The organism is Mariniradius sediminis (assembly GCF_021491425.1).
In the GTDB taxonomy this organism is placed as follows: Bacteria; Bacteroidota; Bacteroidia; order Cytophagales; family Cyclobacteriaceae; genus Mariniradius; species Mariniradius saccharolyticus.
This window is the reverse complement of record NZ_JAKEVZ010000002.1, coordinates 1-425634: the sequence shown is the minus strand read 5'-3', so window position 1 is coordinate 425634 and position 425634 is coordinate 1. Positions and strand designations below refer to the sequence as shown.

The 425634-nt window shown below is 46.7% G+C and carries 341 protein-coding genes, 1 tRNA gene and 1 pseudogene; 182 read left to right on the top strand and 161 right to left on the bottom strand.

The features are described 5' to 3' along the window. Nucleotides 1-688: 688 nt before the first annotated feature. The 37 genes from L0U89_RS04495 (at nucleotide 689) to L0U89_RS04315 (ending at nucleotide 41249) form a co-directional block, all read left to right on the top strand. Entirely contained in the window at nucleotides 689-1003 is a 315-nt protein-coding gene (locus L0U89_RS04495) for a hypothetical protein (RefSeq protein WP_234860431.1), read from the top strand. Nucleotides 1004-1165: 162 nt separating this feature from the next. Continuing rightward, a complete protein-coding gene (locus tag L0U89_RS04490; protein ID WP_234860430.1) occupies nucleotides 1166-2329 on the top strand; it encodes a hypothetical protein in 1164 nt (387 codons plus the stop codon). Between the two features lie 52 nt (nucleotides 2330-2381). Beyond that, nucleotides 2382-2663, top strand: coding sequence for a DUF4258 domain-containing protein (locus L0U89_RS04485; protein ID WP_255777811.1), 282 nt, complete (start codon nucleotides 2382-2384; stop codon nucleotides 2661-2663). A gap of 5 nt (nucleotides 2664-2668) precedes the next feature. Next, entirely contained in the window at nucleotides 2669-2896 is a 228-nt protein-coding gene (locus tag L0U89_RS04480; protein WP_234860429.1) for a type II toxin-antitoxin system MqsA family antitoxin, read from the top strand. A 233-nt stretch (nucleotides 2897-3129) separates the two neighbouring features. After that, complete coding sequence (locus L0U89_RS04475) at nucleotides 3130-3750, top strand: acetyltransferase (protein WP_234860428.1); 621 nt, start codon at nucleotides 3130-3132, stop codon at nucleotides 3748-3750. Further along, entirely contained in the window at nucleotides 3743-4558 is an 816-nt protein-coding gene (locus L0U89_RS04470; RefSeq protein WP_234860427.1) for an ABC transporter permease, read from the top strand. The genes L0U89_RS04475 and L0U89_RS04470 overlap by 8 nt, the downstream gene beginning before the upstream one ends. Nucleotides 4559-4644: 86 nt before the next feature. Next, entirely contained in the window at nucleotides 4645-5436 is a 792-nt protein-coding gene (locus L0U89_RS04465) for a class I SAM-dependent methyltransferase (RefSeq protein ID WP_234860426.1), read from the top strand. A gap of 6 nt (nucleotides 5437-5442) precedes the next feature. Then, nucleotides 5443-6270, top strand: coding sequence for a glycosyltransferase (locus tag L0U89_RS04460; protein ID WP_234860425.1), 828 nt, complete (start codon nucleotides 5443-5445; stop codon nucleotides 6268-6270). Nucleotides 6271-6308: 38 nt separating this feature from the next. Further along, nucleotides 6309-7025, top strand: coding sequence for a class I SAM-dependent methyltransferase (locus L0U89_RS04455; RefSeq protein ID WP_234860424.1), 717 nt, complete (start codon nucleotides 6309-6311; stop codon nucleotides 7023-7025). 11 nt (nucleotides 7026-7036) lie between these two features. Next, on the top strand, nucleotides 7037-8296 hold the full coding sequence (locus L0U89_RS04450; protein WP_234860423.1) for an ABC transporter ATP-binding protein: 1260 nt from the start codon (nucleotides 7037-7039) through the stop codon (nucleotides 8294-8296). Between the two features lie 17 nt (nucleotides 8297-8313). Next, nucleotides 8314-9009 (top strand): O-methyltransferase, encoded by a 696-nt coding sequence (locus tag L0U89_RS04445; protein ID WP_234860422.1) that lies wholly within the window; start codon nucleotides 8314-8316, stop codon nucleotides 9007-9009. Then, complete coding sequence (locus L0U89_RS04440; RefSeq protein ID WP_234860421.1) at nucleotides 9009-9947, top strand: glycosyltransferase family 2 protein; 939 nt, start codon at nucleotides 9009-9011, stop codon at nucleotides 9945-9947. Before L0U89_RS04445 ends, L0U89_RS04440 begins: the two co-directional genes overlap by 1 nt. Beyond that, nucleotides 9944-10705 carry a glycosyltransferase gene (locus L0U89_RS04435; protein WP_234860420.1) on the top strand — a complete coding sequence of 254 codons (762 nt, stop codon included), beginning with the start codon at nucleotides 9944-9946 and terminating at the stop codon, nucleotides 10703-10705. The genes L0U89_RS04440 and L0U89_RS04435 overlap by 4 nt, the downstream gene beginning before the upstream one ends. Nucleotide 10706: 1 nt before the next feature. Next, a complete protein-coding gene (locus L0U89_RS04430; protein ID WP_234860419.1) occupies nucleotides 10707-11624 on the top strand; it encodes a hypothetical protein in 918 nt (305 codons plus the stop codon). Beyond that, a complete protein-coding gene (locus L0U89_RS04425) occupies nucleotides 11621-12517 on the top strand; it encodes an FkbM family methyltransferase (protein ID WP_234860418.1) in 897 nt (298 codons plus the stop codon). The genes L0U89_RS04430 and L0U89_RS04425 overlap by 4 nt, the downstream gene beginning before the upstream one ends. Then, complete coding sequence (locus L0U89_RS04420) at nucleotides 12510-13676, top strand: glycosyltransferase (RefSeq protein ID WP_234860417.1); 1167 nt, start codon at nucleotides 12510-12512, stop codon at nucleotides 13674-13676. Before L0U89_RS04425 ends, L0U89_RS04420 begins: the two co-directional genes overlap by 8 nt. Then, nucleotides 13676-14614 carry a glycosyltransferase family 2 protein gene (locus L0U89_RS04415; RefSeq protein ID WP_369413240.1) on the top strand — a complete coding sequence of 313 codons (939 nt, stop codon included), beginning with the start codon at nucleotides 13676-13678 and terminating at the stop codon, nucleotides 14612-14614. Before L0U89_RS04420 ends, L0U89_RS04415 begins: the two co-directional genes overlap by 1 nt. Continuing rightward, complete coding sequence (locus tag L0U89_RS04410) at nucleotides 14615-15490, top strand: glycosyltransferase family 2 protein (RefSeq protein ID WP_234860415.1); 876 nt, start codon at nucleotides 14615-14617, stop codon at nucleotides 15488-15490. It abuts the gene before it with no gap. 24 nt (nucleotides 15491-15514) lie between these two features. Further along, the gene (locus tag L0U89_RS04405; RefSeq protein WP_234860414.1) at nucleotides 15515-16465 is read left to right on the top strand and encodes a glycosyltransferase family 2 protein; all 951 of its coding nucleotides are present in this window, start codon (nucleotides 15515-15517) and stop codon (nucleotides 16463-16465) included. A 154-nt stretch (nucleotides 16466-16619) separates the two neighbouring features. After that, complete coding sequence (locus L0U89_RS04400) at nucleotides 16620-16973, top strand: hypothetical protein (protein WP_234860413.1); 354 nt, start codon at nucleotides 16620-16622, stop codon at nucleotides 16971-16973. Next, on the top strand, nucleotides 16946-17245 hold the full coding sequence (locus L0U89_RS04395) for a GIY-YIG nuclease family protein (protein WP_234860412.1): 300 nt from the start codon (nucleotides 16946-16948) through the stop codon (nucleotides 17243-17245). The genes L0U89_RS04400 and L0U89_RS04395 overlap by 28 nt, the downstream gene beginning before the upstream one ends. A gap of 90 nt (nucleotides 17246-17335) precedes the next feature. Beyond that, complete coding sequence (locus L0U89_RS04390) at nucleotides 17336-18271, top strand: glycosyltransferase family 2 protein (RefSeq protein WP_234860411.1); 936 nt, start codon at nucleotides 17336-17338, stop codon at nucleotides 18269-18271. Nucleotides 18272-18273: 2 nt separating this feature from the next. Further along, nucleotides 18274-19335 (top strand): glycosyltransferase, encoded by a 1062-nt coding sequence (locus L0U89_RS04385; protein ID WP_234860410.1) that lies wholly within the window; start codon nucleotides 18274-18276, stop codon nucleotides 19333-19335. 1 nt (nucleotide 19336) lies between these two features. Then, a complete protein-coding gene (locus L0U89_RS04380; protein WP_234860409.1) occupies nucleotides 19337-20464 on the top strand; it encodes a glycosyltransferase in 1128 nt (375 codons plus the stop codon). Between the two features lie 4 nt (nucleotides 20465-20468). After that, complete coding sequence (locus L0U89_RS04375; RefSeq protein ID WP_234860408.1) at nucleotides 20469-21710, top strand: hypothetical protein; 1242 nt, start codon at nucleotides 20469-20471, stop codon at nucleotides 21708-21710. A gap of 256 nt (nucleotides 21711-21966) precedes the next feature. After that, nucleotides 21967-22356, top strand: a complete 390-nt coding sequence (locus L0U89_RS04370; RefSeq protein WP_234860407.1) for a four helix bundle protein — start codon at nucleotides 21967-21969, stop codon at nucleotides 22354-22356. Between the two features lie 194 nt (nucleotides 22357-22550). Beyond that, nucleotides 22551-23612: a glycosyltransferase family 4 protein gene (locus tag L0U89_RS04365; RefSeq protein WP_234860406.1), complete on the top strand. Its 1062-nt coding sequence runs from the start codon at nucleotides 22551-22553 to the stop codon at nucleotides 23610-23612. A 167-nt stretch (nucleotides 23613-23779) separates the two neighbouring features. Further along, nucleotides 23780-24976 (top strand): glycosyltransferase family protein, encoded by a 1197-nt coding sequence (locus L0U89_RS04360; RefSeq protein ID WP_234860405.1) that lies wholly within the window; start codon nucleotides 23780-23782, stop codon nucleotides 24974-24976. 468 nt (nucleotides 24977-25444) lie between these two features. Then, nucleotides 25445-28396 carry an FAD-binding and (Fe-S)-binding domain-containing protein gene (locus L0U89_RS04355; protein WP_234860404.1) on the top strand — a complete coding sequence of 984 codons (2952 nt, stop codon included), beginning with the start codon at nucleotides 25445-25447 and terminating at the stop codon, nucleotides 28394-28396. Between the two features lie 436 nt (nucleotides 28397-28832). After that, nucleotides 28833-31055 (top strand): sodium-translocating pyrophosphatase, encoded by a 2223-nt coding sequence (locus L0U89_RS04350; RefSeq protein WP_234860403.1) that lies wholly within the window; start codon nucleotides 28833-28835, stop codon nucleotides 31053-31055. A gap of 421 nt (nucleotides 31056-31476) precedes the next feature. Continuing rightward, complete coding sequence (locus L0U89_RS04345) at nucleotides 31477-34581, top strand: SusC/RagA family TonB-linked outer membrane protein (protein ID WP_234860402.1); 3105 nt, start codon at nucleotides 31477-31479, stop codon at nucleotides 34579-34581. 12 nt (nucleotides 34582-34593) lie between these two features. Continuing rightward, complete coding sequence (locus tag L0U89_RS04340; RefSeq protein WP_234860401.1) at nucleotides 34594-35997, top strand: SusD/RagB family nutrient-binding outer membrane lipoprotein; 1404 nt, start codon at nucleotides 34594-34596, stop codon at nucleotides 35995-35997. 284 nt (nucleotides 35998-36281) lie between these two features. Next, entirely contained in the window at nucleotides 36282-36854 is a 573-nt protein-coding gene (locus L0U89_RS04335) for a hypothetical protein (protein ID WP_234860400.1), read from the top strand. An 82-nt stretch (nucleotides 36855-36936) separates the two neighbouring features. Continuing rightward, complete coding sequence (locus L0U89_RS04330) at nucleotides 36937-39030, top strand: S9 family peptidase (protein WP_234860399.1); 2094 nt, start codon at nucleotides 36937-36939, stop codon at nucleotides 39028-39030. Nucleotides 39031-39347: 317 nt separating this feature from the next. Continuing rightward, the gene (locus L0U89_RS04325; RefSeq protein WP_008629526.1) at nucleotides 39348-39593 is read left to right on the top strand and encodes a hypothetical protein; all 246 of its coding nucleotides are present in this window, start codon (nucleotides 39348-39350) and stop codon (nucleotides 39591-39593) included. Nucleotides 39594-39629: 36 nt separating this feature from the next. Beyond that, nucleotides 39630-40427 (top strand): EcsC family protein, encoded by a 798-nt coding sequence (locus L0U89_RS04320; RefSeq protein WP_234860398.1) that lies wholly within the window; start codon nucleotides 39630-39632, stop codon nucleotides 40425-40427. A gap of 201 nt (nucleotides 40428-40628) precedes the next feature. Further along, a complete protein-coding gene (locus L0U89_RS04315) occupies nucleotides 40629-41249 on the top strand; it encodes an Lcl C-terminal domain-containing protein (RefSeq protein ID WP_234860397.1) in 621 nt (206 codons plus the stop codon). Between the two features lie 198 nt (nucleotides 41250-41447). Here the strand turns inward: L0U89_RS04315 and L0U89_RS04310 are convergent, their stop codons facing one another. Next, nucleotides 41448-42215: a 3-keto-disaccharide hydrolase gene (locus tag L0U89_RS04310; protein ID WP_234860396.1), complete on the bottom strand. Its 768-nt coding sequence runs from the start codon at nucleotides 42213-42215 to the stop codon at nucleotides 41448-41450. 151 nt (nucleotides 42216-42366) lie between these two features. Between L0U89_RS04310 and L0U89_RS04305 the strand changes: the two genes are divergently transcribed. Further along, nucleotides 42367-43278, top strand: a complete 912-nt coding sequence (locus L0U89_RS04305) for a DUF1684 domain-containing protein (RefSeq protein WP_234860395.1) — start codon at nucleotides 42367-42369, stop codon at nucleotides 43276-43278. Between the two features lie 66 nt (nucleotides 43279-43344). Here the strand turns inward: L0U89_RS04305 and L0U89_RS04300 are convergent, their stop codons facing one another. From L0U89_RS04300 to L0U89_RS04285, 4 genes are all read right to left on the bottom strand, one after another. Then, entirely contained in the window at nucleotides 43345-45798 is a 2454-nt protein-coding gene (locus L0U89_RS04300; RefSeq protein WP_234860394.1) for a zinc-dependent metalloprotease, read from the bottom strand. A gap of 66 nt (nucleotides 45799-45864) precedes the next feature. Next, nucleotides 45865-47961 carry a helix-hairpin-helix domain-containing protein gene (locus L0U89_RS04295; RefSeq protein ID WP_234860393.1) on the bottom strand — a complete coding sequence of 699 codons (2097 nt, stop codon included), beginning with the start codon at nucleotides 47959-47961 and terminating at the stop codon, nucleotides 45865-45867. Continuing rightward, entirely contained in the window at nucleotides 47958-48782 is an 825-nt protein-coding gene (locus tag L0U89_RS04290) for a PorV/PorQ family protein (RefSeq protein ID WP_234860392.1), read from the bottom strand. Before L0U89_RS04290 ends, L0U89_RS04295 begins: the two co-directional genes overlap by 4 nt. Before the next feature lie 85 nt (nucleotides 48783-48867). Then, on the bottom strand, nucleotides 48868-50325 hold the full coding sequence (locus L0U89_RS04285) for a POTRA domain-containing protein (protein ID WP_234860391.1): 1458 nt from the start codon (nucleotides 50323-50325) through the stop codon (nucleotides 48868-48870). A 60-nt stretch (nucleotides 50326-50385) separates the two neighbouring features. Between L0U89_RS04285 and yidD the strand changes: the two genes are divergently transcribed. Further along, nucleotides 50386-50607 carry a membrane protein insertion efficiency factor YidD gene (yidD, locus tag L0U89_RS04280; RefSeq protein WP_008629510.1) on the top strand — a complete coding sequence of 74 codons (222 nt, stop codon included), beginning with the start codon at nucleotides 50386-50388 and terminating at the stop codon, nucleotides 50605-50607. On the opposite strand, the gene L0U89_RS04275 is transcribed toward yidD, so the two are convergent. From L0U89_RS04275 to L0U89_RS04255, 5 genes are all read right to left on the bottom strand, one after another. Further along, nucleotides 50589-51713 carry a prolipoprotein diacylglyceryl transferase gene (locus L0U89_RS04275; RefSeq protein ID WP_234860390.1) on the bottom strand — a complete coding sequence of 375 codons (1125 nt, stop codon included), beginning with the start codon at nucleotides 51711-51713 and terminating at the stop codon, nucleotides 50589-50591. The genes yidD and L0U89_RS04275 overlap by 19 nt on opposite strands. 21 nt (nucleotides 51714-51734) lie before the next feature. Continuing rightward, a complete protein-coding gene (gene nadE, locus L0U89_RS04270) occupies nucleotides 51735-53582 on the bottom strand; it encodes an NAD(+) synthase (RefSeq protein WP_234860389.1) in 1848 nt (615 codons plus the stop codon). Nucleotides 53583-53628: 46 nt separating this feature from the next. After that, the gene (rnc, locus tag L0U89_RS04265; RefSeq protein ID WP_008629504.1) at nucleotides 53629-54288 is read right to left on the bottom strand and encodes a ribonuclease III; all 660 of its coding nucleotides are present in this window, start codon (nucleotides 54286-54288) and stop codon (nucleotides 53629-53631) included. An 83-nt stretch (nucleotides 54289-54371) separates the two neighbouring features. Next, nucleotides 54372-55625 carry a beta-ketoacyl-ACP synthase II gene (gene fabF / locus L0U89_RS04260; protein WP_234860387.1) on the bottom strand — a complete coding sequence of 418 codons (1254 nt, stop codon included), beginning with the start codon at nucleotides 55623-55625 and terminating at the stop codon, nucleotides 54372-54374. A 21-nt stretch (nucleotides 55626-55646) separates the two neighbouring features. Further along, on the bottom strand, nucleotides 55647-55883 hold the full coding sequence (locus L0U89_RS04255) for an acyl carrier protein (protein ID WP_008629501.1): 237 nt from the start codon (nucleotides 55881-55883) through the stop codon (nucleotides 55647-55649). A gap of 149 nt (nucleotides 55884-56032) precedes the next feature. On the opposite strand from L0U89_RS04255, the gene L0U89_RS04250 reads away from it, so the two are divergent. Beyond that, a complete protein-coding gene (locus L0U89_RS04250; protein ID WP_234860386.1) occupies nucleotides 56033-56461 on the top strand; it encodes an IPExxxVDY family protein in 429 nt (142 codons plus the stop codon). A gap of 12 nt (nucleotides 56462-56473) precedes the next feature. After that, nucleotides 56474-57904, top strand: coding sequence for a pyruvate kinase (gene pyk, locus L0U89_RS04245; RefSeq protein WP_234860385.1), 1431 nt, complete (start codon nucleotides 56474-56476; stop codon nucleotides 57902-57904). A 94-nt stretch (nucleotides 57905-57998) separates the two neighbouring features. On the opposite strand, the gene L0U89_RS04240 is transcribed toward pyk, so the two are convergent. Further along, entirely contained in the window at nucleotides 57999-58475 is a 477-nt protein-coding gene (locus L0U89_RS04240; protein ID WP_008629495.1) for a heme-binding domain-containing protein, read from the bottom strand. Beyond that, on the bottom strand, nucleotides 58472-58861 hold the full coding sequence (locus L0U89_RS04235) for a heme-binding domain-containing protein (protein ID WP_234860384.1): 390 nt from the start codon (nucleotides 58859-58861) through the stop codon (nucleotides 58472-58474). The genes L0U89_RS04240 and L0U89_RS04235 overlap by 4 nt, the downstream gene beginning before the upstream one ends. Nucleotides 58862-59298: 437 nt before the next feature. On the opposite strand from L0U89_RS04235, the gene L0U89_RS04230 reads away from it, so the two are divergent. Beyond that, entirely contained in the window at nucleotides 59299-60435 is a 1137-nt protein-coding gene (locus tag L0U89_RS04230) for a hypothetical protein (protein WP_234860383.1), read from the top strand. Between the two features lie 101 nt (nucleotides 60436-60536). Here the strand turns inward: L0U89_RS04230 and L0U89_RS04225 are convergent, their stop codons facing one another. The 6 genes from L0U89_RS04225 to L0U89_RS04200 form a co-directional block, all read right to left on the bottom strand. Continuing rightward, a complete protein-coding gene (locus tag L0U89_RS04225; protein ID WP_234860382.1) occupies nucleotides 60537-62663 on the bottom strand; it encodes a S9 family peptidase in 2127 nt (708 codons plus the stop codon). Between the two features lie 70 nt (nucleotides 62664-62733). Beyond that, nucleotides 62734-63270, bottom strand: coding sequence for a DinB family protein (locus L0U89_RS04220; RefSeq protein WP_234860381.1), 537 nt, complete (start codon nucleotides 63268-63270; stop codon nucleotides 62734-62736). A 32-nt stretch (nucleotides 63271-63302) separates the two neighbouring features. Then, on the bottom strand, nucleotides 63303-64646 hold the full coding sequence (locus tag L0U89_RS04215) for a DUF418 domain-containing protein (protein ID WP_234860380.1): 1344 nt from the start codon (nucleotides 64644-64646) through the stop codon (nucleotides 63303-63305). Nucleotides 64647-64902: 256 nt separating this feature from the next. After that, nucleotides 64903-65790, bottom strand: coding sequence for a carbohydrate kinase family protein (locus L0U89_RS04210; protein ID WP_234860379.1), 888 nt, complete (start codon nucleotides 65788-65790; stop codon nucleotides 64903-64905). Continuing rightward, a complete protein-coding gene (locus tag L0U89_RS04205) occupies nucleotides 65783-67126 on the bottom strand; it encodes a sugar porter family MFS transporter (protein WP_234860378.1) in 1344 nt (447 codons plus the stop codon). The genes L0U89_RS04210 and L0U89_RS04205 overlap by 8 nt, the downstream gene beginning before the upstream one ends. Before the next feature lie 45 nt (nucleotides 67127-67171). After that, nucleotides 67172-67654, bottom strand: coding sequence for a YciI family protein (locus L0U89_RS04200; RefSeq protein ID WP_234860377.1), 483 nt, complete (start codon nucleotides 67652-67654; stop codon nucleotides 67172-67174). A gap of 396 nt (nucleotides 67655-68050) precedes the next feature. Between L0U89_RS04200 and L0U89_RS04195 the strand changes: the two genes are divergently transcribed. Genes L0U89_RS04195 through L0U89_RS04180 form a run of 4 tightly spaced genes read left to right on the top strand, consistent with a single transcriptional unit; the run spans nucleotide 68051 to nucleotide 70999 of the window. Beyond that, the gene (locus tag L0U89_RS04195; protein WP_008629461.1) at nucleotides 68051-68425 is read left to right on the top strand and encodes a response regulator; all 375 of its coding nucleotides are present in this window, start codon (nucleotides 68051-68053) and stop codon (nucleotides 68423-68425) included. Nucleotides 68426-68470: 45 nt separating this feature from the next. Further along, nucleotides 68471-69268: an MlaE family ABC transporter permease gene (locus tag L0U89_RS04190; protein WP_008629459.1), complete on the top strand. Its 798-nt coding sequence runs from the start codon at nucleotides 68471-68473 to the stop codon at nucleotides 69266-69268. Next, on the top strand, nucleotides 69261-70022 hold the full coding sequence (locus L0U89_RS04185) for an ABC transporter ATP-binding protein (RefSeq protein ID WP_040480856.1): 762 nt from the start codon (nucleotides 69261-69263) through the stop codon (nucleotides 70020-70022). Before L0U89_RS04190 ends, L0U89_RS04185 begins: the two co-directional genes overlap by 8 nt. After that, nucleotides 70022-70999, top strand: coding sequence for an MlaD family protein (locus L0U89_RS04180; protein WP_008629454.1), 978 nt, complete (start codon nucleotides 70022-70024; stop codon nucleotides 70997-70999). The genes L0U89_RS04185 and L0U89_RS04180 overlap by 1 nt, the downstream gene beginning before the upstream one ends. Nucleotides 71000-71111: 112 nt before the next feature. Here the strand turns inward: L0U89_RS04180 and L0U89_RS04175 are convergent, their stop codons facing one another. Then, nucleotides 71112-72320, bottom strand: a complete 1209-nt coding sequence (locus L0U89_RS04175) for a cation:proton antiporter (RefSeq protein ID WP_234860376.1) — start codon at nucleotides 72318-72320, stop codon at nucleotides 71112-71114. Between the two features lie 281 nt (nucleotides 72321-72601). Between L0U89_RS04175 and L0U89_RS04170 the strand changes: the two genes are divergently transcribed. Then, nucleotides 72602-73204, top strand: a complete 603-nt coding sequence (locus tag L0U89_RS04170; protein ID WP_234860375.1) for a glycoside hydrolase family protein — start codon at nucleotides 72602-72604, stop codon at nucleotides 73202-73204. Nucleotides 73205-73437: 233 nt separating this feature from the next. On the opposite strand, the gene L0U89_RS04165 is transcribed toward L0U89_RS04170, so the two are convergent. The 4 genes from L0U89_RS04165 to L0U89_RS04150 all read right to left on the bottom strand — a co-directional run bounded on the left by L0U89_RS04165 (nucleotide 73438) and on the right by L0U89_RS04150 (nucleotide 77630). Then, nucleotides 73438-74049 (bottom strand): Uma2 family endonuclease, encoded by a 612-nt coding sequence (locus L0U89_RS04165; protein ID WP_234860374.1) that lies wholly within the window; start codon nucleotides 74047-74049, stop codon nucleotides 73438-73440. Nucleotides 74050-74061: 12 nt separating this feature from the next. Continuing rightward, nucleotides 74062-75318, bottom strand: a complete 1257-nt coding sequence (locus L0U89_RS04160; RefSeq protein ID WP_234860373.1) for a carcinine hydrolase/isopenicillin-N N-acyltransferase family protein — start codon at nucleotides 75316-75318, stop codon at nucleotides 74062-74064. Nucleotides 75319-75420: 102 nt separating this feature from the next. Next, nucleotides 75421-75873, bottom strand: a complete 453-nt coding sequence (locus L0U89_RS04155) for a VOC family protein (RefSeq protein ID WP_234860372.1) — start codon at nucleotides 75871-75873, stop codon at nucleotides 75421-75423. Between the two features lie 119 nt (nucleotides 75874-75992). Next, entirely contained in the window at nucleotides 75993-77630 is a 1638-nt protein-coding gene (locus tag L0U89_RS04150; RefSeq protein WP_008629443.1) for a S41 family peptidase, read from the bottom strand. Nucleotides 77631-77784: 154 nt separating this feature from the next. On the opposite strand from L0U89_RS04150, the gene L0U89_RS04145 reads away from it, so the two are divergent. The 7 genes from L0U89_RS04145 to L0U89_RS04115 all read left to right on the top strand — a co-directional run bounded on the left by L0U89_RS04145 (nucleotide 77785) and on the right by L0U89_RS04115 (nucleotide 85270). Beyond that, entirely contained in the window at nucleotides 77785-78546 is a 762-nt protein-coding gene (locus L0U89_RS04145) for a hemerythrin domain-containing protein (RefSeq protein WP_234860371.1), read from the top strand. Next, nucleotides 78546-78959 (top strand): Holliday junction resolvase RuvX, encoded by a 414-nt coding sequence (gene ruvX / locus L0U89_RS04140; protein WP_234860370.1) that lies wholly within the window; start codon nucleotides 78546-78548, stop codon nucleotides 78957-78959. Before L0U89_RS04145 ends, ruvX begins: the two co-directional genes overlap by 1 nt. Next, a complete protein-coding gene (gene def / locus L0U89_RS04135; protein WP_234860369.1) occupies nucleotides 78956-79510 on the top strand; it encodes a peptide deformylase in 555 nt (184 codons plus the stop codon). The genes ruvX and def overlap by 4 nt, the downstream gene beginning before the upstream one ends. A 47-nt stretch (nucleotides 79511-79557) precedes the next feature. Continuing rightward, complete coding sequence (locus L0U89_RS04130) at nucleotides 79558-80367, top strand: amidohydrolase (protein ID WP_234860368.1); 810 nt, start codon at nucleotides 79558-79560, stop codon at nucleotides 80365-80367. 254 nt (nucleotides 80368-80621) lie between these two features. Then, nucleotides 80622-82850 (top strand): NADP-dependent isocitrate dehydrogenase, encoded by a 2229-nt coding sequence (locus tag L0U89_RS04125; protein WP_234860367.1) that lies wholly within the window; start codon nucleotides 80622-80624, stop codon nucleotides 82848-82850. A 406-nt stretch (nucleotides 82851-83256) separates the two neighbouring features. After that, nucleotides 83257-83931: an ABC transporter ATP-binding protein gene (locus L0U89_RS04120; protein ID WP_234860366.1), complete on the top strand. Its 675-nt coding sequence runs from the start codon at nucleotides 83257-83259 to the stop codon at nucleotides 83929-83931. 1 nt (nucleotide 83932) lies between these two features. Then, on the top strand, nucleotides 83933-85270 hold the full coding sequence (locus L0U89_RS04115) for a TolC family protein (protein ID WP_234860365.1): 1338 nt from the start codon (nucleotides 83933-83935) through the stop codon (nucleotides 85268-85270). 30 nt (nucleotides 85271-85300) lie between these two features. Here the strand turns inward: L0U89_RS04115 and L0U89_RS04110 are convergent, their stop codons facing one another. Beyond that, entirely contained in the window at nucleotides 85301-85843 is a 543-nt protein-coding gene (locus tag L0U89_RS04110) for an SRPBCC family protein (protein ID WP_234860364.1), read from the bottom strand. A 36-nt stretch (nucleotides 85844-85879) separates the two neighbouring features. After that, nucleotides 85880-86704, bottom strand: coding sequence for an alpha/beta fold hydrolase (locus tag L0U89_RS04105; RefSeq protein WP_234860363.1), 825 nt, complete (start codon nucleotides 86702-86704; stop codon nucleotides 85880-85882). Nucleotides 86705-86919: 215 nt separating this feature from the next. On the opposite strand from L0U89_RS04105, the gene L0U89_RS04100 reads away from it, so the two are divergent. The 5 genes from L0U89_RS04100 to L0U89_RS04080 all read left to right on the top strand — a co-directional run bounded on the left by L0U89_RS04100 (nucleotide 86920) and on the right by L0U89_RS04080 (nucleotide 94148). Next, nucleotides 86920-87540, top strand: coding sequence for a TetR/AcrR family transcriptional regulator (locus L0U89_RS04100; RefSeq protein ID WP_234860362.1), 621 nt, complete (start codon nucleotides 86920-86922; stop codon nucleotides 87538-87540). After that, nucleotides 87524-88882 carry a TolC family protein gene (locus L0U89_RS04095; RefSeq protein ID WP_234860361.1) on the top strand — a complete coding sequence of 453 codons (1359 nt, stop codon included), beginning with the start codon at nucleotides 87524-87526 and terminating at the stop codon, nucleotides 88880-88882. Before L0U89_RS04100 ends, L0U89_RS04095 begins: the two co-directional genes overlap by 17 nt. A 35-nt stretch (nucleotides 88883-88917) precedes the next feature. Beyond that, entirely contained in the window at nucleotides 88918-90045 is a 1128-nt protein-coding gene (locus tag L0U89_RS04090; protein WP_234860360.1) for an efflux RND transporter periplasmic adaptor subunit, read from the top strand. 4 nt (nucleotides 90046-90049) lie between these two features. Next, nucleotides 90050-93460: an efflux RND transporter permease subunit gene (locus L0U89_RS04085; RefSeq protein WP_234860359.1), complete on the top strand. Its 3411-nt coding sequence runs from the start codon at nucleotides 90050-90052 to the stop codon at nucleotides 93458-93460. 193 nt (nucleotides 93461-93653) lie between these two features. Continuing rightward, nucleotides 93654-94148, top strand: a complete 495-nt coding sequence (locus L0U89_RS04080; protein WP_008629406.1) for a UpxY family transcription antiterminator — start codon at nucleotides 93654-93656, stop codon at nucleotides 94146-94148. Nucleotides 94149-94195: 47 nt separating this feature from the next. Here L0U89_RS04080 and L0U89_RS04075 read toward each other — a convergent pair whose 3' ends face one another. From L0U89_RS04075 to L0U89_RS04055, 5 genes are all read right to left on the bottom strand, one after another. Further along, entirely contained in the window at nucleotides 94196-94894 is a 699-nt protein-coding gene (locus L0U89_RS04075) for a hypothetical protein (RefSeq protein ID WP_234860358.1), read from the bottom strand. 77 nt (nucleotides 94895-94971) lie between these two features. After that, on the bottom strand, nucleotides 94972-95178 hold the full coding sequence (xseB, locus tag L0U89_RS04070) for an exodeoxyribonuclease VII small subunit (protein ID WP_234860357.1): 207 nt from the start codon (nucleotides 95176-95178) through the stop codon (nucleotides 94972-94974). Beyond that, nucleotides 95168-96484 (bottom strand): exodeoxyribonuclease VII large subunit, encoded by a 1317-nt coding sequence (xseA, locus tag L0U89_RS04065; RefSeq protein ID WP_234860356.1) that lies wholly within the window; start codon nucleotides 96482-96484, stop codon nucleotides 95168-95170. Before xseA ends, xseB begins: the two co-directional genes overlap by 11 nt. A 2-nt stretch (nucleotides 96485-96486) precedes the next feature. Then, complete coding sequence (locus tag L0U89_RS04060; protein ID WP_234860355.1) at nucleotides 96487-97122, bottom strand: chromophore lyase CpcT/CpeT; 636 nt, start codon at nucleotides 97120-97122, stop codon at nucleotides 96487-96489. A 93-nt stretch (nucleotides 97123-97215) separates the two neighbouring features. After that, the gene (locus tag L0U89_RS04055; protein WP_234860354.1) at nucleotides 97216-98679 is read right to left on the bottom strand and encodes a Gfo/Idh/MocA family protein; all 1464 of its coding nucleotides are present in this window, start codon (nucleotides 98677-98679) and stop codon (nucleotides 97216-97218) included. A 205-nt stretch (nucleotides 98680-98884) separates the two neighbouring features. Here L0U89_RS04055 and L0U89_RS04050 point away from each other — a divergent pair, with 205 nt between their 5' ends. From L0U89_RS04050 to L0U89_RS04025, 6 genes are all read left to right on the top strand, one after another. Beyond that, the gene (locus L0U89_RS04050; RefSeq protein ID WP_234860353.1) at nucleotides 98885-100504 is read left to right on the top strand and encodes a beta-N-acetylhexosaminidase; all 1620 of its coding nucleotides are present in this window, start codon (nucleotides 98885-98887) and stop codon (nucleotides 100502-100504) included. Nucleotides 100505-100851: 347 nt separating this feature from the next. Next, nucleotides 100852-101715: a hypothetical protein gene (locus tag L0U89_RS04045; RefSeq protein ID WP_234860352.1), complete on the top strand. Its 864-nt coding sequence runs from the start codon at nucleotides 100852-100854 to the stop codon at nucleotides 101713-101715. Between the two features lie 52 nt (nucleotides 101716-101767). Next, nucleotides 101768-102664 (top strand): helix-turn-helix domain-containing protein, encoded by an 897-nt coding sequence (locus L0U89_RS04040; protein WP_234860351.1) that lies wholly within the window; start codon nucleotides 101768-101770, stop codon nucleotides 102662-102664. 177 nt (nucleotides 102665-102841) lie between these two features. After that, a complete protein-coding gene (locus L0U89_RS04035) occupies nucleotides 102842-103669 on the top strand; it encodes an AraC family transcriptional regulator (protein WP_369413239.1) in 828 nt (275 codons plus the stop codon). A 298-nt stretch (nucleotides 103670-103967) separates the two neighbouring features. Continuing rightward, nucleotides 103968-105038, top strand: a complete 1071-nt coding sequence (locus L0U89_RS04030; protein ID WP_234860349.1) for a BspA family leucine-rich repeat surface protein — start codon at nucleotides 103968-103970, stop codon at nucleotides 105036-105038. A gap of 254 nt (nucleotides 105039-105292) precedes the next feature. Then, entirely contained in the window at nucleotides 105293-106396 is a 1104-nt protein-coding gene (locus L0U89_RS04025) for a serine hydrolase domain-containing protein (protein ID WP_234860348.1), read from the top strand. Nucleotides 106397-106525: 129 nt separating this feature from the next. On the opposite strand, the gene L0U89_RS04020 is transcribed toward L0U89_RS04025, so the two are convergent. Further along, entirely contained in the window at nucleotides 106526-108862 is a 2337-nt protein-coding gene (locus L0U89_RS04020) for a TonB-dependent receptor (RefSeq protein ID WP_234860347.1), read from the bottom strand. A gap of 711 nt (nucleotides 108863-109573) precedes the next feature. On the opposite strand from L0U89_RS04020, the gene L0U89_RS04015 reads away from it, so the two are divergent. Then, complete coding sequence (locus L0U89_RS04015; protein ID WP_234860346.1) at nucleotides 109574-110032, top strand: hypothetical protein; 459 nt, start codon at nucleotides 109574-109576, stop codon at nucleotides 110030-110032. Between the two features lie 261 nt (nucleotides 110033-110293). Here the strand turns inward: L0U89_RS04015 and L0U89_RS04010 are convergent, their stop codons facing one another. Further along, a complete protein-coding gene (locus tag L0U89_RS04010) occupies nucleotides 110294-111211 on the bottom strand; it encodes an AraC family transcriptional regulator (protein WP_234860438.1) in 918 nt (305 codons plus the stop codon). A gap of 147 nt (nucleotides 111212-111358) precedes the next feature. Between L0U89_RS04010 and L0U89_RS04005 the strand changes: the two genes are divergently transcribed. Together L0U89_RS04005 and L0U89_RS04000 are read left to right on the top strand one after the other, a co-directional pair. Next, nucleotides 111359-112885, top strand: coding sequence for an aldehyde dehydrogenase family protein (locus tag L0U89_RS04005; protein ID WP_234860345.1), 1527 nt, complete (start codon nucleotides 111359-111361; stop codon nucleotides 112883-112885). A gap of 148 nt (nucleotides 112886-113033) precedes the next feature. Beyond that, a complete protein-coding gene (locus tag L0U89_RS04000) occupies nucleotides 113034-113444 on the top strand; it encodes a DUF779 domain-containing protein (protein ID WP_234860344.1) in 411 nt (136 codons plus the stop codon). A 54-nt stretch (nucleotides 113445-113498) separates the two neighbouring features. Here L0U89_RS04000 and L0U89_RS03995 read toward each other — a convergent pair whose 3' ends face one another. Genes L0U89_RS03995 through L0U89_RS03985 form a run of 3 tightly spaced genes read right to left on the bottom strand, consistent with a single transcriptional unit; the run spans nucleotide 113499 to nucleotide 116926 of the window. Continuing rightward, on the bottom strand, nucleotides 113499-114248 hold the full coding sequence (locus L0U89_RS03995) for a succinate dehydrogenase/fumarate reductase iron-sulfur subunit (RefSeq protein WP_008629373.1): 750 nt from the start codon (nucleotides 114246-114248) through the stop codon (nucleotides 113499-113501). 26 nt (nucleotides 114249-114274) lie between these two features. Continuing rightward, nucleotides 114275-116209, bottom strand: a complete 1935-nt coding sequence (locus tag L0U89_RS03990; protein ID WP_008629371.1) for a fumarate reductase/succinate dehydrogenase flavoprotein subunit — start codon at nucleotides 116207-116209, stop codon at nucleotides 114275-114277. A gap of 36 nt (nucleotides 116210-116245) precedes the next feature. Further along, nucleotides 116246-116926: a succinate dehydrogenase cytochrome b subunit gene (locus L0U89_RS03985; RefSeq protein ID WP_234860343.1), complete on the bottom strand. Its 681-nt coding sequence runs from the start codon at nucleotides 116924-116926 to the stop codon at nucleotides 116246-116248. A gap of 261 nt (nucleotides 116927-117187) precedes the next feature. Here L0U89_RS03985 and L0U89_RS03980 point away from each other — a divergent pair, with 261 nt between their 5' ends. The 3 genes from L0U89_RS03980 (at nucleotide 117188) to L0U89_RS03970 (ending at nucleotide 121110) form a co-directional block, all read left to right on the top strand. Further along, nucleotides 117188-119974: a T9SS type B sorting domain-containing protein gene (locus L0U89_RS03980; RefSeq protein WP_234860342.1), complete on the top strand. Its 2787-nt coding sequence runs from the start codon at nucleotides 117188-117190 to the stop codon at nucleotides 119972-119974. Beyond that, a complete protein-coding gene (locus tag L0U89_RS03975) occupies nucleotides 119971-120396 on the top strand; it encodes a thiol-disulfide oxidoreductase DCC family protein (RefSeq protein WP_234860341.1) in 426 nt (141 codons plus the stop codon). The genes L0U89_RS03980 and L0U89_RS03975 overlap by 4 nt, the downstream gene beginning before the upstream one ends. A gap of 66 nt (nucleotides 120397-120462) precedes the next feature. Further along, nucleotides 120463-121110: a carbonic anhydrase gene (locus tag L0U89_RS03970; protein WP_008629361.1), complete on the top strand. Its 648-nt coding sequence runs from the start codon at nucleotides 120463-120465 to the stop codon at nucleotides 121108-121110. 202 nt (nucleotides 121111-121312) lie between these two features. Here L0U89_RS03970 and L0U89_RS03965 read toward each other — a convergent pair whose 3' ends face one another. From L0U89_RS03965 to L0U89_RS03900, 15 genes are all read right to left on the bottom strand, one after another. Further along, nucleotides 121313-122335, bottom strand: a complete 1023-nt coding sequence (locus L0U89_RS03965; protein WP_234860340.1) for a PorP/SprF family type IX secretion system membrane protein — start codon at nucleotides 122333-122335, stop codon at nucleotides 121313-121315. Continuing rightward, a complete protein-coding gene (locus tag L0U89_RS03960) occupies nucleotides 122332-127227 on the bottom strand; it encodes a PKD domain-containing protein (protein ID WP_234860437.1) in 4896 nt (1631 codons plus the stop codon). Before L0U89_RS03960 ends, L0U89_RS03965 begins: the two co-directional genes overlap by 4 nt. Nucleotides 127228-127495: 268 nt before the next feature. Further along, nucleotides 127496-129841, bottom strand: coding sequence for a TonB-dependent receptor (locus L0U89_RS03955; protein WP_234860339.1), 2346 nt, complete (start codon nucleotides 129839-129841; stop codon nucleotides 127496-127498). A gap of 33 nt (nucleotides 129842-129874) precedes the next feature. Next, nucleotides 129875-130492, bottom strand: a complete 618-nt coding sequence (locus tag L0U89_RS03950; protein WP_234860338.1) for an OmpW family outer membrane protein — start codon at nucleotides 130490-130492, stop codon at nucleotides 129875-129877. A 119-nt stretch (nucleotides 130493-130611) separates the two neighbouring features. Further along, nucleotides 130612-131844, bottom strand: a complete 1233-nt coding sequence (locus tag L0U89_RS03945; RefSeq protein WP_234860337.1) for a hypothetical protein — start codon at nucleotides 131842-131844, stop codon at nucleotides 130612-130614. Nucleotides 131845-132044: 200 nt separating this feature from the next. Continuing rightward, on the bottom strand, nucleotides 132045-132347 hold the full coding sequence (locus L0U89_RS20585) for a type II toxin-antitoxin system RelE/ParE family toxin (RefSeq protein ID WP_369413238.1): 303 nt from the start codon (nucleotides 132345-132347) through the stop codon (nucleotides 132045-132047). After that, on the bottom strand, nucleotides 132332-132568 hold the full coding sequence (locus L0U89_RS03940; protein WP_234860336.1) for a hypothetical protein: 237 nt from the start codon (nucleotides 132566-132568) through the stop codon (nucleotides 132332-132334). Before L0U89_RS03940 ends, L0U89_RS20585 begins: the two co-directional genes overlap by 16 nt. A 140-nt stretch (nucleotides 132569-132708) precedes the next feature. Further along, a complete protein-coding gene (locus L0U89_RS03935; RefSeq protein ID WP_234860335.1) occupies nucleotides 132709-134421 on the bottom strand; it encodes a peptidase associated/transthyretin-like domain-containing protein in 1713 nt (570 codons plus the stop codon). Further along, nucleotides 134408-135376 (bottom strand): FecR family protein, encoded by a 969-nt coding sequence (locus L0U89_RS03930; protein ID WP_234860334.1) that lies wholly within the window; start codon nucleotides 135374-135376, stop codon nucleotides 134408-134410. Before L0U89_RS03930 ends, L0U89_RS03935 begins: the two co-directional genes overlap by 14 nt. Next, on the bottom strand, nucleotides 135373-135954 hold the full coding sequence (locus L0U89_RS03925; protein ID WP_234860333.1) for an RNA polymerase sigma-70 factor: 582 nt from the start codon (nucleotides 135952-135954) through the stop codon (nucleotides 135373-135375). Before L0U89_RS03925 ends, L0U89_RS03930 begins: the two co-directional genes overlap by 4 nt. A 481-nt stretch (nucleotides 135955-136435) precedes the next feature. Next, nucleotides 136436-137254: a queuosine precursor transporter gene (locus L0U89_RS03920; protein WP_234860332.1), complete on the bottom strand. Its 819-nt coding sequence runs from the start codon at nucleotides 137252-137254 to the stop codon at nucleotides 136436-136438. A gap of 181 nt (nucleotides 137255-137435) precedes the next feature. Then, nucleotides 137436-138353 carry a ribonuclease Z gene (locus L0U89_RS03915; protein ID WP_234860331.1) on the bottom strand — a complete coding sequence of 306 codons (918 nt, stop codon included), beginning with the start codon at nucleotides 138351-138353 and terminating at the stop codon, nucleotides 137436-137438. Nucleotides 138354-138355: 2 nt separating this feature from the next. Continuing rightward, nucleotides 138356-138736 carry an STAS domain-containing protein gene (locus L0U89_RS03910; protein WP_008629334.1) on the bottom strand — a complete coding sequence of 127 codons (381 nt, stop codon included), beginning with the start codon at nucleotides 138734-138736 and terminating at the stop codon, nucleotides 138356-138358. 30 nt (nucleotides 138737-138766) lie between these two features. Continuing rightward, nucleotides 138767-139702, bottom strand: coding sequence for a phosphoribosylaminoimidazolesuccinocarboxamide synthase (locus tag L0U89_RS03905; RefSeq protein ID WP_234860330.1), 936 nt, complete (start codon nucleotides 139700-139702; stop codon nucleotides 138767-138769). 83 nt (nucleotides 139703-139785) lie between these two features. Next, nucleotides 139786-140904, bottom strand: coding sequence for a toxin-antitoxin system YwqK family antitoxin (locus L0U89_RS03900; RefSeq protein ID WP_234860329.1), 1119 nt, complete (start codon nucleotides 140902-140904; stop codon nucleotides 139786-139788). Between the two features lie 674 nt (nucleotides 140905-141578). Here L0U89_RS03900 and L0U89_RS03895 point away from each other — a divergent pair. The 7 genes from L0U89_RS03895 to L0U89_RS03865 all read left to right on the top strand — a co-directional run bounded on the left by L0U89_RS03895 (nucleotide 141579) and on the right by L0U89_RS03865 (nucleotide 152661). Then, nucleotides 141579-142142, top strand: coding sequence for a PepSY-associated TM helix domain-containing protein (locus tag L0U89_RS03895; protein WP_234860328.1), 564 nt, complete (start codon nucleotides 141579-141581; stop codon nucleotides 142140-142142). Between the two features lie 1118 nt (nucleotides 142143-143260). Further along, nucleotides 143261-146059 carry a type I restriction endonuclease subunit R gene (locus L0U89_RS03890; protein ID WP_234860327.1) on the top strand — a complete coding sequence of 933 codons (2799 nt, stop codon included), beginning with the start codon at nucleotides 143261-143263 and terminating at the stop codon, nucleotides 146057-146059. After that, nucleotides 146059-146874 carry a KilA-N domain-containing protein gene (locus L0U89_RS03885; RefSeq protein WP_234860326.1) on the top strand — a complete coding sequence of 272 codons (816 nt, stop codon included), beginning with the start codon at nucleotides 146059-146061 and terminating at the stop codon, nucleotides 146872-146874. The genes L0U89_RS03890 and L0U89_RS03885 overlap by 1 nt, the downstream gene beginning before the upstream one ends. Further along, entirely contained in the window at nucleotides 146874-148556 is a 1683-nt protein-coding gene (locus tag L0U89_RS03880) for a type I restriction-modification system subunit M (protein ID WP_234860325.1), read from the top strand. Before L0U89_RS03885 ends, L0U89_RS03880 begins: the two co-directional genes overlap by 1 nt. Further along, nucleotides 148556-149743 (top strand): restriction endonuclease subunit S, encoded by a 1188-nt coding sequence (locus tag L0U89_RS03875; RefSeq protein WP_234860324.1) that lies wholly within the window; start codon nucleotides 148556-148558, stop codon nucleotides 149741-149743. Before L0U89_RS03880 ends, L0U89_RS03875 begins: the two co-directional genes overlap by 1 nt. A gap of 4 nt (nucleotides 149744-149747) precedes the next feature. Beyond that, entirely contained in the window at nucleotides 149748-151619 is a 1872-nt protein-coding gene (locus L0U89_RS03870) for a Piwi domain-containing protein (RefSeq protein WP_234860323.1), read from the top strand. A gap of 1 nt (nucleotide 151620) precedes the next feature. After that, the gene (locus L0U89_RS03865) at nucleotides 151621-152661 is read left to right on the top strand and encodes an SIR2 family protein (RefSeq protein WP_234860322.1); all 1041 of its coding nucleotides are present in this window, start codon (nucleotides 151621-151623) and stop codon (nucleotides 152659-152661) included. Nucleotides 152662-152987: 326 nt separating this feature from the next. Here L0U89_RS03865 and L0U89_RS03860 read toward each other — a convergent pair whose 3' ends face one another. The 7 genes from L0U89_RS03860 to L0U89_RS03830 all read right to left on the bottom strand — a co-directional run bounded on the left by L0U89_RS03860 (nucleotide 152988) and on the right by L0U89_RS03830 (nucleotide 159820). After that, nucleotides 152988-153770: a LytR/AlgR family response regulator transcription factor gene (locus L0U89_RS03860; RefSeq protein WP_234860321.1), complete on the bottom strand. Its 783-nt coding sequence runs from the start codon at nucleotides 153768-153770 to the stop codon at nucleotides 152988-152990. Nucleotides 153771-153773: 3 nt separating this feature from the next. Next, the gene (locus L0U89_RS03855; RefSeq protein WP_234860320.1) at nucleotides 153774-154799 is read right to left on the bottom strand and encodes a sensor histidine kinase; all 1026 of its coding nucleotides are present in this window, start codon (nucleotides 154797-154799) and stop codon (nucleotides 153774-153776) included. A gap of 150 nt (nucleotides 154800-154949) precedes the next feature. After that, nucleotides 154950-155633: an ABC transporter ATP-binding protein gene (locus tag L0U89_RS03850; RefSeq protein ID WP_234860319.1), complete on the bottom strand. Its 684-nt coding sequence runs from the start codon at nucleotides 155631-155633 to the stop codon at nucleotides 154950-154952. Further along, nucleotides 155630-156877, bottom strand: a complete 1248-nt coding sequence (locus tag L0U89_RS03845) for an ABC transporter permease (protein ID WP_234860318.1) — start codon at nucleotides 156875-156877, stop codon at nucleotides 155630-155632. Before L0U89_RS03845 ends, L0U89_RS03850 begins: the two co-directional genes overlap by 4 nt. Further along, entirely contained in the window at nucleotides 156874-157983 is a 1110-nt protein-coding gene (locus tag L0U89_RS03840) for an efflux RND transporter periplasmic adaptor subunit (protein ID WP_234860317.1), read from the bottom strand. The genes L0U89_RS03845 and L0U89_RS03840 overlap by 4 nt, the downstream gene beginning before the upstream one ends. Further along, nucleotides 157980-159302: a TolC family protein gene (locus tag L0U89_RS03835; RefSeq protein ID WP_234860316.1), complete on the bottom strand. Its 1323-nt coding sequence runs from the start codon at nucleotides 159300-159302 to the stop codon at nucleotides 157980-157982. The genes L0U89_RS03840 and L0U89_RS03835 overlap by 4 nt, the downstream gene beginning before the upstream one ends. Before the next feature lie 263 nt (nucleotides 159303-159565). Continuing rightward, entirely contained in the window at nucleotides 159566-159820 is a 255-nt protein-coding gene (locus L0U89_RS03830; RefSeq protein WP_234860315.1) for a hypothetical protein, read from the bottom strand. A gap of 227 nt (nucleotides 159821-160047) precedes the next feature. On the opposite strand from L0U89_RS03830, the gene L0U89_RS03825 reads away from it, so the two are divergent. After that, nucleotides 160048-161700 carry a Na/Pi cotransporter family protein gene (locus tag L0U89_RS03825; RefSeq protein WP_234860314.1) on the top strand — a complete coding sequence of 551 codons (1653 nt, stop codon included), beginning with the start codon at nucleotides 160048-160050 and terminating at the stop codon, nucleotides 161698-161700. 98 nt (nucleotides 161701-161798) lie between these two features. Here L0U89_RS03825 and L0U89_RS03820 read toward each other — a convergent pair whose 3' ends face one another. Beyond that, nucleotides 161799-162626, bottom strand: coding sequence for a universal stress protein (locus tag L0U89_RS03820; RefSeq protein WP_234860313.1), 828 nt, complete (start codon nucleotides 162624-162626; stop codon nucleotides 161799-161801). Nucleotides 162627-162770: 144 nt separating this feature from the next. Between L0U89_RS03820 and L0U89_RS03815 the strand changes: the two genes are divergently transcribed. Further along, the gene (locus tag L0U89_RS03815; RefSeq protein WP_234860312.1) at nucleotides 162771-163535 is read left to right on the top strand and encodes an SDR family NAD(P)-dependent oxidoreductase; all 765 of its coding nucleotides are present in this window, start codon (nucleotides 162771-162773) and stop codon (nucleotides 163533-163535) included. Nucleotides 163536-163649: 114 nt separating this feature from the next. After that, nucleotides 163650-164303 (top strand): Crp/Fnr family transcriptional regulator, encoded by a 654-nt coding sequence (locus tag L0U89_RS03810; RefSeq protein ID WP_008629291.1) that lies wholly within the window; start codon nucleotides 163650-163652, stop codon nucleotides 164301-164303. A gap of 85 nt (nucleotides 164304-164388) precedes the next feature. Here L0U89_RS03810 and L0U89_RS03805 read toward each other — a convergent pair whose 3' ends face one another. The 6 genes from L0U89_RS03805 to L0U89_RS03780 all read right to left on the bottom strand — a co-directional run bounded on the left by L0U89_RS03805 (nucleotide 164389) and on the right by L0U89_RS03780 (nucleotide 171457). Then, a complete protein-coding gene (locus L0U89_RS03805; protein WP_234860311.1) occupies nucleotides 164389-165006 on the bottom strand; it encodes a carbonic anhydrase in 618 nt (205 codons plus the stop codon). Next, nucleotides 165006-166757 (bottom strand): SulP family inorganic anion transporter, encoded by a 1752-nt coding sequence (locus L0U89_RS03800; protein ID WP_008629288.1) that lies wholly within the window; start codon nucleotides 166755-166757, stop codon nucleotides 165006-165008. Before L0U89_RS03800 ends, L0U89_RS03805 begins: the two co-directional genes overlap by 1 nt. Before the next feature lie 231 nt (nucleotides 166758-166988). Further along, a complete protein-coding gene (locus tag L0U89_RS03795) occupies nucleotides 166989-169970 on the bottom strand; it encodes a TonB-dependent receptor (protein WP_234860309.1) in 2982 nt (993 codons plus the stop codon). A 287-nt stretch (nucleotides 169971-170257) separates the two neighbouring features. Next, a complete protein-coding gene (gene gldC, locus L0U89_RS03790) occupies nucleotides 170258-170602 on the bottom strand; it encodes a gliding motility protein GldC (protein WP_234860308.1) in 345 nt (114 codons plus the stop codon). Nucleotides 170603-170698: 96 nt separating this feature from the next. Next, on the bottom strand, nucleotides 170699-170905 hold the full coding sequence (locus L0U89_RS03785) for a helix-turn-helix domain-containing protein (protein WP_234860307.1): 207 nt from the start codon (nucleotides 170903-170905) through the stop codon (nucleotides 170699-170701). A gap of 3 nt (nucleotides 170906-170908) precedes the next feature. Continuing rightward, nucleotides 170909-171457, bottom strand: a complete 549-nt coding sequence (locus L0U89_RS03780; protein ID WP_234860306.1) for a DUF2975 domain-containing protein — start codon at nucleotides 171455-171457, stop codon at nucleotides 170909-170911. 207 nt (nucleotides 171458-171664) lie between these two features. On the opposite strand from L0U89_RS03780, the gene L0U89_RS03775 reads away from it, so the two are divergent. Next, entirely contained in the window at nucleotides 171665-172720 is a 1056-nt protein-coding gene (locus L0U89_RS03775; protein WP_234860305.1) for a PA0069 family radical SAM protein, read from the top strand. Between the two features lie 524 nt (nucleotides 172721-173244). Here L0U89_RS03775 and L0U89_RS03770 read toward each other — a convergent pair. The 3 genes from L0U89_RS03770 to L0U89_RS03760 are packed head-to-tail and all read right to left on the bottom strand — an operon-like array spanning nucleotide 173245 to nucleotide 175164. Further along, a complete protein-coding gene (locus tag L0U89_RS03770) occupies nucleotides 173245-173727 on the bottom strand; it encodes a hypothetical protein (protein WP_234860304.1) in 483 nt (160 codons plus the stop codon). A 43-nt stretch (nucleotides 173728-173770) separates the two neighbouring features. Beyond that, entirely contained in the window at nucleotides 173771-174532 is a 762-nt protein-coding gene (locus L0U89_RS03765) for a hypothetical protein (protein ID WP_234860303.1), read from the bottom strand. Continuing rightward, on the bottom strand, nucleotides 174466-175164 hold the full coding sequence (locus L0U89_RS03760; RefSeq protein ID WP_234860302.1) for a TVP38/TMEM64 family protein: 699 nt from the start codon (nucleotides 175162-175164) through the stop codon (nucleotides 174466-174468). Before L0U89_RS03760 ends, L0U89_RS03765 begins: the two co-directional genes overlap by 67 nt. A 71-nt stretch (nucleotides 175165-175235) precedes the next feature. Here L0U89_RS03760 and L0U89_RS03755 point away from each other — a divergent pair, with 71 nt between their 5' ends. Further along, a complete protein-coding gene (locus tag L0U89_RS03755; RefSeq protein WP_234860301.1) occupies nucleotides 175236-176381 on the top strand; it encodes a cystathionine gamma-synthase in 1146 nt (381 codons plus the stop codon). 118 nt (nucleotides 176382-176499) lie between these two features. Then, the gene (locus tag L0U89_RS03750; RefSeq protein WP_234860300.1) at nucleotides 176500-177222 is read left to right on the top strand and encodes an SDR family oxidoreductase; all 723 of its coding nucleotides are present in this window, start codon (nucleotides 176500-176502) and stop codon (nucleotides 177220-177222) included. Between the two features lie 140 nt (nucleotides 177223-177362). Here L0U89_RS03750 and L0U89_RS03745 read toward each other — a convergent pair whose 3' ends face one another. Then, nucleotides 177363-178334: an NAD-dependent epimerase/dehydratase family protein gene (locus L0U89_RS03745; protein ID WP_234860299.1), complete on the bottom strand. Its 972-nt coding sequence runs from the start codon at nucleotides 178332-178334 to the stop codon at nucleotides 177363-177365. Nucleotides 178335-178341: 7 nt separating this feature from the next. Next, nucleotides 178342-179112 (bottom strand): SDR family NAD(P)-dependent oxidoreductase, encoded by a 771-nt coding sequence (locus tag L0U89_RS03740; RefSeq protein WP_234860298.1) that lies wholly within the window; start codon nucleotides 179110-179112, stop codon nucleotides 178342-178344. Between the two features lie 166 nt (nucleotides 179113-179278). Here L0U89_RS03740 and L0U89_RS03735 point away from each other — a divergent pair, with 166 nt between their 5' ends. The 3 genes from L0U89_RS03735 to L0U89_RS03725 all read left to right on the top strand — a co-directional run bounded on the left by L0U89_RS03735 (nucleotide 179279) and on the right by L0U89_RS03725 (nucleotide 181112). Further along, nucleotides 179279-179884 (top strand): uracil-DNA glycosylase family protein, encoded by a 606-nt coding sequence (locus L0U89_RS03735; RefSeq protein WP_234860297.1) that lies wholly within the window; start codon nucleotides 179279-179281, stop codon nucleotides 179882-179884. Then, a complete protein-coding gene (locus L0U89_RS03730; protein ID WP_234860296.1) occupies nucleotides 179881-180405 on the top strand; it encodes a GNAT family N-acetyltransferase in 525 nt (174 codons plus the stop codon). Before L0U89_RS03735 ends, L0U89_RS03730 begins: the two co-directional genes overlap by 4 nt. Nucleotides 180406-180533: 128 nt before the next feature. Beyond that, complete coding sequence (locus L0U89_RS03725) at nucleotides 180534-181112, top strand: hypothetical protein (protein WP_234860295.1); 579 nt, start codon at nucleotides 180534-180536, stop codon at nucleotides 181110-181112. A gap of 373 nt (nucleotides 181113-181485) precedes the next feature. Here the strand turns inward: L0U89_RS03725 and L0U89_RS03720 are convergent, their stop codons facing one another. From L0U89_RS03720 to L0U89_RS03675, 10 genes are all read right to left on the bottom strand, one after another. Further along, nucleotides 181486-182640 (bottom strand): galactokinase, encoded by a 1155-nt coding sequence (locus L0U89_RS03720; protein ID WP_234860294.1) that lies wholly within the window; start codon nucleotides 182638-182640, stop codon nucleotides 181486-181488. Then, a complete protein-coding gene (locus tag L0U89_RS03715) occupies nucleotides 182637-183704 on the bottom strand; it encodes an aldose epimerase family protein (RefSeq protein ID WP_234860293.1) in 1068 nt (355 codons plus the stop codon). The genes L0U89_RS03720 and L0U89_RS03715 overlap by 4 nt, the downstream gene beginning before the upstream one ends. An 11-nt stretch (nucleotides 183705-183715) precedes the next feature. Further along, on the bottom strand, nucleotides 183716-184741 hold the full coding sequence (locus L0U89_RS03710; RefSeq protein ID WP_008629265.1) for a LacI family DNA-binding transcriptional regulator: 1026 nt from the start codon (nucleotides 184739-184741) through the stop codon (nucleotides 183716-183718). Between the two features lie 25 nt (nucleotides 184742-184766). Continuing rightward, complete coding sequence (locus L0U89_RS03705) at nucleotides 184767-185753, bottom strand: M28 family peptidase (RefSeq protein WP_234860292.1); 987 nt, start codon at nucleotides 185751-185753, stop codon at nucleotides 184767-184769. Next, the gene (cysS, locus tag L0U89_RS03700; RefSeq protein WP_234860291.1) at nucleotides 185743-187236 is read right to left on the bottom strand and encodes a cysteine--tRNA ligase; all 1494 of its coding nucleotides are present in this window, start codon (nucleotides 187234-187236) and stop codon (nucleotides 185743-185745) included. The genes L0U89_RS03705 and cysS overlap by 11 nt, the downstream gene beginning before the upstream one ends. Before the next feature lie 308 nt (nucleotides 187237-187544). Continuing rightward, a complete protein-coding gene (purH, locus tag L0U89_RS03695; protein ID WP_234860290.1) occupies nucleotides 187545-189071 on the bottom strand; it encodes a bifunctional phosphoribosylaminoimidazolecarboxamide formyltransferase/IMP cyclohydrolase in 1527 nt (508 codons plus the stop codon). 106 nt (nucleotides 189072-189177) lie between these two features. Further along, complete coding sequence (gene purN / locus L0U89_RS03690) at nucleotides 189178-189735, bottom strand: phosphoribosylglycinamide formyltransferase (RefSeq protein WP_234860289.1); 558 nt, start codon at nucleotides 189733-189735, stop codon at nucleotides 189178-189180. Nucleotides 189736-189822: 87 nt separating this feature from the next. After that, nucleotides 189823-191019, bottom strand: a complete 1197-nt coding sequence (locus tag L0U89_RS03685) for an ATP-binding protein (protein ID WP_234860288.1) — start codon at nucleotides 191017-191019, stop codon at nucleotides 189823-189825. A 250-nt stretch (nucleotides 191020-191269) separates the two neighbouring features. Further along, nucleotides 191270-192142: a geranylgeranylglycerol-phosphate geranylgeranyltransferase gene (locus L0U89_RS03680; RefSeq protein ID WP_234860287.1), complete on the bottom strand. Its 873-nt coding sequence runs from the start codon at nucleotides 192140-192142 to the stop codon at nucleotides 191270-191272. A gap of 74 nt (nucleotides 192143-192216) precedes the next feature. Beyond that, nucleotides 192217-193011 carry a glycoside hydrolase family 16 protein gene (locus tag L0U89_RS03675; protein WP_234860286.1) on the bottom strand — a complete coding sequence of 265 codons (795 nt, stop codon included), beginning with the start codon at nucleotides 193009-193011 and terminating at the stop codon, nucleotides 192217-192219. 199 nt (nucleotides 193012-193210) lie between these two features. On the opposite strand from L0U89_RS03675, the gene L0U89_RS03670 reads away from it, so the two are divergent. Next, nucleotides 193211-194374 (top strand): homogentisate 1,2-dioxygenase, encoded by a 1164-nt coding sequence (locus L0U89_RS03670; protein WP_234860285.1) that lies wholly within the window; start codon nucleotides 193211-193213, stop codon nucleotides 194372-194374. An 81-nt stretch (nucleotides 194375-194455) separates the two neighbouring features. Here L0U89_RS03670 and pafA read toward each other — a convergent pair whose 3' ends face one another. Continuing rightward, the gene (gene pafA, locus L0U89_RS03665; RefSeq protein WP_234860284.1) at nucleotides 194456-196099 is read right to left on the bottom strand and encodes an alkaline phosphatase PafA; all 1644 of its coding nucleotides are present in this window, start codon (nucleotides 196097-196099) and stop codon (nucleotides 194456-194458) included. A gap of 158 nt (nucleotides 196100-196257) precedes the next feature. On the opposite strand from pafA, the gene L0U89_RS03660 reads away from it, so the two are divergent. Further along, complete coding sequence (locus tag L0U89_RS03660) at nucleotides 196258-197658, top strand: aminopeptidase P N-terminal domain-containing protein (RefSeq protein WP_234860283.1); 1401 nt, start codon at nucleotides 196258-196260, stop codon at nucleotides 197656-197658. A gap of 88 nt (nucleotides 197659-197746) precedes the next feature. Here the strand turns inward: L0U89_RS03660 and L0U89_RS03655 are convergent, their stop codons facing one another. Next, nucleotides 197747-199315 (bottom strand): calcineurin-like phosphoesterase C-terminal domain-containing protein, encoded by a 1569-nt coding sequence (locus tag L0U89_RS03655; RefSeq protein WP_234860282.1) that lies wholly within the window; start codon nucleotides 199313-199315, stop codon nucleotides 197747-197749. Between the two features lie 296 nt (nucleotides 199316-199611). Here L0U89_RS03655 and L0U89_RS03650 point away from each other — a divergent pair, with 296 nt between their 5' ends. After that, nucleotides 199612-200805 carry an ATP-binding protein gene (locus L0U89_RS03650; RefSeq protein WP_234860281.1) on the top strand — a complete coding sequence of 398 codons (1194 nt, stop codon included), beginning with the start codon at nucleotides 199612-199614 and terminating at the stop codon, nucleotides 200803-200805. A 162-nt stretch (nucleotides 200806-200967) separates the two neighbouring features. Here L0U89_RS03650 and L0U89_RS03645 read toward each other — a convergent pair whose 3' ends face one another. Next, the gene (locus L0U89_RS03645; protein ID WP_234860280.1) at nucleotides 200968-204000 is read right to left on the bottom strand and encodes an SbcC/MukB-like Walker B domain-containing protein; all 3033 of its coding nucleotides are present in this window, start codon (nucleotides 203998-204000) and stop codon (nucleotides 200968-200970) included. A gap of 73 nt (nucleotides 204001-204073) precedes the next feature. Next, nucleotides 204074-205294 carry a metallophosphoesterase family protein gene (locus tag L0U89_RS03640; RefSeq protein ID WP_234860279.1) on the bottom strand — a complete coding sequence of 407 codons (1221 nt, stop codon included), beginning with the start codon at nucleotides 205292-205294 and terminating at the stop codon, nucleotides 204074-204076. Nucleotides 205295-205425: 131 nt separating this feature from the next. On the opposite strand from L0U89_RS03640, the gene L0U89_RS03635 reads away from it, so the two are divergent. Continuing rightward, on the top strand, nucleotides 205426-205962 hold the full coding sequence (locus tag L0U89_RS03635) for a septal ring lytic transglycosylase RlpA family protein (protein ID WP_234860278.1): 537 nt from the start codon (nucleotides 205426-205428) through the stop codon (nucleotides 205960-205962). Nucleotides 205963-206061: 99 nt separating this feature from the next. Here L0U89_RS03635 and L0U89_RS03630 read toward each other — a convergent pair whose 3' ends face one another. From L0U89_RS03630 to L0U89_RS03615, 4 genes are all read right to left on the bottom strand, one after another. After that, a complete protein-coding gene (locus tag L0U89_RS03630; RefSeq protein ID WP_234860277.1) occupies nucleotides 206062-206676 on the bottom strand; it encodes a Uma2 family endonuclease in 615 nt (204 codons plus the stop codon). 82 nt (nucleotides 206677-206758) lie between these two features. Continuing rightward, a complete protein-coding gene (locus tag L0U89_RS03625) occupies nucleotides 206759-207448 on the bottom strand; it encodes a hypothetical protein (protein ID WP_234860276.1) in 690 nt (229 codons plus the stop codon). Between the two features lie 51 nt (nucleotides 207449-207499). After that, a complete protein-coding gene (locus L0U89_RS03620) occupies nucleotides 207500-208111 on the bottom strand; it encodes a Uma2 family endonuclease (RefSeq protein ID WP_234860275.1) in 612 nt (203 codons plus the stop codon). A gap of 143 nt (nucleotides 208112-208254) precedes the next feature. Continuing rightward, nucleotides 208255-210261 carry an alpha-ketoacid dehydrogenase subunit alpha/beta gene (locus L0U89_RS03615; protein WP_234860274.1) on the bottom strand — a complete coding sequence of 669 codons (2007 nt, stop codon included), beginning with the start codon at nucleotides 210259-210261 and terminating at the stop codon, nucleotides 208255-208257. A 106-nt stretch (nucleotides 210262-210367) separates the two neighbouring features. On the opposite strand from L0U89_RS03615, the gene L0U89_RS03610 reads away from it, so the two are divergent. Then, complete coding sequence (locus L0U89_RS03610; RefSeq protein WP_234860273.1) at nucleotides 210368-210907, top strand: helix-turn-helix domain-containing protein; 540 nt, start codon at nucleotides 210368-210370, stop codon at nucleotides 210905-210907. A gap of 261 nt (nucleotides 210908-211168) precedes the next feature. On the opposite strand, the gene L0U89_RS03605 is transcribed toward L0U89_RS03610, so the two are convergent. After that, complete coding sequence (locus tag L0U89_RS03605; RefSeq protein WP_234860272.1) at nucleotides 211169-211453, bottom strand: hypothetical protein; 285 nt, start codon at nucleotides 211451-211453, stop codon at nucleotides 211169-211171. 360 nt (nucleotides 211454-211813) lie between these two features. Between L0U89_RS03605 and rimO the strand changes: the two genes are divergently transcribed. The 7 genes from rimO to L0U89_RS03570 all read left to right on the top strand — a co-directional run bounded on the left by rimO (nucleotide 211814) and on the right by L0U89_RS03570 (nucleotide 220122). Beyond that, nucleotides 211814-213127: a 30S ribosomal protein S12 methylthiotransferase RimO gene (gene rimO, locus L0U89_RS03600; RefSeq protein ID WP_234860271.1), complete on the top strand. Its 1314-nt coding sequence runs from the start codon at nucleotides 211814-211816 to the stop codon at nucleotides 213125-213127. A gap of 111 nt (nucleotides 213128-213238) precedes the next feature. Then, nucleotides 213239-214111, top strand: a complete 873-nt coding sequence (locus L0U89_RS03595; protein WP_234860269.1) for a glycerophosphodiester phosphodiesterase — start codon at nucleotides 213239-213241, stop codon at nucleotides 214109-214111. A gap of 128 nt (nucleotides 214112-214239) precedes the next feature. Continuing rightward, entirely contained in the window at nucleotides 214240-214995 is a 756-nt protein-coding gene (locus L0U89_RS03590; protein ID WP_234860267.1) for a DUF547 domain-containing protein, read from the top strand. Further along, entirely contained in the window at nucleotides 214988-216340 is a 1353-nt protein-coding gene (locus tag L0U89_RS03585) for an NAD(P)/FAD-dependent oxidoreductase (RefSeq protein WP_234860266.1), read from the top strand. The genes L0U89_RS03590 and L0U89_RS03585 overlap by 8 nt, the downstream gene beginning before the upstream one ends. Next, the gene (locus L0U89_RS03580) at nucleotides 216337-217881 is read left to right on the top strand and encodes a 4Fe-4S binding protein (RefSeq protein WP_234860265.1); all 1545 of its coding nucleotides are present in this window, start codon (nucleotides 216337-216339) and stop codon (nucleotides 217879-217881) included. The genes L0U89_RS03585 and L0U89_RS03580 overlap by 4 nt, the downstream gene beginning before the upstream one ends. Beyond that, on the top strand, nucleotides 217881-219353 hold the full coding sequence (locus tag L0U89_RS03575; protein WP_234860264.1) for a cellulose synthase family protein: 1473 nt from the start codon (nucleotides 217881-217883) through the stop codon (nucleotides 219351-219353). The genes L0U89_RS03580 and L0U89_RS03575 overlap by 1 nt, the downstream gene beginning before the upstream one ends. A gap of 70 nt (nucleotides 219354-219423) precedes the next feature. Beyond that, nucleotides 219424-220122 (top strand): glycosyltransferase family 2 protein, encoded by a 699-nt coding sequence (locus L0U89_RS03570; RefSeq protein ID WP_234860263.1) that lies wholly within the window; start codon nucleotides 219424-219426, stop codon nucleotides 220120-220122. Nucleotides 220123-220301: 179 nt separating this feature from the next. Here the strand turns inward: L0U89_RS03570 and L0U89_RS03565 are convergent, their stop codons facing one another. Beyond that, the gene (locus L0U89_RS03565) at nucleotides 220302-221501 is read right to left on the bottom strand and encodes a glycoside hydrolase family 2 TIM barrel-domain containing protein (RefSeq protein ID WP_234860262.1); all 1200 of its coding nucleotides are present in this window, start codon (nucleotides 221499-221501) and stop codon (nucleotides 220302-220304) included. Between the two features lie 249 nt (nucleotides 221502-221750). Between L0U89_RS03565 and L0U89_RS03560 the strand changes: the two genes are divergently transcribed. From L0U89_RS03560 to L0U89_RS03530, 7 genes are all read left to right on the top strand, one after another. After that, nucleotides 221751-225644 carry a glycosyltransferase gene (locus L0U89_RS03560; RefSeq protein WP_234860261.1) on the top strand — a complete coding sequence of 1298 codons (3894 nt, stop codon included), beginning with the start codon at nucleotides 221751-221753 and terminating at the stop codon, nucleotides 225642-225644. A 366-nt stretch (nucleotides 225645-226010) separates the two neighbouring features. After that, nucleotides 226011-231242 carry a polyketide synthase gene (locus tag L0U89_RS03555; RefSeq protein WP_234860260.1) on the top strand — a complete coding sequence of 1744 codons (5232 nt, stop codon included), beginning with the start codon at nucleotides 226011-226013 and terminating at the stop codon, nucleotides 231240-231242. Nucleotides 231243-231800: 558 nt separating this feature from the next. Then, entirely contained in the window at nucleotides 231801-235805 is a 4005-nt protein-coding gene (locus L0U89_RS03550) for a non-ribosomal peptide synthetase (protein ID WP_234860259.1), read from the top strand. A 360-nt stretch (nucleotides 235806-236165) separates the two neighbouring features. Continuing rightward, nucleotides 236166-236996, top strand: coding sequence for a polysaccharide biosynthesis/export family protein (locus L0U89_RS03545; protein WP_369413237.1), 831 nt, complete (start codon nucleotides 236166-236168; stop codon nucleotides 236994-236996). A gap of 637 nt (nucleotides 236997-237633) precedes the next feature. After that, the gene (locus L0U89_RS03540; protein WP_234860435.1) at nucleotides 237634-239403 is read left to right on the top strand and encodes a GumC family protein; all 1770 of its coding nucleotides are present in this window, start codon (nucleotides 237634-237636) and stop codon (nucleotides 239401-239403) included. Between the two features lie 543 nt (nucleotides 239404-239946). Beyond that, nucleotides 239947-240906, top strand: a complete 960-nt coding sequence (locus L0U89_RS03535; RefSeq protein WP_234860258.1) for an O-antigen ligase family protein — start codon at nucleotides 239947-239949, stop codon at nucleotides 240904-240906. Between the two features lie 23 nt (nucleotides 240907-240929). Further along, nucleotides 240930-242018: a hypothetical protein gene (locus tag L0U89_RS03530; RefSeq protein WP_234860257.1), complete on the top strand. Its 1089-nt coding sequence runs from the start codon at nucleotides 240930-240932 to the stop codon at nucleotides 242016-242018. A gap of 23 nt (nucleotides 242019-242041) precedes the next feature. Here the strand turns inward: L0U89_RS03530 and L0U89_RS03525 are convergent, their stop codons facing one another. The 9 genes from L0U89_RS03525 to L0U89_RS03485 all read right to left on the bottom strand — a co-directional run bounded on the left by L0U89_RS03525 (nucleotide 242042) and on the right by L0U89_RS03485 (nucleotide 274244). After that, nucleotides 242042-243850: an ABC transporter ATP-binding protein gene (locus L0U89_RS03525; protein ID WP_234860256.1), complete on the bottom strand. Its 1809-nt coding sequence runs from the start codon at nucleotides 243848-243850 to the stop codon at nucleotides 242042-242044. A 213-nt stretch (nucleotides 243851-244063) separates the two neighbouring features. After that, a complete protein-coding gene (locus L0U89_RS03520; RefSeq protein WP_234860255.1) occupies nucleotides 244064-245164 on the bottom strand; it encodes a glycosyltransferase family 4 protein in 1101 nt (366 codons plus the stop codon). Nucleotides 245165-245202: 38 nt separating this feature from the next. Next, nucleotides 245203-246897 carry a hypothetical protein gene (locus tag L0U89_RS03515; protein WP_234860254.1) on the bottom strand — a complete coding sequence of 565 codons (1695 nt, stop codon included), beginning with the start codon at nucleotides 246895-246897 and terminating at the stop codon, nucleotides 245203-245205. Between the two features lie 570 nt (nucleotides 246898-247467). Beyond that, nucleotides 247468-251172, bottom strand: a complete 3705-nt coding sequence (locus L0U89_RS20580; RefSeq protein ID WP_234860253.1) for a LamG-like jellyroll fold domain-containing protein — start codon at nucleotides 251170-251172, stop codon at nucleotides 247468-247470. A 2182-nt stretch (nucleotides 251173-253354) separates the two neighbouring features. Then, entirely contained in the window at nucleotides 253355-263032 is a 9678-nt protein-coding gene (locus L0U89_RS03505) for a putative Ig domain-containing protein (protein ID WP_234860252.1), read from the bottom strand. Nucleotides 263033-264610: 1578 nt separating this feature from the next. Next, nucleotides 264611-268075: a fibronectin type III domain-containing protein gene (locus L0U89_RS03500; protein ID WP_234860251.1), complete on the bottom strand. Its 3465-nt coding sequence runs from the start codon at nucleotides 268073-268075 to the stop codon at nucleotides 264611-264613. A gap of 2117 nt (nucleotides 268076-270192) precedes the next feature. Continuing rightward, entirely contained in the window at nucleotides 270193-271632 is a 1440-nt protein-coding gene (locus L0U89_RS03495) for a pectate lyase family protein (RefSeq protein WP_234860250.1), read from the bottom strand. 301 nt (nucleotides 271633-271933) lie between these two features. Then, nucleotides 271934-273049, bottom strand: coding sequence for a glycosyltransferase family 4 protein (locus L0U89_RS03490; RefSeq protein WP_234860249.1), 1116 nt, complete (start codon nucleotides 273047-273049; stop codon nucleotides 271934-271936). 205 nt (nucleotides 273050-273254) lie between these two features. Then, nucleotides 273255-274244 carry a glycosyltransferase family 4 protein gene (locus L0U89_RS03485; protein ID WP_234860248.1) on the bottom strand — a complete coding sequence of 330 codons (990 nt, stop codon included), beginning with the start codon at nucleotides 274242-274244 and terminating at the stop codon, nucleotides 273255-273257. 384 nt (nucleotides 274245-274628) lie between these two features. Between L0U89_RS03485 and L0U89_RS03480 the strand changes: the two genes are divergently transcribed. The 11 genes from L0U89_RS03480 (at nucleotide 274629) to L0U89_RS03430 (ending at nucleotide 288028) form a co-directional block, all read left to right on the top strand. Continuing rightward, nucleotides 274629-275663: a DUF354 domain-containing protein gene (locus L0U89_RS03480; RefSeq protein WP_234860247.1), complete on the top strand. Its 1035-nt coding sequence runs from the start codon at nucleotides 274629-274631 to the stop codon at nucleotides 275661-275663. Between the two features lie 306 nt (nucleotides 275664-275969). Continuing rightward, complete coding sequence (locus L0U89_RS03475) at nucleotides 275970-277097, top strand: glycosyltransferase (protein WP_234860246.1); 1128 nt, start codon at nucleotides 275970-275972, stop codon at nucleotides 277095-277097. A 178-nt stretch (nucleotides 277098-277275) separates the two neighbouring features. Continuing rightward, nucleotides 277276-278778: a GNAT family N-acetyltransferase gene (locus L0U89_RS03470; protein ID WP_234860245.1), complete on the top strand. Its 1503-nt coding sequence runs from the start codon at nucleotides 277276-277278 to the stop codon at nucleotides 278776-278778. 145 nt (nucleotides 278779-278923) lie between these two features. Further along, nucleotides 278924-279850 carry a polysaccharide deacetylase family protein gene (locus tag L0U89_RS03465; RefSeq protein WP_234860244.1) on the top strand — a complete coding sequence of 309 codons (927 nt, stop codon included), beginning with the start codon at nucleotides 278924-278926 and terminating at the stop codon, nucleotides 279848-279850. A gap of 289 nt (nucleotides 279851-280139) precedes the next feature. Then, nucleotides 280140-281780 (top strand): GNAT family N-acetyltransferase, encoded by a 1641-nt coding sequence (locus L0U89_RS03460; RefSeq protein ID WP_234860243.1) that lies wholly within the window; start codon nucleotides 280140-280142, stop codon nucleotides 281778-281780. 613 nt (nucleotides 281781-282393) lie between these two features. After that, nucleotides 282394-283329, top strand: a complete 936-nt coding sequence (locus L0U89_RS03455; RefSeq protein ID WP_234860242.1) for a UDP-glucuronic acid decarboxylase family protein — start codon at nucleotides 282394-282396, stop codon at nucleotides 283327-283329. Between the two features lie 1427 nt (nucleotides 283330-284756). Next, a complete protein-coding gene (locus L0U89_RS03450; protein WP_234860241.1) occupies nucleotides 284757-285500 on the top strand; it encodes a hypothetical protein in 744 nt (247 codons plus the stop codon). A 4-nt stretch (nucleotides 285501-285504) separates the two neighbouring features. After that, on the top strand, nucleotides 285505-285945 hold the full coding sequence (locus tag L0U89_RS03445; RefSeq protein ID WP_234860240.1) for a DUF5675 family protein: 441 nt from the start codon (nucleotides 285505-285507) through the stop codon (nucleotides 285943-285945). Beyond that, the gene (locus L0U89_RS03440; RefSeq protein ID WP_234860239.1) at nucleotides 285933-286160 is read left to right on the top strand and encodes a hypothetical protein; all 228 of its coding nucleotides are present in this window, start codon (nucleotides 285933-285935) and stop codon (nucleotides 286158-286160) included. Before L0U89_RS03445 ends, L0U89_RS03440 begins: the two co-directional genes overlap by 13 nt. A 331-nt stretch (nucleotides 286161-286491) precedes the next feature. Further along, a complete protein-coding gene (locus tag L0U89_RS03435; RefSeq protein WP_157198373.1) occupies nucleotides 286492-286686 on the top strand; it encodes a hypothetical protein in 195 nt (64 codons plus the stop codon). A gap of 559 nt (nucleotides 286687-287245) precedes the next feature. After that, entirely contained in the window at nucleotides 287246-288028 is a 783-nt protein-coding gene (locus L0U89_RS03430; RefSeq protein WP_234860238.1) for a DUF8692 domain-containing protein, read from the top strand. A gap of 432 nt (nucleotides 288029-288460) precedes the next feature. On the opposite strand, the gene L0U89_RS03425 is transcribed toward L0U89_RS03430, so the two are convergent. Together L0U89_RS03425 and L0U89_RS03420 are read right to left on the bottom strand one after the other, a co-directional pair. Continuing rightward, the gene (locus L0U89_RS03425) at nucleotides 288461-289501 is read right to left on the bottom strand and encodes an ATP-grasp domain-containing protein (protein ID WP_234860237.1); all 1041 of its coding nucleotides are present in this window, start codon (nucleotides 289499-289501) and stop codon (nucleotides 288461-288463) included. 938 nt (nucleotides 289502-290439) lie between these two features. Continuing rightward, nucleotides 290440-291831, bottom strand: a complete 1392-nt coding sequence (locus tag L0U89_RS03420) for an exopolysaccharide biosynthesis polyprenyl glycosylphosphotransferase (protein ID WP_234860236.1) — start codon at nucleotides 291829-291831, stop codon at nucleotides 290440-290442. Nucleotides 291832-292218: 387 nt separating this feature from the next. Between L0U89_RS03420 and L0U89_RS03415 the strand changes: the two genes are divergently transcribed. After that, nucleotides 292219-293577: an MptA/MptB family glycosyltransferase gene (locus L0U89_RS03415; protein ID WP_234860235.1), complete on the top strand. Its 1359-nt coding sequence runs from the start codon at nucleotides 292219-292221 to the stop codon at nucleotides 293575-293577. A gap of 96 nt (nucleotides 293578-293673) precedes the next feature. On the opposite strand, the gene L0U89_RS03410 is transcribed toward L0U89_RS03415, so the two are convergent. The 4 genes from L0U89_RS03410 to L0U89_RS03395 all read right to left on the bottom strand — a co-directional run bounded on the left by L0U89_RS03410 (nucleotide 293674) and on the right by L0U89_RS03395 (nucleotide 298556). Then, nucleotides 293674-294891 (bottom strand): ATP-grasp domain-containing protein, encoded by a 1218-nt coding sequence (locus L0U89_RS03410; protein WP_234860234.1) that lies wholly within the window; start codon nucleotides 294889-294891, stop codon nucleotides 293674-293676. Nucleotides 294892-294893: 2 nt separating this feature from the next. Further along, complete coding sequence (locus tag L0U89_RS03405) at nucleotides 294894-296318, bottom strand: leucyl aminopeptidase family protein (protein WP_234860233.1); 1425 nt, start codon at nucleotides 296316-296318, stop codon at nucleotides 294894-294896. Nucleotides 296319-296484: 166 nt separating this feature from the next. Next, the gene (locus L0U89_RS03400; protein ID WP_008623434.1) at nucleotides 296485-297663 is read right to left on the bottom strand and encodes an alpha/beta hydrolase; all 1179 of its coding nucleotides are present in this window, start codon (nucleotides 297661-297663) and stop codon (nucleotides 296485-296487) included. A 176-nt stretch (nucleotides 297664-297839) separates the two neighbouring features. Beyond that, nucleotides 297840-298556: a 16S rRNA (uracil(1498)-N(3))-methyltransferase gene (locus L0U89_RS03395; protein ID WP_234860232.1), complete on the bottom strand. Its 717-nt coding sequence runs from the start codon at nucleotides 298554-298556 to the stop codon at nucleotides 297840-297842. A gap of 174 nt (nucleotides 298557-298730) precedes the next feature. Between L0U89_RS03395 and L0U89_RS03390 the strand changes: the two genes are divergently transcribed. Next, the gene (locus L0U89_RS03390; protein ID WP_234860231.1) at nucleotides 298731-299027 is read left to right on the top strand and encodes a hypothetical protein; all 297 of its coding nucleotides are present in this window, start codon (nucleotides 298731-298733) and stop codon (nucleotides 299025-299027) included. On the opposite strand, the gene moaCB is transcribed toward L0U89_RS03390, so the two are convergent. The 5 genes from moaCB to L0U89_RS03365 all read right to left on the bottom strand — a co-directional run bounded on the left by moaCB (nucleotide 299024) and on the right by L0U89_RS03365 (nucleotide 305013). Beyond that, complete coding sequence (gene moaCB / locus L0U89_RS03385; RefSeq protein ID WP_234860230.1) at nucleotides 299024-299941, bottom strand: bifunctional molybdenum cofactor biosynthesis protein MoaC/MoaB; 918 nt, start codon at nucleotides 299939-299941, stop codon at nucleotides 299024-299026. The two genes, L0U89_RS03390 and moaCB, sit on opposite strands and share 4 nt — an antisense overlap. Nucleotides 299942-300194: 253 nt before the next feature. Continuing rightward, the gene (locus L0U89_RS03380) at nucleotides 300195-300641 is read right to left on the bottom strand and encodes a molybdenum cofactor biosynthesis protein MoaE (protein WP_234860229.1); all 447 of its coding nucleotides are present in this window, start codon (nucleotides 300639-300641) and stop codon (nucleotides 300195-300197) included. A 2-nt stretch (nucleotides 300642-300643) separates the two neighbouring features. Next, the gene (locus L0U89_RS03375) at nucleotides 300644-301735 is read right to left on the bottom strand and encodes a HesA/MoeB/ThiF family protein (protein ID WP_234860228.1); all 1092 of its coding nucleotides are present in this window, start codon (nucleotides 301733-301735) and stop codon (nucleotides 300644-300646) included. Between the two features lie 170 nt (nucleotides 301736-301905). Next, nucleotides 301906-303624 (bottom strand): lysine--tRNA ligase, encoded by a 1719-nt coding sequence (gene lysS / locus L0U89_RS03370; RefSeq protein WP_234860227.1) that lies wholly within the window; start codon nucleotides 303622-303624, stop codon nucleotides 301906-301908. A 198-nt stretch (nucleotides 303625-303822) separates the two neighbouring features. Then, a complete protein-coding gene (locus L0U89_RS03365; RefSeq protein ID WP_234860226.1) occupies nucleotides 303823-305013 on the bottom strand; it encodes a proline dehydrogenase family protein in 1191 nt (396 codons plus the stop codon). 149 nt (nucleotides 305014-305162) lie between these two features. On the opposite strand from L0U89_RS03365, the gene L0U89_RS03360 reads away from it, so the two are divergent. The 10 genes from L0U89_RS03360 to L0U89_RS03315 all read left to right on the top strand — a co-directional run bounded on the left by L0U89_RS03360 (nucleotide 305163) and on the right by L0U89_RS03315 (nucleotide 314356). Further along, nucleotides 305163-306239: a bifunctional 3-deoxy-7-phosphoheptulonate synthase/chorismate mutase type II gene (locus L0U89_RS03360; protein ID WP_234860225.1), complete on the top strand. Its 1077-nt coding sequence runs from the start codon at nucleotides 305163-305165 to the stop codon at nucleotides 306237-306239. 325 nt (nucleotides 306240-306564) lie between these two features. Continuing rightward, the gene (locus L0U89_RS03355; protein ID WP_234860224.1) at nucleotides 306565-307662 is read left to right on the top strand and encodes a chorismate mutase; all 1098 of its coding nucleotides are present in this window, start codon (nucleotides 306565-306567) and stop codon (nucleotides 307660-307662) included. Nucleotides 307663-307748: 86 nt separating this feature from the next. Then, nucleotides 307749-308801, top strand: coding sequence for a 3-dehydroquinate synthase (gene aroB, locus L0U89_RS03350; protein ID WP_234860223.1), 1053 nt, complete (start codon nucleotides 307749-307751; stop codon nucleotides 308799-308801). Beyond that, nucleotides 308801-310027 carry a 3-phosphoshikimate 1-carboxyvinyltransferase gene (locus L0U89_RS03345; RefSeq protein ID WP_234860222.1) on the top strand — a complete coding sequence of 409 codons (1227 nt, stop codon included), beginning with the start codon at nucleotides 308801-308803 and terminating at the stop codon, nucleotides 310025-310027. The genes aroB and L0U89_RS03345 overlap by 1 nt, the downstream gene beginning before the upstream one ends. A 178-nt stretch (nucleotides 310028-310205) precedes the next feature. Further along, complete coding sequence (locus L0U89_RS03340; RefSeq protein WP_008623417.1) at nucleotides 310206-310574, top strand: DMT family protein; 369 nt, start codon at nucleotides 310206-310208, stop codon at nucleotides 310572-310574. Between the two features lie 19 nt (nucleotides 310575-310593). Beyond that, nucleotides 310594-310830, top strand: a complete 237-nt coding sequence (locus L0U89_RS03335; RefSeq protein ID WP_234860221.1) for a hypothetical protein — start codon at nucleotides 310594-310596, stop codon at nucleotides 310828-310830. Then, the gene (locus L0U89_RS03330; RefSeq protein ID WP_234860220.1) at nucleotides 310815-311207 is read left to right on the top strand and encodes a type II toxin-antitoxin system VapC family toxin; all 393 of its coding nucleotides are present in this window, start codon (nucleotides 310815-310817) and stop codon (nucleotides 311205-311207) included. The genes L0U89_RS03335 and L0U89_RS03330 overlap by 16 nt, the downstream gene beginning before the upstream one ends. A 12-nt stretch (nucleotides 311208-311219) precedes the next feature. Next, entirely contained in the window at nucleotides 311220-312077 is an 858-nt protein-coding gene (locus L0U89_RS03325; protein WP_234860219.1) for a prephenate dehydratase, read from the top strand. Continuing rightward, nucleotides 312074-313216: a pyridoxal phosphate-dependent aminotransferase gene (locus tag L0U89_RS03320; RefSeq protein ID WP_234860218.1), complete on the top strand. Its 1143-nt coding sequence runs from the start codon at nucleotides 312074-312076 to the stop codon at nucleotides 313214-313216. The genes L0U89_RS03325 and L0U89_RS03320 overlap by 4 nt, the downstream gene beginning before the upstream one ends. A 291-nt stretch (nucleotides 313217-313507) precedes the next feature. Continuing rightward, a complete protein-coding gene (locus L0U89_RS03315) occupies nucleotides 313508-314356 on the top strand; it encodes a prephenate dehydrogenase (RefSeq protein WP_234860217.1) in 849 nt (282 codons plus the stop codon). Nucleotides 314357-314702: 346 nt separating this feature from the next. On the opposite strand, the gene L0U89_RS03310 is transcribed toward L0U89_RS03315, so the two are convergent. Both L0U89_RS03310 and L0U89_RS03305 read right to left on the bottom strand, forming a co-directional pair. Then, on the bottom strand, nucleotides 314703-315386 hold the full coding sequence (locus L0U89_RS03310) for a hypothetical protein (protein ID WP_234860216.1): 684 nt from the start codon (nucleotides 315384-315386) through the stop codon (nucleotides 314703-314705). Continuing rightward, entirely contained in the window at nucleotides 315353-315847 is a 495-nt protein-coding gene (locus L0U89_RS03305) for a hypothetical protein (RefSeq protein ID WP_234860215.1), read from the bottom strand. The genes L0U89_RS03310 and L0U89_RS03305 overlap by 34 nt, the downstream gene beginning before the upstream one ends. 420 nt (nucleotides 315848-316267) lie before the next feature. On the opposite strand from L0U89_RS03305, the gene L0U89_RS03300 reads away from it, so the two are divergent. Next, nucleotides 316268-316969: an SIMPL domain-containing protein gene (locus tag L0U89_RS03300; RefSeq protein WP_234860214.1), complete on the top strand. Its 702-nt coding sequence runs from the start codon at nucleotides 316268-316270 to the stop codon at nucleotides 316967-316969. A gap of 441 nt (nucleotides 316970-317410) precedes the next feature. Here L0U89_RS03300 and L0U89_RS03295 read toward each other — a convergent pair whose 3' ends face one another. From L0U89_RS03295 to L0U89_RS03260, 8 genes are all read right to left on the bottom strand, one after another. Then, entirely contained in the window at nucleotides 317411-318679 is a 1269-nt protein-coding gene (locus tag L0U89_RS03295) for an MFS transporter (RefSeq protein WP_234860213.1), read from the bottom strand. Continuing rightward, nucleotides 318676-319155, bottom strand: a complete 480-nt coding sequence (locus L0U89_RS03290; RefSeq protein ID WP_008623410.1) for a GNAT family N-acetyltransferase — start codon at nucleotides 319153-319155, stop codon at nucleotides 318676-318678. The genes L0U89_RS03295 and L0U89_RS03290 overlap by 4 nt, the downstream gene beginning before the upstream one ends. A 12-nt stretch (nucleotides 319156-319167) precedes the next feature. Further along, complete coding sequence (locus L0U89_RS03285) at nucleotides 319168-320814, bottom strand: glycoside hydrolase family 10-like protein (protein WP_234860212.1); 1647 nt, start codon at nucleotides 320812-320814, stop codon at nucleotides 319168-319170. Between the two features lie 12 nt (nucleotides 320815-320826). Beyond that, nucleotides 320827-321486 (bottom strand): N-acetylmuramoyl-L-alanine amidase, encoded by a 660-nt coding sequence (locus L0U89_RS03280; protein ID WP_234860211.1) that lies wholly within the window; start codon nucleotides 321484-321486, stop codon nucleotides 320827-320829. Nucleotides 321487-321623: 137 nt separating this feature from the next. Beyond that, nucleotides 321624-322070, bottom strand: coding sequence for an Hsp20/alpha crystallin family protein (locus tag L0U89_RS03275; RefSeq protein ID WP_040478400.1), 447 nt, complete (start codon nucleotides 322068-322070; stop codon nucleotides 321624-321626). 115 nt (nucleotides 322071-322185) lie between these two features. After that, nucleotides 322186-323154 carry a formimidoylglutamase gene (gene hutG / locus L0U89_RS03270; RefSeq protein WP_234860210.1) on the bottom strand — a complete coding sequence of 323 codons (969 nt, stop codon included), beginning with the start codon at nucleotides 323152-323154 and terminating at the stop codon, nucleotides 322186-322188. A 22-nt stretch (nucleotides 323155-323176) separates the two neighbouring features. Beyond that, nucleotides 323177-324640: a Gfo/Idh/MocA family protein gene (locus L0U89_RS03265; protein WP_234860209.1), complete on the bottom strand. Its 1464-nt coding sequence runs from the start codon at nucleotides 324638-324640 to the stop codon at nucleotides 323177-323179. 203 nt (nucleotides 324641-324843) lie between these two features. After that, the gene (locus L0U89_RS03260) at nucleotides 324844-325290 is read right to left on the bottom strand and encodes a hypothetical protein (RefSeq protein WP_234860208.1); all 447 of its coding nucleotides are present in this window, start codon (nucleotides 325288-325290) and stop codon (nucleotides 324844-324846) included. Between the two features lie 187 nt (nucleotides 325291-325477). Between L0U89_RS03260 and L0U89_RS03255 the strand changes: the two genes are divergently transcribed. Continuing rightward, the gene (locus L0U89_RS03255) at nucleotides 325478-325813 is read left to right on the top strand and encodes a zinc ribbon domain-containing protein YjdM (RefSeq protein ID WP_234860207.1); all 336 of its coding nucleotides are present in this window, start codon (nucleotides 325478-325480) and stop codon (nucleotides 325811-325813) included. A 297-nt stretch (nucleotides 325814-326110) separates the two neighbouring features. On the opposite strand, the pseudogene L0U89_RS03250 reads toward L0U89_RS03255, so the two are convergent. Both L0U89_RS03250 and L0U89_RS03245 read right to left on the bottom strand, forming a co-directional pair. Beyond that, a pseudogene (locus L0U89_RS03250) lies at nucleotides 326111-326290 on the bottom strand (gfo/Idh/MocA family oxidoreductase); the annotation flags it as partial. Between the two features lie 206 nt (nucleotides 326291-326496). Further along, nucleotides 326497-326943, bottom strand: coding sequence for a hypothetical protein (locus L0U89_RS03245; RefSeq protein WP_234860206.1), 447 nt, complete (start codon nucleotides 326941-326943; stop codon nucleotides 326497-326499). A 188-nt stretch (nucleotides 326944-327131) separates the two neighbouring features. Here L0U89_RS03245 and L0U89_RS03240 point away from each other — a divergent pair, with 188 nt between their 5' ends. Further along, nucleotides 327132-327467, top strand: coding sequence for a zinc ribbon domain-containing protein YjdM (locus L0U89_RS03240; protein WP_234860205.1), 336 nt, complete (start codon nucleotides 327132-327134; stop codon nucleotides 327465-327467). A 57-nt stretch (nucleotides 327468-327524) separates the two neighbouring features. Here the strand turns inward: L0U89_RS03240 and L0U89_RS03235 are convergent, their stop codons facing one another. The 10 genes from L0U89_RS03235 to pdxA all read right to left on the bottom strand — a co-directional run bounded on the left by L0U89_RS03235 (nucleotide 327525) and on the right by pdxA (nucleotide 338428). After that, on the bottom strand, nucleotides 327525-328136 hold the full coding sequence (locus L0U89_RS03235; RefSeq protein ID WP_234860204.1) for a hypothetical protein: 612 nt from the start codon (nucleotides 328134-328136) through the stop codon (nucleotides 327525-327527). 298 nt (nucleotides 328137-328434) lie between these two features. After that, the gene (locus tag L0U89_RS03230) at nucleotides 328435-329484 is read right to left on the bottom strand and encodes a hypothetical protein (protein WP_234860203.1); all 1050 of its coding nucleotides are present in this window, start codon (nucleotides 329482-329484) and stop codon (nucleotides 328435-328437) included. 146 nt (nucleotides 329485-329630) lie between these two features. Next, nucleotides 329631-332264 (bottom strand): valine--tRNA ligase, encoded by a 2634-nt coding sequence (locus L0U89_RS03225; protein WP_234860202.1) that lies wholly within the window; start codon nucleotides 332262-332264, stop codon nucleotides 329631-329633. Between the two features lie 150 nt (nucleotides 332265-332414). Next, the gene (gene accC, locus L0U89_RS03220) at nucleotides 332415-333764 is read right to left on the bottom strand and encodes an acetyl-CoA carboxylase biotin carboxylase subunit (RefSeq protein WP_234860201.1); all 1350 of its coding nucleotides are present in this window, start codon (nucleotides 333762-333764) and stop codon (nucleotides 332415-332417) included. A 26-nt stretch (nucleotides 333765-333790) separates the two neighbouring features. Further along, nucleotides 333791-334273 (bottom strand): acetyl-CoA carboxylase biotin carboxyl carrier protein, encoded by a 483-nt coding sequence (gene accB / locus L0U89_RS03215; RefSeq protein ID WP_234860200.1) that lies wholly within the window; start codon nucleotides 334271-334273, stop codon nucleotides 333791-333793. 102 nt (nucleotides 334274-334375) lie between these two features. Further along, complete coding sequence (gene efp / locus L0U89_RS03210; RefSeq protein ID WP_040478393.1) at nucleotides 334376-334939, bottom strand: elongation factor P; 564 nt, start codon at nucleotides 334937-334939, stop codon at nucleotides 334376-334378. A 30-nt stretch (nucleotides 334940-334969) separates the two neighbouring features. Next, nucleotides 334970-335968 (bottom strand): beta-ketoacyl-ACP synthase III, encoded by a 999-nt coding sequence (locus tag L0U89_RS03205; RefSeq protein ID WP_234860199.1) that lies wholly within the window; start codon nucleotides 335966-335968, stop codon nucleotides 334970-334972. Nucleotides 335969-336285: 317 nt separating this feature from the next. Beyond that, nucleotides 336286-336477 (bottom strand): 50S ribosomal protein L32, encoded by a 192-nt coding sequence (gene rpmF, locus L0U89_RS03200; protein ID WP_081610429.1) that lies wholly within the window; start codon nucleotides 336475-336477, stop codon nucleotides 336286-336288. Between the two features lie 18 nt (nucleotides 336478-336495). Then, entirely contained in the window at nucleotides 336496-337071 is a 576-nt protein-coding gene (locus L0U89_RS03195) for a YceD family protein (protein ID WP_234860198.1), read from the bottom strand. A gap of 328 nt (nucleotides 337072-337399) precedes the next feature. Further along, nucleotides 337400-338428 carry a 4-hydroxythreonine-4-phosphate dehydrogenase PdxA gene (pdxA, locus tag L0U89_RS03190; RefSeq protein ID WP_234860197.1) on the bottom strand — a complete coding sequence of 343 codons (1029 nt, stop codon included), beginning with the start codon at nucleotides 338426-338428 and terminating at the stop codon, nucleotides 337400-337402. Between the two features lie 183 nt (nucleotides 338429-338611). Here pdxA and rsmA point away from each other — a divergent pair, with 183 nt between their 5' ends. The 4 genes from rsmA (at nucleotide 338612) to L0U89_RS03170 (ending at nucleotide 343980) form a co-directional block, all read left to right on the top strand. Next, the gene (gene rsmA / locus L0U89_RS03185; RefSeq protein ID WP_234860434.1) at nucleotides 338612-339394 is read left to right on the top strand and encodes a 16S rRNA (adenine(1518)-N(6)/adenine(1519)-N(6))-dimethyltransferase RsmA; all 783 of its coding nucleotides are present in this window, start codon (nucleotides 338612-338614) and stop codon (nucleotides 339392-339394) included. Beyond that, nucleotides 339382-340749 carry a magnesium transporter gene (gene mgtE / locus L0U89_RS03180; RefSeq protein ID WP_008623384.1) on the top strand — a complete coding sequence of 456 codons (1368 nt, stop codon included), beginning with the start codon at nucleotides 339382-339384 and terminating at the stop codon, nucleotides 340747-340749. The genes rsmA and mgtE overlap by 13 nt, the downstream gene beginning before the upstream one ends. Before the next feature lie 324 nt (nucleotides 340750-341073). Continuing rightward, nucleotides 341074-341682 carry a hypothetical protein gene (locus L0U89_RS03175; protein WP_234860196.1) on the top strand — a complete coding sequence of 203 codons (609 nt, stop codon included), beginning with the start codon at nucleotides 341074-341076 and terminating at the stop codon, nucleotides 341680-341682. A 384-nt stretch (nucleotides 341683-342066) separates the two neighbouring features. Beyond that, nucleotides 342067-343980 carry a sialate O-acetylesterase gene (locus L0U89_RS03170; RefSeq protein WP_234860195.1) on the top strand — a complete coding sequence of 638 codons (1914 nt, stop codon included), beginning with the start codon at nucleotides 342067-342069 and terminating at the stop codon, nucleotides 343978-343980. A gap of 12 nt (nucleotides 343981-343992) precedes the next feature. Here the strand turns inward: L0U89_RS03170 and L0U89_RS03165 are convergent, their stop codons facing one another. Then, nucleotides 343993-345342, bottom strand: coding sequence for a hypothetical protein (locus tag L0U89_RS03165; RefSeq protein ID WP_234860194.1), 1350 nt, complete (start codon nucleotides 345340-345342; stop codon nucleotides 343993-343995). A gap of 107 nt (nucleotides 345343-345449) precedes the next feature. Further along, complete coding sequence (aceK, locus tag L0U89_RS03160; protein WP_234860193.1) at nucleotides 345450-347177, bottom strand: bifunctional isocitrate dehydrogenase kinase/phosphatase; 1728 nt, start codon at nucleotides 347175-347177, stop codon at nucleotides 345450-345452. 483 nt (nucleotides 347178-347660) lie between these two features. Here aceK and L0U89_RS03155 point away from each other — a divergent pair, with 483 nt between their 5' ends. From L0U89_RS03155 to L0U89_RS03140, 4 genes are all read left to right on the top strand, one after another. Further along, complete coding sequence (locus tag L0U89_RS03155) at nucleotides 347661-348365, top strand: bifunctional isocitrate dehydrogenase kinase/phosphatase (RefSeq protein WP_234860192.1); 705 nt, start codon at nucleotides 347661-347663, stop codon at nucleotides 348363-348365. Next, nucleotides 348340-348972 (top strand): NUDIX hydrolase, encoded by a 633-nt coding sequence (locus tag L0U89_RS03150; RefSeq protein ID WP_234860191.1) that lies wholly within the window; start codon nucleotides 348340-348342, stop codon nucleotides 348970-348972. Before L0U89_RS03155 ends, L0U89_RS03150 begins: the two co-directional genes overlap by 26 nt. Nucleotides 348973-349017: 45 nt before the next feature. Then, nucleotides 349018-350271, top strand: a complete 1254-nt coding sequence (locus L0U89_RS03145) for a DUF819 family protein (protein ID WP_234860190.1) — start codon at nucleotides 349018-349020, stop codon at nucleotides 350269-350271. Between the two features lie 146 nt (nucleotides 350272-350417). Beyond that, the gene (locus L0U89_RS03140) at nucleotides 350418-350756 is read left to right on the top strand and encodes an NAD(P)H-dependent oxidoreductase subunit E (RefSeq protein WP_369413236.1); all 339 of its coding nucleotides are present in this window, start codon (nucleotides 350418-350420) and stop codon (nucleotides 350754-350756) included. 63 nt (nucleotides 350757-350819) lie between these two features. On the opposite strand, the gene lepB is transcribed toward L0U89_RS03140, so the two are convergent. The 8 genes from lepB to pyrG form a co-directional block, all read right to left on the bottom strand. Further along, the gene (gene lepB / locus L0U89_RS03135) at nucleotides 350820-351896 is read right to left on the bottom strand and encodes a signal peptidase I (RefSeq protein ID WP_234860189.1); all 1077 of its coding nucleotides are present in this window, start codon (nucleotides 351894-351896) and stop codon (nucleotides 350820-350822) included. Nucleotides 351897-351909: 13 nt separating this feature from the next. Then, nucleotides 351910-352632, bottom strand: coding sequence for a 4-hydroxy-tetrahydrodipicolinate reductase (dapB, locus tag L0U89_RS03130; RefSeq protein WP_234860188.1), 723 nt, complete (start codon nucleotides 352630-352632; stop codon nucleotides 351910-351912). 3 nt (nucleotides 352633-352635) lie between these two features. Then, the gene (locus tag L0U89_RS03125) at nucleotides 352636-353199 is read right to left on the bottom strand and encodes a DUF5683 domain-containing protein (protein WP_234860187.1); all 564 of its coding nucleotides are present in this window, start codon (nucleotides 353197-353199) and stop codon (nucleotides 352636-352638) included. A 51-nt stretch (nucleotides 353200-353250) separates the two neighbouring features. After that, nucleotides 353251-354168 (bottom strand): ParB/RepB/Spo0J family partition protein, encoded by a 918-nt coding sequence (locus L0U89_RS03120; protein WP_234860432.1) that lies wholly within the window; start codon nucleotides 354166-354168, stop codon nucleotides 353251-353253. A gap of 11 nt (nucleotides 354169-354179) precedes the next feature. Further along, a complete protein-coding gene (locus L0U89_RS03115; protein ID WP_008623365.1) occupies nucleotides 354180-354959 on the bottom strand; it encodes a ParA family protein in 780 nt (259 codons plus the stop codon). An 8-nt stretch (nucleotides 354960-354967) separates the two neighbouring features. Then, complete coding sequence (locus L0U89_RS03110) at nucleotides 354968-355651, bottom strand: metal-dependent hydrolase (protein WP_234860186.1); 684 nt, start codon at nucleotides 355649-355651, stop codon at nucleotides 354968-354970. A 157-nt stretch (nucleotides 355652-355808) separates the two neighbouring features. Then, the gene (yidC, locus tag L0U89_RS03105; protein WP_234860185.1) at nucleotides 355809-357611 is read right to left on the bottom strand and encodes a membrane protein insertase YidC; all 1803 of its coding nucleotides are present in this window, start codon (nucleotides 357609-357611) and stop codon (nucleotides 355809-355811) included. A gap of 97 nt (nucleotides 357612-357708) precedes the next feature. Continuing rightward, nucleotides 357709-359328: a CTP synthase gene (gene pyrG / locus L0U89_RS03100; protein ID WP_234860184.1), complete on the bottom strand. Its 1620-nt coding sequence runs from the start codon at nucleotides 359326-359328 to the stop codon at nucleotides 357709-357711. A gap of 444 nt (nucleotides 359329-359772) precedes the next feature. On the opposite strand from pyrG, the gene L0U89_RS03095 reads away from it, so the two are divergent. From L0U89_RS03095 to L0U89_RS03045, 11 genes are all read left to right on the top strand, one after another. Next, entirely contained in the window at nucleotides 359773-360777 is a 1005-nt protein-coding gene (locus L0U89_RS03095; RefSeq protein ID WP_234860183.1) for a DUF6242 domain-containing protein, read from the top strand. A gap of 45 nt (nucleotides 360778-360822) precedes the next feature. Beyond that, the gene (locus L0U89_RS03090; RefSeq protein ID WP_008623359.1) at nucleotides 360823-361230 is read left to right on the top strand and encodes a DUF6855 family protein; all 408 of its coding nucleotides are present in this window, start codon (nucleotides 360823-360825) and stop codon (nucleotides 361228-361230) included. A gap of 112 nt (nucleotides 361231-361342) precedes the next feature. Beyond that, a complete protein-coding gene (locus tag L0U89_RS03085; protein WP_234860182.1) occupies nucleotides 361343-361879 on the top strand; it encodes an NADPH-dependent FMN reductase in 537 nt (178 codons plus the stop codon). 182 nt (nucleotides 361880-362061) lie between these two features. Further along, complete coding sequence (locus L0U89_RS03080; protein ID WP_234860181.1) at nucleotides 362062-362313, top strand: DUF6364 family protein; 252 nt, start codon at nucleotides 362062-362064, stop codon at nucleotides 362311-362313. Next, nucleotides 362310-362732: a type II toxin-antitoxin system VapC family toxin gene (locus L0U89_RS03075; protein ID WP_234860180.1), complete on the top strand. Its 423-nt coding sequence runs from the start codon at nucleotides 362310-362312 to the stop codon at nucleotides 362730-362732. The genes L0U89_RS03080 and L0U89_RS03075 overlap by 4 nt, the downstream gene beginning before the upstream one ends. A gap of 99 nt (nucleotides 362733-362831) precedes the next feature. Continuing rightward, nucleotides 362832-363224, top strand: a complete 393-nt coding sequence (locus L0U89_RS03070; protein ID WP_234860179.1) for a hypothetical protein — start codon at nucleotides 362832-362834, stop codon at nucleotides 363222-363224. 133 nt (nucleotides 363225-363357) lie between these two features. After that, nucleotides 363358-363831, top strand: coding sequence for a hypothetical protein (locus L0U89_RS03065; RefSeq protein WP_234860178.1), 474 nt, complete (start codon nucleotides 363358-363360; stop codon nucleotides 363829-363831). Then, the gene (locus tag L0U89_RS03060) at nucleotides 363828-365246 is read left to right on the top strand and encodes a CCA tRNA nucleotidyltransferase (protein ID WP_234860177.1); all 1419 of its coding nucleotides are present in this window, start codon (nucleotides 363828-363830) and stop codon (nucleotides 365244-365246) included. Before L0U89_RS03065 ends, L0U89_RS03060 begins: the two co-directional genes overlap by 4 nt. 4 nt (nucleotides 365247-365250) lie before the next feature. Then, nucleotides 365251-365955 carry a tetratricopeptide repeat protein gene (locus L0U89_RS03055; protein ID WP_234860176.1) on the top strand — a complete coding sequence of 235 codons (705 nt, stop codon included), beginning with the start codon at nucleotides 365251-365253 and terminating at the stop codon, nucleotides 365953-365955. 361 nt (nucleotides 365956-366316) lie between these two features. Next, nucleotides 366317-367381, top strand: a complete 1065-nt coding sequence (locus L0U89_RS03050) for a phytase (protein ID WP_234860175.1) — start codon at nucleotides 366317-366319, stop codon at nucleotides 367379-367381. Between the two features lie 21 nt (nucleotides 367382-367402). Beyond that, nucleotides 367403-370201 (top strand): TonB-dependent receptor, encoded by a 2799-nt coding sequence (locus L0U89_RS03045; protein ID WP_234860174.1) that lies wholly within the window; start codon nucleotides 367403-367405, stop codon nucleotides 370199-370201. Between the two features lie 84 nt (nucleotides 370202-370285). Here L0U89_RS03045 and L0U89_RS03040 read toward each other — a convergent pair whose 3' ends face one another. Continuing rightward, nucleotides 370286-370735, bottom strand: a complete 450-nt coding sequence (locus L0U89_RS03040; protein ID WP_234860173.1) for a GNAT family N-acetyltransferase — start codon at nucleotides 370733-370735, stop codon at nucleotides 370286-370288. Between the two features lie 86 nt (nucleotides 370736-370821). Next, complete coding sequence (locus L0U89_RS03035) at nucleotides 370822-371055, bottom strand: hypothetical protein (protein ID WP_234860172.1); 234 nt, start codon at nucleotides 371053-371055, stop codon at nucleotides 370822-370824. Between the two features lie 303 nt (nucleotides 371056-371358). Between L0U89_RS03035 and L0U89_RS03030 the strand changes: the two genes are divergently transcribed. From L0U89_RS03030 to L0U89_RS02985, 10 genes are all read left to right on the top strand, one after another. Continuing rightward, nucleotides 371359-376344: a translocation/assembly module TamB domain-containing protein gene (locus L0U89_RS03030; protein ID WP_234860171.1), complete on the top strand. Its 4986-nt coding sequence runs from the start codon at nucleotides 371359-371361 to the stop codon at nucleotides 376342-376344. Then, a complete protein-coding gene (tamL, locus tag L0U89_RS03025; protein ID WP_234860170.1) occupies nucleotides 376341-378635 on the top strand; it encodes a translocation and assembly module lipoprotein TamL in 2295 nt (764 codons plus the stop codon). Before L0U89_RS03030 ends, tamL begins: the two co-directional genes overlap by 4 nt. A gap of 316 nt (nucleotides 378636-378951) precedes the next feature. Next, nucleotides 378952-379431: a hypothetical protein gene (locus L0U89_RS03020; protein ID WP_234860169.1), complete on the top strand. Its 480-nt coding sequence runs from the start codon at nucleotides 378952-378954 to the stop codon at nucleotides 379429-379431. A 206-nt stretch (nucleotides 379432-379637) separates the two neighbouring features. Continuing rightward, on the top strand, nucleotides 379638-380774 hold the full coding sequence (locus L0U89_RS03015; RefSeq protein WP_234860168.1) for a DcaP family trimeric outer membrane transporter: 1137 nt from the start codon (nucleotides 379638-379640) through the stop codon (nucleotides 380772-380774). A gap of 14 nt (nucleotides 380775-380788) precedes the next feature. Beyond that, complete coding sequence (locus tag L0U89_RS03010) at nucleotides 380789-381598, top strand: carbonic anhydrase family protein (protein WP_234860167.1); 810 nt, start codon at nucleotides 380789-380791, stop codon at nucleotides 381596-381598. 56 nt (nucleotides 381599-381654) lie between these two features. Further along, a complete protein-coding gene (locus L0U89_RS03005) occupies nucleotides 381655-382818 on the top strand; it encodes a hypothetical protein (protein ID WP_234860166.1) in 1164 nt (387 codons plus the stop codon). A 121-nt stretch (nucleotides 382819-382939) separates the two neighbouring features. Next, on the top strand, nucleotides 382940-383479 hold the full coding sequence (locus L0U89_RS03000) for a TetR/AcrR family transcriptional regulator (RefSeq protein ID WP_234860165.1): 540 nt from the start codon (nucleotides 382940-382942) through the stop codon (nucleotides 383477-383479). A gap of 603 nt (nucleotides 383480-384082) precedes the next feature. After that, a complete protein-coding gene (locus L0U89_RS02995) occupies nucleotides 384083-384541 on the top strand; it encodes a hypothetical protein (RefSeq protein ID WP_234860164.1) in 459 nt (152 codons plus the stop codon). Between the two features lie 87 nt (nucleotides 384542-384628). Beyond that, nucleotides 384629-384931: a hypothetical protein gene (locus tag L0U89_RS02990; protein ID WP_040478475.1), complete on the top strand. Its 303-nt coding sequence runs from the start codon at nucleotides 384629-384631 to the stop codon at nucleotides 384929-384931. A gap of 189 nt (nucleotides 384932-385120) precedes the next feature. After that, nucleotides 385121-385312, top strand: coding sequence for a hypothetical protein (locus L0U89_RS02985; RefSeq protein WP_008623326.1), 192 nt, complete (start codon nucleotides 385121-385123; stop codon nucleotides 385310-385312). Nucleotides 385313-385341: 29 nt separating this feature from the next. On the opposite strand, the gene L0U89_RS20445 is transcribed toward L0U89_RS02985, so the two are convergent. From L0U89_RS20445 to L0U89_RS02975, 3 genes are read right to left on the bottom strand one after another with little or no spacing between them, the layout of a single operon-like run. After that, the gene (locus L0U89_RS20445; RefSeq protein WP_008623325.1) at nucleotides 385342-385464 is read right to left on the bottom strand and encodes a hypothetical protein; all 123 of its coding nucleotides are present in this window, start codon (nucleotides 385462-385464) and stop codon (nucleotides 385342-385344) included. Nucleotide 385465: 1 nt separating this feature from the next. Then, nucleotides 385466-387583: a ferrous iron transport protein B gene (gene feoB, locus L0U89_RS02980; protein WP_234860163.1), complete on the bottom strand. Its 2118-nt coding sequence runs from the start codon at nucleotides 387581-387583 to the stop codon at nucleotides 385466-385468. Nucleotides 387584-387586: 3 nt separating this feature from the next. Further along, nucleotides 387587-387802: a FeoA family protein gene (locus L0U89_RS02975; protein ID WP_040478376.1), complete on the bottom strand. Its 216-nt coding sequence runs from the start codon at nucleotides 387800-387802 to the stop codon at nucleotides 387587-387589. 289 nt (nucleotides 387803-388091) lie between these two features. On the opposite strand from L0U89_RS02975, the gene L0U89_RS02970 reads away from it, so the two are divergent. Continuing rightward, nucleotides 388092-389963, top strand: a complete 1872-nt coding sequence (locus tag L0U89_RS02970; RefSeq protein ID WP_234860162.1) for a hypothetical protein — start codon at nucleotides 388092-388094, stop codon at nucleotides 389961-389963. A gap of 7 nt (nucleotides 389964-389970) precedes the next feature. Beyond that, entirely contained in the window at nucleotides 389971-390213 is a 243-nt protein-coding gene (locus L0U89_RS02965) for a VF530 family protein (RefSeq protein ID WP_234860161.1), read from the top strand. 84 nt (nucleotides 390214-390297) lie between these two features. On the opposite strand, the gene L0U89_RS02960 is transcribed toward L0U89_RS02965, so the two are convergent. Further along, nucleotides 390298-391272, bottom strand: coding sequence for a 3-keto-disaccharide hydrolase (locus L0U89_RS02960; protein ID WP_234860160.1), 975 nt, complete (start codon nucleotides 391270-391272; stop codon nucleotides 390298-390300). A gap of 432 nt (nucleotides 391273-391704) precedes the next feature. On the opposite strand from L0U89_RS02960, the gene L0U89_RS02955 reads away from it, so the two are divergent. From L0U89_RS02955 to L0U89_RS02945, 3 genes are all read left to right on the top strand, one after another. After that, a complete protein-coding gene (locus tag L0U89_RS02955) occupies nucleotides 391705-391917 on the top strand; it encodes a hypothetical protein (RefSeq protein ID WP_008623316.1) in 213 nt (70 codons plus the stop codon). A gap of 235 nt (nucleotides 391918-392152) precedes the next feature. Continuing rightward, nucleotides 392153-395215: a PVC-type heme-binding CxxCH protein gene (locus L0U89_RS02950; RefSeq protein ID WP_234860159.1), complete on the top strand. Its 3063-nt coding sequence runs from the start codon at nucleotides 392153-392155 to the stop codon at nucleotides 395213-395215. A 27-nt stretch (nucleotides 395216-395242) separates the two neighbouring features. Next, on the top strand, nucleotides 395243-396439 hold the full coding sequence (locus L0U89_RS02945; RefSeq protein WP_234860158.1) for an FG-GAP repeat domain-containing protein: 1197 nt from the start codon (nucleotides 395243-395245) through the stop codon (nucleotides 396437-396439). Nucleotides 396440-396499: 60 nt separating this feature from the next. On the opposite strand, the gene L0U89_RS02940 is transcribed toward L0U89_RS02945, so the two are convergent. The 6 genes from L0U89_RS02940 to L0U89_RS02915 form a co-directional block, all read right to left on the bottom strand. Further along, complete coding sequence (locus L0U89_RS02940; protein WP_234860157.1) at nucleotides 396500-396679, bottom strand: hypothetical protein; 180 nt, start codon at nucleotides 396677-396679, stop codon at nucleotides 396500-396502. Between the two features lie 54 nt (nucleotides 396680-396733). After that, nucleotides 396734-396818: transfer RNA gene (locus L0U89_RS02935), tRNA-Ser, on the bottom strand. A 261-nt stretch (nucleotides 396819-397079) separates the two neighbouring features. Further along, the gene (locus tag L0U89_RS02930) at nucleotides 397080-398855 is read right to left on the bottom strand and encodes an acyl-CoA dehydrogenase family protein (RefSeq protein ID WP_234860156.1); all 1776 of its coding nucleotides are present in this window, start codon (nucleotides 398853-398855) and stop codon (nucleotides 397080-397082) included. A 399-nt stretch (nucleotides 398856-399254) separates the two neighbouring features. Further along, nucleotides 399255-399818: a sugar O-acetyltransferase gene (locus L0U89_RS02925; RefSeq protein WP_234860155.1), complete on the bottom strand. Its 564-nt coding sequence runs from the start codon at nucleotides 399816-399818 to the stop codon at nucleotides 399255-399257. Nucleotides 399819-399829: 11 nt separating this feature from the next. Further along, nucleotides 399830-400393: a DinB family protein gene (locus L0U89_RS02920; protein WP_234860154.1), complete on the bottom strand. Its 564-nt coding sequence runs from the start codon at nucleotides 400391-400393 to the stop codon at nucleotides 399830-399832. After that, on the bottom strand, nucleotides 400390-401646 hold the full coding sequence (locus tag L0U89_RS02915; protein ID WP_234860153.1) for a neutral/alkaline non-lysosomal ceramidase N-terminal domain-containing protein: 1257 nt from the start codon (nucleotides 401644-401646) through the stop codon (nucleotides 400390-400392). The genes L0U89_RS02920 and L0U89_RS02915 overlap by 4 nt, the downstream gene beginning before the upstream one ends. Nucleotides 401647-401791: 145 nt before the next feature. Here L0U89_RS02915 and L0U89_RS02910 point away from each other — a divergent pair, with 145 nt between their 5' ends. The 4 genes from L0U89_RS02910 to L0U89_RS02895 all read left to right on the top strand — a co-directional run bounded on the left by L0U89_RS02910 (nucleotide 401792) and on the right by L0U89_RS02895 (nucleotide 405143). Continuing rightward, on the top strand, nucleotides 401792-403543 hold the full coding sequence (locus L0U89_RS02910) for an ABC transporter ATP-binding protein (RefSeq protein ID WP_234860152.1): 1752 nt from the start codon (nucleotides 401792-401794) through the stop codon (nucleotides 403541-403543). A gap of 133 nt (nucleotides 403544-403676) precedes the next feature. Then, nucleotides 403677-403895 carry a hypothetical protein gene (locus L0U89_RS02905; RefSeq protein WP_234860151.1) on the top strand — a complete coding sequence of 73 codons (219 nt, stop codon included), beginning with the start codon at nucleotides 403677-403679 and terminating at the stop codon, nucleotides 403893-403895. Beyond that, nucleotides 403892-404218 (top strand): type II toxin-antitoxin system RelE/ParE family toxin, encoded by a 327-nt coding sequence (locus L0U89_RS02900; RefSeq protein ID WP_234860150.1) that lies wholly within the window; start codon nucleotides 403892-403894, stop codon nucleotides 404216-404218. The genes L0U89_RS02905 and L0U89_RS02900 overlap by 4 nt, the downstream gene beginning before the upstream one ends. A gap of 214 nt (nucleotides 404219-404432) precedes the next feature. Next, the gene (locus L0U89_RS02895; RefSeq protein WP_234860149.1) at nucleotides 404433-405143 is read left to right on the top strand and encodes a peptidase associated/transthyretin-like domain-containing protein; all 711 of its coding nucleotides are present in this window, start codon (nucleotides 404433-404435) and stop codon (nucleotides 405141-405143) included. 246 nt (nucleotides 405144-405389) lie between these two features. Here L0U89_RS02895 and L0U89_RS02890 read toward each other — a convergent pair whose 3' ends face one another. Together L0U89_RS02890 and L0U89_RS02885 are read right to left on the bottom strand one after the other, a co-directional pair. Next, nucleotides 405390-406325 carry an NAD-dependent epimerase/dehydratase family protein gene (locus L0U89_RS02890; protein WP_234860148.1) on the bottom strand — a complete coding sequence of 312 codons (936 nt, stop codon included), beginning with the start codon at nucleotides 406323-406325 and terminating at the stop codon, nucleotides 405390-405392. Nucleotides 406326-406353: 28 nt separating this feature from the next. Next, on the bottom strand, nucleotides 406354-407223 hold the full coding sequence (locus L0U89_RS02885) for a TraB/GumN family protein (protein WP_234860147.1): 870 nt from the start codon (nucleotides 407221-407223) through the stop codon (nucleotides 406354-406356). Between the two features lie 265 nt (nucleotides 407224-407488). Here L0U89_RS02885 and L0U89_RS02880 point away from each other — a divergent pair, with 265 nt between their 5' ends. Continuing rightward, the gene (locus tag L0U89_RS02880) at nucleotides 407489-409168 is read left to right on the top strand and encodes a bifunctional metallophosphatase/5'-nucleotidase (protein ID WP_234860146.1); all 1680 of its coding nucleotides are present in this window, start codon (nucleotides 407489-407491) and stop codon (nucleotides 409166-409168) included. Nucleotides 409169-409244: 76 nt separating this feature from the next. Here L0U89_RS02880 and L0U89_RS02875 read toward each other — a convergent pair whose 3' ends face one another. After that, nucleotides 409245-410477 carry a DEAD/DEAH box helicase gene (locus L0U89_RS02875; protein WP_234860145.1) on the bottom strand — a complete coding sequence of 411 codons (1233 nt, stop codon included), beginning with the start codon at nucleotides 410475-410477 and terminating at the stop codon, nucleotides 409245-409247. 259 nt (nucleotides 410478-410736) lie between these two features. Here L0U89_RS02875 and L0U89_RS02870 point away from each other — a divergent pair, with 259 nt between their 5' ends. Together L0U89_RS02870 and L0U89_RS02865 are read left to right on the top strand one after the other, a co-directional pair. Beyond that, nucleotides 410737-411291 (top strand): cupin domain-containing protein, encoded by a 555-nt coding sequence (locus L0U89_RS02870; protein ID WP_234860144.1) that lies wholly within the window; start codon nucleotides 410737-410739, stop codon nucleotides 411289-411291. 6 nt (nucleotides 411292-411297) lie between these two features. Then, the gene (locus tag L0U89_RS02865; protein WP_369413235.1) at nucleotides 411298-412146 is read left to right on the top strand and encodes a helix-turn-helix domain-containing protein; all 849 of its coding nucleotides are present in this window, start codon (nucleotides 411298-411300) and stop codon (nucleotides 412144-412146) included. A 51-nt stretch (nucleotides 412147-412197) separates the two neighbouring features. On the opposite strand, the gene L0U89_RS02860 is transcribed toward L0U89_RS02865, so the two are convergent. Further along, nucleotides 412198-412662, bottom strand: a complete 465-nt coding sequence (locus L0U89_RS02860) for a DUF1905 domain-containing protein (protein ID WP_234860142.1) — start codon at nucleotides 412660-412662, stop codon at nucleotides 412198-412200. A gap of 205 nt (nucleotides 412663-412867) precedes the next feature. On the opposite strand from L0U89_RS02860, the gene ygiD reads away from it, so the two are divergent. The 7 genes from ygiD to L0U89_RS02825 all read left to right on the top strand — a co-directional run bounded on the left by ygiD (nucleotide 412868) and on the right by L0U89_RS02825 (nucleotide 417791). After that, entirely contained in the window at nucleotides 412868-413701 is an 834-nt protein-coding gene (gene ygiD, locus L0U89_RS02855; protein ID WP_234860141.1) for a 4,5-DOPA-extradiol-dioxygenase, read from the top strand. 101 nt (nucleotides 413702-413802) lie between these two features. Continuing rightward, nucleotides 413803-414273 (top strand): YHS domain-containing (seleno)protein, encoded by a 471-nt coding sequence (locus L0U89_RS02850; RefSeq protein ID WP_234860140.1) that lies wholly within the window; start codon nucleotides 413803-413805, stop codon nucleotides 414271-414273. A gap of 17 nt (nucleotides 414274-414290) precedes the next feature. Beyond that, nucleotides 414291-415367, top strand: a complete 1077-nt coding sequence (locus L0U89_RS02845) for a hypothetical protein (protein ID WP_234860139.1) — start codon at nucleotides 414291-414293, stop codon at nucleotides 415365-415367. After that, nucleotides 415357-416037: a Crp/Fnr family transcriptional regulator gene (locus L0U89_RS02840; protein WP_234860138.1), complete on the top strand. Its 681-nt coding sequence runs from the start codon at nucleotides 415357-415359 to the stop codon at nucleotides 416035-416037. Before L0U89_RS02845 ends, L0U89_RS02840 begins: the two co-directional genes overlap by 11 nt. 74 nt (nucleotides 416038-416111) lie before the next feature. Beyond that, nucleotides 416112-416543: a DoxX family protein gene (locus L0U89_RS02835; protein ID WP_234860137.1), complete on the top strand. Its 432-nt coding sequence runs from the start codon at nucleotides 416112-416114 to the stop codon at nucleotides 416541-416543. Then, the gene (locus tag L0U89_RS02830) at nucleotides 416518-417021 is read left to right on the top strand and encodes a hypothetical protein (RefSeq protein ID WP_234860136.1); all 504 of its coding nucleotides are present in this window, start codon (nucleotides 416518-416520) and stop codon (nucleotides 417019-417021) included. Before L0U89_RS02835 ends, L0U89_RS02830 begins: the two co-directional genes overlap by 26 nt. 155 nt (nucleotides 417022-417176) lie before the next feature. Then, on the top strand, nucleotides 417177-417791 hold the full coding sequence (locus L0U89_RS02825) for a DUF1349 domain-containing protein (protein WP_234860135.1): 615 nt from the start codon (nucleotides 417177-417179) through the stop codon (nucleotides 417789-417791). 13 nt (nucleotides 417792-417804) lie between these two features. On the opposite strand, the gene L0U89_RS02820 is transcribed toward L0U89_RS02825, so the two are convergent. Further along, nucleotides 417805-418437, bottom strand: a complete 633-nt coding sequence (locus L0U89_RS02820) for a hypothetical protein (protein ID WP_234860134.1) — start codon at nucleotides 418435-418437, stop codon at nucleotides 417805-417807. A gap of 312 nt (nucleotides 418438-418749) precedes the next feature. Beyond that, on the bottom strand, nucleotides 418750-419856 hold the full coding sequence (locus tag L0U89_RS02815) for a serine hydrolase domain-containing protein (RefSeq protein ID WP_234860133.1): 1107 nt from the start codon (nucleotides 419854-419856) through the stop codon (nucleotides 418750-418752). A 187-nt stretch (nucleotides 419857-420043) separates the two neighbouring features. On the opposite strand from L0U89_RS02815, the gene L0U89_RS02810 reads away from it, so the two are divergent. Then, nucleotides 420044-422074 carry a S9 family peptidase gene (locus L0U89_RS02810; protein ID WP_234860132.1) on the top strand — a complete coding sequence of 677 codons (2031 nt, stop codon included), beginning with the start codon at nucleotides 420044-420046 and terminating at the stop codon, nucleotides 422072-422074. A 240-nt stretch (nucleotides 422075-422314) separates the two neighbouring features. Next, on the top strand, nucleotides 422315-423985 hold the full coding sequence (locus tag L0U89_RS02805) for a SulP family inorganic anion transporter (protein WP_234860131.1): 1671 nt from the start codon (nucleotides 422315-422317) through the stop codon (nucleotides 423983-423985). Nucleotides 423986-424072: 87 nt separating this feature from the next. On the opposite strand, the gene L0U89_RS02800 is transcribed toward L0U89_RS02805, so the two are convergent. Both L0U89_RS02800 and L0U89_RS02795 read right to left on the bottom strand, forming a co-directional pair. Then, nucleotides 424073-424936: an RnfABCDGE type electron transport complex subunit B gene (locus tag L0U89_RS02800; protein WP_234860130.1), complete on the bottom strand. Its 864-nt coding sequence runs from the start codon at nucleotides 424934-424936 to the stop codon at nucleotides 424073-424075. A gap of 327 nt (nucleotides 424937-425263) precedes the next feature. After that, on the bottom strand, nucleotides 425264-425634 hold a 371-nt coding region (locus L0U89_RS02795), incomplete at its 5' end, for an integrase core domain-containing protein (protein WP_234860129.1).

The following is a 425634-nucleotide window of genomic DNA, read 5'->3' as shown; positions in this document are numbered from 1 at the left end:
ATACCGATTGAAAAAAGAACTAAAATGGAAATATATACCCAGGAAAGGGCTGAAAGGCTCGATCCAAACCAGTTAAAAATTCAATTCAACTAACAAAAAACCGTCAACCTATTTTAGGCACACACAAAGAAGCGAGGAATGATGAATTCACAATGATGAATGTATAAAATGCACGCATGGATTTCGAATCTGCCCGTGGTACTGCCGACTGCCGCTGCACACTTTTTTTCTTGGCGTCTTGGCAGTCTTGGCGAGAAAAATATGAAGTACGTGAAGTGCGGGTCTTTTGTCTTGGATCTTTCATCTTGGAAAAGTAATATGGTTTCTAGGTTTTTGATTAAAAGTCGGGGAATGGTCGGGTGGAGGTCGGGACACTGTCGGGACATGGTCGGGAGACGGTCGGGCGGCTACCGCCAAAAAGTGGGTGTTTGGGCGGGGAAAATTGAATTATTTCTCACGGAATTGAATATTTCCAATGCTTTCAATTCTGCGTTTTTCGGTGGAAAGATGTATGTGTTGGCCCCTGGTTTCAATCGTTTTTTTTCAGATACCAAGACCTTCGGGTCTTTAGTCTGGCGTCTTGAACCTTATATCTTGAATAAGTGATATACTTTCTGGGTTTTTGTCGAAAAGATAGCGAATGGATAACGAATAGATAGGGTATCGATAGGATATAGATAGGGAAAGTATGAGTCAGGTGGTGGTGTATGGAAGACTGGAGATCATCGTAAATATTTTTGAATTGTTGGTTCCGATACGCAGGATAAAGTATGGAATGGTCTGTGGGGACAAAGACCATTGGAAAATAGGGCTAGGGTCACAAGTAAGGTCTAGCTATCCCCTAGTTTGGTACTACTTTGGTACTGCTTTGCACCTAGACTGGTATTACTTTGCAGCTAGACTAATACTGCTTTACGACAGGACTGATGCTGGGGTGAGAGCAATCTATGGGCCACGTAAAGACGCAGAGGGGAAGAATGATGAATTTAGAATGATTAATTGATAATTGGCGACCGGCCCTTGTTTCTTGGCTCTTGTCTCTCATATCTAAACCCTTGGCCGTGTTGGCGAGAAAACAATAGGCAAGGAAGATGCGAAGTAGTTTTAAGAAAGAAGAAAATCTGCTATTCCCCCCTCGCCTAGTTTGAGTAAGAGTGTAATGTTTATGAAGCTTCTTGAATCCAGGACCTTGCAGCTGGCTGTATTGACCTTGTTGTTTGCAGGGATCAATGGGTTTTGGTTTTGGAAAATGGGGATCATGACGGATTATGATACTTGGGGGTATTTGGAATATGCTGACGAGATTCGGGAGGAAGGGATTTTTTTCAAGCCGCACTGGTTTTGGTACATCGGCTATGTGCTCTTTGTGCTCCTGGCCCAAAGTATCGTGCCGGGATTGGAAGGCATCGTTTTGTTCCAATACGTGTTTGCCTATTTCGGCATGGTGGCCTTGTATTTCGCTGCGATCAACCTGTACGGCAAGCCCAAAACTGCTTTTGTTGCCTGCATCTGGGTGTTGGGATTTGTGATGATATCCTTTTGGAACCTGTTTGTCTACGCGGAGTCGCTGATGATCAGTCTGTATTGCATGGGTTTTTACTTTTTGTCGCTGGCGCACAGGGGCAAGGTGACTCTTGGAAAAGGCATACTAGGGGCCGCGGTCCTTGTTTGGGCGATTTTGTGCAAGCCAACCGGAGTTGCTTTGCTGGCGGGATTAGCTGCTATAGCGACGGTTTGGGCATGGAGGAAACTGCCGTCGGTGGGTTGGAAAATTGCTTTTTCCGCCGCTGTGATTGTTGGATTCCTCGGACTTTTGAATCAGATGCTAGCTACATTCGGCATTGTTGAAGCCTATCAAAATGGAGAGATTGTGTACAATGTGCACAAGCTTCCTGCGTATGCTTCCTACTTACAGCTCGCTGTGCCGGCGAACCTGGATTTGCCCGCCCAAGACCTGCAACCCATCTCCAAAATCCTTTACCTGTGGGCGTTTAATCCGATTTACTCCCTGAAATTATTTGGGGCCAAGTTGTTTTATTACTTGCTGTATGTCAGGCCCTATTATTCCTGGCCGCATAACATGCTGGCTTTGGCCCTGTTGCTGCCGATGTACTGGGCCTTTATAAGGGCCATGCTGGGAAGATCGCTTGGGATTTATCCCAAAGCATTTTCCCTGACGGTAGTAGGCTGTTCGGCATTGAGTGTGGCCTTGCTTGCCGACAATTGGAATTCCCGCTTCCTGATGCCTGTGTTGCCATTGGTGTTTTTGGTGGGAGGAAATCCTTTGAACGAATCAATAGCAAATGCAAGAAAGGCGACTACCAAATGAAGGTATTCACCGGAATTGAGGAGCAAATACCTGCGATTTAAGAGACAATTTCATGAAATGTAAAAACATCAAATATGCAGAACATGCAGTTGTCCAAATGTTTAAAAGGAATATTAGTACCTTTGAAATTGAACACACAATATCGGGTGGGCAGATAATTAAAAATTATTTGGACGACAAACCCTACCCCAGTGTTCTGATGATTGGTGTCTTGGACGACAAGATCATTCACGTAGTAGTCGCGCATAATTCAGACAAGGAAGAATGTATCGTCATTACAGCCTATCTTCCGGATCCTGAAATCTGGAATAAGGATTTTAAATCAAAAAAGTAATCATTATGGAATGCTCAATCTGTAAAAATGGCAATACAAAGCCCGGTAGGGTGACCGTCACTCTTGAAAGGGATCATACCATTGTTTTGTTAAAGGATGTCCCTGCGGAGGTCTGCCAAAACTGTGGGCATTATTATTTGGATGGGCCGACCACGAAATTAGTCTTGGAAAAGGCAAACGAAGCCCATGAAAAGGGCGCTGAGTTGGAGGTAGTTAAGTTGAACGTTGCCTGAATTGAGCGGTTTTTTCCGATAACATGTTTTTTTGAAACAGCTTTGAATACTTTTTGGCTAGTCGATATTCTCTTACCTAATTACAATCATTCATCCGCCACGTTTCCCCCTGGTGTTTTTGGTGGGGGCGGAGACGGTAAACAGTTGTCGTTTTCATTATGAAAAAGTTGAATAGTTTTCTGTTTTTAGAATCGAAGATTTCTACTGTATCAAGTTGAAATTTTGAAAGATATATGGTCATAGCAGGAGCGGGTGGACATTCTTTGGAGGTTTTGGAAGTGCTGATAGCCCGTCAAATGACGGAGGGTTTGGCCTTTTTTGACGATATCAGTGCCAACCTGATGATTGAGGGAAAATATCCCGTCATCAAATCGGAGGAGGCTTTGCGGGCGCATTTTTCCCAAGATGCGCGGTTTGTATTGGGGACGGGGAATCCCAAGCTGCGGAAAAGGTTTTTCGAGCGGTTTACTGCACTGGGGGGAAAGCATGTTTCCATCCAAGGCTTGGACAACCTATGCAGCGGGGCGGCGGAAATCTCGGGCGCGGATATCATGAACCGCTGTGTGATTGGACCCAAAGTAAGTATCGGCAAGGGAACACTTGTCAACACCGGGGCACTGGTGCACCATGAAGTGCAAATCGGGGAGTTCTGTGAAATCGCACCCCGTGCCGTGCTGCTTGGAAAAGTGAGCCTGGGCAATCAAGTGATGGTCGGTGCGAATGCCACGATCTTGCCTGGTATCAAGGTAGGGGATGGGGCGGTGATAGGGGCCGGTGCGGTAGTCACGAAGTATGTATCGAGTGGAGTGACAGTGGTGGGGGTGCCGGGTAAAATTATAAAAACAAATGAATAAGACGATTATCGAGCCAAGCAAAGGCTGGCAGTTTATAGATTTTAAGGAGCTTTTGCGATACAAGGACCTGCTGTATTTCCTAACGATTCGTGGTATCAAAGCCAAATATGCACAATCAGTACTAGGAGTCGGATGGGCGATTATCCAACCTTTATTCACAACGATTGTCTTTACCGTGGTATTTGGGGGATTGGCCAACGTGGACTCGGATGGCATGCCCTATATTCTCTTTTCCTATTTGGCCTTATGGCCATGGAATTACTTTTCAGGTACACTTTCCGAATCTGCAAACAGCCTTGTGGCCAATGCCAATATGATCACCAAGGTGTATTTCCCGAGGCTGATACTTCCGCTGTCTGCCATCTTTTCCAAGCTGCTGGATTTTATCATTTCCTTTGTCATCCTCCTCGTGTTGTTGATCTATTTTAGGGTCAGTCCAGGTTGGACCTTGGTGTTTCTTCCGCTGCTGTTGGTCCAGTTGATGTTTACTTCTTTGGGTATCGGGATGATCTTGTCTGCCATGGCAGTGCAGTACCGGGATGTGAAGTATGCGCTGACATTTATTGTCCAGCTAATCTTGTACCTAGCGCCTGTCGTGTACAGCACGACTGCAGTACCAAGCGAATGGCAGTTTGTCTACTCCCTGAACCCAATGGTCGGTGTGATTGAAGGAATCCGGGCGATGTTCCTTGACAGACCTATGCCTTGGGAGTGGATATGGCCAGGGGCGATTGTGGCGGTTGTTTTCTTCGTTTTTGGACTATTTTACTTTCGCCGAATGGAAAAAGTATTTGCCGACGTGGCGTAAGAATCGTCGTTGCCTGCCCCTCTCCCGCCTCCTGGAGTGTAGGCAATGACGAAAGGGTTCTAAAGACTTTATAAATCACTTCAAATTTGAAAAAAGCAGATCAGTTTCTAAGGGAAAAAGTACTTCCCATTTTTAAAAATCGACTAAGCGAAAAAGAGCTCAGAAGGATCAAGAACTTTGGGAAAAGGCTTTTGACTTTCCATAAAACTTCTGATTTGACTTTCTTGGCTCAGATATATGGCACTGACAAATGGGGAGAACACTGGTACACCCCTCATTACGAATTCCATTTCCAAAAACTCAGGAAAAAGAGGATCAACCTGCTTGAGATTGGCGTGGGTGGATATGATAAACCTTACAGTGGAGGGTCCTCACTTAGAATGTGGAAACGCTATTTTTCCAAGGCGAATATCTTTTCCTTTGACATCTATGATAAAAGCCCCCATCAAGAATCCAGGATAAAAATATTCCAAGGCAGTCAGGTTGATTCAGAATTCCTTGATGCGGTTTGTAATGAAATCGGAAATCTGGACATCATTATTGACGATGGTAGCCATCTCAATGAACATGTGCTGTTCACTTTCCATTATCTATTTCCCAAGCTTAAATCAGGGGGGATTTATGTTGTTGAGGATACTCAAACTTCCTATTGGGAGCATTATGGAGGTCAGGTGGAGGAGAGAAACAATCAGGGGACTATTATGGGGTACTTCAAATCTTTAGTCGATGGACTCAATCATGTAGAGTTTAAGAACAAGCGTTATGAACCCACCTATTATGATCTCAATATCATTTCCATCCATTTTTATCATAACCTTATTTTTATCTACAAAGGAGATAATCAGGAGACTTCCAATTTGAATAGAAAATCATCCTAGTTTCCAATGACCATCAAACATTTTGTTTTTTCCAGATTTAATGTACAGTATCTCGAAATGGTACCTTTCAATCTTGGATTGGATCCTGAAAAGTGGATGGAGGAAAGAATTCAGCTGTTTTTTGATTATTGTTATCCCAGTGTCAGGCATCAATCGCAAAAGAATTTTCAATGGGTGGTATTTTTTGACAGCAGAACACCAAAAGTATTACTTGACCAAATATCAGCGCATGATGCAGATGGGATTATCGAATTCAAGTTTACAGATCATTGGGATAAAATGGATTCCGAAATATTGAATATCCTGAAAGCGGTGGAAAATGATGTCGACCTCATCATTTCCAGTAGATTGGACTGTGACGATGCGCTTTCGGAAAAGTTTGTCCAAACCATACAGACAAAAGTTACTCAGGAGAAATGCCAGCCGCCTTATGCGCTTAATTGCTCCAATGGCATCATTCTCGATGTAAATTCAGGAATTTATTATCGAAAAATGATGCGGAGTAATCCCTTTATATCCATGGTTCAGGATAAGGATTCCTTGGATAGGTCCATATTTGGATTACAGCATCAGGTGGTTTCAGATCAAATCAATACCATCGAAATAGAAGACCCCAAAATGTGGCTACAGGTAGTCCATGGAGGAAATCTTGTCAATAAATCTTCAGGCCTTCCCTTGGCAAAGAATCTTAGCGGTGAGTTTCATGTTAATTCAAGGACCGACGAAGCTAAAGTCAATCCTTTTGCATTGGTTTCCGCTTACCTGAAATATGTGGGCGTAAGGACCAACAATCTGAAATTTAAGATAAAACAGGCCATAGGGAATAGTAAATGAACTGATCTATTTCTCAATCAAAAGCAGAAAAAAGCGACATGCTAAATAGAATTAGGTATTATCTCCGAAAAATGAGAGGTGATATCCGAGCAAATGAATACATCTATTATCCCAAGGATTTTTTTGTTGATGAAGAAAGGGTGTCTGAGGTTTTTTCAAAAATCTATTCCAAGAATATCTGGGGGTCGAAGGAAAGTGTGTCCGGGAAAGGGTCAGAAACAAAGCATACCAAAATCCTGCTCAAAAAGCTCAATCACCTGGTGAAACAGCTAAAGATTAAGAGTATGTTGGATTCCCCCTGCGGTGATTTCAACTGGATGCAGCAACTTGACAAAACAGGTATTGATTATACCGGTATGGACATAGTAGAGGATTTGATCAAATTCTTAGATGCTAAGTATAGGAATACGCCAGGGATTTCTTTTGAGGCAGGAAATATCATTGAAGATGACCTGCCCAAAGTTGATCTGATTTTTTGTAGGGACTGTCTGGTGCATTTCTCTTTTGAGGACATTCAAAAGGCACTGGCGAACTTTAAGAAGTCTGGATCGAAATACCTGCTTACCACCACCTACATCCACAGGGGCGTAAATTTCGACATTCGGACAGGGGGATGGAGGGCCATTAATCTTCAAAAGGCTCCCTTTAATCTCCCGAAGCCTATGAAAGTCATCTGGGAGGATAATTTGGATGATTTTGGTATGTACCATGACAAATGCATGGGTCTTTGGGATTTAACTGAAATTGAATTTTAATCCATTTATTGATGTCGAAAACCATCATCAAGGTAGAAAACTTGTCCAAGCGCTATCGAATCGGACTGAAGGAGGAAAAGGCGCAGACATTTGCAGAGCAGCTTGTCCGGACGCTGAAATATCCGATCCAAAACTTTCGGCAAATCCGCAACCTGGGCAAATTCGGAGAAGAAGAAGAAGGCGTACATTGGGCACTAAAAGATGTCAGCTTCGAGGTCAAGGAAGGTGAGGTGCTAGGAATAATCGGTAAAAACGGTGCTGGTAAATCTACCCTGCTTAAGATTCTTTCCCGTATCACGGAACCGACCTCCGGGAGGATTACTGTGGAAGGTCGCATTGCAGCACTTTTGGAAGTGGGGACAGGCTTCCATCCGGAACTTTCCGGTAGAGAAAATATCTATATGAATGGGACCATTCTCGGCATGACAAAAAAAGAAATTGACCGAAAACTGGATGAGATTATTGATTTTTCGGGTATTGAAAAATTTGTGGATACCCCAATCAAGTTTTATTCGTCAGGAATGAAAGTGCGATTGGGTTTTTCCGTAGCCGCACATTTAGATCCGGAGATTTTGGTGATTGATGAGGTATTGGCGGTGGGGGATTTTGAATTTCAAAAGAAGTGCCTTGGGAAAATGGAGGATGTGAGTCAGAAAGAAGGAAGAACTGTACTTTTTGTAAGCCATAATATGGAAGCCGTTAGAAACCTGTGCGGTCGTTCAGTACTATTAAAGGACGGAAACCTAGAGGCTATTGATGAAACTTCAGAAACACTCAAATCATATTTGGTCGGTGAGGTTAGTAACAATTATCTAAATGTCCAAGAGGCTGGTATAGTGGGGAAGGGAAACAAGAATATCCAACTGGAAGAAATCATTGTATCTTCTAATAAAGATCGACTACAAGAATTAGAAACAGGAGAACCCCTGTCGATTAAATTAAGATATAAGGTTAAAAACAATCTTAACTTATCGAAAGCCAGAGTTGATTTGAGAATAGACAATCAATATAACCAAAGGATTCTCTGGATGAGTTCTGAATCCAAGAGTGGATTTGAGTTTGGCAAAAATGAGATTGTTTTTGAATTTCCCAAAAACCCATTGCTGCCAGGGACTTATAATCTGACTGTATACATCCACGATGGTGTTGATGTTGCCGATTGGTTTTCAAATGTTTTGACTTTTTCGGTAGACAATTCTGGAGACCTTTTTAATACATTAAAGGTCCCTGAAGGTCAAACAAATATTTACCTCCCTTTTGAAGTACTATGATGAATTGGTTAACAAGCTTGAGAGATAAAATATTCGGGGTTGAGAAATTAGAATACCGAATTGTCAAAAGGACGATGGAATATTCAGACTTTAAGTTTAAAGAACTTAAAGCGATTGAGATTCTGAGGCCATATTTTCCGAGCAGTTTTGTGTTTGAGACAGGCTACACACTTTCATTTCAAGAAATCCAACATATCGCAAACGATATAGTGATTCACAGACCCGCAACTATTTTGGAGATTGGGTCAGGACTATCTACCATTATTTTGAGTAACCTGATATCCGAATTGGGATACAAGCCGGAGTTCATTAGTATTGACCAAGACGCGTCGTGGCAAAAACATCTTCAAGGCCAATGTAAAAATGTTGATTTTTACGATTTCGAGATTGGGTCAAATTCTGAGTTTGCTATGGAAGGGGGGAAATGGTTTACAATTCCCCCAAACTCTATACTCAGGAAAAAAAAATATGACTTAGTAATCGTTGATGGACCTAAGGGATATGAATCTAAATTTGCAAGATTCGGTATTGTCAACTTTCTTAAAGAGAGGGTAAATGAATCTAGTATAGTTTTTTTGGACGATACTGACAGGGAAGACGAAAAATTTATATTAAAACAACTGAAAGAATTGCCTCCTTTAAAATTTTCCCAATCCTTCAACAAATATTCGAGACTTTCAAATAAACAGGCTCTCGTAACCTCCCCGTCGTAATGGATCAACCTTTAGTATCCATTTTAATCCCTAACTACAATAAAGCGTCATTTCTAGCAGAAACCTTAGATTCTGTGATTGGACAGACTTATGCCCATTGGGAATGTATCGTAGTAGATGATCATAGTACGGATAATTCATGGGAGATTCTGGAGTCTTATTCTAGAAAAGAGCCGCGGATAAAAATATTTAAGAGGCCCGAAAAAAGAAAAAGAGGAGGGAATGCTGCAAGAAATTTTGCCTTCGAGATGTCAAACGGTGAATATATTAATTGGCTGGATTCTGATGATATTCCAGATCCAGAAATGTTATCACGGAAAATTCATCTCCTTGAAAGTGAAAAAATTGATTTTGTGATTGGAGGGGTAAAAAAATTCAACTCATCTGTTACAGAATCAGAGGAATTTAAAGAATTGGACTACGATCATTTGGACTCAGATTTAGCCCTTAACTATGTTAGGGGAGTTTTTTGGTTCCAAACAGCCCAACCTTGTTTTAGGAGAATATTTTTGGAAAGGTTTAACGAATTATTTGATGAAAACTTATTAAAAAGCCAAGAGGCAGAATTCTTCACTAGGATTTTGTTGTCTAAACCACAATTTAAATTTGAATCAAAGTCTACGATATATTGGAGAATTAGTGAAGGGTCAAAGACGGTAAATTATTGGGGACTATCCTATTCTCAAAAATATTTGGTAAGTTATCAAAGCTATAAAAAGATATATTCGAATTTTTTGGATTACCGTAGGGAGTTGGATAAGCCTGTAATTTCATTCTTTAAAAATGTATTTAACGACATGCTTTTGTTCTTACCTGCATTTTCAAATGAATTTTGGGACTTATTCATTTTCGGTACCCGATACAACCTTTTCAAAGGAAGATTTCAAGGAATAAAGATATTGGGCATTAGGTTTTTAAAAACATTAAAATTGATTTGATTCCCAAGCTTATCCATTATTGCTGGTTTGGTCCCGGTCAGCTTTCTGACTTGGAGAAATCCTGTATCGAGAGTTGGAAGAGGATATTGCCTGATTACACTATCAAGTGCTGGGATGAGCATTCATTTGATGTAAACAGGTATGAATTTGCAAGGGAAGCTTACAAGCTAGGGAAATATGCTTTCGCCTCTGATGTCTGCCGCTTACATGCCCTTTATGAGGAAGGTGGGGTTTATTTGGATACGGATATGATGGTCATCAAGACATTCGATGACTTGCTTTCCTTTGATGTATTTATCGGCGAACAAAAGGAACAAAGTCTGAATGCGGCTATTATTGGCGCAGCACCAAAACATCCCGTAATCAAGGGGTTACTTGAAGGATATGAGACCGTGAAATTTGATTACTTTGACCCTTTGGATATTCCCAAGTATTTAAATACTTCCTTGGATAGGGAGCTGATTAAGGTGTTTCCAAAAGAATATTTCTATCCGCTTGCTTATGCAGAGAGGGGGAATCTTTTCAAAGATTATATCAAACCCGAAACCTACACCGTCCATCTTTGGAATCATACCTGGAAACAGGAAAGGGATTACCTGCATGATAAGAATTTTACAATGGCCCTAAAGAGGTATTTCCAGAGGATATTTACTTCTCCAAAAACCGTATGGAAAGATACCTTTCCAGTGGATTTTCTGAAATATTTTTTTGCTGCCAAGTTGGGGTCTGTTTACCGGATGTATAAGAATCAATCCTGAAATGAAGCGGTTGGCAGAAGACTTATCTTCCTATTCTCAATATTTGTCAGGCGCCGATGGGAAATTGATTGTGCTTTCCACCTATTTTTCCTCCAAACAGGACCCGGTAAGGGGAGGCTTTCAGCAGACCGACAACTTTGCCTATATCCAACATTGGTACAACAGTGTGCAAAAGCATGACCTCCATGCAGTGGTATTTTACGATAGGCTATCAGAGGACTTTATTCAGGAATACCAAACCGAAAAAATCAGATTTATCCGATGTCAGTTGGGGAAGATGTCACTGAATGATGAAAGGTTTTTTATTTATCAGGAGTTTATACCCTGGCTTCCAGATGGCAGCTTTGTCCTGACTACGGATATCAATGATGTGGTAATCAATAGAAACCCATTGCAGCTGATACACGCAAAGCCAGAAAAGCTTTTTGTCGGAAGGGGTAATAGAAAGGTATGGAAAAATGGCATTTGGACTTTGACTGCGCTTAGGCAATTCCATGATAGGTTCAATAAGGCTATACCTGTAAGTTTTCTGGATTACCCTGTTTTTAATCCCGGGACGATTGCCGGAAGAAAAGACCTTGTTTTAGCCCTCTTTCACCAAATGACGCGGGTTTTTGAGGTTTTGGCGGATGCGAGGAATTATGACATGCCTGTTTTTAATTACGTGCTCAAAGAGAACTATTATCCCGCTTCAGGTTTTTGGGATAGAAGAGTCCCGTTTAGCTTGGCTTGGAACTATTGTTACTATGGATATAGACTTCGTCGAAAACTGGAGTTCAGCTATCGTAAAGAAAAATATGACCTTGTATCCCATCAGGATTCAGTGGTCGAAAATGAAAAAATATATGCGGGTTTCCCCTTTGTCAGCATGTTCAGCTGGTATGAAAATCCGTCAGAAGCTTATTTGATACATAAATGAAACCAATCAAGAAATATTTTCACCATCATCTGGCTAGACCATTCTATGAGATCATTAGGCCATTGCAGCCCATTTTGAATCTTAAAAAAAGGACATTCTTTGATAAGTTCAAGGTTAGGACCCAAAAAGGAACTGGTTTTTGGCTTTACAACAATGCCTTTGCTTTGGAGACGGAGATTTTTTGGAAGGGCTTTGACAAAATCAACTGGGAAATGAAAACTAGGGAAATATGGGAGGAATTAAGTAAGTCTTCTAGAACCATCTTGGATATTGGTGCCAATACAGGTGTTTTTTCGATTCTTGCCAAAGCATCGTATCCAAATGCAAGTGTTTTTGCCTTCGAGCCGCAGCCAAATATTTTTGAGGTATTAAAGAAAAACAACACCATCAATGGTTTCGACATCCATTGTATCCCTTTGGCACTTTCTGATCAGGAAGGGGAATTGCCTTTTTACAATACCGGATTTTCTACTTTTGAAGGGAATAACACCACCCATGGAAGCCTGAACAAAGAATGGAGGACTGAAAAGCAAGCTTCCATTATTGTCAATGTCGATCGTTTGGACAATTTTTTGATCAAGCAACAAGTAGGGAAAGTTGATTTGGTCAAGATCGATGTGGAGACCTTGGAATATGAAGTTCTTAAGGGTTATGGAAGCCTACTGGATAAGCACCGTCCTATTCTCATCTTGGAAATACAAAACCAAGATATCGGGAAAAAGGTGGCAAGTCTGTTTGATATTCATTCTTATTTCTTTTTTTGGGTCAATGAAGACAAAGGACTGCATTCTGTACAATCACTTGGGGAAAATACATCCCAAGAACATTTGAACTATTTGATTTGTCCTGAAGAAAAACAACAATTGGTTCAGAAGTTTCTGGCAGATGTCTAAGCGAATACTCATCATTCCTTCTTGGTACCCAACATTAAAACAACCATTGAATGGCTCGTTTTTTCAGGAACAGGCACGGTTTCTTCAGGGAAATGCCAATTTGGAAATACATTTGCTTTATGGTGAGAAAAAATCCACGCCTTTACTGCGTTGGATTTGGATGTTTGTACAGTCTTGGTTGAATAGTACCTGGCCAATTTCAAAGGAAAAAGTACAGCAGGACCCTCCTGCTTTTGGATTTTACTTCCCTGCCAACAGAAGAGTGCCCGATGCATTGCGAATCCAATTAGAGCAGCGCTTGTTTTGGAAAGCTTATCAAAGTCTGATTCGAACAGGTTGGAAACCCGATCTGATTCATGCCCAAAGTGGCATGGATGCAGGTATTTTTGCCAACCATATCAGCAATAGAGCGAATATTCCATTTGTACTCATTGAGCACCAAGTGGTGATTTTCCATCATTATTCGAAGAATAGGGCCAGCCTGGTGTTGAGTGCTTACAGAAATGCCCATAGATTGGGTGCTGTCAGCCAAGCCCAAAAGCGGCAAATGCTGATGCATGAACCGATGTGTAACCCATTTGTTGTTCCCAATTTGGTTGATGAGACCAAATTCAGGTTATCTGACCGTTCCTTACTTTCTTCTTTTCAGATTCTTACGATCATGTATCCCCATACCATCAAGGGTTTTCGAACTTTTTTTGAAGCGATGAAGAATTTGAAGGAGAAGGGTATGAATTTCGAGTTTAAAGTAGTTGGCAAAGGAGGGGAATTGTTTAGGCAAGAAATTCAAGAGATGGGTTTATCAGGTCATGGGCAATTGATCGAGGAACTTGAAAGAAATGAAATCGCTGAGGTTTTTGCAAAATCCCATGTTTACGTATGCAGTTCTGATTTTGAGACCTTTGGGATTGCTCCTAGGGAAGCAATGATTTGTGGGCTGCCGGTAGTCAGTACCGCAAATGGAGGGGTCGAGGACGGCATTACACCTGAAATAGGTTTGATCGTTCCGGTTAGGAATGCGGAGGCTATGGCTGACGCGATTTTGCAGATCAAAATGAATTATTCCAAGTATGATCCAAATGCAATCCGAAAACTTGCGGTTGCACAATGTGGTAAGGAGTCATTCCTTCGTTCTATGCTTTCGTTTTACAATATTTGATGGAAAAGCATCAGATGGCCAGTCCTAAATTAAGTGTATGCATGATCGCTTACAATGTAGGAGAATACATTGGGGACGCAATAGAGGGGGTACTAAACCAAAAGGCAGATTTTGAGATTGAATTGGTGATTTCCAACGATACCTCATCGGATAATACTGAGGAAGTTGTCTTGAAATATGTTAAAGAACATCCTCGTGGGAATTGGATCAAATATAAGCGACAAGAAAAAAATTTAGGTTCCACGCTGAATTACTTATGGGCTTTGGAGAACTGCAAAGGTGCCTATATAGCACTTTGTGATGGCGATGATTTTTGGACGGATTCTTCGAAATTGCAGAAGCAAGTGGATTTCCTGGAGCAGCACCCTGAGTTTATAGCTTCATTCCACAATAGGCATAAACGTGACAAAGCGGGCAAGACGATATCAAATTCCATTCAGGAAAAAGAAAAGCGAAATTGGGATTTCGATGGTTTGATTTCTACTATGCCTGAAATCCCATCAGCCTCGGTTGTGTTCCGCAAGCCTCCGAATTTCAAGCTTCCTCAAGAATTCGAGAAAGTGGTAGTAAATGGAGATACTTTTCTTTGGGCCTATGTGTTGCAGTTTGGTGACTTTTACTTTGACGCAAGTATAGGCCCCTCCGTATATCGAATCCACCCGCAGGGACTTTGGTCCTCAAAAAGCAGCTATCGGAAGTCAAAACTCTCTTTGAATACCTACCGATTATTGGATTCCGCATTTCCCGGAAAGGCGAGTATCAGATCGCAGATTTTCAACATCCGTTTCCACTTGTTTTATTATGCGATTAAGGAAAAGGAATGGGCAGCTGGGCTTGGCTATTATTTCTCCAACATTTTTGGATTGTTGGCCTATCCGAGGGGTTGGAAGGTTTTTTTGGCTTTTCATAAATCAATTCTTTTTAAAGGAAAGAGATAGGTGTTCATTTCCGTAATTATTCCCTATTACAAGGATTTTGACAGTTTACTGCTTGTTCTTTATTCATTGGACAGGCAGACATTATCCCCGCAAAATTGGGAAGTGATAGTTGTCAACAATGATCCGGATATTTCTTTGGTGTTGCCTGAAACTTTGTCTCAGACTTACAGCCTGTGCGTTTTGGAAGAGCACAAGGCTGGTTCCTATGCTGCCCGGAACAAGGGAATTGCAGCCGCGAAAGGAAATATTATTGCATTTACTGATTCCGATTGCCTGCCGGATGTCGATTGGTTGAAAAATGCACAGGAACTGTTTTCCAAGGATTTCAAAAAGGAGATCGGGATTTTGACGGGGCCGGTTCCCTTGTTTTTCAAGGATCCTTCCCATTTGACTGATGCGGAGATCTATGAGAAATATACCGGTTTCACTACAAAGGTTTATGCCGAAGAGGGGCATGCCATTACGGCCAATTGGTTTTCCTATAAATCCGTTTTGGAGGAGTTTGGCTGCTTCAATGATGCGCTGAAATCTAACGGGGATTCTGAATTGTCAGGAAAAATCAGCAAAAAGTATCCTATAGTGTACCGGGATAATGTTTTGGTAAGGCATCCTGCAAGGTATCGAACAGACGATTTGGTGAACAAGTATAGGCGCCTATTAGGTGGGGCTTACACCAGAAAATTCAAGCTTGACCTTAAGGGATTTAGGTGGTATGTGTTGGATTTCATTTGGAAAAGGTATCGGTTCGCCTTAAAGAAACTGTTGACCATTTCGAGTATGGAATCAATTCCAATTTTCCGTGTGTGCCATGCAGTCAACAAAGGGGTGTTAAAAGAATACTTCAATCTCGTTAAAGGTGGGGATACTAAACGGTGAGACAGGAAAAGTTCGAGAAATAGTATGATGCCTTTGGTTTCTATCATCATTCCAGTATACAATAAAGCTGCCTTTATCCGGGAAACCTTGGATTCGGCTTTGGCCCAGACCTATCCCAATACCGAAATCATTTTGGTCGATGATGGATCTTCCGATGGCTCTTTAAAGATATTGGAAAAGTACGCCGAGGATTTCCCCGAAAAGATCCGACTGATTGCCCAAAAAAACGCAGGAGTTTCTCCGGCAACCAATAAGGGTATCCAGATGGCAAAAGGAGAATATATCCAATTCTTGGATGCAGATGATTTGTTGTCTCCTGAAAAAATCGAGCTTCAGATGAGGCTTCTAGAAGACAAAAATAAACGAACCATGTGTTCTTGTGAGTGGGTGACTTTTTTGGATGATCCAGAAAGACATCAGCGTTGGAATTTGCGGATTTTCAAAGATTACAGTAATCCAGTTCATATGGTCATGGACTTGTATCACCATGGAGAAATGATGCAACCAGGTGTATTCCTTTGCTCAAAGGAATTAATCCTAAGAGCAGGTCTATGGGATGAAAGTCTCACGATAAATCAGGATGGGGAGTTTTTCTTAAGGGTCATGTTGCAGGCGAAGGAGGTTCTGTTTGAATCTTCGGCCAAGGTTTTTTACAGAAAGCCAGGGGTGACCAATGTCTCCCAGCAAAAATCCTACCGTGCTTCCCAATCACTCTTGGAGAGTTACCGATGTTATGAACGGGAACTTCTCAAAAAAGAAAATTCCGAGCGGGTAAGGGAAGCGCTTGCCAAGAATTACATGAGGTTTATCTATGTCACCTACCCCAAGTATCCGGATTTGATCAAGGAGGCAGAAAAAGAGATTAAGAAATTTGCTTTTACCAAGCCCGTCCACATCGGTGGTCCCAAATTCCAGCAAATCTCGAAATGGATAGGATTTAAGAATGCGGTGAGGGTGAAGCGGTGGTTAGGGTGATCCCGTCATTGCGAGGGGCGGTCCAAATGCTTTGAATAACCGAAAGACCGAGCTGCCCCGAAGCAATCTTCATGAATAACAATTTGGAGATTGCTTCGTCGCACGAAGGAATATATTGAAAATTAAGCCTTTTTGAAGTGCTCCTCGCAATGACGTGAACCCGTCATTGCGAGGGGCAAATAAAGAGTTTGATTCATATATTCTACTTGATTCCCCGAAGCAATCTCCCAAAGTAAGCAAGAAGACTGCTTCGTCCTCGCGCCTCGTCCTCGCAGTGACGACCAAAATAAGGAGACTGCTTCGCTTCGTGCCTCCGCTCGCAGTGACGGTCAGGCCGAGGCAATCCCCCAAAGTGAAAAAGGAGACTGCTTCGTCCTCGCGCCTCGTCCTCGCAGTGACGACCAAAATAAGGAGACTGCTTCGCTTCGTGCCTCCTCTCGCAGTGACGGTCAGGCCGAGGCAATCCAAAAGAAATTTCCAATGCAAAAAGGCGGCGCTGTTTATATAATGACCAATAAACACAATACAGTATTGTACACTGGTGTAACTGCTGATCTTTTGAGAAGAGTCTATCAACATAGAGAGAGGTTGGATGAACAGTGTTTTACCTTCAAATACAACATTTGCAAACTTGTCTATTTTGAATCGTTTCATTCCATCGAGGAAGCAATAGCGAGGGAAAAACAAATAAAGGGAGGAAGCAGAAAGAAAAAGGAAGATTTGATTAATTCGGTCAATCCAGAATGGAGAGATTTATGGGAGGATATTCAGGGTTGGTAAATTAAATGAACTCTCAGGGGATTACTTCGTCGCACGTAAGTGTTTAGTGAAAATTGAGCCTACGGAAGTGCTCCTCGCAATGACGTAAAAATGTTCTCCATCATCATCCCCCTATACAACAAGGCCCAATTCGTTCAGAGAGCGATAGATTCGGTCATGGGGCAAAGTTTTCGGGAATTTGAGTTGATTGTGGTCAATGATGGGTCCACGGATGGGGGAGAGCAAAGGGTTTTGGCATATGGTGATCAAGTCAAGTTGATTACTCAACCAAACCAAGGCGTATCCGAAGCGCGTAACCGTGGAATCAAAGAAGCCAAGTATCCATGGATTGCTTTTTTGGATGCGGATGACTTCTGGCTTCCCAATTATTTGGGAACGATTCGCCAAGGAATTGCACAGTTTCCGCAAACCGGAATCCTTGGCTGTAGCTATTCCCAAAGTATAGAGGACTTGGGTAAGGTGGATTCGCAGGGCTGGTTTCAGATGGATGATTATTTCAAAAGGGCCATTGTCAATACGCTGTTCTTTACCTCAGCTACTGTTATCAGAAAGTCCTTTTTTTTGGAGAATCCGGGATTTGACAAGGATTTGTCCAGGGGGGAGGATTTGGACGTTTGGTTTCGCGCGGTATTGTTTTTTGGTAAGCCGGTATACAACTTTTCCAAACTGGTATATTACAGTCAGGAGGATGCGGGTAAGGCCACCAATAGGGCATTTCCGATAGTACGATCCCTTTCTTATAAGATCCTTCGGCATGACTACTACCTCCCCGCAAGAGGCATTGATTGGGGGGATTTTGAGATTTTTAGAAAACGATATGTGTATTTTAATCTTTTTCCATATCTGAAAGATGCTCAGAACGATGCGGTGGCAAAGATTCTCCTTGAAGCATTGAAGGATTCAAATTTGCTACTCAGATTGGTTTATTTACCACCGTTTGGTCTTTTACGCAGGCTTATGAAGTATCCGCGGGGAAGAAAACTCCTAAGAAACTACATGAAATTTTGTCTGCGGTACATCTATTAAAAATGAAAATTATTCGATTGTGCACTGTGTTGGATTTTGGAGGATTGGAGCAAAGGTTGGTCAATATTTCCAAGGTGGAAGATGAACATGAGTGGGTGTTTTGTGCTTTGGGGAATGGGGGTGCGGCTGCAACGCAAATCGAGAAAAATGGAAAGCGCGTGGTCTTGTTGGAGACCGAATTTCGGATACCCAGCATCAAGGCAATACAAAGGCTGGTTGAATTTTTCAAGAATGAGCGTCCCGATGTGGTGCATACTTCCGGCGCTGAAGCAAATTTTCACGGCATTGTCGCTGCCAAAATAGCTGGTGTAAAAAGATTGGTATCAGAAGAAATCGGTATCCCCAACCAAAAGTTTTTACACAAGGTGCTGTTTAGCGTGCTTTACAGATTTCCTTCCTATGTTTTGGCCAATGCCTTGCCTGTTGGAAAGTATTTGACTGAATTCAATAGTGTGTCGTTGGCCAAACTGAGAATCATACCCAATCCCGTTGAGCTTTCCTCCTCAAGAACCATCAAGTTATCAGACGACCCGGAGTTTCATATTCTTACCGTTTCAAGGCTCACCGCCGTTAAAAACATCGATGGGATTTTACGTGTACTCGCCCGTCTGAAAAAGGCAGGCAAAGCCTTCAAGTTTACGTTGATCGGAGACGGGGACCATTTTCAGGGTTTGAAGGACTTAGTAGATGAATTAGCCCTCAAAGATTTGGTGGATTTCAAAGGATATAGGGGTGATCCATTTTCAGCTGTGGAGGCGGCAGATTTGTTTATCCTCAATTCCTTTACGGAGGGATTTTCCAATGCTTTGGCGGAAGCGATGGTGGCGGGGATTCCTTGCTTAGCCACAAATGTCGGAGCAGCTGGTGATATGATACAGGAAAATGAAACAGGCTGGTTGGTGCAGCCTGGGGATGATGAGGGTTTGTTCCACAAGCTGAGATTCATTTTTTCTTTGGACAGAGAAATATTAGCGAAAGTGGGTCAAAGCGGTAAAGAATCTATCAGGGGTAAATATTCCCTGCAAGAGCATCTACATCAATTGATGGAGATTTATAATGGTTGAAATGGGCAAAATAAGGGTGCTACAGTGTATCGAAACCATTTCCTCGGGAGGGGTAGAACAAACCCGCCTGACCTTGGCTAAAATCCTGCCGAAGGATAAATTTGAAATCAAAATGACTTGTTCCCATGCCTCGGGTCCGATAGCTGAAGCGCTTCAAGCAGAAGGGGTGGAGTTGATTCCCCTTGGTTCTATGAAGCATCCCTTCGATTGGAATATTCACAAACAAGTACAGGCAATCATCCGGGAATACAAGCCCCATATTATGCATGGGGGCGTATTTGAGGGCAATAGTTTGACGGCATTGTCGGGTACTTGGATGCGGGTGCCGGTGCGGATAATAGAAGAAACCTCGGATCCCCAAAATCGCTCTTCCAGGGCAAATTGGTTATTGCGGCAATTCAGCAAAATGGTGGACAAGGTTACAGCGATATCCCCCAATGTGGAACGCTACCTGCTTGACACTGCAAGGATCAAAAGGAGCAAAGTCCAAAGAATCAATAATGGTGTCCCTTTACCAGCTTTAGTTTCGGAAGTGCAAAAGAATGCAATGCGGCAGAGACTTGGAATTGGCGAAGATGCTGTTGTAGTGGGTTTTGTGGGGCGGTTTTTCAATGACCACAAGCGGATGACGGATTTGTTGGAGGCAATCAGTATAGTCAATGAGGAGAAGCTAAAGCTACTAATGGTAGGTGATGGCAGGGATAGACAGATGGTGGAGGAAAGAATAAAAGAATTAGGGATTTCTGAACGGGTAATATTGGCGGGGTATCAATCCGACACGGCCATGTATTTTGCAATCATGGATATTTTCAGTGTTCCGTCTGCAAGAGAAGGTTTTGGGCTTGTGGCAGCGGAGGCGATGATGCACCATTTGCCCGTGATAGCCAGCCAAGTCGGAGGTCTAAAGGATGTCGTGTTGGATGGCGTAACAGGTTACCTTGTACCTCCCCAAAATCCCAGCATATTGGCTGATTGTATCAAAAAGTTGCTCGCTGATCCGGAACTTAGCCAAAAGATGGGAGCGGCAGGATATCAGCGGGCTGTCAAGAATTTTTCTGCTGCACGGTATTGCCGAGATGTAGAATCGCTTTATTTGGGACTGTTGAAGGAAAAAAGAGTTCAGGTTTAGAGCCATGTTGGATGTCATCGTCATAGTACTGATTTTGGTTGCCTTGGTCAACAGCAATGCGACAATGGCGAAGGCATTCGGCCTGCCGCATAAATACGAGCTGCATTTGCACTATCTACTTTTTTACCACCTTTTCTTTTCCATATTTTTTACTTGGTATATTCTAAACTTTGGAGGAGATAGTCAAGGGTATTGGCGTTTTGGGATGCAGCAAGTGTTGATAAGGGGTGATGAGACCTGGTTTTCTTATTTTGGGGACGGGACCACTTTTATCCTTTGGCTTTGTTATATCCCGAGCCAACTCATGGGATTGTCCTACCTAACGGGAAACATTCTGTTTGGATTCTTGGGGTTTATGGGTATCAGGTATTTGTTTGTCTTGGTGGCGACTTTGTTTCCCACCAACCATTCAGTGTTAAACATCCCACTTTTTCCGACGGTGTTTTATTTTCTCAACCTTCACTTTTGGTCTGCAGGTGTTGGCAAAGACGCCATTTGTTTTTGGGGGATTGCTTGGTTTTTGTTTGCCATTCAAAATTACCGTCAGCGCTGGTGGCAGGCGGCAATCGCTATTTTCTTTGTCTATATGGCCCGTCCGCATATGGGTCAAGCTTTAATTTCTGGAGCTGGACTCGCTATTTTATTTGGCTCGGAAGTGAAATTCGGTTACAAAGTTGCTTTGGGCGGTTTGGCGGCTGTCGGAGCATTGTTTTTATTGCCCAGTACGCTCGATGCCTTGCGCCTTGAAGATCTTTCCATCGAATCCATGGAGTCATTAGCAGGTTCAAAGGTGGGCAATTTAAGTTCCACACACACGGGTTCCCGTATAGATTTGAGTTCGTATCCTTGGCCTTTGAAATTATTCACCTATATGTTTCGACCGCTGTTTGTCGATGCGCACAACGTAGTATCATTTCTTTCGTCCTTCGAGAATGCGCTGTACCTCTGGCTGAGTTTCTTTATTTACCGCAACTGGACGCCTGAAGCTATTCGGGACATGCCGCTGTTCATCAAGGCCGGGATGATCACTTTCATTCCTGTGACTCTGGCATTTATGAATTCCCTTTCTAACCTGGGTATTGTGATGCGTATGAAAAACATGACGATGATTTACTTTTTACTTTTCTGTTTCTTTTTGATTGCGTACAACAAACACCTTAGACAGCTGCGGGTGCTGGAGAAAATGAAGTATTATCAGAAGAGGGAGGAGATTATTAGGAAGAAAGAGATTGTGAGAGGGGAGTAGGGATTGGAGATTGGGAGAAATGGGAAAGGGGATAAGGGATTGGGGAAGAGAGGACATTTGGGAGAGGGGATTGGGGAGAAGGGGACTAGGGATTAGCGATAAGGGGAGAGGGGAAGAGAGATTGGGAGAAACGGGATAAGGCGAGAGGGGATTTGGGAGAAGGGACTAGGGAAAAGTAGCTTGGGGATTCGGAGGGACGGATTTTTTGATTTTCGTCCTATTCTTTACATTTATTTGGATTGTTGATCTGCGAAAAATGGAAAAGCATGATTCTTTTGAAGATCTAGTTTGCTGGCAGAAGGCCTATGAATTGAAAACAGACATCAAGAGAATAGTTTTGGATAAACTTCCAAAGCCTGAGCGGTTTGAACTCTATTCACAAATTCAGAGTGCATCGAGGTCAGCTACAGCGAATATTGCTGAAGGTTGGGGGAGATTTCATTATTTGGATAGTAGGAAGTTTTACTATAACAGCAGAGGATCGCTCGCTGAGATAATTGATCATTTGATAGAAGCAAGAGATTGTGGATATATTTCATTGGAAGAATTTGATTGCTTAAAATCCCAAACCCTTAGCGCAATCAGGGTATTGAATGGGTATATTAAGTATGTGAAGAAAAAGGCCGACAGCGGCGAAAAAGGATAATAGGAGATAGAGAATAGAGATTCGGGAAAGAGTCTCTGCCTCCTTTTCCCACGATTGCTAATCTCCAATCCCGCCCAAGTCACACGTTACCCGAATTTTCCTGGTCGGCCCTCCCTCATCCCTTATTTTCCCAATCGCTTGTTCACTTTTCCCTCGTCCCTTATCCCCCATTTTTCAAAATTTCCCAAGCCTAAATGTCCAAAATCCTTTTCCTCCCCAAATATCCCCGCATGGGGGCGTCGAGTAGGCTGAGGACGTATCAGTTTATGCCGAGTTGGGAAGGGGCGGGGTATAGTGTGAAGGTTTCGCCTTTTTTCAATGAGCAGTACCTGCAAGAGCGGTACAAAGGAGAGGGTTTGGATACTTGGAATCTGCTCAAATGTTATTTTCAGCGGTTATGGGTGTTGTTGGGGGCCTGGAGGTATACCCATGTTTGGATTGAGAAGGAACTGTTTCCCTTTGCCCCTGCTTGGGCCGAGTGGATTTTGGCCAAGGTCGGGAAGGGGTATTTTGTGGATTATGATGACGCCGTGTTCCATCGCTATGACCAAGCGAGACGGCCTTGGGTAAGGAGGATTTTTTCGGACAAGATAGACCGCGTTATGCGGTATGCCAAGGTGGTTTTTGTCGGGAATTCCTATTTGGAACAGCGTGCGCAGCATGCCGGGGCCAAGAAAATCGTCAGGCTGCCGACCGTGATCGATACGAAAAAGTATGGACCGAAGACTTGGTCCTCGGAGGGTACTGTTCGGATTGGTTGGATCGGTTCGCCGAGTACCTTGAAGTATCTGAATCTGATTCGGCCTGAATTGGAGCAGATTTGCAGGGAGTACGATGCGGAGGTGTTGTTGGTCAATGGGAAAATCACATGGAAATTTGATGGACCAATGCGGCTGATTCCTTGGACTGAGGAAGGGGAAGTGGTGGCAATTCAGGAGATGGATATCGGGCTGATGCCATTGCCAGACACCCCTTGGGAACAAGGGAAATGTGCCTACAAGCTGATCCAATACATGGCTTGTGGCCTTCCCGTTATCGCTTCTCCGGTAGGGATGAATTTGGATGTGGTGGAAGAGGCTGTTAATGGTTTTTTGGCCAAAGATGGAGAAGCCTGGCTTGCGGCATTGCGGACTTTGGTTCAGGATGCGGCATTACGGAAGCGGATGGGCGAAAACGGATTTGCCTTGGTGCAAAAGGAGTATACCTTGGAGGGGAATTTTCGAAGAATGAGGGAGGAAATTGAGAATTCACAATGATGAATGATGAATGGGTGTACCAAGTACGAAGTACGATGTACGAAGATGGTGATGGAAATTAATAATTGAGAATTAATAATTCATAATTAAAAAGGGAGCCATTCGGGGTTTTTTCTATCGTCTATGGACTTTCTTTACCAATAACCAATAACGCCTAACGCGTCAGCATGGGATTGACGAAAAAGAAACTACTTTTTGTGACCTGGGACTCGGATCAGAGCAATTATCTGGAGTCGCTATTTTTTCCGATTCTGAAGGGGCTCGGGGAAGCGGTGGGGCTGGAAGCGCATGTGCTGCAGTTTTCCTGGGCAAAACCCCAAGATGTACACCGCATCCAACAGCTAGCTGCCTCCATGGGTATTATCTATTCCCAGTTTCCGATTCATCGGAAGCCTGTGGCTGGTTTGGGGGCGCTTTGGACGGTTTATCAAGGAGTAAGGATTATCCGTAACTATGTTCGGGCGCAAGGGATTGATGTGTTGATGCCACGCTCGACGATGCCTGCCATGATGGTAAACCGGCTTTGGGATTGGCTGAAACGGGGAAAGGTAAAGGTGGTGTTCGACGCAGATGGCTTGCCCTTGGAAGAGCGGGTGGATTTTGCAGGCTTGAAAACCAAGAGTTATCAGTACAGAAAACTCAAGGCAGAGGAGACGAAAATGTTACAGCGTGCGGATTTGGTACTCAGTCGCTCACAGGCCGCTATTGATATCCATTTGGACAATATCGGGGAGCGGTACCGGGAGAAATTCCTCAAGGTGGCGAATGGTCGCGACGCGGATTTCTTCCAACTTGACCCGAAAAGTAGAAAGCAAGTGCGAGAATCTTTAGGCCTTGCTGAGGGCGAAATGCTTTGGGTATATACAGGAAGCTTGGGGATTCCCTATGAAGTGGACAGGATGTTGGCGCTTTTTGGGAGGTTTCATGCAAAGCATCCCAAATCCAAGTTTTTGATATTGACCCGGCAGGGGGATTTTTTGGAAGGTAAGATTCCCAATGGTTTATCGGAAGCCATCGTGGTTCGCAGCGGGAGTTTTCAGGAAATCCCCAAGTACCTGAGTGCGGGGGATGTGGGATTGAGTTTGCGGAAATTTGCACCGAGTTTGGCGGGATTGGCGCCGATCAAGTTGGGTGAATACCTCTTGATGGGATTGCCTGTGATTGCCTCGAGGGGTGTCGGTGACACCGAAGCGCAACTTGGTACACAGGAGTTTGCCTTTTTTCTGGATCCGGAGAATGAGTCAGCTAGTTTGGATTGGCTGGAGGGAATCAAGGATTTGGATCCTGTCAAGATCAGGGAATTCGGGAGGAAGGAGTTTAGTTTGGAACGGGCGGTGAGGGATTATTTGGAGATTTGGACTTAAAAGTTCATCATTAAATCGAATCACAGCATAAAGCTGAGAGATCAATCCTAGCGGAATTGAATCCATACAATGGTGTTTTCTCCGGGTGCTTCCGATAATTATCGGGACGGGGGAGGGAGGCGTGAAATGATTACACAAAAGGCCGAACCCCGACAGGGGTTCAATTCAACCCCTCCCGGGGTTTGAAGGACGGTTTACCCATAACGCTTCTAACCTCCGGATTGGCATCCGGGGCCAATAACCTTCGGTCTTCAATCCCTTCGGGATTTGGAATGGGGTCGAAGTGTTGGATGAGTACGAGATTCTTGATCGATCAAAAAAGTGAATATTATGAGTATTCGTAATGTTTGGCTCTTTTATTCAATTTGAAGTTTTATTGATCCGCCTCGGCGGATTTCTTGTTTTCTGGGGTTGTAATTCCCATGGGTTATCCAATCTTCCAATCCTCCAATTCGCTATTTTTGAGCCATGACTTTGACCAAACCTAACCTATTGCCTTTATTGGAAAAGCTCGCCGCTGAGTTGGAGGGGGAGCTGAGATTTGACCGCCTTACCAAGGCCATCTATGCCACGGATGCTTCGGTGTACCGGGAGATTCCTTTGGCTGTGGCTTTTCCCAAAACCGAGAAGGACATTATTGTCCTAATTGATTTTGCCAGAACAAATCAAACCTCACTGATTCCTCGGACGGCGGGCACTTCGCTGGCAGGCCAATGTGTAGGGAATGGCATTGTGGTGGACGTGTCGAAGCATTTTACCAAGATTCTTGAATTCAACAAGGAAGAACGCTGGGTACGCGTGCAGCCAGGCGTGGTGCGGGATGAACTCAACCGCTTTTTGAAGCCCCACGGCCTGTTTTTCAGCCCGATAACATCTACCGCCAACCGGGCCATGATCGGTGGCATGGTCGGCAACAATTCCTCTGGGACTACTTCGATTGTCTATGGAGTCACTCGCGATAAGGTGATTTCCTTGGACACGATCTTGAGCGATGGCAGGAAGGTGGTGTTTGGCGAAATCTCCAAGGAGGATTTTGACAAAAAGTGTGGACAAAACGACCGGGAAGGTGAAATCTATCGGCAGATACTTGCCGAGCTTGGCGATCCCGAAGTGCGGGAAGAAATCCATGCACAGTTTCCGAAGAAATCCATCCACCGCCGCAATACAGGCTATGCCGTGGACGAACTGCTGAAGGCGGAAATTTTTGAGGGAGCCGAGAAGTTCAACTTCTGCAAGCTGTTGGCAGGTTCGGAGGGAACTTTGGCTTTCACCACCGAGATCAAAATCGCGCTCGACCCGCTTCCCGATCCGGTGGAGATTGTGGTGGCCGCACATTTTGAAAGCATCCATCAAAGCATGAAGTCTGCGCAGGTTGCCATGAAGCACCCGGCGACTGCCGTCGAGCTGATGGACAAGATTATCCTCGACTGTACCAAAGAGAGCATCGAGTATTCGAAGAACCGATATTTCGTCGAAGGGGATCCTGCGGCATTGTTGATGATTGAATTTCGTGGAAAAACCTTGGAGGAAGCCATGGCCAAAGGGGAGGCCTTGATTGCTGACCTGAAAGCAGGCGGCTATGGGTATGCCTATCCAATCATTGGTCCGGACAAGACTGCTTCAGCTTGGGCTTTGCGGGCAGCAGGATTGGGACTTTTGGGCAATATCCCCGGAGATCCCAAGGCGGTGGCCTGTATTGAGGATACGGCTGTGGATATTGCGGATTTGGCGGATTATATCGATGAGTTGGACGAGACGCTGAAGGGATTTGGGCAGGAGCAGGTCGTACACTATGCCCATGCCGGTGCCGGGGAGATCCATATCCGTCCAATCTTGGACCTGAAAAAAGCTGCCGACGTGGAGGAGTTCTTCAAGATATCGGAAGCCTCCGCGAAGTTGGTGAAGAAATATAACGGCTCCCTGAGTGGTGAACATGGGGACGGAAGGGTCCGTGCGCCCTTTATTCCCATCATGGTGGGCGAGAAGAATTACCGACTTTTCCGCAGGATCAAATACACCTGGGATCCGGATAATATTTTCAACCCTGGGAAAATCGTAGATACTGCGCCCATGAACCAGTTTCTGCGCTATGAGCCCGGAATGAAAACGCCCGAGCCCGAGACGGTTCTGGATTTCTCAGGCGTGGGCGGCATCCTGCGCTTGGCCGAAAAATGCAACGGTTCGGGGGATTGTCGCAAGCTGCCGGGCTCGGGGGGCACGATGTGTCCATCCTACATGGCCACCCGCAACGAACGGGATACAGTACGTGGCCGTGCCAATACCCTGAGGGAGTTTTTGACCTTGGATAAAAAGGAAAATGCCTTTGACCATCCTGAGATCAAGGAGGCCTTGGATCTTTGCCTGAGTTGCAAAGGCTGTACCGCCGAATGTCCTTCCAATGTGGACATGGCCAGCATGAAGGCCGAGTTTTTGTTCCAATACCAGAAAACCCATGGGGTTCCATTGCGCTCCAAGGCATTCGCATATATCAACGAATTGAATGAGCTGGGTTCCAAGGTGCCTGCGATTGCCAATTTCTTTTTGGGCAATCCGCTGACAGGGGGCTTGATGAAGAAGGTTTTGAACGTGGCTCCCCAGCGTCAACTCCCGGAAATCAGCCCTGTCAGTTTGAGGAAATGGTACAGGCATCAGTATGCTGCCTTACCGGGTGCCCCAAAGGTCATCAAGTCGGTGTATTTCTTTGTGGATGAATTTACCAACCACAACGATACGCAGATCGGCATCAAGGCCATTTCCCTTTTGAAAAAATTGGGCTATGAAGTGAAGGTCGTGGATCACGAGGAAAGTGGTCGGTCTGCCCTTTCCAAGGGGCTTTTGATCAAAGCCAAGAAACATGCCGAAGCGAATGTGCGGATTTTTGAAAAACTGATCGATGGCGATACCCCGTTGATTGGTTTGGAACCTTCGGCAATTCTGAGTTTCAGGGACGAGTATCCACGGATCGTGGGTCCGGAATTGGTAGCTGCTGCGAAGAAATTGAAATTCCATGTGCAACTGATTGATGAGTTTTTGGGTAAGGAAGTCGCCGCGGGAAACATCAAGCCTGAATCTTTCAACACCGTTGCCAAGAAGATCAAGCTCCATGGACATTGCCACCAAAAGGCCCTTTCATCGCTCAGCTGGACGCAAAAGATCCTTTCCCTCCCTGCCAATTATACCGTGGAAACGATTCCAAGCGGTTGCTGTGGCATGGCAGGTAGCTTCGGCTACGAGGCGGAGCATTTTGAAGTCTCGCAGCAGGTGGGCGAATTGGTCTTGTTTCCGGCCGTGAGAAAAGCGGATGCCGATACCGTGATTGCAGCACCGGGGACTTCTTGCAGGCATCAGATAGCCGATGGGACGGGCCGGAAGGCATTGCATCCGGTGGAGATATTGTGGGAGGCGTTGGAAGGGAAGTAAGTACCAAGTACCAAGTACCAAGTACGATGTACGAAGTACGAAGTAAGGAAGTAAAGGAGTAGTGCAATGTACCAAGCAAGATGTACGAAGTACGAGGGAGAAAGTAAGGAAGTTAGTTAGGGAGTTAGGGAGTAGTACAATGTACCAAGTACGATGTACGAAGTAGGGGGATTGTCTACATCTGAGTTTCGGGTCGGTCTAAAAATGCCTTACGGGAAAATCCAACATTCCGGAAAGCAGCATCGGGATTGGAGGTCGAGGGCTTCCGGGGCGCCAATTTTCCGGGCCGTTGCAAACTTTGTACTTGGTTTTTGGTACTAAGTACCAATTCTCCCCCAATTTTTCAGGTTGATTTGATTTTTTCCGGCCTTGCAGGGTACATGAATGTTAATATCTTTGTCGGATTAAAAAAATCAGGGTAAACTCAAAATAGTTTATGGAACAATCATTTGTATATGTGGTCCCTTTGATGGGGATTATCGGTTTGATCGTGATGGCGGTCAAATCTGCCTGGGTAACCAAACAGGACGCCGGCGACAGCAACATGTCTGAACTGGCAGGTCATATTGCCAAAGGCGCCATGGCATTTTTAAGGGCAGAATGGAAGATTCTCGCCTATTTTGTGGTAATCGCCGCAATTTTGTTGGCCTGGTCGGGCACACTTGTGGAGCATTCCTCCCCTGTGATTGCAGTATCTTTTGTGATCGGTGCGGTTCTTTCCGCATTCGCAGGCTATTTGGGAATGAACATTGCCACCAAAGCCAACGTGCGTACCACCCAAGCCGCGAAAACATCCTTGAAAGATGCCTTGAACGTTTCCTTTACCGGGGGTTCGGTGATGGGTATTGGCGTTGCAGGTTTGGCTGTACTCGGGATGGGCTCGCTTTTCATCGTGTTTTATAATGTATTTGTAGTCTCCACTGGTGGTGATGTCAATGGTGCAGCCATGGCGACTGCCTTGGAAGTATTGGCGGGTTTCTCACTTGGTGCTGAGTCCATCGCTTTGTTTGCCCGTGTGGGTGGCGGTATCTATACCAAGGCTGCCGACGTAGGTGCTGACTTGGTGGGTAAAGTGGAAGCAGGTATTCCTGAAGACGACGTAAGAAACCCTGCGACAATCGCTGACAACGTGGGTGACAACGTAGGTGACGTGGCTGGTATGGGTGCTGACTTGTTCGGTTCTTATGTAGCGACGATTTTGGCTTCCATGGTTTTGGGCCGTGAGATCGTGTCCAACGATAATTTTGGTGGGATTGCTCCCGTATTGTTGCCTTTGGTGATTGCTGGAATGGGCTTGCTCTTCTCCATCATCTCTACATTCTTTGTGAAAATCAGCAAAGATACTGACAGTGTACAGGCTGCCCTCAACAAAGGAAACTGGATTTCCATCCTCTTGACAGTAGCTGCTTCTTACTTCTTAATAGACTACATGCTTCCTGAAGGCGAATTGGTGCTTTCAAGAGGTGGTTCTATTGCCTTTACCAAAATGGGTGTATTCGGTGCCGTGGTGATCGGTTTGATCGTGGGTGCTTTGATGAGTGCGGTGACTGAGTATTACACAGCCATGGGCAAACGTCCCGTAAATTCCATCATCAAGCAGTCTTCTACTGGCCATGCGACCAATATCATCGGTGGCTTGTCCATCGGTATGGAGTCCACCGTGATTCCAATTTTGGTCTTGGCGGCTGGTATTTATGGTTCTTTCTTGGCCGCGGGACTTTATGGTGTCGCTATTGCTGCGGCAGGTATGATGGCGACGACTGCGATGCAGTTGGCGATTGATGCTTTTGGACCTATTGCCGACAATGCCGGTGGTATCGCCGAAATGTCCGGATTGCCAAAAGAAGTCCGTGAAAGAACAGATATCCTCGATGCCGTGGGCAACACCACGGCTGCGACAGGAAAGGGCTTTGCGATTGCTTCTGCGGCTTTGACGGCTTTGGCTTTGTTTGCTGCTTATGTTGGCTTGGCGGGTATCAACTCGATCGATATCTACAAGGCGGATGTATTGGCTGGCTTGTTTGTCGGTGCGATGATTCCGTTTATCTTCTCTTCTTTGGCGATTGCGGCGGTAGGCCGTGCAGCCATGGACATGGTGAATGAAGTAAGAAGGCAGTTCCGCGAGATTCCGGGCATCATGGAGTACAAGGCCAAGCCTGAGTACGAGAAATGCGTGGAGATATCTACCAAAGCATCTATCCGCGAGATGGTCATGCCAGGTGCAATTGCTTTGTTGGCGCCAATGATCGTAGGCTTTGCCTTCGGTCCTGAGGTGTTGGGTGGTTTGTTGGCAGGTATTACCGTTTCGGGCGTGTTGATGGGTATTTTCCAGAACAATGCTGGTGGTGCTTGGGACAATGCGAAGAAATCCTTCGAAAAAGGTGTGGAGATCAATGGCAAGATGGAGTACAAAGGTTCTGATGCCCACAAGGCTTCCGTGACTGGCGATACCGTTGGTGATCCATTTAAGGATACTTCTGGTCCATCCATGAACATCCTGATCAAATTGACTTCGATTGTGGCTTTGATCATTGCACCACATATTTCAGATGGCGGGGCACATACCCATGCTTCCAAGGAGAATGTCGACATCAAGAAAGAAGTTACCTACGAAGACGGTAAGAAAGTTGAAAAAGTCACTGTGACTGTGAACAAATAATTGTTTGAAAAAACCAAAAAAAAAGCCACCTGAAGCGATTTGGGTGGCTTTTTTATTTTTGACATTGGGCCTTGCTTTTTGACCGATGTGTCCGATATCGAAAAAGAAGGTTTTATTTTATGATTTTCAATTTTTTAAAATTATCTCCTGAGAAATTAATTATTTTGAAAACTAATTTCAAAATATTCAATAAATCAGAATAAATGTATTGTTTTGGTATTTTTTACATAATAAAATTTCATTATGTTTTTATTTTTGTCTATATTCAATCGTAAACTCTAAATTTTACCATATGAAGAATACTCCTAACTAGATCAAATTATCACATGTGGATTTTCGAGCAGGACAAAAAAGCCAGTTCTGGTGGTCCGGTAAATCCGGGAATTAACTCGTGAATTTTCAATCCTTTAAAAAAATCGCTATGAAGAAAAGAATTACGTTTTTATTGATTTTCTGTTTGTTGACCATTTGGGCAATACCTACTTGGGCCCAGCGGTCGGTCGGTGGGAAAGTAACCGTGAAAGACGATGGTCAGCCGCTCCCGGGCGTAACTATTTTAGTACAAAACACCAATGTGGGAACGGTCTCGGACATTGATGGCAACTATACTATCAGTGTTCCGGAAGGCCGGAATGTCTTGGTTTTTTCCTTTATCGGTTTCAAGGAACAACAGGTCCAGATCGGCAACCAATCGACCGTCAATGTGGCCATGGAGTCTGACACAGAGCAGCTATCAGAGGTGGTGGTGACTGCCTTTGGCATAGAGCAAGACAAAAAGACGCTTGGATATGCTGTACAGCGTATCGACAACCAAGATATCGTAAGGACAAAGCAGCCCAATCTGGTGAATGCGCTGCAGGGACAAATCGCTGGTGTCCAAGTCACCAATTCGGGTGGTGCTCCTGGCCAAAGTGCCCGGATAATTATCAGGGGTGTCACCTCTCTCAATCCGGGTGCGGACAACCAACCGTTGTTTATTGTGGATGGGATCCAGATAGACAATTCGACCGCGGAATCCCCGGGAACGCCAAGGGGAATGTCCAACAGGGTTGCCGACCTCAATCCTGACGATATCGAATCCGTGTCTGTATTGAAAGGTGCCGCGGCTACCGCGCTGTATGGGGTTCGCGCTGCCAATGGTGCCGTGATCATCACCACGAAGAAGGGGAAAGCCGGCACAACGGCAGTCAATATATCCTCTTCAGTGGGCATAGAGGATTTGAATCGCTTGCCACGGCTGCAGAGTACCTATGGACAAGGATTCAGTGGCGTTTTTGATCCGACCAGTTTTTGGCCAGCTTGGGGAGCCCCGATATCAGAGGTTGCCAAAACCAATCCCGAACACAAATACCAGGACAACTGGAACCGCGCATTTGATACCGGCGTGCAGCTCAACAACAGCGTGAGTGTCTCGGGGGGTAATGAGAATGCGACGTTCTTTGGTTCATTCGGTAGATTTGACCACCAAGGAATCATGCCATTCAGTGAGTGGGCGAGGACTACTGCAAAAATCAATGGTCAAATCAAAGTATCTCCTAAGTTTGATTTCTCTAGTTCACTGAATTATATCAATTCGGGAGGCAATCGGGTCCCCCATGATCGTTTCATGGAGCGACTGGTGTATTGGGCGGAGACGCAGGATGTTAGGGATTATATCAATCCCAATGGAACCATGAAGACATATGGGTCCAACACGAATCCGATTTATGACGCCCGTTTCAGCACATTTGAGGACAATGTGAACAGAATTATTGGCAACGTCACATTCAATTACAGGCCCTTGGATTGGTTGAACTTTACCTACCGTCTGGGTACAGACAGCTATTCCGATAGTAGGACTGAGATCACGCCGGGTCCAATGGGAATAGATGGCGAAGTACCCTTGAGCGCTACTGGATTTATTCGTGAGATTCGGATCAATAGCAGCGACCTTACCTCCACCTTTATCGTCAGCATGCAGAAGCAATGGGATGAAAATTGGGGCACGACGCTTCGATTTGGGAATGATATTTTCCAGCGGAGATTTGATAGGTTGAGCTCACTTGGAAATGAGTTTGTTATTCCTGGATTCTATAACCTCAGCAACACGAGGCAGGTTTTCAGCGATCAAGGAAAGAGCATAAGGAGACTCGTAGGATTCTATGGTGATTTGACCGTGAATTATCGCGGAACCGTATTTCTCAATGTGACGGGGAGGAATGACATTTCTTCTACGCTGCCCAAGGAAAACAACTCCTTTTTCTATCCTTCCTTCAATCTAAGCTATTTGTTCTCGGAGACCTTTGACCTGCCTTCCTGGATTTCCTATGGAAAGGTAAGGGCTTCTTATGCGGAAGTTGGAAAAGATACTGATCCCCATTTGCTTGGGGCGACCTATGTGACGCCTTCGGTTTATCCGCTCAACAACCAGGTGGGATTCACACGATTCGGAACATTCGGGGATCCGAATCTCAAGCCGGAGCGTACGTCATCCTTCGAGTTTGGCGCGCAGGTTGGTCTATTCAACAATAAGTTGGATGTAGACATAGCCTATTACAAGAATAATACCCGGGATCAAATTATACCTGTTCCCGTGTCAAACGCAACTGGATTTTCGGCCTATGTCACAAACGCCGGAGAGATTCAAAACGAGGGGGTTGAATTGGTTTTGAGAACATCCCCCGTTACGAAATCAAAGTTTGCGTGGAACATCAACTTCAACCTTTCATATAACGATAACCGCGTTGTCGCGATCAGGGAGGGTATTGAAGAAATCATTGTTGGAAGTCAGTTTGGGTACGTAGGCAGTACGGTCACCATGAAACTTGTCGAAGGGAGACCCTATGGAGATATCTATGGTAGCTCCTACCAGCGGTATTATGCCGGCGGGAGGCCAGAAGGCACCACAATTTTGGATCGCAGCCTGCCTGTCGTCATTGGGGCGAATGGTTTTCCCGTGAGGGATGGTACCCAATTGGTTCTTGGGAATGCAATTCCAAAGTGGATCGGCGGTATACGGAATGATTTTAAATACGGTAATTGGGACCTTTCTTTCCTGATTGACTGGAGATTTGGTGTACAGCAATACAACCAGTTTGACAACTTTATGTCGGCATTTGGTCTTAACGAATACACCAATGATCGAAATGATACCCGTGTGTTTGACGGCGTCTTGTCCGATGGGAGTCGCAATTCCCAGGAGGTCTGGTTAGGTCAGGGAGTTGGTCCGGACGGGCGAAACTATGGCGCTGGATTCTACAGGAATACCTATCGAACGGTCAGTGAGAACTTTGTTCAGGATGCCAAATTTGTCAAGCTGCGGAACATCAGCTTGGGATACAATTTTGATCCAAATCTTTTGGATGGGACATTTATCAATTCACTCAGGCTCTCATTGGCTGCGAACAACATCATTCTGTACACCCCTTGGGATGGTTTCGATCCGGAATCCTTTAGCGCGGGCGCAGGTGGGAACGCCGTTGGTCTCACGGGACTTGGCTTCCCTGGTGTTCAAAGTTTCTTTTTTACAGTTAATCTTGGATTCTAAACACGCATGATCATGAAAAATTCTAAAAAACTAAATGTCTTAGTAGTGGCATTAATGATGATTTTCCTTGGTTCCTGCGAGACTTGGCTGGATGTCAACGAAAATCCGAATAATCCGACCGATGCTCCCATTACTGGGCTACTGACGAACACTATACTGGAGACGACCCTGAATGTACAGCGAGCCGGAAATATTACTTCACCCTACGTGCAGCACCTCGCCTCACCCAATCCAGCATCTTCCACCGATATCATGGAGCCCCTGGATTTCAGTGGTACATGGGGATCATTTTATTCCGTGATGTCAGATTTGACTGACTTGATGGACAAAGCAGAGCGACTTGACGCCAACCACTACCTTGCTGCAGGTCAGACACTTATGGCGCTCAATTTAGGTATGGTCGTGGATATGTGGGGGTCGGCACCGTATTCTGAAGGATTTAGGTTTACAACGGTCACTCCGAAGTACGACAGTGACCAAGAGCTATACACGGAAATTATTGCACTGTTGGACCAGGCGATCTCGAATTTCAACAAGACCTCAGCCGTGACAATACGTGCTGATGACTTTATATATGGGGGAAACATTCCAAAGTGGATAAGGTTCGCAAATTCGCTAAAAGCCCGATACCTGATTCATACGCCAGGGTATGATCGCGGTGTGCTGTTGGCTGCTGTCGCCGCAGGTTTTCAAAATAACGGGGATGACGCGAAGATGGATTTCTTTTCCCAACGATTCAATCCATGGGCACAGGTGGCGATCAATAACCAGAACCTACTTCTTGGTGGTTGGATATCCAGCCAGTTTATCGAGGCTTTGGATGGAACTTCCTACCCGATTTTTGACCCGAGGCTGCCTTTGATGGTTGGTACCACAGCCACAGGAGACTTTGTCGGCGTGCCCAATGGAGCGGGTCGGGGAAATGCTCCTGAGCGCGGCGCCAGATCCACCTTGATTCCAGAGCAATATTATACCCGTAGGCTGGGTCCTGTATTGATCATGACCTTTGCCGAGTTGAAGTTCATCGAGGCAGAAGCGAACCTTGGTGCCAATAAGGCAGGTGCATATCAAGCCTATTTGGATGGGATTAGGGCCCATATGCAAATGTTAGGCGTGACGCCTGGAGATGTCCAGAACTATTTGGACCATCCCTCGGTTGGCATGGGCGTTGATGCTTTTACAGTCAATGATATTTTCAAGGAAAAGTGGATCGCCACATTTCTTCACCCAGAGACTTGGAATGATGCCAGGAGGTTTGATTATGCCTACAAAGACATGACCATCCCCGACAACATAAATCCCGACCTTGGTGGCCAGTTTATCCGAAGACTACAATATCCTGATTCTGAAATCAGCAGAAATGGGAAAAATGTACCCTCCGTCGGCTTGTTGGATAGAATTTGGTGGGATAAATAGTGCTCACCTAATTGCCGGCCTGATGGAGGCGATTATTTTGGAATCTCGCCGAAGAAGTCTCGAGAAAAAAGTTACCTACGAAGACGGTAAGAAAGTAGAAAAAGTCACTGTGACTGTACATAAATAATAGGTTTAAAGAAACCTCTTAAAAGCCACCTGAAGTGATTTGGGTGGCTTTTTTTTTATGATTTCCATAAAATCATTTTTTCTCCAAGATTCTTGACTGGCTGGATGTATTTTCTACTTTTACAACTAATTCATACTCCAATTAAATTAATATTGTTATGGTTAGAAATCTGGTCAAACTTGTTCTGTGTCTTTGTGTTTTATTTGGATATCCTGTAACGGTATTCGCGCAGAATCTTGGCTCATCCAAGGGGGAATCAACCCTTGGTGTCGGAATTGGCTTGCCTTATGGTGGGCTTGGCATGAAGATGAGCGTCAATCCGGCCGACCAGTTTACGCTTTTTGCAGGTGGTGGCTACAATCTGGTAGGTTTCGGTACCAATTTTGGGGCGCAATATATTTTTCCCAGTAAAAAACGAACAGAATTTCTGGTAACTGGCATGTACGGCTACAATACGGTGGTAGTCTTCGAGGGATCAGACTACAGAAACTATTCATTCAATGGACCTTCAGCTGGATTGGGTTTTAGGGTAAATTCCGCCAGGAACGAAGGAGCTTTTTGGGATTTTGGATTGTTGGTGCCTTTCAGATCTCAAGCGTATAAAAATTATTCGCAGACACTAAAGAATAGTTCGGGAATTGAATATAATGACCCTTGGCCTGTCTTGTTTTTTTTCGGACGAAATTTCCCGCTTTCAGCTAGCTCACCCAAACAGAGATCTTTGCCTTAATGAGCATGGCAAACCGGGGCAATGGCTCCGGTTTTTTTTTGCCTTGGATTTCCATAAATTGTACTGAACAACCTAGAATGCCATGACCAGATTGCTGCTTGTTTGCTTCCTATCCCTCGTGATTTCCCGATCAGTCCATGCTCAGTCCTTTACCATGGAGCAGATTTCTTCCTATCCGTTTCCTACCGAGTTGATTGCCTCGCCGACAAATCAAGCTGTGGCCTGGGCAGCGAACGAAAAGGGGATAAGGAATATCTATCTGGCACAGGGACCTGATTTCTCAGCCAAAAGGCTCACTGCCTTTGGCAATGACGACGGTCAGGAGATCAGCAGCATGCAATTCAGCCCCGATGGAAAATGGCTTGTTTTCGTACGTGGAGGCGAACATGGCAGCAATTGGGATTACAACATCGGGATCAATCCTTCACAGGAATTGATGATGCCCAAGGTACAGATTTGGAAGATTTCCTTGCCGGCCGGAAAGCCGGAGCTCGTTGGGGAAGGCGATGAGCCTGTGATTTCACCGGATAATCAAACAATCACATTCATCAAGAATCGGCAAGTCTGGTCGGCGGCATTGGCAGGGGGGAGTCCGCAGCAGCTTTTTGAGGTAAAGGGAAGTGCACATTCGCTGCAATGGTCACCCGATGGGAAATCTTTGGCTTTTGTGGCGAACCGCACTACACATTCCCTCATTGGGGTATTCACCCAAGGTGGGAGTCAAATTAAATGGATCAGTCCTTCCTTTAGCCGGGATGTGAGTCCAAGGTGGTCACCTGAAGGCGATCGATTGGCATTTGTGAGGTTGCCGGGTGGAAAAGGGGAGGAACTTCCGCTGTTGGTACAAAGACACAGCCCTTGGGAAATCTGGGTGGCGGATGTGCCTTCCGGAGTCGGAAGAAAAAGATGGAAATCCCCGGAGACCCTGCGTGGTTCGGTGCCTACCACCCATGGGGGATTCAATCTCCACTGGGCCGCTGATAACAAGATCGTGTATTTGTCCTACGAGGATGGATGGCCCAATCTGTATGCCATGGATGCGGAGGTAGGCCCGTCGCGCCAACTGACCAAAGGGAATTTTATGGTGGAGCATATCCAATTGTCGCCCGATGGCAAATCTCTGGTTTTCTCAGCCAATACCGGAAATCTGGCCGAAGATATCGACCGCAGGCATATCGGGATGGTTTCGATATTGGATGGATCGATGAGTATGGTCACAGCGGGTGAGGGCATTGAAGCGATCCCTGTGGTGCTTTCCGATTTGGGTACCTTGGCCTATTTGTCGGCGGACCATCAGCGGCCCTTGATGCCTACACTGCTGGATTTGAAAACCAGGACTCCCAAATTGATTGGAAAGGAATTGTTGCCGGGTGATTTTCCAAGCGCATTCTTGGTAAAGCCAAAACAGGTGGTTTTCACCTCATCGGACGGCATGAAAATCCATGGACAGCTTTTCGAGAAGGAAGGAGGGCCTGCCAAAAAGCCTGCGGTACTTTTTGTCCATGGAGGGCCGCAGCGGCAGATGCTCTTGGGCTGGCATTATGGGGATTATTATTCCAATACCTATGCGATCAACCAATACCTTGCGGAGATGGGTTTTGTGGTTTTGGCTGTCAACTTTCGATTGGGAATTGGGTATGGATATGAGTTTCACAAAGCACCAAGGACTTATTGGCAAGGCGCCGAGGAGTACCTGGACGTAAAGGCGGCCGGGGAGTATTTGGCTGGCTTGGCGCAGGTGGATTCTGCCAGAATCGGAATTTATGGTGGGTCCTATGGTGGGTATTTGACAGCCCTGGCTTTGGGTAAGGATTCGGATTTGTTCAAAGTGGGCGTAGATATTCATGGAGTACACAACCTGAGCACGAGATTGGAAATGCCCGAAGGCTATGAGAAGGCGCCGGATTTTGAGAAAGCGGTGCGTACGGCTTGGTTTTCGTCCCCCTTGGCCTATCTGGATACATGGAAGTCCCCGGTATTATTTATCCATGGTGACGACGACCGCAATGTCCAAGTGTCACAGACGACCGATTTGGTGAGGAGATTTGAGGAAAAGAAGATGCCGTTCGAGTACTTGATGATTCCGGATGATAGCCACCATTGGATGAAGTTTACCAATCTGGTCTTGGTCAATCAGGCAACTGTGGATTTTTTGAAAAAGCATTTGAAGCCCTAGGATAGGTTATTCAAAGCACTATGTTTCAGTAGGTTGATTGATTTCAACCTAAAACAAAACCAGTGAAATGGGGTATGTTAATTTTTTGCCTAATTTTTCAAAAATATTCACTATAAGGCGTTGCAATTTAAAGTTAGTTCTATTAGATTTACTCTTAGTGCTTTTTTTTAATCCCGTTTGCTTTTATTCCTATGTTCCTTGTAAAGAAAAATTGTCATTATTGTGGCAAACTGATCCACGGAAGGGCGGACAAGAAGTTTTGCGACGACTACTGCCGCAACAGTTTTAACAACCAAAAGCGGAATTGTGATAGTCCAATGGTTAGGAATGTTATCAACTATCTCAAACTTAACCGCAATATCCTAGAGAGTATCGTGGCCGACGGCGTAGAGAAGGTGAAGGTTCCAAAGGATAAATTGGTCCGTTTGGGCTATTGCTTCACTTATCATACCCATACTTTTACGAATTGGAAGGGGAGTACCTATATTTATTGTTTTGAATATGGTTATGTGGAATTGGGAGATGGTTGGTTGTTGGTCGTAAGGGAAAGGGAGCGTTTTTGAATCTTTGTTGCGGTCTAGGTTAAAAATTCCCAAGCCTTGGATTACCTTAGCAGGGGATTTTTCGTTGTTAGTGGTATGGCAGAAACATTGACCGACAGTTTTGTACAGGATCCTTTTTACGAGGAAAAGGCAATGGCCGAGATGAGCGCATGGTTGGCCCAAAACAAGCAGAAACCGGCTTTTCTGAGTCGTTTGACCAAGATCACGCAATCCGGCATCAATGAATTGATACCCGAGAAAGTCCATCAGGTCGTGACTTATGCGATCGAAAAAATGGTCAAAGGAGTTTTGTTGGGAACCAAGTTTATAACGCCCGCTCCCTTGCAGGGCCTGAATCTGCAGCAAAGGGAGGCGAAGGTAGAGAAGATTATTCGGATTTATCAGAATACTGCCTCCGTAGAGGGTGCGGTTACTGGGGCAGGGGGAATCTTGCTGGGCTTGGCGGATTTTCCCGCTTTTCTTACCATCAAGATGAAAATGTTGTTTGAGATTGCGGCTGCCTACGGCTATGATGTGAGGAAATTTGAGGAGCGATTGTATATCCTCTATGTCTTTAAGATTACATTTTCGAGTCAGCATTCCAGGAACCGGACGATTGGCATTATCGAAAATTGGGATGAGTACGTGGCGGGTTTGCCGCCAGAAACATCCGATTTTGATTGGCGTGACTTTCAGTTGGAATACCGGGACTATTTGGATTTGGCAAAGTTGGTGCAGCTGATACCCATTATTGGAGCACCCGTAGGTGCGGTCGCCAATTACAAGCTTTCCGCGAAGCTCGGTCATATCGCCAAGCAGTGTTATCGGATGCGCCATTTCAAGTGGGATGTTTGATTGCCGGCTGCAATCAGAAGTAACTGTGGTAGGATTTTCTTCGCACGGACAACCGTCGAAATAATACAAAGGATTTGGCGAATTGGGTGGGTAAACTCCCTTTTTTCCCCTATTTCCGAAATATTTTCAATGAACTTGAAATAAATTATGTGAAAACAAATAACTTTGACGGTAATTGATCGCCCTAGAATTAGTTGAGTTATGAAGAATAGAAGAACCATCCATTTTTTGGCCTCCATGCTTATTGTTCAATTTGCAATGACAGCATGTGTTAAGGAAGAGCCAGCACAGCTTGAAATCGAAGTCGGTGAAGTGTATGAGGGTGGGATTGTCGCGCATGTGTTTCAGCCCGGCGAACCGTTTTACGTACTTGGCGAAACCCATGGAATAGTTGTAGCGCCGACCGATCAGGTGTTTGAAGCCCAATGGGGTTGTCAAGGGACTCGGGTTACGGGTACTTCGCCGGAACTTGGTCGAGGTAGGGATAATACGAAGCGGGTTGTTGAATGGCATGATGCATTGCCTAATTATTATACCAATCCAACCCAATGTCATCCCAACAATGATGGGACCGTCGCTGCAAAATTGGCAGTTGAATTCAGGGCGGCGACCGGGCAGCAAGATTGGTTTATGCCGAGTTTGAAAGAAATGAATTACCTATATGATAACCGAGACAAAATTGGTGGTTTCTCAGTAGAGGAATATTGGAGCTCTTGTGAAACAAATGCAAACGCAGCTTGCGTGATGTCTTTTATCACTGGAGAACAAACGTCAAGAAATAAGAGTGAATACCACAGGGTACGTCTGATTCGGTTTTTCTAACGGGAAGGTGCTTAATGGCATAAAAAAACCTGAGTTTTGAAGCTCAGGTTTTTTTGTGCCCTTAGGCGTGTAGCGTATTGATTTTAGCTGGGTGGACAGAATTAAAGTTAAATTTTTTGGAATTATTTGAAATGGATCCATGTCTCAAATTCATACTTTTTCCGAAAGGAAAAACTGGACCACCCTAGATATGTTGGCTTAAAAGTCAGTTCCTTTTCCGTCCAAATTGACTTCCTTGATCCAGATGTTGCGGTAGAGCACATTGTGTCCTTCTGCCTGTAGCTTGATGCCACCCGGTCTATCCGTGATGCCTTTGCCTTTGTCGTTTCCTCCGTCAATACCTGAGTTGGGCCCGCCCCAGACTTGCTGGATTTCTTTGTCTTCATGGATTTTTTGACCGTTGAAATAGATGGTGACACGAGCCTTTTCCGTTAGTTTTCCGTTCTCAAATCGAGCCGCTTTGAAATGGATGTCATAGGCATTCCATTTTCCGACGCCATTGTATGCTTTGACGGTAGGCAAGTGTTCATTGATGATGGCAGCCATCCCGTGAAGGCCATAGTCACCGTCGAGGATTTGGATCTCGTAGCGGTTTTGGAGGTATACGCCGGAGTTTCCGCCTTCATTTTGCACCAAAAACTCTACGTGTAGGCGAAAATCCCTGAACTCCTGAATTGTGACAATGTCCGCGGCCCCATAAAGCCCACCTGCTGCAGCTGGGTCGTTGCTGCTGACGGCTGTACCCTTGTCTACCGGGTCCGGTACGATTTCCCATTTGATGGGCATTTGGGCCTTGAAGCGCGGACCTTCCCAATACTTCCAATTCTTGTCCAATGATTTTCGGCTTCCGTCGAAGAGTTGGATGGCGCCTTTTTCCTTTTTTACACCTATACCAGTCTGGGCCTGCAGGCAAAATGGGCCGAGTAAAAAGAGGAGCAACAATAGGTAGCGGGATCGGGTCTGCATGGTTTTCGGGTTTTGTTTTTGGAATATAGCCAGCATCCGGGATTTATGAAAGTGGGATTGCATGTTTGGTGGGACCTCGATACAGAAATTGACAGCTGGTTGAAAATATTCTGCGAAAGGTTCTAAATTTCCCCGGTAAACCTATCCATCTATGGCATTTCGGTATTTGAACCTTGTTTTTGTATTGTTCTTTTTCCTTTTCGGTTGTGGAAAGTCCTCCGAATCGGGCCTTGAAATAGACGCGGCAACCCATCAAACAGAGGTGGAGGAATGGTACCAAAACCGTGTGACTTCCCTCAAAAAGGAAAATGGCTGGCTCAACCTGATTGGTTTGGAATGGCTGAAGGAGGGGACCAATTCCTTTGGAACCGATTCCTCAGCTACCGTCAGGTTGAACACAGATAAGATTCAGGGGATGTTGGGTGACTTCCTGCTTGAGGCTGGGGAAGTCTATTTCGTACCGTCCGTCGCGGGAGTCATGGCGGATTCTGTTGCGATCGAAGGGAAGACCTTGATTTTTGATGAGGAGCAAAAACTGAATGCAAACCTGCAATACCAAACCCTGCGCTGGACAATTATCAAACGGGCAGATGCCTATGGTGTGCGGATCCGTGATTTGGAGTCACCTGCGGTGATGGACTTCCATGGCATTGAAAGGTATCCTGTGAATTTGGAATGGAGGGTGAAGGCCAAATTTGTACCCTATGTGCCCCAAAAGGACATCATGATTACCAATGTCCTCGGACAGACGACCCCCAATCCCTCCCCAGGGTATTTGGAGTTTGAAAAGGAGGGGAAAACATTCAGAATTGATGCATTGGATGCGGAGGACGAGTTGTATCTCATCATCGCAGACCAAACATCGGGGGCGGAGACCTATGGTGCAGGTAGGTACCTGTATGTGAAAAAGCCTGTCGAAGGCGATGAGGTCATCATTGATTTCAACAAGGCCTACAATCCGCCTTGTGTTTTCACACCTTATGCGACCTGTCCCTTGCCTCCGAAGCAGAATATTCTTGAGCTAGCGATCGAAGCAGGAGAGAAGACCTACGGGGAGCATTGAGGGGATTCTACTCTTTGCTTTAATATGGTAAAGAAAAAGGCTGGCAAATCACCAGCCTTCTTTCTGCTAATATTCGAAGTCGCAACTCAAGTCCGTGCTTCCAATCGGCGCGCCGTCCGGGATTTTCAGCATTTCGGGAATTTTGAATTCTTCCTTGTCTTGTAGGAAAACATTGATCTTTTGTGCCAGGTATCTTTTGAAGCTATCTGAATTTTCTTTGGCAGTGCTGCTTTTTGTATCGGCGGTTTTTTCGTTTTGGTTCCAATATGCGATTTCTGAGAGTTTAGCCCTCGTGATGGCTTTTACCGGTGCGGTGGTATTCGAATCCTTTGCCAGGTTCATCAGGTGGTCCACCAATCTATTCCGGGTCATCAGGTTGATTTCGGACAGGTAATCCGCTTGGTAGCTTCGGTTGAAAACCTCATCCACTGTTTTGTTCAACACCTCGGAGAACGAGGGGAGATTCGCATCGAATAGCTTTTGCTGGTGAAGCCTGTTGGCGCGGCTCGACTCGAAAAGGAAGGAAAAGCTGTGGTCCACGATGTTTTCTCCGGGAGCCAGCGGATCAAAGTTGAGCCCATTTCTGGAGGGGAAGGTTTCCCGGTTTCTTTCATATCCCATGGGTCGGGGCGGAATCAAGGCCAATATCTGCTCAGGAACAGCCAAATTCTCTGGTCTTATGGCTGCAAGCATGGCGTTCAATGCGGCCATTTGCTTGACCGCGTCCAGTCGGGACTGCACGGGTTGGTTGTCTCTTTTGACCTTGTAGGTATAGTCTACGCCACCGATGAGTTTGCTTGTCGCTTCGATTTGGTACCGGTGCATGAGGTAAAGCGGCACCATTACTTCCTCCAACAATGCCTCGGGCTGACCATCGGGAAGGGCATTGAGTCCGAAGCTTTTGAGCTTCGTTTCCCGGATTTTCATCAATCGGAGGAGTTCCTCGCTTGCCGAGGCACCATTGTCCCACAGGTGGGAAGTCGGGTGACTGCCGCTTGCTGCCCTAGAGTCTGCGTCTGAAATGAAGGTATGCCCTGCGCTGTAGGTATCCTCGAGGATTTTGTCCAAAAATACTTTCTCGTCTTGTCCATTCGGGACCGTTGCATAGCCATACGTGATTGCCCATTTATCCCAATCGCCGATTTTGTTGTCGTAGGCGTTGGACAGGTCGATGTTGCCTGAACCATCCATGGAAATTACCGGATAGGGATAATCCATGACGGAGGCCCTATTGGTGGGCGAAGAGGCATAGGCATGCGCCAATCCAAGGGTATGTCCAATTTCGTGGGCAGATAATTGTCTCAGTCTCGCCAAAGCCATTTCCAGCATCTTTGGATTCTTCGGCTTACCATCTTCGAAAGGCTGCAAAAGTCCCTGTGCGATCAGAAAATCCTGTCTTACCCGCAGGCTTCCCAAAGTGACCTGACCTTTGATGATTTCTCCCGTGCGAGGGTCCCTGACAGAAGAACCGTAGGACCAGCCCCTTGTCGACCGGTGGACCCATTGGATTACGTTGTAGCGGACATCCATGGGGTCGGCGTCCTCGGGCATGAGTTCGACGCGGTAGGCATTCTTGAATCCTGCCGCCTCAAAGGCCTGTGCCCACCAGTTTCCACCTTCCAACAATGCAGATCGGACAGGTTCGGGTGTACCGCGATCGAGGTAATAGACAATTGGTTCTACCGGCTCGGAGATTTCAGCCTCTGGGTTTTTCTTTTCCAAGCGATGCCTAGAGATATACCTTTTCACCATGGGTTCTCCGATGGGCGTCGTGAAATCCATGTAGTCGATGTGGAAATAACCGGACCTTGGATCAAACTCCCTCGGCGTGTAGCCCGGTCCGGGCAATTCGATGAAAGAATGTCTTTGCCTCACGGTCACAGCCTCAGGGGAAGGGGTGACCGAGCGGATATAACCTCCCGTAGGCGTTCCGGTCAGCGTGACGATGGCTTCCACTTCTGTGTTTTTTGGGAAGTTTTTTGTCATCGGGTAGTGGATGGCACTTCGGGAAGGGTCTGGACGATAGGTGCCCTGCCGCGCTCCTCCCAGTCTTTCCCCCACCATATGGGCATCCTGGAGATAAAAAGTCGTACCGTCTACTATGTATTTCCCGCCAGCTTGTTCCAAAATATCAAAACCCCAAAGCACCGATTCTGCAAAAGCATCTTTCACGGATTTCACTTCGGCGGGATTGTCACTGTAGGCGCGGAAGTCGTAGTTTTTGTGGACAAGCAGGATCTTGTTCCCTGCTTTTCTGAACTCGACGATGCGGGTGCGTCCAAGTTGGCCGCGGTCGAGGCCGATGTCATTGGAGCCGATTCCTGCGGGCATGGAGTTTACGTAGAGGAATTCCGAGTCCAGACGGCTGATTTCCAGGTAGACCTTTCCTTTGTTTTCGTCGGTCAGGATGGTCACAAATCCCTCTTTTCTGAGCCAATTGGATTTGTCGATGGCTTGGGAAAAAGCAGCTTGTACCGAGATCGTGCAGCAGACCAGCAACAAGAGTAATTTTTGATTCATGGGTATGGTGGTTTGTTGGTGGAAATTATCAAAAAATGCCGATCGGCTCTGTACCAATAATGGAAATTATCGGTTGAAGAGGTATTGCAGCTGAATGGTGGTCTCGGTGATGGTGTTGCCTTGTATTTCCTGAAGGCCGCTGCCGATTGTCTCGCGGTCGGTGAAAACCGTGCTTCCCCAGCGAGCCCAGATCACGAACTTTGGGCTGATTTTGTATTGTGCCAAGAGGTAATACCGCATCCCTTGTCCTTGTAGCGCCGGGATCGAGAATGCCCACAGCACATTCCGCTCGTAGATGAACTGCCTGTTGTCATAATCCTGGGTGTCAAACAGGACAATCCTGCTTGAAAGCCTGCATCGGCCAAAGTCCGCATTCAGGTCTTGGGAGATGGCGAAACCTTGGGTTGTCTGTCCGTTAAACGCGAATGTGCTGCCCATGACGCGGGTTTTGATGCTCCAGATTTTGTCGATTCCATAGTCGAGGTTAAAGACGTAGTTGAACTTGGAGCCTTGGGCAAGTTGGTAGGTGGATTGAAAACCTGGAAGCAGGGAGATGTTTCGGGCCTTGGATTCTTCCCTGATCTGCAGGAAAAGGAGTATCTTCTTGGATGGGGTGTATTGGAGGCGTGCGAGCCATTCATGACCTTGTGAAGGGCTATAGACCCGGTATTTCAGCCATGGGAATTTGAAATAATCGTAGTATAGAGACCAGGAGAATTTGGAATTGGGCTTGAAATGAATGCCTGTGTAGACGCCGCTTTCATTGATCGGGCGGCTTCCCTCCGAGAATGAGTTCCCATAGAAGCTGTGAAAGTTGCGCTCGAAATTTCTCCAGAGAAACGAAAGCGATAAGCTTCGGTGTAGGCTGCTCATCATTCCGATAACCGCGGCTTTTCCTCCGCTTTGTGAAACGGCCGTTTCGCCGAAAATCAGGTGGTTTTGGAGATTAATGGAAAAGTAGGCGCTATGGACGTGGTTTTCTTTTCCCGCAAATTCAAATTGATTGTACAGTTGGGGCTTTTTTTGTATCGGCTGGCTAAATTGAGTCCAAAGCGTATTGACTCCAATTTGCAGACGCCTGCTTTTGTCCATCCAATGGATGTTGGCGCCAAGGTTCGTTTCCTTGGCTTGTCTGCGGTAGGCCAACTCGGTGGGTGTTCTTTGTAATCCTGAGGTGGGCAGCGAGCTGATGAATGGCTGGTTGTCTTCCTCTTCATCTGCCACCTGGATGTTGCCGTCCCTGGGGGCTTTGGAAGCAAAGACACTTGCAAGGACCGGCCCAAGTTGGTATGAAGCAGATACTCCGCGAAAAAAGCCATATTCCATGGCAGCCGTGTAGGGACGAAGCCCAATGCTGCTGCGGCGCGTGGTAGTGATCGTTTCAGCGCCTTTGCCCACAGAGAATCCTGCGCCATATACCAATCCCTGACCAAACTGCCATTGGAAATCCCCTATGCTGAGGGATTTGAGGTTGCCACGGTTGTAGATGCTAAAATGGTAGGAGAAAAAATTGAAGCCATACTGTTGCGTTTTGGGTTGCCATAGGAATTGTTCGCCGGGATCTTTGTCCAAGGTGAATCCAAAGCTGAAATCCTTTCCATGCTGCATACGAAAGCGCAGGTAGAGGTTGTTGGGGTCTCCGATATAGCGGCTGCTGAGATTGCCATTGCTGAGCGTATCTGGAGGTGTATAGCCCTTTCTTGTCTGCCAGACCCTGTTTTGCCGCACGATGAGATAAGCGTCTTTGGTTTGGCCGACTCTGGTCAAGAATGGAACAGTCCTGTTCCCATTGTCCTCCAGCTCGACAAAAGGCAGGATTTTGTAAATGGTTTCCAGGTCGAATTCCGGAATCGCCTGCAATTCATACAGGGAGATCATTGGGCCATTTTTTCTCTGGTGCTCGAAGAAATGGTGGATTTGGGAAGGTGTCAGGATGTAAAGCGAGCCTAGTTCCTCCGGGCTGGTTTTGTTGAGATTGATGGGGTTGAGGAAAACCTGCAAAAGGCTTTCGTAGAGGTCCTCGTAATCCGCATCCGTCCGCTGCATCGCAAAAAGCTCTTCCACGAAGTTCTCCAGGTTGATTTCCCCTTTGCGGTAGGTCTGCGCCGAGAGTGGTTGGAAAATGAGGCCACAGCAAATCAATAACAGGACCGCGGCTTTCATTTCCTGACAAAGAGATAGGAGAAGGAGAAATGGTGTGTGAATCCCAATCTGTGGTGCTGCGTCATGGCATAGTCGATGTGGAATCTTCGGGGACGAAAACCGATCCCATAAAATGCTCGCTCGGGATTGGTGTTGAAGCCGACCCTTAGCCAAAGTCTCTGGAGAATGCTGTATTCAACTCCGATTTTTAACTGGGGTGGAAGAAGGATATCCTTTTCGGCATCGAGATTAGCAGAGACTTTGTCGCTGGGCCGGTACGAGATACCCGCCTTGACGATCGTGGGCAGTTTCTCTGGGGAATCGCCGCCATATGATGCCATCGTTGGATTGTACACATGTGCCCCGAAAAACACCACCGGGCTGAGTTCAGCCAAGCCGCCAAATTCCAGTACAGCGGCGCCCGCCGTGCCATATCCGTTTACATGGGTTTGAAAGTAGTTGATTTTCAGTCCTATACTCGCGATTCCCAAGCGATGGGCGATTCCCAGACCTGCTTGGCTTTGGGAGAAGTCCTTGTCACCAAATTGGGATACACCGATGCCAAAGGCAAAGTGGTTCTTTTTGATGGCCACGAGTGCAGCGAGCGTGCTCAATTCGTTGAGCTGCATGCGGTGGTCATAGGAAAAGGCAGCCTGTGATTCCTTGATTTCTGCAAGCGCACCGATATTGTTGAAAATGGCCCAGGGATCTGCCAGGGTTGTGTGGGCGTTGCCCATTCCCATGGATCTGCCCCCTTTTGGGAATACTTCCAAGGGGCTTTGGGCTTGGATGCCCGTCCAAGTGCATACAAAAAGCCAGGCCATCCAAACTCCTGATTTCATTGTCGAGCGGGTTTTACAAGCAATTTAGTTTTTGCCTGTGCGAGATGAAATCAGGTTTCCGATATTAAGCGTTTAAATCGGCTTTTTAGAATGGCGCCCGGAAGTTGAAGAAGAAGGTTCCCTCGTTTTGGTTGTTGACAGAATACTCAAATCGGAAAACCATGTCGTAAAAAGTCACCAAGTCCAAACCCATTCCATAGCCAAAAAGATGGGTATTGGTCAGGCGTGCATTGGAGGGGATTTTGTTGCGGTCATTGACAAAGCCATGGTCGAAATTGGTGCTGAGAAAAAGTCGTAGCGGAAAATAGGAGAACTCTTCCAAGGGCATGATTTTGCCGATATTGAAACTTAGGTCTAGGATTTTATAGCGGAGGCTATTTTTTTGTACGATCGCCTGCTGACCTTCTATGACGTTCAATTCGTATCCCCTTACAAAGTAGGGATTGTATCCGATGCCTCTGACTAGGGTGTAGGGCTGCGCTTGCTGGATAAAGCTCGTGGCGGACAAGCCTGTGGCAAAGTGAAACCTATTGCTTAATTTGAAATACTTGGCAGCTGTCAGCGATATCTCCCAATCGTTGATAGCGTCGTTGGGCAGTAGCCCATATTTGAAAATGCTTGCGTTTAGGACTTCCCCTTCTGTGGCATATTGTACATTATCGCGGTCATCATGTCGGTAAGTATATCCAAGAATGGTGTAACCAATTTGGTTGCCGAGTCCTAGGAGGTAGTTTGGGTTTTGGGTAAAAACATCCTCGTTGATCTTCGTCCTGTTGTACCCAATCGTGGCGAAGTGGAAATTGTAGTAGCTTCCTCGGTAGGTGTACCTCAAAAAGGTAGAAAAATTTTGTCTCAAGACTTCTTCGGCCTCATTGGTGTAGAAGACCTGTTTGTTGTTTTCTGACTTTACCTGCAGGTTTTTTTGGGTAAAGTATGTCAATTGGAAGGCCAGACCGTGTCGCTGCTTTCTATCGATATAGGGTTTGCTGTATTGCAGTTCGAAGGATCTGATGAATCCAAATTGGGCCCCAATCCGCAGTTTTTCATTTCTGCCGCCCACATTGTTGTGAATGAGACGAGCTCCGAAATTTACACGGGACAGGTCCTTATCCTGGTTGGTCCACCATTCGGCAAAGTTCCTGTCGGCGAGGTTGAAGATGATGTTGGGAATTATATACCAGCGTTCGGTCACCGATACCAGGAGCTCAATTTGTTCGGGTTCGGTAAAGAGTGGCGTGATCTCGACGCTGTTAAACAGCTGAAGGTTATAGATTTTTTTCTGATCGGCTTCTATCAATTCGATGAGAAGGTCCCAATCGTATTGGATTCCCGTTTGGACGTTTATTTCACGGAGGATGATGCTCTTTCTGGTTTTCTCATTTCCGATGACAAAAATGTTGTTGACGGTGACCTTGTTGGGGACGGGGCTTTGCACACTGTCCGCCTCTGTATCATCGTCTTGGGCAAATAGTTTCCCCGTTTGGGGAAAAACCCAAGCCAGTATAAAAATCACTAGGATATGTCTTCGTAAAATCTGCTTCAAATCCCTCGTTTCTTGAACTTTTACCCTATTGTTTTGGCTTTACGAATAAAACCCATCCGCTTGAAATCGGTCCTACGCCAAATCGCCATCCTACCCGTATTGTTTTACCAATACCTCATTTCGCCGCTGTTTCCCTCAAGCTGCCGCTACACACCCACCTGCTCCCAATATACCAAAGAGGCCATCCTCAAACATGGGGTTTTCAAAGGTGGCTGGTTGGGGATCAAGCGAATCGCAAGTTGCCACCCCTGGGGTGGTCATGGTCACGATCCGGTACCCTGAGGCAGTTCTTTTTTGAAGCCCTTTTTCAAGGCCAAGATTATCAGTACCAATCCAGCCGCCACCAAGGGGATACTCAGCCATTGACCCATATTGAGTGACATTCCTTCCTCGAATTCCACTTGGTTTTCCTTCAGGTATTCCCATACGAAGCGCATTCCAAATACCGATACGAGGAACATCCCCAGCAACAATCCATCGGGAAGCCTTGATTTGTATTTGGACCAAAGGCCAAGCAGCACAAGGAAAATCACGAAATAGGAGATCGACTCGTAGATTTGCGTCGGATAGCGTGCCACGCCAAAAGTCCGAATAGTGGCCACATATTGCTCCCCTTCGTCCTTGAGATCAAAATTGAGTGGCGTTTCCGGACTTTCGGACAGGTATTTTTGGGAACTGTTGAACCTTGTCAGGACATACTTTACGTCCGTTTCGATGGCCCGCCTCAGGTCATCTTCTGCGTATCCGCCTTTTTCTATCCTGATTTCAAAATTCACCGGAACGATTCCATTCCCGGTCAATTCCTGTGCCCTGTCTTCGGGCTTGTAGGCATTTACCTCGGCCACGGGGATCTTGAGTGTTTGCAGGATTTCCTCTGTGTCACGTGCATAGACAAAGCCGCTGTCGGAGCCAGTTGGCATACCGCCGATTTCTGAGTTCATCAGGTTTCCAAGGCGAATGAGCGCTCCCGTCATCGCAGTCACGATAACGATTCTATCCACTACCCACAGGTAGGATTGTGTGGGGACCTTCCGCGCATACAGATAAAGGGCAAACAAGATGGCGATTGCCGCACCGTGGCTTGCCAATCCACCTTCCCAAACCTTGAGGATATCGATCGGGTTGCTGAGGTATTTTTCAGGTTCATAAAAAAGCACATGCCCCAGCCTTGCGCCGATGATGGTTGCCAACACCATGTAAACAGTCAGTTTGTCGACCAATTTTTCGTCTTGCCCCTCTTTTCTGAAAAAATAGAACATAAACTGCTGCGAAATGATAAAGCCCAAAGCAAACAGCAGGCTATACCAGCGCAGTCGTTCAAAACTGGGGATAACCGCCGGGTTGGGGCTCCAAACTATGTAGTCAAGTATCGTCGATAGTAGTGTCATGATAGCAAAGGGTGTCTTTTCTTAATAGTTTTCCAGTTCCTCCAACTCCTCCCGGTATCCCGCCGACAGGATCGGGAAGCGGTACCAGGTTTTTGGGTCCACGTTGAATTCATCTAAATGGAAGGAAGGCGCGAGGCGTTCCCGCTTCCATTGGTTGCGCGACCAAAGTTGGAAAAATTTCTTGATGTAGCCTTTAAGTACGGCTGGTTCCATGGAGAGTTCTTCTTTGAGTATGAGAAAAACATCCAATGGTGATCGCCTGTCCCTAATGGCCAAGCGCTCAATTTCCACGATCACGGCATAGGGCATCAGGTCCGATTCATCCGTCTGTTGGTTTTCCGCAGGACGCAATTCGGCCGTTGGTTGGAGGCTGTTCACCTTTTTCAATGCGGGGTAGTTGAGATTTTTCTCTGCCCATTGGAGCCATTGCAGGATAAAATGCTTGTCCACTGCGGCGATTGGGGAAATGCTGCCGCTCGTATCTCCGTCCATGGTGGCATAGCCTACGTCGCCTTCGCTGCGGTTGGACGTGCTGAGGAGTAGACAGTGTTTGATATTTGCCAGCATCCAAATGATCGGTGAACGTGCTCTTGCTTGGATATTCTGAAGTGTAATGTCATCTTCTTTCCAAGTGAGTTTTCGTCCGATGGCATTCTCGATTTTGGTCGTGTAGGACTGGACTTCGTCATCAATTTTCCAATGGAAAAACTGGGCTCCGATGCTTTCCGAAAGGGTTTTGGCACTTTGGTAGGTCGAAAATCCCGAGTTTTCGGTCGCTTGATAAGCCGTGAAGAATATTTGGCCGATGATTTCCCGGACCGGATCGGTGCTTTTTACCTGCAGGGGAATGCCAAGTTTTTTGACAAAAGCTTCCACACCCAGTTCTTCCACTCCGCGGCGGACCATTTCGGCAACCAAGACCGCAATCGTGGAGGAGTCTGCACCGCCACTGAGGGAAAGCACAAATCCTTTGCTTCGGCTTTTTCTCAGGTAGTCAAACAAGCCCAAACTGGCAGCCTTCACAAATTCCAAGTTGAGATTGGAATCCGACTTTAGTTCGGGGGCATTGAGGTTCTGCTGATTCAAGTCGAAAGTCAGCACTTGGAAATCCTCAAAGGATAGAATGGGGTTTTTGAGAATCAATTTTCCTTGATGGGCGAGGAGAATTTCCCCGTCAAAGATCATCCGGCCGGCTTCGTTGCCAAGCAAGTTGACATAGACGTAGGTGGCATTGAACAATTCGGAGCTCCGTTTGATCAGATCTTCGCGGAGGACTGATTTTCCCATCGCAAAATGGCTTGCACTTGGGTTGAAAATCAGATCAACCTGCCTGTCTCGTAGTCGGAATCCGGGCCTCACATCTCCTCTCCATGCATCTTCACAAATTTCGAAGCCATATTTTATCCCCTCTTTCTCAAAGATCATATCGCCCAGCGGAACCGCTGCGCCCATGAATTCCAAGGAGATTACTTTGCCTGCCTCCCAGGGCGTAAACCAACGGAATTCATAATGTACGCCATCGATCGCGAGGAACTGCTTGGCCACGAAGCCTTTGACTTGCTGATCTTCGACAACCGCGACACAATTAAATACTTTGTCTCCTATCCGGACGGGCAATCCGACGGCAACCGTGATGCCTGCGCAATGCGGTACTAGTTTTTCCAGTTGGGCGAGCGCCTTTTTGGGGTACCAATAGCTCAAAAACAAATCTTCACTTCCATAACCCGTGAGGGCCAACTCCGGAAAACAAAGCAATTGAACGCTGTTTTCCTTGGCATATTGGATGGAATCAATGATCCTGCCCAGATTGCCAGACCAGTCCAAAGGAGTCTGGTTTACTGTAGCACAGGCGATTTTGATGGATGACATAAAAAGAGGGATACAAACTGAAAACCCGAATTTCAAATATACTGTTCTAAACGGCTATGTTCAGAATTTCGCAGGCGTTTTTGGCAGCTTCCTGTTCAGCTTTCTTTTTGGTTGCGCCTTTGCCTGTGGCCACGGGTTCATTGTTGATGAGCAATTCAACGACAAATTCCTTGAACCGTTGGCTTCCATCGATGGAGACAGTCCTGAAATCAACCGAGCTGTTTTCTTTTTGGGACCATTCGATGACTTTGCTCTTGAAGTTCGTCGTGGTATTGATGATACTGTCCAAGTCAAAATGGATGATGATACGCCTAAGGATAAACTTCTTGCAGAACTCGTAACCACGATCCAAGTAAACGGCGCCCACCATCGCTTCGAGGGCATCGCCGTAGATTGACTTGTGTGTTCCCACGTTTTTCCCACGATATTCCTCTTCGATAATTTTGCTGAGGCCCAGTTTGATGGCAATGTGGTTCAATGCCTCCCGGTTTACCATTCTCGAGCGCGTTTCCGTCAAAAAGCCCTCGTCTCGAAATGGGTATTTGATGAACAGAAACTCTGCTACCACAGCCCCGAGCACGGCATCTCCAAGGTATTCGAGGCGTTCGTTCGAGATTTTCATTCCATTGACAGTCTCCTCGGCAGCCGCGGCATGCTTGATGGCCAGCTTGTAGAGGGACAAATTAAAAGGCTTGCTGCCTACCATGTGTTTGATGGAGGCGGCAAGCCTTTTTTCGTATGATGAGTAAAATAAGGATCTAAGCCGGAGTAAGCGCGAGAGTTTCAAGGCTACCCATTTATTTTCTTGAAAATGAGGGACGCATTGTGTCCACCAAATCCAAAGGTATTGCTCAGTGCAGCCCTGATTTCCCTTTTTTGGGCTTTGTTGAATGTCAGGTTGAGCCTGCTGTCAAACTCCTCATCGTCCGTAAAATGGTTGATGGTAGGAGGTACGAGGCTATTTTGGATCGCAAGGATGGAGGCTATTGCTTCGATTGCCCCGGCAGCCCCCAATAAGTGCCCTGTCATGGACTTCGTACTGCTGATGTTGATGTTGTAGGCATGTTCGCCAAAGACCTTTTGGATGGCTTTGACTTCGCTGATATCGCCCAATGGGGTTGAAGTTCCATGCACATTGACATAATCAATATCCTCGGGTTTCAATCCTGCGTCTTCCAATGCGGCGGTCATAACGTTGCTTGCCCCAAGACCCTCCGGATGTGGCGCCGTCAGGTGGTATGCGTCGGCGGACATGCCTCCACCGACTATTTCGGAGTATATTTTTGCTCCCCTTGCTTTGGCGTGCTCATATTCTTCTATGATCAAAATACCTGCACCCTCGCCAAGTACAAAGCCATCACGTTCTTTGTCAAATGGTCTTGATGCTGTTTGGGGAGAATCATTTCTTTGTGAAAGTGCTTTCAGGGCATTGAACCCACCGACACCTGCTTCGGTGATCGTGGCTTCCGTACCGCCGGAGACAATAATGTCTGCTTTGCCCAGACGGATGTAGTTGAAGGCGTCAATGATTGCGTTGGTCGCCGATGCACAGGCTGATACTGTGACGAAATTTGGTCCCCTGAATCCGTATTTGATGGATACATGACCGGCGCATATGTCGGCGATCATCTTGGGGATAAAAAATGGGTTAAACCTTGGTGTACCGTCGCCTTTTGCGAAATCGGTGACTTCATCCTGAAAGGACTTGAGTCCTCCGATTCCTGATCCAAGGATCACGCCGATACGGTTGAGGTTGCTTTTTTCGAGGTCGATGCCAGCGTCAAGGATTGCTTGATCTGCTGCAATGAGGCCCATTTGTGTAAACAGGTCCATTTTCCTGGCTTCTTTCCGGTCGATGAACTGTTCTACATCCAACCCTTTGACCTCGCAGGCAAATTGGGTCTTGAAAAGTGATGCGTCGAATCTAGTAATAGGCGCGGCGCCGCTGACACCATTTGAAAGCCCTTTCCAGTATTCTTCTACTGTGTTTCCAAGTGGTGTGAGGGCGCCTAGACCTGTTACTACAACTCTTTTTAAATTCATAAATGAATTTTAAAGGGAATATTATTTTACGTTTGCCTCCAGGTAGCTGATAGCTTGGCCTACTGTGCCGATTTGTTCAGCTTGATCGTCTGGAATGGAGATGTTGAATTCTTTTTCGAATTCCATAATGAGCTCAACTGTATCCAGTGAGTCAGCACCAAGGTCATTAGTGAAGCTTGCCTCAGGAGTAACTTCAGATTCTTCAACGCCTAGCTTATCAACGATAATGGCTTTTACTTTTTGTGCTATTTCAGACATTTTTTGAACAGTTAAATTTTAAACACTCCGCAAAGAAATGGATTTATAACCTTATTGCAAAAAATTGGTTGAGCTAAATTTAAGATATTGTCTGCCTCCAATGAAGTACGAATATTATTTTTACTTTTGTTTTTGCAAATTTTTCAACCATGAAGAAAACCAAGTTATTTGTAGAACACCACTACGAATTTGAACTTTTGGGCTTTGTGGCTCCGCTCAAGGATTACAAGATCGCATGGTTGATCAATCAGCTTTTGAAGACGAGGTTAGCGCGCACCGAGGACTACGTTTTGGATTTCAATGATGGTTCGACGCTGTACATTTCCCAATTCAAGGAAGCCAAGGAGCATGGTTTTCTACAGTTGCTGAGAAATAAATCCCATCACGATTCTGCCGCTTCCATGTACTTAATTCCTGAGTTGAAAATGATCGACTATTTTCTGCTGGTACAGGATTTGACCGGCGAATTGGATTTAAATGACTATATTGGCCGATTATCGGAAAGCCCCTTGATCCAAAATGTGGTCAAGCTTGATATCAATAAAATCAAATCAAAAGAAAACCTTCTAACCTATTAACATCAATATTCCATGAGTATTGCCCTTTACAATAAGACCAAAATCCTCGCGACGATAGGCCCCGCTTCCAATACCAAGGACATGCTGAGCAGCTTGGCCAATGCCGGTGCAAATGTATTCAGACTCAACTTCTCGCACGGCAAGCACGAGGACCATGCCAAAGTGGTCAAATTGATCCGCGACATCAACAAAGAAAACAACCTCAATATCGGAATCCTACAAGACTTGCAAGGTCCAAAAATCCGTGTCGGTGAAATGGAAAATGGTGGTGTGCAAATCTCTCCCGGGCAAAAAATCACCATCACCAACGAGCCTGTCGTGGGCAATGCGGAACTTGTAAGCACCGTGTATAAAAACCTTCCTTATGATGTCAAATCCGGGGATAGGATCTTGATCGACGATGGCAATATTGAGTTGGCGGTGAACAATACTGACGGCAAGAATGTACGCTGCGTCGTCATTCACGGAGGTGTCCTAAAATCAAGAAAAGGTATCAACCTTCCGAACACGAAGGTTTCGGCACCTTCCCTGACAGAAAAGGATTTGGAAGATCTGGAGTTTGGTTTAGCGCATGATGTCGATTGGATCGCGCTGTCGTTTGTCAGGACTGCGGATGATATTAAGGATTTGCGTGAGCGGATCACGGAGGCGGGCAAAAATTGCAAAATCGTAGCCAAGATCGAAAAGCCTGAGGCCCTTGCCAATATCGATGCCATCATTGCGGAAACGGACGCAATTATGGTAGCGAGGGGAGATTTGGGTGTGGAAGTGCCCGCAGAAACCGTCCCTCTCTGGCAAAAGCAGATCGTGACCAAATGCAAACTGGCATGTAAGCCGGTGATCATTGCGACGCAGATGTTGGAAAGTATGACCACGCATCCGAGGCCTACGCGTGCGGAGACCAACGACGTGGCAACTGCCGTTTTGGACGGTGCAGATGCGGTAATGCTTTCAGCCGAAACCGCTTCGGGCCAGTTTCCCGTCAACGCCGTGAAGGCCATGAGCAGCATCATCAATTACATCGAGAACAACCATGATGTGTTTCACCACCTGTACAAAATCGAGGAAAACGATCCGAACTTTTACAGCAAGAACTTGACGTTGATGGCGGCAAGGTTATCCAGAAACGTAAAGGCAAAAGCGCTTGTTGGTATAACCACATCTGGCCAGACAGCCTTGAGATTGGCTTCATTCAGGCCATTGGCAAACCTATTGGTGTTTACGCGAAACAGCTCGATGCTCACCCAGCTGAGCTTGGTGTGGGGTGTAAGGGCCTATTACTATGAATCGCATACATCTACAGATGCCACTTTCATGGATATACAGGATAGACTTAAGGATGAAGGTTATGTCAAAAAGGGTGACATCATCATCAATACAGCGAGTATGCCACTAAAGGAAAAAGGAAAAACCAACATGCTGAAAATACATGTTGTAGAGTAGGTTGATACTTGCATATTTCTCTAAAAAAATAGGCCCCAAGCGGGGCCTATTTTTTTTTATGGATCAGACTGACATCAGTCTGCCTGATTGGTTTTCATTCCTCTGTATCTTCTTCTTCGGCCACAATATCCATGGTAGTCTCAGCCCAGGTTACGATAAGTTGAATTTGCGCGTCGTCCAACTTAGCGGATGGGTGGATCAGTGTGTAAATACCCATGGGCATTTCGCCTTCCTTCACTTCTTCTACGATGTCGTCGAGTTTTGCGAGCTTATCCATCATCGAGTAAGAAGTCCAGGTGGAAAAATTGAGTTCGTCCCTGCCTTCCCGTACGTCTTTGGCTACGAGCCAGGAAGAAGGTGCCACATAAGAATACCATGGATAATGGGTCTCATTGCTGTGGCAGCTGTAGCATGAGTTCTTCAACAACGCTGCCACATCGTCCTCCACAATGCCGGATTGGATGATATCCCCCGGATTGGAAGTTTCTACGGCAGGCAATTCGTTGGGGATAAATTGGGAAATAACGATGAGGGCCGCGAGTCCGCCCGTGATATATTGCCAAGCTTTCATTCCTTTGATTTCTTTTTGCCGGCACTCCAGTCCATCAATGTCGCCAATTCTTCGGCCGAGAGCTTGCCTTCAGGCCTATTTTCCAAGAATTTGGCGGGTGGCATTTCGCCTTTGGCTAGGGTTTCGTTGATTTTGCCCATGGTGGCGAGCTGCTTTGACTTTTTAGTAGCTTCAAAGGCGTCCCAATCCAATTTGGCTTTGCCTTTTTCGTTTTTGGACTCGGCATTGTGGCAGCCGTAGCATTTCTTTTCGACTACTGCCTTTACATTAGCCGGCATTTCGGGCGCCACAGCCGGATGGATTGTTTCGGTCTCAGGCTTGGACGTGCCTTGTACAAACAAAAGGCCCATCAAGGCAATTGCAGGAATTAAAAATAGTTTTTTCATAATGGGGGTTTTATGGTTTCATCTGGAATTTCTTGAAAATTCTGAAGATACGCAAAGCCTATGGCAAAATCTTGCGTCTTTATTTGGTATTTTACTGATTCGGCAAAACTTGGTTATAGAAAATACCAACGCTTTGCAGATTGCAAAGCAAAAGGATGGTGAAAGATTTTTTAGAGTCAAGATTCTTGCCGTCTCAGCGCCATGCCATATGGTAAGGCTTTAGACAAAAGGGTCAATTTTGTAGCTTGCAGGTAAAATCCAATCGTATGTCCGCTCCTTCCGATTCAACGTGGCCGTCAGCAAACCGGGTTCTCTTTCGCTTTTTCTTCATCTACTTTGCATTGTATTTCAATCCGTTAAACTTTTTCACAGCAATTCCGGGATTTTACTGGTTTGCCGAATGGGTCAATTATCCCCTTGACCTTTTGGTGAATTTTATGAATTCGCGATTTTTCCGTATCAAGGACGTGCTGGTTCCGATGGGGGGAAGTGGCGATACGAGTTATGGCTGGGCTTTGTTTTATACCCAATTGCTCTTGGCGGTTGTGGGCACAGTTGTGTGGAGTATCTTGGACCGCAGATCTGAAGCCTACCCAAAGTTGTACTATTTTCTGGGATTAGGCCTACGATACACAGTAGCGGGGATTGCATTTACCTATGGTATTCTGAAGGTCTTTGCTATGCAGATGTACTTTCCGAATCTGAGCCAATTGGCGACGCCTTTGGGGGATTTTTTGCCGATGCGATTTTCTTGGCTCTTCATCGGCTACAGTACGCCCTATCAGGTGTTTTCCGGGATTGCCGAGGTCTTGGTTGCCTTGCTCTTGGTTTGGAGAAACACGGCCTTGTTGGGGTCATTGCTCTCGGTTGGCGTGTTTGCCAATGTGTTTATGCTCAACATGAGCTATGACATTCCGGTGAAGATTTATTCCTTTCATTTGCTCCTTGCCAGTATCTATTTGGTTTGGCAAGAACGGGAAAGGTTGATCGGATTTTTTTTGAAGAATGCTCCGACGCTTCCCTCGGCGGTCTACACGCCAATCAGCCGATCAAAATGGTTCAACATTTCACGCTGGGTACTTAAAATATTTTTCATTATCACATCCTTTGGGATGGTGACATACAATTATTATGAGTATCGCCTCCAATATCACGCTGATCTCACCAAGGTCTTGCCGCCCGTGGACCCAGGCATGTACCATGTGGAGCTGTTTGTGAAAAATGGGGATACCATTCCCGAAAGTCTTGCCGACACCCTTCGCTGGAGGGATGTTATTTTTGACTACAATGGGGCAGGAAGCTTTTCGGCCAATGATTCCAGTTTCAGGATGCGGTATGGCCGCGCTTATTTTGACTATCGGCCAGATAGTGCCGGTGAACTTTTGGAATGGAGAAAAGCGAATTGGGATTCGCTGCCGATGGTAGTTTTTGATCTGGAAATTCCTGAAAAGGGAAAAATGCGGCTGATTGGCCTCAAGGACTCGGACACGCTTTCAATCGTATTGAAAAAACTTCCCCGGCATTTCGCATTGACCGAGAGGCAGTTTCATTGGCTGAGCGAGTCAAATCGCTGAAAGCCTTTTCGAAAGTTCATCGAAAAAAGCCGATTAAAAAACCGATCCTTCAATTTGAAAGATCGGTTTAGATTTCTGATCGGATCTAAAACTATCGGATCCTATTCCTTGATACCAAGGATGTCAAATACGAAAGCATATTCTTTTGCCAATTCCTTGAGGCTCTCAAAGCGGCCGCTTGCACCACCATGGCCTGCGTCCATATTGGTGTAGAGAAACAGGCGGTTGTTGTCGGTCTTCATGGTCCTCAACTTTGCGACCCATTTGGCGGGTTCCCAATATTGGACCTGGGAATCATGCAATCCCGTGGTGGCTAGGATGTTTGGATAGGCTTTGGCTTCCACATTGTCATAGGGAGAGTAGGAAAGCATGTATTCATATTGTTCCTGAATATTCGGATTGCCCCATTCGAGCCATTCGAATGTAGTCAAGGGGATGGATTCGTCCATCATCGTAGTGATCACATCGACAAAGGCCACTTGGGCTATCACACCGCGGTACACTTCCGGGGCCATATTCGTCACGGCACCAATCAGCAATCCACCCGCACTTCCGCCAGAGGCGAAGAGTTTGTCTTTGGCTACGTAGCCGTTGTCTTGGAGCCATTTGGAGCAATCGATGAAGTCGAAAAAGGTATTTTTCTTGTTCATCATTTTCCCGTCCTCATACCAGGCTCCACCCATTTCCTGGCCACCTCTTACGTGGGCTATCGCATAGACAAATCCCCGGTCCAAAAGGCTCAGGCGTGAGCTGGAGAAATAAGGATCCATGGATGCGCCGTAAGAACCATAGGCGTAGATCCAACCAGGCGAGTTGCCGTCCTTTTTGAAAGCATCCTTCCTGTACACGATGGACATCGGGATTTTCTTCCCATCTCGCGCGGTGACCATGATTCTCTCCGTTTCGTAGTTGGCCTTGTTGAAGTTGCCCAGTACAGGTTGTTCTTTCATCAGGGTTTTTTCCCGGGTCTCCATGTCATAGTCAAAGGTTGAATTTGGAGTCGTCATGGAGGTGTAGGAATACCGAAGCGTTTTGGTTTCGAATTCGGGATTGTAGCCCAGACCTGCTGTGTATGCCGGTTCGCCAAACTCCAAGTTGTGTTCGGAATTGTCTGCCCGCTTGATGATGCGGATGTGGGATAGGCCTTCTTTTTTCTCCTCTATCGCCAAGAAATCCTTGAAGTAATCAACTCCTTCCAAGAACACCTCCTCACGATGGGGGATCATATCCTTCCAATTTGAACTTCCCGGATTGGAAATAGGGGCCTGCGCAAGACGGTAGTTGACCGCGTTCAAGTTGGTGTATATGTAGAATTGATCTCCGCCGGCATGGTCGACACTGTATTGGACATTGTCTTGGATCGGCGCGATGAGTATCGGCTTTCCAGGATTGTCTGCATCCAGAAATTGGGCATAGGATGCGTCCGTCCTTCCTGAACCGATGATGATGTATTTCTTTGATTTGGTTTTGCCAACCCCGCAAGACAGCGTCTGGTCTTTTTCCTCAAAGATTATCTCGTCCTTGGAGGCCTCGCTGCCGAGGAAATGTCTTTTCACCTGGAAGTTTCTCAGCGTAACTGGATCCGGAATGGAATAATAGAACGACTTGTTGTCGTTTGTCCAGACTGCGCTGCTTCGGATATTTTCTATTTTGTCAGGAAGCATTTGTCCCGTCCTCAGGTCTTTGATCATGACCGTGTAGAAGTTCCTCCCGACGGTATCCATGATGATCGCTGCGAGGTTGTGGTCGGGGCTGACGGAGGTGAAGAAATTCAAAAAAGACTTTCCCTTTCCAAGCTCGTTTCCATCCATGATGATTTCTTCGGGAGCATCCAAGGTACCTTTTTTTCGCGCGTAGATGGGGTATTCTCCCCCTTCGACATAGCGGGTGTAATAGTAATAGTCGTCCAATTTGTAGGGAACCGAGCTGTCGTCCTCCTTGATGCGCGCACGCATTTCTTGGAAAAGACTTTCCTGAAATCCCTTGGTATGCGCCATCATGGTGTCCATGTACTTGTTTTCAGCTTCGAGGTACGCGATGACTTCCGGATTTTCGCGGTCGTTGAGCCAATAGTAATTGTCGACGCGGACGTGCCCGTGTTTTGCCGTAATCTCAAAGGGTTTAACTGCGGCTACGGGTGCAGCAACGTCCGGGAGTGTAAATTCGGGTTTATTTGGGGAACATGCGATACTCATTCCTAGCAGGATTATTTGGATGGATTTTCTCATCGTTTGTGGAGAATAGGGGGCAAATGTAATGAATTTGGTCAATCGAACTGAAGGTTGCTTTTTTTGAATATCAGTCGACCATGGCGACCCAATCAGGTGCTTGGTTGGTTTGCCGCCTTAGGATCAGATTCAGTTGGCCGACATGGTGCTGCACATGTCGCAGGTTATAGAAGAGAATTTCCAATACTGAATAGGTTGCCACGGTCTGTGGGCACCCGACATGAAGCTCGAGCTCGGAGGCTTTGATCCAAGGCTGGGAGAATCGTTCTTCAGGAAAATTCAGGATTTGATCCCGACACTTTCCTTTGATTTGTGCGATATAAGCCAACATCTCCCCTTGATCAAAATGCCTCAAAGGCAATACATCATCAACAGCTTGCTCTGGCAATTTTTCTTGATTTTCGAGAAAATAGGGGAGTTGGGGTGAAAATTCACTCACGGGGATCGAAAGATAATAATCCAGGAAGATTACTGTATGGTAGCTGAGATAGAAGAACTTCATATCTTTTTCCCACATCTCCTTCGGACATGCGGCAATGGCATTACCTAGCATATCGACGGCAGCACCAAGGTTTTGCCACAGACAGGTTTTTAAATTTTCAAACATAGATTGATGATCGAAGGCGAATGAAGCGCAGGTCATTTCCGGACAAATGGCTGTATCCTGCCGTATGTCAGGCACCGCCATAGCCATTCCAGGGGACCGAATAGGTATTTCTTCAGCCAAATTGGACTTAACCAAAGCTGAAAAATCCATATGCCTGCGACGAGGAAGTAGAGTTGGTAATATTCCCGCTCAGCAAATTGGTTGAGCCCGTAACCAAAGAAAACGAGTGAGCAAAAGACCGTGTGCATGATGTAATTCGTGAATGCTGTCTGGCCAACCGCCCGTAAGCTGTCCATGAGTCGGGTGAAAAATCCATTTTTATAAAGCATCATGACCAAAGCCACATGTGCCATCATGATAAGGATGCGTTGGAAATCATAGATCAATGCCACCCAATTGATCGAATGGGTTTCGATATAAGCTAGGCCAGCTTCGACATTTGGAAAATGAATTGTGTTGTAAATGAACGAAAAGGTAACCAAGGGTAAGCCGACACCATACCCAATCCACATGGTTTTTCGGTATTGGGCATCGGTCCAAGCCAGGGTCAAGAATCCCCATTTGTACAGCGCCATTCCCAGCAGCATCAATGCCAGCATATCCCAAATCGAGAAAATGAGGTATTTGAACTGTCCGTCTATTGCCTTTGGGCGAATGTAGCTTGCCACCTCGGAATAGGAGCCTTTCATCAATGCAGTGTTGATTTTGACTTGGTCTTTGTCGGGAATGAATTCTTTTTGCACTTCTTTCCACGCCTCGAGAGCGGCGAGTTCTTTCTCAGCCAATTCGGCTCCCGTAGACTGTAGCGAAATCGCTTCTTTGTACTCCAGGTATTTGGAACGGATGTTTTGCATGAAGAGCGTGTTGGCGACAAAGCCGATGATCGCGACAATCGGAACTCCCATGGCGAGGTATTTGGGTTTCATTTTCCTAAAGAGGAACGCAATCATCCCAATCACGCCGTAGAAATAAAGAATATCGCCCAGCCAAAGCAGGAGGTGCGCGTGGGCAAGACCAAACAGCGTTAGCCATATCATTCTCTTGTAAAAAAGCCAGGTGGCTGATTTTCCCGCCTTTTCCTTGTTCATCGTAAAAAGCAAGATTCCAGCTCCAAAAACCATGGAAAACAATGCCCGCATCTTTCCCTCGAAGAATATGGTATTGACAGCATGCACCCAGAAATTGACGTTGCCTGTATCCTGCGACCAGGGATCCGTGAAGTAGTCTTCCATCGCAAAATAGGGGATGTTCAATAGCAGGATGCCTAAAAGCGCAACTCCGCGAATGATGTCGATGATGTCGATCCGGTTGACGAGAATGGCGGGCTTCGGCGAATTGTCCACCAGGTTGATTTCAGGACTTGTTTCGAGAGGCATAGTGTGGTTTGATGAGAAAAATAATCATAAACAATTCCTTGAAAATAGTTAAAAATCAGCGAATTGTAATTTTGGTGTTATTGGCGAAGCATGTTTGGGATGAACGAGGATTTTGTAGGAGCAGATAAAGGATAGGAATAGCAAGGACCTCACGGATTCTATTCCATTCCGGAAATTGATCTACTTCGAATTCAAAAAATGCAGCATTCGAACGATCGCAGCTTCGTCTTTCGGTTATCTAAGAAATACAGGGGGGTCATCCTTTCTGTCCGACGGCTTTCCAAATCTCGTCTACCTGGTAACGTGGCGTTCCACCTTTTTTGGTCGCAACAAATGCTCCGATTGCACAGGCAAAATCGAGTATTTCCTCAGGTTTTTTACCTTCCAAATAGCTCTTGACAAAACCACCCAAAAATGCATCACCTGCGCCTACGGTATCCTCTACGGTGACTTTGTAGCCGGGATGCTTGAAGACTTTCCCGTTTTCATAGATCATGGCGCCCTTCGATCCCAAAGTAACGCAGACCATTTGGATCGGGAAGTGGGTCGTGAGCATGTCGCAAACGGTATTGGTGTCGATTTTCAGATTGAAATAATCCGCGACGATTTCCAGTTCGTCTTCGTTGATTTTCAATATGTCGGTGTAGCCAAGCAGAAGTTCGATCTTTTCGAAATCGTAGAACGGCGCACGGAGGTTGATATCAAAAATATTGAGCGTTGGTTGGTGTAGGAGATGGTACAGTGTGTCCCAACTTTGGGCATTTCTCACGGCAAGACTACCAAAAATCAAGGCGTCGGCGGATTGGACTGCATGGATGTTCTGCTCGTTCATTTCGATGTAATCCCAGGCCACCGGTGAGACGATCGTGTATTTGATGTTTTCGGGGTCTTCGTTGTGGACGATGACATTTCCTGTAGGATGGATTTGGTCTATCTGAACCAAATCTGTCGGAAAGCCATAGCCGGATATGAAGGCAAGGAATTTTCTGCCTCTTTCATCGTCTCCTACCCGTGAAATCATGCCCACTTCAAGGCCCAGTTGGTGGAGGTGAAGTGCGACGTTCATTGGAGCGCCGCCAGGTATTTCCTTATCGGGAAAGCAGTCCCACAGCATTTCCCCAAAACAGATGACTTTCTTAGACATGAGTTTTTTGTAGTTCTTGTTGAATTTCTTCCAAAGACTTTCCTTTCGTTTCAGGCATTCTGAAGGCCACCCAGAGCAGTTGGAGCACCATCATAAACGCGAAAAAGGCGAATATACTTCCCGCACCAAATGTATTGGCAAAGAAGGGGAAAACATTTGCGATCAAGGCTGCCAAAATCCAGTGGGTAAATGAACCCAGGGATTGGCCGAATGCGCGCAACTCATTGGGGAATATTTCGGCAATAAATACCCAGATCACGGAACCCTGTCCGATCGCATGCGAGGCGATGAATACGAATACGAAATAGGGGAGTAGGTTGCTTGAAATCATTCCTCCAAAATAGGAATACGCCATCAGCGATAGTGAAATGATGTAGCCGACAGACCCTATATACATGAGTTTTTTCCTTCCCAGTTTATCGATCAAATATAGACCGGCCATAGTCGCGATGAGGTTGATGACGCCGATTCCGATTGTGGAGAAAAGTGCATCTTCTGTGGAAATCCCTGCCGATTCGAAGATTCTTGGCGCAAAGTAGATAATGGCGTTGATGCCGGACATTTGGTTGAAAAATGCCATCAGGAAGGCGAAGAAGGAAATTTTTCTGAATCTGGTATCGAATAGTGCGGCGACGGAGGTTTTACCTTTGATCGACTTGCTCTCTTCGATGGCCAATTTGATCGCTTCATCCACGCCCTCAGGATCGGTTCGTGTCAAGATTTCCCGGGCGGTCTGGTAATCCTGTTTCTTTGCAATCAGCCATCGTGGGCTTTTAGGTACTTTCAGGATCAAAATGGAATAGATCAAGGCGGGGATGGCCTCTACTCCCAGCATCCAGCGCCAAGCTTCATCAAGGTTGGCAGTACCGATAAGGTAGTTTGAAAAATAAGCCATGAGAATGCCAAACACGATATTGAACTGGTAAAGGGCCACCAGTTGCCCGCGACTTTTTGCAGGAGCAATCTCGGAAATATACATCGGCGCGACGACTGAAGATGCGCCCACGCCTAGGCCACCGATGAAGCGGTAGAACATGAATGAGTAGACATCATCCACCAGGGCAGAGCCCAAGGCGGATACGAAATAGAAAATACCGATCCAGATCAGGGTAACTTTTCTTCCGTATTTGTCCGCGGGTATGCCGCCAAGCAAGGCACCCAAGACGGTCCCGTAGAGCGCCATGGCAACAGCGAGCCCGTGGCTCCAATCATCCAGTTCCCATAGGTTTTGTATATCCCTCTCTGCGCCCGATATCACTGCGGTATCAAATCCGAACAAAAACCCGCCAAGTGCGGCAGTGATGGAAAGGAAGAGTGCGTAGTTTTTTTGCTGCATGTTGTTGCTGGGATAGAGGTTAGAATAGGAGTCAAAAAGTGATTGTCAATTGGCAGGTTTAGTAAGCTTAGCGTGAAGATCAGTGATCATCATGAGTGCCGCTGGCCCATACCATTCCCGAAGATCCATCTTCAAAACACCCGCCGCGACAGCCGGATCTTGAGCTGTTAAGCTTGCGGCTTCGTCCATTGTGGACACGTCAAAGACAAAAATCCCCCTCAAATCTTCATTACCAAAGAAAGGTCCGGCCATGATTAGTTTCCCAGATTCCGCCAATTTGGTAATATTCCCCATGTGGCCTTTTTGGATTTCAGCCCTTTGCTCCGGGGTATATTCAGCTACCCGTTCGCCGCGATAAAGAAATGCCATTACATACTTTTTCATGCCACGTTCGTCAGCGCCGAGCTTCTCGGCCAGGGCTGCATCGTAGCCCGATTCTTGGCCCAAGGCATTTAGGCTAAAAGTGCAAGCCAGCATTACAAGTGCAACAATCGACTTTATTAGTGAATGAGCGTAAGTGAGCTTCATGGTGTTTTTGTTTTGAGAATGGCATGGCCAATCTAGTCAAAAAATGGGAATCCCATCAATTGGGAAACCGAAATATTGGAACTCTAAATTTGGGCCAATCTTTTCTTTTTCTGTTGATTGAAGATAGCAACGCGGTTCTTTTTGGTTCTACTGTTGCTGCATGTGATTATTCAGATGTTGACATGTAAGTATCAGATAAATAATGGATTAAATGTGTTTTAGATATAGCTGAATTTGTAATCACTAAATTATTTTGATTAGCCTAAAAATGTATTCTCGATAATTAGCCATGCCAAGCAGGATGTTTTTATATTTGTGAGTCTTAAAGTTCATTCCCTACCCCCTTTCTGGCAATGATCTTTTGGGCAGTGTTTTGTGAACCAATCTTTTTTCCTTATGCCCCAAAAAGTTTCCACGCTGGTGTTTGTAGATGATGACAAAATCCAGCACATGATCAATCGAAAGAATCTCCAGCGGATTAGTCCAGAATTGCAGACCTTCTTTTTCGACAATCCATATGAGGCTTTGGATTGGCTGAAGGGAGGTAGTGCGGATCTTTTGATATTGGATGTGAATATGCCCGAGATGCAGGGCTGGGATTTTTTAGACCACCTCCAGAAAATCGGCAATCATATCGAAGTGAAGATGCTCACTTCCTCGATGGATCCGATGGATGTGGAGATGAGTAAAAATTATGCACAAGTGTCGGGGTTTCTGGTAAAGCCGCTTACTCCACAAATATTGACCGAAATATTGGGATTGGATTCTTAACAATGCCCCAAATTGTTACCTTAGTGATTTCAACTTTTGCCGTTTATGTTCTATAAGATAGATTCGAGGGATACAGTTCTGAGTAAAAAGCTTGATAAATTTTTTAGGGGGCTGGCTAATGCCTTCCAATTTGTAAAGCGGTTTTTTCAGGAAGTCTGGCGCCCGCCATATGAGTTCAGGGAAGTCCTACGTCAGTGCTACGAGATCGGTTATCGCTCTTTGCCTTTGATCTCCTTGACAGGATTCATCATCGGAATTGTATTTACAAACCAAAGCCGTCCGTCACTCGCCGAATTCGGCGCTACTTCTTGGCTCCCTGCTTTGATTTCCATCGCTGTGGTTAGGGCCTTGGGCCCCTTGGTGACAGCGCTGATTTCGGCAGGCAAGGTTGGATCCAGTATCGGCGCAGAGATCGGTTCGATGAAGGTAACGGAGCAGATCGATGCCATGGAAGTATCCGCGATCAATCCATTTAAGTATTTGGTCGTGACCCGCACCCTAGCAACCACCTTTATGATACCTGTACTGATGATGTACACGGATTTTGTGGCTTTGATGGGTTCATTCATCAATGTCAATCAGAATGAGCTCGTCAGCTTATCCACGTTCTTCATCCAAGTTTTCGAATCCATTTCGTTTCTTGACATATTTTCCTCAGTGATCAAATCGTTGATCTTTGGATTCACGATAGGCATTGTTGGATGCTACAAAGGCTACAACTCGTCGAAGGGTACCGAAGGCGTGGGGCAGGCGGCGAACGCGGCGGTCGTTATGTCGATGTTTTTGATTTTCATAGAAGAGCTATTGGTCATGCAGATCGTAAACGCCATCCGGTATGCGTAAGATAGAAAACGAAAAAGTTGTGGAGATCAGAGGACTGTACAAGTCCTTTGACGACAATCATGTGCTTAGGGGAGTGGATTTGGATTTGTACAAAGGTGAGAATCTTGTCGTCCTTGGAAAATCGGGTACCGGTAAATCTGTCCTGATCAAAATCCTCGTGGGCTTGCTCACACCTGATAAAGGCGAGGTGAAAATCTTCGGAAAAAACGCATTGGGATTGCCGATCAAGGAATTGAACCAATTGCGGTTGAGGATTGGATTCTCTTTCCAGGCCTCGGCCCTGTATGATAGTATGACCGTAAGAGAAAACCTTGAGTTTCCGCTTGTACGGAACGTCAAGAATATCAGCCGAAAGGAAGTCGATAGGCGGGTCGAGGAGTTGTTGGAGGCAGTAGCACTTCCCAAGACTGTCAACCAGATGCCTTCGGAGCTTTCAGGAGGTCAGAAGAAAAGAATTGGTATCGCCCGAACTTTGATCCTCTACCCCGAGATAATGCTCTATGATGAGCCGACTGCAGGTCTTGACCCGGTTACCTGTATTGAAATCAATAACCTCATCAATCAGGTACAAGAACAATTCAATACCTCTTCCATCGTGATTACCCATGACCTTGCCTGCGCGAAGCAAACAGGGGACCGCATGGCCGTTTTGATCAACGGCCAATTCACGGCAGTAGGGTCCTTTACGGACGTATTTGAGGGGGCGGAGGACCCCCAAGTAAAAGCATTTTATGACTATAATTTTATCAAGTAATGAGAAACGATAATAAAAAATCTGTCATTGTGGGCATTTTTGTCCTAATAGGGATCATCATTTTCGTGTTGGGTGTACTGACGCTGGGAGGCCAACAAAAGAAATTCGTGAAAAGCATCAAACTGAGCGCTGTATTCGACGATGTGGCGGGACTTCAGCAGGGCAACAACGTATGGTTTTCAGGTGTGAAGATCGGCACAGTCCGCAAGATCAATTTCTACGGTGAATCCCAAGTAGAGATTATTTTGGCTGTGGAGGCAAAGGTGCAGGAATACATCCGGAAAGATTCGAAAGCAACAATCGGTTCGGATGGACTGATCGGTAACAAAATCATCGTGATCTATGGCGGTACGACCCAATCTCCCGCTGTCGAAGATGGAGACAGACTCACCGCCGAGATGCCGCTTGATACCGACAAGATGATGGCTACGCTCCAGGAAAACAACAAAAATCTAGTCACAATTACCGAAAATCTTAAGATACTCACCACCAAAATCGCCGAAGGGAAAGGTATCGTTGGCGCGGTCATGACTGATAGCACCTTGGCTATTTCTTTCAAAAACACGCTGAACAACCTCGAGTCGGCTTCCCTTGAATCACGAAGGACCTTGTCAGAACTTTCCAATGTGAGTAAAAATCTCAACAAAGAAGGTACTCTTTTACATCAGTTGACAAATGACAAAGAGACTTTCCCGAAACTTCAAAGCACTGTATCAAAACTTGAAGAAACTTCAAATAACGCGGAGATGCTCACCAAAAACCTGAATGCTACTTCACAGAAGCTCAACAGCACGGACAATACTGCAGGGATGTTGTTGAATGATGAGGAGTTTGCAGGTAAACTTAGGAGCACCATGACCAATGTCGATAGTGCTACCTTAAACCTGAACAAGGGTTTGGAAGCTCTACCGTATACATGGCCTTTCCGAAAGGGATTTAAGCGTAAAGCCAAGGCAGAGGCGGCTCAGGGCAACTGAATTAGTCAATGAAAACCTCCCAAATCAGGAGGTTTTTTTATGGGCTGTGATTAACCTTTGAGCGATCCGCGATGAAATCCGGTTTTTGTGTCATTGTCCAAATGTTGTGCGGTTAATTTTCATGATCTCCCTTTCCAAAAATACCTGACAGCGGCCTAGCTGAAATACCGTGTAGAAATATGCTCAACAACACCGTCAGGGTGATTACGCTCACCAATCTATCCATACCATCGGGTCCCAAAGTGATGATTGCTATCAACAGATAAAGAATTGAAGCCACGCCTCTTGGGCCAAACCAACCGATAAAAAGAACGGTTTTTCGATCAAGGCCGGTTCCGATGAGACTTATCCATACAGGAAGCATTCGGATAAGTGTTAGACTCGTGATAGCGTAAATCCAAGATCTCCAGTCCCAAAGTGGGTACGAAGAAGGCACCAAAATCATTCCGAAGAGCAGGAATATAAACATGACCATCACTTGACTTCCCGCTTCGCCGAATTCTTTCATTCGTTCCCTCGCCTCCTCTCTTCTGGTTCCAAGCATCATCCCCGCAACAAATGCCGCGATGAAGCCATTTCCTCCAAAATATTCAGCGGCAAAGAAAGCCAAAACCGCGATTGCAAATGATTCCAGCATTTGGTAAATCACAGTCATCATACCCTTTTTGAGGGCAAATTCTATGAGTTTTCCCCCTAACCATCCGACAATTCCGCCGATGGCGGGACCTAGAATGAACTGTTTTAACAGGAATGTCAAAAGGTGGCCTTCCTTCACCTCCAGACCCTGTTTCAATGCCAACACACTGATGCAAATCAACAACGGCGGATAGGCGAACCCATCGTTGAGACCGCTTTCCACGTTGATCGTTTGCCGGATCTTTTTTGGCACTTTTTCACCTGTTACAACCGACTGGCCCAACGCGGCATCTGTTGGCGAAAGTATCAATGCCAATAGAATTAGCATGTAAAGATTCTCTTCCGGGAAAATCCACATAGCAGCTAAAGTCCCCAACACCATAGTCAAAGGGAGTCCAATTCCTAATAAACGTGATGGGAGAGATTTTTCATACCACAGGCTTTTTCGATCGATCGTTGAACCATCGACGAATAGAATCAATATTAGGGTGAATTCTACGACCGGCTTCACATAGCCAGCCTTCGGACTTTGGTCCAATAAATTGGGCATAAAGTAACTCACAAAGAGTCCCATGAGAACAAAAACCATAGGTGGTGTGATGATCGAGTTCTCCGCTTTCTTGGAAAAAACGCCATAGCCAAGAATCAACAAGGCCATGATAAGGATCATTGGATAGTCATGCATAGCTGCTGGGATTTGCGGAAAGTTAAGGTTTTTCGGATTTTCAGCTCATCGAATTTGTCAGGGGTTTATCTGTTTGGGCTGTTTTTTTCACCGCAGGCGCCTGAAAAGTATATTGTTAAAATCTGGTCATTGTCTAGCCAAGTGAGTATCTTGTATCAGATTTGTTTGAGTCGATTAGCGTTTGCGGTTTTGTTTTTAGTACGGATCAACGCCACGGTTTTTTTCTGGCGGGTCCGCAGTCCCCGAATTTACCAGCACCATTTAAACCAAAACTCACAACTATGAAAAAGGAAGGAATTATGTTGGCAACATTAGGAGTACTTCTTGTCTTCAGCCAATGCAAGCCAAACGAGACCAAAGAAGAAATTGTCGAAACTAAGCCCGCCTGGGAATTGCTTGGTTACCAATCCCTGCCCGATTATGGCAAGCATTTGGTAACAATCGGTGGTTGTCACGACTGCCATACCCCGAAAAAGATGGGGCCAAACGGGCCTGAGTTGGACATGGAATTGGCACTTTCCGGGCATCCGTCAGCCATGCCTTTTCCAGATGTAGATCGGGCGGCCATGGAGAAAAACGGCTACGCAGTTACCCAGACCTTGACGGCTTGGGTTGGACCGTGGGGGGTTTCTTACGCTTCCAATCTTACCTCAGATCCTACGGGTATTGGTGGATGGACTGAGGAGCAATTTTTCCGGGCACTTAGGGAGGGGAAATTCAAAGGAAGTCCCAATGGTAGACAGATTTTGCCTCCCATGCCGTGGCAAATGTTTCAGGCTATGCGTGACGATGAAATCGGTGCGATATTCGCTTACCTACAAACGACCAAACCCATCGACAACGTTGTACCGGAGGCATTGCCGCCAAGCTCGGTGGGGCAATAGAACGCAAATTGCATTGACAGCCGGAAATTCAATTTCGGCTGTTTTTTTTGAGACAGCTTGGGCAGATGGTTTTGGGCTTCGTTTTGACTGTACCCGGGTGAAAAATGAGAACTCGCTCAATCAAATGGCGATTTTTAATTCTTTTATCGAGCGGGCCAAATCAGACTATTTCAGCGTCAAAAGCTTCGTACTGACATTTTTTGTTGTTGACGTCTTGCAGTTTGGACGCAGGGTCATGTAATATCGGCAAAGAATTCCTCCAAGTCCAATTCAAAATTCTTGAGCACAGATGACTTTACTTTGTCACCAGAGGTCATCAAGCGTGAGGCTTGGTACTTGCCATCTTTGAGCGTGTAGACCAACAGGGTTTGACTCTCAGGATCAACCAGCCAGTATTCTTTGATGCCTGAGGATTCATAGACTTCAAATTTATGTTGGAGTTCGAGCTGCTTATTCCCAGGTGAAAGAACCTCGACGACCAAATCTGGCGCGCCGATGCATCCACGGTCATCCAGTTTTGCCGGATCGCAGACGACGCAGATGTCGGGTTGCACGACGGTGTAGATCTTGTCGTCTCGTTTTGACTTGAGCGGCAATCGGACATCAAACGGAGCGATATAGGCTTGGCATTTTTTACCCTTGAGAAACAGATTCATCTCCGTGTAGAGATTTCCCGCTAACCATTGGTGGATGCGTCTGGGGGCGGCCGCTGCTTTTTTGAAGACCTTACCCTTGATGAGTTCCACCATTTCTTCCATGTCCCAGCTCAGGTAATCAGCGTAGGTATAGTTGCCATAGGTGATATCAGGCTCTTTGACTATAGAATTTTTCAGATCCTTTTCCATACCGTAATTTAATCAATTGGTAGGTATTTCGGAAAGTATTTTTAGGTACAAATCCCGAATTACTTTCAAACATTGTTGGCTGAAACTCTCCAATTCTTTGATTGTCGGACTGCTTCCCATCAATGCAGCTTCGGCTTTTATAAAGTCATTTTGCAGCGATATAAATTCAGGCCAGATTTTCGCCTTGCGGTTTTGATAATCGCGACAAATCCATTGGTGGACTTTCTCCGCTTGCCACCACAGCGAATCGTCAGATTGCGAACTTGGCTGGGAAAAATCCTCGAGAACATGTGTCCCGAAAAAGAATGGAATGAACACGGAAAGGCAGGGCATCGAGGTCCCCGTCAGCCAAACCGTGTGGGGTTTTCCTTGTCGAATTTCCGCGACCATACTTCCAGTTGTGGAACTCGGATTTTTCAGACCGGTGGCATGCATGCAGAGGGATGCAGTGCTTGCTTTTTTGGGATTGAAAATCGGATCCGGCGACTCATGGGTCCTCAAAACTTCCATCGCTGCTCCAGCGTCAAAGCTTTTTGATTGCTTTTGTACCAATCCAAAGCTACAGGCCTGTCTGGAATTGGATTTCCCCACTTTGGTAAATAGAAAATCCGAGAAATATTCCTTGAAAGAAAAGGGCTCCGATTTCTTCAAAATGGAATGGGGGAACTGTCTTTTTTCTCCGGATAGATGGATTTGATCATATTCAGTCTCAATCGTCAGGCCATTGGAAATGCTGCCAAAACGTTTGACTTCACGAGAAGCCCAGGATTTTCCGGCAGTTTCCAGAATGAAAGCTTGGTTCTGATCCGCAATCAGAAAACTGTTGTGGTAGAAAAACCCTCGATTCCTGTATCCTCCGCAGGCATCCTGTCCATATTTTTTCAACAAATCGGGAATGAATGCCACGGCCTCCTTGGCATTTTGGCAGCGTTCCAAGGCCAGCCGAAGCATGTCCATGCCCGTCAATCCGTTGTTTTTCTTAGAAATAGGGATATTGGTAAATACGGCCTCATTACCAATCACCAAGCCGTGGACGTTGACTCCCATTTCGGCACCCCACATCTGAAATGGCTTTGATAGGATCACTTCATTTGTCGACTCTGACTGGGGAATGGATATGAAAGTGCAATCCAAATTGGATTCTCCCGATTGCTTAGCTGGAATTTGGATGATACCCTGTGCTTCGTCAGGTTCACGGTCTGAGTTCTTCGCAAAAATTGTCGAACCATTTTTTGTAAATCCAGGAAGGGCGACCAGCGTATCACACATGGCATCAAGGAATGAGGAATATGGGAAAATCGAAATGGGTGTTGATTATTGACTTGGCGAGCTGCCGGAAAACTTCCAAACTGGAAGCTTGAAGTTCAGGCGCTATTTGTATTCGTCGTTGATTTCGATCCAATAGCCGTCCGGATCTTTGAGGTAGATTTGCTTGATGCCGTCGGGACGGATATTGATCTTATTTTTATTGCCTGGCCAGTCTTCGTACTCAATTTTCAGTCGCTCCAGATTTTTTACAAAATCATCCATATTCGGCACGCTGAAGCAGATGTGGTTGATTTTGTTGATGGTTATTGGTTCCCAAGGTGCTTGGATGAGATGCATGGATGTGTTGTTGCCAATGTCCAGCCAAGTATGTAGCCCGTCCTTAAATGGTTCGTCGATTTCAGGGAAACCGAAGACGTTTTTGTAAAAATCACTGCTTCTTTTCAGTTCCTTGACGTAGACCGCGATATGGGTGATTTTTGTTTGTTGGGCCATGAGTACTGGGGATATCATCAGAACACAGGCCAAAATTAGGATTTTGGGTGCATATGTCTTCATTGGTTCTTGGGTTTGTGAATGAGGAATATACGCTGAATCGGGAATCTTTCCCAGATGAAACAACAAAAAAGCCCCTTGCCGAAGCAAAGGGCTTAAATAATCTGGTGATTTAAGGCTTCCTATTCATTGACTTTTGGGGCAAAGGCCAATTTCTCGGCTTCACCAAAAAGCGTCAATGCTTGCAGGTACACCTCGTTGATATCGTTGATGACGCGATAGAAGGCATTGTCGTCGTAGAGGTTGCGCCCCATATGGGCTTTGATGAGGATTTTGAGGTAATCTTTTGATTTTCTGTAATCCTTCTCGTCAAACTTCACCTTATTACGCTCTCCTACTTTGATCAAGCTTTGAAGCATCTCTTCAGAAACCTGGAACTTGGCATAGTAGTCTTCGAAGCTCATGTTTTCGAATTTCTTTTTGTTTTTTTCCAAGTAGTCCAAAATGAATTCCCGTGCAGAATCGGAGTTGAAGAGGCGGTTTACATAGCTACTTGCCATGGTGGTGTCGAGTGGCACGAAGAAATCCGGCATGATACCTCCGCCACCATAGACCGTCCTTCCTGACAATGTTTCGTATCGCAAACTGTCGTTGAACCTGATGCTGTCCGCGGTGAAAAATTCCCCGTGCTCAAATCTGTTGTTCCAGTCACTGTTGTAATCCTCGTCGTTGCCGTAGGGCTTCTGAATGGATCTGCCAGATGGCGTATAGTAACGCGCTATGGTCAGCCTCAATTCTGCACCGTCAGAAAGGTCGATGGGCATTTGAACAAGTCCTTTACCGAAAGATCTTCTGCCGACAATCAATCCGCGGTCATTGTCCTGAATCGCTCCCGCCACGATTTCGGAGGCGGATGCGGAGCCTTCGTTTATCAGGACGATAACGGAGCCATCCTCAAAAAGCCCCGGTCTGCTGGCTGTGGCAATTTGGTTGTAGCGGCTGAGTTTGCCTTTTTGGGAAACGATCACGGCGTTTTGGCCGAGGATTTCATCAGCAATCTGGATCGCAGCCCCCATGTACCCACCGGGATTGCTCTGCAAATCCAAGATCAGTCGAGTCATGCCTTGTTCTTTGAGGCTGGTCACGGATTTTCTGAATTCCTCATGCGTCGTTGCAGCAAACCTGGTTACCTTGATGTAGCCAGTGGTTTCATCGACCATGTAGGAAGCATTGATGCTGTACTGGGGGATTTTGTCACGGATGATCTCAAAGTTGAGCAGGTCTTTTTGGCTTTTTCTTCTGATATCGACGATTACCTTGCTGCCCCTTGGACCGCGAAGGAGGTCAAATACATCCCGATTGGTGATCCCGGTTCCGGCTACGGTTTTGCCGTCAACTTTGATGATCTGATCGCCTGATTGTATGCCGAGCTTTTCGGAGGGACCGCCTGTCAACGGCGCGACTACATAAATCGTGTCGCGGATGATGCCGAATTCCACCCCGATTCCGTCAAATTCCCCGTCCAATTGGGATTGGGCCAAGGAGGCGTCACGTGCTGGAATGTAGCTGGAGTGTGGGTCGAGCTTTTCGAGCATCTGTTGGATGCCAAATTCTACCAATTCATTGGTGTTGACGCTGTCGACGTAATCACGATTGATATAAGTGATGATCTCCTGCAATTTATAAATAGCGGCCTTGAGATCGTTTCTGTCGGTTTTTGGTTCGGCAAATGTAGCTCCGATCCAAATTCCTGCAGAGATAGCCAAAGCCAAAATCAAGGGCAACCTGACTTGTTGCTTGGTGTTTTTGATTTCGCTCACGGTTAGGATGGTTTTAGTTGGTGTATGATAGATAAGTGGGTATCAACATACCTTCTAACTGAAATTTCCGACCTTTCGTTTAGCCAAGGCCATTAATTTCGATTTTAAACTTCATGATGTCCTTGAAAAGCCAAAATAAGTTACTTTTGTAAGTATGTTGGATTCCAAAGATATTGAAAAAAGCCGCATACGGGAACTAGTTTCCGAGAATTATGTCTTCGCCGCGGTACTCCATTATTTCGGGATCAACTTTTTCCTGTATGAGCAGAATTCCCTCGAGGAAGTATGCCGAAAATTCAAAATCAACCCGCAGCAACTGATAGACGAACTGGAGCGATGGGCCTCAAGAAAGGAACCGAGCACCGAAGAGCTTTTCCTTAGGCCAATCGAAGTATTGGTGTCCTACCTGAAGCGAAAGCACTATTTTTTTGTTCGGCAGGAATTGCCTTTTCTATCAAATATGATCTCGGGAATACAGGTGGAAAATCCCGTTTTCGCAGCTATACTGGCGGACATGCGGATGATGTTCCCTCTCTTTGTTGAGGACTTTATCCACCATATCCATGAGGAGGAAACCACGCTTTTTCAGCGAATCAAACTCCTCCACGAAATTGAGGAAGATGAATACCGTCTGGTAGATGCGCTTCAGATTCTCGAGAAAAGCCCCATATCCGTGCTTTCCCACGCGCATGAAGCGCACGACGATGAGATGGAGGGAATCAGAAGATTGACCAAGGATTACGAACTTCCCGAGACCGCACCTATCAGTATGAAAGTTCTTTACCATGAGCTTCAAGTTTTTGAGCGGGAACTCTCCATACATGCCCAAATCGAGGATCAGCTGCTTTTTCCCAAGGCCATGGAACTCGAAAAAGAGGTGTTGCGAAGGGTGCGGAAAAAAATCCTGCATAACTGATGGGCAGGGTCTTGGCCATTGATTTGGGAACCAAAAGGACCGGTTTGGCGGTTACAGATTCGCTTAAGCTGATTGCCAATCCTTTGGACACCATCCCAACGCACCAATTGGAGGATTTCCTGATGAAATATGTCGCCAAAGAAGACGTCGAAGTCATAGTCATCGGCCTTCCCAAGAAATTGGACAACAGCGCAAACGAAATGACCCCGCGGGTTTTGGCATTGAAAAATCGCTTGGAAAAAGTCTTTCCAAAACTGAAGTTGGCCTTGGTCGATGAGCGATTCACCTCCAAAATCGCCTTGCAAACCATGATTGACATGGGCACCAAGAAAAAAGACAGGCGGGAAAAGGAAGGAAATTTGGATAAAATATCCGCAACCATCATCTTACAATCCTATTTGCAACAACAATGATCTATCCCATAGTAGCGTACGGTAACCCGATTTTGAAAAAGGAGGCTGAGGAAATTCCTGAAGGAGACAACATTTCTGATTTGATCAAGGATATGTTTGCCACGATGGAAAACGCCAACGGCGTGGGCTTGGCCGCGCCACAAATCAACAAAGGAATACGGTTGTTTGTGATAGATTCCAGCTTGATGCTTGACGAGAAAGACGAGGAAAAGGGTGTCAGACGTGCGTTTATCAATCCGATTATCCTTGACGAATACGGGGACAACTATTCTTTTGAAGAGGGCTGTTTGAGTATTCCGGAATTGCGGGCAGAAATCATCAGGCCCGAGAAACTCACCATCGAGTACTTCGATGAAAATTGGAATCTGCGTGAGGAAGAATTCTCGGGAATGACGGCGCGTGTAATCCAGCACGAATACGACCATCTGGAGGGGATTCTTTTTGTTGATTATCTAAAGGGATTAAAAAAGAAGCTGCTTCAAAGCAAACTCATCGATATCAGCAAAGGCAGAGTCCCGACGGACTATCGGATGATCTATCCGCTGAAGTGAAGCCCTTAAACCAGCAGATTTTCCTGTTGGTTTTTTATTTTTAAACCATGAAGCAAATCCCGGAAACCAACTTACGGCTAGCATTGGTCCAAACAGACCTTTTTTGGAAGGATATCATCGCCAATTTGGCCATGATAGAAGAGAAAATCCTCAACCTCCAGCAGGAAGTAGACCTTATCGCACTGCCCGAAATGTTTCCCACGGGATTTACGATGGATGCCTCGGAAGTCGCCGAACCGATGAATTTGACGGTTTGCAAATGGCTGCTGCAAATGGCGAGGCAGACAAAGGCCGTCGTCACAGGCAGCGCTGTGATTCAGGCTGGTGGGAAATTCTACAATCGGCTGCTATGGGCAAGACCGGATGGAAAGCTGGATTTTTACGACAAGAGGCATCTTTTCCGGATGGCCAACGAACATGACCATTATGATTTTGGAAAAGCCAAGAAGGTTTTCGAATGGAAGGGTTGGCGTATTTTGCCGCAAATCTGTTATGATCTACGGTTTCCGGTGTGGAGTAGAAACCAAGTCCAAGAAGATGGGTCATTGGCCTACGACTTGATGGTTTATGTGGCAAGCTGGCCAAAGCCAAGGATAAATGCTTGGGATGCACTTTTGAAAGCGCGGGCCATCGAGAATCTCAGCTATGCAGTCGGCGTCAATAGGGTTGGGCAGGACGGAAATAGCATTCCTTATTCTGGACATTCCGGTGCATATAATTTCAAGGGCGAGACTTTGGTTTTTTCGGAAGATAGGGAGGAAGTCCTTTACATTGAATTGGATGCAGCGTCGTTGGCTGAATTCAGACAGAAGTTCCCGGCTTGGATGGATGCCGATGACTTTTCACTGCGGTTTTGAAAACCAATTGGCAAAACAGTTTCCTGATTAATCCTGAATCTTTTTGACTTGGATAATCCAGTCTTCGGTCTTTTAGAGTGCATTTTCATGCCCTTTTTCCCCATGTGTAAAGCCGGTTTGAAACTGCGGATAATTGCTTAATTTAGCCCCGATTTACACCAAAACACAGCGCTCCGGGTTCAATTTGACTTTTTGTTTCAAATGAAGATTGGCCGCTTTTATTTCTCTTTATCCTTAAACTCGTTTGATTAAAAATGACTGATAAAACAGCGAAAATCCTCTATACCTTGACGGATGAGGCACCGGCTTTGGCTACTTATTCCTTGTTGCCGATTGTGAAGGCTTTCACGCATTCAGCTGGTATTGCGGTAGAAACACGCGACATTTCACTCTCTGGACGAATTATTGCGCTATTTCCCGAGTTTCTGAAACCCGAGCAGCGGATCAGCGATGATTTGGCTGAGCTCGGAGAGATCGCGAAGCAGCCGGATGCCAATATTGTGAAATTGCCCAATATCTCGGCTTCCATCCCTCAGTTGAAGGCAGCCATCAAAGAACTTCAAGCCCAAGGCTATGCCCTTCCCGATTATCCGGATGATCCCAAATCCGAGCAAGAGAAAGATATCAAAGCCAGGTACGACAAAGTGAAGGGAAGCGCAGTGAATCCTGTATTGCGTGAAGGGAATTCTGATCGAAGGGCGCCTTTGGCAGTCAAGCAATATGCGAAAAACAATCCCCACAGCATGGGGAAATGGTCTCCTGATTCCAAGACCCATGTTGCCAGTATGAGCCGCGGGGATTTTTATGGAAGTGAAAAATCCGTGACTATCCCCTCTGCCACAAAAGTGAGCATCGATTTGCACACCAGTGCCGGGACGAAAATCACCCTGAAGGAAAACCTTTCTTTGCAGGCCGAGGAGGTGATTGACGCGGCGGTATTGTCCGTGGCAAATCTGAAAGAGTTTCTGCAACAGCAGAAGGCCGATGCCAAAAAGCAAGGAGTACTCTTTTCGCTCCACATGAAAGCAACCATGATGAAGGTCTCCGATCCCATCATTTTTGGACATGCGGTAAAGGTGTTTTTTGCTCAGCTTTTCGAAAAAAACCAAGCTGTTTTTGAAAAAATCGGCGTTGATGTCAACAATGGATTTGGCGATTTAATCGCCAAAATACAGACGCTGCCTGAATCAGAAAGAAAGGCCATTGAATCGGATATTGAGGCAACATTGGCTGAAGGGCCGGATTTGGCAATGGTAAACTCGGACAAAGGCATCACCAACCTCCATGTGCCCAGTGATGTGATCATCGATGCATCCATGCCGGCCATGATCAGAAGTTCAGGTCAGATGTGGAATAAGGCAGGCAAACTCCAAGACACCAAAGCTGTGATTCCAGATCGCTGCTATGCAGGTGTGTATGAGGAGACCATCAATTTCTGCAAAAAACATGGTGCTTTTGACCCAGCTACGATGGGAAGTGTGCCGAACGTTGGATTGATGGCGCAGAAAGCGGAAGAATATGGCTCCCATGACAAGACCTTTGAGATCCCGGCAGACGGTACCGTCACTGTTACCGATTCAGCAAGTGAAGTGTTGATTACCCATGATGTGAAGAAAGGTGACATCTGGCGCATGTGCCAAACAAAGGATGCCCCGATTCAGGATTGGGTGAAATTGGCGGTGAATCGGGCACGTGCGACGGGCGTTCCTGCAGTATTTTGGTTGGATGAGAAGCGTGCCCACGATGCCGAACTGATCAAAAAAGTGAAAAAATACCTTGACGACCACGATACCAAAGGTTTGGATATCCGGATTCTTTCACCTGTAGATGCGACGCGACTTTCTTTGGAGCGTATCAAAGAAGGTAAGGACACCATTTCAGTGACTGGAAACGTCCTGCGGGATTATTTGACCGATTTGTTCCCAATTTTGGAATTGGGCACTTCGGCCAAGATGCTTTCGATCGTTCCTTTGATGAATGGAGGAGGTTTGTTTGAGACAGGCGCCGGTGGTTCGGCACCTAAACACGTCGAGCAGTTCCTAGAGGAAAACCACCTGCGCTGGGATTCATTGGGTGAGTTTTTGGCTTTGGCGGTTTCCTTGGAGCATTTGGCTGACATGTTTCATAACGATCGGGCAAAGGTACTTGCTGAGACCTTAGACCAAGGCACGGGCAAATTTCTTGAACAAGACAAATCTCCATCCCGCAATGCGAAGGAACTCGACAACCGAGGCAGCCATTTCTACTTGGCAATGTATTGGGCTGAGGCGTTGGCTGGCCAGGACAAGGATTTGGAATTGAAGACAAAGTTCACTCCGATCGCAAAGGCCCTTCAGGAAAATGAACAGAAAATTGTTTCTGAATTGAATGAAGCACAGGGCGTGAAAATGGATATCGGTGGGTACTACAAGCCGGACGAATCCAAAACTTCCGCCGCAATGCGTCCAAGTCCTACGTTCAATGCGATATTGGAAAGGATTTAATCTCCAAAGATTAGCTGGATTGAAAGCCACCTTGCGAATAGCGGGTGGCTTTTTTTTTGCCTTACCTTTCGGTTTTTGATTATGCCAGTACTAGGTAAACAGGGGAGATCGTCCGTCAGCGAACAATATTGTTCGATTATTTTGTCTCTCTAGCCTTAAAATCAGGTGTTTTTTGTCCGAATTGGGGCATTTTTTATGGCACGCTGTTGGGAAAGAAGTTGGGGGAATGTAAAATCAAGAAGCGAGAGACAAGATGCAAGAGACAAGATGCAAGAGGCAATAAGGCAGAGAATAGAATCAAAGCCAAGGTCTGTGGACTATCGACTCCAAAACTGTAATCTAACCATTGGCTTTAATAACTGAACAACTGGCCAAAAACTACTAATCAATAACTTCCCACGAAGACATGATAAAACTTACCCAAATAGACAAATTCATTGAATCGAGGTTCCAAAGGATTTTTATCCTAAAGGGCGTTGACCTTACTATCCAACAGGGCGAGTTCGTGACCTTGATGGGACCATCGGGTGTAGGCAAATCTACATTGATGAATATCATAGGACTGCTCGATCAGGACTATGAGGGAAACTATGAATTTGATGGCAAATCGGTGCCTGCAATGAAGGATAAGCAGCGGTCTTCGCTGCACAAAGCCGAGTTTGGCTACATTTTCCAAGCCTATCACCTCATCGATGAGCTTACTGTCTATGAGAATATCGAAACGCCGCTTTTGTACAGAAATGTCTCCGGTTCTGAGCGAAAAAGCATCATAGCGGACTTGTTGGATCGGTTCAAGATGGTGGCAAAAAAGGACCTCTTTCCAGAGCAGCTTTCAGGCGGACAGCAGCAACTTGTCGGTATCGCCCGAGCAATCGCAGGAAGGCCTCGTGTATTGCTTGCCGACGAGCCAACGGGTAACCTACACTCTGCCCAAGCAAAAGAAATCATGGAAGTATTCAGGGAACTCAACAAAGAAGGAACAACCATTATCCAAGCCACCCATGCGCGGGAAAACGCCGATTACGGCACACGCTTGATCGAGATGTTGGATGGTAAGATTGACAAAGATATTGCGATATAAAATGAAAAAGATACTCCTAGCCTGCCTGTTGTTGGCAGGATTTGCTTCCGAGCTTAGCGCTCAAGATACTTTACGGCTGACTTTCCGTGAAGCGGTCGATTTGGGCTTAAAGAACAACGTCGATTTCAATCGGCTGAATAACCAACAGGAAGTTCTGAAAATCGAGAAAACTGCGGCCGTGTTGGGACATTTGCCCAGGTTGACGGGAGGAAGTAACCTCATGCGGCAAAAAGGCCAACAATCCCAATTGGTCGGCGATGATTGGGTCATTACCAATCAGACCAACGACATGATTACGGCCAATTTGACCACGACCATGCCGATTTTCAATGGGACCCGCAGGATCAATACCAGCCAAGCGACGCGTTTGTATGCAGAAGCTGGAGAAAATGCGATCCAACGTGCGGGCCAGGATGTGATGTTCAATGTTGCCCGGCAGTATTTGCAGGTACTTTTGGATGAGGAACTCTATCGCATCGCACTTGAGAATCTCGAAAACCAAAAGAAACAATTGGAGCAAATCGACGGCTTTGTCCAAGCGGGCCTGAGGACGCAGGCTGATTTGTATAACCAACAATCGGAAGTTGCAAGGCTGGAGACCGTTGCGCTGAATGCCAAAATCCAGTGGGAGTCGGATTCTTGGGTTTTGGCGGAAACGATCCAATTGGAGCCGGAAGTTTTTCCGGTCGTAGAACCGGTCAGCCTCCAACAAATCACGAGCGAGTACACCGCCATGGGATTGGATGAATTGTATGCAGTAGGAGTCCAAAACCGGAAGGACCTCAAGCGCCAACAGCTGCTCGAATCAGCCACCAAAAACCAGCTCGCTGCCACCAAGGGTATTCTTTATCCCCAGTTGAATGCTTTCTTTGATTACAATACTTTTTTCACTTCACTTGACAGTAGGAGGATTTCCGAACAGCTTTGGCAAGTCTATCCGCAGCGCACGTTTGGATTGAGCCTCAATCTGCCCATTTTCACCAATTTCGACAACCGTGCTACCGTAGCGAGAAGCCGTATGCAATACCACAACCAACAGCTCGATCGAAATGCCCTCGAGCGTCGGGTATACCAAGAAATCAAATTGGCTTACGAAAACTATAAGGCGAGTATCAAGCGGGAGGAAGCAACCAAAGTGCAACTGGCTGCGGCCGTTGAAGCACAGACAGCCATTGCGGAGCGATTCCGGCTCGGCGTCAGCAACTTTGTAGACCTAGCCACTGCCAATCAGCAGCTTGTACGTGGGCAAGCCGACTATGCGCAGGCGCTTTATACATTGTTCTTTCAGGAGGTGATTTTGCGGTACCAATTGGGTGTACTCGAGGTGGAAAACCAATAAAAAAAGGGCCTAGAGCCCTTTTCTTTGTCTTCAACGACTTTCCATTATCCGCTTCAGCTTCACGAGGCCCGATTCAAAATCCTCGCCAACCGCTTCTTCCACATCAAGTGCAAGAAGCCTAAGGTTGCCCGGGTAGCCCATGTCGCCACTGAATCCCCAAGTGACCTTGGTCTCAGAGGGTCCAACAGACTCTGTGATGAGGTAGGCGCGATAGGTCGATTTAAACGGTTTTGTCAGGTTCCACTCATAGTCGATACGCTTTCCATTTTCGATTGCCACGATTTTGTGTTCCCGTTTGCCCACGTCGGGGCGTTTGCTTTTACAGGTAGAGACGAATCCGATTTCCCCGTCCTGACCGTAATAGGCGCGCTTCATCACAGGATCCATGTTGGACCAAGCGCTGAATTTATCTTGGTTCTTAAGGTATTTCACGTATTCAAAAACTTCTGACGCCGGGCGGTTGATGGTGATTTCACGTTGTACCTCGCAGTCTTTTGGTACAAAAACCGCCAAGGTCAGGACCGCCACCAACAGGAGTAGGACAGCGAATCCGATTCTTTTTAAGGCTTTCATGGCTTGCTATTTTGGGTTGAAGAAATTTACCAATTTTCAACCTTCACCGCCAATTTTTACCGGATTTTTTATAAGGAATTTTGCGGTTTTTTCAATTAGGTCATTATGCCCGCATTCCAATTCCACTTGTTGAAGATGTGGGATTTTTGAACTGAATCGTTGCAAATTTTTCGAAGTGATCATTTTGTCAAACTTTCCTGTGACAAGCATTGCCGGAGTTCCACGCTCTCGTATATCAACAATGATTTTTCCAATCTCAGGCTGCAGCGGCTTAAAGACGCTCCATGTAAAGTAGATTTGCGCCCGCATGGTTCGGGTTTGCATTTGTGACTTGACAAGTTTGATCAAGCTGCTCTGCAAAAGACCAAATGAATGTAGAAAATCCATCACCCTGAAAAACCGATCCGGATGGAACACCACCCGCTTGAATAGCCGGTTCATATAGCCAGGAAAGGTCGCCATATTGTACCAAAAGCCGGTTTTGATCCCGTCGGGCGCCATCAGCAGGAGTGATTTCACGCGCTCGGGAAAAAGCTCGTAAGTGACGAGGCAAAATTTTCCCCCCATGCTGTAGCCGATTAAGTGAAATGCGTCAAATTTCTCCTCCGCCATCAGTTGGACCCAGATTTCCTGCCATATTTCTTTCGTAAGTTTTTTGTCGGCGGTTTTCCAGCTGCTTTGGCCATGATAGAAAATATCGAAGACCAAATAGCTTTCATTTTCCTTTCTCAAGGGTAAATAAGGATCATACACCTTCATGCTCTGTCCAAAACCATGGAAAAGAAAAAATACCTCACTGCCCTTTCCATGTCGCTTATAAGCCAAATGGCCAAAGGATGTTTCAAGGAATCGTGTTGACATAATTCACAAGTTCAGTATTATTGGTAAATAAGGGAATTTTGTTTTTCCTAAATTTTTAAATCAGAATAATATTTTTTGTTCGATACCGAACATAATGATTATTTGTTCGATAATTTCTTGTTTCTGTTTTTTTCGAAATAAAATATTTAAAAAAACTTAAGAAACTTTGAACTTTCCGATAGTTTCCTGAGTTTTGTCCTCAAATTTCAACGGATTTGGATACAAAAGAAAAGATCATCGAGATTGCCAACGAGCAGTTCAAGCGCTATGGGCTTAGGTCTGTCACGATGGATGACATTGCACGGCAGGCCGGGATTTCCAAAAAGACGATTTACCAGGAATTTGCTGACAAAAACCAGCTGGTGTTGGAGGTTTTTGCCGCGGAGTTGAACAAGGATAAGTCGGCAATTGATTGTTTTCCATTGTTGGAGGAGGATTTGATCAAGCATTTGGTGGAGCTCTCCACTTACATGCGGGAGCGATTTGCGGATATCAATCCGATGGTGCTCAATGAATTGCAGCGTTATTATCCACAATGTTGGCAGCTTTTTGAGGATTTTAAGAAGGAGCACATTTACAAACAGATTGTAGATGTATTGGAGAAGGGGAAGGTTCAGGGTTATTTCCGTCAGGAAATCAACACCGAAATCATCGCCCTTACCCGCCTCGAGCAGATGATGAGCACTTTTGACCCCATCAAGTTTCCACCTTCAAAATTCAATCAAGTTGAACTGCAGGTGGAGCTATTCGAACATTTCTTATATGGAATTTTTACAGACAAAGGAAGAGAAGCATATCAAAATCAAAAAAAACAAACCAATGAAAACCACAATTAAAAGCCTTTTTGGAATAGGGATATTCCTTTCGGTGCTCTTGGTGGAATCCCCAGCCTTTTCCCAAGAAGTACTCAAGCTTACTTTGGAAGAGAGCTTGGAATACGCCTTGGAAAACAACGTGGACGCCAAGAATTCGAAACTTGAAATCTTGAGGGCAAAAGCCAGTATCACGGAACGGACGTCCGCAGGTCTTCCACAAATCAACGGAACATTCGACATCACACACAACGCCGCGATCCCGGTCGTGTTCCTTCCCAATGCGGGACCATTGCAAGATCCCAACGTGGATTCAGATGTATTGCCGGTCCGGTTTGGCGTGAACTACACCTCGGGATTGGTGTTTCAGCTGAACCAAATGATTTTGGACGGGTCCTACTTTATAGGCCTGAAAGCTGCCAAGACCTATAAGCTGCTCTCGGAGTTTGACAACCAAAAGACGCAGGTCGATGTGAAGGAAAGTGTCAAGAAGGCATATTTCTCCGTTTTGGTCAACGACGTGCGGCAGACCCTTGTACGTGCAAACCTCGGCAGGTTGGATACACTGCTGAAAGAAACACAGGCGCTTTATGAAGCTGGATTTGCGGAAAAAATCGACGTTTCGAGAATCAAGGTGCAGCGCAACAATCTCCAGACCGAGATCGAGAAAGTTCAAGCAGCCCGCGACATTAGCGTGGAACTCCTGAAACTTCAAATGGGACTTCCGCTGAATTACCAGGTAGAGTTGAGCGAAAAACTACAAGATCTGGTTTCATTGCAAGAACTCAATGAACTCCTCCAGTCCGATGGCGGCAGGAGAGTCGAAGTCGACCAATTGGAGACAAACCTGGAGCTGGTTGATTTGGATATCAAATACACCACCTCGCTCTACATTCCAAGTCTTGACCTTTTTGGTACCTACCAAAGAAACGCGGCGGCGCAGTCCACGGGATTGATGTTTCAAAGCGACAGATGGTTTACCGGTGCGTTTGTGGGGGTCAGGTTGCAGATTCCAGTCTTTGACGGCTTGTTGAAGAGTGCCCAAATCAGGCAGAAACGCCATCAGTTGGAGCAGCTTCAAAACCAGAGAATTTTCATCGAAGACAATATCCGGGTAGAGAGGTTCCAAGCAAAGACCACCTTGCAGAACAACATCCGCACATTCAAGGTACAGGAAGAGAACCGCGAGCTGGCTTTAGAAGTATTCCGCATGGCACAGATAAAATACCAGGAAGGCGTGGGCTCCAACCTAGAAGTTGTAGAAGCCGACTCTGCCCTGAAAGATGCCGAAAACAATTATTTCTCCGCACTTTATGATGCTCTGATCGCTAAAGTCGACCTCGAAAAAGCCTTGGGTATTCTCTAATAAAACCACAATTGAAAAAACAGAAAAAGAAACATATGAAAACGAATATTGGACTATTGATTTTTGGAACTATACTTTTGGCCGTATCCTGCGGGCCAAAAGACGAACTCAGCCAGAAGAAAACCAAATTGGCCGAAATGAAAAAGTCAGCGGCGGAGATGCGTGCTTCCATCGAGACCTTGGAAAAGGAGATCGCCCAATTGGATCCTGCTTTTGCACAAGAAAACAGGAAATCGGTATTGATATCTACGCTCGCTCCAACCAACGGGAAATTTGAACACTTTGTAGAAGTAACGGGATCCGTACTTTCAAAAAAGAATGTGAACATCTCAGGCGAGGTGTCTGGTCGAATTCAGGAAATAATCGCGACCGAAGGCATGCGTGTTACTAAAGGACAGGTGCTGGCGCGTATCGATGCTGAAGCCATCGTCAGGAATATCGAAGAGGTCGAAAAGCAGTTGGAGTTGGCAAAGATCGTGTTTGAGAAACAAGACAGACTTTGGAAGCAGCAGATTGGGACTGAGATCCAATACTTGGAAGCGAAAAACAGGAAAGAGACTTTGGAAAAAAGCCTTGCGAGTCTCAAGACCCAGGAAGCAAGGACCCAAGTGAGGGCACCATTCAACGGTACCGTTGAGACGGTTCAGGCCCGTTTGGGTGAACTGGTACAGCCAGGTACGCCGATGTTCCAATTTGTGGGCGACAGCGATCTTTTTGTCGAAGCCGACGTGTCCGAGCGGTATGTAGGTATCGTCAACAAAGGAGATGCAGTCGCGATTTCCTTCCCTTCAATTGGACAGGAATTGCAATCCAAAGTTTCTGCCGTTGGTGCGATTATCAACCCCAACAACAGAACCTTTAAGGTGGAAGTAGCGCTTCCTGCCCAAGCAGAAATCAAGCCCAACATGATCGCTGTGCTCAAGATCAAAGACTACGAAAGTGCATCAGCCGTCACGATCCCGAACTACCTGATTTTGCAGGACAACAAAGGGGATTATGTCTTCACTGTTGAAAACAATACCAGCAAAAAGCGCTATATCAAGCGCGGCAAAACCTTCAAGGAAACTGCCGAGATTTTGGAAGGACTGACCGGTACAGAGGTGTTGGTGGACAAAGGCTTCAGGGAAGTAGGGGACAATTACGCAGTGAACGTAGCGAAGTAATCCTATGGCACAGATAGAAGAACAAAAGAAGGAGATTGTAAGGGAATTTGGGATCAGTTCCTTTTCCGTAGATAACAAGACATCTGTTATCATCCTTTCGCTAATCATCACGGTATTGGGTATCCTGTCTTACAAGTCGATGCCCAAGGAGAGCTTTCCCGAGATTGTCATCCCAACTGTCTATGTGGGTACGACTTACCCCGGAAACTCACCCATAGACATGGAAAACCTGATTTCCAGGCCTATCGAAAAGGAGTTGAAGTCCCTCAACAACGTCAAGAACATTACCTCGACTTCGGTGCAGGACTTTTCATCGATTGTGGTAGAATTTAACCCAGGAATCGAAATAGCCAAGGCGATCCAGGATGTGAAGGACGCAGTGGATAAATCCAAGAGTTCTCTTCCAAACGACCTAGACCAAGATCCGGACGTTTTGGAGATCAATACCTCGGATTTCCCGATCATGAACGTCAACATCTCCGGTAACTATACCGAAGAAGAGTTGAAGAAATTTGGGGAATACCTCGAGGACGAAATCGAGAAGCTTTCTGAGATATCCAAGGCAGAGCTACGTGGTACGATCGAGAGGGAAATCCGGGTAGATGCGGACATCTACAAAATGGAAGCCTTGGGCGTTTCATTTGGTGATATCTCCGACGCGATTGCCCAAGAAAACCTGACCATTTCGGGTGGGAATTTGTTGACGGGTGAATTTCGAAGGGCGTTAAGGATTACTGGTGAATTGAAAGATCCTGCCGAACTCAACGATATCATCATCAAAACCGAAAACAATCGGATCGTCTATCTTTCCGATGTCGCTGAGGTTACCGATACATACAAAGAAAGGACCAGCTACGCGCGCAGCAACAAACTCCCTGTATTGACTGTCAACGTCATCAAGCGTAGTGGGGAAAACCTCCTCGACGCCTCAGATAAGATCAAAGATATCATTGACAAGGCAAAAGCGGAGCGTTTCCCGCAGGACCTTCAGATCAGCATCACCAATGACCAGTCCAAGGTCACCCGTACACAAGTCAGTGATTTGGAAAACTCGATCATCTTCGGTGTCATCCTAGTGGTGCTCGTCCTGATGTTTTTCCTTGGATTTAGGAATGCCCTCTTTGTCGGGATTGCGATTCCGCTTTCCATGTTCATATCCTTCCTGATACTGAGTGCTTTGGGCATTACGCTTAACCTCATGGTGCTTTTTGCGCTGATTCTTGCTTTGGGTATGCTGGTGGACAACGGTATCGTGGTGGTTGAGAATATCTACCGGTTGATGCAGGAAGGAAAATCTCCGATTCAGGCTGCCAAGGAAGGTGTTGGTGAGGTCGCTTGGCCAATCATAACCTCGACTCTTACGACACTTGCGGCATTTTTGCCCTTGGCGTTTTGGGATGATATCATCGGAGAGTTCATGAAATATCTCCCGATTACCTTGATCATCGTACTTTCGTCCTCATTGTTTGTGGCCTTGGTAGTCAACCCGGTGTTGACGGCGATGTACATGAAGGTCGAGGATCTCAATAAGGAGAAGCCAAAGCAGAAGAACTTGGTCATTGCGGGGATTCTTGGTGTGATGGGTATTATATCATTTATTGCCGGTTCCAATACGTTTGGTAACCTGTTCCTTGTCGCTTCGATCTTGACTGTGTTCAACGTGTTTGTACTCAGAGGAGCTATACGCTGGTTCCAAAACGTCTTTCTGGTTTGGCTGGAAAATGCATATGAAACGACATTGAACTTCTCCTTAAAAGGAAGAAAACCTTATTTGGTTTTCGGAGGGACAGTCCTGTTGCTTTTCTTTTCGATTGGTCTCTTAGGGGTTCGCGCACCCAAGGTGTTGTTTTTCCCAGACAACCAACCTGCATTGGTCAATGTCTTTATCGAAAATCCGATCGGAACCGATACTGAGGCGACCAATGAGTTTATGGTCAAAATGGAAGACGACCTTTTGGCTGTGCTTCAACCCTACGAATCGATCATCGAGTCGGTGATTACCCAGGTTGGAGAAGGTACAGGGGATCAAACTATGGGTCCAAGTATCGCCAACACGCCCAACAAGGCCAAAGTAACTATCAGTTTTCTAGAGTACCAATTCCGCCAAGGGCTCAATACCAATAAGGTCATGGAAGAAATCCGGGCCTTGGGAGAAAAGTATCCTGGGGTTTTGGTTACGGTTAACAAACAACAAAACGGTCCTCCTGTCGGAAAGGCGGTCAACATTGAAGTCAGCGGCGAAGATTACGTGAAGCTGATTGATTTTGTGGGTCAATTCAGGGACCATTTGGCTTCATCCAATATCGCGGGTATTGAAGAATTGAAAACAGACCTCGAATTGGGAAGCCCTGAAGTGGTATTGGATATCAATAGGGAGACAGCTCGGAGGTTTGGCCTTTCGACTTCGACCATTGCCAATGAACTCCGTACCGCGCTCTTTGGATTGGAAGTATCCAAATACAAGGAAGGGGAGGAAGATTATCCGATCCAACTTCGCCTCAAGGATGAATATCGCTATGACATTGCCACACTGCTGAACAAGAAGATCAACTTCAGGGATAAATTCGGCAATAAAAAGGAGGTTCCGATTTCGGCCGTGGCTGACTTGCAGTACGGTTCGACTTATGGATCGGTCAAAAGAAAAGACCTGAACAAAGTAATCACGGTGTTCTCCAACGTTAACGACGGTTACAATCCGACCGAGATCAACAATCAGCTCAAAGAGATCGTCGCCCAATACGAAATTCCTGACGGTATCAATGTGAAGTTCACGGGAGAGCAGGAGGAACAAGCCAAGTCGACGGCGTTTTTGACACGAGCGTTGCTGATTGCAGTTTCTATGATTTTCTTGATTATTGTTGCCCAGTTCAACTCTGTGACGACACCGTTTATCATCATGGCCTCTGTCGTGCTGAGTACCATTGGTGTGTTTCTGGGATTGGTAATTTTCAACATGGACTTTGTCGTCATCATGACTGGGATTGGAATTATTTCCCTCGCCGGAGTTGTCGTGAACAACGCCATCGTGTTGATCGACTATACCAATCTCGTGCGGCAGCGGAGAAGACAGGACCTCGATGTTCCGGAAGGCTCATTTCTTCCGTATGACGAGTTGCTCAAAAGTATTGTGGTTGCCGGTAAAACAAGGCTTCGTCCCGTATTGCTGACTGCCATCACGACCGTTTTGGGTCTCGTACCGCTGGCGATTGGTATGAATATCAACTTTAGCACCCTATTGAGTTCTTTTGATCCACAGTTTTATGTGGGAGGTGACAACGCGTCCTTCTGGGGGCCAATGGCTTGGACCGTAATATTTGGTCTAACCTTTGCGACCTTCCTCACGTTAGTGGTGGTACCTGTGATGTATTTGTTGGTCGACAAGGCCAATATGCGGATCAGGAGAATGTTTAAATAGCATGATTAAATAAAGGTTGGTGGTTTTTAAATGATTAAACCCCCGGGGTATTGTTCCGGGGGTTTTTTATTTCCCTAATACCAACACTTTTGAAATCAATGACTTACGGAGGACAATTGCCTCCCGTGGTCGATTCACTTCACGCCGTGCAAAAAATGCCTTATTTTAGCAGCCACCAATTATTTTTGAGCTAATGGAATTGCAGTGGTACGTTTTATATACGACTTCAAGGGCTGAGAAAAAAGTTGCCCAAAGGCTGCGGGAACGGGGCTTGGAGGTGTACTTGCCCATGGTCGAGGAACTCCGACAGTGGTCGGACCGGAAAAAGAAAGTCCAAAAAGCCCTTTTCAATGGCTATGTATTCGTCAAGACCACCAAGGCCAACCTGTGGGAATCCCTGCAGGTACCGGGTGCAGTGAAGTTTGTGAATTTTTCTGGGGAACATGCCACAGTCCGCGAGGAGGAAATCCGCACCATCCAAAGGGTTTTGGAAACGGGTATCCCCGTGGAGGCAGACAGTTCTGAGATCGAAGCCGGCGAACGCGTAGAGATTCTTGGCGGGCCCCTGCGCAATATGGAAGGCGAATGCGTCCAAAAAGGCAACAAGGACTACTTTGTGATCCGCATCCCCGGCATCCACCAAAATCTCCTGGTCAATATCGAAAGAAAATACCTGAAGGTGCTTTGAGGCTTTCAAGACCTGACAGGTTTTTGAAACCTGTCAGGTCTGACCAATCATTTGATCGAATTCCGCAGCAACCTCCTCAGCACCAAATGTGTCTGTACAAAATGGTCGTTGAACTGGTTGTAGCCCGCATTTCCGTCCAATTCGTCTGAGAAAGAGAACATGCCCTTAATTTCCAGTGAAAGGTCAGTTAAGGATCCAATACTGTAAGAGAAGCCTATCAAGCCTGGGATATAGAATGAAGTAGCAGTTCCCGACAGGACAGGCGCGCTTTCGTCAAATGAAAACCGATCTTCCCTCGACACATACACATAGCCAATCCCGCTGCCGATATAGGCATTGAACCTGCCGCGGTTCATATGGGTATCATAGGGAATCAAGTAAACAATGGGCATAAAATCCCCATAGAAAGCCTGTCCAGTAAATGTAAAAACGCCCCCTGAATCCTGCCAAGCATCCACGGCCCAAGTCCTTTCAGGACCGCCCGTTTCCAGCCATTGGGTCCCAAGGCTCAGCTGGAGGGCAATGCGGTTGTGGATTTTGTTGGAATAAGCAAGAGTCAGGGCAGGTTTCCATTTGAAGTCTCCTTCATTGAATACGCCCGTATTGTCACCATAAATAAAGGACGGGCCGATACCCAGCGAAATGGCATGTTTGCGTTCGTAGCGGTCGCGGTAGAGGCTTTGGGCATTGGCAATCGTTGTGACAAGGACCAAGGATAGGACCATTAAAAAAACCATTCTTTTCATGGCAAGCGAGTTTAGAGCGAGATAGGGTGTGGGAGGATGTACTCCCAATTTTTCGAAAATATACGGAATAATCGGACTTAATCCAGCTTCTCGGCCTCGTCAAGCGCTTTGGCGATTTCTTCCTCGGTCATCCGGAGTTTGGCTTTGCAGGATTTGACGAGTTGGCTGGCTTCCTTCACGAGATCGGAAAGCTCGTCCATTCCCTTATCTCCCGTTTCCAAAAGGGAAACAATCTCTTCGATACGAGCGATTGCCTGTTCGTAGCTGAGGGTTTTATTTTCCATGGTTTTCTATTTTTTGGATGGTACTGCTGATGGTTTGGTTTTGGGAAAATGTCTGCATTTCCTGGCCGATTTCCGGCGTGGACAGGTGCAGTGGCTTGCCGTCGATTTCGGTTCGGGTATAGCCTTTTGCAAAGAAGGTCTGCGGGTCAGAAAGTGTCAAGAGTTTTTCCAATGCCATCAGGCCTTTTTGCTCCATTTCCAGCCTTCGTTTCCAGGATTTGTGCAATGCCTGCTGCGCGTTTGTCACTTTTAGCTGGTTCAACTTGATGATTTGTAGGCTAATGTTTTTGGTTTGATGCATCAGAAACGCAAGCCTGTCCTTTTCCTTGTTGACGGAGAATTTGACTTGGTTTTTGAGTTGTGATTCAAGTTCACGCAAATTTCGCTGCCCTTCCAATAGTTGCCAGCCGACATTTCTTTGGAGGTTTTTGAGTTGGAGGGCAAGGCTATCCTCAAAATCCCTGAATCCCGAAAGTAGAAATTCCGCTACTGCCGTGGGTGTCTTCAGTTTGGTGTGCGCGACCATATCGGCGATGGTCTCGTCCCTTTCGTGGCCGATGCCGGTAAGGACGGGAATCGGAAACTTGGCCAAGGCCCTCGCCAAGGCCTCATCGTCAAAGCAATCCAAATCCATCTGTGCCCCTCCGCCCCGGATCAATACCAGGGCATCGAAGGATTTGTTTTCGTGGGCATTCAATACTTGGTCGATGGCGGCGATGATGCTTTTTGCAGCCTCGCTACCTTGCAAAGTAGCCTGAAACAGCCTGAAATGGATCCGGTATCCTTCCCGGTTGTGATCCAATTGGTTGACAAAATCCCCGTAACCCGCCGCCGTAATCGAACTGATGACGGCGATTCTCTGGGGCACGAGTGGCAAGGTTTTTTCCTTGTTCAGGTCCATCAGGCCTTCCTGCACCAGCCGATCGATGATTTCCTGACGGATGCGGGCGCGCTCGCCCAAAGTGAAATCAGGATCAATGTCCTTGATATTGAGGCTGAATCCATAGACTTCGTGGAAGGTCACCACGGCTTGGCAGAGGATTTTCATACCTTGGCGCAGAGGTTGGCCAGTCACTGCGCGAAACCTGCTGGCGATCATGCGGTAGCTGTAGGACCATATATTTGCCCGCATTTTGGCCATGACCTGGTTTCCCTGCTTTTCCACCAAATCCAAATAGGCATGCCCATTGGCGGCCTCCTTGAGTTCGCCGATTTCCGCCACGACCCAGTAGGAAGGCTCCAATTGCTCTTCCAATAGGTTCCTGACTGTCAGGCTGAGGTCGAGTAGGGAAATGCCTTGGTGCATGGTTACTTCGCTGCTTTTATTTTATCAAATCGATACCCGCCCTTCGTGGCACCCCAGACTTGTTGGCCGTTGGCATCCCAGCCTTGGTCCCAGCTTTCCATCCCGTCCTTTGTCAGGGTCACTTTGGAGGTCGTGAAACGTGCGCCACGCAAATTACTGGGGCAGGCTTTGTCTTGGGTACTCCCTTCGAAAATGCCTGTTTTGGTTTTTCGCAGAAAAATCCCGCACCCCTCTTTGGAGACGAGTTGGTCAGGGGTCAATGACCCAAGGGCGGTAGGGTCATTGGCCTTTCCGGCAAATTTTTCAGGTTCTTTTAGCTCGTATACCTGGCTGACCAGCGTAGTGTCATCCATTTGGTACAAATGATAGACGCGCTGACGGTAAGGTTTATCCTTGGTTGTGGCCATGGCCTGCTCCACATACAGCCAGTATCCGTCTTTGTTTTTTTGCCAAATTGGCCGCATTTCCAAGCTGATATGGAAAAAATCAGCATCTTCCTTGGATTGGGCCTCGCTGCTGAACGTGCCTGCCATCATGTCCCGTAGTTCCTTCAAATCCTTTTTGCCAAGTTGAAGATGTTGGCAAAGGGATGGGAGGGAGACGAGCCAGAAAATGCACAAAACCAGGTATCGTTGCATGGATTGTTTTTTCGGCAAATTAACCAAAAAATTAAAACCCCTTCCTTTCCAATAGAAAAGAAGGGGCTCAGGAATCAACGAAGCAGATGGGATTTACATCCCCAATTTCCAGCCTTCGCGGTATGTGCGTTGCACGAATTGATTCGCCGGCTCGAAGTTGGTCACTTTCATGTTGGCGCCATCCCAGAGGAGTTTGATACCTCTGCCGGGATAGTCAAATACGGTGGAGTTTGGACGCTGTACCCTGTAATCATAGCTCCTTATCGCCAAGTTGCCCATGAGTACCGACTCAGTCAGCGGACCCGCGACCGAGAACGGCGAACTCAATTTCTCAAATTCCTTGCTGCCGTAGCCGCCGATGCAAGCTTCTACCCAGTTGTTGTAATGGCCGCGGTCGCCGCCGGGTACCCTGTACTCGGTCTGCGGAACTGAGACTTCCTTGGTGCGGGAAGTTGGAAGCAGCTGTGGATTGACGCCATAGGTGCCGCACATCATTTTGCCTTTGGTGCCTTCGATGATGACTCCATTGCCGCCGTCGCCCATGACTTCATTTGGGCCGAGTTCGATAGGTCGCGTCGGCTGGATTCCGCCATCCATCCAATGGAAGGACAAATCCTCTTTTCCATCCCTTTTGAACCTGAGTGTGATATGGGACGAAGGTGGACAGCTATCCGGGAAATATCCGCGCTGAAATTCCCCGATATAGACCGATCCCACGCTGCATTCGGCGGATTCGGGATAGCCTAAGCCCAATACCCTAAATGGAGGCTCAATGATGTGACAGGCCATATCGCCCAATGCACCTGTTCCGTAATCCCACCAGCCACGCCAGTTGAAAGGAATCAGATTTGGCACGTAGTCTTTGTAGGGGGCAGTTCCCAGCCAAAGATCCCAATCCAAATCGGCAGGTGGGGTTGCACCTTGGCTTGGCCATGGAATGCCTTGTGGCCATACGGGCCTATTGGTCCAGCAATAGACGCGGGTCGCTTCTCCAATGAGTCCCGCATTGTACCATTCCACCATTTGGCGGACGCCGTCGCCTGAGGAGCCCTGGTTGCCCATTTGGGTAACGACTTTGTATTTGTCAGCTGCTTCGGTCAGCATCCTAGCCTCATAGATATCATGCGTCATGGGTTTTTGCACATACACGTGCTTGCCCATCTGCATGGCCATCATGGCTTGTACCGCATGCATATGGTCTGGTGTAGAAACCGTCACGGCATCGATGTTTTTATGTTCTTTGTCGAGCATGACCCTGAAGTCCTTGTAGTATTTTGCTTTCGGATGTGCTTCCACGCTGGGCTTCGCCCGGGTATCATCCACGTCACAAAGCGCGATGAAATCCGCCTTTCCGCTGCTGAAAACGCCCCTGACGTCACCTTGGCCCATGCCACCTACGCCGATGCCCGCCACCCGAAGTCTATCCGATGGCGCGACAAATCCAGGTCCACCCAAAACGTGCCTTGGGACGAGGTAAAAACCCGCCAAGGCTGTGGCAGATGCTTTGATAAAATTCCGCCTGGAATCAGCGGATTTGGAAATCTCTTCTTTTTTCATGCTTGACTTTCAATTAGAAACGGTTGAATATATGTCGGTTTGAGGCTTTTAAGATAGACAAAAAACCCATTTCTCCCAGTGAAATCTGTGGCCAAAACCCCAATTGGAGTGATAAAGGGAAAGGGAAACATTTCAATAATCGGTAAAAGCTTTTGTAAATTTTTTAATTAAGTTTGGTCACACTTACCCGATAACCTTCCCCAAAATGAAAAAATCCAACATCCTCCTCATCTGGTCTTTGGCATTTGCGAGTCTCTTTGCTTGCGCGCCCAAAACCGAACCTATGAGCACGTATCCAATCATTCCTGCGCCCGTTACCATCACAGATGCTTCCGGTCATTTCACCATCAACAAAGACGTCCAGATTGTATTGGTGGGCGAAAAGGATGCAGCCGCCAAGGCCGCCGAACCACTACGGCTGTTGCTTGCCCAGGCTGGACTGGAAATTCCTTTCGGTGAAGACCCGAATGCCCAGGATGTGATCATTTTTGAACTGAATCCCAGCTTGGATATTCCTGCTGAGGGCTATCAACTGGACATTGAAAAGAGGAAAGTACATATCAAAGGTACTGATGCCTCCGGATTGTATTTTGCTGTGCAAACCATCCGGCAGCTTCTGCCTGAAAGCATCGAAGGGAACACAGCCGTCGAAAAGCTCTATTTGCCTGCCGGGAGCATTCAGGATAATCCAGAATATGCTTATAGGGGCATGATGCTGGACGTGGCGCGGCATTTCTTCTCCGTCGAAGATGTCAAGCGCGTCATTGACCTGATTTCAAAGTATAAAATCAATTACCTCCACCTGCACCTTTCCGATGATCAAGGCTGGAGAATCGAGATCAAGTCTTGGCCACTGTTGACCCGAATCGGTAGCCGAAATGAAGTAGGAGGGGGAAAAGGTGGTTTTTATACCCAAGAACAGTACAAGGAAATTGTGGCCTATGCCGCGAGCAAGTTCATCACCATTGTGCCTGAAATCGATATGCCCGGCCATACGAATTCGGCGTTGAATTCTTACGGCATACTCAATCCAGGTATTACGGTGCCAGAAAAAACGGCAAAACCAGTCGATCGGGGAGATTTGGGGATTACCGAACCTGATGACAAAGCAACACCTTACCATACGGGCATTGAAGTAGGATTTAGCACGCTTGACACCGATAGCCCTACCACCTACCAATTTGTAGATGATGTCATCCGTGAATTGGCTGAGATTACACCCGGGCCTTATATCCATATCGGTGGCGACGAGTCGCATGTGACCGCTTTGGAAGATTACATTCCCTTTATCGAAAAAGCCCAAGCCATCGTGACCAAATATGGCAAAAAGACAATGGGCTGGGATGAGGTGGCCCATGCCAAGTTGCTGCCGACTTCAGTGGCGCAGTTTTGGGCAAAGGGTCAAAACGCCCGCATGGCCATCGAACAGGGTTCCCAAATCTTGGTTTCTCCCGCAGTGAAGACTTATCTGGACATGCAATATGATTCCACCACCCAAATTGGTCTGCATTGGGCGGCTTACATCGAGCTCGATGATGCCTACAATTGGGATCCTTTGGCCATGGATTCACTCGCATTCGAAAGGAAAAGCATTCTTGGCGTAGAGGCGCCTTTGTGGTCAGAGACAGTAACCAATCTGGAGGAGATCGAGTTTATGACCTTCCCGAGATTGCCCGCCATCGCGGAGATCGCTTGGACGCCAACTGCCAACAGGAGTTGGGAATCTTTCAGCAAGCGCATCGCCGCCCACGGCAAGCGGTGGGAACTCATGGGTGTCAACTACTACAAGTCCCCGAGGGTGAATTGGGACGGAGAAGCAAAGTAAGTGCAAAGTACAGATAATCAGTGGGTTGTACCAAGTACGAAGTACAAAGTACCAAGTATGAAAAAACCAAAATAGGTACGAAGTTAGAAGTACGAATTACGAGGAGTTTCCTAAGAATGGTGGCTTGTGCCAGATTCGAAGAAAAGCGAAGACTTGCCGAGTGCAATGTCTTGGCTTTTTTTTTCCATCCTCTGTCTTGCTTCTTGCTTCTTGAGTCTTGTATCTTGAATCTCATGTCTCATGTCTGCGGTTTTTCCACTGTTTGAATTTTGTAACCTTTGATTTGAATTTTGTTAGTAAAGACCTTTTCTGGTGTTCTATTTTTGCACCATCCAAATCCCATCAAAATGTTGATCATGAATCATGACCGATTTAATTGCCCCAAATCCGTCAAGAACTCAAACTGTAAGTGGCAGCTGCCCGAAAGAAAACTCTGCTCGATTTTCGTAATTGCAGTCCTGATTTTCGTAGGTGTGAGTTTCCAGTCTGTTGCGCAGTCCGGGACCGCTGAACGCCACAACCACTTTCGCGGCAATATCAGCGTGACCAACAACGGCCTTTCGCTGATTCCAGCCTTTTCGCTCGGACGGCCAGCTGCAATCTTCGAATTGTCACTTGGTGGTGAACGCCTGAGTTTTGATCCGGAACTCCGCTTCGCACTCGATGGACAGCCTTGGTCATTTATCTTTTGGTGGAGGTACAAGATTGTAAAAAAGGAAAAATTCAACCTGCACGTGGGTGCCCACCCAGCATTCGTGTTTGTCAATACGCTCGTCGATGACGGCAACGGCAATATGGTGGAAAGCATGGAGGCAAAGCGGTTTTTTGCTTGGGAGGTGTCTCCAAGCTATACATTCAGTCCAAAGATCAAGGTCAATTTCCTCTATCTGCAGGGGAGGAGCCTGGGAAATGTGCCTTATGCCCTCAACCAGTTTGTAGCCTTGGGGTCCTCGTTTACGGATGTTTCCATTTCTGAAAAATACTTCTTCAATGCCCGTCCGCAGCTTTTCTATCTGAAAATGAATGAGAAGGACGGATACTTTGCCAGCTCATCCTTTGTGGTGGGCAGACGGGATTTCCCAGTTTCACTTGGATCGATTGTCAGCAGAAAGATCGTATCTGAGATCGAAGTCGATGATTGGATTTGGAATATCAGCTTGATTTATTCTTTCAACAACCAATTCGTAAAGCGATCAAGTCCTGTATTGTAGCATGCTCGAATAGGTCTTTCAAATAAGATTTTCATCTTCATTCTTTCCTATCATGGATAAGCCCGAAACCCTCGAAGAGTTTTACCAACGGAAATTCAGTTGGCTGCCGGAAAACATCCGAAAGGATATCGGGCATTTCAATATGTTCCGTCTGGAGCAATTTTACAACGGGAAAGCGACCTCCATTCCCTACCGCAGGCGGGATTTCTTCAAAATCATGCTCGTCAAAGGCAGAAGCGAGGTTTTCTTTGCCGATCAGGTGATCGAGGTCAAGCGGCAAGCGCTGGCATTTTCAAACCCACTCATTCCCTACAAATGGGAACACCACGAGGAACTGCAAGGACAGTACTGCATTTTCAACCAACACTTTATGAGCCTGTTTGGCAACATCATGCAGTATGAGGTTTTCCAACCGACCGGCAACCACGTGTTTGAATTGGAAGATCAGCAAGTGCTGGATATTGAGGCAATTTTTCAGCGGATGGAAAAGGATTTCCAATCAGATTACAAGTATCGCTACGACAGCATCCGAAACCATATTTTCGAGCTGATCCATTATGCGCTCAAGCTGCAGCCCAACACGCTGAGCGATCGACAGCCCTTCAATGCGGCGCAGCGGATTTCCGCCATGTTTTTGGAATTGCTCGAGCGACAGTTTCCGATTGAGGACAACCACCCCCAAATTGAACTTCGCACAGCATCCGAGTTTGCCGAGCATCTCAACGTCCACGTCAATCATCTCAACCGGGCATTGAAGGAGACGACCGGCAAAACCACCTCGCAAGTGATTGCAGAGCGCTTGGTGCAGGAAGCTAAAGTCCTACTGAAACACAGCAAATGGAATATATCCGAAATCGCCTTCGCCCTCGGTTTTGTTGAGGTGACCCATTTCAATAATTTCTTCAAAAAGCATGTGGAATCCGCACCGACCAAGTTTCGGGAAGTTTAAAAACGTTCTGAAAACTGACAATTCTGAAATGGCACAAATGAGGAGAGATTTGAGAGACATTGCAAAGTATTATAATTCTCGTTCAATCCAATTGTGTGAACCAAAGGTTGCGCTAAATGAGGGTTTTATGTAATTTTAGCTGCGTTTTCACTATTCTTTTAGCTGTTTTTTTTTCTTATGGAATCGCCAAGAGTTTACCCGCCAATACCTGAATTGCGCGCGTATATCAAGAATTTCGTAATGTGGGATTTAGATTTCACCAATAAAGATCCCTTCAAGTTAATGGCTGTACCCATGGGGGTTCCCATAATGGTTTTTCCTTATTCAGGTTGTTTACACATAAATGCGGGGAAAATCCACGGAGGGGAGCAAATTCGACCAATTCTTTTTGGACAAATCACAAGGTCAGTTGAAATCCGACTATCTGGCGCAGGCGGCCTTTTGCTTGTCATATTTTCGCCCGCGGGTATTTTCCATTTCCTTGAGCATTCCCTGCGAGGAATAACGGATCGATATAACTATTATCTTGAGCAAATCAATTGGGTTGGGAAGGATATTCTTCCTGCATTGAGGTCAAATAATCCTTTATCAGATATCTCGGCAAAGGCTAGACTTGAGAATGTATTTTTAAGGCGATTGAATCAAAGTCATGATCGCGATGAGTCCACAATGCGAATAGTAGATTGGATCAATTTAAAAAAGGGAAAGGTCTCCGCAAATGAAGTTTCAAGTCAATTCAATTTATCTCTTAGAAGCCTTGAAAGACGTTTTTTGATGCATGTCGGAATAGGTCCCAAATACTATGCAAATATCGTTAGGTTCAGGCACATTCTGCGCTATAAGAAGGACCATCCAGATGCGAATCTGCTGGATTTAAGTGAGATAGGGGGCTTCGTGGACCAATCGCATTTTATTAAGAACTTCAAGAAAATAACAGGAGAGTCTCCGGAGGCTTTTTTTTCACATAACCTTGACGTAATAAACCACACACTAGAATTCACCTGATCATGAAGTGTTAAAGAATTCTTTTGATTTCTAGGACCCTGGTGGTCATACCTTATTCGACTTTTGACGCTATCCTGGAAAGAAATCCTATGCGCATGTTAATGGATGATCTTCTCCGACAAGCGCCATTCTTATTTTGGCCCATATAACCGCGTCGAAAACTGAATTGTCGATTTTTTACAATGATTTTGATGTAGATCGTATATAAATTTCTTGCTGATAGTCAATCAAATACAGGTGATTTTAGGTTTGTTTGATATCAATTGTTTTAGTTTTCACTTTTCAATATTTCAAAGCCATGAAGAATTTCAGATTATTTCCGATCTTATTTCTCACAATGGTTTTCTCATGTGAGGAAAAACCCAAACCATTGACAGGTTACAAGCTTGCACTGTCTTCATCTCCTGAAGAGGCGGGAAGAATAAACTATGCTCCTTGGCATAGCCTTTATCCGGCAGGACAGCCCGTTACCCTTACTCCTGAACCAAATGATGGGCGTTGGGTATTTCAAAGGTGGGAAGGTGATGTCAGCGGAAGTGATAATCCACTCACGCTAAAGATGGATTCGGACAAGAACGTTGTTGCGGTATTTGTTAAGCGAGAACACCCCTTGTTCTTCGAAATAGAGGGGCAGGGGACCATTTTGGAACGGGTCGTAGAAAATCCTTCCGGTCGGGAATATCCCCATGGGCAAACTGTAGAACTAACCGCGGTTCCAGATGAAGGCTGGGTTTTCGAAACCTGGGGCTATCAGGCGGAATCGATCGGAGTATTTCAAGCATGGATTGAAAATCCTTTAAGGATCAAAATTGAGGGTGAAACCGTGATTCGAGTAAAATTCAGACAAAAACCTTCTGGGGAACCAAAGTTTTTTCTTGATGACAACGGCATAACTTGTAAATGTGAAAACGTCTATGTCGGTCAGAAAGGAATGATCAATGGAGTAGAGTATTTAGCCGTAAACGATGACTTTTTAAGGCACTTGGTTAGGCAAGATATTGATTTGACCAGGTTGTGCACATCCTTGGTGACAGACATGAGCTATTTGTTTATGGGAGTAAGTATTGACCAGGAGATAGGGAACTGGGACGTCAGCAATGTGACAACTATGGAAGGGATGTTTGCCGGATTTCAGAACCCTTCGGGTTGGGATATTCCGTTTGAAGAAAATGCCATTTTATTCAACCAACCTATTGGCGCTTGGGATGTCCGGAACGTCACGAACATGGATTATTTTGTCAAGGATAACACAAAATTCAACCAAGACCTATCCAAATGGTGCGTGATAAAGATACGAATTCCGCCCAAAGAGACTTTTCCGCAAAATTGGACATTGCCAAAACCTGTCTGGGGTACTTGCCCGGATTAGAAACCCAGGATCAATCTCATTAAGTCAAAAATTACGGGATCGCCATTGAATCACTACCACAATTCCGCTTTACCTCAAGTCAAAAAGGTCATCTGAAAACAGGCGGCAGCGAATTCTTGGTTCAAGAAAAGACATTCTGAAATGAAGTAAAAAGACGTTAGGGAACGGCATTGTTATAATTCTTGCAGTTAAACAGGTTCCTTGAACGGTATTGAAAACCCTTTTATGCGCAGATAATTCGGAAAAAGAGCATTATGAAAAAGTACCTTAGGTTAATTATTCCTTTTGCCTTTTTGGGTATTCTCTGTGGATGCCTTGAGGATTCCGATTCTTCGTCAGCAGACCAATTCTCATCACTGGACGCGAGAATAAAGGAAATTATGGAAAAACATAAATTCCCTGGAGTGCAAGTGGCGATTATGAAAAATGAACGCCTTGTCTACCAGAATTCTTTTGGCTTTGCTGAAGTCGAATCATCAGTTCAGGTAACAAACAAAAGCCTTTTCCGCATTGCGAGTATTTCCAAACCGATCACTGCTATTGGAATATTAAAACTTGTCAAGGATAGTAAGTTGGACTTGGACAGCAAAGTTTTTGGTCAAGGCGCAATCTTAGGGACTAAATTTGGAGCAAAGCCTTATTCTGAAGCCGTAAAATCCATAACTGTACGACACCTGCTGGAACACAAGGCGGGTGGCTGGCCTAACGGCGCCAATGATCCGATGTTTCTGGCTATCCATTACCCACAGCATCAGCTTATTGGGTACGTCCTAGATACACGTCCTTTAAGTAACCCACCTGGATCAACGATCATATATTCAAATTTTGGTTATTGCATCCTCGGGAGGATAATTGAGGAGGTTAGCGGCGAAAATTACGAAACCTACATAAAAAAGAATGTCCTGGAACCTTATGGAATTACTTCTATGCATATTGGGAGGAATTTTGATTATGACAAACATGAAAATGAAGTAAAGTATTACAATCGTCATTCTGATTATTCCCCCTATCAAATCGATGTAAAACGGATGGATTCTGGTGGTGGATGGATTGGCTCTGCCACAGATTTACTAAGATTTATGGCCAGAATTGACAGGCTTCATCAAAAAGAAGATATGCTGGATGAATATTTTCTAAACCAAATGTATTTTGGATTTTCCAATTGGTTTCATTTTGGTGCGATGTCAGGGACATCAGGAGTATTGGAAAGAGTAAATGATAACTTTAGCTTTTCTGTTTTGGCTAATGGGAATAGCCTTGAATTTGGGACCTCTCTAGATGCATTTAGGCGGGTCATATACCAAGACCTACAAACAAGAACTGATTGGCCAGGCCATGACCTTTTTGACACTCAATAGTTTCAAGGTGAAGCAATTAGTCTTTCAGGTGATTCGACAGTGAGAGTGAGGAAGGAGTATATAGAACTCCGGTGTCTTGGGAATCCAAAAACAGACTAAATTGGTCAGAAGTTAGGATTAAATTATCCTCTAGAAATTCATCCTTGCAGAAAGCAGGACGATTCTAGTCTCCTGCTTGGAATAAAAATCCTGCGAAAAGGTATTGGTTCGGGCAAAACCTGCAAATCTTCGCGTATCGAAAATGTCCCGCACGCTCAGGGCGATGCTCCCTTTGTCCTTGAAGAGGCTTTTTTGAAGGGTCGCATCGATAAAATACTGTGCCAGGTCGCGTCCTTGGGCCTCAATCTCAGGAGAATCATAAGTGCCCGCAAGTTGGAAATTGATTCCCAAAGGAAGCTTAAAATCCTGCGTCAGCTTGAGGTTCCAGGCAAATCCCGAGTTGGTGAATTCTTGGCTGATATTCGATCCATCAACAATAATTCTGTAAATCGTCAGGCCTCCGTTGAGTGAATACCATTTGCTGACTTCACCCGTGCCGATCCATTCCAAGCCGTAGGATTGTGAGGAAAGCAGGTTGGCGGGCTGCGAATAGGAAATGCCGTCCTCCACGATGGTGATGAAATCCAACTGACCGTCAACGTGCCTGTAGAAAAGGTTTGTCGTCAGGGATGCTTTTTTGAAGTTGGCCATATGTCCCAATTCAAACGAATTGATCATTTCAGGCTGAAGGTTGGGATTTCCACGCCGTACATTCAGGCTGTCCGTGATATCAGGGAAGGGATTTAGCCTCCAAGCTGTCGGTCGGTCGATTCTTTTGCTGTAGGTGAATTTCAGCGAATGGACATCGCTGATGTTGTACATGCCCTGCACGCTCGGAAAGAGGTCGAAATACCGCTGCTTGTTTGTTTCTCCGGTGTTCTCAAGATAGGTGTCCACAAAAGTCATTTCCCCGCGTAAACCAAGTGCATATTCAAATTTTGATTTTGTTTTTGAGTATACCGCGTAGCCTGCAAGGACTTGGTCTTCATAGAGGAATCGGTTGCTGACACGCGGGTCCTCGACAAATCCACCCTCGGATTCGTCAAACCGCAGGTACTGGTAGTCGTTGTCGAATTTCCTGAAAATGGACTTCAACCCGGTTTCAAATTTCCCGTTTTCCAAAGGCTTGATATAATCCGCCTGCAGCACGGAGATATTCCTAACCTCGTCGATGTAGGCGAGTTCCTGTCCGGTGCGGTTTTCTGGTAGTGGTTCGAGCGTGTTGTTGAAAATATCAATTTCCTGAGTCTTGAACTGGTTTCGGTAAGAATGACTTGCCGTCGCCCGGAGCAAATGTCCTTTGTCCTTGAACGAATGCTCAAAGATCAAGGCATTGTCCAAGCCAGTATCCGTCTCGCTTTCCTGGTTTCTACGCACGTAGTCAAATGCCTCCGGGCTGGCTCCGCCGCGTTCCAATTCCGCAAAGAGTGTGTTTACCTGCCTGTCCAGGCTTGACTGGTACACACCTTCGTAGCTGAGGACATTGTTGCCAAAGTAATAGTCGGCCCCATAAGTCAGGTTGTGCCCCACGTTGCGGCGAGCAGTTTCGGTATTTTGCTGCAGCGTTTCCTCATCTTCAAACAATACGCGTGTTGACTGGCGCGCACCTACATCTTTCCAATCCCTGAAGTTGTATCCCGCAAAAGTGTTCAATTTGAGGCCCCGGTGGTTGATGCGGGCACCTAAGTTGGTTCTGTTGCGGGTACCGTAAGTTGCTTCTAGTCCTCCATGGGTTCCGAGGTCCTGCCCCTTTTTGAGGATGATATCGATCACGCCACCCTCAGCCTCGGCATCATAGCGTGCGTTGGGGTTGTTGATGATGCGAATTTCCTCGACGGCGCTCGCGGGAAGCTGGTCTAGGTTTTGGGTGAGGGAGGAGTTTCTACCATTGATGAGAATGTTGGTACCCGTGCTTCCGCGCAGTGCGATCGTACCATCTTCCGACACAGTAATTGAAGGCGTGTTGCGCAGGATGTCCAACAGCGTACCGCCGACGTTGGCAAGGTTGGCTTCTGGCGCGATGGTGATACCTTCCATGCTGCTACGAATCGGCAGTTTGGTCGTTTGAACCACCACTTCCTGAAGACTCTGGCCATCACCTTGCATGGCCAGTTCACCGAGGTCAGTCAGTCCGTTCACTGTGATTCCTTCTTTGAGGAGGTCACTGTATCCAATGAAAAATGCCTTGAAGGTATAGTTTCCCCGCGGCACTTCCAGGCTGAAATTCCCATCGATGTCCGTGTCGGAAAAAGTCAGTGGTTTGGTTTGATCGCCCGCTGCAAACAATGCCACCTGAACAAATGCCAAGGGTTCCTTTGATTCTGCATCAAACAACTTTCCCCGCACTTCAAAGTATTGCCCAAACGCTGTCGTAATTGGGAGAATGATCAATAAACTCAGAAAAAAATACACTTTGCTTGGAAACATGGTTGTGGAGTTGGTCCGTAATACTTTGATTTTCTTATACTTACTGAATGGTGTCTGTTTTGGGGACAAAACTTTTACTCAGGCGAAAGGTTATTGAGCGCCCAATAGATTAACCACGCTGATGCCCATAAGGTTTGGAGATTTGACTGGCGGCGCTAGCGTTAAATGTTTGGGAGATAGCTTTTACAGCAGGGATGAGAAAACACCTTCGGTCGTTTTACCAATGACAAAATTCCTCCCACTTAGACCTTGTTCAACCCCTTCAGGGTTGATCGTCATATTTTGATTTCTTCAATTCTCCGGTCCACGATAATTATCGGGAGAAACCCGGGGCTACTCAAGGTTCAACCCCCGTTGGCGGTTAAGCTTTCATTGTCATTCCCTTTCTGGAAATGCCAAATTTTAAACACTCGGAAAAACGGCTTGGGGTATATTTTTTTACCCAAGGTCTAAGGATTTGAAAGATAATTGAGCAGATCTTCGATTTCAAATTTACCCAGTCGGTCATGGAGGTTTTCAAACATCTGGGATTTTGATTGTTAAGTTGAATTGATCCATTGAGGTAGCATTTTTGGGACAGATCTTTTGTCAAAACTAATCTTGTAAATATTTTTTTGACTAAACATTGTTTTTTCACCAAATGATAACTACATTCAATGCTTTGTGTATTGGAATATCAGTTTTTATTGATCACCCTTAAATAAAAAAACAATGAAAAAAAGAAATCCAATTCCCGCTGAAAATTTGCAGGCTGCCATGCAGGCCTTAGAGCAAATTCAGGCCATTCTGTCCCGTTCTGCCTCCAAACCTGACAATCGACAATTCAATTCGACGCCTGAGACTGGTGAATCTTTGGATTCATATGCAAATCGCATCCTCGAAGAACTTCTCGACAATCTTGGGATTTCTCTTGCACTCGCTGATGTAGAGCAGCACGAAACGGATTCTGACCAGGAATCAACATTGTTGTCCATTTTTCATGCGTTGAAGGAACTCCAAACGAAGCTCGAAGATACAATCACCTGGCACAGGACGGAGGCTTATCTTTTTGCGCTGAGCTACCATAACTCGGTCAAGGAGGCCGCTAAAGCCAATGTGCCGGGTGCAAAGGAAATCAACGATGAACTAAATAAAATCCTTTGGGAGAATAATCCGGATGGGGATAGTTGATGTTGTTCAAAACCTGAGCTGGTGAGTGTTTAAAACCGAGCCTTTTGGCTCGGTTTTTTCGTGTTTGAGGAATTGCGTTTTCAATGGAAATTGACATTCACCCTGTCCTAAGATCCACCATAAACCTACACCTCTGGAGTGGCAAAACGATTGATTTTTCTCTTACTCAGGAAGGATTGATAAACTCTCGACCTGAATAAAGAAAGAAGGGCATGTAAGTTGACGAGCAGTTGGATAAAAAAACCATATGATTTCCTTCCGTTACCCCCCCTGTTGGAATACCCTCGGCGTTGTCCCAAATTCCTGCTTGAAGGCTCGGATAAAATAAGTCGGGTTGTTGAATCCGGCCATGTAGCAGACCTCTTGGATTTGGTGTTGTCCAATTTGGAGAAACTGCTTGGCAAGCTTCAGTCGTTCTTTTAGAATAAATTCCATCGGGGAAAGACCCAGCTCACTTTTGAATGTCCGGCTGAAGTGTGCCTTGCTCATGCAGGCCTTATCGGCAAGCTGTTCGAGGGTAAGGTCTTCGCGGATATTGGATTTGATAAAGTCGACGATAAAGGCAATCCGATTGGAGCTTGCCTGCGTTTTGTAGGTTTTTTCCAACATGTCCCGGGCCTGCGTTTGGGAAAGTCGGATAAGCAGCTCTTTCAATGCAAAAGAAGCGATCAGGTCCTTCTCCCGGGACCGCTCCTTCACCCCAATCCGGATGAACCGATTGATGATTTCAGACAAGTCTTGGGTATTGATGAGGTGGAAGTAAGCCAAGTCCAGGCCCCATTCGTTGGTAATCTCTTTGTTGGGGAGCTTTTCGTTGAGCAATTGAAAAGTGTTTTGGATCATTTCCTTCGAGATCGACAGCGCGATGCATTGGGTGGGATTGTTCCATTGGGCCTCGGGAAAGTCGATTTTCATCACTTCGTTGGGTGGGACGATGACTGACTCGCCGGGAAGGTAATCGAAGCCCGGTTTGTCAAAAAGGTGCATGACCTTTTTTCCCTTGAGCATGGTCGTCAAGACCAGATCGCCAAAGCTCAGGTTGACCTCCTTGGCCTGTTGGTGGGTTTCAAAAATATTGAGCTCGCAATTGTCGAGCGTGTAGGTCGTCCTGTTTTCTACGAGTGTCTTGAGGTCTCGGTCATTTCGCCAAGGGACTCCTGCGATAAAATTTGGCTGCATGGCATTCTGGGTCTTTACTGAAAGGTAGCGCTTGCAGATTGGAGAAAAAATGACATTTGTCATTATAGGTCGATCGAATAGCAAAATAAGTCGATAAAAGCTTTTTCACTTCAATGAAATTTGTCGAATAACCAAAATGACCAAATCATGGAAACACTCGAATTGCAACAGAAAAAGGCCGTAGAGAGGCCAAAAGTGAAAGAGAAGTATGACCATTTTATCGGAGGGAAATGGGTAGCGCCAGCTTCCGGCGAATATTTTGACAACATCTCGCCCATCGACGGGAAGATTTTTTCCAAAGCTGCCCGCGGCAACAAAGAAGATATCGAAAAGGCCTTGGACGCTGCCCATGCGGCATTTCCGGCATGGTCCAATGCGCCAGCTGCTGAAAGGAGCCGCGTCTTGCTCAAAATAGCCGACATCATGGAGGAAAATCTGGAGCTCCTTGCACGCATCGAAACGATCGACAATGGCAAGGCACTACGCGAGACCCGTGCTGCTGATCTTCCGCTTTGCATCGACCATTTCAGATATTTTGCAGGCGTGATCCGGGCGGACGAAAGTACCATGTCGGAGCACGACGAGCATACCGTCAGCATCAACCTCCAAGAACCACTCGGCGTGGTTGGACAGATCATTCCTTGGAATTTCCCGCTCCTGATGGCGTGCTGGAAGATTGCACCGGCATTGGCAGCAGGCTGCTGCACTGTCGTGAAGCCCGCCGAGCAAACACCCACCAGCATCATGGTCCTGATGGAACTGATTCAGGGAGTTGTCCCTCCCGGCGTATTGAACGTCGTCACTGGATTTGGCCCGGAGGCAGGAAAGCCTTTGGCGACCTCGAAGCGCGTGGCAAAGGTTGCCTTTACCGGCGAAACGACAACAGGACGTCTGATCATGCAATACGCCTCCGAAAACCTCATTCCAGTGACGATGGAACTTGGGGGTAAGTCACCCAATATCTTTATGAAATCCGTCGCCGATGCGGATGATGATTTCTTCGACAAAGCCGTAGAAGGTGCCGTCATGTTTGCCCTCAACCAAGGGGAAGTCTGCACTTGTCCTTCAAGAATCCTGGTACATGAGGACATCTATGAGGTCTTTATGGAGAGGGTCATCGCACGTACCAAAGCCATCAAGATGGGCAATCCATTGGCAGAAGATACGATGATGGGCGCGCAGGCATCCAACGACCAGTTTGAAAAAATCCTGTCCTACATGGAAATCGGCAAACAGGAAGGTGCCGAAGTCCTCTGCGGCGGGGATAGAGCTAATCTGAATTCAGGACTTGAAAATGGCTACTACATCCAGCCGACGATTTTCAAAGGGCACAACAAGATGCGGATTTTCCAAGAGGAGATATTCGGCCCAGTGACTTCGGTTACTACTTTCAAAACAGTCGAGGAAGCCATCGAAATCGCCAATGATACGCTCTACGGATTGGGTGCGGGGTTATGGTCCAGGGATGCACACGAGCTGTACCAGGTGCCAAGGGCCATCAAAGCCGGCCGGGTTTGGGTCAATTGCTACCATGCCTATCCTGCCCATGCACCATTTGGGGGCTACAAAAAGTCAGGTTTTGGCAGGGAGACACATTTGATGATGCTCAACCACTACCGTCAAACCAAAAATATGCTGATTTCCTACAGCAAGAAAAAACTGGGATTCTTCTAGTAAATCGATTGGATGGTTTGGGATATGGGCCTTGGATTCTCCTTGGAGGATTCTTGGCCCCGCATTCCAGCCAAATTTCAAGCTCGGGATTTTGCCTGTTTGGTACGTCCATCACCACGACTCATGATTGAAGTAAACCCATTTTGCCATGCCACCAGAAGAACTAGTGCCCAGGGTATTGATCACCAAGGCTGCCATGGGCGTCATCGATACACTGCGTCAGCGCATGCAGGGGGAACTGATGTTTCACCAAAGCGGAGGATGCTGTGACGGTTCGGCACCGATGTGCTTTGAAAAGGGCGAATTCAAGATCGGCATGAGCGATGTATGGATAGGGGAGGTGCATGGTTGCGATTTTTTCATGAACCAAGACCAATTCGAATACTGGCAACATACGCAGTTGACGCTTGATGTGATCGCGGGCCGTGGGACCAGCTTTTCACTGGAGATACCCTTGGGGCTCAGGTTTATGGTCCGATCGCGGATTTTTGATGAAATGGAATTGAAAAGACTTGCCCCCGTGATTCCGGGCGAGCAGTATTTGGAGTTATTTGGATAAAAAAAAAGACCGAGTCGCCCCGGTCTTTTTTTGGTTATAGATGCTTATTCATTTTTACAGATTTTCGCTGCTGACGACCGCGGTGAAATACTCGCGGTTCATCCGGGCGATATTGGTGATGCTGATGCCTTTCGGACATTCCGCCTCGCAGGCACCGGTATTGGTACAGGCACCAAATCCCTCTGCGTCCATCTGTGCCACCATCTTTTCCGCCCGGGTCTTGCGCTCTACCTGTCCTTGGGGCAGCAGGGCAAGTTGGGAGATTTTGGCAGAAGTGAAGAGCATCGCGGAGGCATTCTTGCAGGCCGCCACGCAAGCCCCGCAGCCGATGCATTGTGCTGCGTCCATGGCTTTGTCAGCCACGGTTTTGGGGATTGGGATTTCGTTGGCATCGGGTACACCGCCGGTATTGACGGAAATGTAGCCGCCCGCTTGGATGATTCTGTCAAAGGCAGACCTATCCACGACCAAGTCCTTCATGACCGGGAATGCTTTTGCCCTCCAAGGCTCGATGGTGATGGTTTCGCCGTCGTTGAAGGAGCGCATGTGCAGCTGACAAGTCGTCGTCTGCAGCGGTCCATGTGGCTTGCCGTTGATATAGAGCGAGCACATGCCACAGATGCCTTCCCGGCAATCATGGTCAAAGTGCACGGGGTCTTCCCCTTTTTCGGTCAGGCTCTCGTTGAGCACATCCAGCATTTCCAAGAAGGACATGTCCTTGGAAACCTCCGTTACTTTATATTCTTTGAAACCGCCTTTGTCGGCGTTGTTTCGCTGTCTCCAGATTTTTAAAGTCAAATTCATAGCTCCAATGCTTTAGATTCTTGGGATTACTTGTAGCTTCTTTGGGTCAGTTTCACGTTTTCGAAGACCAAAGGCTCTTTGTGAAGGACTTCTTCTTGACCCTCGCCCACGTATTGCCAAGCGGCCACATAGGCATAGTTGGCGTCGTCACGGAGCGCTTCGCCTTCAGGGGTTTGGTATTCTTCCCGGAAGTGGCCACCGCAGGATTCGTTCCTGTTGAGGGCGTCGTCCACCATCAATTCGCCCAATTCGATGAAGTCGGCTACGCGGTGGGCTTTTTCGAGGGATTGGTTGAGTTCCTCGTTTTCTCCCAATACCTTCACGTTGGACCAAAACTCGGCCTTCAACTCTTGGATCATTTTTTTGGCTTCCTTCAGTCCTTCTTCCGTCCTCGCCATCCCGCAGTAGTTCCACATGATTTTGCCCAGTCTCTTGTGGAAATGGTCGACAGTCTTTTCGCCCTTGATGCTGAGCAATTTTTGGACGCGGTCCTTCACTTCTTTCTCGGCTTTCTTAAACTCAGGATGATCTGTGCCGATTTTGGTGGACGGTGTTTGTGCCAAATAGTCCCCAACAGTGTAGGGAATTACAAAATATCCATCAGCCAAGCCTTGCATCAGCGCAGAAGCACCAAGCCTGTTCGCACCGTGGTCGGAGAAATTGGCCTCGCCCAAAGCGTACAATCCAGGGACAGTGGTCATCAAGTTGTAATCCACCCACAGACCGCCCATGGTGTAGTGCACCGCAGGATAAATCATCATTGGGACCTGATAAGGATCCTCGCCGGTAATCTGCTGGTACATGTCAAAGAGGTTTCCGTACTTGGCGGAAATTACATTTTTCCCATCCCGGATGATGGCATCGCGGAAGTCCAGGAATACAGCTTCTCCGGTTTCGTTCACGCCACGGCCTTCGTCGCAGACATATTTGGCATTTCGGGAAGCAACGTCCCGAGGCACCAGGTTACCGAAGGATGGATATTTTCTTTCCAGGAAGTAATCTCTGTCTTCTTCTTTGATATCAGAGGCCTTGATTTGCCCTTTTCTGAGTTTTTCGGCTGTTTCCTTTGTTGCGGGCACCCATACACGACCATCATTTCGCAGTGATTCTGACATCAGGGTCAACTTACTTTGGTGGTCACCGGAAACAGGGATACAGGTAGGGTGGATTTGGGTGAAACATGGATTGGCCATGAAAGCGCCTTTCTTGTGTGCACGCCAAGCCGCGGTCACATTGGACCCCATCGCGTTGGTAGAAAGGAAAAACACGTTTCCGTATCCGCCTGTACACAACAAGACTGCGTGTGCGGAATGGGATTCGATGGCGCCTGTGATGAGGTTTCTCGTGATGATGCCGCGGGCTTTGCCGTCCACGATCACCACGTCCATCATTTCGGTCCTTGGGTAGAGTTTTACTTTACCGTTGGCGACTTGCCTGGAGAGTGCAGAGTAGGCGCCAAGCAAAAGCTGCTGCCCGGTTTGTCCTCTCGCGTAGAACGTTCGGGATACCTGTGCCCCACCAAATGACCTGTTGGCCAGCAAGCCTCCGTATTCCCTGGCAAAAGGAACACCTTGTGCCACGCACTGGTCGATGATACTGACGGAAACCTCTGCCAAGCGGTGTACATTGGCCTCTCTTGCCCGATAGTCTCCGCCTTTGATGGTATCGTAAAACAAGCGGAAGATGGAATCGCCATCGTTTTGGTAGTTCTTAGCAGCGTTGATACCGCCTTGTGCAGCGATGGAGTGTGCACGTCTTGGGCTATCTTGGAAGCAAAAGGCTTTCACGTTGTAGCCAAGCTCTGCCAAGGAAGCCGCAGCCGAAGCGCCCGCCAAGCCTGTCCCCACGACGATGACGTCGTACTTGCGCTTGTTGGCGGGATTGACCAGCTTCACGCTGAATTTATGTTTGGTCCACTTCTCGGCCAAAGGGCCATCAGGTATTTTGGAATCTAGTATCATAGGTCAAATTTTTACCCAAATAAACTATTAGAAATTTTATGCTTGCAGGAACATCATGATCGGAATCAAGGCAAACAGTGCCGGAATGAGAATAGAGAATCCAATACCCACTTTTTGGATCAGTGGAGAATACTTGGCATGGTTCAATCCAAGCGTCTGGAAAGCACTGGCAAATCCGTGTGAAAGGTGGAAGGCCAAGAAGCCCATGGAAACCACATAGAAGAGTACATAGAGGGGATTGGAATAAGCCTCTGCAACGATCAAGTAAACGTTTTTGTAGGTAACTCCTTCGTACACGGCTGTGGGAATTTCTCCGAATTTGAATTCGTACCAAAAACCGCGTAAGTGTACCAGAAGGAATATCAGGATGAGTGTTCCCAAAATCCCCATATTCCTCGAAGCCCAAGCGCTGTTGGTGTTGGCCTTGCTTTCTGCATAACCAATTGGACGTGCGGCCTTGTTGTACCGGGAAAGCATAATCGAGTAGATCACGTGGATAAGGATAAAGGCGAAGTTACCGATCGAAACAACCCGGATAAGTGGATTCTTCGCCATTGTTTCGGCATAAATGTTGAAGGACTCGCCACCATCAGGTATCAGCAACTGAAGGTTACCCGCCAAGTGGACTACCAAAAACAAAATCAGGAAAAGACCCGTAAGGGCCATCAGCAGCTTTCTGCCCAGTGTGCTATTCAAGGTCTTGGATACCCAGCTCATATTTGTTTTATATTAGATCGATTGATGTTTGGATTTTTAATCTGTCGGCCAAATTTACGTGCCGCAAACATAGCGAACAAACTGACTTCAATCGATTGAACTTATTTTAAATTGTTCTAAATAGACTCGAATTCGAGCCCATTCTGAGCTAATTTTCATGTTGTCCTAACCTTGTGTTTATTTTTATTGTTTGAATGAAATAAATAATTTCACCGTGATTTGGATATCTTCGTATATCTACCTGACCAAACCATCGATTACATGAAATTGCAAGGTTCCGTTTTTCTGCTCTCCCTGGTAATGATGTTTTTTTATGCAAGCAATGCTTGGGCCACCCATATCCGGGCCGGTGAGATCACTGCAGAGCGGGTTTCCGTCCAAACGCTGACGTATAGGATCACCGTCGTGGGCTACACGGATACGCGATCCAGCGTCATATTCGGGCCCGGGGAAGTGAACTTCGGCGATGGCACTGAGGCAGTGACACTCAATACCCAGGCTGATTTTGTGTTGGTCGAATCATTGGGCAATCAAATCGAGAAAAACACATTTGTGATCACGCATACCTACCAAGGGCCGGGACGCTACACGATCCGTTTCCGGGAATTCAACCGGAACGACCGGACACTCAACATGGATAACTCCGTCGAGACACCTTTTTATGTGGAGACCCAGATCGTTATAGACCCTTTTATCGGTATCAACAATTCACCCGTCCTGACCATCCCTCCCGTAGACAACGGTGCTGTCAACAAGCGCTACATCCACAATCCGGGCGCCTATGACCCGGATGGTGACAGTTTGTCTTATGTAATGGACATTCCAAAGCAGGATTTCCAACGTCCAGTCAATAACTACAGAAGCCCGGGAACGTCCGAGTTCAGCTTCAGACAGGAAGACGGATCGACGCCCGCATTCCTGACCTTGGATGCACTAACAGGCGATTTGGTCTGGGATGCCCCTGGTTTGGCCGGACAATTCAACGTAGCGTTTCGAATACAAGAATGGCGAAAGATCGCTGGAGAATACCAATTGATCGGTTACGTAGTGAGGGATATGCAGATCATCATCGAAAATTCCAACAACAGGCGACCGGAATTGATTTTGCCTGACGATCTCTGTGTAGTGGCCGGGGAACGGATTTCCGATATTATCATTCAAGGTTCTGACCCGGATGGGGACCCGATCAAGATTGAGGTTTTTGGTGATCCGCTTGAAATCAATACTTCGCCGGCTACCTATGCTCCTGAATCTGTTTTCCAACCTAGTCCTGGTATAGTCAGATTCAATTGGCAGACTGTCTGTGCCCATGTGCGTGAGCGTGAGTATGACGTGCGTGTACGGATCACGGACCAGCCGCGTTCGGGTCCAGCGCTGGTGGACATCAAGACCTGGAAGATCAGGGTTGTGGGGCCGCCTCCGGTTTGGGACAACATCGAGCAGGGCCAGTCGCGGTCCGTGAACCTGGAGTGGCAACCCTATTCCTGCTCCAACGCCGCGGACGTGATGCAGGTCTGGAGGAGGATCAATTCCGATCCCTACGAGCCGGATTCCTGTGAGACGGGAATCCGCGCAGGTTACGAATTGGTGGGAGTCACCAACATGTCCACATTCAGTTTTCTGGACACGAACATGGGCGAAGGTCTGGCACCTGGAAACACCTACTGTTACCGGCTTGTTGCGGGATATCCAAGCCCTAGAAACGGAGTTAGCATTGTTTCGGAGGAAATCTGCGTGACCATCGACGTGGACGTTCCGATCATTACCAATGTCAGTATCGAGGCGACCGATGCCGCCAATGGCGAGATTTTCGTGAAATGGACGCCGCCCTACGATATCGATAGGACCCAGTTTCCGGGGCCGTTCACATATGAACTGGTAAGGAGGACCGGGTTTACCGGTAATCAAAACCGCACGTCTGTAGTCAGTACCGCGGACACCTTCTTCACGGACACTGGCCTGAACACTGAGAACCTGGTCTACAACTACAAGGTGATCCTCAAGGAAAACACCACGACGATAGACAGCTCGACCTCGGCCTCCTCGGTCAGGCTGGAACCCGTCATCATCAACGAGGCCATCGAGCTTAACTGGTCCTTTACAGTGCCCTGGAACAATTCCATCAGCCAGTACAAACATGAGGTCTACCGCAACAGGAACGACGCCAATGCCCAGGACGAGAACACTTTTGAACTGATTGCCGAGGTGGACGTAACCACTGCCGGTTTCACGTATTTGGATGACGGACGCCACAATGGAATTCCGCTCCGCAGGGATACCGAGTACTGCTACTATGTGATCACAAAAGGCGCATACAACGTCAGCCAACTGACCTATCCTTTGGAAAACAAATCCCAGGTCATCTGCGCGAGGCCGGATGACGACAGGCTGCCATGCCCGCCGGTGTTGACTTTCGAAGGGCCAGAATGCCAGGAATACCTCTCCGACAAGCCCTGCGGCAACACCACGTTTACCCACGAACTGGGCTGGGAGCCGAATTTCACGGGATCCTGTGACGATGAACTGAGCGCGTTCAGGCTGTATTTCAATGAGGATGGCGAAGAGGGGGAATTTACCTTGGTGCGTACATTCTCGCCTTTTGAAAGGGATGCGGTTATCAACAACCTGAGCAACTACCGTGGCTGCTACTACATCACGGCTGTCGACAGGTCCGGCAACGAAAGCGAACCGAGCAACACGGTCTGCGTGGACAACTGTCCGGCGTATTTCCTTCCGAATGCCTTTACCCCGGACGGGGACGGCATCAACGATACCTTCATGGCCTTCGACAATCCGTTTGCAAAATGCCCGAGGTTTGTTTTGGGCGTGGAGGTATTCATCGTCAACCGTTGGGGAGTCGAGGTGTTTTCGTTCAACAGCCTTAGTTCCAACGAGAACGATGTCTTCATCCGCTGGAACGGCAGGGACAAAAACGGCAACGAGCTTCCGGCGGGCACCTACTTCTACACCGCGACGGTCAGGTTTGACGTTTTTGACCCGGCTTTGAAAGAGCAGACGTTCAAAGGGACGGTCCAGATCGTGAAATGAGTCTTCCGAAGGATTACGGAATCATACTATTCGACGGCGTTTGCAACCTCTGCAACCACGCCGTCGATTTTGTGATCCAGAGGGATAAGAAAGACCGATTCAAATTTGCCTCTCTTCAGGAGCCTTTTTTAGAAGGATTTTTGAAAAGATACCACATTCCTAACGCCTATTTGGATTCCATCGTATTCGTGTACCGGGACAAGGTATATGTGAAAAGCCGGGCTGCCTTGGAGATTGCACGGCTGATGGGAGGATTTTGGAGTTTGCTTTACTTTTTTGTGATTGTTCCTGAAATTATTAGGGATCCGATTTACGATTGGATTGCCAAAAATCGCTATCGCTGGTATGGCAAGCGAAGTTCATGTCGCGTTCCCACCCCCCAAGAAGCCGCAAAGTTTCTGAAGCCGGCTGATTTTTTATAGCCATTGCAAAGGTTTTGTTTTGAATTTGGGCTTCGATTCAATAGTTTCCCATAAAAATATTTTAAGATGGATATCAAAAAGGTTTTTAAGAACAACGAATTGTGGATTGCGGAAAAGCTGGAAAAGGACAAGAACTATTTTTCTGATCTTTCCAAAGGCCAAAATCCGGATATTCTCTACATAGGTTGCTCTGATAGCCGCGTGACGGCAGAGGAATTGATGGGCGTGCAGCCCGGAGAGGTGTTTGTCCATCGCAACATCGCCAACATGGTGATTTCCATTGACCTCAATGTGATGTCGGTGTTGGAATATGCGGTCGGCACACTCAAAGTCAACCACGTTGTTGTCTGTGGCCATTATTTCTGCGGAGGTGTCAGGGCCGCCATGAATGCAGCTGACTTGGGATTGATCAACCCTTGGCTTCGCAATATCAGGGATGTGTACCGCCTCCACAAAAAGGAACTCAATAAGATCGAAGACGAAACGAAACGGTACAATAGGCTGGTGGAAATCAACGTGCAGGAGCAATGCGTCAATTTGATAAAGACCGCCGTAGTACAGCGCCACATCAAATCAAGGGGATTGAAGGTTCACGGTTGGGTATTTGATATCGAGACCGGGAAGTTGATCGATTTGAAAATTGACTTTTCCAAAATCCTCGAAGAGATCATGGAGATTTACGATTTGGGTAACTTTTCCCATGAAATGCTTTGAGTTAGCAGCTTGAAACAGTAAAGGCGGACAATCATCCGCCTTCTTTCTTTTATTCATCTTCCGCATTTATAAGGGAAAAACTGATCAATGAACAGGAAGTGCATCGGATTGGCTACCATGTAATAATGGGAAATCGGTGTTTTTGGCTGACATGTAGGAAAGGCTTCTTTTTTGATGCCGATCGCAATCACGGACGCTTTTTTCACATCATGAAGTTGAAGCACTTCAAGATTCGGCTTCTTTGGTTGCGGGATTTTGGATCTCCCATCAGGAATTGGTAGCGAAAGGATACTTCGTGGGCTCCTTGTGCTGCCGAACCGATTTCGGAGAGCATAAAATCATAGCTGTACCCGATGACCATCCCGATGGGAAGGTTGACGCCGAGTAGCAGGATGATGGAGTCCTGATTGGGCATATTGCGGGTACCCGGAATTCCCCTAAACCCTAGGCCGCCGATGACATTTCCGTAGAGCATTTGTGCGCCGATATCAAGTTGCTGGAACGGGTTTTGGTTTTTGTAATTGAAGAGCAAAGTGACTTGGTTGTCAAATTTCGACCCGAAATAGTTTTTGGTGCCGAGGGGAAAGGAAAATCCCCCGTGCACACTCCATTTTACAGGGAGAAATCCGACTTCATTGTCGGGGAAAAAGCTCAAATTGGGGCGATTGATATGATAGGCCGATGCGCCCAGCCAAAGGTGTTCGTTGTGTACCAATGCTCCGAAACCAAGATCAAGATATCCGTACGGCTCAAAATCAGGGATTTGATCTATGGTCGATTGGTTGATGGTACGACTGAACAAATCCACTTGGTCACCGAAAATCAAGTTGTCCAACCTGGCACTTCTCCTTGCGTATCCTGCCTGCCCGCCCAGCCGAAAGCTCCAATCTTCCGAAAGGCTCAAATTGTAGCTGTAGAAAAATGAGATGTCGGAGGTGTTCATCTGCATATTGGCCTCTTGGAAGCTGTTGACCAAAACACCAAAACCGCTTTTGAGATCATAGCTGTAGTGGTCAAAATAGGCCGAATAGGCATTGAAATCATAGGAAAGTCCCGGCCATTGCTTCCGGTAATTGACACCGAAGCGACTCAGTTCCGTAGAGCCTGCCAGAGCGGGATTCAGGTTGAGTGGGGATGCGTAGAATTGGGAAAAATGGAAATCCTGTCCTTTTGCCGTCCATGCAAAAAGCATCAAAAGGAGCGCTATGGTGCTTTGTATTTTCATTTGAGCAAAAGGAATACTTCGGTTTTGGTTTCCACGCGTCCGTCCACGGTTTTGTATTGTAGCTTGTAGACATAGTTTCCAGGCATCGCGGTCTCGCCGCGTATCTTCCCATCCCAACCACGGGAATTGATATCCGTGGTATGGAAAAGGCTTTCTCCCCATTTATTCAACACCCAAAACTCAAGGCTCTCCACATTGACAAATTTCGGGAAGAAATAATCGTTGACGCCATCACCATTGGGCGAGAATACGTTGGGGACCACCAAGAAATAGTCCACGACTTTGATTTTCTCTTTCCACTCCAGGATGCAGCCAAACTTGTCGATGGCTTGAAGCGTGATTTCGTATTCACCGCCAGCTTGGTAGGTATGCCTTGGATTGGTTTCAGAGCTACTGTTACCGTCTCCGAAGTCCCAGAAATAGGACACCACTTCGCCTATTGTCTTGTTGACAAACTCGATTTCGATTCCCACCAAAAATCCTCCATTTTGGTCAAAGGCAACGGATTCAATCTCCGCATCCAGCACGACATTGGTATTGGATACTTCGTAGGAAGTCTTGAATTCACAGCCGGCTTGGTCACGAACAGTCAAGAGGTAAAGGCCCGGATTGTCGGCTACCATTTGGGTACCGTTTTGGAAAACAAGACCGCCAGACCATTGGATGGAGTAGGGGGGCACGCCTCCCGTGACATTGAGTAGGAATTCTTCCTGGACTTTCCTTGGACTACAATCCACGAGCTGATTGCGGGTAGCAAGCACCTCGATGGGTGGTGGTCGCTTGATGACAAACTCACGGTTCGAAACACAGCCGTTGGCATCGATGATGTTTACATTGTATGTCCCCGTGGTCAGCCCTGTCAAATTCTGGGTGTTTGCGCCATTGCTCCAGGCGAAAGTGTACGGTGGTACGCCTCCAGAAACCTGCAATTGGATGCTGCCGCTCGTACCGTTATTACAATCCAAGGCATCGTTGACGACTGCGCTGATGCTGATGTTTTCTGGCTCGAGTATGGTGAATTCGCGCCTGATATCACAGGAACCGAACTTGCTCACAGTCACGCCATAGGTCCCGGGCCCTAGGTTGAAGAGCTCAGGAACCTGTCGCCCGTCATCCCATCTGATGAGCAAGCCTTCATTGCCGCCTTCAATTTCCAGCTTGATCTGTCCATCGTCTTGACCAAAGCAGCTGACATTGGTAACGGTTGGGTTGATTTTGAATACGGGTGCGTCAATGATGGTGACTGCTTGAGTGACCACGCAGCCGATTTGGTCGGTGACGGTGACGGCGTAATTTCCGGGACCAAGGTCTGTGAAATTGGTCTGGTTGGAGCCAAAATCCCACTGTACTTGATAAGGTCCGATTCCTCCGACGATATTGAGTTTGATGAATCCATCTTTGGCCTCATAGCAGCTGATATCGCCCTTTTCGATGCTGATGGCTAGGCGTTGCGTAGGTTCCGTGATGGTTATTGGCCCAGATTCGAAGCTGCATCCATTGGCGTCAGTGAGGGTCAATTCATAGACGCCTGCCTCCAGGTTTTGGAGCGATAGGCTGTTTGCGGGGAACGGGTTACCGTCTTTTTCCCAAGATATCTGGTAGGGTACTGTTTCGATTCCGCCTTCCGCTACGAAGGAAATGCTTCCCGAAAGATCACCTGTACACAGCACGTCCTGTTTTTCCACAAATGTCACTACCAGTGGAGTCGGTTCGGTGAGGGTATACCCTGCAGGCACTTGGCAACCGAAATCGTCCGAGATCACCACGGCATAGTCTCCGGGTGCCAGGTTTTCGATTTCCCGCTGGTCCGAGGTGAATCCATTGGGACCTGTCCAAGCATAGCTGAACGAGCCATTTCCGCCTCTGGGATTCAATCGGATGAAGCCATCGTCGGCGCCCTTGCAGGAAATACCAAATCCATTGAATTTACCTACGTCCGTATCCAGGGTAATCGATGGATTCACCACGATGGAGTAAATCGAGGGTACTCCCGAACAGGTCCCTTGGTTTCCGGTTTGGGCAAGCACTTCAAAATCGACTTGTATCGGATTTGGCGTTGGGTTGACCAAATCCATCTCGGGAATGGTGTTGCCCGTTCCTGAAGGAATCGCACCTTGGACGCCATTGGCTCGGGAGATCCAGGAAAATGTCGCACCTTCCACATTGCTGGTGATCGTCACTGCGTCACTGGAAGTCCCGGTACAGAGTGTTTGGTTGGGAAGGGAAAACGCAATCTCAGGTGCAGGCTGTAAGGCAACTGTGAGTGTAAATGGCTCGGCTGGGCAATTTCCCAAGCTGGGCACAATGTTGTACACCACTTGTTTCACCTGGTTGGAATTGTTGACCAGCGTCTGGGAAATGGTTGGCGCAGGGATATCATTTGAAGCGATTCCCGTCACATCCGGTACGGGGTTGGCGTTCCAAGTGAAGCTTGTTCCTTGAACCACGCCAGCAGGCCTGAAATCAAATGGAGTCCCGCTGCAAACTTCGATTTCAGCGTCAGGATAAATCGGCGCCGGATTCACTTGAATGATGTACCTGGCTATCACCTGTTCGCAGGCTCCCAAGTCTTCCGGAACGATGCTTGCGCTGAACACCACATCTACGGGTACGTTTCCGGTATTGACCAGAGTCTGGGCGGGAATCAGACTTTCCCCATTAAGTGTTACGCCTTGGACTTCATTGGCTTCTGCCGTCCATGTGACTCCCAACCCGGGAGGTGTAGAGCTGAGTTGGACGGGGAGTGAAGTTTCGCCTGAGCAAATGACTTGGTCTGGAATTGAGAAGGCTACTTCGGGTGCAGGTGTGACGGTAATAAATACTTCTTCGACTTGGCTACATCCTGTGGCCGTGTTGGTAACCGTTACTTCGAAGCGGGTGTCTTGGGTAGGGCTGACGATTGGATTTGCAGTGTTGGCGTTTTGAATTGGACTCGCTGGTTCCGAACGCCACTGATAGCTGTAAGTTCCCAGGGGCGAAACGGTCACGTTCAAAGTAATCGCTTCACCTCGGCATATCGATGTGTCTTCCGTAATCTGAAGTTCAGGAATCGGGAAAACCTCGAAATCACGACTTGCCACGGTCGTACCGCAGGAGGTCGTTACGGCAAGCGTTATCTTTTTTGGTCCAATAGTATTGAAGTCAATAAGTCCGGGGTCAAGATTGGTCGAGGTGGAAATGCTTCCGCCCTCAATGGTCCACAGGTAAGTTGCAGCTTCTTCACCGCATAGATTCAGTATTTGGGGAATTGGATTGAGCGATAGGCCGCCGCAAGCCGTCACGGGTATGGTAGGTAAAATTACCTGCGGTGGCGCAAACACGCTGACTGTATCGGAGGCCGTGAAAGTCCCGCAGGAAGTGACCATGCTTTGGGTGATCAGGTATTTCCCAGGATTGGTGAAGACAAATTCTGGACTGTAGGAATTGGAATTGCTGCCAGCGGCGAAACTCCAGCCCGAGGTGCTGCCGCAATTTCCACCCAAATAGCTGACCGTCCAGTCGAAATAGTCGCCCCCGTCCGCGCAGGTTCCTAGGAGATTTGAGGTGTTTGTAGCTTTCACTTGGATCGGGCCACAGCCTTCCGCGACATCCAACTCAAAGGCTGGTTCCGGGGTCGGAATGATGCAAATTGTTTCTGTCACCTCTTCGATACCGCAGCGATTACCTGATATCAACTTGATCGTGTAGACGCCGGGTACGGTGAATTTTGGCGTCAAAACCTGCGAACCGACCAGCCAGATATTGGGAACGTTGGGGTTTGGGCGACTCCCGAGGGTATTTCCGGGACTCAATTCCCAGCCAGTGGCGGGACTGACTTCCCAGACAAACCTGCCGATGTTGGTGCATTGTCCGTTGTTGCTGACCTCGTTTCCAAATAGGGTTTCGTTTCGGATGTCGAAGAATGTATTCTCGCAAAATACCGAATCGGCCAGGCCAATAATGGGTTCAGGCTTCTCCGTGATATAAATCGGTACGACTTGCGCAGAAGACTTTGAACAGGGATTTTCCGCCAAAATCGTTGCCGAAAATGAGTTGCCGAATCCGGGTGCTCCGAATTTGCCACAGGAAGTCTCCGTAAAAACATGGCTGACGAAAGCAGGCGGGGGATGGGTGAAAACCTGAGGCGGTGTGCCGTCCGAAAATGTAATCGTGTAAATCGTCCCCGGAGGATTGTTTTCTGTTCCCGTGATCGGGAAGGTCAAGGCTTCGCCGGAGCAAATGTTTGTATTGCCGGGGTTCCCAAAACCCACAGCGGGGTTGGATCCAATGAAGACGCCGATTTTTTTGGTGACGCTGCAGCCGTTTTCGCCCACCACCGTGTATTCGAGGTAATAGACGCCGATTTCATATGCATGTTGCACTTCATCCCAGTCTGTCGCTTCAAATGGTTCAGAGCCGTCTCCCCATTCAATTGTGTAGGATACGTTGGTCTCTTTCGTCGTGGAAGTGTTGTAAAATGTAAAGTTGGATTCCTCATTGTCGCAAACGATAAAGAACGGCAGACTGTCAAAGTCCGTATCGCTTCTGTCACTCACAACCGAGGTAGAGGGAACTTGCTTGACGGTAATCGGGCTGGTTTTGGAATCCGTAACGCCCAAGGAATCGGTCACCGTCAATGTCACATCAAATGTTTCTGTACCATTTCCAACCGCAGCGGTAAATGCATGTTCGGGCGAAGCGAGCGTGGATGTAGTCCCATCACCAAAATCCCAGAGGTAAGTCAGTTGGGTCCCCGTTGATTTGTCGGTAAACTGAATCGGCGCACTGCCACAATCTTCCGGTTGTTCGAAGGAGAAGTCTGCAGTGGGTGGGTCGATGGTTTCTGTTTTCGTTGATTTGGAGGCCTGATTGATGCGTAGAATCCCCACCATCGCTGCCCCAACGCTTCCCACTCCCAAAAACAGGAGGAGAATTGAAAAAAATCTGCGAAAACCAATCATCTACTTCAATGCCAAGAATTGGAAAAACATTTGCGAACGCCCATGAAGATAAATAAATGTGTCCAAATGCCCAGCGGGGTATTGAAAACTTTATGGCGATTCCAGCAATAGTCCAGAACGTATATTTTGTTCTATAAAAAAGACGGCTAAAGCCGCCTTTTTCATACGCGTGATGAGGTGGGAGTCACTTTTTTGGTCCCAAAGCTGGGACCCTTTTTTTCTAGAATTCAATCCTGTAGCTCAATATGGGGATCAAAGGCGTTTGGTAAGCGGTCTTGATGACTCCCTCCATCGGTTCGAAATAGCTGCCAAAAGTATTCTCCCGATTGGTCACGTTTTGGATGTCGAGGGCCAAAGTTTGGGTCGAATGAGGCCGGTTGCGCTTGAGGCTTACCCGTAGATCCGTTCTGAAATAGGCTGGGTTTTGGATTTCAAAGGCACGGCTTTCATCTTTCACCGTCTCCCCCGCAGCGATGGATGCTTCCAAATCTATGGGTGTATCCCAAAGTCCACCTCCATATACAGACCGGATGTTGACTCCAAAGACCCTGTTCTTTTTCCAGTGGTATTCCTTTCCTGCCGTGAAAACCAGGTTTGCACGTCCATTGAAGCGGGTATTTCTCCATTTGTTTTCCTCTGTTTTATAGAGGGAATTGTAAAGTGATGCCGAAAGCAGAAAGTACAGGTTGCGGTGGGTGAACTGCTCCAGCGTAAACTCCGCTCCGTAGTTTTTCCCAAAGCCGCGGTTAACCAGTGGGTCTGTCATGAAGGACCACTGCTGGTTGAGGATCGAATAGGTTTGGTCTTCGCCTGGCTTGATCGGGATTTGGAACAGGTGCTGGTAATAGGTTTCCACTTTCAGGCGCAGGTAAGGATTCAGGGAGCGGTCATAACCCAATACAAAATGGTGGGATTTACTCAAATCGAGGGCTTTGTTAGGGAAAATGGTTTGACCTTCCTCTTGTTGCTCGGAAAAGTATGTTCCCAAAGGCTGGATTTGACTGTGAAGTCCATAACCCAGGCTGAGTCTTTGTCTTTCGTCAAGTTCATAGGTCGCGCTTATCCTTGGCTCCATGGAATTGGAGCCATTGAGTAAAAACCGCATGTAATGTAAGCCCAGGTTCAGGTTTAATTTTTCGCTTGCACGGACCTGTAGCTGGGAAAAGGCCTGGACACTTTGGGTGCTTCCTTTTGAGTCGATATTGGCCACCATGTTTCCTGCCTGCTCGTCAAATGATTTTTCGCGCAGGTTGAAATACAGTTGGTTAAGGAAAACCCCGCTTCTCAGGTTGTATTTGGGGGAGATTTTGGTATTGAGTACGGAGCTAAAGGTGATTTTTGACTGACCAAAATTCTCAAAGTACCTTTCTTCGGATTGGTAGGACTCATTGAGGCGATCGTAGGTGCTACCTATGCCATTCCCAGAAGCCAAAACTGTCGTTTGGAGAAAATTCGACTTGTTGAGCATGTAGGTATGCTTGATACCAACCGCTCCCGTATTGGAGAAGAATGTGGAACTGTATCGATCTGCATCAGTCGACCAATTCAGGGAATCTTTGTCTGCATTGCTGTTTTGATCGCTCAGGCCCCCGAATCCGAAGATGGAGATCGTACTTTTCTTGCCTGTCGGCAAATAAAAGTTGAAGGAAAGATCTTGGAAATTGGTTACGAAATCTCCTAAAGGCACCCCCATTTTGGAGAGAATCGACAGTGTGGAGTAGCGGTAATTGATCAGATAAGAGCCCTTGTAGTTAGGGGAAAGGGGTCCTTCCGCAGCGATATCGGTGCCGAGGAATCCAGCTTGGAAGGTGAACTCCCGCTTTTCGTTGTTCCCTTTCCTCAAATTTAAATCGAATACACCCCCAAGCGCATTGCCATATTCTGCGGGAAAAGCACTGGTGATGAAATCCGAATTGCTCAATAGTTGCGCGCTCAAGATGGAAATACCGCCGCCGGAAGTGCCTGGGTTTACGAAGTGGTTGGGATTGGGGATATCGATTCCCTCCATTCGCCAAAGCAGGCCATTCGGACCATTTCCGCGAATCGAAATGTTGTTATTGCCGTCATCGGTGCTCACCACGCCTGTGAAGGAAGTCACCATGCGTCCGGGGTCGTTGACTGCCGCGGCAAATTTCCGGGTCTCTTCCACCGTAAAGGTGCGACCGCTCACCGCGATCATGTCGTTGACGGTTCGGTCTTTTTCAGAAGCGATCACGACGACTTCCTCCATCTGATTGAAGTCTTCCTGTATAGCGACCGTCAGAACTGTCTCTTTTCCAGAGTTGACCAGGATTTGAGGTAAGATCGCGTCCCGGTATCCAATAAAGCCCACCCGCAGCGTGTGGCTGCCAAGGGGTACATGAGGGATTTTGAATTCCCCATTTTGATCGGACACGGCACCCATGAGAGGTTCGGTGTTCAAGATCATGACAGTGGCGCCCGGCATCGGGGATTTTGTGACTTGGTCAATCACGGTTCCGCGGATCGTCTGGGTCAAAGTTTGGGCAGTTGCCTGGCAAACTCCCACGGAGAATGCCAGGACAAAAAGTAAGATAGTTGGTTTCATGTGTGGGTTAGTATGGATGGTTTTGACGCTTTGTTATTGCCAGTGGCTTCTTCCCCACCTGCCGCCGCCGACAAAAAAGCCAAGCGTGAAGCCGAAGTATTCATTGGTGGACTGACCGATTACTTCACCGGCGATGTTTTGAAGGTCGCTTTTTGGTACAAAGTTGTATTCGGCACCGATTCTGAACTTGCCCAATTCCACCCCGGCGCGTACCATCGGCGCCCAAGCAAAGCTTGCCCGTAGATTTCCGATGTCATCGGGGTCGATATCGGTACTTTCGATATTAACGCTGCTGAAGGTGTAGTACCCAAATCCGGCACCCACATAGGGGGCTGCCTTTCCTTTTTTATAGTTGAAATAATAGTTAGCTGTGCCCGAAAAGGATGTATTTGCTGATATTTCCCCTGTAAAGTCCTTGGGGATATCATAGTAAACAATATCCTTGGCCAAGCCTGCGACGCCAAATCGCAAACCGAGCGCAAGGTTTCTTTGCACCAATATCTGTGGCTCGAAATTGACCAAGGCACCGATACCTCCGCCTTTTGGTGCTGCGGCACCGAGGTCCATTTGGAATCTAAATCTGTCCGCCTGTTGGCTGTAGGCGGTAAATGCAAGAAGCGATAGGATGAATACTGTGATGAGCTTTTTCATTTTGTGGTCTGTATTGTAGCAGGCTGTCTGCTAGGTTATGATTTGCTTTGATGACAATTGCTGAAAGCTTTACCCCTATTCGGGAAGCAAGTTTTTTTTTGGAAATGGAAGGAGATTGTTTAGAAAATTCTGAATCCCGCCCTGAATCCCCACCACCATTGGCTGCTGATGTCTTCGGGATAGATGTTTTCGTTCCTGATCTGGGGATTGGCGTAGGTGAAGAGCTCGGGATGGCCCGCAAAGGAATCATCAAAAACCCGGAGATTGAGCGTGGGTCCGGCGAATACGGCAAGCTTCTTGGAAAGCTGCACATCGGCCCCGACATACAGGCGATTGACCAAGTTGAGCGCTTCGACGCGGCCTTTGCTGAGCTGTTCCGAGCTCGCTTCGATATTGAGGAAGACATTCCGGCCGAGTTTGGGTGATGTACCGACGCCGTAGCCAAATGCCCAAGTGGGTTGCTCATTGAGTTCGGGCCGGATTCCGGCGAAGAGGATGTTGTAAAACTCCCGCTTTCCCGTACGCAGCGCCAGGTTCATGGGCAAAACCTCATTGGCACTGATCTCGACCGTCTGGTATCCGGACCTTACAAAGCTGATAAGACCTACAGGCACTCCACTCATGCTGTCCGCGTAGTTGATGATCCCGAGTTGGAAACCGTCGACTTTGCGGGCATAATTGAAGCTCCCGACCTGTGAACCGCGGACGTCGTGGGCGGTGAAATTGGCCAAACCGGCAATCTGTGAGCCTTCGAGGTCTTTTCCGGAGAAGTTGGCCAGACCGGAGATTTGGACGCCTTTGACGGATTTGGGGGAAAAATTGGCGAGGCCAGCAAGTTGGACGCCATCCACGGTCCCGGTCGTAAAGTTGGTCAGGCCCGCCAATTGGACGCCCCGTACGGTATGCAGGTTGGAATTGAACAGTCCGGCCAGTTGGACGCCATCGACTTTTCCGCCGACTTGGTTGAACAGTCCCGCCAACTGGACCCCGGTCATATCGCCGCGGTTGATGTTGAAAAGACCCGCCATCTCAAAGGCCCGTGTGCCGGCAGAGTAGCCTCCGAGAAAATTGAAGGAGACGTCGTTGATGACATTGCCGGAATTGGTACCGTTGGTGCCCACAAAGGGGACAAAGGAAAACTGCATCGACACGGTCGTCGTGTCCGCACCTTTGAGGGTAAAAACCCGCACTAGCGGATTATTGGCTGCTTTTGCTTCGTTGAACTGATCTCCTTCTAATTCGGTCGATGCAGTGGAAGTGTTTTGGGACTCGGTCGAAGATTGGGCGCCGGCTTCCAAGGTTTGGAAGGCCAAGAGCGCTGCGGTAGCGAGTATTTTGCTGAAAGTATGCATGGTATTGGTTTCGTTTCAATACCAAGACAATTGAGGAAGGGGAGACCCCTATTTGGGGTTGAAAAAAATTGGGAATACCTCAAGCTATTCGTAAACCAGTTTTTCAGACCGTGCCTAAAGTGGGGGAGATGTTGTCTTTCTCAGGCCTATGGACGATAAAGACTTTTACAGATGTAAGCATTTCTCGGGTCCCTAAAATCCTATTCAAGTACCTCCTCAAATCTTTTTGGATCTTGGCGGCTATCCCAGATAGCAAGTATCACAATTGAATTTTGATTTTCCTCGTAAACAATAAGGTATTCCCTCACGACTTTCACCCTTATTCTTGGATCATTCGTTATTTTTCCGATTTGGGGGAATTGCTTAATGATCTGTACTGCCGCTCTGAATTGTTTATCAAGCTTCTTTGCGAAGGTGTTCGATTTGTTTTTTTTGACCCAGTATTCTAAAATCTTTTTTCGGTCGTCCTGCGCCCGCCAAGACCAAATTACTTGTTTAACCATTCATCAATTTCTTGGTTGGCCTTATCCTCGGTCAAAAATTGCCCGTTCTTGATTTGATTTCTAGCCTCAGCGATCACCGCTTTTTGGTCTAAATCGAGATTGTACATGTCTTCGGTACCAGCGCTTAATTCCAAAAGCCTGATCACTTCCTTCAAAAGATTCTCATCCTCGATCTTGTCAATTTTTTCTATCAAGCGGATTTTCAATTCCAGTGTAGACATGGTTTCATTGTTACTAATGCTGTACAATTTATCGAATTTTTTGAAATGTATTTTACATCCAGCATAGGATCATTTTTGTTGCTCTTATTCCCGTCTCTTTTGTGGAAATTTATACTTGATGATAAAATGGCAATCATTCCTCAAAAAAACCTCAACCCAGCCCGGGCGCCGACCCATAGTTGGCTGGCCAAGTTATACTCAGGGAACGTGTTTTCCCGAAGGATCGCGGGATTGGTGTAGGTGAATAGTGTCGGGTGGTCCCGAAAGGTATTGTCGTACACCCGCCAATTGATACTGGGGCCGAGGTAGAACCCAAAGCCTTTGACAAACTGGTGCTCAATGCCCACGTAGGCCTTGTTGATCAGGTTGAGGGCCATGACGTTGCCGTTATTGAGTTGGGAGGAGGAAAACTCGATGTTGAGGAAAGTCTTCCGGCCAATGCGCGGTGAGGTTCCGATGCCATAGCCAAAGGCCCAGACTGTCGTATCCGCATTTTCCGGTCTTACTCCTGCAAAGATCATGTTGTAAAATGACCGCGTGCCCGTCCTGAGGGAAAGGTTGAGTGGAAGGACCTCATCGGCCCCGATTTCGACTTGGTGGTAGCCCTTGCGCACGAAGCTGATCAAGCCAATCGGCGTCCCGTGGATGCTGTCCGCATAGTTGAGGAGCCCGAGTTGGACGCCGCGGACATTGTTGCCAATGTTGAGGATAGGACTGATTTGGACGCCATTGATGTTTTTACCCGCATAGTTTGCCAACAAAGAGGCTTGGCCTCCATTGATTCCCTTGCCCGCCACGTTGATGAGTCCGGCGAGTTGGGCCCCGCGGACCTGGCCGAGGTTGAAATTGATCAAACCTGCGGACTGTACCCCTTCGACGTTGGAGTAGGTCAGGTTGGCCAAGCCGGCGAATTGTGCCCCGCGGACGTTTCCGCTCACTTGGTTGAAAAGTCCCGCTGCTTGGACATATTGGACGTTGCCGCTGCTGAGGTTGAATAAGCCACCCAATTCGAGCCTGTTGGTCCCGCCCGAAAAGCCACCAAGCAGGTTGATCGAGTAGTCGTTGGACACGCTGCCGGAGATTTTTCGGTTGGTGCCGACAAAGGGAACAAGGGAAGCCTGGAATCCACGGTGCAAGGTATCGCGGACGTTTTCGAGGTTGGTGAAGCCCACCGAGTTTTTGGTCCAGGCCCAGAAGTTCTTCACAGGCTTGGCGATCGTTTCCCCGATTTCGGAAAAATCAACCTCCTTGGCCTGGAGCAGGATTTTGTTGAATGCATTGTTTTTGTCCTTGATCACCAGGGTTTCCGAGTAGTCTTGTTTGGTGACCACCAATTCTAGACTATCCAATGCAGGGTTTTTCACCGACAATTCGAAGAAACCATACTCGTTGGTCGTGGAGGATTTGAGCGTAATCGGATCGTAGACGGTGGCGTCGCGGATGGCTTTGCCGGTTTTTTTGTCAATGACATAGCCACTGACGAGCAAATCTTTGGAAGACGTCGATTTTGGCGTGAGGATGACGTAGACGCCCTTCTGTTTGATCTCGACTTTGCCTTCAAAAACAAGCTCTAGGACTTCGCGGAGGGGTTGGTTGGCAAAATTCCCGGTAGTGGTTCGTGTCACATCGATTGCCGAAGGGCTGTAGGAAAATACGCAGCCGCCTACCTCCGACAAGCGCTTGAGAAACAGGTCCAGTCTTTCTTGCTTCGCCGTGATGCTGATTTTTCTTTCGAGGACGGGGATGTCTTGGGAAAATGCGCTACCCTGGAGCAGCACCCAAAGGCAAAAGACCAGCCCCGCCCGCATACCGAAGTTCCCGATGCCCGCTTTCAATGGTTCAAAAACAGCCATTTCCTTTGATGATTATTCTTTCATCGATCGTTTGCACCTCGAATCCAAGGGTTTCGGAAATGATCCCGAGGATGGTTTCCAGACTTTCGTTTTCGAATACAACCGTCAGCTTGCAGCTTTCGATCGGTCCTTCCAGCACAATGGTCTTCCCATATACTTCCTGCAATTTCCCGACGATTTCGGACAGACTTTCTTCTTGGAAATCAAAGTTTTTGGTCTTGAAAGATGCGGCGTTTGGATCTGCTTCGACTTTAGCGAAAGTAGCATCCAGACGGTTGAAGGTTGCCTTTTCACCCGCCGATATCGTGATTCCTTCTGTTTCTTTGGTATACAGGCGTACCATGCCTTCGATCACGCTGACCTCGAAAATGGCTTTTGCAGGGTTGGCATTGACCTGGAATACGGTGCCGATATCATCAATCAGCAATCCGCTCGCTTCTACCGTCCAGTTTACCTTTTTGTCCTCGGGAATGCTGATCAGCGCTTCCCCTTCGAGGCGGATGGTTCCGGTTTTCCGGCGCTCATTGTAGGTGATGGAAACCTCGGATTGGCGGTTGAGTGCAATCTCTGTCCGGTCGGGCATCAGGTGGGTTTGCACCTCGTTTTCACTGACAAACTGGAATTCCTCCTTTTGAAGCCATGGTTTGAAGAACAAAAGCGAAAGCCCCAATACCAAGACCACACTTGCCGCAATGGACCACATGGGGAAAAAGAAGCGGGTTTTTCCTTTGCCATCGATATGGGAGCGCACGCTGGCCCAGGCTTTTTCGGTATCGAAGTCCACTTCTCCCGGTAGGGTCGCCTTTTCGAATATCAAGCGCGCATCGTCGAGGTATTTCTGGTTGTCCGGCGAAAGGGCACACCAATCTTCCAACTCACGGATTTGGGTCTCCGTGGCTTCACCGACAATGTACCTGCCGATCAGATCTTCGATATGTTCTGTCGCGCCGTTCATGGTTCGAGTAGATGACCCATCAGGATGATGATCATTGGCAAATAGTCCTTCAACTGTATCCGCATCAGCTTCAGTGCTTTGCCCATTTGGTTTTCAACCGTCTTGACGGAGAGGTTGAGTTGGTCTGCGATTTCTTGGTATTTGAGTTCCTCAAAGCGGCTCATCTTGAAAATCAGTCGACACTGTTCGGGGAGCGTTTGGAGGGCTTCCTGGATTTTGGTTTCCAATTCGGCACGTATCGTCAGGTGGTCAGAGGCCTGTGTCAGCGGTTCTCCCTCGGCCATGACCTGATTGGCGTGGATTTGCCGGACCTTTTGGCGTTTGAGCTCATTGAGGCAGGCGTTGCGCACGGACCGGTACAAATAGGCCTTCAGGGAGGTGTCCACCTCGATGCTTGCCCTTTTTTCCCAAAAGCTGATAAAGGTATTTTGCACCACTTCCTCCGCCACATCCGGGTCGGGGAGGTAGGAATGGGCAAAGCGGCAAAGTGGCTTATAATGGGTCTTGAACAGCATTTCGAACGCAGGTATGTCGCCTTGGCGGATGGAAGAAAAAACCGATTGATCCGTAGCCTGCATGAAAAAGGTTTGCTTTCCACGCAAGATAGGATTTTGGTTCCTTTTAATAAAGAAACCTGAAAGGCTGTTTACCCCTATGCGTGATTGTAGATAATTTAACCGTTGGCCTGAGAATTTATGATTGGTACCCCAAGCATTTCAAATGACAAAAAGGTTCACGCAGCGGACGCACCGATTTCGCCGCGGGCGCCGCGCGAGAATTATTCCTGTCGCAGGTGACGCAGCTTGCGGATACCGATGGCCATATGGGAAAGCTTCTCATGAATCAGGGAAACCCCTCGTTCCTACCATTGACATCGTGTTGGGCGTCACCCCGAGGTCCCGATCGCTATCGTGGAGAGGGGTCTCCTCAATCATGGAGATGCTTCACCTCCGCAAGCTACGGTTCTGCATGACGGGACGCAGCTGTCATTGCCTTTCTGTAAATGCCAAATTTTTAAAACTCGGGGTGACGGCCTAAAACGCCGGCAATTGTAGTGTCTCAAAGGAAAGAAGTATCCGAAGATGCTTCCTTGGTCATTTTTTCGGCGGCTTCCTTGCCGAGGTAGCGGTCGATGAGGTAATGCCCGAGGTACAGGAGCGGCGTCAACAAGATCGCCACGGAAAACTTGTACACATAATTGATGATACCGACCGAGGCGACTTGGGCGATAGACCAATTCCCAAAGACATAAAAAGCAATCCCCAATACCACAAAGGAATCGATCATTTGGGAAACCAAAGTCGAACCGGTCGCCCGCAGCCAAATCATCCGGGGTCCGGTGACTGCCCTCAGTTTTTGGAAGACAAATACGTCGATCAATTGGCCGAGAAGGAATGCCGTGAGCGAACCGATGATGATGCCCAAGCCCTGCCTGAAGATCGTGTTGAAGGCGTAATTGATGTTGAAAGCATTGCCATCCGGGTCGGGTGTATTGACTTCGAGCCAAAACGAAGCGGGGGGAAGTACCGTGACGACTGAGATGACAAGGAAAACATAGGCAATCAGGATTGCCGTGATAAAGCTGATTTTTCGTACGCCTTTTTTTCCGTAATACTCGTTGATGATATCCGTTGTGATGAATACCACTGGCCAGATTACAGCACCCGCCGTCAGGTTAAAATCCAGCACATAGTCCCCAAATATCTTCCAATTGACGGGTTGGAAGCCCAAGGTCTGTTCCCCGGAGAAGATCTTCACGCCGATGATCTCGGCTAGGATGGCATTGGTTAGGAATATCCCCGCAAGGATGATGAAAAGATTGGTCTTTTTGGATTGGAAGGCCTTTTCGGATTCGAGCTGCTGTTTGTTTGTTTCCACTCTGCGTCGGGGTTGTAGGGGGTCATGTGAATTTCTTTCGCAATAGCAATGTAAACCTTGAAATCGGCCTTTGGTTTTAAGATCGTTTTTTTATCCGGAAATGTGTGAGGGCATCCACTTTTGAAGCTATGAAGGTCATATCGAAAAGTGAAATCCTCAGACGAAATGGCCCGCCGATGTCTCAGTCAATCGTATAGGTAATGCCTTCCTCGCTGAGAAAAGTCGCGGGGAATACCTTTGCTGCTTCCTCCCAAATCGGTGTCAAATCCCGATACCTAGAGGAATAATGTCCCAACATCAGGCTTTTGACCCCGGCTGCTTTGGCGATCATACCCGCTTGCTTGGCGGTGGAGTGGAATGTAGAGCTTGCCCGTTCTGCTTCATCTTCGCCAAAGGTAGCCTCGTGGTACAGCATGTCGGCACCGGCAATGTATTCCACCAGGTTTGGATCGTATTTGGTATCCGAGCAGTAGGCATACCTTCTATTGGGTCTTGGCGTGTGGGTAAATTCAGATGCCGCATACACGATGTTGCCGGACTCGTCCAGGACATCCTGTCCCATCCGCAGCAAATTGATAGCTTCGACAGGTGGGCGATGTTGCTCGACTTTTTCCTTGACCATGTTGCGGAGGCCGTGTTTTTCCTCAATCAAAAAACCCGTGCAGGCGATACGGTGCTGTAGTGGGAAGGAAAACACCCGGAATCCCGGTTCTTCCAACACCAAATGGAATCCATCGTCCGACAGCGGCACGAAACGCAGCGGAAAACCCAGCTTGGTCTCGCTGTGCCGAAGCTGAACCGTGATGATTTCGTCCAAGCCTGGAGGTCCAAAGATTGTCAGGAGTTTTTCCCGCTTGACCAGGTGAAAGCTGGAAATCAGCCCCATCAGGCCATAATAGTGGTCCCCATGGAGATGGGAAATGAATATGAAATCGATCCTCGAGAACTTCAGCTTGAACTTCCGCAATTGTATCTGCGTGCCTTCACCACAGTCCAGGAGCAAATAAGAACTGCCCACGGTCAGCAACTGGGATGTCTGGTTGCGACCGTGGGCAGGTATGGCAGAGTTGCTGCCTAGGATGGTGACCTGGAATTCCAAGCTTAATCTTCGTCTTCTTCTTGATCTCCACCGTCGATTTCATGCATGAAGATGGCTTCAGCTGCCTCTTCCAACGAATCTACCAAATGGAATACCTTGTCCAGCATGGATATCTTGATCAGTTTCATCACGTGGTCCTGTGGGTTGGCGATGATGAAAATGCCCCCGTTGCGGCTAAATTCCCTGTTGCCTACGAGGAGTGCGGAAAGACCGCTGGAATCGGCATATTTCACCTGACTCATGTCGATGATGAGGTTGGGATAGCCTTCGGCCTGTACGGTCAGGAGTTCGGATTTGAGTTTCGGGGAAAGGGCAGAATCGAGTTTTTCCTCCATTGGAGTGAAAACCACATACTGTTCTTTTTTATCAATGGTATATTTCATAATCGGTTTAGGTTTTTCTTTTATGGGGATTTAAATGTGTTCCAATATGGCAGTTTTGATACTTCCCTGCAAATCCTTGTCTGAACATTTGACAAATGGCTCGCCGATGATCTTTTCGAAAAGTTCGATGTAGCGATCGGTGATTTCTTCCACGAATTCATCCGGCATTTCTGGGACCTTTTGGCCATCCTTTCCTTGGAAGCCGTTGGCAATCAGCCATTGGCGTACAAATTCCTTGGACAGCTGCCTTTGGGGCAGGCCTTCGATCTGAAATGCCTCATAGGTGTCGGCGTAGAAATAGCGGGAGGAATCAGGCGTATGGATTTCGTCGATGAGCAGGATTTCGTCGCCGTATTTGCCAAACTCATACTTGGTGTCGACGAGAATCAGCCCTTTATCCCCGGCCATTTGGCTGCCCTTTTCAAACAGCGCATGGGTGTACTTTTCAAGAACGGCATAGTCCTCAGGGCTCACGATTCCTTGGCGCAGGATTTCCTCCTTGGAAATGTCCTGGTCATGTCCTTCGGCGGCTTTGGTAGTGGGGGTGATGATGGGTTGGGGGAGTTTGTCATTTTCCTTCAGTCCCTCCGGAAGCTTTACGCCACAGATTTCACGTTTCCCTGCCTTGTATTCGCGTGCAGCATGTCCGGCCAAGTAGCCTCGGATGACCATCTCCACCTTGAAAGGCACACATTTTTTGCCGATCGTGACATAGGGATGGGGGGTAGCCGTGACCCAATTGGGCACGATATCCGCGGTGGCGAGCAGAAACTTCGCCGCAATCTGGTTGAGTACCTGGCCTTTGAAGGGGATTGGCCTTGGCAGCACCACGTCAAAGGCCGAGATCCTGTCCGTTGCCACTACAGCCAATTTGTCTTCGAAAATATATACATCCCGTACTTTGCCTTTATAAAACCCAAGCTGTCCGGGGAAGCTGAACTGGGTTTGCTTGATTCCTTTTTCCATGTTCGAAACGTGTCAGGCAAAAATAAAAAAATAGCTCGGAAAGGGAGGGTCGATGCCGTAATTTATCCCGACTCGAAGGGGTTTTATTTTGATTTGGTCTCGACAAGCTTTCCTTCCTCGAAAACCCTTTCCATCAAAAGCTGGCCGTCTTCCCCATAAATCTTCTGTAGGCCGTGCATCCTGCCGTTTCGGTAGGGTGTACGTTCCTTTTCCTTTCCGTTGGGAAAAAACAATACCGTATCGCCTTCTTCCAGGCCTGACCGGTATAGGCCAAGCTTTTCCTTGGCACCATCGGGGTAAAAAGTCTGGATTTTCGAGAGCTTACCTGCGGCGTCGAAACTGGCGATCTCGCGTACGGTTCCCGTCTCGTAGTAGCTTGTGATGTCGCCCGTCAGGATACCCCTTTGGTATTTACCGGTTTCTTCGATTTTGCCATTTTCGAAGTAGCTTTCAAACGCGCCTACGGGCACGCCTTTCTTGTAGGTTCCTCGCCGCGCGACTTGGCCGTTGGGATGGTAGAAGAGCGCTTCGCCTTCCTGAATGCCCTGTTCGTAGTAGAGTTTCGACTTTGCGGAACCGTCTTCATAATAGGTGAATTGCTCCCCTTGCAATTGGCCTTTTTGGTAGTTTGCCTCGGCGACGCGATTTCCGGCTTCATCATATTGGCTTCGCTTGCCGTCCATGACGCCCGATTGGAAATTGAGCCGCTCTTTGATGTTGCCGTTTTCGTGGTACAAGATCGTTTCCCCATTCGGCCTGTCTTGGGCAAACTGGGCCTTTTGCTTGATTTGGCCGGATTCGTAGTAGGTCATGACCTCGCCTTCGATCTTGTCATTGCGGTAGCTGAGGACCTGGGATACTGCGCCTTCGGGGTAAAAGCTCTTGGAAATGCCCTCCTTTTGGTTTTCGATATAGTTGATGAACCGCAAGGTATCCTGTGTCTCTGGATAGAAATCCACGAAAATCCCTTCCTTTTTGCCGTTGACGAGGGTGCCCGTTTGGGCGAGTTCGCCGGAGGGAAGAAAAAGCTTGTAGGCACCTTGGGGTACACCGTTGATTTTGGAATAGACTTCCCGGAGCATCTTTTTGTCCTCGTCGTAGTAGGTGCGTACCTCTTCTTGGGAAAACGCGGTGCCAAAGGCGACAAGGAACATAATCCAACCCAACAGTGCTTTGAGGGCGATATATCCAGAAAACTTCATTGGAGGTGAATTAAGTAATTGAGGATTAAGTGCTCGAAAGATATCAAATGAAGGGAGGAAATCAAAGATGGATTAGGATCGGGTGTTTCTCGCAAAGAACGCGTAATAGAGAAATCAAGAAGCGAGAGGCGAGAATCGAGAGGGTGGGCTTGGGTTCATGATGACGGTAGACATGCCTTTGTATTCTTGGCGTCTTCGCGTCTTTGCGCGCAATTATTTAAGAGAGTCGCATTTCTCGCAAAGAGCGCGGAGGAGCAAAGGAAAAAGCAGAGGTCAGTGTTCAGTGGCAGTCGGAGGTATTTTGGCATTCGTGGCTATTTTTTCTTCTGAATGAGGCTTGGGTTCATGGTGACGGTAGACATGCCGTTGGATTCTTGGCGTCTTCGCGTCTTTGCGAGCGATTAATTAAGAGAGTCGCATTTCTCGCAAAGAACGCGTAATAGAGAAATCAAGAAGCGAGAGACGAGAATCGAGAGAATCGGCTTGGGTTCATGATGGCGGTAGACATGCCGTTGTATTCTTTGCGTCTTCGCGTCCTGGCGTGCATTTTTTTGCTCTTTGCACCTTGGCTGTCTTTGCGAGCGGTTTTCCCGGGTGGGGTGGTGCGGACCGCTTGAGTAAAATCAGGGTTTTCGGCTCCGATTTTATTTAATTTCGCCCCAACGATATTGTACATGGACCCGATCTCCAAAAAAGCCCAACAGACGCGTATCTACCGCAGACTGCATAAGTGGTTCAGCATGGTGTTTATCGTTTTTTTGGTGCTGATCGCGGTGACGGCCATTTTGCTGGCTTGGAAGAAGCAGTGGAACCTCGTGCCGAAAACCCAACAATCCAAGACCGAGATGACGGGCAGTTGGATTCCCGTGGAGGAAATGATTGCGGTCGGTCAGGCCTATGTGCGGGACAGCCTCGGCAAAAGCACCGAACTCGACCGGGTGGACATCCGTCCCGACAAGGGTATAGCTAAGATCGTGTTCAAATGGCATTTTACCGAAGTGCAGGTGGATGGGTTTTCCGGGGAGATTTTGTCCATCAGTCAGCGCAATTCCGACCTGATCGAAAAGATCCACGATGGCAGTATCTTGGATTTCGTTGCGGGTTCGGATGGGGAGAAAGCCAAGTTGACCTATTCGACGCTGACATCCGGGGCATTGTTGCTGCTGGCATTTACCGGATTTTTTCTGTGGTATTGGCCGCGGGTGATGAAGAGGCTGAAGCAGAGAAGGGTGAGGTAGAGAGGAGAAGCGAGATGCGAGAGACAAGAAGCAAGAGACAAGAGGCAAGAAGCAAGAAAAAAAGAGGCGAGACAGGAGGTAGTAGAGACGAGAGACAAGGACCAAGCGATAAGGAGCCCCAAAGGGGCGGCATCACCTAGCGAAGGGTGCAGCCCTTCGCGAAAGGGGAGACTCATTGGTCTGTGTCACCTCAGGCCATGGGATCGAAACCATCCCGAAGTGGATGGAACTCTCAATAGCCCCGGGTAAGGTGCTTCGACAATTCTTTCCTTCACGAGATACCTGGTGCACCGCAACCCGGGGGAAAAAGAGCCAGCGTCTTTTAGGATTTTTGGGAGCCGCATGTTTGAGATTGGATTTGGGTTTTCACCAAAAACCGTGAAGGGTTGATTCGAATCGTAGATTTTGCTATGAAATCCTGCGCTGGGAAACACAGGATAACCTTGATCTTCGAACGTTTTTTCCTTCGACAAAACCTATCCTGTCCACTGACCTCTTTTTCCGATGTTACTTTTTTTCTTGTCAAAAAAAGTAACCAATCCCGATAATTATCGGGAGACAAGAAAGTCCGATCCTATCAGCGCACAAGGCCCTGGCCGGCCCGGCGGACTTTCATTCCCCCGCGCGATCTAAGGAAGTACTTTGTGCAGATTCAGGTATAGAAATAATACTGCCCGTTCTCGCCCAAGCATATGAAAGAATATCAGGAATCCACCCCGAAGCGGGTGGAACTCTAAATAGCCCCGGGTAAGGTGCTTCGACAATTCCTTTCTTCACGAGATACCTTGTGCACCGCAACCCGGGGGAAAGAGAAGGCAGCGCCGTTTTGGATTTTTGGGAGCGGAAGGTTCAAGAATGGATTTGGGTTTTCACCAAAAACCGGGAAGGGATGAGGGAGAGAGGCAAGAAGCATGAGGCAAGAAACAAGAATCAAGAGGAAAGATGCGAGAGAAAAGAGTGGACGGTGGCGACAGGGACCAGGGGAAATGGTTTTTAATGAGTTGAATTAAGACTTTTAATCTATTTCCCTAAAAATACCCCAAACACGGTATGTTGCCGTAAGTCCTAATCAACTATTTTAGCAAAACAGAAAAAAGGCAACTTTTTAAAGATCACGGGTGAAAAACGAAAAACTGACAAGGAAGGAAATCATTGACAACCGCCTAATACGAGCTGGTTGGAATGTCGCTGACCGAACTCAGGTGATTGAAGAATACGATATAATCATTGACGAAAATCTTGTCCGGGAAGCTCCTTCACCCTACGCGGGACATCAGTACAGCGACTATGTTTTGTTGGGCAGAGATGGTAAACCTCTGGCAGTGGTTGAAGCAAAGAAAGCAAGCGTTGACGCAAGTATTGGAAAGGAACAGGCCAAACAATACTGTTACTACATTCAATCAAACCATGGGGGCGATTTACCTTTTTGCTTTTATACCAACGGACATGAAATATTTTTCTGGGACTTGGAAAATTACCCACCTAGAAAGGTGCATGGTTTTCCAACAAGGGATGATTTAGAGAGATACAATTACGTTCGTAAAGCCAAAAAGCCGCTTTCCGGTGAATTGATCAACACCAAAATTGCCGGTCGAGATTATCAAATCCGAGCTATTCGTGCCGTAATGGAGGACTTGGAGCGGAAAAGAAGAAAATTCCTCTTGGTGATGGCGACCGGAACTGGAAAAACCAGAACCTGCATCGCCATGGTGGAAGCACTCATGAGAGCCGGATGGGCGGAAAAGGTTTTGTTTCTGGTAGACCGGATTGCGCTTCGGGACCAGGCACTTGATGCTTTCAAAGAGCATTTACCCAATGAACCACGCTGGCCGAAACCGGGTGAAAAGGAAATCGCAAAAGACAGGCGTATCTATGTCTCAACTTATCCCACCATGCTAAACATCGTCCGCAATGAAGAGATAGGTTGGTCTCCCCATTTCTTCGACCTTATTGTGATAGACGAAAGCCACAGAAGTATCTACAATACCTATCAGGAGGTTTTGGATTACTTTAATACAATCACGCTCGGACTGACAGCAACACCAACTGATGTTATCGACCACAATACTTTCAGTTTGTTCAATTGTGAGGATGGTGTCCCGACTTTTGCCTATTCCTATGAAGAAGCGGTAAACAACATCCCTCCGTACTTGTGCAATTTTCAGGTAATGAAAATCAAGACCAAGTTTCAGGAGGAAGGTATCAACAAACGAACTATCTCACTTGAAGACCAGAAACGATTGATTCTCGAAGGAAAGGAAATCGAGGAGATCAATTACGAAGGAACTGAGCTGGAAAAAACTGTCGTCAACAAAGGAACGAATGCCCTGATTGTCAAAGAATTCATGGAAGAATGCATCAAAGACCCAAACGGCGTACTTCCTGGAAAAACAATCTTCTTCTGTGCAAGTAAAGCCCATGCACGCAGACTGGAGCAAATATTCGACTCCCTCTACCCTGAATACAACGGTGAATTGGCCAAAGTGCTTGTCTCGGAAGACCCTAGGGTTTATGGGAAAGGCGGTTTGCTCGACCAATTCACAAACAAAGACATGCCAAGGGTCGCTATCAGCGTGGACATGCTTGACACGGGAATAGATGTGAGGGAACTCGTCAATCTGGTTTTTGCAAAGCCTGTGTATTCCTACACCAAATTCTGGCAGATGATCGGGCGAGGCACACGCTTGCTCGAACCTGCAAAAATGAAACCTTGGTGTGCCGAGAAAGATGTATTTCTGATCTTGGACTGCTGGGACAACTTCGAATACTTCAAACTCAAACCAAAAGGAAAAGAACTGAAGGCCCAAATACCTGTTCCCGTCAAACTTTTTGGATTGCGACTGGATAAAATCGAAAAAGCCCAAGAAATCGGACTAAGCGAAATTGTCGCATCCGAAATCCGGAAACTTCGCAAACAAATTGATGCTCTTCCCAAAAATTCCATCGTCGTGATGGAGGCCCAGTATGAACTTCAACGGCTGGAAGATGAAAACTTCTGGATTGCCCTGGCAGAGGATAAGATCGCCTTTCTCAGGGCTGTTGTAAAGCCATTGATGCGAACCATTTCGGGTGAAGACTTTAAAGCCATGCGCTTCGAAAAGGATGTGGTGGAGATTTCACTGGTCGGACTGACAGACGACAAGGTGAAATTCGAAACCTTAAAGGAAAGCCTGGTGGAGATAATCTCCGAGCTTCCATTGTCGGTGAACATTGTAGCCAGGGAAAGGGAAATCATTACGGACGCTCAGAGCAATAAGTTCTGGTCGACGATTTCAGAAGAAAAATACGATCAACTCATTCTCAGGCTAAGTCCCTTGATGAAGTTTATTGATTCCAGAGTTTCGCCCTTGGGTCCTGCAAAATTTGACTTTAGAGACATCACAAGCAAAAAAGAGTTTGTGGAATTTGGTCCGCAAAATGAAGCGGTAAGTATTGCCAAATATAGGGCAATGGTGGAGGAGAAAATCAAAGAGCTCACTTCGACCAACCCTATTTTGCAGAAAATACAAAAAGGGGAGCCGATCACCGAGGAAGAGGTGAATGAATTGGCAAATGAATTACACGAAGAGAATCCGCACATCACGATAGATTTGTTGAGACGGGTTTACAACCACCGCAAAGCCCAATTCATCCAATTTATCAAGCACATACTAGGAATAGAAGTCCTCGAAAGTTTTCCGGAAACCGTCGCAAAGTCTTTCGATTCTTTTATTCAAAACCACAGCTATCTTTCGGGGAGGCAATTGCGGTTTTTGGATTTGCTTAAAAGCTTTATCCTCGAAAAGGGAGATTTGCAAAAGCGCAACCTGATTGAATCGCCATTTACCATGATTCATCCGGAAGGGATAAGGGGTGTATTCAGCCCTGAGGAGATCAACGAAATATTGGTACTTACAGAAAAACTGCTCGCTGCCTAATGCCGAAAAGTTCGAAAATAAACATCAACGGTAATGAGATTACTGTGCTTGCCCAGCAATTGGATGATTATATATCCCTGACGGATATGGCCAGAAGTCAACTGCAGGATGTAGTCATCATTAAGTGGCTCAGTTTGAAGAGCACTATCGAATACCTTGGTGAATGGGAGGCTTTGTACAATCCTGATTTTAATTATACCGAATTCGGTACAATTAAAAACGCAGCCGGGAGCAACAACTTTGTGCTGTCAGTGAAGCAATGGCTGGAGAGCACCAATGCCATCGGAATCACGGCCAAAGCCGGCAGGTATGGTGGCACCTATGCCCATAAAGACATCGCTTTTCAATTTGGCATGTGGATCAGTCCCAAATTCCAGTTGCTGTTGGTAAAAGAATATCAGCGGCTTAAAGAACAGGAGAGCGATGGAAATCAGTTGGAGTGGAATTTCCAGCGTACCTTGGCAAAGGTGAACTACCAAATACACACAGATGCGGTAAAGGAAAAACTCATTCCTGAGATGCTAGACAAATCCCAAATCGGTATGGTGTATGCCTCAGAGGCCGATCTGCTCAATATGGCGCTCTTTGGCAAAACAGCCAAGCAATGGCGGGACGCAAATCCCGACAAAGAAGGCAATGTCCGAGACCATGCCACTATCGAGCAATTGGTAGTCCTGTCCAACCTTGAGAGTATCAATGCCATGCTGATCCATCAGGGACTGGAACAACCTGAAAGGTTGATCCAACTCAATGCCATGGCCATCACACAAATGACCTCCTTGTTACAATCCAAAAACATTCAGAAACTGAAATAATGCTCCAAAACAACGCGCAATTAAAATCCCTTATCGACAAGCTCTGGCAAAACTTTTGGGAGGGCGGGATTGCCAATCCACTGACCGCGATCGAGCAAATTACCTACCTCATTTTTATGAAGCGTTTGGACGATTTGGAGGCCAAGCGGGAACGTGATGCCGAATGGACAGGAGAAAAATATGTTTCCCGGTTTTCGGGCAAATTCACCATCCCTGGCAGCGACCAAAGTATTGACAAAAACGAATTGCGCTGGAGTGTATTCAAACACAAGCCCGCTGACGAAATGCTGCTGCATGTGCAGATGAAAGTGTTTCCGTTTTTGAAAGCCTACAATCAGCATCATGAACCTAGCGAAATAGAGAAAGCTTACAATCTCAATATTGCTGCAGAACCGATAGAGCCGTATGGTGATAACAAAGACGCCATTGAATCCCCCAAATCCACTGAACCCGGGAATGGCGACAATTTTACCCGGCACATGGCAAATGCGGTGTTTATCATGCCCAAAGCAAGTTTGTTGGTCTCGGCCATCAATATTGTAGAAGATATATTTAAGGAAATCGAAAAGGATGCCACTAAAGGCGGACATGCTTTTCAGGACATACAGGGTGACGTGTATGAAATGCTGCTGAGCGAAATAGCCACAGCAGGCAAAAACGGACAGTTCCGTACGCCGCGGCACATCATCAAACTGATGGCTGAATTGGTGGCCCCCCAATTGGGTCAAACTATGGCAGACCCAAGCAGTGGAACAGGCGGGTTTATTTTGGGCTATTACCAATATATTCTTACAGATCTGGTTCGCAAAACCAATCCCGAACTGCTCACCAAAGATGAGGATGGCTTCGAAAGGGCAACCATCAGCGCCATACTTACAGAGGAACTTAAAAAAATCTTGGCCAAGAGTATGTATGGCTATGACATCGATACCACCATGGTCCGATTGGGGATTATGAACCTGATGATGCATGGAATCGACAATCCGCAACTCGACTACAAAGACACCCTCAGCAAAAGCTACAATGAAGACAGCCGATATGATATCATCATGGCAAATCCGCCCTTTACGGGCAACATTGACAAAGGCGATATCAACGAAGGGCTGAAACTGCCCACCACCAAAACAGAACTGCTGTTTGTGGAACGTATTTTTAACATGCTTAAAATGGGCGGAACGGCTGCCGTGATTGTGCCAAGTGGCGTAATTCAAAACAGCGGAAAGGCATTTGAAGCGGTTCGGAAACTGATTATCGAAAAAGCAGAACTGAAAGCCGTGATTGCCGTGCCAAGCGGAGTATTCAAGCCCTATGCGGGCGTAAGTACCGCCATTTTGATTTTTACCAAAGGTGGTGAGACCGACCATGTGTGGTTTTACGACATGCAAGCAGACGGCTATACCTTAGACGATAAGCGAAATAAAATAGCCGATAGCGACCTGCCCGACATCGTGCAGCGCTACAAAACAAGAGACGCAAAGAAAGACAGCGACCGAAAGCAGAAATACTTTATTGTGCCGAAAAAGGAAATAGTAGCAAACAACTACGACCTGAACCTGAGCACCTACAAAGAAGAAGTGTATGAAGAAGTAAGCTATGATAAACCGAATGTGATCTTCGGGAAACTGGAAAGCATAGAAGCCGATATTCAAAAAGGATTGGCGGAATTAAAAGAGTTGTTGTGATGAAAATATTGAGTGATACAATTAAAAATATTGCACTTGAGATACGGACAGGGAAGACTCCTCCAACCTCAAATCATGAATATTTTGGGGAAGAAATAAACTGGTATACCCCCTCTGACTTAGATAAAGGGAAATTCCTTGGAAAATCTCGAAGAGGAATTACCGGAAAGGCTATTTCTGATAAAAAGGCGATTGTATTCAAGCCAAATACAGTTTTGATTGGTGCGATTGGAGATATCGGCAAATTAGGTGTAACATCAGATTTTTCGAGTTCAAATCAGCAAATCACTGGGATCTATCCTGACCCAAAAAAAGTAGATTCTCAATTTTTATATTATTGGTTAAAGGCACATAAACAATCACTTCTTGATAAATCGAAAAGTGCTATTGTTCCAATACTTAATAATAAAGACTTGGGGCAGGTTAAAATTTTATTTCCAGAGTACATTTCCGACCAACTCCTCATCGCCAACCTCCTAAGCAAAGCCGAAAACCTGATAGCCCAACGTAACGATAGCATCCGCCTGCTGGATGAATTTTTGAAAAGCACTTTTTTGGAGGTGTTTGGAGACCCCGAAAAAAATCCAAAAAATTTACCATTTACAACATTAGAAAAGCTTTGTTCGGTTATCGTTGATTGCCCTCATTCAACTCCTGTAAAATCGAAAGAAGCTACGAATTACCCTTGCATTAGAACCTCAGAGTTAACCAACGGATATATTTCATGGGATTCAATGCAATATTTAGATGAAGATGAATATAAAAAAAGAACACAACGATTAATCCCCGAAGCAGGCGACATAGTTTATGGAAGAGAAGGAACTTACGGAGAAGCAATTCGAATTCCTAAAACTCATAAATTCTCTTTAGGTCAAAGAACAATGTTATTTAGACCTGACTACAAAAAAACAAATAGCATATTTCTTTGGGCAATGGTTCGTTCGGAGTTTGTTTACAGACAAGCAAAAAAGAAAAACAGTGGTTCAACAGTTGGTCATGTTAACGTAAAGGATATAAAGCAATTCAGAATATATAATCCACCAATCGAACTCCAAACCCAATTTGCCCAAATCGTAGAAAAAACAGAAGTCCTCAAAACCCAATACCAACAAAGCTTGCAGGAGTTAGAGAATTTGTATGGGAGTTTGAGTCAGCGGGCGTTTAGGGGGGAGTTGATAAAATATTGAGCTTATGTCAGAGATTAAACAAAATATTGTCCTTAATTTTTTACCGCTTAATGAGCAGGATTTTTCATTTACGGTTTATCGCAGATTAGTTGAGCACCAAGAAAAAAAATGGTCAGATAACATAAGAAGATACAATTTGCCAAGAAACCAAGGGGAATCGGAAAACTTCACCAGTTATTGGGTGAGTTTTAGTCAGTTTGAGAATTCTGAATCGTTCACAATTGAGGCAAACACAAATAACTATTTAACTGAATGGTATATTCATTTATTATTACACCAGAGGATAAACGAGCAACAATCTATAAAACAATATAATCACAGAAGCGATTTTAATGAGCTACGCACATATTTTGAAATTGAACGTTTTCCCGAAGGTACTAGGTCAGTTTGGCTAGAACCCTATTTTCTCAAAAAGAAACACAAATTCGGTTTTCTTATAGGTTTTCGATTTTTTCTCAATAAGAATCAGCCATTTAACAAAAGAGTGCAGCAACTCTCTTTTAGTCTCGATAATGACGGTAGAAGTAATAAGAACTTCCATATTGACAGTTTTAAGTATTTCAAAGAGTTTATTGGCAGATTAAATAATTCCATCAATCCATTAGCCAACAGCATTTCAATATCACAGTCATTTGAACCTATAGAAAGTGATTTACTTGCAACTAAAATCTATGAGTTTGCATACGGTAAAACTTCAAATTCCCAATTCAACGGCATTATGTCCAATGGGCCATTTCAGCAAGTAAACAACAACTTGCAATATGTCTTCTTGTTTCGTGAAGCTGAAAAGTCTTTGATGTTAGAACTAATGAAGGCTTTAAATGGAGATAAATACAATACTTTCAAAGGACTTGAAAAATTTAATCTCCCAAGAATTACTCCTAAAGAAAATCTAACTGCCATCAGAATTGCCGACTTTTCAGATGAAGAAATTGAAAGGGCAGTTGCAGAAATACCAACACAAGGAAATAGAGTTGTAATTTCAGTTTTTCCGAGAAATGAAGAACGCTTTTACTACTCGCTAAAAAACAGATGCCTTAAAGACAACATCTTGCTACAGGTAATTCATAATGAAACCATATTGAATGAATATATTTTTAAATGGTCTGTATCAAGTATTGGTTTACAAATATTCTCAAAATTAGGCGGTACTCCTTGGTTGGTTAAATCAACCCAACAAAAAACGTTGATGATTGGGATTGGTCATTCACAAAGTCGTAATCCAAACACAAATCAAATTCAAAGATTCTATGCTTACTCAGTTTTAGTAGAGTCAACAGGAAAATTTGTATCAATAAAGCCATTGGCTAACCATTCTAACAAAAGTGAGTATCTAAATGAAATTGCAAACAATGTTGGAGCTTTAATTGAAGAAAATCAGTCATATTCAAAAATCGTCTTTCATCTTCCATATAAAATAAGACAGGAGGAAATTGACACAATTAAAGAGGTTATTCAGCAGAAGAATAGTTCCGTATCAGTTGCAATGATAAGAATTAATGACACCTCAAAATTTCTTGGATTCAACTTATTGCAGAATAGTCTTGCGCCATATGAAAGCACCTTTGCAGAATTAAGTTTTCACGAGTTTTTAGTATGGACAGAAGGTTTAAATTTTCACTCCCCTAACGCAAACAAAAGATACGCTCATCCATTGATAATTGAATTTTTACATCCAAGAGGAACTGAAGTAAATCATTCTGAACATTTGCAAGAAATTTTGAATCTTTCAGGAGCAAATTTTAGAGGTTTCAACGCTAAGGCTTTACCAGTTTCGCTGTTTTATCCAAAGCTCATTTCAGACTTCAATAAGAATTTCAATGACTTTAATTTAGAACAGGTAATCACAGATAATAACAAACCTTGGTTTTTATAATATGCTAGTAAGGGACAACGATATAATTTTTATTCTTGGAGCAGGTGCAAGTGCAGATGCAGGGATACCGATACTTTCCGTAATGGAAAAAGATGTTCGAGATTTTATAGTCAACAAGGATGATTGGAAAAGCTACTACCAACTCTATCATCTTATAAAAGCCAGTTATAATTACTCTTATGAGATTCAAGGCAAAGAGGCATATTTCAATTTAGAAGTGTTATTAAACATCATTCAAGAACTTCTAAAAAAAGAAGAACACCCACTTTATCCTTTTATCGGTTCTTGGATAGTGAAATTTGATGAAGTTGTTAAAGATGAATTTGACCTAATAAAGTCCTTTGATAAAAAGATCAGAGGAAAGTTGGCAGAATGGGTAAAAATAGACAACGCTAAAAGACAGCGAATTGGCTACTTTGAAAGGTTCTTATCTTTCAAAAACGAAATGAATTTTCCCTTACACATTTTTTCATTGAACTACGACTTATGTATTGAATTAGCTCTAGGAAATGCAAAAGTTGAAAGAGGTTTTGATACCGAAGAAGGTGGCTATTGGAATTTCAGACGATTTATACAGCCATTAGAAAATATTGATGTTTTTCTTTATAAACTGCACGGTTCTGTTGATTGGGAAAGAGAAGAAAAGACAAAAAGGTTAACATATTCAAATGGTGAATCAAGCAATCCTGATTGGATTTTTGGCACGCAATATAAAATGCAATATATAGACCCTTACTTGTTCCTTTTTTCAGAATTCAGGAGAAGAATATTTGAATCCAAAATGATTGTGAGTATCGGATATAGCTTTTATGATGAACACATTAATGGTGTTATTTCAGATGCTTTGAGAGATAATCCAGAAAGAAAACTGCTATCTGTTTCATTGAAATTACCAAAAGAAGATATTGAAGTGAGACCAAATATTGATAACCAAATCATGAAACAGATTATCCCAATTTCTGACAAGAAGGCAAGAGAGTTTTTAGAATCAGATTTGACGAAAGACTATTTGAACCAGTATTTTGAGAATGAGGAGTTATAAAGACAGCCAACGCGCAGGTGTAAGCACATTTGCAAGCCGCACAAAACCAAGCACATACCAAAGCTTGCAAAAGAGCTTCCAACTTACCCAAGCTGGACAGAATCTTAAAGTTTTTTCCAAAAAACACGAAGTTGAAACACCTCAGAAGGCCTGACGTTCGACACAAATTCCGCAAATAGGATAGTACTAGGGAACGATATGTAGGAGGCCAACACACAACAGCCAGAGCCGTTGCAAACCCTCCACTTGAATCAAGTAACTAGCCATTTTTACACAAGCACCCGATTTTTTGAAAATGCTTGCAGAAACACCCACCCAAACCTCACCTACTCACCCCCCAGCATCCAGCGTTTGAATTGGGGGCTGCGCTCGCGGCTTATTTCGACGGATTGGAGCAGGGGGTTTTTGAGGGATACCTCAAGGCCCTTGTAGGTGGGTCTGATCTGCTTGACCTCGTCGATGCGGATGATGGTCTGCCGGTTGGCACGGAAAAAAACCGCAGGGTCCAGCTTGCTGTCCAGTTCTTCCATGGTCTGAAAGTCCGTGATGTACCGCTTTCCCTCCCGGGAAATCAAAAAGATCAGTTCTTCCTTCACGAAGCCCGAAACATCTGCGATCGTGATGGGCACCAGGCTGTTGTGGACCGTGACCAGCAGCCTTTCGAGGTAGACTTTTCCGGACTTGACGCGCTCCAAGGCCCTGCGAAGCTCCGGTAGGACAAAGGACTCCCGCCGTTTGCGGAGCTTTTCCAAGGCATTTTGGAGTTCCTTTTTTTCGATGGGTTTCAAGAGAAAATCCACGCTGTTGACCTCGAAGGCCCGAATCGCATATTGGTCAAAAGCTGTCGTGAAGATCACCGGACACTTGGGTTCGTAGCGCTTGAACAGGTCAAAGCTGATGCCGTCCGCCAACTGGATATCGGAGAAAATGATGTCCACCTCCTGGTCCTTTTCGAACCAGTCGAGGGCTTTCTTCACGCTCGGCAATATGGCCAATAGCTCTGTCTGCGGCAGCAAGTCCATGATATGCTTGCGCAGTCCATCTGCCACCAAGGGCTCATCTTCGAGGATGAGGATGCGGATCGGTTCGTTGGGGGAAAAGCCGTTCATAGGTCAGGAGGATTGGGGGATCAAAGGAATGATGACAGCAAACTTGCCCGGGCTGGACTCGGTCTCTAAGGCTTGGGGACTGAGATAGCTGTAGAGTTTGGCGAGGTCGGCTAGGCCTCTCCCGTTGGATTCCAAGACCTGTACCTTGGGATGGATCGAATTGCTGACGCGGAGCGTTTGCCCTTCAGCCTTAATCTCAATCCGCAGCGGATCTTCGGGATCGATGGCGTTGTGCTTGATGCAGTTTTCCAACAGGATCTGCAACGTGACGGGAACGATTCCCCCGTTTTTGGCTTCCTCGGGGATATCGATGGAGATGTCGACTCCTTTGCCAAAGCGGGTTTCCAGCAAGAAAACAAAATGTCCGATAAACGCGAGCTCTTCCCGCAGCGGTACAAGCGATTTGTTTTCGTGCAGCAGCACATAGCGGTATACCTTGGACAGGTTGGTCACGTACTCCGAAGCCAGCGCAGGCTGATCGATGATGAGGCTGTGCAGTGAACTCAGGGAGTTGAACAGAAAATGCGGATTCAGTTGGTTTTTGAGGTTGTCAAACTGGACTTGGGTCTTTTCCCGCTCCAGTCGCTCGGCATGCAGCAGGCTTTTTTTCCATTCGTTGAAGAAATATTTTCCAAAGAAAATGCTGTTGATCAGAAAGGACAAGGTCGCAAAGGTGGCGTAGGTGGTCATGCTGAACATCACGGAAAGCGATCCTTCGAGGTATTTGCCGGCGACCATGAAGAGTACCCTGTTGATGATGAGCATGTAGACAGCCCCAATCAGGAGTTGGACAGCCATGCGCAGCGCCAAACCTTTGGAATAGGGGAGCACGCGGTTCAGGTACCTTTCCATTCCCTTAAAAAACTCCCAGCTCAGGACCAAAAACAGGAAGGAAAAGCCGATTGTCTCCGGGGGAAACTCGCCTTTCAGACCCAAGTCGTCCCACAGGAGGTAGCGCGCCAATCCACTGAAAAGGGTGACGAATGCGATGATGGCATATTCGATCCAAATGTTCTTCTTGATCTTCATCTTGCGCGTATGGGGCGAAGGTTACGTGTTTTTTTTGGTCCTGTCAACTGAGGGTACAGGGAATTCCAGTTATCGAGGCTTCGTTCAAATCCTCGGACATAGGCTTGGCGTTGCGCGTCCCTTTCATTGACAAGCCTCCAAAATCCGAGTTTAGGAAATGATTCGGCCATCTTTCATCTCAATGATGCGGTCTGTTTTTGCTGCGAAATCATCGTCGTGCGTGACGGTGATGATGGTTTGGCCCAAGTCCCGGGTAAGTTTCCGAAAGGTATTGAAAACAATGTTGGAATTGACCGAATCGAGATTTCCTGTTGGCTCATCACCCATGATCAGCAGGGGATCATTGATGAGTGCCCGCGCGATGGCCACCCGCTGCTGCTGTCCGCCCGAGAGCCTCGAAGATGCTTTGTTGGCTTGGTCGGCGATGCCGAGCAGGTCGAGTTTCTCCATAGCCTTTTGTCGGATCACTTCCTCGGAATGTTTCTTGAGCTTGAGCGCTGGGATCATCACGTTTTCGAGGGCGGTGAACTCCGGCAGCAGGAAGTGAAATTGGAAGACAAAGCCGATGTGTTCGTTGCGGAAGCGGGCGAGGTAATCCGGTGACTTTCCCGTGAGTTCCTCGGCATTGATCTGCAGCTTGCCTTCGAAGTCCATGTCCATGGTGCTGAGCAGGTAGAGGAGCGTGGATTTTCCGCTCCCTGATTTTCCGATCAGGCTGAGGAATTCACCCCGCGTCACCTCGATGTCGATTTCCTTCAGGACTTGGAATGTTTCGGGCTCATGGAAATACTTGGTAATTCCCTGGGTTTTCAAAAGGATGTTGTCTGCGCTCATATGCCTCTGATGATTTCGATGGGGTCAATTTTTCCGGCTTTTCGGGAAGGCATCCATCCAGCTACGGCGGTAGTCAGCACACCGAATACGATGCCGATGAAGTAGTATTTCGAGTCAAAGTTGATCGGGAGGGAGTCCAAAGCGAGCAGTTCCCCGCCATCAAAAGGGACTTGGGCCAAGAGCAGCGAGAAGACATATCCGACCACCAGGCCGAGGAGACTTCCCACCAATCCGATGATCAGCGACTGGGTCAGGAAAATGCCGGTGACGTCTTTGGCGGCAAATCCGGTGGCTTTGAGGATCGCGATGTCTTTCATCTTGCTGTAGATGGTCATGTTGAGGATGTTGTAAATCCCAAATCCAGCCACGATCAACAGCGTGATCGATACCGAGTAGGTCATGATATCCCGGATAATAGCTCCGGCCAGTAGGGTGGAATTGGCTGTCTCCCAGTCCTCGGCTTTATAGCCAAAGTTGGCCTGGATGCCCTCCGCCTTCAGGCGTGCTGCCCGGTAGTTGGTGATCTTCAGGTTGAGGTCGGTGATGTAGCTGGCATCTTTTCCCAGGAGTTTTTGGACGGTAGCGAGGTTGGCATAGCTGCGTACATTGTCGATTTCGCCGAGTCCAAGCTGGAAGATGCCGACGACTTTCATGGTGTAAATCACCCCTTGGGGCGTAGTGACCATGAGCAAATCCCCCACGTTGGCGGAGAGCTTTTTGGCCAAGCCCGATCCGATGATCAGGCCATTGGAAGTGGTTTTCAATGCCGCAAGTGATCCCGCCTTGATTTTGGTGTTGAGGGCAAAGAGTTTGTCCTCTTCCATGATATCGACTCCTGCGACAGAGCCGTTGAGTTTCACGGGGCCGAAGTTGTAAAACACCTGACTGGTCAACCGCGGCGCGACACCGATCACTTCGGGATCCTTTCGGAGCAGTTCGGCGATCTGCCGGGCGTTGCGGATTTTATCGGACTCGTTTTTGGGCTTTACGCTGTGCACCTGGTTGAGTCCCTCGGGTCGGATCCTATCGAGGAGCGTGGCACGGGGCTCGGTGATGTCCTTGTAGATGCGGATGTCGGCGGAAGCGATTTTGGTCAGGTCCTCGGTGAAGTTGTTGAGCCCGGTCATCAGGCTGATCATCATGATGTACATCCCGATGCCAAAGGTCACGCCGAGCATGGCGACGATGGTTTGCTTGGGCTTGGACAGCAGGTGGGTTTTGGCGATTTTGAAGATGACGTTCATCGTTTGATCAGGTTTGATTCTGCGCTGAGCCCTTCCAATACTTCTACTTCCGAAAGGGTGCGGATTCCGGTGAGTACCTTGATTTTCTGTTCTTTTCCTTCTTGGAAGACCAGGACGCTATCGCCTGGCAGCAGGAGATTTCCTGGGATGACGAGTGCCTCGGGTTTTTCCCGTATCACAATGTTCGCTTCCAAAGCCAGTCCGGTGAGGGAGGCGGGAAGGCTGTCCTTCAGTTCAGCATCCACCCGCAGCATCTGGTCGACGGGATCGATTCTTGAATAGATTTTGCTGACTGTTGCTTGGAAGGTCTTGTCGGGAAAGGCATCCATTTCCAAGAGTACGTCCTGGCCGAGTCTCACGCGGCTGATGTCTTTTTCGTCGATCTTTAGGCTGCCCAAATAGCCCCGGTCTGAGCCGATGACCGCGAGGATGTCTCCCTTTTTGATCAGTTCTCCGGGAGAAAACGGTGACTCATAGAATATCCCGTCCCGATCGCTTTTCACTTGGAAGAAGTCCAATTCATCCTGTACCGTGCGCAGGTCTTTGCGGCTGGCGTCGAGGTCCCGGATTACCTGGTCCTGCTTGCCTTTGAGTTGGACGATGCTGCGCTCGAGGCTTTGGCGGGAAGATTCGTAAGCTTTTTTGGCGTTTTCATATTGGGAAATGGAAGCCGCTTTTTGCTCGTACAATCTCGATTGTCTGAGCCAATTCAGGGAGTCGGCAACAAACTGCTCCCTCGCGATGGCTACACCCTTTCGGGCTTCCTCCAATACCGGTGAGGAATCGGAAGCATTTCGCTTGGCAATCTCATAGGCAGTTTGCGCCGCTTGAAGGCGGCTGTCAAGGGCGACACCGGAAAGCGTGAACAGCAGCTGACCTTTGCTGACGCGCTCCCCTTCGTTTACAAAGGATTCCAGCAGTACCCCCTCGACTTGGGAGCGGATCACTGCCTGGTCGAGCGCCTCAAGGTAGCCTGAGGCATAGACGGCTTCGGTGACGGATTTGGTCTGCGGCGTCTGCGTATTGGGCTCGGTGCAGGAGAGCATGACCGCCGCGGTAGCGGATGCAAGGATGGTCATGCGGATTGTTTGTGATAGGTATTTCATCGGTTTTCGGCGTAAGATTGGTTTCTGATGGCAAGCAATGCTTTGGAAGTAAAGAGGTCGGAAAGCGCGATCAGGTATTCTTGCTGTTGCTCGATCCATTCGCGCTCCACCTGAAGGAGTTCATCGACAGAGATCTGACCTTCTGCCCACTGAATACCCGCCAACCGGAAATTTTCGGCATAGAGGTTCAAGAGCGGTCCGAATCCTGTCACAAGTCCTTGGTTTTGGATCAGGTCCGTTTCGAGTCTGTCGCGTTCTTCGGCAAGTAATTCACGGGTGCGCTGTTGCTGTTCTTTGGATATCTGCCAGTCCAGATAGGCAGTTTTGGTTTTAAGTCTTTTGAAGTTCCCTTGGAAAATGTCCCAATTCAGGCTCAGGCCAATGACGCCGACTTCAAAAGTGCCGGCCTCGCGCAGGCCAAATTCGTTGCCCAAGGCCTGTTGGAAGAACTGTCCGCTGGCTGCAAGCCTCGGCAGGTGCTTGGCCCGGGAATTTTTCCAGGATTGTTCATTCATGTTGACGAGGAGATCGGCTTTTTTCCATTCGGGCAGCGCCGCCAGCTCATAGTCGGCAAATGCGGGCTTCAGCTCAGATGCCTTGATCTTTTCGTCAAAAAGCAGTATCCGTTCTCCTGCGCCAATCAGGCTGCGCAGGGTTTGCCTGGCATTTTCCTCCTGTTTTTTCTGTCTGGAAAGTGCGTTTTGGGCTGCAAGTGCCGTTGCTTGGATTCTTTGGAAAGGTAGCGGCTCCATTTCCCCGGTTTGGTAGGTAATTTCCGCAAGGCGGTAGATCGAGTCCGACAGGTGGTGGCGTGCTTCGGCGAGTTTTCGGCTTTCCTGATGGAGCAGGAGCTGGTAGTAGGCCCTGGCAATGTCCTCGGTCCAAGCCTGTTCTTGTTGGGAGATATCCTGCAGGTTGTAGCGGGACCGCAGGCGCTCCGTTTTGATCCTACTCCAGAGCTCAGGGTCAAAAAGCGGCAAGGAAGCTTCAATGCCGGTACTTGTTTGAAATTGGGTGCCAAAACGGATTTCCGTGAAGGTACCTGGCTCGCCACCCACCGCCTCGGAGGGCAGAAGCTGCACGGGGAGCTGGAGGTAGTTGTCCCAAGTGGCGAATAGGCGTACTTTTGGAAGCAGCTCAGCGCTGCTCATTCGGGGGGCATATTCTTGCTGCTGTCCCTGCATTTTCCAGATCTTTTGCTCGGGGGCATTGGCCTTGGCGAAGAGCAGCACCTCTTCGAGGCTGTGGAGGTGGATTTCTTGGGCCTGAAGTGGGAGGCAACTGAGGTAGACCACTCCGACCGCAAGAATAATTCGCATAAATGGTGTGTTGGGCATTGGTTGAATGAATGTTTGATGACACCAAATTGGAGCCTTGTACCTTTAAGGGAAAAAAAAGGAAAGTGAAGCCGATGAAAAGGGATTCAAAGCGTGGTAATTTGCTTTTGAGGCGTTTGGGTGGTTTCGGGGATTTCGCCGATTTTGGTACTTGCATCGGCTATACGAAGCACATTTCAATATCATTTTTTGCGAAAATTAGTTATTGAATGGAAGGTAGTAGGGTCTTTGCCCTGCCCCGCGTACTATCCATGTTTGCATCTATCACAAGCTAAAATCCATTCCAATGAAACGCTCCGGCACGGCTGACCTGAAACTTTGTCCTCGAACGCTTTCTTGGTATTTGCAACGAGGAATTTGAACCTTACAGAATACAGGGCTACCAATGCCGCATCTATGTGGTCTATGGAAAAGAGTGATATCTCTACCTGTGCAACCGCTGGGCGGAGTACCCCTTGAACCTCTTTCGTGGACTGGCTGATATTTTGGGATGATTCCATGCTGGTTTTCGAATTCATGTAGACATGAAGCTTGGCGTGCGCTTTTGCAGCATGCTCAACTTCTTCGACTTTATTGTGTCCTGACGAAGCAATGCGGAGAATGTTGGGTCAGCCCTTAACCCCTGCTTTCCCTTCCACCCAGCTCCGCAAAAAGGCGATTGATTGTCCATCTAGATCGCCTATTTTTCGCCCCTTGTGGTTATATTTGGTAAGGCTGTACTACTATCATGGATCAGGGGAGTTTTGATTTCTGGAAATTTCTGGCAGGTATCGGCTTGTTCCTCTGGGGCATGCATCAGCTGGAGAATGCCATCCGGGAAATGGCCGGAAAGGCCTTTAGGACTTGGATGCAGCGCTTTACCAACAATACGCTCAGCGCCATTTTGGTCGGTGCCGTCGTGACAGCGGTCCTGCAGAGTAGTTCTTTAGTGACGCTGATGGTCTTGGCATTTTTGGGGGCGGGGGTACTTAGTTTGCGAAATGCCATCGGTGTCGTATTGGGTGCCAATTTGGGCACAACCGTCACGGCTTGGATCGTGGCGACCTTGGGATTCAAGATGAGTGTGGAGGCCATTTCAACCCCGTTTTTGGGGATAGGAATTTTATTGTACCTGTTTTTTGAGTCCCGGGTCAAGTTACGGAACCTTGGCTTATTGCTGCTGGGGTTTGGGTTGATGTTTTTGGGCCTGGACTTTATGAAGACCTCCATCGAGCAGATAGCTTACCAACTGGATCTACAAAAAATCGCAACTTTTGGAAATTTGGCCTTCCTATTGGTGGGGATTGTGGTGACGGCTTTGATCCAATCGAGTTCGGCCATGGTGGTGATCATTCTGAGCGCAATGAGTGCGGGAATGATTGGGCTGCATCAGGGGGCCGTGCTGATCATCGGGGCCAATATCGGCACTACGGTCACGGTTGGTATAGGTTCCTTGGGAGGCACTGCCGACAAGAAAAGATTGGCGCTTGCCCATTTTGTTTTCAATGTCCTGACTGGGCTCTTGGTGTTTTTATTTGTGGATGAGTTGGTGGATTTTACCATGGGCACATTTTCGATCCAGGACCCACTGATTGAGTTGGTTTTTTTCAATACCCTATTCAATTTGCTGGGTATTTTGGTTTTCTTCCCATTTGTGCCGCAGTATGAAAATTGGCTCAAGAAGTGGTTTGTCAAGTCCGAACCAAAGGGCTTGACCCAATTTATCAAGAATGTAAGCCCCAAATTGCCTGATGTTGCGCTCAAGGCTTTGGAAAAGGAAATCCAACTGGTGTTTGACAGGACGCTCAACTTTATCATCAATGTATGGGACGGGGGGGATGCTTCGGAAGATGGGATGTCGATCTGGAGGAAAATCCTGTACAAACCCGTTGACTTGATGGATGAGTATAGCCAAATCAAGTCCCTAGAGGATGAAATTACCAAATACCAGATCGCCTTGCAGGAGGAGACCCTCAGTGAAGAGGATTCCACGAAGCTAACCTCATTGCTGCTGGCGCTACGGACGCTGGTCTATTCGGCAAAGGATATCAAGGACGTGATGCACAATGTCCGGGACATGGAGGACGAAGAGGACCGTGCGGTCATTGCGGTGCATCGGAAGTTGCGGGATTACACCATGGAATTTTTGGACGTTTTGGAGGATTATATGAAGCTGGAAAAGGTCCCGGATAAGGCCCCGGATTGGATAGGGGAAAATGCCAAGCAATATAAGGTTTGGATGGCGGACCTGTACCAGGAACTGAAAGTCCAACCGATCGAATTTCCGATTTCTACCCTCAACAATGTCATCAAGCAGGTGGTCTCGAGTTTGGATAACCTATGCAGCGCAGTCATACACTGGAAACACCTGAAAAAGGACGTGATTGATATCGGTAGATAAATTTCCCTTTCAGGCTAATCAAAATCGAGGACAGAAGAAAGCCTCCAGGTATGGTCCTGGAGGCTGTGTAAATTGGGTTTACATTGATTGAAAAAAGCCTAGTCGATTTTCACACTCAAGACTGGGAGGTCGGTTTTGAACAGTACCGTATCCGTCACGCCTACTTGGTAGTAAGCCGAGCCTTTGCGGTTGCCTGATGCAATGGCTATGAAGCCCATTTTTCTGGATTTTGCAAATTCCACGATGCCGTTTTCGGTTTCGGGATAGTTGAACACATGGTGGTGTATCACGAGGTCTTCATTGCCTTTGGCGTAGGCATGCATGGTAGATTCCGCAGTGATGCTATCCACAAAATTGGATGGCGTATTGACCATCAGGAAATGCACCGATGATTTGAAATTTTTCAGAATCTGCTTGATTTTGGCAAAAGCGGGTTTTGAGCTTTCGTTGAACAGGGAGGCGAATACGACTTTCCTCAGGTCGTTGCCACTCATGACCTGTTTGACGGCCAATACGGGGCAGTTTGCGTTTCTGAGGATAAACTGCAGGTTTGAGCCCAAGACCTTGCCTTCTTGGTAGTCTTTTCCGTAGGCACCGATGACGAGAAGGTCAGCTTTCGTGCTGTCGGCGGCATCGAGTATCACTTGCCTGGGAACGCCAATTTCGACCTCAGCTTCCACCGTCACGGCATGCATTCTGTGCCCTGCAAGGAATTCTTTCATTTTTTCCTTCGCCTCTGTTTCCAAATCGAGTATGTCTTGGTGGTGGGCTTTTTGTTCCTTGGATAGGAATTTCCAGTCCAGCAAGGTGCTTACAACATTGATGCAGGTGACTTTACTTTTGGTTTTTTCGGCAAGCTTGAGTGCCGTCAAAAAAGCATTTTCCGAAAACGAAGAGAAGTCAATGGGGACAATGATCCGTTTCATGGCTATCGGGGTTTTGATTTACGAAAGTGAATTTCTGTATTTCTTTTTCCTTTTAACATGATGAAAATCATCTACTTCTATGATTGTTTTCTTTCCAAAAAATTGGTGGTTGGGGTAAATTCGGTCATCAATAAATCTTGAGCCATGACACTGAAAGGGAAGTATGCGATCATCACCGGCGGGGCCGGGGGGATTGGAAAAGCAACCGCAAAAAGGTTTTTGGAAGAGCAGGCTGAGGGGATTCTGCTGGTGGATTTGAATGCCGAGGGGCTGCAGCAGGCGAAAAAGGACTTGGGCTCCGATAAAGTCCATGTTTATCCCGCTGATGTGAGCAAGACCGAGGAGGTGAAGGCTTATTGTGATAAGGCTAAGGAGCTTTTTGGCAGAATGGATATCGTCTTTCTGAATGCGGGATATGAAGGCGTGGTGAAGCCGTTGACCGAGTATCCCGAAGAGATTTACGACAAAGTATTGGCGATCAATACCAAGGGTGTATGGCTTGGTTTGAAGTATTCATTTCCTTATCTCCAGCAGTCGGGAGGCGGTTCGGTGATTATCACCTCTTCTGTCGCAGGACTTCAGGGCACCGCCCAAATGATTGCCTACACGACTAGTAAGCATGCAGTCATCGGAACGATGCGCGTGGCTGCCTTGGAAGGGGCACCGTTCAACATCCGGGTCAATAGCATCCATCCTTCCCCTGTGGATAACCGCATGATGCGTTCTTTGGAAGAAGGTTTTGCACCGGGTGCCGGCGCCGAAGTCAAAAAGGGATTTGAAAAGATGATCCCCTTGGGCAGGTATGCCGTCAATGAGGATATCGCCAACTTGGCCACCTTTCTGGCCTCGGATCAAAGCAGTTTCATCACTGGATCGACATATGTGATCGACGGTGGTTTTGGTACATAGATTAATAGGGTTACTGATTTGGAAAAAGGCAGGCTCAGCGGGCTTGCCTTTTTTTTTTGTGAGCATTGTCACTAAATTGACCTCCGGCTCAAGATATTTTTGGCAACTATGGCAATGGATATAGAAGAACTCAAACAAAAACTCCCCAACATCACAGACCCTGGACTTTTGCAGGCATTGTTGAACCACGGTAAAATCATGGATCTACAGCCCGGGAAAGTCATCACCGAACCTGGGCAATTTGTCAAAATGGTGCCGATCGTATTGGAAGGCTCCATCAAAATCCTTCGGATGGATGAAGACGGAAAAGAGCTTTTCCTGTATTTTCTAGAGCCCGGTGAGACTTGTGCCATGTCTTTGACCTGCTGTACGGCCTCCCGTCCTTCCGAAATAAAAGCGGTTACCGAGGAACGCACCCAACTCCTCGCCGTGCCGATCGAAAAGCATGAAGAGTGGTCCGACCAGTACAAGCAATGGAAGGATTTTGTTGCGATAACCTATCAGACCCGATTCCATGAAATGCTCGTGGCTTTGGATGCCGTAGCGTTCAAAAGAATGGACGAAAGGCTGATGCGCTTTATCGTCACAAAGATGAAGCAGCACAAAACCAACGAGCTCCATACCACCCATCAGGAGATTGCGAATGAACTCGGTACCTCAAGGGAAGTCATCTCAAGATTGCTCAAACAACTGGAGAAGAAGAAATGGATCGAGTTGGGTAGAAACGTCATTTATGTGCGTGACGATTTTGAGGAGTTGATTTCCTGAGGTCTTTCGATTTCAAGCATATCGAAAAAAAATGCCCGGGCATTTGGTGTCCGGGCTGGGGAATATGATCACGGTATTGATTTCACTAAGCTATACTTGGGGTAATGTTGTATTTTTTCTTCAGGTCGTGGACGAGTCCGGTGGAGAAGTCAAATACCCAAGCGTGTAGCCGGATTTTGTTTCCATTGGCCAGGGCATTTTTGTACACAGAAGTTTGCTTGATGTTGGCGATCTGTTCCAAAACATTGAGTTCTACGAGTTTGTTGAGCCGCTCATCGGTATCCGCGATCGCGTCGAGTTCGGACTGATGGTGGCGGATGACATCCTTGATATTGGCCAGCCAATTGTCGATAAGGCCATTGTTGTTGTTTTCGTAAGCCGCGCGGATGCCGCCACAGCCGTAGTGGCCATAGACGATGATATCCTTGACGTCGAGACTCTCCACGGCATACTGCATCACTGATAGGAAATTGAGGTCCGTGTGGGAGACCACATTGGCAATATTCCGGTGAATGAAAAGCTCGCCCAAATTCGTCCCGAGGACCATAGAAGGGGAGACGCGGCTGTCCGAGCAGCCCAGCAATAGCGCACTGGGTTGTTGTCCCGATGTCAGTTGGTCAAAGTAGGTTTTGTCTTTGGCGAGGACATCAGCCACCCAATGGCGGTTGTTTTCCAAATATTCGTTGATATCTGTGCGGCACATTACTTTGGATTGGTTTGGGTGGCATAGGTTGAATATTTTCCCAAGGCGTCTTCGTCGATGACATGGTCATAGGCTGATAGGGCCGAAATGTCGTCGATGAATATATGGTCAGGTCCGACGAATTCCAGCAAAGACCAACGGCTGAGTACGTCTCGGACTGGTCCCTTGATGCTGGTCATGCTGACGTCGATTCCCGTTTTTCGCCAGTAAGTGATCCATTCGTTGAGTTCATGGGCACCGGTACTGTCTATGTTGGTGACGCTCTCCATGTTGAAGACCAGCATTTTGGTCTTGCCGTTTTTCTCCTCCAACCAATGGTCGATGCGGTCTTTGATGAATTCCACGTTGGCAAAGTAAATGGGGCCGTCGATCCTGACCATGAGCAGGTCTTCGCGGATTTCCAGGTTTTTGAATCTGCTGACGTTCCGGAAGATATTGGTGCCCGGAACCCTGCCCAATTGGGCGATATGCGGCCTTGAGGCTTTGTAGATTACCACCAAAAGTGATAGTACCATACCGGAAATGATTCCCGTTTCGATTCCCAGTGTGAGGGTAATCAAGAAGGTGGCTATCAACATTCCGAAATCGGCTTTATCCTTGTGCCAAAGATGTACGGGTTCCTTGAAATCAATCAAACCCGACACGGCCACGAGCACCACCGCTGCCAAGATCGCACTTGGTAGATTGTAGAACAACCCGGTGAAGAAAAGTAAGGTCAACACGATCAAAAGTGCACTGATGATCGAAGCCAAGGTGGTACGTGCCCCTGCATTGTCGTTGACGGCAGTCCGAGAAAATCCTCCCGTGACAGGGTATCCTCCAAAGTGGGCAGCCCCAAAGTTGGCAACGCCCAAGCCGATGAGCTCCTGATTGGGATCAAGTCGGTAGTTTTTATGTTTGGCTTGGATGGTTTTTGCGACAGCAAAGCTTTCGGCAAATCCGACCAGTGAAATGGTCAATGCTATTGGTATCAATGTCTTCCAACTTTCCAAATCGAATGAGGGGGAGGTCAACGATGGGAGGCCTCCGGGTACGTCACCGACGATTTTTACCCCTTGTTCCGTGAGGTTAAAACCCGTTACAAGGGCGATTCCTACAATCACAGCAGCGAGCGGCGCTGGGAAGCTTTTATGGATTTTCTTGCCGTATTTGATGATGATGATCCCGATCACCCCAATACCAAACGTGATCCAATGGATGTCCCCGATGTTTTGAAAAATGGCCAGAATCATTTCCTGCACGTGTTCTGAGTTAGGCAGGTTGATGCGCAGCAGGTGCTTCACCTGGCTCAATCCGATGATGATCGCAGCCGCTGAGGTGAAGCCATTGATGACCGGGTGGGAGAGGAAGTTCACGACGAAACCCAATCTGAATAGGCCCATCCCAAATTGAATCAATCCTACCAGAAAGGCCAATGTGAGTGCGTAGAGCAGGTATTGCTCGGGCGATGCAGGATTTAGGCTGGCGATTCCTGCTGCGGTCAGCAAGGATACCATCGCCACCGGCCCGACGGCCAATTGTCTGGAGGTTCCGAAAATGGCATACAGCAACAAGGGCACAGTCACCGCATACAGGCCGTGGATGGGTTCGAGGCCTGCGAGCATGGCATAGGCCATGCCTTGGGGAATCAGCATAATGCCAACTGTCAGCCCGGCCGATATGTCACCTTGAAGATCTGACTTCTTGTAGTTGGGAAGCCATTCCGTGATGGGGAGATATGCTTTTAGCTTTTTTGTCAAAGCGGTATTCATTGGTTAAGATCAATTAAGTTACAAAAATCCCGGCACTTACCTTTAAGCAGCGGAATTGCTGACAAAATTCAGGAAAAATGCGCTCAGGCATTGTGACGAATGTTACCCAATATCCTTCCTACTTTTCAACCCAATAACCCAATAACTTTCCATCCTTTCAACCTTCCAACATACAAAACAAAAAAAGCCACCCCTAACGGAGCGGCTTTTTTGGCATAATTGGTGAAAAGGTTAATTCATGAATTGATCAAAAGTGATCGAAACAAAATACATGGTTCCGACGGTTGGGTTACCCCAAGCCTGACGGTAGCCGCTGTTAAAGAGGTTGTTGCCACCCACTTTGATGATGGATTTGATGGAGCGGACTTTGTAGGAAACCTGTGCATCGAAGATGTTGAATGCAGGCATCACGGAAAGTCCCGCGGTAGACACAGCTGGGCCTACGAAGGAAGACTGCCATACAAACTCATCCTGCCATCTCCAAGACACGCCGAAGCCGAAGTTTCTGGTCAACTGCCTATTGGCAAAGTTGAGGACGGTTCTGTATTCAGGCGTGTTGAAGGAAGGTTGGAATCCGTCGAGTTCGTCGATGTTGTCGAGTTTGTTGAATGAAACGTTACCGCCGATGGTATAGCCTTTTGGCAACTGGTAGTCCAGACCCAATGCCCAACCGTAGGATTTGATAATTTCAGGCCTGTTGACTGGCATGGAGAAAATGTTTCTAGGACCCACAAGTAGGTTGATTCCTGCTGCTGAAGCCGGATTCTGTGGATTCGGGGCACCATCTTGAATCAATACCTGACCGCCGATGAAGTTCTCGAACCTATTGTAGTAGTAGTAACCATCGATCAAGAGTTTGTTGTTGGCAATCAAGGACTTGTAGCCAATTTCATAAGACCTTACGATTTCAGGTTTGAATTCTGTTGGTTGGAAAGGTGTTTTCAAATTTTGGCTTTCTTCAGCTGCGGTCAAAGGCACAAGTTGGTTCATCGCGGCTTGTATGGCTGTCGGGTTATTTGGAATGACACCGGCTTGAATCAAAGGAAGTACCCTTTCATTAAAGACTTTCTGCTGGAATGCTGGGTCTGCACTTTTTCTTGTGACTTCAGCACCAAATGCCTGAACGGTGGCCAAGCTGTAAACGGGATTGCTTCCGAAGTTATACCTATCCCTGAACAAAGGCAATCCACCTATCAACCTTGCCTGTGGTGTTACCAAATCAATGAATTGGTCTTGGGTGGTTGGGATACGGAAGCCGGTCTGGTAAGATGCACGGAAGTTATGCTGTCCTGCGGTGTACACCGCCGATACCCTTGGAGACCACTGTCCAGCAAAGTTCTCGTTCTTGTCATAACGTACCGAGCCAGTCAATTTCAAATTATCATTCAACAAGCGTTTGGATGCCTGCGCGTACCCACCGTATTCTCTGATACTGAATTCATTGCCATCATCATCCAAGGCGAAAAGTGTACCTTCTGAATTCAAAGAGTAAATTCTATAGTTGGCACCGACGACCACATCTGCCCAAGTGAAATCCTTGAAAGTGTAGGAACCTTCGAAATGGTACAGGTTGGTTTTGTCCACAAACTTGGACCCGATTTGTCGTGGTGGAGTTTGGAATTGACCTGGAATGGGTCTTCCTGTAGTTGCTGCCAAAGCTTGTTGGAATTCAGGCGTACCCGGAACCAATCGGCCTGTGTCGGCTACGCCCCTTGCAATGCCGTGGGCCTGTGCGTCCTGTGCGCCTTGAAGTTTGGCTTGGACGAAGGCACCGACGTATTGACCATACCATTGCTCACTCGGTTTCCAAGTCTCGTTGATCGCATTGGCGGCGATACCGACAGCAAAGGCATCCCCGGAACGCTCTTGGGTAGTGTAGGCTCTCAGGAACCAATTTGCGCCTCTCAATTCGGCCTTGTATTGTCCCATCCTGAAGTTGGCAATAGAATAGCGGTCTGCACCTGTGTAGACTGTCGTTCCAAAGCCTTGGTTTGCCTGGAGAATGGCTTCAGTCTTATCGGTGATCCTCCAGTGCAGGGCAGCATTCAGTTTGAGTGATTTGGTACCATAGTCTGCCAAATCACGCTCGTTGTATCCTGTTCTTGAAACAAAGGTATTTTGAGGAAGCAGACCCAAGGCTGCAGCTGGAATCAAACCTGCATTTACCAAACCCCTTCCTACTGCTTGCATATCTTGGGAAGATTCGTCACCATAGACGTTTACACCGTTGAAGCCGGGATTATTGGTTCTGGTTCCTCCTTCGATTGTTGAGCCGTTTAGGAGAGATTGGTCTCTGAAGTCGTTTGCCTGCCAGTCATCTGCGCGGAGGTAGTTGACGTTGACTTTCAAGGCTACACGGTCGCTGAATGCGGTCGCATATCTGGCGGCAAAGTCATAGAAACCGGTGGTTGGATTTGGGATTCTTGATCCTTCGTCCATGATACCCGTCTTGATTTGCGCTGAGAAGCCTTGGTATTGGAATGGGTTCTTGCTGTTCATCAACAGGATACCGTTGATGGCGTTGGGACCGTAGAGGGCGGAAGCAGCACCGGGAAGTAGTTCCAAACTCTCGAGATCGAGTTCTGAAATACCGACGATGTTACCAACGGAGAAGTTCAAGCCGGGGGCTTGGTTGTCCATACCGTCAATCATTTGGACCGTCCGGACGTTGCCGTTTGCATTGAAGCCCCTTGTGTTGAATGATTTGAAAGTGAGCGATTGTGTGCTCATTTCCACACCCTTCAGGTTGATCAAGCCGTCATAGAAGCTGGCTTGTGGAGCCTCTCGGATGGAGATGATGTCCATTTTTTCCACGGTCACGGGTGATTGGAGGACTGATTCCTCCACGCGGGAAGCCGACACCACGATTTCCTGACCCAGGATGGATGTCTCAGTCAAGGACACTTTGAGCCCACTCACATTTTCTTCGGTGATTTCGACTTCCTTGCTGGAAAATCCCACCATCGAAAAGATCAATGTCATCGGAGGTGCTTGGTTGACGCGCAGGGTGAAGTTACCGTTGAGGTCGGTGATCGTACCTACTACTTTGCCTTTCACCACAATGTTGACACCAACAAGGGTTTCTTTTGTCCTCTCCTCGGTTACGGTTCCCGACACAGTTGTCGTTTGGGCGTACACCGCGGTGGTACTGAGGGAAACTACGACGAGCATGATCGTAATCACGCGCCATACATTTTCAGTAAATTTTTGCATAAGGTATATTGGGTTAATTGTTAGAAATAAGCTTTTTGCACAATTTCAATTGTTGAATTGGGGGAAATTTAGATTAAAATACTAATTATCAATATCATTGGCAAAAAAATATTTTTATCAAAAAATCCGCCTAAATGTGCCCAAAACCGAAACCGACTCATTGTCAAGGGAAAATCTGCGGTTGTCCGGGCCGGAAAAAATGAAAAATGCCAAGTCTTGGTAAAATCCTATGGAGGGTAACCTTGTTTGGCAAAAAACACGAAACCCCGCCGAAGCGGGGTTGGGGCTTATTTCTGTGCGTTTTTGGTCTCTTCGTTGAGGTGTTTGACCATGCGGTCGCAAAGGTCCTTCATTTCCTCGGACATGTACTCGTCGCCCGTACTGTTGAGGATGGTCTGCGCCATGCCGCCGATGATATCGATATAGAATCGCTTCATCTCCACCACGGACATGTCATCGGTCCAAAGGTCAATCCTCAGCGTGCTTTGGTTGAGATTGTCCCAAACGTTGAGACTGATACTTTTGGAGCTTTCCAAGCCGTCCTCTTCTTTGTCGGAAGCGTCCCATTGTATGTTTTTTGGAAGATTTTTATCATCCAATTCGATTACAAACTTGATTTCTGATTTTTTCATTTCGACTGATTTGGCTTCAAAGATATCTCAAAACCCATTGCAGGGCTTAAAGATTCCCATGATTTTGGAGATTTTTCCAAAGACCGACAAGCCCACTCAATCCTCCTTGTATTCCAAAATATCCGCCGGCTGGCAATCCAAAGCCTTGCAGATGGATTCCAAGGTGCTGAATCGGATTGCCTTGGCTTTGCCCGTCTTCAGGATCGAGAGATTGGAAAGTGTTATGTCCACCTTCTCGGACAGCTCGTTCAGCGACATTTTTCGCTTGGCCATCATGACGTCCAGATTTACGATGATCGACATGGCTCAGATGGTTAGTTCGTTTTCAGATTGGATTTCCAAGCCTCTTTTGAAGACTTTGGAGATGGCATAGATGATGATGCCCATCAAGATGTATTCGAACGCACCGCCGGTGAAGCTTCCCAAATCAGGAAGTTCAAATCCACGTTTTGCAAGCCATTTGATGTAGGCACCGTTGAAGATGATCACGACCGCAATCTGGATCGAGATTTGACTGATCTGGGAGATCAGTTCGGAAACCTGCTCACTGAACGGGTGCATCAGGTTGATTTTGAGAAATATCCTGATCATCAGGAAAAACATGTAAGCCTTCAGTGCATTTGTGTACACGATGATCGACAGTACGCCTGAGTAGTGCCATTTGTCCTGCGCCATCAGTGCAGAGAGGTCAAGGCCTTGGTAGAGGTTATGCGCCGCGATTGGCCTAAAGAGACTGTAGACAAAATTGAATAAGATGGCTCCTGTCTCAATACAAAGACCGATAAATACCGACCAAATCACGACCGTGATCAACATAAGTCCGGGTTGTGTTTCCCATTTTTTCTTCCATTCCATAGTGATATGTTTTTTGATTGCTCAAATATCAACAAGTATTTATTGAAAAACAATAAATATTTATCAAAAAAAGTTAAACATGATCAAATGAAGTCTGATGCTGGAAACAGATTGTGAAGACAATTGTCTGATTTGAAGGTTTTTGGGTTTTGGAATTTGATGCTGATGCAGTAGTATAGAAAAATCGGTTTTGACACGATTTCAGACATGGAAGAGGGATATTTTAAGGGAAGGGGTTCACAAATACAGACGGGCAACCGGTTTTTGGAAAACCGGGTCGTGGCGGAACATGTGGAGGGTCTGGATGAACCGCTGATCGTGTCGCCCAAAACCGAGGTACGCATCGAGCATCCCAAGACCGTCGTCAATCCGGTAAAAAGCCCCGATATCGGGCTGAGTTTTTCACTCAATCCCTACCAAGGCTGCGAGCATGGCTGCATCTACTGCTACGCGCGGAATAGCCACGAATACTATGGCTACACGGCTGGGCTGGATTTTGAGACCAAGCTGATGGCCAAGCCCACTGCACCACAATTGTTGGAAAAGCAGTTGCTGAGCCCGAGTTGGCGGCCCGCGCCGATTTCTCTATCGGGAAACACCGACTGCTATCAGCCTTTGGAAAAGGAGATGGGCATCACCCGGGGACTCCTTAAGGTCTTTTGGAAGTACCGTCATCCTGTGGGAATGATCACCAAAAACAGCCTGATCCTCCGGGATTTGGATATTTTGCAGGATTTGGCCAGGGAGAACTTGGTCCATGTCTACATCTCGGTCACGACTTTGGATGAAAACCTCCGCAGGAAAATGGAACCCCGCACTGCCAGTGCAGACAAACGCCTCAAAACCATAGAAGCCCTTTCGCAAGCAGGGATACCTGTCGCTGTGATGAATGCGCCCATTATTCCCGGGCTCAACCACCACGAAATCCCCGCTGTGCTAAAGGCTGCCGCCGACCATGGTGCCTTGACTGCCGGCATGACCGTGGTAAGGCTGAACGGCAGCATCCGTGAGATTTTTGAGGATTGGCTGCGAAAAAACTTTCCGGACCGTTTCCAAAAGGTGATGAACCAGATATCCGAGCTGCATGGTGGGGATGTCAAGGATTCCCAATTTGGCAGGAGGATGAAAGGGGAGGGAGTCTTGGCGGATATGATCCAGCAACTTTTCAGGCATGCGAGAAAGACTCATTTCGCCGAGCGCGGGATGCCTCCATTTGACCTGACGAAGTTTCGGAAAGGGGGGAATTATGGTTTGGGGATTTGATGATGCTCCATTTGCGGGGAATTTTCCCGGTAGCGTAAAGCGTGAATAATCGCGAAAGTTTCAAATATGATTGAAACTTTGTTCGATTTAAGGGAGAGTTTCAGCTATGATTGAAACTTTTATCCAAAATTGTGATTTCTTCAATTATGATTTTAATTCCGATCGCTTTTTAGAAAGTGAATAATTAGAGATCCGAAACCTTACATTCTAAAATAATTTGTCTTAAAATTAAATACCACAATGATCAAATTCCACTTGTGCCCCACGTCCCTTTAGGGACATAGTGTAGGTAGCATAAATCGGTGCTTGCTAGATTTTTGTGCCTTTAGGTACAAAATATATTCCGTACCTAAAGGCACGAAAACCCGATACAATCGATCCCTTCCTACCCATATTTTGTCCCTAAAGGGACTCCAAAGCCAAACTGGGCAAACCTTGATTTTCCATGTTACCAATCACCCATATTTCTAAATGAATACACCAAGTCCCGCCTCCTTTTCAAATTTTACAAAGTAGGAAAAAAGTCATCCTCCATTTGCGAGTAAATGGTATTCCTTGGTTTCCCTGTTGATCCAAAACCTCCAATAGCAATCACCACCATCGTCTACTTCATGAATCAGATTTTTCCAATCAAATGGTACCGATTCAAATTCACCAGAACACGACTCTCTAAGGTCTTCATGAAAACGACAGGAGCCGATAATCCAACACTGTTTATTCCCGGTTGTATCCACATAAGCGATGTATTGCCGAAAGTAGTTTGGGAGATTTTTGGGGGTAAGTATAATGGTGTAGTCATTTTGATTTTTCCTCACGGCCTTTTTCAGTGATTTTTCAAGTCCTTTTAAATCACGAAACCTTAACTCTATGTGCTTTTCAAAATCTGGATACAGTTGTTTGCTCTCATCAACAGAAGGCTGAATCTGGGTGACCCGCGATAAATGAATCTCAGGAGTGCAAGAAAACCCAATGACTATTAAAAAACACATATAGATCGTTTTATTCATATGTATCTCGGATAAAATCATTCAATACAGGTGATTTATCAAATCAGTACATCCACAAGTTGAAAGCGTCTTCCACCACATATCCATTTTCGGTCTTTTTTAAAATCGCGACATAGCCGATTCCGCCAATCGGTTTATGGCGGTGGGTTACATACACCAGGGACCAATTTTTAGAATAAACAACATTCGAAAACTCCATGAAACCTAAACCTTCAGGATAAATCTTGTAAAAGGTATTCCAAGCAGCATCGATTTTGTTGGCATCATTTGAATTGAATAAAATTTCGATTTTATCCTTCTTGATGACAGACAAGCCGGGTAATGTATTGTACCCCTCCACGTCAAGTGATTCACCTCCATGAATGGATTTACATAGTTTAATAATTAAGGATAGCATCTCTTCCGTCTTCAGGAGTGATGGTTTTTTCATATTCTTACCTATTTGGTCTAAACGGTTGAGCGAAAGACATAGCCCATTTACCGCAAGTTCCCGGCTCTTGTTGGTCAATCCGTTTAACATCACGATAGAGTTTGGCAACTCCTCAGTTTCGGAGAATTTTTCAAGTCGGTTTTGTATCACAATTTGGATGATATCGGAATTCGGTCTTGATTGAGAAAATCCAAATAATGGGAGTAGAAGTAAAAGCAAAAGTGCCTTTTTCATTGGCAGTAAATCAGGTTGAATAATTATAAAAATAGGAGATTTTGCTGAACCAAGGAAAAAATGCTCCGCCAAATTTATTTCTTCACGACGACCCTCCAAATCCCCCATACACTGACCAGCAAAAGCCCCAAAAAGATCCATCCCTTTCCGGAAATGCCTTCTTGTTCGATGGCGGCGTAGAGGTCTTTGGCCAAGGTGCCGGACCAAAACACCAGCAAAGTCCTTGGCAGCATCCCCAGGCTTCCAAAAACAAGCAGCTTTCTCCAACCCGTGCCCAAGAGCGCAAAAAACAAGTTGGAAACGGCAAATGGCAAAATTGGGCTTAGTCTGCCGAAAAACACCAATTCGCCCATTTTTTCCTGCTTTTCCAGGAGCTGGTGGGCCTTTGGATACTTTGACAACAGGATATCCAAGCTGTTGCCGCCGAGTTTCCCGCCCCAAGCATAGCCAAGCAGTGCGGCCAAGTTGTAGGCTGCAAAGAGCCATCCAAACGCTTCCCAACCAAATAAAAACCCCGAAACCGCTGCAAAAAAGGTTGTCGGCAACAGCGCTAAGCCCATCGCTAAAATACCCACAAGCAGGTAGGCCAATTGGAAGCCAAAGGAATGAAATTCAAGTTGGTGAAGTGCCGTGGGGTTTTTGGCTACTACGGACAAGCTCAGCAGGGTACCGACTGAGGGCATCACCGCTACCCAAGCCAAGGCAACTGCCAGCATGGGATGCATTCGGAAGCTCGCTTGGAGTTCCTTGAAAAAGCCTGCCTTTTTTTCCATCTTTGGGCACCTGAAGCGCAAAGGAAACCAAAACTTCGGAATTAAACCCAAAGATATTGACTGACAGATTTATGAAATTCGGAACCAAAGCTATCCACGCCGGTGTCGAGCCGGACCCAAGTACCGGGGCCATCATGACGCCTATTTTCCAGACTTCCACCTACGTGCAAGCCTCTCCGGGCGTCCACAAGGGCTATGAATACGCAAGAACCCAAAACCCAACAAGGGATGCGCTGCAGAAGAACCTCGCTGCCCTCGAAAACGGCAAGTTTGGACTTTGCTTTTCTTCGGGACTTGGTGCCATTGACGCGGTTATCAAGTTGTTGAAGCCCGGCGATGAAGTCATCAGCACCAACGACCTCTACGGCGGCACTTACCGGATTTTCACCAAGGTTTTTGAAAAATACGGGATCAAATTCCATTTCATTCCCATGGAAAATCCGGCTTCCATGGCCGATTACATCAATGCCAACACGAAGCTGATTTGGGCAGAGACTCCGACAAACCCGATGATGAACATCGTGGACATCGCCGAGATTGCCAAGATCGCGAAGCAGCATGGGGTGCTTTTTGCGGTAGACAATACCTTTGCCACGCCATTTCTCCAAAATCCACTAGACCTGGGCGCAGACATCGTCATGCATTCCGTGACCAAATACCTCGGCGGACATTCGGATACGGTGATGGGCGCGTTGATTGTCAACGATGAAGCGCTAGCACAGCAACTGGCCTTTATCCAAAATGCCTGTGGTGCAGTGCCCGGTCCGCAGGATTGCTTTTTGGTGCTGCGGGGTATCAAGACCTTGCACTTGAGAATGGAGCGTCATTGCCAAAACGGCGCCTCGATTGCCCATTTTCTCCGCAACCATCCCAAGGTGGAAAAGGTCTATTGGCCGGGATTTGAAGACCACCCCAATCATGCCGTCGCCAAGAAGCAGATGCGTGGATTTGGCGGTATGATTTCCTTTGTCATCAAGGGCTACAAACTCGATGACGCGCTCAAAGTGATGGAAAACCTGCACTACTTCTCGTTGGCCGAGTCCCTTGGTGGCGTAGAGTCACTTTGTGGCCATCCGGCAACCATGACCCATGCGAGCATTCCCAAGTCAGAACGTGAAAAAGTGGGCTTGGTGGATTCCCTGATCCGTCTCAGTGTCGGCATTGAGGATGTGGATGATTTGAAGGAGGACCTGCGAAAGGCATTGGCTCTCATTTAGCGTAGAATAATCGCGATGACCGCCGCCATGGGATTTAGGTTCCATGGCGGTATTTTTTTATCCCCGGTGAACCTAGCCTTGGATGGAGAGGTTTAGTATTTGGAACCAAAAAACACCCATGAATATGAGACAAAATTTGGAAAACAAAACTGCACTGATCACTGGCGGCAGCAAGGGAATAGGCTTTGGCATTGCTGCGGCCTTGGTAACGGAAGGCATGTATGTGGCCATCACAGGTCGCTCCAAAAGAAGTGTGCAGGAAGCCGCGGAGCAGCTGAATAAAATCGGGAAGGGGAAGGCCATCGGAATTGAGGCAGATGTGCGCTCTTACGACTCCCAGGTGGCGGCTGTGGCAGCAGTGATGGAAAAATGGGGAAAGCTGGATCTTTTGGTTGCAAATGCGGGCGTAGGATTCTTTGCCCCGATAGACCAGTTGACCTTGGCCCAATGGCAGGAAACCATCGATACTAACTTGACGGGTGTGTTTTTCAGTCTGAAGGCGGGACTCGATGCGCTGAAGGAGTCCAAGGGCTTTTTCATCACAATTTCTTCCTTGGCGGGGACTAACTTCTTTGCCAACGGCTCGGCATACAATGCGAGCAAGTTTGGCGTGACGGGATTTACCCAGGCCGCGATGCTCGACCTGCGGCAGCATGGTATCCGGGCTACGACCATCATGCCAGGTTCGGTCGCGACGTATTTCAACAACCATCAACCCTCCGAGAAAGATGCCTGGAAGATCCAAATCGAAGATATCGGCCAAATCGTGGTTGACCTGATGCAGATGCATCCCCGTACGCTACCCAGCAAAATTGAAGTCAGACCGAGCAATCCTGCTTGATCGGGTTTTTCAGGCCAGCTTTTCCAAGGTTAAATTCTTTGGAATGGCTGGTTTGATTGATTTTCCAAGTTTTCACTGGATAATTATTTTTTCCCCAAACAACTGAAATGGGTGCGGTCAATTCCAGAAAGTATATGGGTTCAGGATTTTGGTCGATAAGATCCGAAAAATTCAACAGCATCCGCGATGGCTTTTTCTATGGGTTGATAATGCATCTTCAATTCCCTGATCGATTTTTGGTTTGAATAAAAATTGAATATGGTGAAGGCCCGGATGCCTGTACTACTCAATATTGTTTTGAAATTCAGACGTGTTAGCAGATCCGCTACAAAACCAAAAAATGAAAGAAGGATCTTGGGTATTTCTACCAGCACCGGATTTGTCCTGGTTAGATCGCAAAGCTTCTTGTAGAAATCCCGAAATGACAGGTTTTCGCCAGCGAGCAGGTATTTCTCACCGTTTTTTCCAAATCGCAAACATCGGACGAGCCCTCTCGCTACATCTTCGACATGTACAAAGTTTTTCCCGCCCGGAGGGTGGAAGATTATATTCTTGTCAAGGCCGTTGAGAATAATCCGACCAGATGTCGGTTTGAAATCGTAGGCACCAATCATAAAGGTTGGATTGGCGATGACTACTTCGATACGGTCACAAAATTGCATTAGGTATTCTTCTGCCTTCAATTTACTCATCGCATAAGAGCTTTTGTCATACGGCTGACGCATAGGACGGTCTTCACTACCTGGTCCATTATCGTCAGCATAGCCAATTGTGTTTGCAGTGCTGACAAATACAAATCTTTTCACGTTGTTTTCAAGCGCGGCATGCAAAACATTCATCGTGGTTTCGACATTCCCTTTGTGGTAATCAGCAAAAGATAAATTGGGTGTGGTAACACCGGCTACATGAATGACGTATGCGCAGTCTGCCAATAGGTTGTGCGGAAAGTCCATCCCGTCTCCCTCGACGAGCTGTATTCCCGGGTGCACAATACCCTTGTAGTTCTCTATTTTCCGGACCAGGGCTTTGATCTGATAACTTTCCTTGACCAATTCACGGACAAGGTTTATTCCCAAAAAGCCTCCCGCGCCAGTTACAAAGACCTTTTCCATACAAATGTCAGCTGAGTTCTTTTTTGGCGATTTTGGTCATCAACGGCGTCTCAATCCAAATTGGTAACACCTTGATCAGAAACCATGTTACCGGATTCAAAATGATTTCCGCCTTTCTCCTGAGCAGGTTATCGATGCATTTCTTGGCTACATATTCAGGTGTAAGGATGAGAAATTTTCCAAAATATCCTTTTTCCGTCCTTTTCATGATGTCGCCATTGGTGCTTATCGGTCCGGGTGTCACTACGCTTACAAAAACATTGGTCCCCTTCAGTTCTTCGTTGAGTCCTCTGGAGAATGAATAAATGAACGATTTGGATGCGGGATAGACTGTTTTGAAGCCGATGGGTAGGTAAGAGGCCAGGCTTGCAATGTTCAAAATATAGCCCTTTGGTTGCTTCAGTAGATTTGGCAAGAGCTGATGGGTTAGGACCGAGGTAGTTATGATATTCAGCTTCAGGATTCTGTTGATGTATTCGGCTGGGGCATCGATCATCTTTTTTGTCCCCCCGGTTCCGACGTTATTGATCAACATATACACGTTGTAGCGTTCGTTTGCCCAAGCCGAAAGATCGACGACATTTTCATATACTGACAAATCCGTTTCGTAGGGAATACTGTCGACCTTGTATTTTTTCTTCAGTTTCTCACAAAGTGCCCCCAATTCCTTGTTTGGGCTGCCGACCAGGATGGTATTGATTTTTCGTTTTGAAAGCTCGATCGCAAAGGCTTTTCCTAAGCCTTTTCTCGCTCCCGTGACCAGCGCATATTGGGTCATAGTCGTTTGTTTGGGTGAAGCATCGATGACAGTAGTAAATTACAATCTTTTTGTTGTTAAAAGACGCATCTAAAATATTTGACAGTGAATTTTCGGGACAATAGAGGCAATACCTCATTTGGAAGCGTAGAATTGTGGCTAAATTCGAAGTATACTCTGCGTTGCAATGACAGTGACTTCTTTTCAACATCCCTTGATAAATGAGGTAAAAGCCTGTCGGATTTGTGCCGGATTTTTGCCACTCGGTCCAAAGCCTGTGTTCGTGGTGCATCCTGAAGCAAAAATCCTGGTGGTAGGCCAGGCACCGGGCACCAAGGTCCATGCGACGGGAATTCCTTGGAATGACCCTAGCGGCGACCAACTGCGGAGATGGCTTTGCGTGGATCGGGATACGTTTTACGATCCAAGTATTTTCGGAATCGTGCCGATGGGTTTCTGCTATCCCGGCAAGGGAAAGGGAGGCGACCTGCCGCCGCGACCGGAATGTGCGCCGACTTGGCACGCGAAGCTATTGGAGCTGATGCCCAATCTACAATTGACACTCCTGATTGGTCAGTATGCCCAAAAGTACTATTTGGGAAATGTGCGCAAGGGAAGCCTCACGGAGACGGTGAGGGCGTTTGAGAGCTATTTACCAAGGTTTATTCCCTTGGTCCATCCCTCGCCGAGGAACAAGCGTTGGCAGAAAAACAATCCTTGGTTTGAGAAAAAAGTGGTCCCGATCCTACAATTTGAGGTCGGGAAAATCCTTCAATCTGTTCATGAACCATGATGAATCCGAATTTCCGCATAACAACCCAACGGCTGCAAATCCGACCTGTAATCGAATCGGATGCGGAATTTGTCCTTGCGCTCCATTTGAGTCCAGGTTGGCTGGCGTACATTGGGGATAGGGGCGTCCGTGATTTGGAGACCGCGAAAAGGTATATCCAGGAGGGACCTTTGCGCAGCTATGCACAACATGGTTTTGGGCTTTGGGTCGTTGTTTTAGCAAAAACGGGGACTTCCATCGGGCTTTGTGGACTTTTGAAGCGGGATTACTTGGATGCGCCGGATTTGGGATTTGCCTTTTTGCCTGAGTTTCAAAAAATGGGCTATGGATTTGAGGCTGCTTCTGGGGTTTTGGACTATGCCGAGCGGGAATTGGGCCTCGAGAGGATTTTGGCTACGACCTTGCCCCACAATATTGCCTCGATTCAACTGCTCGAGAAGCTGGGATTCCGGTTTCGAAGCAATCTGAAGTTGGAAAAGGAAGCGAGCGAATTGAAGCTTTATGAAAGATCGGAGGGCTAAGGATTGAGCAATCCGGTGTCATTTTCGGCTTTCACGGCATAGAGTTTTGGGCTAGTGCCGAATTTCGCCGCAAGAAGTATTTAACTTTTCGCAAAAAACCCTTCAACAATTAAAAATATATTGAACAGATGATTGACTTTGCCAAAATATTCCTTTTGTCCGACGGTGACAGGAGGGGTGCATTTAGAGCTCAAAATTCGAATGAACTACTGACGAAGGAATTCCTTTTTGGTACTGAGGACGATGGTGTTAAAGTTGATTTTTGTTGGTTGCAGGGAAGTAAGTTTTACGATTTTATAGCCACAGGTTATTCAGGAGTTTACCTTGTTTCCGAAAGAGTATGTTCAATCCTTCAAGTTTCAAGGTATATAGGGTTTTCGCTCAGGCCAATAATCCTTGAAGACAAAAAGAAACAGGTGGTCGACGGCTATCGACTCCTGTCGGTGGTATGTGAAGTTGGTCCCATCATAAACGAAAAGAGCATCAAAAAGATTATGCCACCGAGAGTGCCTTGGGCAGATCCGTATGAAGCATACGTAGGTTTATATTTCGATCCAAGTACATGGGACGGAAGTCATTTCTTCCATCCCGCCGGAACATCTCTTATTTATGTAGTCGAAGAAGTTAAGCAATTGTTTGAAGAAAATCAGGTCTCAAATTGCCGTTTTGACAAAATCGTCGACCTAGAAAATTATGCAATCATATGATCAGTAACAACGATCTGCTCCACCACCGAAGGTTTTTTACTACGTCTAGAGGAGATAAATCGATTCCATTATAGTGAAGGTATTGCTTTACAAGTAGCCTTGTAAAGTCAAGTTATAACTTTACTAAATTCATCATGTACATGTGATTTAGCGAAGGCGCTAGGGGTAGTTTGAAACTGCCCTTTTCTATAAATTTCGATCCAGTACCGCTGTCGGGATGTAATTCGCATGATAATCAATATTCCGATGGGGAACTTGGTAGTAAATTCCAATTTCATCCCGACATATGTCGCGGATGGACTTATAAATGGGTGGAATCAGAAATTCCATCCAGCCATCAACGAAAGTTTACACTACACCGAGGAGGGGAGGGCTAAGGATTGAGCAATCCAGTGCCATTTTCGGCTTTCACCGCATAGAATTTTGGGCTAGTGCCAAATTTCCGAAAGTAGGTTTCTGCAATCCGTGTTTGAAGGGTTTCTGTTTGGCTTGTCTTGACCAGATTGATTGTACAGCCGCCAAATCCGCCTCCCATCATCCTGCTGCCGAGTACGTAGTCCAAGGGTTTGGTGAAATCCACCAAGAAATCGAGCTCGGCACAGCTGACATCATACTTCTTGCTCAATCCATCATGGGAGGCATACATCAATTTCCCGAATTTCTTCAAGTCATTTGCCTGCAGGGCTTCGCTTGCTTCCAAGACCCGGTTGTTTTCCTCGATGACATAATCGCCCCGCCTGTAAACTTCCTCGTCTAAGAAAGGCTTAACAGCTTCCAAATCTTTCAAGCGCAGATCCCTGAGTGATTTCACCGCAGGAATATTTTGCTGGGCAATCAACACCACTTCGGCACATTCATTCCTGCGTCGGTTATAGGCCGAATCAGCCAAGGAGTGCTTTACTTGGGTGTCGATGAGGAGGATTTGGTATTCACCCAAGTCCAGTGGAAAGTATTCGTAGGACAGGTTTTGGCAATCCAGGCGGATGACGTGGTTCTTTTTCCCCATCACGGATGCAAATTGGTCCATGATGCCGCACTGAACTCCCGCAAAGACATGTTCGGCTTTTTGGGCATAATGCACCAGCGAAATGGGTGGAATATTGAATCCAAAAAGCGCTGAGATCGCGAAACCAGAAGCGCATTCCAAAGCTGCGGAAGAAGAAAGTCCGGCGCCGACCGGGATATCTCCGCCAAAAACCATGTCGAAGCCCCGGACGGGATAGCCCGCCTGCTTGATTTGGGCGGTGATGCCCATGATATAGGTTGACCAGTGGCCTTTTTTCGGGCCAAAGCTTTTCAGGTCAAATGCAAATTCTTCTTTGAAATCCGATGAGTAGATACGGGCTTGATCGCTATCGTTGGCGGCGATGGCCACCATCATTTTCTTGTCAATAGCGGCTGGCATGACGAAACCGTTGTTGTAGTCGGTGTGTTCGCCGATGAGGTTGATTCGGCCGGGGGAATAGACAAGAAGGGGTTCTTTTTCAAAGATTTCCCTGAAAAGTTGCTGGATATGTACGGCGATCATTCTGCCCTGAATCTGAATTGTGTCCTTGAGTCAAAAATCTCTCCTGGCATCAAAACAACACTTGGGAAATCGGGCTGGTTGATGGAGTCAGGGTAATGCTGCGTTTCCAGGCAGATCGCCACCCTTTTCCCGGGACGAATGCCGTGCTTTCCTGTGAAGGAAGCATTCATGTAATTGGAAGTGTAGACCTGCAGTCCTGGTTCCGTGGTCGAAAGGATCAGTTCCCGACCGCTTCCCTCATGGTACAGGATCGCACAATCTTCCGACTGGTTGAGGACGAAGCAGTGATCGATTCCACCTGCAACCTCCAATTGCGGGTCGTGCAATCCGAGATTTTTCGACAATCGGGTAGGGGTACGAAAATCAAATGCGCTTCCGTCAACCGGGAAAAGTGCTCCAGTTGGGATGCTGTTTTCGTCCATGGGCAAAAACGAATCCGCATTTATCCAAAAAACATGGTCTTCGATCGACTGGTCAAACTTGCCGCTGAGGTTGAAGTAAGCGTGGTTGGTAGGGTTGATGATTGTTTTTTGGTCTGAGATGGCCTTGTACTTGATCTCGACCAAGCCCGTTGCATCCAAGGTGTAGGTGACCCAAATATCGATTGTTCCCGGATAGTTTTCTTCCCCGTCCGGGCTTTTGTAGTAGAAGGTAATGCCCACCGAATCATCTGTCTCAAAAGGTTCGACGGACCACATCTTCCTGTCCCAACCCCGTATGCCTCCGTGCAGGTGAGAAGTGCCCGCATTGAGTGGGAGGCGGTATATTTTCCCATCCAACTCAAATTTATTGCCGCCGATCCTTCCGGCGATTCTCCCGACCGTCGAACCCAGATAACAGTAGTTGTCCAGGTATTCCGGATCGGTGTAGCCTTTCATGGAATCAAATCCCAGCAACACGTCTTCCATTTTCCCATTTCTATCTGGAATAAAAAGATGGGTCCAAGTGGCGCCGTAATCCATGACGGACAGGGATACTTTTTTGTTAAGGCTGAGGGTAAACAGCGTTACTTCATCGCCTGAAGGGGTTTTTCCAAATTTTTTAGAAGAAAGGGAAAGCGACATGGTCTGGATTATCAGTGTTTTTTCTTGGACGATTCTCTTGCCACCAAAGTCGTTTGGAGGACAAATGATTGGGGTTCGTCAGAGACGATCTCGTCGAGTTGGTCGAGTAGGTGGTTGGCTGCGATTTTCCCCATTTCGTAACCCGGTTGGGAAATGGTCGTCAGGGAAGGATCGACCACGGCCGAGGTTGGATTGTTGGTAAATCCGGCAAGCGCTATTTCATCCGGGATTTTGACGCCTTTTTCCTTCAAAACCGTCATCAGGTCTATCGCCAAGGGATCAATCATGGCAAAAACCGCATCCGGGCGATCTTTCTCCGCTATCATTTGCAGACTGATCTTCCGGTTCCCCTCTGGGGTAAGGTCAGTTACGTAAATTCTGGCTTCTGATTCCGGGATTCCAAATTCTTTGAGCGCCTCCAGGTATCCTTCTTTCCGTTTTTTGGAAATGTACAAATCTTCAGGTCCCGAGAAGTAGGCGATTTTCCTGCAGCCCTGTTCCAACAAATGGTGTACCGCCAAATAGGCGCCATGGGCGTCATCGACAGTCACCTTGGACACGGGTATTTCCTCCGTCACCCTGTCAAACATGATGAAAGGGATTTCCCGGTCATACAGTTCTTGGAGGTGTTCATAGGACTTGGTCTCGCGACTGAGGGAAATCAACAGGCCATCTACCTGCGAGGAAACCAATGTTTTGACGTTGGCTTTTTCCTGTTCGTAGGATTCGTTGGACTGGCAAATCATCACGTTGTATCCCCGCCTGTAGGCGGTATCCGAAATACCGCTGATATTGCTGGAGAAAAAATGCGAGGTCAACTCCGGCACGATGACTCCCAGTACCTTGCTTCGGCTGATGCGCAGACTCTGGGCGAGGAGGTTGTACTGGTAATTCATGGCCTTGGCGGCTTCCACGATTTTCTTTTTGGTATCGGGATGCAGTTCGGGGGAGTCCTTGAGTGCTCTGGAAACGGTGGAAACGGAGACCCCCAATTTCCTCGCGATCTCTTTCATCGTTACCTGGTGGCCTTTTTTCATGGTAGTTGTGGTTAGTAAATGATGGTTACTCTTCCTGATAGACGGTGAAAAGCACTGTTTGTCCCACTGCTCTCAATGTCCTCCGGTCGATGATTTCCATGTTGTCCATATGGGTATGGTGGTAGCGCCCAAAACCAAAATCGGGCGAAAACTCGATGATGTCGATCATGGGGATTTTTGCATCCCGATTTACGAAAACATGGTCATCAATGATCTCTGGAGCCTCTCTCATCACAAAGAAGTCTGAATATCCCAATTCCGCGGCGTAATTCCACACCTTGTTGACAATGTTTTTTGCATTTTTCATCGAATAGCCCTCTTTGTAGAACCTGGCACCCTTGGCACCGACCAAGTCCACCAAGATTCCATAGTAAGCTTGATATCCTGGTTTGTGGGGGTTTTTGGACCAATGCTGTGACCCGAGGCACCACCATACTTGGCTTGAATTGCGTGTAGGGGCATTTTCCGGCTCACCGTCATCCTCTCCATCGAAGAAAATGAAGTCGATGCCGACATTGGGTTGGAGGGTGTCGCTGGCGAGTATCCGTGCGATTTCCAACAATACGCCAACGCCTGACCCGCCGTCGTTGGCACCATCTATGGGTTCATCGATGCGCTCCGTATCCTTATCTGCGATGCGGCGTGTATCCCAATGTGCCGCCAACAAGATGCGCTTGCTGGCTTCGGATTTGTAGGAAGCAATGATGTTGGTGAGGTTCAAAGTCAGGTTGTCGTAGGTTTTGGCCTGAAATTCCTGCTTCTGAACGGTCATTCCATAACCTTCCAGTTTTCCGATCATCCATTCCTTCGTTTTCTGATGGCTGGGGGTATTGGGAACACGCGGCCCAAAATCCACTTGCTGTTGGATAAATGCATAAGCCGAATCCGCATTGAATTGGGGTGCGGGCCGGTGGGAAATGGGTTCCTGGGCTTTTTCGGTAATCTTGTCGCTGCTACAGCTCCAAGCGAACACCAAAAAAAGCAGCCAAAGCGGCAACAATCTATTCTTCATACGCCCAGTCGATTTTGTCTTTCATGTCCTTGACGACGATGCCCATGTTTTTCAGCCCGGCACGGATTTCATCCACCTTGGCGTAGTTTCTGGAGGTTTTGGCGTCAGCGTAGATTTTCAGAAGCAAATCCAATATGGCGTCTTGGCTGTCGGATTTTTCCTCCTTCAATCCCAGGATTTTTTCTACGAACACGACATATGTTTGGATCATTTTTTCAAACATTTCTTTACCAAACTGTGCGGCATGCAGTTGTCCGGTGTAAAGCGAATTGATCTTTTTCAGAATGTTGAACAGGTGTCCGATGGCCTGCGCCGTATTGAAATCATCATCCATGGCCCTGTAGGCATAGGTGATGCTGTTTTCCAATTGCTTGATTTGCTCTGCATCAGGCTGCACAGATTCGTCCTCAATATATGCGAGGCTTTTGGCGATCCGAAGCCCGTTGATGATTTTCTTGTAGCCTTTTTGTGCGGCTTTGAGCGCGTCGTTGGAGAAGTCCAAGGTCGAGCGGTAATGCGCCGTCAGTATAAAATAGCGGATCGTCATCGGACTGTAGGCTTGCTCGAGCAGCTTATGGTTTCCGGTAAACAGCTCCTGCAGCGTGATGAAATTGCCCAACGATTTCCCCATCTTTTGGCCATTGATGGTGATCATGTTGTTGTGCATCCAATATTTGGCGGGATCCTGATGGTTGCAGGCGTTGCCTTGGGCGATTTCGCACTCGTGGTGCGGAAACATCAAGTCCATACCGCCACCGTGGATGTCAAACTGTTTGCCCAAGTATTTGGATGACATGGCCGTACATTCCAAGTGCCAGCCTGGGAATCCCACGCCCCAAGGCGATTCCCATTTCATCAGGTGCTCTGGGGCGGCATTTTTCCAAAGTGCAAAGTCCACCGGATTCCGCTTTTCTCCCTGGCCATCCAAGTCACGCGTACCGGATACCAATTCGTCCAAAATCCGACCGGAAAGCTTTCCATATTGCTCGCGCTCGTTGTACTTGAGCACGTCGAAGTAAACGGAACCATTGACCTCGTAGGCCAAGCCCTCGTCGAGAATGGCTTGGACCAAGGCGATTTGCTCGGGAATATGGCCGGTCGCTCTGGGCTCGATGTTTGGCTTGAGGGTATTGAGGAGCTCCATATCCCGGTGGTAGGTGTCGGTATACTGCTGGGCGACCTCCATGGGCTCGAGCTGTTCGAGTTTCGCTTTTTTGGCAATCTTGTCCTCGCCCTCGTCCGCGTCACCTTGGAGGTGGCCCACATCGGTGATATTGCGGACATAGCGGACCCGATAACCGAGATGGCTGAGGTACCTGTTGACCGTGTCGAATGTGACTGCGGGTCGGGCATGGCCCAAGTGGGCATCGCCATACACTGTCGGCCCACAGACGTACATACCTACAAAGGGAGGGTTGATGGGTTCAAAAGTCTCCTTTTCGCGGGAAAGGGTATTGTGGATTTTTAACTGGTGTTGCTTCATGGTTGAATTTGTACGAGGTACAAAATAGGAAGAATGGACTAAGGCGTGAATTCCGCTGCAAAATAGGGGATTGGCGTGAGGAAATGAAGGGGAGAGCCGATCTCGCTGAAATTCTAGTAAAGGAGATTAGAAAAAAAACTCATACTATTTAGTGTTGGTTGATTTGCGGGATTTTATTGAGACCGCGGATGTGAAAAAAATGAGGTTCCAAAATCCCGCAAAAAAAACCTCCGGGATTCTCTCCCGAAGGTCTTGTCTCTCGTTTCTTGTCTCTTATTTCTCGCCTCTCGCTTCTAGTCTCTCGCTGCTTAATGTTTAAAATGCCTGACGCCTGTCATCACCATGGACATGCCGTGGGCATCGCAGAAGTCGATGCTGTCTTGGTCCTTGATCGAGCCGCCCGGCTGCACCACAGCTGAAATACCCGCCTGATGGGCAATATCCACACAATCGGGGAAGGGGAAAAACGCATCGGAGGCCATCACGGCGCCCTTGAGGTCGAAGCCAAATGCCCTTGCCTTATCGATCGCTTGCCTCAATGCATCCACGCGGGAAGTTTGGCCCACACCGGAAGCAAAGAGTTGGTTGCTGTTGCTGAGAACGATGGTGTTGGACTTGGTATGTTTGCAGACTTTTGCAGCAAAAACAAGCGCTTCTTGTTCCGCGGCAGTTGGGGCGATTTTCGTCACCACTTTGAAATCTGCTTTCGTCTCGGTCTTCAGGTCCTTGTCCTGCTCGATGATGCCGTTGAGCAAAGTTTTGATTTGTTTGGTGCCGGGGGCTTGGATTTTTTGCAAAAGCAGGATTCGGTTTTTCTTGCCTTTCAGAAGTGCCAAAGCATCCGCATCAAAGGACGGCGCGATCAAGACTTCAAAAAACAGACTATTCATTTCCTCTGCCGCAGCCAAATCCACGTTTTGGTTGGTGACCAAAACACCTCCAAAAGCCGAAGTGGTATCGGCGGCAAAGGCTTTTTGGTAGGCTTCTTTGACGGACGACGCCACTGCGCAGCCACAGGCATTGGTATGTTTGAGAATTGCGAAAGCAGTTTCTCCATCAAACTCTGCAATCAAGGCAACGGCTGCGTCAATGTCCACGAGGTTGTTGTAGGAAAGTTCCTTGCCGTTCAACTGCTCAAACATTTCCTCCAAATTGCCAAAAAACCTTGCCGCTTGATGCGGGTTTTCGCCGTAGCGCAGGGTCTTTGATCTTGATTCGGAAACCTTCAGTGCAGGGATTTGCTCCGATTGGTTAAAGTAATTGAAGATATGGGTGTCGTAACTTGATGAAACCTGAAAGGCCTGCGCCGCGAAATATCTCCTGTCATCCAGCGTGGTGGCACCACCCTGCGCTTTCAATCTTTCCTCCAATTCGCCGTACTGGGCTTTGGAAGCGATGATGACCACGTCCTTGAAGTTTTTTGCCGCAGCACGGATGAGGGAAATTCCACCGATGTCGATTTTTTCGATGATATCTGCCTCTGCCGCACCAGAAGCCACTGTTTCCTCAAACGGATACAAGTCCACGATCACCAAATCAATGGCGGGGATGCCAAATTCAGCCGCTTGGGAAACGTCGCCGGCATTTTCTCTTCTATGCAAGATACCCCCGAAGATTTTTGGGTGAAGTGTCTTGACCCTGCCGCCAAAAATCGAAGGATAGCCAGTCAGTTCTTCGACAGGAATTACTTCCGCACCTTGTTGTTCGATGAATTGTTGGGTGCCTCCGGTGGAGTAGATTTTGACGCCGTGCTGCTTCAGCAGTGCAATGATAGGTTCGAGGTTGTCCTTGTAATAGACAGAAATAAGGGCGGACTGTATTTTTTTGCTTGCCATGGTGTGATTTGCCACAAATTCACTAAGACCCAAAGGTCTTGTGAAAATTGTCTAGGTATGGATGGGGGAAATTTTTTCAAGCCGCAAAGGTAGGAAAACCAATGGATTATAGCAGGCTTTCGATCACTTTTGGGAAGTATTTGTATTCGAGTTGGTGGACTTTTTGGGCTATGTCTTCGGGAGAATCCTCTGCAGAAATGGGAACTGCAGCTTGGAAGATGATTTTTCCTTCGTCATAGTGTTGATTGACCAAGTGGATCGTGATACCGGTCTGGCCATCTCCTGAATTTCGCACAGCCTCGTGTACACGCATGCCGTACATGCCTTTTCCGCCATAGTTAGGCAGCAGGGCAGGATGGATATTAACGATGCGGTCAGGGAATGCCGTGATGAGGTTGTCGGGCACCTTGAGTAGGAATCCCGCCAATACAACCCAATCCGCACCTGATTCGAGCAGCTTTTTTGTCACTTCGCCCCCGTCCAATTGGCCTTTTGAAAAGACAAATGCAGGGATTTTGAATTTCTTGGCGCGCTCGAGGACGTAGGCATCCGGCTTGTTGGATCCGATCAAAATGACTTCAGCTTTGGGAGAGCCGTGGAAATGCTTGATGATTTCTTCGGCGTTGCTGCCGCTGCCCGAGGCGAGGATGGCGATTTTTTTCAAAACGATGCGGAGTTGATTTTCCTCCAAAGGTAAAAAGATGGGCCAATCCCACCAAAGAGACTTGGTCTTTGGTGGAACGACCCTCGATCAATACAAAAAGCCAAAAAGCCAAAGCGGGATTTTGTTCCCAAATCCGATCTCTATTTCATCCGCAGCGATGAAGCTTTCTGGCAGGTCTTTGATTTGGTCAAAACTTTTTTTGGCTCCACCGATTTCGAAGATAAATTGGTTTTCGACAAGAAAGTCCCCCTTTTCACTTAGATGCACCGCTTTGGTCGCATTGGCAATCTGATTGGCAAAGAAGGTCTCCCTTACTGCACCTATGTTGGCATCCGGTTGCAATGCATAGGCGAAGTTTGGATTTTCGAAATAGATTTTGTCAGGCTTTTGTAGGCTGCCGAGGTTTTTGTCGGGCCTGTTGACGATCCTGATGATCTTTGCATCTTCCAAATGCCGCAGGTACATGTATACTGTGTTTCGGCTGAGTCCCAGTTTTTCCGCAATCGTGGAAATATTTGGCGTAAAGGGCACCGAGGCCGCTATTACGCCGAGGAGCCTTTTGACCTTGGCCACATTTCCAGCACTGTAATCTTGCGCAAATGCCAGGTCCGTTTCCAAAACCGTGTTCAGCGTTTGGATAATCCTGGCAGGCACGGCAGTCGCTTTCAGATTCTTGGCAAAAGGGAAATATCCCGAGCTCAAGTAAGATTTGAACGAAGGCAGTGGATGGAAGTCCTTGGTGATTTCCTGTGCGAGCGAAACGTGGTCTTTCAGGATTTCAGCCAATGTCAAAGGCTTGAAATCATGTCCCTCAAAGAAGTTCAAATACTCCCGAAAGGAAAGCCCTTCGAGGTTTTGGACAGCGAGTCTGCGGCTGAGGTCGGATTCTCCACGGTAAAGGTCCAAAGCCGAGGAACTGGTGAAGAACACTTGCAGCGCTGGAAATCCATCATTGATCAGCTTCAGTTCCCTTGACCAATTGGGGTATTTATGGACCTCGTCGATCATCAGGAGTTTGCCGTCGTTTTTGTTCCAAAGGCTAGCCAAATCAAACAGCGTGTTTGAATAGAAATAGGGATGGTCAGCCGTCACATACAAGACTTTTGTTTTTTCGGCATACCTGTATTTGGCAAATTGGATCAGTAGGGTGGTTTTGCCGACGCCCCTTAGCCCCTTCAGTCCCAATAGCCTTTCTTCTGATTCTAGATTGTCCAAGAGATACCTGTACCAAGTCTCAGTGGTTTGCCTGAATATATTTGCTTGAAAATCAAGTAGCTCTTCCATTTTTTCAGTTTGATATTTCGTTACAAAGGTATTGAAAATGTTTTCTATTGAAAACAAATAAATTTAAAAATGTTCTGTATTGAAAACAAAAATAGATAAAAATGTTTTGTATTGGAAACAATATGAAACCCTAAGTGTTAACGTTTGGAAGCAAAAAGAGTAAATTTTTTGGAGCTAAGCAGATATTTTTGGCCAAAAGGTTTTTCTGCCAGTCACAGCCTGATCCAGAGAAAAAAAGCAAATTCAATGGTTACAAAAACCCCATACTCATAATCCCAGTCAGCATCAGCAGCTTGGACAGCACGCTGAGTTGGGTGAAATGTGCCTTTCGGTCGGCGATATAAATTTTGTACATAAAGAGAAAAAATAGCAGGCTCAATCCGCCGAAATAGTAAAAGAGCAATTGGTTGTTGATCTTGAAGGTCACGATCAGGATCGCACAGACGAATCCAATCGCAATCACAAAAATCACTTTTTTGGTATTCCGAAAACCGATGACGATTGGCAGCGTCCTGCAACCATGCTTGCGGTCGCCTTGCCTGTCCTCAATGTCCTTGATGATTTCCCGGATCAAATTGAGAAAGAAGGCGAAAATGGCATAAGTCAACACCAGCAATTCTGACTTTTGGTAGTAGAACCCGATGATCCAAATCGTCACCCCGGTCAGCAAAGCTACTACCAAGTTGCCGATAAAAGGCTGCCGCTTGAGTGAGTTGCTGTAAAGCCAGAGTAGAAAGGCGGCGATAAAGTTGATCAGTGCAATCTTTGGACTGACAATGTATCCAATCCCAATTCCTGTGAAATTCAGTGCCGAATGGAGGAAAAGCACCATCCTTCGCTTCATCCCTTTGCCGATGATCACTTCCTCGGGCTTGTTGACATAATCGATTTTGACATCGTAGTAGTCATTGATCATGTAGCCGGCAGCGGCGAGGATTACGGTCGAGAGAATGATAGCATACAGGTTGGGGTCAAGGAGGACAGAATGGCCCGAACCCGTGGTTTCTACCAAAAAGTATGCGGTCATCAACTGGGCGAAGGCCACAATGACGAGGTTGACGGGTCTGCTCATTTTGAGAAAGCCCGTGAATGAAAAAGTCTTTGTTGGTTTTTTGGGAGCCATGTATCACTAAAACGAAATTTCGCCAAAAAGTTCGCGCCGTTTGTCCTTGGTCTATACAATTCTCAACCCGACGATCAACGCGGTTTTTTTGAAAAGACACGCACATAGTCCACTTCCATCCGTTGTGGCCAAATGTCCCCCGCGACGCCTTTCGTTCCTCCCCAGTTTCCGCCCACGGCAATATTGAGAATCAGGTGGAAAGGATGGTCGAATGGCCATTCTTCCGATTTTCCCGAATCCGTTTTGGCAAAGGTAAAATAATGCTTCCCGTCGATGTAGAAATCTATTTTGTCGGATTTCCAGTCAATCGCATACACGTGAAAAGCCTCAGAACAATCGGGCACGGACTTTTGCTTTCCCAAATGTGTGCCTCTGACGTGGTTAAAAGCAGCGGTGTGGACAGTTCCGTGGATTACACCTTGGTCGTAGCCTACATGTTCCATGATGTCGATTTCGCCACTTTTGGGCCATCCGCCATACTTGCTACTCTCCGGCATCATCCAGATGGCCGGCCAGGTCCCACGGCCTTTTGGGAGCTTGGCTTTGATTTCGAAATAACCATACTGCCAAAAACCCTTTCCCCGTGTCAGGAGTCTTGCGGAGCTGTAGGCCTTGTTGAAGCTGCTGTCCCGATGGGCTTCGATAATCAGGATGCCATTTTCCACCCTGGCGTTTCTCAAATCACCTCGGGTGTAATACTGGAGCTCGTTGTTGCCCCAGCCGTGGTCACCGACGTCGTATATCCACTTGGTTGAATCGGGCAAACCTGAGTAATCGAATTCGTCGGACCAGATCGGATCATTGTCGTTAGGTGATGAAAATGAAAAGACCAAAATCGCGAACGAGAATAGAACAAACGGGTAGATCATTGTTTTCTAGGTTTGGAGAATTGGGGATTCTCATGTGAAGAAAATGCAAAATTTGCTTTTTCCCAATTTTGGCACCAAACGTTTAAGGAAAAACGGATGAATGGTTCCGGAGGCGATCGAGGTTTTGGATCGTGAAGAAATCTCTCCCAACTCTGACCATTTTATGTAAATTTGACACAGCAACATAAACCCAAATACCATGGCATATTACTTTCGGCTTGGCCAGATTCCTCCAAAAAGACATACTCAATTTCGGCAACCTGACGGCAGTTTGTACAAGGAAGAGCTTGTAAGCTCCAAGGGATTTTCGGGAATTTATTCAAACCTGTACCATATCCACAATCCCAACAACGTCAAGTCCATTGGCCACCCCAGTCCCTACCATTGGGAACCGGCCAAAGAATATGGTTTGAAACAAACCCACCTCAAGACAACAGGTGTGGGTACGACCGGACAGCATTACCTGAGTGCCAGGAAAATGCTCATGATGAACGGAGACGTGATGATGGGCATTTGCGCCCCCGAACAGCGGAAGATGGATTACTTTTTCAAAAATGCGGATGGAGATGAGCTGATATACATCCACGATGGTGAGGGAGTGATGTATTCCCAATTTGGCAAACTGGAAGTGAGGAAGGGAGACTACATTGTAATACCCCGGACGACCATTTATCGCTTCGAATTCAATGAGGAAGGCCCCTTGAGACTTTTGATTATCGAATCCCATGGCCCGATCGAGACGGTGAAGCGCTATCGCAATGAACTTGGGCAGTTGCTGGAGCATTCCCCTTACTGCGAGCGGGATATCCGTCCACCCGGCGAATTGGTGACGGAAAGCGCCAAGGGAGAGTATTTGGTTCAAATCAAGAAAGGCGGCATGTTGCATCCGTATACCTATGCGCACAGTCCTTTGGACATTGTGGGTTGGGACGGGTTTTTGTATCCTTATGCACTTTCTATTCATGACTTTGAGCCCATCACAGGAAGAATCCATCAGCCGCCACCGGTCCATCAGACTTTTCAGGCTTGGGGCTTTGTGATTTGTTCCTTTGTGCCAAGGTTGTTTGATTACCATCCATTGGCCATTCCTGCACCCTACAACCACAGCAATATCGATTCAGACGAAGTATTGTATTATGCCGAAGGCGAGTTTATGAGCAGAAAGGGGATCGACCGCGGATCATTTACGGTTCACGTCGGTGGGCTGCCACATGGCCCGCATCCGGGTACGGTTGAGAAATCCATCGGAGCAAAGGAAACCCACGAGTATGCAGTGATGTTGGATACTTTTCGGCCTTTGCAGCTGACCACCCAGGCCTTGGAATTCGTAGATCCCAATTATCCCATGTCCTGGACTGAGTAGAAAAGCCCATTGATAAGGAAAAAGCCCCAGTCAGCGAGCCAAGACTCATGGACTGGGGCCTTACTTTTTATAGAGATTGATCTAATGTCCCAAAATCTCTCCGATTGGCTGTCCGGTTGCACCGTTGGGAAGCCTGATTTGCAGCAACATCGAAAGGGTAGGGGCGATGTCGGTGATGGTAGCATACCGGGAACTCTGTCCCGTTGGGATTTTCCAACCCATCAACACGATCGGAACATGGGTATCGTAAGTGTATCCCGTACCATGGGTAGTTCCTCGAGGAAATCCCGTAAGCCATGCTGGTTCAAGAATAAGAAGCAAATCCCCAGACGCCTTGTGGCTGAATCCCATTTGCAGCAATTCTGCTTTCCCCCTCGAATATTCTTGCCGCTTCATGTCCGTTGCGGTGTAGACTTCTTTGATGCCATCAAACCTTAACAGAAAATCCGCAAGGTCTCTTTGGATGGTTTCCACCGGGACTTTCCTCTCCTCTGCCAACTTATGGTTGATAAATACCTGCTCATTGGAAAAGTTCAGTATCCAATATCCCTCGCCATATTGCATGCTGCAGTATCCGTTCATCTGGGTCAGAATAAATCGGGTGTTGAATATACCCGCAGGGATGTTTTCACTCCTCATGAATTCGACTATATCCGCCACGGCATGATCAGCGGTCAGAAAGACAAGGTATTCCCCTTTCCCGTATTCCTTGTCCAAATAATTGAAAAACTGCTCAAGATCCCTGTCAAGCCGAAGGTAATTGTCTTCCAATTCGACCGAGGTAGGACCAAAACGATGTCCGATATAGTCCGGCGAAGAAAAACTGATCGCCAATAAATCCGTCACGCCCCTTTGCCCCAGTTTTTCCCCTTTGATTGCGGCATAGGCCATATCCAAGGTCAGCGTATTGCCGAATGGCGTGGTTCCGATCAAGCCGAATCCGCCATTGTTTTCCATCAACTTTGGCAAGTCATAGGGAAAAACCGTTTTTTCCATCCCAATAAATGGTCCTTCGAATGCATTGTCATCCGCAATGCTCTTAGTGTAGGTTTCGATGGGAAAAAGCGTAGTCCATGGCTTCGAAAGGTATTGTGCAGCCAATTTTCGATCATTAAATTTTTGCACCCAATCAGGTAATTCGGAATAGTAGTACGTCGAAGTCATGAAATTACCCGTTTGGGTATCAAACCAATAGGCATCTCCGGTGTGGCCTGCAGGAAGGGAGGCTCCCCGGTCTTTGATGGCGATACCGACCACCTTGGATTGTTTGTTGGTGGCTAGTCTCAGTTCATCGGAGATCGTTGTCGAGAGCATGTTTCTCGGGGAAATTTTTCCACTTTCCGCACTTCCGCCGACCGCTGCTACGGTCGAGTCCTCTGCGCAGTAGATCGTTCTGCCGAGCTTCCTGACATACCAATCGTTGGCGATAATGCCATGGGTCGCCGGGGTCGTTCCGGTGTAAACAGAAGCATGGCCCGGCCCAGTGTAGGTCGGGATGTAATTGTAATGGCCATTTGTCATCATAAAACCTTCCCGCATCAGCCTTTTGAATCCGCCCTCTGTATAGCGATCCTGGAACTTGTAGAAATATTCCTGACGCATTTGGTCCACGACGATACCTACCACCAACTTGGGCTTGGCTGATGGCGAAGGGTTTTTCCTTTGCTGCGCAAATGAAACCTGAAACAAGATCAGAAGTAGAAGCAGTGCCGAGATTTTTTTCATTTTCTGGGGTAAGATTTTGACGCAAATATAGGCAATCCTTTTGGTGGTACTTTTCCGCTGGTCAATTGCTTAAATGGCTACCCCCAAAATCACACCAAAAACCGAGGCCAAATGAAAAAGCTTCGTATATTTCAAAACTAAATCTTGTATGTAGGAACATGAAAAAACGATTCTTTTCCCTCTTGTTTTTGAGTTTGCTGGCAGCCAACCTGTCTTCTTTTGCCCAGTCTTTTTTTGAGGATGGCTTGAGTCCTGCTTTTCACAAAGGTCGCAGGGAAGCCTTGCGGGCCCTGATGCCGGAGAATTCCGCGGTTATCATATTTACAAATCCCGTCAAGATGCGCTCCAACGATACGGATTTTTATTACCGTCCAAATTCCGACTTTTATTACCTCACAGGCTTTCGCGAGCCAAATGCAGCTTTGATTCTTTTCAAAAACCCGCAAACTATCGATGGTCGAAAAATAGATGAAATCCTGTATGTTCAGCCCAAAGATCCTGCAAAGGAGCAATGGAATGGGCTTCGTTTGGGCACAGATGGGGCAAAGCAGAAATTGGGTTTCGAAAGTGTTTTTGTCTACGGGGATTTCTTGAAAAATCCAGCCGTCGATTTTGGCTCGGTTTCGCAGATTTTGACTTTCAACATCGGTGATATCGAAACCAATAGCTACAATGTGTCGCTCAAGTCGATGGTCGCCAGACTCAAGGAAATCAACAAAACCCCAGCCCGTCCTGCAGATATCGCGCTCAACGGCATGATGGACCAACTCCGTGCCATCAAGACCAGTGAAGAAATCGCCCTGCTGCGAAAAGCCATCGAAATCTCAGGGTTGGCACATATGGAATCCTTTCGCTCGATCCAGCCTGGCGTATCTGAGAGGGCGATACAAGGTGTGCACGAATTCGTCCACAAAGCGATGGACGCAGAGTATATCGGTTACGGGACGATTGTCGGCTCGGGCAATAATTCCACGATCCTACACTACGTAGACAATTCCGTCACCAACGTCCAAAAAGGCGTGATGCTGATGGACGTCGGTGCCGAGTACCGAGGCTACTCGGGGGATATCACGCGGACGGTCCCGGTAAAAGGTGTCTTTTCGCCAGAGGAAAAAGCCCTTTATGAAATAGTCCTACAGGCTTTGGAAGCGGGTATCGCAGCCTGCAAACCCGGTGCCGAATACCGGGCAGTCGGTGCTGCCGCCCAAAAGGTAATCGACGAGGGACTCGCTAAGCTTGGATTGATCAAAGCAGGTGAGCGGCATCCGTACTTCCCTCATGGTATCGGCCACCACCTTGGCTTGGATGTACACGACAGGGGAGGATATGGGACTTTGAAGCCGGGTATGGTTCTGACAGTTGAGCCTGGCATCTATATTCCCGAAGGCAGTCCCGTCGACCCCAAATGGTGGGGAATCGGAATCCGCATCGAGGACAACATCCTGATTACTGAAAAAGGATATGAAAACCTCAGCGCTTTTGTACCCAAGACGGTCGAGGATTTGGAAAAAATCATGAAGGAAGAGGGGATATTGCAGAAGTTGAAGGTGGGAAAATAACCCCTGATGAGCACAGTTTATTCAAGGTTTTGCCAATAAAAAACCCCGACCCTGCAAAGGATCGGGGTTCTTTTTTTATTCACTTAGTTCATTGCGCCACCCGGAACTTCTTGCTTGCGCGATGTACCTGTCCAAACATGTCGGTTGCCTCGACCTCAATCGTGTGTTCCCCGACCGGGAAGTCGGAAGAAATTGGCGCCCGCCACAGGTGGTCGGTCATCGCGGGATTGGAAGGCCTGCGCCCGGGCATGACGGTCTCCGTCGTATCCCATTCAAAAACCTTGAGCATGAATGTTGGGTCATAGCTCTCCATGTGGGTCATGGCTTTCCATTCGCCATTGTTGATGCGGTAGCGGACCTTGTCGCTCGGCGCGCCCGTGAAGAAATTCACGATGATGCTCGCATTGGTTCGCACGCCTTTGGCCAGGACTTTTGGGGCAAAGATTTCCATCTGATAGGATGCGGGCTTTCCGGCCGCTTGGTACCGGGCTTGGTATTCGGTGCCTTTGATGTCAAGGTAGACATAGCCTTTGGGCGAACCATCGCGCATGGTGGATTCCGGTGTCCCGTCGGCCTGGATTTTGCCGCTGTACCAGTCCCCGGAGGGTGTGCCAATATTGAAGTGGTGGTGGGGCTTTGCACCTTCGAAGCCATCTTTTATGCCAAAAAAGGTTTGCTTCATGTAATGGGTATGGGCGGACATCGACAGCGTGTTGGCGAAGGGGGAGAGCAGGGACAAGATTTTCTCCCTATCGGCATCCCTAAAGCTATCCCCGTTTTCTTCAAACAGCGGAATGTGCATCAGCAATACCACCAATTTGTCTTTTGGAACGAGTTTGAGGTCATTTTCCAGAAACTGCAACTGGTCAGACCGCAAGCCACCCCAATACCCTTGCCCGTCCCGAGGATCCGGATAAAGGATGTCTTCCAAAACGACGAAATGGACATCTCCATAATTGAAGGCATATGTCGCAGGTCCAAAATTGGCGGTAAAGGATTCGTCGCTAAAGGCATCTTCCTTCGCATCAAAGTTCATGTCGTGGTTGCCAAGCACTTGGTACCAAACTGGTCCAACCTGCCCGATTGCTTGTGCATACAATGGGAAGAAATCCGGCCTGTCGCCCACCAAATCTCCCAAGGATGCACCAAAGGTGATGTTTCTGGATTCCTTGGCATGGGCAACGATACCTTTTTTGAAATATTCCATTTCATCCAAGGTGTAGGTTTGCGGGTCTCCGAATATTAAACCCGTGAATTCTTTCTCGTTTTTCCCCGGCAAAAGCCCAAAATCCAAAGCCTTTGGCAATGGTCCCGTCGGCCTGACGCCAGGATAAGTCATGTTGGCAGGGGAGCCATTGGGCTTGTAGATGTAGTAGAACTTGGGAATGTTATTGGCATCCTTTGGCAGGTCATGGCTCGATGGTTTGATGACGAAAACCGTCTGGTCTTCCGCAATGGGGAGTTCATAGCGCCCATCCTTGTCAGTCAACACGACGTCTATACCATTGGAAATGGCAACCGCCGGTATTCCCTTTTCGCGCCGTTCCTTTTTGCCGTTGGCATTGCTGTCTTCATAGATGGTTCCGCTGATCTTTTGCTGCGCCCAAGCCAAGGAGGAAGAAAGCAATAGCATGGAAAGAAAAATGCTTTTTCTCATGTCTTTGATCTTTTCAATAAAGACCAAGATACAGAGGGCGAAGGCATCTCCTTCAAAATGCTTGATTATGGTTTTATTAACATCCATGAAAGGCGCCAATGCAGGATGGAGTTTTCACTTTGGGATTATCTGCTCAATTCAGGTTCTAATGCTTTCTCGCCTTGAGTTTTTTCAAAAAATTAGTTTAAAATATTGAAAAACAGATATTTAAAACGTTTAAAAAAAAATTACTCAATATATTGAGTAAAATTACTCAATAAATCGTGTAAATTTGTAATACATTAAAAATCAATACGATGGCCTATTATCGCGCTGATAAAAGCATACTTCTGGGGAGGTTGAAGGATGAACCGAGACGGTTTATCCAAGTGTTGTATGGACCAAGGCAAATTGGCAAAACTACTTTGGTCAGGCAAGTCATGGCCGAATTGGATTACCCTTCACAGCTTGTAGCTGCCGATGCCGTGCCGGCAGGTGACCAAGCTTGGATTGCCCAACAATGGGAAGCAGCCAGAATCAGGCAATCCCAGGATTCCGATAAGCCTTATTTGTTGGTGATCGACGAAGTACAGAAGATCGACAACTGGAGCGAGCAGGTCAAAGCCCAGTGGGATAAGGATACTGCAGATGGGCGGGATATTCGTCTCGTCCTGCTGGGATCTTCACGACTGATGCTGCAGCAAGGGCTGACAGAATCCCTCGCCGGGAGGTTTGAGGCGACTTACTTGGGGCATTGGTCGCTTAGGGAAATGAGGGAGGCATTTGGCCTCAGCCCGGAGGAATTCGTATGGTTTGGAGGCTATCCGGGTGCGATTACTTTGAAATCGGACGAAGAGCGGTGGAAAAGCTATATCCGGGATTCTTTGTTGGAAACGAGCATTTCCAAGGATATCCTGATGCTCACAAGGGTGGACAAGCCCGCCCTGATGAAGCGGCTTTTTGAACTTGGCGCTTCCTATTCGGGACAGATTTTGAGTTTTACCAAAATCATGGGGCAACTTTCGGACGCCGGTAACACCACTACGCTGGCCAACTATTTGAATCTACTCAACGATGCCGGCCTGCTGGGGGGATTGGAGAAATACAGTCCCAATATGGTCCGGAAGCGTTCTTCCAGCCCAAAGTTCCAGGTCCACAATACAGCGATCATGTCCGGGGTTTCGGGAGAAAGTTTAGAGACGCTTTTGCAGCAACCTAGCGTTTGGGGACGGTGGGTGGAATCAGCCGTTGGGGCCCACCTGCTCAATCAGACTTTCAGAGACAAGAGGTTGTCCCTATCCTATTGGAAAGAAGTGAATGATGAGGTGGATTTTGTTTTGGAATACAAAGGCAAAGCCATAGGGATTGAAGTGAAATCCGGACATGGAGGGAATACCTCGGGACTAGCGGTTTTCAAGGAAAAATTCCAGCCACACAAGGTTCTCCTCGTCGGAGCAAACGGCATCCCTTGGCAGGAGTTTTTAGAAATAGATGCGATCGATTTATTCTAGAAAAGACAGTCATTTCGGCTGTCTTTTTTTATTTGATCTCCCAAATACCTTGTTGTAAATAATTGATTTACAACAATTTGTTTCAAATTAAAAAAATTACTCAACATATTGAGTAAATTTACTCAATACTTTGATTTCTGTTTTTCCTCCTTATCTCACCTCTCAAAACGAATACCCCACCTGACTGCCCAATTCGGGATCCAGGTGGACTTTGGCATACACCCCGACTTCCTGCTGCAGTTCTTCGACATGGGAAATGATCCCGACAATACGGTTTTCGTGGCGGAGTGATTTGAGTGTCTCAAACACCACCCTCAGTGAATCCTTGTCCAGTGAACCAAATCCCTCATCCAAAAAGAAGAAAGACTGGTCAGCTTGATTGAGCGATTTCACTTTTTCGGCCAAAGCCAATGCGAGGCAAAGGGAAGCCTGAAAAGTCTGTCCGCCGGAGAGGGTTTTGAGGAGGCGAAGTTTCCCTCCATTCAGATAATCCCGTACAAAAAATGTATTGGAATCGTCGATTTCGAGACTGAGACGGTTTTTGGTCAGGCTCATAAAGCGCTTGTTGGCTGTATGGCAGAATTCTTTGAGATAGATGCTGCTCACATATTTGACAAAGCCGCTTCCCTTGAAGAGCCTATCCAGTTCTTTCAGATGGTTTTCCCGTTGGTCGAGTAGCCCGTACTCTGCTTCGATTTTCGCTTTTTCCAGCATCTTTGACCGCATGGACTGGATTTCCTGTTCGAGCAGCGTCATGTCTTTTCGGACGGCATCCATTCGGTCTTTGTGGTCTTCAAGCTGCGAACGGAGGTTCAGGAATCGGGCCTCATCGTACTCGGAGACGCCTTTTTCGGACTTCAGTTCTCGAATCTTGCTGGCAATCAACATGCTTTTGTCCTCGAACTTACGGATTTCCAAGTCTACCTTTTCCGCATCGAGGGAATGCTGGAAAAGAGTCACTAAAGACTTTTCGTCTTCGAATCCGTGTTCTTTTTTCAGTGCTTCGAACTGGACTTGCAGGTCTCGGATTTTTTTGTCCGTGGCTTCAACGAGCGAATTGAAGGTGTCAAGGTTTGCTAAGTTTGTTGCTTGCTTTGCCCGTGTTTCCTGAAGGACTTTTCGCTTTCCCTCCAAGTGTTGGTTGGTGAAATCGATATCTTTTTGGACATTGAGAATCATATTTTCGATCTCGGCAGTTCCTTTTGCCATGAATGATTTGGCAAAAGCAGGATCCTTGATTTCCTCCTTTTTCGCGGAAATTGTACTGAGGAGTCGCAGTTGTGCTTGTTCCGCGGCGCGGAGTTGCAGCTCCTCTTTTTCCAAAAGTGCTTTTCCCTCCTCAAGTGCTTTTCTGAACCTTCTTACTTCTTGCGTGAGATTTTCTTTCCGCGTGTAGGAGAAGTCAGTTTCTTTGATCAGTGTTGTCAAAGATTCCTTGGAGTGAATATGCTTCCCGCGAAGCTTCTCGATCAGGGTTTGGAGTTGAAGCTTGATATCCGCTAGGTCTTTTTCCTTCGCGGCGCGGTTTTGAAGGTGGTTTTCCTGCCTGATTTTTTGTCCGGATAGTTGTTGCGATAAATTGGTCGCAGCATCCAAGGTAGATTTTGCGGCTTCGATTTTCGCTGCGATTTCTTCAAGTTTGGTTTTTTCCTCGCCAAAAGTAAGCGGGTTGGGATGTTCCATCGCTCCGCAAAGTGGACAGGCTTCCCCGTCCACGAGGAGATGGACGTGCGCTGCTAGGCCTGTTTTGCTCAGAAGAATTTCCCTGCTCGCCTCAAGGGATTGGATCTCCAGTTTTTGTTGTTCTATCCAGTCGGAAAGACTCGCAAATGCAGCCGGCACTTGGTTTTGGATGGAGGATATCGACGCCTCCAACTCCTGCGAGGTTCGATGCAGCTGAAGCAGTTCCTCTGCCAACTTTGATTCCTTCGCCTCAAGGTTGGTCCAGTCCTTTGCAGCCGCTTTCAATTCTGCGATTTCATCTGTGGTTGGAAGCCGAATGCTTTCGATATCGGTTTCCTTTTCCTTGACGGATTTCTCGGTTTCCTTTTGCGAGGTCCTGAGGGATTCGATATGGGGATTGAGGGTTTCGACCTGTTTTTCCGCATTCTTTAAGTCTACTGACAACTGTTGGACTTCGATGACCTTTTTCAGGTCCCGGATTTTGGCTTCCCGTTGGGGTCTTTCGTCTGCCTTTTTCTTCAATTCCTTTTCCTCAGATTCCAGTTTTTCTACCTCCGTAGCATAGGATTCCTTGAAGTCCGCACAGTTCTTGGCACTTACCCGGTATTTTTCCAGATCGATCTTGGCTTCTTCCCGCTGTTCCCAAACAGGCTTGAGGTGGGTTTTTGCTCGAAGAAAGTCCTTCCAAAGCCGTTTTTTCTCCTCGATTTCGGGTCTTTTCTGATCAAGTAGTTCCCATTCACTCGTCAAATCTGTCAATTGAAGGTGCTTGGTGCGAAGGATTTCTTGGAGCCTAAATGCCGTTTCAGTTGTCTGAAAGGCAGCGTGAAGGTCCTTTTCTTGTTCGCCGATTTCATGCAGGAGGGTTTGCTTTACCAACAGGTTTTCCCGGCTGATACCCTCCAGTCCCGCCAACCTGGTTTCCAGCCGAATTTTTTCCTCTCGCGCCTGTTTGAGCAAATGGCTGGTGGGTGCGGATAGGTCAAACCGCTCGAGTCCAAAGAGTTCCTTCATCATCTCCGCCCTGGGTCCGGGTGTGAGGTCGATAAACTCCCTGAATTTTCCTTGGGGAATAATCACGGTCTGTTTGAAATGTTCCTTTTTCATGCCCACGATCTCCTCTGCAGCGAGATCGAGCGGCAATAATTCTGATTCCGATTTCAAATAGAAAGAATGTTCGGCGGGCCGTATTTCTTCCGGGTTTTTGGGATTGCGCTTGGCTGCATAGCGTGCCAGGTAGCGTTTTCCGTTGTTTTTTCCGGAGAGGAATTCAAACTGGATCAACAGATTGTCCCGCTGCAGGTTGAGCATGCTGCTCTTTTCGCCTCGGTCTGAAAGCCGCTCCGTGCTGCCGTATAGCGCAAGTAAAATCGCTTCGAGAATGGATGATTTTCCGCTCCCGACGGCGCCAAAAATCCCGAACAACCCCGCTGCCGTCAGCTGCCCAAAGTCCACGGTCTGCTTTTCCTTGTAGGAATAAAGGCCTTCTATCTCGAGTTTTACTGGGATCATGATTTATCTATGGTTTTGAAATTAGACCTGTCAGGTTTCCAAAACCTGATAGGTCTAAAATCTTGGAGATTTCTTATTCTTGGCTGATGACTTCTTTGAAAATCCCGATCAATTCCGGACTAGGCTCATGCCCTCTTTCGCTTTGGTAATACATCCCAAACAGGGTAATCATGTCCCTTTGCAAATCTTCTACCTTCAGACTCAATTCCGCCCCGCCTTGTGGGTTTTTGATTTGGGGAATCAGGTTGACAATGCCGTCATGGGCTTTCATGATGGCTTTGCGGACGGTTGCGTCTATGGCGAATTCGGTGACATAGGTCAAATCGACAAAGCAATAGGGATTCTCTTCCAGCCATTGGATCGTTGATTCGAGGTTGTCGAAGGTTTTGCGGTAAAGCGGCCGTCCGCTGTTCAGGCCAATCGGTTTGAAGACAGCGGGTTCATTGGGCGAGAGTTCCACGATGACCACCCGCTTTTGCTGGTCTGCTTCGCTGAAGGAATAGGCGAGGGGCGAGGAGGCGTACATCACTGGACAAGGTTCTTCGGTCACGGCATGGTATCGGTGGAGGTGGCCAAGGGCCGCGTACTGTATTTGTAGGGGAATATTTTGGGTAAACAGCGCCTGTGTCCCGCCGACGTGGAGAATAGGCCGCTCGGACTCCGGTTCCATTTCGATGGGCTGACCTTTTTGGACAAAAAAGAAATGGCCAACAAACAGGTTGACGCCGTGCCCATCACAATACTTGTCTGCCAGGTGTTGCCATTTGTCGGCCAAAAGCCCCCGGAACTCTTTCTCGCGGTCAGCCTCACCCAAATACGTCTTGAGCAGGACTTCGTTGGCATATGGTGCCAAAACGACCCGGATTGGATATTGAAACTTGGGAAGTACAATCTCCACAAAGCCCGGCTCCGAACGGCTGATCTGAATACCCGAGTCCAACTGGCCGGTGGGAATCTCAGAATCGTACCTGCTGTAGAAGAGGATGCCAAACTCCCGCGCCAACGGATCCGGGGCCTCGATCAATTGGGTGCTGTCATGGTTTCCCGAAATCGCGATAACAGGCCGTGTACCATTTCGGGAAAGTTTTTTGAGGGTTTTGAATAGCAACTCGACGGCTTCATGGCTCGGATTGAAGCTGTCGAAGATGTCTCCGGCAAGGAGCACGAGGTCCACTTCTTCGGCGTCGGCTATGGCGACAATTTCCGCAAGAACGGCTTTTTGTTCCTCGATTCTTGGAAATTCCTGGAGCCGCTTGCCCAGGTGCCAGTCGGCTGTATGGAGTATTTTGATCATGTTTTTATACTGTGGACAGTCAGGGAAATCCTTCCCAAAATATCACCTAAGATATTCAAGGAAAGGCAGGGCTGCAAACCCTCGCGGGGGCTTTGTCGTAAATTGGCACATAAATTGCCAAAAGCAGCCACATGAAAGTTGGAAAATACATGGTGGTCACCTTGTTGTGCTTGATGCCGGCCCTCTTCGGAGCCCAAGTCAAGCCCAAGGAACTGGAAGAGTTCCTGACCATCCAAGAGGGGACGGCGAGTTATTATGGGAAGAAATTCCACCTGCGAAAGACTTCCAGCGGTGAAATATTCCGCATGGAAGAGATGACCGCTGCCCACAAAAACCTGCCATTCGGGACGATGGTCCAGGTGACGCTTCACCAAAATGGAAAGTCCCTTTGGGTAAAGATCAATGACCGTCTGCCTCAAAATTCAAAACGGATCATTGATCTATCGCGTGGTGCCGCGGAGGAATTGGGGATTATCACCCAAGGTCTAGCCAAAGTCAGTCTATCGGTAAAGGACAACGAGACCATCAAACAGCTTAGGTCGCATTATGGTGAAAAAATTCCAACAGGAATGCGCCTGCGCTGGGAGGAGACGGAAGTTGCATTTGCAAGGATACCTTTGCCAGCACCGGTAATGGGAATTTGCCTTAAGCCTTTTGTTTTGAACTAAGGTGCTCCCTACCAAAACAGGGTTGGGAGTTTCTTTTTGCCAAATTTAATGCCATGTGAAGGAGTGGTTTTCGGTTTAATCGATTAGAAAATGCCTACCCTAGTCCCCTAAATCCCCAAAAACCTCATCCAAGTCCATTTCGAAGCCGTTGATGGCTTTGGATTTTACTTTGTCGCCTAAGGTAAAAAGCCTAGAAGGCACGTATTTTTTGTCTATCAAAGTGTAGATCAACAGCGTTTTTTCCGAAGGATGGATGATCCAATATTCATTGACTCCGCTTTCCTCATAGACCTCGTACTTGTTTTTGAGCTCTTTGCTGTTGCTGCCGGGAGACAGTATTTCCATGATCAAATCGGGTGCCCCGACACAGCCCATCTCGTCCAGCTTGGAAGGATCGCAGACCACACAGATATCCGGCTGTACCACGGTGAAGATGTCCTCGTTTTTTTTCGACCTGACGGGTAGCCGTACATCGAATGGTGCGATATAAGCCTTGCACCTTTTACCTTTGAGGTGATTTGTAAGCCCTGTAATCATCAATCCGGCAATCTCCTGATGGATTCGACTCGGAGCAGCTGCCGCCTGCTTGAACACTTTCCCTTTGATCAGCTCGACCATGTAGTCGATGTCCCAAGTCAGGTAATCCGCATAGGAATGGGTTCCGTATGCCGAAAATGGCTCATTCACTACGTTTTCTTCATCCTTTGTTTCCATACTTTAAAAATAAGGATTCCGTGCGATAACGTAAGCTGTTGTTGGTAGTTTTTCAGTCTAGACTTCAGGTCCGCCCGATTTCCTACCAGGCGTTGAAAACCACCCCGATGCCTGCATGTAGCAGGTTGATGGTGCTCCTGACTGGAGTGTAGATGAATTGTCCGTCGCCCAAGTCGGGTCGGTATTGCGTGTCCTGTTTGCGGAGAAATTCGACCGAGCCAGTGTCATGATAAAGCAGTTTGAGCTCCCAATGCCCGCTTTCAGGGTTTTTGAAGGGCATTTTGATACCGCCTCCAAAGCGATAGGACATCACCCAATCCGAGTAATCACGTCCTTCTTCGATGGGTTCGCCAAATTGGAATTCACGGATGATATAGCGTGTGTAAAAGTGGTTGGCACCGATTTGGGCTTCGAAAAATGGATGCACTTTCTGGCCTTTTTCGATGTAGTAACGCATGTAAGACATCAAACTGACGAGATTGTTATTGCGTCGGATGCGCATTTCGTCGGTGTAGCCGGGATATAGGTCGTTTCGTTTTTCTAGCTTAGTACCGTGTAGGCCGTAGCCGATGTTGATGCCCACTTCCAAGGGAGAAAGGAAGCGATAGCCTATCGAGAAGCCAAATTCGGGAAAAACCAAGCTTCCTGCATTTTCCTTGAGCTCACCGACCGACCAAGCCGCGTTGCCATGGAATCCAAAATTCCAATATTGCCCAAAACTGTTGAGGGAAATTGAAAGGAAAAGAAGAAAGGCGATGACAAAAGTTTTCATGCTACAATATACGTTCAGATTTATTTTCGGGTTAAGGCAAGTCAATTGAGGCTAATCCAAATCCCTGAATACCTCCCCTAATTCCAACTCAAATTCGGGAACAGCGATAGATTTGACCACATCCCCGTGGGTCATCAGTCGCGATGGCTGATAGAATCCATCCACCAAGGTGTACACCAATAATGTATGTTCGTCAGGATGGATAATCCAGTATTCCCGAACGCCGCTTTCTTGATACACTTCGTACTTACGGGTCAATTCGAGCTGATTGTTGCCCGGAGAGAGAATTTCGATGATCAAATCTGGCGCACCAATACAACCGAAATCATCCAATTTTGAAGGGTCGCAGATAACGCAAATATCAGGTTGGACTACTGTATGGATGTCTTTATTTTTTCTGGACTTGACCGGCAAGCGCACGTCAAATGGAGCTTCGTAAACCTTGCACTTCTTGCCCTTCAAAAAACTGTGAAAACTTGAGAATACATTTCCAGAAATACCCTGATGCCTCCGTCTCGGCGCGGCAGCGGCTTTCTTGAAAATCTTGCCCTTGATCAGCTCGACCATCACGTCCATGTTCCAGGAAAGGTAATCTTCGTAGGAATAGACTCCATATTCCGATGAAGGCTCTTCGACTTTGGAAATTTTTTCTTCGGTATCCATAGTTGAAATTTACAAAAGAATCCTCCAAAACAACAACAAATCCCCAATCCTTTATCCGTGCCTATATCCCAAGGTCCCAACTCTATAGCCCAGTTACTCAATAACCCAATAACTTAGTAACCTAATAACTTTATAACCTCTCTCTAGTACTCCATCAACCTCCTCAGCTTCTCTTTGAACCGATTGACGGGCAAGAAGTTCTTTTCCAAGTTCGGCGCAAAGGGAACTGGCGTATCCAGACTACCTTCCCGCATCAGCGGCGCGTCGAGGTATTCGAAGCAGTTTTCGGAGATCCAAGCGATGATTTCCCCACCAATTCCCCCGGTGAGGCAATCCTCCTGGAGAAAAATGACTTTTCCTGTCTTACGTACCGTCTTTTCGACTGCTTCCCGGTCCCAAGGCAAAAGCGTCCGCAAATCCAAGATATCCGCATCCGCACCCAATTCTGCCATCGCCGCCTTCGCCCAATGTACACCCATGCCATACGTAATGATGCTGACCGAATTTCCCTCAGCGACAAGTTTGGCTTTGCCTACTTCGATTGTATAGTAGTCGTCAGGAATGGATTCGGAAATCGAGCGGTAAAGCGCCTTGTGCTCAAAGTACAGGTAGGGATTTGGATCCTCAATGGCTGCATTCAGCAGGCCTTTGGCATCGTAGGGATTGGAAGGATAGACGATTTTTAAGCCCGGTGTATGGAAAAACCAGGCTTCGTTGGATTGGGAATGGAATGGTCCCGCAGCCACGCCTGCACCCGTGGGCATTCGGACGACGACGTTGGCGTTTTGCCCCCAGCGGTAGTGAATTTTTGCGAGGTTGTTGACGATTTGGTTGAAGCCGACGGAGACGAAATCGGCAAACTGCATTTCGACCATGGACTTGTAGCCCTTGACTGAAAGTCCCAGGGCCGCGCCGATGATGGCACTTTCGCAAAGCGGCGTATTGCGCACCCTTTCTCTGCCAAATTTTTGAACAAATCCGTCCGTAATCTTAAACGCCCCGCCGTACTCTGCAATGTCTTGCCCCATCAGGATGAGGTTGGGGTAGCGTTCCATGGATTGTTTCAAACCCTCCGAAATGGCGTCGATGAAGCGCTTTTCGGTTTTGTTGGAGCCGGCAGGTAGGATGGGTACTTGGGCATACAGCGCATACATATCCCGCAATTCCTCCTCGGTATCGGGCACGATATCCGCTTCACCAAAGGCGATTTCAATGCCCTTGTTGATGGCATCCTTGATGCGCTTGTTGATTTTTTCCTTGGTTTCGGCTTTGAGAACGCCTATTTCCTCCAAGTACCTTTCGTAGTTTTCGACGGGATCTTTGAGTGCCCAAGTTTCCATCAGGGATTTCGGGACGTATTTGGTGCCGGATGCTTCCTCATGTCCACGCATCCTGAATGTGATGGCTTCGACGAGGACTGGTCTTGGGTTTTGCCTGATATCTTCAGCAACGGTTTTGATGGCATCGTACATGGCGAGGACATTGTTGCCATCCACCCGAACGGTGTCCATGCCGTAGCCCGGACCTTTGGCAGTGAAATATTCAAAGGCAAATTGCTCCTCGCTGGGCGTGGAGAGCCCATAGCCATTGTGTTCCACCACGAATATCACAGGCAATTTCCAGACTGCTGCGACATTAAGTCCTTCATGAAAATCCCCCTCGGAACTCGCTCCATCACCGGTGAACACAAGCGTGGCTTTCTTTTCTCCCGCCAGTTTGTAGGCCAATCCAATCCCATCCGCGATGGCCATCTGCGGACCCAGATGGGAAATCATCCCGACGATATGGTGTTCGTTGGTTCCGAAATGGAAAGAACGGTCACGGCCTTTGGTGAAGCCTGATTTTTTCCCCTGGAATTGGGCAAATAGTTTGTCCAAGGGAAGCTTGCGCCCCGTGAAAATGCCCAAATTGCGGTGCATCGGAAGTATGTACTCGTCCTCCTGCAGTGCGTTGACCGCACCAATTGATATCGCTTCCTGTCCCCAACCGCTAAACCACTTTGAAATCTTCCCTTGCCGCAGCAGAATCAACATTTTCTCCTCTATCCTCCTGGGCATCAACAGCGATTCGTAGAGCGCGAGAAGGGTTTGGTCGTCATAATGTTTTCTGTCAAAAGTAATCGGGGTGTCTTTGGTGATGATGGGGTGCATTGGGCCTATATTTTTCCACCAAATTATGTGAAAATCGATTCATGCCAATCATTGGCGAGAACTTTCGAATACCGCAAATTGGTTTAGAAAAAACAAGACACAAACTATGCAGGAAATCCGCATCAAACATATGGTTTGCCCACGCTGTATCATGGCAGTGGAGTCGACACTTTCCCAGCTTTCGATTCCGTTCGAAAAGGTCGAACTGGGGAAAGTTGTACTGGCTGAGTCGATCACTGAACCTTCAATGAGGGCATTCGAATCGCGCCTGCTTGCCCTCGGATTCGAAGTACTCAAAGACAGGGATAGCCAACGGATTGAAAAAATCAAGAACCTGCTTTCAGTACTGCTCAGCAGCGAAGAGATCCCGTCGGGTTTTTTGCTTTCGGAGTTTATCAAGACTGAGATGGGAGAGGATTACAGCGCATTGAGCCAATTGTTCAGCAGCATGGAGGGAATTACGCTCGAGCGCTATTTTATCGAGCAAAAGATCATGAAGGTGAAGGAATGGCTTTCCTACGAAGAGCTTACACTGAGCGAAATTGCCTGGAAACTGGATTACAGCTCTGTGCAGCATCTTTCGGCGCAGTTCAAGAGGGTTACGGGAATGACGCCCTCGGAACATAAAAAGCGTAGAAAACAGTAGCATATTCCCTCAATACACTCTGTCCCAGAAACAGCAAAGGCGACGATTCACATCGTCGCCTAAAAATTCATTGCAAGGATATTAAAAAATGTTCGTTTGCTGTACGGGATCAAAAGTAGAAAGATTGAATCCCGGACTTGGAAATTAATCGTTAAGGATATTTTAAGTTAAAGCGAACATTTTCCGCCCCGCTTAATGATTCCGTAACGTTCCCGGACTTGCTGCAAACAAACACTTGATAAGCGCATTTTTTGCATCCTATCAGGACCCTGCGAATGGTGATCCAAAGATGCCTACAGCCAACTCCGCCCAAATGAGGAAAAAGGCCAACAGTACTACAAATCCCACCAACAATCTGTTTTGAATGGTTTTTACTTTTCGAAGCACCAAATCCAATAGGATTCCGGTCGATAGAAGCAGTATGCCCATCACAGCAAAATCGAACAGGGACCAGTTTACCTCATCCGTAAACTGCATGGCCAAAAACGGTATCAGCAACAGGAAGGCTACGATCGAAATGATGATGTTTAATCTTTGGTTTTTCATAGTGTGGCAGTGCTTAGTATGTTTCAAAAGTACTTTGAGATACAAAGTAAATTATCGCGCCTCATTTTTCCAAACCCATTAGGGAAATTTTTGTGGCCGCAGGATGCAATCGCGTTAGATAAGATATGAGACTTGAGATACAAGATGCGAGACGTGAAGCTTTAGGAAAATCCCATAGCTATTTTCACAGACCGAAGCCGATGGGCAAACGAGTAACTATTTCCCAATAACCAATTACTATCACCCAATTTTCCAATCTTTCAATTTTCCAATTTTTAAATCCTCCAAATATCCCAAAATCCAAAATCCCTAACCTTTCCAACCTTTTCCCTTACCTTTGCAGCCTAATTCCAAAATGGCGTGAAAGCGAGAACATTAAAGAAAGACAAAGTCAATATCATCACGATGGGTTGCTCCAAGAACTTGGTCGATTCCGAGGTGCTGTTGACCCAATTGAAAGGCAACGGCATCGAAGCCTTCCACGAATCCAAATCCAAGGACAATAACATCGTCATCATCAATACCTGTGGCTTTATTGACAATGCGAAGCAAGAATCGATTGATACGATTTTGCAATACGTCGATGCCAAGGAGCGTGGATTGGTGGACAAGGTGTACGTTACGGGATGTCTTTCGCAGCGCTACAAGGACGACTTGGAAAAGGAAATACCCCAAGTCGATGCCTACTTTGGTACGCGGGATTTGCCGGCTTTGCTCAAGAAGTTCAAGGCGGACTACAAACACGAATTGGTAGGGGAGCGCTTGTTGACGCATTCGGCCCACTATGCCTATATGAAGATTTCCGAAGGCTGTGATCGGCCTTGTTCTTTCTGCGCGATTCCGCTGATGCGGGGAGGCCACGTGTCACGCCCCATCGAGGAACTTGTCCGTGAAGCCCAACACAAAGCCGCCAATGGCACCAAGGAATTGCTGCTGATTGCCCAAGACTCCACTTATTATGGCTTGGACCTGTACAAAAAGAGAAACCTTGCCGAGCTCCTCGCGCGGTTATCGGATGTCGAGGGTATTGACTGGATTCGCTTGCACTATGCCTTCCCGACAGGCTTCCCCATGGACGTCATCCAAGTAATGAAAGAGCGCTCCAACATCTGCAACTACCTTGACATTCCCCTTCAACACGGTTCCACGGACGTGCTTAAGGCCATGAGACGCGGTACTACGAGGGAAAAACAGGAAGAGTTGATCCATTCCATTCGGGAAATGATTCCCGAAATCGCGATTCGCACCACCCTGATTGCCGGGCATCCGGGCGAAGGTGAAAAGGAATTTCGGGAGATGGTAGACTTTGTCGAGCGGATGAAGTTTGAGCGCTTGGGCGTATTTACCTATTCACACGAGGAAAATACCCATGCCTATTCCATGGAGGACAGCACGCCAGATGAAGTGAAGCAGCAGCGTGCCAACCAACTCATGGAGATCCAGGAGCAAATCTCCTACGACCTCAACCAGGAGAAAATCGGCAAGACCTTCAAAGTGCTGATCGATAAAAAAGAAGGGGGTTACTTTGTCGGTAGGACCGAATACGATTCCGTAGAAGTGGACAATGAGGTACTCATTGACGCGTCCAAACATTATTGCCGTGTCGGCGATTTTGTCCAAGCCCAGGTTTTTGAAGCCACGGAGTTTGATTTGTATGCAGATGTGGTTAAGTGATTCCAGTCGCTATGCTGCATTTCCGAACGCAGCATATTCGATTTTTCACAAAACAATAACCTGCAGAAACCTCAGTCTTCTGGTTTTTGAATTAAATTGGAGGAAAAAACGATGAAGGTTTCCATTTCCTGTTTATTGATCTTTCTTTTTCCTTTGGCACTTCACGCTCAATTTTCATATGACCTGCAGGGCCACCGGGGCAGCCGTGGCCTGATGCCTGAAAATACGATTCCGGCCATGATCAAAGCCATGGACTTGGGTGTCACAACCTTGGAAATGGATTTGGCAGTGACCAAGGACAAGGTGTTGATTCTCTCCCACGAGCCATTTATGAATCCAGTCATTTGTCTCGATTCGGAGGGTAAGGAAATCCCCAACGCCGACAGATCGCACAATATCTTTCAAATGGACTATGCGGAAGTCCTCGCATATGATTGTGGAACCAAACCCCACCGTGGATTTCCGGAGCAGGTCAAGTTCCATGCGACAAAGCCGAAGTTGGCCGATGTCATTGCCGTGACGGAAAAATATGCCAAAGACAGGAACCTTCCCGCACCCCGTTACAATATCGAGATTAAAAGTTCGCCCGAGGGAGATGGCATTTACCATCCAACGGTAGCGGAATTTTCCGACCTTGTCGTACAGCAGATCGCCCAATCCATCGGTTGGGAGCGGGTCAATATCCAGTCCTTTGATTTTCGAGTCTTGCAATACATCCACGAGAAGTACTCGAATGTTCCCCTGGCAATGTTGATCGAAACGGCAGGTACGCCACAGCAGCAGCTCGATAAGTTGGGCTTTGTGCCGCAGATTTATTCGCCTGCCTTTGGTATGTTGACGAAAGAGACGGTGGATTTTTTGCATCAAAAAGGCATGAAGGTCATCCCCTGGACTGTCAATACAACCGAACAGATGGAAAAACTCCTCGATATGGGCGTTGATGGCATCATCACTGATTATCCTGATCGTGCGCCAAAAAAGTAACTCGCTACTTGTGGTGTGAGGTTTCCGCCTACAGAAAATAGGCGCAAAAATGTCCGCCTGAAGACAAAAGCCTGGGAGTTTTTCGTATATCTTCCGTATTGAAATGCAAATCCCAAGCTTTGCCTCCGATGAAAGTCATTCTCACTTTTGCCCTATTCCTTTTCAACCTCTCCTGCGGCACCTCCGACTTGGGACAGCAAGGTTCGGTACCTCCAAGCCATGCGATTTGGCAGGAGTTGCTCCAAAAGCATGTAACGCCCGCAGGAAAGGTATCCTACAAGGGCTTTATCCAAGACAGGCAGAAACTCCAGACTTATCTGGACCTACTTTCCAACAACGCACCAGACCGCAGCAAATGGTCCAAGCAGGAGCAATTAGCCTATTGGATCAATGCCTACAATGCCTTTACGGTCAGGCTTATCCTCGACCATTACCCTGTCAAAAGCATCCGTGACATCAAGCCCAAGGTCAATATTCCTGTTGTCAATACGGTTTGGCACATCGAGTTCTTCAAAATCGGCGGAAAGCCAGCATCCTTGGATGAGATTGAGCATAAGATCCTTCGCAAGGAATTTGATGAACCGAGGATACATTTCGCGATCAACTGCGCATCCTTTTCTTGTCCGATTTTGCTGAATGAGGCTTTTGTGCCGGAGAAACTGGAAAGCCAACTCGAACGCGTCGCCCGCCAGTTTATCAACGATCCCCAGCGCAACCGTATCGCCGCAGACAAGGCCGAGATTTCCCAGATTTTCTCATGGTTTCAGGAGGATTTCACCAAAAAAGGCTCCTTGATCGATTTTCTCAACCAATATTCAAAGGTGAAAATCAAACCGAACGCGAAAATTTCCCATCTTGAATACAATTGGGCGCTCAATGAATAACCGCAAAATCATCATCATCGGCAACGGCATCGCCGGCATCACCACCGCCCGCCACATCCGCAAAAAGGATACGGCCGGGGAGATTTTGGTGGTATCGGGCGAGTCCGACCATTTTTTTTCCCGAACTGCCCTGATGTACATCTACATGGGACATATGAAATATGCCCATACCAAGCCGTATGAAGATGGATTTTGGGAGAAAAACCGCATCAAACTCAAGCGGGCTTGGGTCGATACGGTTGATTTTCAGGGGAAGAAAGTGGAATACCGTGATGGCGGCACCGACGCTTACGACGTCTTGATCCTCGCGACGGGTTCCAAACCCAATAAGTTTGGCTGGCCGGGACAGGATTTGCAAGGGGTACAGGGACTTTATTCCCTGCAGGATTTGGAGCGGATGGAACAGAATACCCAAGGAATCAAAAATGCCGTCATTGTCGGCGGGGGACTTATCGGCATCGAGATGGCCGAAATGCTGGCGAGCCGCAAAATCGAGGTCACCTTCCTCGTGCGCGAAGAAAACTTCTGGGACAACGTCCTGCCGAAGGAAGAAGCCCAACTCATTGGAAGGCATATCCGCGAGCACCATATTGACTTGCGTCTCGGTACTGAATTGGGAGAGATCATTGGCGACAGTTCAGGTCGGGTAAAGGCTGTCAGCACAAAATCTGGAGAAAAGATCGACTGTCAATTCGTAGGCTTGACGGTAGGCGTCAGTCCAAATATTGACTTCCTTAAAAATTCCGAACTGGGTGCCAACCGCGGGATATTGGTCAATGAATTTTTCCAAACCAACATCCCCGACGTCTATGCCATCGGTGATTGTGCCGAATTCAAACAAGCCCCGGCGCCTGATCGCAGAAACATCGAGCAGGTTTGGTACACAGGGCGTATGCACGGAGAGACCTTGGCCCACAACCTGACCCATAGCAAAGCTGTCCCCTACAAACCAGGGATTTGGTTCAATTCCGCCAAGTTTTTTGATATTGAGTACCAGACCTACGGGACGGTGCCTACGGCTTTGCCCGCGGATTGGGATTGGTTCTATTGGGAAGATACCAAGGGGAAAAGGTGTTTTCGGATCGTCTTTGGGAAATCCGATAAGAAAATCAAGGGTGTAAATGCGCTTGGCTGGCGGCTGCGGCATGCTTATTTCGACAAGGCCATCGCCGAAGGATGGATGATGGAAAAGGTCCTTTTGCACTTGCAAAAAGCAAATTTTGACCCCGAGTTCCATGATTCCCCGCATAAAGATATCCTTGCTGCCTACAACGAGCAATACGGGAAATCCCTGCAACCCGCCCTGAAATCATTGTTCCAAAACTTATTCGGTACCAAGGTATGAAGCAGTTCCAACAAGCCGGAATCGTCATTTTTGTAATCAGCTTGCTGCTGTTTTCGGTGCTGCCTTTCATTGGTAGCTACAAGCTGGAAAAGGAAACCTTAGCGGCGACCGTGAAAACCGAGCATCTCGGCGTGATGGAGGAAGTCCTGGCGCCTATGGTCGGGCAGGAGTTCAGCTCCAACTTTGCCTTTATTGCTGAATTCAACCGACTATTCGGAGGCTACAATGACGCACTGAAAGCCAATCAGCAATGGGACAAGGTCATTTGGGATAATTATGCATTCGCCTTGACCAAGGCCTCCGCACTTGGCCCTGTAAGCCAAAATCCTCATTTCTATTTATTCATCTCGGTGGTTTTTGGAGTTGTCGGGGCGCTGATGTACATCCTGCCCATGTACCGTGGCAAGCCCGAAGGGATCAAGCATGACGGGATTTTCTTTTCTTCGATGAAATCCAGGGGAATTTTGGGGATACTGACTGGTACTTGGCTGATTTTGTTTTACATCGCTTTGTATTGGTTTCCAGAATACCTGACCAACTTAGTCCTGATGGTGGACCCGATCAGCATGGCACTTTCCGGCAATCCCGCCAGCCAATGGTTCTTGTACGGTTTTGTGTACACGTTGGCCATTATCGTCATGGGTATCCGGATGTTTCGCAAGTACAGAGGTAATGCCTACCAAACCATCCGCACCGTCTCGGTCATGTTTTTCCAATTGGCCTTTGCCTTTCTTTTACCCGAAATCATGGTCTTGATGAACATGCCTTGGCATGATTTCAAAAATATCTGGCCTTTGGATTACTCCTTTTTCTACGATTACCGCATCGACGGCATGGTCAATTCCGGGGCTTTGGGTATGTTCATGCTGATTTGGGGGATTATACTCATCGTGTTGGGGGTGCCTATTTTTACTTATCTCTTTGGGAAAAGATGGTATTGTTCTTGGGTCTGCGGCTGTGGCGGACTGGCGGAGACCTTGGGCGACCCTTATCGGCAGCTTTCTGACAAGTCCGTCAAGGCTTGGAAAATAGAGCGGTACCTCATTCATGGAGTATTGGTGTTTGCGGTATTGATGACCGGTTTGACGATCGCCAATTATTTTACGGAGTTTGCCCTCTTGGGCCAAGCTACCAATCAACTGCACAGCATTTATGGATTCGCGATAGGTTCCGCATTTGCCGGCGTGGTGGGTACTGGATTTTACCCCTTGATGGGCAACCGCGTTTGGTGTAGATTTGGCTGTCCTTTGGCCGCATACTTGGGGATTGTGCAGCGCTTCAAGTCCCGCTTCCGGATTACTACCAATGGCGGACAGTGTATTTCCTGCGGCAATTGCTCCACCTATTGCGAAATGGGCATCGATGTCCGTTGGTACGCGCAGCGGGGACAAAACATTGTGAGGTCTTCCTGCGTCGGCTGCGGGGTATGCAGTGCGGTCTGCCCGAGGGGAGTGCTCAAGCTCGAAAATGCCGATGAAGAAGGAAGAATCAACGATAAGCCCATTTTGATCGGGAACAATTCCATCACCCTCAACGCCTGATGCTATTTATTTACGTTTCATTGGGAATTTACTTCCTAGCCATGCTGTTTGTGTTTGCCTATGCGCTGGCACAAGCGGACCTGCTGTGGCATTTTTTTAAATTCAATAAGGAAAAACCCGCACATCTCAGTGAGGAAAGCCGTTCGTTACCTTTTGTTACGGTTCAATTACCCGTCTTCAACGAAATGTACGTGGTCGAAAGACTGTTGGCATCCGTGGCAAAAATCCACTACCCACTGGACAAATTGGAAATCCAAATATTAGACGACAGCACCGACAGGACTCAAGAAATCATCCAATCAAAGCTCAAAGAGTATCCGGGATTTCCATTTGTCTACATCCACCGGACAGACCGGAAGGGTTTCAAAGCGGGTGCCCTTCGGGAAGGTTTGGCGAGGGCAAAAGGGGAGTTTATCGCGATCTTTGACGCGGATTTTGTACCTGACCCCGAGTTTTTGTACAATACATTGGGGCATTTTGCCGACCCCCAAGTCGGCTTGGTACAGACCCGCTGGACGCACCTCAATGAAGGTTATTCCGTGCTTACACGCTTACAGGCCTTTGCCCTCGATGCCCATTTCACGGTAGAACAGATGGGCCGTAACGCCCAAAACGCTTTCATCAACTTCAATGGCACGGGAGGTATTTGGCGGAAAAGCTGCATTCTAGACGCAGGTAATTGGCATGACGATACACTCACGGAGGATTTGGACCTGAGCTATAGGGCCCAGGAAAAGGGATGGCGATTTGTCTACCGTCCGGATATCGAGTCGCCTGCCGAACTTCCGCCCGTGATGCCTGCGATCAAATCCCAGCAGTTCCGCTGGACCAAAGGCGGGGCAGAATGTGCGGTCAAGCATTTGGGGGAGGTCCTGCGAAAACCCTACAGTTTGAGAAAGAAGCTTCATGCCATGGCCCATCTGCTCAATTCGGCGATTTTCGTGGCGATACTGACTGCGGCAATCAGCAGCATTCCGATTTGGTATGGGTTCTATAAGGGTTTACTGGATGTACAATATTTTCGTGCCGCAGCGGTATTTCTGCTCGGATTTGTCGTCATAGCCATGGTTTATTTCTTTGCCAACAGCAGTCTTTCTGGGCATTCTCCGAAGCGTTTGCTCCGCTTTGCTTGGGAATTACCTCTGTTCCTTTCGGCTTCCATGGGCTTGGCTTTGCACAACTCCCAGGCGGTTTGGGAAGCCTGGACCGGGAAAAAGTCCCCCTTTGTCAGGACACCGAAGTACAATTTGGTCGGAGGGGATCATGCTTTGCAAAAAAGTGCCTATCATCGTTTTCAAGTTCCAATTAGTACCTATTTGGAATTATCATTTGGAATTCTCTTTCTATCCATAGCCATTTTGTCCGCAGTTTCCCATACCTATCCCTTTTTGGTATTTCACCTGCTGCTTGGATTAGGATTTCTGATGGTGGGGATCCAATCCTTGGTAGGCATTAGATCAATGCCTAGATAGGCTTTGTTCAGGAAAGCCGTTGGAAACACATAGAATGAATGAGAAAAATTTGTCAACAGTCAATTCGCAAATGCAAGGAAAACAATTCCCGGTAGTAGATGTGTTGATTCCCGCCTACAACGAGGAGCAATCCATCGGAAAGGTGATCGCTGAAATCCCTGATTTTGTAAGGAATAATGTGGTGGTCAACAACCGATCGACCGACAATACCCGCCAAGCAGCAGAAAATGCCGGCGCAATCGTCTTGGACGAACCCCAAATGGGTTATGGCAAAGCTTGCCTTACCGGCATGGCTTGGATATCGAAGCAGGAAACACAACCTGACATCCTTGTTTTTTTGGATGGGGACTACAGCGATTTTCCGGCGCAGATGATAGATTTGATCAGGCCCATCCAAGAAGGAAAGGCCGATTTGGTGATCGGTTCCAGGGCTTTGGGAAAAAGGGAACGGGGCAGCATGACCATTCCGCAGCGTTTTGGAAACTGGTTGGCCACACGCCTGATGGATTACCTTTATGGGGTGAAATTTACCGATTTAGGGCCATTTCGTGCTGCCCGCTGGGCCAAGCTGAGCATTCTTGGCATGGAGGACCAAAACTACGGTTGGACGATCGAGATGCAGATCAAGGCAGCCAAAGAAGGCTGGAAGCTATCCGAGGTTCCCGTGGACTACCGCCGCCGTATCGGAGTCTCCAAAGTCTCCGGTACTGTCAAGGGCGTGTTTGGGGCAGGGTACAAAATTCTTTGGACGATATGGAGGTATAGGTAGGTAGGGTACAGAGAGATTTGAGATAGGAGATATGAGACACAAGATGGGTGCCTATTGGGGCGGGGTGAGGGTTATTCAAGGAACGTAGGGAGGAATGCAAGCTTGGGTAGAGGAATAAAATCTTTATTTGTCATGTAGTGCCAAGCAAAGGGGAAATTTGAATCAATAACACCCTTAATTCACCTTTTCAGGACATAAAATGGGATATTGTAGGAGGAGAAATTCCCCCGGCCATCAAGTGCATGGACAAAAATCCTGAAAGGACCCTCATCTTTTGGGGTCTTGAATTGGACTCTTGGCCCTTTTGTATCCACAATCAGGGAGTCGATTGGGTTGGAATAGTTTTTATCAAGAAAGTAATTTTCTTCGTCCCTGATTTCCCAAATGAATTCCAATGAGTCTGCTTCGGGATCTTCTGCCAGTGCACTAGCCGTATAGATTTTGTCGCTTTCCAAATATAAATTGTCCCTGACAAAACTTTTCGGGTCGTCAATCGAAATGTCGTTGACATAAGGAGCGGAATTCTCCACCGTTTTTCCAGACCATGCTTCTTTCAAAAACTGAAGGGAAGGCGTTTCAAGACCTTCCTTGGAGAAGAAACTGAACCAGGTTTGGGTACCCTCATGCTTGTGTCCCCAATAGAAAGCATACCCCCCAAAAAGAAGGGAGGAATCCTGCTGCATGATATTCCAATTCTGCTCCATGGCATGTCTTTTTTCAGCGTCCTTCAATTCCTTGGGCGCACCCCATTCGGTTTCTGGTGCCTGCCAATGACCCCAAGTTCCCCACTCGGAAAAAATATAGGCTTTTTTCCATCCGTCTTTGCTGTATATCTTTCCAGACATGCGGTCTAAGTCTCTAAAGGCATTAAAACCCAAGATATCGATATGTGATAAAATTAGGCTGGTAAGGAAGTCAATTTTGGATGAATGATTCAAAGCAGTCATTGTTGGGTGATTTGGATCAACTTCCTTGACCATCTTCGCGACTTGATTGGTAATATAGTAAACTTCTAACCTAGTTCCACCTCCATACCCTTTCACTTCATTCCCAACCCCCCACATCAACAGGGCAGGATGATCTTTATACTTCTCTACAAAGGGCCTTATTTCTTCTATTTTCTTATCCACTTCCCAAGTTTTCCAGTAGGCGAAATCATTTCCCCAAAGTGGGCGCCCGATTTCGATTCCTAGCGTCACCGTCAAACCAAGTTCGTGGGCTTTATCCAAAATGCTGTCGGCATCCTGCAGGTTCCAAGTCCTGATCGAATTCCCGCCGAATGCCGCTACCTTATCCATATGCTCAGTTCCAGCGGCACCTTTGATGTAATAGGGGGCACCATTCCTGTACAGGAAAGCCCTTCCATTTTCGTAACGCACCGCTACGGTAGGTGTCTGATTTTCAATATTTTTTTTGTGACAGGATGAAAAAATCCCAAGTAGAATTAGGAAGCAAAATATTATTCCCAAGCCATCGCTTTTCATTTTGTATTTCTTTTTTCTTTTTTGTGTTCAAAAATAATCCAAATATTTACCAAATAAACATAAATTTTATTTTACATCGACAAAATTGTTTTTTAGAAATAAAATAATGTTTTTTGCTTTAAAATATTTCACCTAATCTATTTTATGAACGGGAAACTTTTTCAGGGGAAACTGATCCTCTTGCTTGCAATTTCATCCTTGGTCATTTTTTTATATGGATTTTTTGAGGAAGTCAGGATTGGCTATCGATTTACCTACTACCTTTTGATGATTTCCTTGATCTTCAAACTGTTGAAGGTTGGGTTTGAATGGTACCACTTTGCTGGTCTGCCAAAACCGCGTCCCGTTTCAGCTAATCCCAAGCAGCCTACTAGGAAATATAGCGTCGACATGCTGACCACTTTCGTTCCCGGAGAACCGTACGACATGCTGGAGCGAACGCTAAAGGCGATGATAGCGGTGAGATATCCCCATACGAGCTACCTCTGCGATGAAGGAGACGATCCTATTGCCAAGCGCCTTTGTCGGGAACTTGGCGTTGTGCATGTGACCCGCCAAACACATGAAAACGCAAAGGCCGGAAATGTCAATAATGCACTCAAGCAGGCCACGGGTGAATTATGCGTGATTTTAGATCCGGACCATGCGCCGTTTCCTGAGTTTTTGGATCATGTCTTGCACCATTTTGATGATCCTGAAATCGGCTACGTGCAAGTCGTACAGGCATATGGCAATCAAAAGGAATCCCTCATTGCGCAAGGCGCTGCAGAACAGACCTATTTGTTTTATGGACCCTATATGCAGGCGATGGGGGAATATGGTACCGCCCAAGCGATTGGTGCCAATTGCACCTTCCGGAGGGCAGCATTGGACTCGATAGGAGGGCATGCCCCCGGTTTGACCGAGGACATGCATACCTCCATGTTGCTCCATGCCAAGGGATGGAAGTCTGCCTATGAGCCTGTGATTTTATCACGGGGGCAGGTTCCAAGCAGTATTTCCGCCTATTACAAACAACAATTGAAATGGAGTCGCGGTACCTTTGATCTTTGGTTCAATCTTTTCCCAAAGCTGTTTTTCAAATTCACTTGGCGCCAAAAGATACACTATGGCTTGTTGCCGATTTACTACCTGTTCGGATTTATCACCCTGATTGATGTTTTTGTACCGGCCTTGGCCTTAATTACGGGCGAGTATCCTTGGCTGATGGATCCCAAGGTGTTTTTTGTCTATTTCACCCCATTTTTCCTATTCAGTCTACTCTATCGGTTTTATGCACAAGCATGGCTCAATCATTCCGAAGAACGAGGAATTCACTTGGTAGGGGGAATGCTTCGTGTAGGTACTTGGTGGATATTCATCATCGGATTCATTTATACACTGCTAAATATTAAAGTTCCCTATATCCCCACTCCAAAAGAACACTCAACGAAGGGAGAGTTTTTGCTGGGATTCCCAAATTTGGTGCTTGCATTGATATCCGCAATTGCCCTGATATACGGTTTATATGTCGATTGGCAACCCTACAGCATGTTGATGGCGGTGTTTGCAGCCGTAAATTCGATCATATTCTTTGGGGCTTTCGCAATCGGCCAAACAACCTGGGTGAACAATGCCAAGGCCAAATTCAAGTGGTTGAGGAATGCTGTCAACCTCGAACAACGGCATTTCTCCTACCTGAAGTTCAGTAGGATCGCTTTTTACACGGCTTTGGTAGTACTATTCCTTTCATCGGGTTTCTTCTTGTTGAGTTCATTGCATCTCGGTAAGGATCGTTATTTAAATCCCACACCCAAAACTCTAATTGAAAAGGAACTAGGTGGCTTTTATGCCGGGATTTATGACCCACATTTTGATTTTGAAACCAATATAGCGCTTATTCAAAAGCACGAAGCCGATGCCGGTTTCCAATTCCCCATCATTTCTACCTACTTGGCCTGGGGAGATGGGCCACTACCACAGGAAAAATTGAGGCAAATCATCCAACACGGGGCCATTCCCATGGTGACTTGGGAACCCTGGACCAGCGATTTTGCCGCCTATGCGGAAATCGAGGATATCAAAAACAACCGCAAGGTATTTCGGTATATTTTGGATGGCTATTTTGATTGGTATATCGATCAAATGGCAGTTGCCTTGCGGGATTTGAACTCACCGGTTTTCTTGAGATTTGCTCACGAGATGGAAAACCCTATGTACCCCTGGTCTAGGTCAGGGAGTAATACACCGGAGGAGTTTGTGGCTGCTTGGAAATACGTCCACCTGCGATTTGAAAAGCTCGGTGCCCACAACGTGTCGTGGGTTTGGAGTCCGTGGTCCACCGAAGGGTTTGATGCCTATTTTCCCGAAGGAGAATACATTCAATATGTAGACTGGATTGGTTTGACCGCTCTCAACTATGGATCGGCCAGCAAAGATATGTCCTCCAAGACCTTTGAAGAGATATACAGACCATTCAAATCCAAGATCGAGGAGAAGGGATTTGATATTCCCGTCATGCTGGCGGAGTTCGGTTCCACATCTTATCGGGGTGAGAACGGGAAAGCATGGGTAAATGAATCGTTGGTTGTAATCAAAGATAAGTTTCCTGAAATAAGGTCTTTGGTAATCTTCTTCAGTGACTGGGATAGAAATTGGATTACCGACTGGCGCCCTTCCAATGACGAGGCATATATAGACTGGACCTTTGATCTAAGTGGAATTGTGGATCATTTGGCGGATTTGGACCTGTATCTGTGGAGAAATAATCGGAGAGCACAAGACTCCACAATATCGAATTACGAAGCGCCAAGCTCCTTGGTCCAAGATTCCTCGGGATTCAAGCTAATGGTGGATGGGGAACCTTTTTACATCAAAGGTGTCTGTTACAATGCGGGTCACGACTGGGAGGAGGGATTTATGCCGCTTTCAAAGAGGCAATTGGAAGCTGATTTTTCCAAGATCAAGGAAATGGGGGCCAATACCATTAGGAGGTATGAGCCGGGCATTTATGACCGAAATATACTTTCCGAGGCCAACAAGCAGGGACTGATGGTGATGTTCGGATTTTGGTTTGATCCAAAAACGGATTTTTACACGGATGAGAAAAAACGTAAGGCCTACGAAAGGCGGGTGCTGTCGACCGTCCGGCAACGCAAGGATGACAAAACCATCATCGCTTGGAATATCGGCAATGAAACATGGGGCTTGCTGAAAAAGCATTATGCCCAGCCGTACTTGACAGTTGTCAGGAGAAGTTACTTGGAATTTCTGAACGATTTGGCAGTCAAAATCAAGGAAATTGATCCCTCAAGGCCAGTATTTTCCTCGGAAGAGCATGATAATGAGCGCTTGATTGCCGCGATCGTGCAATACAAAGCGTTCGCCCCCCATCTTGATGGACTCGGTATCAATTCATACTACGAGCAAAATATCAGTCAGCTCCAAGATATCATGGATACTTTTTATCCCGACAAGCCTTATGTGGTCACCGAGTTTGGTCCCAAAGGGTACTGGAACACGGAATTGGGGGATTACCAGACGGGCGGACTTGCGATTGAACAATCCTCTCTCGCCAAGGCCGAGTGGTACCAAAAGCAATGGGAGGAATATATTTTGAAAAATCAAGGAAAAAACCTTGGGGGAATGGCCTTCAGCTGGGTCGATAGGACTGAAGGCTCGGCGACCTGGTTTGGCATTACGGATTATTTGGGCCGAAAAAAACCAGCCTATTATTACCTCCAAGATGCCTGGCGACCTGATATTTCCAAAACCAAGAATTTCCCCGACATCACCATAGTGGGTCATTGGGATCCGGTATCTCCCGGAGAAGGGCTTTGGCTTTCCGCCGCGGTGACAAATGAGTACCTAGTTACCTTGAACTATTCTTGGGTCGTGTACGACGAGGATTGGAAAAAAAGGACCTCTATTTTACAGACAATCAACAATGGGCAATTTGTAGAAATCAAAATTCCCGACAAACCGGCAAGGGCCTATGTGTATGCGGTTGACTCGGCTGGCAATGTGGTTACCGCGTCAAGACCTTTGGTCCTGAAATGAAAATAGCGGGAGGTTTTGGATTTTTGTGTGGCGAATTGCATATTCACAACGGCACAAAAGTGTAATTCCAAAGTAAATGGAGATACAGTTAACTTTGCTGGAGTATATCGAAAGCTATTTTTTTGATTGCGTGGATTTTAATAAGTTTATATCGAATTGGGATTTGAAACCAGTATTTTATTTTAAATACACTAAAAAATATTTCACACCCAAATATTTGCATTTCAATTTACAACATTTATTTTTGTCAACGAAAGGTAGTCTGATAACACTGAAGGACCTTTCAATCAAGATCACCCACGACTAATTTCTTTACTAAATAGTATCCTATCTCGCTGAAAATTCTTTTCCTGTAACATGAACGCCATGGAACCGACAACATTACATTCCTTCGTTGAACTTGCTTCAAACCGCTTTCCGGATCACAAAGCCGTAGTATTCGGCGACAAATCCATCACCTATGCCGAATTGGATAGGCAATCCGCTGCCTTGGCAGCAGCCATTGAATCACTCGCTCCCGATGAAAAAATCATAGGCCTCAGTACCACTCGATCAATAGAAATGATCGTCGGGATGTTGGCCATCCTGAAATCGGGGAAAGCCTATATGCCACTCGACCCGGAATACCCCATCGACCGCTTGAAATACATGGTATCGATCTCTGAGATCAGCTTTGTGTTGGCAAGGCGGGAAGAAGATTCCATTTACGGAAATTTGGGCCTGCAAAGAATTGAATTCGATGCCATTGCCCAAGGAATACCACAAACTGTGTCCTACAGGGGAGATTGGGCCGCGATTTTGTTTACCTCCGGGTCAACTGGAAACCCCAAAGGCGTTATTCTCGGCCACCTCGGTCTCTGTGAATATGTGAATTACCAATATAAGTATCCCTGGATTAGTCCGGGTGTCAGGACCCTACAATTTGCCCATATTGGCTTTGATGTGTCCATCCTGGAGATTTTCGGGACTCTTTTTTCGGGTGGGGAACTGCATTTGATCGAAGGGGTCCAAAGGTTGAACCCCGCTAAAATCCTGGACTATATTTCGGAGAATGCTATCAACAGGGTTTATCTTCCCTACGTGGCCCTTCAATATTTTACGGAAGAGGCGGTGGTTTCCAAACAGTTCCCAGCTTCTTTGACCGAAATTTCCACTTCGGGCGAATTGTTGAAAATCACGGACAATATCAGGGTGTTTTTCAGCAAAATCCCGCATTTGTTCCTTAAAAATGCCTACGGACCTACGGAAGCCTCGGTCAACGTGACGGAATTTGTCCTTGGTGGTGACCCCTATGCTTGGGATGACATTCCTTCCATCGGTAAAGAGGTAGCCAATTGCAAGATTTATGTTTTGGACAAATCCATGAACGTCCTTCCGGTCGGAGAAATGGGAGAATTGCATATTGCAGGCGATTGTTTGGCATTTGGCTATTTGAACAGAAAGGACCTGACCGATGAGAAATTTGTCCGCTGGACATCTCCCGAAGGCGAGACCATTACGCTCTACAAAACTGGGGATCAGGTGGTACAAAATCCCGATGGATTCTACCATTACAAGGGTCGTGAAGATGATCAGGTCAAAATCCGTGGCAACAGGGTTGAAATCGGGGAGGTTGAATTGGCTATCAATCAGGTAGACGGTGTCAGAAAAGCAGTGGTCAAATTGGATTACGATGCCGCAGGCCAAAAATACCTCTGCGGCTATGTGCAGTTTCTGGATAGCAAGAAATCCAGCATCACACAGGTGAAGCAGGTGCTCAAGCAGTCGCTTCCTGATTACATGATCCCGGACATCCTGGTGGAAATTGAGGAGTTTCCAAAAACCAGTTCGGGAAAAGTGGACAAAAAGGCATTGCCCAAACCCCAAAACCAAAGGCCGGATTGGGCAGAGGCCTATGTGGCCCCCAAAAACCCCACGGAGAAGCTTGTCGCCGAGGTCTTTACCAAAATCCTGAACTACGACAAGGTATCCGTACATGACAATTTCTTCGAATTGGGTGGGAACTCCCTGAAAGCCCAAAAGGTATTGGCCGAACTCCGCCAATTGGGTAACATGGATCTTCCCATCATCAAGATGTACCAGATTCCGACGATTGCGCAGATCGCAGCTTATTTCGTCAAGGAAAAAGGTTCAAAACAGCCGATAACGCAAGGAACAGAGTCCCCCAAATCGTCCAAGGATGTGGCTATCGTAGGAATGGCCCTCCGCTTTCCCGGAGCCAATACTCCTGAGGAGTTCCTAGAGATTTTACAAGAAGGCCGTGATACGATCTCTTTTTTCAAAAAAGAGGAATTGGATCCCTTCCTTCCGGAATCCTTGCGCAACAGTCCCCAATATGTAGGTGCAAGGGGAATTATCGAGGGGCATGATGAATTTGATTCCACCTTTTTTGGACTCAATCCCAAAGTGGCTGCCATTGCAGATCCGCAGCAGCGGAAGTTCTTGGAGGTGTCTTACGAACTCTTGGAAAAAACAGGCTACCGTAAATCCGATGAAGCGATGCCGATCGGCGTGTTTGCCGGATGCAGCAACAATACCTACGTTTGGCACAACCTTGCCTCCCACCGTGAATTGTTGAATTCATATGGGGAATTTTTGGTGAATTCCTTGAATGAAAAAGACTATATCGCTTCCCGCACAGCCTATCATCTTAACCTGACGGGACCCGCCGTCAGTGTGCACTCCGCCTGTTCGACAGCACTATTGGCTGTGGCACAAGCGGCGGAGGCCATCCGTCAGGGCAAGTGCGAAATGGCCATTGCCGGCGCCTCCAGCATCAAGTCGCCCACAAAAAGCGGACACCTGTTTGATGACGGCGGGGTGAACAGCAAGGACGGTCGTGTACAATCTTTCGATGCTGCCGCGACGGGTACCGTATTCAGTGATGGGGTGGGGGCAGTCCTGCTGAAGGATTACCAAGCCGCGCTTCGGGATGGAGATACCATCTATGCCCTGATCAAAGGCGTCGGCGTCAACAATGACGGCGGTGAAAAAGGCAGTTTCTCTGCCCCCAGTGCAGAAGGGCAAGCGGGTGCAATCGCAGCCGCTATCGCCGATGCGGGTATAAGCTCCTCCGAAATTGGCTATGTTGAAGCCCATGCCACCGCCACGCCCATCGGTGATCCGATTGAAATCGAAGGCCTGAAAATTGCATTTGGTTCTCCCGGAAAATCCACCTATTGCGCCTTGGGTAGCGTCAAAAGCAATTTGGGACACCTGAACGCCGCTGCCGGCATTGCAGGACTGTTCCGCGGGATATTCACTTTGCGGGAAAGGAAATTCTTTCCACAGGTGCATTTCAAGCAATTGAACGCAAGCATCGACTTGACGGATAGCCCCTTCTTCATGCCAAAACCGCATCAATCTTGGCCTTCAACCGGAAGAAGATTTGCAGGAGTGAGCGCATTTGGCGTGGGCGGCACCAATGTCCATGTGGTTTTGGAGGAGTCTCCTGTTACAGCGAAGCAGGAAAGTGCCAGCTACCAAACACCTGCCTATTTGATTCCTCTTTCTGCAAAATCCAAGGAGAGTTTGGAACAATACGCCGCCGACCTCTTGAAATTCTCCAAATCAAAATCACCCGTGTGGCTGCCGAAGATCGCAGCGACGCTGATGCACCATCGGACGGATTACTCCTTTAGGAATTTCGTCGTGGCAAGGGATATGGAGCAATTGAAGGAGAACCTATCAAAGGCCAAACAACCCGAAAAGGTCAGCTTGCAAAACCATGAGCTTGCATTTCTCTTCCCCGGTCAGGGCTCCCAATACTTGCAGATGGGCCGTCAATTGTATGAGACCCTGCCCGTATTCAAGCAGGCATTGGATACCTGCAACTTGATTTTGGAAACATCCATGAACTTTTCGATTCTTGAAATCCTGTTTCCGGAAGTTTCGGATGAGGAAGCTGAATCAAACCTGAGAAATACCCAATTTACCCAGCCTGCCATCTTTTCCATAGAATACGCTTTAGCCAAAACTTGGATGTCCTGGGGTATCCAACCGGTCGTTCTCTGTGGACATAGCATCGGGGAATTCGTAGCTGCCCATTTGGCAGGCGTGATGGGCTTGGAAGATGCCATTCGCTTGGTGGCCATGCGTGGTCGCATGATTGCAGGTCTTCGCCATGGAAAGATGCTTTCGATACGTGCCTCAGAGGAAGAAGTACGTTTCCTGCTTCCGGAGAACTTGTCTATCGCGGGCATCAATTCCGCCAACCAGATGGTGGTCTCAGGAGAAGAAAACGATATCCAGGCATTTGCAGAATTGCTAGAGACCAAGGATATCGCAGCAAAGGTGCTCCGAACCAGTCATGCTTTCCACTCCCATATGATGGATCCGATATTGGAAGAGTTTGAGGGAATTGTGGCCGCCCTTGACCTGAACAAGCCAAGAATCCCCATCATTTCGACGGTGACCGGGGCATTTATGTCCGATGAACAGGCGATAAGCCCAGCCTATTGGTCCCGTCAGCTGCGCGAAGCGGTCAGGTTCCAACAGGCGACCGAAACCCTCTTGGATTTGGACATGCCATTGGCCTTCTTGGAAGTGGGTCCTGGCAATGTATTAAGTACCTTGATCAAACAATCTCCCAAGGCGAAAGGAAGGGAATTCTTCCTGAGCATCAATGCCCAACAAAAGGAAATAGAGTTTTTCCTGACGCAAATGGGTACTATGTGGCAAAAGGGTATCCAGGGTGATTGGACAGCTATCCATCCCGACACTGGGCTTTCCCAAGAGGTGCCGACCTATAGTTTCAAAAGGGAAAGGATATGGATTGAACCAAAAGCCGAGTATCGGGTCGAGACACCCGTCATTGAGGCCATTCCTGTCCAGCAAGCTGCCCAATCTCAATCCAACCAAACGAACAGCAACCCAATCGGAATGGGTAGGAAATCCGAAATAAGGGCAAAAGTAGTCGACTTGATCAGGGAGATCACCGGTTTGGATGTCCCTGCCGGCAATCCATCCTTTTTCGAGATCGGTTTTGATTCCCTGTCATTGATTCAGCTGGGAGCTGGGTTCAAGCGGGAATTCGACCTGACAGTTACCTTTAGGCAATTGAATGAATCGCTCTTGGATATGGATGCGGTGGTGTCCTATTTGGATGAAAACCTTCCTGAAGTGAAAGCTACCGGCATTCCGGTCTTACCAACCTACCATGGGGAAACTGCTTCGGTTATGGAACAAAAGGCTGGGGTGGTAGCCATCCCTTCCAAGGGCGATGAAGCTTCAAATTCCTTGGAACATACAAAGCTCCATATCGAACTGCTTTCCAAACAGCTACAGTTGCTTTCCAAGCAAGTAGAAATGCTGCAGCAGGTAGTTTTGGCGAATAACAATGTGTCACCCACAAACACTTATGTTGCCGCAAAAGACAAAGAGACCTCGGCTGCAAGTAGTACAAAAACAGGTATTGGCCAAGGAAAGCAATCGGATGGCGGTGAAACTGAATCAGCAAGAAGAACTTCGGGATCGCCCTTTGCGGCCCCTCCGGTAGCCGGCGCAAAATTGGGCAAAGACGAGTTTGGCAATCCAGCCTGGTACGTGAAAGACCCACAGGAACCCAACAATTTCCTGAAGGTAGAGATGCCGGTGTAGTGCCCTTCATTCAAAGGCACCTCACCCCGTCCCTCTCCTCTAGGAGAGGGAGATCCCTACACCGCAGGGATCCCGCTTCTGGAGAAGCAGGATAACGTGGACGTCATTCAGAGGCCCAAGGGGCCGAAGAATCTCCATTAGTTATGCTGCTTTGCCTAGAGGAGCACAAAGGCACCTCACCCCATCCCTCTCCTCCAGGAGAGGGTGATTCCTCCAACGAGGGATCCTGCTTCTGGAGAAGTAGGATAACGTGGACGTCATTCAGAGGCCCAAGGGGCCGAAGAATCTCAAGTTGGAATGGGGGAGACCCCTCGTGCCTACCAATGACAGATTGGTGAACCGTCACCCTGAGGAACGAAGGGTCTCCTTAATTTGGAGATGCTTCACCTCCGCAAGCTACGGTTCAGCATGACGGGAACAAGTAGCATAGTAGTAACCTTTTGAACCAATAACTTTATAACTTTATAACCCAATAACCCAATAACTCAATAACTTTATAACCTTTTAAATTTACAACCTCAAAAACTTTCTAAACTTCCAACCCATCACCCTTCACCCATGCAATTGAATTCTGCGGCCCACAACCCCTTCGAGGGACCTGCCATCGAAAAAGTAGGCGGACTGGTCGATGCCCAAAAGGAAGTTTGGCTTTCCTGCATCCTCGGGGGAAAAGAGGCCAATCTTTCTTACAACCAATCAATTTCCTTGGATCTCCAAGGCCGCTTGGACCTTGACTGTCTTGAAAAGGCCTGTTATGGTCTGGTAGAAAGGCACGAGGCCCTGCGTATGGCGTTTGCGCCCAATGGAAAACAATTCATCCTTTATGAGGAAATGCCCATTCCCTTTCAAAAAGAGGATTATTCCTCCCTGGATGCCGATTCCCAACGTAATGCCCTCAGCACATTTTTGGAAGGGGAAGTTTTGAGGGTATTTGACCTCCAACAGGGACCCCTGATTCATTTTTCGCTCTTGAAATTCTCTGAATCACACTATCATTTTACCATTACCGCCCATCACCTGATTGCAGATGGATGGTCATTGGGCCTGTTGATGGAAGAGATTTCCCAGCAATACAATGCCTTTGTCTCCGGCCAAGAACCAACATTGCCTCAGCCGATGCCATTTTCCCAGTATGCGGCAGAAATGGAGACTTATTCCCAATCGGAGGCCTACCAAGAAACAGAAAGATATTGGGTCGAGAAATTCACGCCCGTTCCGAGCCAGTTGGAACTGCCGACAGACCGACCCAGGCCAAAGGAAAGAACTTACAACGCGCAAAGGGATGATTTTCATTTGCCCCAAGACTTGGTCGATGGATTGAAAACGCTCAGCAAGAAAAGCAATACGAGCCTTGTAAACACCATCATGGCCGCTTTTGAGATTTTCCTGCACAAAATCACCGGACAGGAAGATATCGTCTACGGCTTGCCTGCGGCAGGGCAAGCTGCGACGGGGAACCTGACTTTGGTGGGGCATTGCGTCAACCTCCTGCCATTGCGAACAAAGATCCAAGCGGAACTCAATTTTCAGCAATACCTCGCCAAGCGGAAGTCCGAATTGTTGGATGATTATGATCATCAGCAATTCACCTTTGGCAACCTGATCAAAATCCTTGGTATTCCAAGGGACCCTTCCCGCATCCCCTTGGTGCCCATAATGTTCAACGTGGATTTGGGCATGGATGACCCGATCCGCTTCGAAGGGCTGCAGCACAAGTTGATTTCCAACCCCAGGAAGTTTGAGACCTTTGAAATATTCCTCAACCTGAGTTCCGCTGCTGGCACGCTTGTGTTGGAATGGTCTTACAATACAGACCTCTTTTCTCCTGCTACTGTCTCCTATTGGATGGAGGGATTTACCGATATAATCCGACAGGCTGTCGATAGCCCTGAAATACCCATCTCAATATGGACATTCAATGCCGATCGGATGGCCGAGAAGCTGCGGGAATGGAACAATACCGAAATCGAGTTGCCGGTACGGCATTCCTTTTTGGAAATATTCTGGGAGAACGCAAAAGCCAACCCGCATGCAGCAGCCCTGATTGCTGACGGAAAATCCATGGACTACGCTACCTTGAGGAGGTTTTCCCATGGCTTGGCAGAACATTTGGCCAAACAAGGGATACGTTCCGGGGACGTGGTGGCGGTCATGTTGGACAGGAACGAAAAGCTGCTTCCGGCATTGCTGGGAGTTTTGGAACTGGGGGCGGCCTATGTGCCTTTGGATCCCGGCTTTCCAACAGAGCGATTGGGCTATATGATGCAGGATTCGGGTGCGAAATTGTTGCTGACCGAACCTCAGTACAGCCGGAATTTTGCGGACCTCTTGCCCGTATTGGCCTTGGAGGATGTCTACCCCTTTGCCAAAAACAACAAAACCCATTTTGAAGTCCCCCCCTTTGATAGCCTAGCCTATATCCTGTACACCTCCGGGTCTACGGGTAAGCCCAAGGGCGTCCGGATTCCCCATGGCAACCTGCTCAATTTCTTGGTCAGCATGCAGCAAGAACCCGGATTGAGTGCGGGAGAGACGCTGTTGGCCATCACGACGGTATCATTTGATATCGCAGGTCTTGAATTGTTTCTACCCTTGATTGCCGGTGCGACGGTGCTGCTTGCTTCATCCGAACAGGCGAAAGACGGACGTGCTTTGCTCCAATTGATGGAGCAGCACCAAATCGGGATGATGCAGGCAACCCCTGCTACCTGGAGGATGTTGATCTTGGCAGGTTGGTCAAAATCACCCGCTTTCAAGTTGTTGTGTGGGGGTGAAGCTTTGTCGGAGGATTTGGCTGAGAAACTCATTGAGCGCGTAGGCCCGTTTTGGAACGTATATGGTCCTACCGAAACGACCATTTGGTCCAGCATCAAGCGCATTGCCAAGTCCACAGACATTAGCATCGGAAGACCGATTGCCAATACCCAAATCTATATTTTGGATGCACAGGGTCAGCACTGCCCGATGGGTAGGGTAGGGGAGATTTGCATCGGAGGCCTTGGGGTTGCTGAAGGCTACCACGACCGTCCCGAATTGACTGCCGAGAAATTCATAGCCGACCCCGGACCCGATTTGCGCACTACCAAATGTTACCGTACCGGCGACTTGGGCAAATTCCTCGCCAATGGCGAAATTGTATGTCTAGGAAGGATTGATTTTCAGGTTAAAATCAGGGGCTACAGGATTGAATTGGGAGAGATAGAATCGAAATTGAATCAAATACCTGGGGTACATCAGGCTGCTGTCAATGCTGTCCCTGACAAATACGGCAACAATTACCTGGTGGGATACCTGGTTTTGGAAGATGGAGAGACCAAATCCCAAGAATCCCGCTTCTTCACTGAAATCAAGGCCCATTTGAAGGAATCCCTGCCGGATTACATGGTGCCGGCCGAATGGATGGTGTTGGATGCCTTGCCCCTGACGCAAAATAACAAAGTTGATCGGAAAAGGCTTCCGGTACCCCAGCAAGGGCAGAATGACCAAGCGGGACCGGTAGAGGAACCCGCGGACAGCTTTGAACAAACCGTCGCCGGAATTTGGCAAAAAGTCTTGAGGCGGGAAAAGATCCATCGGAAATCAGATTTCTTTGAGTTGGGTGGACATTCCCTAATGGCGGTGGAATTGATGGTTCTATTGGAACGGGAAACAGGGCTGAAGCTCCCGGTGAACAGTATTTTCCGGTTTCCGATATTGCAGGATTTCGCGCGGCTTCTCCATCCGCAGAACGAGGTGGAGATTTCTTGGAAATCGGTGGTACCCATCAAGCCCAATGGCTCCAAAATCCCACTCTTCTTGATCCATGGCGCAGGCGCCAACATTACGCCGTTCTATGGATTGGCTGAGCATTTGGATGCTGAACAACCCGTGTATGGGATACAGGCCAAGGGTTTGGATGGCAAAGAGGAACCCTTGCACACCATCGAAGAGATGGCAGCGTACTATTTGGAAGAAATTAGACAGGTACACCCGAAAGGTCCATTCCATGTGGGTGGGCAATCGTTTGGTGCCTATGTGGCCTTTGAGATGGCCAAGCAGATAAAATCAAAAGGGGAACCCTTGGGAAGAGTCTTCTTGTTCGACGTGTCTGCCTATCAATCCGATACCAAAATGGATGCTTGGGATCAATTCAAGCTGAAGGTATCGCAGCAACTGGAAAAACGGGTAGTAGATGTGAAACTAGCCATCCTTCATCCTGATTCTTTCAAGCGGATGAAGATGAATTCTTTCGCCCGGAAGAAAGGATTTGCACAAAGGTGGTTCAATAAAGAAAAGTCAAATTTGGAGAGCGACGCATTCCTGACCATCGAAAAAATCCGAAAAATCAACCATAAAGCTATGGACAATTATGTGCTGTCCCGATATAACGGGGAAATTGTTTTGTTCAAGGCCAAAATCAAGACGTTCTTGGTGGGTGATACGAAGTTTTATGGTTGGGATAACTATGCAAAAGCTGTCCTTCCAGTAGAAGTAGAGGGAGATCACAACTCTATGGTGGATGATTCCAGACTTCGCATCGATTTCTCAAGAAAGATGCAGGACTTGATGGACACACTTTCTTAGCCTTTGGAAATATTTCTTAGGTTAGAAAACAATGTCATGCAGCTCTGATACGAACCGAGAGCAATATGTGAGGAATTGGGCAGAAACTTAGTGTAGATGAATCGAATTCGTCATTACAATATATATTTTGGTACTTTTCAAACGATGTTTCCTCCGCGACAATTGCTTGAAATCGTTTGTTGTTTTCGGGATTATTGCTTTAATTTTCACATATTTGGCTAGAAAAAGCGATTTAAAAATCAAAGTGCATAAAAAAATACATGAAATACGTTTTTTTGTATTTTGAAAATTCAATAATTTAGCACCTCCAAAATCACCCTTGGACGAATTTATCTATCCGCAAAACAACTTATTATTTGTATGAATTTAGGAAAAAAACTTTTCTCTTGCCTATTTATCGCTTTCACTGCCTTCGGTTGTATTTCCAACAAGCGTGTAATCTATATGCAGGATCTCCCCCAAGACCAAAATGCTTTTTCATTGGGGGAAATGGTCAATTCCCAATTTGAGGAATATCTACTACAGTACAACGATGTCGTAGAGATCAATATCAAGACACCTGACCCACTGCTCAACCAAATGTTTGATATCAATTCTTCGGGTGCGTCTAGTATGGGAGGCAGAATGATGATGGGGGGAATGATGAACGGCGGTGATATATTCTACCTCAGTGGATATACCCTCAATGATGAAGGCTTTGTGGAATTGCCGGTTTTAGGAAAATTTAAGCTGGTTGGTTTGACGGCAGACCAAGCAAAGGAATTAATAGAAAAGGAACTTGAAAAGATTGTAAGGGGAGAAGACAATTTTGTACGGGTACGCCTCGGCGGAATCAGATACTCTGCTTTGGGAGAATTTGCCCGACCTGGGAAATATACCATCCTCCAAAACCGGGTCACCATCTTTGAAGCCATAGCCAATGCAGGAGACCTGACAGTCACAGCAAAGCGTGACAACATCATGCTCATTCGTCAATATCCGGAGGGGTCCAAGGTGCATCGCATCAACCTCAATCATAAAGAAATCATGACTTCAGACTTTTACTTTCTTCGGCCCAATGACATGATATATGCGGAACCGATGAAAGTACGGGAGATTGGAACGGGTGTCACACTGTTACAGACCACCCAGTTGTTGATAAGTCTCGTCACAGTGATACTCCTTGTATATACTACGACCAACACAAACTAACCTGAGTTTTTTCAATAATAATATCTACTCGCCCATGAACGGAAATGAACAAAAAGAACAAGCATTTGATCCTTTCAAATTTTTGTTGAAGTATTTGAAATATTGGCCTTATATAGCCATTTCAATCGTAATTGCCCTTGCTGTTGGATTTTTTATCAACAAAAGTACGCCTCCAATATACCAGGTGAATGGCAAGTTTTTCATCAAAGAAGAAAACAACAATAATGGCATACTTAACCTCACTGGTCTAAACAGACAGTTCAATGGCAACCAAGATCAATGGGTGGTCAACCAATCCATTTTTTTGAAATCCCGTCCGGTTGCGGAACGTGCATTGGCACGTTTGGATTTCAATGTGGACTATTTCGAGCCGGGACTTCTTACAGATACCGAATTGTACAAGAGCTCGCCGATACATGTGCAGGTTGATTGGGAACATCCACAAATTCTAGCCGATAAGATAAAGATTTCGTGGAAATCCAATGATAAATACACGATTTCGTTTCCCGGAAAGGAGTATTTTCGGTACACGCCAGGTGCCTCTGGTGAAGAAATTGATCTGTCGGCGGAAGCTGAATTCAGTTCCAAGTTTCAAGAGTTCACCGAACACCCCTTGGTGAAAATCAAGGTGACTTTGATGAAGAATATTCCCGAAGGCGAAGTCTTGATTCTTTTGCGTACAAAAGGTTCTCTCCTCTCGGAATACACAGGTGACAATTTCCAAGTTTTTGCTGTTGAACAGGTGGCATCCGTGTTGGGACTCATGCTAAACACGTCCCATCCCCAAAAAGGAGCTGATTATCTGAATACGCTTATGGAGGTGTTTTTGGATATGGAGTTGGAGGAAAAGAACCGTATGGCAAGGAATACGGTGGAGTTCATCGATTCACAAATTGCGGGTGTATCAGATACCTTGAGCTATTTTGAAAATAACCTGCAGTCGTTCAGAAGCAGTAATCGGACCTATGACATAGCTGCGGAAAGCAATACAGTATTTCAACAAATTACTAGCCTGGAAGCGGAACTCGCAAGAGAACGGTTCAATAAGGATTATTTTGAAGAATTGAAAAGCTATCTCCAAAACGGAAACTTTGAGCAAATCATTGCGCCGTCAGGACTTGGTATTTCAGACCCAACATTAAATTCGTTGATATCTTCACTAATTAGCTTACAATCCGAACGGTCCAATCTCCTGTTTTCCCAAACAGAAGCATCACCGCGAGTGCGGGAACTTAATAGGAAAATACAAGACGCATCCTCCTCGATACTGGAGTTGATCCGGAATCTCTCCAATTCCGCCCAAATGAAAATCAACGATTTGGAAATACGTATCAATTCAATTAACCGACAGTTTAGCCGTCTGCCTTCCACCGAACAAAACTTGGTGAGAATACAGCGAGGCAGGAACCTGAATGAGTCCATTTATAATTATTTGCAGCAGCGTAGGGCAGAGGCTGCCATTGCAATGGCTTCCAATTTTGCGGCGAATAAGATCGTGGAGTATGCACAGGCAAGTGGCAATCCAATTAAGGTAAAACAACAGGCAATTTATTTGATTTTTCTTGTAATTGGCTTTATAGTTCCAGTGGTAATAATAGGGTTTATTGTTATCATCGATAATAGAGTGAAGGATCCGAAGGAATTGGAATCTCTACTTTCTATGCCACTTCTGGCCAAGATTCCCCAAAACAAGGCAGATAGTTCGCTTGTGGTTTTGAGGGAACCTCGGTCCGCGATTGCTGAGTCTTTCAGGGCATTGAAAACCAATATTTCTTTTGTTGTACCTATGGACCAAAAGCTTGCAGTTGCTGTTTCGTCTACTCTAGCGGGTGAGGGAAAGACCTTTACCGCAATAAACTTAGCGTCGATCTATGCACTCAATCAAAAGAAGGCGATTCTTGTTAGTTGTGACATGTTCAAACCCAATGCGATGCGTGATTTTGAATTGAAAAGCAAGATCGGCCTCTCTAATTACTTGAGCCAACAAGTTGACTCAGAATCAGATATTATCCAAAAAACCGAAAATCCATTTTTGGATATTATTTATGCTGGAGTCATTCCACCAAATCCGTCAGATCTATTGGGCTCGTATAGATTTGCATCTTTGGTTAAAGATTTGAAGTTAAGATATGATGTAGTCGTTTTAGATACCCCACCTGTGGGCTTGATTTCACAGTCTTTAGAGGTTGCTAAACATGTCGATATGATCCTTTTTGTTTTGAGGCAAAATTTTAGTGAAATGTCTTTTATAGAGGATATTAATGATCTCAAAACAAAGAAAGGGATCCAACATCTTTATGCTATTTTGAATGGCGTATCGGCTAAGGATCTTGCCTACAAAGGATACAATTATGGTTATTATGAAGAATCTGGGAAGAAGAAAAAAATAGCTTCAAAAAGAACCTGAGTAAATAAGGGCCTTTGAAGTTTCCCAGGAGACCCAAGCATAAACAAATCAGTCTTGTCGTTTCTTTTATCTCTTACTAGTTAACTATGGAGTTATCCTTGAAAGAGTCTTGGTAGGTGTGATTTTAAACTTAATCCCATAACGTGATTCCCATTTAAGTTTCGATCTTGATTCCGGTCCGCGAATAATTCTATGTTAATTTCAGTGGTGTTTCGAATAATGTGTTTGTGTCCAAATGGTTAATTGATGAAACTTTTCTTTTTGTTTTCTGAGGCATTTGTGTTGGGTTTTTTCCCTATAATGCTAGTACGGAAAGGTGCATTGTCCGTTGTATATTTTCCCTTGTTTTTCTTCGTCTATAGCATAATTGATTCATCTTTACCGACTTCCTTTTATCAATTGCTAATCATATGCTTTCTAGGATACTATGTGATATACCATCTCCCTTTTTTTTTCAAAAATATTTTTTCAATAATTATAGTACTGTATTTTTCTTTGCTTGCGTTGGATGTCCCAGATTTAGTGAAGATCCGCTCTGCTTTTTTGGAAGTAGTTACTTTGTTTCTCTTGATTGGTGTCATTCCGGAGATATATAAAAAATATCCTCGAGATGTTGTGTTTAAAGAAGTGAGTTTTAGTGCGATTCTGATATTGGTTCTTTTTATCGTAAATGCGTTATTTTCAACCCTGTTTAAATTCAATCCTGGAATGATGTATGGGATATCGGGCGGCGTGCTTTTTGGAAAGATAATTTTTGCCAATTTCAATATAATGCCTTTGGCTTGTTACGTTGTTTTTCAAAGGGCGATTAAGGACAAAAAACCGCTATACTTGCTTGTTTTCCTGATAACAGTTTTTTTGGTTTTACTTTCCTTAAGAAGAACTGTAATGTTGTTAACGATTTTGGGAGCCTTCGTTTCTCTTGTCAATCTAGTTGAATTCAAAAATCTGAAAAAACTCCTTGGATTGGTTGGTGTGATTTCTATTGTAACACTCGTTGTGATAACTAGTACTGGTTTTTTGGGGATGCTTAAAGAACGGTATGAGTTAAGAAATTTGGACGATAAGAGTTTAGAAGAGGAACAACGAATTCAGGAAATTGGACTGGTATACAATGATTTGTTTGTATATTATGATTATAATCCATGGTTTGGGTTTAGGCTGTTCGATGCTAAAGGGAATTATGGAAAAGGTGTTTTTGGAGACAGAAACCTTCATACTGACCTTACCGTGCTAGTTCACTCTGGTGGTTTTTTTGGTTTGTTTCTCTACTTATCTATGGTATGTACCGTTTTTCTTTCTGTATGGAGGCGTACATCAACTAAATTCGACTACATGCAGTTTTTCTTTATTTTGCTTGTATTCTCAATTTTCTTTGTCACGGGTAGGTTTAACAATGTTCAAAGTTCGATAATGATTTATTTGATACTTTGCTTACCATTCGCATTAGATGAAATTCATTCAGGGAGGCAAAAGAAGGTAAATTTTCCAGAATCAGTTTAGCATGAGTAAATTGAAAAAATGATATGAAGGAGAATATTTCACTTCTGTTTTGTTCGACTAACAATATTTCGTCTAGGTTCACCCTTTATCCGTTTTGGATCAGCGAGAATCGCACGAAATTTAATTTCTTTGATGATGAAAATAAACTAGTTAGATATGATAAGAATAGTACTTTGGTTGTTTTTTCAAAGTTCTTTAGGACACTTGAAAATGAAAAAAGAATCCATTTTTTGGAAAGAATAAGAGCCAGGTATAGTAAGTTGGTATTTTTCGAGGATAATGCAGGAAGTGAATCAGAGTACCTTGGTTTCTTGCCTTATTTTGATCTGTATTTTAAGAAACAGGTATTCAAAGACCGTTCATTGTATACCAAAGAACTTTATGGCAACAAGATTTTTACGGATTATTATTTCAATAAGTTCGGTGTAGAGATGATTCCCTATCCAGTGGCCCCCAAAAGACCAGAGTTGGGGGAATTAAACAAAAAGCTAAGAATAGGATGGAACCTGGCAATAGGGCAATATTTTAATCATTCCCGTTGGAACCGTCCTGATTATTTTCCGATTATGTACAAGCTATTTGGTCCGTTGGTTCTAAGCCGTATTTTTGGCAGATTTCCAAATCTTAAAGCTTGCCCAAGTCCGAAACATGTTGTTTGTCAAGCTCGATTCAATTATGAACCGAAGAGGTCCGGCATAGACTATCAGAGGAAGCTTTTTTTGGAAATTGTTTCCAACAACCCTCTTTTTGTTTCAGGCAAGATTGCTAAACCCGAGTACAACTTAGAATTAAGGAATGTAAAAGCGGTTTTGAGTCCTTTTGGATTTGGTGAAATTTGCTTTAGGGACTTTGAGGCCATAATCAATGGCAGTGTACTGATAAAGCCTGATATGGCCCATATAGAAACTTGGCCAGACATTTATAAGCCCGATAGGACCTATGTGCCGATTCTCTGGGATGGCAGTGATTTATTGACAAAAGTTGAGGGGGTTTTGGAAGACGACGGGTTTATCGAACAATTGCGTAATACTGCATGGGAGGAGCTCAAAATCTCATACCAATCAATCGAAGAGAGAGTAAGGTATTTTGTCAAGGAGATTGAAGATTTATAGTAAGAAAATTATAATGTTGAGCATTAATCTATTCCTTGCATCTCAACCATCCTTCTAAATTCTGCTGATTCTTTTTTCAATCCGCTAAAGTTACCGGAACCGGTTATCTTTCCATCACTTAGATAATAAATGATGTCTGCTGATTTTATTGTAGATAGTCTGTGTGCCACTACAACCATAGTGAATTTTCCTTTCAATTTTTCGAATGAATATTGTATTTCACGTTCGGTTCCTGTATCTAATGCTGAGGTGGCCTCGTCCATGACTAGTAAATCGACATCTTTAAAGATTTCCCTTGCGATTGCGATTCTTTGCTTTTGTCCTCCGGAGACCATTATTCCATTGTTTCCAAGTTGCGTATCCTCTTTGTCAGGCAGACCATCGTAGAAATTTGATAATGATGCCATGTCAAGACAGGTTTTGAACTTTGAAAGGTTTTTGTCTGTCTTGGGAGCCCAAAACGTTATATTGTTATAAAGTGTGTCGTTAAAGATTACCGGTTCTTGCGTGATGTAGCCAATTCTGGACTGATAAGTATCTAAGTGAATTGAGCTAATTTCATGGCCATTTACGTACATGTTTCCTCTGTCGAGAAACAGTAAACCTGTAAGAATATTCGTCAGCGTTGTTTTTCCGCTTCCGCTTTGTCCTACAAAGGCCACGGTTTGATTATGGGCAATTTCCAAGTTTATATTGTTCAAGAACTGCTTATTTCCGTAGGAGAAAAAACCATTTTTAATTGATAGAGAATCTATCTTTTCAAGGCGTATTCCATCTTTAAAGGAAAGACGGTTCTGTTCAAGTTCGTCGATAAACTCCTTGTAGTTTTCGAGAGATCCCGAAAAATTCAGAAAACTATTCCAGCTGTTTTGATAGCTGATTACTTGATTTAACGAGCGGTAAAAAAAAAGCAAACTTAGAATAATTGGACCTAGATCAGCACTAAAGTAGCTTACCTGTACGAGGATTACTGATACAACTACCAATATAGAAAGAGGCTCTTTCGTTGATAAGAGGATTGCATTATAAAATCCAGCTTTTCTGAAACTTTTGGCGAGATCATCAATTGTGGAAATCAGTCTTTTTGTAAATACTCCCAACTGGCCTGTTGATCTCAGATATTTGAAATTGTGGACTTGTTGCATCATTAACCCATGGAAAACGTGATTTCCTTTAGTTATTTTTTTTGAAGTTGCCTTCGTTTTCTTGTAAAGCTGTGTATATATTAAGTTGGAAATCGACCCGCCTACCGCAACCAGTAACGCAAATTGCGGATTTGTAAGGAATGCAAGAGTAACATACACTATTATCGTCATTATTGATTGTAATGCCGCGAAGTAGTGTCTGTATGAATTAGTTAAACGCTCTATCTCACCGCTAAGAGTATTCTGAACTTTTCCTGAGTCAACCTTAATGAAGTATTGGTAATTAATGTTTCCAATGCATTGCACAGCTTTTACGCGGACCTTTTTTGTTAAGCTTGTCGTTAAAATCACCGCAAAATACGATTCGAAAAACCTTGCGATTCCCTTCAATGTAAAAAAGAAAAGGATGATGATCAAGACGGTAACAAGATTCAATTCTAACCCTATGTAGTTGAGTAGATTAAGAAAATACTCGAAGTTTCCCAGTTTTTCGCTCTCTACATTTGACCCCTCGCCACCTACCATTTGCAACAATGGTATGAACATAGCCAACCCTAGGCCATCCATTAGACCTACAGAGAAACTTAAAAGTAAGGCCATGAATATTTTATTACCTAGGTAATTGTAATAGAATCTGAAATCAGAGAATCGCTTGTTTGTTGCTGAGGCAACCATTTCCTTAAACATAGTCTTCCTTTTGGTTTTTTATTTTTTACATTCCAAATCTTAATTCGACACGGTCCTGTTGAAGGACAAAAAAAAATTCCAATTAGATTCTGGCTTGATGTGTTTTTGTATAGAAAAGGCATCGATAACAAGATACTTTTTCACTTATTTGTTCTCCATTTACTTCTTGTTCTTTCAAAGAATATTCGAAATTGAAACTATATAGATATACAGTCAATTTTGATATTTTTTCTTACTCATCATCGAATTGAACAAAATATTAAGTTTTGTGCCAAGCGCTATGTAGTCATGGCTTTCACTAACGTATTTCAAGCAATTATTCGAATATTCCAAATACTCTTCAAGAGACATTGCTTCAAGTATTTCCTTTAATGATTCAGGGCTTTTGTATAAAACACCTAGTTTGAAATTCTCGATTATTCCATCAGGATTTACGTTTGCTGTTGTCAATATTGGTGTTCCAGACGCCATAGCCTCTAAAAATGTATTACTAAATCCTTCAAAATCCGATGTGTTTAAAAGAAACTTAGCATTAGAATAGAATTCCATTATACTATCCCGACCAATATTCCCACAAAAAAACACATTTGGAAGGGTTTTTAAAAGCTTTATGCTTTCGATAGTTTCGTTGTCTGTATTTGATAATTCAACACCCGCGATTTTGAATGTTTCATTAGGGAGTATCTTGCAGATATCGTGCAACAACCCCATATTCTTAACTCTACGAAAATTTGCTACCCAAGCGATGTGCCCGGAGAATGATACTTTGGGTTTGAAATATTCTTTTTTAATTACAATCGGATTCGGTATTTTAACAAGGCGTGAATTGTGTCCTTTATTCAATAAACTTTGCATTTGGTAATCATTTTGGACAATTATCAAATCGGCAATTTTGTATGCTAATAAGATATGGTAGTGTTTGTAGAAAGGGTGGTGGATTTTGAGCCTGTTATCTACGTTTACATCACTAGCAATCCTAATAACGTGCTTTGTACCAGTGATCTTACATATTATTCCAACATATAGAGAATGCCAGGTTGGCATCGAAGTGTAAACTATATCGAAATTGTATGACGAGATTATTTTAAAAATTCGAGGAAACCTATAAGAAAACCAAACGGCAATATAATTTTTGGTTGAATCATATAAGGGCACTAGAGTGACCCAGCCGTAGAACTTATTGACTGGTTTTTTGTCATCTTTAAGCTTTCCTAAAAATACAGAATTACCTAGTTTGTGTAGGGCAGACATCCAAACCAGAGATTGAACAGAGGCCCCTCCTGTCGGTTCGGGTTCACTCCAAATCAGTTTCATGATATACTTTTCAATAAAAAAAACTTTAAGTGGCATTGTCAATTTCTTAACAGTTCATTTATGAAAATAATTATACAAACTCGAAAGGCAAGAACATTCGGATCGATGTCTCTTTTAATTTGGAATTCGTTTTTAATTTTGCTATAGACCTTATCAGGGATAAACTTTTTGATAAATTTCTTGAAAGTGAGTTTTTGTATATGTGTCAATGTTTTTTCATTATGCCGTACGTTTCTTATAATTTCATTCATAAAACCTTCGTCAAACATTTCGTTGTTTTTATGGGATGAAAGATAAGCTTTCAAAAATGAAACAACCTTTTCCGAATGGAAAATGTTTTCGGTATTGGCGATCGCCGCCGAAGATGCAAATTCTATTCTCGGTTCAAAACCCTCAACGATTTTCCTCCATACGATTTTGTTTGTCCTATTTTCGTCAGGCATTAAGTATGTAGCCTTCAAGATGTTTTTTGTTAAGAGTGGAACTATTTGTTCAACATAAGAACATTTCAATTCTCCTAAACAAGAAATCAGATTTTGAAGGCGATATTGGTGGTATAATCGATCCCTCCATTGGGGAATGGTTTCTTCTGATCTTTTCTTTAATGATTGTGGCAGTTCCTGAATGAAGGAATATCTTTCTAGATGCTCTTTTAGGAACGGGTATTCATTATAGTAGCTAATGCCTAATGTGCTCAATACGTCTTTTTCCGTTGCTGCTGAATGCCATCCGAAATTCTCGTCACCTCGTATTATTAGGTCAATCCCCCCCTCATGGAGATCATTCCAAATCTTAAATCCATCTAAGTACCCGCTGATGTGGTCAATTCTTCCCTCACCATTTTTGACAAACCTTTCGAAGATTATTTGAAAAGTCTCTTGGGAGAAGTCTGTTTTTACAAAATTATTCGACACATCAAGCAGGTCAGTAAGCCTTTTTGCAATGTAGGCATCTGACGTTCTGTCTTCAATTGAATCGGGTAATCCCCAGGTAATTGTCTTTATCTTCTCGTCAATAGTTGATTTCAGGTAGAAAAGTATGCCTCTGCTATCGTATCCGCCTGAAAGGGGTAGTGTCCAGTTCACTCCTCCTAGATCAATTGACCTAAAGGATTCAAATATTTTTTCATTCAACTCCTCTTGACCTATTTCTTTGCTTTTGGGATTTCCGAACGGTATTTGTTCGGTAAACAACTCAATGCTCCAATTGGAGTGGTTTAGTGTTAACAAAGAGTTTGGCGGCATTTTCTTTATCCTTTCATCCCATGAATTTCCGGGACCAAGAGTGCCTGTAGTGAGCATCCATGGAATAACAAGTCTGTTAATTACAAAAGAATCTATGTATTTAGTGATGGCAAATTGAGATGTGCTTGCTATGAACACCTCATCATTAAAATAATACCAAATAGTTCTGCTTGCCGAAACATCCGTAATTATTTCACTCATGTTTTCATTAGATCGGAACAAAGCAAAATTCCCATCAGGTACTTCTGTCCCCGGGCTGCTCCAATTTTCACAATTTCCGAAAAATACTCCTAAAGACACTGAGTCATTTTTAAAAGAAATGTTATTCTTGGGGTTGAGAATTCCATATGCACATTTCCCATTCAGATGGATCTTGTGGGGATTAGGAACAAGATTGTCAGGAGTCAAGAAAGAACAAATTTCATTAAGTTTGTCCTTAGTTCTGTTTTGAAATTCAATCCTTGAATAAATCCAGATTATTTTTGACATATTCTGTTTTTGATTAGGAGATTTGATCTATACTGCCTTTCGTCGTTTGGAGTGGGTGGCTCTCTCAATATCATATCATGCCGAAGTATGGAAACAGACAAATAGACGTTCGTAAAGAAAAAAGACACTTTTTGTTGATTTTTTAAAAACCTGATTTAATAGATGATTATGGGTTAAATAAAACATTCTAATGATAACCACAACAAACTAATAATCACATAAATTATTTAAAATTAATTTTAAGGACTAGTGGATGTATCTTGGATTTAAGGCCAACATAGGATCAGAAACATATTTTTATACAGCTACAATAGTGCTAATTAAATGATTTTTGATCTAAGTGTTTGAAAAAGCAAAAATTATTTCTAATAAATTGTCTAATTTATGTACTTCTATATAACCCGAGTCTTTGATTCAATTTCTACAATGTAACTGCCATTTGAAAAGATTCAAAGGAGAGTTTTAGAAGAACTGAGATACTATTTGAGACACAGTTTCAAATAATATCTCAGTTTTCGTCTTGAACAAAGATATTTTTATGAACAACACTTTTTTGATTTGGTTGCTTAATTACCTTTTAATAAACTTAAAAAATTCCGAGTGCAAGGCATCATGTATTACTAAAATGTAAATTCCAGTATTTAGGCTAAGGTCGCTAATTTCTATCTCAAGGCTTGCATTTTTGATATTAGCACCTTGATCAAAAAGCATCTTACCATTGGTGTCATAAATCTTAATTTTGACAGGGCCCTCATATAACCACAACGACTTCAAATTTATTTTTTCTTCCACTGGATTAGGGTACAAATTTGGCTTTAAAGATTGTTCTTGTGTCAACTTGGTAACAGAATTTTCAGTTTGATTTTTTTCGGGCGTCTGATTATTTCCTAAGCTCTTTTTTAAACCTGTAGCAGACAAACGCATCACCGCAATTCCTTGGTCCACCAATGCCCTGATTTCCCCATCCGAGATGGCCTTTCCATATATCCGCAAGTCATCAAGGCTGCCATTCATCCTTTGGACAGTGCCCATGGCGCCGATAAACAAATCCCCGGAACTTGTTCCTATTCCAAATGGGGCAGCATATGTTTTACTGACATTTTCAATCCCATTGACATAGATTTTACTGGTTCGTCCATCAAAAGTCGCTGCGATATGAATCCACTTGCCCAAATCACCGGAATAATTGTAATTGCTGCGGAGACGGTAGGTTGATCCGTTGTTTGTCCTATTGAGGCGGAACTCGATAAATCCATCGATATCCAACCAAAGTTCAAATCCATTACCTGCTGATTTGCTCACAATAGTTCCCCTATTTAAAGCATTTGGTTTTACCCACGAAGCTATCGACAAGGCATTCGGGAGTTCCAAACTTGGGTGGTGCGGAACACGGGCAAATCTATCTGAAAAGCCATTCAGGTCAACACCAAGTCCAACTTGGGCAGTTGACCATGTAATGCCCGATGTGTTAAGTATGGTGCCATTGTTGGCATTCCCCGAATCGTCCCGGAATAGATTGCCGCTTCCCTCATCCATTTTCCAATGTCCGGCCATTTGGCTTGAATTGGTCTCTAATGGCCCACTGTTTTGCATGGCCATATTGATTTCTTGAAGGCTTAACGCGCGGTTATACAGACGTACCTCGTCCATAGCTCCTTGCCAACGTTGGATGGTCCCCAACGCCCCGAGAATCAGATTACCTGAGGTCGTGCCAATTGTGAAGGGATTATAAGTAACAGACTTGTCTTCGACACCGTTGATGTAGATCTTGCAGGTACTGCCATCAAAGGTTGCGGCGACATGGATCCATTTTCGGAGCGAGCTACCGTAATTGAAATTGGAACGAAGGCGATAGGTAGATCCGTTGGTACTCCGGTTCAAACGGAATTCCAATTGTCCGTCACTGTCCAGCCAAAACTCGAAGCCATTCCCAGCTGACTTGTAGAGAATGGTACCGCGATGCAAAAGGTTCGGTTTTACCCATGCGCTGATGGTAATGGCATTTGGGATACTCAGAGAGCTGTTATGGGAAATGGTTGCAAAAGAATTGCTGTTCCCATTTAGCCCAACGGCACTTCCATTAACGCCGGCTTCCCAAGAAGTTCCCGAAAGGTTTTGGAGGTTCAGATGGTTACTGTTTGGGGATTGATCCAAAAGCCTTGATCCGCTTCCTTCCTCCATTGTCCAATAACCCACCAGCCCTGCGTCCAGGGTGGTACCTTCCGACTGGCCTTTGGTACTGAAGTTCCATACAGAGGACCAAGCTGAATTCGCTGTGCCAGCTTTTGCCCTTACCCGCCAAAAATAAGTTTTGCTTTCCGCCAGGTTCGAAATGCTGCCCGAATTTGTGTTGACGTTGCTCAGGGAGAATGCAATATTCGAAAACGTGTTGGACTCGGAAATCTGCAAATCATATCCCGTCGCATTGGTTACGGCATTCCACGTGAAGTTAACGGTTGTTGCCTGATGAAGCGCCGCATTGGAAGGTGAAGCCAGTGTTGGTTGATTCAGCGTGACCGTGCTGCCACTAGTAGAGAATTTCCAGATTTCTGAATAGCTACCCGTACCGGCGGGATTTGATGTCCGAACCCGCCAAAAATAGGTTTTGTTTTGGGTAAGGGAGGGTACGATCCAGGTCGTGCCTGGAATTGAGCTCTTGGAATAAGCAATTGAACTAAAATTGCTGAATTCAGAAACTTCCAAACGGTATGCGTTGGAGTTGGGTTGGTTGTTCCAAGTAAAGGCTATATCTACCGAACCGACCACAGCATTATTGCTTGGACTGAGCAATGTTGTCGCAGCAGGTCTTCCCGAGTAGGTCGCCGACCTAACTTTTCTGACTTCAGACATGGGGCTATTGCCGGCCTCATTGCTTGCCCAAACTCGCCAGAAATACTGCGTATTGGCTTGGAGGCCTGAAACGGTCCTTGAAGTTGAAGTGAGATTGGATACGTTCGTAACGAAACTGCTGAAATCCTCCCGTGTAGACAATTGAAATGTGTAGCCTTTCGCAATGGGGTCTTTTGTCCAGGAGAAGCTGATACTTGTGGAAAACAAATTAGAATCATGGGCTGGATTTACCAAGGTTATTTGCGCAGGTGCTTCTGTAAATGGACCCGTTCGGAAACTCAAATCGCCTTTCGAAAATGATCCATTACCGGATCGATTGACTCCCCGAACCCGCCAATAATACAGGGTGTTTGAGTTGAGATTTGCGATATCAAAATAGAGTTCCGTAATTCCTGATTGGTTGACCAATAGATTGCTAAACGAACTGCTTGTCGAAACTTGCACGGTATAACTATCTGCCCCAGCGACAGCCTGCCAATCCAACCTTATATTTACAGGGTTAATGACAACTCCGTTTGAGGGGCGGATTGCAACCACGATATCAGGTACAGTAGATTGTGAAATGGTTTTGAAAACGCCCACATTTGAAAAACTTCCTGTGCCGGTAATATTCCGGCCTCTTACCCGCCAATAATACGTTTGGTTTTCCGCAAGCCTTGGGCTTTGGAAAGAATTCTCGGTCAATCCACTTTGATTGACAAGCAACGTCGAGAAGTCTGAAAGTGTTGAAATCTGAATCTGGTAACTTTCGGTATTGGGTACCTTCGCCCAACTGAAAACTGGCTCTAGGCTGACATTCTCCAAATTGTTGTAAGGAAAAAGCAACTGTGTTCTTCCCGGTACAACGGCAAGTGAGTTGGTTTGAAAAATGCGTGCGCTACTGTAGGGTCCGCTGACTCCATTACGTACGGCCCTTACCCTCCAATAGTAGGTACTGTTCGCATCCAATTGGGGATACACCAAACTCAGATTCTTTTGGTTGCTGAGTGTGATATTACCTGTGCTGAAGCTGGATGATTTGGAAATTTGTATTTGATAAGAGTCAGCATTGGCCACCATGCTCCACGCAAAGCTGATATCAACCGGGGAAATATTGGTTGCATTTGCCGTTGGCAAAATTGGATTTACACCAAGCGGTGTACTGGGATATTGACCCTTAATCAAATTGTCCACCAAAGAGTTGATATATACCTCAATATCAGTGTAATAGGGGCTCAGGTTGTATTCTCTGTCATTGGAACGGTTGGGATTCAGGTTATTGGCTGTCTCCCATACATCAGGCATACCATCTTGGTCCGAATCCAAAGGTGCGGGTAGGCTTTTAAGGGTAGGCCAACCGCCCACGTCTTTCTGGCTGTCGATTAATCCTGGTTCACCAGTTCTTGATCCTCTAAAAGTAATAACACCAGTTCTTGTTTCGCTCACAATTCGTTGGTCAACTAGATCTCTAAATAAATTAGCCCCAACATTGTCTAATACGAAGTTGAAGGCGGCATCCGCCGATCTCGTAAAACTATAAAGGTCATCGGGAATATAAAAAGGCACAAGCGTTCCATTTATGTCCTTGTTTTTTAGTTTATCTAAGTTGCTTTCGGTTCTAAGTCCATTTTCAAGTCTCACACCCTCCCATTGATTTGCATCTATGTTTGTTTTGCCGGGGATTTTGTTTCCCTCTAAATAAAATTTACCATATGTGTCTGGATTATCATTTTCCGATGTGGGCCATAAAAAAAACTGATTGACCATTTCCGAAGCCGGGTTTGCATTTGTTGCCGGGCCTGGTTTATAGTAATTATAAAACAGGTTGTTTTTGGAACGCGATCCATTATTAGTTGATCTAAATCCCCAATTGTAAATCACATTGTTTCTCAAATCATTTAACCCAGAATTGTCTGTAATGCTAGGCGCCCTGATTACAAAATGCGCCATTAGATTGCCGAAAAATGAAAGATTTGTTCCGCCAAGCAATGAACCGTAGGCATGAGAATCTTTAGTATGTACTATTGGTTCATTTAATCCTTCTGCGATAATACAATTTTGGATCGTAGCATCTTCCACTTCATAAATAGAACAAGTTTCATCAGTTCCCCAAGAAAAGGAACAGTGATCTATTATTAAGTTGGAAGTTCTTTTTACCTCAAATGCATCAGCTTCAATTCCAGTTTCATCACCTAGCCTTGATCTTAAATATCTGATAATAATATTTTTCTGATCAAAAATCCTAATAGGATACCCTTGTATAGTGATTCCATCTCCAGGAGCAGTTTGGCCAGCAACTGTTAAGTCTCCACTATAAATTGACAGATATGATTTTAACTTTATATTCCCCGAAACCTCAAAAACTACAATTCTAGGCCCGCTTGTTTCAAGTGCAGATCTCAAACTTCCCGGTCCAGAATCATTAAGGTTTGTCACTTTAAGTACCTGTCCCCCTCGTCCACCAGTGGCATACTTGCCAAAGCCTTCTGCCCCGGGAAAAGCGATAACCCGCTGCAAATTTGGATCAAAATCAGATATTGGGAATGTTTGGGTGTAGGCAGGATAAATAACAAATGGGTAAATTACTGCCAATAAAATAAAGGCAGAAACAAAAGGTAGCTTTAAGTTTACCATGAGTGAGTTTGTCGTTTACTAAGGCTTGATTTTCAATGATGTCAACGGTAGAAAACACCATTGCATCCAGGTTAACAAAAACTTTGCCGAAGTATTTTATCGTTAGAAAAAAAATGATTAATCATATATTCGTAAGTATAATGAGACTTCCCTTGCCAACCCAGGTCAATGATATTTGTTGTGAACCTACTCTTAGATAATCAAGAAACATGTGTTTCCGCTACGCTGCATGGGATCATTCTCTGTGAAATTAATATGCGGAAATTTGGACAAGTGGGAAAGGACCAAGTGAAATATGATGTTAGATAAAGCAATTTTCGACCTTTCTGGCGTGCATCGCCTTTTGCATTGGTCTTACTTTTTTCAACCTCAAAGGGGTAAAACGAATAATGAAGGCTATTGGAGGTCCAGCATTTCAGTTCACTATTGTGGCTTTTGAGGTTTTTTTCCATATCCGGTTCACTAAAATCAATGAGTCTATGCGGCTAGATTGCCGAAGTTTGAATCTTCCTTCCAAATCATAAATAATTCAAGGTTGATTTAGGTTAACCTACCAAGTAAAGTTCCTGCAAATGCAAATCTGAGGATATAAATATCTAAAATTGTCGGTTTTGTTTTACACTTCCCATGCGCACGAAAATGTGCTATCAATTGCATTACTTGGATATCCCCCAAAATTTCAGAGTCTCTTTCGGTTTGTCAAGTGCTTGCTGCCGCGAGAGTAGGGTTTCCCATCCTTTTCTGATAAACTCACCGGACTTTTGGTCTTCCCGCAAAAAACCAGGGAAAATAACTTTATCCGGCGACTTAAGGTCATCTGCTAACCGTGGAATTACTGGTTTTTTTCAGCCTATTTACCCTTGAGTAAAGCATTTGGTTTACCTTGGAATTGGTTTTGTGGAAGATTATTGTCGAAAAACATCATCGGAATGGTGAAAATCGAATGCAAAAAAAAGTCCCCTAGTATTTCTCTAGGGGACTTCCTTCGCGTGGCTTATTTTTTCAGGAACTTCAGAGTTTCAATTGTCCTTTCATGTTTGAGCAAGAGGACATGGATTCCCGATTTCAGATTCAGTTCACCCACATCTATCCTGAGAATTCCATTTTGGACCTCAATTGGTTTGTCCAAGATTGGGATTCCTCTTGCGTCGACAATTGAAACGCCGATGGATGCATCTTGATATCCAAATACCCGGACCTGCAGCACATCATCCACAGGGTTCGGAAACAAGATGCTTGGTTTTTCCAATCCCACAAACATTTCGGAAAGGTTGGTATCATTCTCTTCATTCGGATTGGATGAATTGTCTCCGCGCTCTGTTCCTGCAACGCGCATTGCCTGGGAAGGAATCGCGAGTTGCGCGATTTCAACCGAGGAAAGTGCCCTGCCATACAACCTCAGGTCATCCATTGCTCCATTCAACCGTTGTATTGTGCCTAGCGCCCCGATAACCAAATTGCCGGAATTGGTACCAATGGTAAATGGAGCATAGGTCGCGCTGATATTCTCGACACCGTTCACATAGATCCTACTCGTTGTTCCGTCAAAAGTGGCTGCCAAATGTATCCAAGTCCCCAAGAAGTTGGTATAGTTGTAATTTGACCTCAATCGGTAGGTTGAGCCATTATTACCCCTATTCAGCCTGAATTCCAGTTGACCATTGCTATCCAGCCAGAATTCAAATCCGTTTCCATTTTCTTTTTGAATCACAGTGCCTTTGTGTAAGGTGTTCGGTTTGACCCAAGCGGAAACAGTGATTGCGTTCGGAAGTTCAAGGGACGTGCTGTGTGGCGCCACGCCAAAGCGTCCAGAAAATCCATTCAGGTTTACCGCTTGGCCGATTTGACCATTTGACCAAGTGACACCACTGGTGTTTTGGATTACCGCATTATTGCCGTTACCGGAGTCGTCCACGAATAGATTGCCAGAACCCTCATCCATTTTCCAATGTCCGGCCAATCCGTTTGGTTCGGGACCCGCTGCCGCAGTTGTGAAGGTACGTGTTTCTGACCAAGGGGATTCTCCTTCATTGTTGTATGCCCGAACCCTCCAGAAATAGGCAGTTGCAGGCAAGAGGCCGGTTGGTGTGAATCGTAGCATGTTACCTACATCTGCATCAACAATCAAGGTGCTGAATCCTGCGGTGGTAGCTACTTGTACCGAATAGCCGTTTGCAAACAGGGCATTCGCCCAAGCAAGTTCAACAGAAGCTGCCGAAATCCCGGTCGCATTATTTGCCGGACTTACCAGTTGTGGGGTTTCAGGAAGCGGAGCCCCCACATTCATCAAAGCTAAGATTTCCCCACCTGACAAGGCTCTTTCATACAACCTCAGGTCATCCATTGCTCCATTCAACCGTTGTATAGTTCCTAGCGCCCCGATAACCAAATTGCCTGAATTGGTGCCAATCGTAAATGGAGCATAGTTTGCGCTGATATTCTCGACACCGTTCACATAGATCCTACTCGTTGTTCCGTCAAAAGTGGCTGCCAAATGAATCCACTTGCCAACATCTTGGCCATAGCTGTAAGAAGACCTTATACGGTAGGCGGATCCATTATTCCCCCGATTCAAACGAAACTCCAGCTGTCCGTTGTTGTCCAGCCAAAACTCGAAACCATTTCCGCTGGATTTTTGCACGATGGTTCCTTTGTGAAGGGAATTTGGCTTCACCCATGCGGCAATTGTGATGGCATTATCAATTTCGAGAGATGGACTATGGGAGGCAATTGCAAACCTGCCGGATTGGCCATTGAGGTTTACCGCTTGGCCGATAACACCCTGTGACCAGAATACGCCACCCGTGTTTTGGATTACCGCATCGTTTTCATTCCCGGAATCATCAATAAACAGATTTCCGGATCCTTCATCCATCTTCCAATGCCCCACCAACCCGTTGGATTGAGGTCCTCCAGAAAGAATGTCGAAATTCCATGTATCAGACCACTCAGAATACCCGGCATCATTCGAAGCGCGGACCCTCCAGAAATAGGTCGTTTCAGGGATTAGATTACTCACGGTCGCCGAGGTCTGCGCGCCTACTTCCAAGTCCAGAATAAGGTCTTCAAAACCCCCATCAAACGCGACTTGAATTTGATACCCTGTCGCATATTCTGAAGAATTCCAAGCTAGGTCCAGCGTTGTAACATTCGCTATGCTGCTTCCGGAGGAAGGCGTAGCAAGGGTCGGTACCTCTGGTAAGATTGGCTCTCCCGTGTATAGCGTAAGGATTTCTTGATCCCGCAACGCCCGCTTGAACAATCGGAGATCGTCCAAACTTCCGTTCAGCCGTTGGATTGTGCCCAGTGCCCCAATGGTTAGGTCGCCGGAATTGGTGGCAAATCCAAAAGGCGCATAGGTAGCCGAAATATCCGGGTTCCCATTGACAAAGATCTTCATGGTACGTCCGTCAAAAGTGGCGGCGACGTGAATCCATTGTCCTACCGATCCCGAATAATTAAAGTTAGACAGAAGCCTGTATGCAGCATTGCTGTTGCCCCGGTTTAGGCGGAATTCAATATTGCCATTGATATCCAACCACAATTCGTAACCATTGCCATCGGCTTTGCTGATGATGGTATGTCTACCTAATGTATTCGGCTTGATCCAGGTCGATATCGTCAAAGCATTGCCAAATGCCAAAGTAGTTTGGTGGGGAACAAGTGCATATCTTCCTCCAAAACCGTTCAGGTTGAGTGCCAACCCGATTACGCCGTTGGACCAGGTCACACCGGAGGTGTTTTGAAGCACCGCGTTGTGCCCATTTCCAGAATGGTCGATCAGGATGGACCCAGTTCCCTCTTCCATTTTCCAATGACCAACCATATCTTCCAACAGGTCGGGCAAATTCAAGGTCTTGAACTGTCCGATCGCTGACCAGGAGCTTTCAAATCCCTGCCTGAATGCCTTCACCCTCCAGTAGTAGAACCTGTCTTCCTCCAATCCTGAAAGTGGATAAATTGTTGTTGCAAGGTTGGAGTCGTCCACGACCAAATCCATAAACGTGTTGTCCTTTGAAACCTGCAACCGGTACCGCTCAGCGCCAAATACCGCGTTCCAAACAAACGTCAACGACATCGGTACATCTTGGCTATTGTTGGCAGGCCCAACCAGTACCGGCGTACTGAGTACACCTTCCGCTGCGGTGGAGAACCTCCAAACTTCGGACCAGTCCTGCTGTCCGGAAGCGTTCGTGGATATCACCCACCAATAGTAAATCTGGTTGAGGTCAAGCCCGGTCACGGTTTGGGAAGTGCCCGTGAGTCCGGATTGGTCGAATACAAGCTGATCCATCCCAGGAGTCAATGAAACCTGCAACCGGTAAGAACTGACGTTCGGCACATTAGTCCATACGAAATTCGGATTTGCGCCCGCTCCAAAGGAGTTGTTTTGAGGAGCGACCAGGCTTGTCGAGAACCTATTGGATGATACAAATACCGCCGTGACCTGGGAATCGGCCGTAAGGGCAAAACTTGCTTCCTGCCTCGCATCCACGGCCCCGTTGATCACCCAATGGCTCAGCGCGTACCCCGGGTTTGGCAGTGCTTTCAGGGTGATGGGCACATTCTTGAAATAGGTTCCGGTCCAAGGATACAAGGCTCCTTCCTGCAGCCCGGTCGTACCGTTCTTTATGGCAATACTGTTGATTTGGACGGATCCGGCTTGCGGGTCAGAAACCTCCAGTCTTACTGTTGCGGAACCCCCAAGGCCGAAATAGTCACTGATATGCTGTCTTACAAATCCTTCCCGTACTGCGACAAAGTTCTTCACCTCCTGTATCCTGTTTAGCCAGGCGTTCAGGGAAGAGGGTTGGTTCCATCTTCTCGTATGTTCAGGGACTTCGGGCTGCATGATTGTCTGAATGCTGTCAACCAATTGAAGAATGCGCTCCTTCCTAAAGCCCGAATTCAGCTGGTCTGCCATTCGGTTGATGAACATGTGCTTGAACTCGTCATTTTCCAACAGGTTCCGGAACAAGGAGGTTGCCCAATTGCTTGAACCGTTGGTTGCCCAGTTCATCATATTGAAATCGTTGGAGATTATCCTTCCGAACGAACGATCCAAATCCTTGATGACCCATCTCCATCTGCCGTCCTGGCCTTTTGGTGCATTGGGGTTAAAGGGCACCCTTGCACGCCAATATTCCAAGTTGTTTTGGGGCCAGTCATTGTTGTTGACGAAAATTTCGGTCACATAATAATCGATATAGTTTTCTATATCCATCCTACGGCCCATTTCTTCGTAATTTTCGGGCAAGGACAGGTCATTATTTTCAAAGAAGTTTACAAACTGGAGATAGTTCGTATTGTCTCCTTCATCCGCTATATACTGATTCTCCAAATAATCGATGTTGTCTGGATCAACACCATAAATTCTTTGGAAATAGTACTTGTCATACCGCTCCCTAAAGTTATGTAGCCCCCAATACTCTCCGTTGATAAACACAACCGAGGTCCTAAAATGCTGGTAGTCCAAATTCATATGTTTGGCAAGTGTCTGCGAAAGCGCATCTGTCATAAGGGTTGCCCCCCAGTCGTTTCCGAAATTTCGAAGAATCAATCTTTGAAATCCTGTACGGTCGGGATTGACAAAGATCGGATAGTCCAAACTGGATTTCCCCGGTTCCCCCTTCGCATAAATCCGCAGGGACTTTTGCGGGAATCTCCTGGTGAAATTGCCATTGATCCGTATGGCTATGTTTTGCTGGAAATCAAATCCCTGCCCATACATTTCCATGGAGGCAGGCCTTTCCCATAGATCGCCGGATTGATAGTAGTTACCCGAACCGTCATTGCCTTCCACATAGGTTGCGCCGGGAACGTACAATCCAATGGTTTCATCGAAAAGATTTGCAGGGTTTGTGACGATCGACACTACAGGTAGTGAATAGCTATGGCCTGGCAGCACGAAATAAGTCCCTGTCTTAATTGGTGACTCTGATCCCCCTGACTTGAAAGCTTTTGCCCGTATGACTGTTGCCTTTTTTATGGTCTCACTCGGCGGATACCAACCCCTGCCTCCCGTGATGAAATTCGTTGGTATCAAGGAAATACCGTTTGGCTGGGAACTTCTATCGGAGATGGTTTGCAGGCCAGTCCAAATAGGAGAGGACTCCGTTGGTTCTGAACCATCCAGCGTATAGCGTACCACAGCCTCGGGATCGGGATGGCTGATTGTCAGATCGACAGCAGACTGGTAGAACCCTGGCGGTACCGAGAATATCGGTGCCACCAACGGTACTACAGGGCCGCCACCGTCGCTGATGTTTGCTGCACCAGGGGTCGGTTGTGTAAACAGTTCCAGAGGACCCGTTCCGTTGGGGAACCTACCCCTACTGATGTCCGCAGTGGATGAAAGGGGATCTATCCGATTGACAAGAACGCTAGAAGGACTGGTTAACAATATCGGTTCACCATTGGAACTAATCGCGAAATTCGTGTGCAATGGACTACTAGGGTTTTTCCTGTCCTTATTGGAGGCCCAGACCAACAAATATTCACCCGGCTGTATTGTGTAGGATGGGAAAACCCATTTGAATGGATTTGAATCTGAGTCGGAAAGACCAAATCCTGCCAAATCATAAGCCTCTGTACCATAATTGTACAACTCGATCCAATCGGAAACGTCTCCGTCTTCATCCAAGATCGTTGTGACGTTGGAGGCCATGATCTCATTCACGGCAATCAATATCGGTGCGGGGGCTTGCTCAGTTGTGAAAGTAAATACTTCAGAGACCGGTCCTTCACCCTGTCCGTTCGCAGGCTGTACCCTCCAATGATACAGGGTCTCGTATTCGAGGGGAACGAACAAGGTGTAGTTCGTGGCGCTCAGGATTTGACTGACCACCGTATTCGTAAAGGTGGCATCTGTTGCAACATCAAGCCTATAGGTCGTTGCCCGTTCCGCCGCGGACCAGGAAAATGATGGAAGTACAGGTACGGATGTGGCGTTGTTTGAGGGGCCCAGCAGGGAGGTCAGGCCGGGGACCTCTGTGGGAGGCCCGTTGATAGGAGCAGCATCGACGGTGAAGTTGTCGAAGCGGTTGTTTCCTACCGTTCCCCCTGCGCCCTGTGCAAAACTGACTTTGATTTTGAAATTGGCATTGTTGTCTACACTGGCGTTTTCAGAAAAATCAAAGGTATGGAGGACAGGATCGGCGTCCAAAACCGTGAGTGTGTCGAATGCGATAAAATCAGTCCCATTTAGAGTATAGCTCCAATACTGGAGGCCTGCGCCAGATCCTGAGCGTCTGGTTGAGAACTTAACGACAGCGTCATTGTATCCTGTAGTGGGAATCGCAAACAACAGTTCCCCGCCAATCGGGTTGTTGAAACGTAGGTGGGTTCCTGAGGGGTCGCCGTTCCTTGCGTTGAGGTTTGCCACGTTGAAGTTTTGGCCAGTTCCCTCGGCAAATGCGATGATGCTAGTACCCCCTGGAAGGTGCGAGATGGATGACCCCGAAACTACCGATGTCGAAGGCGTTAGCAGGGACTCCAGCGTACTGCTGTTGTTGAAGTTCCAATAATGTACAAGGCTGAGATTTAAGGCTGCCTTTGTGGTAAATGAGATTGACTGCGTGTTTGCAAGCGCATTGTCGCTGAGATCCTCAATAAAGCCTCCAAGCAGGGCAAAATAATAGGTCTGTCCGGCGGCTAGCGAATTCGAAGGTGTGATGGTAAGCGTATTGTTTGAAAATATAGCATTGAATGGCACTAAAGCGCCTGATTGATTATCCAATCTCAGCTCGACATAGGGTAACAAGCCTGGGTCAACGGGGGAGTTGTCAATGAGCCTGACAGGCTCGCTGAATACAATGGACAGGTTGGTATTGGTGGCGACTTCAACCGTACCGTTCAGTGGTTCAAATATTGCTGTGGGTGGATTTAAGTCAATGCCACCTATTGCATTTGCGTCAATCGTGAAATTGTCAAATCGGTTGTTTCCGGCGGTGCCCCCTGCGCCTTGTTCGAAGGCAACTCGGAGTTTGAAGTTGGGGTTATTGTCGGCCCCTGATATTTGGGTAAAATTCAGTATTTCCAACCTTGGATTTGCATCGAATACCGTGATTGATCTAAACAAAACAAAGTTTTCGCCATCGAGGGAATAGCTCCAATGTTGGATACCTGCACCCTGTCCGGATCTACGGGTGGCGAATCTTACAATAATGCTTTCAAAACCTGTAGTCGGAATTGCAAATTCCAAACCTCCACCTATGGGATTATTGAAACGCAAATGGGTTCCCGAAGGATCTGAATTTCTGGCATTGATATTCTCGACACTGAAGTTTTGCCCCGTGCCTTCGGCAAATGCGATGATGCTTGTACCGCCTGCCATGTGGGTGATGGATGCCCCTGCAACCAATGATCCCGAAGGTGTAAGCAGTTCGTTGAGAGATGCGGAATTATTGAAATTCCAATAGTGAACCAAACTGTTTGTAGTCGGCAATCCCGTAATGCTGATTTCAAAAATTGTAGCCACAGCGCCGCCCTTTCCATCGTTCGCACTTATTTCAATACTCAGTGGGCTCAAATCTGCCAAAGTTGGCGATCCACTGAAGGTACGGGTTGAAGGACTGAAGGAAAGCCAAGCGGGTAGGGGATTTCCACCCAACAACAGTGCAGTATAGCTCAAGGCATCTCCATTGGGGTCGGAGAAGGTGCTGGCATCGAAGGTAAATGAAAAAGCGGTACCAACGGAGGCACTTTGGTTGGGTATAGGGAATGCCAAAGTCGGCGGCGCGTTGGGCTCGGCCACCGAAAGCAGGAAATCCGTGGAGACGGTTCCCCCATTTGAGTCGTCTGCCGTCACGACCACGGTGAAGGCACCGACATCGCCGCTCGCGGGGGTACCGGAAAACGTCCTGGTCCCGGCGTCAAAGCTGAGCCATGCGGGAAGAGGGCTTCCGCCTTGCAGCTGGGCGGTATATAAGAGGACGTCGCTATTGGGGTCCGAGAAGGTGTTTTCATCAAACTGGAAAGTGAAAGGTTGCCCCACCAACGCGGATTGTGCGGCCAGTGGGTTGGCGACGGTCGGCGGCGCATTGGGTTCGGCCACCGAAAGCAGGAAATCCGTGGAGACTGTTCCCCCATTTGAGTCGTCTGCCGTCACGACCACGGTGAAGGCACCGACATCGCCGCTAGCGGGGGTGCCGGAAAACGTCCTGGTCCCGGCGTCAAAGCTGAGCCAAAGCGGCAGCGGGTTGCCGCCTTGGAGCTGTGCGAAGTAGGACAGCGCATCGCTGTTGGCATCGTCAAAGGTATTTGCGGCGAACTGGAATGTGAAAGTCGTCCCCACCGACGCGGACTGAGCGAGGATCGGGTTGAGGACCGTCGGCGGCGCATTGGGTTCAGCTACTGAAAGGAGGAATGCCGTGGAGACATTGCCCCCGTTGGCATCGTCGGCGGTCACTTCGACGGTGATTGCACCGACGTCCTCGGCTGCGGGCGTCCCGGAGAATGTCCTTGTGGCGGGGTCGAAGCTTAGCCATGCCGGAAGCGTGCTTCCGCCTTGGAGCTGCGCCGAGTAGGCGAGGAGGTCGCTATTGGGGTCCGAGAAGGTGTTTTCGTCAAACTGGAAAGTGAAAGGTTGCCCCACCAACGCGGATTGTGCGGCCAGTGGGTTGGCGACGGTCGGCGGCGTGTTGGGTTCGGCCACCGAAAGCAGGAAATCCGTGGAGACGGTTCCCCCATTTGAGTCGTCTGCCGTCACGACCACGGTGAAGGCACCGGTATCGCCGCTTGCGGGCGTTCCGGAGAATGTCCTTGTGGCGGGGTCGAAGCTTAGCCACAGTGGAAGCGGGCTTCCGCCTTGGAGCTGCGCCGAGTAGGCGAGGAGGTCGCTATTGGGGTCCGAGAAGGTGTTTTCGTCAAACTGGAAAGTGAAAGGTTGCCCCACCAACGCGGATTGTGCGGCCAGTGGGTTGGCGACGGTCGGCGGCGCGTTGGGTTCGGCCACCGAAAGCAGGAAATCCGTGGAGACGGTTCCCCCATTTGAGTCGTCTGCCGTTACGACCACGGTGAAGGCACCGACATCACCGCTTGCGGGGGTGCCGGAAAACGTCCTGGTCCCGGCGTCAAAGCTGAGCCATGCGGGAAGAGGGCTTCCGCCTTGCACCTGGGCGGTATATAAGAGGAGGTCGCTATTGGGGTCCGAGAAGGTGTTTTCGGCAAACTGGAAGCTGAAGGCTTGCCCGACCAATGCGGACTTCGCGGGGATCGGGTTGGCGACGGCAGGCGGAGCGTTGGGTTCGGAAACCGACAGCGCGAAGTCCGCGGAGACTGTCCCGCCGTTTGAGTCGTCGGCCGTCACTACTACGGTGAAGGCACCGGTATCGCCGCTTGCGGGCGTTCCGGAGAATGTCCTTGTGGCGGGGTCGAAGCTTAGCCACAGTGGAAGCGGGTTGCCGCCTTCGAGCTGTGCGGTATAGGCAAGCGGGTCGCCATCAGGGTCCTCAAAGGTATTCTCTTGGAAGGCAAAGGAAAAGGGTGCCCCAACAACAGCACTCTGGGCCGGTATGGCAGAGAATACGCTGGGTGCCTCATTCGCATCAAGGGTTTTACCAAAAGGGACGCCCATTTTTATTGCATAGACATTATTTCCAAAGTCTGGAAAAAACATTGAAAAGGAAATAATAAATAGAATTATTCCTTTGGATCGAAAAATTGTTTTCATGTTAAGACGATTTAAAATCTCGCATATTTTACAGATAATAAAGTAAGTAAAAATCAACAACAACTGAAAGAATAAGATTTAAAAAAAATCGATTTTATGATTAAAATTTTGTTTTTTGTATCCAGATAATTGAATTTAAATTGAAATTCAAGATTTGGAACTCTGGGAAACAATAGGTTTTTGGTAAAAAATACTAAGGGCTGTCAATCATGAAAAATTTTTATAATTAAACGATAAAAAATATATATAAAATTAGAATAATTACATTTTGATTATCTTTCTTAAAACGTTAAAATCGATTTCTTTCTATTCGGATAAGAAAATCTACCTTCAATTTGCTTTCCGTCTATTCGAGGTACTTTTTTTCAAAATCTTTAAATTCTGACTAACGTACATAAAAATCCTCAAGTTCCGCTTGTTTGGCTCCATCAGACTGGGTGTCCATTCAGAATCAGTTGGGTCCCTTTGGCGCCGTTAACATACGAAGTCAACTTTTTGAAAGTAAGGAGAATGGTAAATAACGGACATAATGAAACCGAATAGGTGATTACTTTCACCCTTGACCTTTAGGCAAGGATCAATGATTTGCGGTTATTTTGGTTTCGATTACGGGAGTTTGGATGTATCGCATGATGCGCAGTCCAACATGTGGTTTCTGAAAAATTTACTCCGTTGGGCCGGCTAGGACCCTATGTGTCTCGGCTAGGCGTGATTTGCACTTACGCCTTCGTATAAAATTGGCATTTGAAATTCCTCACCATGGTCTGTGTCTTTCCAGACCATTCGTGCTCATTATCCTGCGTTTCCGAACGCAGGATCTTAATCTATTTGAGATACAATCCATTCGAGAAGGGTTGCACCTTTCACTTGAAGATGGCGCCTCCTTCGGGCTGCGCTTTCCTAAATCTGGAACAAGCACCTTCGCCATTAGTGGACTCCCTCTCCTGAAGGAGAGGGCAGGGGAGAGGTCATCACCAAATTTTCCTAACGTCCGCTAGTCCCCGTTTCACGTCCCCCATCTGCTTGGTACATGGTACTTCGTACTTGGTACCCCACTTCCCCAATTTAGCGCTGTTCCTACCTAAATCTGGAACAAGTACCTTCGCCATTGGTGTTCTCCCTCTCCTGAAGGAGTGGGCCGGGGAGAGGTCATCACCAAATCTTCCTGCGGTCCATTTTTTCCCCATCATGTACCCCATCTGCTTGGTACATGGTACTTCGTACTTGGTACCCCACTTCCCCCATTTAGCGCTGTTCCTACCTAAATCTGGAACAAGCACCTTCGCCATTAGTGGACTCCCTCTCCCGAAGAAGAGCGCCGGTGAGAGGTCATCACCAAATCCTCCTGAGCTCCGCTATTTCCCCTTCACGTCTCCCATCTACTTGGTACATGGTTCTTCGTACTTGGTACACAACCTCCTCACTTCCCAACCTCCCAACCTCCAACATCAAAACCATCAACCTTCTTTTCCACTAACTAACAGTCCTGTCGGCTCCTGTCTTATGTCTCGCGTCTTGTGTCTCATGTCTCATGTCTCATATCTCATATCTCACATCTCTCATCCCCATCTCCAACCATCACTTTATCCACACCTGCTTCGTCTCCACAAACCACTCCCCTTGGATACGGAGGAAGTATTTACCCGATGGTATGTTTTGCCCGGAGAAATCCCAGCGCAATTCGTTGCCGACGTTTTCAAATTCGCGCGCCAAGACCAAGGTTCCCCTTGAGTCCAGGAATTGGATCAATACTTTTCCTGAAACAAACTCCGAAAAACTCAGATTGATAAAGTCCGTAGCAGGGTTGGGGTACAGGTTGATGTCGACTCTACGGTATTGGAAGACTTCCGTTTCTTTTTCTTTTTCGATGCTGAATTTCCAAGTTTCGGAGAAGGAAGACTTTTTGGCCCCAAGCGCCTCGATTTTCCAGAAATAGTTTTTGTCCCTTTGCAGGTCAGATACCAGGAGGCTTGTATCGGAAATACTCCTCAAGATGGATTGGCCGGATTTGAAAAGGGAGTCTTGTGACAGATATAGCGTGTAGCTTGTTGCTTCAGCTACAGGGGACCACTTGAACTCCACTTGGTCAGATTCAATCAGCCCATTCTTGGCGGGCGAACGCAATATCGCGGCTGCCAACTGTGGTTCCGTCTCGGTTTTGAAACTGCGAATGCTTGAATAGGGTCCAAATCCCGCGGCATTTCTTGCCCTTACCCGCCAGAAATACACGGTATTGTAGGCCAAATCTTGGAACTGGAAGGAGGTCACGCTGATCCCCTGCGCATTGACCAGGATTTGCTGACTGAAATTGGAACTCAGGGAAATTTGGATTTGGTAGTCATCCGCAGTGGCCACACCTTGCCACTGCATTTGAACGGGTTCTTTTTTCAATACACTGGAATTGCTTGGACTGCTGAGTATCGGCGTGGCAGGAACTGTTAGCGCCTTCTTTGTGGAAAACTCCCATGTCGTGGAGTAATTGCTATTTCCAACAGGGTTGCTCGCCCTGACTCGCCAATAGTAGGTGATGCCTTCAGCCAAGTTGTCTACCTGTAGCTGTGTTGCAGAAATATTGGATATGTCCCGCAGTACTTGGGAGAAATCTCTCACCGTTGCCACTTGCACCCTGTAGGAACTTGCATTCGAAGCTGCTGACCAGCTTAGCAAAACGCTAATGGCTTGGTCAAGCGATTGGTTGTTGGGTGATACAAGCAGAGGGGTACTAGGCGGGTTGAGCGTTTCAAAAGATCTCGCAGCCGAAAACGGACTGCTCCCTGCCTGATTGGAAGCACTGACCCGCCAGAAATAAGTCCCGGCAGCCAATAGCTCAAGTTCGAAGGAAGTGTTTGTAAGGTTGCCAGAATCGTGTATTGGTGAACTGAATTGAGCGTCCTTGGCTACCTGCAACCGGTAATTGCTTGCGTTGGATACCCCTTGCCAAGAAAGCAGGACCTTTCCTGTCGCCACTACCGCATTTGAGCTTGGGCTCGATAGGATCGGAGTAGCAGGTGGCGTTTGCGGTTTTTTGGTCGAAAATTCCCAAATCGGCGAATAGCTGCTGGTTCCTGCCATATTACTTGCCCTGACCCGCCAATAGTAAGTAACCCCTTCCGAAAGGTTATCTAGCTGCAGTTGGGTGGAAGAAATATTGGAAACATCTCTTTGAACTTGAGAAAAGTCTTGGACAGTCGCTACTTGGACCCTGTAGGAACTTGCATTGGAAACCGCCGCCCAGCTTACCAAAACGCTTGCGGATAAGTCAAGAGATTGGTTGTTGGGTGCCACCAAAGTGGGTGGAGTAGGGGGCGCAACGGTTTGGAAAGTCGAGGCTGCGGAAAATGCACCGCTACCCCCTTGATTGGAGGCACTGACCCGCCAATAGTAAGTGCCTGGGTCCTTGACATCGAGTTCGACGGATGTGCCCGGTAAGTTGTACACATCATAAGTGGGAGAATTGAATTGGGCTTCCTTGGAAACTTGAAGCCGGTATTTCTCTGCGCCGGAGACAATATTCCAAGAAAAGGTTGTTTTTCCAACAGGGATCGAACTGTCCTTGGCTGGGGCGGACAAAACGGGTATACCCGGAACCTGAACCGATGTTTTGGTGGTAAAACTCCAAATGGAAGACCAGCCGCTGTTTCCTGCTCCATTGCTGGCCATCACCCTCCAATAATACTTTGTGCCTGATTTGGGTAGGGTGTAAGAAAATTGATTGTCCACAAGGGAACCTTGGTCAACCACCAAAGTGCTAAAGCTGGATGATTCAGATACCTGTACCCGGTAATTGCTGGCAGTGGCCACATCCTCCCATTGAAGTATGCCTGTCAATTCTTGGCCAAGCGCCTGGTTTGCAGGGCTGACCAGGGCTGGAATTGAAGGAGGAAGGTCTTTGATCTCAAATTCGATGCGGTAAGTGGCTCCAACTGATCCACTCCGGTTGGAACCCGAATAGGGAATTGCTTCAATCACATATTTTCCCGCAGGTAACTCTCTACCCTGATATACGCCATCACTGTCACCAAATAAGGTATATGGGGCTGAATTTTCGGTCCTAGTAGCCACTATAGGTCCTGTCAAGCTAAAATACACGCTTCCGATGCTGCTTGGATTTGAATTCGCCCGGACATTCCATGTTTTTCCGACAATCTTTGAGTTGTCTAGGACCATGTTATTGCTGAGTACGCTAAAATCATTGTTGTCTCCTGCGTCCACCAACACCAGACTTACAATACTTGGAAGAGTCGTTTGATTGACCGTGATGGTCGAGGTAGCAGTGAATCCCGCATCGGAAGTTTTGGCACTAATCACCACGCTTCCAGGCGCAATCCCTGTCACCAACCCGCTGCCATTTACCGTAGCAATGGCAGTATTGGAACTGGTCCAAGTAACTTGCTTATTGGAGGCATTACTTGGTTGGATAGTTGAGGTGAGTTGAACGGTTTTTCCGGCATCGATGGTGGCCGTTTTCGGATCTACCGATACACCGGTGACCGCAACAGGCACCACAGGCTCATTTCCGGGCTCCATGATGTGGGCAACCAAACTATTGAGGTAAACTTCCAAGTTGGTGTATTGCGAATCTAAATTGTAGCCATTGGGATTATAAGTGTTGGGATTCAACCCGCGTTCGGTTTCCCAAGCATCCGGCATCCCATCCCGGTCTGTGTCCTTGGGAGCAGGAAGCGATTGCAGCACCGGCCAGCCTCCCACATCGTTTTGGCTGTCGATGATGCCGAGTAATCCGGTTTTTGATCCTTTGTAGGTAGTTGTCCCTGTCCGCACCTCTTGTACGATCCTTTTGTCTACCGCATCCCTGACCAAACTCGCTCCAGCATTTGCAAGCACGGATTCATAGGCCTCGTCCGCAGACCGGGTTGTTGAGTAAATACCAGCCGGAATAGCGAATGGCACGAGCTTTCCATTGTTGTCTCTGTTTTTGCAGAGTTCCAAATAGGACTCGGTTTTTGATGTACTTTCAAGCCATACTCCAGCCCATTGATTCGTGCTGATTTCGGACCGGCCTTCGAATTTGTTGCCTTCCAAATAGAATTTGCCATAAGTACTTGGGTCGTCATCATTCGAACTAGGTCTTAGGAAAAATTTGGTAGAATTTCCCCCTCTTACAAAACTTGCAGGCCCCGGTTTATAATAGTTTGCTATTATATTAACGGTACATGTTGCGCCTCCTTCAGTTGCGCGCAACCCCCAATTGTAGAATACATTGTTTCTTAGGTCGATTATCCCTCTTAATCCGAGGTCAGTCAAAGCGGGTAACCTTTGCATTAGGTTTGTCATAAGATTATTAGAAAATGTAACTCCGTTTCCACCTAACAAGGAACCGTAGGAGTGAGGATTCGGATTCGTTGTAGCTGCATCTCTGAGTCCTTCAGAGATTATTGAGTTTTGGATCGTTACATTTTCCGAATCCTTTATTGAGCAAACCTCATCAGTTCCCCATGAAAAGGAGCAGTGGTCAATAATGTAATCTTTCCCCCCTTTTGCTTCAAAGGAATCCTGATCTTCACCGAATAAATCGCCTGTTCTAAATCTTATGAACCTAATTATTACATTATTCTTTTCGAGAATGCGGAGCGGAAAATTGGAAATTGTGATTCCATCCCCTGGCGCTGTTTGACCCGCAATTGTCAAATTACCATCTCCAACATCAAGCCTACTTTTAAGGGGAATAATGCCCGAGACTTCAAAAACAACTGTTCTCGAACCTTTAGCTTCTACTGCCTCCCGTAAACTTCCGGGGCCCGAGTCATTGAGGTTGGTGATGATAAATACTTTTCCACCACGTCCTCCGGTGGTGTATTTACCAAAACCTTCCGCTCCGGGAAACGCAGAGATTTGCTGTTGGGCAAGGGAATTGATCGCCAATAAAAGGCCAATAATTGAAAATAGGGCAGATTTCATCTTGTACTAGGGCTTGATCCCGTCCTTTTTGGAAGGGAAAATTGTTTACTCCGGCTAAACCCGCGGCGTTCCAAAAAATCCAATTCAAACTGTTAAAAAGCCTAGGGGGTGATTAAGCCTTTATTTTTGGATTTTTGAGGCAGAAAATTTGGAAATCAAGATATCAAAACCAAAGGCTAAATTCACAAAACAGATTTTAAGCGAATTCAGGCAAAAAATTGGGGATAAATGTAAACCTGTTTGTGTAGGTATAATAAGAAAATTGGTTACTTTCTCGCTATCCTGGGTCACTAGGTCTCTATCAGATCCAGGTTGTGCCGCTTTTCCAAAAGCAGAATGGAATAAATAAGAAAACTGTCTCGACATTCCCTTTAAATTGAGCGAGGTATATTTGCCCATACCCTCTCTTTGACATCCCGAGGCACGAGGGATCTATATCCGAAAAGCTATGCTGCTTTTCCAAAAGCAACACCGAACCCACAAAAAAATAGTCCCGACCTTTTTTAAATTGGCGTACTTAAAAGGCCATTCCCTCTCTTTGCCATCCCGAGTTTTTAAAATTTGGCATTTACAGAAAGGCAATGACAGCCGCGTCCCGTCATGCTGAACCGTAGCTTGCGGATCCCGACAGCCGTACGGGAGAAGCATCTCCTGAATTACGGCGACCCTTCTCCACGATAACAATCGGGACCTCAGGGTGACGCCCGACACTTTGTCATTGGTAGGCACGAGGGATCTATTTCCAAACAGATATGCTGCTTTTTCGAAAGCAGCATCCACTCCAAGCGGAATTGTCTTTCCAAACCCAGAGATAAGCTGAATTTTTGCCATTCCCGTCCTTTTGCCATCCCGAGGCAAGAGGGATATATAGTCTTTCCCCAAATATTTCACTGCCTTTACAAAATCCGGTCGATCTAGATTGCCATCATCAAAAAAATTGCGTAGGCATGCAAAATTGGTTTCGGTGTTTGACCATTTGGAAATTCAAAAGTGATTAACGCCAAGTATCTGGTTGATCATCCATCTTAACCCTGAAAACCCACCGCCCAATCAAATTCCACGGTATAATCGCCATTTCCCCAAAACTGCCTTTTTTTAATTGTCCAATCTTCCAATTTTCAAATCTTCAGATTCCTATCTCATCAAATCGATAGAGTTAAGCGAATTACGCGTACCTATCCCGATACCAGTCTTGTATCTTGCTTCTTGCATCTTGTGTCTTATCCCGCTATTATCGGGACTCACTTCTCCATTATATGCGCCACCAAGCTATTCAAATACACCTCCAAATTGGTATAGTTAGGATCCAAATCGTAAAAACGGTCATCTCTGCGTTCGGGATTGAGCCCTTTTTCGATTTCCCATGCATCGGGCATCCCATCCCGGTCCGTATCGATTGGAGCGGGGAGGGATTTAAGAGTGGGCCAACCGCCAACGTCCTGCTGACTATCAATTATGCCTTTAAGACCAGACTTTGAACCTGTGTATGTATTTGTACCCGAAAACACTTCTGAAATTATTCTTTTGTCAACTTGATCCCTTGACGAGCTTGATCCCGAGTTCATTAATACTTCTGAGAAGCATTCCTTTGCGGAGTACTTTTTTACGTAAAGTCCTTCTTCAATTTTAAACTGAACTTCTTTTGCTTCATTATCTTTATTTTTAACTAATTCTAGTAGTAATTTGGTTTTTTCGCTATTTTCGAGACGTACTCCCAGCCATTGATTAGCAAGAAGATCTTCCCTTCCCTCGAGGTAGTTCTCCTGTAGATAAAAAGTTCCATATGCGGAGTCATTTTTTTCTAATGAAGTTGGCCACAAAAAGGCCCGATCAACTAATTGGTTTTTGGGTCGTGCTTTCGTAGCGGGTCCAGGTTTGTAATAATTTCCAACCAGATTAGCTTTCGCTTTAGCACCATTATTCGTCGCCCGAAATTCCCAATTGTAAAAAACATTATTTCTGATATCAAGAATCGAAGATTCTTTCGCAATAGAGGGCATTCGAATAATGAAATGGCACATCAAATTCATGAAAAAGCTGACATTTCTTCCCCCAACGATTCCTCCGTACGAATGAGGGAAATCTTTACCATATTTAGTGGCATCATTGATGCCCTCAGAAATAATGCAGTTTTGAACAGTTGTATTGGAAACGTCATACACAGAACAAGTTTCATCTAAACCCCAGGAAAACGAGCAATGGTCAATTATCAAATTATCACATCCTGACCTCGCCTCAAAGGCATCCCCAATTTCATCTCCCAAGTCCCCTAACCGAAATCGTAGAAAGCGAATAATGATGTTGGATTTTCCAATGATTCGAAATGGATAATTTTGAATGGTAATACCATCCCCGGGTGCTGATTGCCCGGCAATAGTCAAATTTCCATCCCCGACGTTTAATCGGCTTTTCAGCTCTATGTTGCCAGATACTTCAAACACCACGGTTCGTGGCCCCTTGGCCTCTACCGCCCAGCGCAGACTTCCAGGGCCACTGTCATCGAGGTTAGTTACAATGTATACCATGCCACCTCTACCACCACTGGCATATTTTCCAAATCCTTCTGCTCCGGGGAATGCTATTTGGCGCGGCTCATTTTTCTGGGGAATGTATTGATCCCGACAAACTATTGAAATCAGGAAAATGAATGGAAAATAAAAAAGATGGATTAGTTTAAGCATGGCCATATGATTTTTACTGAATTTATTTCTTGGATAGTCCATTTATTGTCTGGACTGGGCACTTTCAAATATGGCATAGAATTATTGGACTAGAACTGCTAAAGTTAATATTGTATTTAATTTTCAGATCTTTTTGCATCCCAAATTGATATTAAAAAACCAGTTTATTGGCTCCGAAATTATCAGAGAGAATCATATTTATCGAAGAATAATGGATTAAGTTCTTGAATTTTAAAGTCACATTAGGGTAATAAGATTAACTTTCTTAACCTTTTTCGTCTCAAGTACTCTTTTGACTCCATCAAGAATGGTCGCCTAAGAAATGAAGTAGTTTTTTTCCCAATGCCAGATGGTCGTGATTTTCCGCCACGTAGTCCAAGCAATTTTTTGAAAATTCTAAATATTTACTGTTATCTAAACCTTTTAGGAGTCGCTGCAAAGACGGTGGATTATCATATATATACCCCAGGTTGAAATTGGAAATTATTCCGTCGGGATTCACGTTGTTGGTACTTAAAATCGGCGTTCCCGTGCACATTGCTTCTAAAAATGTATTGCTGAAGCCTTCATATCGGGAGGTATTCAGTAGGAATTTCGCACCTTTGAAAAAATCCATAATCTCGTCCCGTGGGATGGTACCAACGAGCTGAACGTTTGGTAACGCCTCCAATTTTGGCAAATAGCTGGCTGTTTCTTGATCTAAAGGATACATCGGCGCCCCAGCAACTAAGAATTTTTCATTCTGCAGAAGCTTGGCGATTTCGAAAAGCAGCTTAAGATTCTTCTGGTACCTGAAGTTCGCTACCCAGGCGATATAGCCTTTAGAGGAATTTTTAGGGATCAAAAGTGCCTTATCCAAAACCGTTGGATTGATAAGCTGAATAACCTTTTGCCGGGGATACTTCATCTTCAATCTTTGTGATTGGTATGTATTTTGGGTCATAATATAATCACAATACCGAAATCCCAAGGAAATAAAAATTTGTTCAAATGTGCTATGGGTTAGTTTGATGCGATCATCCAACATGTTGTCATTCGCAATTCGAATGACTTGTTTCGATCCAGCGATCCTACATAAAATCGCATGAAAAGGCGCGCTCCAAGCAGGTATAGATTCAATCACAAAATCTGGCTTAATCGTCCGCAATGCTTTTAGGAGTTTTGGGAAACGATAGTACAGGTACCGAAGCATAGGAATACCTTTATTGGAATGGTAGACCTTGCAAGGTTTGATCCAATCGAATTCTGGACGTATTTTTCTGTTGTCATCTTCATTTCTGAACAAAACAATCGTGTGCCCCAATTCATGTAAGGCCTGCATCCAAACCTGTGTTGCAACGACGGCACCGCCCATTGGCTTCCCGCCTTCCACAATCAGTTCAATATTCTGCCCTTGCATAAAAAAGAATGTTGCCATAAACTCCGAATTGAAAATGGTGCGAAAATTAGGTGATTAAATCGTTAATTGTTGGGATTTGAGCGAACTCGTTCCTGGATTTATACGCCGCCTTGGAAAAAAAAAAGCATAAAGTTCGGTTTTGTCCCAGAATTTGACTGCCTTGTTGTCTTTTGCCTTTTTTCTCAGTTGACCCTAATGTACAATAGTAAAATTTGTCAAACATTCACTTTTCTCCAATACTCTCCTCGTAAATCCACTTGATTTTATTTGCGACAATTTGGGAATCAAATCCCATGTCATCTATGCGCTTCCTTCCCCTGATTCTCCCGGATGCCTTTGAGAACGCGATGGCTTCTTCCAATTTTTCAGAAAATCCAACTGAATCATAGGGGCCCATAAAGCAGCCATCGATATCCGCGGTCGTGATGCTGACGTCGCCGACATATGTCGAAACAATGGGACAATTGCAACAAAGTGCTTCCTTGACCACATTGGGAGAACCCTCATGGAAGGAAGTCAACACCAATGCCGTGGCAGCGCTGTAGTAGTATTTGAGATTTTCGCTTTTCTCCTGAAAGACGGCATGGAGCTGGACCCGATATCCTTTTTCCTTGAGCAAATTTACTGCCTCATCAGCCAAAGGGAAATTCTTTTCCGGTCTTTCAGGGTTCGAGATGAAGACAAAATGATGAATATCCGAATCCCATTTAAGAAACTGAATGGCCTCGCTTTTTGACACCTCGTAGAACAGGCTTGTATCCACACCATTGGAAAGGATATAGGTAGGGTTCTTCCTTTTGGATAAAATATCCTTCATGATTTGGTTCATGACGATGGCTTTTTCATATACATGATTCGCGAAGTAATGATTGATCCACAAAATCAACTTATTCTTAAAGGATATGCTGCCATCCTCGTTTTTGTGTCCCAAAATATCCGTACCCATCAGGGTGACGACCAACGGAATCTTTCCTTTTGCGAGTTGTGCCACCACGCAGCTAAATCCGAAATGGGCATGAATCAAGTCAACAGGATGGGTTTTTAAATGCCTTCTCAGCTTGAAAACATTCTTAAGATACCCAGGAAAGCCGTTTCCAAAAATTAAGAAATGTTCAATTTCAACACCTACTTTTTCCAAGCTTTCTGCTTGCAGTCTGATGATGGGGTTTAAACCTTGCTTTCGGTTTCCACTCGATACAAATAAAATCCTCATTGATTTTTTAGGTGATTAGCACACTGTTGCGTTTGTGAGATAGAAGCAGTAAATCACTTGGGCGATTTATTTTAGCCGAATAATTGATGCTGACAAATTCAGAAATACAAACCCAAACAATTCTGCCCGGTCGTTTATAACCACAAAAAGATTTGGAAATGAAGGACCAAAATTATTCTTTTGAATTCAAAATGCAAGGCTTGATTTATTCGCATACAACTTGAATTTTATATTTTCTACCCAAAAAAGCCAAAAGACGATTTTCTGATTAGAAGTGTTTAAAGATTATAATCCCGCACAGCGTTGAAAACACCTCCTCTGTAGAAATTTACATCGGCACCTAAAAATCAACTAGAATAATAGTAGTTCATTCGTTTTCACATTATGAGAATCTTAATCGATATCAACCATCCCGCACATGTGCACTATTTCCGCAATTTTTATAAAATCATGTCCAGTGAAGGGCATGAGATTTTAGTTGTGTCGAGAAATAAGGAGATAGAGCACAAGTTGTTGGATCACTACGGTATACCATTTGTCAGTAGGGGGAAAGGCAAGGATGGAAAAATCGGAAAGTTCATTTACATGTTGTACGCAGATTGGACACTGTGGAAGCTTGCAAGAAATTTTAGACCGGATATATTTCTCAATTTCCTCCATCCATATCCATCTCAAGTTGCAAAACTACTGGGTAAGCCGAGTTTGGTATTCAGTGATACCGAACATGCCAAGCTACACCACCAACTGACAATTCCCTTTGCGACAAAAATCTTTACTCCAGCCTGTTACCGAATTGATTTGGGGCCAAAGCAGGTCAGGTTTCCAAGTTATATGGAGTTATCCTATTTACACCCCAATTATTTTACTCCAAATCCGGATGTTTTGAAAATATTGGGTGTGGAAAAATCGGAAAAATTTGTCATTTTTCGGTTTGTTTCTTGGGCGGCAGCACATGATTTCGGGCATACTGGGATGAGTTTGGAAAACAAGCGGAAAGCTGTACAGCTTGTTTCTAGCTACGCGAAAGTATTCATATCGTCAGAAAAGGAATTGCCCTCGGACCTTGAACAATTCAGGATCAGGATTCCGGTTCACCAGATGCATGATTGCATAAGTTTTGCCTCTCTGTTGTTTGGGGAAAGTGCGACGATGGCATCCGAGGCAGCAGTCTTGGGAACCCATGCAATATTCTTGGACAACGATGGGAGGGGCTATACTGACGAAGAGGAGGAAAGATTCGATTTGGTTTTCAATTTCACGGAAAGCGCCGAAGACCAGGAAGCAGCAATTCAGAAGGCTTTGGCCCTGTTGTCCAGATTTAATTTGAAGGAAGAGGGACTTGCCAAGCAAGCCAAATTGCTGCGTGAAAAGATCGACACAACAACATTTATGATCGAGCAGGTAGAACGGTTTGCTTGATGATGTTGGACGAAACCGACCTTTAAGAATCGCCCACTTTACCGGAACCACCTAAATGTTTTTTGACCATTAGGATGGTTGGCTTGAAAGGTAGGAGTGTGTATTGTTGATCTTAGCTTTTCAAAATTTTAGAAAAAAGATATGGGTATTGTATGTCCTTGCTCCTGAACTGATATGGATAGTTTGAACAAGAGAATCGACTTAGTCCGAAAATCCCAATTGTAACAGTAAATCGAGTGTCACAATTTTCACCAAAATTTGGAATAGTTATTGCAGCCGATAGTACAATGATAACAAATTTATAGGATGAAAGCCGAAAAAATTAAGATATTATTTTTTATTGGAACGTTAAGCTCAGGAGGTAAGGAAAGGAGGCTTTTGGAATTGATGACCTACCTGGATCGTTCCGAAAAATATTCCATGTTTCTGGTAACTAAACAAACAGAAGTTATGTTTGAGAATTTTCAGAAATTAAGAGTCGAATGGGTCTCCCTTTCTACTAAAAAGCTTACGCTTGGTTCTTTTTTTGAGTTTTTTAGGATTGCGAAGGAAATCAAACCGGATTTTGTTCATACCTGGGGTTCTAAACAAACGCTGATAGCACTTCCATACCACGTGATTTTCAAAGGTTCGAAGTTGGTAAACTCCCAAATAACTTCTGCGCCTCCAACAATTCCTCCAAGTGAAAGGCTCATCGCAAAAATTAATTTTCACTTCTCAGATGTGATACTTTCCAATTCAATTGCTGGTATAGATGCCTATGGGCCTCCGACAGAAAAGGCTTTGGTGATTTATAATGGATTGAACTTGAATCGGTTTGAGCATCTTCCGGATAAGGCAGCGATTCGAGATAAGTTCGATATTAGGACCAAATATGCTGTTATCATGGTCGCTACCTATTCTAAAAACAAAGATTACGAACGTTTCTTCTCCGTGGGAAAAGCACTCTCCAAATTAAGAACAGACACTACCTTTGTTGGTGTTGGTTTTTTTGGGGATGATGGTACGATTTTCAGAAACATGTCAAGGGTCTGTGAGGGTAACGATTTTTTGCGCCCAATTCCTGGAACGAAAGAAGTAGAGGCTTTGGTGAATGCTTGTGACCTCGGTGTTTTGTTTTCAAATGCAAAGGTTCATGGCGAAGGCATCTCCAACTCCATTATTGAGTATATGGCCCTGGGCAAGCCGGTGATCGCAAATGACGCGGGTGGTACAAGGGAAGTGGTTTTGAATGATTGGAATGGTTTTCTGTTCGATGAAGAATCGGATTCCTTTATTGCAGCTAAAATCGACAGTTTATTGAATAGTCCTGAAAAACTTGCTTTAATGGGCTTGAGGTCAAAAGAAAAGATAATGAACGAATTCACGCTTGAAAGAATGGGGGCGGAGTTTGAAAAGGTTTACAACAATTGTCTTTTTAGGCAAAAATCATAACTTTGTCTCGCAATGAATCACCCTTGAGAATTCTACTGGATTGTAATTATCAACCTTGCGTGGGAAGTATAGAAATCTGAGTTAGGCGATTTTGGCATAATGAACGTCAATTGAATTCTAAAAAAGGAAATCTATCTTGAAAAAATAATTCAATAGTTTTTTATTCTAAACCAATCACATGCATCAAGATTCTTCCGTGCGCCATTCTTTGAAAATTGAAACAAGCATCTTGCAAGGCGAGGCCGCGATTACAGTTTTGGAAGAGGCCGCTTTCAAGAGTCAATGGAAAAAACTCGTGATGCATTCAGGTTTGGGGAGTGTTTTTCAAGCGCCAAACTTCGTATTGCCTTGGTATAAGGAAAATATCCGGGATTTTTTCCCGGTTGTCGTCACTGCCTACGCGGGATATCGTTTGGTAGGCTTATTGACCTTGGCAAGGAAAATTCACCACAAACAGGGTACGCTTGAAAAAAGGCTGGTAGGAGCAGGTAATTATTATGCATTGTACCAATCATGGTTGGTGGAGAAGCCTTTTTCCCAAGAATTTTGGAACAAGGGTATCAAACGTCTTTTACATGAAATACCCGGTTGTGTAATCAATTTGAAGTCAATCCATCATCAAGGTATTATTCAGGACCTGACACAACTTTCTGATTTTAGGAAACATACCGTTGTTGAGAAATTTTTGAATCCCGTGTTGGACTTCAGGGAAGAGGATTATGATAGGATTTTTGCAAAACGCCATTTCAAGTCCAAGATCAACCGATTGAATCGTGCAGGTAATGTTGTATTCGAAAAGATTACATCCCAACAACGGCTGGCTGAGGTCTTCCCGACAGTAGCGAAATTCTATGCTTTGAGACAGGGTGCAGCGTTCAATAAGATACCTTTTGAAAACAATGATCAGGCTTTAAGCATGTTTGCTGCATGGTTGTCAGACGGAGTTTTGCACATGACTTGCCTGTGGTTGGATGGCAGTCTGATGGGATCGATCATCATGGTCAATGATTTTGGAAAAACCGGACATTTGGCCGGCTTGATAGCCTATTCGCCCAGCCATGCCAAGTTTTCGCCAGGATTGGTACAACTTTACCAGCATGCCATGTTGTTGAAGGAAGAAAATTTTCAAAATATGAAGTTGTCTCCGGGGTACGACGCCTATAAAGATCGTTTCTCCAACAAAAATGAAGAAATTTATGAGTTGATGATCTCTAACAGTAAATTCCAGTTGATAAAAAGGAGACTGAGGATCAGACTGAGGAACATATTACTGTCCAGAGGCATCCGCCCTATGGAATTGGAAGTCGAATGGAGTAAATGGCGCTCGAAGATGAGAAACCTACCCAGGAAATGGCTGCGAAAAATCAATCCAAGATCAATTACAGTTGTAGAATTGCTACAAAGAATGGAATATTTTAAAAATTCTAGCAACGTAAATGAAGTTTATTTTGGGCGAAATGAATTGGATCAATTGCTTTTAGTAGATGACCAAACCTTTGAACTTGCGAGATGGGAATTTCTGGACGATGCCTTAAAAAGACTTGAAGAAAATCAACATTTTTTTGCTTTCAAGCAAGACAATCGGCTTTTGGGCTGTGTTTGGTATACGGGTGAACTAGTATCTTCTCCGAAAGACCTTGTCGAAAAACAAAAACATGTTTCAAAGGTTTTTCTCACATAGGTTTTGAGAGGGTCTGGTCAACCTGGTATTCAGGTTTTTGTGTTCTATGTCTGTTTATCATCTTCCAGTGAGATAGATTTTCAGCAAAACCTAAAAAATTTGTTTTTTCATACTTTTTTTGGATTTTCGCATTACAATACGCAAAATGAAATTACCCAATACCGTTATCAATTTCCATGTGATTCAGAACTCCCGTTGGATGGAAGAAATACTTCGGGTATTGCTGAGATTTTACAACATGGTCAGTGCCAAAGATGTGGAGAGGTTCTATTTCGGGGGTTTGGATTTGAAGAATGCCTGCCACATTACCGTGGATGACGGAGATATCAGCGTGTATACCCATCTTTTTCCGTTAATAAAAAAGTACAATATCCCAATTTCCATTTATGTTTCGCCGATGGCAGTGATGACGGGTAGAAACTTTTGGTTTCAGGAGATCGATGGCTATGATCTCAAACTTTTTTTGGGGTACTACAACAAAAAGTACAAACAAAAACACGTTTTTGAGGGTAAATACCAAGTCTATGCATTAGTCAAATCCTTGCAATTAAAGGAGATACATCAACTTATAGTTGGCTATAAGCATGCCTATGGAATCCCGGATAAACCGCGTCGTTGCATGACCTTGGAACAGTTGCTTGAATTGAAGGCTTCGGGCTTGGTGGATATCGGTGCCCATACCATGCACCATCCGATTTTAAGGAATGAATCATTAGCTACGGTCCGTGAGGAGATTCAACAGTCAATCGAGAAGTTGGGAGAAGTATTAGGGGAGGAAATAAAGTACTTTGCCTATCCGAACGGTGTCCCCGTAATCGACTTTGGAAATCGGGAGATGGATGTTTTGAGGGACTGCGGCATCAAACTCGCCTTTTCAACCCAGGCCAAGAGCTTCACTGTCAATGACCATCCCTTAAGCGTACCAAGAAGGGGCATCACCAAAGGCGGTCCCATGTTTGTTTTGGCAAAATTGGCCTTGGGCGATAAATGGGAAGCTCTCAAACGATTGCTCAAGGGGAAGCAAGAGCCGGATTTTAGGCTCGGAAAAGAGGGAAACGGTAATTCGCAATAGTGCCCTGATTTTTGGATCCTTAATATTGGCGGCTACAACGGATACTTATTTCAAACTAAAATACCACTTGTAAGAAATGTTTATATTGACAAGAAAATCAACTGCTTGGGAGTCTACAAAACGGGTACCTGCAAAATGATTCCGGACGTTTAATCTCTTTCATGGATTTTTGACCTTCATTTTCCTATAATGTCTTATTTTGCGCTTGTCAAAGGCGAGACTCTAAACGAACACCTAAACGTTTTCTTTTTCTCGACTTACTGACATTTTTAAAAAATTGTTGCCACAAATGGGTGAAGTAAAAATCTATGGAGACCGGGTTTCGAAATCCCTAACCATGAACCAAGATTTCTTGGCTTCATGGAATGAACTGTGGATAAAATGCCCCTGGGCTACCATTTTTCAGTCTTCGGATTTCCTCTTGACTTGGTTTGATTGTTTTCCGGATTACAAACCTACCTTCATCACCGATTGGGATGGGACATCCATGACGGGACTTTGGGTATTGACGGAGGTCGATGGAACATTTTTAGCGCCAGGATTTGATTTGGCGGAGTACCAGGTTTGGTTGTCAACCTCGGAAAAACAAGCTGGTTTTATCGAAGCCGGATTGAAGGTTTTCAGTAGAGTTTTTCCCACGCATTCGATTTACCTAAAATACATACCCAATCCAACGCCTTTGGGCGTATTTGGGAAAAGTACATTCCTGAAATCCAGAACGGTATGGAGACCCTACCAACAGCCTTTGATGCTGGTGGAAAAGGCTTTGCTTCAGGAGGAGTTGAAGAAAAAAAACCGCAAGGAAAAAATCAACCGCCTAAAACGTTTGGGTAGCTTGGGTTTCCGCAAGACGATCGATTTGGAAACCTTCAAATCCCAAATCGATGAAATGGCTTTGCAAAGTGATTTTAGAAGAGGGGCCTTGTACAACAAGACTTTTTTTCACGACGAGCCCCTGCGGAAGGAATTTTTGTTGCGGCTTTTTGCCTTGGGCCATGTGCATGTGACGACGCTGTCCGTGGACGACACACTAATTGCCTCCAATGCAGGCATTATGGGCCCAAATGTGGTGCACTTACAAGGAATCAACAGCCACTCCCCATTTTACTCGAAGCATTCCCCAGGAATCCTGCATTTTTTGATGTTAGGTGTAGCACTCGCGGAAGAAGGAATACCTGTTTTTGACCTGACACCGGGAGGTGCGGATGGCTATAAATCCATTTTGGCCAACAGGCAGGAAACGGCTTATGAATGGTGGTTTGGTCCCCGGCCCTTTGCTTTCAAAACAAGGACTATAGAGTCACTCAAATTCAAGATTAAAACCCGTTTGGAGCAAAAGCCGATTTTTGGACTCGATTGGCAGGGCTTTCAGGACAAAATCCAAACCTCCAGGTCAAATATCAAGAAGTGGACAAGGGTTTTACGGGCAAAGCCATCGTATGCAACCCATTTTTTGAATGAAATCAAGGACAAAGGTGCAGATTTAGATGCAACAGGGGAACTACGGTCAGCCGCGCCTACCACCGAGATTTCAGCACTGAAAATCGAAAAAAACCGGATTCAGGATTTGTTTTATTGGCAGGAGGAAAAGGCAGGAATTCCGCGCAACGAATTGTTTTTGGATTGCCTCAACCGGATCGAATTTGGGCAGCAAATGTTTACCGTGATGGAAGGGGAGAGTCTAATCGGGATTGCTTGGTTCGTCCCTTCGGATGCCAAAATGCACGCCCAGGAAGCCAGGAATCAATCATCCGAAAGGCCACCCATCATGCTGTGTTCCTGCTATCAATTGGGTAGGGAGAAGGACATAATGGCCTTGCTGCATGAAGTCCTTTCCGAAGTGCCCGCAGACCTACAGCCAAAAGTCCGGTTCCAATTTTCCCCCAAGCAAAAGAGCCTGCAAGCCCTCATTCTCCGCAGCCAAGCATGATTCATGATCATGTTGTCCTACTTTTCCCTCGGCTAGGCGTGATTTGTAATTACGCCTTCATATACTTTGGAATTTAAAATTCCCATTCATGATCATATTATCCTGCTTTTCCGAAAGCATGATTCCCATACCTTTTATGCTGCCATTCCAAATCCATCCGGATTGATTCGCCACCAGTAACCCAATAACTTTTTAACCTTTTAACCTTCCAACTTCCCAACATCCCAGTCCCCCTCTGGGCTCGTGAGGCAAACGGGTACCGGCAAGCTACAATCAAAACGCCTCTACGCGGCTGAAAGGCCACGAATGATCGAATTCCAATGCTTGACGCGTTTTTAATCGGTTTTGACCATCTTTCCCAATAAACCAATATGCTCCTTTTCAGAAACCACAGTATCCTTTCATAGCTCTGATCTAAAAACCTTTAAACAATAAAACTTTTCAACCTTTCAACCTTTCAACCTTTTTACTTTTTAACCCAATAACCCAATAACCCAATAACCCAATAACCTCACCAGTCTACCTGCCTAATCCAAAAATCACATTTTCCCACGCCATCAAAAAATTGCAGATTGACAAAAATTCCCTTTCTTTGCTACTTTTAGGAATAGCCATGAAAAGAATTTTGGTTTCCGGCGGTGCCGGTTTTTTGGGTTCGCATTTGTGCGAACGCCTGTTGAATGAAGGCAATGAGGTCCTATGTGTCGACAACCTTTTTACTGGAAGAAAAGTAAATGTCCACCACCTGATGGACAACAAGCGGTTCGAATTTCTACGACATGACGTTACCTTTCCTTTGTTTGTGGAGGTCGACCAAATTTATAACCTAGCTTGCCCGGCCAGCCCGATCCACTATCAGTTTGACCCGGTGCAGACCACCAAGACCTCTGTCATCGGGGCTATCAATATGCTGGGTTTAGCAAAGCGATTGAAGATTAGAATCTTGCAGGCCAGTACTTCGGAAGTGTATGGTGATCCGGAGATCCACCCTCAACCAGAGTCTTACAAGGGATCGGTCAATACGATAGGCATTCGAGCATGTTATGACGAAGGCAAGCGTTGCGCCGAAACCCTGTTTTTCGATTACCACCGCCAGCACAAGGTGGATATCAAGGTCATGCGGATTTTCAACACATATGGCCAAAGGATGCACCCCAATGATGGCCGTGTGGTCAGTAATTTCATTATGCAGGCACTCAGGGGAGAGGATATCACCATATTTGGCGACGGCATGCAAACCCGGAGTTTCTGTTATGTGGACGACCTGATCGAAGGCATGTACCGCCTGATGAATTCCAGACCAGGCTTCACGGGTCCCGTAAACATCGGAAACCCCGGTGAATTCACCATGTTGGAGTTGGCGGAGAAGGTCCTCCAAATTACGGGAAGCAAGAGCAAGCTCAAGTTTTTGCCTTTGCCACAAGATGACCCCATGCAGCGTCAGCCGGTAATTGACTTGGCCAAAAAAGAACTCGGTTGGGAACCTAAAGTCCAGTTGGAAGAAGGCCTTACGAAAACCATCGCCTACTTCAAGCACGCGATTTCATAGTTATTTGGATTTCACAAAATAGAGATGCTGGCCCTGAGCTTTTGGCCAGCATTTTTTTATCCCGGTTTTCCTGCTTTTCCGAAAGCGGGATTTCGAATATGCTAGGCCTGATTTGAAATCACGCCTTCTTATAAAGCGGAATTTGTAATTCCGCAACTGATGCCGCCCCTTCAGGGCTTGGGGGAGAATTGCCTTCCATTAGCGAAGGGCTGCACCCTTCGCTGTAGGATTGCGCCCCTTCGGGGCTCATTCACCTAAATCTGGACAAAATGCTTTTTTTGACGGCGCGGGGGAGAGAAAGTCCGCCTGGCCGGCCAGTTCTTTGTGGGTAGGCCTAGGATCGGACTTTGTTGTCCCCGTTATCCTGCTTTTCCGAAAGCAGGATCTTCATACCTTTTATGTCGCCGTTCCGTATCCAGCCGGACAGATCCGCACCAATAACCCAATACCCAATAACCCAATACCCAATAACCCAATACCCAATAACCCAATACCCAATAACCTCACTACCTCCCAAACTTTTAACCTTCTAACCCAATAAACCAGTAACTCAATAACCCAATAACTTTTTTACCTTAGATCAGACCGGCATTAACCTACCACCAAAGCTTTACCAGCCTACTAGCAAAGTAATAACAGTCTAGGTGCAAAGCAGTACCAAAGTAGTACCAAACTAGGGGATAGCTAGACCTTACTTCTGGGTCTTCGGCATAGTCCGTGTCTTTAGATATCATTCACCTGTCCTGATTTTCCGAGTCAAAGAGTATCGATTCGCCTCCAATAACTTCATACCCAAATAACCTGATAACCTTTGTACATCCCAAAATCCCAAAATCCCAAGATCCCAACCTCCTAACTCCCCAACCTTCCACCGCCCCTCAGCTAGGCGTGATTTGCAATTACGCCTTCCTATAAATCGGAATTTGTAATTCCGCAACTGATGCCGCCCTTTCAGGGCTTGGGGCCGAACGACTATTTCATGCAGCGGGTGCAACCCGCTGCTGAGTGATTTCGCCCCTTCGGGGCTGTTCCTCCTTTTGATCCCTTTTGTCACTTTTGTGGTATGGTTCCGACCTCGGCTAGGTCTGATTTGCAATTAAGCCTACGATAAACGGAATTTGTAATTCCGGACCATGGTCTTAATCGCCACAGACCATCCCCCTTGTTATCCTGCTTTTCCGAAAGCATGATGCCCATATCCCCTATGTTGCATTTCCGAATCCAGCAGGATTGATTCGCCACCATTAACCCATTAACCCAATTACCCAATAACTTAATAACCTCATAACCTCCTAACACCCCAACCTCCCACCGTCCCCCGTCCACTATTTCCTAATTTTCCCAATTTTCCACATAGTCCACTTTCGTTATGAATATTGGTTCCTTAGGTTCAAATTCGACCATGTTTCATTCTAAACCAATTAAAAATGGCAAGACAAACGAGTTTCATCAAATTGGAAGGGACCATGGGAGATGTGACCTTCTACAAAGGCCAAAACGGATCCTTTGCACGGCAAAAGGGCGGCGTCGACAAAGCGAAGATCCTCAATGATCCCAGTTTCCAAAGGGTCAGGGAAAATTTGGCTGAGTTTGCAAGAGCAGCTGCGGTTTCCAACATCCTCAAAGGAGCCTTCCGGGAAATCACCCTACGTTCCAAGGACCTGCGGACCCACAACCGCCTGTACACTTTGGCTGTTAAAGTCGTAAAATCCGACTTGGTCAGCAAAAGGGGCCAACGCGAGTTCATGCTGGGAGACCAAAGCCTCATGGAGGAATTCCAGTTCAACATCAATGCTACATGGAATTCCACGGTATTTGCGAATTACCTGCCTCAAAATTCGGATACCGAAGTCGGAGTGGCTTTTGAGACCTTCATTCCCGGCGTGAAAATCGCCAAGCCCACCGGGGCAACGGATGCCAGGTTCTTCCTCGTCGCCTGCGCCATCAATCCGGAGGAGAAAATCCAGCCAACGAACTTGGTTTATTCCCAAGTTATCAAGTTGGACCAAGAACCCTTGACTGGGCTGGTGTTCTCTATTCCCAGAATCATCGTAGAGAATGCCATTCAGGTGTATGCTTTGGGGATTGAGTACTTGCAGGAAGTCAACGGCGCGTATTATGCGCTTAACGACAAGTCGCACAATGCTGCCAAAATCATCTTAACCGACTAGGGCGATGTTGTTGCACCTCGAACGTGAATATTGGCCCGGAGGTACCAATGGTACCATCCGCATCGAAGGCTATAAAATCTGCCATACCGTCGAACGGCCTTGGAACAGAAACAGCCCTGATTCCTGTATTCCCGAAGGGATTTACCAACTGCATCGGGAGTACAATGAAACTTGGGGTTGGCACCTCTGTATCGAAAATGTGTCCGGAAGGGGGAAAGTGCGGATTTTGCCTGACAACTGCCCGGTCGACCGGGAACCAAAGATTGCGCCAGTTTCCAGATTGGTAGGGGAGGGCAGGGGTTCCCAGTCCAAACATGCCTTCGAAAAGTTGAAGGAGGTCATTTATTCCATCCTTGACCAAAAGGAGGATGCCTTGTTGGAAATCCGTAGTTTCCCCGACGCAGCACTCAATTTGGTCCAATTCGAACGCGCATGGATGGATTGAACCTGCAGCCGGTCCTCGAGGGATTGATTTCGATCCTTTTGACCATCATTACCTACTACCTGAATGGTATTTCCCAAGAAATGAAGCAATTCAAAAAGGATTATGCCGATTTGACAAAGGTGTGCAATTGGTTGGTCACAGAACAATTGGCCATGCGAACGACTTTGGATGGGCTAACAAAACCAAAGAAACGGCCCGCCCTGAAGCCGGATTGATCACTGACTTGAAGTCGGAACCCGGCCGTAGGGTCGGGTTCCCCTAAACCGCTTCGATACCAACCGAGCCAAACCGATGGAATGCATGGTTACCTGTGGTTTAACATCAAAAGCGATCTGTTAAAGCCACGTTCTTATCGCAACAAAAATTAACTAATCGTACTTGCAAATAAATCAAAATCATTTCTTAACTTTAGTTTAAGTTTTTAAAGAACTGCCAGCTCATTTGGTGACTCCTTCTGATTTATTTTTGGGAGAATGTTTGGAAAGGGAGCGGATAGAATGGGAAAGCAGAAAAAAGAACATTTGATCAACCCAAATCTACCTCGCTATGAATAATCCGAAACCATTGTGCGTGCATGCTAAGTTAATTATGCAAATCACGGGGAGAAGCAAGTCTTATGCGTACAACCTGCTGAAAAAGATCAAAATCTACTTCAACAAGGCTCCTCATCAATTGGTCACTGTAGACGAATACGCGGAATTTCATGGGATTTCCAGGGACGTGATCCTGAGTTATCTATAAGACTCAGCCTTCTGCTAGGCGGAATTTGCAATTACGCCTTCCCAAATAAGGGAATTTGTAATTCCTCAGCTAGGCGTTATTTGCAATTACGCCTTCCTATAAAATGGAATTTGTAATTCCGCATCGGATGCCGCTCGTTCGGGGCTAATATTCCACCTTTTGATTTTTTTGTCCCTAATGTGGTATGAACTCAGATATCTCCCTCTCCCAAAGTAGAGAGCGTGGGTTGAGGTACCATTCATCATTGTAAATTCATCATCTCTAGACCAGATTTTTAGGGTCAGAAATCATTCATCATTGCGCATTCTTAATGCCAACAGTAAGCCACAATTCACGGATTGCCAAATTTTCTTTTCCTTTTCGTAAAGCGTATTGATCATTCCTTGGTCTTTTTAGGATTCGAAAACCCTTCGCGGACTTTGAAGCGAAATAGGATTTTTGGGAGAGATGATTTTGAGATTCAATGAATATCCAAAATTATCCGATTGTTATTTTTTTATTAAATTTTTATTTATAATTGTTCATAGTTTTTTAACTCAATTCTTAACACCCAAAATTTATGGAAAAAACCTTCTCACTTTTAGATGAGATAAGCTTTGTTGCCATTTTCAACAAAGTAAAAGAGAGCACAAACTACTTGGTTCTCGCCCTTATCTTCTCAACAATCGTTTTGACGCCGGCGATTCTTGCCAGGAGTTTCTACGACATGTCCTATTCAATGCAAATGCGCGACCCGGTGGTGCTCTTGGAAGGGCCCTTGTATACTGGTTGGTTTTCCCAATTGGGATGCGCTTTATGGTTTGTTTCTGTTGGCTTTTGCTTTTTGAGTCTGCAGCTGATTTCCAAAGATCATCCCATGCCAAGGATGAGAAGTTTTCTGATCTACTCATTGGCGCTGACCACCTTCTTGGGCGCAGACGATATGTTTCTCTTGCATGACGAGATTCTTCCCTATTTGGGTATAAAGGAAAACTTGATCGCTTTGGGTTATTTCCTGGCTGTTGTTGGGTACCTACTGCTCTATTTCAAGGTAATTTTGAAAACGCAGTATATTGTTTTAGGATTGGCTTTCTTTTTCTTGGGACTGTCCTTGTCTTTGGATAGGTTACCCGGACAAAAGATTTTCACTCCCGGAGCCTGGCAATCTGTACTGATTGAAGATGGGGCGAAAATGATAGGTATAATACTTTGGGCCATTTATTTCTATTCAGTGTCCAAGTTGACTTTAAAGAAGAAGACCATGCTGAAATATTTGGGCCTAAAAAATCGACCTATGTTAATGCCTGAATCCCAAAATCAAAAAAAATCCAAACTTCCGGATACTCCCCATCGCGAAAACTGAATTTTGCATTTACCCTGCTTTTCCGAAAGCAGGATTTCTTTTTTAATTCAGTCGAGCTGTACTTTTTTCGGTGAAGATCAACCCATTTCGAGTTCTATGGTATGCCCCGTTAGAGTTTGGAACTGAATGGCTATTTCATGGAGCGGGTGCCTCCACCCCCATCTCTGTGGTGCTTGGTATCTACTTTTGATTTCTTTTGCCCCTTTTGTGGTTTGAGTCCAATCATCCCTCTTCAAGAAGAATGGTTCGGTGTTGAATTCGTTGATTATTGTGAATTCAACATTTTCCATTCGCTTGTGTAAGCCGCGTCATTAACGATAAAAGGAACAAAAATTGACTTGTCTGTGACTTAGACCATGGTGTGGGGCTCAAGCCATGGAGATCAAGCAAATTTTGGAAGCGTTTAGTTCCAGAACGCAAAGACAATCTTTTTCACGGATCGGGCGACTTGAATTTGACCGAGACGCTGTTTTTTAACGACCGAAATATTTGAATAAATATTCGAACAGGGTCATCGAATCTGAATTTCAAGGGGGAATTGTTCCAGATAAACCCAGGTCTGAGCAACAAGGATTTGTCTTTTTTCAGGAGAATCTCAAGACCCCTCAAGGTGACATAGGGGATTTGTTTATAGCTTTGGAGCGGAATGGGTTTTTTCATGGCCAAGAGTACCCAAAGGTGGGGGTAGTTGATTCCTGCCATCAGCGCAGCCAGCAGGGTGCCCCAAACCCGGGGATTGATCTCCACGATATAGAACGTATCGGACGCCCGATGGTACAACAAATCCAAATCGGCAATCCCGTTCCAATGCAGGGATTTCATCAGGGACTTGACTGTTTGGTACAGCTTTTCATGGTACACAAAATCCAATCCGACTTGAAAGGAATAGGGCTTTGCAGGATCCCATAGATTGCCCTTCTGCATGGTAAAGGCCAAAATTTCACCGTCCTGACACAGCACGTTGCAGCCGTAATCCTCACCCGTGATGAATTCCTGCAGTATGTAGGATTGGTTGATCCCCTTTGTTTTGAAATGTGTGGCCAAGCTGTCAAAATCCTGAAACTTGACAATGCCCTTACCACCTCCTGATTTCAGGGGTTTTGCCAGGAGGGGGAATTGGAGCTTAAACGTGTCCCGGTCGGCCAATGCATCGAAGGATAAAGGAATTGTTTTTGCCCCAGGGATCCCATGACGCTCGAGGTGCTCCGCCAACAAATTCTTACTGCCGGCAATCGTGAAATATTGCAGCGTAGGCAAAGGAACCAACTTTTCTCTACTGCGTAAGAAATCTCTGTTTTCGAGTATCGTTTTGATTGCTGTTTCCCAGATCGGCATGATGACATCGATCTGATGTTCTTCGACTACCGTATCTATCCTTGCCAGCCATTCCAGTTCATCGCTGGCTGGAGGAAAATAGAAAAACCTTTTGATAAACCGCGAATAGCGAAATGCATGGTCCTTTTTTTCAGACATTATAAAAAGACGCACATCTTTCACTTGGGAAAGGCAGTTTAGCACGCTTCCGAAAAGTGAACAATCGCCATCAGGGATCAAAACAAAAAAGTATTCACTTGAATCGTTAAACAAGGCAGTAGTATTTATTGTCCATAGTCTTTCGTTTATGCAGTGCAAGAACCGTAACCGTTAGCAAAACTGGATAGGCATTTACAATTTACTGCTTCATAGAATTCTATCAAAAAAAACATGCTGTTGTTTAAATTGTTCTTTTGACATCTGATAAACGGGGACTTTTTATCCTTTTTTCATAAAATACGGTCGATTTTTTTGCTGCCACCTTGTCGCATCCTGATTTTATGGGTGAAGAACGAGTCTCTATCAGCCAGGATTTGTAATTGCCTTCGGTGGTCTTTCTCTTCCCAGACCATGCTATTTTGCTATCCTGCTTTTTTGAAGCCAGGATTTTCTAAAAATTCAATCGGACTATTAATAAAATACCTCAAAAACTACGCAAATTCGAATTCTAATCAGATTTCGCCCTTTTGGGGCTTGTCACCCACTTTTGATCTCTTTTTGTCCCTTTTGTGGTTTGAATCCAGTTATCTCCCTATCTCGGCAAATGGGCTAGCTAGTAATTCATCATTGTGAATTCATCATTGTAATTCTAAACGGAGATGGTTGGGTAAGTTAATCTCAGCTGCTTTGTCATTTTGCCTCCTTGGGGCTTGGTTTCAACGTTTGATTCCTTTTGTCCCTTTTGTGGTTCGCGTCCATTTATCTCTCACCGTGGTCATTTTCTCCCTCTTCTCAAGGATAGGGTCGGGGTGAGTTGCGTGCTGCAGTAGAATGGCACCACTTTGGGACTTTTGGTTTCCCGTCTTTGTTGGTCGAAAAAAGCCTTTCAATAACTTGGATCTTCAAAAAAAAAGGCCGCTTCGTGAGCGGCTTTTATGTTAAAATGCTGAATTGTGTGTCTTTTTTCCAAAAACCGTCAACCAGACGATTTTGATGTCCAGCCACAATGTCCAGTTCTTGAGGTACCAGAGGTCATGGGCAGTACGTTGTTTTTTCTGCTCGTCGGTATCCGTTGGGCCTCTCCAGCCATTTACCTGTGCCCAACCTGTAATCCCGGGCTTGTAGTAGTGGCGGATCATGTATTTCTCCTCACTTTCCTGCATCACCTGGTTCAGGAATGTCCGATGGGGTCTAGGGCCTACCACGCTCATTTCTCCTGTAAGTACGTTGATGAATTGAGGAAGTTCGTCGATGCTGTATTTCCGGATGAACTTACCGATTTTGGTGATTCGAGGGTCATCTTTGAGGGTGGATTGCACCCCGTTCATGGGGTTGTCGCTGTCCCTCATGGACCTGAACTTGTATACCTTGAATGGCTTTCCGCCTTTTCCTATCCTGATCGGCGTGTAGAATACCGGTCCAGGGGAATCCAACTTGATGATGAGGCCAAGTACAAAGAAGAGTGGGGAAAGGAACACCAAAACCAGGGATGCAAAAATCACATCAAATGTGTTCTTGAGCAAGTTTGGGAACCAGTTGTCCAAAGGAAGCTGGCGGACATTGACCACCTCCATGTCTCCATACTGGTAGGTCTTGAAGTTCTCCCCGAAAATCCCATGGTAATCCGGTACAAAACGTATCCTAGTCCCGTGGTAATCCGCGATATCGATGATGGATTTGATTTGGTCTTGTTGGTTGTAGGGAAGCGCAATGATGATCTCGTCCGCATAATTGTACTTGAGGTACTCCTTCAAGCCATCGAGTTTGGTGACGACGCGTTCGTTCTTACTGCCGACATGTCCCTCGCCGCAGTCAATGAATCCCTGCACGGCAAAACGAGCGTAACCGTTAGACTCCATAAAAGAAGCTACTTTCTTTGCCAAAGTTCCCGAACCGGCAATCAGCGTTGTGCTCATCTTCGCCCTGCGCTCCACTATCGGTGTATATAATCTGATTACCAAAGAATTGGTAATGATGCCAAGTGAAGGAATGCCCGCCAATACCGCGATGAACAGGTTCCTAACGTCCTTTGGAAAAGTGAAAAGCAAGTACACGATGCCGATGATTCCGGCCAAGATGAAATAGGTCTTGAAGTATTTGGTCATCCTGGATCTGAAGAAGCTTCCGCCCGTCCAGTCGACATATAATTTATTGGAGTATCCTATGATTAGCCAAGAAGCGATTAACCCCAAGAGGAAGACCACTTCCATGCGTTGGAAATCGACGTCGTTGATTCTGTAGAAGTAAAGGGAAATGAAGAATGCAAGCGATAGACTGATAACGTCCCAAAAGACTAAGATTGGAATGTTTGATTTGTGTAAGTTTGTCATAACCGTTAAAAATAAGTTTACAAGATAGATTAGGTGTTCTCAGGGTTTCTGGTAAAACAAAATTGAAAGTTCAAATGGTTATCTTAGGCTTCTATCGGGTTTCAAATATACAATTATTTGTATTTCAAAACTGTTAATTCGCCTTTAATTAATTGTGACCTTCAATTCCTTTGAGTGATTTACTGATCCAAATGTAGGAACAAAAATGAAAACAAAAAATAAAATGCAAAAAAAATAATGTGAAATACATAAAAAAATATTCAAAAGTAATTAGTTGAATTTTTCAATTAAATAATGAAATGATTCAATTACTGGCATTTTCTATCGACGCAAGCTTATTTTTCCAAGAAATTAAGAAATTAGAACTTACTAAATGTTAAGTATTTTATGAATTTGATATCCAGGAACTTAGCGCCATTTCACCGTGGTTTGACTCCGGCTTTGCTGGTTCTGGTATATGGGATTTGTCTTTATTTGTTAGCCTATCACGTGATTCGGGAGGAATTTGGGCAATTGCTGATGCTTTATTCAATATGCTTTTTGATCTCTTTGATTTTCTATTTCAAGTATGAAGAGTGGGGATTTTCTTTTGGCAGGCTGCTTTTGGCCGCTCTTTGCTGTCGGTTTCTGTTTTTGTTTTCCATTCCCCAAATGTCCGATGATTATTTCAGATATTTCTTTGATGGACATCTCATTTCGAATGATATCAATCCCTACTTTTTTACTCCCAATATTGTCGTGGAGATGCTGCCAACTGATAGGGAGGATTTGTGGGGGGAATTGTTTGCTGGTATGAACTCAAAAAACTACTACACCATTTACCCACCCCTCCACGAAGGAATATTCTATTTCACCGCGATTGGGGCAAAATCGGTGATGGAGTCGGTTGTTCGCTTGAGGCTGACACTGATGCTGTTTGATTTAGCGAATATCTTGCTACTTCGGAGACTACTCCGGAATTACGGGATCGGTTCCAGGGCTGTGGTGCTGTACGCATTTAGCCCCATGGTGATTTTGGAACTTGTCGGAAATTTACATTTCGAGGGGATTGTATTGACCTGCCTATTGGTCACCCTTATATCTCTTCAAAAGATGCAGATTGGCAGGGCTGCGTTTTCCTGGGCATGTGCGATCGGATTGAAGTTGGTCCCGCTGATTTTAGCACCACTTTGGGCATTCAACTTGGAGAAAAGAAAGCTTATTCGATTTGTCGCGCTTGCTGTCTTGGTTTTGGCTGTATTCTTTTCGCCTTTTCTAAACCTAAGGGTGTCGGATAATTTCCTCGAAAGCTTCCGACTTTTTCAACAAAAATTCGAATTCAACGCATCGGTGTACTACCTCGTCCGAGAGGTTGGGATGTGGTTTGTTCCCTACAATCCAATCAAATATGTGGTTCCGGCCTTGGGTATGATTTCACTCGGTTTGATTATTCTGATCTCGACAAGTGGCAGGGAAAAGGACCCAAGACATCTGCCCCGGAAAATGGTTTGGATTTATATGGTATACTTGCTGTTTCAGCCTGTTGTACACCCTTGGTACACTATCCCTGCTTTTGGTTTGGGCATTGTAGCACGGGAATGGACCCCAATCATCTGGTCCGGCTTGGTTATTTTTTCCTATTCTGCCTATCAAACTTCACCGGTGCAGGAACAGCCGGCTTTCCTTTGGTTACAGTACGGGCCGTTGTTTGGCTACATGGCGTATCGATTTTTGTACCGGAGACGACTTTTGAAAACCGGCACATAGGATCAACACATACTGGTTTTCCCAATAGCGTGTGTATACCTGTGCTCCGGTTTTGACTTGATACTTAGTACTTGGTACGTTGTACCTTTTTTCCTTTCAGTGAAACTTCTTCACTTTTTCCTGTTCAACTACCGTAGAAAAATCTGTGCTGAGTCTGGCAGCATAATCATCGAGCAAATACATCACACGATCGTGCTGGGGAGACTTGACGACAAGTCCTGCATGATAGTCTAAGGGCACCCGGAAACAGACCTCGGGATCATCAAATCCGGAAAGGTCAGGGTCTTGGAATTTGGATAGCGTAAGCACGATTCCTGCATATCCCTTACTTACTTTTGGAAGTTCGTATGTCTTTTCTTTGGCTTTGGCATCTTCAATTCTTGCCCATTCCGCCCATAGGTTGATGTCAGTGGCAGCTTCCACCATTTCTGCCAAATGCGCTCCCCCGACGCGGGATGAAGTCTCCAAAAAGTAGATTTTGCCGTCCTCTTTGTTTTTGATAAACTCTGTATGCGCCGCGCCGTCCTTCATTCCAAAGGCTTTCATCACTAGTTTGTTGGCTTCCCTGATTGCTTTATCGTCATGTGTTCCGTAGGGAATATTTGCCGAGCGGAAGATTCCCCCGCCCTGTGAAATTTCCATGGGGGTGGCCAAATAGCGGGAAACAGTACAGAACATGTTTTTCCCGTCCAGATTGAGCGAGTCTGCATGATACACGTCCCCGGGCTTGAACTGCTCTACCAGGTACCGCATGCGGTTGTCGCCCAGTTCGTGGATATTTTGCCAGAGGCTTTCTTTGTCAAACACTTTGATAATGCCATGGGCAGAGGCTTCGGATCGAGGCTTGAGCACCCAAGGGGCGGGTATATTATCGGCAAAATGATTGATTTCGGCATCATTAAAAAGTGCGGAGAAGGCAGGGACAAGTACGCCTGCTTCCTGTGCCCGCATGCGCATCGCGAGTTTGTCACGGAAATACCTGCCGGTTGTCTGTCCCATCCCTGGAATCCTGAGGTTTTCGCGCAGGAAGGTCGCTTTTTCCACATCATAGTCATCCAAGGCGACGATCCTGTCTATTTTTGTGTCCTTCATGATGCCTGCCACTCCCAGTAGCAACTTTTCCAAGTCCCAATCCAAATCCTGTCCAGGCATGAAAAACATCTCGTCGATGTATTCCCTCGGCCAGTTGCTGTCGCGTAACTTTTCGGAGGTGACCAAATAGACGGTGTTGCCTGCTTTCTTGAGCGCAGTGAGAAATGCGCTTCCCTTGAAATAATTGGAAATGCACAAAAAGGTGCGGTGGCTATCTTTCATGGCTAAAGATTTTCGATGAATTTAAGCATTAATTGTACGCCAAAAGCCGTGGCATGCTTGGTTTTTGAAAATTCGGAGTCTCCAAATGCAGTACCGGCAATATCAATATGGGCCCAGGAATTGTGTTCCATGGTAAAGAATTCCAGGAATTTTGCCGCGGTGATCGCGCCGGCATAGGGCTTTCCGTGGAAATTTTTGATGTCGGCGATCTCGCTGTCCATTTCGCTTTGATAGGAATCCCACATCGGTAGCGGCCAGAGTTTTTCCCCTACGTAGGCGCCCGCTTGCTGCAGGTCTTGGGAAAGGGATTCTGATTTGGTAAATAGGCCCGCACATTCATAGCCAAAAGTTCCGATCACACTTCCCGTTAGCGTCGCAAAATCCACGACTGTATCGGGCTTGAAGTTTTTGATCAAATAGGAGAGGCCATCCGCCAAGATCAACCTTCCTTCGGCATCCGTATCGATGATTTCGATGGTTTTGCCGCTGTAGCTGTCGATCACCTCCGAAGGCAGCAAGGAGTGACTATCAACAGCATTTTCCACGCAGGGAATCACCGCGGTTACGTCCGCTTCCAAGGCCAAATCCGCCACCAAATGCATGAATCCCAATACAGCTGCGGCACCTGCCATGTCACTTTTCATATGCACCATGCCTTGGGTTTTGATATTCAATCCGCCCGTGTCGAAAGTGACGCCTTTACCCACCAAGCCAAGATGCTTTTTGGCATTTTTGTGCCTGTACTTCATGATGATGAATTGGGGTTCGCGCTGACTTCCTTGGCCAACAGCCAGGAAGGCGTGAAGCTTTTCCTTTTCGGCCTTTGATCTACCCAATACCTTGACTTCCATGCCAAGTTTTTTGCCGCTTTCCTTTGCCCATTCCGCCAAATATTCGGGGGTCACCTTGTTGGGTGGAAGATCAACCAGCGTCATGGTTTTCACTTGGGCATCGGCGATCTTTTCTGCCCGCTCGATGACGTTTTTCGTTCCCTTTAGCGTGCTATGGATCGCTAGCTGAACTTTGCCCCAGTCCACGGTAGGAGCGGTCGATGACTTGAAATGCCCCAGCCTGTATGTTCCGAGGATTAGGCCTGTAAGTGCAGCTTCCAACAAATCATAATCGCCAAAATCAGGCGCAAAAAGCAATACCTTTTGCCCAAACAGATCCGCTTGCTTTGCTGTCAATCGGCGAAAGGAGGTTTGGATGGATTTGTAGTTCCGCTCTTTGCCCAAGCCGAAAAGTGCAAATGTGATCTCTCCTTCTGAGAAGATATGTTGGGAGTCTTTTTTAGCTGAAAATAGGACTTTCGGAACCGGCCTACCCCCAAACGCCTCAGGCATTTGGATGGATTCCTCTGATTCGAAAAAGGGTATCAGGACAAGTCCCTTGAAATTGTCAATTGATTTACTGACTGAAATTTTCATAGATAGCAGGAGTGGTAGGTAAATATTTGCCTAAAATATCTATTTGGCCATTAATTCAAAAACGATTTGAAAAGTTGGTTTTGTGAAAACTCCCGCTATGTCGGTCAAAAAATCGATGGGTGCAAAATTGCAGGCCTAGGTATGGTAAGAATACCTGCAATATGTTTCAAGCCGTTTCCTTTGCCGTGTCCTCCAAGTCGTCGGTGCCGGCCCTATCGCTGAAAAACAACCATTCGATGGCCTTTGGGAATTCGTCACTCCAGTAAGTTTCGTTGTGCTTGCCTTCCGGATTGACGCTCACCTGGATTTCAAGGTTCTCTTTGAGCACTTTTCTTTTTAGGAGGCGTTTCTTAAGTTTCTTGACTTCTTTGAGCATGGTTTCGCTTTCGTTGGCACCAGCATATAGATAAATGCGCGTCTGCATCGGATCAAAAATATCCAAGAAGCTGAATTTAATCTTGGGGATCACCCACAGACTGGGTGAAAAAATCATCAATTTGCCATAAACCTCAGGATACATGATGCCCGCCAAGAAACTAACCAGACCACCCATCGAACTGCCACCGATACCGGTATGTTCACGATCGGGAAGGGTGCGGTAGGTCTTGTCAATCAATGGCTTCAAGGTATCTGTCACAAAGCGGATATATTTCTTTCCATCGCCTTGCCCCAAAATCGTACGCCCGACATTGTATTCCAACACACGCTCCTTTTCTCCATGTTCGATCGCCACAATGATGATGTTGCCAATGCCGTATTCGGCCATGACGGCAAGCTTTTTGTCGATTTCCCAGTTTCCAAACGGCGATTTTTCATTGAATAAGTTCTGCGCATCCTGCAGATAAAGGACGGGATATCGGGCGCTGTTCTGCTGGTAATCGTGGGGGAGTAATACCCAAACCCTTCTTTTTTTGTTCAATTGGGGAATTTCCACTTCCTTCGAGAGTATCTGGACCTTGGGAAGAAAGCGGTCTTTGTACGGAAGCCAATTGTGGCGCCAACGCTCCACAAATTCCTCCTGCACGCCCACTTTGAGTTTGGTGTACCTATTTGGTGTACGGCTGCCGTATTTATCGATCTCTACGTCTGACCAGTCGCCTTTCGTAAACTTATAGGCAAGTTCCTCAGGATATTGGAAATCCTGCGGAAATTGGAAAATATAAAGTCCCTCGCTGACCTTTTGCATCTGGAAATGCCGGTCCTGCGTCGCCCAATTGTTGAAATTGCCTGAAATATAGACAGGCCTTTCGTCGTCTTCTGGGGTTTTGAGCCTGATTACAAGGCCAGTATGCGGGACAGGAAAATCAGCGGGTGCGGGTGAGATGCCAGTTTTCGTGTGAGTCATTGATAAACGTATTCCGGCCTATATGGAATGTCGGTAAAAATAGCCTTTTGAATTTTCGAATCGAAGGAAATGAACCAAATATTTCCAAAATGTTAACAGAATGCCTGTATGGCTTAACTGGGCTGGGTTGTTAGTGTTGAAACTTTTGCTGTCTTGATATAAAGGAGATTTGCCCATTAATCCTTGGATATGGCGTTCAACAGTTGGAGTGTATGGACTGCGGCCAATCCGGCAGTCTCGGTCCTCAGCCTGCTTTGTCCCAAAGAACAAGGGTGAAAATGATATTTGAATGCCAATTCCAGTTCCTTTGGGGAAAAATCCCCCTCTGGCCCGATAAGCACCAAATAGGCTTTGTTAACTGTAGCCTTTTCGAACAAATGACGGTCATTTTCCTTGTCCACGTAGGCGATAAACCGTTCGTATGCGTCGTATCGATGGTCGCTCACCAATTTCTCCATGGGTATCACCGGGTTAAGTTTGGGGATCCGTGTTTTCACACTTTGCTTGCAGGCTGCGATGATTTTTTTCTCCAGCCGATCCAATTTGATCATGCTCCGCTCCGAATGCTCGGATTGGATCAGACTGATTTCGTGGACACCTATTTCGGTTATTTTCTCCACCATCCATTCCATCCGGTCGGCGTTTTTTGTGGGGCAGATTGCCAAGTGGATGTAGAAATCCTCCTCTGGCGTGAAATGACGCGATTCTACCGATAGCTTCGTCTTTTTGGGGTTGGCATCTTGAATGACACATTGGTACAAATACCCCTTTCCATCTGTAAACAATACCCGCTCTCCCTTGCTTTTCCTCAACACTTTGATCAAGTGGTTGGATTCCTCAGGATCCAAGTGGAACGTGTTTCCTTCGATATGTTCGGCAAAAAACAGTTGCATGGTTTTCTTTCAAAAGTAACAAAACCAAATACAATTCGGATTCGCAATTTTTCCTTGACTTCAAAAAATCCAACATGCGTTCATCAATTAATTAATTTAGATTATGATTTGTATTTTTAACATTAATAAAAATTTATGAGTTAGGTTTCTGAAATTTGTCAAAAATATGCCGACATGGAAAAATCCACAATGACCCAACAGACCGAAGAGGTTTTGGACCTGATTAATGGAACCTTTGACAGCGAAGACGCAAAGGAGATCCTTCGAAATCTGTTTGAGTACAAGATCAACTACCATAAGCTTAGGAATTTCAATTCCCAAATCCGCTTTGGAGAGCAGGATGACCATTCTCTCGAAAGGGCCCTTGAACTGAAGCAAGCGCTGGGTCAGATGATCGAATTCTTTGGAAAGGAACAATCCAAGGCCTACAGGATTACAGCCAAGGTTGTCATCGAACCGATTGCTGACTAAGCACCTTCATGACGGGTGCCTTCCATTACCCGAAAAAGATGGAGTATCGCAGGGAAAACCGCGTCTATGGACTCTGCGGCTCCCTTGGTAGATCCCGGTAAGGCGAGTACGAGCGTTTTACCGATTAGCCCGACTACAGACCGGGAAAGCATTGCATACGGTGTACGTTGTTGCCCGTAGGCGCGGATAGCTTCTTCGACTCCGGGTATTTCTTTGTCCAAAAGTGGTCTTATCGCCTCAGGGGTGACATCCCTTGGAGACAGCCCGGTACCTCCTGTAAAAATTACCATGTCGCGCCCTATACCTGCAAGGCTTGAGAGCGATTGTTGGATGATTTCTTTCTCGTCCGGTATGATTTTGTAATCCAGCACCTTCAGACCGTATTTTTCCAACCTTTCAATGATGGCCTTTCCCGCCTTATCTTCATTCTTGCCGGCGGCAATACTGTCGGAACATACGATGACGGATGCACCAAGGGCTTCTGTGCCTTTTAGAGAATAATCAGTTTTGCCTCCTTTTTTTTCGATGAGTTTTATTTGTTCGATGCTGATGTTTTTGTCAATTGGTTTGAGCATATCGTACATCGTGAGTGCAACAACCGAAGCGGTATGCATGGCTTCCACTTCGACCCCCGTCTTGTAAATGGTGTGGATTTCGGCAAAAATGTATATGCTATTCCCCTCAATTCGGTAGCTTATGCCTGTATATTCGATTGGTAGCGGATGGCAATCGGGAATCATGTCGGCCGTGCGTTTTGCAGCGAACAAACCTGCGGTTTTTGCCATTTCGAATACATCTCCTTTGGGGACTTTGCGGTCCACCAAAGCTTGGATGGTCTCCAAAGACCCGACTTTCACGATCGCTTGGGCAATAGCCTTTCGAAGTGTGGATGATTTATGTGTGATGTCAATCATTTTCCCGCTTTGGATGCCGTTTTTCGTTGCTTACTATTTAAATCCACCATCTCTTTATGTCAGAAGGCTTCATTTGTATTGATAAATCAGGTATTTCGAAATATGGTCACCAGCTAGGCGATTCTACTTTGGCATTTTGGGAAAGACCCAAGTCGTCTCCCAATCATCTCAGGTATTCCTCACCGACAACCCAATAACCAATCACCAATAACCAATCACCAATAACCTAATAACCAATAACCTCCCCAACCTCTCAGCGATTTTCCTTCCAGACGTCTGTACCATTTTCCACGATCTCCTTTCCCCAAACGGGTACTTCCTTTTTGATGCGCTCTACCAGTTCTTCGCAGGAGTCGATGGCGGCTTTTCGATGTTTGGATGAAGTAAATACAAAAAGGCAGATTTCGCCGACTTTGACTTCTCCAAGACTATGGTAGATGTGCATACAGGTCAAGGGATACTTGGCAAAAATGTCCTCGCGGATTTCGAAGGCCTTTTGCAAGGCCATTTCTTCGTAAGCGGAGTAAAGGATGGATGTCACTTTGCCGTCTTCCTTTTCGTCGGCCCTTACTTGGCCCAGGAAAATGCTATGGCCTCCGATGTCCGTCTTGCTGCTGTGGTTGGCGATGGATTGGGCGATCTTTTCAGGCGAAATCGGTCCCTGTACAAATATGTTTTTTGGAGCTCGTTGCTTTTCCATAATTATCGATTGTAGATCGGGGAATCCTGTGCCTCAATGCCTCCGGAGATTGAATGGATTCTTTTTCCGGGAAACTCCCGCTGTAAGATTTTCAGGGCCTTCAAGCTGCGGATTCCACTTTGGCAAAATAACAACACCAATTCAGAATCCCCAACCACATTTTTATTGTCTTCGATTTGGGAAAAAGGCATGGAGCGGTAAGTGAAGCCATTCAGGAGCGGACGCTCGTCTTTTTCCCTCACATCCACCAATACGGCCTGCGAATGGTTATTCATCAGGCCTAGGGCTTCCGCCCAACCCAAGGTGTCGCCATCCCCACATGCCACCGCGTAGTCCGTATCTTCCAGCTCGCCCCGATCTTTCGGCCTGTTGATTTGGGATTTGGGATTCTTGCTCAGGGAGACTTCGTAGACGCTGTGGTCGAGTAGGTTATAAAAAAGCAGTTTGTCAACCAATAGACTCCCAAAACCAGTGAGCCATTTGATGGCTTCTGCTGCTTGAAGCGTGCCAATGATGCCCGGCAAAACGCCCAAAACACCTGTTTCGCTACAATTGGGAATCTCGTAGGCCGATGGCAAATCGGGATAGATGTCGCGATAGTTGATACTCTCTGGACCGGCTGCGTTGAGGATACCGACCTGACCTTGGTGCTGAAATACTGCGCCAAATACGATCGGCTTACGAAGTAACACGCAAGCATCGTTGACAAGATATCTTGTGGGAAAATTGTCAGAACCGTCCACTACCAAGTCATATCTGGATAAAATCATCCAAACATTTTGAGTTGTGAGAAATTCCGGAATGGCTTCCACCTTGATGTCCGAGTACTTGGTCTTGATTGCATGCGCCGCGACTTCTGCCTTATTGAGTCCAATGTGGCTTTCTCCAAACAATACTTGGCGGTTCAGGTTGGAAATCGAAACCTCGTCACCGTCCACAATGCCGATATGGCCCACACCAGCCGCTGCCAGGTATAACAGTGCAGGACAACCTAAGCCACCCGCACCAATCACCAAGACCTTGGCTTTCGCCAACTTTTCTTGGGCTTCCTTGCCAAATCCAGGTACTATGTATTGTCGTTGAAAACGGTCCATTTTACTTTCCTGACCACAGTATATGTTTGCCCTATTTTGATTTGTTTCGAATGATACGGAGGTATCAATCGTCGGAAACAAAAAAAGGGAGCCCTTTGAAAGGCTCCCCCAAGTTATCCTTTTCTGTTGTGAAATAGAAAGCCGGGAGAATGAATCCTGCGGTCAATCCACTACTTCAGCCACGCCTCGACCTCCTCCTTGCTTGGATTCGGCACTTCGAGTTTCAGTTTTTTCCTTCGTCCACAGACATCGTTGAACAACTTGTTAGGGTCTTGTTCCTTCAGTTGCTCAATGGTTTGGATATTCAAATCCCGGATGGCCGGAATGAGTCCTCCCGGAATACCCAATGCCATGAAATCTTCATCAGAAGCGATGTTGATTTTCTTCTCAGGACGCATTTGCGGGAAGAAAAGTACTTCCTGAATCGTGGACTTGTTGGTCAGAAGCATGGTCAATCGGTCGATACCAATCCCAAGTCCCGAGGTTGGCGGCATGCCATACTCCAAAGCACGCAGGAAATCCTCGTCCATGGCCATGGCCTCGTCGTCGCCCCTCGCGGCTAGTTTCAATTGCTCCTCAAAGCGTTCCCGCTGCACGATCGGGTCATTCAATTCGGAATACGCGTTGGCGATTTCTTTTCCGTTGACAAAAAGCTCAAAACGCTCGACCAAGCCTTCCTTGGATCGGTGCTTTTTCGCCAAAGGAGTCATCTCTACCGGATAATCGGTGATGTAGGTCGGCTGTATGAGGTGTGCTTCCACTTTTTCACCAAAAATCTCATCGATCAACTTCCCTTTGCCCATGGAGTCGTCCACTTCGATGCCCATGCTGTGGCAGGTAGCCCTGAGCGCCACTTCGTCCATCTCGCTGACATCCACGCCTGCATATTCCTTGATGGAATCAAACATGCTCAAGCGCCTGTATGGCCCTGCAAAGTCAATGGATTTGTCGCCGACTTGTACTTTGGTCGTGCCGTGGATGGATTGGGTGATTTTCTCCAATAGATCCTCTACCATTTCCATCATCCAGACGTAATCCTTGTAAGCCACGTAGATTTCCATGCCCGTAAACTCAGGATTGTGCGTACGGTCCATGCCTTCGTTGCGGAACATCTTCCCGATTTCGTACACACCGTCAAACCCACCCACGATCAGCCTTTTCAAATACAATTCATTGGCAATGCGCAGAAAAAGCGGCATGTCCAATGTGTTGTGGTGGGTGTTGAACGGTCTTGCTGCCGCGCCGCCATGCACCTGCTGGAGAATGGGCGTCTCTACTTCCAGCCAACCATGGTCGTCAAAGTATTGACGCATTTTGGAAATAATGCGCGATCGGGTCACAAACACATGCTTCACCTCCGGATTGACAGTCAGATCCACATAGCGCTGACGGTACCGCAACTCAGGATCTGTGAATCCATCGTACACATTGCCATCATCGTCACGCTTGACGATCGGAAGCGGTTTCACGGACTTGGAAAGTATCTTCAATTCCGTCACATGGAGGGAAATTTCCCCTGTCTGCGTGGTGAAAATGTATCCTTTGACACCGATGAAATCACCGATTCCCAGCAATTTCTTGAAGACAGTATTGTAAAGTGTCTTGTCCTCCTCAGGGCAAATATCATCTCTCCTTACATAGATCTGTAACCGGCCCGTCGCATCTTGGATCTCGGCAAATGAAGCCGAACCCATGATCCGCCTGCTCATCAGCCTGCCGGCAATGGAGATATCCTTGTAATCGGTTTTGTTGTTTTCGTAGTTTTTATGGATGTCTTCGGCTGTGACATTGATGGGGAACGATGCCGCAGGATAGGGGTCTATCCCCAGTTGCATCAATTCCTCCCGGTCTTTCCGCCGTTCCAGTTCCTGTTCGCTCAATAATTGCATTATGATTTAGATATGAGATTTAAGATGTGAGATATGAGACACGAGATATGAGACGTGAGAAAACAAGTTCAATTGTCAAAATCCCATAAAACCGATTACAAAATTGTTCTACTACCATCAGCTTTCCTTGCTTTGACCAGATTCCTCAGCTATGGTCTATGGACTATTCACTAATAACTTTTAACCAATTACCAATCCCTATTTCCTTTTCAATTTCTTTCTCCTCGCTATTTCCCGCTTCACCAAGTCAAATTCCCGGCTGCTTTGGCCCGCCACAGATGTGTTTTCTTCTGCCCGGCGCGAAAGATAAGGCATTACTTTTTCCACGGGGCCATAGGGAACGTACTTCACCACGTTGAAACCTTCCTTGGCGAGGTTAAAGGAAATATTGTCACTCATGCCATACAACTGCGCAAAGTAAACCCTGTCATCGGTTGTACTGATGCCGTACTTGGACAAAAGCTGGGTAAGCAGGATATTGCTCTGCTCATTGTGTGAACCCGACACCAAACCCATGGTAGCGATGTGTTCCATGCAATACTCCAAAGCCGAATTGTAATCGCGGTCTGATGCTTCTTTGGTAGGCTGTATCGGGCTTGGATATCCCATTTCAGCCGCGCGTTCCCGTTCTTTTTCCATGTAGGCCCCGCGCACCAGTTTTGCCCCAAACCAGTATCCCTTCTCCAAGGCGATTTGATGCGCCTTTTTCAATCTTCCAAGCATATCGTGGCGGTACATTTGGAAGGTGTTGTAGACAATGCAGGATTTTTGGTTGTATTTTTCCATTGCTTCGTAGGCCATTTTATCTATGACCTCCTGAAACCACGATTCCTCGGCATCGATCAAGATCTTTGTATTAGCGGCATGTGCTGCAGCGCAGAGTTCATCCACACGGGCCTTCAACTTTTCAAAAGATTCTTTTTCGCCATTGCTCAGCTGTTGGCCAGCCTGGATTTTGGTCATGATGCCAAAGTCACCCAAGCCGGTCACCTTGAACACGGCGAATGGCATATTTTCATCACCAGCTGACCTTTCGATCGTCTTCAGGATTTCGTTTTTGGTGGCGTCAAAGCTTTCCTCGTCGCCCTTTCCTTCTACCGAATAATCCAGAATCGTATGGATATGGTACTTGGCCAACACGTCCACGGATTTTTGACAGTCCTCAATATTTTCCCCGCCGCAGAAGTGCCCGAACATGGTTTTTTTCATCAAACCTTTGATCGGAAGGCCCAGGGCAAAAGACCAATTGGCCAATTTGGTACCGACACTCACCGCAAGATTATTGTTGATCGTTGCGAAAATCAGGTACATTTTTTTCAGTTCTGCATCTGATTTGGAAGCAAATGCCACCTCCAGGTTTTCGAAAGATATATTGGGTTTGACTTGCATAGGACAAGATTGACGGCGCAAATATATCAAAAAACTGCCGCGGGAAGGGCATTGTTTTCACAGCAAATCAGAATAATATTTTGAATAATTGTGCGAATTTTACAAACTCTTCCACTGAGGGAGAGGTTTTGTGGACAAAGCCGTAGAAGATGAATTTGAAGCCGCTCCTTTCGGAAAATCAAGCCAACAAGCCTTTGGTAATCGCAGGTCCTTGCAGTGTCGAAACACCCGAGCAATTGGACCGCACGGTAGCCGGTTTGGTCGAGGCGGGGATAAAGATCATCCGTGGCGGCGTTTGGAAACCGAGAACCCGGCCTGGCAGTTTCGAAGGGGTGGGGGATATTGCGCTTTCGTGGATAGTTGATGTCAAGAATAGGCATGATGTCAAATTCGCAGTCGAAGTCGCTTCGGCGCGACATGTGGAACAGGCCCTTGGTCACGGCATTGACGTCCTTTGGATTGGGGCAAGGTCTACGGTCAATCCCTTCACGGTCCAGGAAATCGCGGATAGCTTGAAGGGAGTTGACATTCCCGTATTGGTCAAAAACCCGGTCAACGCAGATATTGGGCTTTGGATCGGAGCCTTGGAACGTATCAATAAAGCGGGTATTGAAAGGTTGGCGGCAATTCACCGCGGTTTTTCCAATTTCAATGAAAAGCTATATAGGAACAGTCCCATGTGGCAAATCCCGATTGAATTGAAGACCCGTTTCCCAGAATTGCCCATCATCAACGACCCCAGCCATATCAGTGGACAGCGGCACTTGGTACTGGGCATTGCCCAAATGGCTTTGGACCTGAATTTTGACGGACTGATCATCGAGTCCCATGTAGACCCCGATGCGGCTTGGTCCGACGCGGCGCAGCAATTGACTCCCGGCGATCTTTCCACATTGTTGAGAAGCCTGCACCTTCGTTCCGGATTCTCTCCCAATCCGAAGTTTGCCTCCCAATTGGAATTTTTGCGGGAAAAGGTAGATGATATTGACAGGCAATTGTTGGAGACATTGAGCCGCAGGATGCACCTTGTCGAGCAGGCTGGGGAGTACAAGAAGGAAAACAATGTTGCGATCTTCCAACTCGAGCGATGGAGGGAGATTTTTGAAAGTCGACCTGATTGGGCGAAATCACTCAAACTCGACCCCGCTTTTGTACGGGAAATTTTCCAACTGATCCACGCCCAATCGATTGATGTGCAGGAGCGGATTCTGGGCAAAAAAGACTAGAAACAAATCAATCATCTGGAGGTATGCGAAATAAAATTCCGTCCGGAACAGGCAAAGTATGTTTTTTGGATTTGATTGTTGAATCCACCGTATGATTTGTGAAAAATTAAAAATTATTCAAAAAATTGTTTGTTTTTGAAAAAGTGGCCCTTTACTTTTGGAACATGTTAATCGCAGCATTCGCCTATTTTACCTTCTTTTACTTTTACTTTCGCCTCGAAGGTCGAATCGGAGCTGCACATTGTCTGGTAAAAAACTAAAAAATATAAACAGCAAAAAAAGCCCGGTTCGAAAGGATCGGGCTTTTTTTTTAAACAATCAAATCATGAACGACCATTTACAAATCAAAGATTGGGGCTTGGGAATCGAAGGCCACGTCATCATCGCAGGGCCCTGCAGCGCCGAAACGCCTCAGCAGATCGAGCAAATCTGCTTGGATATGAAGAAGGAAAACATGGTACCCGACATGTTCCGGGCCGGAATTTGGAAACCAAGGACCAGGCCAGGAGCATTTGAAGGAATTGGTGAAGATGGTCTGAAGTGGATGGAAATCGTTCGCCACCACCTGAATATTCCGATTACCACGGAGGTTGGCAATGCAGCCCACGCCGAACTGGCACTCAAGCATAAAGTGGACGTCGTATGGATTGGAGCGCGAACCACCGTCAATCCATTTGCGGTACAGGAAATCGCCGAGGCCCTTCGTGGTACAGATATCCCAGTCATGATCAAAAACCCCATGAATCCTGATCTCCAGTTGTGGATTGGTGCTTTGGAAAGAATGCACGCCGTGGGTTTGAAAAAGCTGGCAGCTATCCATAGAGGGTTTTCTGACTCCTATGACAAGCGATTCCGCAACAAACCCAATTGGTCCATGCCTATCCACCTGAAGAGGGAGTGGAAAGGCATGGAAGTGATCAACGACCCCAGCCATATTGTAGGTAACCGTGAGGGGATTTTGGAAACCGCCCAGCGCGCCATCAACTTTGGTTTGGATGGCTTGATGATCGAAACGCACCACGATCCCGACAAAGCTTGGTCTGATGCCAAACAACAAGTGACTCCAGCACGATTGAAGGAAATCCTTTCCCAAATCGACTTCAAAGACACCTTGGGTGCCGAACAGCCAAGCGAGCGTCTCAACGACCTCAGGACTGCCATTGACCATTTGGATGACCAATTGCTCGATATCCTGCAAGAGCGGTTTTCCCTGATCGATCAGGTTGGCGCCTACAAGCGCGAAAACCATTTGACTGTATTCCAGTCTGACCGTTGGAAATATGTGATGGAATCGCGTACCCAAAAGGGAATTGCCAAAAACCTCAGTGAGAAGTTCATGAAAGAACTGCTCTACTGCATCCACGAGGAGTCAGTCAAAAGACAGGAAAAACAACTCCGCGAGGCCGATCCCGTCAAAAAATAGCATATAGCCAAAACAGCCAAAGGGAATACATATCCATTTGGCTGTTTTCTTTCCCTTGAATACAGAGACCGCAAAATTCCCCAGTTTTGGAATCAGTCCTTTTTTCCAATAATGTCAGAAACGATTTGCCGGAAATCCTTCGGCAATTCCAATTATCCCGCTTGGGAGTAATTACGGACAGCAATACTTTCCGGGATTGTTATCCCTTGGTGAAATCAGTTCTACCAGATCATGCGGTATTCAGTTTTCCCGCAGGGGAAATCAACAAACACCTCGGGACCTGCCAAGACATTTGGACTTGGATGACGGAGGAAGGCTTTGACCGAAAGGCGCTCATCATCAACTTGGGTGGGGGCGTGACCGGCGATATGGGAGGCTTTTGCGCCGCGACCTACAAGCGCGGAATCCGGTTTATCAACCTTCCCACAAGCCTACTTTCGATGGTGGATGCGAGCGTGGGCGGAAAGTTGGGCATTGATTTTAAGGGGTTCAAAAACCATATCGGTGTCTTTACCGATCCGGAAACCGTAATCGTGGCGAGCGAATTCCTCAAGACCCTTCCTCATGCCGAGTTGCGCTCAGGCTATGCGGAAATCATCAAGCATGGATTGATCCAGGATGCCACCTATTTCTCAGGCTTGAAACCTGTCGAGTGGGAAAGCCAAGTTTGGGATGCGCTGATTCGAAAATCAGTCGGCATCAAAAAGCGAGTGGTTGAACAAGACCCCAAGGAGTCCGGTCTACGCAAAATCCTCAACTTTGGCCATACAATCGGACATGCCTTTGAGTCATTCTATTTGGATTCAGCCAAACACCTGCTGCACGGGGAGGCCATCGCCATTGGCATGATTTGCGAGGCTTGGCTTTCCAATCGAAAATCAGGGCTTTCTGCCGATCAATTGCAGGCAGTCACGGACTTTTTGCTTACCGTCTACGGTCATTTTGAAGTGAATTCAGGCGATATCGAAAGCATCGTCAATCTTTGCCTGCAGGACAAAAAAAATGTGGGCGCGACGCTCAATTTTTCCCTACTGCGCGCGATAGGAGATTGCACCTATGACATTCCCTGTTCGGTCGAGGAAATATCCGAGGCCGTCCAGTTTTACCAATCCATTTCACAAAAAGCTTTAAAATCCTAATGGATACCCTGTTGGAAACAAAGACATTATCCCAGATTTCAGCCTTTAGGCCAACCGTCATTCCCTTGCCTTCTTCCAAAAGCGAAAGCAACCGCGCTTTGGTCATCGACGCACTGACAAAGGGGAAAAATAAGCTCCATAATCTTGCCGAGGCCCGTGATACACAAACGATGATTCGGCTATTGGGACAAAATCCGCCTATTTACGATGTGTTGGATGCGGGGACGACGATGCGGTTTTTGACCGCCTATGCTGCAGTGACCAATCAGCACAAGGTCATGACGGGTACGCCGCGCATGTGCGAGAGGCCCATCGGGATATTGGTCGAAGCGCTGCGGGAAATCGGGGCTGAGATCCACTATATGAATGTGGAAGGTTATCCACCTTTGGCTGTCCATGGCATTAAGGAGCAAAAATCCAACAAAATCAAGATGCGTGGGGATGTTTCATCGCAGTATATCTCCGCAATGTTGATGATCGCACCTGTTTTGCCGATGGGTTTGGAACTCGAACTCGAAGGAAAAATCGGGTCGAGGACCTATATCCAAATGACTTTGGAGCTCATGCGTGAGTTTGGCGTGCAGCATACTTGGGAAGAAAACACCATCAAAGTTCCCCATCAGGCCTATCAGCCGACTACTTTCCATGTGGAAAGTGATTGGTCGGGCGCTTCTTATTGGTTCAGTCTGTTGGCCTGTGCGGACTCGGGAGGTTTGTTTTTGGAAGGCCTGAAGGAAAACAGCCTACAGGGTGATTCCAAAATTGTGGAGATCATGGACCGCTTGGGGGTAAAATCCCAATTTGAAAAAGGTGGCGTCCGCTTGACCAAGCAGCCTGTGAAGGGTTTGACTTCCTGGGATTTTACACATTGCCCTGACTTGGCGCAAACCGTCGCCGTCACCTGCGCGATCATCGGACAAAAAGCGGTATTTACTGGATTGGAAAGCTTGCGGATCAAGGAAACCGATCGGATTTTTGCCTTGCAACAGGAATTGGCAAAGTTCAACGCGCAACTCGTGGAGGAAAAAGAAGGTGCGTTTACGGTCATTCCCTCCGTGAAAATGCCGCACGAAGTACGCATCCATACCTACGACGACCACCGGATGGCGATGGCATTTATGCCCCTTATGACCAAAACCAGGGTCATCATCGAAGATCCGGCTGTCGTCAATAAGTCGTATCCAAGTTTTTGGAAACATGTGGGCTTGGTGGAGAAGGAGATGTGATAGGCGAGAAACAAGAGCCAAGAAACAAGAAACAAGAAGCAGGAGGAGAGAAGCGAGAAGCGAGAAGCGAGAGGCATAGGTAGAACGGAAATCCCAATAACCAATAACTCAATAACCTTATAACTTTCCAACCTTCTAACCCAATAACCAAAAACTTAATAACTTTCTAATCTCCCCCATGAAAGCCCTCCTCACCATCTCCCTCCTCATTTTGTCCAATACCTTCATGACCTTGGCATGGTACGGACACCTGAAGTTCAAGGAACTCAAATGGTTCGAGAATCTTGGATTGATATCGATTGTGCTGATTAGCTGGGGGATCGCATTTTTTGAGTACATCTTCCAAGTCCCGGCAAATCGGATCGGGTTCCGCGAAAACGGCGGACCTTTTTCCCTGGTACAGTTGAAGGTCTTGCAGGAAGTCATCACTTTGGTCGTGTTCATGATTTTCACTTTTCTGTTTTTCAAAAACGAGAGCATCAAAGTCAACCACCTGATTGGATTCGGCTTTTTGGTCTTGGCGGTGTATTTTATCTTTAAAAAGTAGATCTTCGTATATTTAGGCTATGGAAACTTCAGTACATATTGGTTTTGAGCAACTTAAGCATCTGCTTCTGCAGCTAAGTCCGGATGAAATTGCGGACGTGAAGATTTTTTTGGATGATTTGCAGAGAGCCAAAAAAGGCCCCGAGAACAAGAAGAAATTGGAGGAATTACTTTTAAATGGACCGACCCTCAGCGAAGATGAGTTGGCTAGAATCGAAGAGGCAAGAAAATCGATAGATCAATGGGGGAAAAAGTAATTTGCCTTGACACCTCTGTTTTGGTCGAATATTTTCGAAAAGTGAAAAAACAGGAGACTTTTTTCGCCCAACTTATGGCAAATTATGACTATTTCGAAATCACCTCCGTGACCGCCTTTGAATTGAAATTTGGAATGACTCCTGTTCAGGTTGATTTCTGGAAAGATATGCTTGAAGTCATCAACGTATTACCGTTTGACAATCGGGCTGCGGAAATGGCTGTAGCCTTTCAACTCGAATTGAAGAAGATCAACAAACAACTTGCCCTCTCGGACCTATTTATCGCGGCCTCTGCAAAGCGGCACAACCGACCACTTGCTAGCCTGAATTACAAGCATTTTGAGCGGATAAAAGGTATTGATCTTGTTTTTCCATAATCTCAGTCGACCATGAAAATCGCCATCCAAGGTATTCCCGGTTCGTTCCACCATCAAGTGGCACTCAATTGTTTCGGCAACGATGCTGAAATCGTGGGTTTCAGGACATTTGAAGAAGTTGCCAAATCCGTGGCCAATGGACATTGCCCCTATGCCGTGATGGCGATCGAGAATTCCATCGCAGGGGCGATTTTGCCCAATTATGAATTGATCGACCGGTATGGTCTGTGGATCATGGACGAGTATTATTTGCCGATTTCACACAACCTGATGGCGCTGCCTGGGCAGAGAATCGAAGACTTAACCGAGGTCCGTTCGCACCCCATGGCGCTGTTGCAGTGCAAGAAGTTCTTTCAGGACTATCCAAAAATCTCCCTGATCGACGATGTGGACACCGCGTCCGTTGCACAAAGGATAGGGGAGGAGTCCCTCGTAGGAATCGGCGCCATCGCCAGCAAAACCGCCGCGGCGATTTATCAATTGGAGATATTGGCAGCCGACATTCAGACGGTAAAAAATAACTTCACCCGTTTTATCCTCCTTTGCAGCGAACGAAAACCGGCAGATTTCCTGCCCAATAAAGCTTCGCTCAAACTGACCATTTCCAACGAAAAAGGAAGCCTCGCCCATTTGCTGACGCTGCTGAGTGCCCATGACCTGGACCTGAGTAAAATCCAGTCCATTCCCGTGATCGACGAGCCTTGGAATTATTCCTTTTTCATCGATACCGTGTTCGATACCTATGAAAATTACCAAAGCGCCTTGGCTGCTGTCCGGGCCCACGGAGGTGGCATCAAGATTTTTGGGGAGTACAGAAGCAGAAAAGAGGAGGCAGGCATAGTTTTTCAACCCAATATAGCATCAAGATGAAAGGCTACTCCAAACGCTTGGCTGATGTGCAGGAGTATTACTTCTCCCAAAAACTCCGGGAGGTAGCCCAATTGCAGACGGCGGGAAAACCCATCATCAACATGGGCATCGGCAGTCCCGACTTGCCACCCCATCCTGCGGTCGTGGAGGCCTTGGCTCTGTCGGCGGGGAAGCCAAATTCCCACGGCTACCAAGGGTACCAAGGAGTCCCGGCCCTGAGAGCGGGTTTTGCGGATTTTTACCAGAGATTCTACGGTGTCGCACTCAATCCAAACACCGGAATCCTTCCCCTGATGGGATCCAAGGAAGGCATTATGCATATCTCGATGGCCTTTTTGGATGCAGGAGACCAAGTGTTGGTTCCCGACCCGGGCTATCCGACTTATCGCTCGGTCGCTGCATTGCTCGGTGTGGAGGTGGTTCCCTATGCGCTGAAGGCTGAGAACGCTTGGAGGCCAGATTGGAAGGAAATCGAATCCCGGGACCTTTCCAGAGTGAAAATCATGTGGGCCAATTACCCGCATATGCCGACGGGTGCGCGGGCGGACTTGGGGGTTTTCGAGGAAATTGTGGCTTTTGGAAAAAAACACGGCATCCTCATCGTCCATGACAATCCCTACAGCTTTGTCCTGGAACCAAAGCCGAAAAGCATACTCCAAGTCGCCGGGGCGATGGACGTCACCCTCGAACTGAATTCCCTGAGCAAGACATCCAACATGGCCGGATGGCGTGTCGGAATGCTGGCGGGCAAGCCGGAATGGATCCAAGCCGTGACCAAGGTCAAAAGTAACATGGACTCGGGAATGTTTTTGGGCATTCAGCAGGGTGCGGTCGCGGCCTTGGGACTGGGACAGGATTGGTACGACGGCTTGAACCGGACATATGCCGAGAGAAGGAGGCTGATTTGGGAATTGGCCTGGAAGCTGGGTTTCTCCTATGAAAAAGAAAGCGCAGGGATGTTTGTCTGGTGCAAAATCCAAGACGGAAAATCCGCCGAAGCATGGGTCGATTACCTGCTGCATGAGAAATCTATCTTTGTCACACCGGGGACCGTATTCGGCACACAGGGACACGGTTACATTCGATTTTCCCTATGCGTGAGCGAGGAAAAAATCAAAGAAGCAATCGATCGGATATGATGTCAAGGATAGTTCTTCCGTCTCCCCCCTCTGATTTTCAAATATATTCCTCGTTCCTGGCAATGAAGGAGTGTTGGGCGTCACCCCGAGGTCCCGATCGCTATCGTGGAGAGGGGTCTCCTCAATCATGGAGATGCTTCACCTCCGCAAGCTACGGTTCAGCATGACGGGACGCAGTGGTCATTCGCTTCCTTAAAATGCCCAATTTTAAATACTCGGAATGCCAAAGGAAACGGGTCACCCATTTATCATTCATCATTGTAAATTCTTAATTCATCCCTTATCCATTTTATGAAAAAAATACACATCGTCGGTTTGGGTCTTTTGGGAGGCTCTTTTGCTTTGGCACTGAAGAAAGCAAAACCTGAAATCAAGCTCACCGGATTTGATTCCAATCCCAAAAACCTGGAAGATGCCCTGACGCTGGGTTTGGTGGACGAAGCCAAAAACCAAGCAGATTCCGATACCGACATCATCATTTTGGCGACTCCTGCCAATACCTTGCGGGCACTTTTGCAGGAGACCCTGGACCGCATTGGTCCCGAGACGCTGGTCGTGGACTTCGGTTCGGCCAAGGAACTCCTCTGCAAATCCGTGGAAGACCATCCCAAGCGCGAGCAATACTTGGCTGGGCACCCGATTGCGGGCACGGAATACTCCGGACCGAAGGCGGCAAAGGCGGACCTGCTGGACCGCAAAGTCTTCATCATTTGCGAGATGGAGAAAACCAATATTCACCTCAAAGCCAAGGCCTATGAGGTCTTGGAAGCCTTGAACATGAAGCTGCGCTTTATGGACCCTGAGGAACACGACAAGCACCTGGCCTTTGTATCCCATTTGTCGCATATTACTTCATTTATGCTCGGCAAGACCGTGCTCGACAAGATGGAAGACGAGAAAAACATCTTCGATATGGCCGGTTCGGGGTTTGCGTCGACGGTGCGCTTGGCCAAGAGTTCCCCGGCGATGTGGGCCCCCATCATGCAGGAAAACAAGAAGAATATCCTCGAGGCCATGAGCCTCTACATCGCCAACCTGTCCAAGTTCCGCGACAAGATCATCGCCGATGACTACGAGGGTATCTACCACGAAATGGAAAAGATCAACAAGATCCGGGAGATTTTGGATTTGGGGGGATGAGGCGAAGGTTATTAAGTTGAAAAGTTATTGAGTTATAGGATTGTAAGGTTATTGGTGAGTGGAGGGTACATGATGGAACCGCTGAGATTCTTGTCCTGAGTACCACGATCACCCTGTCAATACTGCGACAAAAAGGCTGCGAATCCATTCTTCCCAATTACCTACGATTGCGTCCGATGGCTATCGGACCTACAATCCAGTGAACCGCCGTATACGAGACCCGTGTGCCGATAGCTATCGGCAGTGGTGTGAGACCTGCCCGTCCGTAGGCGGGGGCGCACCTCGCTAACCTAACAGTTGGCGAGGCCGTCTACTCGATTGGTGGCTGGTGTTTTAGACTGTTGTCTTATATGTCGTTGTAAAATGTCCAATTTAGTTTTAAATTTTCTATCGCTTCGTATTCTATGATTTTTTGTGTTATGGTTTTTCGATGTCCTGCACCACACATAAATATTGCTTTATCGAATGATTTTTCTTTGCAGAACGAATAGATGTTCCGAAGCATAGAGTGTTCATATGCGTCTATACTTTTATTAACTTCTTGGTGCAATATTTCATCGTCAATTATGCGATCTTCTAACTCTCTCATTTCTTCTTGTAGAGCAATGTTTCTTTTACTATTAAGAAATTGAAATCCACCGTTCGTTTCTAATGAGATGTATCTATCTAATAATCTTTGATAGTCCTTATTTTCCGATACAATCGCAACTTTGTTCTCAAATTCATCAGACAATCCAATATCAAGAACTGGAACATATTCAAAAGCGTGATTTTGGCTGTAAGCCTGTATGGCTTTTATTTCTAACCGTTCTTGATAGACTCCGAATTGAGAAAATAGCATTTGGTGATATTTGGAATAACTGTTATCAAATGCTTCTAAAAAAATTACATCGGGATTTATAGACTGAAATATTCTATACAATTCCTCAGAATTACATTTTCCAATTTCTTTGTGAACTGTTGAGATGAGGGTAATATTATACACTGCTAATAAAATCAATTTTCTTTTGAAAGCAACCCGTTTAAACAACGGGTTATTGCCTGTCTAATGTCGTCTGCTTCCGTTTCTCCTTGTCCTTCTGCTGTGCAGGAACAGACTGTGGTATTTGTTTTTGCTGAAAGGAATTGTATGGTTACTTCAATCGTATAACCTAAACCTCTGTTCCTTCTGCCACTTTCTCCATAATTTACAATTAGAGTTTCGTCTTTTAATTCGTCTTTTAATTCGGGTAATTGTGAAAAACCTTCCTTTAATAGTATTCCTGAAATTACGTCACTTGGATTAACGCTTTTGCTTGTAGTGCTACCATACAAACCGTAATTTCCGCCATATACTCCCCCTGAACTTGAAGTCAAACTTTTTGTTGGGGTGATATAGACGTATTTATAATTCTCAATTTTGTCGTTCTTAATGACTGTTACCTGTTTAAGAGGTGCACAACCTATTGCAATAATGTTTAATGCAATTGCAAAAATTTTTATTGTCTTCATTTGTCAAACTTTTGTTTAAATCGTCTATTTGTCAGTGGTGTTTCGGTACACTTGCCACCAACTTGTATATACACGAAACAAACCTTCGATTTTGGCCCCGGATTTAGGTAGATAGGCGAAGGTTTATCTCGTTTTTCCCTACCTCCTAAGATAGTAGATTTTGGATACAGCTTATAAAATGCCCTTTTGATTTGCGGATTGTTTTTTGGAAAAAGGAGGTGTATCCGTTAAAAGTGGTGTCCTTGCCTGCGCCATCCGATTTCTCAAATCCCAAGTCTTGAGTCTTGAATCTTATGTCGTATGTCTCCCGTCTGATATCTCACATCTCCCATCTCTTTTCTTAATATCCGTTAAATCCCACCCTTTCCCCAAAACGGGCCTGGATTTTGAAACGTCTGGGAAATAAACGAAACTTAGACCATGAAAAAGCTGCTTTATTTTCTCCCGCTCTTCTTGTTGGCATTTACGGCCTTTGCCCAAAAGGAAATCCCCCTGATCGAGGTGGAGGGCGTCAGTGAAGTCTCCGTCATGCCCGACGAAGCTGTCATCCAGATCAATTTGGTCGAGAAGGCCCTGAAGGTGGCCGATGCGACCAATGGCCTCAACAAGAAAACCAAGTCAATCGAGGATGCACTGAAGAAGACCAAAGTGAAGGATTATGTCTTCACGGTGGACAATTACTTCGTGAATGTGAACCGTATCTGGACCAACAACTCCTCCAAAGACAGCGGCTATGTGGCCAGCCAAAACATCAAGATCAAGCTGAAAAATACCGGTGACAACTTGGTCAAAATCACCGAAACCCTCCATCAGACTGCGGATATGGGCTTTCAGGTGCAGTTTGTAGTCTCGGATGAATTGCGTAAGTCTACCGAGAAACAGCTTCTCGAATTGGCCCTGGCCGATGCCAAGTCCAAAGCCGAAACGATCGCCAAGGCCATGGGTATCCAAACCATCAAGGTATTCCACATCAGCTACGGCGCACCTGCCAGCAACTACCCTGTGGTGCTCCGTGGCGCAGCGAAGATGGAAATGGCGGCGATGGATGCCTACGAATCCCCGGTTTTCAACCCAGATGAACAGAAGATTTCCGATCGGGTGAGGGTGGCGTATACCTTCTAGCCTATCGTTTACCCAGTAAAACACCCAATCCACGGTCATCACGGGCCGTGGATTTTTTTGTTATTCAAGTTTGGAATTGGACCATCAACGAGGTTCGGAGAGGTGATGTTTGGCGTATAGGCCTGGCACGACTGATGTCCTATGAGATCAAAACGTTTTACTTCGTCACCCCGAAAGAGGAGGGGTCTATTGTACTAACCTGCTTAGATTCCTCGTGCCTACAAATGACACACTTATGAATCGTCACCCTGAGGAACGAAGGGTCTCCTCAATTCAGGGGATGCTTCCCTCCGCAAGCTACGGTTCAGCATGACGGGCCGCAGCTGTCATTGCCCTCCCGTAAATGCCAAATTTCAAAAACTCGGAATGACGAAGAAAACGGATCTACCCTTCATCCTTTTCCTCAATCCCCTATCCCTCAATCCCTTATCTCCCAATCCCTCATCCCTCTTTTTTCTTCCCAAACCCCCTCGGAAATTTCACGTAGCGAACCAACCATATTCCTGGGACGGCCGATGCCACGACCAAAAGGAAGAATCCTTCGTACCCAAGCCACTCCTGGACAAATCCGCTTGCCATGCCCGGCAGCATCATCCCCATGGCCATAAATCCCGTGGCGAGGGCGTAGTGGGAGGTTTTGGCAGGTCCATCGGCGACATAAATCAGGTACATCATAAAGGCTGCAAAGCCAAATCCATATCCCAATTGTTCCGTCACGACGACCACACCTGCCCAAAAAGCAGATTCGGGCTGTAAATAGGCGAGGACATAATAGAGGAAATTGGGCACGTTGAGGGACAAAATCATGGGCAGAAGCCATTTACCCAAGCCATCCCGGGAAATGACAATCCCGCCAATTATTCCCCCCAAAGACAAGGCGATGACGCCAAAGGTCCCATAAATCAAACCCACGTCGGTGGTGCTGAGGCCTAGGCCTCCGGCTTCACGCGTATCCAAGAGGAAGGGAGAGGCGATTTTCAACAACTGCGATTCGCCCAAGCGGTACAGCAGGATAAATGCCAAAGCTATCCCGATGTCTTTCTTTGCGAAAAACGATACAAACACCTTCCCAAAGGTCAGGCTTTCTTCTTTTACATAATTTGCCTGTGTCTCAATGTTGGGTGTGAGCAGCCAATTGAAAAGGGTCAGTACAAACATCAGCCCCGCCACGACAACCATCGTCAGCGACCAAGCCTGGGTATTGTCGCCATACTTCACCTCTAGCCAACCCGCCAGAATCACGATCAATCCCTGTCCCGTGACCATGGCCACGCGGTAGAAAGTGCTCCTCAGCCCGATGAAAAAGGATTGTTGGTCTTCCTTTAGCGCCAGCAGATAAAAGCCGTCCGAGGCGATGTCGTTGGTTGCGGAAGCAAAAGCGGCCACCCAGAAGCAAGCCAAGCTCATGACAAAAAACTGATTCGTGGGCAAACTCAAGCCTACACCCAGGAAAGCCGCTGCCAGCACCAGTTGCATCCCGAGGAACCATTTCCGCTTTGTCCCATACAAATCCACCATCGGGCTCCACAGTGGCTTGATGACCCATGGGAGGTAAAGGAAACTGGTATAAAGCCCAATGTCCGAGTTGTCGACGCCGAGCTTTTTGTACATGATGACCGACACGGTGATGATCAGTACGTAGGGGATACCCTCGGTCAGATACAGTGAAGGCACCCAGTACCATGGATTGTTGCGCGGGGTCTTGCTCATGGTTTTTTCCTCAACAGGTTTTCGTAAATGCTGTATTCCGAGCGATCGATCACCACTGCGCCGACGGCATTTTTGTAGAAGTCAGCAGGACCCACGCCGCCGATGATGGCGTAGGCATAGCCCATTTCCCGAAGGGCTTGGAGGCTTTTGACCAACAGGACCTTGCCAATGCCTTTTCCCCGCATGCTTTCCAAGGTGCCTGTGGGCCCAAAGAAGTTCTTGGCCGTAGCCTCATAGCAGGCAAAACCCAGTATCTCATTTTCCCGCTGCGCAATGAAGCAATGAACAGGAAGATGTGAAAAAGCCGCATCGACTTCATTGGCCCAATACTGCCCAAAATGCTCCATCACCCAGTTTTGGACAAAGGACTTCTCCGGCGGAATGGGTCTACGGAAAATGATTCTCTCCTTTGCAAGCTGACTTTCCGTCTCCGAAATATCAGGAAGTTCCAAAAGGCGGACGAGCATGTCTTTCATCGCAACAAAAGGTTAGGGTTTGCTGTGGATTTCAAAAACCATCGGTTTGGATTCCTTGCCATAGATATCCAAGAAACTGATGGCGACAAATTTCTGGTTGAAAGGACTCAGCACGGGAATGAGTTGGCGGTTGCTGTCGTCCAGGTAAACCTTCTGGAATGTAGCTTTCCCGCTCCGTTTTTGCAAGTCGGCCAAGGTTGGTGCGGTCTGCACAAGCGCAAATCGATAGTCCGGTGCGATGCTTTGCCCAAACACAAATGCAAACCCATCACCATGCGGTAGGAGTTGCGGTGCTGAAAATGCAGGGGTGTTGGCAGTTTCTTTGGAAATCAAAGGAGGCAAAACGGGCCCTTGGTAATGGTTTTGGTGGAGGAGTTCAGCCACGTCGCGGTTTTTGACATACATGGACTTGGCGCTGAAAAAGGCATTTCCTGAGATATTGGGCGTGATTTTGGAAAGACCAACCTGCGTCGGGATTTCCATCGGATTGTTCCAGGCTTGGTCGGCATTGTCGCGGATTTTATAGGGGCCGTTGCCGATGTAGATATTGGTATTGTAGTGGTTTTTGGACCACCAGTCCACCAATATCCGGTGCGAAGCCAAGTTGTAATCCATACTCCAGTAGAGTTGCGGGATGAGGTAGTCAATCCAGCCGTTTTTCATCCAAGTCAGCACATCGGCATACAGATCATCGAAATTGGTCTGACCGGCACGGGTATTCGAGCCGATGGGGTCTTTTTCTTTGTTGCGCCAGACGCCAAAGGGGCTGATGCCAAACTGTACCCAAGGCTTTTCGGCCTTGATGGTGGTATGTACCTCCTGCACGAGCATGTTGACATTTTGCCTGCGCCAATCGTCGATTTTCTGCCCCGGCTTGCCGTATTTCCGGAATGCCGCCTTGTCGTCAAACTCCAGGTTGGGGACTTTGTAGGGATAGAAATAGTCGTCAAAGTGGATGGCGTCGATGTTGTAGTTTTTGACCACTTCCTGGATAATCTGCACGAGATGGGCGCGTACTTCAGGAAGTCCGGGATTGTAATAGTACTTGGTGTCGTACTTGACCATCCAGTCTTTGTGGCGGAAAAAATCATGTTCCGGACTCAGCAGGTCTTTGTCCAGGTTCATCGTCGCGCGGTAGGGATTGAGCCATGCGTGGAATTCCATCCCTCGGCGATGGGCCTCCAAAATCATCCAAGAAAGAGGGTCCTCGGTCGTGTCGGGCCTTTGGCCTTCCTTTCCCGTCAGGTACCGTGACCAAGGTGCAAAGCGGGAAGGATAAAACGCGTCTCCGGAGGTCCGGATTTGGACGATGACGGCGTTGAAGTTGAGGGATTTGTAATAATCCAACAGGCTGGTGAATTCCTCTTTTTGGCGTGCATAAGGCAAGGTGCCCGAGCTCGGCCAATCGATATTGGCGACCGTAGCGATCCACACGCCCCTGAATTCCCGTGGGGCAGGGGCGACTTCCACATCCAAAGCGGTGTAGAATTCCCTTGGCTGGGGTTTTGGTTTTTCGGGCTCCGGTTTCGGGGATGGTTTTTGTGTACTTGGTGGACTGACGGGAGCGGGGACCTTGGCGGTTTTGCAGGAAAACATCACTAAGGAGAAGATCAATAAGAAGCTAAATGTGGAAATCTTTGGTTTTGAAAAGAATATCATCTAGAAAATGGATTAGGGGGTACTTTTGAAGGAAAGGTCGGAGAGTTTTTTTCGCAGCCGTTTCATGAACTTGTCACCGGGGTCTTGTTTTTGGGTGATGTAGTTGGGGTCGGTTTCCTTCCAAAGGGGTGTGCCTTGGAAGGCATAGTATTCATGATGGCCGATGACGTATTGGAGTTTGTGTTTCCTGTGGAGGTAGCGGATGAGTTCCGCGTTGGCCTTGACCTGTGCCTTGGTCAGGGGCGCATCCGGACCGCCAATGTTTTCGATGCCGATGGCCATATAATTCAGCCCGATGGTATGTCTTCCAAAAGCGGTGTCCGGCAACAGTCTGAAAATCGTCCCATCCCGATCGACGAGGAAATGTGCGGATACGTTCAGCCTACTTGCTGCCGTCAATTCCGGCCTGCCTGCAAGATGCACGGGATTGAATACATCAAAGGTCGTTTCCAAGGTATTGATTGCTGTCCAGTGGACGACGACCATTTTGGGTTGGATGGTGGCGGTTTCCTGCAGGATTCCGTGTCTTTTCTCGAGGTACTCCAGCGATAATTTTTCCCGCTCCTCATCGAAAATGATCGGTTTCTCAAAAATGCGGAAGGTTTGGGCGTTGGCCAAGGTAGGCAGTACCCATAATACCGTCCAGGCGATCACGCGGCAAATTTTTCTCATGGTGCTGGATGTCGAAACTGAGTTTCAAAATAAGTCAAATTATCCAAATTTGACCCTGCGTTTTTTTCAATTTCCATCTGGTAGCAACAAAAAGCCCCGGCCAATTAGACCGGGGCTTCGCCTACTGAAAACAACAACTAACCTACGGTAATTGCCTTTTTGGGCTTTGTGCTTTCAACGGATTTTTTTGGGACCACCACGTGGAGAATACCATTTTCGTACTTGGCGTCAATGCCATCATCCTTCACATACTCTGGGAGACTGAAGGACCTCCTGATGCTAGAGTAGGAGAATTCTTTCTTGCGGTAGTTTTCCTTTTCTTCCTCCACCTTGTTTTCCTTTTCGGCACTGATGTGGAGGATACCATCGCTGACCTCGACTTTGAAGTCTTTTTTCTCAAAGCCGGGAGCGGACATTTCCAATTTGAATTCCTTCTCGTTTTCGATCACGTTGCAGGAAGGAACTTCAAAGGATTTTGCGGGGAACCAGTTTTTTTCATCCCAGTCGAAGGGGTTTTCGGTTCCGAAGAAGTCTTGAACCACCTTTGGCCAAAAACTTCTGTCACGTTTAGTTATAGAGCCCATGGTTAGAGTAGTTTAGATGTGTTATTGGATTTTTTTAACAAGTGAAAATTCCAAAAAAATAATCCAAAATACCGTGACAATGATCACATTTTCAGGTGATTGTGGTCAAGAAAAATCAGTCTTTTTGATGGCCAAAAAGTCGATGCAAAACCTGCTCACTACATCTTGCAGCCAACCTCGCCGTGGCATTGTCTTGGTCAAACTGGGGATTCAATTCCACCACGTCCATGCAAAGCAGTTTGCCGGAATCGGCGATCCAATTGAGGACTTTGGAGGCGAGTTCCGGCGAAAAACCCATCGGGGAAGGTGCACTCACTCCCGGTGCAAAAGCCGATGAAAAACCGTCCAAATCGATACTCAGGTAGATTTTATTGACATTGCTGCAAAAATGGTCCAAGGCTTCTCTGATGTACTCCCAGTTACTGATCGAAAAATCGCCCATTTCCATCCATCGCACCTTTTTTGTTTCGGCGATTTCAAATAGGATAGGTGGATTTCCTGCCCTTTGGATACCGAGGCAGAGGTATTGGAAGTCCTTTGGGTACTCTTCTGACAATTGAAAAAATGGTGAGCCCGAATGTCCTTTTCCCAAAAGCAGGGGCCGCAGGTCAAAATGCGCATCCAAATTGATGATGCCGAGTTTTTCGCCTTTGCTGAGACAGAAATCCATTGCTGCTTTTCCATGGGCATAGGCCAAATCATGCCCGCCACCCAATAGGAGTGGAAAGGAATGGGATTGGAGCCTTTCCAGTACCCATTCCTTCACCCAAATTTGTGTTTCCTCCAGATCGTCCCCGACCGTGCCAATGTTGCCAAAGTCGTATATGGGAATCCCGTTGTCCAAATGAAATCCCATTCCTGCCATCATTTTCCGAATCGCGTCGGGGCCATCAGCACTGCCAGTTCGTCCTGAGTTGCGCTGTACGCCCGCATCCACGGCATAGCCAAGTAGCGATATGCTTTTGCCAGTACCATGGGGCTTATCCGACGGCTTTTGGCATTTCACTGCTTGGTGCCAATATTGGATAGTCTCAGCGGACCTTCCGGACCATAGACTTTGGGAGGCGGGCTCGTGGCTTGGCATTTGGATCGGATTTCAGGGAAAATCAGACTTCAAATCCCTTTCTGTATTCCCGGCCGACAAATTGATTGGCGTCCTCAAAGTTGGTGATGCGCATGTTGTTGCCATCCCACAGCAGTTTCCTACGGCCGTAAAACTCCATTTGCCCCTGTGCATTTTGTCTGCGGAGCATGTAGCTTCTGATGGCCAGGTTGCCCATAAGGACGGTTTCTGTCATTGGACCCGCATAGTCGAAGGAAGAAGTAAGCGCCTTGTGTTCCGCGCTGCCAAATCCCGCTTTGCAGGCATCCACCCACTTGCGTTGATGGCCATATTCGGGTTCGGGGTTGTCTGTTTTTTCTGGGCCGAATTCGGTGGTGCCGTCATTGAGGAATAGCTTCGGCATCAGCGGCGAGCTGTCGTTGATATTGGTCGAAATCACGCCATTTTCCCCGATGATGAGGACTCCATTGGCGGAATTTGCGCCGCCCATGTCCATATCGGCAGGAATAATGGATGGCCTCGACGGCCTTATGCCCCCGTCGCTCCAGGTCATTTGGATGGGGGATTTGCTCTTTGGTGTTGCCGCAAAGTTGATCGTGATGAAAGACGAAGCAGGGCAGCCTTCGGGATTGTAGTCTGGCGTCCACATTTTGGTGAATACCGTCCCTACGCTGCATTCTGCATCCAAGGGGTAGTGCAGTCCCAAAGTCCTAAAGGGAATATCGACCAGGTGGCAGCCGACATCACCCAGCGCACCCGTGCCGTAATCCCACCATCCCCGCCAATTGAAGGGATGGAGATTGGGTGTGTATGGGATTTCGGCCGATGGGCCAAGCCATAGGTCCCAATTCAGGTCATTTGGTTTTTTGCTTGGGTCAGGTTGGGGAAAGGCAAACCCCTGAGGCCATACGGGACGGTTGGTCCATATTTTCACTTCAGCGATTTTGCCCAATTTGCCCGAATCCACCCATTTTTGGACCATGCCGAGCAGTGGATTGGAAGCGCCTTGGTTGCCCATTTGGGTGACGACTTTCTTCTCCCGGGCCAGTTCGGTCAGCAGACGGGCCTCCCGGATATTGTGCGTGAGTGGTTTCTGTACATAGACATGTTTGCCGCGTTCCATGGCGTATTTGGCAGCGGGGCCATGCACATGGTCCGGCGTCGAGATGGTGACTGCATCGATATCTTTTTCCTTGTCGAGCATCTCCCTGTAGTCGGCATAGAGCTTGGCATTGGGGAAATTGGCGATTGACTGCTTGGCGGAGCCCGAGAAGTCCACGTCACAGAGAGCGACGACACGCTCCCTGCCGTTGACAGAGGCGTTTTTGATATCGGAAATTCCCTTGCCTCCGGCGCCGATGGCAGCGAGGTTGAGCTGGTCAGAAGGGGCAGTGAAGCCGACACCGCCCAGAACATGTCTTGGGACGATAAAAATCGAGGAGGCGATTGCTGCGTTTTTGATAAAATCCCTTCTTGACTGTTCTGTAGTCTTTTTGGATGGTTTCATGGGTAAAGTTTTATTGACTTAATGATGTTGGAAGATAGGGGCTGAGCGAGGAAAATCCAATTGAAATTATAAAAGGATTTCCCGTTGGATTGGGAAGTTTAAACCTTCAGGACGATTTTCTGGCAATTCGATCAAAAAAAAATCGCAAATGCTTTCGGATTTCGAAAACACCTGCGATTGAGGTTGATGAACAGTGTCTTTACTCAAATTCTAATTTTCAAAGTGATTGAAGGAACTGCTCTCGGCAGGTTTCCGGCATATTTTGGGAGATATATCGGCTCGTTGGTGAAACTCAATGCCGCGGCTTTTTTCTTGTTTTTACCAGCGCTGATAAGGAGTGGGATGCTGCCGACAACTGATAATCCGCCGACCCACATCATCACGGTGCCTGCTGCAAAGCCATCTTCCGCGCCTGAGGAGCAATTTCCTCCAATGCATGAGGTTAATTGGTCTAAACCGCTTACGGCCATCAATGTGCCTCCGATCGAAAACAAGACAATTCCGCCTCCCAAAAGGATGGCACCAGCTTTTGTCTTTTTTCGGCTTTTTTCCAGATAGTCTTGTTTGGTCATTTCTTGGGCACTAGCAATGAAGGGTGTTGACACCAACAATGCTGAAATCAGGAAAGCTAAAGCAATGTGTGTTTTCATGGTTATTTGGGTTTTGGGATGGGAAAAATCTCGAACTTTTTTGCAGAATATTGACGATGATTTTCTTGTAAATCATTGATAATAAATATACTAAAAATGGTTTGAAGATACCTTTGATAAGTAATTTTTCATTCTCGAAGGGTCAAAAATAAACTTCCATTCCCCGAAAAACGCCCTGCTTTATCCCATGGAAAAAATACCCGCTTGCCCCGCCTGCAGTTCACTTTGTGGATATGAAATCGACGGCAAACTCGTTTGTCCCGAATGTGGATTTGAATGGGTGGCAGAAGTTGCGGAAGAAATTGGAGCATTTGTCGTGAAAGATGCAAACAGCAATATCCTGGCTGATGGCGATACGGTAGTCGTGGTCAAAGACCTGCCCGTCAAAGGTGCAGTGAAAGCGATCAAAGCCGGTACCAAAGTCAAAAATATCCGCTTGGTCGAAGGTGACCACAATATCGACTGCAAAATCGAAGGTTTCGGTGCGATGGCATTGAAGTCTGAGTTCGTGCGAAAGGGATAAAAAAATATTCATCCCTTGGATCGAATCCAAAGGATGAATATTTGCTAAGCTTCTTTCTTATTCTTCCCCGATTTTCCGAAGCGAAAATTTATACCCTTGCACTACGGCGATGGCGTAAAATACCAGGTCGATGCCACTGAAGGTTCCGATCATCACATCCGGCAAAAAGGAATAATAGAATAGAAACAGGGTATCGATATATCCCTGGCTTTCCTGATTGGCAACAAAGCCGATGATGATCAGGAAATTCCCCAACATACAGCTCAACAACGCAATCACCGCCCCACTGATGCCAAAAACCGGATCTATTCCCTTGCCTCCGGCGCCGATGGTCGCGAGATTGAGATGGTCAGAAGGGGCAGTGAAGCCGAAACCTCCCAGAACATGTCTTGGGACGATAAAAATCGAGGAGGCGATTGCTGCGTTATTGATAAAATCCCCTCTTGACTGTTCTGTAGTCTTTTTGGATGGTTTCATGGGTAAAGTTTTATTGACTCAATGATGTTGGAAGATCGGGGCTGAGGGAGGAAAAAGCAATTGAAATTATAAAAGGATTTGCCTTTGGATTGGGAACTCTAAACCTTCAGGACGATTTTCCGGCAATTCAATCAACAAAAAAAAATCGCAAATGCTTTCGGATTTCGAAAACACCTGCGATTGAGAATTATAAAAAGAAACTTCGCCTAAATCCGGATTTTCAAAGTGATTGAAGGAACCGCCCTCGGCAGGTTTCCGGCATATTTTGGGACATATATCGGTTCATTGGAGAAACTCATTTCCGCGGCTTTTTTCCTGTTGTTCCCAGCGCTGATGAAGAGCGGAATGCTGGCTGCGGCGGACAGTGCACCAATCAATATCATCACGCCACCTGCTTCAACTCCATTTCCCGCCGTCTGGGAACAATTCAAACCAATACAGGTGATAGTGTAACTGACTGTATTGGTGGCTATTACAATCGCCCCGACACCTACAAAGGCTGTTCCTCCTCCCAACAGGATGAACCCCGTTCTTTTCTGTTTTCGGCTTTTTTCCAGATAGCCTTGTTTGGTCATTTCTTGGGCACTAGCAATGAAGGGTGTTGACACCAACAATGCTGAAATCAGGAAAGCTAAAGCAATGTGTGTTTTCATGGTTATTTGGGTTTTGGGATGGGAAAAATCTCGAACTTTTTTGCGGAATATTGACGATGATTTTCTTGTAAATCATTGATAATAAATATACTAAAAATGGTTTGAAGATACCTTTGATAAGTAATTTTTCGTTCTCGAAGGATCAAAAATAAACTTCCATTCCCCAAAAAACGCTCTACATTTACCACATGGAAAAAAAACCTCCTTGCCCTGCCTGCAATTCACTTTATGGATATGAAATGGACGGAAAACTCGTTTGTCCCGAATGTGGATTTGAATGGGTGGCAGAAGTTGCCGGAGAAATTGGAGCATTTGTCGTGAAAGATGCAAACGGCAATATCCTGGCTGACGGCGATACGGTAGTCGTGGTCAAGGACCTTCCCGTCAAAGGTGCAGTGAAAGCGATCAAAGCCGGTACCAAAGTCAAAAATATCCGCTTGGTCGAAGGTGACCACAATATCGACTGCAAAATCGAAGGTTTCGGTGCGATGGCATTGAAGTCTGAGTTTGTGCGAAAGGGATAAAAAAAAATTCATCCCTTGGATCGAATCTAAAGGATGAATTTTTGCTAAGATTCTTTCTTATTCTTCCCCGATTTTCCGAAACGAAAATTTATACCCTTGCACTACGGCGATGGCGTAAAACACCAGGTCGATACCACTAAATGTCTCCATCATGACATCAGGCAGGTAGGAATAGTCGAACAGGAAAAGTGTCTCGATGTATCCGAGGTTTTCTTGATTGGAGAGAAATCCGATCACGCTGAAGAAATTTCCCAATAAGCAGCTCGACAAGGCAATGATAGCGCCACTGATACCGAATATTTGGTCGATTCCTTTCCCCATCTGCCTAATTGCGAGTCCCACGCCGAAGCCAATGGCCAGCGCCATATACCCGATTTGGAAGCCGGTCGCTACGGTAATTACTCCCCACAGGATTGCCCCCAAGGATCCGGCAATGATGCCCGCGGAAAGACCCAGCGGCAGATTTTGTTCACCCCGCAGTTCGGATAAAGGAGCTACGAAACGTCCATTTGACTCCTGTAGTTTGACGTTTCCGTCTTCGGAGAAATCAGGGCATTCGCTCTCGAAAGCAGCAACCTCCCCGGTGAGGGCACAGACCAGTCCATGTTCGGCATCAAATCTGCGGTTTACGCATTGCCTGCAAAATTGCAGTTGTTCTTCTCTTGTCATAGTGTGGGAAAATGGGGTAAAAACGGGTTTTGGCTTCACAAAAAAATGCTCTTGTGCCAAGTAGGTGATCAGCAGTAAAAGAATTCTTTTTGTGTGGTGCCTAAGATTGTAAAAATCGCGATTCAAGTCAATAGCTTGTGCGGGGTATTTTTAGTTTTTAGGGAAACAGGAACGAAAAAATAGAAAGACCCTTTTCCAAAAGGGTCCATTAACGAGCAATAGATCGTAAACAGTGTATCCCGAAGCTTCCAGCCTATCTATTTTTCAAATTGAGTATACTTTAAATTCACCTGATTATTTACTTCGGCTCAACCAAAATCTCAAAATCATCAAAAAATGCCTGTCCTTTGGTTCCGGGCATCATGACGGCGAACGGAATGAGGAAAATTGTTTTTCTCGTAAAATTCGGAAGCTGTAATTCCAACACATGATTTTCCAATTTTCCATTTACGGGGTTAGGTTCTGTGGTCAGCGTATGGGATTCATTGACAGAGGCTCCTGTTGTGCCGATTTTTGTATCGTAAACCCTCATAGCAATAGCTACCCCAGGTCCTTCCAAATTTTCCGCATTGACTTTTGTACGCAAAATCACCGTGGCGCCTTCGGGGATATTGGGAACTTCGAGCTGTTTGTAGATATAGCCTGTATTTTGGCCATTTCCTGTAGAAGAAATTCCCAAAAACGTGGTGCTTGAATTCGGATGAATTCCTCTTGATACTGCGTAATTGCCATTATCGTTAGAGAAACTCCAAAAGGGGTCAGATAACTCATTTTTGAAAAAAACCGGATTTTCTGCAAAATTTTGCCCAAAATCAATGCACTGTTCGTTGGCAGCTAATCTGTCAAATAACTCATCTAGATAATATTCCCGAAGCTCAGGTTCATTTTCCTTGTATAGGGAAATTTGATTTACTACCTCAGTCATCATACTCAGATACCGACCGTTGCACATTTTAGTCTCATCATGAGGCAGATTTAAAAATGCGTGCCCCAATTCATGAAAAAAAAGACTTTCACGGTCCAAGTCAGATTTTGAGGACCATCCACAAGTTGGATTTTTGGAAATAAGCACGGTTCTTCTTCCTGTTTGAGGATTCCTGTTGTAGCCAATTCCACAGTAAGTAGTATTGTCTGAGAGCCGGATTTCATCGACGTAGGCAATGTCCAAGCCTGAAAAATTGAAATTATAGCCTCTCCGTTTCGCCTCCGTTTCAAATCTGTCCAGGAAAATCTTCAGGTCCGGGAATTCCTCTTGGGTGATATCAGGAGTATTTTCCTCAGACTGATCACAGGCTTGAAAACCCATAAAGACAACAAAAATCAAGGCGAGTTTAAAAGAATTTCTCATGGAGAACAGATTTGAAAGTGTAACATGTATGTTTACACGGTTAAACTTAATTTATTGTTCTTAAACATAAAGTAATAAAGACAAAAAACCACCACACAACTTCCCGTTGAGTGGTGGTTTCCAATTCTTTGATTTCTAAATAGCAATTAGGATAGCTTCGCCAGCGACTCTTCCAATGTCTTGATTTTGGCTTCGGCGTCGGCTTGTTTTTTGCGCTCCGTTTCGACCACGGCAGCAGGTGCCGAGCTTACAAAGCGCTCGTTTTCCAATTTTTTCATCACCGTTGCCAAAAAGCCTTTGGTGTATTCCAATTCCTTGCTCAGGTTTTCGCGTTCTTTTTCGACATCCACTTCAGCCGCCATTGGGATAAAGCATTCGTCTGCCTTGACCACAAAGCTGATCGCGTTGTCGACCTTTTCCCCGAATTGGAGTTCCGAAAGGTTCGCCAGTTTCTTCAGCACGGCCTCGAATTTTTGGTACAACCCAGGCTGCTTGGTATTGATGGCGAGGCTGAGGCTTTCCTTTGGGGAAATGCCTTTCGCGTTGCGTGTATTCCGGACCTGTGACACGACCTCGAATACCTGACTGGCTTCAACAATCGGTTTTTCGTCAAAGGATTTCGCAGTTGGCCAAGACGATATGATCAAGGCTTCCGCGGTAGACCTTTCCCTCATCTGCTGCCACAGTTCCTCGGTGAGGAAAGGCATGAAGGGATGCAGGATTTTGAGGATATCTTCGAAAAGCCCAATTGTTTTGTCCAAGGTCGGCCTGTCGATAGGCTGTTGGTAGGCTGGTTTGATCATTTCCAAGTACCAAGAGCAGAAATCATCCCATACCAATTTATAGGTGGCCATCAGCGCATCGGAAATCCTGAACTTGTCGAAATGGTCCTCGATTTCGGCTAGCGCCTGTTGGAACCGGTTTTCAAACCAGTCGATCGATGCTGCATTGGCATCACCGCTAGCGTTTTCGTCGATTTCCCAGCCCTTTACAAGACGGAAAGCATTCCAGATCTTGTTGGCGAAGTTCCGGCCTTGCTCGACGAGTTTTTCGTCAAAGGGAAGGTCATTGCCGGCAGGGGAGGAGAAGAGCATTCCCGTCCTGACGCCGTCCGCTCCATAATTGGCGATAAGGTCCAATGGATCCGGAGAATTGCCCAGCGACTTGGACATTTTCCGGCCCAATTTGTCGCGCACGATGCCCGTGAGGTAGACGTTTCTGAATGGCTTTTCACCCAGGTATTCGTATCCAGCGATGATCATCCGCGCCACCCAGAAGAAAAGGATTTCGGGGGCCGTCACCAGATCGTTGGTAGGATAGTAGTACTTGAGGTCTTCATTCGGCTTTCCGGTCGAAAACACGTCTGTATCGAAAACCGAAATCGGCCATAGCCAAGACGAAAACCAGGTGTCCAACACGTCCTCGTCCTGCTTGAGCTCTTCGATTGCGAAATTGGTACCGAACTTGGCATTGGCGATCTCAAGGGCTGTTTCTTTGGTTTTGGCCACCACAAACTCTCCGTTCGGCAGATAGAAAGCGGGGATTTGGTGGCCCCACCAGAGTTGCCGGGAAATGCACCAATCGCGTACATTTTCCATCCATGCCCTGTACATGTTCTTGAACTTGGGTGGATACAATTGGATGACATCGTCCATCACCGCGCTCAACGCGGGTTTGGTGATTTCCTCCATTTTCAAAAACCACTGCAGGGAAAGCTTCGGTTCGATGACCGCATCTGTCCGCTCTGAATGGCCCACGTTGGATTTGTAGTCTTCTATTTTTTCCAACTGACCGATTTCGTCGAGCAGCTTGCCTATCTTTTTCCGCGCTATGAATCGGTCCTCACCGACAAGGATTTGGGCTTTTTCATTGAGCTTGCCATCGTCGTTGAGGATGTCGATAACGGGGAGTCTGTGTTTGATTCCCAGTTCGTAGTCGTTGACGTCGTGGGCCGGGGTGACTTTCAGGCAGCCGGTACCAAATTCCATATCCACGTACTCGTCTTCGATGATGGGAACTGCGCGGTTGATCAATGGAATTATGGCCTTTTTCCCCTTCAAATGGGCAAATCGCAGGTCATTGGGATTGATACAGATGGCTACATCGGCCATGATGGTTTCGGGCCGGGTGGTGGCGATGGTCAAATATTCCGCCTCCGATCCTTCGATTTTGTAGCGGATGTAGTAAAGTTTGGAGGAAATCTCCTTCATGATCACCTCGTCATCCGACAAGGCGGTCTTGCCCTGCGGGTCCCAATTGACCATGCGGACGCCACGGTAAATTTTTCCTTTGTTGTACAGATCGACGAAAACCGAGATCACCGCATCGCTGAGGTCGGGGTCCATGGTAAACTTGGTACGATCCCAATCGCAGGATGCACCGAGCTTTTTGAGTTGCTCGAGGATAATGCCGCCGTACTTTTCCTTCCATTCCCAGGAATACTTGAGGAATTCCTCCCGGGTGATCGATTTTTTGTCGATTCCCCTTTCTTTCAGCATGGAAACGACCTTGGCTTCTGTAGCGATGGACGCGTGGTCAGTCCCGGGTACCCAGCAGGCGTTTTTGCCTTGCATGCGGGCCTTTCTGATCAATACGTCTTGGATCGTATTGTTGAGCATATGGCCCATGTGCAGGACGCCCGTCACGTTGGGCGGGGGAATGACGATGGTATAGGGTTCTTTGGAAGGATCAACTTTGGATGAAAAAAAACCATTGGCCATCCAATAGGCGTACCATTTGGCTTCGGCTTCTGCGGGGTTATATTTAGTTGCTAACGACATCGATGATTTGAAAGGCTTTTCGAGGCGCAAAATTAAGGTTTTTTCCCAAGACCCTGTCGATTTGTGCCAAAGCATGTCAGCAGGTTTGGGTTTTTTCCAACAAAAAAGCCCAGACACAGGTCCGGGCTCCATTTATCCTTTTTTGTTTGCCTAGGCTTTGATCACAGAGAAATCAAAGGTCTCAAGGAACTTCGTAGTGAAGTTTCCTTTTCTGAAGTCGACGTTGTCCAAGAGCGCAATATGGAAGGGGATGGTGGTTTTGATGCCATCGATCACAAATTCCTCCAAGGCGCGCTTCATCCTGACGATTACCTCTTCCCTTGATTGTCCCCTGACGATCAGCTTGGCGATCATGGAGTCATAGTTCGGTGGAATGACGTAACCTGCATACACGTGGCTGTCGACCCGTACGCCCTTTCCTCCCGGCATGTGGAGGTTAAGGATTTTACCTGGGCTTGGCCTGAAACCGTTGGCGGGGTCCTCGGCATTGATTCGGCATTCCATGGAATACAGTTTCGGAAAATAATTCCTGCCGGAGATTTTCTCACCCGCCGCCACTTTGATTTGTTCCTTGATCAAGTCAAAATCAGTGACTTCCTCGGTAATGGGATGCTCCACCTGGATACGGGTGTTCATCTCCATAAAGTAGAAGTTGCGGTTTTTGTCGACCAAAAATTCGATTGTTCCCGCGCCTTCATAGGCAATGGCTTCTGCACCTTTGATGGCTGCTTTGCCCATGGCTTCCCGGAGTTCGTCGGTCATGAAGGGAGAAGGGGTTTCCTCCACCAGTTTTTGGTGCCTTCTTTGAATGGAACAGTCCCTTTCTGAGAGATGGCAAGCCCTTCCTGTGCTGTCACCGACGATTTGGATTTCGATATGGCGGGGCTCCTCAACGAATTTTTCGAGATAAAGCCCGTCGTTTCCGAAGGCTGCACCCGCTTCTTGCCGGGCGTCGTCCCAGGCTTTTTTGAATTCACTTTCGGACTTCACGATCCGCATACCGCGTCCGCCACCACCGGCTGTGGCCTTTAGGATGACTGGGTAGCCCATTTCGTTGGCGATCTTGACGCCCTGTTCGATGCTTTCCAATAGTCCTTCCGAACCCGGGATTGTCGGCACGCCTGCTTCCTTCATGGTCGCTTTGGCGGTCGCTTTGTCTCCCATTTTATTGATCATCTCAGGGCTTGCACCGATGAACTTGATGCCGTATTCCTCACAAATTCTGGAGAACTCGGCATTTTCGGACAGGAATCCATAGCCGGGATGGATAGCGTCAGCATTGGTGATTTCGGCTGCCGCGATGATTCTGGGTATGTTGAGATAGGATTCCCTGCTTGGGGGAGGTCCGATACAGACTGCCTCATCCGCAAAACGGACGTGGAGGCTGTCTTTGTCGGCGGTGGAGTAGACGGCCACGGTCTTGATGCCCATTTCCTTGCAGGAACGGATCACCCTCAGGGCAATTTCTCCACGATTCGCTATAAGTATTTTCTTGAACACGGGATTTCGGGTTGGTGATACAAAAATTATCCTGCTGGGTCTACAAGGAAAAGCGGCTGGTCATATTCGACTGGGGTTGCGTTTTCGACAAGTATCTTGACAATCTTTCCGGACACCTCGGATTCGATTTCATTGAAAAGCTTCATGGCTTCGATAATGCATACGGTCTGTCCCGCGGATACGGTATCCCCAACGTTCACAAAATTGTCCGAATCCGGATTGGGAGTTCTGTAGAATGTACCAATCATCGGGGATTTGATCTCGACGTATCTGGAGGTATCTTCTTTGGCTGGCGCAGGGGCAGGTGCGGGTGCAGCAGCTACAGGTGCCGCCGCCACAGGTTGGGCGACTGCTACGGGTGCTGCCATCGGGAGCGTCTCAACCTTTACAGTTGGCGCTTCTGCGTATTTTTTGATTGACAATTTGAATTCTTCGGTTTCGATTTTGACTTCGGCGAGTCCTGAATTGGAAATGAAGTCAATTAAATCCTGGATTTCTTTTGCTTTCATGATTTTAGATTTTTGGACCCATTGGCTATTCTGGATCCTGTTAAGGTTGGTAATCAAACAAAGAAGCTATGTAATTTAACCAAATCACATAGCTTCCGGAAATTATTTTACTCTTTCGGAATAAGAACCATCCCGGGTATCCACCCTGATCATGATGTCCTGATCCACAAAAAGCGGCACCATCACTACCGCACCGGTCTCCAAAGTAGCTGGCTTCATGGCGTTTGTGGCTGTGTCACCCTTGATGCCGGGTTCTGTGTAGGTAATCATCAGTTCTACAAAAGGTGGAAGTTCCACGGAGAGCGGAGTCTCTGTTTCGGCATGTACCAATACATCTACCATTTGTCCTTCCTTCAGCAACTTGGGCCTTTCGATGAGTTTTTCCTGGATGGAAATCTGTTCGAAAGACTCAGTGTCCATGAAATTGTAGCCGAAGTCATCTTGGTAGATAAACTGGTGGGGTCTTTTCTCGACTCTGGCTGTGACGACTTTTTCACCCGCCGTGTAGGTTTTGTCCAGCACTTTGCCGGAGGTAAGACTCTTGAGTTTTGTTCTCACGAATGCGCCCCCTTTTCCGGGTTTCACGTGCTGGAAATCCACAATGGTGTAGATGTCATTGTTCATTTCAAGGCACAATCCGGTTTTGAAATCTGCTGTAGTTGCCATTATTCTTGTATCTCTAAATTGGTTATTGCTTTATTTTGGGTCATATCCCCACTTGAGGTAAATCGATCCCCAGGTGAAGCCGCCGCCGAAGGCAGCGAGAATGATGTTGTCCCCTTTCTTTAGCTGGGATTCATAGTCCCAAAGACAAAGCGGGAGCGTCCCTGCGGTTGTGTTGCCATAGCGCTCAATGTTGAGCATGACTTTTTCTGGGCCTATGCCCATGCGGTTGGCTGTGGCATCGATGATACGTTTGTTGGCTTGGTGGGGGACAAGCCATGCGATATCGTCTGCGACCAGTTGGTTCCGATCCATGATTTGGGCACTGACCTCGGCCATATTGGTTACTGCAAACTTAAATACCGTAGATCCTTCTTGGTAAGCATAATGTTCCCGTGCTGCGACTGTTTCCGCAGTGGCGGGCTTACGGCTTCCGCCTGCTTTCATATGTAGGTAAGGGGCGCCAGATCCGTCCGATAGCAAAAGGGAATCCATCACGCCGACTTCTTCCTCTGTGGGTTCCAATAGTACCGCGCCTCCGCCGTCGCCAAAAATGATGCAGGTAGCCCTGTCTTGGTAATCTATGATGGCCGACATTTTGTCTGCCCCAACGACGATAACTTTTTTATGCATGCCTGTTTCGATAAACTGGCTGCCCATGGTAAGGGCGTAAAGGAATCCCGAACAGGCAGCTGAGATGTCAAAACTGTAGCTTTTTGTCGCGCCCACGCCATCAGCGATGATATTGGCTGTGGCGGGAAAGGGCATGTCAGGCGTGACCGTCGCGCAAATGATGAGTTCGATGTCCTCTGGGTTGGTGTTGGTTTTTTCAAGCAAGCCTTTGACGGCATTGATCCCGATTACGGAGGTGCCTTTGTTTTCACCTTTTAGGATCCTCCTTTCCTTGATGCCTGTCCTGGTGACGATCCATTCGTCATTGGTGTCGACCATGGTTTCGAGCTCACGGTTGGTCAGGACGTAATCCGGAACCCATCCGTGTACGCCGGTAATGACTGCTCTGGTTTTTTTCATACTTGTGGTTTTGAAGGCATTTCCAAGAGAATGGATACCTCAGATGCTGGCTTATTTGAGAATGTCAAATCTTCGGTGATTAGGAGTCCCTGTTCCGAAGTCAAGGCGACAAAATTATCTAAAATGTCCATTTCCACCAAAGTTTTTTGGCTTTTGCGACTTCAGTCGAAAAATGGGCTCCTAGGGTCTGTTTTGGTATATTGCCATTCCCAAATCAATCGGGATTGTTTTTGGCGTTGCCGAACAGAACGGGCAACAAAAAAATCCATTCCGGTTTCCCAGAATGGATTCTTATATGGTTTTCAGTCGACCGTAAATTATGCAGTCGTTTCTTTTTCTTGGATCACTTGACCTTTGTAGTACAATTTGCCATCCAACCAGAATGCTCTGTGTGGCAGATGGAGTTCACCTGTGGTAGGGCATTTGTAAAGTCCTGGTGCTGTCAATTTATAGTGAGTTCTCCTTTTGTCCCTCCTGGTTGTCGAAATTTTGTGTTTAGGATGTGCCATTTCTATGTCTAATTAAGATTATTCGTCGTTTTTCAATTTTTTCAATATATCCCATCTAGGGTCTACTCTTTCTTCTTTTGATTCCTCTTCATCCGAGGGAATTTCATCTTCTTCCTCTAATTCGTCCATAAACGATTCGATTTCGGATTCGAATTCCTCATCCTCTTCCTCGTCTTCGGCTGTCCGATAATCCGGGTGGATCTTTTTTGCCGGCAAAGCCAAGAGAATGTACTCGTAGATCAACTGTGCCACGTTGACGCTCGGCGTGTCTTTGGTAATCATGAAGACATCTTCACTGATCTCCTCTTCTACGGGGCCGTATTTGTAAACCACCTTTTCGTGCAAGTCCAAAGGCTCGTCAAACGGTTCCAAACTCCGGTCACAAGTCAGGTTGACAGTGCCGTGGATATGGAAATCCACCTCCATCACCGAGACTGTTTTGGTAAGATTTACGTCAACTTCAATATTGGCGCCGTTGAGCCAATCATTTGCCTGATAGTGCTCGAAGAACTTGTCGCCTACCTCAAACTTGAAAGCGTGCCTGCCATCCTTTAGCCTGATGACATCGATTTCATATGCTTTGATGAGTTTCACGGCCTCGTTTCTTCAATCAAGATCGCAAATTTAGAGAAATGCTCCGGAAAAATAAAATTCGGCTTCAAATAATTTACAGGCATAAAACCCAAAGGGAATTTCAGTCCTCGTCTTTATAGCAAAGTCAATCGATTTTGGCTGTCAATGCTAGCGTCTTTAGTCGGACCGCTCACTTTATTTTCGTTATTGGTTATTGAGTTATTGAGTTAGAAGGTTGGAAAGTTATTAGGTTATTAAGTTATTGGTCATTGGTTATTGGGATTTCCGTTCTACCTACCCCTCTTGCTTCTTGTCTCTTGGTTCCCGCCTCTAATCTCTCGTTTCTCCCTCAACTTTCCCCACTCTCATCCCAACCGCCCCTGTGGCGGATGATGTCGTAGGCAGCGAGGACGGCTTCCCGCATAGAGCCTTCGTCGGCTTGGTTTTTTCCGGCAATGTTGTAAGCAGTGCCATGGTCCGGAGAGGTGCGTACTACAGGTAGTCCGGCCGTGAAATTGACCCCGGTCTCAAAAGCCATGGATTTGAAAGGAATCAGACCCTGGTCGTGGTACATGGCAAGGATGCCGTCAAACTTCTTATGCTGCAGCATGCCGAAAAACCCATCGGCGGGATAAGGTCCAAATACCAATTGCCCCTTGTCTTTGTATTCTTTGATCACCGGCTTGATGATGTTGTTTTCTTCGGTACCCAAAAGTCCTTCTTCGCCCGCATGGGGATTCAGACCGAGGACCGCGATTTTTGGTTTTCCTACGCCAAAATCATTCTTCAATGACTGCAGCATGATTTCAAGTTTGGATTTGATCCGATCTGCAGTCACCTGCTTGCTGACCTCGCTGAGTGGGAGATGGCCCGTCACCAAGCCCACGCGGATATCCTCCGAAACGAGGAACATCAGACTGTCTTTGACACCTAGCGCCTCGGTCAGGTATTCCGTGTGGCCTACAAACTTCACCGTCTCGGAATTGATATTGTGCTTATTGAGCGGAGCGGTGACAAGGGCTTCGATGCTGCCGTCTTTGAGGTCCTTGATGGCATGGTTGAGCGCCGCCAAGGCCAATTTTCCAGCTTCTTGGGTCTCCGCGCCGGGCATCACTTCGGGACTCTCCTCGACCACATTGATGAGATTGACTTTCTTGTGGTGGACTTCTTGGATGTTTTTGATCTGCATGAAGTTGAAATCCTCCAAACCGAGGTGTTTCCTGTAAAAAGTGATCGCTTTGCCGTGGGCATATATCAAAGGAGTCACCAATCTCAGGATGCGGTTGTCCATCAAAGCTTTCAAAGTGACTTCCGGTCCGATTCCGTTGATATCTCCGATACTGATTCCGATGACTGGCTTGTTTTTTCTTGGGTTCATGTATTTGATTGAAAAGAAACGTTGGAAAAAAGAGTTACACAAACAAAAACAAGCCAAAATCAGGCAACCGAAGGCCAAATCGGCTTGGCATCCATTCACCCTGCGGGTAAATTAATCCTATGCCTTTGTGATAATTCTCTTATTTTTGACCTGCAATTTATAGAAATAATTTTCATGGCGCACATCCAAAACGTCAAAGCCAAAAAACACCTTGGGCAGCATTTTCTCACCGATCTCAGTATCGCTGAGCGAATCGCCGGCAGCCTGACCGGGCATCAGGGGACCAACAAGGTCCTCGAGATCGGTCCGGGGATGGGTGTGTTGACGGATTTTTTGCTGCGCAAGGATTGGGATCTGTACCTGGTGGATGTCGACCATGAGTCCATCGTGTACCTACATGGGAAGTACCCCGACTTGGGCGAGCGAATCATCGAGGCGGATTATCTCCGCAAGGATTTCTCCCCGATCATGAACGGGCCTTACATCGTCGCTGGAAATTTTCCCTACAATATTTCCTCCCAGATTTTCTTCAAGGTCTTGGAGGAAAGAAACCAAGTGACCGAAGTGGTCTGCATGCTGCAGCGGGAAGTGGCGCAACGCATCGCATCCCCCAAAGGCAGCAAGGAATACGGCATTCTGTCGGTCTTGCTGCAGGCCTTCTATGATATAGAGTATCTTTTTACCGTACCGCCGGGCGTATTCAATCCGCCGCCCAAGGTTCATTCGGGTGTGATCCGATTGAAAAGGAACACGACCGAGCGACTTGCCTGTGATGAAAAGCTATTCTTCCGCGTCGTCAAGCAAGGTTTTGGCACCCGAAGAAAAACGCTCAGGAATTCCCTGAAGGCCTTGGGCCTGTCTGAGGAATTGAAATTGGATCCGGTCTTGGACCTGCGAGCCGAGCAACTCGACGTCGCGGATTTTGTGCAACTCACCCTTAAACTTCAGCCATCTTGGAACAAATAAAGTCATTTGAGCTGTCCAAGGAGTTTTTGGAGAGCTTGCAGGAAAACATCGAATCCCAACACAATGAGCTGATCATCCAATCGCTGGATGGGGCCAATGTGGCTGATATCGCCTCCCTGCTCGATGAGCTCAATATGGACGAGGCCATATATGTGCTGCGGCTTTTGAACCCTTCGATGGCTGCTGATATCCTGATCGAAATGGATGAAGATCCGCTCGGCATGGTCATCAAGGAGCTCGAGCCCACGGAGCTGGCCCTGCTGATCGACCAAATGGAGTCCGATGATGCTGCAGATATCCTGATCCTGATGCCTGCTAAGGAACGCGAGGATGTCATCAGTCACTTGCAGGAGCGGGAAAAGTCAGCCAACATCCTGGACCTCCTTCGCTACGACGAGGACTCTGCGGGCGGGTTGATGGCCAAGGAATTCATCAAAGCCAACAAAAACTGGAACGTGGTCCAGACCATTGAGGAGATCCGTCGCCAAGCCGAGAAGGTGGAGAAAATCTATTCGATCTATGTGGTAGACAATAGGCAGCATTTGCTGGGGCGGGTATCGCTGAAGAAAATCATTCTCTCCTCGGCAGATACCAAAATTTCCGACATCTATGAAAAGGAAATTATCTCCATCCCCACCCATATGGATGGGGAGCACGTCGCCGAAATCATGCGGAAATATGACTTGGAATCGGTACCCGTCGTCAACGCCAAAAACCGCCTTGTCGGCAGGATTACCGTCGATGATATCCTCGACTTGATGCGGGAACAGACTGACGAGGATATCCAGGCTATGACCGGTATCTCGGACGATATCGAGGAATCCGACTCCATCTTCAAGATTTCCAAAGCCCGGCTGCCGTGGTTGTTGATTGGGGTGATTGGGGGATTGCTGGGGGCGAAGATCATCGGCTTTTTTGAAGATGGCCTCAGCAGGTATATCGCACTGGCTTCCTTTATTCCGTTGGTAGCTGCTACGGGCGGAAACGTAGGCATACAGTCTTCATCCCTGGTGGTACAGACCTTGGCTTCCAAGTCCGTGTTTGACGATACACCTTGGCAGCGTTTTGTCAAGGGTGTGATGATTGCCCTGGTAAATGGCATCGTATTGGGTGGATTTGTGTTTTTGGTGGTGAAGTTTGTCTATGGATTCGACGCGATTTTTGGATTGACGATTGGATTGGCCATGTTCTGCGTGGTTTTGTTGGCATCCTTTATGGGTACGGTGACGCCTTTGGTACTCAACAAATTTGGCATCAACCCCGCAATCGCGTCAGGTCCCTTTATCACGACGGCCAATGACCTTTTGGGTCTTGCCGTGTACTTTGGTGTGGCGATGGCCCTGCTGAATATGTGAGCTGAGCAAACGGTGCTTACTTTCTTTATACCTTTTTATTTAGTGGAATTTGTAATTCCCCAGATCTCAAACTATATTCCGCTGTGGTGTTTGGTCCTGAATTCCGATTGCTTCCCCACGACTGTCGTGGATGGTGATGATGTTGGGGTGTAATTTCATCCGCTATGAATATCGGGATCCACCCAATCCACAATCAAAGGTCTATACCACAATGAGAGGGGGATCCGCAGCAGACCAGTTGTTAAAATTGCATAGTGTATATCCCCTTAGTCATAAAACTTTTGATTGGCGACGAATTCCAGGATTTCCAAATAAATTTTGACCATGAAACCAACTGTCTATTTCCTTTTCTTACTGTTGAACAGTTGCGTATCTAGATCAACAGAAATGACTGTCGCGTGTACATTGTCCTATTCGGTTCCAACTAATACGCTTTATACGAATATTGTTAGTTATAAAAATGATGTATATCTGTCTAGTGGTTCATACCTTAAAGTATACAAAATGGACTCTCTGGGAGTTTACCGTGATTGGACGCAAAATTTCTACAGTCTGTCCTCTATTTTGACAATAGATGATACTGTTTTCCTAGAAATGAATGATGACATGATAAGGAATGAAAAGGAATTACTAAAAAAAGAAATCATAAGCAAGTTTGATCCAGTAGACAGTATTGAATATGAAACCTTAGAAGACGAGTTTGAAATTAAGATGCACAATACAATCCCTTTAGTTTATAATAGGATTCAACAATCTAAAATTAGCCTGTTACCCCTGAAAGAAGAAGGGGGATGTTATAAACTTATCTATGTTTACGAGCCGAGAGAATTTTTATTATTACGTGAGGAAAGATTTAAATTACCGAATAGAATAGGTGATTTCCAATTATTTGAGTATTCATTCGCTTCAAATGAATTATTCCTTTGTTTTTGAATTATCAATCGACCGTATTCTGTGCGGTCGTAGAATGGGCTAGGTGCCAATACACCCCACATGGATGAAGTACGATTTGGGCTCTAGGAGTAACAAGCAATTACGCCTTTCCATCATGAAGAATTTGTAATTCCTTCGTTTAAAAACAATATTCCAATTCGACAACTTGTCTATCGAATGCAATTGCAAATTGGTTTTGATACCGGAGTGGAATTGCATCCGCGATGAATATCGGGATCCAACCAGTGCACAATCAAAAGTCTATACTACACAGATGGGTGGGAGTGTTCATTCTGGTTTTTTTTCTTCATTTTTTCTTTGGATAAGGAATATTGCGCCAATCGATTTGAATCGATATTTTCGCCTACCCAAAATCTACCTGACATGCGACATTCCTACTCGATTCTGATTTCTATTGTACTCTTTTTAGGCCTCTTTGGCTGTAAGTCGGAGGAAAAAACGGCAGAGGTTTTTATGCCCAAGTTTTTCACCGACCACATGGTGGTCCAGCGCAACCAACCCATCCGGGTATGGGGCGACGGTACGCCCGGGCAAAAGGTCGTCGGTACCTTCAACAACCAACAGAAGGATACCCGCGTCGATGCCGATGGCTATTGGCTGTTGGAGTTTGATGCACTCCCTGCCTCCGGGCCCTATGAACTCGACATCAACGGCAAAAAAATCCGCGATATCCAGGTCGGCGATGTATGGGTGGCTGGAGGTCAATCCAACATGGAATGGGTCATGAGTGGCGAGGTGGAAGGCCTGGCAGAAGAAGTTGCAGATGCCGAGTATCCCTTGATCCGGTTTTTCAAAATCCCCCACGATTACGATGCCAAGGCAAAGTATGATGTCCGGGGAGGACAATGGGTACAGGCAAGCGCAGACAATATCCTGAGCTTTTCGGCCGTAGCCTGGTTTTTTGCGAAGCGCCTGCATCTCGAAAAAGGCGTAGCGGTCGGCATCATCGAATCCAACTGGGGTGGTACGCCGGCACAGGGCTGGACCGCTGCGGAGAAACTGCTGGAAATGGACGCCTATCGGGACAAAGCCAAGGACGTGCTCGACCGGCAGGATTATTGGATTCAGGAGGTGATTGACAATAAAGTCCGGGAACTGAAACGCAACGACCTTGTCCTTGCTCCCCAAAACGGTGAAATCCAAGGTGTCGTCAATCCGGATTATGATGATTCGGCATGGCAGACGGTGAACCTGCCGGCAGACAATCCCCTGAAGGATATCGCATGGTTCAGGAAGAAATTCACCGTCAATCAGACTGAGGGCGTTAAGCTCAATCTGGGCGATATCCAGCAAATGGCGTACATCTACTTGAATGGAGGCCGGCTGCTGTTCAAGGATTTTGGGCAAAGCCTGGATGAGTTTATCATACCTGCAGGGATGCTCAAGAAAGGTGAAAACCTGCTGGCTGTCCGCATTGTCAATACTTGGAACAATGCCCCGGTTTTGGGCAAAGAAGGACAATTTTACGTCAAGGAAAGTAACCGCACGATCAGTCTTGAGGGACCTTGGAAGTTTTCCAATACGATTGAGGAATCCCTGCCTGTGGTCGAATGGCACAATTGGCTCCCGGGCATGATGTACAATGCCATGATAGCTCCCATTGTGAAGTATCCGATCGCGGGCGTCATTTGGTACCAAGGCGAAAGCAATACCGGGGAGCATGCCCACTACCGCCAGCTTTTTGGCACGATGATCCAAAACTGGCGCGAAAGCTGGGGAATCGGGGATTTTCCTTTCCTATTTGTACAGCTCGCCAACTTTATGGAAAGAAAGCCCATCCAGCCCGATTCCAATTGGGCCTTTCTCCGGGAAGCACAGACCCAGGCGCTGGAGCTCCCCAAAACCGGTATGGCAGTGACCATTGATATCGGTGAAGCGGACGACATTCATCCTAGGAATAAAAAAGACGTCGGTCTCAGACTTTGGCAAGCGGCACGAAAGGTAGCCTATGGGGAGGAAGTGGTCCACTCCGGACCGATGCTCAAATCAGCCAAGGTAGAGGGAGGAAAAGTGCTCCTAGAATTGGACCATGTGGGAGAGGGGCTTGTGCTTTCTGATGGCGGCAAATCAGTCAAGGGTTTTATCTTGGCTGGTTCCGATGGGAATTTTGTTCTGGCAAAGGCTGAGATAACCGGCAAGGACCAAATCACCGTCTCCCATTCCGGCATCAAGTCCCCGACAGAAATCCGCTATGCTTGGGCAGACAATCCCGAGGTGAATCTCTACAATTCTGAAAAGCTCCCCGCGGTGCCGTTTAGGAAGACCTTGGGCGAATGATTTCCAGTAAGCCTATTGTCTGCGCTGTCCAAATCCCCAACTGAGGCCCATTTGGACATCGGCTGTGCCTCGGTTGGCCAACAGCGAGGTGAGGACGGTTTGTGAGCTGAGGAAAAATCCCCCGTAGCGGAAGCCCAAGCCACCCGTAAGTTCGGAGATTTGGAAGTAGCCCCAAGGCGAGAACACCTCAAATTTGCCAAAAAGCATGCTCGGCGTGACTGCAAACACATTCACAAATGGGACTTGGTTGTTTTTGTCCTGGTTTTTGACCATTTGCTGCCAAAAGGCACTTACAAAAAACTGATCCGTTAACTTGATTTCTGAATACAGCGCAAAAGTCGTTGGCAATCCAACTTGGATGTTTTCCTGTGTTTCATCCAAAGTGAAGAATCCTGACTCTGTGAGTTGGTCTAGTGTGTTTTCAAGATCCAAGTCGAACCTATCGATGCGGAAAGAGCTTCCTGCAGGAATGTTGATACGCAGGTTATTGGAGACGTTGCTGGTGCCAAACTTCAGGTTGCCGATGTTGGTGACCGAGATGCCGGAATTGATCCAAACCTTTCCATTTTTCTTTGCCTGGTAATTGACTCCAAGGTCAAGTCCAACAGAGCTGGGAGAGTTGATTTCAAGGTTGCTATAGTCCAGTCGAAGGTTTCGGGCATCGATAATATCCCTGTTGTAGGTCAGGTTCATGGTGCCACTGGCATTGGAAAGGCTGGCTACACCGTTTTGCACGGTAAGTGTTCCAGAGAGCTGACTTACACCCACGTTGGTATAGTTGACAGGCACGAAGATCTTGATATTGCTGCCGACCGAGAGCTTTGAGTTGGCGTTGTTGATCAATTCCCGCCCCACGACGATGCCCGATTCAAACCACATGACACCGTTCACCCGCTGGTTGTTAGGATTGCTGAGTTGATAAGTAGTCCCGCCCGATGCAGAAGCGCTTCTGATCACACTGTTGCCAAGATCGGGATTGATTTGGTGGAGTGCTACCCGTGAGTTGAATTGGTTTGCCCAGCCCAGGGACCATTTGCCGAGATTAATTCCGAAGGAAGGCAAAAGTGCAGACCCGTGAGTATCCCCGTTCACTTGGGTGTTGGCTTTGGACATCAGGTCCTCCAACAGGTTTTCTTGTATGGAAGTAAGATCTGAGAAACTCAGGATGTTATTAACGAACAAGGCATTGACGCCCACGAAATTCACTTCGACTTTGCGGTCGAAATTGTTGATTTCGGCGGGATTCATCATGACGCTCACCATTGATTTTCTGGTGCTGTTTTGGATGCCCACATAGGAATGTTGGGCAGTGGCCAAGATCGGGAGGAGAAGCAATATGGGGAGGGCGATTAGGGATTTCATAGTGAAGGGGCTTGGCGACAAAATTACGCCAAAAACTCAAGACAAAACCTATAAGTTAGCCATGCTTTGAAGAATGATTACAATCCTCATTTCCGGGTTGCAAACCATTATACCAATTCATTCGGCCTGAATCGAATTGATCTCGGGTAAGAAAACGCATGGGGCATTTCCCCAGACCGGATATTTTTTTGGATCGATTGCCAAAACATTGGATCGAACAGCCGGCTATGGACTTCAAAAAAATAGTCCCTGATATCAGCCCGGCCGATCATAAACCTTTTGAAATCCTCGGGAAACACGTCCCTTGGCCCGATTTCGTACCAAGGTTCGGGAGAATATATCTGCTCGTAGGTTTCAGGCTTGGGTTTTGCCCGGAAATTCATGTCTGTCACAAATTCGATTTCATCGTAATCATAGAAAATGACACGTTTTTGCCGCGTTACGCCAAAGTTTTTGATCATCATGTCCCCCGGGAAAATATTGGCTTGTGCCAATTCCGTGATGGCATTGCCGTAGTCTTCGACGACCTGCTTGGCTTCTTCGAGGTTGCAGTTATCCAAGTAAATGTTCAGCGGGGTCATCCTACGCTCGATATATACGTGCTTGAGAATCAGTTCTTCTCCCCGGATTTCCAAAAGCGAATTGACCGTACCGCGCAATTCTGCCATCAGATCAGGATGAATCCTGCGAAGCGGAAGGTGGAATTCCTCAAATTCGTGGGTATCCGCCATCCTGCCCACGCGGTCGTGCAGGCCGACGAGCTTGTATTTTTCCCGGACTTCCTGGCGCGTCATGGTCTTGGGTGGATCAAAATAGTCCTTGATCATCTTGAACACGATGTTGTAGGAGGGGAGGGTAAATACCGTCATCACCATACCCTTGATGCCTTCGGCTATCACAAATTGGTCATCACTATGTGCTAAGTGATTCAGAAGGTCGCGGTAAAATTCCGTTTTGCCGTGCTTGTTAAACCCGATGGAGTTATACAGTTCGTGGATTTTCTTGTTGGGAATGACGGAATTCAAAAATGAAACAAGTTGTGAAGGGACATCTACCTTCACCATGAAGTAGGAGCGCGTATAGCTAAAAAGGCCCGACATCAAAATCGGGTCAAAGATCAGGGTGTCGACAAAAACGCCCTTTGAGCCATATAGGAATGGGATGATGAAGGGCATCCATTTTCCCCCAAGTCTTGTCCGTCCGATGAGATAGGCGGATTTTCCCCTGAAAAAGATGGATTTCCAAATCTGCGTGATCGTATCTGCGTCCGGCTTGTATCTAGTTAAAATCACGTTTTTGACCGCGGTCTCAAGGAAATGGATATCTGCCTCCGGGTCCATCAGGGGCGCTCCGAAATCATAGTCGGAAAAGATTTTTCGAAGTATTGGGACCAAACCCATGTTGGCAGAGTAGGTATTGAACAAGTGGCCGTTAGGCAGAAGGTCGCAGGAATTGTAGCCTTCATGCACATACATCAGCGCTTCGTTGATGGCTAGCCCTGGATAGGTTTTTCGGATGACCGAGTTAAAAAATGTCTCTGCGAGTTCCTTTTCGTTTCTTCCCGCTATCAGACGGGAATAAATGCCCTTTGTATCCCTCCAAAAGAAGAAGTCGCTTGCATAGAGACCGATTTCGGCAAGCACCTTGGTTTTGGTTTGGGCGACATGGTCTTTGTAAAGGCGCAGCCGCTTTCTTTGGTTTTCCCGCTTTGCCGCCCAATCTCTCATTTTGTAAAACCGTGGCGAATTATCCGTGTGGATGTGGAAATTTTGGAGGTAATGCTGGAAACCCTCTTGGATAAGTACGGCGGTATGATAGGAGGGGTCGACTTCCACGGATTAATGTTGTTTGACTGGGGTTGAATTTAATCATATTCGACAGGAACGAAGCGGCTTTGCGGGCGAAGAATCTTCCGAATTTTCGATCTGCGACTTGAGCATGTTTATAGGGTATATTTTGCAAATTCATTGAAAGTCAGGTGGATTTGTGGTTTAGTTGGTAAAACAAGGCGCCGAATTGGAAATTTTTTCTCGGGATGCCAGATTTTTTAACTTCCAAAAAAATGTTTTAAGTAAGCAAAATCAGGTAACTTAAAACGTGATTTTGACACGGAAACTTTTTTTCAATCTCGCAGAATAAAATTTTCGCAATCGATTGTTTGTAGAATTTGAAAACATTACATACCTTTCAAACGGTTATTCATACATTGAATATCTACAATAGGTTTAATAGGTTTGAGAGATAAAAAAGGTCTGGACAATGTTCGGACCTTTTTTGATTTATGGGGTTTTTGTGTTTGATTCGTGTTTTCACCAATCATGATGCATACCCGAATCGAGAGATGTTTTCTCAGCAAATTTTCTTTGTTGTTGCTTGGATTGCTGGCTGCATGTTCATTTCAAAAGGAGAAAACAGAGGAGGTTTCCGAGTCCATCCAGCTCAGCAGGGAAGAAGAAATGGCCCAATTGCTGGCCTCAGGTATCCAGCAAACGCCTGCTTGGGCTTCCCATTGGAAATCCATAGATAATTTGTTTGACCCCAGTGCTTTTCAACTCAGTAAACAGCTGGAGTATGAGGATTTGGAATGGCCGGAGGAGAACTTTATCCAGGCGGGAAATCCTTTTTTCCCCTATCTCATTCCCCATCCCGACGGATTGGGAGTGGTGGATATCTACAGCTATAAAGTAGTCATTCCCGAGGAGGGAAGTGTGGCTTTCAATCCCGATTCGGAGGTGATTTTTTTCAGATCCAATGGCATGCGGCAAAGACTCTTGTTCATTGGGCCTTCGGGAGGATTTCAGGAAGCTGTATGGGTATCACCTGACTATTTGATGGTATCCGGATTTTTTGAATATGAAAATGGCGTCAGTCCGATGGTTTGGCTGGTCAATGTGGCCGATAGAAGCTATATCGAGTATTCCAGCCCACTTCGGATATCCCAATATCCCAAATCTAAATACCTGAAAGAGAAGTTGAAGAACATTCCTTTCCCCCAAGATGAAGCTGGTACAGATCGTCAATAGGCTGGAAATTTTGCTAAGGCAACCCTTGCCGGGGATCGAGGGGCAGCTTTCTATGGCACCGATGCCGATTGACACCAAGCGGTTCCAGATTCGGGAGGACCACCGCAAAGGCGCCGTACTGATGCTGCTTTTCCCTGACCAAAGCAGTGCCTTTGTCCCCTTTATCAAACGGCCCGAGTATCCGGGCGTGCATGGAGGTCAGGTATCCTTCCCCGGTGGGAAATTCGAGGAAGGAGATAGCTCGTTGGAGTCTACCGCGCTGAGAGAAGCAGAGGAAGAGATCGGGGTGGATGCATCCAAAGTCAAGATTTTGGGACACCTGTCAGACGTTTATATCCCTCCGTCCAATTTTTTGGTAAGGCCATTTATCGGTTTTGTGGAGGAAAAGCCACTATTCAAGCCTGATCCGATAGAAGTGGAGAGGATCATTTCTTGTCCTTTTCCCAGTTTGATTGACGCCAACATCCGAAAAATCACCAAAGTGAAGGGCAGTTCGGGCTTTCAATTTGACGCGCCGTATTTTGACATCGAGCAAGAAGTCGTATGGGGTGCGACAGCCATGATGTTGGGTGAGTTCACTTACTTGTGGGAGAAATCCAGACTTTGATCTTTTGGGCTTTTGTGGTATTGTTGTAAGCAAAGCTGGAAACCTATGCAAGAGAATATTCCTCTGATTGCCAATGATGCCGTTGTATTTGGTTTGTTGATGACGATTTTGGCTTTTGTTTTTGCCACTTCGGCGAGTAGGAAGCCATTTTGGACCAAGTTTTACAGGATCGTACCCTCGGTGCTCCTGTGTTATTTTATTCCGGCTGTTTTCAACTCGCTTGGCATTATTTCCGGAGAATCTTCCGGTCTGTACAAAATTGCCTCCCGCTATATGTTGCCAGCCTCGCTGGTGCTTTTGACGGTAAGTATCGATCTGAAAGGGATTTTGAAATTGGGGCCAAAAGCCTTAATTATTTTTTTGGCTGGGACAGTGGGTGTGATGATCGGTGGACCGATTGCACTTTTTACTGTATCCCGATTCTTCCCGGATATTCTTTCGGGGACAGGACCTGACGAACTTTGGAGGGGGCTTTCCACGATTGCGGGAAGCTGGATAGGAGGAGGTGCCAACCAAACGGCCATGTTGGAGGTTTTTGGAGCGAGCCCGGAATTGTTCAGCCAGATGATCGCAGTGGATGTACTGGTAGCCAATCTTTGGATGGCGGTTTTGCTCTATTGGGCGGCAAAGCCCGAGAAAATCGACCGCTTGTTTAAAGCCGACAGCAGCGCCATCATGGAGCTTCAGGAAAAGGTGGAAAAGTACCGTGCGGGAATTATGAGAATGCCAAACCTGAGTGATACGATGATGATCTTGGGCGTAGGGTTTGCGATTACCGGTCTGTCACATTGGATTGCGGACATTGTAGCGCCTTTTATTGGGACCAATTATCCAAACTTGAAGCAATATTCGCTTGATTCAACCTTTTTCTGGATCGTGGTGATTGCGACGACGGGCGGATTGCTTTTGTCCTTTACCAAAGCCAGGGAGTTGGAAGGTGTCGGCGCGTCCCGATTGGGTTCGGTGCTTCTGTATATCCTTGTCGCTACGATCGGGATGCAGATGGACTTGGGCGCGGTCTTGGATAATCCTGTTTTCTTCCTGATTGGAATCATTTGGATCATCATCCATATGCTGACGATGCTGATTGTGGCTTATCTGATCAAGGCGCCGTTCTTTTACGTGGCTGTGGGTTCCCAAGCTAATATAGGCGGCGCGGCTTCAGCACCCATAGTAGCTTCCGCCTTCAATCCATCCCTGGCGCCCGTGGGTGTGCTGATGGCCGTATTGGGATATGCCGCCGGTACTTATGGCGCCTATCTTAGCGGATTGGTCATGCAGTGGGTATATGGGATGTAATCATCAAGCAGAATGTAAGAAGGCAAAGGCAGTTTGGATTTGGCGAAAGCAAGAATGACTATTCAACAAGCTAATTCTATTGGCGGTCGCGGTCACTTTCTTGATAGAATGACGAATAATGAACACCGAATATCCAATGTTGAATTTTGAAAACCCAAGTTAAGGCCGGAGAGTTAAAGGAATTACTCTGCACTTGGTTCTTGGCGCTAAACCTCGTACTTCCAACTTCCTACTTCCAACCTTATATGGGTAACCACCGAAAATTCATCTTCGTCTGCAATGGCTCCGACTGCAAGGGGGAGGGTTGCAAGGAATTGGGCAAAGAGATTAAAGAATTGACCCAGTCTGGGCATAACAAGGGTAAATTCAAGATCATCAAAACCAAATGCATGGACTTTTGCAAATCTGCCCCAGTTGTCATTTATCACAATGAGGTGATCAAAAAGGCGGACATCGCCCATGTGAAGAAAAAAATCGAACATTGATTGACACGAAAAAAAAAAGGCCGAATCATCTTCGGCCTTTTCTGTTGGTGAAAACCAGCTCAATCAGTCAATTCCATTGAAAAACCTGCTCCAACGGATCTTGTTGAACATGGATTTGTGCTTGTCCAAAGAGAGCCACAGGAACCAAGCTTTGCCCACAATATGGTCCTCGGGAACAAAACCCCAATACCGGGAGTCCAATGAGTCGTGGCGGTTGTCACCCATCATGAAATAATAGTCCTGCTTGAAGGTGTAATTTGTGACTTTTTGCCCATCGATGAAGAGCTCGTTGTTTTCGACCTTCACATCTTTATGTCCTTCGAACTTCTGGATAGTGTAGGCGTACTTTGCGATATTGTCTTTGTTTATCTCGATCGTCCAGCCTTTACCGGGGATTTCCAAAGGACCGTAGTTGTCCTTGTTCCAGCCAAAATAAGAACCATCAGGGAATACCCTTGGGTCACCAAGACCCACGCGATCCATGCGTTTGGTGATGTTTCCGACCGCGGGGGATTTTTTCAATTCCGCAATGGTTTCTTCCGTCGCCATGACCATATAGCCTGAGGCATCGGAAAAGGGACGATAACTGTCCTGGTTGATGCCGTATTCGTCAAAGAAATCCGAGGTGAGGTTTCTGCTGCTCATCACGTCGTAGGAAAACTGCATCTCTGCGGGATTCTGTTGCGCCTCGCCGTTGACAAAAATCTGCGTTTCCCTGATTTCAAGGACGTCTCCGGGAATCGCCACTGCCCGTTTGATATAATTGGTCTTGAGATCTACAGGATATTCCAATTCTGCGGGATAATTGAAAACCACCACGTCATTCCGCTCTACATCCGAAAACCCGGGAAGCCTATAGTAGGGCAATTGGATCCAATCCACATACGAGTTCAAGTCGGTTCCCCAGATTTTTTGGTGGGTAAGCGGAACTTGAAGCGGTGTTCTGGGAACGCGGGTTCCGTAGTGCATTTTGCTTACAAACAGGAAATCTCCTACGAGGAGTGATTTTTCCATGGAGGCAGTAGGTATGGTAAATGGTTCTAACAGCAACCATCTGATTAAGCTCGCGGCAATCACCGCAAACACCAAAGCATCTACCCACTCACGGGCAGCTGATTTTTTCTTTTTTGGTTCAGTCATCGGAATTTAAATTTCAGAAAGATAGGAATTCGTTCATCGAAAATATGCCTTTTCTACCGATTATCCATTCGGCCACAAGGACCGCACCCAAGGCGAAGCCCTTGCGGCTATGGGCTGTATGTATGATCTCGATATCGTCGATTTCGGATTGGTAGCGTATAATATGGGTGCCAGGCGCGGGATCTATTCGTTTGGAGGTGATGGGTAAAACGTCAGCGGCTGTGGTTTGGCCTTGGTTGAGCTCCCAAGATTTAACCTCTTTTAACTCTGCGAGGATGCCTTCGGCCAAGGTAATGGCTGTACCGCTCGGCGCATCTTTTTTCTCGGTATGGTGGATTTCTTCGATGCTGGCCTTGTATTCGTGTTGGCCCTGCATCAGCGACGCCAAAAACTGATTCACTTTGAAGAAGATATTGACGCCAATGCTGTAGTTGGAAGCGTAGAAGAATGCTGTATTTTTTTCCAATGTCAATGCTTCCACTTCGGGTTTGCGATTGAGCCAGCCTGTCGTACCGGACACAACCGGAATTCCCCTGCTGATAGCCCAAGAGATATTTTCAACCGCGGCATCCGGTTGGCTGAACTCGATTGCCACGTCAATTGAAGCTGGATCGAGTTTTTCCAAATCAGCACGGTTATCGATATTGATTTTTCCGACTATGGCATGTCCACGGGATTCGGCGATTTCACCGATGATTTTTCCCATTTTTCCATAGCCCAATAATAGAATGTTCATCTTTTAAAATTTGATCTTAAGGGAAAGGCCCGTGACGGTACCGCCTGCAGCGAGCATCTCAAAGTTGGGTTCGAACTTGAAACTCAGGTCATCAGTCACATCAAAGGCCGACAAGTGCGCGTCCACAAAGGCATCTACGATATTGAGTGCATAAATACCAACAAACAGGAAATAATTCAAATCCCTATTACGGCGCCAATAGTCGATGTTACGCACCAAGCCTTCCCTGTTGAGGCCCGGAAAAGGCCTGTCTGTACTCGTGGGATTTTGGTCGTAAATCGCCAAGGCGTCCAAAAACAGCTCGTAGCGCCTGTTGTTGTACTCGATAAAATAGATGTTGGCGGCAAAGCCCGTATAGATGATCGGTACCTTCCAAGGCTTGCCGTTGTAGATTTGTCCGGCACCAGGAAGGATTGCGGAGAGGATCATCGCTTTACTCGGATTTTTGATGTCTTTCTGCGTAAGCTCCAACTTGATCGTATCCTGTGCGTCCGAGATAAGCCTTTGCGCCTTGCAATTGACGAAAGTGCAAAAAACAAAAAGAGCAATGAGAGTAAGTACCTTCATTGCTTGTGTGGGGGATATCACCCTTGTATGCAATCTTTCCTTTTCCAAGGCTTAGATGATCTCCAATATTTCCAAAATTCTGTTCAGGTCTTCCGAGGAATGGAACGGGATTTTGATCTCGCCTTTACTTTTAGCGTCAGACTTCAGATGTACCTTTGTCCCAAAATGGTTGGCAAGCCTTTGCTGGATTTTTCCCAATTCATATTTTCTCAAAGGATCCAAAGCGGGTTCCTGTCTCTCGGTTTTTTCCTCATTCTCTTGGTTGAGGGATTTTACAAGTTCCTCCACTTTTCTTACGCTGAGTTCTTCGGCGAGTACCTTTTTGAAGATCGCCAATTGCTTGTCGATACTGTCTACGTTGATAAGCGCCCGGGCGTGGCCCATGCTGATCCTATTGTCCCGAAGACCTGCTTGGATATCGGGCGGTAGTTTAAGGAGACGGAGGTAATTGTTGACTGTAGTTCTGTTTTTGCCTACGCGGTCGCCCAGTTCTTCCTGCTTGAGGTTGCACTCTGCGAGTAGCCTTTGGTAGGAATGGGCGATTTCCAAGGCGTTGAGGTTTTCCCTTTGAATGTTTTCGATCAGAGCCATTTCCAACATCTGTTGGTCATTGGCAGTGCGCACATATGCGGGAATTTTTTCCAACCCCGCCATTTTGGAAGCTTGGAACCTTCTTTCTCCCGAGATCAATTGGTATTCTCCCTCGGCAAGCTTTCGGACCGTAATCGGTTGGATGATTCCTTGTACCTTGATGGATTCGGAGAGCTCTTCCAAGGCAGTTTTGTCAAAATGCGTCCTTGGCTGAAAAGGATTGACTTGGATGTCCGAAAGGCTGATGTCGTAGATCCCCGCTACCGGATGTGATGGAATCAGGGTTTCGTTTTTTGTCTTCTGTGGAGAATCCTGCAGCAAGGCCCCCAATCCTCTACCCAGCGCACTTTTCTTTGGGGTTGGTTTTTTGTCGTCCATAGCTTCATTCATCAGTTTACTTTTTCCATGCCGTTTTTGACGGCAATTTCCTGTGCCAAATTCAGGTAGGCCACAGCGCCTTTACCCTCCGCATCAAAAGCAATCACCGGAAGGCCAAAGCTTGGCGACTCGCTCAGGCGGACATTTCGCGGGATGATCGTTTCAAAAACAAGGTTTTTGAAATGCAACCGCACTTCGTCCACAACTTGGTTGGAAAGCCTCAAGCGTACATCGTACATCGTCAGGAGAATTCCCTCTATTTCCAGATCCGGGTTGAGGCGGGTTTGGATAATTTTAATCGTATTGAGCAACTTGCCCAAACCCTCGAGCGCGAAATACTCGCACTGCACGGGAATGATCACAGAATTGGCAGCCGTAAGGGCATTGATCGTAATGAGCCCGAGGGATGGAGAGCAGTCAATGATTACAAAATCGTATTTGTCCTTGACATGCTGGATCACCGACTTCATCTTTTCCTCCCGGTTTTCGAGGTTGATCATTTCCACCTCTGCACCGACCAGGTCGATGTGGGAGGGGACCAGGTCAAGATTTTCGATTTCCGTCTTGTGGATGATGGTATGGATATCCACACCGTCGACCATACATTCGTAAATGCTTTTGTCGATTTCTTTGGGATCATGTCCCAAACCTGAGGTAGTGTTTGCCTGTGGGTCAGCGTCTATCACCAAGGTTTTGTATTCCAATACCGCCAAACTTGCCGCGAGATTCATGGCAGTGGTCGTTTTTCCTACGCCTCCTTTCTGGTTGGCGATTGCGATTACTTTTCCCATAAAATACCTTAGAGGGTAATAGAGTCTCCAATATTAAGCAAAATCAATTCTTTTCCTGCCTCGGCTGCGGCTTTTTTTGCCGCCTCTTGGTCGATGGCGATGTACGGAAATGTGTCGTAATGCATTCCGATGATCCGCTTTGTTCCCACCCAATCCGCAGCTTTGATTGCGTCCTTGATACCCATTGTGAAGTTATCACCGATCGGCATGATCGCGAAATCAACCTTGAATTCCTCGCCAATCAGCTTCATGTCGTAGGTCAACGCGGTATCTCCAGCGTAATAGAAGCAACCATCGGCATGCTCGATCACAAACCCGCCGGGATTGCCTCCCGAAGAGCCGTCGGGAAGCGTACTGCTGTGGACGGCAGCCACGGATTTTACTCTACCAAAATCAAACTGTTTGCTGCCTCCGATATTCATGGGGTGGTATTTTTCCACACCCTTTTGGGCAAACCATACTGCGATTTCATAATTGGAAACGATCATGGCGTTGTTCCTTTTGGCAATGCTTTCGGCATCTGCCACGTGGTCTTCGTGTCCATGACTTAGCAGAATGTAATCCGCACCTATCGATGTCGGGTCGATTTTGGACGCTTTTGGATTGGGGCTGATAAATGGGTCGAAGAGTACGTTTTTGTTTTGGATTCTTGCGAGAAAGGAAGAATGTCCGAGGTAGGTGAGTTCGATCATGAAGGAGGATGATTGGATTACCTTAGCTTACAAATATATCATTTATATTTTTCCACGAAACGAATTGTTATCCACATGTCGGTTTCCGAAATGTTAATTCGCTGGCTATGAGCCTGCAAGGAGCGACAAAAAAAGGAGGCTCTCAGGAGCCTCCTTTTTATTGTTTCTTTTTGTTGGCCTCGGCGGCCTTCATGGCATCTTCCAGTCTTTGCTGGAATTTTGACTTCTTTTTGTTGACATTCTTGACCTTGTTGGCTTCGATTTTTTCGCGGATTTTGGCATCATCGACAAACAGCTTGATCAAAGCTTGTTGCCCGAATGTCACCATATTGGAGACGAAATAATAGAAACTTAATGCAGCCGGGAAGGAGTTTAACACAAACATAAACACCACAGGCATGATGTAGCCAAGGTTTTTCATTGGCCCGGCCTGTGCAGTCAGCTGGTTGTTGAAATGGGTATAGGCAATCTGCGACACCGTCATCAATATCGTAAACAGACTGACGTGCGAACCATAGAAAGGAATCGCAAATGGCAGCCTCAGGATAGAGTCATAGGTAGACAAATCATGCGCCCAAAGGAAAGACTGTTGGCGAAGCTCAATCGCATTGGGGAAGAAAAAGAACATCGCAAACAGGAACGGCATCTGCAGCAACAGCGGCAAGCAGCCCGAAATCGGGCTCACACCCAATTGCCCAAAGAGCTTCATCTGCTCCTGCTGCATTTTGGTGGGATCGTCGCCGTATTTTTCTTTCAGCTCGTCGATTTCCGGCTTGATGACCCGCATCTTCGCCATCCCGATGTAGGACTTGTATGTCAGAGGGAATAGGGCCAACTTGATGATCAATACGATCAGGATGATAATCACCCCATAGTTGGTGAAGTATTTCTCCAAAAACTGGAACAGGTTGACGATGATGTATTTGTTGACCCAACTGACAAAGAAGTAGCCCATGTCCACGTTGTTCTCAAAGCCATCGGTGACTCTTTTGAGGACGTTGTAGCGGTTGGGTCCAAAGTAATATTGCACCGCCGCTTGGTTGTTTTCCAAGGGAAGAACCAAGGAGACTGAGACATTTTTGATAGATAGCGTATCCTTGGGAGTTTCCTGAAGGAGTTTTCCACCAGAAAACGCATTGCCCGCAATGATACCAGTGGTGAAGAATCTTTGACTAAAGCTTACCCATTTGGTGGCTTCGGTGAGTTCGTCTTGATCTGTCTCGGAAGTAGTGCTCAGGTAATCGTGGCTTCCCGCAGCGGAAAAGAAGTTGATGTTGGTTTTTCTTCTTGATTCCTCAATGTCGGCTTCTTGGCGGATAAGCCTGTCGTTCCATTGGATCTGGACTTGCTTGTCTTTCAGATTGGCTGCGAAGCCGTTGATCTCCAAGTTTTTGTCCACCACATAGCTGCCATTGCGGAGGGTGTAGGTGCGGACGATTGAACCATTTTCACCTTTTGCAATGAAGGTCAATACCGAAGCCTCGACTTCATCCACCACGGTTTTTGAAACGGTGGGATTGAAATAAAACTGATTGAGGCTCAGTGGCCCTTTGTCAGTTTCGATGCTGTAGGAAAGGTCGGAGCTGTTTTGGTCCAAAAGGAAAACGGGACGCTGGTCCCAAGTCTTGTATTCCTTCAGTTCGACTTTCGTGATCTCGGCGCCTTTGGTATTGAAGGTGACGATGATGTTGTCATTTTCCAACACAACCTCCTCGGCTGCCCCTTTGGTCATCGGCGCAAATGCACCAAATTGTCTGACTGCTACCAAGTCCTGAATGCTGTCATTCAGTTCGACTTGGGAAGCTTCTGGGGTCGTTTCGGTGGGGTTTGAGGGGCTCGCCACCTCAGTCGTTGTGGTGTTTTCTTCGGTTGGTGTTTCTGGTGGCTTTGCGAAAAAGATCGAATACACCAGCAATACTGCTGCGAAAAGGATCAAGCCGATCGCTTGGTTTCTGTCCATAAATTAAAATTAGTACTTATCCATTTACAAGCGGCAGACAAAAGAAATCCATCTTGGAACTTTGGATTGCCGATGTGTTTGGACAAATGTGATGCAATTATTTGATTTTCTTGTTGGCAATGGTTGCGCTGATAAACTTCACAAACAACGGATGTGGATTCAGCACGGTACTCTTGTATTCTGGGTGGAATTGTGTTCCCAAAAACCATGGGTGGTTTTTGAGCTCGACGATTTCCACCAATTTTGAATCTGGGTTGATGCCGGAAGGAATCAGGCCATGCGATTCGATTTGCTCCAGGTATTCATTGTTGAACTCGTACCTGTGGCGGTGCCGTTCGTGGATTTTGTTTTTCCCATAGGCCTGCGCCGCCTTGCTGCCTTTTTTGAGTTCGCAAGGATACGAACCCAAACGCATCGTTCCGCCCATGAGTTGGACATTTTTTTGTTCTTCCATCAAGGCAATCACTGGATGGGGCGTATTTGGAGCCATTTCGGTGCTGCTGGCATTTTTCAGACCCAACACATTGCGCGCAAATTCGATTACGGCAACCTGCATTCCTAGGCAAATCCCAAAGAACGGTACCCCATTTTCGCGCGCAAATTTAACGGTTTCTATTTTTCCTTCAAGTCCTCTTTCGCCGAATCCTGGCGCTACCACGATGCCGTCGAGGCCTTCCAATCTTCGCGTCACAGTTTCGGGTTGAAGATCTTCGGACGAGATTAGCTTGAGGTGGACCTTGCTTTCACAAGCCGCCGCAGCATGCGTAAACGCCTCGATAATTGACTTGTAGGCGTCGGGAAGGGAGACGTATTTGCCAACGAGGCCGATCGTCACTTCTTGGGTCGGATTTTTGAGTTTGCCAAGGAAATCTTTCCATTGCTCGAGATCGGCATTGTTGCGGGTGCCCATTTTGAGCTTGCTCATGACGCGCTCGTCGAGTTTTTCCTTTTTCATCAGGAGTGGGACGTCGTAGATGGTCTCCGCGTCCATGGCCTCGATGACGCTGTTGAGCTCGACGTTGCAGAAGAGGGAGAGTTTCTTTTTGACCTCGATCGGAAGTGGATGTTCGGTCCGGCAGACAAGAATGTCCGGCTGGATACCCGCTTCGAGGAGTTGCTTGACAGAGTGCTGGGTCGGCTTGGTTTTGAGTTCCTTGGCCGCCGCGAGATAAGGAATCAGGGTCAGGTGGATAACGAGGAAATTGCTGGCGCCGATTTCCCACTTGGCTTGGCGTACCGCTTCGATAAAGGGAAGCGATTCGATATCCCCCACGCAGCCACCGATTTCCGTGATGATGACATCGTATTTGCCATCCTCGCCCAACTTGAAAAAGTTCCGCTTTATCTCATCCGTGATGTGCGGGATGACTTGGACGGTTTTGCCAAGGAATTCGCCCTTGCGCTCCTTGGTAATGACGTTGAAATAGATCCTGCCCGTGGTGACGTTATTGGCCTGGGAAGTCGGAGTATTGAGGAAGCGCTCGTAGTGACCGAGGTCCAAATCCGTCTCCGCACCGTCCTCGGTGACATAGCATTCCCCGTGTTCGTAGGGGTTGAGCGTCCCCGGGTCGATGTTGAGGTACGGGTCAAATTTCTGGATGGTGACGCTAAAACCTCTGGCTTGGAGCAGTTTGGCCAAGGAGGCGGCGATGATGCCTTTTCCCAAGGAGGAAGTCACGCCTCCAGTGATAAAGATATATTTGGTGGATTGGCCCATAAGAAGGGTGGGATGTTGTTGCGTTTGGTTTCTTATGGGATTCAAAGGTAGGGGAAATTTTCGAAAGGATTGAGATGAGGGATTGGAAGATTGAAAAATTGGAAAATTGGGCGATGTTTGGTGGTAAAGCGCCAATCAGGTCTGCAAGGCAGAAAGTTGAAAAATCTGCTGGCTGACAATACGCTTAAACGCTGCCTCAATCCCTGAGCTTTCCCAATTGTATAAAAACCTGATTTTAAGCTGATTATTTTTGGCTGGGAAAAAAATTGAGTTTGTTATGGGTAGGGTTATATTTGTTACAAGGCCAACATTTCACCTGATCGAGGATCATTGGATATTTGGTTCGGAAATCATGCTTTTCTAGTTTCTTGGGGCTTAGGTCCTATCGGATTTTGGCTTCCAATTTTAATCCTTGTCTGACTTTGTAATCCAATAAACCAATTTATGGCACAGAATCAGGGTACGGTACTGCGATTCGCTTTGCTTGCGGTGCTGATTTTGTCAGTTCAGGCTTTTTCCGGCTGTACGAAGCAATCCACCATTGCTGAACCGTTACGGCAAGGGACTGACGTAGATACCGCCTCACTGTACGTCTGGAGTAAATTGCTGGATAGCGCTGCCTGGAGAAAGAACTATAATTTTCAGATGTTCAGTGTCGGGGACGAATTGTGGGTGTTTCACCCTGATGGAACTTGGTGGTCCAAAGATGGGACTTTATGGGAAAAAGCCCCTTTGACCAATGCGATCAAGAACTTGGCCTTTTTGGATTATGTCCAATTCAAGGGCTCGATTTACGGATTGGGGTATTTTGAGGGAAATGTGGAGCGGTTCCAATTTAGGCCTGAGATTTACAAAACCACAGATTTCAAAACTTGGTCAACTTTGGCAAGCGATAGCAACCTGCCGCAGCGGTTTTTTTACCATCCCTTTGTATTTCAAAACAAAATCTGGATCATCGGCGGGGAGGATTCCCGGCGTAAATACGCAGATATATGGAACTCTGAGGATGGTATCCATTGGGTGAAACAAAAAGACAATCTTCCTTTAGGTGAGCGCAGCGGCAGCCAGGTGGTTCAGTTGGATGGCAAGCTATACCTGTTGGATAACGACGTCTGGATATCCCATGATGGTCTGAATTGGGAACTTGTGACTGAGGAAATCGTCCCGGGAGAGGAAATTTTCGGGTATGCGGCGATGGTCCTGGATGGGAAAATTTGGCTTTTAGGCTGCAACAGGAATGGGCAGTTTTCGAGTCAGGTATTAATCAGTGCGGATGGAAAGCACTGGCAAACACAGCAGGCACCATGGGCACCGCGTGGGGGAATCGCTGCCACGGTGCACAAGGGTAAAATCTACATGACCGGCGGGAAATATGGGGGCACACCCAATCACCCTGACTTCAGGTACGACAATGATGTATGGGTACTTGAAAAAAGAAAATCCCAATAAACCCAAACCGATTTTCAGCAATTTTTACACTCTAAATATATCACGATGCCCTATTCAATCGGTACAAAACAAAACCCCATGGTACTCAAGACGCCACCGCTGACCAGTGAGTACACCATGCATGTGGAGGAAAAGGATGGCAAGCCGGTGTTGGTCTGCACGGTAGGAAAAACTGTCCTCCATTACAATATCGCCTGCATCGACGACCTGCACGCCATGCTCAAACAGCACGGGGATTGGATGGAGTTGGGTAGTGCGGATGAGCAAAAGCCCGCCAAGGAAGGCACGGTCGAGGCTTGGGGTCGCGCCGCATCCAATCCCGTGGGCGGCTGGTACGGACTCAAAAAAGGCCTGAGGGGGAGATTCGGTATGTACATTCCGCCACTGATGGAAGCCCTCGGATTGGCTGAAGTCACCCATGAAGCCAAAGGAAACAGGATGAGGGCGAGGTGATTGGCCCTTTTGCCAGGTTTTTTCAATCGATACATATTGCAGATCGGTTTACTCTGGATAAATTTCGGTCCAGCCAGAGAAAATCAATTTTTCCATTTTTAAATTAATCAAGATGAAAATCACCGCCTTTGCAGGTAGCAACAGCAGCAGGTCCATCAACAAAAAATTGGTTGAATACACCTTGAAGGCCTTTCCGGAATTTGAAATCAAGCTTCTGGATCTCAACGATTTCGAAATGCCGATCTATTCGATGGATCGTGAAAAAAATACCGGAATTCCAGAAAAGGCTTATGAATTTCGTACGCAGTTGGCCCAATCCGATGCCATCATCTGCTCCCTCGCCGAGCACAATCGGGCGTATACCGTTGCTTTCAAAAATATCTTTGACTGGTGCAGCCGGATTGATATGAACATTTTCGCCAACAAACCCATGCTGTTGATGAGTACCTCGCCGGGCGGATTTGGAGGGGGCAATGTCATGAACCTTGCCGAGGCCTTCTTTCCAAAATGTGGAGCAAATATCATTGAGACGTTTTCTTTGCCCTCCTTCCATCAAAACTTCCCGGAGGCCGACATCGTGAACGAGGAACTGAAAAAGGAGCATGCTGCAAAAGTTGTGGTGTTCAAGGCGGAGTTGCGTAATGCCTGAAGTTATCGATTCTTGGATTGTGGTCCTTCATGAGTGACATTTAAGCGAATTGCCCTTTAGGTTTTTTGAAAAGGCAGTTTAAACATCCTGTGGTGTCTCGCTCTTTTGATAATCCGTTTTCCAAAAAAAAGGAAAATTGTACGGATAAAAATTTTATATTTGTACGTATATACAAACACAGGATGGATACCAAACTCACTTTAAAACTCGAAAAGGAGGTTATCGAAAAGGCGAAGGAATATGCCTCGGCCCAGAGAAGAAGTTTGTCGAGCTTGGTCGAATCCTATCTCAAATCCCTTGTCACAAAAGAAAACCCTGAATCTGATCCAGAGATTTCTCCCTATGTGAAAAGCTTGAAAACAGGAGTCAAGGTGCCCTTGGATTTGGACCCGAAGGAGGTTTACAGTGATTTTTTGGCCGAAAAGTATAAATGAAAGACAGGTTATTCCTTGATACGAATATTGTGCTGGACCTGCTTGGCGAACGGGATCCTTTTTATCTACCGGCCGCAATAATTGCCACCCTGTCTGATCAAGGGGAAATAGACATCGTCGTTTCCGCGTTGACATATTCCACGGTATACTATGTTCTTTCAAAGTTTGAGGGCAAAGAAGTTGCAAGGGAAAAAGTCCAGAAGTTCAAGGTTTTGGCACAAACGGCTGACCTGACAGATCAAATTATCGACAAAGCGTTTTTGTCAAGGTTCAAGGATTTTGAGGATGCGCTGCAGTATTATTGTGCCCTTAGTCAGCAATGCAACCTTATCATTACAAGAAACGGAGGGGATTTCAAAAACTCGGAAATTCCGGTCTTGGGACCCGATGAATACCTTAAAAGTCTGCTGGCAAAGTAAGAGCCTAAGCTTAACTTTGTCGCTTTCCGATCGAATGTTTTTTGGTACCACGGCCGTAGAAGGCCCAAAACAACGTATTGGCACTCATATAGCATTAAAATGATGAGACTTTCACCATCCACCGCCATCAAAATACTCGTTGGCATTACCGCGGCTGCTATTTTTTTCCATCTCCTGATTTTGGTCCGGATCATCCCATATGACATCACTTGGGGTGGTAGACTGAAATCCGATGCGGAGATGTACGTCTTCGAATCGGTCTCCATCTTGATCAATGGGTTCTATATTTATGTCCTGCTGCAAAAAGGAGATTTCATCCGGCGGGCATTTAGCCAAAAGGCCATCAGCACCATCCTATGGATTTTCTTCGCACTTTTTGTCCTCAATACAATGGGCAATTTGGTAGCAGCAACGAATTTCGAGAAGGGCTTTGCAGTCCTTACCTTGGTAAATGCGGGTCTATTATGGATAATCAACCGAGCTCAGGAATAACCGGCTGTTTAATTCGGGAATTGTGAAAAATGTCTGATGATGCCGCCTGTTTTTTTTCCATTTTTCCCCAAAACACATTTTTAGTAGGCTGCTTCCAATAATCCGACTTATTTTTGGGACAAATTCGCAGGGAATGGAAATCAAGGAAATCGTAGCCGAAATCAAGAAAAGCGGACGGGTTTGTATTTTGGAGGGTAGCGGGCAAATATTGGAACTTATCGCGCCCAATGCTTGGAACAAGGAGCAAGACGCCAAGGATGGGGTTTTTCTTTTGTTTGAGATTTTCCAAATAAGGACGATCGCCGAGCCGTTTTCAGAGATTTCCCTCGACATCGTGGAGTTTGCCACGAAGCCAACGATTTACCATTCTCCGGCCAGCAAAATGCTACCCGCAGGTCCCGTTCAGGATGGATTGGTACGCTTTGCCCTGATCAAAAAGGACTTTTGGAACAAACTGTTGTTTGCCTATTCCCAAGCCCTTATCCTTCAGTTTCCCAAGGGAAAAAAGGCCATGTTTGAGACCAAGGAATACTTCCCCCTGCTGAGTGCCGGCACAAAGGAGATGTTTCTTGATGGAGAGGGCTTGGTAAAAATTCTCAAAGCATGAATTTCAAGGAGCAACTCGATCAACAGGAAATATTCGCACGCGTCGGTAGAATCGCCGACCAATTGGGCATGGAAACCTATGTCGTGGGCGGCTATGTCCGTGATCTTATCCTGAACCGTCCCAGCAAGGACATTGACTTCGTCTGTGTAGGTTCGGGCATACAGTTGGCCCATGCGGTAGCAGCGAGTTTTGACAAGCATGTTCCCCTGAATGTTTTCAAGAACTTCGGTACGGCCAATATCCGACTGGATGATTGGGACGTGGAGTTTGTGGGTGCAAGGAGGGAATCCTACCGGCATGACTCGCGCAAGCCGATTGTAGAAGACGGCACGCTGCAGGAAGACCAAGAGCGCCGTGATTTCACGATCAACGCACTCGCTATTTGTGTGAATGCGGCGCGCTATGGAGAATTGATTGATCCCTTCGATGGATTGGGTGATATGAAGCGGAAGATCATCCGCACGCCCACGGATCCGATTATCACCTTTTCGGACGATCCTCTGCGGATGATGCGGGCGATCCGCTTTGCGGCGCAGCTTCATTTCGACATTGAGCCGGAGACCTTCATGGCCATCGTGCATGATGCCCACCGTATTCAGATCGTGTCCGCCGAGCGGGTGATCGACGAGTTGAACAAGATCATCATGACGCCGAAGCCTTCGTATGGCTTCAAGCTTCTATTTGTAAGTAAATTGTTGCAGGAGATTTTTCCTGAAATGGTTGAGCTCCAAGGAGTGGATTCTGTCGGCGATAAGTCCCACAAGGACAATTTCTACCATACGCTGCAGGTGTTGGACAATGTTTGCCAGATGTCGGACAACCTTTGGCTGCGTTGGGCAGCGATACTGCACGATATTGCGAAGCCCGCCACCAAGCGTTTTAACCCGAAAGTCGGATGGACTTTCCACGGGCATGAAGACCGTGGCGCGCGGATGGTTCCGGGGATTTTCCGCAGATTGAAGTTGCCGATGGATGAGCGGATGAAATATGTCCAAAACCTCGTTCGCCTGCATTTGCGGCCTATTGCGCTCGTTTCGGACAAGGTCACGGATTCGGCTGTTCGGAGATTGCTTTTCGATGCAGGGGATGAAGTGGAGGACCTGATGAAACTTTGCCGGGCGGATATTACCTCCAAAAACAACAACAAGGTGCAGAAGTTTTTGGCCAATTTTGACAAGGTGGAAGCCAAGATGCTGGAGGTGGAGGAGAAAGACCATGTCCGCAATTTTCAACCTCCGGTATCTGGTGAAGAAATCATGGAGATTTTCGGCCTTCCCCCGTCCAAAGCCGTAGGAGACCTCAAAGAACAGATCAAAGAAGCGATTCTCGACGGACAAATTCAGAACAACAAGGAGGAAGCTTTGGACTTATTATATAAATTAGCCGCCCACAAAGGCATTCAAGCGAAAAATTAACCCCATGCAAAGATTCATACTTACCCTGGCCTTTATCGGCCTAACAGCGACTTCCCTGATTGCACAAGAACAGAATGTGGATACAGAAGCCAACAGGAAGGCAAACGATGCGGACCGCAAAGTGTACCAAATGGCCATGCGGTACAACGACCTTGCTGTGGCAAGGATGAAGCTGCATGAACTGATGGAGCGCAATCCTACTAACCTTAGCTATTTGGAGACTTTGGTTTCCCTGTATTTTGAGGCTGGGCAGTACACTTCCGCTGCCGTTTCCGCCTTGGATCTGCTGGAGAAAAATGACCAAAGCCTCGTTGGTATCGAAGTGGCAGCTTATTCATTGGAACAGTTGGGGGCTTTTGATCGTGCTTTGCCGCAGTTTGAGCGTCATTACCTCTTGACTGGGAATTTGTTCAGTCTTTACAAAACTGCGTACATGCAATATTCGCTCAATAGGCAGGAAGAAGCCCTCAATTCCATCACCATGATCGTGAAAAATCCAAAATCTTCCGATGAAAAAGTAGGCTTCCCAAAGGCTGACAATACAAACCAAGAAGTCAGCATCAAGGCCGCGGCGCTCAATCTAAAGGGAATGGTTTACATGTACCAAAAGAACAAAACAGAGGCGCTGCAGGCATTCAACCAAGCTTTGGAATTGGTTCCGGATTTTGAACTTGCCAAGGAAAATGTGAAGGAGGCCCAAAAGCTCTAAACCATCATGAACTTGTTACCCTTCAAGAAACCATCCCCAAAACGGATGGTTTTTTTGTTGATGAAGAAAAGGTTTCCCATCGGTGGAAATCCGAAATATTGACTTAAAGGAATGTCACTGATTATTAATCCTAAATGAACGAATCGGATTTGTTTCTTCAATTACGACAGAATGATTTTGCTATTTTTTGTTTTAAAGTATTGATTATCAATGGTTAACTGTGTGATGAGGCGATTAGTTTGGAAGCAGGCCTTCAGTTAACTTTTTGTAAACGCGAGGTGTTACAATTCATTTTTTGATAACAGTCGTTTTTAGGTGATCGGTTTTTCGGCCTCTACTTTTGGCGAATTGAAAACCACCTATGAAGCTTCATTTACTTGGATTTGGCGCCTTGGCCTTGTTAAGCCTTGGCTGTAGCCCGGGAGCAAAGGAACTTTCCGCTCCCATCAAACCACTCTTTGTTTCCGGTCAAGTCATCCATGATACCGATGATCCGGCAATTTGGATCAACCCAGACAATCCTTCCCAAAGTTTGGTGATAGGCACCGACAAGGACCAAGACGGCGCACTGTATGTCTTTGACCTGGAGGGGAAAACGATCGATTCCCTTGTCGTGCGCAATCTCCAGCGTCCCAACAACGTGGATGTGGCTTACGGTCTCAAAATGGGCGAGAGAAGAATGGATTTTGCGGTCACAGGAGAGCGGTTTACTTCGAAACTGCGATTTTACTCATTGCCTGACATGAAGGAAATCCACCCTGGAGGTGTTGAGGTCTATGTCGGGGAGACCGGCGATATGTATCGCGATCTGATGGGTGTGGCGGTTTACCACGACCAGACCAATGACAAGCACTACGTATTTGCTGGCAGGAAAAACGGCCCGACGGACGGGACCTATCTGTGGCAATATGAAATCATCGCCAGTGACAGCACCTTGGACTTGGCCTTGGTCCGGAAGTTTGGCAAGTACAGTGGACAAAAGGAAATCGAAGCCATCGCGGTCGACAACGAACTTGGCTATGTCTACTACAGTGACGAAGGCGTAGGCGTCCGAAAATACCATGCGGACCCTGCCAAAGGCAACGATGAGTTGGCACTATTTGCGACCGAAGGATTCACACTGGACCACGAAGGCATTTCGATCTACAAACTCAACGACAAGGAAGGCTACATCCTTGTCTCCAATCAGGAAGCCAATCTTTTTCATGTTTTTCCAAGGGAAGGCGAATCTGGAGATCCCCACAGCCACAAACTCATCACCACGATAGCCACGAGCACGATTTCCAGTGACGGCTCGGAGGTGACGAGCACGACATTGCCTCCTCACTACCCAAAAGGGCTTTTTGTCGCCATGTCAGATGATAAAACCTTCCAATTCTACCGCTGGGAGGACCTTGCCGGTGACAAATTGAAATCCAAAGAATAGAACAGACTAAACTTAACCTATATGAAAAAACAAGTACTCTTTCTCACAATCCTGGTCGGTTGGATGAGCATGGCATCTGTGATGGCCCAAGGTGTCATCCGTGGCAAGGTCATCGACGACCAAAACCTATCCCTTCCCGGCGCTAACGTGATTCTGGAAGGTACGGTCAAAGGCTCCGTCACCAACCAGTTGGGGGACTTTGTGATCCTGGATGTTCCCGCTGGCAATTACAAGGTGATTGTCACCTATTTGGGTTACAATTCATCCAGTCGCGAGGTGACATTGGCAGATGGACAAACCTTGGACCTCAGGTTCCAACTTGATCCGGGTACGCTGGACGGCGTCGAGGTAATCGTTTTTGGTGACAGGCTAAAGGGCCAAGCACGCGCGCTCAACCAACAAAAAACCAATTCCAACATCACTAACATTGTTGCTGCTGATCAGATTGGACGGTTTCCAGACGCCAATATCGGCGATGCGATCAAAAGGATACCTGGAATCACCATGCAAAATGACCAAGGGGAAGCCCGGAACATCATCATCCGCGGGATGGCGCCAGAATTGAATTCTGTCATGATCAATGGGGAAAGGGTCCCCTCTGCAGAAGGTGACAATAGGCGAATCCAAATGGACCTGATTCCATCCGATATGATCCAGACCATCGAAGTCAACAAGAGTGTACTTCCTGATATGGATGCCGACGCGATTGGCGGTGCGGTGAACTTGGTGACGAGAAAGGCACCCAACGGACTACGGGTTTCAGGTACTGCGGCATCCGGCTACAATTTCCTATCCAGCAAACCTATCTGGACCGGTGGACTGATCATTGGCGACAGGGTATTCAATGACAAGCTTGGCGTCATTTTCTCGGGCTCCTACAACAACCATAACTTCGGTTCGGACAATTATGAGGCGCAATGGGTAGAAACAGATGATCCCAACAACCCGGTTGTTGTCAACTCTTTTGACATCAGAAAATATGATGTGCAGCGGGTTCGTCGAAGTGCTTCCTTGGCATTGGATTATGAGTTCAACCGCAACCACAGCATCATCCTCAACACCATGTACAATTGGAGGGATGACTGGGAAAATAGGTATCGTTTCCGTGTAGACCGGACCGACCTCCCTTTTGGAACCGGGAATTTTACCCAAATCGAGCCAAACCTATTTCAGATGCGTGGTAGGACGGCCATCCAAACGAAAGGCGGTATCGACAATGACCGCGTGAGAAACACAAGGTTGGAAGACCAACGGGTCGTCAACGCGACGCTGTCAGGTAGCCACCTTTTCAATAGGTTGAAAATGACTTGGAATGCAACCTACGCCAAGGCTTCAGAAGACAGACCTAACGAACGTTATATTACCCACAGGGGAAATGCCGACGTAATTCTCGATATACGTGACCCATTCAAAGTCCTCACCTCGCTGGTCAATGAGGACAGTAGATTGGGACTTGGATTGAACGAAATCTATGAATCCAACAACAATACCTACGAAGAGGATTTCAATTCCCGATTGGATTTTGCCCTGCCATATGCTGGCAACAAAGGATTGCTGAAATTTGGCGGTAGGCTCCGTGACAAATACAAGCAGCGCACGGACTCATATGATGTGTATGACCCGATTGTCGATCTAGGAACCGATGGCAACAGACTTGGCGGGCTTCCAACCAGTTTACAAAACGACCGGGTCTTCCTCAACGGCCCACAATACGTACCAGGAAGGTTTGTCACCAAGGAGTTCTTGGGAGGATTGAATCTGTATGACGAAAGCCTTTTTGATTATGAGGATGCCGTGGGTGAATACATCACGGGTAACTATGAGGCTTCGGAAAGAATCACTGCGGGGTATGTGATGACGGACTACCAATTCAATCCCAAGCTTTCTGCCATATTTGGATTGCGTTTGGAAAATACCAGCCTGGAATACAGAGGCTATGAATTTGATGAGGATAATGGGACCTTCCAGCAGTCTGCGACCGTAACCGACAACTACAACAACTTCATGCCGGGTGCGCATTTCAAATATGATTTGAGGGAAAACCAGATTGTCCGCTTGGCTTGGGCTAACACCATCGCCCGTCCAAATTACTTCGATTTGGTGCCATACGCCATTTTCAGCCCGGACAACCAGACTTTGCAGCGCGGAAATCCAAACTTGGTGCCGACCACATCCATGAACTTTGACCTGATGTACGAGCATTATTATAAGTCGGTGGGTGTGTTTTCGGCAGGCGGTTTTTACAAAGACGTGGATAATTTTATCTACCAAAAAACCCAATTGAACATCAACGACCCCGATTTCGGGCAATTGCTGGAGTCAACCCGTCCGGAAAACGGTGGTACCGCCAATGTCTACGGATTTGAAACGTCGATCCAAAGGCAATTTGACTTCTTGCCAGGCATATGGAAAGGATTGGGGATTTTCGCGAATTACACCTTTACCGATTCAAGGACAACTGGTATTCAAGAGCGTGAAAACGACAACCTGAAGCTCCCAGGAACGGCTCGAAACATGTTCAATGCTTCCCTTTCTTTTGAGACAGAGAAAATCGTATTGAGAGTTTCCGTCAACCATGCCAGTGGTTATTTGGATGAAGTCGGAAGCTCGACTTTCGACGACTTCTACTATGACCGTCAGACATTCCTTGATGTGAATGCCTCCTATGCGATTACCAAAAACTGGAGATTTTTCGCAGAGGCCAACAACTTGACCAATCAACCTTTGCGCTACTACCAAGGAATCAGGCCACGTACGGCACAGGAGGAATATTACAACATCAGGATGAACTTCGGTGTGAAGTTTGACCTGTTTGATTGATACAAATAAAAAAAGCAGCCGAATCATGGCTGCTTATCAAAAGGCCCGACAGTTTTCAAAAAGCCGTCGGGCTTTTTTTTGCCTTTAAGGTTTCAAGAAAAACCGCATTTTCTGCTTGCCGACACCGCCAAGCCCGACATAGAATTTGATTGCGCGGGCATTGAACTCTGGTGTTTGCCATTGGATATTGACACAGTTTTTTTCCCGGGCAACTTTGCGGATGCGTTCCATGATATCCGCACCTATGCCCATACTGCGGCAATTCTCGTTGAGATATAGGCAATCCATATACAAGAACGGCGCTGCATCCCAAGTCGAAAAGTCGAATGTGAACGAGGCAAAACCCTCCGCTTTTCCCCCAATATCCACGATCCAGCAGTTCAATCTTTTGTTCGGGCCAAAAATTGCCTCGCGAAGTCCTTCCGCTTTTCCCTCCGGGTCGTATTCCGCCCTTTCATAGGCGGCATGGTCCGCACAAAGTTGGACTAATGCGGGGAGGTCCTTTTCTTCACAGGGTCTGATGACGTACTTCATGGGTTATGTTAGGCTTGGTGAAAGATCAGTTTAGGGTGGTAAAATGGCCAAAAAAATTGACTTCCTGAAAAAGAACTGTCCAAACTTTATAAAGGGTAGTAGAGGGGATATACAAAGTAATAGAACATCAAACCCGAAAAGATGCTGGCAATCACAAAGCTAATCAACAGTATTTTTCCATATTGGAGTACCTGACGCACCTTGCCGTCTTTTTCCTGCACGATCTTACTGGTACCGGGAATATACCCCTGCACCAAAGCTAGTGTGGTCATAAAATAGGATACCAGCAGAAAAAGGATGCTGAAAAATATCTCGATCACTTGAATTTTCGTCTTGATTGGAAAGTAATATATTTTTGAAAGAACCTGAATGCCAAGCTAAAAACTTCACAATTTCTTAATGGAGTATTTTGCAATTATTGATTCGGCAGTGCGGCAAATCATGGATTTTCCTAGGTATCATTCAGTATGTAATTTCGATTCACTCCTTTGGTGACCGCCTCCTGCCGACAAAAAGTCTAGCTTTCGAAGATTCGCCAGTTGGCAGAATCACGTATATTTGAATAGCGTCCGATTTAGAAAATAGCCATTATCAAAAAGTTTATCCGCATTTTTTTCAAAACCTTGGGAATCAGTCTTGCAGTAATCTTGCTGTTGCTGATTGGCGTTTTCTTTTTCATCAGAAGCCCTTGGGGTCAAGGTATCATCGTCCAAAAGGCTACCAAGTTTGTCTCCCGAAAAACTGGCACCACAGTTTCATTAGATCATTTGTTTATCACGTTTCGAGGAAATATTTATTTAGAGGGACTTTTTTTAGATGATTATCAGGGTGATACGCTCGCCTATGTCAAGGAACTTGAAACGGGCATTGCGTTGATGCCGCTGATTCGAGAAGGGGCCATCCATGTTTCGCGGGTAGATTTGGAAGGACTACACGCCAATATTGCAGTGGACAGTGTTTCCGGTAAGTTTAATTTTGATTTTTTGATCGAGGCCTTTGTCAGTCCGGATACGGCAAAAGTCGAGAAGGAACCAAGTCCATTTCCTGATATCCAGCTTGGTCCAATTGATCTTCGGGATGTACGGTTTGCCTATTTCGATGGAGCGGGAGGGATGGATTTAAAGGCCAACTGGAACCGGGTCCAACTCGATATCGGTAAACTCGACCTCAATCGGATGGATTTCGCTGTCAGCAAGGCGGAGATCGACAAGGCAGATATCAGTTTCGTCCAGCGTTTTTACCAATTTTCTGAACCGGACACAGCGACAGAAGCTGTTCCTTTGCCAATCGTGGTTCTTGAAAAACTTGATGTCACGCAGTCCAAATTCCTCTACCGTTCCATTCCGGATGGCATTATTGCCAATGTTGATCTCGGTACCCTTCAACTTTCACTTCCCGAGGCCAATCTTGAAGACCAAAAAATTCTTCTCCGTTCCCTTTTGCTAAAGGACACAGACGTCGCGTTGCAGATGGATCAGCAAACTCCGCCACAAGCTGCCACAGTCAGTTCTGAACCTGCGCCCTTTTCGTGGCCTGAGTGGTGGCTCGAGGTCGGCAGTTTCGAGATTCAAAATTCAAACATCAAATACACTTCGGGTTCTCCTCGTCTCGTTCCCGGTCTTTTTAATGCAGATGCCGTCGAACTATCCAACCTCGAACTCGGCCTGAATAACCTTTATCTCAAAGACCAACAATTGCGGGGAAATTTGGATGGAATATCCTTCCAGGAACGCAGTGGGTTACTGTTGCAGCGGTTCTCCGTCAATCTGGGAATGGATGACCAATCGCTTAGTTTGAACGATTTGCGGGCAGAAAGCAACGAATCAAGATTGGCGGGAAGCTTTTCCTTGGGTTACCAATCTTTGGCCGCTTTGATCGAAAATCCCGAAAAAGCTGCGTTTTCGATCGATTTGGAAAATGCCCAAACACGCGGTGCTGAGGCCTTGTTTTTTGCGCCCGAATTGGCGCGGGACAGCTATTTCAAGGAGTTTATGAGAAATGGCATCCGCGCTTCCGGAAAGGTGAGCGGAAACCAAAACAGGATTTCGATCCCGAGATTTGACTTGGGCTATGGGCGTGAGACCACGCTTCATATCGGAAATACGAGCATTGTCCAGTGGATGCAACCAGAGAAAATCAAAGTTTCCGCGCCGGATTTTAGGTTTCGTACCAAAGGACGAGTCTTGGATCCTTTTTTGGATGTATATGATTTTCAAATTCCCGAGGATATATCCCTTACCGCAAAGGTCGTAGGGGATATTGAGAAAGGAACGGCTGATCTTGCCTTGGAGACCAGTGACGGAGATGTGTTTTTTGAAGGGAAACTCCTACATGGTGGAATCTACGAGTTGAATTCCCAGCTGCGCGTCGTAGACCTGGATTTTGGGAAGATATTATCAATCCCCGATTTTTCGCCTATCAGCATGGAGACGAGTCTTGCTGGCAAAGGAAGTACCTTGTATGACTTGGAAGGTGTGCTGGGTGTGGCTTTTCAGCGTCTGGAATTCAAGGGAAAAGATTTATCCGACTTGGTTTTGCGCGTTGATGCCAAAGACACCCTAGCCAATTTGACTTTGGCTTTGGCGGAGGATTTTTTGGATGTGGCATTGGGAGCCGAGATCCGGTATGACACGTTGAATCCCGCCATGGATATGGAGATGGACCTGAAGATGCTGGACCTGAATGCCTTGGGGCTTGTCAAGCAAAATATCCAAATGGGATTCAAGCTTCAGGGACAAGTCTCGGGATTGCTGGACGACTTGCGACTGATGGCCCAAACAAGCGAGGGGTCCTTTCAGACTGACCGTAAGTCATACCCTATGGGCGATATCCGGCTTGAGGCCCGTGTAGCTACGTTGGAAACTGATGTGAGGCTGCTTTCGGATTTTCTCTGGGGGAGTCTGAACGTGGAGGGAGAATTGGCCCAATTAGCACCTTCGCTTACCCGCTATTTTGAGTATCAGATTTTGGGCAAAGCTTTTGAAGTCGATACATTGGATATCAAGGCCTTAGCAAAAATCGACTTCCGGTCCACACCTTTCCTTGACCAGCTATTCCTGCCTGATTTGCAGGGAATGGATACGGTCCATATTGATTTGGCTTACGATGCGAAGCGCCGGGATTTTAGCTCGACTGTTGAACTCCTGTGGGCGCAGTACCTCGATGCACGATTGGATAGCTTTGATGTTGAAATTATAGGGACAGGGGATTTGCTGACAGTTGATTTGGGTTTCAAAAAACTGGAATATAGCCCGATCTCCATGGATCTCACGGGATTTGAGGCGGATTTCAGGCAGGGTAATGGCGAATTGTCTTTCTTTTCCAAACAAGGTGAAACACTTTACAACCAAATAGCAGCCGAATTGGAATTCAAAGGAGACACGGTGGCCCTGCGGGTGACACCGGAGGGATTGGTATTTAACAAAGAACCCTGGAAAACGCCCATCGACAATGAGGTCATATATGCTCCGAAATACCTTGCGATCCACAATTTCAATTTTACCAATGCGGCACAACGTATTGGCTTTTTGACCGACGATCCCAAAATCCTCGAGCCACACATTGCGCTTGAGTTCGAAAACTACGATATCAATACCCTCATTGGTTTTCTAAATCCAGATGAGCCTTTGGCTAAGGGAATCGTGAATGGTGAGATTGCAGGTATCGATCCTTTCAGGGAGCTGGGTCTACTTGCAGATATGGATATTCGGGATTTTGAGGTCTTATCAGTACCACTCGGACGCTTGGATTTGGGTGCGCAGGCGAGTAGTCTGAAATCCTATGATTTTAACCTGGCCTTGAAAGAAGGAAAAATCGATCTCGATATATTGGGTGCACTCACAGCGGATACAGTGAGTACAAACCTTGACCTCCAGGTGAACCTGAATGCCCTTCAGGTTTCATTGTTGGAAATCCTTACGGATTCAGCGATACGTGAAGGAAAAGGAATAATCACCGGTGATATCAAGATCGATGGGTCCATCCAAGCTCCAAGGTACGCGGGAGAGCTTCGGTTCAAGGATGCAGGCCTATTGGTCTCCGAATTGAATACACGTTTCTCGATGCAGGATGAGGTTTTCCGCATGGACAATGCCAAGTTTGTATTCGATGATTTCACCATCAAAGACGAAGTGGGGGACGCTTTTGTCATTGACGGAAATATCGACACGAGCGATCCAACCAATCCTTCCTTGGACCTGCGCCTAAACACGAAAGAATTCCAAGTCATGAATTCGACCCGCAAGGACAGCGATTTGTTTTTTGGCCATGCGACGGTTGATCTGGACATGAAGATCGGAGGAACGGTCAATCTCCCCGTGGTCAACATGCAATTGAAAGTCAACGAGGGTACCGAAATCAGCTTTATTGTACCCGAAGACCAAGTGGACATGGTCGAGCGGACCGGCGTGGTACTTTTTGTCAACCAAAAGGATCCATATGACATCCTTTACAAGCGGGAAGGTGATTTTAGGACTAAAGGCCTGACGGGATATGATGTCCATGCCAACCTTCGTGTCGATCCCAAAACAGTTTTTAACCTTATTGTGGACGAGAGGACAGGGGATAACCTGCGCCTGCAGGGAGAGGCAGACTTGAATATGGTGATGAACCCTAACGGGGATATCTCGCTCTCGGGTCGATATCAAGTCGGCAGCGGGCATTATGAGATGAACCTGTTTGGTTTGGTCAACAGGCGTTTTGAATTGGCGGAGGGAAGTACCGTAGTTTGGACTGGTGAACCTATGCTGGCCAAGCTCGATCTTCGCGCTATTTACAATGTCCGGACTTCTGCCGCCGAGCTGATGCAGGCCCAACTTTCTGGAACGACCAACGATACGCGGAGCCAATTCCGTCAGGTACTTCCATTCATGGTTTACCTGAATGTCGAGGGAGAAATCCTGAAGCCAGAGATATCCTTTGCCCTTGACATGGCAGAGAATGAAAGGGGTGCTTTTGGAGGCAGTGTCTACGGCACGATTCAGCAGATTAATGAGAAGGATGACGAATTGACCAAGCAGGTGTTTTCCCTCTTGGTGCTGAATCAGTTCTTCCCAGTTATGGGCAATGACGGTTCGGGCGGTGGCTCGGTCAATTTGGCCAGGTCATCCGTTAGCCAAGTGCTTTCCAGTCAGCTTAATGCACTTTCGGATAAGCTGTTTGGCAACTCGGGCTTCTCCGTGGATTTCAACTTGGATTCCTATCAGGATTTCCAGTCCGGGACAGGAGAGGACCGGACGCAGCTCAGCGTAGCAGCGAAGCAATCGCTTTTCGATGATCGCTTGGTAATATCCGTAGGGGGGCAGATGGACGTCGAGGGCGGTAACCAACAGACAAACCAAGGAGAGGCAATGTTTGGGGACGTGAGCGTAGAGTATCTCCTTGACACCAGGGGCAAATGGCGGGCCAAGGCCTACCGGAAAAACACCTTTGAATCCGTCATTGACGGTCAGTTGATCGTGACCGGGGTATCCTTTATATTCAACAAGGAGTTCAACGAATTCATCGATTTGTGGCGCAAATCCGCCCAAGAGATTCTCATCGAGGAGGAGGAAAAGAAACGAAGGGAAACCAGAAAGGAACGAAAGAAAGCCGAGAAGCAAGAGAAATGAGAAATACGGTAACCATACTGTCCTTTTTAGCCCTGTTGCTCCAGTTTTCCTGTAGCGTGAAGAAATTTATTCCCCAAGGAGAAAAACTGTACACCGGTTACAATTTGGATTTTGAAGTTCCATTGGAAAAAAGGGAAAAAGCTACCCTGCAGGCTGAAGTCGAGTCATTGATTAAGCCTTCACCCAACGGCAAGATCTTTGGTGTCAGGTTTGGTCTTTGGGCGCATTACAAGGCTCAAAAGGAGAAGCCTGGATTTATCAACCGGTTTTTTAATAAGAGATTTGGGGAAGCACCCGTCTATTTGAGCAACGTACAGCCCGATAGAACCTTGGGCGTAATCATGAATCGGCTCGAAAACAAGGGATACTTTTTTGGTGAATCGTCCAAAGAGGTTTTGGAAGAGGGAAAGTTTGCTTCTGTGAACTACAAAATCACCTTGGGCCGGCCGTATATTTTGGAAACGTACCAACTGCTGCAGGATTCCTTGGAGGTCATGCAGGTGATCAACAATAATCTCGCAAATACAGCAATGGTGAAGGGCACACGCCTTGACTTGGACTTACTAAAGGCGGAGAGATCCCGAATCGACCAAGAACTCAAAGCCTTGGGCTACTACAACTTCAACCCAGACCTATTGATCTTCGAAGCGGACACCAACCAATATCCCGATCGGCGGTTTGATTTGTACCTGCGCTTCAAGGGTGATGCGCCGGAGAAATCCAAATTTCCCTATACCATCCGTGACATCAAGGTATTCCCAAATTATTCGATCAATGCGGACAAGGCACGGGTAGATACGGTGGTAGTCAACGACATTGATTTTATTCAGGATGAGTTGTTTTTCAGGCCGGAATTGTTGGAGAAATATATTCTTTTCAAAAATGGGACCTTGTTTAACCCACAGATTTCACGGACCACCTCGGGAAGGCTTTCCGCCATTGGCAATTTCCGCTACGTGAATATTTCTTTTGATGAAGCCGATTCGGTGCGGAGTGAGGATGGTACCTATCCGCTCAACGCCCGTATCCTACTTTCCCCACTCAACAAACGGGCCTTGCGTGCCGAGATCCAAGGAGTGACCAAGTCCAACAGCTTTGTTGGGCCAGCCTTGATACTGAATTACCAAAATCGCAACATTTTCAAAGGAGGGGAAATCTTCCAACTTACTGGGAAATTGGGCTATGAGCAACAAATCCTCGCAGGTGACCGGGATGCGCAGCAATCTATCGAGCTTGGGTTCAACGCCTCGTTGATCTTCCCCAGGGTAATCTTTCCCGGTTCGGTGACGGACCGATTCAAGTTTTCGATTCCCAAGACGCGGGTATCACTCGGTTTGGAATATCAAAAAAGGACAGATCTATACCTCATCAATACCTACAATGCGTCTTTCGGCTATTTCTGGAATGTCAATCGATATGTGTTGCACGAATTCAATCCCATCAGTTTGAGCATAGTGAACCTGAGAAGCACCACGCCTGAGTTTGATGATATTTTGGAACAGAATCCCTTTTTACGCCGAAGCTTTGAGCAACAGTTCATCGCCGGGATGAATTACACCTTCAATTACAACCAACTTGTGGACAAAGAAAGGCGGAATCCCATCTTTTTCGCGGCGTCCTTGGATTTGGCAGGGAATGGATTTGGACTCGTCAATGAGCTGACAAACAGCGATACCCCCGGTTTTATTTTTGGCTTGGAATATGCCCAATATGTAAAAGGCGACATGGACCTGAGGTTTTACCATAAGTTTTCCAGCGAAGTGGTGTTTGCCAGCCGCTTATATGGGGGGCTGGGCGTGCCGCTGGGACCTTCGCTATCGCTGCCATTTGTGAAGCAGTTTTTTGCTGGCGGTCCCAACTCAGTCCGAGCCTTCAGGATACGAGCCCTGGGTCCCGGTACCTATATTCCAGAAGAAGCCAATACAAGCGGGTTTTTTGACCAGGCAGGTGATATCCGCATGGAGGGCAATGTGGAATTGCGTTTTCCATTTAACAAATACTTAAAGGGTGCTTTTTTTGCAGATGCTGGTAACATATGGTTGTGGAACAACAACGAGACGCTTAAAGGAGGGCAGTTTTCCAGCAATTGGGCAAAGGAGCTCGGTGTGGGTGCTGGACTCGGACTCAGGGTTGATATCCAGTTGTTTGTCTTGCGGTTTGATTTGGCATTTCCGGTCCGCAAGCCTTGGCTGCCGGAGGATGAACGCTGGCTTTCCGATTTTAATGTTTTTGATAGCGCTTGGCGCAGAGAAAATATGGTCCTCAATTTTGCTATTGGTTATCCATTCTAGTGTTTTTCCTCAATTCGAAGTTTCGGTATCGGGAGTTTTTTGAACGTAAAATATTGGCAACCTAGACTTGCAACTAGGATGGCAAATTCCGGTTGATATCCATCGTCCCTTGATCAAAATCAAAAAAGCTGGAATTGGACGGAAACGTCTAAATCCCGATCCGGTTTTCGGTAATTTTGAAGTCTAGCTGTCGGCTTGCGCCAGTTGATTAACGGTTAAATGGGTGTACAAAATATGGCTATTCCACGGACTAATGGTGGGAAATTACCTTACATTTGATTTCTCAAAATATTTTCAATCAAATCAATCAATAACTATGAAGAAGTTAATTTTCGCGGCAATTCTTGTGCTGATTTTCGCCAATTTTTCACTGTCAAATGAGGCCAATGCCCAATCCAACAAGGAAGAGGTCGAGTTTATCCAATCCATTTTTGGCATGGAAAAGAAACAGGCTGTTGCCGGGTTTCTAAACCTGCCGCCAAGCGACCCATTTTGGGTTCTCTATGACGAGTATGAGACCCAAAGAAAAGCGTTGGGAGCCGAACGCATCAAGGCAATTGAAGACTATGCAAAGGTGTACAGCAACATGCAGGACGCTGATTTCGATAAGGTTGTAGCAAACATGAATTCATTAAGAAGCAAGAATGACAAACTGATCGATACTTATTATAAAAAGATCAGAAAAGCATCTGGGTCAAAGGTTGCTGCGCAATTTTATCAAATCGAGGAGTATATCCTGAGCGAAATCAGGGCTGCAATCCTAGGGTCACTTCCGTTCATTGGCGAACTTGACTAATAGCTTCCGGAAATGAGCATTCTTGAAAACCCGTTTTGTCCTAAGGCGGGTTTTCAAGTAAAGGGACTGTTCATTTTTACATCGTTATGTGCAGAGATCGGGATTTGTGTCTGACGGACATTACGATTTGATTTCATCAACCCCGCCTGGGGCAATGCCGAAATTTTTACTGAAGATCTTTTTCTCAACCTGTGATTTGATAGCCTATGAAAGCCAAAACCGTTAGGGTGAGCTTTGTTATTCTATTCAATGTGTTGTTTGCAACAAGTGGTTTTGCCCAGGAAAATAAGCCAAAAAGCAATTGGTTTAACTTGTACGGTTTTGGGCGTACCAACTTTGTATGGGACAACCAAGACCTAGGTCGTAGTGACCTTTTCGTTCCGGCCAACATCAAAGTTGGGCAGCCGAGGAATCCAAATTTCTTTATAGGTGCCAAACAGACGAGAATCGGCATCGATTTCCATCAGACCGTGGGTGACGAAGAGCTATTTATCAAACTTGAAGGCGATTTCCACAACGATGCCTCTGATGCGACAGGAATATTCCGGATGCGGCATGCTTTGGTGAAATACAAATTTGCCATGATCGGAATGGATTGGAGTAACTTTTTTGATATTGATGCCAACCCAATCGCAGTTGATTTTGAAGGTCCCAATAGTTCCACGCTAGCGAGGACACCCCAAATTATGTTTGCGACTTACAGATCAAAAAATCGGCTCGCGATTTCTTTTGAAAACCCAATTGAGAAGATCACTTTGGGCGGCAACATCACGGCATTGCCTGAGCGGTTTCCCGACGTTATTGGTTCTTACAGGGTCAATGGAGATTTCGGCTTTGTAAAGGGCGCCGCACTCTTCCGCGAGGTGCGGTATGAGAGCGACCAAGCAAGAAGTGTTTTTGGATATGGTTTTACAATCCTGTCTGCATTGAAAATCGGCGATTCGGATAGATTGAAGTTTCAGGGCGTGACGGGAAATGGTATTGCGCGCTACATACAGGGAGCAGTCAATCTCAATTATGATGCGATCTTCAACGGTACCCCCGAAATGGAATCACTCCATATGACAGGAGCAAATATTTCCTACCAACATTTTTGGGCCAAGCACATACATTCGTCTCTAACCGCTGGCTGGTTGGGAGTGGCGGATAATCCAAACCTCAAGCCGTCGGATTACAAAAGCAGTCTTTATGGGTCTGCGAATATTTTCTGGGATGCCATACAGAACTTGAGCTTTGGATGGGAAGCATTGGCTGGACAAAGGACAAATATCGATGGCAGTAGCGGTTCTGCACTCCGTCTACAGATGAACGCTACGTACAAATTCAACCATTCCAACAAATAAAAACTTTCCGTACTATGAAAACGACAGTTTTTCCAAAATTGATTCTGGGTGCATTTCTCGGTTGGTTTGCATGCTCTCCAAAGCCCGCGACCGAGACGACTGAAACGACCGAGGCTAATGAAATCGAAAATACAGCCCCTGACGCCCAAGGGAAGCGAACCATGGGGTATGCGTTGCCGGGACTTGAACACGGGCTTTGCCAGTCTCCCATCAACATTCAATCAGCTAGCACAGGAGAGGAAGGGAAACATTTGATCACCTTAGATTTCAAAGATGAAATCAATAAGGTCGAAAATCTCGGGCATACCGTCCAGCTGGATTTTGCAGAGGGGAGCACGATTACAGTCGATGATACTACTTTCAATTTCAAGCAATTTCACTTTCATACTCCCTCCGAGCATCAGATTGACGGGATTACCTATCCCATGGAAATGCACATTGTTAATCTACTTCCAAATGAAGATAAAAACGCTGTTCCTCAATACCTTGTGATTGGGATTCTCTTTAAGGAAGGAAAGGAAAGCAAGTTTATCAACGATTTCCTTGCTGCCATTCCAAAACAGGAACATGAAACCGCTGAACTCAAGCCGGGAACGGTAAAGATTGCAGACCTTGTGGGTACAATCCCAACCACCGCTCTGGGACATTACTACCATTACAAAGGCTCCCTGACCACGCCTCCCTATACCGAATCGGTGAGATGGTACATTGCAAAACACGTATATGAAGCGTCTTCAGCACAAATCGAAGCCATCAATAAAGTGGAAGGCAATAATGCAAGGCATGTGCAGGCGCTATACGGCAGGGCCGTTCTGACAAAATAGAAGCGTGTTTTCGACGACACAAGTAGAAGTAACATACAGAATTAAACTTTGCAACCGTGGATTCACTTTCCTTTGGCGACCATCAATTTGAAAAGCTACTAGACCGCCTTCATCTGAGATACTCTGAGAGGAAATTTCTCATCGTGAAGGTAGCATTGGCATTTTTCGTTTGTTGGTTGCCACTGGCGGTGCTTTCCTTGGTCTATGGAAATTTTTGGACTGGCCATTTCCATGATTCCTTTATCACTTCGCTTGAAGCTCAAACTAGATTCCTGGTTTCGCTTCCCATATTGATTCTTATTGAGCCAATGATCAATTTTAGGCTGAAAAAGACGTTGCTTCAGTTTCATGACGGCGGTCTCATTCCGGAACACCGGATCGAGGAATTTTGGAACCTGGTGAAGCGAAAGATCGGTTTTCTCCAAAATTCATGGACATATTTCGGAATCGTTGTGATCTGCTATATCCAGGTGGCCGCAATTTTTTATTTTGAGGTCAATTACACATCGCTTTCTAGCTGGCAATTGGAGGAGGTAAACGGAGAGATCGGGTTAAACACGGTCGGAAAATGGGCCGTATTTGTAAGCAGGCCGCTTACATTGTTTTTTATTTACAGGTGGATATTGAGGGTGTTTGTTTGGGGGAGGATTTTGGCGCGGATTTCAAACCTCGACTTGAGATTGTCTCCATTTCATGCGGATAGGGTTGGAGGTTTAGGCTTTTTGGCTTTCAGCGTATCCTATTTTGCGCCCTTTACATTCGCGGTATCAGTAGCTTTGGCGGGCAATGTTGCCGACTTGATGTTGGTCGACGGCATGAAGTTGGTAGATTTTCGTTTACCGCTTTTGGCGTATGTCATTTTGATAAGTCTGTTTTTTACTTACCCGCTTTTCGTTTTTTCCCGAAAATTGGTATCACTAAAGGAACGGAGCATTTTCAGCATGTATGATCAGATCAAATTTGTCTACCAAAAGGCCGAGTTGCCTCCGTCGCTTGGCGCCGAGTCCAAGCCTATGGAAGACGAAAAGATTGCCTACATCGCTTCCCTGTCCGATTTCAATGCCATGATGGACAATGTGCTCAATTTAAGGGCAGTCCCTTTTCAAGTCCGAGACCTCTTCCCCCTTTGGGCCCTGACACTTGTGCCATTCATCTTCGTCATCATGATCGAGATTCCACTTTCCGAAATCCTATCAAGGGTCGTGTCGACCTTGTTCTAGACATTTTGGGAATCCGTTGATTTTTTTTTGTTTTCCTGACAATTTGCCCATGTAGTGTTGCGGAAAAGTGATTATTTTTCACTTTTTGATCGAAAAACACAAACCTCACAACGCTGAAATAATGGCTTTTTCCAAAAAAACAACGCAGGGATGGCTGCATGTGGGTTATAAGATTTTCGCGGATGAAGGTCCCGAAGGAATACAGGTGGAAAGATTGGAAAGGATTCTTGGCGTCAACAAATCCAGTTTCTACCATTTTTTTGTCGACAAGGAAATTTTTATGAGTGAGTTGATAAAGCTTCATTTAGAACATGCGCAGAGATATGTAGCAAAAATCAAGAAGTTGGACAATTTTGATCCTGAGTTCATCGACCTTCTTGTGGCAGAGAAAGAGATCATATTGTTTCACAGGCAACTAAACAAGAATGCTGATAACGTGGTGTTTAGGAAAACCTTTATTGAGATCAATGCTGTAGTTGACTGCGAGATTTTGAGACTTTGGGCGAAGGAAATCCAACTGCCCCCAGACCCAGCCTTCAAACTATTCGATTTGGTACGTGACACTTTTTACAGCCGTATTAGCCCAAAGAATTATTCTGCAACAACTGTGCGGCAGATAGTTGACGAAGTCAAGCTATTTCTGGCACAGTTGGATAAGTGATCATTTCCTATATTCGGCCTCACCCTTTTTGCCGACGGTCGTCGATCAAGTAACCAGATTGCAGGAGACTTGAAATTGAGAAAACCTTGCTTGCCCTTTTCACGTTCCAGATGTCAGGTAAAGGTTAAAAAGTAAAAGTGTGAACGAGTTTAAGTTCAAGCGATTAAAAACGTCCCCTGATGGGGGCGTTTTTTTTTGGTTGCGCTTCGGGGCAAGAACACAATCTATCTCGTTCGCGGGTTGTAGGGAAATTGGTCTTAACGACTAAATATTGGTGATAAAAATCATAAAAATATCTAATGGTTTGCTTTGGATTCAGAGCAATTCGTTACATTTAGGGGTCTTGCGGGCACCATACAACCTACCGAACCACGTAAATGAGCGCAGTCCCTAGCTGCGCTTTTTACGTTTATGTAATAATGGGTCAAAAAATCAAAGAAGTGTTTCGGTAAATGGTTTTGCTACGCTTTTAATTGTCGTGAATTTTATCCATTCAGGCGCTTTTTGGTCTTGTGTTTTTCCGTCTTACTCCCTTCATTTGGATGCAGGTTTTTTGATCATATTCAAAATCTTTCCTCAGACATAACGCTACACGATATCTATATGCAGGCATTGAAACTCAAACTTAGACCTGAAATCACAGCACAATCGAAGTTTTCGAAGCAAATGCTTGTTTTCCAACAGCTGCTCGATGAAATCGAAACACGAAACATTCCCCCACACATTTATCAAAGGATCGCGGAAAAGATAGAGGGGCTGAATGTGATGGAGACTGGGGAGTTGCAAAAGAAGCTTTTTAAATCCCAATCTAGTATCGTCCGCTTGCTAGAGAAGGAACTCAAGTTGGTTCCCAAGACCTACTATCAGACTTTGTGGATGGTCTTGGGGATGTCCGCTTTTGGTCTTCCGCTAGGTGTAGCAATCGGAGCGGCGCTGGGAAATATGGCGTTTTTGGCAATTGGGTTGCCGATCGGAATGCCCATCGGGATGGCGATCGGGATGGCGATGGACAGGAAAGCAGCTCAAGAAGGACGGCAACTAAACGTGAGCCTGAGTGCCTGACCCATAGCAGGTTTATCTGATTGATATTATTGTAAATACTTGATTTTCAAACTGTATTTGGTGATATTGAAAGAAAAAAATCTGGAAATGGAGAACTTCGATACACTTTCGCAGGCGATTGACGGACTCAGGAAGCAAGGCTACGTGGAGGATTTTAACCTGAAACAAAATTGTCTGGAGTGCAGGCAGGGACAATTCAAGATATTCCACGATGAGTTTGAAATCGACAAGGTCTATCGCTTTGACGTGATGACCGATCCGGATGACCAATCGATTCTCTATGCCATTTCCTCCGACAAATACAGACTCAAAGGCCTTCTGGTCAATGCCTACGGCATTTACAGCGACCCGCTGGCGGATGAAATGATTGAGAAGTTAAGGCATCACTGACACGTTGCGCGGGTCTTTGTTCCAATTTGGTATCGGTTGTTTTCGTTCCGTTCAGTCTGTTCACTTTCGTGCAGTTTGGCGTCACCTTTTGAACATCGTAGAAAGCGAAAAATGCAAATACGGTTGCCTTTCGTGGTTTTTTTGTTTTGGAACAGGGATTGATCTGAATTTGAAAAACAATCAACCCCGATGGTAAGCTTTCTTCTTTGGATGATCTTGTTGGTGCTATGTTGGCCGCTCGCACTCTTGGCAATAATTCTATACCCAATTATTTGGCTGATTCTACTGCCGTTCAGGTTGTTGGGATTTGCGATTGACCTTTCTTTCTCATTTGTCAGAAACCTGCTGATGCTACCGTTTACCGTGCTTCAGAGAAGGTAAATGTAGGGTCGGGGTCTAAAAACCATCTTCTAGCTGCCGCATTTGTCGCAGCCACAGTTGCTCTTAGCCTTCGGCTTGGGTGAAATTTTTCTCCATGCCCAAGTCCCCAATACCGTAGCGAACAAGCCGAATACGATGATTTCCTGCCACATTTTAAGAGAGGATTTGATAGGTGATTAATGCCAGTAGGTAAGCGATAGCCGTCATTCCGATTCCCTGCAGGATCGGCCATTTCCAAGTTTTGGTCTCCCGATATACAACAGCAAGTGTACTCATACATTGCATCGCAAAAGCATAGAATACCATGAGCGAGAAACCTGTCGCAAGGTTGAAGACTTTTTCACCCGTTTGGGGGTTGGTTTCTTGCGCGAGTCTTTCCATGATGGTCAATTCATCATCCGCGTTGCCGATACTGTAGATCGTCGCGATCGTACCGACAAAAACCTCCCGGGCTGCAAATGAAGTCAGCAGTGCAATCCCGATTTTCCAATCATATCCAAGCGGCTTTATGACTGGCTCGATGCCTTTGCCCAAAATCCCGATGAAGGAGTTTTCAAGCTTTTGTGCTTCGAAATTTGTTCCGATTTCTTCCCATTCAGATTCTGGACTGTTTGCCAGGAGGGTTTCTTTTTCTGCTTCCAAAGCGTCCATGCGAGATGGCGGGCCATAGGATGCCAATACCCAAAGCACGATCGAGATAGAGAGAATGACCTTGCCTGCTTCCAGTACAAATACCTTTGATTTGTTATACATAGTCATGGCTACTGCTTTCCAGCGTGGCAACCTATATATCGGCAATTCTGTCAAAAGGTAGCTCAGTTCTTTGCCCTTGATGATTCCTTTCAAAACAAAGGCACCCAACAGTGTGCCGACTGTACCGAGAAGATACATTGCGAGCAATGCGATCGCCTGAAGATTGAATCCCCAAAACTGATCATCAGGAACAGTCAATCCTATCAAAATAACATAGACGGGGAGCCTTGCCGAGCAACTCATCCAAGGAGTCACCAATATCGTGATCAGGCGTTCTTTGGTATTGCTGATCGTTCGTGTAGCCATAACCCCCGGTATCGCGCAGGCCATGCCAGAAATCAACGGCACAACGCTTTTTCCGTGGAGCCCAAAGGGCCGCATGACACGGTCCATCAGGAATACTACCCTGGACAAATACCCGGTATCTTCCAAGAATGCCAAGAATCCAAACAAGAGCGCGATCTGAGGAATGAAAATCACTACCCCTCCGATACCGGGTACAATGCCTTCAGCCAATAGATCCGTCAATACTCCCGTGGGTAGATTTTCACTGATCCAAGTACCAGCCCAGGCAAAGCCTGCGTCGATCATATCCATCGGCACGCTTGCCCAAGCAAAAATCGCCTGGAAAATGAGCAACATGATTGATAGGAATACCAAATATCCGAGGATTGGATGCAGGAATACTCTATCCAATTTGAATGTCAGCGATTTACTTTGGGGCTTGGTCCTGGAGCTCGTCGCGCTGAGGAGGGATTGTATCTTTTGGTTTCGGACTTCGGTTTCGTTTAGTTGACTCTTTTTGGGGTCAAATCCGTGCGATCTCGTAAACGATTCCAGTCGGCTTCTCTCCTCTCGGGAAAGGTTGTTGTCCCAAGAACCAAATACCAACAATTGAAAAGCTTGGTATTCATTTCTGAATAGAAAATCTTGCTGGACCGTTTCGAGGAGCTTTTGTGGGGCAAGTGCTCTTGCATCCACAAACGGCTTTCCTATTTCAAATCGTTCTTCCACGATGAGCGCCTTGATGGCATCCATGCCCTCGTTGTTTCTCGCGTCAGTGATCACCATCGGTACCCCCAGCTGCTTATAAAGCTCATGGGTTTTGATTTGGATTCCCTTTTTCTCGGCCAAATCCTTCATGTTGATGATGAACGCCATAGGAATTCCCAAATCCAGCACTTGGGTTCCCAGGAGCAGGCTCCGTTCTAGGTTGCAGGCATCCAAGATGACCAAGACATAATCCGGTTTTTCTACACCCATGCCGTTCAATACACGGTGCGCTATCACTTCATCCTCCGATTTTGGGTAGAGCGAATAGGTCCCGGGAAGATCGATGATGTCAAAAGCTTTGATTCCGACTTTTATGTGGCCGACGGTTTTGTCAACCGTCACCCCGGGATAATTTCCAATTTTCTGGTTGAGACCAGTCAATTGGTTAAAGATACTGGACTTTCCGACATTGGGGTTTCCAATAATGGCGATCGTCTTGGTGCGGGTCTGGAGGCTTGTTTCCATGGGCTATTTGACGAGGATCAATTGGGCTTCCTGCTCCCTGATTGCCAAGATATTTTCGCCCACCTGAAACGCAATCGGTCCATGGAAAGGGGCTTGGTGGAGGAATTGAATCGACTTGCCCGGAATCAGCCCAATTTCAAGGAAATTCACAGAAAGGGGAGAGTCTTGGATGCGATCGATGGTGAATATACTATTTGGGGTAATTTCTGCTGCCGTCATATTTGGGTTCCGGGAGAAATCCAAGGTACTGCCCTCTCCGGATTTGCCTGCGCAATTTAATCCCTCTTGCCAGATTAACCAATTTATTTAGATTGGTTCTTGATAAAAATCATATGATTTGCATCATAAGTTTGGGCAATTCGAAAAATCTGAATCAGGGGACAACAGTGGACTCGATTTTTGACTTGGAAAATTCCAAGGGTGACAAAACCTTTCGCGCCAGTATCTGAAATAGTCCTTCAGGATTGTTATATTCGATTTTTAAACCCTTTCTACGATTTTGAAAATTTTGGATCAGATTAAAGGAGCTTGGGAAAAACTTCGCAGACTGCCGACAGCTGAGCGGTTTGCGTTGGCGCCCGTTTGGGTCCAACTGGTCGCAATATTCATCACTTCGGCTGTATTGATTTTCATGATGGCTCCTTTTCTGAGCCTTCGGCTGGCCTATATGATTTTTGCGGATCCGGCTTATTATTCGGAGGCAGAGGGTCCTTTGCAACTTGTGGTTGGCTTGGTTCAAGTGTTGCTTGGAATGGTGCTTTTTTCCTTTATCATTTCTGTTTTGTCAGCCGCTTTAGTCAAATACATCGAGAATATCAGAAGTGGTTCGCTTGGCTTTGTACGAAGTGGTCATATGATCTTTGTCAACTACAACGTGAAACTGCCTTTGATTTTGGACCAACTCGATATCCGTGCAAAGGCACGTGGCGTGACTGAGGAGATTGTACTCTTGTTTTCAGATATAGATACAGTGGCCAATTTCCGTAACCAAATGGATCCCAAACGCTGGAAAAACCTTGACATCTTTGTCCGACAGGGTGATTTGATGAATTTCAAGACATTCGAACGGATATCGGTTTTTGAAGCACTTTCTCTAGTCATCCTTCTTCCCGACAGGGCACAGAGTCATTTTTTGGCGGATAACATCAACCTGAAAATTCTGACGACCCTGGTGAACAATCAGCAATACCGGAAGCACTTGGAGGAGCGAAGGGCGTCAAGGAAGCCCGTCAAATGTTCGATCGAATTGTCCAATAATGCAGACTCGAGGGTGATTGCCCAGAAGATGTCCCAAGCGCTGTTTACTGTTATCACGCCGGGAGATGTGATTGGGAGTATTCTAGCGAGGGGAAAGGTGGATATTGTCTTCTACAAGGTATTCTTTGAAGTAATGGCCTTCGATGGATCCACGATCCATTTTGTCAATCCGCAGGTTTTTGGGTTGGAATTGGTAGGCAAGTCATTTGAGGAGCTTTATTTTGGTTTTGAGGGAGGCACTTTGCTCGGGTACTCCGGCATCAACCAAGCAGGTGAATACCGTATGCGGCTTTGTCCGTTTGGCCAAAATCTTACTTCGAGCGATTGGCTGTTGTTTTTGACAACCAAGGTCAACCGAATCGTTTTCAGACCTTCTGATGATTCGTTCAAATTAGAGAAGTTGGATGACATTATTCCGCCTACGGAGTCGGTCGCCAAGCAGATTTGTGTCATTGGCAATCACAATCCACTGGGAAATATTGATGATTTCATAGATGTTCAAAGTATGCGTGCACTTGAGGAGGCGCATTTCGTTTTCGATAATCAAGAAGAATACTTCTCAGACAAATTTCTGCAGCGACTCAAGTCTTCAAATTTTGAGAACATTGTCGTCAACTTGGACGATGAAACTGGATTTAGGCTCACCATGTGGCTGGTTTCCAAAGAGGGGGAAAACGATGATTTTCTCAAAAAAATCGTGACCATCCTCGGCGATCCTGTGACAGAAAATTTGCTCAGCCATTATCACCTCAAGTTCAATACGGTGTTATCCCATAAACTGTCAGCGCGATATATTGCCCAGATTTCGTTTCAAAAGAACCTGGATAGACTGTTTGAAGAGTTGGCATTTCCAGAGGGTGTGGAGTTCAATTTGTTGGAAATTGGCAAGCATATTCCCCATGATTTGGTGAATGATCGAAAAGAACTTACGAGGCTTTTGGCTGGACAGCAGTTGATTTATCTGGGGATAGTCGATGAGGATAAGAATGTTTATTTTGAAAGCAGCAATTTTGCGGCGGCCAAACAAATATTGGTATTGAGCCAGGGAGGTAGCGAAAACCCTGATTCGGCGCAGAGAGCGACTCTAGAATCAACCATTTCCAAGCAAAAATCCGCAGAATAGTAACCCTATGGATATCCAACCGAACAATCCTCTTCACGGCGTTAGACTTGTCGATATTTTGGAACACCTCGTCAACAGGTATGGATGGGCCAAGCTGGGTGAAAAGATTCCGATCCGATGCTTCACCCACGACCCGTCCATCAATTCCAGCCTGAAGTTTCTTCGAAAGACGGAGTGGGCAAGGAAAAAAGTTGAAGAACTTTATATCAGATCAATCCAACAAAAACAGCGCAAGGACACAGATCAGTGACGTTTTTTTCGCTAAAAAGTAGGTCTGGGAGAGAAATGGACAGGGGCGGCCTTTGCGACCGTCCCGTCTTTTTGCAGCAACAAATCAATACGTTCCGGGTATCAATTCTATCTTCCTGAATTGAACCGGGCCATGGTCGCCCTGAATCATGATCGGCCCTGGAAGCCCTTCTTGGCTATCCAATGCACCGCCCGTGATGCCCGGTATGATTTGGTCGCATATGATCGTTTTGCCGTTTGCAACGATTGTAACGCGTCTTCCAATAAGAGTAATTTCAAATTTTTGCCATTCGCCCGGGGATTTTTTGACCATTTCATTGGGTGTAAGGAAACCGTAAATACCTCCGAAGTAGACAGATGAAGGATAGTCGGTTTTACTGTCCTCGATTTGGACTTCGTAGCGGCCACGAAGGTAAATACCGCTGTTGCTTCCCTCTGGGTAGCGGAACTCTACGATCAATTTGAAGTCCTCAAACTTTGCGTCTGAGATCAAATTTGCGCCACTTTTTGGACTTGAGAGAACTCCGTCCTTGACAGTCCATTGGTTTTGGGTTTTGTCGGCATGCCAGCCGGCCAGGTCTTTACCGTTGAAGAGAGCGATGGATTTACCCCACTTGGGGGCTTTGTCTCGGACCAACCTTGGGGCACGCTCGCCGACAAAGCTGTATTTCTTTTGGTCGGGATAAGTAATCGTCCCCTTGATTTTTCCATCAACCAACTCTCCTTCCAATACCAAGTCGTTGTTGGCCATTTGCCATTGAGGAGGGATGCTGAATCCAAATTTCCCATTGTCAAAGGTCACCTTTGAGATCGGTCTCGCGCTTCCGTCGTTTCCGACAAAATGCCCCACCAAGGTACGGATGCCTGAAAGTTTGACTTCGAGCCACGAGGGGGCGGGCTTTCCATTCATGTCCAAGGTGATGTCCCAAGTGCCAATCAAATCCGCCTGATTGGCCATTGTCTTGTCATGATGGCCGAAGGCAATAGGGTGGTGAAAACTATAGGCCATCAAAATGGCGATCACAAAACTGATGGATTTGGAAAAAGGGCTGTATCTCATTTCGGATGCGTGTTTTATTGTGAGTCAAATTATGGATTTGAACCAAAGATTCAAAACCCCATTGATGCCAGCGGTGGCGGGTGGTTTTTTGAAAGGCAATAGAGACTTTTGCCCAGAATGCCAATCAGAGAACCATGCCGGATAAAATTGTGAAAAAAATTGAAAATTTTTTTTCGGGGCGTCTTCCAAGTGAATTTTGTGCGAAGTGCAGAATGCTTGGAACAAGTTTCAAATTCTGTTTTGTGTAATTTTCATCCGATCAAACGATGGGGAAAAGCGCTTGGAACGGAGTGGTTTTGGTCCTGATTGGGGGTTTGGATTTCCATTTTTTTCCCTCATCTTAGGATAAGAATCCAATAGTTCGATGCCTAGGATCGAGTTCGTTGTGTTCATAATCACCTAGTAATTAATCACCCACGCTTTTTATCCATTATGAAAAACAAGAAAAGATTGATCAAGGCAAATCTGTTTGCTTTGGTAATGGTCTTGGGCATTCTGACTGTTTACAGAATCCTTGGAATTCAAATCGGTCTCCATGAAGGAGCCTTCATGGCAAACGCCACTTTGCTCGCAGTTCCACAGTTTGGCTTCGTCTATTTTTATTGGAAGTCCATTTTGACGGAAGGCAAGAAGGCAGTTGCCTAAAAGATTTCTGACGTTTGCTTTCTGGTACCGGTACGGGTGGGATCGAAAAATTCCATCTGTACCGGTTTGGTTTTTTTATCCAAATCCCATCTGGTAATGTGGATTTGCTGACGACAGTTGAATTTTTCAGCCTTTGTTTGATGAACGGATAGCCGCTCGCAAAATACTTTTTCGGCATTTTGCATTCTCAGGTTCAATCGGTTAAGTTTAAGATAACCACTGACACTCGACCCAAATGAACCAGAAAACCATCTTGGCATGTATTGCCATTTGTTGCTTTTCCATCTCCTGTACCCGATCGGAAAAGGAAATGAAAGTTATCCCCGAACCCGAAGGAGACATTTATGCAGAGCACATTCGGAGTTCGGAGTATCAGACCCCGGAGGAAGAAATGGCTGATTTTGTTTTGCCACCGGGATTTGAGGTCACGCTTTTTGCCTCTGAACCGATGATTGGAAAGCCCATCAACATGGAGTTTGACGAAAAGGGGAGGCTATGGGTGAGCCAGTCGTTTGAGTACCCCTTTGCGGCGGAACCCGGCAAGGGCAAGGACCGCATATCTGTACTCGAAGATACCGATGGAGACGGGAGGGCGGACAAGATTACGCATATCGCAGAGGATCTGAATATTCCCATTGGCTTGCAGCCCGTAAAAAATGGCGTCATCGCCTACAGCATTCCCCATGTATATCGATTTTGGGATGACAATGGAGATGATATCGCGGAAAGAAGGGAAGTCTTGCTTGGGCCATTTGAGCACAAGGACACGCATGGCATGGTCAATAATCTATTTAGGGGATTTGATGGTTGGATACATGCCTCCCACGGATTTTCCAATGTGTCGAAGGTCGCCGGAAAAGATGGCGACACCATCAAGATGGTCTCGGGAAATACCTTCCGGTTCCGTCCCGATGGGAGTAGGGCAGAGAAAACCACCGACGGCCGTATCAATCCTTTTGGGTCTGATTATGATGAATTGGGCTACCACTACTCGGCTGATTGTCATACCATGCCGGTGTACCAATTGATTTGGGGAGGCAACTATACCCAATGGGGCAAGAAAACTCCCAATATGGGATTTGCACCGGAGATGATGGATTATGGATTGAATTCCACGGCACTCTCTGGGTTGGTTTACTATACTGACGACCAATTTCCGGAAAAGTACCGTCATAGCTTTTATTCAGGTGATGTGGTGACTTGCCGCATCAGCCGCAATACGATGGAATTCCAGGGAAGTACACCGAGGGCCACGCGGCAGGAGGATTTTTTGGTAAGCAAAGACCCTTGGTTCAGGCCTGTTGATATCAAGATCGGTCCGGACGGTGCGATGTACATCGCTGATTTTTACAACCGGATTATCGGCCATTACGAGGTGCCGCTTGACCATCCTGGGAGGGACCGAATTAGCGGAAGGATTTGGAAAATCACTTATAAAGGAAACCAAAGACCCATCACTGATTGGTCAAAGGCTACGAAAGACGAGTTGTTGGATGGGCTTGCGGGTCCGGTTTTGCATCAACGGATGATGGCCACGGATGAATTGGTTGACCGAATCGGACAAGTGGCCGTTACTGATTTGTTGGCACTTGCAAACAATCCGTCTACTCCGCCAGCGCAGCGCATCCAGATCAACTGGGCGTTGTATCGTTTGGGAGCCATGAATATGGACATGCTGTTTGGCGCCCTGGGCAATCCGGACAGGGGAGTGCGCATGCATGCCTACAGGCTTTTGGCAGAGTATCCGAGCCCCGATCCCAAATTGAGGGTAAAAGCAGTGACCGATTTAGCCGATCCTGATCCGCATATACAACGGGCAAGTGCAGAGTTTCTCAGCCGTCATCCGGGAATGGACAGCTACCAACGTTTGGTTGAAATCCATGAGGGAATCCCTGACTACGATACCCACTTGGCATACACCGTCAAAATGGCCCTTTTCCATCATTTGCAAATGCCAGAGATATTGAAACTTGCCGTCAACAAACCTTGGCCGAAGGATCAGGAGACCCTGCTGGCTTTGGTTTTGTCGGATATCCCAAGCTCCCAAGCTGCTGGGTTTATTCTGGCCCATGCGAAGCGATATGAAAGCGCCATGGAGCGCAACGTTGGTTTTGCCGAGGCGATGGCGAGAAGTTTGCCGGCAGCAAAAAGACCGGAACTGCTGGACTGGGCAAAGTGGGTCGCAAAAGACAACAGGAAGGACGCCCACGCTTTGGCCGCTGCATTGGATCAGGGATTTACCCAGGGAGGAAATCAGTCGCCAACGGGTTTTGAAACTTGGTACAAAGATTTGGCAGTGGAAATCCTGAAGACCTCGGCAAGTGGAAACCAATCAGAAGAATCACTAAAGGATCCTTTGCTTTTTGCGACTCAAACAGCCGGTCGATTTAAGATGGCTGACCAAATCCCTTCATTAACGGCACTTTTGACCAATGCTTCAAACGATGAGGATGTACGCGCGGAGGCAGCCAAATCCCTGATGACAATTGCCCCAGTTTACCAAAGCAAGGTGGTTGGCGATTATTTTAAAAACGTCAATGAGGCCGTATCCTTCCGACGGAAATTGGTCGCTATCCTGTCGATTTGGGACAATGATGCCGCCAGGAATTTATTGGCTGATGGATTGAAAAACTCCCCTCCGGAGTTGCAGGAGACAATTGCCGGATCCCTTGCCAAAAATCCCAAAGGCAAGACCATGTTGATGGACAGAATCAAAGCAGGTGAGGCCCCAGCGCGAATACTGTTGGCGAGAAATGTAAGCGAAGCCATGTTGAGCCATATTTCCCCTGACCAAAAGGCTCTTTTCGAATCACTGACGGCCAATTTGATCCCCGTATCGGAAGAGCGACAGAAATTAATCGATGCGCGGCTGGCCCGATTTGAACCCAGGGAGGAAATGCTCAATCCCGGTTCGAAGGTGTTTCAACAGCACTGTGTACAGTGCCATCAGATTGCCGGAAAGGGGGGACTGATCGGGCCCCAGTTGGATGGGATTGGTAATTGGGGCAAAGAGTCTTTGGCGACAAAGATTCTGGACCCGAACCGCAATATCACAGAGAATTTTAGAACCTATCATATTTCATTGAAAAATGGACAGACTATGACAGGTCTTTTCAGAAGGGAACAAGGTGAAACCACTGTTTTCGCAGATCAGACTGGGAAGGAATTTTCGGTTGCGAAAAGTGAAGTGAAGGAGATGAGCCCATCCAAATCCACTTTGATGCCAGACAATTTCCACGCTGTATTGACCGAATCCGAGTTTGATGCCTTGCTTACTTATTTGCTCAAAACCAAATAGTTGAAGATCCAAATGATGACCAAATTTATGCAAAATCTAAAAGCCATGTTGAATCCAAGGTTTCCCATTTTCCTCAGTCTATTCCTGTTGATGTGGTCGGGGGCATTTGCCCAAAAACCGCGTACCGCCGTTCCCGGCGATCGGATATCGTTCAAAAAACATGTCTTGACGAGGGAGTTCTTGGCGGAAGGCGTGGCTGTAGGTGACGTGAATCGTGATGGATTGGTGGATGTGATGGCGGGCGCGTATTGGTTTGAAGCACCGGATTGGAAGATGCAGGAAATGACGAAGCCGATAAAGTTCGAATACGATAAGGGCTATTCCAATGCGTTTGTCAGCCATGGAATCGACGTGAATCGGGATGGATGGGTGGATTTTGTGCGGATCGGATTTCCGGGAAAGGAAGTCATGTGGTATGAGAACCCCAAGAACCAGTCAGGGTATTGGAAAGCCCATGCAATCTATCCCACTTTGGGCAATGAGTCGGCAGGGTTTTACGATATTGATGCGGACGGGGATTTGGAAATCATCGGAGGAAATCCCTCTACAGGAGAAATCATTTGGCTCAAAGCCCCCAAATCCGGGAATGGCGAATGGACCCGCTATACCATCAACCCACAAGATGGCCTTGGTACGGCACCTTATTACCATGGCCTCGGAGTCGGTGATATGAATGGGGACGGTCGGATGGATGTGATCATCCGCGAGGGTTGGTGGGAGGGACCTGCGTACCCGACCCAATCAAACTGGAAATTCCATCCAGCCAATCTCGGTGAAGCGGCCGCACAGCTGTTTGCCTACGACTTCAATGGCGACGGCTTGAAGGATGTGCTTTCTTCCTCGGCGCACAACCAAGGGATTTGGTGGCATCAGCAAATAAATGACAATAGTGTCAGTTCTTGGAAAACACATACCATAGACACGACCTACACCCAGACCCATGCGCTTTCCCTCGTCGATATCAATGGAAATGGGATTCCCGATTTCGTGACGGGAAAGCGGTTTTTTGCCCATATGGGCGCTGATCCGGGAGAGTATGATACACCCTATTTGTATTGGTATGAGTTTGTCCCCGGCAAAGAACCGCGTTGGATTCCGCATGTGATAGACACTGATTCCGGAGTAGGGGTACAAGTCCTCACCCAAGATATCACAGGTGACGGACTGATGGACATCATTGTCGCGAATAAGAAGGGGGTGTTTGTTTTTGAGCAGGAGAGGTGAGGGCGGAGCGTGAAAAAAACAGTCCGGTGGACTGTTTTAGCGACGAGCCAGACCCTAAAGTTATTGGGAGCAGGGCTGTTCCCGAAGAACCAAAACGAAAAAAGGCTGAATTTCTTCAGCCTTTTCTTTTGCAGAGGAGGAGGGATTGACTTCGTCGATCCCGTATTGGGGGAGTTGCAAAAGAAAAGCCTCCTCACTTCGTTCGACTTGGGCTTTTTGCACTTCAAGCAGCTCAAGCAAGCTTGGCTCCTTAAAATGCAAAAAGCCCAGCGCTTTGCGCCAGGCTTTCTTTTGCAGAGGAGGAGGGATTCGAACCCCCGGAACCTCTCGGTTCAACGGTTTTCAAGACCGCCGCGATCGACCACTCTGCCACTCCTCTATGAAATTGAGTCGTTTTCAAGACCGCCGCTCCCGATAGCCATCGGGACGACCACTCTGCCACTCCTCTATGAAATTGAGTCGTTTTCAAGACCGCCGCTCCCGATAGCTATCGGGACGACCACTCTGCCACTCCTCTATGTGATCCGTTCTTTTACGGATTGCAAATGTAGATGGATTGCTGGAATTTGCAAAAAGGAAAAAGGCAAAAATTGATTGTTCTTGGCTAAGGAGCTCAATTTTTGGGACTTAAGTTTTTTACTCAAAACCATTCCTGCCGCATTTCGACGGTTACTTGGTCCAAGGACGACAGTCTTTTTCCCAAGCCATCCATTTTCACCAATTCATATTCGTAGAAATACCGCATCGCAGCCAATTTTCCGTGCAAAAAATCAGACTGGGCATTCTCCCTTTCCAATGATTCCGTGGCGGTGATTCCCATTGCAAGCCATCGCCAGGCCACCACCAGAATGCCCAAATACTCCAGGTACAAGGACGCATCCGCCAAAAATCCTTCCGGATCCCGGGGAGCTTTGGCGACAAGATGCTGGGTGAGGGCACCAGCCTTTTCGAGGTAGCGCTGAAGACTCTGGGAAAACGGCCTGAGTTTTTCTTGCTTTTCAGCCGAATGGATGGTTTCAACAATAGCCTTTGAGAGCAGTCTCAAAGCTATCCCGTCTTTCATCAGCACCTTTCTCCCCAACAAATCCATGCCGTGAATCCCCGTCGTACCCTCGTGGATAGGATGGATGCGGGCTTCGCGGTAGTATTGCTCGACAGGGAAATCCCGGGTGTACCCTGCGCCTCCAAGGACCTGAACCGCTGCGGAGGTCGTGAGGCAACACATTTCGGAAGGATATGATTTGGCTATTGGGGTCAATAAATCCAGCAGCAAAGCGGCTTCCTCGGCGTCTTTCCCGGCACCTGCATGTGCGATATCTGCCAATTGGGCACAATAAAGGATCAGGTTCAAGGCGCCTTCGGTAATCGCTTTTTGGAACAACAGCATCCGCTTGACATCGGCATGTTTGATGATGGGGACTTGGGGTTGGGAAAGGTCCTTTTCTCCGAGTTTCCTTCCCTGGGGCCGTTCTTTCGCATAGTCCAGGGAAGCGTAATAGGCAGCGGTGCCGATAGCGACTGCATTCATGCCGACGCCAATACGCGCTTCGTTCATCATTTGGAACATGTACGCAAGGCCTTGATGGGGTTCGCCAACCAGATATCCCTTACAACCATCCTGCGAGCCAATCATCAAATGGGCAATTGGAGCGCCTTTGTAGCCCATTTTGTGGTAGATACCCTCCGTCAGCACGTCATTGCCTTCTCCCGAGGGAACACGTTTTTGGGGTACCACAAACAGGGAAATGCCCTTTACCCCCAGTGGCGCACCGGGTATCTTGGCCAGCATGAGGTGAATTACGTTGTCGCAGGCATCATGGTCCCCGCAGGAAATGTAGATTTTTTGGCCCTTGATTTTGTAGACTCCGGGACGGTCGGTAGGGTGGGCCGTGGTCCTGATATCCGCCAAGGAAGATCCGGCATCGGGTTCAGTCAGTGCCATGGTGCCTTGCCATTTGCCGGACAGCATGTTTGGGATGAAGGTTTCCTTCAATGTTTGACTGCCGAAAGTCCGGATAAGATTTGCTGCTCCTGTGGTCAAAAACGGATAAACCGAAGCCGAATAATTGGCGGATTGGAAGATAAATCCGGCCGCCATGTGCATGACGCTGGGAAGTTGCTGTCCGCCTTCGTCGTAGGAAAAGGTGGCATTGATCCAGCCCCCTTCCGCGAATTGACGAATAATATCCCCCATGGCGGGGTGGACGTGGATTTTTCCGTCGACGAGTTGGGGCTCGTTCCTGTCCATATCCGTCAGGTGTGGCCGCAGTGACTGTGTCGCAATTTGCTCTGCACTATCCAGCACCATTTGAAAAGTTTCTCGATCATGGTCTTGGAAATAAGGAAACCTGCCGAGTTCCGTCACTTGGAGGTTTTCGAAAAGTTGGAAGTGAAGATCTTTTTTTGAGAAGTACATAGGTGAGGATTAGATTTGAGACACAAGACACAAGACACAAGACGCAAGAAGCAAGAGAACAGAGCCGAGATACGAGAAGCGAGATACGAGAAGCGAGAGGTTAGAAACGAGAAACGAGAAACGAGAAACAAGAGACGAGAACCGAGAAGCAAGAATCAAGAGACAAGAATCAAGAGACAAGAATCAAGAGTTAAGAAATGTCACTCGGGTTTTTCGACTTGATGCTGGCATTGAATCGCCAGATTCAGCTTAGCGAAATGGAGGCCGAATCTGTGGGCTGTGGACCCTTGACCGTGGTCGTTTCTATCGACTATGGTCTATGGACTAATAACTCAATAACCAATAAATCAATAACTTAGTAACCAATAACTCAATAACCAATAACCAATCCCCCAATCCCTATTTCCCCCCAATCTCCCTAATCACCCGACAGGGATTCCCGGCGGCGATGACATCGGCAGGTATGTCCTTGGTAACTACAGACCCTGCTCCAATGATGCTGCGGGGGCCGATTTTTACACCAGGGCAAATCACCGAACTTCCCCCAATCCAGACATCCTCACCAATTTCAATCGGTTTGGCGTATTCCAGGAGGCTTGCGCGTTCCTTCGCGTCTACGGGATGGGTAGCCGTGTAGAATTGGACATTGGGTCCCGCCATTGCCCGGTCTCCAAAGACAATCGGCATCACATCCAGGAACACACAATTGAAATTGAAGAAAACACCTTCGCCCAGAAGGATATTGTACCCATAGTCGCAATAAAACGGCGGCTCGATCCAACTTCCTTTTCCCATTTTTCCCAATAATTGCTCCAAAATCCCAGTCCGCTTTTCAACCTCTTCGGGAAACGCATCATTGTAGCTTTTTACCAGTTGCCGGGCGCGGATTCGCTCTGCCGTCAATAGGGGGTCCGCAGCCAGATAAAGCTCTCCGGACAGCATCTTTTCTTTCTCGGATTTCATGCTGATTTCATTTATCGTTTGTTTGTGATAGCCTCCAAAGCCCGCTTGGCCTGATCCAGGTGCCGAAGTTCATGGGCGGTGATGATGTCGAAAGCCCGCTCCAAGGTGTAGACGATGAGCTTATTGGCTGGGGAATGTATGACCGCATTCTTTTCAAGAAAAGGGATCATTTCCTTTATTTTCTCCTCAAATTCCCTTTGGTGAACCATAAACCTGCCGATGATTTCTGGATCGCCAATCTCTACCTTCGGTTCCCAAAGCGGAAAGGTTTTGTATTTCTTTTTGCCCCCATCGCTGATCGATTTGAAAACCATGTCGCCAAACATCTTGGTGAAAAAAGGAAACCTTCCGATAAATGCTCCATGGTAGGTCCCTCTTTTGAGGTTGTCAAAAATGGGGTAATAACTGCGGTTGATCGTGATCAGATGTTGCAGGTTTTCGGCGATGCTCCACTGTTGGGGATGTGGCTTGGCGTACAGCGTTTCCAAGTTCAGCCCCGCAAAGTGCGTCTCTACTTCTTTGGAGACGAAATGGAAGTTGTCTATCCAACTTTTGGTTTTATCGGAAATGCTCATTTTTTGGTGGATTGGGATAGTTCGGAAATTGCCTGCATCATCGTCTCAGCGGTATTTTTGCCCAAAGAAGTTCGGGTGAGGTATGCTGCATGTGGAAGCATGGGATCTTCAAAATAGCTGGGTTTGAGGATATAGCCGAGCGCGTCCTGCCCGAGTCCAAGCACAAATTTTGGCCCCTCAGGCATCATCTTTTTGGTTTCCAAGGAATGGAATGGCGTGCTTTCACCGGGATGCGTGGCAAAAGTAGCCTCGCCGATTCCGAACCAAGTGACTTCTGATTCGACCATTTCCCCGATGTTCCGATCAAAAATCCCCCCGGCAGCTAAGGCCTTCCAAGCTTCATTTTCGACGGGGAAGAGAATGGTTTTTCTACTGAAGAAAATACGGTCCGATTGCAAGGGCGTTTCTTTTTGGTGGGCATTGATGACCGTTTCGGCCAAGTCGCTTCCTCTTTGCAAGGCGATTTGGTAGTCGGCTTTGTCTTTCGGTTGCACCCAGCCGCCGATGGCACCTTGCAGGAAGAGATGTTCTCCGCCCCAATTTTTTTCCATGGCCTTATAGAAACCCGCCAGGTAATCGGCTGATATCTCGGAAAACACCGCATCCAAATGGGTTGGATGGCAGGCGAAATTGGTCAGGGATGCGACGGTTTTTTCTTCCTGATCGACAAAGCGAATAGAGGTCACTTCCCGGTCGATTTCCTCTCCGCAGATGTTTTCGACCCAAGATTCACCAAAACTGGCCCGTGCAAAACGGGCGCTGACGGGCTGTAGGGATTTGGAAGCTTCCAGGATTTGGGCAGAGATCGTTTGTACCAAAAAATCCATGTACTCGGGGTCCCGACCGCTTTGACTGTAATCTTTACCCCAAATCCCCACGACATCGGGTCCTGAATGGGTATGGGTGCTGGAGATGACAATGTTTTCAGGGGAAAAAGGAATATCAAAAGGCATCAGCGCCACGGCTTCCCGCACTTTTTGGAGTTCGGGATAAAGTAGTCCAATGCAGTCTACCGTTACCAAAGCAAGGGCTTTTTCTCCATCATACAGCACCACAGCTTTTGCATAGAGGCTGTCCAAAACCCCGGTGAACACCCGGTTTTGCTTGTCTCCGGCAATGAAGGCACCAAGTGGCGGATTGATGAACGCCTTCGAAACGCCTACAAAGAGTTCAGGGCCTTTTTTGGATTCCTTGGGCGTGGTGCAGCCAAGGAAAAACAAAACGCAAAGACTTAGAAAAAGCAGTTTTCTCATTTTGGATGGGTTTATTGGTAAGAGAAGCAATGCCATTGAAAGATAAAAATTCTTTCGCTAGAGGCAGATGATAAGACTGTTTTTATTGCTGCCTACCGAACTTATTTCCGGGATTGGGATGTTAGAAAATGTTTTTAACCCCACTATGGCAAAATCAAGACCGAAGGAAAACAGGGTCACTATGGCCCATGTTTTCAAAACCATCATTTGGCCCAGAAGGAGGCATCTTTTCACCGGCCTTTTTTTGATCATTATCTCAAGACTTTCCGGCCTCGTGCTTCCCGGAGCGAGTAAGTTTTTGATCGATGATGTGATTCCATCCAACGACCTCGACTTGCTAAAGTGGCTGGTCATTGCAGTTGTCGCGTCCATTACGATTCAAGCAGTCACCTCTTACGCATTGACCCAAATCCTGTCCGTGGAGGCCCAGCATTTGATCTCGCAACTCCGTGCCAAGGTCCAGCGCCACATCATTCAGTTGCCCATCAGGTTTTTTGACAATACCAAAACAGGCGAGTTGGTATCCCGCATCATGACTGACGTGGAGGGTGTGCGTAATCTGGTGGGTACCGGCTTTGCCCAAATGATTGGCGGGGTGTTGACGGCGGCAATTTCTTTGGGCTTGTTGATCTACATTTCGCCGCTGATGACTTTGTACGTCTTGGTACCTGTGATCATTTTTGGGCTTATTTCATTAAAGGCTTTTGGAAAAATCCGACCCATTTTCAGGGAGCGGGGTAAAATCAACGCCGAAGTCACGGGCCGACTGACAGAGACCTTGGGCGGTATCCGCGTAATCAAAGGCTTCAATGCGGAAGCGCAGGAGATCAAGACCTTTGAGTCCGGGGTAGAGAGGCTCTATCTCAATGTGAAGGCATCTTTGACTGCGACGAGTTTTGTGACATCCTCGGCGACGTTTCTGCTCGGTTTGGCTTCGGCCGGCATTATGGGCATCGGTGGCTATATGATCATGGATGGGCAGATGACCTTTGGGGACTTTTTGGCATTTACGCTTTACCTCGGCTTTATGATCGCGCCCATCGTCCAAATGAGCAATATCGGCAGCCAGTTTACGGAGGCATTTGCAGGACTGGACCGGACCGAGGAGATCATGAATACGCCCTTGGAGAATGCTTCCGGCAAACGTACCATCCAACTCCCCGGACTGAAGGGAGACATCCAATTCAAGAACGTTTCCTTCGCTTACGAAGAGGGGAAGGAGGTTTTGAAAAACATCAGCTTCCATGCTCCTGCGGGTTCGGTGACAGCTTTGGTGGGGACTTCAGGTTCGGGAAAAACGACCATCGCTGGATTGGCAGCCTCGTTTTTGAATCCGGAATCGGGTATGATTACCGTGGATGGGGTGGATTTGCAGCAGTTGACCTTGGATTCCTACCGTTCCCAGTTGGGCGTAGTGTTGCAGGATGATTTCCTATTTGAGGGAACGATCCGGGAAAATATCCTTTTCCCCAGACCAAGCGCGACTGAATCCCAACTACTGCAAGCAGTAAAGGCGGCCCATGTGCATGAGTTTACGGATAGGTTCGAAAAGGGCTTGGATACTCTGATCGGGGAACGTGGCGTCAAGCTGTCGGGCGGACAAAGGCAACGGATCGCAATCGCACGGGCGATATTGGCTGATCCGCGGATTCTGGTATTGGACGAGGCTACTTCCAATCTTGATACGGAAAGCGAATCCTTGATTCAGGCGAGCCTCAAGGAATTGATGCAGGGAAGGACGACTTTTGTGATCGCCCACAGGCTCAGCACCATCCGACAGGCAGATCAGATCCTAGTGATCGAGCATGGCCAAATCGCCGAACAGGGCCAGCATGAAGAACTGATCGAGAAGAAAGGAAGATACTATCAGCTGTACACCTATCAGGCGAGGATTTGATCAAGAACGGAGAGGGAAGTAGAGGAGTCGGAAAGAGAATGGCTACTGTTTATCATCGACCTAATGCCTATGAGTATAGCGCAAGCCAGAGAAAATAAAATAGAAACTGTTATTTTTGAATAAATTGAAAGTTATGGCAAGGCTTACATTGGAAATCGAAGACAAGAAACTCAAGTTTTTCAAAGACTTGGTCCAACACCTCTCATTTGTGAAAATCGCTGAATCCGAATTGGACGAGGACACGGACGAGCAGGTACGTGAAAATCTGAAGGCCAGCGCTAAGGAACTGAAGGAGGTTTTAGAGGGAAAAAAGAAATCAAGACCCGCCAGAGAATTCTTGGAGGAGTTATGAAATTCCGGGTAGATTCCATTAAAAGCTTCGAACGAGAGGCTCAGCGCTTGAAAAGAAAATTCCCGTCCCTCAAAAATGAACTCGGCCAATTGATTGATGACTTAGAATCGAATCCCTTCCAGGGCACACCCCTAGGAAGGGGATTCTATAAAATCAGGTTGGCAATTAAGTCGAAAGGTAAGGGAAAGAGTGGTGGCGCAAGGGTCGTTACTTTTGTCAAAGTGGTGGATGAATTGGTATATCTTGCTTCGATATATGATAAATCTGAAAAATCAGACATCAGTATCGAAGAGCTGAATAGGCTTTTTGGGGAAGTCGAATGAGGGTTATCTGAGTATTTCTTAAGCGGGAGAAATTTAAAGAGAAAGTGTTAATTTTGATTGAATCGAAAGTTATTTGCGATTCCCTATGCTTTCAATAAGTTGACCACATATGGAAAAGGTTTAAAAGGAACCCAGCGGGTTCCGGATGACACCGTGTTTTTGGTGCCGAAACCGGATGAATTTGTAGGTTTTTAGTTGTTTTAGACATAACTCTATGAAAAACAGTAGATTGAGAATAACGATTGAAAATCCTTGCAATAAGATAGATTGGACAAGTATGTCTGACTATGAAAGAGGGAAATTTTGTTCAATCTGCTCTAGGGGTGTAGTAGATTTCTCTAAAATGACAGATGGCGAAATCGTCAATTATCTGAACAGAAGTGAAGAAGCTATTTGTGCCAGGTTAAATAAAAGCCAAATGAATAGGGTTTTGGAAATCAACAAACCCAATAAAATCAACCATTGGAATAAAATTGCTGCAACATTTGCTTTAATGACATTTACAACGGTTGCTTCTGCAAATAATGTCCTAGACAATGGTTTAAAGATGGAGTTGAGCATTAATGAATCGATAGAAGATAAGAAGAAGTATATAGTTAAAAATCAATCAAATGACAGCATTCCCAAAATCATTAAGGGTAAAGTCATCGAAGAGGGTTGGGATCACCCTGTTCAAACAACTGTATTTGTAATGGGTACAAAAATCAAAGTAGAAACAGACTCTTTGGGTAATTTTGAAATATTAATCCCAAAAAAATATAGGAAAGAAGAGATTACGCTTGTAGTTGAATCTACAGGAGTAGAAGGAGACACTGTGTTAACTTTAAATGTTTCAGAGTTGCCAAAAGATGAGGTAATTATTACTAAAAAACCGATGGCAATCGGAGAAGTAATTAGGATTAGATGGTGGCAATTTTGGAAGTAAAATAGACGAGAGTAAAAATTATAGGGCAAAGAAAACCTCGGGCTTTAGGTGGAGGCCTAGTAAGGTTTTTTTAGTATTTTTCATGTCCGGGAGTTCTATCAGCTGTTCTTTTTGGGTGACAAATCCCGATTAAGGAAAACAAACAGTTATTTCAAGAATCAAAACAATATTGTTCCAATCATTCAATCCTGACCCGCAATTTTTCCCTCGTTGACCTTTATCCAATAACCCTGTAACCAATCACTTTCACCTCCCCTTCAAACACGTCTTTAGTCCCGTCTGGATATCGGTCGGCTTGAGGCCATAAGCCTTTTCGATCTTGGAGGAATCAAAGCAATAGTCTTGGTCCAATTGGTAACGGAGTTCGACAACTTCCTTGAGAATCGGGGTAAAAATGCCCAACAGCTTGACCATCCATGCAGGCACGACCATCAGCTTGTTGCTCATGTTCAGCTCCTTTGCCACTATTTCCACCACTTCTTGTCCAGTTGGATACTCAGGGGAAGTCGGCAGATGCCATACTTGGTTCCAGGCGCTTTCGTGCTGCACCAATTCGGCCATGGCCCGGGCGCAATCGGGGATATAGGTAAACGAGTGCTTCTTGCTGCCGCTGTACAGCCATTGTGGCGTCTTGCCAGCCAGCATCCGGTTGATGACGGTTTCATGGAGGAAACTCAATTTGGCGCCAGGGCCATAGAAATCCGCCGCCCTCACAATCATGGCTGTCAATTTGGAGGAACTGATCGCATCCAATACCATCTGCGCTATCTTTGCCCGTACTTTTCCCTTTCCGCTTTCCGGCCGCATGGGCGTGTCCTCGGTCAGGTGACCGACATGTTTCGGGTCATAGGCATACATGTTGTCAAAAAAGACCAGCCGTGCACCGTGTTTCTCGCAGGCGTTCAGTACGTTTTCCATGATCACCGGCCATTGTTGTTGCCAGGTTTTCACGTTGTAGGGAATACCCGTCACCAAATACACCACAGAGGAACCAGCCACAGCTTTTTCAACATCCGTCGAATTCCATAAATCGGCCTTTACCAATTCATCGTTGGCGTTAATGGCTTTCGGGTTTCTGGAAACGAGGCGGATTTGGACCGGCTTTTTGGAAAGTTCAGTGGCGAGCGCGGTGCCGATATTGCCCGTGGAGCCCAAAATGGTGTGAATGGTAGAGGTAGCCATTGGTGTCATCGGTTTTGAATAGTGAAGATTATTTGACGGCTTCGACCTTGTAGCCCGCTTTTCGCAGTAATTGGATCACGCCAGAATCGGACGGCAGGTGGCCGGCACCGACAGCAATGAAGGCAGATTGGTTTTTGATCAGCTCTTCGATTTTTGGGATCCAGTTTTCGTTTCTTTGCTTCAACAGCAGGTCACCGTATTGTTGGAACATCTCATTGTCCGTGATGATCTGATACATTTTTTGGAGGTCTTGCGAAAGGTAGGTTTCGACGAGTTGGTTGAGTTCGGCAAGCGCGTCCTTTTCCGTTACCATTTCTGCTAGATCATCGATTTGGATCTTTTGCGGGATTTGGTCAAACATGCCAATTTGGAATGCGGCTGTCTCGAGGCCGATCACTTTCTTTCCTTGGGATTTTGCTTTTTCGGTGAAAAAAGTCTCGTAACTGCTCTGCTGCTCGCAGGGAAGCATTTTGATCATCACCATTGAGGACAATACAAAAGGCTTCAGAATGCCCAATTGGTCCAGTCCGGCCCCATAGTGCTGGGTCAAAAATCCACTCAGCGCGGCTGCCTGCTCGTCTGTGAATTCGCCTTTGATATTCTTGAAACCGGGATTGATGGAGAGCTGCTGCATTTCGGCCATCAGGTTCGGGTCGGTCATGTCGATTTCCAAAGCAAGGACTTGGGCGGATTCGAGGGCTTTTTCGATTTTTGGTTCCATCCAGAACTGCTCCTCGCAGATGATGTGGATTGTGCCAAACAGGTAGGAATCCTGTTTCAAGCCTTTTCCGCTGATCCGCCAGAGAAGTGAATTGTCAAGGGTCTGTGAAATGGATTGGAGGACGAATAGCACGGAAAAGGCCAGCGCTAAAAATGTTTTCGATTGGACGGATTTCATATACAAGGATTTCAACAAATGGTTTTAGGATTTCAACTTTAATCAAATATACTGACCTGCGGTGTAAAATGGTATTGTTGTTAAGGGTTGCAGGAAAAAGGTGATGGGTCAGTCTTTTCTCATTCATGGAAGGCCCGCGTGTAACGATTGTCACAAAATATGGGATAGGAAATCTGCATTTTTATGCCGTTCAATTAATTTGCCTAAGTCCATGCTTTGCACGAATATGTAGGTATCATCTCACCAAACTTAATTTAAACCCAAAATGAACCCATCCAAAAGAGACTTCCTCAAGAAAATGACCGCACTCGGTGCAGGGTCCGGCTTGCTTCCATTCAGCGGCTTGGCCAATGCAATTGGGCATTCGGAGGAGCAGACAGGTAAGCCAGAAAGGTTTACTGTCGGCCTGTTTCAGACTACCGATGTGCATTGTCAGTTGCATCCCCATGATGAGCTCTTTTGGGAAAACGGAAAGACCGTCTTTAGGAAAACAGGTGGATACGCTGAAATGGCCGCTTTTTTGGAAAAGGAAAGGGCAAAGTATAAACATTCTTTTCTGGTCGATACAGGCGACATGTTCCAAGGTTCCATGCTTTCGGTCAAAACCGAAGGCCAGGCTTTTGTGCCGATTTTGAATGCCCTCGACTACGACTTATATCTTCCGGGTAACTGGGAAGTGATTTATTATAAGCCAGCCATGCAGTCCCTGATGGGATCGCTGTATGCGCCAAAAGTCTGCGCCAATATGTACCATGACCTCGGCAATGGGGAAAAAGGCGAGCTGATTTTTCCTCCCTACTACATTTGGCATGTCAATGGCGTCAAAATCGGATTTCTTGGCTACAATGACCATTTGGTCCCACAGCGTCAATCCCCGAACTACAGCAAAGGGATCATTTTCACCAAACCGGAATACAACCTCAAGCACTACGTCGATGTCCTCCGTAACCAGGAAAAGTGTGCATTTGTCGCCGTACTTTCCCATACGGGCCTTTCGCAGGAGATACACTTGGGCAACCTTCCGGAATGCGAAGGTGTGGATTATATCTTTGGGGCCGATACCCACGAGCGTGTGCGTGTACCGATCCAATGCAAATATGCCAAAGTAGTGCAGCCAGGGGCTTTTGGATCTTTTGTAGGGAAATTGGAATTGACTTTCGAAGGCGGAAAAGTGGTAGGGGAGCGCTATAGCCTTTTGGAAGTGGATGCGAACAAAACGAAACCCTCAAAGGAAATGCGGGATTTGGTACAACAAGCCGAAGCGCCGTTTTTATCCGAAATCAACGAGGTGGTAGGTCATTCGACAATTCCGCTCTATAGATATTTTGTGATCGAAAATCCGATCGATACGATGGTCTTGGATGCCTTGGATTGGCAGTTGCCAAACATTGATATCATCCTGTCTAATGGTTTTAGGTTTTGTCCGCCCAGAGCCACACCCGACGGAACCGGAAATATTCCAATCACCAAAGGCTTTATTTTTGACATGCTGCCGGTGGATTCGGTCGTGCGAACAGGAGAAGTCACGGGTGCACAAATCAAAACTTGGCTCGAACGCGAACTCAACAACGTATTCGCAGAAGATGCCTCCAAGCGGTTTGGGGGTTGGGTGACCAAGTTCAAAGGCATGGAGGTAGAATTCTATGCGTACGGCGAGGAAGGCAAGCGGGTGAAGTCCATTACCGTCGGCGGTCAGGCAATCATCGATGACAAAGTGTACTCCATCGCGGCCTGCGAGCGGGACGGAGACCCTGCGGATATGATCTGCCGGATGCGCAATGTGAAAAACACCCAAAACACGTCCTACACGCTTCATCAGGTGATGGTCAACTACCTCAAAGCCAATTCCCCGGTGACGCCGACGCCAAGGGGAGCCGCTAAGGCATTGGACGCCCCCGCTACGCTGCTGACCCAGGTTCGGGGAGTTGACTATGAATTTCGATAAAATGAAGCAAGGGCTCCAATAAACCGGTTTTTGGTATTGGAGCCCTTGCTTTGAATGTATTGTAAAAACCGAAGAATTACCGTCTCCAGCGATTTTTGCGGTTTTTGTCAGATGATCTGTTTCCGGATTGACTTGCCGGTTTTTGGGCTAGTTTTGCAGGAGTTGGTTCCGGTACCACTCCGGTAAACGGAAAAGGATGGTCTTCTATCACGGGGATTTTTTTACCGATCAACTTTTCAATATCCTTGAGTTCCTTCAATGTTTCTCCATCCACAAAGGACATGGCCAAGCCCGAATTTCCAGCGCGTCCCGTGCGGCCAATGCGGTGCACATACGTTTCGGGAATATTGGGCAGGTCATAATTGAAGACATTGGCGAGTTCGTCGATATCGATCCCACGGGCTGCTATATCCGTCGCTACCAACACCTGCAGCTTGCCGCTTTTGAAGTCGTTGAGCGCGTTTTGTCGGTTGTTTTGGCTTTTGTTGCCATGGATGGCTGCGCATTTGACCTTTTCACGTTGGAGTAGCTTCACGACTTTGTCGGCACCGTGCTTGGTCCGTGTAAAGACAAGTGCGGATCCGATTTTTTTCTCCTGCAAAAGATATAGCAAGAGCGCCGGTTTATCCCCTTTGTTGGTGTAGTACAGCTGCTGTTCGATTTTGTCCACGGTGGAGGACGGAGGCGTCACTTCCACCAATGCCGGATGGGTCAAAAGGCTATCAGCCAGTTTTTGGATTTCCGGGGGCATCGTTGCCGAGAAGAACAAGGTTTGCCTTTTTGAAGGCAACAGGGCGATGACCTTTTTGACATCATGGATAAATCCCATGTCGAGCATGCGGTCTGCTTCGTCCAAGACGAAAATCTCCAGTTTGCTGAGGTCGATGTATTTCTGTCCGATCAGGTCAAGCAATCTGCCTGGGGTAGCCACCAATACGTCCACGCCCCGCTTGAGGGCATTGACTTGGTGGAGTTGGGAAACACCGCCGAAGATGACTGTATGGCTGATTTTGGCAAACCGGCCATAGGCGGCGAAGCTTTCGTCGATTTGGATTGCCAATTCGCGGGTAGGGGTAAGTATCAGGGCTTTGATTCCTGGACGGTGCTGTTTCTTTTCAGCCAAATGCTGGATAATCGGGATGGCGAATGCGGCCGTTTTTCCTGTTCCTGTTTGTGCGCAGCCCAAGAGGTCCCTGCCCTGAAGGACGATTGGGATTGCCTGTTGCTGAATGGGCGTGGGTGTAGTGTATCCTTCCTGGGCCAATGCCTGAAGGATGGGATCAATGATTCCGAGATTTTTAAATGCCATTTTGAAGTGGGGCCGACCAAGATGTTGTACGTTCTTAAGGGTCGGAAAGTAGAAGGAAAAGCGGCCTACAACGGACCGGACTTTTAACAAAGTGGGACAAAGGTACGATTTTTTCGGGTATAAACTACCATTTGAACCAAAATCGTAATTCTCCGAAGTTCATTAGCGTGTCGGAAGGGAAGAAAACAATGTCCGATTTTTACCACTCGATCGATTTTGGGCCAGGGTATTTTTGTGACACAACAACTCAACATAAACCATGAAACGAAGAAAATTTCTCTTAACCTCCGCTGCGTTGACGGCATTTGGCTCAGATCTGATGGCATTTCCAATCAGGAAAACCGAGGGAAATGAAGGCTTTTTGTTGAAGGCAGGCGAAGCAAGGCACGGCAAGCATACGCCGTTTAAAGGCATCAACCCCAACGATCTCAAAATTTCCTCCAAGGATACCGCGGGACAGTTGTCGGTATTTGAGTATATTGGAATGGAGAAAACCGGACCTGCGCTCCATGTTCATCTGGAACAGGATGAGGTTTTCTACGTCGTGGAGGGAACGTTTCTGTTCCAATTGGGTGAGGAGTTTCATGAACTTGGATCGGGTGACACGATTTTCCTCCCGAGAAACATTCCCCACACCTGGATCCAGACTTCAGACCGGGGCAAATTGGTCTATTTGCTCCAGCCTGCATTCAAAATGGAAGAGTTTTTCCAAACCATGCATGACCTTGGCAGGGCACCAACCGCGGAGGAGGCACAAAAAATTTCACTGGACCATGGAATTAAAAATGTCGGACCTCCATTGACTTTAAGATAAGACTACATGATTCTCAAGGATTTTTTGCCAAGCCCGCATCTGCGGGAATACGTGAGAAAACACCAGATCATTAGGTTTGAGTTTGGGTCGAGGGCATCAATTCCTGCTAAGGTGTATTGTCCCCGACCCGAAATTTGCCTTTTATTCTTCTTGAGAAATGTCCAAAAAGTCAACATCCACGGAAGCGCAGATGTGCTGAGCCATTATCGCTGCACCATCAATGGACTCCACACCCTGGTAACCAACCGACATACGGGCAACGATTTTTGGTGTTTGCAAATAGTCCTTCAACCAAGCACCTTGTACCTACTGACCGGGATTCCTGCCTTTGAACTCACCAATACGTTCATAGACGCCGAGGCCATTTGGGGCAAGGAAATCAGGACGGTTCACGAGCAAATGTGTAATTCCGATGAAGTCGAGGCGGTGATTGGTCTGGCAGAAGCATTTTTGAATCGGTTGATAAAAAATTCAAAATTCGGATTGCAGGGAATAGACAAGGTGGGGGCGGCGATTTTGAATCAGAAAAGGCCACTTTCGATAGACACACTTGCTTCCGATTCCTGTCTCAGCAGCCGGCAATTTTTGAGGAGATTTGTGGAAAGGACTGGGGTTGGTCCCAAACTTTTTGACAAAGTGGTACGGTTTGAGCGGGCCTTTTTTATGAAAAATGCCCACCCGCATTTGGACTGGCTTACAATTGCATTGGCATGCGGATACTATGATTACCAGCATTTGGCCAAGGATTACAAGTACTTTACCAATATGACTCCGACTGGATTTTATGAACTCGATACCAAAGCGCCCGAGCGCACATTCGGCGTGGTGGAGGTCAGGCAGGATTTGGTTTTCTGAAAATTGGATCGGACCCCAAAAACAGGAGTCAAGTGGGACGGGGTTGGCAGACTAAAAATTCCGCTCCAACTGCTCGATCAGCCTAACAATTTTCTGCACTTTCCGATCTTGGATTTTCAGATCGTTGATGGATTGGATGTGCATTTCGCGTTCCTCTTCGGGAAGCTGCAGGAACCTTTCGAGTGCCAGCGGCGCGTCTTTCAGGCAAGTCATCAATTCATCGTCAGCTTCCTCGATCGCCTCGGTGAAGAGCCTGACACGTACCCAGTCACCTTCTCCTTTTCCTATTTTTTTGCGGATTTCTGATTTCACGGGAAGGAAAAGCACCCCTTTGCCAAAAGGCATGAGGGTCATTTCAGCAAACTCATAGGAATCGATCTGTCCGCTGACTTTGCGCATACCAAAGGGGATTTTCTTCTCTACCAGCAGCTCGGGAAACAAAAGGAAAGTCCAGCCTCCCTTTCCGGGGAACTTTTCCAATTGGCAGTCTTTGTCGACAAGCAGTTGAAGTTCCATCTTCATCTAGAAATACAATCCCAAAAAACCTGCTCAAATTTAGTGAACCGTCCCCAAAAGACCCGCTTAGATTACTCCGAATAAATCGTGTTCAAGCGTCCGTTGTACGGAGGGAAATTGGCTTCCGCGATCATTTGGATATCCTTGAAAAAAATCTGTTGAACCAGGGATTGAAATTTTCAGATTCCTTGTTCAAATTCTTTATATGGCAAATTCACTCCATTCACTTTACAATTGGTCGCTCGATCAGCTGAGTCAAGATTTGATGCCGACGCTGTTTGTCGGACATGGCTCACCGATGAACGGGATCGAAAACAACGAATTTTCGCTGCAGTGGCAGCAATTGGGTAAGACACTCCCCCGGCCAAATGCCATTTTGGTGGTCTCGGCACACTGGCTTACCCGGGGCACACATGTTACCGCCATGGATTTTCCGGAGACGATCCATGATTTTGGGGGATTTCCCAAAGCCCTCCACGAGGTGCAATATCCTGCGCCGGGAGAACCGACATTGGCAAATTGGATGCAGGAACATTTTTCCAATCCGTCCATCCATACAGACCATGAATGGGGCCTTGACCATGGGGCTTGGACGGTAGTGCGCCATATGTATCCGGATGCGGATATTCCAGTGTTGCAACTGAGCATTGATTACCATCAGCCACCGACCTTTCATTATGAATTAGGCAGGCAGTTGGGAATATTGCGGAGAAAAGGCGTCCTGGTGATTGGCAGTGGCAATATGGTGCACAACCTTCGCATGGTGGCTTGGGATAAATTGGCGCAGCCGGGATTTGGCTATGATTGGGCGATTGAGATGAATGCGTTTTTCAAAGGAAGGATTGCGGATAAGCGGCACGAAGATTTGTTGGATCTGGAAAAAATGGGAAATGCGGGACGATTGGCAATCCCGACTCCCGACCATTACTATCCTTTGCTGTACATTCTCGGTATGCAAGGAAGCGCGGATCAGGTTTCAATTTTCAACGACCGCTTGGTTGGAGGTTCGCTGACGATGACTTCGGTCACGATAGGATAGCTCACTTTGATGATTTATGATAAATCTTGCGGTCGTGTCGAGTAGCTGACAAATTCGGGCCACTTTCTTGGCGAACTTTATAGGATCATTCAAATCATGCTATGAGATATACGATTGGGTTCCGACTATGGAAGGTTTTGGCTTTGGTATTTTTGGCAACCGCCCTGTTCGTCCAATGCACATTGGGACAAGAAGGGGAAGTTTTTGCTCCGGGCAATAAGGCCATACGAGGCTATGATCCAGTGGCGTATTTTTCAGAGAAAAAGCCAGTCCTTGGTAACGAAAAATTCAAATTCAAGCATATGGGTGTCGATTGGTACTTTTCGACCCAAAAGAACCTCGATTTGTTCAAGAGCGATCCTGGGAAATATATGCCCCAATATGGTGGCTATTGTGCATTTGGAATGGCTGGCGGATATAAGGCTTCCGTTTCCCCTGATGCTTGGACGATCGTGGGGGGGAAACTTTATTTGAACTACAGCAAAAAAGTCCAAGCGGACTGGTCTAAAGATATCCCCGGAATGATCAAAAAGGCAGACCAAAATTGGCCGAAGGTGAAGGGGTCAAAGTGAAGCGGAAAACAGACTGAATGCAAAGACTCGTAGACCATGCTACCTTATCCCGGCCAAAGTGGCTTTCTTTGGATGATCCCACGCAACTGACCAATCGTTTTGAGTTTTGGCCTAGTTGGACGATTTTTCTTCCTATGGCGCTTATGATGCTGATCTTGTCGGTCAGAGCCAGGAGCCTTACATTTTTCCGCTGGGCCAATCCCGGAATCGAAAATGGAGGTCTTTTTGGGTATTCGAAATCTGCGATTTCAGATAGTTTTCCGAGAGTAAACGTACCCAAAAGCCTCTTGGTCGCGTACCGAGGTAACGAAGTTGAAATCTCAGAAACGCTCAGGGGAAGCGGGATTGATTTTCCACTTTTTTTGAAGCCCAACCAAGGCGAGCGTGGCAGGGGCGTGTGCAAAGTGGAGGATCATGCAGGTTTGCGCAGGTACTTTTCCGAAGCTTCCCATGGCGATTACCTGATTCAGGAAGAAATTCCAGAAGGTATTGAATTTGGCGTTTTTTGTATAAAGGATCCCAAAACCCCGCGGGTAAGAATATCCTCACTCACGATAAAAGTACCGCTCAGGGTTGTGGGTGATGGCTTTTCTTCAATCGGGCAATTGGCAGCAATTCATCCTCGGGTGTCTCGGTACCGACACGAAGTCAAAACGGCGAATGATCGATATATACCGGGCCATGGCGAAGTGGTCCGATTGAGTCGTATAGGAAACCATTGCCGTGGGGCTACTTTTTTGGATTGTAGCCCCTGGATCGACCGAAACTTGGAAGATGTTTTTTCCGCAATCTGCAAGAATGCCGAGGGCTTTTTTTATGGACGCTTGGACGTGATTGTACCCGAATGGGAGAGTCTTTGGGAAAAAGACGCCATTCGAATTATTGAGGTAAATGGAAGTAATTCCGAACCAATCCACATTTATTCTCCAGGCTTCAGCTATTGGTCAGCGTTGGGTGTGATTTGGAACCATTTGGATGAAATGGCTACGATTGCCCGCAAAAATTATCAGACAACGGACACGGCGTACAACTGGCGCACCTTTCTTAAAAATCATCTAAATTACCGCAAGACAAGCAGGAAAAATGTCGGATGATATCAAATATTGGCACCTGAGAAACCACAAGTTGTTTTGGGTCTTGAATAATTCCCAAATTCGGCAGCTTTGTATATTGGCCAATTTCAAAAAGGCAAAAAAGGGAGAGATTTTTCAATTCAGTGATCCGGAAAATCCCCGTATATATTTTCTAAAAAAGGGTAACATCAAAATCGTTGAGGTAGATGAGTCGGGGAATGAGCTGATCGTGGACATCATCCAAAAAGGGGAGATTTTTGGTGAGCTCGACAACGGATTGGGAAAGCCAGGCAACGAGTATGCGCAGGCCCTTACAGATCAGGTGGTGCTTTGCAGTTTTTTTGTTGCGGATTTCGAAAGGCTTTTGGTAGCCTACCCCAATCTCGCGCTGACCTACACCAAGTTTGTAGGGTTTCAATTGAAGCGTATCAAAAATAATTATTCCAACCTTTTTTTCAAAAGCGCCAAGCAGCGGTTGATATCTTTCCTCAAAGACTGGGTCGACCGTGAGGGAACCCAAACAGAAGGCAGGGTCTACCTCAAAAACTATCTTACCCACCAGGAGATTTCACAGATTATCTGTACTTCACGGCAAACCGCCACCCAAATCCTCAACCAATGGGAAAGCGAAGGCATCTTAGTTTACTCGCGAAAGGAAATCATCATCAATGATCTTAATAGGCTAAATTGACGCAATTGCAATCTGGCCGACATTGCTGAATGCATGATTTTGAGAACTTACATCCGCACTAAATTCTCAGCAGCATGTTGGATGGCCCCAGCTTCCCGCCCAATTCGCCGGTCAACCTTAAAATAGTACTCACCGTACTCAGGTTGATTTCCGCGGCAATTTTGTTCCAGTCTTTGTTTTACAAGTTTGGTTCACATCCTGACTCCATTTTGCTCTTTGGCACTTTGGGTGTCGAGCCTTGGGGCAGGTATCTGCTAGGCACTGTCGAGTTGGCAATAGTTGTGCTGCTTTTGATTCCCAAAACCTCCCTTTTGGGTGCGATAGGCGGTATTGGCGTGATGACTGGCGCTATATTCACCCACCTGTTTTTTATCGGCATTAATTTCAATGGCGACGGAGGCCGGCTATTTATGCTGGCCTCAGGCTGTTTTCTTGCCTGCTTTCTACAGTGTCTTATTCTTAAAAACCAAATCTTAGGCTATGTCAAGCATAGACACTTTATTTGAAGCCAATGCGGAGGTACTTTCCGAGTTGGTCGGATTTTTAGAACAGATTCGGGAGGAGGATTACCGGGATATTTCCCAACTTTTCGGGGATGCCAGCATTGGGCAGCATTGTCGCCACATTATTGAATTTTACGAGTGTCTTGCATCGCAGTACGATGCCGGCGTGATTTGCTATGATCTTCGAAACCGGGATGAGCGCTTGCAGTGCGACCCAGGTTTTGCTTTGGAAAAGGTCCAAGGACTTCAGGAAGCGCTGAGGTTGCCGGATAAGACGCTTTTGCTCGTGCAGCAATACAATGGCATGTCCCATTCCAGCCAGACCACCTTTTCCAGAGAGCTGCTGTACAATATGGAGCATTGTGTCCATCACCAAGCGATGGTCAAGTTGGCGACACAGCGCCTTGAATACATGCTTTTGCCGACCGACTATGGTGTTGCAAGGTCAACGAGGGAGTACAGGAATTCGGCTGGGAAGTAGGCAGTGCGGGTAATGCAATGTGATGGGTGTAAGGTAGATTCCCAGTTTGATTTTTTATAACTTCCACGCCAAAACTCGGACTTATGAGATTGAGCCAAATTTTAATCCCGTTTGTTGCTGCCCTTCTCTTTGGATGTTCTTTAAATGATTCGAAAATGAAAGCTTGTTTGGTAGAAACGCCCACGTTTACCTTCAGCCACAGCCTGAACGATGCCTGCGATGCCGTGATCACGGATCAGCTCGGGAAAATCGTATTCAAAAGCGGCCCAAAGACCGATTTCTTTAATGCTGCCGATGCCAAGACACGGTATGGGAATGCACCGATTTTGGCCCGGGAAATCGACAATACCAAACCTTTTTCTTTTTCGGCAAAAGTGAGCCCCACCTTTGGAAAGATGTACGACGCCGGGGCACTTTACCTTTACGAGCATGATATGCATTGGCAAAAGTTTGCTTTCGAAATGGACGAACGCGGGGCCACCCGTATGGTCACTGTCAGGACGGTGGATACTTCGGACGACGCCAACCACGAGATCATTCCCCAACCGTCTGTGTACATGAAAATCGCATCAAATGTCGAGTCAATTGGGTTTTACTACTCACTCGACGCGGAGGTCTGGCAGCTTTTGCGGATTTATAAAAACGATTTTCCCACAAAAGTCTATTTGAGCATCAGTTCCCAGTCTCCGATGGGTGAAGGTATTGAAGTTCTTTTTGAGGAAATCCAATTTGAAGAAAAGTCTCCTGCTGACATGCGCAAGGGGATTTGAAGAATGGCCGCAATCAATTCGGCGCGATCCTCATGGTCTCGTTAGAAAAGGTAAACAGTTTTCCATTATCAAGTTCTACCTCGATGTCCACCACAAGTTGTGTCGCTTGGTCAGGCCTTGATTTGCACTTGAGGTAAATCCGCTCATCCTTTTGGAACCGATGGTTTCGGGCAATAAAATCGGGGATCCGAAATTCCTGCTGGAAATTCTGCGTCAGGACAAAATGCGCGTTGATAGTTTCGCCAGCTGCAAAAGATACTTGATTGTTGAGCGTGACAGGGGATTTGTTGATGATCCGCAGACCGCGCAGTGTTTCGCTCGAAAAGGAGTTAGCCGGACTGCAGGCATAGGCTGCCGGAAATAGTCCTCCCGTTTTGGGTTTTTCAATTGCATCGCTTATTTCTATCAGTAGCGAAACCCAGATGGCTTTGAACAATCCTTCGTGGAAGTAGAAGCGATTCGGTTCGATGGGGCGGTTTCTGTCTGTTCTATAGAGGGTCTCGATCGAAAATGAATTCGCTGAATAGAATCTTTCTGCAAAAACAGGCTCACATCCACAGGGTCCGTCACAGTTTTTTATGCAGGATATGGGCACCACACCGATGAAAACTAGGATCAAAAGGACTTGTGCAAAACGAATATTCATATCATCCGAACTTCATGCATTTGAAAACACTGACACTCGCAAAAAGGTTTTTGGAGATTTTGTTTTTTGATAATTCACCTATTGTTTATGCGGTAAATTAGATAAAGGTTTATTGAGTTTAATGTGAATATTCCGAAAAAGTATTGTTAAATTTCGAGCGGTTTAGCGATCTAAATCAATTTTTTAACTCTATAACCACAATGAAAACGCCGGGATAACCGGCGTTTTTTTTGATTCAATTGTCGACCTTTTTGCCTCTTTGAGAAAATCCAAAATGCCACGATGCCGTCCCCAATGCGATTTACAACTTGGTTAGTTTTTCGCAAGAATGCCAAGCTGGAGATTTATCAAGTCCTGCATATGCTCATGCGCATTGTTATTCAACAGGATCAGCGTCTTATTTTGCTCGATCAAGCGGACGATAATAGTCTTGTAGCCGGGGTTATCGCCCGTGTGCAGCACGATTTTCCCCAATTTCGGGTCTTGTTGGATTTCCCAGCCGAATCCGTAATTGCTGAAGCTGCCGTCATTGAGTCGGGTGGGAGAGAAGGCTGCTTCCAAGGTTGCCTTGCTGACCAATTTTTCGGTGTAAAGCGCTTGGTCCCATTTGAGGAGGTCTTGCGCCGTACTGCTGATACGACCGGGGCCTTTGCGGTTTCCCAACCACACGGTATAATCCGATGCATGGAATCTGTTGGCATTGACGTATTTGCCGCTATCGTCTTTCAGATGGCCTGCGGCAAAATTGGTCACGGCGGCTTTTTCGGATAACGTTCTGATATCGGTGTTTTTCATACCCAAAGGCTGGAAAATCCACGCTCTTGAGAGTTCGATGAAATCCTTTCCCGTCACCTTTTCCACGATACTTGCCAATAAAACATAGCCCGTGTTGCTGTATTCGTATTTCTCCCCGGGCTTGGCGAGCATCGGCGGCTGGTAGCGGCGCAAGTATTCCAAGATATCCGCATTGCTGGCCACTTTGGTTTTGTCCCAATGCTGGTCCATCACTGCCTGATAGTCGGGAAGTCCATTGGTATGGCTCAGCAATTGCCGGATGCTGATCCCTTTGTAGGGAATGTCGAGGTACTTTTCCACCAAATCCTCATAGTCTAAAAGCCCTTTTTCGGCGCACATCATGACCATCATGGCGGTGAACTGCTTGGAAACAGAAGCCAATTCAAAGATATCCGTGGTCAGCAGCGGAGTGTTGGTTTCGAATGAGCGATAGCCTACCGCTTTTTCGAATACGATTTTGCCGTTTTCCGCAATCAGAATGACACCCGAAAATCCCTTATCTCCAGCTTCTGAAAATGCCCTTTCAAAAGGAGAAACCTGCGCATGGGAATGAAAAAGGCTGCTGAAAAACAGCACGAACAAAAGCATCAAAGCCGCAAAGGAAGGCAGTATTCGAAAAGTCATAGCTGATGGGTTTTGGACGGTTTGGATCAAATGATCTCCAAAATCAACATAAAATCCTGATTTTGGAAATGGGATAGTTAGAACGTTGACTTTTGGAGTTTGTGGTTCGGATTTGGTTCCTTAACTTATGACGGGCATTAATGCTTCTTATTGGTCGATAACAGTCCTAGAACCCAACCACCGGTATATGAAAAAACTTTCCCTTTTCGTTATTGCGCTCTACTTGCTGATCGCAGTTCCCGCTTTTGCGCAGCAAAAGTCCAATATGGAACTGATGGACTTGTTCGATCTGGAGTATATCTCGGATCCCCAGGTTTCCCCCGACGGTACCAAGATCGTCTATGTGCGCAACTTCAAGGATGTCATGACCGATCAGGATTATTCCAACCTTTGGATCATCAATGCAAACGGAACCCAAAACCGTCCCATCACCCAAGGCAATCAGCGGGACCTTGCGCCGCGTTGGTCACACGATGGCAGCAAGCTGGCCTTTCTGTCCAATCAGCAGGACAAGAAAATGAAGTTGTTTGTGCATCATTTTGACACCAATACGTCCATCGCGTTGACAAACTCAGCATTTCCTCCGGGTGCGGTTTCTTGGTCTTACGACAATCAGACACTTGCATTCACGCAGTTTGTCCCATCACAAAAAAACTCACCACTCAAACTGCCTTCCAAACCCGCGGGCGCCACTTGGAATGATGCCCCCATCTATATCGATGAAATGGTCTATCGGCGAGATGGTGCCGGCTATGTCAAACCGGGCCATCGGCAGATTTTCACCATCGGGCGGGCGGGAGGTACGGCGAGGCAACTGACTTTCGACGAAAACGACTACGGTACTCCGATTTGGTCAAGAGATGGAAAAAGCCTCTTCTTCTCCGCCAATCTCCACGAGAACAAGGACTTTGAACCTGCAAATTCTGAGATTTACCAGCTCCTTCTTGCCGATGGCAGCATCAGGGCGCTGACCAGCCGATTTGGTCCGGATTCGGAGCCCTCACTTTCACCCGATGGGAAGATGATCGCATTCACGGGCAGCGACGACAGCTTCCAAGGCTATCAGGTAACCAACCTGTACGTGATGAACGTGGATGGCTCGGGAGTAAAAAATCTCAGCGCAGACCTCGATCGCGACGCATCCAACCCACAATGGGAAGCCAACGGCAAGGGAATTTACTTCCAATATGATGAATTCGGCGATACCAAAATAGGCCATGTGGCCCTCACGGGAAAGATCCGGACCGTTACAGAAAAGTTGGGGGGACTCGATTTGGGTAGGCCTTACAATGCAGGTACGTTTACGGTTTCCGCCAACAATGTATTTGCCTATACATTGGGAAGTCCAGACCATCCCGCCGATTTGGCTGTGTGGCAAAACGGGGAAACCAAACGCCTGACCGCGGTCAATGACGATGTTTTCTCCTATAGAAAAATCGGGAAAACCGAGGAGATTTGGTGGAATTCGAGCTTTGACGGAAAACGGGTGCAAGGTTGGGTGGTGACACCTCCGGATTTTGACCCCTCCAAAAAATATCCACTGATCCTCGAGATCCACGGTGGTCCGTTTGCGATGTATGGGGCCTCTTTTGCCTATGAAATCCAAGCCTATGCCGCGGCGGGTTACGTCGTGCTCTACACCAATCCGAGGGGCAGTACGGGTTATGGACAGGAATTTGGCAATGCGATCCACCATGACTATCCCAACCATGACTATGAAGACCTGATGTCGGGCGTGGACGCAGTGATTGCCAAGGGATATATCGATACCAAAAATCTGTTTGTTACTGGAGGTTCCGGTGGGGGCGTATTGACCGCTTGGATCATCGGCAAGACTGACCGATTCAAGGCGGCCGTGGTTGCCAAACCCGTGATCAATTGGTACAGCTTCGTCTTGCATGCCGACAACCCAGTCTTTTTCACCAAGTATTGGTTTGGTTCCAATCCCTGGGAGGACCTGGAGCATTACCACAGGAGGTCGCCGATTTCACTGGTTGGAAATGTGAAAACACCGACCATGCTGCTCACGGGCGAGCAGGATTTCCGCACGCCGATGTCCGAGACCGAGCAGTACTACGCGGCGCTCAAGCTCCAAAAAGTCGAATCTGCCATGGTCCGCATCCCCAATGCTTCCCACGGCCTCGTTGACCGTCCGAGCATGTTGATGAGCAAAAGCGCAGCGATATTGAGTTGGTTTGAGAAGTACAGAGAACGGTAGTAAGCTACCCTTCGCTGTTTTTTCTGCTTGCATAGGGTATGAGAAATCCCATTATCACCTTGGATGGTTTGGTATGCCGATATCATTTGTAGAAGGTGAAATGAAGGTTTGCAAAAGAGCGTAAAGTGGAGATCTCAGGGGTTCGGATCGGTTTCAAATTGAAGAGCGGATTTTGCAAATGGATTTCATGCCGGATGGTGAAAAATGCTTATCTTTCTTTTGGCCCAAGGATGTTAGAAATTGAATATCAACCTATCCGTTAGCAACGTTTTCCGCATCATTCAATGGATTCCCCAATACAATTGGGGTGCCTTTCGGTTTGATTTGATTGCCGGAGCCACGCTTGCCTCATTTGTACTTCCCGAATCGATGGCCTATGCCCATCTCGCTGGTTTGCCCTCCGAAGTAGGGATTTATTGCTGCATTGCCGGAGGCTTGTTGTTTGCCTTGTTTACCACCGGACGTCAGATTGCCGTCGGCCCAACTTCCGCCATCTCGCTCATGGTGGGGGCCTCAGTAGCCGTGCTTTCTGGAGGGGATTTGGAGCGGGCTATCGCCATCGCTTCCCTGACGGCTTTTGCAATTTTTGTAATCTCGATTTTGGCATATTTCTTCAAGTTAAGTTCCCTGATGAGTTTCATCAGTGAAAATATCCTACTCGGATTCAAAGCGGGTGCGGCTTTGTCGATCATTTCTACCCAACTACCCAAATTGTTTTCCCTTCATGCGGAAGGAAGCAACTTCTTTGTCCGCATGTATAACTTGATCCCCAATTTGGGTGAAACAAACCTTACCGTGCTGATTTTTGGAGTTATTGCATTTTCGTTACTTCGTTTGGGGCATCGGTTTTTTCCGGGTCGACCGATTTCCTTGCTAGTCGTAATCGGGACTTTGTTGGTTTTTGCCTTTTATCCATTAGCTGAATATGGCTTCCAAATGGCGGGCGAGGTACCCTCAGGTTTGCCTGAAATCAAGAGGCCGAGTCTGCGTTTTTCGGATGTCGATGGGATTTTTGGACTTGCACTTGGCTGTTTCTTGATGGGATATGTCGAGACGGTATCCGTCGCGCGCACATTTGCCGAAAAGAACAACTACCAAATTGATCCGCAGCAAGAACTGCTGTCGTTGGGAATGGCCAATCTGGCCACTAGCCTCACCGGGGCCTATCCCGTCGCCGGCGGGCTATCCCAATCCACTGTCAATGACAAGGCCGGTGCAAAAACACCGATGTCGCTGATCATCTGCTCTGTTGTATTGATCTTGATACTCTTATTTTTGACCGACCTGTTGAAGAATCTCCCGGAAGTCTTATTGGCAGCGGTAGTGCTGGATGCTGTTTTGGGATTGATCAAAATCAAAGCGCTCAAGGAGATCTATGGAATCAAGAAAAGTGAGTTTTGGATTGCCATGGTGGCCTTGGGTTGTGTGTTACTTTTCGGAATATTGAAAGGAGTGCTTATTTCGGCGATTTTTTCAATCCTGGCAATGATCGTGAAATCGAAAAATCCCAAGATTCCTGTTTTGGGTATGATTCCTGGCACGGAGGTTTATTCGAACATCGAAAGGAACCCAACAAATGTGGAGATTCCGGGTATCAAGATTCTGAGGGTGGATTCCAGTATTCTCTATTACAATGCTGAATTTGTCGAGAACCGAATCTTGGATCTCAGCGCCGACCCTTCCATAAAGACGGTGATCGTCGATCTGAGCTCAGCGCCTTTTGTCGATGTCACTGGGGCGAAAACATTCTTCAAGATTGCCGAAAAGCTGAAGGAGACCAAGAAATCACTTCGGGTTGTTGGGGCACATTCTGAGGTGAGGGATATTCTGAGAAAGGTTCACCTCGAAGAGCAAATCGGCGAAATCAGCAGGCGGGATACGATACACGATGTAGTTTCCGAAATGAAGTGATATTTGGACAGGCAGCCATCGCTTGTCGGTATTCGAGAAATCAACTTTTTTCCTACCGAAAAACCTGCCACAATTATTCCTTTTGCCTCAACTCTCCCCAACCCGCAGCCTTCCCTTTCGGATGATCTTTTTGGCTTCGGGGCCTTTGGTGACGTTGCCGTCCGATTCCAGCCATACGATGGCACCGGTGGGGCAGCGTTGGATGGGGACTTGGGTTTGGTGGTTTTTGGAATAGTCGATGAGGGGAAGGTTTTGTACCATGGAGATCAGGTTGGGGGCATCCATGGCGCATTTGCCGCAGGCGGTACAGCCCACTTCGCAATCTTCCAAAACCGCATCCCCTGCTTCCAGACTTTTACAGGCTACCCAAAGGCGGTGACTGACGGGATGGATGGAAAAAAGATCCTTGGGACACACTTCCACGCAGTCCCCGCAGGCGGTACACTTCGCTTCGTCCACCACGGGGATTCCGAAGGCATTCATGGTGATGGCATCAAAATCGCAGACTTTTTCGCAGTCTCCATGCCCGAGACAACCCCAAGAACAGCCTTTTCCCCCGCCCGAAATCAGTGCCTCACCCCGGCAGGAGGAAATGCCCGCATATTTGGCGCGGTTGATGGCGACGTTGAAACCGCCGGCACAGGCGAGCCGGGCAACCCGTTTTTCCTCCGCACCCGCATCGACTCCCAGGTAAGCAGCAATGGCCTGCCTGCCGTCTTCGCTGCTGACCGTGCATTTGGCTGGACTCATATCACCTTTGACCAAGGCCTCTGCAAAGGGTCTGCATCCCGGATATCCACAGGCTCCGCAGTTGGCATGGGGAAGCATGCTCTCGACGACGTCGATCCTCGGGTCTTCGTAGACGTATAGCTTTTTGTTGGCGAGGATGAGCATCAGCGCCAAGAGTAGGGTCAAGCCCCCAAGTGCCAATAATGCGGTGATGATGGTCATGGCGTTGATTTAGTTGACTTGTTATTAGTTATTGGTTATTCGGTACTCGAGGTTATCCCGCTTTTTCGAAAGCAGGATTGGTGCTGATTTATGTGGCGTACTGCTTCTGGAGAAGAAGCACAGCCGATCGATTGAAAGAGATTGCTTCGTCGCGGGAAAGCTTTCTCTGTTCTTTAAATCATTTCCGTCGCTCCTCGCAATGACGTGTCTCTGTCACGTCCTGAATTTAGTTGACACTTTTTTCATTGTTTTTCTTTTGTTTTCAATCCTCTTAAATGCTTCAAAGTCCAAGCGGTGAAACCAGTCAAGGCCGACGCGTAGCGGCGTTCATATAGCCTTGACGGGTTTCCTGCTTGGGCTACCTTTGCGTTTGAGAGATGAAAACAATGACAATCCCTTGTGGATGTCGCTTGGCCTGTTCATACCCAAAGACAGGTGGGGCCTCTTGTCGTTGTATGCCCATACCGCGTGTTTTGCCGCCGCGTATGCTTCCTTTTGGTTGGCGAACTTGGCATCCAACAGGTATTCGGTTTTGAGTATGCCGTTTACCCTTTCCGCCATTGCGTTGTCGTAGCAGTTGCCCGCTTCACCCATGCTTGACCTTATCCCGGCCTTCTTCAATATGGCGACATAGGCCTTGCCGCAGTACTGGAAGCCCCTGTCCGAGTGGTGGACAAGGCCTTTGGGGTCCGGACACT

Coding starts and splice junctions, on each gene's coding strand:
- L0U89_RS04495 (WP_234860431.1), top strand. CDS start 689: ATGAGTCAGGTGGTGGTGTATGGAAGACTGGAGATCATCGTAAATATT.
- L0U89_RS04490 (WP_234860430.1), top strand. CDS start 1,166: ATGAAGCTTCTTGAATCCAGGACCTTGCAGCTGGCTGTATTGACCTTG.
- L0U89_RS04485 (WP_255777811.1), top strand. CDS start 2,382: ATGAAATGTAAAAACATCAAATATGCAGAACATGCAGTTGTCCAAATG.
- L0U89_RS04480 (WP_234860429.1), top strand. CDS start 2,669: ATGGAATGCTCAATCTGTAAAAATGGCAATACAAAGCCCGGTAGGGTG.
- L0U89_RS04475 (WP_234860428.1), top strand. CDS start 3,130: ATGGTCATAGCAGGAGCGGGTGGACATTCTTTGGAGGTTTTGGAAGTG.
- L0U89_RS04470 (WP_234860427.1), top strand. CDS start 3,743: ATGAATAAGACGATTATCGAGCCAAGCAAAGGCTGGCAGTTTATAGAT.
- L0U89_RS04460 (WP_234860425.1), top strand. CDS start 5,443: ATGACCATCAAACATTTTGTTTTTTCCAGATTTAATGTACAGTATCTC.
- L0U89_RS04455 (WP_234860424.1), top strand. CDS start 6,309: ATGCTAAATAGAATTAGGTATTATCTCCGAAAAATGAGAGGTGATATC.
- L0U89_RS04450 (WP_234860423.1), top strand. CDS start 7,037: ATGTCGAAAACCATCATCAAGGTAGAAAACTTGTCCAAGCGCTATCGA.
- L0U89_RS04440 (WP_234860421.1), top strand. CDS start 9,009: ATGGATCAACCTTTAGTATCCATTTTAATCCCTAACTACAATAAAGCG.
- L0U89_RS04430 (WP_234860419.1), top strand. CDS start 10,707: ATGAAGCGGTTGGCAGAAGACTTATCTTCCTATTCTCAATATTTGTCA.
- L0U89_RS04425 (WP_234860418.1), top strand. CDS start 11,621: ATGAAACCAATCAAGAAATATTTTCACCATCATCTGGCTAGACCATTC.
- L0U89_RS04420 (WP_234860417.1), top strand. CDS start 12,510: ATGTCTAAGCGAATACTCATCATTCCTTCTTGGTACCCAACATTAAAA.
- L0U89_RS04415 (WP_369413240.1), top strand. CDS start 13,676: ATGGAAAAGCATCAGATGGCCAGTCCTAAATTAAGTGTATGCATGATC.
- L0U89_RS04405 (WP_234860414.1), top strand. CDS start 15,515: ATGATGCCTTTGGTTTCTATCATCATTCCAGTATACAATAAAGCTGCC.
- L0U89_RS04395 (WP_234860412.1), top strand. CDS start 16,946: ATGCAAAAAGGCGGCGCTGTTTATATAATGACCAATAAACACAATACA.
- L0U89_RS04390 (WP_234860411.1), top strand. CDS start 17,336: ATGTTCTCCATCATCATCCCCCTATACAACAAGGCCCAATTCGTTCAG.
- L0U89_RS04385 (WP_234860410.1), top strand. CDS start 18,274: ATGAAAATTATTCGATTGTGCACTGTGTTGGATTTTGGAGGATTGGAG.
- L0U89_RS04380 (WP_234860409.1), top strand. CDS start 19,337: ATGGGCAAAATAAGGGTGCTACAGTGTATCGAAACCATTTCCTCGGGA.
- L0U89_RS04375 (WP_234860408.1), top strand. CDS start 20,469: ATGTTGGATGTCATCGTCATAGTACTGATTTTGGTTGCCTTGGTCAAC.
- L0U89_RS04370 (WP_234860407.1), top strand. CDS start 21,967: ATGGAAAAGCATGATTCTTTTGAAGATCTAGTTTGCTGGCAGAAGGCC.
- L0U89_RS04365 (WP_234860406.1), top strand. CDS start 22,551: ATGTCCAAAATCCTTTTCCTCCCCAAATATCCCCGCATGGGGGCGTCG.
- L0U89_RS04360 (WP_234860405.1), top strand. CDS start 23,780: ATGGGATTGACGAAAAAGAAACTACTTTTTGTGACCTGGGACTCGGAT.
- L0U89_RS04355 (WP_234860404.1), top strand. CDS start 25,445: ATGACTTTGACCAAACCTAACCTATTGCCTTTATTGGAAAAGCTCGCC.
- L0U89_RS04350 (WP_234860403.1), top strand. CDS start 28,833: ATGGAACAATCATTTGTATATGTGGTCCCTTTGATGGGGATTATCGGT.
- L0U89_RS04345 (WP_234860402.1), top strand. CDS start 31,477: ATGAAGAAAAGAATTACGTTTTTATTGATTTTCTGTTTGTTGACCATT.
- L0U89_RS04340 (WP_234860401.1), top strand. CDS start 34,594: ATGAAAAATTCTAAAAAACTAAATGTCTTAGTAGTGGCATTAATGATG.
- L0U89_RS04335 (WP_234860400.1), top strand. CDS start 36,282: ATGGTTAGAAATCTGGTCAAACTTGTTCTGTGTCTTTGTGTTTTATTT.
- L0U89_RS04330 (WP_234860399.1), top strand. CDS start 36,937: ATGACCAGATTGCTGCTTGTTTGCTTCCTATCCCTCGTGATTTCCCGA.
- L0U89_RS04325 (WP_008629526.1), top strand. CDS start 39,348: ATGGTTAGGAATGTTATCAACTATCTCAAACTTAACCGCAATATCCTA.
- L0U89_RS04315 (WP_234860397.1), top strand. CDS start 40,629: ATGAAGAATAGAAGAACCATCCATTTTTTGGCCTCCATGCTTATTGTT.
- L0U89_RS04310 (WP_234860396.1), bottom strand. CDS start 42,215: ATGCAGACCCGATCCCGCTACCTATTGTTGCTCCTCTTTTTACTCGGC.
- L0U89_RS04305 (WP_234860395.1), top strand. CDS start 42,367: ATGGCATTTCGGTATTTGAACCTTGTTTTTGTATTGTTCTTTTTCCTT.
- L0U89_RS04300 (WP_234860394.1), bottom strand. CDS start 45,798: ATGAATCAAAAATTACTCTTGTTGCTGGTCTGCTGCACGATCTCGGTA.
- L0U89_RS04295 (WP_234860393.1), bottom strand. CDS start 47,961: ATGAAAGCCGCGGTCCTGTTATTGATTTGCTGTGGCCTCATTTTCCAA.
- L0U89_RS04290 (WP_234860392.1), bottom strand. CDS start 48,782: ATGAAATCAGGAGTTTGGATGGCCTGGCTTTTTGTATGCACTTGGACG.
- L0U89_RS04275 (WP_234860390.1), bottom strand. CDS start 51,713: ATGACACTACTATCGACGATACTTGACTACATAGTTTGGAGCCCCAAC.
- nadE (WP_234860389.1), bottom strand. CDS start 53,582: ATGTCATCCATCAAAATCGCCTGTGCTACAGTAAACCAGACTCCTTTG.
- rnc (WP_008629504.1), bottom strand. CDS start 54,288: ATGGTAGGCAGCAAGCCTTTTAATTTGTCCCTCTACAAGCTGGCCATC.
- fabF (WP_234860387.1), bottom strand. CDS start 55,625: ATGAATTTAAAAAGAGTTGTAGTAACAGGTCTAGGCGCCCTCACACCA.
- L0U89_RS04255 (WP_008629501.1), bottom strand. CDS start 55,883: ATGTCTGAAATAGCACAAAAAGTAAAAGCCATTATCGTTGATAAGCTA.
- L0U89_RS04250 (WP_234860386.1), top strand. CDS start 56,033: ATGAAGAAAACCAAGTTATTTGTAGAACACCACTACGAATTTGAACTT.
- pyk (WP_234860385.1), top strand. CDS start 56,474: ATGAGTATTGCCCTTTACAATAAGACCAAAATCCTCGCGACGATAGGC.
- L0U89_RS04240 (WP_008629495.1), bottom strand. CDS start 58,475: ATGAAAGCTTGGCAATATATCACGGGCGGACTCGCGGCCCTCATCGTT.
- L0U89_RS04235 (WP_234860384.1), bottom strand. CDS start 58,861: ATGAAAAAACTATTTTTAATTCCTGCAATTGCCTTGATGGGCCTTTTG.
- L0U89_RS04230 (WP_234860383.1), top strand. CDS start 59,299: ATGAATTCGCGATTTTTCCGTATCAAGGACGTGCTGGTTCCGATGGGG.
- L0U89_RS04225 (WP_234860382.1), bottom strand. CDS start 62,663: ATGAGAAAATCCATCCAAATAATCCTGCTAGGAATGAGTATCGCATGT.
- L0U89_RS04220 (WP_234860381.1), bottom strand. CDS start 63,270: ATGTTTGAAAATTTAAAAACCTGTCTGTGGCAAAACCTTGGTGCTGCC.
- L0U89_RS04215 (WP_234860380.1), bottom strand. CDS start 64,646: ATGCCTCTCGAAACAAGTCCTGAAATCAACCTGGTGGACAATTCGCCG.
- L0U89_RS04210 (WP_234860379.1), bottom strand. CDS start 65,790: ATGTCTAAGAAAGTCATCTGTTTTGGGGAAATGCTGTGGGACTGCTTT.
- L0U89_RS04205 (WP_234860378.1), bottom strand. CDS start 67,126: ATGCAGCAAAAAAACTACGCACTCTTCCTTTCCATCACTGCCGCACTT.
- L0U89_RS04200 (WP_234860377.1), bottom strand. CDS start 67,654: ATGAAGCTCACTTACGCTCATTCACTAATAAAGTCGATTGTTGCACTT.
- L0U89_RS04195 (WP_008629461.1), top strand. CDS start 68,051: ATGCCCCAAAAAGTTTCCACGCTGGTGTTTGTAGATGATGACAAAATC.
- L0U89_RS04190 (WP_008629459.1), top strand. CDS start 68,471: ATGTTCTATAAGATAGATTCGAGGGATACAGTTCTGAGTAAAAAGCTT.
- L0U89_RS04185 (WP_040480856.1), top strand. CDS start 69,261: ATGCGTAAGATAGAAAACGAAAAAGTTGTGGAGATCAGAGGACTGTAC.
- L0U89_RS04180 (WP_008629454.1), top strand. CDS start 70,022: ATGAGAAACGATAATAAAAAATCTGTCATTGTGGGCATTTTTGTCCTA.
- L0U89_RS04175 (WP_234860376.1), bottom strand. CDS start 72,320: ATGCATGACTATCCAATGATCCTTATCATGGCCTTGTTGATTCTTGGC.
- L0U89_RS04170 (WP_234860375.1), top strand. CDS start 72,602: ATGAAAAAGGAAGGAATTATGTTGGCAACATTAGGAGTACTTCTTGTC.
- L0U89_RS04165 (WP_234860374.1), bottom strand. CDS start 74,049: ATGGAAAAGGATCTGAAAAATTCTATAGTCAAAGAGCCTGATATCACC.
- L0U89_RS04160 (WP_234860373.1), bottom strand. CDS start 75,318: ATGTGTGATACGCTGGTCGCCCTTCCTGGATTTACAAAAAATGGTTCG.
- L0U89_RS04155 (WP_234860372.1), bottom strand. CDS start 75,873: ATGAAGACATATGCACCCAAAATCCTAATTTTGGCCTGTGTTCTGATG.
- L0U89_RS04145 (WP_234860371.1), top strand. CDS start 77,785: ATGTTGGATTCCAAAGATATTGAAAAAAGCCGCATACGGGAACTAGTT.
- ruvX (WP_234860370.1), top strand. CDS start 78,546: ATGGGCAGGGTCTTGGCCATTGATTTGGGAACCAAAAGGACCGGTTTG.
- def (WP_234860369.1), top strand. CDS start 78,956: ATGATCTATCCCATAGTAGCGTACGGTAACCCGATTTTGAAAAAGGAG.
- L0U89_RS04130 (WP_234860368.1), top strand. CDS start 79,558: ATGAAGCAAATCCCGGAAACCAACTTACGGCTAGCATTGGTCCAAACA.
- L0U89_RS04125 (WP_234860367.1), top strand. CDS start 80,622: ATGACTGATAAAACAGCGAAAATCCTCTATACCTTGACGGATGAGGCA.
- L0U89_RS04120 (WP_234860366.1), top strand. CDS start 83,257: ATGATAAAACTTACCCAAATAGACAAATTCATTGAATCGAGGTTCCAA.
- L0U89_RS04115 (WP_234860365.1), top strand. CDS start 83,933: ATGAAAAAGATACTCCTAGCCTGCCTGTTGTTGGCAGGATTTGCTTCC.
- L0U89_RS04110 (WP_234860364.1), bottom strand. CDS start 85,843: ATGAAAGCCTTAAAAAGAATCGGATTCGCTGTCCTACTCCTGTTGGTG.
- L0U89_RS04105 (WP_234860363.1), bottom strand. CDS start 86,704: ATGTCAACACGATTCCTTGAAACATCCTTTGGCCATTTGGCTTATAAG.
- L0U89_RS04095 (WP_234860361.1), top strand. CDS start 87,524: ATGAAAACCACAATTAAAAGCCTTTTTGGAATAGGGATATTCCTTTCG.
- L0U89_RS04090 (WP_234860360.1), top strand. CDS start 88,918: ATGAAAACGAATATTGGACTATTGATTTTTGGAACTATACTTTTGGCC.
- L0U89_RS04085 (WP_234860359.1), top strand. CDS start 90,050: ATGGCACAGATAGAAGAACAAAAGAAGGAGATTGTAAGGGAATTTGGG.
- L0U89_RS04080 (WP_008629406.1), top strand. CDS start 93,654: ATGGAATTGCAGTGGTACGTTTTATATACGACTTCAAGGGCTGAGAAA.
- L0U89_RS04075 (WP_234860358.1), bottom strand. CDS start 94,894: ATGAAAAGAATGGTTTTTTTAATGGTCCTATCCTTGGTCCTTGTCACA.
- xseB (WP_234860357.1), bottom strand. CDS start 95,178: ATGGAAAATAAAACCCTCAGCTACGAACAGGCAATCGCTCGTATCGAA.
- xseA (WP_234860356.1), bottom strand. CDS start 96,484: ATGCACCAAGGCATTTCCCTACTCGACCTCAGCCTGACAGTCAGGAAC.
- L0U89_RS04060 (WP_234860355.1), bottom strand. CDS start 97,122: ATGCAACGATACCTGGTTTTGTGCATTTTCTGGCTCGTCTCCCTCCCA.
- L0U89_RS04055 (WP_234860354.1), bottom strand. CDS start 98,679: ATGAAAAAAGAAGAGATTTCCAAATCCGCTGATTCCAGGCGGAATTTT.
- L0U89_RS04050 (WP_234860353.1), top strand. CDS start 98,885: ATGAAAAAATCCAACATCCTCCTCATCTGGTCTTTGGCATTTGCGAGT.
- L0U89_RS04045 (WP_234860352.1), top strand. CDS start 100,852: ATGTTGATCATGAATCATGACCGATTTAATTGCCCCAAATCCGTCAAG.
- L0U89_RS04040 (WP_234860351.1), top strand. CDS start 101,768: ATGGATAAGCCCGAAACCCTCGAAGAGTTTTACCAACGGAAATTCAGT.
- L0U89_RS04035 (WP_369413239.1), top strand. CDS start 102,842: ATGGAATCGCCAAGAGTTTACCCGCCAATACCTGAATTGCGCGCGTAT.
- L0U89_RS04030 (WP_234860349.1), top strand. CDS start 103,968: ATGAAGAATTTCAGATTATTTCCGATCTTATTTCTCACAATGGTTTTC.
- L0U89_RS04025 (WP_234860348.1), top strand. CDS start 105,293: ATGAAAAAGTACCTTAGGTTAATTATTCCTTTTGCCTTTTTGGGTATT.
- L0U89_RS04020 (WP_234860347.1), bottom strand. CDS start 108,862: ATGTTTCCAAGCAAAGTGTATTTTTTTCTGAGTTTATTGATCATTCTC.
- L0U89_RS04015 (WP_234860346.1), top strand. CDS start 109,574: ATGAAAAAAAGAAATCCAATTCCCGCTGAAAATTTGCAGGCTGCCATG.
- L0U89_RS04010 (WP_234860438.1), bottom strand. CDS start 111,211: ATGCAGCCAAATTTTATCGCAGGAGTCCCTTGGCGAAATGACCGAGAC.
- L0U89_RS04005 (WP_234860345.1), top strand. CDS start 111,359: ATGGAAACACTCGAATTGCAACAGAAAAAGGCCGTAGAGAGGCCAAAA.
- L0U89_RS04000 (WP_234860344.1), top strand. CDS start 113,034: ATGCCACCAGAAGAACTAGTGCCCAGGGTATTGATCACCAAGGCTGCC.
- L0U89_RS03995 (WP_008629373.1), bottom strand. CDS start 114,248: ATGAATTTGACTTTAAAAATCTGGAGACAGCGAAACAACGCCGACAAA.
- L0U89_RS03990 (WP_008629371.1), bottom strand. CDS start 116,209: ATGATACTAGATTCCAAAATACCTGATGGCCCTTTGGCCGAGAAGTGG.
- L0U89_RS03985 (WP_234860343.1), bottom strand. CDS start 116,926: ATGAGCTGGGTATCCAAGACCTTGAATAGCACACTGGGCAGAAAGCTG.
- L0U89_RS03980 (WP_234860342.1), top strand. CDS start 117,188: ATGAAATTGCAAGGTTCCGTTTTTCTGCTCTCCCTGGTAATGATGTTT.
- L0U89_RS03975 (WP_234860341.1), top strand. CDS start 119,971: ATGAGTCTTCCGAAGGATTACGGAATCATACTATTCGACGGCGTTTGC.
- L0U89_RS03970 (WP_008629361.1), top strand. CDS start 120,463: ATGGATATCAAAAAGGTTTTTAAGAACAACGAATTGTGGATTGCGGAA.
- L0U89_RS03965 (WP_234860340.1), bottom strand. CDS start 122,335: ATGAAAATACAAAGCACCATAGCGCTCCTTTTGATGCTTTTTGCATGG.
- L0U89_RS03955 (WP_234860339.1), bottom strand. CDS start 129,841: ATGAAACCAACTATCTTACTTTTTGTCCTGGCATTCTCCGTGGGAGTT.
- L0U89_RS03950 (WP_234860338.1), bottom strand. CDS start 130,492: ATGAAAAAGCTCATCACAGTATTCATCCTATCGCTTCTTGCATTTACC.
- L0U89_RS03945 (WP_234860337.1), bottom strand. CDS start 131,844: ATGCATACTTTCAGCAAAATACTCGCTACCGCAGCGCTCTTGGCCTTC.
- L0U89_RS20585 (WP_369413238.1), bottom strand. CDS start 132,347: ATGGTTAAACAAGTAATTTGGTCTTGGCGGGCGCAGGACGACCGAAAA.
- L0U89_RS03940 (WP_234860336.1), bottom strand. CDS start 132,568: ATGTCTACACTGGAATTGAAAATCCGCTTGATAGAAAAAATTGACAAG.
- L0U89_RS03935 (WP_234860335.1), bottom strand. CDS start 134,421: ATGGCTGTTTTTGAACCATTGAAAGCGGGCATCGGGAACTTCGGTATG.
- L0U89_RS03930 (WP_234860334.1), bottom strand. CDS start 135,376: ATGAACGGCGCGACAGAACATATCGAAGATCTGATCGGCAGGTACATT.
- L0U89_RS03925 (WP_234860333.1), bottom strand. CDS start 135,954: ATGCAGGCTACGGATCAATCGGTTTTTTCTTCCATCCGCCAAGGCGAC.
- L0U89_RS03910 (WP_008629334.1), bottom strand. CDS start 138,736: ATGAAATATACCATTGATAAAAAAGAACAGTATGTGGTTTTCACTCCA.
- L0U89_RS03905 (WP_234860330.1), bottom strand. CDS start 139,702: ATGGAAAAAGGAATCAAGCAAACCCAGTTCAGCTTCCCCGGACAGCTT.
- L0U89_RS03900 (WP_234860329.1), bottom strand. CDS start 140,904: ATGAAGTTTTCTGGATATATCGCCCTCAAAGCACTGTTGGGTTGGATT.
- L0U89_RS03895 (WP_234860328.1), top strand. CDS start 141,579: ATGGACCCGATCTCCAAAAAAGCCCAACAGACGCGTATCTACCGCAGA.
- L0U89_RS03885 (WP_234860326.1), top strand. CDS start 146,059: ATGCCGAAAAGTTCGAAAATAAACATCAACGGTAATGAGATTACTGTG.
- L0U89_RS03880 (WP_234860325.1), top strand. CDS start 146,874: ATGCTCCAAAACAACGCGCAATTAAAATCCCTTATCGACAAGCTCTGG.
- L0U89_RS03875 (WP_234860324.1), top strand. CDS start 148,556: ATGAAAATATTGAGTGATACAATTAAAAATATTGCACTTGAGATACGG.
- L0U89_RS03870 (WP_234860323.1), top strand. CDS start 149,748: ATGTCAGAGATTAAACAAAATATTGTCCTTAATTTTTTACCGCTTAAT.
- L0U89_RS03865 (WP_234860322.1), top strand. CDS start 151,621: ATGCTAGTAAGGGACAACGATATAATTTTTATTCTTGGAGCAGGTGCA.
- L0U89_RS03860 (WP_234860321.1), bottom strand. CDS start 153,770: ATGAACGGCTTTTCCCCCAACGAACCGATCCGCATCCTCATCCTCGAA.
- L0U89_RS03855 (WP_234860320.1), bottom strand. CDS start 154,799: ATGAAGATCAAGAAGAACATTTGGATCGAATATGCCATCATCGCATTC.
- L0U89_RS03850 (WP_234860319.1), bottom strand. CDS start 155,633: ATGAGCGCAGACAACATCCTTTTGAAAACCCAGGGAATTACCAAGTAT.
- L0U89_RS03845 (WP_234860318.1), bottom strand. CDS start 156,877: ATGAACGTCATCTTCAAAATCGCCAAAACCCACCTGCTGTCCAAGCCC.
- L0U89_RS03840 (WP_234860317.1), bottom strand. CDS start 157,983: ATGAAATACCTATCACAAACAATCCGCATGACCATCCTTGCATCCGCT.
- L0U89_RS03835 (WP_234860316.1), bottom strand. CDS start 159,302: ATGCGAATTATTCTTGCGGTCGGAGTGGTCTACCTCAGTTGCCTCCCA.
- L0U89_RS03830 (WP_234860315.1), bottom strand. CDS start 159,820: ATGGAATCATCCCAAAATATCAGCCAGTCCACGAAAGAGGTTCAAGGG.
- L0U89_RS03825 (WP_234860314.1), top strand. CDS start 160,048: ATGGATCAGGGGAGTTTTGATTTCTGGAAATTTCTGGCAGGTATCGGC.
- L0U89_RS03820 (WP_234860313.1), bottom strand. CDS start 162,626: ATGAAACGGATCATTGTCCCCATTGACTTCTCTTCGTTTTCGGAAAAT.
- L0U89_RS03815 (WP_234860312.1), top strand. CDS start 162,771: ATGACACTGAAAGGGAAGTATGCGATCATCACCGGCGGGGCCGGGGGG.
- L0U89_RS03810 (WP_008629291.1), top strand. CDS start 163,650: ATGGATATAGAAGAACTCAAACAAAAACTCCCCAACATCACAGACCCT.
- L0U89_RS03805 (WP_234860311.1), bottom strand. CDS start 165,006: ATGTGCCGCACAGATATCAACGAATATTTGGAAAACAACCGCCATTGG.
- L0U89_RS03800 (WP_008629288.1), bottom strand. CDS start 166,757: ATGAATACCGCTTTGACAAAAAAGCTAAAAGCATATCTCCCCATCACG.
- L0U89_RS03795 (WP_234860309.1), bottom strand. CDS start 169,970: ATGCAAAAATTTACTGAAAATGTATGGCGCGTGATTACGATCATGCTC.
- gldC (WP_234860308.1), bottom strand. CDS start 170,602: ATGAAAAAATCAGAAATCAAGTTTGTAATCGAATTGGATGATAAAAAT.
- L0U89_RS03785 (WP_234860307.1), bottom strand. CDS start 170,905: ATGTCGATCATCGTAAATCTGGACGTCATGATGGCCAAGCGAAAAATG.
- L0U89_RS03780 (WP_234860306.1), bottom strand. CDS start 171,457: ATGGAATGGAAGAAAAAATGGGAAACACAACCCGGACTTATGTTGATC.
- L0U89_RS03775 (WP_234860305.1), top strand. CDS start 171,665: ATGGAAGAGGGATATTTTAAGGGAAGGGGTTCACAAATACAGACGGGC.
- L0U89_RS03770 (WP_234860304.1), bottom strand. CDS start 173,727: ATGAATAAAACGATCTATATGTGTTTTTTAATAGTCATTGGGTTTTCT.
- L0U89_RS03765 (WP_234860303.1), bottom strand. CDS start 174,532: ATGGATCTTTTTGGGGCTTTTGCTGGTCAGTGTATGGGGGATTTGGAG.
- L0U89_RS03760 (WP_234860302.1), bottom strand. CDS start 175,164: ATGGAAAAAAAGGCAGGCTTTTTCAAGGAACTCCAAGCGAGCTTCCGA.
- L0U89_RS03755 (WP_234860301.1), top strand. CDS start 175,236: ATGAAATTCGGAACCAAAGCTATCCACGCCGGTGTCGAGCCGGACCCA.
- L0U89_RS03750 (WP_234860300.1), top strand. CDS start 176,500: ATGAATATGAGACAAAATTTGGAAAACAAAACTGCACTGATCACTGGC.
- L0U89_RS03745 (WP_234860299.1), bottom strand. CDS start 178,334: ATGGAAAAGGTCTTTGTAACTGGCGCGGGAGGCTTTTTGGGAATAAAC.
- L0U89_RS03740 (WP_234860298.1), bottom strand. CDS start 179,112: ATGACCCAATATGCGCTGGTCACGGGAGCGAGAAAAGGCTTAGGAAAA.
- L0U89_RS03735 (WP_234860297.1), top strand. CDS start 179,279: ATGACAGTGACTTCTTTTCAACATCCCTTGATAAATGAGGTAAAAGCC.
- L0U89_RS03730 (WP_234860296.1), top strand. CDS start 179,881: ATGATGAATCCGAATTTCCGCATAACAACCCAACGGCTGCAAATCCGA.
- L0U89_RS03725 (WP_234860295.1), top strand. CDS start 180,534: ATGATTGACTTTGCCAAAATATTCCTTTTGTCCGACGGTGACAGGAGG.
- L0U89_RS03720 (WP_234860294.1), bottom strand. CDS start 182,640: ATGATCGCCGTACATATCCAGCAACTTTTCAGGGAAATCTTTGAAAAA.
- L0U89_RS03715 (WP_234860293.1), bottom strand. CDS start 183,704: ATGTCGCTTTCCCTTTCTTCTAAAAAATTTGGAAAAACCCCTTCAGGC.
- L0U89_RS03710 (WP_008629265.1), bottom strand. CDS start 184,741: ATGAAAAAAGGCCACCAGGTAACGATGAAAGAGATCGCGAGGAAATTG.
- L0U89_RS03705 (WP_234860292.1), bottom strand. CDS start 185,753: ATGAAGAATAGATTGTTGCCGCTTTGGCTGCTTTTTTTGGTGTTCGCT.
- cysS (WP_234860291.1), bottom strand. CDS start 187,236: ATGAAGCAACACCAGTTAAAAATCCACAATACCCTTTCCCGCGAAAAG.
- purH (WP_234860290.1), bottom strand. CDS start 189,071: ATGGCAAGCAAAAAAATACAGTCCGCCCTTATTTCTGTCTATTACAAG.
- L0U89_RS03685 (WP_234860288.1), bottom strand. CDS start 191,019: ATGGAAGAGCTACTTGATTTTCAAGCAAATATATTCAGGCAAACCACT.
- L0U89_RS03680 (WP_234860287.1), bottom strand. CDS start 192,142: ATGGCTCCCAAAAAACCAACAAAGACTTTTTCATTCACGGGCTTTCTC.
- L0U89_RS03675 (WP_234860286.1), bottom strand. CDS start 193,011: ATGATCTACCCGTTTGTTCTATTCTCGTTCGCGATTTTGGTCTTTTCA.
- L0U89_RS03670 (WP_234860285.1), top strand. CDS start 193,211: ATGGCATATTACTTTCGGCTTGGCCAGATTCCTCCAAAAAGACATACT.
- pafA (WP_234860284.1), bottom strand. CDS start 196,099: ATGAAAAAAATCTCGGCACTGCTTCTACTTCTGATCTTGTTTCAGGTT.
- L0U89_RS03660 (WP_234860283.1), top strand. CDS start 196,258: ATGAAAAAACGATTCTTTTCCCTCTTGTTTTTGAGTTTGCTGGCAGCC.
- L0U89_RS03655 (WP_234860282.1), bottom strand. CDS start 199,315: ATGAGAAAAAGCATTTTTCTTTCCATGCTATTGCTTTCTTCCTCCTTG.
- L0U89_RS03650 (WP_234860281.1), top strand. CDS start 199,612: ATGGCCTATTATCGCGCTGATAAAAGCATACTTCTGGGGAGGTTGAAG.
- L0U89_RS03645 (WP_234860280.1), bottom strand. CDS start 204,000: ATGATCCCAGTAAAACTCGAGATAGAAGGCCTTTATTCCTACAAGGAA.
- L0U89_RS03640 (WP_234860279.1), bottom strand. CDS start 205,294: ATGATCAAAATACTCCATACAGCCGACTGGCACCTGGGCAAGCGGCTC.
- L0U89_RS03635 (WP_234860278.1), top strand. CDS start 205,426: ATGAAAGTTGGAAAATACATGGTGGTCACCTTGTTGTGCTTGATGCCG.
- L0U89_RS03630 (WP_234860277.1), bottom strand. CDS start 206,676: ATGGAAACAAAGGATGAAGAAAACGTAGTGAATGAGCCATTTTCGGCA.
- L0U89_RS03625 (WP_234860276.1), bottom strand. CDS start 207,448: ATGAAAACTTTTGTCATCGCCTTTCTTCTTTTCCTTTCAATTTCCCTC.
- L0U89_RS03620 (WP_234860275.1), bottom strand. CDS start 208,111: ATGGATACCGAAGAAAAAATTTCCAAAGTCGAAGAGCCTTCATCGGAA.
- L0U89_RS03615 (WP_234860274.1), bottom strand. CDS start 210,261: ATGCACCCCATCATCACCAAAGACACCCCGATTACTTTTGACAGAAAA.
- L0U89_RS03610 (WP_234860273.1), top strand. CDS start 210,368: ATGCAGGAAATCCGCATCAAACATATGGTTTGCCCACGCTGTATCATG.
- L0U89_RS03605 (WP_234860272.1), bottom strand. CDS start 211,453: ATGAAAAACCAAAGATTAAACATCATCATTTCGATCGTAGCCTTCCTG.
- L0U89_RS03595 (WP_234860269.1), top strand. CDS start 213,239: ATGAAGGTTTCCATTTCCTGTTTATTGATCTTTCTTTTTCCTTTGGCA.
- L0U89_RS03590 (WP_234860267.1), top strand. CDS start 214,240: ATGAAAGTCATTCTCACTTTTGCCCTATTCCTTTTCAACCTCTCCTGC.
- L0U89_RS03585 (WP_234860266.1), top strand. CDS start 214,988: ATGAATAACCGCAAAATCATCATCATCGGCAACGGCATCGCCGGCATC.
- L0U89_RS03580 (WP_234860265.1), top strand. CDS start 216,337: ATGAAGCAGTTCCAACAAGCCGGAATCGTCATTTTTGTAATCAGCTTG.
- L0U89_RS03575 (WP_234860264.1), top strand. CDS start 217,881: ATGCTATTTATTTACGTTTCATTGGGAATTTACTTCCTAGCCATGCTG.
- L0U89_RS03570 (WP_234860263.1), top strand. CDS start 219,424: ATGCAAGGAAAACAATTCCCGGTAGTAGATGTGTTGATTCCCGCCTAC.
- L0U89_RS03560 (WP_234860261.1), top strand. CDS start 221,751: ATGAACGGGAAACTTTTTCAGGGGAAACTGATCCTCTTGCTTGCAATT.
- L0U89_RS03555 (WP_234860260.1), top strand. CDS start 226,011: ATGGAACCGACAACATTACATTCCTTCGTTGAACTTGCTTCAAACCGC.
- L0U89_RS03550 (WP_234860259.1), top strand. CDS start 231,801: ATGCAATTGAATTCTGCGGCCCACAACCCCTTCGAGGGACCTGCCATC.
- L0U89_RS03545 (WP_369413237.1), top strand. CDS start 236,166: ATGAATTTAGGAAAAAAACTTTTCTCTTGCCTATTTATCGCTTTCACT.
- L0U89_RS03540 (WP_234860435.1), top strand. CDS start 237,634: ATGAAGAATATTCCCGAAGGCGAAGTCTTGATTCTTTTGCGTACAAAA.
- L0U89_RS03530 (WP_234860257.1), top strand. CDS start 240,930: ATGAAGGAGAATATTTCACTTCTGTTTTGTTCGACTAACAATATTTCG.
- L0U89_RS03525 (WP_234860256.1), bottom strand. CDS start 243,850: ATGTTTAAGGAAATGGTTGCCTCAGCAACAAACAAGCGATTCTCTGAT.
- L0U89_RS03520 (WP_234860255.1), bottom strand. CDS start 245,164: ATGAAACTGATTTGGAGTGAACCCGAACCGACAGGAGGGGCCTCTGTT.
- L0U89_RS03515 (WP_234860254.1), bottom strand. CDS start 246,897: ATGTCAAAAATAATCTGGATTTATTCAAGGATTGAATTTCAAAACAGA.
- L0U89_RS03505 (WP_234860252.1), bottom strand. CDS start 263,032: ATGAAAACAATTTTTCGATCCAAAGGAATAATTCTATTTATTATTTCC.
- L0U89_RS03495 (WP_234860250.1), bottom strand. CDS start 271,632: ATGCTTAAACTAATCCATCTTTTTTATTTTCCATTCATTTTCCTGATT.
- L0U89_RS03490 (WP_234860249.1), bottom strand. CDS start 273,049: ATGGCAACATTCTTTTTTATGCAAGGGCAGAATATTGAACTGATTGTG.
- L0U89_RS03485 (WP_234860248.1), bottom strand. CDS start 274,244: ATGAGGATTTTATTTGTATCGAGTGGAAACCGAAAGCAAGGTTTAAAC.
- L0U89_RS03480 (WP_234860247.1), top strand. CDS start 274,629: ATGAGAATCTTAATCGATATCAACCATCCCGCACATGTGCACTATTTC.
- L0U89_RS03475 (WP_234860246.1), top strand. CDS start 275,970: ATGAAAGCCGAAAAAATTAAGATATTATTTTTTATTGGAACGTTAAGC.
- L0U89_RS03470 (WP_234860245.1), top strand. CDS start 277,276: ATGCATCAAGATTCTTCCGTGCGCCATTCTTTGAAAATTGAAACAAGC.
- L0U89_RS03465 (WP_234860244.1), top strand. CDS start 278,924: ATGAAATTACCCAATACCGTTATCAATTTCCATGTGATTCAGAACTCC.
- L0U89_RS03460 (WP_234860243.1), top strand. CDS start 280,140: ATGGGTGAAGTAAAAATCTATGGAGACCGGGTTTCGAAATCCCTAACC.
- L0U89_RS03455 (WP_234860242.1), top strand. CDS start 282,394: ATGAAAAGAATTTTGGTTTCCGGCGGTGCCGGTTTTTTGGGTTCGCAT.
- L0U89_RS03450 (WP_234860241.1), top strand. CDS start 284,757: ATGGCAAGACAAACGAGTTTCATCAAATTGGAAGGGACCATGGGAGAT.
- L0U89_RS03445 (WP_234860240.1), top strand. CDS start 285,505: ATGTTGTTGCACCTCGAACGTGAATATTGGCCCGGAGGTACCAATGGT.
- L0U89_RS03440 (WP_234860239.1), top strand. CDS start 285,933: ATGGATGGATTGAACCTGCAGCCGGTCCTCGAGGGATTGATTTCGATC.
- L0U89_RS03435 (WP_157198373.1), top strand. CDS start 286,492: ATGAATAATCCGAAACCATTGTGCGTGCATGCTAAGTTAATTATGCAA.
- L0U89_RS03430 (WP_234860238.1), top strand. CDS start 287,246: ATGGAAAAAACCTTCTCACTTTTAGATGAGATAAGCTTTGTTGCCATT.
- L0U89_RS03425 (WP_234860237.1), bottom strand. CDS start 289,501: ATGTCTGAAAAAAAGGACCATGCATTTCGCTATTCGCGGTTTATCAAA.
- L0U89_RS03420 (WP_234860236.1), bottom strand. CDS start 291,831: ATGACAAACTTACACAAATCAAACATTCCAATCTTAGTCTTTTGGGAC.
- L0U89_RS03415 (WP_234860235.1), top strand. CDS start 292,219: ATGAATTTGATATCCAGGAACTTAGCGCCATTTCACCGTGGTTTGACT.
- L0U89_RS03410 (WP_234860234.1), bottom strand. CDS start 294,891: ATGAAAGATAGCCACCGCACCTTTTTGTGCATTTCCAATTATTTCAAG.
- L0U89_RS03405 (WP_234860233.1), bottom strand. CDS start 296,318: ATGAAAATTTCAGTCAGTAAATCAATTGACAATTTCAAGGGACTTGTC.
- L0U89_RS03400 (WP_008623434.1), bottom strand. CDS start 297,663: ATGACTCACACGAAAACTGGCATCTCACCCGCACCCGCTGATTTTCCT.
- L0U89_RS03395 (WP_234860232.1), bottom strand. CDS start 298,556: ATGCAACTGTTTTTTGCCGAACATATCGAAGGAAACACGTTCCACTTG.
- L0U89_RS03390 (WP_234860231.1), top strand. CDS start 298,731: ATGGAAAAATCCACAATGACCCAACAGACCGAAGAGGTTTTGGACCTG.
- moaCB (WP_234860230.1), bottom strand. CDS start 299,941: ATGATTGACATCACACATAAATCATCCACACTTCGAAAGGCTATTGCC.
- L0U89_RS03380 (WP_234860229.1), bottom strand. CDS start 300,641: ATGGAAAAGCAACGAGCTCCAAAAAACATATTTGTACAGGGACCGATT.
- L0U89_RS03375 (WP_234860228.1), bottom strand. CDS start 301,735: ATGGACCGTTTTCAACGACAATACATAGTACCTGGATTTGGCAAGGAA.
- lysS (WP_234860227.1), bottom strand. CDS start 303,624: ATGCAATTATTGAGCGAACAGGAACTGGAACGGCGGAAAGACCGGGAG.
- L0U89_RS03365 (WP_234860226.1), bottom strand. CDS start 305,013: ATGCAAGTCAAACCCAATATATCTTTCGAAAACCTGGAGGTGGCATTT.
- L0U89_RS03360 (WP_234860225.1), top strand. CDS start 305,163: ATGAATTTGAAGCCGCTCCTTTCGGAAAATCAAGCCAACAAGCCTTTG.
- L0U89_RS03355 (WP_234860224.1), top strand. CDS start 306,565: ATGAACGACCATTTACAAATCAAAGATTGGGGCTTGGGAATCGAAGGC.
- L0U89_RS03345 (WP_234860222.1), top strand. CDS start 308,801: ATGGATACCCTGTTGGAAACAAAGACATTATCCCAGATTTCAGCCTTT.
- L0U89_RS03340 (WP_008623417.1), top strand. CDS start 310,206: ATGAAAGCCCTCCTCACCATCTCCCTCCTCATTTTGTCCAATACCTTC.
- L0U89_RS03335 (WP_234860221.1), top strand. CDS start 310,594: ATGGAAACTTCAGTACATATTGGTTTTGAGCAACTTAAGCATCTGCTT.
- L0U89_RS03330 (WP_234860220.1), top strand. CDS start 310,815: ATGGGGGAAAAAGTAATTTGCCTTGACACCTCTGTTTTGGTCGAATAT.
- L0U89_RS03325 (WP_234860219.1), top strand. CDS start 311,220: ATGAAAATCGCCATCCAAGGTATTCCCGGTTCGTTCCACCATCAAGTG.
- L0U89_RS03320 (WP_234860218.1), top strand. CDS start 312,074: ATGAAAGGCTACTCCAAACGCTTGGCTGATGTGCAGGAGTATTACTTC.
- L0U89_RS03315 (WP_234860217.1), top strand. CDS start 313,508: ATGAAAAAAATACACATCGTCGGTTTGGGTCTTTTGGGAGGCTCTTTT.
- L0U89_RS03305 (WP_234860215.1), bottom strand. CDS start 315,847: ATGAAGACAATAAAAATTTTTGCAATTGCATTAAACATTATTGCAATA.
- L0U89_RS03300 (WP_234860214.1), top strand. CDS start 316,268: ATGAAAAAGCTGCTTTATTTTCTCCCGCTCTTCTTGTTGGCATTTACG.
- L0U89_RS03295 (WP_234860213.1), bottom strand. CDS start 318,679: ATGAGCAAGACCCCGCGCAACAATCCATGGTACTGGGTGCCTTCACTG.
- L0U89_RS03290 (WP_008623410.1), bottom strand. CDS start 319,155: ATGAAAGACATGCTCGTCCGCCTTTTGGAACTTCCTGATATTTCGGAG.
- L0U89_RS03285 (WP_234860212.1), bottom strand. CDS start 320,814: ATGATATTCTTTTCAAAACCAAAGATTTCCACATTTAGCTTCTTATTG.
- L0U89_RS03280 (WP_234860211.1), bottom strand. CDS start 321,486: ATGAGAAAAATTTGCCGCGTGATCGCCTGGACGGTATTATGGGTACTG.
- L0U89_RS03275 (WP_040478400.1), bottom strand. CDS start 322,070: ATGGGCTCTATAACTAAACGTGACAGAAGTTTTTGGCCAAAGGTGGTT.
- hutG (WP_234860210.1), bottom strand. CDS start 323,154: ATGCCAAGCCACGAGCCCGCCTCCCAAAGTCTATGGTCCGGAAGGTCC.
- L0U89_RS03265 (WP_234860209.1), bottom strand. CDS start 324,640: ATGAAACCATCCAAAAAGACTACAGAACAGTCAAGAAGGGATTTTATC.
- L0U89_RS03260 (WP_234860208.1), bottom strand. CDS start 325,290: ATGAAAACACACATTGCTTTAGCTTTCCTGATTTCAGCATTGTTGGTG.
- L0U89_RS03255 (WP_234860207.1), top strand. CDS start 325,478: ATGGAAAAAATACCCGCTTGCCCCGCCTGCAGTTCACTTTGTGGATAT.
- L0U89_RS03245 (WP_234860206.1), bottom strand. CDS start 326,943: ATGAAAACACACATTGCTTTAGCTTTCCTGATTTCAGCATTGTTGGTG.
- L0U89_RS03240 (WP_234860205.1), top strand. CDS start 327,132: ATGGAAAAAAAACCTCCTTGCCCTGCCTGCAATTCACTTTATGGATAT.
- L0U89_RS03235 (WP_234860204.1), bottom strand. CDS start 328,136: ATGACAAGAGAAGAACAACTGCAATTTTGCAGGCAATGCGTAAACCGC.
- L0U89_RS03230 (WP_234860203.1), bottom strand. CDS start 329,484: ATGAGAAATTCTTTTAAACTCGCCTTGATTTTTGTTGTCTTTATGGGT.
- L0U89_RS03225 (WP_234860202.1), bottom strand. CDS start 332,264: ATGTCGTTAGCAACTAAATATAACCCCGCAGAAGCCGAAGCCAAATGG.
- accB (WP_234860200.1), bottom strand. CDS start 334,273: ATGAAAGCAAAAGAAATCCAGGATTTAATTGACTTCATTTCCAATTCA.
- efp (WP_040478393.1), bottom strand. CDS start 334,939: ATGGCAACTACAGCAGATTTCAAAACCGGATTGTGCCTTGAAATGAAC.
- L0U89_RS03205 (WP_234860199.1), bottom strand. CDS start 335,968: ATGAAAAAAACCAGAGCAGTCATTACCGGCGTACACGGATGGGTTCCG.
- rpmF (WP_081610429.1), bottom strand. CDS start 336,477: ATGGCACATCCTAAACACAAAATTTCGACAACCAGGAGGGACAAAAGG.
- pdxA (WP_234860197.1), bottom strand. CDS start 338,428: ATGAACCCAAGAAAAAACAAGCCAGTCATCGGAATCAGTATCGGAGAT.
- L0U89_RS03175 (WP_234860196.1), top strand. CDS start 341,074: ATGAAACCAACTGTCTATTTCCTTTTCTTACTGTTGAACAGTTGCGTA.
- L0U89_RS03170 (WP_234860195.1), top strand. CDS start 342,067: ATGCGACATTCCTACTCGATTCTGATTTCTATTGTACTCTTTTTAGGC.
- L0U89_RS03165 (WP_234860194.1), bottom strand. CDS start 345,342: ATGAAATCCCTAATCGCCCTCCCCATATTGCTTCTCCTCCCGATCTTG.
- L0U89_RS03155 (WP_234860192.1), top strand. CDS start 347,661: ATGATGCATACCCGAATCGAGAGATGTTTTCTCAGCAAATTTTCTTTG.
- L0U89_RS03150 (WP_234860191.1), top strand. CDS start 348,340: ATGAAGCTGGTACAGATCGTCAATAGGCTGGAAATTTTGCTAAGGCAA.
- L0U89_RS03145 (WP_234860190.1), top strand. CDS start 349,018: ATGCAAGAGAATATTCCTCTGATTGCCAATGATGCCGTTGTATTTGGT.
- lepB (WP_234860189.1), bottom strand. CDS start 351,896: ATGACTGAACCAAAAAAGAAAAAATCAGCTGCCCGTGAGTGGGTAGAT.
- dapB (WP_234860188.1), bottom strand. CDS start 352,632: ATGAACATTCTATTATTGGGCTATGGAAAAATGGGAAAAATCATCGGT.
- L0U89_RS03125 (WP_234860187.1), bottom strand. CDS start 353,199: ATGAAGGTACTTACTCTCATTGCTCTTTTTGTTTTTTGCACTTTCGTC.
- L0U89_RS03120 (WP_234860432.1), bottom strand. CDS start 354,168: ATGGACGACAAAAAACCAACCCCAAAGAAAAGTGCGCTGGGTAGAGGA.
- L0U89_RS03115 (WP_008623365.1), bottom strand. CDS start 354,959: ATGGGAAAAGTAATCGCAATCGCCAACCAGAAAGGAGGCGTAGGAAAA.
- L0U89_RS03110 (WP_234860186.1), bottom strand. CDS start 355,651: ATGATCGAACTCACCTACCTCGGACATTCTTCCTTTCTCGCAAGAATC.
- yidC (WP_234860185.1), bottom strand. CDS start 357,611: ATGGACAGAAACCAAGCGATCGGCTTGATCCTTTTCGCAGCAGTATTG.
- pyrG (WP_234860184.1), bottom strand. CDS start 359,328: ATGGGCCAATCCACCAAATATATCTTTATCACTGGAGGCGTGACTTCC.
- L0U89_RS03095 (WP_234860183.1), top strand. CDS start 359,773: ATGGCACAGAATCAGGGTACGGTACTGCGATTCGCTTTGCTTGCGGTG.
- L0U89_RS03090 (WP_008623359.1), top strand. CDS start 360,823: ATGCCCTATTCAATCGGTACAAAACAAAACCCCATGGTACTCAAGACG.
- L0U89_RS03085 (WP_234860182.1), top strand. CDS start 361,343: ATGAAAATCACCGCCTTTGCAGGTAGCAACAGCAGCAGGTCCATCAAC.
- L0U89_RS03080 (WP_234860181.1), top strand. CDS start 362,062: ATGGATACCAAACTCACTTTAAAACTCGAAAAGGAGGTTATCGAAAAG.
- L0U89_RS03075 (WP_234860180.1), top strand. CDS start 362,310: ATGAAAGACAGGTTATTCCTTGATACGAATATTGTGCTGGACCTGCTT.
- L0U89_RS03070 (WP_234860179.1), top strand. CDS start 362,832: ATGATGAGACTTTCACCATCCACCGCCATCAAAATACTCGTTGGCATT.
- L0U89_RS03065 (WP_234860178.1), top strand. CDS start 363,358: ATGGAAATCAAGGAAATCGTAGCCGAAATCAAGAAAAGCGGACGGGTT.
- L0U89_RS03060 (WP_234860177.1), top strand. CDS start 363,828: ATGAATTTCAAGGAGCAACTCGATCAACAGGAAATATTCGCACGCGTC.
- L0U89_RS03055 (WP_234860176.1), top strand. CDS start 365,251: ATGCAAAGATTCATACTTACCCTGGCCTTTATCGGCCTAACAGCGACT.
- L0U89_RS03050 (WP_234860175.1), top strand. CDS start 366,317: ATGAAGCTTCATTTACTTGGATTTGGCGCCTTGGCCTTGTTAAGCCTT.
- L0U89_RS03045 (WP_234860174.1), top strand. CDS start 367,403: ATGAAAAAACAAGTACTCTTTCTCACAATCCTGGTCGGTTGGATGAGC.
- L0U89_RS03040 (WP_234860173.1), bottom strand. CDS start 370,735: ATGAAGTACGTCATCAGACCCTGTGAAGAAAAGGACCTCCCCGCATTA.
- tamL (WP_234860170.1), top strand. CDS start 376,341: ATGAGAAATACGGTAACCATACTGTCCTTTTTAGCCCTGTTGCTCCAG.
- L0U89_RS03020 (WP_234860169.1), top strand. CDS start 378,952: ATGAAGAAGTTAATTTTCGCGGCAATTCTTGTGCTGATTTTCGCCAAT.
- L0U89_RS03015 (WP_234860168.1), top strand. CDS start 379,638: ATGAAAGCCAAAACCGTTAGGGTGAGCTTTGTTATTCTATTCAATGTG.
- L0U89_RS03010 (WP_234860167.1), top strand. CDS start 380,789: ATGAAAACGACAGTTTTTCCAAAATTGATTCTGGGTGCATTTCTCGGT.
- L0U89_RS03000 (WP_234860165.1), top strand. CDS start 382,940: ATGGCTTTTTCCAAAAAAACAACGCAGGGATGGCTGCATGTGGGTTAT.
- L0U89_RS02995 (WP_234860164.1), top strand. CDS start 384,083: ATGCAGGCATTGAAACTCAAACTTAGACCTGAAATCACAGCACAATCG.
- L0U89_RS02990 (WP_040478475.1), top strand. CDS start 384,629: ATGGAGAACTTCGATACACTTTCGCAGGCGATTGACGGACTCAGGAAG.
- L0U89_RS02985 (WP_008623326.1), top strand. CDS start 385,121: ATGGTAAGCTTTCTTCTTTGGATGATCTTGTTGGTGCTATGTTGGCCG.
- L0U89_RS20445 (WP_008623325.1), bottom strand. CDS start 385,464: ATGTGGCAGGAAATCATCGTATTCGGCTTGTTCGCTACGGTATTGGGG.
- feoB (WP_234860163.1), bottom strand. CDS start 387,583: ATGGAAACAAGCCTCCAGACCCGCACCAAGACGATCGCCATTATTGGA.
- L0U89_RS02975 (WP_040478376.1), bottom strand. CDS start 387,802: ATGACGGCAGCAGAAATTACCCCAAATAGTATATTCACCATCGATCGC.
- L0U89_RS02965 (WP_234860161.1), top strand. CDS start 389,971: ATGGATATCCAACCGAACAATCCTCTTCACGGCGTTAGACTTGTCGAT.
- L0U89_RS02960 (WP_234860160.1), bottom strand. CDS start 391,272: ATGAGATACAGCCCTTTTTCCAAATCCATCAGTTTTGTGATCGCCATT.
- L0U89_RS02955 (WP_008623316.1), top strand. CDS start 391,705: ATGAAAAACAAGAAAAGATTGATCAAGGCAAATCTGTTTGCTTTGGTA.
- L0U89_RS02950 (WP_234860159.1), top strand. CDS start 392,153: ATGAACCAGAAAACCATCTTGGCATGTATTGCCATTTGTTGCTTTTCC.
- L0U89_RS02945 (WP_234860158.1), top strand. CDS start 395,243: ATGCAAAATCTAAAAGCCATGTTGAATCCAAGGTTTCCCATTTTCCTC.
- L0U89_RS02930 (WP_234860156.1), bottom strand. CDS start 398,855: ATGTACTTCTCAAAAAAAGATCTTCACTTCCAACTTTTCGAAAACCTC.
- L0U89_RS02925 (WP_234860155.1), bottom strand. CDS start 399,818: ATGAAATCCGAGAAAGAAAAGATGCTGTCCGGAGAGCTTTATCTGGCT.
- L0U89_RS02920 (WP_234860154.1), bottom strand. CDS start 400,393: ATGAGCATTTCCGATAAAACCAAAAGTTGGATAGACAACTTCCATTTC.
- L0U89_RS02915 (WP_234860153.1), bottom strand. CDS start 401,646: ATGAGAAAACTGCTTTTTCTAAGTCTTTGCGTTTTGTTTTTCCTTGGC.
- L0U89_RS02910 (WP_234860152.1), top strand. CDS start 401,792: ATGGCAAAATCAAGACCGAAGGAAAACAGGGTCACTATGGCCCATGTT.
- L0U89_RS02905 (WP_234860151.1), top strand. CDS start 403,677: ATGGCAAGGCTTACATTGGAAATCGAAGACAAGAAACTCAAGTTTTTC.
- L0U89_RS02900 (WP_234860150.1), top strand. CDS start 403,892: ATGAAATTCCGGGTAGATTCCATTAAAAGCTTCGAACGAGAGGCTCAG.
- L0U89_RS02895 (WP_234860149.1), top strand. CDS start 404,433: ATGAAAAACAGTAGATTGAGAATAACGATTGAAAATCCTTGCAATAAG.
- L0U89_RS02890 (WP_234860148.1), bottom strand. CDS start 406,325: ATGGCTACCTCTACCATTCACACCATTTTGGGCTCCACGGGCAATATC.
- L0U89_RS02885 (WP_234860147.1), bottom strand. CDS start 407,223: ATGAAATCCGTCCAATCGAAAACATTTTTAGCGCTGGCCTTTTCCGTG.
- L0U89_RS02880 (WP_234860146.1), top strand. CDS start 407,489: ATGAACCCATCCAAAAGAGACTTCCTCAAGAAAATGACCGCACTCGGT.
- L0U89_RS02875 (WP_234860145.1), bottom strand. CDS start 410,477: ATGGCATTTAAAAATCTCGGAATCATTGATCCCATCCTTCAGGCATTG.
- L0U89_RS02870 (WP_234860144.1), top strand. CDS start 410,737: ATGAAACGAAGAAAATTTCTCTTAACCTCCGCTGCGTTGACGGCATTT.
- L0U89_RS02865 (WP_369413235.1), top strand. CDS start 411,298: ATGATTCTCAAGGATTTTTTGCCAAGCCCGCATCTGCGGGAATACGTG.
- L0U89_RS02860 (WP_234860142.1), bottom strand. CDS start 412,662: ATGGAACTTCAACTGCTTGTCGACAAAGACTGCCAATTGGAAAAGTTC.
- ygiD (WP_234860141.1), top strand. CDS start 412,868: ATGGCAAATTCACTCCATTCACTTTACAATTGGTCGCTCGATCAGCTG.
- L0U89_RS02850 (WP_234860140.1), top strand. CDS start 413,803: ATGAGATATACGATTGGGTTCCGACTATGGAAGGTTTTGGCTTTGGTA.
- L0U89_RS02845 (WP_234860139.1), top strand. CDS start 414,291: ATGCAAAGACTCGTAGACCATGCTACCTTATCCCGGCCAAAGTGGCTT.
- L0U89_RS02840 (WP_234860138.1), top strand. CDS start 415,357: ATGTCGGATGATATCAAATATTGGCACCTGAGAAACCACAAGTTGTTT.
- L0U89_RS02835 (WP_234860137.1), top strand. CDS start 416,112: ATGTTGGATGGCCCCAGCTTCCCGCCCAATTCGCCGGTCAACCTTAAA.
- L0U89_RS02830 (WP_234860136.1), top strand. CDS start 416,518: ATGTCAAGCATAGACACTTTATTTGAAGCCAATGCGGAGGTACTTTCC.
- L0U89_RS02825 (WP_234860135.1), top strand. CDS start 417,177: ATGAAAGCTTGTTTGGTAGAAACGCCCACGTTTACCTTCAGCCACAGC.
- L0U89_RS02820 (WP_234860134.1), bottom strand. CDS start 418,437: ATGAATATTCGTTTTGCACAAGTCCTTTTGATCCTAGTTTTCATCGGT.
- L0U89_RS02815 (WP_234860133.1), bottom strand. CDS start 419,856: ATGACTTTTCGAATACTGCCTTCCTTTGCGGCTTTGATGCTTTTGTTC.
- L0U89_RS02810 (WP_234860132.1), top strand. CDS start 420,044: ATGAAAAAACTTTCCCTTTTCGTTATTGCGCTCTACTTGCTGATCGCA.
- L0U89_RS02800 (WP_234860130.1), bottom strand. CDS start 424,936: ATGACCATCATCACCGCATTATTGGCACTTGGGGGCTTGACCCTACTC.